408 protein-coding genes, 4 tRNA genes, 1 other RNA gene, 3 pseudogenes and 2 riboswitches (2 of these 418 cut by a window edge) are annotated in these 458,520 nt (G+C 61.4%); of the genes and pseudogenes, 257 read left to right on the top strand and 159 right to left on the bottom strand.

Annotated features, from left to right (window positions below; translation table 11 throughout):
• The 6 genes in view from CK627_RS20750 to ltnD are tightly spaced (at most 35 nt apart) and all read right to left on the bottom strand, a layout consistent with a single transcriptional unit that may run on beyond the window.
• Positions 1–58, bottom strand: the start of a protein-coding gene (locus CK627_RS20750; protein ID WP_095593261.1) for a GntP family permease. 1,445 nt of this gene lie to the left of the window's left edge; 58 of the gene's 1,503 nt are visible here — the first part of the coding sequence; the start codon lies at positions 56–58; its stop codon lies beyond the left edge, outside the window.
• Positions 55–999, bottom strand: a complete 945-nt coding sequence (gene denD, locus CK627_RS20745) for a D-erythronate dehydrogenase (RefSeq protein ID WP_095593260.1) — start codon at positions 997–999, stop codon at positions 55–57. Before denD ends, CK627_RS20750 begins: the two co-directional genes overlap by 4 nt.
• A gap of 35 nt (positions 1,000–1,034) precedes the next feature.
• Positions 1,035–1,808 (bottom strand): 2-oxo-tetronate isomerase, encoded by a 774-nt coding sequence (gene otnI, locus CK627_RS20740; protein ID WP_095593259.1) that lies wholly within the window; start codon positions 1,806–1,808, stop codon positions 1,035–1,037.
• Complete coding sequence (otnC, locus tag CK627_RS20735; RefSeq protein ID WP_017779202.1) at positions 1,805–2,437, bottom strand: 3-oxo-tetronate 4-phosphate decarboxylase; 633 nt, start codon at positions 2,435–2,437, stop codon at positions 1,805–1,807. Before otnC ends, otnI begins: the two co-directional genes overlap by 4 nt.
• Positions 2,430–3,680, bottom strand: a complete 1,251-nt coding sequence (otnK, locus tag CK627_RS20730; RefSeq protein ID WP_095593258.1) for a 3-oxo-tetronate kinase — start codon at positions 3,678–3,680, stop codon at positions 2,430–2,432. The genes otnC and otnK overlap by 8 nt, the downstream gene beginning before the upstream one ends.
• Positions 3,677–4,585 carry an L-threonate dehydrogenase gene (ltnD, locus tag CK627_RS20725; protein WP_095593257.1) on the bottom strand — a complete coding sequence of 303 codons (909 nt, stop codon included), beginning with the start codon at positions 4,583–4,585 and terminating at the stop codon, positions 3,677–3,679. Before ltnD ends, otnK begins: the two co-directional genes overlap by 4 nt.
• A 255-nt stretch (positions 4,586–4,840) precedes the next feature.
• Between ltnD and CK627_RS20720 the strand changes: the two genes are divergently transcribed.
• Positions 4,841–5,641 carry a DeoR/GlpR family DNA-binding transcription regulator gene (locus CK627_RS20720; RefSeq protein WP_017763931.1) on the top strand — a complete coding sequence of 267 codons (801 nt, stop codon included), beginning with the start codon at positions 4,841–4,843 and terminating at the stop codon, positions 5,639–5,641.
• A gap of 117 nt (positions 5,642–5,758) precedes the next feature.
• Here CK627_RS20720 and CK627_RS20715 read toward each other — a convergent pair.
• Both CK627_RS20715 and CK627_RS20710 read right to left on the bottom strand, forming a co-directional pair.
• Positions 5,759–5,835: transfer RNA gene (locus CK627_RS20715), tRNA-Arg, on the bottom strand.
• Between the two features lie 50 nt (positions 5,836–5,885).
• Entirely contained in the window at positions 5,886–7,040 is a 1,155-nt protein-coding gene (locus CK627_RS20710) for a flagellar assembly protein FlgT (RefSeq protein ID WP_095593256.1), read from the bottom strand.
• Positions 7,041–7,235: 195 nt separating this feature from the next.
• Here CK627_RS20710 and CK627_RS20705 point away from each other — a divergent pair, with 195 nt between their 5' ends.
• Together CK627_RS20705 and CK627_RS20700 are read left to right on the top strand one after the other, a co-directional pair.
• Positions 7,236–7,856 (top strand): FlgO family outer membrane protein, encoded by a 621-nt coding sequence (locus CK627_RS20705; RefSeq protein WP_005303721.1) that lies wholly within the window; start codon positions 7,236–7,238, stop codon positions 7,854–7,856.
• 14 nt (positions 7,857–7,870) lie between these two features.
• Positions 7,871–8,299 (top strand): LPP20 family lipoprotein, encoded by a 429-nt coding sequence (locus CK627_RS20700; RefSeq protein ID WP_005303718.1) that lies wholly within the window; start codon positions 7,871–7,873, stop codon positions 8,297–8,299.
• Positions 8,300–8,405: 106 nt separating this feature from the next.
• On the opposite strand, the gene pheA is transcribed toward CK627_RS20700, so the two are convergent.
• A complete protein-coding gene (gene pheA / locus CK627_RS20695) occupies positions 8,406–9,578 on the bottom strand; it encodes a prephenate dehydratase (protein ID WP_095593255.1) in 1,173 nt (390 codons plus the stop codon).
• 341 nt (positions 9,579–9,919) lie between these two features.
• On the opposite strand from pheA, the gene CK627_RS20690 reads away from it, so the two are divergent.
• The 21 genes from CK627_RS20690 (at position 9,920) to galE (ending at position 27,655) form a co-directional block, all read left to right on the top strand.
• Entirely contained in the window at positions 9,920–10,519 is a 600-nt protein-coding gene (locus CK627_RS20690; RefSeq protein WP_095593254.1) for an HAD family hydrolase, read from the top strand.
• A gap of 24 nt (positions 10,520–10,543) precedes the next feature.
• Complete coding sequence (locus CK627_RS20685; RefSeq protein ID WP_005303707.1) at positions 10,544–10,822, top strand: DUF6482 family protein; 279 nt, start codon at positions 10,544–10,546, stop codon at positions 10,820–10,822.
• A 45-nt stretch (positions 10,823–10,867) separates the two neighbouring features.
• Positions 10,868–11,740: an adenine nucleotide alpha-hydrolase family protein gene (locus CK627_RS20680; RefSeq protein WP_017779209.1), complete on the top strand. Its 873-nt coding sequence runs from the start codon at positions 10,868–10,870 to the stop codon at positions 11,738–11,740.
• 94 nt (positions 11,741–11,834) lie between these two features.
• Complete coding sequence (locus tag CK627_RS20675; RefSeq protein ID WP_095593253.1) at positions 11,835–12,383, top strand: DUF3157 family protein; 549 nt, start codon at positions 11,835–11,837, stop codon at positions 12,381–12,383.
• A 183-nt stretch (positions 12,384–12,566) separates the two neighbouring features.
• Positions 12,567–13,196 (top strand): outer membrane beta-barrel protein, encoded by a 630-nt coding sequence (locus tag CK627_RS20670; RefSeq protein WP_010634840.1) that lies wholly within the window; start codon positions 12,567–12,569, stop codon positions 13,194–13,196.
• A gap of 172 nt (positions 13,197–13,368) precedes the next feature.
• Complete coding sequence (locus tag CK627_RS20665) at positions 13,369–14,313, top strand: YbgA family protein (RefSeq protein WP_054544253.1); 945 nt, start codon at positions 13,369–13,371, stop codon at positions 14,311–14,313.
• Between the two features lie 63 nt (positions 14,314–14,376).
• On the top strand, positions 14,377–15,264 hold the full coding sequence (locus CK627_RS20660) for a MerR family transcriptional regulator (RefSeq protein WP_095593252.1): 888 nt from the start codon (positions 14,377–14,379) through the stop codon (positions 15,262–15,264).
• A complete protein-coding gene (gene phrB / locus CK627_RS20655) occupies positions 15,261–16,682 on the top strand; it encodes a deoxyribodipyrimidine photo-lyase (protein WP_095593251.1) in 1,422 nt (473 codons plus the stop codon). Before CK627_RS20660 ends, phrB begins: the two co-directional genes overlap by 4 nt.
• Before the next feature lies 1 nt (position 16,683).
• Positions 16,684–17,112 carry a nuclear transport factor 2 family protein gene (locus tag CK627_RS20650; RefSeq protein WP_095593250.1) on the top strand — a complete coding sequence of 143 codons (429 nt, stop codon included), beginning with the start codon at positions 16,684–16,686 and terminating at the stop codon, positions 17,110–17,112.
• A complete protein-coding gene (locus tag CK627_RS20645) occupies positions 17,109–17,843 on the top strand; it encodes an SDR family NAD(P)-dependent oxidoreductase (RefSeq protein WP_095593249.1) in 735 nt (244 codons plus the stop codon). Before CK627_RS20650 ends, CK627_RS20645 begins: the two co-directional genes overlap by 4 nt.
• A complete protein-coding gene (locus tag CK627_RS20640; protein WP_095593248.1) occupies positions 17,840–19,099 on the top strand; it encodes an NAD(P)/FAD-dependent oxidoreductase in 1,260 nt (419 codons plus the stop codon). Before CK627_RS20645 ends, CK627_RS20640 begins: the two co-directional genes overlap by 4 nt.
• Positions 19,096–19,878: a DUF1365 domain-containing protein gene (locus CK627_RS20635; protein ID WP_095593247.1), complete on the top strand. Its 783-nt coding sequence runs from the start codon at positions 19,096–19,098 to the stop codon at positions 19,876–19,878. The genes CK627_RS20640 and CK627_RS20635 overlap by 4 nt, the downstream gene beginning before the upstream one ends.
• A complete protein-coding gene (locus CK627_RS20630; RefSeq protein ID WP_095593246.1) occupies positions 19,878–21,134 on the top strand; it encodes an SAM-dependent methyltransferase in 1,257 nt (418 codons plus the stop codon). Before CK627_RS20635 ends, CK627_RS20630 begins: the two co-directional genes overlap by 1 nt.
• 2 nt (positions 21,135–21,136) lie before the next feature.
• Positions 21,137–21,616: a DUF2878 domain-containing protein gene (locus tag CK627_RS20625; RefSeq protein ID WP_095593245.1), complete on the top strand. Its 480-nt coding sequence runs from the start codon at positions 21,137–21,139 to the stop codon at positions 21,614–21,616.
• Positions 21,613–21,831, top strand: a complete 219-nt coding sequence (locus CK627_RS20620; RefSeq protein WP_011705034.1) for a TIGR02450 family Trp-rich protein — start codon at positions 21,613–21,615, stop codon at positions 21,829–21,831. Before CK627_RS20625 ends, CK627_RS20620 begins: the two co-directional genes overlap by 4 nt.
• A gap of 16 nt (positions 21,832–21,847) precedes the next feature.
• On the top strand, positions 21,848–22,339 hold the full coding sequence (locus tag CK627_RS20615) for a chalcone isomerase family protein (protein ID WP_082038414.1): 492 nt from the start codon (positions 21,848–21,850) through the stop codon (positions 22,337–22,339).
• The gene (locus CK627_RS20610) at positions 22,339–22,896 is read left to right on the top strand and encodes a DUF3833 domain-containing protein (protein ID WP_095593244.1); all 558 of its coding nucleotides are present in this window, start codon (positions 22,339–22,341) and stop codon (positions 22,894–22,896) included. The genes CK627_RS20615 and CK627_RS20610 overlap by 1 nt, the downstream gene beginning before the upstream one ends.
• A 125-nt stretch (positions 22,897–23,021) precedes the next feature.
• Positions 23,022–23,489, top strand: a complete 468-nt coding sequence (locus CK627_RS20605; protein WP_017779811.1) for a Dps family protein — start codon at positions 23,022–23,024, stop codon at positions 23,487–23,489.
• A gap of 289 nt (positions 23,490–23,778) precedes the next feature.
• A complete protein-coding gene (gene hcp / locus CK627_RS20600) occupies positions 23,779–25,428 on the top strand; it encodes a hydroxylamine reductase (RefSeq protein WP_095593243.1) in 1,650 nt (549 codons plus the stop codon).
• Between the two features lie 110 nt (positions 25,429–25,538).
• The gene (locus CK627_RS20595; RefSeq protein ID WP_095593242.1) at positions 25,539–26,546 is read left to right on the top strand and encodes an FAD-binding oxidoreductase; all 1,008 of its coding nucleotides are present in this window, start codon (positions 25,539–25,541) and stop codon (positions 26,544–26,546) included.
• Positions 26,547–26,629: 83 nt separating this feature from the next.
• Positions 26,630–27,655 carry a UDP-glucose 4-epimerase GalE gene (gene galE, locus CK627_RS20590; RefSeq protein WP_095593241.1) on the top strand — a complete coding sequence of 342 codons (1,026 nt, stop codon included), beginning with the start codon at positions 26,630–26,632 and terminating at the stop codon, positions 27,653–27,655.
• Between the two features lie 129 nt (positions 27,656–27,784).
• On the opposite strand, the gene CK627_RS20585 is transcribed toward galE, so the two are convergent.
• Positions 27,785–28,534: a DsbA family protein gene (locus CK627_RS20585; protein ID WP_005303647.1), complete on the bottom strand. Its 750-nt coding sequence runs from the start codon at positions 28,532–28,534 to the stop codon at positions 27,785–27,787.
• A gap of 198 nt (positions 28,535–28,732) precedes the next feature.
• Between CK627_RS20585 and CK627_RS20575 the strand changes: the two genes are divergently transcribed.
• The 10 genes and pseudogenes from CK627_RS20575 (at position 28,733) to CK627_RS20530 (ending at position 38,472) form a co-directional block, all read left to right on the top strand.
• A tRNA-Ser gene (locus tag CK627_RS20575) sits at positions 28,733–28,820 on the top strand.
• A gap of 564 nt (positions 28,821–29,384) precedes the next feature.
• Positions 29,385–30,155, top strand: a complete 771-nt coding sequence (locus CK627_RS20565) for a LuxR family transcriptional regulator (protein ID WP_043158778.1) — start codon at positions 29,385–29,387, stop codon at positions 30,153–30,155.
• A gap of 230 nt (positions 30,156–30,385) precedes the next feature.
• Positions 30,386–30,904, top strand: a complete 519-nt coding sequence (gene hcp1, locus CK627_RS20560) for a type VI secretion system effector Hcp1 (RefSeq protein WP_010634822.1) — start codon at positions 30,386–30,388, stop codon at positions 30,902–30,904.
• Between the two features lie 186 nt (positions 30,905–31,090).
• A complete protein-coding gene (locus CK627_RS20555; RefSeq protein WP_095593239.1) occupies positions 31,091–31,339 on the top strand; it encodes a PAAR domain-containing protein in 249 nt (82 codons plus the stop codon).
• Positions 31,340–31,349: 10 nt separating this feature from the next.
• Positions 31,350–33,260 (top strand): annotated as a pseudogene (locus tag CK627_RS20550) (type VI secretion system Vgr family protein); the annotation flags it as partial.
• Between the two features lie 72 nt (positions 33,261–33,332).
• Complete coding sequence (locus CK627_RS23115) at positions 33,333–34,133, top strand: ADP-ribosyltransferase (protein WP_367643839.1); 801 nt, start codon at positions 33,333–33,335, stop codon at positions 34,131–34,133.
• Positions 34,130–34,930: a DUF4123 domain-containing protein gene (locus tag CK627_RS20545; protein WP_095593237.1), complete on the top strand. Its 801-nt coding sequence runs from the start codon at positions 34,130–34,132 to the stop codon at positions 34,928–34,930. Before CK627_RS23115 ends, CK627_RS20545 begins: the two co-directional genes overlap by 4 nt.
• On the top strand, positions 34,930–36,882 hold the full coding sequence (locus CK627_RS20540) for a T6SS phospholipase effector Tle1-like catalytic domain-containing protein (protein WP_095593236.1): 1,953 nt from the start codon (positions 34,930–34,932) through the stop codon (positions 36,880–36,882). The genes CK627_RS20545 and CK627_RS20540 overlap by 1 nt, the downstream gene beginning before the upstream one ends.
• Positions 36,882–37,580, top strand: a complete 699-nt coding sequence (locus CK627_RS20535) for a DUF2931 family protein (protein WP_095593235.1) — start codon at positions 36,882–36,884, stop codon at positions 37,578–37,580. Before CK627_RS20540 ends, CK627_RS20535 begins: the two co-directional genes overlap by 1 nt.
• Positions 37,581–37,767: 187 nt before the next feature.
• Positions 37,768–38,472, top strand: a complete 705-nt coding sequence (locus tag CK627_RS20530) for a DUF2931 family protein (RefSeq protein ID WP_095593234.1) — start codon at positions 37,768–37,770, stop codon at positions 38,470–38,472.
• 128 nt (positions 38,473–38,600) lie between these two features.
• Here the strand turns inward: CK627_RS20530 and CK627_RS20525 are convergent, their stop codons facing one another.
• Positions 38,601–39,485 carry a LysR family transcriptional regulator gene (locus CK627_RS20525; RefSeq protein WP_065018142.1) on the bottom strand — a complete coding sequence of 295 codons (885 nt, stop codon included), beginning with the start codon at positions 39,483–39,485 and terminating at the stop codon, positions 38,601–38,603.
• A gap of 109 nt (positions 39,486–39,594) precedes the next feature.
• Between CK627_RS20525 and budA the strand changes: the two genes are divergently transcribed.
• Both budA and alsS read left to right on the top strand, forming a co-directional pair.
• Positions 39,595–40,374 (top strand): acetolactate decarboxylase, encoded by a 780-nt coding sequence (gene budA / locus CK627_RS20520; protein ID WP_017787776.1) that lies wholly within the window; start codon positions 39,595–39,597, stop codon positions 40,372–40,374.
• A gap of 27 nt (positions 40,375–40,401) precedes the next feature.
• The gene (gene alsS, locus CK627_RS20515) at positions 40,402–42,072 is read left to right on the top strand and encodes an acetolactate synthase AlsS (protein ID WP_005303598.1); all 1,671 of its coding nucleotides are present in this window, start codon (positions 40,402–40,404) and stop codon (positions 42,070–42,072) included.
• A gap of 94 nt (positions 42,073–42,166) precedes the next feature.
• On the opposite strand, the gene CK627_RS20510 is transcribed toward alsS, so the two are convergent.
• Both CK627_RS20510 and CK627_RS20505 read right to left on the bottom strand, forming a co-directional pair.
• Positions 42,167–42,745 carry a DJ-1 family glyoxalase III gene (locus tag CK627_RS20510; RefSeq protein ID WP_095593233.1) on the bottom strand — a complete coding sequence of 193 codons (579 nt, stop codon included), beginning with the start codon at positions 42,743–42,745 and terminating at the stop codon, positions 42,167–42,169.
• 32 nt (positions 42,746–42,777) lie between these two features.
• On the bottom strand, positions 42,778–43,725 hold the full coding sequence (locus tag CK627_RS20505) for a ketopantoate reductase family protein (protein WP_042009230.1): 948 nt from the start codon (positions 43,723–43,725) through the stop codon (positions 42,778–42,780).
• A gap of 357 nt (positions 43,726–44,082) precedes the next feature.
• Between CK627_RS20505 and CK627_RS20500 the strand changes: the two genes are divergently transcribed.
• Positions 44,083–44,565 carry a YajQ family cyclic di-GMP-binding protein gene (locus CK627_RS20500; RefSeq protein WP_095593232.1) on the top strand — a complete coding sequence of 161 codons (483 nt, stop codon included), beginning with the start codon at positions 44,083–44,085 and terminating at the stop codon, positions 44,563–44,565.
• A 103-nt stretch (positions 44,566–44,668) separates the two neighbouring features.
• On the opposite strand, the gene CK627_RS20495 is transcribed toward CK627_RS20500, so the two are convergent.
• The 6 genes from CK627_RS20495 to CK627_RS20470 form a co-directional block, all read right to left on the bottom strand.
• Positions 44,669–45,475 carry a nucleoside-specific channel-forming Tsx family protein gene (locus tag CK627_RS20495; RefSeq protein ID WP_095593231.1) on the bottom strand — a complete coding sequence of 269 codons (807 nt, stop codon included), beginning with the start codon at positions 45,473–45,475 and terminating at the stop codon, positions 44,669–44,671.
• Between the two features lie 156 nt (positions 45,476–45,631).
• Positions 45,632–47,011 carry an AmpG family muropeptide MFS transporter gene (locus CK627_RS20490; protein ID WP_095593230.1) on the bottom strand — a complete coding sequence of 460 codons (1,380 nt, stop codon included), beginning with the start codon at positions 47,009–47,011 and terminating at the stop codon, positions 45,632–45,634.
• 87 nt (positions 47,012–47,098) lie between these two features.
• Entirely contained in the window at positions 47,099–47,428 is a 330-nt protein-coding gene (locus CK627_RS20485; protein ID WP_017764090.1) for a hypothetical protein, read from the bottom strand.
• Positions 47,429–47,544: 116 nt separating this feature from the next.
• Positions 47,545–48,096, bottom strand: a complete 552-nt coding sequence (locus CK627_RS20480; protein ID WP_043171097.1) for a peptidylprolyl isomerase — start codon at positions 48,094–48,096, stop codon at positions 47,545–47,547.
• Between the two features lie 15 nt (positions 48,097–48,111).
• A complete protein-coding gene (locus CK627_RS20475) occupies positions 48,112–48,684 on the bottom strand; it encodes a YajG family lipoprotein (protein WP_010634807.1) in 573 nt (190 codons plus the stop codon).
• A gap of 29 nt (positions 48,685–48,713) precedes the next feature.
• Positions 48,714–49,856, bottom strand: coding sequence for a methyltransferase (locus CK627_RS20470; protein ID WP_095593229.1), 1,143 nt, complete (start codon positions 49,854–49,856; stop codon positions 48,714–48,716).
• Between the two features lie 192 nt (positions 49,857–50,048).
• Here CK627_RS20470 and CK627_RS20465 point away from each other — a divergent pair, with 192 nt between their 5' ends.
• The 9 genes from CK627_RS20465 to nqrM all read left to right on the top strand — a co-directional run bounded on the left by CK627_RS20465 (position 50,049) and on the right by nqrM (position 57,899).
• The gene (locus CK627_RS20465) at positions 50,049–50,357 is read left to right on the top strand and encodes a BolA family protein (RefSeq protein ID WP_095593550.1); all 309 of its coding nucleotides are present in this window, start codon (positions 50,049–50,051) and stop codon (positions 50,355–50,357) included.
• A gap of 441 nt (positions 50,358–50,798) precedes the next feature.
• Positions 50,799–52,142, top strand: coding sequence for a Na(+)-translocating NADH-quinone reductase subunit A (locus CK627_RS20460; RefSeq protein WP_005303554.1), 1,344 nt, complete (start codon positions 50,799–50,801; stop codon positions 52,140–52,142).
• 3 nt (positions 52,143–52,145) lie between these two features.
• Positions 52,146–53,375, top strand: coding sequence for an NADH:ubiquinone reductase (Na(+)-transporting) subunit B (locus CK627_RS20455; protein WP_005303550.1), 1,230 nt, complete (start codon positions 52,146–52,148; stop codon positions 53,373–53,375).
• Positions 53,365–54,153, top strand: coding sequence for a Na(+)-translocating NADH-quinone reductase subunit C (locus CK627_RS20450; protein ID WP_095593228.1), 789 nt, complete (start codon positions 53,365–53,367; stop codon positions 54,151–54,153). The genes CK627_RS20455 and CK627_RS20450 overlap by 11 nt, the downstream gene beginning before the upstream one ends.
• Entirely contained in the window at positions 54,146–54,778 is a 633-nt protein-coding gene (locus tag CK627_RS20445) for an NADH:ubiquinone reductase (Na(+)-transporting) subunit D (RefSeq protein ID WP_005303545.1), read from the top strand. The genes CK627_RS20450 and CK627_RS20445 overlap by 8 nt, the downstream gene beginning before the upstream one ends.
• 3 nt (positions 54,779–54,781) lie before the next feature.
• Positions 54,782–55,378 carry an NADH:ubiquinone reductase (Na(+)-transporting) subunit E gene (nqrE, locus tag CK627_RS20440; protein WP_017764094.1) on the top strand — a complete coding sequence of 199 codons (597 nt, stop codon included), beginning with the start codon at positions 54,782–54,784 and terminating at the stop codon, positions 55,376–55,378.
• Positions 55,379–55,395: 17 nt separating this feature from the next.
• On the top strand, positions 55,396–56,619 hold the full coding sequence (gene nqrF, locus CK627_RS20435; protein ID WP_005303535.1) for an NADH:ubiquinone reductase (Na(+)-transporting) subunit F: 1,224 nt from the start codon (positions 55,396–55,398) through the stop codon (positions 56,617–56,619).
• A gap of 3 nt (positions 56,620–56,622) precedes the next feature.
• Positions 56,623–57,663 (top strand): FAD:protein FMN transferase ApbE, encoded by a 1,041-nt coding sequence (locus CK627_RS20430; protein ID WP_005303533.1) that lies wholly within the window; start codon positions 56,623–56,625, stop codon positions 57,661–57,663.
• A gap of 11 nt (positions 57,664–57,674) precedes the next feature.
• A complete protein-coding gene (gene nqrM / locus CK627_RS20425; RefSeq protein WP_005303529.1) occupies positions 57,675–57,899 on the top strand; it encodes a (Na+)-NQR maturation NqrM in 225 nt (74 codons plus the stop codon).
• Positions 57,900–57,977: 78 nt separating this feature from the next.
• Here nqrM and CK627_RS20420 read toward each other — a convergent pair whose 3' ends face one another.
• Positions 57,978–58,199, bottom strand: a complete 222-nt coding sequence (locus tag CK627_RS20420; RefSeq protein WP_010634802.1) for a hypothetical protein — start codon at positions 58,197–58,199, stop codon at positions 57,978–57,980.
• A gap of 131 nt (positions 58,200–58,330) precedes the next feature.
• Between CK627_RS20420 and dinB the strand changes: the two genes are divergently transcribed.
• The 6 genes from dinB to rlmM all read left to right on the top strand — a co-directional run bounded on the left by dinB (position 58,331) and on the right by rlmM (position 64,932).
• Positions 58,331–59,383 (top strand): DNA polymerase IV, encoded by a 1,053-nt coding sequence (gene dinB, locus CK627_RS20415; RefSeq protein WP_017764095.1) that lies wholly within the window; start codon positions 58,331–58,333, stop codon positions 59,381–59,383.
• A 68-nt stretch (positions 59,384–59,451) separates the two neighbouring features.
• Positions 59,452–61,593, top strand: a complete 2,142-nt coding sequence (locus CK627_RS20410) for a methyl-accepting chemotaxis protein (protein WP_010634800.1) — start codon at positions 59,452–59,454, stop codon at positions 61,591–61,593.
• 283 nt (positions 61,594–61,876) lie between these two features.
• Positions 61,877–62,797: a transcriptional regulator GcvA gene (locus CK627_RS20405; protein ID WP_005303519.1), complete on the top strand. Its 921-nt coding sequence runs from the start codon at positions 61,877–61,879 to the stop codon at positions 62,795–62,797.
• Entirely contained in the window at positions 62,790–63,428 is a 639-nt protein-coding gene (locus CK627_RS20400; protein ID WP_095593227.1) for an alpha/beta fold hydrolase, read from the top strand. Before CK627_RS20405 ends, CK627_RS20400 begins: the two co-directional genes overlap by 8 nt.
• A 30-nt stretch (positions 63,429–63,458) precedes the next feature.
• Positions 63,459–63,845, top strand: coding sequence for a DUF423 domain-containing protein (locus CK627_RS20395; protein WP_010634798.1), 387 nt, complete (start codon positions 63,459–63,461; stop codon positions 63,843–63,845).
• Positions 63,838–64,932: a 23S rRNA (cytidine(2498)-2'-O)-methyltransferase RlmM gene (gene rlmM, locus CK627_RS20390; RefSeq protein ID WP_005303513.1), complete on the top strand. Its 1,095-nt coding sequence runs from the start codon at positions 63,838–63,840 to the stop codon at positions 64,930–64,932. Before CK627_RS20395 ends, rlmM begins: the two co-directional genes overlap by 8 nt.
• A gap of 71 nt (positions 64,933–65,003) precedes the next feature.
• Here rlmM and CK627_RS20385 read toward each other — a convergent pair whose 3' ends face one another.
• The 7 genes from CK627_RS20385 to queF form a co-directional block, all read right to left on the bottom strand.
• The gene (locus CK627_RS20385; RefSeq protein WP_005303511.1) at positions 65,004–65,444 is read right to left on the bottom strand and encodes a hypothetical protein; all 441 of its coding nucleotides are present in this window, start codon (positions 65,442–65,444) and stop codon (positions 65,004–65,006) included.
• A gap of 121 nt (positions 65,445–65,565) precedes the next feature.
• The gene (locus CK627_RS20380; protein WP_095593226.1) at positions 65,566–66,573 is read right to left on the bottom strand and encodes an isocitrate dehydrogenase; all 1,008 of its coding nucleotides are present in this window, start codon (positions 66,571–66,573) and stop codon (positions 65,566–65,568) included.
• 146 nt (positions 66,574–66,719) lie between these two features.
• Positions 66,720–67,523: a flap endonuclease Xni gene (gene xni, locus CK627_RS20375; protein WP_095593225.1), complete on the bottom strand. Its 804-nt coding sequence runs from the start codon at positions 67,521–67,523 to the stop codon at positions 66,720–66,722.
• Between the two features lie 128 nt (positions 67,524–67,651).
• A complete protein-coding gene (gene ppnN / locus CK627_RS20370) occupies positions 67,652–69,007 on the bottom strand; it encodes a nucleotide 5'-monophosphate nucleosidase PpnN (protein ID WP_005303505.1) in 1,356 nt (451 codons plus the stop codon).
• 150 nt (positions 69,008–69,157) lie between these two features.
• Positions 69,158–70,765: a GGDEF domain-containing protein gene (locus CK627_RS20365; RefSeq protein WP_017779839.1), complete on the bottom strand. Its 1,608-nt coding sequence runs from the start codon at positions 70,763–70,765 to the stop codon at positions 69,158–69,160.
• An 83-nt stretch (positions 70,766–70,848) separates the two neighbouring features.
• On the bottom strand, positions 70,849–73,134 hold the full coding sequence (locus CK627_RS20360) for a hypothetical protein (protein ID WP_095593224.1): 2,286 nt from the start codon (positions 73,132–73,134) through the stop codon (positions 70,849–70,851).
• A gap of 137 nt (positions 73,135–73,271) precedes the next feature.
• Positions 73,272–74,120, bottom strand: coding sequence for an NADPH-dependent 7-cyano-7-deazaguanine reductase QueF (gene queF / locus CK627_RS20355; RefSeq protein WP_026141994.1), 849 nt, complete (start codon positions 74,118–74,120; stop codon positions 73,272–73,274).
• A gap of 158 nt (positions 74,121–74,278) precedes the next feature.
• On the opposite strand from queF, the gene syd reads away from it, so the two are divergent.
• Positions 74,279–74,827 carry a SecY-interacting protein gene (syd, locus tag CK627_RS20350; protein ID WP_010634792.1) on the top strand — a complete coding sequence of 183 codons (549 nt, stop codon included), beginning with the start codon at positions 74,279–74,281 and terminating at the stop codon, positions 74,825–74,827.
• Positions 74,828–74,896: 69 nt separating this feature from the next.
• Here syd and CK627_RS20345 read toward each other — a convergent pair whose 3' ends face one another.
• From CK627_RS20345 to CK627_RS20325, 5 genes are all read right to left on the bottom strand, one after another.
• Positions 74,897–75,682 carry a Zn-ribbon-containing protein gene (locus CK627_RS20345; RefSeq protein WP_042009249.1) on the bottom strand — a complete coding sequence of 262 codons (786 nt, stop codon included), beginning with the start codon at positions 75,680–75,682 and terminating at the stop codon, positions 74,897–74,899.
• A gap of 3 nt (positions 75,683–75,685) precedes the next feature.
• Positions 75,686–75,982: a DNA-binding protein gene (locus CK627_RS20340; protein WP_095593223.1), complete on the bottom strand. Its 297-nt coding sequence runs from the start codon at positions 75,980–75,982 to the stop codon at positions 75,686–75,688.
• An 88-nt stretch (positions 75,983–76,070) separates the two neighbouring features.
• Positions 76,071–76,307 carry a DUF2789 domain-containing protein gene (locus CK627_RS20335; protein ID WP_005303490.1) on the bottom strand — a complete coding sequence of 79 codons (237 nt, stop codon included), beginning with the start codon at positions 76,305–76,307 and terminating at the stop codon, positions 76,071–76,073.
• Between the two features lie 57 nt (positions 76,308–76,364).
• Positions 76,365–76,664: a DUF3301 domain-containing protein gene (locus CK627_RS20330; protein WP_005303488.1), complete on the bottom strand. Its 300-nt coding sequence runs from the start codon at positions 76,662–76,664 to the stop codon at positions 76,365–76,367.
• 67 nt (positions 76,665–76,731) lie between these two features.
• Positions 76,732–77,760: a DUF3549 family protein gene (locus CK627_RS20325; RefSeq protein WP_005303486.1), complete on the bottom strand. Its 1,029-nt coding sequence runs from the start codon at positions 77,758–77,760 to the stop codon at positions 76,732–76,734.
• Between the two features lie 221 nt (positions 77,761–77,981).
• Between CK627_RS20325 and CK627_RS20320 the strand changes: the two genes are divergently transcribed.
• The 6 genes from CK627_RS20320 (at position 77,982) to ptsG (ending at position 84,370) form a co-directional block, all read left to right on the top strand.
• Positions 77,982–78,317, top strand: a complete 336-nt coding sequence (locus CK627_RS20320) for a YqcC family protein (RefSeq protein WP_005303485.1) — start codon at positions 77,982–77,984, stop codon at positions 78,315–78,317.
• Positions 78,314–79,141, top strand: coding sequence for a tRNA pseudouridine(65) synthase TruC (truC, locus tag CK627_RS20315; protein ID WP_174704186.1), 828 nt, complete (start codon positions 78,314–78,316; stop codon positions 79,139–79,141). Before CK627_RS20320 ends, truC begins: the two co-directional genes overlap by 4 nt.
• A gap of 70 nt (positions 79,142–79,211) precedes the next feature.
• Entirely contained in the window at positions 79,212–79,652 is a 441-nt protein-coding gene (locus CK627_RS20310; protein ID WP_005303481.1) for a flavodoxin, read from the top strand.
• A 528-nt stretch (positions 79,653–80,180) separates the two neighbouring features.
• Complete coding sequence (locus CK627_RS20305; RefSeq protein ID WP_005303479.1) at positions 80,181–81,455, top strand: maltoporin; 1,275 nt, start codon at positions 80,181–80,183, stop codon at positions 81,453–81,455.
• 182 nt (positions 81,456–81,637) lie between these two features.
• Positions 81,638–82,507, top strand: coding sequence for a MalM family protein (locus CK627_RS20300; RefSeq protein WP_226009481.1), 870 nt, complete (start codon positions 81,638–81,640; stop codon positions 82,505–82,507).
• 432 nt (positions 82,508–82,939) lie between these two features.
• Positions 82,940–84,370: a PTS glucose transporter subunit IIBC gene (ptsG, locus tag CK627_RS20295; protein WP_017764113.1), complete on the top strand. Its 1,431-nt coding sequence runs from the start codon at positions 82,940–82,942 to the stop codon at positions 84,368–84,370.
• 162 nt (positions 84,371–84,532) lie between these two features.
• Here the strand turns inward: ptsG and CK627_RS20290 are convergent, their stop codons facing one another.
• From CK627_RS20290 to map, 4 genes are all read right to left on the bottom strand, one after another.
• Entirely contained in the window at positions 84,533–84,916 is a 384-nt protein-coding gene (locus tag CK627_RS20290; protein ID WP_005303475.1) for a DUF3461 family protein, read from the bottom strand.
• 128 nt (positions 84,917–85,044) lie between these two features.
• A complete protein-coding gene (gene dapD, locus CK627_RS20285; protein ID WP_005303473.1) occupies positions 85,045–85,872 on the bottom strand; it encodes a 2,3,4,5-tetrahydropyridine-2,6-dicarboxylate N-succinyltransferase in 828 nt (275 codons plus the stop codon).
• A gap of 184 nt (positions 85,873–86,056) precedes the next feature.
• Positions 86,057–88,693, bottom strand: a complete 2,637-nt coding sequence (gene glnD, locus CK627_RS20280) for a bifunctional uridylyltransferase/uridylyl-removing protein GlnD (RefSeq protein ID WP_095593222.1) — start codon at positions 88,691–88,693, stop codon at positions 86,057–86,059.
• 85 nt (positions 88,694–88,778) lie between these two features.
• Positions 88,779–89,567, bottom strand: coding sequence for a type I methionyl aminopeptidase (map, locus tag CK627_RS20275; RefSeq protein ID WP_005303471.1), 789 nt, complete (start codon positions 89,565–89,567; stop codon positions 88,779–88,781).
• A 361-nt stretch (positions 89,568–89,928) separates the two neighbouring features.
• Between map and rpsB the strand changes: the two genes are divergently transcribed.
• The 21 genes from rpsB to pdxY all read left to right on the top strand — a co-directional run bounded on the left by rpsB (position 89,929) and on the right by pdxY (position 116,390).
• The gene (gene rpsB, locus CK627_RS20270; RefSeq protein WP_005303470.1) at positions 89,929–90,657 is read left to right on the top strand and encodes a 30S ribosomal protein S2; all 729 of its coding nucleotides are present in this window, start codon (positions 89,929–89,931) and stop codon (positions 90,655–90,657) included.
• Between the two features lie 104 nt (positions 90,658–90,761).
• Entirely contained in the window at positions 90,762–91,643 is an 882-nt protein-coding gene (gene tsf / locus CK627_RS20265) for a translation elongation factor Ts (protein ID WP_005303460.1), read from the top strand.
• A 71-nt stretch (positions 91,644–91,714) separates the two neighbouring features.
• The gene (gene pyrH, locus CK627_RS20260; protein ID WP_005303458.1) at positions 91,715–92,449 is read left to right on the top strand and encodes a UMP kinase; all 735 of its coding nucleotides are present in this window, start codon (positions 91,715–91,717) and stop codon (positions 92,447–92,449) included.
• Positions 92,450–92,543: 94 nt separating this feature from the next.
• Complete coding sequence (gene frr, locus CK627_RS20255) at positions 92,544–93,101, top strand: ribosome recycling factor (RefSeq protein ID WP_010634784.1); 558 nt, start codon at positions 92,544–92,546, stop codon at positions 93,099–93,101.
• Between the two features lie 72 nt (positions 93,102–93,173).
• Complete coding sequence (uppS, locus tag CK627_RS20250) at positions 93,174–93,950, top strand: polyprenyl diphosphate synthase (protein WP_095593221.1); 777 nt, start codon at positions 93,174–93,176, stop codon at positions 93,948–93,950.
• 26 nt (positions 93,951–93,976) lie between these two features.
• The gene (locus CK627_RS20245) at positions 93,977–94,834 is read left to right on the top strand and encodes a phosphatidate cytidylyltransferase (protein WP_005303453.1); all 858 of its coding nucleotides are present in this window, start codon (positions 93,977–93,979) and stop codon (positions 94,832–94,834) included.
• Positions 94,835–94,897: 63 nt separating this feature from the next.
• Complete coding sequence (gene ispC, locus CK627_RS20240) at positions 94,898–96,091, top strand: 1-deoxy-D-xylulose-5-phosphate reductoisomerase (RefSeq protein ID WP_017764118.1); 1,194 nt, start codon at positions 94,898–94,900, stop codon at positions 96,089–96,091.
• Positions 96,092–96,173: 82 nt separating this feature from the next.
• On the top strand, positions 96,174–97,526 hold the full coding sequence (gene rseP / locus CK627_RS20235) for a sigma E protease regulator RseP (protein WP_017764119.1): 1,353 nt from the start codon (positions 96,174–96,176) through the stop codon (positions 97,524–97,526).
• Between the two features lie 34 nt (positions 97,527–97,560).
• Positions 97,561–99,984, top strand: coding sequence for an outer membrane protein assembly factor BamA (bamA, locus tag CK627_RS20230; RefSeq protein WP_005303446.1), 2,424 nt, complete (start codon positions 97,561–97,563; stop codon positions 99,982–99,984).
• 148 nt (positions 99,985–100,132) lie between these two features.
• Positions 100,133–100,645, top strand: coding sequence for an OmpH/Skp family outer membrane protein (locus CK627_RS20225; protein ID WP_017764121.1), 513 nt, complete (start codon positions 100,133–100,135; stop codon positions 100,643–100,645).
• A 3-nt stretch (positions 100,646–100,648) separates the two neighbouring features.
• On the top strand, positions 100,649–101,668 hold the full coding sequence (gene lpxD, locus CK627_RS20220) for a UDP-3-O-(3-hydroxymyristoyl)glucosamine N-acyltransferase (RefSeq protein ID WP_005303442.1): 1,020 nt from the start codon (positions 100,649–100,651) through the stop codon (positions 101,666–101,668).
• A gap of 24 nt (positions 101,669–101,692) precedes the next feature.
• On the top strand, positions 101,693–102,154 hold the full coding sequence (gene fabZ / locus CK627_RS20215; protein WP_010634777.1) for a 3-hydroxyacyl-ACP dehydratase FabZ: 462 nt from the start codon (positions 101,693–101,695) through the stop codon (positions 102,152–102,154).
• Positions 102,155–102,159: 5 nt separating this feature from the next.
• Positions 102,160–102,951 (top strand): acyl-ACP--UDP-N-acetylglucosamine O-acyltransferase, encoded by a 792-nt coding sequence (gene lpxA, locus CK627_RS20210; protein ID WP_017764123.1) that lies wholly within the window; start codon positions 102,160–102,162, stop codon positions 102,949–102,951.
• Complete coding sequence (gene lpxB / locus CK627_RS20205) at positions 102,944–104,083, top strand: lipid-A-disaccharide synthase (protein WP_005303436.1); 1,140 nt, start codon at positions 102,944–102,946, stop codon at positions 104,081–104,083. The genes lpxA and lpxB overlap by 8 nt, the downstream gene beginning before the upstream one ends.
• Before the next feature lie 75 nt (positions 104,084–104,158).
• Complete coding sequence (gene rnhB / locus CK627_RS20200) at positions 104,159–104,749, top strand: ribonuclease HII (protein WP_019839053.1); 591 nt, start codon at positions 104,159–104,161, stop codon at positions 104,747–104,749.
• Between the two features lie 53 nt (positions 104,750–104,802).
• The gene (dnaE, locus tag CK627_RS20195) at positions 104,803–108,282 is read left to right on the top strand and encodes a DNA polymerase III subunit alpha (protein WP_005303432.1); all 3,480 of its coding nucleotides are present in this window, start codon (positions 104,803–104,805) and stop codon (positions 108,280–108,282) included.
• Between the two features lie 16 nt (positions 108,283–108,298).
• The gene (accA, locus tag CK627_RS20190; protein ID WP_005303428.1) at positions 108,299–109,249 is read left to right on the top strand and encodes an acetyl-CoA carboxylase carboxyl transferase subunit alpha; all 951 of its coding nucleotides are present in this window, start codon (positions 108,299–108,301) and stop codon (positions 109,247–109,249) included.
• A 400-nt stretch (positions 109,250–109,649) separates the two neighbouring features.
• The gene (cadC, locus tag CK627_RS20185) at positions 109,650–111,176 is read left to right on the top strand and encodes a lysine decarboxylation/transport transcriptional activator CadC (RefSeq protein ID WP_095593220.1); all 1,527 of its coding nucleotides are present in this window, start codon (positions 109,650–109,652) and stop codon (positions 111,174–111,176) included.
• 734 nt (positions 111,177–111,910) lie between these two features.
• Positions 111,911–113,245, top strand: a complete 1,335-nt coding sequence (gene cadB, locus CK627_RS20180) for a cadaverine/lysine antiporter (RefSeq protein ID WP_017764129.1) — start codon at positions 111,911–111,913, stop codon at positions 113,243–113,245.
• 77 nt (positions 113,246–113,322) lie between these two features.
• Positions 113,323–115,455, top strand: coding sequence for a lysine decarboxylase CadA (locus tag CK627_RS20175; RefSeq protein WP_095593549.1), 2,133 nt, complete (start codon positions 113,323–113,325; stop codon positions 115,453–115,455).
• Between the two features lie 71 nt (positions 115,456–115,526).
• Positions 115,527–116,390 carry a pyridoxal kinase PdxY gene (pdxY, locus tag CK627_RS20170; protein ID WP_017781888.1) on the top strand — a complete coding sequence of 288 codons (864 nt, stop codon included), beginning with the start codon at positions 115,527–115,529 and terminating at the stop codon, positions 116,388–116,390.
• 7 nt (positions 116,391–116,397) lie between these two features.
• On the opposite strand, the gene CK627_RS20165 is transcribed toward pdxY, so the two are convergent.
• The gene (locus CK627_RS20165) at positions 116,398–117,816 is read right to left on the bottom strand and encodes an MATE family efflux transporter (RefSeq protein ID WP_095593219.1); all 1,419 of its coding nucleotides are present in this window, start codon (positions 117,814–117,816) and stop codon (positions 116,398–116,400) included.
• 99 nt (positions 117,817–117,915) lie between these two features.
• Positions 117,916–118,830: a LysR substrate-binding domain-containing protein gene (locus tag CK627_RS20160; protein WP_095593218.1), complete on the bottom strand. Its 915-nt coding sequence runs from the start codon at positions 118,828–118,830 to the stop codon at positions 117,916–117,918.
• Between the two features lie 506 nt (positions 118,831–119,336).
• Between CK627_RS20160 and CK627_RS20155 the strand changes: the two genes are divergently transcribed.
• Both CK627_RS20155 and yjeH read left to right on the top strand, forming a co-directional pair.
• Entirely contained in the window at positions 119,337–120,632 is a 1,296-nt protein-coding gene (locus tag CK627_RS20155) for an HAAAP family serine/threonine permease (protein ID WP_167385396.1), read from the top strand.
• 176 nt (positions 120,633–120,808) lie between these two features.
• Positions 120,809–122,089, top strand: a complete 1,281-nt coding sequence (gene yjeH, locus CK627_RS20150; protein WP_095593217.1) for an L-methionine/branched-chain amino acid transporter — start codon at positions 120,809–120,811, stop codon at positions 122,087–122,089.
• Positions 122,090–122,129: 40 nt separating this feature from the next.
• On the opposite strand, the gene CK627_RS20145 is transcribed toward yjeH, so the two are convergent.
• From CK627_RS20145 to CK627_RS20130, 4 genes are all read right to left on the bottom strand, one after another.
• The gene (locus tag CK627_RS20145) at positions 122,130–122,669 is read right to left on the bottom strand and encodes a GNAT family N-acetyltransferase (protein WP_095593216.1); all 540 of its coding nucleotides are present in this window, start codon (positions 122,667–122,669) and stop codon (positions 122,130–122,132) included.
• 72 nt (positions 122,670–122,741) lie between these two features.
• A complete protein-coding gene (locus CK627_RS20140) occupies positions 122,742–124,475 on the bottom strand; it encodes an ABC-F family ATP-binding cassette domain-containing protein (RefSeq protein WP_095593215.1) in 1,734 nt (577 codons plus the stop codon).
• Positions 124,476–124,838: 363 nt separating this feature from the next.
• Positions 124,839–125,276 carry a PliI family lysozyme inhibitor of I-type lysozyme gene (locus CK627_RS20135; protein WP_010634765.1) on the bottom strand — a complete coding sequence of 146 codons (438 nt, stop codon included), beginning with the start codon at positions 125,274–125,276 and terminating at the stop codon, positions 124,839–124,841.
• Between the two features lie 111 nt (positions 125,277–125,387).
• The gene (locus CK627_RS20130; RefSeq protein WP_095593214.1) at positions 125,388–127,418 is read right to left on the bottom strand and encodes a M13 family metallopeptidase; all 2,031 of its coding nucleotides are present in this window, start codon (positions 127,416–127,418) and stop codon (positions 125,388–125,390) included.
• Positions 127,419–127,544: 126 nt separating this feature from the next.
• Here CK627_RS20130 and tilS point away from each other — a divergent pair, with 126 nt between their 5' ends.
• Positions 127,545–128,885, top strand: coding sequence for a tRNA lysidine(34) synthetase TilS (gene tilS, locus CK627_RS20125; protein ID WP_095593213.1), 1,341 nt, complete (start codon positions 127,545–127,547; stop codon positions 128,883–128,885).
• Positions 128,886–128,951: 66 nt separating this feature from the next.
• Here the strand turns inward: tilS and CK627_RS20120 are convergent, their stop codons facing one another.
• Entirely contained in the window at positions 128,952–129,872 is a 921-nt protein-coding gene (locus tag CK627_RS20120) for a GGDEF domain-containing protein (RefSeq protein WP_095593212.1), read from the bottom strand.
• 100 nt (positions 129,873–129,972) lie between these two features.
• On the opposite strand from CK627_RS20120, the gene CK627_RS20115 reads away from it, so the two are divergent.
• Positions 129,973–131,925 (top strand): cation:proton antiporter domain-containing protein, encoded by a 1,953-nt coding sequence (locus tag CK627_RS20115; protein WP_095593211.1) that lies wholly within the window; start codon positions 129,973–129,975, stop codon positions 131,923–131,925.
• Between the two features lie 66 nt (positions 131,926–131,991).
• On the opposite strand, the gene CK627_RS20110 is transcribed toward CK627_RS20115, so the two are convergent.
• The 4 genes from CK627_RS20110 to CK627_RS20095 form a co-directional block, all read right to left on the bottom strand.
• On the bottom strand, positions 131,992–133,137 hold the full coding sequence (locus CK627_RS20110) for a patatin-like phospholipase family protein (protein WP_024941010.1): 1,146 nt from the start codon (positions 133,135–133,137) through the stop codon (positions 131,992–131,994).
• A 120-nt stretch (positions 133,138–133,257) separates the two neighbouring features.
• A complete protein-coding gene (locus tag CK627_RS20105) occupies positions 133,258–134,127 on the bottom strand; it encodes an alpha/beta hydrolase (protein ID WP_167385395.1) in 870 nt (289 codons plus the stop codon).
• A 71-nt stretch (positions 134,128–134,198) separates the two neighbouring features.
• Positions 134,199–134,780, bottom strand: coding sequence for a TetR/AcrR family transcriptional regulator (locus CK627_RS20100; protein ID WP_095593210.1), 582 nt, complete (start codon positions 134,778–134,780; stop codon positions 134,199–134,201).
• 88 nt (positions 134,781–134,868) lie between these two features.
• Complete coding sequence (locus CK627_RS20095) at positions 134,869–135,513, bottom strand: response regulator transcription factor (RefSeq protein WP_095593209.1); 645 nt, start codon at positions 135,511–135,513, stop codon at positions 134,869–134,871.
• A gap of 158 nt (positions 135,514–135,671) precedes the next feature.
• On the opposite strand from CK627_RS20095, the gene CK627_RS20090 reads away from it, so the two are divergent.
• A complete protein-coding gene (locus CK627_RS20090) occupies positions 135,672–136,298 on the top strand; it encodes a glutathione S-transferase (RefSeq protein WP_095593208.1) in 627 nt (208 codons plus the stop codon).
• A 96-nt stretch (positions 136,299–136,394) separates the two neighbouring features.
• Here CK627_RS20090 and CK627_RS20085 read toward each other — a convergent pair whose 3' ends face one another.
• From CK627_RS20085 to CK627_RS20065, 5 genes are all read right to left on the bottom strand, one after another.
• Positions 136,395–138,503: an alpha-amylase gene (locus CK627_RS20085; RefSeq protein ID WP_095593207.1), complete on the bottom strand. Its 2,109-nt coding sequence runs from the start codon at positions 138,501–138,503 to the stop codon at positions 136,395–136,397.
• A 208-nt stretch (positions 138,504–138,711) separates the two neighbouring features.
• A complete protein-coding gene (locus tag CK627_RS20080; RefSeq protein WP_010634754.1) occupies positions 138,712–139,875 on the bottom strand; it encodes a hypothetical protein in 1,164 nt (387 codons plus the stop codon).
• Positions 139,875–140,246, bottom strand: coding sequence for a GtrA family protein (locus tag CK627_RS20075; protein ID WP_005303379.1), 372 nt, complete (start codon positions 140,244–140,246; stop codon positions 139,875–139,877). Before CK627_RS20075 ends, CK627_RS20080 begins: the two co-directional genes overlap by 1 nt.
• Complete coding sequence (locus tag CK627_RS20070; RefSeq protein ID WP_095593206.1) at positions 140,243–141,301, bottom strand: glycosyltransferase family 2 protein; 1,059 nt, start codon at positions 141,299–141,301, stop codon at positions 140,243–140,245. Before CK627_RS20070 ends, CK627_RS20075 begins: the two co-directional genes overlap by 4 nt.
• Before the next feature lie 56 nt (positions 141,302–141,357).
• Complete coding sequence (locus CK627_RS20065; RefSeq protein ID WP_005303374.1) at positions 141,358–141,903, bottom strand: hypothetical protein; 546 nt, start codon at positions 141,901–141,903, stop codon at positions 141,358–141,360.
• 315 nt (positions 141,904–142,218) lie between these two features.
• Here CK627_RS20065 and CK627_RS20060 point away from each other — a divergent pair, with 315 nt between their 5' ends.
• From CK627_RS20060 to CK627_RS20045, 4 genes are all read left to right on the top strand, one after another.
• Complete coding sequence (locus CK627_RS20060) at positions 142,219–142,989, top strand: substrate-binding periplasmic protein (RefSeq protein WP_095593205.1); 771 nt, start codon at positions 142,219–142,221, stop codon at positions 142,987–142,989.
• 81 nt (positions 142,990–143,070) lie between these two features.
• Positions 143,071–144,555 (top strand): L,D-transpeptidase family protein, encoded by a 1,485-nt coding sequence (locus CK627_RS20055; protein WP_042049738.1) that lies wholly within the window; start codon positions 143,071–143,073, stop codon positions 144,553–144,555.
• A 150-nt stretch (positions 144,556–144,705) separates the two neighbouring features.
• The gene (gene mepK, locus CK627_RS20050; protein WP_005303369.1) at positions 144,706–145,251 is read left to right on the top strand and encodes a peptidoglycan L,D-endopeptidase MepK; all 546 of its coding nucleotides are present in this window, start codon (positions 144,706–144,708) and stop codon (positions 145,249–145,251) included.
• Between the two features lie 92 nt (positions 145,252–145,343).
• Positions 145,344–145,595, top strand: a complete 252-nt coding sequence (locus CK627_RS20045) for a hypothetical protein (RefSeq protein ID WP_005303367.1) — start codon at positions 145,344–145,346, stop codon at positions 145,593–145,595.
• Positions 145,596–145,688: 93 nt separating this feature from the next.
• Here CK627_RS20045 and CK627_RS20040 read toward each other — a convergent pair whose 3' ends face one another.
• Both CK627_RS20040 and cysZ read right to left on the bottom strand, forming a co-directional pair.
• Entirely contained in the window at positions 145,689–146,303 is a 615-nt protein-coding gene (locus CK627_RS20040) for a trimeric intracellular cation channel family protein (RefSeq protein ID WP_005303366.1), read from the bottom strand.
• A gap of 134 nt (positions 146,304–146,437) precedes the next feature.
• Entirely contained in the window at positions 146,438–147,202 is a 765-nt protein-coding gene (gene cysZ, locus CK627_RS20035) for a sulfate transporter CysZ (protein ID WP_017779872.1), read from the bottom strand.
• A gap of 109 nt (positions 147,203–147,311) precedes the next feature.
• On the opposite strand from cysZ, the gene CK627_RS20030 reads away from it, so the two are divergent.
• The 3 genes from CK627_RS20030 to ligA all read left to right on the top strand — a co-directional run bounded on the left by CK627_RS20030 (position 147,312) and on the right by ligA (position 153,935).
• Entirely contained in the window at positions 147,312–150,686 is a 3,375-nt protein-coding gene (locus CK627_RS20030; RefSeq protein WP_095593204.1) for an AAA family ATPase, read from the top strand.
• A 15-nt stretch (positions 150,687–150,701) separates the two neighbouring features.
• Positions 150,702–151,829 (top strand): cell division protein ZipA, encoded by a 1,128-nt coding sequence (gene zipA / locus CK627_RS20025; RefSeq protein WP_095593203.1) that lies wholly within the window; start codon positions 150,702–150,704, stop codon positions 151,827–151,829.
• A 99-nt stretch (positions 151,830–151,928) separates the two neighbouring features.
• Positions 151,929–153,935 carry an NAD-dependent DNA ligase LigA gene (ligA, locus tag CK627_RS20020; RefSeq protein ID WP_095593202.1) on the top strand — a complete coding sequence of 669 codons (2,007 nt, stop codon included), beginning with the start codon at positions 151,929–151,931 and terminating at the stop codon, positions 153,933–153,935.
• 73 nt (positions 153,936–154,008) lie between these two features.
• Here ligA and CK627_RS20015 read toward each other — a convergent pair whose 3' ends face one another.
• On the bottom strand, positions 154,009–154,986 hold the full coding sequence (locus CK627_RS20015) for an ABC transporter substrate-binding protein (protein ID WP_095593201.1): 978 nt from the start codon (positions 154,984–154,986) through the stop codon (positions 154,009–154,011).
• Between the two features lie 442 nt (positions 154,987–155,428).
• On the opposite strand from CK627_RS20015, the gene nrdD reads away from it, so the two are divergent.
• From nrdD to CK627_RS19995, 4 genes are all read left to right on the top strand, one after another.
• Complete coding sequence (gene nrdD, locus CK627_RS20010) at positions 155,429–157,546, top strand: anaerobic ribonucleoside-triphosphate reductase (RefSeq protein ID WP_095593200.1); 2,118 nt, start codon at positions 155,429–155,431, stop codon at positions 157,544–157,546.
• A gap of 96 nt (positions 157,547–157,642) precedes the next feature.
• On the top strand, positions 157,643–158,152 hold the full coding sequence (nrdG, locus tag CK627_RS20005; RefSeq protein WP_095593199.1) for an anaerobic ribonucleoside-triphosphate reductase-activating protein: 510 nt from the start codon (positions 157,643–157,645) through the stop codon (positions 158,150–158,152).
• Between the two features lie 64 nt (positions 158,153–158,216).
• Positions 158,217–158,387, top strand: a complete 171-nt coding sequence (locus CK627_RS20000; protein ID WP_005343870.1) for a YqaE/Pmp3 family membrane protein — start codon at positions 158,217–158,219, stop codon at positions 158,385–158,387.
• A gap of 144 nt (positions 158,388–158,531) precedes the next feature.
• Positions 158,532–158,924 (top strand): energy transducer TonB, encoded by a 393-nt coding sequence (locus tag CK627_RS19995; protein WP_010634739.1) that lies wholly within the window; start codon positions 158,532–158,534, stop codon positions 158,922–158,924.
• 31 nt (positions 158,925–158,955) lie between these two features.
• Here the strand turns inward: CK627_RS19995 and CK627_RS19990 are convergent, their stop codons facing one another.
• The 5 genes from CK627_RS19990 to slyA form a co-directional block, all read right to left on the bottom strand.
• Positions 158,956–159,315, bottom strand: coding sequence for an MliC family protein (locus tag CK627_RS19990; RefSeq protein ID WP_005303350.1), 360 nt, complete (start codon positions 159,313–159,315; stop codon positions 158,956–158,958).
• Positions 159,316–159,442: 127 nt separating this feature from the next.
• Positions 159,443–160,204, bottom strand: coding sequence for a substrate-binding periplasmic protein (locus CK627_RS19985; protein ID WP_017779880.1), 762 nt, complete (start codon positions 160,202–160,204; stop codon positions 159,443–159,445).
• Positions 160,205–160,344: 140 nt separating this feature from the next.
• Positions 160,345–161,373 carry a DUF2955 domain-containing protein gene (locus CK627_RS19980; protein WP_095593198.1) on the bottom strand — a complete coding sequence of 343 codons (1,029 nt, stop codon included), beginning with the start codon at positions 161,371–161,373 and terminating at the stop codon, positions 160,345–160,347.
• A gap of 10 nt (positions 161,374–161,383) precedes the next feature.
• Positions 161,384–162,439, bottom strand: a complete 1,056-nt coding sequence (locus CK627_RS19975) for an HlyD family secretion protein (RefSeq protein ID WP_005303344.1) — start codon at positions 162,437–162,439, stop codon at positions 161,384–161,386.
• A 1-nt stretch (position 162,440) separates the two neighbouring features.
• On the bottom strand, positions 162,441–162,914 hold the full coding sequence (gene slyA / locus CK627_RS19970) for a transcriptional regulator SlyA (RefSeq protein WP_010634735.1): 474 nt from the start codon (positions 162,912–162,914) through the stop codon (positions 162,441–162,443).
• 290 nt (positions 162,915–163,204) lie between these two features.
• Here slyA and CK627_RS19965 point away from each other — a divergent pair, with 290 nt between their 5' ends.
• The 5 genes from CK627_RS19965 (at position 163,205) to CK627_RS19945 (ending at position 169,107) form a co-directional block, all read left to right on the top strand.
• Complete coding sequence (locus CK627_RS19965; RefSeq protein WP_017787826.1) at positions 163,205–163,426, top strand: hypothetical protein; 222 nt, start codon at positions 163,205–163,207, stop codon at positions 163,424–163,426.
• A 529-nt stretch (positions 163,427–163,955) separates the two neighbouring features.
• Positions 163,956–165,263, top strand: a complete 1,308-nt coding sequence (locus CK627_RS19960) for a 2-hydroxycarboxylate transporter family protein (protein ID WP_017764159.1) — start codon at positions 163,956–163,958, stop codon at positions 165,261–165,263.
• Between the two features lie 11 nt (positions 165,264–165,274).
• Positions 165,275–166,825, top strand: a complete 1,551-nt coding sequence (locus tag CK627_RS19955) for an NAD-dependent malic enzyme (protein ID WP_095593197.1) — start codon at positions 165,275–165,277, stop codon at positions 166,823–166,825.
• A 17-nt stretch (positions 166,826–166,842) separates the two neighbouring features.
• Entirely contained in the window at positions 166,843–168,411 is a 1,569-nt protein-coding gene (locus CK627_RS19950; protein WP_095593196.1) for an ATP-binding protein, read from the top strand.
• Positions 168,412–168,414: 3 nt separating this feature from the next.
• Positions 168,415–169,107, top strand: a complete 693-nt coding sequence (locus CK627_RS19945; protein ID WP_011705161.1) for a response regulator — start codon at positions 168,415–168,417, stop codon at positions 169,105–169,107.
• Between the two features lie 97 nt (positions 169,108–169,204).
• Here the strand turns inward: CK627_RS19945 and CK627_RS19940 are convergent, their stop codons facing one another.
• On the bottom strand, positions 169,205–170,092 hold the full coding sequence (locus tag CK627_RS19940; protein ID WP_095593195.1) for a DMT family transporter: 888 nt from the start codon (positions 170,090–170,092) through the stop codon (positions 169,205–169,207).
• 96 nt (positions 170,093–170,188) lie between these two features.
• On the opposite strand from CK627_RS19940, the gene CK627_RS19935 reads away from it, so the two are divergent.
• Entirely contained in the window at positions 170,189–170,995 is an 807-nt protein-coding gene (locus CK627_RS19935) for an AraC family transcriptional regulator (protein WP_095593194.1), read from the top strand.
• A 62-nt stretch (positions 170,996–171,057) separates the two neighbouring features.
• On the opposite strand, the gene exaC is transcribed toward CK627_RS19935, so the two are convergent.
• Positions 171,058–172,575 (bottom strand): acetaldehyde dehydrogenase ExaC, encoded by a 1,518-nt coding sequence (gene exaC / locus CK627_RS19930; RefSeq protein WP_095593193.1) that lies wholly within the window; start codon positions 172,573–172,575, stop codon positions 171,058–171,060.
• Positions 172,576–172,810: 235 nt separating this feature from the next.
• Between exaC and CK627_RS19925 the strand changes: the two genes are divergently transcribed.
• From CK627_RS19925 to CK627_RS19830, 20 genes and pseudogenes are all read left to right on the top strand, one after another.
• Complete coding sequence (locus CK627_RS19925; RefSeq protein ID WP_095593192.1) at positions 172,811–174,487, top strand: sigma-54-dependent Fis family transcriptional regulator; 1,677 nt, start codon at positions 172,811–172,813, stop codon at positions 174,485–174,487.
• Between the two features lie 86 nt (positions 174,488–174,573).
• Positions 174,574–175,749: an acyl-CoA dehydrogenase gene (locus tag CK627_RS19920; RefSeq protein ID WP_095593191.1), complete on the top strand. Its 1,176-nt coding sequence runs from the start codon at positions 174,574–174,576 to the stop codon at positions 175,747–175,749.
• Positions 175,749–176,903, top strand: a complete 1,155-nt coding sequence (locus tag CK627_RS19915; protein WP_095593190.1) for a CaiB/BaiF CoA transferase family protein — start codon at positions 175,749–175,751, stop codon at positions 176,901–176,903. Before CK627_RS19920 ends, CK627_RS19915 begins: the two co-directional genes overlap by 1 nt.
• A 148-nt stretch (positions 176,904–177,051) precedes the next feature.
• Entirely contained in the window at positions 177,052–177,462 is a 411-nt protein-coding gene (locus CK627_RS19910) for a VOC family protein (protein WP_010634726.1), read from the top strand.
• A 102-nt stretch (positions 177,463–177,564) separates the two neighbouring features.
• Positions 177,565–178,254: a phosphate regulon transcriptional regulator PhoB gene (gene phoB, locus CK627_RS19905; RefSeq protein ID WP_005298527.1), complete on the top strand. Its 690-nt coding sequence runs from the start codon at positions 177,565–177,567 to the stop codon at positions 178,252–178,254.
• A gap of 9 nt (positions 178,255–178,263) precedes the next feature.
• Positions 178,264–179,559: a phosphate regulon sensor histidine kinase PhoR gene (gene phoR, locus CK627_RS19900; RefSeq protein ID WP_005298529.1), complete on the top strand. Its 1,296-nt coding sequence runs from the start codon at positions 178,264–178,266 to the stop codon at positions 179,557–179,559.
• Between the two features lie 377 nt (positions 179,560–179,936).
• Positions 179,937–180,911, top strand: coding sequence for a PstS family phosphate ABC transporter substrate-binding protein (locus CK627_RS19895; protein WP_005298532.1), 975 nt, complete (start codon positions 179,937–179,939; stop codon positions 180,909–180,911).
• Positions 180,912–181,061: 150 nt separating this feature from the next.
• Positions 181,062–181,868 (top strand): M48 family metallopeptidase, encoded by an 807-nt coding sequence (locus CK627_RS19890; protein ID WP_017785985.1) that lies wholly within the window; start codon positions 181,062–181,064, stop codon positions 181,866–181,868.
• Positions 181,856–182,362: a GNAT family N-acetyltransferase gene (locus CK627_RS19885; RefSeq protein WP_017783481.1), complete on the top strand. Its 507-nt coding sequence runs from the start codon at positions 181,856–181,858 to the stop codon at positions 182,360–182,362. The genes CK627_RS19890 and CK627_RS19885 overlap by 13 nt, the downstream gene beginning before the upstream one ends.
• 109 nt (positions 182,363–182,471) lie before the next feature.
• Positions 182,472–183,374, top strand: a complete 903-nt coding sequence (locus tag CK627_RS19880; protein WP_095593189.1) for an ROK family protein — start codon at positions 182,472–182,474, stop codon at positions 183,372–183,374.
• A gap of 42 nt (positions 183,375–183,416) precedes the next feature.
• Positions 183,417–184,142 (top strand): copper homeostasis protein CutC, encoded by a 726-nt coding sequence (locus tag CK627_RS19875; RefSeq protein ID WP_017765750.1) that lies wholly within the window; start codon positions 183,417–183,419, stop codon positions 184,140–184,142.
• Between the two features lie 34 nt (positions 184,143–184,176).
• Positions 184,177–184,269 (top strand): annotated as a pseudogene (locus CK627_RS19870) (copper homeostasis protein CutC); the annotation flags it as partial.
• A gap of 256 nt (positions 184,270–184,525) precedes the next feature.
• Positions 184,526–185,137, top strand: coding sequence for a BamJ family beta-barrel-assembly machinery protein (bamJ, locus tag CK627_RS19865; protein ID WP_005298548.1), 612 nt, complete (start codon positions 184,526–184,528; stop codon positions 185,135–185,137).
• Positions 185,138–185,265: 128 nt separating this feature from the next.
• Positions 185,266–186,147: an ABC transporter ATP-binding protein gene (locus CK627_RS19860; protein WP_095593188.1), complete on the top strand. Its 882-nt coding sequence runs from the start codon at positions 185,266–185,268 to the stop codon at positions 186,145–186,147.
• Between the two features lie 73 nt (positions 186,148–186,220).
• Entirely contained in the window at positions 186,221–187,234 is a 1,014-nt protein-coding gene (locus CK627_RS19855; protein ID WP_095593187.1) for an ABC transporter permease, read from the top strand.
• Positions 187,231–187,557 carry a DUF2845 domain-containing protein gene (locus CK627_RS19850; protein WP_005298553.1) on the top strand — a complete coding sequence of 109 codons (327 nt, stop codon included), beginning with the start codon at positions 187,231–187,233 and terminating at the stop codon, positions 187,555–187,557. Before CK627_RS19855 ends, CK627_RS19850 begins: the two co-directional genes overlap by 4 nt.
• A gap of 461 nt (positions 187,558–188,018) precedes the next feature.
• Positions 188,019–189,038, top strand: a complete 1,020-nt coding sequence (locus CK627_RS19845) for an amino acid ABC transporter substrate-binding protein (protein ID WP_005298555.1) — start codon at positions 188,019–188,021, stop codon at positions 189,036–189,038.
• A gap of 61 nt (positions 189,039–189,099) precedes the next feature.
• A complete protein-coding gene (locus CK627_RS19840) occupies positions 189,100–190,287 on the top strand; it encodes an amino acid ABC transporter permease (RefSeq protein ID WP_254425334.1) in 1,188 nt (395 codons plus the stop codon).
• Between the two features lie 9 nt (positions 190,288–190,296).
• Complete coding sequence (locus CK627_RS19835) at positions 190,297–191,391, top strand: amino acid ABC transporter permease (protein ID WP_095593185.1); 1,095 nt, start codon at positions 190,297–190,299, stop codon at positions 191,389–191,391.
• Positions 191,392–191,404: 13 nt separating this feature from the next.
• The gene (locus CK627_RS19830; RefSeq protein WP_005298561.1) at positions 191,405–192,148 is read left to right on the top strand and encodes an amino acid ABC transporter ATP-binding protein; all 744 of its coding nucleotides are present in this window, start codon (positions 191,405–191,407) and stop codon (positions 192,146–192,148) included.
• Positions 192,149–192,253: 105 nt separating this feature from the next.
• Here the strand turns inward: CK627_RS19830 and CK627_RS22705 are convergent, their stop codons facing one another.
• Entirely contained in the window at positions 192,254–192,469 is a 216-nt protein-coding gene (locus CK627_RS22705; RefSeq protein ID WP_005298562.1) for a DUF1107 domain-containing protein, read from the bottom strand.
• 183 nt (positions 192,470–192,652) lie between these two features.
• On the opposite strand from CK627_RS22705, the gene yfcD reads away from it, so the two are divergent.
• Positions 192,653–193,156 (top strand): NUDIX hydrolase YfcD, encoded by a 504-nt coding sequence (gene yfcD, locus CK627_RS19820; protein ID WP_017783488.1) that lies wholly within the window; start codon positions 192,653–192,655, stop codon positions 193,154–193,156.
• Between the two features lie 63 nt (positions 193,157–193,219).
• Here the strand turns inward: yfcD and CK627_RS19815 are convergent, their stop codons facing one another.
• Entirely contained in the window at positions 193,220–194,146 is a 927-nt protein-coding gene (locus tag CK627_RS19815; protein ID WP_005298566.1) for a phenylacetate--CoA ligase family protein, read from the bottom strand.
• 126 nt (positions 194,147–194,272) lie between these two features.
• Here CK627_RS19815 and CK627_RS19810 point away from each other — a divergent pair, with 126 nt between their 5' ends.
• Complete coding sequence (locus CK627_RS19810) at positions 194,273–194,746, top strand: peroxiredoxin (protein ID WP_021463332.1); 474 nt, start codon at positions 194,273–194,275, stop codon at positions 194,744–194,746.
• Positions 194,747–194,870: 124 nt separating this feature from the next.
• Positions 194,871–195,839 carry a calcium/sodium antiporter gene (locus tag CK627_RS19805; protein ID WP_005298570.1) on the top strand — a complete coding sequence of 323 codons (969 nt, stop codon included), beginning with the start codon at positions 194,871–194,873 and terminating at the stop codon, positions 195,837–195,839.
• Between the two features lie 67 nt (positions 195,840–195,906).
• Here CK627_RS19805 and CK627_RS19800 read toward each other — a convergent pair whose 3' ends face one another.
• Entirely contained in the window at positions 195,907–197,058 is a 1,152-nt protein-coding gene (locus tag CK627_RS19800) for a type III PLP-dependent enzyme (protein WP_017788538.1), read from the bottom strand.
• Between the two features lie 508 nt (positions 197,059–197,566).
• A riboswitch (glycine riboswitch) is annotated at positions 197,567–197,677 on the top strand.
• Between the two features lie 250 nt (positions 197,678–197,927).
• On the opposite strand from CK627_RS19800, the gene CK627_RS19795 reads away from it, so the two are divergent.
• A complete protein-coding gene (locus CK627_RS19795; RefSeq protein WP_095593183.1) occupies positions 197,928–199,304 on the top strand; it encodes an alanine/glycine:cation symporter family protein in 1,377 nt (458 codons plus the stop codon).
• Between the two features lie 110 nt (positions 199,305–199,414).
• Here CK627_RS19795 and CK627_RS19790 read toward each other — a convergent pair whose 3' ends face one another.
• Positions 199,415–200,116, bottom strand: coding sequence for a lipoyl protein ligase domain-containing protein (locus CK627_RS19790; RefSeq protein ID WP_095593182.1), 702 nt, complete (start codon positions 200,114–200,116; stop codon positions 199,415–199,417).
• Between the two features lie 100 nt (positions 200,117–200,216).
• Entirely contained in the window at positions 200,217–201,614 is a 1,398-nt protein-coding gene (locus CK627_RS19785) for a nucleobase:cation symporter-2 family protein (protein ID WP_095593181.1), read from the bottom strand.
• Between the two features lie 246 nt (positions 201,615–201,860).
• Here CK627_RS19785 and CK627_RS19780 point away from each other — a divergent pair, with 246 nt between their 5' ends.
• Entirely contained in the window at positions 201,861–203,000 is a 1,140-nt protein-coding gene (locus CK627_RS19780; RefSeq protein WP_095593180.1) for a GGDEF domain-containing protein, read from the top strand.
• A 34-nt stretch (positions 203,001–203,034) separates the two neighbouring features.
• Here the strand turns inward: CK627_RS19780 and CK627_RS19775 are convergent, their stop codons facing one another.
• Both CK627_RS19775 and CK627_RS19770 read right to left on the bottom strand, forming a co-directional pair.
• Positions 203,035–203,283 carry a YciN family protein gene (locus CK627_RS19775; protein ID WP_005298586.1) on the bottom strand — a complete coding sequence of 83 codons (249 nt, stop codon included), beginning with the start codon at positions 203,281–203,283 and terminating at the stop codon, positions 203,035–203,037.
• Between the two features lie 139 nt (positions 203,284–203,422).
• Positions 203,423–204,802 (bottom strand): MATE family efflux transporter, encoded by a 1,380-nt coding sequence (locus CK627_RS19770; protein WP_095593179.1) that lies wholly within the window; start codon positions 204,800–204,802, stop codon positions 203,423–203,425.
• A gap of 120 nt (positions 204,803–204,922) precedes the next feature.
• Here CK627_RS19770 and CK627_RS19765 point away from each other — a divergent pair, with 120 nt between their 5' ends.
• Positions 204,923–205,780, top strand: coding sequence for a helix-turn-helix transcriptional regulator (locus CK627_RS19765; RefSeq protein ID WP_167385394.1), 858 nt, complete (start codon positions 204,923–204,925; stop codon positions 205,778–205,780).
• Between the two features lie 68 nt (positions 205,781–205,848).
• Positions 205,849–207,543, top strand: a complete 1,695-nt coding sequence (locus tag CK627_RS19760; protein WP_010634704.1) for an NAD-dependent malic enzyme — start codon at positions 205,849–205,851, stop codon at positions 207,541–207,543.
• A 130-nt stretch (positions 207,544–207,673) separates the two neighbouring features.
• On the opposite strand, the gene CK627_RS19755 is transcribed toward CK627_RS19760, so the two are convergent.
• The 4 genes from CK627_RS19755 to CK627_RS19740 form a co-directional block, all read right to left on the bottom strand.
• Positions 207,674–208,735 (bottom strand): OmpA family protein, encoded by a 1,062-nt coding sequence (locus CK627_RS19755; protein WP_095593178.1) that lies wholly within the window; start codon positions 208,733–208,735, stop codon positions 207,674–207,676.
• 218 nt (positions 208,736–208,953) lie between these two features.
• The gene (gene ompA / locus CK627_RS19750; protein ID WP_005298595.1) at positions 208,954–209,955 is read right to left on the bottom strand and encodes a porin OmpA; all 1,002 of its coding nucleotides are present in this window, start codon (positions 209,953–209,955) and stop codon (positions 208,954–208,956) included.
• A 431-nt stretch (positions 209,956–210,386) separates the two neighbouring features.
• The gene (locus CK627_RS19745; protein ID WP_017766527.1) at positions 210,387–211,421 is read right to left on the bottom strand and encodes an OmpA family protein; all 1,035 of its coding nucleotides are present in this window, start codon (positions 211,419–211,421) and stop codon (positions 210,387–210,389) included.
• Positions 211,422–211,730: 309 nt separating this feature from the next.
• Positions 211,731–212,327, bottom strand: a complete 597-nt coding sequence (locus CK627_RS19740) for a hypothetical protein (protein ID WP_005298598.1) — start codon at positions 212,325–212,327, stop codon at positions 211,731–211,733.
• A 259-nt stretch (positions 212,328–212,586) separates the two neighbouring features.
• On the opposite strand from CK627_RS19740, the gene CK627_RS19735 reads away from it, so the two are divergent.
• Both CK627_RS19735 and CK627_RS19730 read left to right on the top strand, forming a co-directional pair.
• Complete coding sequence (locus tag CK627_RS19735) at positions 212,587–212,853, top strand: helix-turn-helix domain-containing protein (RefSeq protein ID WP_005298604.1); 267 nt, start codon at positions 212,587–212,589, stop codon at positions 212,851–212,853.
• A 204-nt stretch (positions 212,854–213,057) separates the two neighbouring features.
• Positions 213,058–214,419 (top strand): sodium-dependent transporter, encoded by a 1,362-nt coding sequence (locus CK627_RS19730; RefSeq protein ID WP_005298606.1) that lies wholly within the window; start codon positions 213,058–213,060, stop codon positions 214,417–214,419.
• A gap of 73 nt (positions 214,420–214,492) precedes the next feature.
• Here CK627_RS19730 and CK627_RS19725 read toward each other — a convergent pair whose 3' ends face one another.
• Both CK627_RS19725 and CK627_RS23210 read right to left on the bottom strand, forming a co-directional pair.
• Positions 214,493–215,359 carry a patatin-like phospholipase family protein gene (locus CK627_RS19725; protein ID WP_005298608.1) on the bottom strand — a complete coding sequence of 289 codons (867 nt, stop codon included), beginning with the start codon at positions 215,357–215,359 and terminating at the stop codon, positions 214,493–214,495.
• 33 nt (positions 215,360–215,392) lie between these two features.
• Positions 215,393–216,946: a sensor domain-containing diguanylate cyclase gene (locus CK627_RS23210; protein WP_095593177.1), complete on the bottom strand. Its 1,554-nt coding sequence runs from the start codon at positions 216,944–216,946 to the stop codon at positions 215,393–215,395.
• 210 nt (positions 216,947–217,156) lie between these two features.
• On the opposite strand from CK627_RS23210, the gene CK627_RS19715 reads away from it, so the two are divergent.
• The 4 genes from CK627_RS19715 to CK627_RS19700 all read left to right on the top strand — a co-directional run bounded on the left by CK627_RS19715 (position 217,157) and on the right by CK627_RS19700 (position 224,340).
• Entirely contained in the window at positions 217,157–218,206 is a 1,050-nt protein-coding gene (locus CK627_RS19715) for an efflux RND transporter periplasmic adaptor subunit (protein WP_005298612.1), read from the top strand.
• Positions 218,206–221,325, top strand: a complete 3,120-nt coding sequence (locus CK627_RS19710) for an efflux RND transporter permease subunit (protein ID WP_095593176.1) — start codon at positions 218,206–218,208, stop codon at positions 221,323–221,325. The genes CK627_RS19715 and CK627_RS19710 overlap by 1 nt, the downstream gene beginning before the upstream one ends.
• Before the next feature lie 83 nt (positions 221,326–221,408).
• A complete protein-coding gene (locus tag CK627_RS19705) occupies positions 221,409–221,780 on the top strand; it encodes a hypothetical protein (protein ID WP_010634698.1) in 372 nt (123 codons plus the stop codon).
• 136 nt (positions 221,781–221,916) lie between these two features.
• Positions 221,917–224,340 (top strand): YgiQ family radical SAM protein, encoded by a 2,424-nt coding sequence (locus tag CK627_RS19700; RefSeq protein ID WP_095593175.1) that lies wholly within the window; start codon positions 221,917–221,919, stop codon positions 224,338–224,340.
• Positions 224,341–224,548: 208 nt separating this feature from the next.
• Here the strand turns inward: CK627_RS19700 and CK627_RS19695 are convergent, their stop codons facing one another.
• Positions 224,549–226,027 (bottom strand): TIR domain-containing anti-phage reverse transcriptase, encoded by a 1,479-nt coding sequence (locus tag CK627_RS19695; protein WP_095593174.1) that lies wholly within the window; start codon positions 226,025–226,027, stop codon positions 224,549–224,551.
• A 703-nt stretch (positions 226,028–226,730) separates the two neighbouring features.
• Between CK627_RS19695 and CK627_RS19690 the strand changes: the two genes are divergently transcribed.
• Complete coding sequence (locus CK627_RS19690; protein ID WP_095593545.1) at positions 226,731–226,958, top strand: hypothetical protein; 228 nt, start codon at positions 226,731–226,733, stop codon at positions 226,956–226,958.
• Position 226,959: 1 nt separating this feature from the next.
• Here CK627_RS19690 and CK627_RS19685 read toward each other — a convergent pair whose 3' ends face one another.
• A complete protein-coding gene (locus CK627_RS19685) occupies positions 226,960–228,000 on the bottom strand; it encodes a helix-turn-helix transcriptional regulator (protein WP_095593173.1) in 1,041 nt (346 codons plus the stop codon).
• A 191-nt stretch (positions 228,001–228,191) separates the two neighbouring features.
• Here CK627_RS19685 and CK627_RS19680 point away from each other — a divergent pair, with 191 nt between their 5' ends.
• On the top strand, positions 228,192–228,533 hold the full coding sequence (locus tag CK627_RS19680) for a DUF805 domain-containing protein (RefSeq protein ID WP_095593172.1): 342 nt from the start codon (positions 228,192–228,194) through the stop codon (positions 228,531–228,533).
• Positions 228,530–229,012, top strand: coding sequence for a hypothetical protein (locus CK627_RS19675; RefSeq protein ID WP_095593171.1), 483 nt, complete (start codon positions 228,530–228,532; stop codon positions 229,010–229,012). The genes CK627_RS19680 and CK627_RS19675 overlap by 4 nt, the downstream gene beginning before the upstream one ends.
• An 81-nt stretch (positions 229,013–229,093) precedes the next feature.
• Here the strand turns inward: CK627_RS19675 and CK627_RS19670 are convergent, their stop codons facing one another.
• Complete coding sequence (locus tag CK627_RS19670) at positions 229,094–229,528, bottom strand: hypothetical protein (RefSeq protein ID WP_095593170.1); 435 nt, start codon at positions 229,526–229,528, stop codon at positions 229,094–229,096.
• The gene (locus CK627_RS19665; protein ID WP_095593169.1) at positions 229,525–230,058 is read right to left on the bottom strand and encodes a DinB family protein; all 534 of its coding nucleotides are present in this window, start codon (positions 230,056–230,058) and stop codon (positions 229,525–229,527) included. The genes CK627_RS19670 and CK627_RS19665 overlap by 4 nt, the downstream gene beginning before the upstream one ends.
• Positions 230,059–230,597: 539 nt before the next feature.
• Between CK627_RS19665 and CK627_RS19655 the strand changes: the two genes are divergently transcribed.
• The 4 genes from CK627_RS19655 to aqpZ all read left to right on the top strand — a co-directional run bounded on the left by CK627_RS19655 (position 230,598) and on the right by aqpZ (position 233,839).
• Positions 230,598–230,984: a hypothetical protein gene (locus CK627_RS19655; RefSeq protein WP_095593168.1), complete on the top strand. Its 387-nt coding sequence runs from the start codon at positions 230,598–230,600 to the stop codon at positions 230,982–230,984.
• A 207-nt stretch (positions 230,985–231,191) separates the two neighbouring features.
• Entirely contained in the window at positions 231,192–232,118 is a 927-nt protein-coding gene (locus CK627_RS19650; RefSeq protein ID WP_095593167.1) for a Gfo/Idh/MocA family protein, read from the top strand.
• A 186-nt stretch (positions 232,119–232,304) separates the two neighbouring features.
• Complete coding sequence (gene ruvC / locus CK627_RS19645; protein ID WP_005298649.1) at positions 232,305–232,826, top strand: crossover junction endodeoxyribonuclease RuvC; 522 nt, start codon at positions 232,305–232,307, stop codon at positions 232,824–232,826.
• Positions 232,827–233,152: 326 nt separating this feature from the next.
• Positions 233,153–233,839 carry an aquaporin Z gene (gene aqpZ / locus CK627_RS19640; RefSeq protein ID WP_025202032.1) on the top strand — a complete coding sequence of 229 codons (687 nt, stop codon included), beginning with the start codon at positions 233,153–233,155 and terminating at the stop codon, positions 233,837–233,839.
• A gap of 255 nt (positions 233,840–234,094) precedes the next feature.
• Here the strand turns inward: aqpZ and CK627_RS19635 are convergent, their stop codons facing one another.
• The 3 genes from CK627_RS19635 to CK627_RS19625 form a co-directional block, all read right to left on the bottom strand.
• Positions 234,095–234,844 carry a lytic transglycosylase domain-containing protein gene (locus CK627_RS19635; RefSeq protein ID WP_167385432.1) on the bottom strand — a complete coding sequence of 250 codons (750 nt, stop codon included), beginning with the start codon at positions 234,842–234,844 and terminating at the stop codon, positions 234,095–234,097.
• A gap of 171 nt (positions 234,845–235,015) precedes the next feature.
• Positions 235,016–236,413, bottom strand: a complete 1,398-nt coding sequence (locus CK627_RS19630) for an alpha-amylase family protein (RefSeq protein WP_167385393.1) — start codon at positions 236,411–236,413, stop codon at positions 235,016–235,018.
• Positions 236,414–236,607: 194 nt separating this feature from the next.
• Entirely contained in the window at positions 236,608–237,771 is a 1,164-nt protein-coding gene (locus CK627_RS19625; RefSeq protein WP_095593165.1) for a M23 family metallopeptidase, read from the bottom strand.
• Positions 237,772–238,199: 428 nt separating this feature from the next.
• On the opposite strand from CK627_RS19625, the gene CK627_RS19620 reads away from it, so the two are divergent.
• Positions 238,200–238,679: a GNAT family N-acetyltransferase gene (locus tag CK627_RS19620; protein WP_005298657.1), complete on the top strand. Its 480-nt coding sequence runs from the start codon at positions 238,200–238,202 to the stop codon at positions 238,677–238,679.
• A 4-nt stretch (positions 238,680–238,683) separates the two neighbouring features.
• Here CK627_RS19620 and CK627_RS19615 read toward each other — a convergent pair whose 3' ends face one another.
• Complete coding sequence (locus tag CK627_RS19615) at positions 238,684–239,226, bottom strand: YceB family lipoprotein (protein WP_005298658.1); 543 nt, start codon at positions 239,224–239,226, stop codon at positions 238,684–238,686.
• 96 nt (positions 239,227–239,322) lie between these two features.
• Between CK627_RS19615 and cls the strand changes: the two genes are divergently transcribed.
• Entirely contained in the window at positions 239,323–240,804 is a 1,482-nt protein-coding gene (gene cls, locus CK627_RS19610) for a cardiolipin synthase (RefSeq protein ID WP_005298659.1), read from the top strand.
• 95 nt (positions 240,805–240,899) lie between these two features.
• Positions 240,900–242,162 carry a DUF945 family protein gene (locus CK627_RS19605; RefSeq protein ID WP_095593164.1) on the top strand — a complete coding sequence of 421 codons (1,263 nt, stop codon included), beginning with the start codon at positions 240,900–240,902 and terminating at the stop codon, positions 242,160–242,162.
• Positions 242,163–242,231: 69 nt separating this feature from the next.
• Here the strand turns inward: CK627_RS19605 and purU are convergent, their stop codons facing one another.
• Entirely contained in the window at positions 242,232–243,068 is an 837-nt protein-coding gene (purU, locus tag CK627_RS19600) for a formyltetrahydrofolate deformylase (RefSeq protein ID WP_011705222.1), read from the bottom strand.
• 199 nt (positions 243,069–243,267) lie between these two features.
• Positions 243,268–243,425: riboswitch (FMN riboswitch) on the top strand.
• A 105-nt stretch (positions 243,426–243,530) separates the two neighbouring features.
• Here purU and ribB point away from each other — a divergent pair.
• Together ribB and CK627_RS19590 are read left to right on the top strand one after the other, a co-directional pair.
• Positions 243,531–244,184, top strand: a complete 654-nt coding sequence (gene ribB, locus CK627_RS19595; protein WP_005298666.1) for a 3,4-dihydroxy-2-butanone-4-phosphate synthase — start codon at positions 243,531–243,533, stop codon at positions 244,182–244,184.
• 224 nt (positions 244,185–244,408) lie between these two features.
• Entirely contained in the window at positions 244,409–244,651 is a 243-nt protein-coding gene (locus CK627_RS19590) for an Lpp/OprI family alanine-zipper lipoprotein (protein WP_010634682.1), read from the top strand.
• Between the two features lie 143 nt (positions 244,652–244,794).
• On the opposite strand, the gene CK627_RS19585 is transcribed toward CK627_RS19590, so the two are convergent.
• The gene (locus CK627_RS19585; RefSeq protein WP_095593163.1) at positions 244,795–245,643 is read right to left on the bottom strand and encodes a tetratricopeptide repeat protein; all 849 of its coding nucleotides are present in this window, start codon (positions 245,641–245,643) and stop codon (positions 244,795–244,797) included.
• Positions 245,640–246,362, bottom strand: coding sequence for a 4'-phosphopantetheinyl transferase family protein (locus CK627_RS19580; protein ID WP_095593162.1), 723 nt, complete (start codon positions 246,360–246,362; stop codon positions 245,640–245,642). Before CK627_RS19580 ends, CK627_RS19585 begins: the two co-directional genes overlap by 4 nt.
• A 275-nt stretch (positions 246,363–246,637) precedes the next feature.
• On the opposite strand from CK627_RS19580, the gene CK627_RS19575 reads away from it, so the two are divergent.
• From CK627_RS19575 to CK627_RS19565, 3 genes are all read left to right on the top strand, one after another.
• Positions 246,638–247,126, top strand: coding sequence for a C40 family peptidase (locus CK627_RS19575; RefSeq protein WP_005298673.1), 489 nt, complete (start codon positions 246,638–246,640; stop codon positions 247,124–247,126).
• A 151-nt stretch (positions 247,127–247,277) separates the two neighbouring features.
• Positions 247,278–248,222: a 23S rRNA (adenine(1618)-N(6))-methyltransferase RlmF gene (gene rlmF / locus CK627_RS19570; RefSeq protein ID WP_095593161.1), complete on the top strand. Its 945-nt coding sequence runs from the start codon at positions 247,278–247,280 to the stop codon at positions 248,220–248,222.
• Between the two features lie 233 nt (positions 248,223–248,455).
• Positions 248,456–249,175, top strand: coding sequence for a MaoC family dehydratase (locus tag CK627_RS19565; RefSeq protein WP_095593160.1), 720 nt, complete (start codon positions 248,456–248,458; stop codon positions 249,173–249,175).
• Between the two features lie 93 nt (positions 249,176–249,268).
• Here the strand turns inward: CK627_RS19565 and CK627_RS19560 are convergent, their stop codons facing one another.
• Positions 249,269–250,264 (bottom strand): DUF481 domain-containing protein, encoded by a 996-nt coding sequence (locus tag CK627_RS19560; protein WP_095593159.1) that lies wholly within the window; start codon positions 250,262–250,264, stop codon positions 249,269–249,271.
• Between the two features lie 27 nt (positions 250,265–250,291).
• Complete coding sequence (locus CK627_RS19555; protein ID WP_042050486.1) at positions 250,292–251,209, bottom strand: L,D-transpeptidase family protein; 918 nt, start codon at positions 251,207–251,209, stop codon at positions 250,292–250,294.
• Positions 251,210–251,625: 416 nt separating this feature from the next.
• Between CK627_RS19555 and CK627_RS19545 the strand changes: the two genes are divergently transcribed.
• Positions 251,626–251,715: transfer RNA gene (locus CK627_RS19545), tRNA-Ser, on the top strand.
• 240 nt (positions 251,716–251,955) lie between these two features.
• Here the strand turns inward: CK627_RS19545 and CK627_RS22985 are convergent.
• The 4 genes from CK627_RS22985 to CK627_RS19530 all read right to left on the bottom strand — a co-directional run bounded on the left by CK627_RS22985 (position 251,956) and on the right by CK627_RS19530 (position 257,201).
• On the bottom strand, positions 251,956–252,270 hold the full coding sequence (locus CK627_RS22985; protein WP_217349753.1) for a hypothetical protein: 315 nt from the start codon (positions 252,268–252,270) through the stop codon (positions 251,956–251,958).
• A 126-nt stretch (positions 252,271–252,396) separates the two neighbouring features.
• Positions 252,397–252,783, bottom strand: a complete 387-nt coding sequence (locus CK627_RS22980) for a hypothetical protein (protein WP_217349752.1) — start codon at positions 252,781–252,783, stop codon at positions 252,397–252,399.
• 117 nt (positions 252,784–252,900) lie between these two features.
• Entirely contained in the window at positions 252,901–256,029 is a 3,129-nt protein-coding gene (locus CK627_RS19535; RefSeq protein ID WP_095593158.1) for a multidrug efflux RND transporter permease subunit, read from the bottom strand.
• 35 nt (positions 256,030–256,064) lie between these two features.
• Positions 256,065–257,201, bottom strand: coding sequence for an efflux RND transporter periplasmic adaptor subunit (locus CK627_RS19530; RefSeq protein ID WP_167385392.1), 1,137 nt, complete (start codon positions 257,199–257,201; stop codon positions 256,065–256,067).
• Between the two features lie 155 nt (positions 257,202–257,356).
• On the opposite strand from CK627_RS19530, the gene CK627_RS19525 reads away from it, so the two are divergent.
• A complete protein-coding gene (locus CK627_RS19525; protein WP_010634673.1) occupies positions 257,357–258,085 on the top strand; it encodes a response regulator in 729 nt (242 codons plus the stop codon).
• Positions 258,082–259,161, top strand: coding sequence for an ATP-binding protein (locus CK627_RS19520; protein ID WP_054545297.1), 1,080 nt, complete (start codon positions 258,082–258,084; stop codon positions 259,159–259,161). The genes CK627_RS19525 and CK627_RS19520 overlap by 4 nt, the downstream gene beginning before the upstream one ends.
• A gap of 369 nt (positions 259,162–259,530) precedes the next feature.
• Here CK627_RS19520 and CK627_RS19515 read toward each other — a convergent pair whose 3' ends face one another.
• The 3 genes from CK627_RS19515 to CK627_RS19500 all read right to left on the bottom strand — a co-directional run bounded on the left by CK627_RS19515 (position 259,531) and on the right by CK627_RS19500 (position 261,566).
• Entirely contained in the window at positions 259,531–259,824 is a 294-nt protein-coding gene (locus tag CK627_RS19515; protein ID WP_254425332.1) for a hypothetical protein, read from the bottom strand.
• A gap of 351 nt (positions 259,825–260,175) precedes the next feature.
• The gene (locus CK627_RS19505; RefSeq protein ID WP_043170893.1) at positions 260,176–260,379 is read right to left on the bottom strand and encodes a hypothetical protein; all 204 of its coding nucleotides are present in this window, start codon (positions 260,377–260,379) and stop codon (positions 260,176–260,178) included.
• 275 nt (positions 260,380–260,654) lie between these two features.
• The gene (locus CK627_RS19500) at positions 260,655–261,566 is read right to left on the bottom strand and encodes a LysR family transcriptional regulator (protein ID WP_167385391.1); all 912 of its coding nucleotides are present in this window, start codon (positions 261,564–261,566) and stop codon (positions 260,655–260,657) included.
• 154 nt (positions 261,567–261,720) lie between these two features.
• On the opposite strand from CK627_RS19500, the gene fdhD reads away from it, so the two are divergent.
• The gene (gene fdhD / locus CK627_RS19495; RefSeq protein ID WP_167385390.1) at positions 261,721–262,527 is read left to right on the top strand and encodes a formate dehydrogenase accessory sulfurtransferase FdhD; all 807 of its coding nucleotides are present in this window, start codon (positions 261,721–261,723) and stop codon (positions 262,525–262,527) included.
• Positions 262,514–264,802, top strand: a complete 2,289-nt coding sequence (locus CK627_RS19490; RefSeq protein WP_095593153.1) for an FdhF/YdeP family oxidoreductase — start codon at positions 262,514–262,516, stop codon at positions 264,800–264,802. The genes fdhD and CK627_RS19490 overlap by 14 nt, the downstream gene beginning before the upstream one ends.
• A 115-nt stretch (positions 264,803–264,917) precedes the next feature.
• Here CK627_RS19490 and CK627_RS19485 read toward each other — a convergent pair.
• Together CK627_RS19485 and CK627_RS19480 are read right to left on the bottom strand one after the other, a co-directional pair.
• Positions 264,918–264,993 (bottom strand) — tRNA-Thr (locus CK627_RS19485).
• Between the two features lie 85 nt (positions 264,994–265,078).
• Positions 265,079–265,819, bottom strand: coding sequence for a phosphatase (locus CK627_RS19480; RefSeq protein WP_010634652.1), 741 nt, complete (start codon positions 265,817–265,819; stop codon positions 265,079–265,081).
• Positions 265,820–266,287: 468 nt separating this feature from the next.
• Between CK627_RS19480 and psrA the strand changes: the two genes are divergently transcribed.
• The 4 genes from psrA to CK627_RS19460 all read left to right on the top strand — a co-directional run bounded on the left by psrA (position 266,288) and on the right by CK627_RS19460 (position 273,609).
• On the top strand, positions 266,288–266,941 hold the full coding sequence (psrA, locus tag CK627_RS19475; protein ID WP_005298722.1) for a TetR family transcriptional repressor PsrA: 654 nt from the start codon (positions 266,288–266,290) through the stop codon (positions 266,939–266,941).
• 48 nt (positions 266,942–266,989) lie between these two features.
• Complete coding sequence (locus CK627_RS19470; protein WP_005298724.1) at positions 266,990–269,314, top strand: acyl-CoA dehydrogenase; 2,325 nt, start codon at positions 266,990–266,992, stop codon at positions 269,312–269,314.
• Positions 269,315–269,484: 170 nt separating this feature from the next.
• Complete coding sequence (locus CK627_RS19465) at positions 269,485–272,547, top strand: efflux RND transporter permease subunit (RefSeq protein ID WP_095593152.1); 3,063 nt, start codon at positions 269,485–269,487, stop codon at positions 272,545–272,547.
• Between the two features lie 15 nt (positions 272,548–272,562).
• Positions 272,563–273,609: an efflux RND transporter periplasmic adaptor subunit gene (locus CK627_RS19460; RefSeq protein WP_017766576.1), complete on the top strand. Its 1,047-nt coding sequence runs from the start codon at positions 272,563–272,565 to the stop codon at positions 273,607–273,609.
• A gap of 67 nt (positions 273,610–273,676) precedes the next feature.
• On the opposite strand, the gene pyk is transcribed toward CK627_RS19460, so the two are convergent.
• Both pyk and CK627_RS19450 read right to left on the bottom strand, forming a co-directional pair.
• Positions 273,677–275,116, bottom strand: coding sequence for a pyruvate kinase (pyk, locus tag CK627_RS19455; RefSeq protein ID WP_005298729.1), 1,440 nt, complete (start codon positions 275,114–275,116; stop codon positions 273,677–273,679).
• Between the two features lie 163 nt (positions 275,117–275,279).
• The gene (locus tag CK627_RS19450; RefSeq protein WP_005298732.1) at positions 275,280–276,134 is read right to left on the bottom strand and encodes a MurR/RpiR family transcriptional regulator; all 855 of its coding nucleotides are present in this window, start codon (positions 276,132–276,134) and stop codon (positions 275,280–275,282) included.
• Between the two features lie 349 nt (positions 276,135–276,483).
• Here CK627_RS19450 and glk point away from each other — a divergent pair, with 349 nt between their 5' ends.
• Positions 276,484–277,452, top strand: coding sequence for a glucokinase (gene glk / locus CK627_RS19445; protein WP_095593151.1), 969 nt, complete (start codon positions 276,484–276,486; stop codon positions 277,450–277,452).
• A 312-nt stretch (positions 277,453–277,764) separates the two neighbouring features.
• Here the strand turns inward: glk and CK627_RS19440 are convergent, their stop codons facing one another.
• The 5 genes from CK627_RS19440 to CK627_RS19420 form a co-directional block, all read right to left on the bottom strand.
• Positions 277,765–279,147, bottom strand: a complete 1,383-nt coding sequence (locus CK627_RS19440) for an ATP-binding protein (RefSeq protein ID WP_167385389.1) — start codon at positions 279,145–279,147, stop codon at positions 277,765–277,767.
• Entirely contained in the window at positions 279,147–279,821 is a 675-nt protein-coding gene (locus CK627_RS19435) for a response regulator transcription factor (RefSeq protein ID WP_010634645.1), read from the bottom strand. Before CK627_RS19435 ends, CK627_RS19440 begins: the two co-directional genes overlap by 1 nt.
• A 127-nt stretch (positions 279,822–279,948) precedes the next feature.
• A complete protein-coding gene (locus CK627_RS19430; protein WP_095593150.1) occupies positions 279,949–282,108 on the bottom strand; it encodes a type I secretion system permease/ATPase in 2,160 nt (719 codons plus the stop codon).
• A gap of 2 nt (positions 282,109–282,110) precedes the next feature.
• Positions 282,111–283,475: an HlyD family type I secretion periplasmic adaptor subunit gene (locus CK627_RS19425; RefSeq protein ID WP_065018234.1), complete on the bottom strand. Its 1,365-nt coding sequence runs from the start codon at positions 283,473–283,475 to the stop codon at positions 282,111–282,113.
• Positions 283,472–285,559, bottom strand: coding sequence for a peptidase domain-containing ABC transporter (locus CK627_RS19420; protein ID WP_095593149.1), 2,088 nt, complete (start codon positions 285,557–285,559; stop codon positions 283,472–283,474). Before CK627_RS19420 ends, CK627_RS19425 begins: the two co-directional genes overlap by 4 nt.
• Positions 285,560–285,866: 307 nt before the next feature.
• Here CK627_RS19420 and rtxH point away from each other — a divergent pair, with 307 nt between their 5' ends.
• Genes rtxH through rtxA form a run of 3 tightly spaced genes read left to right on the top strand, consistent with a single transcriptional unit; the run spans position 285,867 to position 300,834 of the window.
• A complete protein-coding gene (gene rtxH, locus CK627_RS19415) occupies positions 285,867–286,265 on the top strand; it encodes a protein RtxH (protein ID WP_010634640.1) in 399 nt (132 codons plus the stop codon).
• 20 nt (positions 286,266–286,285) lie between these two features.
• Complete coding sequence (gene rtxC, locus CK627_RS19410) at positions 286,286–286,747, top strand: RTX toxin-activating lysine-acyltransferase RtxC (RefSeq protein WP_010634639.1); 462 nt, start codon at positions 286,286–286,288, stop codon at positions 286,745–286,747.
• A gap of 17 nt (positions 286,748–286,764) precedes the next feature.
• Positions 286,765–300,834: an MARTX multifunctional-autoprocessing repeats-in-toxin holotoxin RtxA gene (gene rtxA, locus CK627_RS19405; RefSeq protein WP_095593148.1), complete on the top strand. Its 14,070-nt coding sequence runs from the start codon at positions 286,765–286,767 to the stop codon at positions 300,832–300,834.
• 145 nt (positions 300,835–300,979) lie between these two features.
• Here the strand turns inward: rtxA and rimO are convergent, their stop codons facing one another.
• On the bottom strand, positions 300,980–302,308 hold the full coding sequence (gene rimO, locus CK627_RS19400; RefSeq protein WP_010634637.1) for a 30S ribosomal protein S12 methylthiotransferase RimO: 1,329 nt from the start codon (positions 302,306–302,308) through the stop codon (positions 300,980–300,982).
• A gap of 270 nt (positions 302,309–302,578) precedes the next feature.
• Here rimO and CK627_RS19395 point away from each other — a divergent pair, with 270 nt between their 5' ends.
• Positions 302,579–303,670, top strand: a complete 1,092-nt coding sequence (locus tag CK627_RS19395; RefSeq protein ID WP_024942930.1) for an HD-GYP domain-containing protein — start codon at positions 302,579–302,581, stop codon at positions 303,668–303,670.
• Positions 303,671–303,883: 213 nt separating this feature from the next.
• Here CK627_RS19395 and CK627_RS19385 read toward each other — a convergent pair whose 3' ends face one another.
• Positions 303,884–304,423, bottom strand: a complete 540-nt coding sequence (locus CK627_RS19385; RefSeq protein WP_095593146.1) for a NifB/NifX family molybdenum-iron cluster-binding protein — start codon at positions 304,421–304,423, stop codon at positions 303,884–303,886.
• Positions 304,420–304,728 (bottom strand): DUF134 domain-containing protein, encoded by a 309-nt coding sequence (locus CK627_RS19380; protein ID WP_095593145.1) that lies wholly within the window; start codon positions 304,726–304,728, stop codon positions 304,420–304,422. The genes CK627_RS19385 and CK627_RS19380 overlap by 4 nt, the downstream gene beginning before the upstream one ends.
• 192 nt (positions 304,729–304,920) lie before the next feature.
• Here CK627_RS19380 and CK627_RS19375 point away from each other — a divergent pair, with 192 nt between their 5' ends.
• From CK627_RS19375 to CK627_RS19150, 46 genes are all read left to right on the top strand, one after another.
• Positions 304,921–305,289, top strand: a complete 369-nt coding sequence (locus CK627_RS19375; protein WP_005298747.1) for an ArsR/SmtB family transcription factor — start codon at positions 304,921–304,923, stop codon at positions 305,287–305,289.
• Positions 305,290–305,293: 4 nt separating this feature from the next.
• Positions 305,294–305,662, top strand: coding sequence for an arsenite efflux transporter metallochaperone ArsD (gene arsD / locus CK627_RS19370; protein WP_005298749.1), 369 nt, complete (start codon positions 305,294–305,296; stop codon positions 305,660–305,662).
• Positions 305,663–305,701: 39 nt separating this feature from the next.
• The gene (gene arsA, locus CK627_RS19365; protein WP_095593144.1) at positions 305,702–307,465 is read left to right on the top strand and encodes an arsenical pump-driving ATPase; all 1,764 of its coding nucleotides are present in this window, start codon (positions 305,702–305,704) and stop codon (positions 307,463–307,465) included.
• 101 nt (positions 307,466–307,566) lie between these two features.
• Complete coding sequence (arsB, locus tag CK627_RS19360) at positions 307,567–308,631, top strand: ACR3 family arsenite efflux transporter (protein ID WP_095593143.1); 1,065 nt, start codon at positions 307,567–307,569, stop codon at positions 308,629–308,631.
• A gap of 63 nt (positions 308,632–308,694) precedes the next feature.
• A complete protein-coding gene (arsC, locus tag CK627_RS19355) occupies positions 308,695–309,120 on the top strand; it encodes a glutaredoxin-dependent arsenate reductase (protein ID WP_167385387.1) in 426 nt (141 codons plus the stop codon).
• Between the two features lie 112 nt (positions 309,121–309,232).
• Complete coding sequence (gene befA, locus CK627_RS19350; protein ID WP_010634629.1) at positions 309,233–310,009, top strand: beta cell expansion factor BefA; 777 nt, start codon at positions 309,233–309,235, stop codon at positions 310,007–310,009.
• 148 nt (positions 310,010–310,157) lie between these two features.
• Positions 310,158–310,547, top strand: a complete 390-nt coding sequence (locus CK627_RS19345) for a hypothetical protein (protein WP_095593141.1) — start codon at positions 310,158–310,160, stop codon at positions 310,545–310,547.
• A 116-nt stretch (positions 310,548–310,663) separates the two neighbouring features.
• A complete protein-coding gene (gene fliE, locus CK627_RS19340) occupies positions 310,664–310,981 on the top strand; it encodes a flagellar hook-basal body complex protein FliE (protein WP_005298759.1) in 318 nt (105 codons plus the stop codon).
• A 55-nt stretch (positions 310,982–311,036) separates the two neighbouring features.
• Complete coding sequence (gene fliF, locus CK627_RS19335; RefSeq protein ID WP_167385386.1) at positions 311,037–312,749, top strand: flagellar basal-body MS-ring/collar protein FliF; 1,713 nt, start codon at positions 311,037–311,039, stop codon at positions 312,747–312,749.
• Positions 312,742–313,803 (top strand): flagellar motor switch protein FliG, encoded by a 1,062-nt coding sequence (gene fliG / locus CK627_RS19330; protein WP_005298762.1) that lies wholly within the window; start codon positions 312,742–312,744, stop codon positions 313,801–313,803. The genes fliF and fliG overlap by 8 nt, the downstream gene beginning before the upstream one ends.
• A 69-nt stretch (positions 313,804–313,872) precedes the next feature.
• Positions 313,873–314,682 carry a flagellar assembly protein FliH gene (gene fliH / locus CK627_RS19325; protein ID WP_095593140.1) on the top strand — a complete coding sequence of 270 codons (810 nt, stop codon included), beginning with the start codon at positions 313,873–313,875 and terminating at the stop codon, positions 314,680–314,682.
• Positions 314,683–314,745: 63 nt separating this feature from the next.
• The gene (fliI, locus tag CK627_RS19320) at positions 314,746–316,077 is read left to right on the top strand and encodes a flagellar protein export ATPase FliI (RefSeq protein ID WP_005298767.1); all 1,332 of its coding nucleotides are present in this window, start codon (positions 314,746–314,748) and stop codon (positions 316,075–316,077) included.
• A 26-nt stretch (positions 316,078–316,103) separates the two neighbouring features.
• Entirely contained in the window at positions 316,104–316,544 is a 441-nt protein-coding gene (gene fliJ / locus CK627_RS19315) for a flagellar export protein FliJ (RefSeq protein WP_005298769.1), read from the top strand.
• A gap of 91 nt (positions 316,545–316,635) precedes the next feature.
• Positions 316,636–318,660 carry a flagellar hook-length control protein FliK gene (locus tag CK627_RS19310; protein ID WP_167385385.1) on the top strand — a complete coding sequence of 675 codons (2,025 nt, stop codon included), beginning with the start codon at positions 316,636–316,638 and terminating at the stop codon, positions 318,658–318,660.
• Between the two features lie 57 nt (positions 318,661–318,717).
• Positions 318,718–319,236 carry a flagellar basal body-associated protein FliL gene (gene fliL / locus CK627_RS19305; RefSeq protein WP_005298773.1) on the top strand — a complete coding sequence of 173 codons (519 nt, stop codon included), beginning with the start codon at positions 318,718–318,720 and terminating at the stop codon, positions 319,234–319,236.
• A gap of 9 nt (positions 319,237–319,245) precedes the next feature.
• Complete coding sequence (gene fliM, locus CK627_RS19300) at positions 319,246–320,316, top strand: flagellar motor switch protein FliM (protein ID WP_005298775.1); 1,071 nt, start codon at positions 319,246–319,248, stop codon at positions 320,314–320,316.
• A gap of 51 nt (positions 320,317–320,367) precedes the next feature.
• Complete coding sequence (fliN, locus tag CK627_RS19295; protein WP_005298791.1) at positions 320,368–320,760, top strand: flagellar motor switch protein FliN; 393 nt, start codon at positions 320,368–320,370, stop codon at positions 320,758–320,760.
• A gap of 112 nt (positions 320,761–320,872) precedes the next feature.
• On the top strand, positions 320,873–321,256 hold the full coding sequence (gene fliO / locus CK627_RS19290; RefSeq protein WP_010634624.1) for a flagellar biosynthetic protein FliO: 384 nt from the start codon (positions 320,873–320,875) through the stop codon (positions 321,254–321,256).
• Positions 321,243–322,022 (top strand): flagellar type III secretion system pore protein FliP, encoded by a 780-nt coding sequence (fliP, locus tag CK627_RS19285; RefSeq protein WP_010634623.1) that lies wholly within the window; start codon positions 321,243–321,245, stop codon positions 322,020–322,022. The genes fliO and fliP overlap by 14 nt, the downstream gene beginning before the upstream one ends.
• Positions 322,023–322,049: 27 nt before the next feature.
• Complete coding sequence (fliQ, locus tag CK627_RS19280; RefSeq protein ID WP_005298799.1) at positions 322,050–322,319, top strand: flagellar biosynthesis protein FliQ; 270 nt, start codon at positions 322,050–322,052, stop codon at positions 322,317–322,319.
• A 49-nt stretch (positions 322,320–322,368) separates the two neighbouring features.
• Entirely contained in the window at positions 322,369–323,160 is a 792-nt protein-coding gene (gene fliR, locus CK627_RS19275) for a flagellar biosynthetic protein FliR (RefSeq protein WP_017766596.1), read from the top strand.
• 125 nt (positions 323,161–323,285) lie between these two features.
• The gene (gene flhB, locus CK627_RS19270) at positions 323,286–324,416 is read left to right on the top strand and encodes a flagellar biosynthesis protein FlhB (RefSeq protein ID WP_095593139.1); all 1,131 of its coding nucleotides are present in this window, start codon (positions 323,286–323,288) and stop codon (positions 324,414–324,416) included.
• Positions 324,417–324,523: 107 nt separating this feature from the next.
• Positions 324,524–326,626, top strand: coding sequence for a flagellar biosynthesis protein FlhA (gene flhA / locus CK627_RS19265; RefSeq protein WP_005298806.1), 2,103 nt, complete (start codon positions 324,524–324,526; stop codon positions 326,624–326,626).
• Positions 326,627–326,642: 16 nt separating this feature from the next.
• Positions 326,643–328,055 carry a flagellar biosynthesis GTPase FlhF gene (flhF, locus tag CK627_RS19260; RefSeq protein WP_005298808.1) on the top strand — a complete coding sequence of 471 codons (1,413 nt, stop codon included), beginning with the start codon at positions 326,643–326,645 and terminating at the stop codon, positions 328,053–328,055.
• Between the two features lies 1 nt (position 328,056).
• Positions 328,057–328,932, top strand: coding sequence for a MinD/ParA family protein (locus CK627_RS19255; RefSeq protein ID WP_010634619.1), 876 nt, complete (start codon positions 328,057–328,059; stop codon positions 328,930–328,932).
• A complete protein-coding gene (locus CK627_RS19250) occupies positions 328,925–329,644 on the top strand; it encodes an RNA polymerase sigma factor FliA (protein ID WP_005298811.1) in 720 nt (239 codons plus the stop codon). Before CK627_RS19255 ends, CK627_RS19250 begins: the two co-directional genes overlap by 8 nt.
• A gap of 123 nt (positions 329,645–329,767) precedes the next feature.
• Positions 329,768–330,139 (top strand): chemotaxis response regulator CheY, encoded by a 372-nt coding sequence (cheY, locus tag CK627_RS19245; RefSeq protein WP_005298814.1) that lies wholly within the window; start codon positions 329,768–329,770, stop codon positions 330,137–330,139.
• A 12-nt stretch (positions 330,140–330,151) separates the two neighbouring features.
• Positions 330,152–330,892 (top strand): protein phosphatase CheZ, encoded by a 741-nt coding sequence (locus tag CK627_RS19240; protein ID WP_005298816.1) that lies wholly within the window; start codon positions 330,152–330,154, stop codon positions 330,890–330,892.
• A gap of 11 nt (positions 330,893–330,903) precedes the next feature.
• Positions 330,904–333,096, top strand: coding sequence for a chemotaxis protein CheA (locus CK627_RS19235; RefSeq protein ID WP_095593138.1), 2,193 nt, complete (start codon positions 330,904–330,906; stop codon positions 333,094–333,096).
• Between the two features lie 32 nt (positions 333,097–333,128).
• Complete coding sequence (locus CK627_RS19230) at positions 333,129–334,238, top strand: protein-glutamate methylesterase/protein-glutamine glutaminase (RefSeq protein WP_017766599.1); 1,110 nt, start codon at positions 333,129–333,131, stop codon at positions 334,236–334,238.
• Between the two features lie 2 nt (positions 334,239–334,240).
• Positions 334,241–334,978 (top strand): flagellar motor protein, encoded by a 738-nt coding sequence (locus tag CK627_RS19225; RefSeq protein ID WP_026140851.1) that lies wholly within the window; start codon positions 334,241–334,243, stop codon positions 334,976–334,978.
• A 2-nt stretch (positions 334,979–334,980) separates the two neighbouring features.
• A complete protein-coding gene (locus CK627_RS19220; protein WP_095593137.1) occupies positions 334,981–335,904 on the top strand; it encodes a flagellar motor protein MotB in 924 nt (307 codons plus the stop codon).
• A 4-nt stretch (positions 335,905–335,908) separates the two neighbouring features.
• Positions 335,909–336,703: a ParA family protein gene (locus tag CK627_RS19215; protein WP_005298826.1), complete on the top strand. Its 795-nt coding sequence runs from the start codon at positions 335,909–335,911 to the stop codon at positions 336,701–336,703.
• Positions 336,700–337,569: a chemotaxis protein CheW gene (locus CK627_RS19210; protein ID WP_095593136.1), complete on the top strand. Its 870-nt coding sequence runs from the start codon at positions 336,700–336,702 to the stop codon at positions 337,567–337,569. The genes CK627_RS19215 and CK627_RS19210 overlap by 4 nt, the downstream gene beginning before the upstream one ends.
• Positions 337,570–337,638: 69 nt before the next feature.
• On the top strand, positions 337,639–338,127 hold the full coding sequence (locus CK627_RS19205) for a chemotaxis protein CheW (RefSeq protein ID WP_005298836.1): 489 nt from the start codon (positions 337,639–337,641) through the stop codon (positions 338,125–338,127).
• Positions 338,128–338,145: 18 nt separating this feature from the next.
• The gene (locus tag CK627_RS19200) at positions 338,146–338,532 is read left to right on the top strand and encodes a DUF2802 domain-containing protein (protein ID WP_010634610.1); all 387 of its coding nucleotides are present in this window, start codon (positions 338,146–338,148) and stop codon (positions 338,530–338,532) included.
• 163 nt (positions 338,533–338,695) lie between these two features.
• Complete coding sequence (gene ccmA / locus CK627_RS19195) at positions 338,696–339,331, top strand: cytochrome c biogenesis heme-transporting ATPase CcmA (RefSeq protein WP_005298840.1); 636 nt, start codon at positions 338,696–338,698, stop codon at positions 339,329–339,331.
• 5 nt (positions 339,332–339,336) lie between these two features.
• The gene (ccmB, locus tag CK627_RS19190) at positions 339,337–340,005 is read left to right on the top strand and encodes a heme exporter protein CcmB (RefSeq protein ID WP_017766603.1); all 669 of its coding nucleotides are present in this window, start codon (positions 339,337–339,339) and stop codon (positions 340,003–340,005) included.
• 163 nt (positions 340,006–340,168) lie between these two features.
• Positions 340,169–340,909 (top strand): heme ABC transporter permease, encoded by a 741-nt coding sequence (locus CK627_RS19185; protein ID WP_005298843.1) that lies wholly within the window; start codon positions 340,169–340,171, stop codon positions 340,907–340,909.
• A gap of 2 nt (positions 340,910–340,911) precedes the next feature.
• Positions 340,912–341,118: a heme exporter protein CcmD gene (ccmD, locus tag CK627_RS19180; protein WP_011705300.1), complete on the top strand. Its 207-nt coding sequence runs from the start codon at positions 340,912–340,914 to the stop codon at positions 341,116–341,118.
• Positions 341,115–341,606: a cytochrome c maturation protein CcmE gene (gene ccmE / locus CK627_RS19175; RefSeq protein WP_005298847.1), complete on the top strand. Its 492-nt coding sequence runs from the start codon at positions 341,115–341,117 to the stop codon at positions 341,604–341,606. Before ccmD ends, ccmE begins: the two co-directional genes overlap by 4 nt.
• On the top strand, positions 341,603–343,558 hold the full coding sequence (locus CK627_RS19170) for a heme lyase CcmF/NrfE family subunit (protein WP_010634606.1): 1,956 nt from the start codon (positions 341,603–341,605) through the stop codon (positions 343,556–343,558). Before ccmE ends, CK627_RS19170 begins: the two co-directional genes overlap by 4 nt.
• Positions 343,555–344,085: a DsbE family thiol:disulfide interchange protein gene (locus tag CK627_RS19165; protein ID WP_010634605.1), complete on the top strand. Its 531-nt coding sequence runs from the start codon at positions 343,555–343,557 to the stop codon at positions 344,083–344,085. The genes CK627_RS19170 and CK627_RS19165 overlap by 4 nt, the downstream gene beginning before the upstream one ends.
• 11 nt (positions 344,086–344,096) lie before the next feature.
• The gene (locus tag CK627_RS19160) at positions 344,097–344,576 is read left to right on the top strand and encodes a cytochrome c-type biogenesis protein (RefSeq protein WP_095593135.1); all 480 of its coding nucleotides are present in this window, start codon (positions 344,097–344,099) and stop codon (positions 344,574–344,576) included.
• On the top strand, positions 344,573–345,847 hold the full coding sequence (gene ccmI, locus CK627_RS19155; protein ID WP_054545266.1) for a c-type cytochrome biogenesis protein CcmI: 1,275 nt from the start codon (positions 344,573–344,575) through the stop codon (positions 345,845–345,847). The genes CK627_RS19160 and ccmI overlap by 4 nt, the downstream gene beginning before the upstream one ends.
• A gap of 79 nt (positions 345,848–345,926) precedes the next feature.
• Positions 345,927–346,739 carry an MlaA family lipoprotein gene (locus CK627_RS19150; RefSeq protein ID WP_024942911.1) on the top strand — a complete coding sequence of 271 codons (813 nt, stop codon included), beginning with the start codon at positions 345,927–345,929 and terminating at the stop codon, positions 346,737–346,739.
• 124 nt (positions 346,740–346,863) lie between these two features.
• Here CK627_RS19150 and sodB read toward each other — a convergent pair whose 3' ends face one another.
• On the bottom strand, positions 346,864–347,448 hold the full coding sequence (sodB, locus tag CK627_RS19145; RefSeq protein ID WP_005298860.1) for a superoxide dismutase [Fe]: 585 nt from the start codon (positions 347,446–347,448) through the stop codon (positions 346,864–346,866).
• 286 nt (positions 347,449–347,734) lie between these two features.
• Between sodB and CK627_RS19140 the strand changes: the two genes are divergently transcribed.
• Positions 347,735–348,079 carry a Grx4 family monothiol glutaredoxin gene (locus CK627_RS19140; RefSeq protein ID WP_005298863.1) on the top strand — a complete coding sequence of 115 codons (345 nt, stop codon included), beginning with the start codon at positions 347,735–347,737 and terminating at the stop codon, positions 348,077–348,079.
• A gap of 66 nt (positions 348,080–348,145) precedes the next feature.
• On the opposite strand, the gene CK627_RS19135 is transcribed toward CK627_RS19140, so the two are convergent.
• A complete protein-coding gene (locus CK627_RS19135) occupies positions 348,146–349,357 on the bottom strand; it encodes an RsmB/NOP family class I SAM-dependent RNA methyltransferase (RefSeq protein ID WP_024942910.1) in 1,212 nt (403 codons plus the stop codon).
• A gap of 209 nt (positions 349,358–349,566) precedes the next feature.
• Between CK627_RS19135 and CK627_RS19130 the strand changes: the two genes are divergently transcribed.
• The 6 genes from CK627_RS19130 (at position 349,567) to CK627_RS19105 (ending at position 355,485) form a co-directional block, all read left to right on the top strand.
• Positions 349,567–351,546 (top strand): reprolysin-like metallopeptidase, encoded by a 1,980-nt coding sequence (locus tag CK627_RS19130; RefSeq protein ID WP_095593134.1) that lies wholly within the window; start codon positions 349,567–349,569, stop codon positions 351,544–351,546.
• Positions 351,543–351,872, top strand: a complete 330-nt coding sequence (locus CK627_RS19125) for a hypothetical protein (protein WP_024942908.1) — start codon at positions 351,543–351,545, stop codon at positions 351,870–351,872. The genes CK627_RS19130 and CK627_RS19125 overlap by 4 nt, the downstream gene beginning before the upstream one ends.
• A 154-nt stretch (positions 351,873–352,026) precedes the next feature.
• Positions 352,027–352,665, top strand: coding sequence for a pyridoxamine 5'-phosphate oxidase (pdxH, locus tag CK627_RS19120; protein ID WP_005298871.1), 639 nt, complete (start codon positions 352,027–352,029; stop codon positions 352,663–352,665).
• Positions 352,666–352,703: 38 nt separating this feature from the next.
• A complete protein-coding gene (locus CK627_RS19115; RefSeq protein WP_095593133.1) occupies positions 352,704–353,318 on the top strand; it encodes a glutathione S-transferase family protein in 615 nt (204 codons plus the stop codon).
• Positions 353,318–354,937: a GNAT family N-acetyltransferase gene (locus tag CK627_RS19110; RefSeq protein WP_095593132.1), complete on the top strand. Its 1,620-nt coding sequence runs from the start codon at positions 353,318–353,320 to the stop codon at positions 354,935–354,937. Before CK627_RS19115 ends, CK627_RS19110 begins: the two co-directional genes overlap by 1 nt.
• 32 nt (positions 354,938–354,969) lie before the next feature.
• Positions 354,970–355,485 (top strand): GNAT family N-acetyltransferase, encoded by a 516-nt coding sequence (locus tag CK627_RS19105; protein ID WP_005298877.1) that lies wholly within the window; start codon positions 354,970–354,972, stop codon positions 355,483–355,485.
• 64 nt (positions 355,486–355,549) lie between these two features.
• Here the strand turns inward: CK627_RS19105 and CK627_RS19100 are convergent, their stop codons facing one another.
• The 11 genes from CK627_RS19100 to CK627_RS19050 form a co-directional block, all read right to left on the bottom strand.
• Positions 355,550–355,957: a hypothetical protein gene (locus CK627_RS19100; protein WP_095593131.1), complete on the bottom strand. Its 408-nt coding sequence runs from the start codon at positions 355,955–355,957 to the stop codon at positions 355,550–355,552.
• A 240-nt stretch (positions 355,958–356,197) separates the two neighbouring features.
• Complete coding sequence (locus CK627_RS19095) at positions 356,198–357,328, bottom strand: ribosomal protein uL16 3-hydroxylase (RefSeq protein WP_095593130.1); 1,131 nt, start codon at positions 357,326–357,328, stop codon at positions 356,198–356,200.
• 137 nt (positions 357,329–357,465) lie between these two features.
• The gene (gene purB / locus CK627_RS19090) at positions 357,466–358,836 is read right to left on the bottom strand and encodes an adenylosuccinate lyase (protein ID WP_010634594.1); all 1,371 of its coding nucleotides are present in this window, start codon (positions 358,834–358,836) and stop codon (positions 357,466–357,468) included.
• Between the two features lie 121 nt (positions 358,837–358,957).
• Positions 358,958–359,569, bottom strand: a complete 612-nt coding sequence (gene hflD, locus CK627_RS19085; RefSeq protein WP_005298892.1) for a high frequency lysogenization protein HflD — start codon at positions 359,567–359,569, stop codon at positions 358,958–358,960.
• Between the two features lie 292 nt (positions 359,570–359,861).
• Positions 359,862–360,968 carry a tRNA 2-thiouridine(34) synthase MnmA gene (mnmA, locus tag CK627_RS19080; RefSeq protein WP_010634593.1) on the bottom strand — a complete coding sequence of 369 codons (1,107 nt, stop codon included), beginning with the start codon at positions 360,966–360,968 and terminating at the stop codon, positions 359,862–359,864.
• Positions 360,969–361,126: 158 nt separating this feature from the next.
• The gene (locus CK627_RS19075) at positions 361,127–361,594 is read right to left on the bottom strand and encodes an NUDIX hydrolase (protein ID WP_095593129.1); all 468 of its coding nucleotides are present in this window, start codon (positions 361,592–361,594) and stop codon (positions 361,127–361,129) included.
• A gap of 95 nt (positions 361,595–361,689) precedes the next feature.
• Positions 361,690–362,607 carry a pseudouridine synthase gene (locus tag CK627_RS19070; RefSeq protein WP_095593128.1) on the bottom strand — a complete coding sequence of 306 codons (918 nt, stop codon included), beginning with the start codon at positions 362,605–362,607 and terminating at the stop codon, positions 361,690–361,692.
• 77 nt (positions 362,608–362,684) lie between these two features.
• Positions 362,685–363,452: a PTS sugar transporter subunit IIA gene (locus CK627_RS19065; RefSeq protein ID WP_095593127.1), complete on the bottom strand. Its 768-nt coding sequence runs from the start codon at positions 363,450–363,452 to the stop codon at positions 362,685–362,687.
• Complete coding sequence (locus CK627_RS19060; protein WP_017409976.1) at positions 363,453–363,758, bottom strand: PTS fructose transporter subunit IIB; 306 nt, start codon at positions 363,756–363,758, stop codon at positions 363,453–363,455.
• Positions 363,759–364,056: 298 nt separating this feature from the next.
• Positions 364,057–365,463, bottom strand: coding sequence for a hexose-6-phosphate:phosphate antiporter UhpT (uhpT, locus tag CK627_RS19055; protein WP_010634589.1), 1,407 nt, complete (start codon positions 365,461–365,463; stop codon positions 364,057–364,059).
• Positions 365,464–365,878: 415 nt separating this feature from the next.
• Positions 365,879–367,786, bottom strand: coding sequence for a PTS fructose transporter subunit IIABC (locus CK627_RS19050; protein ID WP_095593126.1), 1,908 nt, complete (start codon positions 367,784–367,786; stop codon positions 365,879–365,881).
• Here CK627_RS19050 and CK627_RS22700 point away from each other — a divergent pair.
• Positions 367,785–367,979, top strand: a complete 195-nt coding sequence (locus CK627_RS22700; protein ID WP_157737198.1) for a hypothetical protein — start codon at positions 367,785–367,787, stop codon at positions 367,977–367,979. The two genes, CK627_RS19050 and CK627_RS22700, sit on opposite strands and share 2 nt — an antisense overlap.
• Positions 367,980–368,660: 681 nt before the next feature.
• On the opposite strand, the gene CK627_RS19045 is transcribed toward CK627_RS22700, so the two are convergent.
• The 5 genes from CK627_RS19045 to CK627_RS19025 form a co-directional block, all read right to left on the bottom strand.
• Positions 368,661–370,160, bottom strand: a complete 1,500-nt coding sequence (locus CK627_RS19045) for a hypothetical protein (RefSeq protein ID WP_217349751.1) — start codon at positions 370,158–370,160, stop codon at positions 368,661–368,663.
• Positions 370,161–370,435: 275 nt separating this feature from the next.
• Positions 370,436–371,557 carry a dsDNA nuclease domain-containing protein gene (locus CK627_RS19040; RefSeq protein WP_217349750.1) on the bottom strand — a complete coding sequence of 374 codons (1,122 nt, stop codon included), beginning with the start codon at positions 371,555–371,557 and terminating at the stop codon, positions 370,436–370,438.
• A gap of 411 nt (positions 371,558–371,968) precedes the next feature.
• Positions 371,969–372,445 (bottom strand): GNAT family N-acetyltransferase, encoded by a 477-nt coding sequence (locus CK627_RS19035; protein WP_095593125.1) that lies wholly within the window; start codon positions 372,443–372,445, stop codon positions 371,969–371,971.
• 54 nt (positions 372,446–372,499) lie between these two features.
• Positions 372,500–372,775 (bottom strand): hypothetical protein, encoded by a 276-nt coding sequence (locus tag CK627_RS19030; protein ID WP_095593124.1) that lies wholly within the window; start codon positions 372,773–372,775, stop codon positions 372,500–372,502.
• Positions 372,776–372,870: 95 nt separating this feature from the next.
• Positions 372,871–373,335, bottom strand: a complete 465-nt coding sequence (locus tag CK627_RS19025; RefSeq protein WP_095593123.1) for a MerR family transcriptional regulator — start codon at positions 373,333–373,335, stop codon at positions 372,871–372,873.
• A gap of 216 nt (positions 373,336–373,551) precedes the next feature.
• On the opposite strand from CK627_RS19025, the gene CK627_RS19020 reads away from it, so the two are divergent.
• Positions 373,552–374,796, top strand: a complete 1,245-nt coding sequence (locus tag CK627_RS19020; protein WP_095593122.1) for an NADH:flavin oxidoreductase/NADH oxidase family protein — start codon at positions 373,552–373,554, stop codon at positions 374,794–374,796.
• 209 nt (positions 374,797–375,005) lie between these two features.
• Here CK627_RS19020 and CK627_RS19015 read toward each other — a convergent pair whose 3' ends face one another.
• Complete coding sequence (locus tag CK627_RS19015; protein ID WP_095593121.1) at positions 375,006–376,043, bottom strand: Mal regulon transcriptional regulator MalI; 1,038 nt, start codon at positions 376,041–376,043, stop codon at positions 375,006–375,008.
• 273 nt (positions 376,044–376,316) lie between these two features.
• On the opposite strand from CK627_RS19015, the gene malX reads away from it, so the two are divergent.
• Both malX and CK627_RS19005 read left to right on the top strand, forming a co-directional pair.
• Entirely contained in the window at positions 376,317–377,888 is a 1,572-nt protein-coding gene (gene malX, locus CK627_RS19010) for a maltose/glucose-specific PTS transporter subunit IIBC (RefSeq protein WP_095593120.1), read from the top strand.
• 75 nt (positions 377,889–377,963) lie between these two features.
• Positions 377,964–379,166 (top strand): MalY/PatB family protein, encoded by a 1,203-nt coding sequence (locus tag CK627_RS19005; RefSeq protein ID WP_095593119.1) that lies wholly within the window; start codon positions 377,964–377,966, stop codon positions 379,164–379,166.
• A 27-nt stretch (positions 379,167–379,193) separates the two neighbouring features.
• Here CK627_RS19005 and CK627_RS19000 read toward each other — a convergent pair whose 3' ends face one another.
• Both CK627_RS19000 and CK627_RS18995 read right to left on the bottom strand, forming a co-directional pair.
• On the bottom strand, positions 379,194–379,973 hold the full coding sequence (locus CK627_RS19000) for a hypothetical protein (protein WP_254425331.1): 780 nt from the start codon (positions 379,971–379,973) through the stop codon (positions 379,194–379,196).
• Positions 379,974–380,329: 356 nt separating this feature from the next.
• Complete coding sequence (locus tag CK627_RS18995; protein ID WP_095593117.1) at positions 380,330–382,219, bottom strand: PTS fructose transporter subunit EIIC; 1,890 nt, start codon at positions 382,217–382,219, stop codon at positions 380,330–380,332.
• Positions 382,220–382,954: 735 nt separating this feature from the next.
• Between CK627_RS18995 and CK627_RS18990 the strand changes: the two genes are divergently transcribed.
• Entirely contained in the window at positions 382,955–383,104 is a 150-nt protein-coding gene (locus tag CK627_RS18990) for a hypothetical protein (protein WP_005298930.1), read from the top strand.
• A gap of 74 nt (positions 383,105–383,178) precedes the next feature.
• On the opposite strand, the gene CK627_RS18985 is transcribed toward CK627_RS18990, so the two are convergent.
• Both CK627_RS18985 and manA read right to left on the bottom strand, forming a co-directional pair.
• Positions 383,179–383,685 carry a hypothetical protein gene (locus CK627_RS18985; protein WP_043170106.1) on the bottom strand — a complete coding sequence of 169 codons (507 nt, stop codon included), beginning with the start codon at positions 383,683–383,685 and terminating at the stop codon, positions 383,179–383,181.
• A gap of 235 nt (positions 383,686–383,920) precedes the next feature.
• Positions 383,921–385,120: a mannose-6-phosphate isomerase, class I gene (gene manA / locus CK627_RS18980; protein WP_095593116.1), complete on the bottom strand. Its 1,200-nt coding sequence runs from the start codon at positions 385,118–385,120 to the stop codon at positions 383,921–383,923.
• 129 nt (positions 385,121–385,249) lie between these two features.
• On the opposite strand from manA, the gene CK627_RS18975 reads away from it, so the two are divergent.
• Positions 385,250–386,125, top strand: a complete 876-nt coding sequence (locus CK627_RS18975) for a helix-turn-helix transcriptional regulator (RefSeq protein ID WP_005298937.1) — start codon at positions 385,250–385,252, stop codon at positions 386,123–386,125.
• A 202-nt stretch (positions 386,126–386,327) separates the two neighbouring features.
• Positions 386,328–387,581, top strand: coding sequence for an NADP-dependent isocitrate dehydrogenase (icd, locus tag CK627_RS18970; RefSeq protein ID WP_017786499.1), 1,254 nt, complete (start codon positions 386,328–386,330; stop codon positions 387,579–387,581).
• Positions 387,582–387,667: 86 nt separating this feature from the next.
• Here the strand turns inward: icd and CK627_RS18965 are convergent, their stop codons facing one another.
• Both CK627_RS18965 and dsdA read right to left on the bottom strand, forming a co-directional pair.
• Complete coding sequence (locus CK627_RS18965) at positions 387,668–387,844, bottom strand: hypothetical protein (RefSeq protein ID WP_011705338.1); 177 nt, start codon at positions 387,842–387,844, stop codon at positions 387,668–387,670.
• Between the two features lie 334 nt (positions 387,845–388,178).
• Complete coding sequence (gene dsdA / locus CK627_RS18960) at positions 388,179–389,510, bottom strand: D-serine ammonia-lyase (protein WP_095593539.1); 1,332 nt, start codon at positions 389,508–389,510, stop codon at positions 388,179–388,181.
• Between the two features lie 357 nt (positions 389,511–389,867).
• Between dsdA and dsdC the strand changes: the two genes are divergently transcribed.
• Positions 389,868–390,821 carry a DNA-binding transcriptional regulator DsdC gene (dsdC, locus tag CK627_RS18955; RefSeq protein WP_095593115.1) on the top strand — a complete coding sequence of 318 codons (954 nt, stop codon included), beginning with the start codon at positions 389,868–389,870 and terminating at the stop codon, positions 390,819–390,821.
• A 21-nt stretch (positions 390,822–390,842) separates the two neighbouring features.
• Here the strand turns inward: dsdC and CK627_RS18950 are convergent, their stop codons facing one another.
• Positions 390,843–392,036: an ROK family transcriptional regulator gene (locus CK627_RS18950; RefSeq protein ID WP_167385384.1), complete on the bottom strand. Its 1,194-nt coding sequence runs from the start codon at positions 392,034–392,036 to the stop codon at positions 390,843–390,845.
• A 119-nt stretch (positions 392,037–392,155) separates the two neighbouring features.
• On the opposite strand from CK627_RS18950, the gene CK627_RS18945 reads away from it, so the two are divergent.
• From CK627_RS18945 to CK627_RS18935, 3 genes are all read left to right on the top strand, one after another.
• The gene (locus CK627_RS18945) at positions 392,156–395,443 is read left to right on the top strand and encodes a DUF5107 domain-containing protein (RefSeq protein ID WP_095593113.1); all 3,288 of its coding nucleotides are present in this window, start codon (positions 392,156–392,158) and stop codon (positions 395,441–395,443) included.
• 72 nt (positions 395,444–395,515) lie between these two features.
• The gene (locus tag CK627_RS18940; protein WP_095593112.1) at positions 395,516–396,970 is read left to right on the top strand and encodes a sugar porter family MFS transporter; all 1,455 of its coding nucleotides are present in this window, start codon (positions 395,516–395,518) and stop codon (positions 396,968–396,970) included.
• The gene (locus CK627_RS18935; RefSeq protein ID WP_095593111.1) at positions 396,967–397,857 is read left to right on the top strand and encodes an aldose 1-epimerase; all 891 of its coding nucleotides are present in this window, start codon (positions 396,967–396,969) and stop codon (positions 397,855–397,857) included. The genes CK627_RS18940 and CK627_RS18935 overlap by 4 nt, the downstream gene beginning before the upstream one ends.
• 331 nt (positions 397,858–398,188) lie before the next feature.
• Here the strand turns inward: CK627_RS18935 and umuC are convergent, their stop codons facing one another.
• Together umuC and CK627_RS23105 are read right to left on the bottom strand one after the other, a co-directional pair.
• Positions 398,189–399,535: a translesion error-prone DNA polymerase V subunit UmuC gene (umuC, locus tag CK627_RS18930; RefSeq protein WP_302476474.1), complete on the bottom strand. Its 1,347-nt coding sequence runs from the start codon at positions 399,533–399,535 to the stop codon at positions 398,189–398,191.
• Positions 399,516–399,707 carry a S24/S26 family peptidase gene (locus CK627_RS23105; RefSeq protein ID WP_302476473.1) on the bottom strand — a complete coding sequence of 64 codons (192 nt, stop codon included), beginning with the start codon at positions 399,705–399,707 and terminating at the stop codon, positions 399,516–399,518. The genes umuC and CK627_RS23105 overlap by 20 nt, the downstream gene beginning before the upstream one ends.
• A gap of 36 nt (positions 399,708–399,743) precedes the next feature.
• Between CK627_RS23105 and CK627_RS22695 the strand changes: the two genes are divergently transcribed.
• The 5 genes from CK627_RS22695 to CK627_RS18905 all read left to right on the top strand — a co-directional run bounded on the left by CK627_RS22695 (position 399,744) and on the right by CK627_RS18905 (position 406,278).
• On the top strand, positions 399,744–399,908 hold the full coding sequence (locus tag CK627_RS22695) for a DUF3283 family protein (RefSeq protein ID WP_157737197.1): 165 nt from the start codon (positions 399,744–399,746) through the stop codon (positions 399,906–399,908).
• 164 nt (positions 399,909–400,072) lie between these two features.
• Positions 400,073–401,725: a dynamin family protein gene (locus tag CK627_RS18920; RefSeq protein WP_095593110.1), complete on the top strand. Its 1,653-nt coding sequence runs from the start codon at positions 400,073–400,075 to the stop codon at positions 401,723–401,725.
• A complete protein-coding gene (locus CK627_RS18915) occupies positions 401,718–403,235 on the top strand; it encodes a dynamin family protein (protein WP_157737196.1) in 1,518 nt (505 codons plus the stop codon). Before CK627_RS18920 ends, CK627_RS18915 begins: the two co-directional genes overlap by 8 nt.
• Before the next feature lie 24 nt (positions 403,236–403,259).
• On the top strand, positions 403,260–404,096 hold the full coding sequence (locus CK627_RS18910; RefSeq protein ID WP_095593108.1) for a hypothetical protein: 837 nt from the start codon (positions 403,260–403,262) through the stop codon (positions 404,094–404,096).
• A gap of 88 nt (positions 404,097–404,184) precedes the next feature.
• The gene (locus CK627_RS18905) at positions 404,185–406,278 is read left to right on the top strand and encodes a dynamin family protein (protein WP_095593107.1); all 2,094 of its coding nucleotides are present in this window, start codon (positions 404,185–404,187) and stop codon (positions 406,276–406,278) included.
• A 94-nt stretch (positions 406,279–406,372) separates the two neighbouring features.
• Here CK627_RS18905 and CK627_RS18900 read toward each other — a convergent pair whose 3' ends face one another.
• Complete coding sequence (locus CK627_RS18900; RefSeq protein ID WP_095593106.1) at positions 406,373–407,287, bottom strand: BrxR family helix-turn-helix transcriptional regulator; 915 nt, start codon at positions 407,285–407,287, stop codon at positions 406,373–406,375.
• A gap of 100 nt (positions 407,288–407,387) precedes the next feature.
• Between CK627_RS18900 and CK627_RS18895 the strand changes: the two genes are divergently transcribed.
• Both CK627_RS18895 and CK627_RS23100 read left to right on the top strand, forming a co-directional pair.
• Entirely contained in the window at positions 407,388–407,678 is a 291-nt protein-coding gene (locus CK627_RS18895; protein WP_095593105.1) for a DUF4258 domain-containing protein, read from the top strand.
• A gap of 6 nt (positions 407,679–407,684) precedes the next feature.
• Positions 407,685–408,323 (top strand): ADP-ribosylglycohydrolase, encoded by a 639-nt coding sequence (locus tag CK627_RS23100; protein ID WP_233759664.1) that lies wholly within the window; start codon positions 407,685–407,687, stop codon positions 408,321–408,323.
• 39 nt (positions 408,324–408,362) lie between these two features.
• On the opposite strand, the gene CK627_RS18885 is transcribed toward CK627_RS23100, so the two are convergent.
• Positions 408,363–409,019, bottom strand: coding sequence for a HEPN domain-containing protein (locus CK627_RS18885; RefSeq protein WP_095593104.1), 657 nt, complete (start codon positions 409,017–409,019; stop codon positions 408,363–408,365).
• Positions 409,020–409,647: 628 nt separating this feature from the next.
• Here CK627_RS18885 and CK627_RS18880 point away from each other — a divergent pair.
• From CK627_RS18880 to CK627_RS18825, 12 genes and pseudogenes are all read left to right on the top strand, one after another.
• Entirely contained in the window at positions 409,648–409,974 is a 327-nt protein-coding gene (locus tag CK627_RS18880; RefSeq protein ID WP_254425328.1) for a hypothetical protein, read from the top strand.
• Between the two features lie 133 nt (positions 409,975–410,107).
• Positions 410,108–410,707 carry a DUF1819 family protein gene (locus CK627_RS18875; RefSeq protein WP_095593103.1) on the top strand — a complete coding sequence of 200 codons (600 nt, stop codon included), beginning with the start codon at positions 410,108–410,110 and terminating at the stop codon, positions 410,705–410,707.
• Complete coding sequence (locus CK627_RS18870) at positions 410,704–411,327, top strand: DUF1788 domain-containing protein (protein WP_095593102.1); 624 nt, start codon at positions 410,704–410,706, stop codon at positions 411,325–411,327. The genes CK627_RS18875 and CK627_RS18870 overlap by 4 nt, the downstream gene beginning before the upstream one ends.
• Positions 411,328–411,500: 173 nt before the next feature.
• Positions 411,501–415,196, top strand: coding sequence for a BREX system P-loop protein BrxC (gene brxC, locus CK627_RS18865; RefSeq protein WP_095593101.1), 3,696 nt, complete (start codon positions 411,501–411,503; stop codon positions 415,194–415,196).
• 184 nt (positions 415,197–415,380) lie between these two features.
• On the top strand, positions 415,381–417,132 hold the full coding sequence (locus CK627_RS18860; RefSeq protein ID WP_095593100.1) for a DUF262 domain-containing protein: 1,752 nt from the start codon (positions 415,381–415,383) through the stop codon (positions 417,130–417,132).
• 69 nt (positions 417,133–417,201) lie between these two features.
• Entirely contained in the window at positions 417,202–419,148 is a 1,947-nt protein-coding gene (gene pglX / locus CK627_RS18855; protein WP_095593099.1) for a BREX-1 system adenine-specific DNA-methyltransferase PglX, read from the top strand.
• Between the two features lie 109 nt (positions 419,149–419,257).
• Positions 419,258–421,042, top strand: a complete 1,785-nt coding sequence (gene pglX / locus CK627_RS18850; protein ID WP_157737195.1) for a BREX-1 system adenine-specific DNA-methyltransferase PglX — start codon at positions 419,258–419,260, stop codon at positions 421,040–421,042.
• 150 nt (positions 421,043–421,192) lie between these two features.
• On the top strand, positions 421,193–421,903 hold the full coding sequence (locus CK627_RS18845) for a DUF3944 domain-containing protein (RefSeq protein WP_095593098.1): 711 nt from the start codon (positions 421,193–421,195) through the stop codon (positions 421,901–421,903).
• 24 nt (positions 421,904–421,927) lie between these two features.
• Positions 421,928–422,878, top strand: coding sequence for a hypothetical protein (locus tag CK627_RS18840; RefSeq protein ID WP_095593097.1), 951 nt, complete (start codon positions 421,928–421,930; stop codon positions 422,876–422,878).
• A gap of 219 nt (positions 422,879–423,097) precedes the next feature.
• On the top strand, positions 423,098–425,743 hold the full coding sequence (gene pglZ / locus CK627_RS18835) for a BREX-1 system phosphatase PglZ type A (protein WP_095593096.1): 2,646 nt from the start codon (positions 423,098–423,100) through the stop codon (positions 425,741–425,743).
• A 102-nt stretch (positions 425,744–425,845) separates the two neighbouring features.
• Positions 425,846–428,092 carry a protease Lon-related BREX system protein BrxL gene (gene brxL / locus CK627_RS18830; RefSeq protein ID WP_095593095.1) on the top strand — a complete coding sequence of 749 codons (2,247 nt, stop codon included), beginning with the start codon at positions 425,846–425,848 and terminating at the stop codon, positions 428,090–428,092.
• A gap of 91 nt (positions 428,093–428,183) precedes the next feature.
• Positions 428,184–429,351: pseudogene (locus CK627_RS18825) on the top strand (IS3-like element ISAeme20 family transposase).
• Here the strand turns inward: CK627_RS18825 and CK627_RS18820 are convergent.
• From CK627_RS18820 to smpB, 3 genes are all read right to left on the bottom strand, one after another.
• Positions 429,314–429,928, bottom strand: a complete 615-nt coding sequence (locus CK627_RS18820; protein ID WP_254425327.1) for an integrase arm-type DNA-binding domain-containing protein — start codon at positions 429,926–429,928, stop codon at positions 429,314–429,316. The pseudogene CK627_RS18825 and the gene CK627_RS18820 sit on opposite strands and share 38 nt — an antisense overlap.
• A gap of 164 nt (positions 429,929–430,092) precedes the next feature.
• Positions 430,093–430,452, bottom strand: a transfer-messenger RNA (tmRNA) gene (gene ssrA, locus CK627_RS18815).
• Between the two features lie 179 nt (positions 430,453–430,631).
• Entirely contained in the window at positions 430,632–431,120 is a 489-nt protein-coding gene (gene smpB / locus CK627_RS18810; protein WP_095593094.1) for an SsrA-binding protein SmpB, read from the bottom strand.
• A 169-nt stretch (positions 431,121–431,289) separates the two neighbouring features.
• Here smpB and CK627_RS18805 point away from each other — a divergent pair, with 169 nt between their 5' ends.
• Both CK627_RS18805 and CK627_RS18800 read left to right on the top strand, forming a co-directional pair.
• On the top strand, positions 431,290–431,724 hold the full coding sequence (locus CK627_RS18805; protein ID WP_005298951.1) for an SRPBCC family protein: 435 nt from the start codon (positions 431,290–431,292) through the stop codon (positions 431,722–431,724).
• Positions 431,717–432,064 carry an RnfH family protein gene (locus CK627_RS18800; protein ID WP_010634537.1) on the top strand — a complete coding sequence of 116 codons (348 nt, stop codon included), beginning with the start codon at positions 431,717–431,719 and terminating at the stop codon, positions 432,062–432,064. The genes CK627_RS18805 and CK627_RS18800 overlap by 8 nt, the downstream gene beginning before the upstream one ends.
• Before the next feature lie 83 nt (positions 432,065–432,147).
• On the opposite strand, the gene CK627_RS18795 is transcribed toward CK627_RS18800, so the two are convergent.
• The 3 genes from CK627_RS18795 to yiaY form a co-directional block, all read right to left on the bottom strand.
• Entirely contained in the window at positions 432,148–432,783 is a 636-nt protein-coding gene (locus tag CK627_RS18795) for an NAD(P)H-binding protein (RefSeq protein ID WP_095593093.1), read from the bottom strand.
• A gap of 124 nt (positions 432,784–432,907) precedes the next feature.
• Complete coding sequence (locus CK627_RS18790) at positions 432,908–433,246, bottom strand: outer membrane protein assembly factor BamE (protein WP_005298963.1); 339 nt, start codon at positions 433,244–433,246, stop codon at positions 432,908–432,910.
• A gap of 137 nt (positions 433,247–433,383) precedes the next feature.
• Entirely contained in the window at positions 433,384–434,535 is a 1,152-nt protein-coding gene (yiaY, locus tag CK627_RS18785; protein ID WP_095593092.1) for an L-threonine dehydrogenase, read from the bottom strand.
• A gap of 391 nt (positions 434,536–434,926) precedes the next feature.
• On the opposite strand from yiaY, the gene udp reads away from it, so the two are divergent.
• On the top strand, positions 434,927–435,682 hold the full coding sequence (gene udp, locus CK627_RS18780) for a uridine phosphorylase (protein WP_005298967.1): 756 nt from the start codon (positions 434,927–434,929) through the stop codon (positions 435,680–435,682).
• A 119-nt stretch (positions 435,683–435,801) separates the two neighbouring features.
• Here the strand turns inward: udp and CK627_RS18775 are convergent, their stop codons facing one another.
• Positions 435,802–436,566, bottom strand: coding sequence for an RluA family pseudouridine synthase (locus tag CK627_RS18775; RefSeq protein WP_167385383.1), 765 nt, complete (start codon positions 436,564–436,566; stop codon positions 435,802–435,804).
• A gap of 164 nt (positions 436,567–436,730) precedes the next feature.
• On the opposite strand from CK627_RS18775, the gene rihA reads away from it, so the two are divergent.
• Both rihA and CK627_RS18765 read left to right on the top strand, forming a co-directional pair.
• Positions 436,731–437,666: a pyrimidine-specific ribonucleoside hydrolase RihA gene (rihA, locus tag CK627_RS18770; RefSeq protein WP_095593091.1), complete on the top strand. Its 936-nt coding sequence runs from the start codon at positions 436,731–436,733 to the stop codon at positions 437,664–437,666.
• A 34-nt stretch (positions 437,667–437,700) separates the two neighbouring features.
• Entirely contained in the window at positions 437,701–438,171 is a 471-nt protein-coding gene (locus CK627_RS18765; RefSeq protein ID WP_005298971.1) for a hypothetical protein, read from the top strand.
• 101 nt (positions 438,172–438,272) lie between these two features.
• Here CK627_RS18765 and CK627_RS18760 read toward each other — a convergent pair whose 3' ends face one another.
• From CK627_RS18760 to CK627_RS18750, 3 genes are all read right to left on the bottom strand, one after another.
• Positions 438,273–438,569, bottom strand: a complete 297-nt coding sequence (locus CK627_RS18760) for a winged helix-turn-helix domain-containing protein (protein WP_005298972.1) — start codon at positions 438,567–438,569, stop codon at positions 438,273–438,275.
• Positions 438,566–439,096, bottom strand: coding sequence for a DUF1523 family protein (locus tag CK627_RS18755; protein WP_010634531.1), 531 nt, complete (start codon positions 439,094–439,096; stop codon positions 438,566–438,568). The genes CK627_RS18760 and CK627_RS18755 overlap by 4 nt, the downstream gene beginning before the upstream one ends.
• Before the next feature lie 176 nt (positions 439,097–439,272).
• Positions 439,273–440,895 (bottom strand): methyl-accepting chemotaxis protein, encoded by a 1,623-nt coding sequence (locus tag CK627_RS18750; RefSeq protein ID WP_095593090.1) that lies wholly within the window; start codon positions 440,893–440,895, stop codon positions 439,273–439,275.
• 164 nt (positions 440,896–441,059) lie between these two features.
• Between CK627_RS18750 and CK627_RS18745 the strand changes: the two genes are divergently transcribed.
• Positions 441,060–441,692: a LysE family translocator gene (locus CK627_RS18745; protein ID WP_010634529.1), complete on the top strand. Its 633-nt coding sequence runs from the start codon at positions 441,060–441,062 to the stop codon at positions 441,690–441,692.
• Between the two features lie 208 nt (positions 441,693–441,900).
• Complete coding sequence (locus CK627_RS18740; protein ID WP_005298979.1) at positions 441,901–442,689, top strand: DUF1460 domain-containing protein; 789 nt, start codon at positions 441,901–441,903, stop codon at positions 442,687–442,689.
• 90 nt (positions 442,690–442,779) lie between these two features.
• Here CK627_RS18740 and CK627_RS18735 read toward each other — a convergent pair whose 3' ends face one another.
• The 9 genes from CK627_RS18735 to CK627_RS18695 all read right to left on the bottom strand — a co-directional run bounded on the left by CK627_RS18735 (position 442,780) and on the right by CK627_RS18695 (position 451,218).
• Entirely contained in the window at positions 442,780–443,988 is a 1,209-nt protein-coding gene (locus CK627_RS18735; RefSeq protein ID WP_095593089.1) for a cation:proton antiporter, read from the bottom strand.
• A gap of 33 nt (positions 443,989–444,021) precedes the next feature.
• Complete coding sequence (locus CK627_RS18730; RefSeq protein ID WP_095593088.1) at positions 444,022–445,125, bottom strand: beta-N-acetylglucosaminidase domain-containing protein; 1,104 nt, start codon at positions 445,123–445,125, stop codon at positions 444,022–444,024.
• A gap of 39 nt (positions 445,126–445,164) precedes the next feature.
• Positions 445,165–446,892: a potassium/proton antiporter gene (locus CK627_RS18725; RefSeq protein WP_005298984.1), complete on the bottom strand. Its 1,728-nt coding sequence runs from the start codon at positions 446,890–446,892 to the stop codon at positions 445,165–445,167.
• A gap of 270 nt (positions 446,893–447,162) precedes the next feature.
• On the bottom strand, positions 447,163–447,309 hold the full coding sequence (locus CK627_RS18720) for a hypothetical protein (RefSeq protein ID WP_005298986.1): 147 nt from the start codon (positions 447,307–447,309) through the stop codon (positions 447,163–447,165).
• The gene (locus tag CK627_RS18715) at positions 447,306–447,995 is read right to left on the bottom strand and encodes a M15 family metallopeptidase (RefSeq protein WP_095593087.1); all 690 of its coding nucleotides are present in this window, start codon (positions 447,993–447,995) and stop codon (positions 447,306–447,308) included. The genes CK627_RS18720 and CK627_RS18715 overlap by 4 nt, the downstream gene beginning before the upstream one ends.
• Positions 447,992–449,119: a succinyl-diaminopimelate desuccinylase gene (gene dapE / locus CK627_RS18710; protein ID WP_010634523.1), complete on the bottom strand. Its 1,128-nt coding sequence runs from the start codon at positions 449,117–449,119 to the stop codon at positions 447,992–447,994. The genes CK627_RS18715 and dapE overlap by 4 nt, the downstream gene beginning before the upstream one ends.
• Before the next feature lie 9 nt (positions 449,120–449,128).
• A complete protein-coding gene (locus CK627_RS18705) occupies positions 449,129–449,479 on the bottom strand; it encodes an ArsC family reductase (protein WP_017779579.1) in 351 nt (116 codons plus the stop codon).
• A gap of 196 nt (positions 449,480–449,675) precedes the next feature.
• Positions 449,676–450,587, bottom strand: coding sequence for a LysR family transcriptional regulator (locus tag CK627_RS18700; RefSeq protein WP_017783426.1), 912 nt, complete (start codon positions 450,585–450,587; stop codon positions 449,676–449,678).
• A 316-nt stretch (positions 450,588–450,903) separates the two neighbouring features.
• A complete protein-coding gene (locus CK627_RS18695; RefSeq protein ID WP_005298999.1) occupies positions 450,904–451,218 on the bottom strand; it encodes a hypothetical protein in 315 nt (104 codons plus the stop codon).
• Positions 451,219–451,504: 286 nt separating this feature from the next.
• Between CK627_RS18695 and dcuC the strand changes: the two genes are divergently transcribed.
• Together dcuC and CK627_RS18685 are read left to right on the top strand one after the other, a co-directional pair.
• Positions 451,505–452,881 (top strand): C4-dicarboxylate transporter DcuC, encoded by a 1,377-nt coding sequence (gene dcuC, locus CK627_RS18690; protein WP_017779578.1) that lies wholly within the window; start codon positions 451,505–451,507, stop codon positions 452,879–452,881.
• An 84-nt stretch (positions 452,882–452,965) separates the two neighbouring features.
• Entirely contained in the window at positions 452,966–454,105 is a 1,140-nt protein-coding gene (locus CK627_RS18685) for a M20 family metallopeptidase (protein WP_017779577.1), read from the top strand.
• 90 nt (positions 454,106–454,195) lie between these two features.
• Here CK627_RS18685 and CK627_RS18680 read toward each other — a convergent pair whose 3' ends face one another.
• The 3 genes from CK627_RS18680 to asnS all read right to left on the bottom strand — a co-directional run bounded on the left by CK627_RS18680 (position 454,196) and on the right by asnS (position 458,105).
• Entirely contained in the window at positions 454,196–454,852 is a 657-nt protein-coding gene (locus CK627_RS18680; RefSeq protein ID WP_095593086.1) for a Dph6-related ATP pyrophosphatase, read from the bottom strand.
• Between the two features lie 132 nt (positions 454,853–454,984).
• Positions 454,985–456,328 (bottom strand): anaerobic C4-dicarboxylate transporter, encoded by a 1,344-nt coding sequence (locus tag CK627_RS18675; protein WP_005299013.1) that lies wholly within the window; start codon positions 456,326–456,328, stop codon positions 454,985–454,987.
• 376 nt (positions 456,329–456,704) lie between these two features.
• Positions 456,705–458,105 carry an asparagine--tRNA ligase gene (gene asnS, locus CK627_RS18670; protein WP_005299016.1) on the bottom strand — a complete coding sequence of 467 codons (1,401 nt, stop codon included), beginning with the start codon at positions 458,103–458,105 and terminating at the stop codon, positions 456,705–456,707.
• A gap of 193 nt (positions 458,106–458,298) precedes the next feature.
• Here asnS and CK627_RS18665 point away from each other — a divergent pair, with 193 nt between their 5' ends.
• On the top strand, positions 458,299–458,520 hold the 5' portion of the coding sequence (locus tag CK627_RS18665) for a hypothetical protein (RefSeq protein ID WP_010634517.1). The gene runs 129 nt beyond the window's last position; the window shows 222 of its 351 coding nt (coding positions 1–222); the start codon lies at positions 458,299–458,301; the stop codon falls past the right edge of the window.

The following is a 458,520-nucleotide window of genomic DNA, read 5'->3' as shown; positions in this document are numbered from 1 at the left end:
ACACCAGCACGAAGACGGCGATGATGAGACCTATGATGGGGGTTGGGATGTCGCTCATGATGCCTCCTGCATGTCATGGGTGATGAAGCTGTCGATGATCTCGGCAAACGTCCTGTCTGCCATGAAACCGAGGGCGGTGGCGCGCTGGTTGTCGATGCGTCCCGGCCAGCTGGCCACGATGCGCTCGATGGCCGGGTCGGCGGCAAACTGTACCCGATCCCGCGCCGCCTGGCCGCCCGCCTGGGTCAGCGCCGTCAGCATCTCGCCGACGGTGACGCTGATGCCGGGCAGGTTGATGCTGCGGGCATCCCCCCTTGGCAGGGTGGCGGCCAGCAGGAAGTTGGCCACCACGGTGGCGGGGCTCGAGAGCCAGAGGCGCAGCTCCGGGCTCACCGGGCAGAGGGCGTTCTCTCCTTGCAGCGGCTCGCGGATGATGCTGCTGACAAACGACGAGGCGGCGCGGTTCGGCTTGCCTGGCCGCACGCAGATGGTGGGCAGGCGCAGCGCCAGGCCGTCGACGTAACCCTTGCGGCTGTAGTCGTTGACCAATAGCTCCCCCATCGCCTTCTGGGCACCGTAGGAGGAGGTGGGGGTCAGCGCCGTGCCATCGTTCACCAGCTCAGGCAGCGGGCCGCCGTAGACGGCCAGCGAGCTGGTGAAGATGAAACGAATACCCGGGCGGGTGTGACGGCATGCCTCCAGCAGGCTGCGGGTGGTGTCCAGATTGACCTGCCAGCCGAGATCGAAGTCCTGCTCCGCGTGGCTGCTGACGATGGCGGCGAGGTGATAGACCACGGCGGTGCGTTCGCTGATGAGGGACTCGGCCACTCCGGGGGCGGTCAGATCCGCTTGCAGGCAGCGCACTCGCGGGTCGGCCAGGGCTGGTGGCTCCTGAATGTCCACCAGCAGCAGCTCGCTGAAGGGTAAGGAACTGTGCAACAGGGCGCGGGCCAGCTTCTGTCCCAGAAAGCCGCCTCCGCCGGTGATGATGATCTGCATCTTGCTATCCTCAGACTCGTTCGTGTGTAGGGTCGTTATTGTTGTGCCAGCCAGGTCAAGCCTTGCCGGGTGTTGCCTCTGGGGTTGTATTCACAGCCGATCCAGTCGTGGTAGCCCGCCTGCTCCAGCACCTTGAACAGATGCGGATAGGCGATCTCCCCCTCGTCCGGTTCGTGGCGATCCGGCACCGAGGCGATCTGGACGTGGCCGATGGCCGGGCCCAGCTTGCCGATGAGACGGGTGAGATCTCCATCCATGATCTGGGCGTGATAGAGATCGAGCTGCACCCCCACGTTGGGCCTGTCTATCTCCTGCACCAGGGCCAGGGCGTCGAGCTGGTGGGCCAGGAAGTAGCCGGGTACATCCCGATCGTTGAGGGGCTCGAGCAGTACCTTGATGCCGTCTTCGGCCAGGAAGTCGGCGGCGAAGCGGATGTTGTCGATCAGGGTCTGGCGGTGGGCCGAGAGGCTATGAGCGGGGTCCACGATGCCGCTCATGGCGTGCACCTTGCGGCAACCGAGCGTCAGGGCGTAGTCGCGCACGCTTGGCAGATGGGCGCGAAATTCGGCCTCCCGCCCCGGGATGGCTGCCATGCCACGCTCTCCTGCCGCCCAGTTGCCCGGCGGCATGTTGAACAGTGCCTGGGTCAGACCGTGCAGTTGCAACTGGCGCCCCAGCTCGGCGGCTGGCCACTCGTAGGGGAACAGGAACTCCACCGCGGCGAAGCCGGCCTCGCGGGCCGCCGCGAAGCGCTCCAGAAACGGCAGCTCGGTAAACAGCATGGTTAGATTGGCGGCAAACTTGCTCATGGCTTCAGACTCCTCAATTCGTTGATCTCGGGTTCGCTCAGGTAGCGGATCCGCTGGCCGTGCAGCAGCAGTGCCAGGCGCGCCGTCTCCTCCAGTTCCTCCATGTTGTTGACCGCATCCACCAGATCCTTGCCCGTCACCACGGGACCGTGGTTGGCAAGCAGAAAGGCATTGCCTTCGGGAGCGCGGCGCCCCAGCTCCTCGGCGATGCGGGCATCCCCGGGCTTGTAGTAGGGAATGAGCGGCAGCTGGCCGACCCGCATCACGTAGTAGGGGGTGAAGGGGCGGATCACATTGGCCGGATCCAGTCCCTCCAGGCAGGAGAGGGCGGTCAGGTGAGTGCAGTGCAGGTGCACCACGGCCTGGCACTCCGGCTTGTTGTGGTAGATGGCGAGGTGGAAGGCCACCTCCTTGGAGGGGCGATCGCCCCCCAAGTGCTCACCACTCATGCTCACCCGGGCGAGACGCGCAGGATCGAGCCGGCCGAGGCAGGAGCCGGTCGGGGTGGCGAGCAGGGTGCCGTCCGGCAGTTTGGCGGAGAGGTTGCCGGCGCCGCCGGTGGCATAACCGCGCTGGAAAAGGGATGCACCCAGCATCACCATGGTGTCGCGCAGTGCCTGTTCAGTCATGGAAAGACTCCTGTGCCCGGCTGAAGAAGGTCTCGTCACCGAAGTTGCCCGATTTGAGGGCCAGCGAGAGGGGGGCGTCGGTGGCCCGCACCCAGGGCACGCCGGGGGCGATCTGCGGGCCTATGTGGAAGGCGGCGACGCCGAGGGCCTGGGTGACCCGGCTCGAGGTCTCGCCGCCGGCGATGATGAAGCTGTCTATGCCGGCGGCGCGCAGCAGCACGGCGAGGCGGGCAAAGCACTGCTCCACCGCCTCGCTCGCCGCGTCGCGGCCATGACGGGCCTGGATCTCGGCCAGCCGATCCGGGCTGGTGGTGGCGTGGATCATGGGGGCGGGTGACGAAGGCTGATCCAGCACCCAGCGGGCCAGCTCGGCCGGGTAGTCGGCTTGCGTCAGGCAAGCGACCACGTCGAGGGCCAGTGCCGGTGCCAGCTCCCGATAGCGGGCCACCTGGCGATTGGTCATTTCTGAGCAGGAGCCCGACAGCACCACGGCACGGGTGCCGAGCGGTCTTCCCGCGGCGCGGGCGGCGGCCGGATTGCCGTTGCCGAGCAACCTGGCCAGGCCGATGGCGAGCCCGGAGCCGCCGGTCACCAGCGGCATCTCGATGGCGGCCGCGGCGATATCCAGCAGGTGCTGCTCGGTGAGGGTGTCGACCACGGCGTAGCGCACACCAGCTTGTGTTAGCTGCTCGAAGGCGTCGGCAATGGCTGCGGGGCCCTGCGCTATGGTGGTGAAGGGCACCAGTCCGGCGCGCCCTGAACCCTGCCCTTCCATCAGCCGCAACAGGTTGCTGTCGGTCATGGGGGTGATGGGGTGGTGACGCATGCCGGACTCGGCCAACGGCTGGGCGCCGACAAACAGGTTGCCCTGATAGACGGTGCGACCGTTCACCGGCAGGGCCGGGCAGATCAGGGTGAATCGGCTCTCCAGTGCCGCCAGCAGGGCATCGGTGACCGGGCCTATGTTGCCGGCCGCCGTGCTGTCGAAGGTGGAGCAGTACTTCTGATAGATGCGCGGGCAGCCGCGCGCCTTGAGCCAGTCGAGGGCCGCCAGTGAGTCGCGTACCGCTTCGCCCGCCGGGCAGGAGCGGCTCTTGAGGCTGATCACCACCGCATCGATCCCGCTGAGATCCACCGCCGGCGGGATGCCGGCAAGCTGGAGGGTGGCGAGGCCGTTTTCCACCAGAAAACCGGCGATATCGGTGGCCCCGGTAAAGTCATCTGCAATCACGCCCAGTTTCATCGTGCTTCCTCCGTGCCTGGCAGGGTGATGCCGTCGAAGATCTTGATGACGGCGCTGTCATCCTCCTTGCCGTGGCCGGCGTTGCTGGCGGCGAGGAACATGTTGAGGGCGGTGCTCGCCAGCGGCAGCGGGAAGCGCAGCTCTCGCGCCGTGTCGGCCACCAGAGTGAGATCCTTGACGAAGATGTCCACCGCCGAGCGGGCCTGATAGTCGCCGGTCAGCACCCGGGCCATGCGGTTTTCGAACATCCAGGAGTTGCCGGCGGCGTGGGTCACCACGTCGTACATGAGATCGAGCGAGATGCCGGCCCGGCTGGCCAGTGCCATGGCCTCGGCGGCCACGGCGATGTGCACCCCGGCCAGCAACTGGTGAACGATCTTGACCGTGCTGCCCTGGCCCGGTTCGCTGCCGACCCGGTAGACCTTGCCGGCCACCGCATCGAGCACAGGAGCCAGCTTGTCGAAGGCGGCATCGGCGCCGGCGGCCATCACCGTCATCTCGCCGGCCTCGGCCTTGATGGCGCCGCCGGAAACGGGGGCGTCCAGCATCGGCAGCTCCAGCGCGGCCAGCTCGCGAGCCAAGCTTGCGGCCTCTTCTGCGGCGATAGTGGAGGAGATCATGATGCCGGTACCCGGTTTGAGATGTGCGGCGAGGCCGTGCTCGCCAAACAGGATCTTGCGCACCTGATTGGCGTTGACCACCAGCAGCAACACCGCATCGAGCGTCTCCGCCAGGGGGCGGGCATCAGCCATGACGGCGGCGGCACCGGCCTGTTGCAGCCGGTTGCGCGCCTCTGCATTGAGATCGATGCCGTAGGTGGTGAGCCCGGCCCGCAGGCAGGAGCGGGCGGCGCCCATGCCCATGGCGCCCAGGCCGATGACGGCAACGTGATAGGGTCTGCTCATCTGTCAGTTCCTCGATTACAACGAATGAACCGATAGTAGGGGTTTGTGGTGGTGAAATATCAGGCAGATATCACAAAATTTAACTTAAGTGGTGTTAATTTTTGTTATTTTAAACGAGATGGAGCCGATTGAGTGACTTTTGTGGCGGTTTGGATGTGATTTGTTGTGAATTGTGAGCCTTGATTTGCTTTTTTATCAAAATTTCCCATCCCGCTGGGGTAACATGGGTGCTCGTTTTAGCGTTACGGATTGCCCATGATCCCCGTAGAGAGACAGCAACAGATCCTGCACCTGCTGGCCGAGCGCGGTGCCGTCAGCATCACGGAACTGACCGAACGGCTGCAGGTATCCCACATGACCATCAGGCGCGATATCCAGAAGCTCGAAGAGCAGGGGCGAGTCCTCTCGGTGTCGGGGGGCGTGAGCCTCTCCGAGCGGATCAAGAGCGAGCCCTCCCACGCCACCAAGCGCAGCCTGATGCAGGAGGCGAAGCTCGCCATTGCACACAGTGCCGCGGCGCAGGTGGCTGCGGGCAGCTCCGTCTATCTGGATGCGGGTACCACCTCCCTCGAGCTGGCCCGCGAGCTGGCGCCGCGGGAAGACTTGATGATAGTGACCAACGATTTCATGGTGTGCGCCTACCTGATCGAGCATGGCCGCGGCCGCCTCTACCACACCGGCGGGCAGGTCATTCGGGAGAACCAGTCCTGCGCCGGCGAGGCGACCGCCCACTTCCTGCGCAATCTGCATCTTGATGTGGCCTTCTTGTCGGCCTCCTCCTGGGATGCCCTGGGGATCTCCACTCCCAGCGAGCAGAAGGTGCCGGTCAAGCGCGCCGTGGTGGAGGCTGCCGCGACCCGAATACTTATCTGCGACTCCTCCAAATACGGCAAGGTGGGCACCTTCAACGTGGTGGGCTGGGAAGCGATCGATCAGGTCATCAGCGACGGGCAACTGCCCGAGAGTGCGCGCGAGGTGCTGGCCCAGCACGGTGTCAGGCTCACGTTGGTTCCGCTGGGAGGGGATGCACACTATTCCACTGAGCTGGCAGGCTAGTCCGGGCTGGGTCGGTGGCGACGGGCTGCCGACGCACCCGCCATCGGCCGAACGGCGGCCTTGACCAAAAACGAGCAAGGGGTTGGCATCATGACGATGCCAACCCCTTGTTTTGTATGGCGTTCCCGACTGGAGTCGAACCAGTGGCCTGTCCCTTAGGAGGGGACCGCTCTATCCTGCTGAGCTACGGGAACCTTGTGGCCGGCATTATACAAGAAGCGGCTCCCTTTTAAACCCTTGATTCTTATTCCAATACTGCCAGATCGCCGATCTGGATGTTAAACGGCGAATATTTGTTCTGGCTGCTGATGATGGCGCCATCCTCGAATACCTGCACCACTTCGAACAGGCCGTCGGCCGGGTTGCGCAGCATGCGTGCCTTGCCGTAGGGATCGATGAAATCGGCATCGTGCTGGATGCGGAACTGATCCCCGAGCCGGACGCCATTGCGGCGGCCCAGATTGATGTAGGGGCCGCGCTCGTTCTGGCTGACCACCCGGGCGGTGACCGGGGCGCAGCTGAGCTGGGCCACCAGATCCTGCACCGCCTCCTGCAACTGGTAGTTGACCTCCTGGCCGTAGCTCGACTGCCAGAACTGGCCGCTGCTGCTGCCCACCTGATCCCGCTTGGCGAAGGTCCAGTTGGCCCGGCCCTGGTACTCCTTGCGGCCGAGCAGGCTGCCGTTGATGCCGTCGAACAGATAGAGCTGCATGCGAAAGTTGCGGATGGGATCTTCATACCAGCTGGTCAGCTGGTTGCCCTGCGGCTCGAGGGAGAGATCATCGATGCTGCCGAGCACCAGGTACTGGCTGTCGGTGCGCAGGCTGAGCGCCTTGATCTCTTCGAGGGCGCTGCGATCCCCCTGCTGCAGGTGGAGCGGGTCGATGCGCAGGTTTTCGTCCAGCCACTGGCGCACGGCCACCCCTTGCGGCGCGCTGGCCAGCGCCTCGAACATGCGGCGTGACAGGTTGGCGGGCATGTCGTCGAGGGCGCCGTAGCTCGCCTGCTCGGGGTAGCGCAGCCGCAGCCGCACCAGCGTCAAATCCTTGGCGTAGTGCTGGGTCTGGCAGATCTGGCGCTCGGCCTGAATGTCGGCCATCACTGTGATGTACATGCGGCCGTTGCGCACCTCTTCCCGCTTGAGCCGGTACTGGCGAATGTCGCCGCCGGAGCGGATCTGGATCTGCTCGGAGCGCAGGCTGCCGTTTTCCAGGCGCTGGATGCTGGAGACAGCGGCGCCGCTCGCCAGCAGGGCCTGCCGCAGGGCATCGCGGGTCGCCTGCTCGCGGGCGTAGACCTCGTCCCCACCCAGGATGGCGGCACTGCCCTGCGCCTCGATGATCTCGGCCCGGGCCGACAGACTGGCCAGCAGCAGGGTTAACAGCAGCGATAATTTCATGACAAACACCTTGAATATGCGGGTCGGCGCGATTCACCCCTGTCGAAGTGAGGTCGCCGGCCGATACAGATCACAGAGCCGTGCCGGTTGCACAGCACACCGCGAATATTTAGCAAGATCCATGCCTCATTCCCGGCTCAAGCTTTGGCCGGTCGAACCGATAACAAATCAGGTGCAGATACAGGAAAGGTATCCATGAACAAACTCATCACGGCGTTGGCGCTCGCTCTGGCATTGGCCGGTTGCGGCACCGACCCCATCAACCGGGATCTGGGTGATCCGCGCCAGGCGGCGCAGGGGATGGAACTCAACTGGCTGGTGGCTCGCATGACCGATCAGCTGATGGAGCGCAAGTCGCTCACCACCCTGACCGAGCCCATCGCGGTCGCCTCCTTCGTCGATCTCGACACCCTGCAGGACACCAACTGGATGGGCCAGCAGATCGAGGAGAGTTTTATCTACGAGCTGAACCGGCGTGGTGAGGTGGTGGTGGACTTCAAGCTGACCGGCAGCATCAAGGTCACCCCGCAGGGGGATTTCGTGCTGAGCCGCAACTACAAGGATCTCTCTCCCCGGTTGCCCATCTCCCGCATCCTGGTCGGCACCTTCAGCCGCAACAGCAAGGGGATCCTGGTCAACGCCCGCATCATCGACCTGCGTACCAAGATGGTGGAGACCACGGCCCAGAGCATGATCCCGCAGAAATACCTGTTCGGTGCCAACAATTCGTTTGGCCGGGCCTCGATCAACCGTGGTTACCTGATGCGTGACAGCCAGGCGCGTCCCGGCGGCCATCTGGTCAACCTGACGCCCTGAAAGGAGTAGACGCAATGAGAATCCTGTTCGGATGCCTGCTGGCCCTGCTGCTGACGGCGTGCAGCGGCGGCAATCGGGTGGTCAACTACGGCGGCAACAACAAGCCGGATGATTTCCCGGTACTCAAGGCGGTCGGCTACGCGGTGATCGACATCCAGCCCGGCCCCTCCCAGTCCGAGAAGATGCTGCAGGCCATTCGCGCCTCCAAGATGGATGCCTATCGCGAGCTGGCCGAGCAGCTCAACGGCCAGCAGGTGCGTGGCCAGAGCAGCTACAAGGACCTGACCCAGACCTCCAACTCGCTGGACGTGTCGGTGGCGGGCATGGTACGCGGCGCCAGGGTGGTGGCCTCCTATCCCCGCGGCAACACCTATGCCACCGAGATGGAGCTCGATACTCGCGCCCTCTACAACATCAACCAGCTGATGGCAGGCCAGTTCTGACGGCGTGCCCGCGGCGAATGGACCACAAAAAGGCGACCCCAGAGGGTCGCCTTTTTCATGGGCGGTGTCGGCCGGTTGATACCCGGGTCGGCCCAACCTTGGCGGATCAGCCGCCCATCAGCACCGGCGGCACTGTGGTCGGCTTGACATCTTCGCTCGGGTAGCAGCCCAGCACCTTGATGTAGCGGGTGATCTTGGTCAGCTCCATCAGCGCGGCCTGCATGGACGGGGTGTTGAGGTTGGCGGAGACATCCAGGTAGAACATCTCCTCCCACGGGTTGCCCTGCACCGGCCGGGATTCCAGCTTGGTCATGTTGATCTCGTTGTTGCGCAGCACCAGCAGCGCTTCCACCAGGGAGCCCGGCTTCTGGGAGGTGGACATGATGAGGGTGGTCTTGGCCGGGATCTGCGGCGCCACGTCGATGGGCTTGCGCGCCACCACGATGAAGCGACTGTAGTTCTCCTTCTGGTTGGCCAGCTGCTCGGCCAGCACGTCCAGCCCATACAGCTCGCCGCCGGCTGCGCTGCCGATGGCCGCCGCTTCGGGGTTCGCCAGCTCTTTGACCTTCATCATGGCGCTGGAGGAGGAGTCGCAGATCTCGTGGCGCGCCCCTTCCAGCTTGCTGAGGTAATGGGAGCACTGCTGGAACACCTGCGGGTGGGCGTAGAAGGTCTTGATGCGGGACAGCTCTGTGGGCACGGCGGTGAGGATGCAGTGCTCGATGGGGTAGGTGAGCTCACCGACGATGGAGAGGCTGGTGTGCTGCATCACGTCGTACACCTCGTTGATGGAGCCCGAGCTGGTGTTCTCGATGGGCAGCACGCCAAAGGCGGCGCGGCCCGACTCCACCGCATCCAGCACCTCGCGGAAATTCTGGCAGTTCACCTCGATCACCTGATCCTTGTAGCGGGCAAGGTACTTGCGGGCGGCGAGGCTGGAATAGGAACCGCGCGGCCCCAGATAGGCGACGCTGGTCATCGGCTCCTGCTGCTCCGGGTTGAGCAGGCTCTGCAGATAGGCCTGTTGGGAGAGCACCGAGTCTTCGATGATGGTGTGATAGATGCGGGTGATGTACTGGGCATCCAGCCCCAGTCCGCGCCCTTTCTGGATCAGGGCGACCAGCAGATCCTGCTCGCGCTGAGGATCGCGGATCGGGCGCGGGTTGGCCTGCTTGGCGCGGGCGACCTCGATGCTGAGGGTCTTGCGTTTGGCCAGCAGGGCGAGCAGCTCCTGATCCAACTGGGTGATGTCTTGTCTGATCTCGTCGAGCGTTGCCATGATGGTTCCCTATCCAAGTAATCGATTGTGGTGGCTGCAAAAAAAACCTCCGCTAGGGGAGGCTCGATTCGTCTTTGCTTTCTGTTTACGCGAGTGCTTCACGTGACGACTGGCCTTCCCTCATGAGGGCCGGATAAACGAGAAAGCAAAAAAGAATGGTGCGTGCATGAGTGTGTCCTTGAGGTAACGCCATAAGCATTAAGGGATTTGACCGTACGATGCAAGTAAAACTTGCCCGTGGGTGGCGAACGGGGCAGGGTAGGGGCGTGAGCCTGCGGAGGCAGGCGTGTGTCGAATGGGCCCGCTTGCCGTCGTGATGAAGCAGAGAGCTGGAGGTGAGAATGGCGATTATTTTCGATCTGGGACGAGTGGTGGTGAGCTGGGATCCGGTCGGCATCGTGCGCTCGGTACGGGGGCCGCACGGGGCGGAGCAGCTGGCGGAGCAACTGTTCAACCATGGCGACTGGCTGGAAGTGGACCGGGGGACCCTGTCGCTGCACACCATGGCCCGTCAGGCGCAGACGCGAACCGGCCTGTCGACGGCGGAGAATCTGGCCATTTTGCAGGCGGTGCCGCCATCCCTTGTGCCGGATCCCGCTATGCTGAGCCTGATAGAGGCACTGCACGGGGAGGGGCACACCCTCTACGCACTCTCCAACATGGGCCATGCCAGCATCGACTGGCTGGAGCAACATCAGGATTTCTGGCGCTTCTTCAGCGGCAAGGTGGTGTCGGCAAGGGTACGGATGATGAAGCCGGAGCCGGATATCTACCGCTATCTGCTGGTGTCGTTCGATCTGCGGGCCGAGCAGTGCCTGTTCATCGATGACAGCCCGGCCAACGTGGCCGCTGCACAGACGCAGGGGATCGGCGGCCTGGTGTTTACCGATGCATACAGTTGTCGCCAGCAGCTGGTGGCACAGGGTTACCTGCCGGCCTGAGCGGGCGGGAACGCGGGGTAAGTTATGGAACACGGCAGGTTTCGCAATTGGCTCAGTCACTATCCGGATGCGGGGCTGCTGATCGCCTGTCTGGATGGCAGCGGTTATCAGCTCTGCGTCGAGGTGGATGGGGAGATGCAGTGCCTCACCGACAGCGAGGGGGGCAGGCTGACGTTCGCCTCCCTCGAGCAGGCCGAGGGTTTTCTGCGCATGCACCAGGTTCATCAGGCGAAACTGCGGATTTATGACACTCAACTGGATGAATATGATGATAATTGGTATGAAATAATCATTAAATTCTAGTTTATCCGTATTCTTTAAGGGTTTATTCAGGATTATTACTGCACAATGGCGCCCAATTCATCATCCGGTGCCGTTGTTATGGATGCCAATATCGTTGTGCTGAATCGAGGATACGATCAGACCTTTCAGACCAGGGAGCAGTCGCTTATCGAGACCCTGGCTGGCTACGGCGAACTGGCGGTCTCCTTCTCCGGTCGACTGGAGTCCTGCTACAGCATGGATCTGTGCCGCGCCAGCGGCATCCGGATCCGCGCCATCACTCTGGACAGCCCGACCCGCAGCCGCAAGGAAGTGGCGCGTGCCAAACGTTACTGCCAGCGTTACGGCATCGAGCAGCGGGTCATCAAGACCGATGAGATGATCTTCTGCGATCACCTGCGCCACCTCAACGAGGTGATCGATCCGGTGCGTTACATCTGTCACCTCACCGCGCTGGAAACCGACTGGAGCCACCTGCCCCTGCTGCTGCCCGCGCCGGTCGAGGAGCTGCGGGAGTATCTGCGCCGATTCGGCAGCCTGCCGGACAACACCCTCTGGCTGTTCGCCAAACAGGGCATGACCCACAGGGACTTTCGCTACGGCTTCAACAAACGTCAGCTGGGACGCTGGGGCAAGAGCGCCCACGGCTGCCTGAGCCACCGCTTCTCCGATCCCGAGCTGGTGGATCGCCGTCATCTGCGGATGGTGGACATGGCGGAGCAGATGCTGGCCGACATGGGGCTGGAGGAGGCGCAGGTGTTTTTCCATACCCTGGGCGATCGGGCCACCACCCTGGCCCGGGTACGGCTGCCGGCCCGGTTGCGAGCCCGGGCGTTCGATCTGCAGCCGGATATCCTCACCGCCCTCAAGAGCACGGCGTTCGATCTGGTGACCCTGGACATGATGCCGGCGGAGGAGCGGCAGGAGCTGGTGGTCTAGGCAGCCGAGGGCAGGAACGTGAGAGCGGTCATAGGCAAGGTGCGGCGGACTCTTTATACTGACGCCCTTTTCCATCGACGCGAGTCACCACCCTATGAAACCCTTGTCCCGTCTGCTGGTTGCCCTCTGCTTGTCGCCCCTGCTGGCACAGGCCGCCCCGCTCACCCAGGTGACCCTGCCGGATGGTCGCCAAGTGCAGCTCAACGATGACTTCACCTGGGAATACCTGCTGCTCAAGCCCGCCGCCGACGGCAGCGCGGTGCAGGGCACGGTGGCCGTGCCGGTGCTGACCGAGCAGGCGATGAACAACCCGGATCTGCTGGCCCAGGCCGTCAAGGACGGGATCGGCGTCAAGCTCGCCAAGCTGGAAGGCTCGGATCCCCTGCAACTGCAATTCATGGTGAGCAACACCGGCACCCGCAACGTGGTGCGGGTGCGCGGCAGCGTCACCCTGTTCAGCGAGCAGGGGGCCCAGCTGGTCAAGCAGGAGGCCCGCTTCTGGGTCGGCGAGAACCGTCTGCCGGAGTCCTATCTGCGCAAGGGCCAGCAGCGCCCCTCCATGGTGCTGGAGGTGCCGCGCCCGGCCGGGCTGACCGGCAAACCCCTGGTGCGGGTCGAGATTGAGGAAGTGGAGTTCCGCTGATCCCTCATGCAACAGGCTCCTTCGTGGAGCCTGTCTTGATTGTTAACCCGGTAACCGTCAGCAACAGTTGCTTACATCTGACATGGTTTGGCAACAGCTTGCCGCTCGGCATTTCTCCCCGTCCTCTGCACAATGACCCCATTCCAGCTAGGTCTCAACTAGCTCAACGATGGAGTCATCAAAATGAAAAAAGTTGCACTTTCTGTTCTGGTTCTGGCCGGTTTCGCTTCTACTTCCGCTCTGGCTGAGGATGCCTTCAGCTACGCCAAAGGCGGTCTGACTTGGGCGCACACCAAGTCAGACTACATTGGCGGCAAAGATAGCAACAACCGCGACTTCGGCGGTCTGAACCTGGATCTCTCCAAGAGCTTCGGCTCCAACTTCTACGGTCGTCTGGGCAGCGAGTACACCTCCCGCAACAGCGGCAACGACAGCATGGGCATCTCCAGCTTGGGTCTGGGTGTCTACACCCCACTCAGCACAGGTCTGAACCTGTATGGGGAAGCGGGCCTGATGGGCTACACCATGGAACGTCAGGTGGCTGCCAACGTCAAAGACAGCGGCTGGGACGTCATCACCCGCAAGAACAGCGGCAGCATGTACGGTGAGGCCGGTCTGCGCTACGACATCGGCGCCGTCGAGCTCTCCACCGCTTACCGCTACGCCAACATGACCGACGACATGCACGATTTCAAAGTGGGCGCCGCCTACAAGGTGAGCCAGAACCTGGCCCTCACCGCCGACTACACCTATCGCAAGTGGGATCTGCAACAGGGTTCCATCACCAGCCTGGGTGTGAAGTACAGCTTCTAATCATCCTTCCTGTAGTGTCTTCATTTTTACCCATGACTTCGGTCATGGGTTTTTTCATTTCCGGTTGATCCACCCTTCACCCTTGCGCCGTATCAGTCCTCAATAGTTATACAACTTCCGTTTTTTTGTATAACTGCTATAACTGATTCAGACTTATACAAGGAGTGATGACATGTACAAGATCAAGGTTGGTATCAGTGCCTGCCTGCTGGGGCAGGAGGTACGGTTCGACGGGGGCCACAAGCGTTCCAGCTTCTGCGAGCGAGATCTCGGTGCCCACTTTGACTATCACCCTGTCTGTCCCGAGATGGCCATTGGCCTCGGGGCGCCCCGCGCCGCCATCCGGCTGGTGAAGCGTAACGGCGAGATCCGTGCCGAGGCGAGCAACGGCAGCTTCGACGTCACCGATCAGCTCATCGCCTTCAGCGAGCAGAAGGCGCGCCAGCTCGACTTCATCTCCGGCTACATCCTCTGCGCCAAATCCCCCAGCTGTGGCATGGAGCGGGTGCGGATCTATGGCGCCAACAACGAGGGGAGTGCCAAGGAGGGGGTCGGCCTGTTTGCCAAGGCGCTGATGGAGGCCAATCCCCTGCTGCCGGTCGAAGAGGATGGCCGACTGTGCGATCCCATCCTGCGGGAAAACTTCGTGCTGCGGGTCTTCGCCTACCACGACTGGCAGCAGCTCTGTGCGCGCGGCATCACCGCCTCTGCGCTGATCCGCTTCCACTCCCGCTACAAGTACCTGGTGCTCTCCCACGCCACCACCCACTACCGTGCGCTCGGCAAGCTGCTCGGCAACCTGGCCAGGGCCGACCTGCAGCAGGTGGCCGACAGCTACATCAAGGGGCTGATGGCGGCGCTGACCCTGCGGGCCAACCGGCGCAGTCACACCAATGTGCTGATGCACCTGCAGGGCTACTTCAAGCGGGTGCTGACCCCGGCCCAGAAGCAGGAGCTGTGCGACACCATCGACAAGTACCGTACCGGCGTCTTTCCGCTGCTGGTGCCGCTCACCCTGATCCGCCACTACCTGCGCGAGTACCCCAATCCCTATCTCGCCGAGCAGGTGTACCTCAATCCGCACCCCGACACGCTGAAACTGCGCTACGGGCTCTGAATATCCTGTGCAGGTCCCGGCGGATGGCCGGGGCCTCTCCCTCAACCTTTGCTGGATGCCGTTATGTCTGATTTACCGCACGCCGCTTCTCTTTCGCCGGAGGAGGGGATCTACCCTATTCGCGAGGTCTCTCGCCTCACCGGTGTCAACGCCGTCACCCTGCGCGCCTGGCAGCGCCGCTACGGGCTGGTGCAGCCGGCCCGCACCGAGAAGGGCCACCGCCTCTACAGCGAGCAGGACATCCGCCAGATCGGCGAGATCCTGAGCTGGCTGGAGCGGGGAGTGAGCATCGGGCAGGTGAAGGGGCTCCTGAGTGAACCCCATGCCCAGCCGGTGAGCGATCACTGGCAGCAGACCCTGGAGCAGTTCAGTCAGGCGCTGCTCGCTTTCAACCAGCGCAAGGCGGAGGCAGAGCTCAACGACCTGCTGGCGAGCTACCCGTTCGAGCTGGTACGCAGCCGGGTACTGCAACCCTTGGTGGAGCGGCTGCTCGGGCTGTGGCGCGAGCGGCCGGATGGCGAACTGCTGCAACAGGTGTGGCTGGGCTGGCTGCATACCCGCTTTGCCCGCCACCTCATCGAGCAGGAGAAGGGCGTGCCGGTCACCCTGGCGAGCTGGGGGCAGGTCGGCCCGCTCGACCTGGTCTGGGCCGCCTACGAGCTGATCGGTCAGGGCCATGAGGTGCAACTGCTGGGGGCGGTGGAACCGCGCCATGCCAGCCTGCTGGAGGGGCGTGCCGTTACCCCCTGGCTGGTGCTGCTGGGGGCCGGCCTTGGCAAGCCGGATCTGGCCGCCGGCTGGCCCGCCGGTACCCGCTTCTTTGGCGAGCTGGGGCGCCTCTACGATGGCGAGTGGCTTAAAGCCTATGGCTGGCAGGCGGACCTTGCCGAGGCGATGGCAGACATGCCAGCAGCGGTTGGTGCCAGCGGACGCGGGAGGAAAAAATCATGAAGCTGGTCTGGTTTCGCAATGATCTGCGTCTGGCCGACAACCCGGCCTTGCGTCACGGTTGCGCCAATGATGAACCGGTCGCCGCGCTCTATATCCTCTCCCCCACCCAGTGGCAACAGCACAAGCTGGCCCCCGTCCGTCAGCGTTTTCTACTGGCCCAGGTCGATGCGCTGGGCCGCGATCTGGCGGCGCTCGGCATCCCGCTGCATCTACTGCGAGTGGAGACTTTTGCCGAGGTGCCGGCGGCGCTGGCAGATCTTGGCCGCGAGCTGGGGGTAACCCAGCTCTACGCCAATCAGGCCATCGAGATCGACGAGCTGCGACGGGATCAGGCCGTCACTACCGCGCTGGCAGAACAGGGGATTGGTTGTCACTGGTTCAACGGCTGCTGCGTGCTGCCGCCGGGGCGGGTGCTGACCGGCTCTGGCGAGATGTTCAAGGTTTTCACCCCCTTCAGCCGTGCCTGGCTCAAGGCCCTCGACGAGGATGGTTTCGTCATTCATCGCGCGCCCACTGCTCGTGGCGAGCCGCTACCATGGCAGCCGTTGGCCGAGCGGGACTTCGTCGATGTCGCCCTCGGCGAGCTGACGGCTGACCCCCGTTGGCCGGTGGGGGAGGCGGAAGCCAGCCGCCGTCTGAATGACTTTCTGGAGCAGGCGGTGCTGGATTATGGCGAGACCCGCGATTTTCCTGCCATCGCGGGCACCTCTGTGCTCTCCCCCTATCTGGCGGCCGGCATCATCAGCCCGCGCCAGTGCGTGGCGGCGCTCCAGCAGCGGCTTGGCTACCGGCCCCAGTCCAAGGCTCAGCCCGGCTTTGTCTGGCTCAATGAGCTCATCTGGCGCGAGTTCTATCGCCACCTGCTGGTGCTGATCCCGACCCTTTCCATGAGTCGGCCCTTCAAACCGGAGACATCGGCCCTGCCGTGGAGCTGGGATCCGGATGCCTTCGCCGCCTGGTGTGAGGGGCGTACCGGCTACCCCATCGTCGATGCGGCGATGCGCTGCCTCAACGCCACCGGCTGGATGCACAACCGGCTGCGGATGATAGTGGCGAGCTTTCTCACCAAGGATCTGCACATCCATTGGCGGCTCGGGGAGGATTACTTCATGAGCCGGCTGATCGACGGCGACCTGGCGGCCAACAACGGCGGCTGGCAGTGGGCGGCGGGCACCGGGGCCGATGCGGCGCCCTATTTCCGGGTGTTCAACCCCACCACCCAAGGGCAACGATTTGATCCGCAAGGGGAGTTCATTCGTACCTGGGTCTCTGAGCTGGCTGATCTGCCTGCCGCCTATCTGCACCAGCCCCACAACTGGTTGCGGCTCAAGGGGCGGCACGATTATCCGGCCCCCATGGTGGATCACGCCGTTGCCCGGGTGAGAGCCATCGAGATGTTTCGCGCCCTGGAGAAATAGCATGGATGAGTCGCTGGCCCGCTTTGTGGCCCTCTATCAGCAGCTAAACCGAGATGAGTTGCACCGTTTGCCCGAGGTCTATGCAAACGAGGTGGTCTTTACCGATCCTGCTCACCGCATCGAGGGGCTGGCGGCGCTCACCGACTATTTTTCCGCCCTCTATCAGCGCCTGGCCTACTGCCGTTTCGTCATCACCAGCCAGCTGCAACAGGAGCGTCAAGCCTGGCTCGGCTGGACCATGACCTTCTCTCACCCCAGATTGCGTGGTGGTGCGCCGGTGACGGTGGAGGGGGCCACCCGCCTCGAGTTCGACGAGGCGGGCAAGGTGTGCCTGCACCGGGATTATTTTGACCTTGGCGCCATGCTCTACGAGCAGTTGCCGCTGCTTGGGGCCGTGGTGCGCACCATCAAGGGGAGGCTGGGCGCATGAGCGGCCGGGTGCTGATCACCGGCGCCACCTCCGGTATCGGCTATCAGCTGGCGCTCGATTATCGGCGCGCCGGCTGGCAGGTGTGGGGTTGCGGGCGCGATGGCGAGCGGCTGCTGGCTCTGGGGCGCCACGGTATCACGCCGCTGCAGTTTGACGGGCGCGATGCAAACGCCGTGAGCGAGGCGGCAGCCGGCTTGCCGCGGGTTGACCTGGTGATCCTCAATGCCGGCAACTGCGAGTACATGGCGGTGAACGAGGGGTTTGACGGCGCCCTGTTTGCCCGGGTCATCGAGACCAACCTCGTTGCCACCGGCCACGCCTTGGCCGCTTTCTTGCCGCTGCTGGGGGCGGGCGGGCGCCTTGCCATCGTCAGCTCGTCGGTGAGCTGGCTGCCGCTGCCCAGGGCCGAAGCCTATGGCGCCTCCAAGGCGGCCCTCGACTATCTGGCGGATACCTTGCGCCTGGATTTGGCCGGCAAAGGGATTGGGGTGACCCTGATCCGCCCCGGCTTTGTCCAGACCCCGCTCACCGCCAAAAATGATTTTCCCATGCCCTGTCTGGTGACGGTGGAAGAGGCTTCCCGCGCCATCATGGACGGGCTCGCCGCCGGTCGCCACCAGATCCACTTTCCCCGCCGCTTCATCTGGCTGCTGCGCCTGCTCGGTGCGCTGCCGACGGGGCTCTGGCTGCGCCTTGGCCGCACACTCGTATCGAAAGGACGCCCTTCATGAAGAAAAAGATCGCCATCGTCGGCTCCGGCATTTCAGGCCTGACCGCCGGTTTCCTGCTCCACAAGCTGCACGACATCACCCTGTTCGAGGCGGCGCCGACCCTGGGTGGGCACACCGCCACAGTCGATGTGGAGCAGGCGGGGCGCCGCTATGCCATCGATACCGGCTTCATCGTCTTCAACGATCGCACCTACCCCAACTTCCTGAGACTGCTTGAACGGATCGGGGTGGCGCGCCAGCCGGCCGAGATGAGCTTCTCGGTGAAAAGCCCGCAGGGGCTGGAGTACAACGGCCATAACCTCGACACCCTGTTTGCCCAGCGCAGCAATCTGTTGAGCCCGCGCTTCTACGGCTTCGTCGCCGAGATCCTGCGCTTCAATCGGGAGGCGCGGGCCTGGCTGGCCGATGGGCAACAGCAGGGGGCCGGCCTCGAGCTGACCCTGGGGGATTTTCTGCAGGTAGGTGAGTTCAGCGACTACTTCGCCCGTCACTATATCCTGCCGATGGGGGCGGCGATCTGGTCATCAACCCTGGCCGATATGCGCGCCTTCCCCTTGAGCTTCTTTCTGCGCTTTTTTGCCAACCACGGCTTGCTTGAGGTGGCCAATCGCCCCCAGTGGTATGTGATCCCGGGTGGCTCGCGGGAATACATAGGTCCGCTGACGGCCGGCTGGCAGGCAAACATTCGCCTGGCCTGCCCGGTGCAGGGGATCCGGCGTCAGGCGGACGGGGTACTGATCCAGAGCCGCCATGGCGAGGAGCGGTTTGACGAGGTGATCCTCGCTTGTCACAGCGATCAGGCGCTGGCCCTGCTGACGGACCCGGGCGAGCGGGAGCAGGCCATTCTCGGCGCCATGCCCTATCAGGCCAACGATGTCTGGTTGCACACCGATGCCTCCTGCCTGCCGGTGCGGCGCAAGGCATGGGCCAGCTGGAACTATCAGCTGGGGGAGGATGACGGGGCGCGGCCGCTGGTGAGCTACAACATGAACATCTTGCAGGGGGTGAGCTCGCCAGAGCCCTTCTGTGTCAGCCTCAATCCGCAAGGCAAGGTAGACGAGAGCAAGGTGCTGCGCCGCTTCGTCTATCACCATCCGGTGTTCAATCAGGCCTCCATCGCCGCCCAGCAGCGGCGGGCCGAGATCTGCGGTCAGCAACACACCCACTTCTGCGGCGCCTACTGGTACAACGGCTTTCACGAAGACGGGGTGCGCAGCGCCCTGGACGTAGCCAGACGGTTCGGGGCCGAGCTATGAAGGGTGCAGTTCTGGCAGGCCAGGAGGCGAGTGCCGAGGCCATGACCGGCACCCTCAGCGCCATCTGGCAGGGGTCGGTGCGCCATCGTCGCTTCGCACCGCGCGCCCATGCCTTCTCCTACAACCTCTTCATGCTGGGGCTGGATCTCGACGAGCTGCCACAGCTCGATCGCGGGCGCTGGTTCGGGGTGGAGCGGGCAGGGCTGCTCTCGTTTCGTCGCGACGACTACCTGCGTGGCAGCGATGGGCCGCTCAAGCAGGCGGTGTGGCAGAAGGTGAGCGAACTGGGTGGCGATGCCGAGCCCGAGGGGCGGGTGCTGCTGCTTGGCAACGTGCGCTGTCTGGGGTTCTACTTCAGCCCGGTCAACTTCTACTTCTGCTACCGGCAGGGAGAGGCGCGCTATCTGCTGGCGGAGGTGTCGAATACCCCCTGGAACGAGCGTCACTACTACCTGCTGGATCTGGCGGCGCTGACCCCCCACGACAAGGATTTTCACGTCTCCCCCTTCATGGGGCTGGCGATGCGCTACCACTGGCGCATTCGCCCGCCCGCGCAGGAGACACTGATCCACATCGAGAGTCATCCCGTATCCGGGGAGGCCAAGCTGTTTGACGCCACCCTGGCACTGCGCCGGGCACCGCTGTCGCGCAAGGGGCTGGTGGCCCTGCTGGCCCGCTGGCCCTGGATGACCATGAAGGTGCTGCTCGGGATCTACTGGCAGGCCCTGCGTCTTTTTATCAAACGAACCCCCATTTTCACCCATCCGGAGAGCCGCTAATGGAACTTGTGCAATCAACCCTCTCTGCCTCTTTCATCGACAAGGGGGCCAGGCAACTGCTGCTCAATCTGCTGGGTCGCCTCGAACACGGCCAGCTGCTGCTGCGGGATGGCGCTGAGCGTCACAGTTTTGGCGTGGCGGGCACCGACCTGCACGCCGAGTTGGTGGTGCAGGATCCGGCCTTCTATCGCCGCCTGCTGCTGGGGGGCAGCATCGCCGCCGGGGAAACCTGGGTGGAGGGGCTCTGGACCAGCCCGGATCCGGTGGCGCTGGTACGGCTGCTGGCCCGCAACCTGCCGCTGCTCGACTCCCTTGAGCGGCGTTTGGGCTGGCTCAGCTTCCCGTTCAACAAGGTGCGTCACTGGCTCAATCGCAATACCCTGACCGGGTCGCGCTCCAACATCGCCGCCCACTATGATCTCGGCAACACCCTCTATCAAGGTTTTCTCGACAGCCATATGCAGTACTCGAGTGCCATCTATCCGAGCGCCGAGGCCACTCTCGAAGAGGGACAGCAGGCCAAGCTGCGCACCATCTGCGAGCGGCTGGCACTGGGCCCCGACGATCATCTGCTGGAGATAGGCACCGGCTGGGGCGGCCTCGCCGTCTATGCCGCCCGTCACTACGGCTGCCGGGTGACCACTACCACCATCTCCCGGGCCCAGCACGACTATGCCAAGGAGTGGATCGCGAGGGAGGGGCTGGGGGATCGCATCACCCTGCTGCTGGAGGACTACCGCAAGCTGGAGGGTACTTACGACAAGCTGGTCTCCATCGAGATGATCGAGGCGGTGGGCCACGCCTTCCTGCCGGACTATTTCCGCCAGTTGTCGCGGCTGCTCAAACCCGGTGGCCGCCTGCTGATCCAGGCCATCACCATTGCCGATCAACGCCATGCCCAGTACCTGCGCGGGGTTGATTTCATCCAGCGTTACATCTTCCCCGGCGGCTGCCTGCCAAGCGTCTCCCAGATGGCGGGGCTGCTGGCGCGCGAGACCGACATGCAGCTGGTGCGGCTGCACGATCACGGCCACCACTATGCCCGCACCCTGGCCCACTGGTGCGAGCGCTTCCTGGCGCTGGCCCCCGAGCTGCCAGCCCTCGGTTACAGCCAGGACTTCATTCGGTTGTGGCACTTCTATTTCGCCTACTGCGAGGGGGGATTCTGGGAGCGCACCATCAGCCTGGTGCAGCTGGAAGCGGCCAAACCGGGCCCACTCGGCTGGAGTGGGGATCTGCCCGTCGGCGGTCGCTGATCATGTGGCAGTGGGCCCATCTGCTGGGGTTCAACCTCTACTGGTTGCTGGCAGTGAAGTGGCAGCAGCCGGGCCCGCTGCTGGCAATGCTGCTGCTTCATTTTCTCTGCTCTCCGCGCCGCTGGCACGACTGGCGGCTCATCCCGGTTGCCCTTGCCGGCAGCCTGCTCGATGCCCTGCTCTGGCAGCTCGGGCTGTTTGATTTCAACGCCGGTTTTCCGCTCTGGCTGGTGCTGCTCTGGTGCGGCTTTGCCCTGACTCTCTGCCACGGTCTGCGCTGGCTGCGGCCCTTGCCGCGCTGGCAGCAGGGGCTGTTCGGCATGGTCGGTGGCAGCTCCTCCTATGTGGCGGGCGCCGCCATGGGGGCAGTACACTTACCCTGGGGCATCGGGGTCAGTGCGGCACTGCTGGCGGTGATCTGGATGTGGTGGTTACCCGTACTCCTGTGGGTAACGGTCAAGCTGGAGGGTGAAGCGAGATGAACACCTTTTCGACCGACACCTTGTTGTTTTCCAAATGGACCAAAGAGAGCCGGCACGAGCTGACCGAGCGTTTCTATCTGGTGGTGGCCTGTCAGCGCGATGCGCAGGGGCAGCTGCAGCAGGTGGTGATGCAGGACATCAACACGCTGCTGGAACAGGAGATGGACTGGCATGAACTCGAAGATCCTGCCCATTGGCACATGGGGTGGAATTAGCCTGCTGCTGGCAGGCTTGAGCCTACCGCTGACCCCTTTCGCCCAGACCGGGCAAGCCCCGATCACCCCCTGGCAGCAGCTGCACCCGGTCGGGCGCGGCGAGATGAGTTGGCTCTGGTTCAAGCTCTATGACGCCACCCTCTACAGCGAGAACGGCCGCTATCTGCCGGGTCACTATCCTCAGGCGCTCAGCCTCACCTACGCCAGAGCCATCGAACGGCAAGATCTCTTGAGCGCCACCGCCGCTGAGTGGCAGCGACTGGGGCTTGGCAGCCAGCAGCAGCGCCAGGAGTGGCTTGGCAGGCTCGCCGCGCTCTGGCCCGATGTCCAGGCGGGTGACCGGCTCACCTTCTATGTCGACAAGGGTGGTGCGGGCCATTTCTGGTGGCGGGACAAGCCGCTCGGCACCCTCGCCGATCCGCAGTTTTCGGCGGCCTTCCTCGCCATCTGGCTGGCAGAAGGGAGCCGTGATCCGGCGCTTACCCGTAGCCTGCGAGGAGAGTTCTGATGCAAAAGGGATTCATGAAATACATCTGCATCTGGCGCTACCTGCTGTTATTGCCTCTTCTGCTGCTGGCCGGCTGTGGCAGCAGTCTGGAGGAGTATCGCGATCGGGGCCCCGAGTGGGATCTCGCTCGCTTCTTCGATGGCAAGCTGACGGCGCATGGTCTGGTGACCGATCGCAGCGGCGAGGTGACCAGCCGTTTTCGGGTGGAGATGCGCGGGCACTGGCAGGGGGGCAAGGGGGAGCTGTTCGAGCAGTTCTATTTTGACGACGGGCGCCAGCAGACCCGCACCTGGTTTTTGAGCAAGGGGGCGGATGGTCACTGGCGCGGCACGGCGGCCGACGTGGTGGGGGAGGCGGTAGGCAAGACGGCCGGCTTTGCCCTCAACTGGCGCTATCAGCTCGATCTGGCGCTGCCTGACGGCAGCGTGGTGCGGGTGAGTTTTGATGACTGGATGTATCTGCTGGATGAAAATCGCCTGATCAACCGGGCCGCCATCAGCAAGTTCGGCATCCAGCTGGGGGAGGTGATCCTCTACATCGAGCGGCAGCCTGAATGAGTGTGCCCCGCTAGGTCGGCAACGCGGACGATAGTCGCTCGCTATCAATCAGTTAGATCTTAACTATTACCTTTTGAGTCTGATGAGTTCTAAGATGACCAGGTCGTCAAATCTGGAGGTGAAACATGAAGAGTCCGATTGGTCTTGATACCGTTCAATCACAAGCGTTGGCCGCCGAGCTGAACAAGTTGCTGGCCAGCTACCAGATCCTTTACATGAACGTTCGCGGCTTCCACTGGAACATCCGCGGCAACCAGTTTTTCGAGCTGCACCTGAAGTTCGAAGAGATTTACAACGACCTGCTGCTGAAGGTCGATGCGCTGGCCGAGCGCATCCTGACCCTGGATGGCGTGCCGCTACACAGCTTCAGCGACTACCTGAACGTTTCCGCCATTGCCGAGCAGAAGGGGCTGCACGACGGTCGTGCCTGCGTCGAATCCCTGCTGGAGAGTTTCCGCGAACTGCTGGTGGCCCAGCGCCGTATCCTGGGGCAGGCCGCCGATGCCGGTGATGAAGGGACTGCGTCCATTCTCTCCGACTATGTGCAGCAGCAGGAGAAACTGGTCTGGATGCTGCGAGCTTACCTGGCCTGATAGCCAACCAAGCCGGATGCATACGAAGTATGCCGGCTTGATTAAGTCAAGGGCTGGTGCTACCTGACCAGACGCCAGCCCAACCCGTTCCCTTACCGTGTTCTGTTGCAAACCTGAGTTGTCTCTCCTTTTATCCACCCGCTTGCCGCCCTGTTTGGGCGGCTTTTTTTGTTTTTGATCTGCATCAATGAAAATTGAATTGGCAAATTGAATGCCTATTAAGTTTTCCACGAGGGGAATAGAATCGCCACAAAACAAACAACTGAAATGTCCAATTAGGAGAGGCATGATGTTTTGTGTGCAATGTGAACAGACAATTCGTACCCCGGCAGGCAACGGCTGCGCCTATGCACAAGGTATGTGTGGCAAGACGGCAGAAACCTCGGATCTGCAGGATGTGCTGATCTATACCCTGCAAGGGCTCAGTGCCTGGGCGCTGGCCGCCCGCGAGCACGGCATCGTCGACAGCGAGATCGACGCCTTCGTGCCCAAGGCCTTCTTCGCCACCCTCACCAACGTCAACTTCGATTCCGCCCGCATCGTGGCCTATGTCAATCAGGCGTTGAGCTATCGCCAGCAGCTGGCTGCCAAGCTGGCACCGCTGGCGGTGCAGGCCGACACACTTCCTGCTGCCGCCCGTTTCGAGCCGGGTAGCGAGCTGCTGGAACAGCTGGCCCAGGCACCGCAGACCGCGGTCAACCGCGGCAAGAACGAGGTCAACGAAGACATCATGGGGCTGCGCCTGCTCTGCCTCTATGGCCTGAAGGGGGCCGCCGCCTACATGGAGCACGCCCGGGTGCTGGATCAGCAGGATGCCGGGGTAGCCGCCGAATTCCACCGCATCATGAGCTGGCTGGGTACGGATCCGAGCGATCTGGATCCGCTGTTCAAGTGCGCCATGGACATTGGCCTGCTCAACTTCAAGATCATGGAGATGCTGGATCTCGGTGAAACCACCGCTTTCGGCCACCCTGAGCCGACTCAGGTACGCGTTACTCCGGTACCAGGCAAGTGCATTCTGGTCTCCGGTCACGACATGGTGGATCTCAAGCTCATCCTGGAGCAGACCAAGGGCACCGACATCAAGGTCTACACCCATGGCGAGATGCTGCCGGCGCTGGCCTACCCCTTCTTCAAGCAGTACCCGCACCTGGTGGGCAACTACGGCTCTGCCTGGCAGAACCAGCAGAAGGAGTTTGCCAACTTCCCGGGCGCCGTGGTGATGACTTCCAACTGCATCATCGACCCGAACGTGGGCAACTACTCGGATCGCATCTTCACCCGCTCCATCGTCGGCTGGCCGGGTGTGACGCACCTGGAAGGGGAAGATTTCTCCGCCGTGATCGCCAAGGCGCAAGCGCTGGAAGGCTTCAAGCACGTTGAGCTGGAGCACTTCATCACCATCGGCTTTGCCCGCAATGCCCTGATGCAGGCTGCCCCGGCGGTGATCGACAAGGTCAAGGCCGGCGAAATCAGCCACTTCTTCCTGGTCGGTGGCTGTGACGGTGACCGTGCCGAGCGCGCCTACTACACCGAGTTTGCCAAGGCGATCCCGCAGGACAGCCTGCTGCTGACCCTGGGTTGCGGCAAGTACAAGTTCAACAAGCTCGACTTCGGCGACATCGGCGGCATTCCGCGTCTGCTGGACGTGGGTCAGTGCAACGATGCCTACTCCGCCATCCAGCTGGCGTTGGCGCTCTCCGAAGCGTTTGAGTGCGGTGTCAACGATCTGCCGCTGACCCTGGTGCTCTCCTGGTTCGAGCAAAAGGCCATCGTCATTCTGCTCACCCTGCTGGCGCTCGGCGTGAAGGACATCCGTACCGGCCCGACCGCCCCGGCCTTCCTCACCCCGGCCCTGCTCAAGGTGCTGGAGGAGCAGTTCGGCCTGAAAGGAACCACTACCGCAGAAGCCGATCTCGCCGAGATCCTGGCGGCCTGAACAAAGAGACAGCCTTACACGCTCAGCATGTTGTAAGCCTTTGGCGAGCCTGATGGCTCGCCTTTTTTTAGCGACCCCTTTCCAACATTTTCAACAAGAGGAGCCTTGCGATGACCTCCACCTCCCTCACCCTCAGGTGCATCGGCCGCCGGGCGGATACCCACGACGTGGCGAGCTGGCAGTTCGTGCCGCAGACGGGCAGCCTGCCCGCCGTGCTGGCCGGCCAGTGCGTGACCCTACACACCGAGATTGACGGCCAGCCCCACTGCCGTGCCTATACCCTCTCCTCCAGCCCGCAGGACCCTTTCTGGCAGGTCACCATCAAGGATGTCGGGCTGGTCTCCCACCATCTGCACCAGACCCTGCAGGTGGGGGACGAGATCCGGGTGGATGGCCCGTTCGGCGACTTCAACCTGACTGCCTTGCCCTGCGAGCGGCCGCTGCTGCTGAGCGCCGGCTCCGGCATCACCCCCATGTGGGCCATGCTGCGCGACGAGCTGGCCAAGCGGCCGGATGCGGATATCCGCTTTATCCACAGCGCCAGATCCCCCGAGGACGTGATCTTCGCAAATGACCTAGCCGCGCTGGCCGAGGCCCATGCCGGCGTCCGTCATGCCCTGATATTGGAAGAGGCGCCGGCCGGGCACCCCTGGGTTGGCAGGCTCACGCCGGAGATGCTCAAGGAATTGGCACCGGATCTTTTGAGCCGTCATGTCTATCTCTGCGGCCCGGCCCCTTACATGGCAGCGGTCAGCGCCATGCTGGCAGCGCTCGGGCTGCCGACTGAGCAGCTCCACCAGGAGTCCTTCGGTCTGCCCGCTGGTACATCGAGCGCGGCGCCAGTGGAAACCGGCAGCGACCACTTCTGGCTGACCCTGAAAAAGAGCGGCAAGAAGGTGAAGATACTGCCGGGCCAGACCCTGCTGGCGGCGCTGGAGGGGGCGGGGGAGACCATGATGGCGGCCTGCCGTGCCGGGGTGTGCGGGGCTTGTCGCTGTACCACGGAAGGCGAGATCGAACGCCAGAGCGTGATGGCTCTCAGCCCGCAGGATCTGGAGAGTGGGGTGGCATTGGCCTGCTCCTGCACCGCCAGTGGGGATGTCAGCATTGACTATTGATGGCTTCATTGGTATCTCATGCTTTTCCTGCTGAGATTGGGCGGGTAAACTCCCCCCAGTTTCAACAGAACGCGGGATAAAAAATGACAATTCTGGTCACAGGGGGCGCCGGCTATATCGGCTCCCACACCCTGGTTGAGTTATTGAACGCTGGGCAACAGGTCGTGGTGCTGGACAACCTCTCCAACTCCTCCCCCGAGTCGCTCAAGCGGGTCGAGCGGATCACCGGCAAGCCGGTCATCTTCGTCGAAGGGGATGTGCTGGATCGGACTTGCCTGCAGCAGCTGTTTGCCGATCACCAGATCGAGTCGGTGATCCATTTCGCCGGGCTCAAGGCGGTTGGCGAGTCTGGCCAGATCCCGCTCACCTACTATCAGAACAACATCGCCGGCACCCTGGTGCTGTGCGAAGAGATGGCCAGGGCCGGGGTGTTCCGGCTGGTATTCAGCTCCTCGGCCACCGTTTACGGCGATCCGGCCTCGGTACCGCTGCGGGAAGATTTCCCCACCAGCGCCACCAACCCTTATGGCCGCTCCAAGCTGATGGTCGAAGAGATACTGCGCGATCTCGCCAAATCCGATCCCCGCTGGGCCATCGTGCTGCTGCGCTACTTCAACCCGGTCGGTGCCCACGAGAGCGGCCTGATTGGCGAAGATCCCAACGGCATTCCCAACAACCTGCTGCCCTATATCAGTCAGGTCGGCGTGGGCAAGCTCAAGGAGCTGGGGGTGTTTGGCAACGACTACCCGACGCCGGATGGTACCGGGGTGCGCGATTACATCCACGTGGTGGATCTCGCCATCGGTCACCTGAAAGCGCTGGCGCGCATCGCATCGGATACCGGGGTCTTCACCTACAACCTGGGGACCGGTCAGGGCTATTCGGTGCTGGAGATGATCAAGGCATTTGAAGCGGCCAGCGGCCGTACCATTCCCTACCAGATCAAGCCCCGTCGCCCCGGCGACATCGCCGAGTGCTGGGCCGAGCCGCACAAGGCTCGTGCCGAGCTGGGCTGGCAGGCCGAGCGCGGTCTGGAGCGGATGATGATCGATACCTGGCGCTGGCAAAGCCAGAACCCGAACGGTTATGGCCCTGCTGCGAAGCCGTGATCAAGGGTCATGCGCTGCTTTTCGCCTTGCTGACAGCCTCTCGCGACGGCTCATCAGGCCTGATGGTTTGCAGCATGAATAGCAAAACGCCCCGGCATGCCGGGGCGTTTTTTATGTGCCGGAACGGGATTACTGAATGCTCTTGCCGGCGCGCACATCCTTGATGAAGCCTTTCAGGCTGGCGAGATCACGCGGTGCGCCGCGCAGGATCTGATCGCCGATGATGAAGGCCGGGGTGCCCGAGATGCTCATGGCTTCGGCCAGCGCCCGGTTGGTGCCGAGATTCTGATCGATGCTGCCATCCTTGATCTTGGCTTCAACCTTGCTCCAATTGACGCCGGCTGCTTCTGCCAGCTGCTTCACCTGTGCCTCGTCGGCCAGCGGGCCCTGATGGGCGTACAGCTTCTCGTGGAAGGCCTGGTACTTGTCGGGCTGACCCAGCTGTACCGCCAGGGCGGCGCGGGCGGCGAAGTAGGAGGTCTCGCTCAGGATCGGGAACTGCTTGTAGATGTAGCGAATGTCCTTGTCTTCCGCCAGCAGCTGCTTGATCAGCGGGTGGGCGCGTTTGCAGTAGCCGCAGTTGTAGTCGAAGAATTCGACCACGGTCAGGCTGCCCTTGGGGTTGCCGGTTTCCGGGTCCTGGTTGCTATAGAGCTGCTTGGCATGTGCCTTGATCAAGGTCTTGTCGCTCTCGGCCTGCTGGCTCTCCTGCTTGGCGCGCAGGGCGTTTGACATCTCGACCAGGATCTCCGGGTTCTTGACCAGATAGTCGCGCACTATCTGTTCCACGTCGCTCTTGGTCAGTTCGCTCGCCTGAACCGGCGCCGCAAGCAGGGTGGCACCCGTCAGGGCGCAAAGCAGGGCATGTTTGATTTTCATAAGTCCATCTTGCTGGGGATTTCGTGATGCTGACTATAGTGGGTGAGTCTGTTTTCAAGTCAAGTTATCTGGTTGAAAAAGCGCTGGTTATGCTCAAATTGGCGGCTTTGTGCGTCATTTAGCCCAATAAATCGGCAAACGAGCTGCGAGGGGATTTACAAGGGCGATCGCCATGGGTAATATTCGCCGCACTGTCGCGGAGGGGTGGCAGAGCGGCTGAATGCACCGGTCTTGAAAACCGGCGATGGGCGACCATCCGTGGGTTCAAATCCCACCTCCTCCGCCATTTATTGAGCTAAAAAGGCCACCCGAAAGGATGGCCTTTTTGCTATTCAAATCCCCGCTGTCATTCTGCCTCTGACTGGGCAAGCCATCTTTATCCACGTTTTTCAGGCAGTTGGCCAAGGCTGACGCTTGCGATTTTCCTGCCTGTTTGCTCGCGTTCATTGCGAGACTATCACCGGGCAACCAGCGTCTTGATCGTCTCCGTTGGCCCTGATATTCGCACAGTTCGGTGGGGATCCCGTCTCGCTGGCTCATCCGCCACAACTTGGACTCCTTCTGCAGCTTGATGCAGGAAGCGTAGAGGACTGTTGGTCCGCCGGTGAGAGGTCAGCCATGACGAATGTTGCAATGATTAACATCCGTAGGAGTCATGACTGGTCGCTGGTGGAACAATCTTGTTCTTCTGTAGCATTTCATTACAAAAATTACGGTTCGATAGCATAAAGTGTGGGGCAGTTCTGATTTTCCTGTGTGCCGGGGTGTGTCATCTATCGACGCTTGTTAACATTCAGCATGTTTCCATGTTTGGCCACCTTATCTTGTGCATGATCCTCATACCCCGGAAATGAATACCCTGCACGCGCTGGAGCTCATCGGTCAGTTCGAGACGGCCGCTGACGAGCGCGCCATCGTGACCCTGCTGCGCGAACTGAGCGGCCGCATGGGATTCGACTATTTTCGCCTTGCCCTGATCTTTCCCAGCACCATCCAGCGTCCGGACGTCATCATCTTCAACGGTTGCCCACAGGCTTGGGTGGATACCTACACCGGCAGCGGCTTCTTTGCCATCGACCCCATCGTCAAGTGCGCCATGACCAGAAGCACGCCCATTCTATGGGCCGATGTGGTGAACGATGAGGCGCGTTGTGATGAGCAGGGCCGGGAGGTGATGCAGCTGGCCAGCGAGTACGGCATTCGCGACGGTATCACCCTGCCCTGGCACGGTGCCAACGGCCATGTCGGCCTGCTCTCCTTTATTACCAGTACGCCTCGTACCAGCCAGCAATGGCTCTCTGCGGTGCCCTTTATCAGCTGGCTCTCCATGCATATCTTTGAGGCGGTGGCCCGGGTCTGTCTGGCGGGGCAGTCACCGCACGATGCGTTGAGTTTGCGGGAGCTGGAGGTGTGTCGCTGGGCGGCGGAGGGCAAGCAGGTGAGCGATATTGCCCAGATCCTCGGGATCACGCCCCGTACCGTGACGTTTCATCTGAACAATGTGGTCAACAAGCTGGGGGCGAGCAGCAAGAGCCAGGCCATCTCATGGGCATTGAAACAGGGGATGGTCAGGTTGAACGTGGAGATGGCGCTGGTGGCCAATGTGGATGAGGAGCAGTGATTCTGTTTGTGGCAAGCAACTTGTTGCGTAGATGGCAAGATGTTCCACTGCATGTGCAAGAATTTATGGTGCAATAACCTGATGGTTGCAACTTTTTGCGCCACGCATCAGACCAGCTTGCTTGATTGTTAGTTAATGCTTTGAAAAATATGAATAAAAAAGAGTGGCATGGTCGCTGCTAACTGGTTCGGTCGAGTGTCATTACCGTTCAACCAATCAGGAGCAAACTCATGCCAACTCCATGTTATATCAGCATCGAAGGTAAAACCCAGGGCAATATCACCGCCGGTGCCTTCACTTCCGATTCCGTCGGCAACATCTTCGTGCAGGGCCACGAAGACGAGATGCTGGTACAAGAGTTCCAACACGTCGTGACCGTACCGACCGATCCGCAATCCGGTCAGCCTGCTGGTCAGCGTGTCCACAAGCCGTTCAAGTTCACCGTGGCCCTGAACAAAGCCGTACCGCTGATGTATAACTCCCTGGCTTCCGGCGAGATGCTGCCGAAAGTGACCCTGAAGTGGTACCGCACCTCCGTCGAGGGCAAGCAGGAGCACTTCTTCTCTACCGTGCTGACCGATGCCACCATCGTCGACATCGACTGCCAGATGCCGCACTGCCAGGATCCAGCAAAGTCTGACTTCACCCAGCTGATCCAGGTCTCTCTGGCCTATCGCAAGATTGACTGGGAGCACACCGTTGCCGGTACTTCCGGTGCGGATGACTGGCGCGCACCGATCGAGGCCTAATTCTCGATCTCTTATTGCCGTTATTCCTTGTAGTGCACCCCATGGCCTGGTGATGGCAGTGTCAGCTGTCGTCAGGCCAGTGCAAGCTTTCTCCGGCCCGTTCAGCTGGATGCGGTCGGAGCTTTTGTGTTTTGCCATATGGCTGCGAGCCGACCTTATTGCAAAGCACAACAGAGGCCAGTCGTCATGTGTTCCACCATTGCATCGTCCGGTGACATGCTCACCGATCAGGATGGGATTCCCCCATCGACAGTTGCCAGAATCGATGGCAAGCCGCTGGCCCCGTACGATAAATCGGACAATGCCCTCCATCCGCGCAGCATCTCTGGTCGCCTGCGTACTTTACGGTGTGGCGGCCAACCCATCGCAGTGACCGGCACCGCCGTCGGCTGCGGCAGCGTGGTGATTGGCTCGGGCAGCGGACAGGCAGGTTAAGGAGCGCTTCATGGCAGACAGCACAGGATTACAATTTACCGTCAAGGTGGGGGCCCTGCCCGAGAGCACCTTCGTGGTGGCCGAGTTTGCGCTGGATGAAGCGCTCAACCGGCCGTTCAACCTGCGCCTTGAGCTGGCAAGCAGCCAGCCCGACATCGACTTTGGCACCGTGCTGGACCAGCCGTGCGAGCTGCTGGTGTGGTACAACGGCGAGCTGCAGCGGCGGGTGTGCGGGGTGGTCAGTGACTTTGCGCAAGGGGACAGCGGCTTTCGCCGTACCTGCTATCAGCTCATGGTGCAGCCGGCGCTGTGGCGGCTGTCACTTCGCCAGAACTCCCGCATTTTTCAGGCGCAGAAGCCCGATGAAATCCTCTCTATCCTGTTGCAAGAGCACGGCATCACCGACTATGCCTTTGCCCTGAAAAACGAGCACGCCAAGCGGGAATACTGCGTTCAGTATCGGGAGAGCGATCTCGATTTCGTGAACCGCCTCGCTGCCGAAGAGGGGATGTTCTACTTCCACGAGTTTGAAGCGGGCAAGCACCGCATCGTGTTTGCCGACGATGCGGCGGCTCTGACCGCCGGCCCAGGGCTGTTCTTCAACCTCGGCAACCGCTCGCTCGAGCAAGGGCCTTATGTCCGTCAGTTCCACTACCGGGAGGCGGTGCGCCCCTCGGATGTGGAGCTCAAAGACTACAGCTTCAAGACCCCGGCCTACGGTCTCTCCCACAAGAAGCAGGGCGCAGAGCTCGAACACCAGCGCGACACCTACCAGCACTTCGACTATCCGGGTCGCTACAAGCAGGATGGCAGCGGCAAGGCCTTTGCCCAGCACCGGCTCGATGCCCTGCGCAACGATGCGGTGGCGGGCAGTGGCAAATCCAACTGCGCCGCCTTGCTGCCGGGCCAGACGTTTTCACTCACCGAACATCCCAACGGCAGTCTCAACACTGACTGGCAAATCGTGCGCATCCAGCACACCGGCTTGCAGCCGCAGGCGCTGGAAGAGGAGGGGGGCAGCGGCCCCACCGTCTATCACAACGAATTTGGGGTGGTGAAAGCCAGCACCACCTGGCGGGCACGCATCGGCAGCCCCGAGGCACCCCACAAGCCGATGGTGGATGGCCCGCAAATCGCCATGGTGGTGGGTCCGGAAGGGGAGGAGATTTACTGCGACGAGCACGGCCGGGTGAAGCTGCAATTCCCGTGGGATAGATATGGCAGCTCCAACGACCAGAGCTCCTGCTGGGTGCGGGTCTCGCAAGGCTGGGCCGGCGGCCAGTACGGCATGATGGCGATACCCCGTATCGGCCACGAGGTTATCGTGAGTTTCCTGGAAGGGGACCCGGATCAGCCCATCGTGACTGGTCGCACCTATCACGCCACCAACCGCCCGCCGTATGAGCTGCCTGCCAACAAGACCCGCACCGTGCTGCGCACCGAGACCCATCAGGGGGAGGGCTTCAACGAGCTGCGCTTTGAAGACCAGGCGGGGCAGGAAGAGATGTATATCCACGGTCAGAAAGATCTGAACGTGCTGATAGAGAACGATGCGGCCTGGCACATCAAACACGACGAGCACCGCGATATCGACAACGAGCGGGTGACCCGCATCAAGGCCAACGACCACCTGACGGTGGAGGGCGAGAAGCGCGACCAAGTGAAGGCTGACTACTCGCTGACGGTGGATGCCAGCCTGCACCAGAAGCTGGGACAGTCTCTGCTGGTGGAGGCGGGGAGCGAGGTGCATCACAAGGCGGGCATGAAGATAGTGATGGAGGCGGGTGCCGAGCTGACCCTCAAGGTGGGGGGGAGTTTTGTCAAAATCGACCCGAGCGGTGTCACCCTCTCTGGTGGCTCCATCAAGATGAACTCGGGCGGCAGCCCGGGGTCTGGTTCCGGCTGGGGTGGCAAGGCTCCCGTTCTACCAGGTAATGTCGAGGTGCCAACACCACCACCAGCAACGTTACCATCCCCGGCCATCCACAAGAGCATGGAGTCCATGGCGCCGCTGGCCAAGCCTTGTCCAGCAGCCCCGCCACCTGTGCCCCCTCCGCCTGCCGGGGGGCCACCGGCTCCACCGCCCGCTCCACCCCAGCTTGCCGGAGGCCCAATGGTGCCACCGCCGCCGCCACCTGTTGCGGTCAAAGGGGAAGGCAAAAAGCCGGCAAAGAAGTGGGCGACGGTAGAGATATCCAAAGCGGATGAAGCACTCAGATACTATTCGGCGCAGGGGTATACATTGCTCAATAACTATTTGCGTGATCGCCCCTACAAGCAGCGAGAGGCCATCGATACCCTGCTTAGTCGCAGCTATTTGAATGATGAGCCGACATCTACGGGTGAATTTGATAAGGCAATGAAGGCCTATGTTGCCGATGTGGAGGCTGGTCTGGCCAAATTGCCGGCCTCACCTGAGTTGTCTTTCGTCTACCGGGGGCTGGCGCTGGACAAGCCGGAGCTTGCAGTCCTGAAAGAGCAGTTCACCGGGGTGGGCAATATCGTTGTTGAGCCAGGATTCATGAGTACCTCACCGGACAAGGCCTGGGTCAACGATACCTTGTTGAAGATCCGCTTGCCTGCCGGTCATGGTGGCCGTCTGCTGGGAGACGCTGCGCACTTCAAGGGCGAAGCTGAGATGCTGTTTCCGACGCAGACCAGGCTAAGGGTCGATCGAGTAGTTTCCTCCACGAGCGGTGATTTCGATACCTTGCTCAATACGATCCCAACCTCTGACAATGCATCGGATAACCGCAGCAGGATCAAGCGACTGATTGAGGTTTCCGTATTATGACGTTATTTGATTGGCTCGCTGGCGAGCAAGCGGGTGAGAGGTATGCCGTCATCGATGGAGCCCAGGCAGAGTCAGCCGTGGCGGATTTCTATACCTATGATGGAGAGAATGCCAATCCACTTTTTGCCGGTACCGCTTTCGATGAGCACTCTGCGTTGGGGCCTTGGTTGCTGCCTGCCCCTTCCACTGAGTTCATGATGGCCAATCCCGCTCTGAGCGGCTTCTACCTGATCAGCGACCAATCAGTGGAGCTGATCCGCCGCCATTGGCAGAGTCTGATAGAAGCGATACGCGAGGGAGAAGCAGTCTGGTTTCGTTTCTCTGACCCACGCATTTTCCTGCCCATGCTCAGCGCCATGACCCCTGATGAACGCGATAGTGTGCTGGGGCCCTGTTCCGGGCTCTGGATCCATGGCAAAGCCTTCTCTCGCACGCCTCATGCCCGGTTCCAACCCGCATTGCAAACTCCCTGGTTTCATATCCGGCCTCATCATCTGGCTGGGCTCTACGACGAGAACCGTCATGCCTACATCTTGCGGCGGCGGTTATGGCAGACCATGACGGCTATGATGGAGCGCCATCCTGACCCGGCCGGGACCATTTTACCCACACTCAAACTGGCCAATCAGGATGGGCTGCAAGAGGATGTGCTCGATGGTGTGGTGGCTGGCGCCTTGGCCTTGCAGGCCAATCTGGCTCTTGAAGAGATACAGGGGCCTTTGATGCTGACCGACGATGAACTGGTTCAGGTAGCCAACTGGCTGAACAAACATCACGAATTGACAGGAGTATCCTGATGGCGGCAGATCCCCACTGTATCCCTTGCGAACGTTATGATAACTGGGTAGAGGTAGACATTCGCGATGAGCACAACCGTTCGTTCAAGGGGCTCAAGGCCACTTTGACTGACGAAACCGGCAAGTCAGAGACAGTCACCCTGAAGGATGGACCCACCCTGGTGCGAGGGTTTGCAGTTGGCCCGGTGACAGTAAAAATCGAGACGCCAGCCTGGCTCAAGGTGGCGCAGTCCCGTGAGGCCCTCAAGGAGGGTGAGACTACACAGGTACCCGCCTATACAGACAAGTTATTCGGGCACTGCGACGTCAAACGAGAGCATATCAAGGTGACCACCGGTGACCTCTGCCTCACTGGGCCAGAGCAGCCACTGCCGAAAGGGCACAAAGCTGGGCAGGCTCAACCGCCGCGCTTTATCACCAAGCACTCCTACGTGATTGAGGTGAAGGGGTATCGGCTGAATATCCTGCGTATCGGTGTGTTCTTTGATGGCACGGCCAACAACACCTTCAAGCACAGGGAAGGGAAAAGTGCATTGGAGACAGCCTTGGCGCAATGCAGCCCGGAAGAGCAACAAGTATTGCTGGAACAGTGTTTTGAAGGGGCGTTACCTGATGGCTTGAATAACAGCGAGAAAAACGACGTCACCAATGTTGGCAAAGCTCATGACTTGTATCTTCCCCCAAGCAAACGCTCTCCTATCGTGAAGGTTTATGTTGAGGGGATAGGCACGACCCAAGGTGAGGATGATACCAGCTTGGGTCTTGGTGCGGATAAAGGTAATACCTCCAGCGCCTCACGTGTCGAACAGGCTTGTCGTACTCAGATTGTTGCGGAGATAAAAGAACAACTTGAAAGCATATTGCCCACTATTGAGTGCATTCATAAGGTCGAGTTCGATGTGTTTGGCTTTAGCCGGGGCGCCTCTGCCGCTCGCCAGTTTGTAAACCGTATCGATAAGAAAGGGGACCACCCACTGGTGGAGGCCATGGCTGCTGACCCCGATATTCCCTTGAAGGCGGGCTTTGACTGGGCCAGTCGCGATGATGTGCGTATTCAGTTTGTCGGGTTGTTTGATACCGTGGTCAGTTCCTATCTGTGGGGTAAACGTAATGTGACGCTGGCCCCTGACTGTGCCGAGCGGGTGGTGCATATCGTGGCGGCTGATGAGTGGCGTTATCACTTTGACTTGACCCGTATCACTGACGATGCAGCAGGCACCGCGATTGCGGACGGTTTTACCGAGGTCATTATTCCTGGCGCTCACTCCGATATTGGTGGAGGCTATTACAGCCGCTGGAGCCTGCGTGATCCTAATGCGGTATCCCCGTTAATTACAGAAAAGTGTGTGATCGCAACTTTCAATTCCGATGCGATGCCATACGTCAATCCAACCGATGCCCAATCATATCGAGATGCCCTTGCCTATGCCAAAATGCGGGCTGGACAAGGCTGGGGCAAAGGCGTTGTGTCCCTAGCTAGCCATCGTGATACAACTCAACTTGGCTATTTGAATGTGCGTCCTAGGCCACTGGGGCCGATCACGGGCAGTCAATCAGGGGGCCATAGGAACATCTGCGTCGATGTGGTGCTGCACCGGGTGGTGGAGGGGGAATATTCACGTATACCGCTGCACATGATGGTAGAAGCGGCGCGGGATGCAGGTGTGCCTTTTAAGACGTGGATATCACAAGGTGACAATGCCTACCGTTTGGATAGCGCACTTTCGTATCCCACAGTGAACTTGGCCAAACTCGATGAGCTATGGGTTGATGTGGCCAAACGGCGCGGAGAGGTGATCAACTTGGCTCGTAGTTTACCTGGCGAGCTGTACCAAAAGTTGCGGCTAAGTTATTTGCACTACAGCGCTGACACTGGACTGGTAAACACACCCAACAGGGTTGGTGACAAAGAAATCCGTAAGCTGACTGGCAATGATAAGGGAGGTTATTAATGCGCTGGATACACTTATTGCTGCTGTTGCCATTAGTCGCAGCCTGTCAAGCAGCTCCCACAGGCCCCAAACAACTGGACTGGCGCCATATGGTAGGATCCAATGCTGATGAAATATGGGTGACGGAGGTGCTTTTTTATCGTCAGGGACAATTGGTAGATGCCTCAACCAACGGATCGTCGAGTCGCGTTGATGCAGAATCACTTCGTGCAAGGGACTATCGCTGGTTGATAACTGCCGGTCGCCGAGATATTCACCCCGCCCCCGATCGGGTAGAAGTGGAGTGGATTTCATTCCACGATAAAAAGCGCTATCGCATTAGCCTGGCCTTGCCAGCAGAGCTGGAACGCATGATTGCGCAACCTTATCGCATCAAAGTGAGGGATGAGTCGCGTGAAGTACGCCGAGATAACATTGGCTTAGGTATGGCCACCGGTGGTTATGTGGAGGCGTTTTTAACCAACGCCAAAGTGAAGCCTGATATCTTGCTGGCCAGGGGGATTGCTAACGAAATTCAAACCTCGCAAGACAAGGAAAATCCTGTCACCAAAGTATACAAAGAGTGGTTTGACGATTTTGATAAAGCATACGGTGATGCCTATCAACAGTATCCTACCCCCAGTGGTATGGACTGGGCACCTATCATGGATGCCTATCGTACCGCTCAACCCAAGACGGATACCGACCCAGTAAGGTAATACCATGGAGGTTGAAAGTGCCGGCTAAGGGTACCAAGCCAACATCACCAGATATCTTCCCGCGACAGCTCACGCCAGAGGAGATTGAAGCGCTTCGCCAAGACATGCGCCGCCGATATATTGACAATATGAAGGTGCTCGAGAGCATGAGTCTCTTCCATCTAGAGCAGGAAGTACCAACAAAAAGATGAAATATATCGTTGTATTGTTGTGGTTCTGCCTGTCATTGATGACCAATGCGGCGCCACAACCTTTGCCTAAATTTGCTTGGCGTTATGGTTCGGGCAGCAATATAGACCTTACTAAGAACACCAAGACGGAGTTCTATCTTGGAGGGAAACTGGTTTATGCCGACAGCTTGGCTGGAGGCGGGGCTGGAGGTTTATTTACCGACAGAATCAAGGGACAGCGTTATTATTGGGCGGGCGGTGGAGGCCTGCCTACCGATGGCGTTTCCATCCCCGATAAAGCTGTGATTGAGTTGGTTTCCTTCCATGATCGCAAGCGCTACCGCATCAAGGTGGATTTACCTACCGATCTAGAGCAAAAAATGCGTCAGGTGTATTTAGTCGAAGGACGTTACGATAGACGAAATCGCCTCTATTTTGGTTTGGCTCCTGGTGGTTATTTCGAAGTCATGTTAACCGGGGGGGGGGGATTACAACTCAGCCCTGATCTACTGCTCGCCCGTGGTATTGCCGAAGTTGTGACCGATGATTGGTATGACCAGAAAGTACCGATAGCACGCCAATATGGTATGGATGATTTCGACAAGAAATATGGTGAGCTATTCAAGCAATATCCAGTTCCTAATGGAATGGATTGGGCTCCCATCATGGATGCCTACCGTGCAGCCCAACCCGTCACCGATGTGAATCCTGTGGCTGAATAACGATTCTGTTTCATCTTGGCCAGCGATAAAGGTGAGTTGAATTACTCAGTGGGCCAATATTTTTACACAGTGCAATACAGCCCTAATGCCCCCATCAGCTTATGCCGATGGGGGTTTTTGTTTGTCTTTCAATGGTGGCCGGGGATCAGCCCAATCAGATGCTGCAGGCTTTTTTGACGGGGATGGCGGCGGGTGGCGAGGCTGATGCGGGTGGTGAGCGGTTCGGCGGCGATGGGGTGATAGCTGACGCCGTGGGGGTGCAGCTCGCTGACCGAGCGCGGGATGATGGCGACCCCGAAGCCGGCCTGCACCATGCCGACGGTAGAGATCACCTGCGGGCTCTGGCTGCCGAGGCGGGGGCTGAAGCCGGCCCGCTGGCAGCGCTGGGTGATGGCGTCGTGCAGCCCGGGTCCGAGCTCGCGGGGGAACAGGATGAAGGGATCCTGTGCCAGCGCCTCGATGGGGATGGCGCCACTGCCGGCCAGCGGATGGTGCAGGGGGAGGGCGATCAGCATCTCCTCCTCGTCGATCAGGTGGTGGGCCAGCGCCGAGCTGCTGCTGCAGGGCAGGCGCAGGATGGCGGCATCCAGCTCCTCGCTCACCAGGTCGCGCACCAGGTTGGGCATGCTGTTCTCGATGGGGTGCAGGCTGACCTCCGGCCAGGCCTGGCGAAAGTCGTGGATGAGTTGCAACACGCTCGGGTGCAGCACGGTGGAACCGGCAAAGCCGAGGCGCAGCGAACCCAGCTGGCCGCGAGCAATGCGTCTGGCCTTCTGCATGGCCTGCTCGGTCTGCGCCAGTATCCCCTTGGCATCCTGATAGAGGCTCAGCCCCGCCTCGGTCAGCTCCACACTGCGGGTCAGCCGGTGAAACAGCGGCGTGCCCACCTCCTGTTCGAATTTGCGGATCTGCTGGCTGAGCGGCGGCTGGGCCATGCCCAGCGCCTCGGCGGCGCGGGTGAAGCTCTGTTTGTCTGCCACGGCCACCAGGTAGCGCAGGTAACGGAATTCCATATCTGGTACGTCTCGAAGCTGATGGGTTTGGATATTGGTATCAAATTGTGATCTTGGTCACTATTGAATCCTGATTTGCCAACCTAACAGGATTGGAGGTGAAATCCAAATGGAAACCAATTCATCATGCGACTGCGCCATCGAGATAAGCCAGCAGTTTGCCCGCTGGCAGGCTCGCCAGGGAGGCGGTGAGGTCTACCAGAGCTCCCTGATGAGCGCCCTGCTGGCGGGGGTTTACGAGGGGGAGACCACCATGGCCGACCTGCTGCGCCACGGTGACTTCGGCCTCGGGACCTTCAACCGGCTCGACGGCGAGCTGATTGCCTTCGAGCGCCAGATCCACCAGCTCAAGGCTGACGGCTCGGCCCGCCCGGCCCGAGCCGAGCAGAAGACCCCGTTTGCGGTGATGACCCACTTTCGCCCCTGCCTGCAGCGCCGCTTCGATCACCCCCTGAGCCGCGAGGAGATCCACCAGTGGGTGGATCGGTTGGTGGGCACCGACAACGTCTTCGTCGCCTTTCGACTCGACGGCCTGTTCGAGCAGGCGCAGGTGCGCACCGTCCCCTGTCAGAGTCCCCCCTACAAGCCCATGCTGGAGGCCATCGAGGCCCAGCCGCTGTTCTCGTTCAGCCAGCGGCGCGGCACCCTGGTCGGCTTTCGTTGTCCGCCCTTCGTGCAGGGGATCAACGTGGCCGGCTATCACGAGCACTTCATCACCGAGGATCGCCGGGGTGGCGGCCACATCCTCGACTACGCCATGGGCCACGGCCAGCTGCAACTGTCGGTGGTGCAACATCTCAATATCGAGCTGCCTCGCAATCCTGCCTTTCAACAGGCAGACCTCAATCCCGCCGATCTGGATCGCGCCATCCGCGCCGCCGAAGGCTGAGCCCTTCGCTTAACAAGGAGTGATATCATGGAAAATCAACACTGGGCCTGTGGGGCCGAACTGGTGGTGCGCCATCTGGAGGCGCAAGGGGTCAAGCAGGTATTCGGCATTCCCGGGGCCAAGATCGACAGGGTATTCGATGCGCTGGAGGACTCCCCCATCGAGACCATAGTGGTGCGTCACGAAGCGAATGCCGCCTTCATGGCCGCCGCGGTCGGCCGGCTGACCGGTAAGGCGGGGGTGGCGCTGGTGACCTCGGGGCCGGGTTGCGCCAACCTCATCACGGGGCTTGCCACCGCCACCTCGGAAGGGGATGCCATGGTGGCGCTGGGCGGTGCCGTGCGGCGGGCCGACGGCCTCAAGCTGACCCACCAGAGCCTGGATACCGTCAGCCTGTGCCGGCCGGTCACCAAGTTCAGCGCTCAGGTGGGCACCGGCTCCGCCCTCTCCGAAGTGATGGCCAACGCCTTTCGCAGCGCCGAGCTGGGGCGGCCCGGGGCGGCCTTCGTCAGCCTGCCGATGGACATCATCAACGAGCCGGCCGACGGCGCCATTCTGGTGCCGAGCGCCATCCCGGAGCCGGGAGCGGCCGACGAGAGCGGTATCGATCGGGCGCTGAGCCTGCTGGCGCGGGCTCGCAAGCCGGTGGTATTGCTCGGCCTGCTGGCCAGCCGGCCGGAGAACTCCCTCGCGGTGCGCGCCTTCCTCGACAAGAGCCGGTTGCCGGTGACCGGCACCTATCAGGCGGCCGGGGTGGTGGATACCCACCATTTCGATGACTTCGCCGGACGGGTGGGGCTGTTCAACAACCAGCCGGGGGACAAGCTGCTGCAGGATGCGGATCTGGTGATCTGCATCGGCTACAGCCCCATCGAATACGATCCCGTGTTGTGGAACGGCACCGGCGAGCGCCAGTTGCTGCACATCGATGCGCTGCCGGCGGAGATCGACAGCAGCTACTGCCCGGCGGTGGAGCTGGTGGGCTCCATCAGCGCCAACCTGGCACGGCTGACCCGGATGCTGCATCAGCCGCTGGCGCGAGATCCGGCCATTACTGCCCTGCTCGGCGAGATCCGCGCCCAGCGCCATCAACTCGCCGAACATGCCGGCCGGCTGGGGGGCACCCCCATCCATCCGCTGCGCATCGTCAAGGAGCTGCAGGACATCATCGGGCAGGACATGACATTGTGCGTGGACATGGGCAGCTTCCACATCTGGATTGCCCGCTACCTCTACAGCTTCCGGGCCCGCCAGGTGCTCATCTCCAACGGTCAGCAGACCATGGGGGTGGCGCTGCCCTGGGCCATCGGGGCCGCCATGGTGCGCCCGGGGGAGAAGATCATCTCGGTGTCTGGCGATGGCAGCTTCATGCAGTCGAGCATGGAGCTGGAGACGGCGGTGCGGCTCAAGTCCAACATAGTGCACATCATCTGGGTCGATAACGGCTACAACATGGTGGCGATGCAGGAGGAGAAAAAGTACAGCCGCAGCTCAGGGGTGAGTTTTGGCCCCATCAACTTCAAGGCCTATGCCGAGTCGTTCGGGGCGGCCGGGTTTGCCGTCACCTGCGCCGAGGATCTGCGAGCGACCCTGCGCGCCGCTATGGCGGTGAGCGGGCCGGCGGTGGTGGCCATCCCGGTGGATTACAGCGACAACCACCTGCTGATGGAGCAGCTCAGGCCCGAAATGCTCAGTTAAGTCGGAGCTTAACCGGCAGACTGCTTGCAGTTCGCCTCAAAGCAGAGCGCCCCTTGCCAATCGGCAAGGGGCGCTCTGTCACTATGAAGGTGATTTACTCTGGGCATGAGCGAGGGGGCAGTACCATGGGGCCGGCCACCGCGTGGGCAGCCTCGTCACCGCGCAGCACCCGCACCAGCTCGAGGGCGAACTCGATGGCGGTGCCCGGCCCCTGGCTGGTGATGAGGTGATGAGCCTCATCGGTTACCACCCGCGCCGTACTGAGCTGCGCCGCGGGCAGGCGGGCCTGAAAACCGGGATGGCAGGTGGCACTGGCATCCCCCAGCAGAGCATGGTGTTGCAGCACCACGGCGGGGGCGGCGCAGATGGCTGCCCGCCAGCGCTGCGCTGCCGCCTGCGCCTTGAGCAGGGCGATGGCGCGCGGCGTATCGCGGATAACTTCGCTGCCGGGCAGGCCACCTGGCACCACAATGGCCTCGAACTCCTGAGCCGCCAGCTCGTCGAGGTGGCAATCCGCCACCAGTTGTACCCCGCGGGAGGCGCGGATCTGGCGCTGCCCGGCGGGGCAGCAGGAGGCGAGCACCACCTCTATAGCCCCGCGCACCAGGGTATCGACGATGGCGACCGTCTCGATCTCTTCCGACCCGGGGGCCACCAGTACCAGTACGCTCATCCTTTGCTCCTTGCGTTGGCGAGCCCTCGGGCTCACTGCTTCTCTTTGATGGCCTGATAGAGACCCTGATTGACCGGTACCGCAATGCCGTGGCAGGCGGCCCGGGCCAGCAGGAAGCCGGTGATGGCCTCAATCTCGGTCTCGCGCCCCTGCTCCATGTCCTGATACATGGAAGAGTAATTGTCGGCGGTGAGCTCCACCACCGTCATGACCCGGCGCAGCAGCTCGTCGCTGCCGGTGGGCTGGCCTTCGGCCTGCATCACGTCCGCCACTTCCACGCAGATCTGCTGCAGGGCATCGGCAAAGCGCGGACCGGCCAGCTCGCCATTCTTGAGCTTGTAGAGCGCGGTGAGCGGGTTGATGGCGCAGTTGACCGCCAGCTTCTGCCACTGGCGCGCCTGGATCTGCTCATCCCAGCCGGCCTGGCCGAGGGCGGCCGCCAGCTCGTCCGCCAGGGCGGCATGGGCTCTGGCCGCCTCGTTGACCGGGCCGAGCCAGGTTTCGCCCTTGCCGGTGTGGCGGAACACGAAGTGGCCGCTCTGCATGGCGCCGTGGCTGGTGACGCCGGCGATGACCGGATTGTGGGGGAACAGCGCGACCACCTGCTCGGCGATCCCCATGCCGTTGTGCAGCAGCACGATGGGCACGTCGGTCGCCAGCTGGCCCACCAGCGGGGTCAGCGCCTCGATGACCTGACCGGCCTTGGTCATCACCAGCAACCGCTGGATCTGACCCGGCTGGTCGACGAAGCCGCGCTCGATGTTGATGAGCTGGGTGTTGCCCTCCAGCGAGGTGAAGTCGATGCCGGGGTGCAGGGTGGCGCGGTGGCGCTCGCGCAGCAAGACGCGGGTGGACTGGCCGCTTTGAGTCAACAGGGAGGCAAACACACCGCCCAGGGCGCCGCAGCCCAGCAGGGTCCATTGGGGGGAGGGGGTGTGTCGACTGTGTGTCAGGTTGTAATCGCGTGATCCGCTTGGCATGGAGAGACTCAATCAAGGTAGGGGCTGCATTCCAGTCAACCACCTGCCGGGGATAAGTGAAGATGTCGCCTGGCGGACACCTGGAACGGGTTCATGATCTTGCTGCGAGGTCGTGATCAAGGCTTATACGAGGCTTGCGCATGTGAAGCCGGAAGCCCATGTATTCAGATACAAGCGGGCTCCTGCGCAGCGATTTACCTTGCGGACGACCTCTCGCGACAGATACTGAACAGGTTCTAACGGGTCTCGCCATTCCTGTGCGCAGGGGATTCTAGCAGAGCAGTCCCATCGAAATCAGCAAATTTGCCGTAATTCTGGTAGATTTGCCCCCCTATAGCGCAACATGAGGAGCCCACTATGCCGTCATTCGATATTGTCTCTGAAGTCAAAATGAACGAGGTGTTGAACGCCGTCGACAACGCCAATCGTGAACTGGCGACCCGTTTCGATTTTCGTGGTGTTGAAGCCAGCTTCGAGTTGAACAAGGAAGAGGTCAAACTGGAGGCCGATGCCGATTTCCAGCTCAAGCAGATGGTCGAGATCCTGCGCGGTGCCCTGCTCAAGCGCAACATCGAGAACAGCTCAATGGACGTGGGTGACAGCGTTCACTCCGGCAAGCGCTTCCACCTGACCGTGAAGTTCAAGCAGGGGATCGACAAGGAAGTCGCCAAGAAGCTGGTGAAGCTGATCAAGGATTCCAAGATCAAGGTGCAGGCCGCCATTCAGGGCGACGAGGTGCGGGTCACCGGCAAGAAGCGCGACGATCTGCAGGAAGTGATGGCCCTGGTGCGTGGTGCCGAGCTGGGCCAGCCGATGCAGTTCCAGAATTTCCGCGACTGATGGATGGCCGGGGAGGGCGTGGCTCTCCCTTATTAGCAGCCATCGAGCCATAAAAAAACCGGAGCAGCTGCTCCGGTTTTTTGTATCCCTGATACCTGTTCGATTAGAACTTGTAGGTAACGGAGAAGTAGTGGCCGAAACCGGTGGTTTTCAGGCCGTAGGTACCGTTCTGGATACCATAGATATCGTTGAAGTACTTCAGACCGTAACCGACGGCGTAGCGGTCGGAGTGCCAGTACAGACCGTTGAACATGGCGGTACCGTCGGTGGAGCTGTCCTTGGCATCAAACAGGTGATCCAGGTAACCCTGATAGGCTACGAAGCTGCCGTTGGAGAAGGTGTAGAAAGGCTTGAACCAGTTCATGGAGAACTGATAGCCGTTCCAGCCCTGCTCGCCACCGCCTTCGTTGACGTGACGGGCATACAGGTTCATGCCCATTTTGCCGAACCAGGGCACCATGACGTCTGCACCCAGACCGGTCATGGCTTCGAACAGACCATCAGGACCACCTACGTTGACCAGGTTGGCGATGTAGACTTCTTGCACCGGACCGAAGGAGAGATCTTTGCCGGTCATGGCATCGATGGAGATACGCGGGGCAAATTTGATGAACAGGTTGTCTTGGTTGTGCTTGTCGTCGTGACGGTTCTGGAAGATGTCGAATACGTCGACGTAACCGTACAGATCGAAGATACCGGAACGGCCACCAAACTCCATTTCGAAGTAGGTATCGTTGTAGCCACCCTCGGACTCAGAGTAGGGCATCTGGTCGATGGTGTGCATGACGTTGAACTGCATCCACTTGTAGTCATTCTTGTGGATGTCACCGCTGTAGTCAGCAGCGAAAGCCGGGGTAGCGGCGGCAGCCAGCAGACCGGCACCGATCAGAGTCTTGGTAAATTTGGCCATTTTATTGGTCTCTTGTGCGTTAGTTGAGGTTTTCCGTAGCCTGCCCACAAGGAGCGGAAGGGATTCTAGCCAAATAAATTCACCGGATAAACCAGCACCAGGGAACTTTATTCGGAAGTGTGAATCTAATCACCCCCAATTTTACGCAAACGCTTGCTATTTGTCCGATTGCGGTAACAAGGCACTTCCTCGTTTGGCAACCAACACGATCAGGATCAGCACGGGAATGCCAAGCAGGCTGGTACTGATGAAGAAGCTGCTGTAGCCGAACTGCTCGACGAAGCGGCCGGAAAAGCCCGCCAGCAGCTTGGGCAGCAGCAGCATCACAGAGCTGAACAGGGCGTACTGGGTGGCGGAGAAGGCCACGTTGGTCAGGCTCGACAGATAGGTGACGAAGGCAGCCGTGGCGATGCCGGCGCTGAGGTTGTCCAGCGAGATGATCAGGGTCAGCAGCTCGAGGTTGTGGCCCACTTCATTGAGCAGAGCAAACAGCAGATTGGTGCTGGCGGTGAGCAGGGCGCCGAGGAACAGAATGCGCAGGGTGCCAAAACGCATCACCAGCACGCCGCCGAGGGCGGCCCCCACCAGCGTCATGATAACCCCGTACACCTTGGTGATGGTGGCCACCTCGGTCTTGCTGAACTGCATGTCCACATAGAAGCTGTTGGACATCACCCCCATCACCACGTCCGAGATGCGATAGCAGGCGATGAGCCCGAGGATCAGCAGGGCGGAGCCGCCGTAACGGCGAAAGAAATCGGCAAACGGGCACCAGATGGCCTCGTAGCTCCAGGCGCCGAGACCGGCCAGCCCAGCCGGCCAGCCACGGGCGAGCAGCAGGGTCTTGCGGGTCGCCTGTTGCTCATTCTGGGCGGCGAGATCGATGACGGGTTCGTGGCAGAACAGGGTGGTGATGACGCCGAGGGACATCAGCCCCGCCATCAGCAGATAGGTGAGCTGCCAGCCGCGATAGTCGTAGCCGTCGTTGCTGCCGAGCCAGGCGGCCAGCGCCAGTGCACCGGCACCGGCCATGATCATCGCCAGCCGGTAACCAGTCATGTAGGAGGCCGCCATGGCCGCCTGCAGCCGCTCGGGGGCCGACTCGATGCGATAGGCATCGATGACGATGTCCTGGGTGGCGGAGGCGAAGGCCACCAGCAGAGCAAACAGGGCCAGCTGGGCGAGCTGGGTCTTGGGATCGCAGAAGGCCATGCCCACCAGCGAGGCGGCGATCAGCAGCTGGGAGAAGAGCATCCAGCTGCGGCGCCGGCCCAGCCAGCGGGAGAGCAGTGTCAGCGGCAGCCGATCCACCAGCGGTGACCACAACCACTTGAAACCGTAGGCCAGTGCTACCCAGCTCATGTAGCCGATGTCGGTCAGGCTGACATCCGCTTCGCGCAGCCAGAACGAGAGGGTGCCAAACACCAGCAGCAGCGGCAGGCCGGAAGAGAACCCCATGGCAAACAGGATGAGAACCCGAGTCTCAAGGTAGACGGCGAGCGAGTCTCGCCAGCTCGGTGTACGGACAGTGTTCAAATACCTGACTCCTCTGGGAAAATTGCGCCATTTTGTCAGGTTCGGGTTGGATAGCCAAGGCAAGCCGGGCAGGGGAGGGCACTATATTCAGGGGCGCAGGCCGATGCAGTGGCGCGGCAGCGGCCCGTCCGTGGTCAGGAAATTGGCGCACTCCATCAGCTGCAGACGCAGCCAGACGTCGGCGATGATCTGCTGTTCATCCCACTGATGCAGGCTGTGCAGCAGGTGCCAGAACACCCCCTCCTGCTCGGAGGCCGGGGTCTTGTCGGCGGGGACATGGGGCAGATCCTGCCAGTGGGACAACAGCTGCCAGCTCAGATCTTCCAGCTGCTGATAAGGGATCTCTCGTGCCAGAAAGTGACGAACCGTCTGGGCCAGCGGGATGGCGTGCTGGGCGATGTAGTCGTTGCAAGTCACCGGAACCTCCTTCTCCTCTCGTGGGCCTGGCCCCGCATATCGGGGCAAGGCCAGAGTATAGAAAGGGGCGCCGGCGACCCGGACTGCGGGGATGGCGGATTGTGATCCGCTCCGCGTTATTTGTCCGCCAGCAGGATCACCTTCTTCAGGATGATGGGGCTGGTGGGCACGTCGTTGGCACGCAGGATGGGGCTGTAACCGGTCTGCACCTGGGCCAGCTTGTCCAGCACCTCCATGCCCTGCACCACCTGGCCGAACACGGTGTAACCGGCGCCGGCATTGGCGTTGAGGTTGTTGTTGTCGACCAGGTTGAAGTAGAACTGGCGAGTGGCGCTGTCAACCGCCTGGGTGCGGGCCATGGCGATGCTGCCGCGCTTGTTGGGCAGGCCGCCCTTGGACTCGTTGACCACAGGGTCGAAGGTGGGCAGTTGCTGGAACTGCTGGTTGTAGCCGCCCCCCTGCACCACGAAGTCCTGGATCACCCGGTGGAAGATGCTGCCGTCATAGCTGCCATCGGCCACGTAGCGCAGGAAGTTCTTCACCGTCTGCGGCGCCTGCTTGGAGGCCAGCTCCACCACTATGTTGCCGTGGTTGGTCTCCATCCTGACCTTGGGGCCGGCGAACGCCAGCGGGGCGATCAGCATGGCCAGTAACCAGAGTTTTTTCATTTATTCGCTCCTTGCTCAGCTCGGCTGACCCTTGAGATAACCGCGCAGGGCGGTGTCAGCCATGATCTGCTGCAGTACGCTGCCCAGCTGCTGGTTCAGGGTGGACTCCAGTTCGGCCATGCTCGGCTCGCCCGGGCCTTCCTTGCTGGAGGACATGTTGAACTGTTTGGTCAGCTTGCTGCCCTGGAAGTCGGCGATCACCTGCAGGCTGACGCGGGACTTGGTGACATAGGTGAAGGTCTTCTCTTCTACCGTGACCGCGGCAGTGGAGATGGCCAGGGTCAGGTTGGTGGTGCCGCTGTTGCCTACTTCCAGGCCCTGGCTGCGCAGCCCTTCGGCGAGCTTCTCCGCCAGCAGGCTGTTGAGGGGCTGGCTGCTGTTGACCAGTACCGCGGCCTTCTCTTTTTTCTTGATGGAGAAGACGTAGGCGGCTTCACGCTTGTCCACCCCTTCTAGGGTGATGCGGTTGCCCGAGTAGTATTGCTGGTTGGAGGGGATCACCTGCGGATTGAGCAGGGCGCTCTCCGGCCAGTGAGTCGCACAACCACCCAGCATCAGGGCGGCCAGCAGCAAGAGTGACTTTTTCATCATGGGTTTCCTTTCGCGTTTGATGGCGTTTAACGTTTGATGGCTTTCAAAATAACGAATTTGCTGTTCGACGCAACGACTTGTGCGTTGGCGAACAGGCGCTTGAGCTTGTTGTGATAGTCCAGATGGCGGTTGCCCACTATCCAGAGTTCCCCCCCTTTGGGCAACACCCGGTGGGCGTCGCTGAACATCTGCCAGGCGATGTGGTCTGTGATGGCCTGCAACTGATGGAACGGCGGGTTGCAGAGGATCCGATCCGCCGAACCGGCAGGCACGCCGTCGAGACAGTTGTTGACCATAAAGTGGGCGCGGGGCAGGGCCGCCGGCAGATTGTGCTCGACGTTGAGCCGGGCCGAGGCGACCGCCATGCGGGACTCGTCGACGAAGGTGACCTCCACCTCGCTGTCGCGTGCCAGCAGGGAGAGCCCCAGCACGCCGTTGCCGCAGCCCAGATCAATTACCTTGCGGGCACTGTGGATGGGCAGATTGTCCAGCATGAAGCGGGCGCCGATATCCAGGCTGGTGCGCGAGAACACGTTGGCGTGGTTGTGGATGAGCATGTCGGTGCCCTCCAGCGGCCAGACCGTGGGGAAGGGGTTGGCCAGCGCGGGACGCTCGGCGGGCGCAGCGGCCGGAGTGCAGTGAATGAGGCGCGCCTTCTTCCAGGCCAGCGAGGTGCGGGTCGGCCCCAGGTATTTCTCAAACAGCGCCAGGGTGGAGGTGTGGATGTCCTTGGCCTTGCCGGCGGCGATGACGCGGGTGGCAGGGGTAACGACCCCGCGCAGGGCCAGCAGTTGCTGCTCCAGCAGCGCCTGATACTTGGAGACCTTGATCACCACCAGTGCAGGGGCATCGGGCAGGGGCGCCAGCGCATCCTGCAGGCGGATGGCCGCTGGATCCAGGCCGTTCTCTGCCAGGTTGGCCAGGGTAGCCCGCTCGCTGATGTGGGAGTCGGTGACGCAGACAGGGGCATGAGGGTGCAGACAGGCGGCCAGCGCGCCGAAGCCGTCGTTCATGATGATGACGGGGCCATCCTGCTCGAGGGGCTCCTCGGCCAGGGTGTTGATCAGATACTCGTCGGCGGCATCCCAGGCCTGCAAGGGATCCTGCTGCTGACGTGGATAGCGATACAGGGTCAGGCGACAGTGGGCCGTGTCGAGAAGGGTTTGCATAGGCGAATTGTCCAGCTGAGTCACGTAACGGGCCCCGGGGGGGCGCAAAGTGGCGCTATTCTAGCGGGGGCGGAGAATTTCACCAGCCCGGCAGGGCTGCAAGCGGGATTTTCCCGCACCGCCCGATTTCGTCATCCGGCCAACCCTGGCTACAATGGCCGGACATCCATTTTGGGAGTTTTGCTCGTGACCATGCAACAACAGATCGAGGCCAAGCTGGCCGCCGCCTTGTCCCCCAGCCACCTGGAAGTGATCAACGAGAGCTACATGCACAGGGTGGCGCCGGGCTCGGAGAGCCACTTCAAGGTGGTGGTGGTGAGCCAGGCGTTTGAAGGGCAGCGCCTGCTGGGGCGCCATCGTCAGGTCAATGCGGTGCTGGCCGACGAGCTGGCGGGGGCCATTCATGCATTGGCGCTGCATACCTATACCGAGCAGGAGTGGCAACAACGGGAGCAGGCACCGAGCACCCCCAGCTGCTTCAGCAAAAACGGACTCTCTTAAGACTATTGACGAATTGATTACTCAATCTTCGACCAGTTAACAATTTCAAAACCTGTTTCGGCGACGTTTCGTACTCATGAGGGGAACGTCGCCCTCCCACCGCGCCATCAAGATTTCTAATCCTTTTTCGAACATAAAATTTATTACCTATTTTGAGGTAATGGTGGCTAACTCGAGGCCGCGCCTGAGGTTTCACGAGAAAAAGCGACGCGATTAAATTGCGATGATTTTGTGATAGAGCGGGGATTTTCCCCATTTTGCATGGCAGGAAACTTGCCATAGGTGGTAAACTCAGGCGCTTTTGAATGACTCTGTATGTTGCTGATTTGTTTGTTTCTTCGACATCTTGCCGCAACATCAACGGGCTCATTCAACAACTCGTCGTGATGTATTTCTCGGCGCTAACCAACCTGTCTTCCCTTAACGGTAGTGCAAGTGAGTATGATTACAATTAAAAGAGGACTGGACATCCCCGTGCTGGGTGCTCCGGAGCAAGTAATCTACGATGGCCCGGCCATCACCCGTGTTGCTACACTCGGCGAAGAGTTCGTGGGGATGCGTCCTACTATGTTTGTCAAAGTAGGTGATCGCGTCATTAAAGGTCAGGAGCTCTTCGAAGATAAGAAGAATCCCGGCGTTAAATTCACGGCCCCCGCCACCGGTGTGGTTTCAGAGATCAACCGTGGTGCCAAGCGCATTCTGCAATCCGTTGTCATCGATATCGATGGGTCCGACGAGCAGGTGACCTTCGAGCATTTTGCCTGTGCCGAGCTGCCCAAGCTCGAACGCAGCAAGGTGCAGGAGATCCTGGTCGCGTCCGGCCAATGGACTGCGTTGCGTACCCGCCCGTTCAGCAAGGTGCCAGCCGTGGGTTCCACCCCGCGCGCCATCTTCGTCACCGCCATGGACACCAACCCGCTGGCCGCCGATGCGGAGCTGATCATCAAGGAGCAGTCCCAGGCGTTCCTCGACGGTCTGGCCGTGCTGACCCGCCTGACCGATGGTTCCGTCTATGTCTGTAAGGGCGAAGGCAGCCTGCCGCACGCTTCCCTGGCGCAAGTCAAGGAAGAGGTGTTCGTCGGTCCGCACCCTGCCGGCCTGCCCGGTACCCACATCCACTTCCTGGACCCTGTCGGTGCCAAGAAAGTGCAGTGGCACATCAACTATCAGGACGTGATCGCCTACGGCAAGCTGTTCACCACCGGTCAGATCCATACTGACAAGGTGATCGCCCTGGCCGGCCCGAACGTGATCAAACCGCGTCTGCTGCGTACTCGCATGGGTGCCTGCATCAGCCAGCTCACCAACAACGAGCTGCGTGCGGACGAGAATCGCGTCATTTCCGGTTCCCTGCTGAGCGGTGCCAAGGCTGAAGGGGTCCATGACTACCTGGGTCGCTACCACAATCAGGTCAGCGTACTGGGTGAAGGTCGTGAGAAAGAGTTCCTGGGTTGGGTCAATCCCAGCGCCAGCAAGTTCTCCATCACCCGTACCACCCTCTCTCACCTGGTGAAGGGCAAGCTCATCAACTTCACTACCACCACCAACGGTAGTGACCGCTCCATGGTGCCTATCGGCAACTATGAGCGCGTGATGCCGCTCGACATCCTGCCGACCCTGCTGCTGCGGGATCTGGTCTCCGGCGATACCGACAATGCGCAAGCGCTCGGCTGCCTGGAGCTGGATGAGGAAGATCTGGCGCTCTGTACCTTCGTCTGCCCCGGCAAGACCGAGTACGGCCCGATCTTGCGTGAGTGCCTGACCAAGATTGAACTGGAAGGTTAAGCGATGAGTTTCAAGCAACTTCTTGAAAATATGGAACATCACTTCGAGCCGGGTGGCAAGTACGCCAAGTACTATGCCCTGTTCGAAGCGGCGTACACCCTGTTTTATACCCCGGGTTCCGTGACCCGCAATGCCGCCCACGTCCGTGATGCGATCGATCTGAAGCGGATGATGATCATGGTGTGGCTGGCCGTGTTCCCGGCCATGTTCTGGGGCATGTACAACGTCGGCAACCAGTCCATCGCCGCCATCGCCCATCTGGGCACGGCCGCCGGTGCCGGCAGCTGGCAATATGCCCTGGCTACCCTGCTGGGTGCCTCTCTGGATCCGGCGGTGGCCGGCGTCGGCAGCAAGATGCTGATCGGTGCAGCCCACTTCTTCCCGATCTACATCACCGTCTTCATCGTCGGTGGTTTCTGGGAAGTGCTGTTCGCCATGGTGCGCAAGCACGAGATCAACGAAGGCTTCTTCGTGACCTCCATCCTGTTCGCGCTGATCGTGCCGCCCGAGCTGCCCCTGTGGCAAGCTGCCCTGGGTATCACCTTCGGTGTGGTGCTGGCCAAGGAAGTGTTCGGTGGTACCGGCAAGAACTTCCTGAACCCGGCGCTGGCGGGTCGTGCCTTCCTGTTCTTCGCCTACCCGGGTCAAATCTCCGGTGATGCAGTCTGGGTTGCCGTCGACGGCTACTCGGGCGCAACCGCGTTGAGCCAGTGGGCCCAGGGCGGCCAGATGGCGCTGATCAACGGTGCCACCGGCCAGAGCATCAGCTGGATGGACGCATTCCTTGGCAACCTGCCCGGTTCCATCGGTGAAGTCTCCACCCTGATGATCCTGCTGGGTGCGGCCATGATCGTCTACATGCGCATCGCCTCCTGGCGCATCATCGCCGGCGTGATGATCGGCATGGTAGCTACCTCCCTGCTGTTCAACGTCATCGGTTCCGACACCAACCCCATGTTCAATATGCCGTGGCACTGGCACCTGGTGCTGGGTGGTTTCGCCTTCGGTATGGCCTTCATGGCGACCGACCCCGTCTCCGCTGCCTTCACCAACAAGGGCAAGTGGTGGTACGGCGCCCTGATCGGCGTGATGGTGGTGCTGATCCGGGTCGTGAACCCCGCCTTCCCGGAAGGCATGATGCTGGCCATTCTGTTTGCCAACCTGTTTGCCCCCTTGTTTGACCATTTCGTGGCACAGGCGAACATCAAGCGGAGGATCGCTCGTGGCGTTTAATAAAGACTCTACTACCGGCACTCTCGCCGTAGTGACCGGTCTGTGTCTGGTCTGCTCCATCGTGGTCTCCGTGGCCGCCGTGGGTCTGCGTCCGGCCCAGCTGGAAAACAAGGCGCTGGACAAGCAAAGTAACATCCTGTCCGTCGCCGGCGTCGACATCAGCGCCGTGGCCAAGCGTGACCTGGCCAAGCTGTATGGCGACAAGATTGAAGCGCGTCTGGTGGATCTGGCCACCGGTGAGTTCGTTGACGGCGATGCCGACAACTTCGACACCAAGGTCGCCGCCAAAGATCCTGCCCAGAACATTCGCCTGGCTCCGACCGACGACAAGGCCGGTCTGCGTCAGATCTCCAAGCTGGTCCCGGTGTTCTTCGCCAAAGATGCCGAAGGCAAGGTCGACAACATCATCCTGCCGATCTACGGCCAGGGTCTGTGGTCTACCATGTATGCGTTTGTAGCGGTTGCGGCCGATGGCCAGACCATCAAGGGCATCACCTACTACGACCACGGTGAAACCCCGGGTCTGGGTGGCGAAGTCGAGAACCCGGCCTGGCGCGAGCTGTTCGTCGGCAAGAAGCTGTTCGACCAGAACGGTCAGCCTGCGCTGCGGGTGATCAAGGGTCATGCTCCGGCTGGTTCCGAGCATGAGATCGACGGCCTGTCCGGCGCGACCCTGACCGGTAACGGCGTACAGCATACCTTCGACTTCTGGATGGGTCCCAAGGGCTTCGGTCCTTTCCTGGCCAAGGTTCGTGCAGGAGAAATCAACAATGGCTGACAAGAGCGAAATGAAAAAGTTGCTGTTGACGCCTGTGCTCGGCAACAACCCCATCGCACTGCAGGTGCTGGGTGTCTGTTCCGCGCTGGCCGTTACCAGCCAGATGAAGACTGCGTTCGTGATGACGCTGGCCGTTACCGCGGTCACCGCCTTCTCCAACCTGTTCATCTCCCTGATCCGCAACCAGATCCCGAACAGCGTGCGGATCATCGCCCAGATGGCGGTGATTGCCTCGCTGGTTATCGTGGTTGACCAGGTGCTCAAGGCGTATGCCTACGACATCTCCAAACAGCTGTCGGTGTTCGTCGGCCTCATCATCACCAACTGTATCGTGATGGGCCGTGCCGAAGCCTACGCCATGAAGAGTGCCCCGCTGCCCTCCTTCCTGGATGGTATCGGCAACGGTCTGGGTTATGGCGCCGTGCTGCTGACCGTGGCCACCGTGCGTGAAATCCTGGGCTCCGGCACCTGGTTCGGCATCGAACTGCTGCCGCTGGTGAACAATGGTGGCTGGTATGTGCCGAACGGCCTGCTGCTGCTGCCGCCGAGTGCGTTCTTCATCATTGGTCTGATCATCTGGGGCGTACGCACCAAGGATCCCAAGCAGGTGGAGGCGAAGGATTAAGGTATGGAACACTATATCAGTCTGTTGATTCGCTCGATCTTCATCGAGAACCTGGCGCTCTCCTTCTTCCTGGGGATGTGTACCTTCCTGGCGGTGTCCAAGAAGGTCAAGACCGCCATGGGCCTGGGTGTCGCCGTTATCGTGGTTCAGACCGTGGCCGTGCCGGCCAACAACCTGATCTACAACTACGTGCTCAAAGACGGTGCCCTGGTGTCCGGTCTGGATCTGAGCTTCCTGAGCTTCATCACCTTCATCGGGGTGATTGCGGCCCTGGTACAGATCCTGGAGATGGCGCTGGACAAGTATTTCCCGGCCCTCTACAACGCCCTCGGTATCTTCCTGCCGCTCATCACAGTGAACTGCGCCATCTTCGGTGGCGTCTCCTTCATGGTGCAGCGTGACTACAACTTCGTTGAGTCCGTGGTGTATGGCGTGGGTTCTGGAGCCGGCTGGATGCTTGCCATCGTGGCGATGGCGGGGATCCGCGAGAAGATGAAGTACTCCGATGTTCCGGAAGGCCTGCGTGGTCTCGGCATCACCTTCATCACCGCGGGTCTGATGGCGCTGGGCTTCATGTCCTTCTCTGGTATTTCCCTGTAATCGGAAAGGAAATATAGATGGAAATTATTCTGGGTGTGGTCATGTTCACCGTGATCCTGCTGGCCTTGGTGGCAGTCATTCTGTTCGCCAAGTCCAAGCTGGTGACCGCCGGTGACGTGACAATCAGCATCAACGGCGACCCGGCCAAGGCTGTGACCAGCCCGGCGGGTGGCAAGCTGCTCGGCGTGCTGGCCGGCAGCGGTATCTTCGTCTCCTCCGCCTGCGGCGGCGGCGGCTCCTGTGGTCAGTGCAAGGTACGGGTGAAATCCGGCGGCGGCGACATCCTGCCGACCGAGCTGGATCACATCAGCAAGGGCGAAGCCCGTCACGGCGAGCGTCTGGCCTGTCAGGTCACCGTTCGTTCCGACATGGACATCGAGCTGCCGGAAGAGATCTTCGGCGTGAAGAAGTGGGAATGTACCGTCATCTCCAATGACAACAAGGCCACCTTCATCAAGGAGCTCAAGCTGCAGATCCCCGATGGCGAGAGCGTGCCGTTCCGCGCCGGTGGTTATATCCAGATCGAAGCGCCTGCCCACCACGTGCAGTACAAGAACTTCGATATTCCCACCGAATATCGCGGTGACTGGGATCGCTTCAAGATCTTCGAGCTGGAGTCCAAGGTCAACGAGCCGATCATCCGTGCCTACTCCATGGCCAACTATCCGGAAGAGTTCGGCATCATCATGCTGAACGTGCGGATCGCGACCCCGCCGCCCAGCAACTGGACTGCCCCTCCCGGCCAGATGTCCTCCTACATCTTCAGCCTGAAGGCGGGCGACAAGGTGACCATCTCCGGTCCGTTCGGCGAGTTCTTCGCCAAGGACACCGACGCGGAAATGGTGTTCATCGGTGGTGGTGCCGGTATGGCGCCGATGCGTTCTCACATCTTCGATCAGCTGCGCCGTCTGAAGACCAAGCGCAAGATGAGCTTCTGGTACGGTGCCCGTTCCAAGCGCGAGATGTTCTATGTCGAAGACTTCGACATGCTGCAGGCCGAGAACGACAACTTCCAGTGGCACGTGGCCCTGTCTGATCCGCAACCGGAAGACAACTGGGACGGCTACACCGGCTTCATCCACAACGTGCTGTTCGAGAACTATCTCAAGAACCACGAGGCGCCGGAAGATTGCGAGTTCTACATGTGCGGTCCTCCCGTGATGAACGCTGCCGTCATCAACATGCTGAAAAACCTCGGCGTTGAAGACGAGAACATCCTGCTGGATGACTTTGGTGGTTAATCAATGCACAGTGTTGTAAAGACCTGGCTAGCCTTCGGGCTAGCCTTTTTCTTGACTGGGTGCGGTCAGGAACAAACGGTCCAATCGAAGCCGGAAATTCACATCACCGGCAGCACCATGGGTACCTACTACTCCATCAAGGTGGCGGACAACGTCATCACCGATCCCGCCAAGTTCCAGGCCGAGGTCGATGTACTGCTGGAGCGGGTGAACGATCAGATGTCGACCTACCGGCCGGACTCCGAGCTGTCGCGCTTCAACCAGCACCGCAGCTCGACGCCCGTGGTGGTCTCCCGCGATACCGCGCGGGTGGTGACCGAGGCCATTCACATTGGCCGTGAGAGCCGCGGGGCGCTGGACGTCACCGTCGGCCCCTTGGTCAATCTGTGGGGCTTCGGACCCGACGCGCGCCCGACCAAGACGCCGTCTGACGAGCTGATCACCCAGACCCGCCAGAAGACCGGGCTCGGCAATCTGCACGTGATCACCTCCGTCGATGCCGATACCCTGCAAAAGGACATCCCGGATCTCTACGTGGATCTCTCCGCCATTGCCAAGGGCTTTGGCGTCGACAAGGTGGCCGAGTATCTGGAGTCCCTGGGTTCGCGCAACTATCTGGTTGAGATCGGCGGCGAATTGCGGATCAATGGCGTCAACGGCAAGGGTCACCCCTGGCGCGTCGCCATCGAGAAACCGACGGCCAACGCCGGCTCGGTGCAGGAGGTGATAGTGGCGGGCGACAACGGGGTGGCGACCTCGGGCGAGTACCGCAACTATTACGAGCTGGACGGCAAGCGCTTCTCCCACACCATCGATCCCATGACCGGCAAGCCTATTCAGCACCGGATGGTGTCGGTGACCGTGATCCACCCCTCCTGCATGACTGCAGACGGGCTGGCGACCGTGTTCATGGTGCTCGGACCCGAGAAGAGCCTGGCCTACGCCAAGGAGCGGGGGCTGGCCATTTTCGTGATCACCAAGACGGATGAGGGTTTCGAGGAGTCTTACTCCGATGCCTTCAAACAGTATCTGGTTAGAAAATAAGGGGCGGTAACATGCAGATTTTTTTGATCACCTTCGGGGTGTTTCTGGTGGTGGTGGTGGCCATGGCCATCGGCTACATCTTCCAGAAGAAGACCATCTCCGGCTCCTGTGGCGGACTTGGCAGCATAGGTATCGAAAAAGAGTGTGATTGCCCGGAACCCTGCGACAACCGCAAGAAGAAGATGGCCAAGGAAGAGGCCCGTCGCAAGATGCTGGCCGAGAACCGGATCATCTGAGCGGGCAGGGGCACTCGCACCCATGTCGAAAGCAAAACGGGCTGACCCTTGGGTCAGCCCGTTCTTTATGGCGAGCGCTCAGTAGTCGTAGCGCTGGCACTCCTTCTTGTTGAATTCGGCCCGCCAGCGTGCCAGCTCCTCCTGCGTACCCAGCTCGTCTCCCTGTTTGATGGCCTTTTCCAGCGCCTCGATGCGCTCGTGCAACCAGCTACACTCGGCGGTCGGATTGTCCTTGCCAGTGCTCTGCTGCGGCAGCAGCAGGCAGAGCCCCAGAGCCAACCCCGGCCAGACTCCCTTCATCTCATTCTCCTTGTGCGATGGATTATAAATGGTGCCTTAAGAGTCTATGTCTGCCGGTCATTTCATGCCGATGGCAGAAATGGCAGGGCTGGGTTAGCATAGGCAGGTCACCTGTTTATTCGTACAGTGGTATGCGCAAGATCATTCACATCGACATGGACTGCTTCTATGCCGCGGTAGAGATGCGGGACAACCCGGCCCTGCGCGAGGTACCGCTGGCCATCGGCGGCTCGGCGGACAGGCGCGGTGTCATCTCGACCTGCAACTATGTGGCGCGCCGCTTCGGGGTGCGCTCCGCCATGCCGAGCGCGCTGGCACGCAAGCTCTGCCCGCCGCTGGTGCTCATTCCCGGCCGGATGGCGGTCTACAAGGAGGTCTCCCGCCAGCTGCGGGCCATCTTTCTGCGCTACACCGAGCAGGTGGAGCCGCTCTCCCTCGATGAGGCCTATCTCGACGTGACGATGAGCCCCTGCTGTGGCGGCAGTGCCACCCTGATGGCCCGCGAGATCCGCGCCGCGATCAATGCCGAACTGGGGCTGACCGCCTCGGCCGGGGTGGCGCCGAACAAGTTTCTGGCCAAGCTCGCCTCCGAGCAGCGCAAGCCGGACGGCCTGTTCGTGATCCGCCCGCAGGAGGTGGATGAGTTCGTGCGCCAGCTGCCCCTCGGCAAGCTGCCCGGCATCGGTCGCAAGACCGCGGATCGGCTGGAGTCGCTCGGCCTTTACTCCTGCGAAGATGCACGTCAGCTCGGCAACGAGGAGCTGATAGCCCGTTTCGGCAAGCTCGGGGAGATGCTGGCCGGGCGGATCTGGGGCCACGACGAGCAGCCGGTACAGGCCCAGCGGGTGCGCAAGACCATAGGGGTGGAGACCACCCTGGCCAGCGACGTGCTGGATGAGGCCGCCTGTTGGCAGGTACTGAGCAGGCTCATTCCCGAGCTGGAGCAGCGATTCTCGGCCAGCCACGGCAAGGAGCAGTTGATGGGGCAGGGGATCAAGCTCAAGTTTGCCGATTTCCAGCAGACCACCGTCTACCGGCGCGGGGGTTACCAGCCGGAGCGGTTTCACGATCTGTTGCACGAAGGTTTGCTGCGGGCACAGGGCAAACCCATTCGGCTACTGGGATTGGTGGTCGGCCTGCCGGCGGCCGGCGAAGTGAACCAACTTGCCCTGGATTTAGCGTGATAAGGTTAAGTTTTTGTTTCTAAAACCGATACACTGATCACATCAGTATGAAGCTAGGAAATGGTGGCATGAGTTCTCTTTCTGTTCAGGGGCGGATCACCCTGATCGCCGGTTGTTGTTTGTTGGCCAGTGCCGGTGCCCTGGTGGCCTCTTCTCTCTTCAGTGCTGCCAACATGCAGGATCAGGTGCTGACTTCTACCACGGCGGAAGCCCAGAGTGCGGCCGAAAACTGGATGAAGGCGATGGGCTCGGAGCAGGCGGCCAAGGTGACCAGTTATCTGGACGAGGCCTACTTCCGGGCAACCCTGCTGGGCCAGGGGATCCTGTTCCAGCGCAAGAACGCGGCCGACAATTTCGGCTCCTCCGAATCACTGCGTACCGCCGTCAACCAGCAACTGCATGACGCGGCCGCCTCCTCCGATCACCTGCTCGGCGTCTATGCGGTGTTCGAGCCGGACCAGCTCGACGGCGAAGACAGCAACTACCACGGCTCCAGCGCGCTGGGCTCCAACGATCAGGGGCGTTTCTCCACCTACTGGGCGCGGGTCGACGGCAAGATTGAACCCGAGGTGCAGGACGAATCCGTGCTGGCGGACGAGAGCCCGACCGCGGCCGGCGGGGTGGAGAACGAGTGGTATCGCTGCAGCATTCGCAGCAAGGCCCTCTGTCTGCTGGAGCCTTATCTGGACGATGTGGGGTCGCAAAAGGTATTGATGACCTCGGTGACAGTGCCTCTGCTGGAGCAAGACAAGCTGCTCGGCATGGTCGGGGTCGATATCTCGCTGACCGCGCTGCAGAGTCTGGTCAAGGAGATGGATCAGGAGCTCTATGAGGGGCAGGGCAAGGTGCTGCTGGTGAGCAGTCAGGGCCGTGTTGCCGGGGTGGACGGCTTCGACGTCACCCTGGGCAGTCCGCTCGGTCAGCAGTATCAGACCCTGACGGCCGCCTTGCAGGGCTGGCTGGGCCAGGGGCAGGTGGCCAGTCGCTGGAGTCCGGACGGCAACCTGCTGCAGACCTTCGTACCGGTCAAGATGCGCGGTACGGAACAGAAATGGGGCATCTACATCGAGCTGCCGCGCAGCGTGGTGCTCGCCTCGGCCCTTCAGCTGCAGGACGATCTCTCCGGCCAGGCCAGCCGCAGCGTGATGACCCAGCTGCTCATCGGTGGCCTCATCTCGGCGGTGGCGCTGATCTGCATCTGGCTGATGGCCCACCAGATAGTGGCCCCCATCCGCGCCGTGGTGGCCCGCCTCAAGGACATTGCCAGCGGCGAGGGGGATCTCACCCAGCGCATCGAGCTGCGCCGTGACGACGAGATAGGCGAGCTGGCCAAGTGGTTCAACAGCTTCTTGAACAAGCTGCAGAGTACCATCAGCCAGGTCATAGATACCGTTGCCGGCACTCGTGCCAGCGCCGAACAGGCGGCCAGTGTCGCCGAACGCACCAGTGCCGGCATGCAGGCCCAGTACCAGGAGGTAGACCTGGTGGCGACCGCGTTCGAGGAGTTGAGCGCCACCGCCCTGCAGGTGGCCAGCAACGCCAACTCGGCGGTGGCCGCTGCCAACCAGGCCGACACGGCGGCGCAGGAGGGCAAGTACGTGGTGGCCGACACCCAGGAGGCGATGCGCAAGCTGATGGCGGTGATCAGCGATGCCAAGCCGGTGGTGGAGCACCTGTCAGCCAACAGCGAGAACATCAACGACATCCTGGTGGTGATCCAGGGGATCGCCGAGCAGACCAACCTGCTGGCGCTCAACGCCGCCATCGAGGCGGCGCGGGCCGGCGAGCAGGGCCGTGGTTTTGCGGTGGTGGCGGACGAGGTGCGCAATCTGGCGGGCCGCACCCAGAACGCCATCGTCGAGATCCAGACCCTCATCGGCCAGCTGCAATCCGGCACCGAGGCGGTGGTGAAGGCGATCATGACCGGCCACGGTCAAGCGGATCTGACGTTGACCAAGGTGGACCTGTCGGTCAGCGTGCTGGAGCAGATCATCCACGCGGTCGGCACCATTCATCAGATGAACGAGCAGATCGCGAGGGCGGCGCAGGAGCAGAGCGGGGTGGCGGATGAGATCAATCGCAACGTCAGCAACATTCGCGATGTGAGCCACACCATCCGGGCCGAGGCGGCCAGCTCCGCCGAAAATGGTCGCGAGCTGTCGGCGCTGGCCGACAAGCAGCAGCAACTGGTGGGGCAGTTCAAGGTATAGGGATAAGAAAAAAGGCGCCTTCCAACCGGAGGCGCCAAACACATTCAGATGACAGACTGGGTTAAATCGGTCTGATTTAAGCCCCTCTTCCCGCAGAGGAAGAAACACAACACCACAATCGCACTCCAGAGACTCACAAAAATCACATGTAAACCAACATGGAAGAGAAAAAGTGAGCCATATGGCAACGGATTGCGAAGCGAATTATGTTTATTCACTGGTCGACCCGCAACCGACAAATTATAATGCGGCCCATTAGAAAAACTCATCGTCGGCTGGTCTCATGTCTCGTCGTTTACCCCCGCTCAACGCACTGAAAGCGTTTGAAGCTGCGGCTCGTCATTTAAGCTTCACCCGCGCTGCGGAGGAGCTGTTCGTGACCCAAGCCGCCATCAGTCACCAGATCAAGGCGCTGGAAGAGTACCTCGGTATCAAGCTGTTTCGCCGCAAGAACCGTTCTCTGTTGCTGACCGAGGAGGGGCAGGGCTACTTCCTCGACATCAAGGACATCTTCACCTCCATTTCGGAGGCGACCGACAAGTTGCTGGCCCGCAGCGCCAAGGGCGCGCTCACCGTTTCTCTGCAGCCGAGCTTCGCCATCCAGTGGCTGGTGCCGCGGCTGGTCAAGTTCAGCGAACGTCATCCCGACATCGACGTGCGGATCAAGGCGGTGGACATGGACGAGGGCTCGCTCACCGACGACGTGGACGTGGCCATCTACTACGGACGTGGCAACTGGCCTGGCCTGCGGGCCGACAAGCTGCACACCGAGTATCTGATCCCGGTCTGTTCACCGCTGCTGCTGACCGGTCCCAAGCCGCTGCGCACCCCGGACGATCTGACCCGCCACACCCTGCTGCACGACACCTCGCGTCGCGACTGGAAGGCCTGGTTTCGCCAGCTCGACATCGATGCCCCCAACGTCAACCAAGGGCCCATCTTCAGCCACTCCACCATGGTGATCCAGGCCGCCATTCACGGCCAGGGGGTGGCCCTTGGCCACAGCGTGCTGGCCCAGCCAGAGATAGAGGCGGGCCGCCTCATCTGCCCGTTTGAGCAGGTGCTGGTGAGCAAGAACGCCTTCTATCTGGTGTGCCAGGAGCAGCAGTCCGATCAGGGCAAGATAGTCGCCTTCCGCGACTGGATGCTGGAACTGGTGGAGCAGGAGGAGGCCCGTCGCCGGGCCCGACTGGCCGATGCATGAGGTGATCCGGGAGGGGGCGGTTGATGCCCCCGTTCGCATTCTGTTGGCACACGGTGCCGGGGCGGGCATGGAGCACGCCTTTCTGGCCGAGCTGTCGCGGCTGCTGGCCGGGCCCGACATCGAGGTGGTGCGTTTCAACTTTCCCTACATGAGCAAGCGTGCCCTGGATGGCAAGCGTCGTCCGCCGGACCGGCAGCCCGCCCTGCTCGACCATTGGCGCCAGATGATCAAGGCGTTTGCTCATCCCAGACTGTTTCTGGCGGGCAAATCCATGGGCGGGCGGATGGCGGCTGAACTCTATCAGGAGAGTGAGGACGAGATGAATGCTGCAGGATTGCTCATTCTCGGGTATCCTTTCCACCCCCCGGCCAAGCCCGACCGCTGGCGGGGCGAGGTGCTCAAGCAGATCAAGACGCCAACCCTGCTGTTGCAAGGGGAGCGCGATACCTTCGGCACCCGTGCCGAACTGACTGATTTCCCCTTCTCATCCGCCGTATCGGTCCATTGGCTGACCGATGGTGATCATGGCTTCAAGCCGCGCAAGAGCAGCGGTGCGAGCGAGCAGGGCAACCTGCGCCAGGCGGCCGAACGGATCAAGGATTTCATTGCGACCATCCCGGCGCGGGGTTGAGGCTGGCGCGGGACAATAAGGAGGCAAGGGATGCAATTTCATCGACATTGGCTGGTGCTGGCGGGCTTTTTCGGCCTGACGGCGACCATGCTGGGCGCCTATGGTGCCCACGGTCTGGCGGCCACCGGCATCGACCCTTCGCGTCTGGCGGCCTTCAATACCGCCGTGCAGTATCAGTTTTTTCACGCCCTGGCCCTGCTGGTGCTGGGGTGGTGCGGTGTGCGCAGCAAGGTGATCAACCTGGCTGGCACCGCCTTTGTGCTGGGGATCCTGGGATTCTCCGGCAGTATTTACGCCATGGTGCTGCTTGGCAGCAAGGGCTTGGGGCTCATCACCCCGGCCGGTGGCCTCTGTTTTATGTTGGGATGGGCGGCCCTGATGTGGGCTGGCTGTCGTCTTGGAGGAAAGAATGAATAATCTGCTGCTTTATTGCCGCCCCGGTTTTGAGAAAGAGGCGGCGGCAGAGATCACCGAACGAGCCACTAACATGCAGTGTTATGGCTTTGCCCGGGTCAAGGACGACAGCGGCTACATCATCTTCGAATGCTACGGTGAGGAAGAGGCCGATCTGCTGGCGCGCAAGCTGCCGTTCAAGGAGCTCATTTTCATCCGCCAGATGCTGGTGGTGACCTGCGAGCTCAAGGAGCTGGATCTGGCGGATCGGATCACCCCGATCATCGAGGCGACCCGCGACTACGCCATCTGCGGTGATCTGCGGGTGGAGACGGCCGACACCAACGAGGCGAAGGAGCTCTCCGCCTTCTGCCGCAAATTCACCGTGCCGCTGCGCCAGGCGCTGCGCAGCAACGAGATCCTGACCAAGAAGGAGACCCCGAACCGTCCGGTGTTCCACGCCTTCTTCCTGGCCAACGACCACGTGTTGCTGGGTTACTCCTACTCCTTCAACAACTCCGCCTTCCACATGGGGATCCCGCGCCTGCGCTTCCCTGCCGATGCGCCAAGCCGCTCCAGCCTCAAGCTGGAAGAGGCCTTCTACGTGTTCGTACCGCGGGAAGAGTGGGACGTGCGGCTGCGCTCCGGCATGAAGGCGGTGGATCTCGGTGCCTGCCCGGGCGGCTGGACCTATCAGCTGGTGCGTCGCGACATGATGGTGACCGCGGTGGACAACGGTATGATGGCGCAATCCCTGATGGATACCGGCCAGGTCAAGCACATCCGCGATGACGGCTTTGTCTGGCGTCCCAGCAAGAAGAACATCTACTGGCTGGTGTGTGACATGGTCGACAAGCCGGCACGGGTGACCCACATGATCGCCGACTGGTTCCGCGAGGGCGATTGCCAAGAAGCCATGTTCAACCTCAAGCTGCCGATGAAGAAGCGCTACGCCGAGGCGGTGCACAACATCCAGGTGCTGCGTGAACTGCTGGCGGAGATCGATGGCGGCTTCATCATTCAGGCCAAGCAGCTCTACCACGATCGCGAAGAGATCACGGTGCATGTCTTCAACAAGTACTGGGTCTCCAAGCTCTCCCCCCAGGAGTGAAGGCTGGCTGACATGGGCTGACAAAAAGGCCGACAACCCCAAGGTTGTCGGCCTTTTTATTCGGCTTGCGTTCAGAAGCGATAGTCAAAACGCAGCGAGGATTCGCCATCGGTAAGCTTGAGCTCGATGTCGAGCGGTATGGTGCGATCGGTCGGGCTGAACTCCAGCTTGACGCCGTTGCTGCGCAGCTTGAGAGAGGTGTTCATGCCGGCGGTCTTGAACTTGATCCTGGGCTTGTGCTGTTCGAAGGAGAGGCTGACGCTCTTCTCGGCGGTCAGGTTGAGCTTCTGATAGGGAGTGACCTGACTGTTGCCATTGCTGTCGGTGACGACATCCATCCCGAAGGAGAGGGGTTTGGGAGCCTTGAGCAGGTCATTGGTATCCAGGGTGGATTGCCAGACCTGGCTGGCCGGCTGGGTGGATGGCGGCAGCTGGGGCCAGGCATTCTCGACCGGTCTGTCTATTGCCATGACATTGCTGCTGATGAGCAACAGGGTAACGATAGCGCGCATAATGGATCTCCTTATCCCTTATCTATTGAACATAGTAGCCAATCGACAAAGGGGGGAGCGCGCCGTGAGATAAAACAAAGGGAGCCGAAGCTCCCTTTTTAAATCAACAAGTTGGCACCAATTACAAACGATCTATGATGGATTGGGTGAACTCGCTGGTGGAGGCGTTGCCCCCCAGATCCCGGGTCACCCGGTCGCCGGATTCGATGGTGGCGCGCACCGCTTCGCGAATGCGCTCGGCCTTGTCCTGCATGCCCAGATACTCCAGCATCTGGATGGAGGCGAGGATCACCGAGGTGGGGTTGGCGATGTTCTTGCCGGCGATGTCCGGGGCAGAGCCGTGCACCGCTTCGAAGATGGCGGCGCCATCACCGATGTTGGCGCCCGGCGCCATACCGAGGCCGCCGACCAGACCGGCACACAGATCCGAGAGGATGTCGCCGAACAGGTTGGTGGTGACCATGACGTCGAAGCGCTCCGGGTACATCACCAGGTTCATGCAGGCGGCATCGACGATCATCTCTTCGCTCTGGATGTCCGGGTAGCGGCTGGCCACCTCACGGGCCACTTCCAGGAACAGACCGGAGGTGGACTTGAGGATGTTGGCCTTGTGGATGATGGTGACCTTTCTGCGCCCTTCCTGACGGGCCAGCTCGAAGGCGAACTTGACGATGCGCTCGGCCCCTTCGCGGGTGATGATGCTCATCGCCTCCGCGCTCTGGTTGTCATCGCTGCGCTTCTGACCTGCCCCCGAATACATCCCTTCGGTGTTTTCACGCACCGTGATGATGTCGATGTTGTCGTAACGGCTGCGGGTGCCCTTGAAGGAGAGAACGGGACGCACGTTGGCGTAGAGGTTGAACTTCTTGCGCAGGGAGACGTTGATGGAGGTGAAACCGCCGCCGACCGGGGTGGTGAGGGGGCCTTTCAGGGTGACCTTGTTCTTCTCAATCAGGTCGAGTGTGGCCTGGGGCAGCAGCTCGCCGTGCTTCTCCAGCGCCACCAGACCGGCGTCCGCGTATTCGTATTCGAAGTCACAACCGGCGTGGGTCAGGATCTGGATGGCGGATTCGATGATGCTGGGGCCGATGCCGTCGCCCGGGATGACGGTAATTTTTCTTTTTGACATGAGACGTATCCACTTCTAGGGAACAGAGGGGGAGGATTCGGCGGTTTTATACCATTTCTCCACCTAACCCTCCATGTTTCTTTACATTCTATCTGTTTTTGTCAACAGCGAGAGTGAGTCCGGTCATGCTTGGCGAGATAGCGTCATCAGGCATCCGGGGTGGGCGGATAACGGATCTCCCGCAGGTTGAAGCCAAGGGGGATGTCCCGCTGCAGCCGTACCAGTCGCTGGGCCAGCAGGGCCTCATCCTGGTGCTGACGCAGCTTGAGCAAAGGCTTGGCGGCGTCCTCCTGCTGGCAGGCGGTCAGCATGGCAGCGAGATCGCCGTATTGTTGCAGCAGCTGGGTGGCTGTCTTGGGGCCGATGCCGGGCACCCCCTTGATGTTGGAGCCACCGATGCCGGTCAGGGCCCAGAAGTCCACCAGCTGGGCCGGGGCTACGCCGTATTGCTGCTCGACGAAGGCGGCATCCAGCCAGCGCTTGTTGAAGTAGTCGCGGATCCGGATCTGCGGGCAGATGAGCTGGCAGAAGCCCTTGTCGGTGGAGATGATGGTGGCGCTGGCACCGTGCTGGGCAATGCCGCTGGCCAGGGTGGCGATGAGATCGTCCGCCTCGTCGGTCTGGGAGAGCAGGGCATCGACACCGCACTCCCAGAAGGCATCCTGCAGCTCGTTCAGCCCTTCGCGCAGCTCGGCCGGCATGGGGGTGCGTCCCTCCTTGTAGGCGGGATAGACCTCCTTGCGCCAGCTGTGCACCTCGCCATCGAACACCGCGATGACGTGGGTCGGCTCGCTGCCGGCCAGCAGCTTGCGGCAGGTATTGATGAGGTTGGCACGGGTGGCGATCAACGCCTGGGCCGGAGTCAGCGCCTGCTGAGTCTGCACCGCGTGCAGCCGGCGGATGAGGTTGAGGGCATCGATGATGAGCAGGTGTGGCCTTGGGTTTGACATGGGGCACTCTTGGCAGTCGGAACGCCCCATTGTAACAAACCAGCGGGCTCAATGGGGGATTGATGGCCGAAGGGGAGGCCGCAACAAAAAGGGGCGCCATGCGCCCCTCGTTTCATCTGTGCTGCCCGTCAGCGCACGATTTCGTAGCAGGGCACATACTGGCTGCCCGGCAGCTTCATGCGCTGCTGTTTGACGAAGCTCTCCAGCAGCTTGTCCATCAGGTGCATCAGCTCCTTGTCACCATGGATCTTGAACGGCCCCTTCTTCTCGATGGCGCGGATGCCCCCTTCCTTGACGTTGCCGGCGACGATGCCGGAGAAGGCACGGCGCAGGTTGGCCGCCAGCAGCTGGGGCGGCTGGTTGCGGTGCAGATCCAGGCTGGCCATGTTGGCGTGATCCGGCTCGAACGGCAGCTGGAACTCCGGCTCGATCTTGAGGGACCAGTTGAAGGAGTAGGCATCCCCTACCGACTTGCGGTATTCGCGGATCTTCGGCATCGCCTCCTTCATCACCCGGGCCACCTCGGGGGCATCGCCGATGATGATGCGGTAGAGGCTGGTGGCCGCTTCCCCCAGGGTCGCCTTGACGAAGTCATCGATGGCGCGGAAGTAGTCGGCACTCTCTTTCGGGCCGGTCAGCACGATGGGCATGGGTTGCCGCTCGTTGGCCGGGTGCATCATGATGCCGAGCAGGTAGAGCAGCTCCTCGGCGGTGCCGACCCCGCCCGGGAAGATGATGATGCCGTGGCCGAGACGCACGAAGGCCTCCAGCCGCTTCTCGATGTCCGGCAGGATCACCAGCTCGTTGACGATGGGGTTGGGCGGCTCGGCGGCGATGATGGAAGGCTCGGTGAGGCCGATGTAACGGCCGTTGCGCACCCGCTGCTTGGCGTGGCCAACGGCGGCCCCCTTCATCGGGCCCTCCATGGCGCCCGGGCCACAGCCGGTACAGATGTTGAGCTCGCGCAGCCCCAGCTCGCTGCCGACCGCACGGGTGTACTGGTACTCGATCTCGTTGATGGAGTGGCCGCCCCAGCAGACCACCAGATTGGGGTCGGCGCCGGGCAAGATCGCCTTGGCGTTGCGCAGGATGGCGAACACCACGTTGGAGATGTGGGTGGAGCTGGTGAGGTTGACCAGCCGGTTCGACTCCAGCTGGGTCGACACATAGAGGATGTCGCGCAGCACGGAGAAGAGGTGTTCCTGAATGCCGCGGATGATCTCGCCATCGACGAAGGCGTGCTCGGGGGCGTTGAACAGCTCGAGCTTGACCCCGCGCTCACGCCGGATCACATGAATATCAAAGGATTTGAAGCGCTCCAGTATCTCTTTGGAGCTGTCGGTATGGCTGCCGGAGTTGAGTACCGCCAGCGAGCAGTTGCGAAACAGTTGATAGATATCGCTGGAGGCGGTTTGCTTGAGGCGGTCCACCTCGAGCTGGGACAGCAAGTCCATGCTGCCGACTGGATTGATGTGCGTAATCATATGTTCCCCTTTCACTCGCTTGTTATCGTTGTGCTTTTCCCTGGGGAGAAAACGGGATGCCCAGTGGCATCCCTTGAATTTGATAGTAGTTGCAAGCGGTGGGGCAGGGGAATAGGGGGAAAGTGCGTTTGCTGCTTTTTTAGGCACTCGTCAGGCCAGATTCACCTGATCCCGACCCGAGTGCTTGGAGCTGTAAAGCGCCTTGTCGGCCCGCTCGAACGCATCCGTGGTGTGGTCTCCCTCCCTGAACAGGGTGGCGCCGATGGAGATGGTGATCTCGACCCTGGCATCCCGAAAGCGGAACGGAATGCTCTTGATGGTCTGGCGCAAGGTTTCCAGCGGTTTCTGGTACTTGTCCGGATTGATGTTCGGCAGCAACACCACGAACTCCTCGCCGCCGAAGCGGGCGATGAAGTCGGTGTCGCGCAGGGCCCCCTGCAGCGCCTTGGCCACTACCTTCAACGCCTTGTCGCCGGCCATGTGGCCGTAGTTGTCGTTGATGTTCTTGAAGTGGTCGATGTCGATGATGGCCAGGCACAGCGGGGTGCCGTAGCGCAGCCAGCGCTTGTATTCGAGCTCGAGCCGCTCGTCGAGGGCCGCCCGGTTGTGCACCTGGGTCAGGCTGTCGAGGAACAGCTTGTGTTTCTGGATGGTGAGCCGCTTCTTGTACTCTGCGGTCTCCTCCTTCATCAGTCGCAGCTTGGCCTCCATGGTGGAGAGGCGGGTCAGCAGGTGGCGTTCGCGGGCGGCCATGGCCTCCCTGTCTTGCAGCAGCAGGCTGATGGCGCCCATGTGGCCTGAGATGGCCTCCTTGAGGTCGCCCAGGGTGTCATGGCTGGCCAGGGTATGGTCGATGGCTTTGAGCTCCTGGTCGATGGCCTTGCGGGTATCCAGAGTGGCACTTTGCAGGGCCCGTCCCTCGTCGAGGGATTCGGTGAAGCTGAAGTGGACGGCCGAGAGGCTCTCATTGAGGGTGCTGAGAAACGCCTGGGAGGCTTTGCGCTCCTCGCGGGTGCCCTCGATGATGAGCTCGATCACCTGCAGGCAGATCTCGGCCAGCAGGGGAGGGGTGATGCCATTGAGCAACTGGCGGCGAATGTCCGCCAGGCTCTCGCCCACCGCACCGGCAAAGTCGAGCTCGGTGATGAGCCGCTGCAGCTCGTCGGCGATGTGGGCGTGGATCTTGACGTCAAATGGGGCATCCGGCTCGGGGGCGGCCAGATCGGTGACCACCTCAGGCTGACTGCTCTGGGCCAGCAGGGGCTGGCTGGGCAACAGCTGGATCTTGATGGCCTGCTGGTAGAACTCCAGCAGCCGGATCACCTTCTTCTGGTGATCGCCGATGCCATAGCCATCCGGGCTCGCCAGAAACTCCTTGAGGGATTTGCGGGTATCTTCCGGGAAGCCCTTGATGGCCTTGAGTTGCTTGGAGCCGAGTTCGATGGCGGACTTGGTCAGGGAGATGGACTCTTCCAGCGCGTTGCCGTGCTGCTGCAGCAGCTTCTCGATGATGGCGAGATCGGCGTCGAGGGAGGAGAGCGGCGGGTTGCCGTCGAGTTTCTGCTTGAGCTTGGCGAGCTTGTTGTCCAGCTCCCGGTCGTGACCGCGGCAGGCCTGCATCAGCTTGGCGATGAACTGGATGCTGCGGGCGCGCTCGGTATCGGAGAAGGAGACAATGCCGTCCAGCTCCAGCTGTTTTTGCTGAAGGGATTCCCTGAGTCTGGCCAGTTGTCCGGCTACGGCAGCGATATCATTCATTATTCAGGTCGCCCTGTTGTCATTATCGTTGTTGTGTTGGATAGCAACAGCGGTCGAACCCAGTTCCAGACCCAGTTGAATATCTATTCGTCACTGATCAACCGGCACTCTCTTCCGTGCTTCCGTGAAAGTTGAAGCCAATTAACCCATTGCTTTTCATGAGAAGAATTTACTTTTACCAGTCCCTTGTCAATTGCCATCAAGCAGCATTGCCACACATCCCCATTAAAAAATGCGGCCTGCTGGCAATCGATGGCAGCCAGCTCCAACCAGACGCTTTGCTGGGATTTTTCACTGAGCTGAATGGCTCCTGCCAGCGCCAGATAGCAGAGGTCGAACAGCCCGTGATGATCGAGGGCGGTGGCCGCCTTGGGCAGGAAGGGGTGGCTGACGATGCCGAGGCTGATGTGGCGATCGAGCGGATGCTGGCAAGGGAACTCGGCCAGTGCGGCGAGCAGCTCGCGGGCCAGCCGGTGCAGATCCTCCACATGGCGCTGGGGCACCACATAGAGCAGATGGCCTTCGCGAAGGTCGTAGATGCGGCCATCCTGCGGGGTGAGGCCGTTGACGTAGGCACCGAAGGCCTGCTCTATCTCGCGGCTCACCTGATAGCCGTGCTGCTCCAGGCTGTTGACCAGGAAGGGGACCCGAAACAGCAGGTAGTGCAGCTTGTCGTCAAATTCGCTGCTGGGCAGCTCGCTCAGATACCAGCGCTCGGAGCGCTGCTGGCGCTTGGCCATCTCCCGTGGCCAGCGGCTCATCAGTCGCTGCCAGTTGGCCAGCCCGGTGCGCGGCTCGAGCAGCAGCGCCTCGCCCAGCTGCTTGCCCTGCAGGCGGGCGACCCGCAACTTGAGCCAGAGGGTGAAGAAGAGGTAGATGAACAGGGTCAGCAGCAGGCCGGTTATCACGCTCGACCAGAGGTAGCGATCCTGTTGATGCTTGCTGGTGCTGAGCTGCTGCTCCAGCTCCTTGATCTGCTGTTCACGCTCCACCTGGGCGTAGTTGTCGCGGATCGCCTCCTGCTCCAGATCGACCTGCTGCTGGCGGACCTGCTCGCTGCGCTGGTGGAAATTCTTGTAGCTCTCCAGTGCCTGCTGCAGATAGCCCTTCTGCTCGTAGGCCGCCGAGAGCAGACGGAAGATCTCGAACTGGCGCTGGGTGTCGCCGATCTGGTTGGCCAGCGCCAGCGCGTTCTCCAGCTGCAGGATGGCGATGCCCGCCTCCTTCTGCTTGAGGTGCAGCTCGCCCAGCAGCAGCAGGGTGTCGATCAGCGGCTCCTTGTCATCCCCCAGCTCGTGGGACTGGCGGGCCGCGGTGAGGTAGTTGCGGGCCAGGGTCAGGTTGCCGGTTTCCAGATAGGTTTTGCCTATTTCGTACTTGAGGTTGGCGATGCGGGTGCGGTTGTTGCCCTCGTCCAGCAGATCCAGGGCGTTGAAGAAGTAGACCAGCGCCATGTTCATCTCGCCCTGCTCCCGGTTGAGGCGGGCCAGCACAATCAGGGCGTCGCTCAGCAGGGAGGGATTACCGAGGGCGTGGAAGTAGTTGGCTGCCTCATTGGCATATTGCAGCGCCTTCTGCGGCTCCTGCTCCTCTTCATAGAGGTTCACTATCTGGTTCGACAGCAAGCCGAGGAAGAGGGGATCCTGCAGGCCCCTGGCCTGCTGCTGGGCGTCGATGTAGTCGCCCAGCGAGAGCTGCGGCTGCTTGAGGGCGTGGTAGAGATCGCCGCTCACCGCGCTGACCCAGGCGCTGGCCAGCGGGTTCTTGGTCTGATCCGCCCAGCGGCGGGCTTCGGCCAGCTGGCGTTTGGCCTCGTCGAACTGGTGCGCCTCTATGCTGGCATTGGTGCGCAGCAGCCGGCTGTAAACCTGCAGCTGGCTCTCTTTCAGGCTGGGGGTGCTGAGCAGGGTCTCCAGCTGACCGAGCAGGCCGCTGCTGGCACCGTGGGAGCGTTCCAGCAGGTTCTGGCTGCGGATCTTGAGGTAGAGGCCGTGGGCCTGCAACTCCAGCTGCTGCTCCTTGGCCGCCATGGCGATGCCCTGATCGAGGGACTTCTGGGCGGCCTGGAACTGGCCCAGTTGCAGCAGGCACTCCCCCTTGAGCAGGTGGGCGCCGGTGGCCTGGGCGGCGGTGCCATAGCTCAACAGTGGCTCGCGGTAGCCGTACTCCTGGCGATTGCTGATGATTTGCTTGGGATTATTGGCCGTGCGCGCAAGAAAGGCGGAGGTGATCTGCACGCATCTGGCAGGATCGGTCAGCACCAGGGTCTGGGCCTGTTGCAGATCGATGGACAACTGCTCCTTGGCCAGATCCAGATCAGGAGCGGACAGGGAGGACATCATCATTGCCAGAAAAAACAGTTGATTCATTGGATTAAGGGCAGCACGGGAGTGAGGGCATGTTATCCAAGCCCGCCCCCGTGCGTCCAGAGTTTACTGACAGATTGCGCGCCAGCCCCGTTATCCGGGCGCTGGCGGCGCAGAGCGGCGGGGGCAGGGCCTGCGGATTATTGCCGGATCAGGCGCAGGTTGGCCGGCACTACTTCCCAGTCGCTGCGAAACGGGTTGATGTCCAGGCCGCCGCGGCGGGTGTAGCGGGCGTAGACGGTCAGCTGGCTCGGTGCGCAGAAGTGCTTGAGATCGGTGAAGATCCGCTCGATGCACTGCTCGTGGAACTCGTTGTGCTGGCGAAACGAGATGAGGTAGCGCAGCAGTTTTTCCCGGTCCAGCTGCGGGCCGCGATAGTGGATCACCACGGAGCCCCAGTCCGGCTGGCTGGTCACCAGGCAGTTGGATTTGAGCAGGTGGCTGTGCAGGGTCTCCTCCACCTCCTGGCTGCCGGCCGCACCTTGCAGCAGGTCGGCATCGAACTCGTAGCGGTCCACCTCGATATCCTGCTCGTCGATGCACTCGCCCGGCAGGGCGGCAATGTGGTGCGGAGCCTGGGCCAGCGGGAACAGGGTGACGCTCACATCGCTGCCGGCACAGGCGCTCAAATCCTTGACCAGCATGGCCTGCACTGCTTCCAGCGAGTCGCAGCGGGTCTGGTTGAAGGAGTTGAGATAGAGCTTGAACGACTTGGATTCGATGAGGTTCGCGCTGGTGGCAGGCACCGAGACCTCGCCGACGGCGACCATGGGCTTGCCTTTGGCATTGAGCCAGGAGAGCTCGTACAGGGTCCAGACGTCGCAGCCCTGGAACGGCAGCTCGCCGCCAAGACCAAGGTCGTCGCGGTTCAGACTGCGGGGCACCGGCTGCAGCAGGGCCGGGGTGTACTGGCTGATGTAGGCCGATTGCTGGCCGAGACTCAGCCCCTGCAGGGCGCTGGCGCCGGCGTATCTATCTTGTTTGCTCATCTGTGTGACTCGAACGTTGAATGGGCGATGGCAGAGGCATGGGCCCCGCTTGGGGTGGCAAGGCGGGGAGTGCCGGCTGGCGATCCGCGCTTCACCTTGTCTGCTCATGGCTTTGATGGTGCAATAGCGGACTTTGGCAGCAATTGTGGGGAATTTCGATGTCGGATCAAGTCTTGTCTGCCCTGGAACACTTTTTTTTGCGCTGGCAGCGCGACGGCGAGGCGAGGCGAGGGCTGCCCCTGTGCGAGTGGGAGGCGGACTGGCGCTCCCCCTGCGAGCTGGATGAACCCAAAGAAGGTCGGGTCGCCTGGCGCCCGCATCGGCGCACCGAGCCCGCCGATTTCACGGCGATGAACGAGGCGCTCGAGCTGACCCTGCACCCGGCCGCGCAGGCCCTGTTTGGTGGCTGGTTCAGCCGCCCTGTGCCCTGCCTCTACAAGGGGCTGCGGCTCGAGTTTGTGCTGCCCTGGAACGAGGCGGATCTCGACCTGCTCAAGGAGAACCTTATCGGCCACCTGCTGATGCTGCGCAAGTTGAAGCGCAGCCCCTCCCTGTTCATCGCCACCACCCGCAACGAGATGACGCTGGTATCGCTCGACAACGAGAGTGGTCAGGTGTGGCTGGAGTGGCTCGACTCGGGCCGCCGATTGGTGCTGGCGCCTTCTCTGCCCGCGTTCCTCGAGCGGCTGGAGACCCTGCCGCAATAAGCGGCGTCAGCCACAATGAAAAACGCCTTGCCGACCGGCAAGGCGTTTTTGTTTGGTTCACCGCCGGGCTCAGTCCTTGAAATCCCAGGAGAGGTTGGCGACCAGCCGGCAGGGATCGCACTTGAAGTCGAAGATCTCGTGCAAGGGCTCGGCCAGTGCCCACTCGCCGCCGCAGCCCGGACAGGGGCGGGCCTTCTCCTCGGCCGCACTGCGGCCGCCCACCCGGTAGAGGTAGTAGTAGGTAGGGATGCCGGTGAGGGCTTCCAGCCGCTTGCCGAGATCGCTGCCACGGCGCTGGAGCCGGCTGCCCACCTCACCGATTTCGTGCAGCGCCGCATGTTCGGCGATGGAGCCGTTCATCTGCAGCTGATCGCACGCCTCCCAATCCTCCTGCCACTTGATGATCTGCTTGTGGTCGCCGTTGGCGACGGCCGGCAGCCGATAGAGCGGGATGGGGGCGAAGTGATCGCCGCAGCGCAGCGGCGAGCAGGTGTGCAGGAAGCTGGTATAGAGCAGCATCCAGCTGGGGCGCTCGCCATCATGGCCGCAGGGGTCGGTGCTGTCAGAGAGCAGGTCCGCCCCCTGCAGGTGGAGTTTGGGGGCGAGCAGCCCGGCCTGGTGCAGGCCCTGCTCCGCCAGCTTGACCTGTTCGCTCTGGTTGTCGGGGTGCAGGCTGTCCTGCTCCGGGCAGACCACCCGGCTGACGAAGTAGCCCTCGTGCATGCTGGTGGGGAACTCCCGGCCGAGGATCTGGCCCTGATAGCGCAGCATGTCGAGGTAGTTGACGATGGCCCGCTCGGCCTCGCCCAGCGAGGTGTCACGATAGCACTCAAAGCAGAGTTCGAGGATGTACATGGTTCACGACTTCCCCTGCTGGAGCAGCAGTTCGGTCAGCCGATCCACTTTGCGTTCGAGACGTTCGAGCCGTTCAGCAAGCTGCAGCAGGGTGGGTTCGGCGGCGGGAGCGGGGGCCTCCTGAGCCGGGCTGGCGACTTCCGGGGCGCCTGCGGGTTGCTGCTTCCACTGGCTCAGCACTTTGAGCAGATCGGCCATGGGAACGGGCTGGCCGAGGCGGGCCTTGACCATGGCGGTGGTGGGGGCGATGCCCTTGGCCGCCAGTTCATTGGCGATGCGGATGATCTCTTGGGCTGACATGAGTGCTCCTGCACGGCATGGGGATATTGGGGCTGGACGGGGCACAGAGCTTAACCAAAGCGCGAAGGGCTGAAAAGCGGGAAGCGGGTCAATCGTGCCGGCGCAGCAGTACGTCCAGCTCATCGATGGTTTCCGACCAGTCCGAATCGTTCCACAGGGCATCGCGCAGAAAATTGGCCTGGGCACTGGTCCAGAAGGGGGCTTCCGGCAGCAGGGTCTGGTTGTCGAGGCGGTGCTCGTGAATGAAGCGGTGCAGGCTCAGCTCGTCGTTGGCCAGCCCCAGCTGGGCAAACAGGGCGGCCAGATCGTGGGTCAGGAACTCCATCTCATCTCTCCGAAAAGACATTCCAGAACAGTATAGGCTCGCCCCGTGGCGGGAGATTTACAGGCTGGGTACCCGATGTGGCGGGAGGTCAACGCCGACCACCTGCAGCCCCTGCATGCGCAGTTGCCCCAGGTAGTGGCTCTCGCCATCGCTGGAAAATTCGAACTCGTAATAGGTGAGCAGGCGCAGCGGCTGGTGGGCCAGCGCCCGGTGGCTGCGCGCCAGCGACAGCAGTTGCAGGTCGTGATGCTGGCAGTAGCGGCGCATGTATTGCCAGGCGAGTTCGGCCTGGCGCCGCTGGTGCCAGAAGGCACCTGCACCCAGGGTCAGCAGCAAGATGGCGAGCACTTCACCCATCGCGGGCTCCTTTTGCGGTGTGTCCGTGTCGGGTGGCGCCCCGCCAGGGGGCGGGGCGCCGCTATCATCAGGCCGAGGCGAACAGGCGGCCGATGGCCTGGCCCAGGGCGTCGCTGCGCTCGGGGTCGCGCAGTCTGGCCAGCATATCATTGCGCAGGGCCGGCAGGGTCACCAGTTCGGCAAATACCTGATTGAAGAACTGGGTCGGCTGCAGGGCCAGCTGCTCCAGGAACAGGCTGAGCAGGGCGGCATCCTTCAGATCGGGCCAGAGCCGGCCGGCGATGGCCAGCAGCAGGGCCGGGCTCGGCTGGGTTTGCAGCAGGGTCAGCAGCTTGTTGGTACGCATGCTGCTGCCGTTGCAGGAGGCCAGCGCCCGACACAGGTAGGCCAGGGTCTCGGCGTTGGGCTCGGCGCACTCCTGCTCCTTGCCGATGCGCTCGAACAGGGCGCCCTGTACGGCCGGCGGCAGCGGGGCGTTTTCCAGGCTCTGGCAGAGGGCATAGAGCGGCTCTTGCGGCAGCTTCGGCAGTGCCTTGCACACCAGCGCCAGGTTGCGCTCATCCTGCAGCCGCTCCGCCAGATCGGCAAAGCCCTGCACGCCGAGGGTCTGCCACCCCTCGGGAGAGGGAGCGGACAGGTAGTGGCAGAGTCCTTCGAAGTAGGCGGACGGGGCCTGCTCCAGCTGGCGGGCCAGCTTGGCGTGCAGGCTGGCCATCTTGGCTTCGGCCGGGCGGAAGGTGTAGGGATTCTCGGCCAGCCGCTGGGCTTTCTCCTCATCGAGCTCGCCGGTCAGCTTGTAGCCCAGGGTCTCCACCACCTGATCCATGAAGTGCTTGGGGCCGCTCGAGATGAGCAGACCGCGCTCGTCGAGGGCAAACTTGAGGAACCAGAGGTAGTGGCGCGACTCGGCCGGCTGGAAGAAGTGGACGCCGAGCCAGGCGTGCTGCTGCAGGGGCCAGGGATAGGGCTCCTGCTGCTGCTCGATGCGCACGAAGGTGTCGCTCGCCAGCGGCCGCACCTGGCGGCCCATGTCGAACAGCTGAAACTGGGTATCGGCCTGGGTCAGAAAATCAGTCAGAGTATTGATGGTGGACATGAGGTGATCCGGCTAAGGGTGATGCGGGCCGATTATAAGGCGCTGGCACAAGATAGCCAGCAGGGCGGCGTGTTGCGGCCGGCGGCGACCCGTACGGATGGCCGCCGGGGGCATGGCAGAGAGCGGGGGGGAGGGTGTATAGTAGCGCCCTTTTTTGCAAAGCCCGGTTTGCTGTTGACTGAACCGCGAACCGGGGACGTGGTGATGAGGAAGAGAGCGCAATGAATCAATATCTGCTGGTAGCCGGCCTGCTGGGCGAACTGACCGCCGAACTGCAACGTCTGGAACGTTGGCAAGCGACCCATCCGGGGGAAGAGGCCCTGGCCAGCGAGCTGCCGTTTTGCGTCGATACCCTGAGCTTCGATCAGTGGCTGCAGTTCGTGCTGATCCCGCGCATGGAGCAGTTGGTGCTGCTGCAGGCGCCATTGCCCAGCAGCGTCTCTCTCTATCCCATGGCCAGCGAAGTCTACAAGGAAGAGCTAGCCGAGGTCGAAGCCCTGCTGCGCCTGATCGCCCGCTTCGATCTGCTGCTCTCCGGCAAAGTGGTCGAACAATGATGAGCGAGCAGACCCTGGTTCATCAGAAGAAAACGCAGACGGGTGGCAGTTCAGATGCTTGCACCACTCAAGACGACGGCGAGATGAAGCTGACCCTGCTCTACCAGGATGACTGGCTGGTGGCGGTCAACAAGCCCTCCGGTTTGCTGGTGCACCGCAGCTGGCTCGACAAGGCCGAAACCCGTTTTGCCATGCAGATGACCCGGGATCTCATCGGCGGTCGTCACGTCTATCCGGTACATCGGCTGGACAGACCCACTTCGGGGGTGCTGCTGTTTGCCCTCGATCCTGCCGTGGCCCGTACCCTGACCGAGGCCTTTGCCGCCCGTCAGGTCCACAAGGAGTATCTGGCGCTGGTGCGTGGCTGGGCTCCGGAGCAGGGGGTGATCGACTACCCCCTCAAGGAGCAGCTGGACAAGATCGCCGATGCCATGAGCGATCCGGATCGTCCGGCCCAGGAGGCGGTGACCGCGTTTCGTCGCCTGCATCAGGTCGAGTTGCCCCATGCGGTCTCCAAGAAACACCCCACCAGTCGCTACAGCCTGGTCCGCCTGTTTCCCAAGACGGGTCGCAAGCATCAGCTGCGCCGCCATCTCGATCATCTGTTCCACCCTATCGTCGGTGACACCACCCACGGCGATGGCCGCCACAACCGCTTCTTTCGCGAGCACTATGGCTGTGATCGCCTGCTGCTGGTGGCCCGCACCCTCAGCTTTCAGCACCCAGTGCTGAAGGTGCCGATGCGCATCCAGGCGCCGCTGGGGTCGCACGTGCTGCAGCTGTTTGCCGAACTGGGCTGGCCTGCCAGCGAGAGCGACTACTGAAGCGTTCGGGGTGTTGCCTGACTCCGCGCTGTGGCATGCTGGGCATCCATGTTGGGCAAAGGGGGTCGTGATGGTGCAGATAGATATAGTGGTGGGAACCGTGTACGGGGCTGCCATGCTGGTGGCCGAGACGCTGGCTGCGCGGCTGGAACAGGCGGGACACGGCTGTCGGGTGTTCGAGGAGGCCGAGCTGGAAGATCTGGATGCGAGTCGATTCTTGCTGGTCATCACCGCCACCACCGGCCAGGGCGACATTCCCCCCAATCTGCAACCACTGGCTACTGCCCTGACTGATCGGGCTCCCTATATGAAAGGGTGGCGATATGCCCTCATCGCCATGGGTGACAGCAGCTATGAGCACTTCTGCGGCGCCGGTCGTCACCTCGATGGACTGCTGCAGGAGCTTGGTGCCAGCCCTCTGCTGCCCCGCCTGGAAATAGATGCCACGGTCGACGATGAACCGGAAAAAGTGGCGCTGGCCTGGCTCAATGACTGGCTGAATAAACTCTAGCGACCACTTTTTTTCATCACTTATAGATCCCCGTTCAGTCCGTCTGGCGGGGATATTTATTTTGTGGGGCAGGCCAGTCTCAACTGGCCATATTTGCCCGCTATTTCTACGGTTATTTTTCAAACCGTTCCTTGTTTGCTCAGTGATTTATTTCGGCGCCAGCTGACATGCCGCAAATTTAAAAGTTCCCCATTGAAAGCGATTTCAGTCATGTTTTTGTCATCAATTTGAATATTTATCACTTAATCTTCGAAGCGAATTAATTGTTGGTAGCGGTTTCATGGTGGATCTTTTTGCATTTCAACCATAGTGAATAGTGAGTTATTGCATAAATTTACAGTTATCCATCCCATAAAACCCTCTGCGGCCAATGCTGGGCGATTTGTCGCCATTTTGTGAATCAGCTCATGTTTGTCCCGAAATTGGCTACCTATAATCGGCCTCGGTTATCACCCAAACGTTTTTACGGTGATAAGAACTTGGATATTCAGGATCACACTCCTCACAGCGGGAATAAGGAAAATGAAAATGAAAGCAAAGTGGCTCCCGATCGCTGCAGCAGTAACCGCAGCCCTGGCTTCCCAAGCCGCCTTCGCCGTTGATTTCCACGGCTACATGCGTTCCGGTGTCGGTACTTCCGATAACGGCGGCCTGCAAACCTATTCCAAGGCGAAAGTCGGTCGTCTGGGCAACGAAGCCGAGACCTACGGCGAAGTTCAGCTGGGTCAAGAGGCTTACAACAAGGACGGCAAGTCCTTCTACGTAGACTCCATGTTTGCAATGGTGGCAGGTCAGCAGGGTCGTGACTGGGAAAGCACCAGCGGCAGCGATGCCGACTTTGCTCTGCGCCAATTCAACGTCCAGGCCAAGGGCGTGCTGGGCTTCGCACCGGAAGCTACCCTGTGGGCCGGTAAGCGTTACTATCAACGTCACGACATCCACATCTCCGACTTCTACTACTGGGATGTGTCTGGTGCCGGTGCTGGTGTCGAAAACATCCAGGCTGGTCCGGGCAAGCTCTCATTTGCATGGCTGCGTAACGACCCGTGGGAAGATTACGACAAGTTTGTAGGTGGTGTTGGTGTCGACAAGCGTGTTGATACCGACGTACTGGACCTGCGTTATGCTGGTATCCCGCTGTGGAAAGACGGCTCCCTGGAGCTGGGCTATGACTACGCCCGCGGCAACCTGACCGATGAACAGAAAGCGGCTCTGGGCAGCAAGGATTACGAGAAAAACGGCCACATGCTGACCGCCGAGTTGACCCAATCCATGCTGGGTGGCTTCAACAAGACCGTGGTTCAGTATTTCGCCGACGGTTATGCCTCTCAGGCTGTTGACTACGGTAGCGGTTCTGGCAGCGGCCTGAGCCAATCTGCCGCCAAGGGCGATGGCTGGCGCTTCATCAACTGGGGCGTGCTGCCGGTTGGCGACAAGGTCGAGTTTGGTCACCAGCTGGTTTACGGTACTGCCAGTGACCTCGAGAATGACAGCGTTGACAAAGACACCTTCTCCGTTGTCGTTCGCCCGATGTACAAGTGGAATGACACCATGAAGACCATCGCCGAGCTTGGCTATCACCATGACAGCTACAAGCCGAACAATGGCACCGAAACCAGCACCATCGGCAAGAAATACACCCTGGCTCAGGCCTGGTCCGCCGGCTCCAGCTTCTGGGCCCGTCCGGAAATCCGCGTCTACGCTTCTTACCTGGATTCTGACGGTCAGTTCCGCCCGGATGCCAATGGCGTGAAACAGGACGATTCCTGGAACTTCGGTGTTCAAGCTGAAGCTTGGTGGTAATCTGTTTACGTCATGACTGCAAGTGCCCCCGCATGACGGGGGCTCTTTTTTTACAACACGTTTCTTAGGGTCACGCGATGAGATATTCCAGATTAGCCTTGACTGTATTCTGTTCTGTTGTGCTGGGTGGGTGCGCCACGTTGGAAACGACGGTAGCGCCGACTCAGGAGTTCAAGTCCATCATGGGAAATCGCGACGTTGCGATGAGCCAATTGGCTACGGTTAGCAGCTGTTGTCGCGATGTCTCCAGTCTGCCATTTCAGGACATACAACCGGGCGCAACCAAGCTTATCCCCATTGATGGCAGCTCCCCCGTTTACGCTTTCAGCGAAGGGAAAAGCCACTTCGCCGCCTTCCGGTTGCCGGTCAACTCCGGTGACCTGCGCATCACGGTTGATGGCTTGATCGACAAATCGCTGTTCAACCCGACCGTCTTGATGCTTGATTCCAAATTCAATGTGACCCGCAAGTTGGGCAGCGACGTGTTCAAGTACGAGCCTGCACGCATGCTGCAGGGGGATCGCATGGAAGCCGTGTTTACCGTGGATCGCTCCTATGTCGGTAATCCCAACAACGAAAGTTACATGGTGATCTACACAGACCAGAGTGGTCTGGACAAAACAACCACCATTCTGAGCCCTTCCAAGCTGATGACCAAGTCGCTGGGGGTGGTTGATTATGGTGAAAAAGACCCCGTCATTCCGCACTCCCCTTGGGGCGTGGTCAGCCTCTCTGTAGAGGACTTGAGTGGCGTCAAAACCGAGAGCAACTATTACAAGCCCGTCTATCAGGATGTGATTGATGCCAACACCCCGGTAGTCAACACGGCACCAAACAAGCTTGTCGTGCCCCTGGCGACCGCCGGCGCAGTCAAGAGCAGTGCCCCCATGCTGAGCGAAACCGAGGCCTTCTATCAATCCCAGATCGAGAAAGCGGTGAAAGCCGGCGACATCGACAAGGCGATGAGACTGGTCAGCGAAGCGGAACGGGCAGGTTCGACCAAGGCGAAATCGGTCTTTGTGGATGCGGTCAAGCGTTCCCAGAAAGGCTGAATATCGTCCGGTCTTTAAAAGAAAATATTTATTTGAGGCCTCCCTTGTTGGAGGCCTTTTTAATCGGTAGACTAAAATAGAAAAAACAGCAAATGGTTACATTAAGTTACATTGAGTTTCATGGTGTATTGTTTTGATTGGCTAAAATACAATGCGAAACAGCACTTTTCATATTTCTGGTTTAGCATGAAGATGCCGAAATATAGCTGTAATTAGCTGAAAATTCCCGCCGAAATTATCTTGTGATCTCCCCTCCAAATTTTTTATTCGCTTACCCCTGATGGAAGATATTTGCGATCTGCTGGGTTATATTCAGCTGGTCAAAATAAACAAACCCGCGTCGAATTCATGCCGATGAGAGATGATGTTCTTGGTCGTCTATAAATTGGACTGAAGCGTCTACGGTAAGACATTCCATTCAGGAGCGCACACATGTTAAAAAATGCTTTCTCTAATCTGCAAAAGGTCGGTAAGGCGCTGATGCTGCCAGTATCGGTCTTGCCCGTTGCAGGTATTCTGCTGGGGGTGGGTGCTGCCCACTTCAGCTGGTTGCCGGAAATTGTCTCCCAGCTGATGGAGCAGGCCGGTGGTTCCGTATTCGGTCAGATGGCCCTGCTGTTCGCAGTGGGCGTGGCACTCGGCTTTACCAATAACGACGGCGTATCCGGCCTGTCCGCCATCGTTGGCTACGGCATCATGAGCGCCACCCTGAAGGTGATGGCCCCCGTGATGGGCGTCGAGACCATCGAGACCGGCGTACTGGGTGGTATCCTCGCCGGTGGCGTGGCCGCCTGGGCGTTCAACCGCTTCTACAAGATCCAGTTGCCCGAGTACCTGGGCTTCTTCGCCGGCAAGCGTGCCGTGCCGATCATCACCGGTTTCGTCTCTATCGGTCTGGGCGTGATCCTGTCCGTGATTTGGCCGCCGGTAGGTGCCGCCATCGGTGCCTTCTCCGACTGGGCTGCCAACCAGAACCCGGTACTGGCCTTCGGTATCTACGGCGTGGTTGAGCGCTCCCTGATCCCGTTCGGTCTGCACCACATCTGGAACGTGCCGTTCTTCTATCAGGCTGGTACCTGTGTCAACGCCGCTGGCGAAACCGTACACGGCATCATGACCTGCTTCCTGACTGCTGACGACGCCTCCCGCGCTGCCGGCAACGGCTTCGGCCAGCTGGCTGGTGGCTACCTGTTCAAGATGTTCGGTCTGCCTGCCGCCGCGTTTGCCATCGCGCACTCCGCCAAGCCGGAAAACCGCGCCAAGATCGTAGGTATCATGGCCTCTGCCGCCCTGACCTCTTTCCTGACCGGTATCACCGAGCCTATCGAGTTCTCCTTCCTGTTCATCGCCCCGGTACTGTACGCCATCCACGCCGTGCTGGCCGGTCTGGCCTACGTGCTGACCAACTCCCTGGGCGTGGTACACGGCCACACCTTCTCCAACGGCTTCATCGACTTCGTGGTGCAATCCCCGCGTGCCGATCACATGCTGCTGCTGGTGGGTCTGGGTCTGGTTTATGCCGTCATCTACTACGTGGTCTTCACCGTGGTCATCCGTGCCATGAACCTGAAAACCCCGGGTCGTGAAGACGAAGCGGCCGAAGAGAGCGTTGGTCAGAGCAAGGACGAGATGTCTGCCGCACTGGTCACTGCCTTCGGTGGCAAGGAGAACATCGCTTCTCTGGACGCTTGCATCACCCGTCTGCGTGTCGGCGTGAAGGATGTGGCCAAGGTTGACCAGGCCGGTCTGAAGAAACTGGGCGCCGCCGGTGTGGTGGTTGCAGGTTCTGGCGTACAAGCCATCTTCGGTACCAAGTCCGACAACCTGAAAACCGACATGGACATCTGGATGAAGAGCAACTAATCCCTGCTTTCATTCCGAGTTCCGAAAAGGGAGGCGCAAGCCTCCCTTTTTGCTGGGCCGCGTTTGGGTGGCAGGACATGTGCGGGGCTGGCCTGATGGCGCCAGCCTAGTGTGACCCAATGAAAAAGGCGCCCGTGGGCGCCTTTGCTGCATCAGACCGGTTTAGAGCTTTTCCAGATCCCGCTCGATTTCGCTGATCTTGTTCTGCACCACTTTTTCCAGGTGACGCAGGTCGCGCAAGATCTTCTGCTTGATGTCCGGGTCGGCCTGCACGTGCACGCCCTGGGTCAGGTTGTCGAGCTCGTCCACCACGTATTTCAGATTGGCGTTGATCTCGGTGACATCCTTGTACTCATGGGTGCCCGAATCGACCAGCATGGTCTTGCGCTGGCGCGGGTATTTGAACTTGACGCTCTTGGCGAAAAACTCGCCCTTCTGCTTCTTGAAGTAGATCTTGAGGATGTCGTGGTTGGCCTCCTGGCGCAGGGTATAGCTGTCGACGGAGGCGGGATCCTGGATCCCCAGGCTCTTCAGATTCTCGTACATCAGGCTTCCTCGGTTTGAAACGATCCTGTCACGTCTATCTTAACCGAGCCGGTGTGGCTTGCCTGTGACAGGGGCGCCAAAATCAAAAGGGCGCCATCAGGCGCCCTTTTAAATCACAGCAAAACCGCTTACTCGTCGATGGAACGCAGCAGAGCGTTGATGCCGACCTTGGCGCGGGTCTTGGCATCCACCTTCTTGACGATGACGGCGGCGTAGAGGCTGTACTTGCCGCACTTGGAGGGCAGGGAGCCGGAGACGACCACGGATCCAGCCGGGACGCGGCCGTAGTGGATCTCGCCGGTTTCACGGTCATAGATGCGAGTGGACTGGCCGATGAAGACGCCCATGGAGATGACGGAGCCTTCCTCGACGATCACCCCTTCCACCACTTCGGAACGGGCACCGATGAAGCAGTTGTCCTCGATGATGGTCGGGTTGGCCTGCAGCGGCTCCAGCACGCCGCCGATGCCGACGCCGCCGGAGAGGTGAACGTTCTTGCCGATCTGGGCGCAGGAGCCCACGGTGGCCCAGGTGTCGACCATGGTGCCTTCATCGACGAAGGCGCCGATGTTGACGTAGGAGGGCATCAGCACGGTATTGGGCGCGATGAAGGAGCCTTTGCGGGCGGTAGCTGGCGGTACGACACGCACACCGGCGGCCTTGAACTGCTCGGCGCTGTAGTCGGAGAACTTGAGGGGAACCTTGTCGTAGTACTGGGCATCGTCGCCCTTGATGATGCCGTTGTCATTGATGCGGAAGTAGAGCAGCACCGCCTTCTTCAACCACTGGTGCACCACCCACTCGCCGGCAATCTTCTCGGCGACGCGGGCCTTGCCGGAATCCAGCAGGTCGATGGCTTGCAGGATGGCGGCCTTGGTGGCGGCATCGACGGAGCCGGGAGTGATGGAATCACGGCGCTCGAAGGCCGCTTCGATGATCTGTTGCAACTCGGTCATGACAGGTTTCCTTTAAAAAATTCCGTTTGTTGTATCACACTTTTCCAACTGTTTTTAAGGGCCCGGGCCGATTTCTTCACAAGAACGGCGATTTATTGTACTCGAGTGGCCCAACCACTTGTTCTGACTGAAAAATCAGGCTGATAAACGGGGTCTTGTGAGGCCGGTCCGGGGTGTCATGGGCCTACCCTTCAGCACTCTCCACAGGGTTGAGCTGATTGACCAGCCGCTCCTCCAGCGCTTGCTGCTCGGTCTGGGTCAGGGGTTCGCCAGCCAGGGTGGTGAGGCTGAAGAAGTCCTCCACCCGCTCGCCGATGGTGGTGATCTTGGCGGCGTGCAGCGACAGGCCGCACTGCTGGAATACGGCGCCGATGCGGGCCAACAGGCCCGGGGTGTCGAGTGCGGTCAGCTCCAGCAGGGTGTGGCGGTTTTCCCCCTTGTGGGGCAGAAACACCACTCGGGTCGGTACGCTGAACTGGCGGTGGCGGCGCGACAGGGGCTTGCTGCGCAGCACCAGCTTGCCCGGCTCCTGCAGCGCCTTCTCCAGCGCCTTCTTGATGGTGGCGGTGCGGTTGGGGCTGATGGGCTCGCCGTTGGGTTCGAGCACCACGAAGGTATCGAGCACGTAGTCGCTGCGCGAATTCATGATCTGGGCGTCGTGGATGTTGAGGTTCTTCTGATCCAGCGCCGAGGCCACGGTGGCGAACAGATTCGGGGTGTCGCGACAGTAGATGAACACCTCGCTGCCGCCGCGGGTCGGGTGCTTGCCGATGATCACCAGCGGCGCCGGGTTGTCGCCGTGCTCGATGATCTTGCGGCAGTGCCAGGCGATCTGCTCCGGGGTGTGGCGCAGGAAATAATCGGCCTTGAAATCGCTCCAGAGCTGGTTGATGGCCTCCTCCGGCACGTCGCGCTGGGCCAGGAACTGCTTGGCCTGGCGCTGGTTTTCACGGATCCGCAGGCGCATGTCAGGCGGGTTCTCCAGCCCCTGGCGCAGCGCCTTCTGGGTGACGAAGTAGAGTTCGCGCAGCAGGGTGCCCTTCCAGTCGTTCCACAGGGTGTCGTTGGTGGCGCAGATATCGGCCACGGTCAGGCAGTAGAGCAGGTCGAGGTGCTGCTCGTCGCGCACCTTCTGGGCAAAATCGGTGACCACGTCCGGGTCGTAGATGTCGCGGCGCTGGGCGGTGACCGACATCAGCAGGTGGTGGCGCACCAGCCAGGCGACCAGCCGGCTTTCGTAGCGATCCAGGCCGTGCAGCTGGCAGAACTCCAGCGCATCGACGGCGCCGAGCTCGGAGTGATCGCCGCGCCGCCCCTTGGCGATGTCGTGAAACAGGGCGGCGATGCTGAGCAGCTCCGGCTTGCGCAGCCGGGTGAAGACCTCGTGGCAGAGCGGGTGAGTCTGGCGGCTGGCCGGGTTGGGAAACTGGTGGATGTTCTTGAGCAGCCGGTGGGTGTGCTCGTCCACCGTGTAGGCGTGGAACATGTCGAACTGCATCTGGCCGACGATAAGGTTCCACTGCGGCAGGTAGGCGGCCAGGATGCCGTATTTGTGCATCAGGCTGAGCGGTTGGCCGATGCCGTTGGGGTGGCGCAGCAGCGCCATGAACAGGCGGCGGCACTCGGGCAGGTCCTGCAGCCAGCAGTTGAGCTTGCGACGCGCCTCGCGCAGCTGGCGCAGGGTGGCGGAGTGGATGCCGGCAATCTCCGGGTGCTGGGCAATCTGGTAGAAGAGGCGCAGGATGGCGGCGGGATCGCGGCCGAACAGCTCGCTATCCACCGCATCGATGAGGCGCCCGCGCAGCTGGAACTCGTCGGAGAGGCGGCGCACGTCCATGGCGGTGTTGCCGAGGATCGCCTCGTCAAACAGCTGCAGCAGCATCTCGTTGAGCTCGGAGACCCGTCGCACCGTCTGATAGAAGCGCTTCATCATCTGCTCGACCGGGGCGTTGCCTTCCCCCTCGAAGCCCAGCATCTGGGCCACGGTGCGCTGGCGGTCAAACAGCAGCCTGTTGTCGCCCTTGTTGATGGCCATGTGCAGGGCGAAGCGCACCTTCCAGAGAAAATTCTGGCAGTCGAGCAGCTCGCGATACTCGGCCCGGTTGAGAAAACCGTGGCTGGTCATCTCGAACAGGGTGGTGGCGCCGAAGTGGCGGCGAGCCACCCAGGCCAGGGTCTGGATGTCGCGCAGCCCCCCCGGATTGCACTTGAGATCCGGTTCGAGCTTGTAGGCTGTGCCGAGAAACTGCTGGTGGCGCTGGGCCTGCTCTTCGCGCTTGGCCTTGAAGAACTGCTCGCTCGGCCAGAAGTGCTGGGGGCCAGTGGCCTCCTTGAGCTGCTGGAAGCCCGCCTCGCGGCCGGTTATGTAGCGCGCCTCGATGAGGTTGGTGGCGACCGTGATGTCGCCTCGCCCCTGCTCGATGCACTCGCGCACGTTGCGCACCGCCTGGCCCACCTCCAGCTTGAGATCCCACAACAGGGTGATGAACTCGCCAATGCGCAGCCCCAGCACCTCGTCCAGCTCGTCCCCTTCATAGAGGATCAGCAGGTCGATGTCGGAGTGGGGGTGCAGCTCGCCGCGGCCATAGCCTCCCACTGCGATCAGGGTGAGCTCCGTCTTGTCGAAGCCGAATTTCTGCCACAGCCGGGTCAGCAGTTGGTCCATGTATTCGGAGCGGGTGGCCACCAGTTCGATGATGTTGTCACCGGCGTCGAAGCGGGCGTGCAGCCAGCCGAGAAAACGGCTCAGGTACTCCTTGCAGTTCTCGCGGGTGAGCTGATCGTCGGGCAGCAGGTGGGGGGAAAGCAGGCTGGCGTCCATGGCGTCTCACACTCTTGTCACAGGCCGTCGTGCGGGGCCTGTGGCTGATAAAAACAAAACCCCGGCGAGGGGCCGGGGTTTGATGTTAACCGTGTTTGATGAGACGGTCGATAGTGTCGTCCGGGCGCAGGGTCAGCACCTCGCAGCCATCCTCGGTCACCAGCAGGGTGTGCTCCCACTGGGCGGAGTCGCCGCCATCCTTGGTGGTCACGGTCCAGCCATCCTTCGGGTTGACCTTGCAGTGGTACTTCTTGCTGTTGACCATGGGCTCGATGGTGAAGCACATGCCCGGTTTGAGCTCCAGCTTGCCGCCGTTGCGGTAGTGCAGGATCTGCGGCTCTTCGTGGAACTCGGCCCCGATGCCGTGACCGCAGTAGTCACGTACCACGGAGAAGCCGGCCTTCTCGACGATGGGCTGGATCACGGCGCCGATCTCGGTGATGCACATGCCGGGGCGCACCTGTTTGATGGCGGCGTAGAGGCTCTCCTGAGCCACCTTGCAGAGCTGGCGGCGCAGCGGGGTGGTCTCGCCCACGATGAACATGGCGGAGGTATCACCGTGGTAGCCATCCTTGATGACGGTGATGTCGAGGTTGATGATGTCACCCTCGCGCAGCTTCTTGTGGTTCGGGATGCCGTGGCAGATCACATCGTTCACCGAGGTGCAGATGGACTTGGGGAAGCCATGGTAGTTGAGCGGGGCAGGGATGGCCTGCTGCACGTCGACCATGTAGTTGTGGCAGATGGTGTTCAGTTCGTCGGTGGTGACGCCCGCCTTGACGTGGGGGGCGATCATGACCAGCACATCGGCGGCCAGCTGGCCGGCAACGCGCATCTTTTCAATCTCTTCCGGTGTCTTGATTTTAATGGACATGGGATCTCTCTTGGGACCTGACCGCGCACCCTGTGATGTCCGGCAATCAGGTAATGAAAAATAGATGCGTTTGCAATCAGGCCAAAATTTTATCCCCAACCCCCGTTTACTTCCAGTGTGATTGTCATCACAGCGTCAAATCGGTGCCGCAACCTGCTCAGCAGGGATCCATTTTTAGCGGTGAGGCTGGTGGTGTCCTGACCAAAGTTATGGTATAAAGCGCGCCGGAATGGGGAACTTGTCTCCCCGTACCATCACCCTTACTTAAACAACACACACACATCGACACATATGCCGGGGTGCCTTAACGGGTCGGTTATATGGGATGTGTGGAGGCCTAACCCCAATACAGAGGTATAAAATGGCTAAAGTTTCTATGCGCGACATGCTGCAAGCCGGCGTTCACTTCGGTCACCAGACTCGTTACTGGAACCCGAAAATGAAATCCTACATCTTCGGTGCCCGCAGCAAGGTTCACATCATCAACCTGGAAAAAACCGTTCCGATGTTTGACGATGCCATGAACTTCATCAGCTCCGTAGCTGCCAAGAAGGGCAAGGTACTGTTCGTAGGTACCAAGCGTGCCGCGTCTGAAGCCGTAAAAGAAGCCGCTGAGCGTTGCGACCAGTTCTATGTTAACCACCGCTGGCTGGGCGGCATGCTGACCAACTGGAAAACCGTTCGTCAGTCCATCAAGCGCCTGAAAGATCTGGAAACCCAGAGCCAGGACGGTACCTTCGACAAGCTGACCAAGAAAGAGGCGCTGATGCGTACTCGCGAAATGGAAAAGCTGGAGAAGAGCCTGGGTGGTATCAAGAACATGGGCGGCCTGCCTGACGTTCTGTTCGTTGTCGATGCCGACCACGAGCACATCGCTATCAAAGAAGCCAACAACCTGGGTATCCCGGTAGTTTCCATCGTTGATACCAACTCCAACCCGGACGGCGTTGACTATGTCATCCCGGGTAACGACGACGCTATCCGTGCCGTTCAGCTGTACCTGAATGCTGCTGCTGACACCGTACTGGAAGCTCGCGCTCAGGACATCGTTGTTCAAGCCGAACAAGATGGCTTCGTTGAAGCTGAGTAATTGATAAGGACTGCAAAGCCCTTATTAACCAAGCTGATGTAATTGGTTAGCAGGGGCCCTTGTGGCCCCTGTTTCTTGTCAATTCAAGACCGAGGATACTGGACATGGCAAACATTTCTGCCGCCCTGGTAAAAGAACTGCGCGAGCGCACCGCCGCTGGCATGATGGATTGCAAAAAAGCACTGGAAGAAGCCAACGGTGATATCGAACTGGCTATCGAAAACATGCGCAAATCCGGTCAGGCCAAAGCCGCCAAGAAAGCTGGCCGTATCGCCGCTGAAGGTGTGATCTTCGCCCGTACCGAAGGCAACGTTGCCGTCATGATCGAGCTGAACTGCGAGACTGACTTCGTTTCCAAGGATGCCGGCTTCCTGGCCATGGGTCAGAAAATCGTTGAGATCGCCGCTACCCAGAAGATTGCTGACGTTGACGCGCTGAAAGCCGCCGACTTCGGCAACGGCGAGTCCGTCGAGCTGACCATCACCAACCTGATCGCCAAGATCGGTGAGAACATGAACCTGCGTCGCGTGATGCTGGTTGAAGGTGACAACCTGGGCACCTACGTTCACGGTTCCCGCATCGGTGTTATCACCAAGCTGGTCGGCGGTACCGACGAGCTGGCCAAAGATCTGGCCATGCACGTTGCTGCCAACAGCCCGCAATTCGTCAAGCCGGAAGATGTGTCTGCCGACGTCGTTGCCAAAGAGCGCGAAATCCAGATCGACATCGCCATCAACTCCGGCAAGCCGAAAGAGATCGCCGAGAAGATGGTTGAAGGCCGCATGAAGAAGTTCACCGGTGAGGTTTCCCTGACTGGTCAGCCGTTCGTGAAGGATCCTTCCATGACCGTTGCCGAGCTGCTGAAGAAAGAAGGCGCTGACGTTGTTTCCTTCACCCGTTTCGAAGTGGGCGAAGGCATCGAGAAGCAAGAGACCGATTTCGCTGCAGAAGTAGCAGCTCAAATCGCGGCCGCTCAAAAGGCCTAATCGAACCGGTTTTTCCGTTTCCCCAGACCGCGACTTATGTCGCGGTCTTTATATGACCAGGAATCAGTGACATGAGTACCAATCCCAAGCCTGCATACAGACGTGTTCTTCTGAAGTTGAGTGGTGAAGCCCTGCAAGGATCCGAGGGTTTTGGCATTGATCCGGCGGTGCTGGATCGGATGGCCCAAGAGATCAAAGAACTGGTTGAGCTGGGTGTTCAGGTCGGTCTGGTCATCGGTGGCGGCAACCTGTTCCGTGGTGCCGGTCTTGCCAAGGCGGGCATGAACCGCGTGGTGGGCGACCACATGGGTATGCTGGCTACCGTGATGAACGGTCTGGCCATGCGTGATGCCCTGCATCGTGCTTATGTGAATGCCCGTCTGATGTCTGCCATCTCCCTGCAAGGCATCTGTGACTCCTATGTCTGGGCTGAAGCCATCAGCCAGCTGCGCGCCGGCAAGGTGGTGATCTTCTCCGCCGGTACCGGCAACCCCTTCTTTACTACCGATTCTGCGGCCTGTCTGCGCGGGATCGAGATCGAAGCTGACGTCGTGCTCAAGGCCACCAAGGTGGATGGCGTGTTCACGGATGATCCGGTCAAGAACCCGGATGCCGTGCTGTACCATGAACTGAGTTATGATGAAGTTCTTGAAAAAGAACTCAAAGTGATGGATCTTGCTGCTTTTACTCTGGCCCGCGACCACGATCTGCCGATCCGCGTGTTCAACATGAACAAGCCGGGTGCGCTGCGTCGGGTGATCATGGGTGAGCCGGAAGGTACCTTGATCCACCATGTCAGCAAGTGAGACAAGCGTGAGCTCCGGCTCGTTTGTCCATGACGCCAGCAAATAAGATAGATACGGGCCGGTAGACGGCTCGTTCGCCAAAAGGAAAACCACTGTGATCAACGAGATTAAAAACGACGCCAAGGACCGCATGGGCAAGAGTGTCGAGTCGCTCAAGACCCAGATGTCCAAGATCCGCACCGGCCGCGCTCACCCGAGCCTGCTCGACGGCATCCAGGTGGAGTATTACGGTGCCGCCACTCCTCTGAAACAGTTGGCCAACGTGGTGGCAGAAGATGCCCGCACCCTCTCCATCTCCATCTTCGATCGCTCCATGATCCAGGCGGTGGAAAAGGCCATCCTGACCTCCGATCTGGGCCTGAATCCGTCCAGCAACGGCCAGACCCTGCGCGTGCCGCTGCCGCCGCTGACCGAAGAGCGCCGTCGTGATCTGACCAAGATCGTGCGTGCCGAAGCGGAAGGTGCCCGGGTTGCCATTCGCAACATCCGTCGCGATGCCAACGCCGATCTGAAGGCCCTGCTCAAAGACAAAGAGATCTCCGAAGACGACGACCGTCGTGCCCAGGAAGAGATCCAGAAGTTGACCGATTCCTTCATCAAGCTGGTAGACGATGCGCTGGCCGTGAAGGAAAAGGAGCTAATGGAAATCTAAGCCTCTGACAGGTATATTACGAGCGCCGTGTAGTGCCCCTGCACGGCGCTTTTGTCTTTGTGGGAGAAATGAATGTCGCTTTTGGCAGCCGTAGGTGATTGTGCCAATTCGTCCTTGCCTCGTCATGTGGCCATCATCATGGATGGCAACGGACGCTGGGCCCAGAACCGTGGCAAGATGCGGGTCTATGGCCACAAGGCCGGTGTGAAGTCTGTTCGCGAGGCGGTGACCTTTGCCGCGCGTGCCAAACTGGATGCGCTCACTCTGTTTGCGTTTTCCAGCGAGAACTGGCGCCGCCCGGAAGGGGAGGTCAGTGCCCTGATGGAACTGTTTATAACGGTGCTGGGCCGCGAGGTTAAAAAACTGCACAGCAACGGCATTCGGCTCAAGGTGATCGGCGATACCGCCCGCTTCAGCGAACGGCTGCAGGCCAAAATCGCCAAGGCGGAGGCGTTGACCGCCAACAACAGGGGGCTGACCCTCAACATCGCCGCCAATTACGGTGGCCAGTGGGACATCACCCAGGCGGCTCGCAAGCTTGCCACGGCTGTGGCGGCAGGTGAATTGTCGGCCGAGCAGATTGATGAAACCCTGCTTGGTCGCGAGGTGTGCATGGCCGACCTGCCGCCGGTGGATCTGCTGATCCGTACCGGTGGCGATCATCGCATCAGCAACTTCGTGCTGTGGCAGCTCGCCTATGCCGAGCTCTATTTTACCCCGGTGCTGTGGCCCGACTTCGGCGAAGCCGAGTTCAGCGAGGCCGTGGCCTCCTTCGTCTCCCGTGAGCGCCGTTTTGGCTGCACCGGTGAACAGATCCGGGAATTGATCGCCGAGCAACAGACCGGCTAACCCCCCTCCCAAGAGAGAGGCTTCTTTTGCTAAAACAACGAATTATTACCGCATTGCTACTGGTTCCCCTGGTGTTGGGAGCCCTCTTTTTTCTGCCGTTGAAATTCTTTGCCCTGTTGGCATCCCTGGTATTTCTGTTGGCCAGCCGCGAGTGGAGCGGCTTTGTCTCCGCCAAACCGCAACAGTGGCTGCCGCTGGTCTATTGCCTGCTGCTCGGTGCCAGCCTGTTCTGGCTGCCGGTGGAGCAGTTGTGGACTCCCCACCTGCATCCGCTGGTGATGGGCGTGCTCTGGACCGCCGTCAGCTGGTGGCTGCTGGGGCTGCTGCTGGTGCTGCGCTACCCCCAGAGCGCCAAGCTGTGGAAGGAGTCCATCTGGCTCAAGTCCCTGTTTGGTCTGGTGACCCTGGTGCCCTTCTTCTGGTCCCTGGTGGCCATCCGTGGTTACAACTTCTATCACGACCCCATGATGGGAGCCTGGATCCTGCTGTTCGTGATGGGACTGGTCTGGGCGGCAGATTCTGGCGCGTATTTTTTCGGCAAGGCGTTCGGCAAACACAAGCTTGCGCCGGCCGTGAGCCCGGGTAAAACCATCGAAGGCATGTGTGGCGGCCTGTTTACCGCCAGCCTGCTGGCGGTGGGGGTGACCTGGTTCATGGGCTTCGTGCCCGCCAAGATGGCCATAGTGCTGTTCTGCTCCCTGCTGGCGGTGCTCGCCTCTGTGCTCGGTGACCTGACCGAGAGCATGTTCAAGCGCGAGGCCGGCATCAAGGATTCAGGGACCCTGCTGCCCGGTCACGGCGGCATTCTCGACCGTATCGACAGCCTGACCGCCGCCCTGCCGGTATTCCTGCTCAGCTACCTGTTGCTCAGCCAGGAATTCTGATGGACTGCCCGATGATCCGGCAGGCCGCAGGTGCCATCCATTCGTCATACAGCGGGAGTTTTGATGCATAACCTGGTGATTCTGGGAGCCTCCGGCTCCATTGGTCAGAGTACGCTCAAGGTACTGCGGCACAATCCTGGGCGCTGGCAGGTGCTGGCGCTGACGGCGGCCCGCAGCGTGGATGCCATGCTGCGCGACTGCCTCGAGTTTTCCCCCCGTTTCGCCGTCATGGTGGACGAAACTGCGGCTGCCGAGCTGGCCGGTCAACTCAAGACCCACGGCAGCGCCACCCGGGTGCTGTCCGGTCCGGCCGCCCTGTGTGACGTGGCCGCTCACCCCGATGCCCACAGCGTGATGGCGGCTATCGTCGGTGCCGCCGGCCTCGCGCCCACCATGGCCGCCGTGCGGGCCGGCAAGCGCATCCTGCTGGCCAACAAGGAGGCGCTGGTGATGTCCGGTGCCTTCTTCATGGAGGCGGTACGCGAGCACGGTGCCGAGCTGCTGCCCATCGACAGCGAACACAACGCCATTTTCCAGTGCTTGCCCGAGGCCATTCAGCGCCAGCCGGGCTTTTGCGACCTGGCGGGGGCGGGGATCAGCAAGATCCTGCTGACCGGCTCCGGCGGCCCGTTCCGCTACACCGACATCGGCGAGCTGGCCCATGTCACCCCGGCCCAGGCCATCGCCCATCCCAACTGGTCCATGGGAGCCAAGATCTCGGTCGACTCTGCCACCATGATCAACAAGGGGCTGGAGTATATCGAGGCGCGCTGGCTGTTCAACGCGGCGCCCGAGCAGATCCAGGTGGTGATCCATCCCCAGTCGGTCATCCACTCCATGGTGCAGTACAAGGACGGCTCCGTGCTGGCTCAGCTCGGCAACCCGGACATGTGCACCCCCATCGCCCACGCCCTGGCCTATCCGGCTCGGGTCGAGTCCGGTGTGGAACCTTTGGACTTCTTCAGTGTCGGAGAGTTCAGCTTTATCCGTCCCGACTATGAGCGCTATCCCTGTCTGCAGCTTGCCATGCATGCCTGTCAGCAGGGTCAGGCCGCGACCACGGCCCTCAATGCCGCCAACGAGGAGGCCGTAGCGGCTTTCCTTGCAGAGCGGATCGGTTTTATGGATATTGCCAGAGTCAATGAGGCCACCATGCTCGCCCTGGGCGGCACGGATGTCGGCTCGCTGGACGATTTGATTGCGCTGGATGGGGCGGCCCGTGCCCGTGCTCACAATTTGATTGAGGAGCTTAGCTGATGAGAAGTATTTCGTGGCATTGTGCTGCCTTCACCCTGAATGTCGGAGACAGGACCATGCATGAATGCGAGGTGATGGGCTGATGGGCGGTGTGTTGTGGAACATAGGTGCCTTTATCGTCGCCCTCGGGCTGCTGGTTGCGGTGCATGAATTCGGCCACTTCTGGGTGGCCCGCCGCTGCGGCGTCAAGGTCGAGCGCTTCTCCATCGGTTTTGGCAAGGCCATCTGGCGCCGGCTCGGCAAGGATGGCACCGAGTACGTGCTGGCCCTGATCCCCCTTGGTGGTTACGTCAAGATGCTGGATGGCCGGGTCGACGAACTCAAGCCCGGTGACGAGCAGTACGCCTTCAACCACAAGAGCGTCTGGGCGCGGATGGCCATCGTCGCAGCCGGCCCCATGGCCAACTTCGTGTTTGCCCTGTTCGCCCTCTGGCTGATGTTCATGATCGGCGTCCCCGCCGTCAAACCCGTGGTGGGCGAGGTGCGTCCCGCCTCCATCGTGGCGGCGGCCGGGGTGGAGCCCGGCATGGAGATCGTCGGCGTCGGCGGCGAGGAGACAGGTGACTGGGAGAGCGTGACCTATGCCCTCATCAGCCACCTTGGCGATGACTCGGTCCAGCTCAAGCTCAAGGCGGCCAACACCAGCTATGCGGTGGACAAAACCCTGCAGCTGGCCGGCTGGAAGTTTGATCCCGACAAGGAGTCCCCCATCGGGAGCCTCGGGATAGTGCCGCTGGGCGGCAAGGTGCTGCCGGTGGTCGATGCGGTGGTGGCCGCGAGCGCCAGCGAGAAGGCCGGCCTCCAGGCTGGCGATCGCATCAAGCGGGTAGGGGATGAGGCGATCACCGAGTGGGCCCAGTTTGTCCACCAGGTGCAGCAGTCGCCCAGGCAGCCGCTTGAGGTGACCGTCGAGCGGGCGGGCAGCGAGCTGACCCTGACTCTGACCCCGGATGCCAAGAAGGTGCGGGGCCAGCTGGTCGGTTTCGTCGGCCTGTCGCCGCAACTGGTTCCATTACCGGATGAGTATCGGATTCTGTTACAGTATGGGCCTTTGCAAGCCCTGTGGCAGGGCGCCCAGAAGACCTGGAGCCTGACCACCCTGACCTTCGACATGATCGGCAAGCTGATCGGTGGCATCGTCTCGCTGGACAACCTGAGCGGCCCCATCTCCATTGCCAAGGGGGCGGGCAGCAGTGCCGACTATGGACTGGTCTATTTCCTCGGTTTTCTGGCGCTCATCAGCGTCAACCTGGGGATCATCAACCTGTTCCCCCTGCCGGTGCTGGATGGTGGCCATCTGGTCTACTTCCTCATCGAGGCGGTCACCGGCAAGCCGGTATCGGAAAAAATTCAGGAAGTGGGTTTCCGGATTGGCGCCGCCATTCTGATGTTACTGATGGGTATTGCGCTGTTTAATGATTTCGCTCGCCTCTGAGGCCAGAGCATCAACAAGGACACATAAGAACAAAATGGCTGTTAAAAAAGCATTGGTGTTGAGTTGCCTGCTGGGTGCCAGTTTCCTGGCCCAGGCGGCCCCTGCCTCTTTTGTGGTGCAAGATATTCAGGTTGAAGGTCTGCAGCGGGTGACCCTGGGTGCCGCCCTGTTGAACCTGCCGATCCGGGTTGGCGATTCCGTCGACTCCGTCGCGCTGGCCAACGCCATCAAGAAGCTCTATGCCTCCGGCAACTTCGAGGACGTCAAGGTCTACCGCGACGGCCAGGTACTGCAGGTGATGGTCAAGGAGCGGCCGACCATCTCCAGCATCGAATTCTCCGGCAACAAGGACATCAAGGAGGAGCAACTGACCCAGAGCCTGGAGTCCTCCGGCATCCGGGTGGGTGATCCCCTCGATCGCACCGTGCTGAGCTCCCTCGAGAAGGGGCTGGAAGATTTCTATTACGGCGTGGGCAAGTACTCCGCCAAGGTCAAGGCCATCGTCACCCCGCTGCCGCGCAACCGGGTCGACCTTAAGTTCACCTTCGTGGAAGGGGAAGCGGCCAAGATCCAGCAGATCAACATCGTCGGCAACAACGTCTTCCCGGAAGAGAAGCTGCTGGCCCAGCTCTCCCTCAAGGATGACGTGCCCTGGTGGAACTTCACCGGCGACCAGCGCTACCAGAAACAGAAGCTGGCCGGCGACATCGAAACCCTGCGCTCCTACTACATGGACCGCGGCTACATCCGCTTCCAGCAGGAGTCCACCCAGGTCTCCATGACCCCGGACAAGAAGGGGGTCTACGTCACCCTCAACGTCAAGGAAGGGGATCAGTACAAGGTCTCCGGCATCCAGCTCAAGGGCGATCTGATCGATCGCGGCGGCGAGATGAAGGGGCTCATCCCCATCGAGACCGGCAGCATCTACTCCGCCAGCCAGGTGACCCATACCGAAGAGGTGCTCTCCAAGTTCCTCGGTCGCTACGGCTACGCCTACCCGAAAGTGGTCACCTTCCCGCAGGTCAACGACCAGACCAAGGAAGTGGAGCTCATCGTCAACATCGAGCCGGGCCCGCGCGTCTACGTGCGCAACATCAACTTCAGCGGCAACGTCACCACCAAGGACGAAGTGCTGCGCCGCGAGATGCGTCAGATGGAGGGCACCTGGCTCTCCTCCGACAGCGTCGAGCAGTCCAAGACCCGTCTCAACCGCCTCGGCTTCTTCGAGAGCGCCGAAGTGGACACCAAGCGGGTGCCGGGCAGCGATGACCAGGTCGATCTGGACTTCAAGGTCAAGGAGCAGCCTGCCGGTTCCATCAACGCCGGTGTGGGCTACGGTACCGAATCTGGCCTGAGCCTGCAGGCGGGCCTGCAGCAGGACAACTTCATGGGGACCGGCAAGAAGATCGGCATCTCCGCCAGTACCAACAAGTACTCCAAGAGCGTCGACCTCAGCTACAACGATCCCTACTTCACCGTGGACGGGGTCAGCCTGGGCGGTCGTCTCTACTACAACCAGTTCAGTGCGGCCGACGCCAACATCGTGGACTACGAGAACACCACCATCGGCTTCCGCCTCTCCAGTGGTTTCCCGGTCAACGAGAACAACCGTCTCGACTTCAGCCTCGGGGTCGAAAACAACAAACTGTCCCAGCCCAACCCCTATCTGCAGGTGGATGAGTTCTGGAAGGTGTACAGCAAGAACAAGGATGGCGACAACCGCATGGTGTTCAACACCGTCGACGTCACCGCCGGCTGGACCCGTTCCACCCTCAACAAGGGCCAGTTCCCGACCGCCGGTGATCGTCAGCGGGTCAACGCCAAGGTCACAGTGCCGGGCATGGATCTGCAGTACTTCAAGCTCAACGCCGAAGACGCGCACTACTTCCCGTTCGATGCGGATCACAAGTGGGTGCTGATGGCCAAGGCGCGAGCCTCCTACGGCAACGGCTACGGCAGCAACGGCAACTATGATCACGTACTGCCGTTCTTCGAGAACTACTTCGCCGGTGGTTTCGACACCCTGCGTGGCTTCAAGAGCAACACGGTCGGTCCGAAGGCGCTCTACTACTACAACCTGAGCGGCAACGACGTCATCCAGGGCACCGACAGCTCGGTGGGTGGCAACGCCTTGGCGGTCGCCTCCCTCGAGATGATAGTGCCGACGCCGTTTGCGTCCGAGACCTATCAGCCGCAACTGCGGACCAGCTTCTTCATCGATGCCGGCTCGGTGTGGGATACCACCTTCGACTATGACCAGTATCGCAACCGTTGCTTCAGCGGCTGCAACTATCTGGCCGACTATTCGGATCCGACCAACTACCGCGCCTCGGCCGGTCTGTCGCTGCAGTGGCTCTCTCCCATGGGCCCGCTGGTGTTCGCGATTGCCCGTCCGCTCAAGCAGTACGAGGGCGACCGGACCGAGTTCTTCTCATTCAACATCGGCCGTACCTTCTAAGGACGGACCTTGCCCCCACCCAATGGTGGGGGTATTCAATGATGGGACGCGCAGCCTGCGTGCCTCACCAGGTAACAAGTCGGTCCGGGTACCACTTGCATAATCAGGTAAATCAGGTAGCCCTCACATGAGGGAACAAGGAGTAAGTGTGAATAAAGCGTTGAAAGTAGCTGGTTTGAGTTTTGCACTGATGGCTGCCGGCATGGGCTCCGCCTTGGCCGAGACCAAGATCGCCGTGGTCGACATGGGCGAAGTCTTCCAGAAGCTGCCCCAGCGTGAAGCCGTTTCCAAGAAGCTGAAAGGCGAATTCGAGCCGCGCATGCGCGAGCTGCAGAAGCTGGAAGCCGATGGTCAGAAACTGGTCGAGAAGTTCAAGAAGGATGAAGCCTTCATGAGCGCCGATCAGAAAAAACAAAGCCAGGAGAAGCTGGCCAAGCTGCAGATGGAGTTCAACCAGAAGCGTCAGGCGTTTGAACAGGACAACGGTCGCCGTCAGTCCGAAGAGCGCAACAAGATCCTGACCAAGGTGCAGGCAGCCATCGACTCCATCGCCAAGAGCAATGGTTACGATCTGGTGCTGGAGCGCAACGCCGCCCCGTACGCCGCCAGCAAGCTGGACATCTCTGCCCAGGTTATTTCTCAGGTAAGCAAGAGCAACTAATTGATGGCATTCACTCTCGCACAGCTGGCCCAGCAACTGGGGGCCCAGGTCCATGGCGACGGAACCCTGGAAATCCGCAAGGTAGCGACACTGGAAAAGGCCGGGGAGGGGGACATCACCTTCCTGTCCAATAAAAAGTACCGGCATTATCTGGAGCAGAGCAAGGCGACCGCCGTGCTCATCACAGAAGCGGATCTGCCATTTTGTCCCACCAATGCCCTGGTGCTCAAAGACCCCTACGTGGGCTTTGCAAGGGTTGCCCAACTGTTGGACACCACGCCGCAGCCGGCCACGGATATCCATCCGAGCGCGGTGATCGCGGCGGACGTGCAACTGGGTGAGAGAGTGGCCATCGGGGCCAATGCGGTGATCGAATCCGGCGTGGTGCTGGGGGATGATGTGCGCATCGGTCCGGGCTGTTTCGTTGGCAAGAATACCCGACTGGGAGCCCGCTCCCGGTTGTGGGCCAACGTTACCCTCTATCACGACGTCACCATGGGCACCGACTGTCTGGTTCAATCCGGCACAGTGATCGGCGCCGATGGTTTCGGTTATGCCAACGAGCGCGGCGAGTGGATCAAGATCCCCCAGCTCGGCGGCGTGACCATCGGCAACCGGGTCGAGATCGGTGCCTGCACCACCATCGACCGCGGCGCGCTGGAAGATACCCGCATCGCTGACAACGTCATCATCGACAACCAGTGCCAGATCGCCCACAACGTCGAGATCGGCTACGGCACCGCCGTGGCGGGCTCCACCGTGATGGCAGGTAGTCTCAAGGTCGGCAAATACTGTATCATTGGCGGCGCCTCCGTCTTTAACGGGCATATGGAGATCTGCGACCAGGCCACCGTTACCGGCATGGCCATGGTGATGCGACCCATTACCGAGCCCGGTGTCTACTCTTCCGGCATCCCCCTGCAAACCAATAAAGAGTGGCGCAAGACCGCCGCCCGGGTGATGCGTATCGAAGAGATGCACAAGCGGTTGAGCAAGCTTGAGAAGAAGCTGGACCAAGAATAATCACGATTGGTATAGGGTACTGTTTTGACTACTGAAAAGAAGAGCCTGGGTATCCAGGAAATAATGGATCTGCTGCCCCACCGTTATCCGTTCCTGATGGTGGACAAGGTGGAAAACTACGAGATCAGCGATGAGCGCAAGACCCTGCGTGCCATCAAGAACGTCTCCTTCAACGAGCCGATCTTCCAGGGGCACTTTCCGGCCAAGCCGGTGTTCCCCGGTGTGCTGATCCTGGAAGCCATGGCACAGGCCACCGGTATCCTGGCGTTTACCATGGTGGGCAAGCCGTCCCCCAACGAACTCTATTACTTTGCCTCAATCGACAACGCTCGTTTCAAGCGTCCGGTGGGCCCCGGCGATCAGCTGGTGCTCGACGTGGAGTTCCTGAAAGAGCGTCGCGGTATCGCCAAGTTCACCGGTGTGGCCACGGTCAACGGTGAAGTGGTCTGTACCGCCGAGCTGATGTGCGCCAAACGCGAGGTTTAACACACGTGATCGACCAGACTGCCATCATTCACGATACTGCCGTCGTCCATGAGTCTGCCGTCATCGGTAAAGGGGTTGAAATCGGCCCCTTTTCTGTCATCGGTGCCGAGGTGGAAATCGGCGACAACACCTGGGTCAGCTCCCATGTGGTGATCAAGGGCCCGACCAGGATTGGTCGTGGCAACAAGATCTTCCAGCACACCTCCATCGGTGAGGATTGCCAGGACAAGAAGTACGCCGGCGAGCGCACCTTCCTCGAGATCGGCGACAACAACGTCTTTCGCGAGAACTGCACCGTGCACCGCGGCACCATCCAGGATCAGTCCCTGACCCGGATCGGCAGCGGCAACCTGTTCATGGTCAACGTCCACGTTGCCCACGACTGCATCATCGGTGACAACTGCATCTTCGCCAACAACGCGACCCTGGCGGGCCACGTGGTGATCGGCGATTTCGTGATCTTCGGCGGTCTCTCCGCGATCCACCAGTTCGGCCGCGTCGGCTCCCACGCCTTCGTCGGTGGCTGCGCCGCCCTCAACAAGGACGTGCCCCCCTACGTGATGGCCGCCGGCAACTACGCCAAACCGTTCGGGGTCAACTCCGAAGGGCTGCGTCGCCGCGGTTACACGCCTGAGGCCATCTCCGCCGTCAAGCGCGCCTACAAGGAGATCTTCCGCTCCGGCAAGACCGTCGAAGAGGTGCTGCCTGTGCTGATCGAGATGGCGCAAGCCGAGCCGGCCGTCCAGCTCTATGTGGATTTCCTCAAAGACAACGAGCGCGGGATCATCCGTGCCTGATCCGGTTCGCATCGGTATCGTCGCCGGAGAGGTCTCCGGCGACATTCTGGCTGCTGGCCTGGTACGCGAGCTGCAGGCCCGCTACCCGGACGCGCAGTTCGAAGGGATCGCCGGGCCGCGCATGCAGGCCCTCGGCGTGAAGGCCCTGTTCGAGATGGAAGAGCTCTCCGTCATGGGGATCACCGAGGTGCTGGGCCGTCTGCCGCGCATCCTCAAGGTCCGCCGCGAACTGCTGCGCCACTTCATCGCCAATCCGCCCGATATCTTCATCGGGGTGGATGCACCGGATTTCAATATCGGGGTGGAGCTGAAACTGCGCCGCGCCGGTATCAAGACGGTTCACTATGTCAGCCCCTCGGTGTGGGCCTGGCGCCAGAACCGCATTCACAAGATCAAGGCCGCCACCGACATGGTGCTCGCCTTCCTGCCGTTCGAGAAAGCCTTCTACGACCGCTTTGACGCCCCTTGCCGTTTCGTCGGCCACACCATGGCGGACGACATTCCGCTGGTGCCGGATCAGGCCGCGGTGCGCAGAACCCTCGGCATCGACGCCAATCGCCGCTGGCTGGCGGTGCTGCCGGGCAGCCGCACGGCGGAAGTGGGCTTCATGTCGCCGCTGTTTCTCGAGGCGTGCAAGCACCTGACGGTGCGCTACCCGGATCTCGGCTTCATCGTGCCGCTGGTCAACCAGAAGCGGCGCGAGCAGTTCATGGCCATCAAGGCCGACGTGGCGCCGGATCTCGACATGGTGCTGCTGGAAGGGCAGGGCCGCGAGGCGATGATCGCCGCCGACGTGGTGATGCTGGCCTCTGGCACCGCGGCGCTTGAAGCCATGCTGGTGAAAAAACCCATGGTGGTGGGCTACAAGCTCAAGCCCTTCAGCTACTGGCTGGCCCAGCGGCTGGTGAAGACCGAATTTGTCTCCCTGCCCAACCTGTTGGCCGGCCGCATGCTGGTGCCCGAACTCATCCAGCACGAGTGCACCCCGGAGAACCTGGTGGTCGAGGTGAGCAAGTATTTCGAGCACGACAATAGCGCGCTGGTGAACACCTTCACCGAGCTCCATCAGCTCATTCGCTGCAATGCCGACCACCAGGCCGCCGAGGCGGTGGCCGAGCTGCTGGGCCGGTAGAGAGCGGGCGGCCAGTGTGGCTGCGCCAACGCGACGCCAGGCCCTGCGGGGCCTGTTTTGATTCAAGGCTACAAGATGATGATCGATATTCCTGACGACAAGCTGGTTGCCGGTGTGGACGAGGTGGGCCGTGGCCCCCTGGTGGGAGACGTGGTGACCGCCGCCGTCATCCTCGACCCGGCCAACCCGATCGAGGGGCTCAACGACTCCAAGAAGCTCTCCGAGAAGAAGCGCCTCGCCCTGTTTGACGAGATCAAAGAGAAGGCGCTGGCCTTCGCCATCGGCCGTGCCAGCCCGGCGGAGATCGACGAGCTTAACATCCTGCACGCCACCATGCTGGCGATGCAGCGCGCCGTGGCGGGGCTCAAGGTCACGCCCGAGCTGGTCTTCATCGATGGCAACCGCTGCCCGGCTCTGCCGATGGAAGCCCGCGCCGTGGTCAAGGGCGACAGCCTGGTGGCCGCCATCAGCGCCGCCTCGATCCTCGCCAAGGTGACCCGGGATGCGGAGATGACCGAGCTGGACAGCCGCCATCCCGAGTACGGCTTTGCCCGCCACAAGGGCTATCCGACTGCGGAGCACCTCGCCATCCTGGCCGAGCGCGGCCCGTTGCCGGAATATCGTCAAAGTTTCAAACCGGTGCGCCGTGCACTGGGAGTGGAATAACCCATGCTGATTTGTCTAAGCGATGGCTGCTTGCGTAATGAGAGGGCATGACGATGGCTGACCCCCGTTTCATTCACCTGCGGGTGCATACCGACTTTTCCATGGTGGATGGTCTGCAGAAGATCAACCCCATCGTCGGGGCCGCGGCGGCCGACAACATGCCGGCGCTGGCCCTGACCGACCAGATGAACATGTGCGGCCTGGTGCGCTTCTATGGCGCCGCCCACGGCAAGGGGATCAAGCCTCTGGTCGGTGCCGACTTCTGGGTGCAGAGCAGTGAACTTGGCGACGAGCAGTTTCGCCTCACTCTGCTCGCCATGGACAACGACGGCTACCAGAACATCACCCTGCTCATCTCCCGCGGCTATCAGCGCGGCCATGTGCAGGGGCGGCCGGTCATCGACAAGGAGTGGCTGGTCGAGCACGCCAAGGGGGTGATCGTGCTCTCCGGCGGGCGCGAGGGGGACGTGGGCAAGTTCCTGCTCAAGGGCAACCGCCAGATGACCGAGCAGTGCGTCGCCTTCTACCAGACCCACTTCCCTGACGCCTACTATCTGGAGCTGCTGCGTACCGGTCGCCCCGACGAGGAGGTCTACCTGCACATGGCGGTGAACCTCGCGAGCGAGTTCGCGCTGCCGGTGGTGGCCACCAACGAGGTGGTGTTCCTCACCGCCGATGACTTCGACGCCCACGAGATCCGGGTGGCCATCCACGACGGCTATACCCTGATGGACAAGCGCCGGCCGCGCCGCTACAGCCCGCAGCAGTACCTGCGCAGTCAGGACGAAATGTGCGAGCTGTTCGCCGACATCCCGGAGGCGCTGGAGAACACGGTGGAGATCGCCAAGCGCTGCAACGTGACGGTGCGTCTGGGTGAATACTTCCTGCCCAACTTCCCCACCGGCGACATGACCACCGAAGACTTCCTGGTGGCCAAGTCGAAAGAGGGGCTGGAGGAGCGGCTCGAGTTTCTGTTCCCGGATCCGGCGGTGCGGGCCGAGCGTCGTCCCGAGTATGACGAGCGCCTCGACATCGAGCTGAAAGTGATCAACCAGATGGGCTTCCCGGGTTACTTCCTCATCGTGATGGAGTTTATCCAGTGGTCCAAGGACAACGGCATCCCGGTCGGTCCGGGCCGGGGCTCGGGTGCAGGTTCGCTCGTTGCCTACGCCCTCAAGATCACCGACCTGGATCCACTCGAATTTGACCTGCTGTTCGAACGTTTCCTGAACCCCGAGCGGGTCTCCATGCCCGACTTCGACGTCGACTTCTGCATGGACCGACGGGACGAGGTGATCGAGCACGTCTCCGAGATGTACGGCCGGGATGCTGTGTCCCAGATCATCACCTTCGGCAGCATGGCGGCCAAGGCGGTGGTACGGGACGTGGGCCGGGTGCTGGGCCACGCCTACGGTTTCGTCGATCGCATCTCCAAGCTGATCCCGCCGGATCCCGGCATGACCCTGGCCAAGGCGTTCGAGGCCGAGCCCAAGCTGCCCGAGCTCTACGAGCAGGACGAGGAGGTCAAAGACCTCATCGACATGGCGCGCCGGCTGGAAGGGGTGGTGCGCAACGCCGGCAAACACGCCGGTGGCGTGGTGATCGCGCCCACCAAGATCACCGACTTTGCACCGCTCTACTGCGATGACGAGGGCCATCACCCGGTCACCCAGTTCGACAAGAATGACGTGGAATACGCCGGCCTGGTGAAGTTCGACTTCCTGGGTCTGCGCACGCTCACCATCATCGACTGGGCGCTCGGCATGATCAACCCGCGCCTTGCCAAAGAGGGCAAGCCGCCGGTCGACATCGCCGCCATCCCCATCGACGACAAGCGCTCGTTCGACCTGCTGCAGCGCTACGAGACCACCGCGGTATTCCAGCTCGAATCCCGCGGCATGAAGGATCTCATCAAGCGGCTGCAGCCGGACTGCTTCGAAGACATGATCGCTCTGGTGGCCCTGTTCCGGCCGGGCCCGCTCCAGTCAGGCATGGTGGACAACTTCATCGACCGCAAACACGGCAATGAAGCCATCTCCTATCCGGACGAGAAGTGGCAGCACGAGAGTCTGCAACCCATCCTGGAGCCCACCTACGGCATCATCCTCTACCAGGAGCAGGTGATGCAGATCGCCCAGACCCTGGCCGGGTACACCCTGGGGGGCGCGGATATGCTGCGCCGGGCCATGGGCAAGAAAAAGCCCGAGGAGATGGCCAAGCAGCGGGCCGGTTTTGAAGAGGGAGCCATCAAGAACGGCGTCGACGGCGAGCTGGCGATGAAGATCTTCGACCTGGTGGAGAAGTTCGCGGGCTACGGCTTCAACAAATCGCACTCCGCCGCCTATGCGCTGGTCTCCTACCAGACCCTCTGGCTCAAGACCCACTTCCCGGCCGAGTTCATGGCGGCGGTCATGACCGCAGACATGGACAACACCGACAAGATAGTGACCCTGGTGGACGAGTGTCAGCGGATGGGGCTGACGGTGATCCCGCCGGACGTCAACACCGGTCGCTACCGCTTCAGCGTCAACGAGGACGGTCATATCGTCTACGGCATCGGCGCGGTGAAGGGGGTGGGGGAAGGTCCCATCGATGCGATCCTGGAAGCACGGGATCGGGATGGCCCGTTCCGCGACCTGTTCGACTTCTGCAACCGGGTCGACATCAAGAAGCTCAACAAGCGGGTGATGGAGAAGCTTATCCTCTCCGGCGCCATGGACCGGCTCGGCCCTCACCGCGCCGCCCTGATGGCGACCCTGGAGGAGGCGATGCGCGCCGCCGAGCAGCACGCCAAGGCCCAGGCGGTGGGGCAGGTCGACATGTTCGGCGTGCTCACCGAGGAGATAGACGACGTCAAGAAGGCGTTCGCCAACGTGCCGCACTGGCCCGACAAGGTGTGGCTGGAAGGGGAGCGCGAGACCCTCGGGCTCTACCTGACCGGTCACCCCATCAACCAGTACAGCGGCGAATTACGTCGTTACACCTCGGGTCGCCTGTGCGATCTGCATCCCACCTCCCGCGATACCGTGACCACGGCGGCTGGGCTGGTGATCGCGGCGCGCAGCATGGTGACCAAGCGCGGCAACAAGATGGGGATCTTCACCCTGGACGACCGTTCCGGTCGCCTCGATGTGACCCTGTTCAGTGAAGCGCTGGAAAAATATGAAGAGTTGATGCAAAAAGACCGTATTTTGGTGGTTTCTGGACAGGTCAGCTTTGATGACTTCTCCGGTGGCCTTAAAATGTCGGCCCGTGAATTACTGGATATCAACGATGCGAGAGAGCGTTTTGCCAGGGCAATCCGCATCTCTCTCGATGAACAGCGAATCGATGATCGCTTTTTCCCGCGTTTGTGCGAGATTTTGGAGCCCGCCCGTGCCGGAGTCTGTCCGGTTCAGGTAAACTATCGTCGCCCCGGCTCCCGGGTGCGATTGACGCTCGGCACCGAGTGGCGGGTGACGCCCACCGATCAACTGATAGATGACTTGCGCGTCCTGCTGGGACGAGAGCGGGTTGAATTGGTTTTTGATTAGAGGATCTATAGTCCCTATGAGTCTTTTTCTGGATTTTGAACAGCCGATCGCCGAGTTGCAGGCACAGATCGATGAACTGCGCCATGTGAGCGAGCACAACAGTGCCGTGGATCTGAGCGAAGATATTCGTCGGCTGGAGAAGAAAAACGAAGAGCTGACCAAGAAGATCTTCGGCGATCTGGGCGCCTGGCAGGTGTCACAGATGGCGCGTCATCCACAGCGCCCCTATACCCTCGACTACATCGAGCACATCTTCACCGATTTCGACGAGCTGGCCGGCGATCGCGCCTATGCCGATGACAAGGCCATCGTCGGTGGCATCGCCCGTCTGGACGGCGAGCCTGTGATGGTCATCGGCCACCAGAAGGGGCGCGAGACCAAGGAGAAGATCAAGCGCAACTTCGGCATGCCGCGCCCGGAAGGGTACCGCAAGGCCCTGCGCCTGATGGAGATGGCCGAGCGCTTCAAGATGCCGATCATCACCTTCATCGACACCCCGGGCGCCTACCCGGGCGTCGGTGCCGAGGAGCGTGGCCAGTCCGAAGCGATTGCCCGCAACCTGAAAGTGATGGCCGGTCTGACCGTGCCGGTGGTCTGCACCGTGATCGGTGAAGGCGGCTCCGGCGGCGCCCTGGCCATCGGTGTCGGCGATCGCGTCAACATGCTGCAGTACTCCACCTACTCCGTCATCTCGCCGGAAGGGTGTGCCTCCATCCTGTGGAAGAGCGCCGACAAGGCACCGGTGGCTGCCGATGCCATGGGCATCACTGCCCAGCGTCTGAAAGAGCTCAAGCTCATCGACAACATCGTCGAGGAGCCGCTCGGCGGCGCCCACCGCAATGTGGAGAAGATGGCCAAGCACCTGAAAGACCGCATCCAGCAGGATCTCAACGCCCTGCGTCCCCTCGACAACGAGCAGCTGCTGGAGCAGCGCTACCAGCGTCTGCTGGGCTACGGCTACTGCTGAGCCCGGTCGGGAACAAATGGATGACGAAAGGCCCTCGCACTGCGGGGGCCTTTTTTTTTATGGCGGCAGGGGGCCTGTCGGCAGGGAAAAATCCTGTCCATATGGATACCTGTTGGCACGATGTTTGCCAAAACCCCCATGTTGGATCAATTCAGCGGCGATTTGTGGCCAAAAAAAGTGGGATCCCACTCCCGTTTTGCTTAAAGTGACCCTTTCCGATCGACCCGATCGGCATGCCCGCAAGGACGCTCTGCGGACGTAAACAGGCCAGCCCGGCCTGACTCACAGGAATGTTCACCCTGCCGGCGGCACTGCCTTTTGCAGCGCCCTGCTGCCCGTTCAGCCGCCCGGTGTTACGTCACTCTCATCTTGCATCGTCTCCATCTGCAGCGAGTGAATCATGAGCGAATCGGTTTTTGAGATCCACGACTGGACCCTGAGCGTCGACGACAATATGCTCTGTCGCCCCGACCGCGAGGTCTACCTCGAGCCCCGGCTGGTCAATCTGTTGCGCTTCCTGGCGAGCAACGCCGGCACAGTGTTCGGGCGCGACTGCCTGATCAACGAGGTCTGGGACGGTGCAGAGGTGACCGATCAGGTGGTCACCCAATCCATTTTCGAGCTGCGCAAGATCCTCAAGGATGGCCGCAACGACGCCGCCGACTACATAGTCACGGTGCCCAAGCGCGGCTACAAGCTGGTGGCGCCGGTGCGGCCGCAGCAGGTGGTCTCGGTGGTGATGGCAGGCGAGCAGGAGAGCGTCAATACCCTCCGGCCGCCGCTCGCGGTGCCAGTCATCGATGAAGAAGAGGAGCAGGCCAACGTCACCCCCTTCCCGGCCGGTCCGCTGACCCGCGCCGTCACCACCCATGCCAGGGAGGGGGGCAGCCGCTGGAAACTGGTGGGGTTCGATATCTTCGTGGTGGCGATCCTGGTCGCCCTGGTCAGCCTGCTCAGCTATCAGCACGCCAGCCCCCAGGTGCACTCCATGCTGGATCCCGAGCTGCTGGTGTTTCGCTTTCACTCCGGCATGGATGGCAGCAACGAGAACGTGCGCCTCGCCGACGGCATCACCCGCGCCCTGATGGGGGAGGTGGCCGCCGCCACGCCGCTGCGGGTGCAGTACGGTGCCAACACCCTGATGGGGGGCATCCTGCCCGGCAAGGAGCTGAGCGTGCGGGTCTCCCGCCAGCCGGGGGGCACCTATCTCGATCTGGAGTACCGCAACATCAACACCAACCGGGTGCTGTTCAGCCACCAGTACCAGCTCAGCCGCCACAACGTGCACGGGGTGTTGCAGGCGAGCAGCCGGGATCTGCTGAGCGTCCTCAATCAGCCCGACGCGCAGCCTGGCATGGGCTGGCCCACCGATGACGGCGCCTTGATGGCCATGATGGAGGCGCACTACTACATCAACAGCCAGGATCCGGTGGCCCTCAAGCGTGGCGTCGAGCTGCTCGACCAGTCGCTGACCAGCCAGCCGGATCAGCCGCTGCTGCTGGCGGAGCGCTATCTGGCCGGGGAGGCGCTGGCAACCCTGACGGGCACCCCCCAGAGCGACCGGTTGCAGCAGATAGGTGCTCACCTGGCCCGGGTGGTTCAGAGCCAGCCTGTGCAGCCGGCCCGGGTGTGGGAGGCGCTGACCCTGCAGGCCATTCTGGGCGGCCAGCAGCAGGAGGCCAACCGCCTGCTGGGTGAGGCTGGCAGCCGGGGCCGCTCGGTGCTCTATCACATATTGCGCGGCAAGCTGGCGGAGCTGGATGGCCACCCGGAAGCGGCGGGGGATGCCTACAGCCAGGCTTTCCTGATGGAGGCGACCGAGCAGACCTACCTGCTCTGCCAGCAGCTCGGCTTCTACAGCAACATGGAAACCCTCACCCCGGCGCTGTTCAACGCCCTGGGCCAGAGCAAGGTCAAGCTGTTCTGAACGGCGCCGGCCGCGCTCTGCTCCACCGATCGCAGGCCGCCCACGGGCGGCCTGCGTGTTTCTTGCCCTCCCATGGGCACTCGGGCTTGCTCTTCTATCCCTATCCCTATCCCTGACTCGTAGCAACGACTGGCCATGGCAGGCCTGTGGCTGCGCCATCCCCCTGTTCCATCCTCTGCTGATAAAGCCCCGGCCGCCATTTGCAGCTGCAGCCTGTCGATGCCGACAACCGTGACTGTCGCCCCGGCGACCTGGCCGCCTTAGTCGATATCGCACCGGGTCATCGCCTCGCCCGTTTGGTGTGTGGGGGCTGTTATGCCGGTCAGGTGGGCCCCGGGTCGTGCAAAGCGAGCGGTGCAATGAAGGGCGGTGAGGGGAAAAGGGGGTCGCTTTGGCATATGCAGTTCGGGGGAGAGGAGGTTGTTGGCCCAACTGCACCGCAGCGGGTCATCAGAAAATTATCAAGGTGGTTCGGGTGGCACCGGGTGGTCTCATCAAGGGGGGCGACGGATATCAAGGTTTTATCAAGATGCTTGCGGCGCCTTCAGTCAACCTGCTGTTTTAACTCTGTTTTTATCAGCTTCGACGGGCAGGCTGAAAAAGTTTGCTCATGTTTTTATCCCTTAGCGGGACTTTATGTTTTCCGGGGCGCAGAGGCCTAGTCTGTGGCCATTGATTGGCGGAAGGCTCCGCCAAGCGTGTGTTTGATGCCTTAATATCGACCCGGAGATTTTATGTCCCTAGATACGAGCAAGAAGATCGGCCTTGTCGCCTGTACAGGTGTAGTGGCCGGCAACATGATGGGGAGCGGTATCGCGCTGCTGCCCTCGGCCCTGGCCACCATAGGTTCCATCTCTGTGTTCAGCTGGGCCATCTGCCTGGTCGGCGCCATGGGGCTGGCCTTCGTGTTCGCCCGCCTCGCCACCAAGAACCCGCAGGAGGGCGGCCCCATCGCCTATGCCGGCGAGATCTCTCCGGTGTTCGGCTTCCAGACCGGTGTGCTCTACTACCATGCCAACTGGATCGGCAACCTGGCCATCGCCATCACCGGCGTCTCCTACCTCTCCGTCTTCTTCCCGATCCTCAACAGCCCGATCCCGGCCGCCGCGGCCACCATCGCCGCCGTCTGGATCTTCACCCTGGTCAACCTGCTGGGCGGCAGCTGGGTGAGCCGGCTCTGTACCCTGGGTCTGGTGCTGATCCTGCTGCCGGTGGTGGGCACCGCCTTGGTGGGTTGGGGTCACTTCGACAGCGCCGTCTACAGCCAGAACTGGAACACCACCAGCGGCAGCGACCTGCATGCGGTCATCAGCGCCGTGCTGATCTGCCTCTGGTCCTTCGTGGGGGTAGAGTCTGCCGCCGTCTCCTCCGGCATGGTGAAGAATCCCAAGCGCACCGTACCGCTCGCCACCATGCTGGGCACCGGTATTGCGGGGGTCATCTACATCCTCTCCACCCAGGTGATCAGCGGCATGTTCCCGGCCGGTGAAGTGGCGGCCTCCGGCGCGCCGTTTGCCATGGCCTCCTCCGTCATCTTCGGCAACTGGTCCGCACCGTTCGTCTCCGCCTTCACCGCCCTGGCCTGCTTCACCTCGCTGGGCTCCTGGATGATGCTGGTGGGCGAGGCGGGCAAGCGCGCCGCCCACGACGGCAACTTCCCGAAAATCTACGGCGAAGTGGACAAGAACGGCGTCGCCAAGAAGGGTCTGATCCTGGGCTCCCTCAAGATGACTGCGCTGATGATTGGCCTGACCGCCTTCACCTCCCAGTCCGCCCACGCGGCCGATCTCTTCAACGTGCTGACCACAGATGCGGTGCTGCTGACCATGCTGCCCTACTTCTACTCCAGCATTAACCTCATTCGCTTCGAGGGCATGACCTCCCGCAGCATCGGCGCCATGATCTTCTCCGGTGTGGCCTGCGTCTTCTGCCTGATTGCCCTGATGGGGGCCAAGGGTTCCAACCTCACAGCAACCTTCGTGGTGTCGCTCATCATCCTGATGTTCTACGCCAAAAAACTGGGCCTGCGTCAGCACGATGCCCTGCTGAGCGAACAGCCCAGCAACTGATTTCCCCTTTTATCTTCCGAGCGCTCTTCACTCACCATCCCTGATGGAGAGCGCCCTCTTACGTGTGGAGCATCAAGATGAACATCATTGCCATCCTCAACCACCTCGGCGTTTTCTTTAAAGAAGAACCCATTCGTCAGCTGCAAGCCTCCCTCGAGCGCAAGGGTTTCGAGGTCGTCTATCCGGTCGATGTGGCCGACTTGCTGAAACTCATCGAGAAGAACCCCCGCGTTTGCGGCGCCATCTTCGACTGGGACAAATACTCCCTGGGTCTGTGCAAGGAGATCCACGATCGCAACGAGAAGCTGCCGATCTTCGCCTTCGCCAACGACCAGTCCACCCTGGACATTCACCTGACCGACCTGCGCCTGAACGTGCACTTCTTCGAGTACCGTCTCGGCATGGCCGACGATATCGCCCTCAAGATGGGTCAGGCCACGAGTGAGTACCAGGACGCCATCCTGCCGCCGTTCACCAAGGCGCTGTTCAAGTACGTGGAAGAGGGCAAGTACACCTTCTGTACTCCGGGTCACATGGGCGGTACCGCCTTCCAGATGAGCCCCGCCGGCAGCATCTTCTATGACTTCTACGGCCCGAACGCCTTCAAGGCCGACGTCTCCATCTCCATGCCGGAGCTGGGCTCCCTGCTGGACCACTCAGGCCCGCACAAGGAAGCCGAGGAGTACATCGCCCGTACTTTCAACGCCGATCGCTCCTACATCGTCACCAACGGCACCTCCACCGCCAACAAGATTGTCGGCATGTACTCGGCGCCGGCTGGCAGCACCGTGCTGGTGGATCGCAACTGCCACAAGTCGCTCACTCACCTGATGATGATGAACGACGTGACCCCGCTCTACTTCCGTCCGACCCGCAACGCCTACGGCATTCTGGGTGGCATCCCGCAGAGCGAATTCAGCCGCGACACCATCGCCGCTAAGGTGGCCGCCACCCCGGGCGCCCAGGCGCCGCGCTACGCCGTGATCACCAACTCCACCTATGACGGTCTGCTCTACAACACCGGCTTCATCAAGGAGGCGCTGGACACCCCCTACATCCACTTCGACAGTGCCTGGGTGCCCTACACCAACTTCAGCCCGATCTACGAAGGCAAGTGCGGCATGAGCGGCGAAGCCATGCCGGGCAAGGTGTTCTACGAAACCCAGTCCACCCACAAGCTGCTGGCGGCCTTCTCCCAGGCGTCGATGATCCACATCAAGGGTGACGTGGAGGAAGAGACCTTCAACGAAGCCTTCATGATGCACACCTCCACCTCGCCGCAGTACGGCATAGTGGCTTCCACCGAGATCTCCGCAGCCATGATGCGGGGCAACACCGGCAAGCGGCTGATCAAGGACTCCATCGATCGCGCCATCTCTTTCCGCAAAGAGATCAAGCGCCTGCGCGAGCAGAGCGAAGGCTGGTTCTTCGACGTATGGCAGCCGGACGACATCGACACCGTCGAGTGCTGGAAGCTGGATCCGAAGGATGACTGGCACGGCTTCAAGGACATTGACGACGATCACATGTACCTGGATCCCATCAAGGTGACCCTGCTGACCCCGGGCATGGGCCGTGATGGCCAGCTGCTGGAGAGCGGTATCCCGGCCTCCCTGGTCTCCAAGTTCCTGGACGAACGCGGCATCGTGGTGGAGAAGACCGGCCCCTACAACCTGCTGTTCCTCTTCTCCATCGGTATCGATCAGTCCAAGGCGATGCAGCTGCTGCGTGCCCTGACCGAGTTCAAGCGCGGCTACGACCTGAACCTGACCATCAAGAGCATTCTGCCGAGCCTCTATCGTGAAGACCCGAGCTTCTACGAAGGGATGCGCATCCAGGAGCTGGCCCAGCGCATTCACGAGCTGACCAGCAAGTACCGTCTGCCGGAGCTGATGTTCAAGGCGTTCGACGTGCTGCCCGAGATGAAGATGACCCCGCACGCCGCCTGGCAGCAGGAGCTGGCCGGCAACGTGGTGGAAGTGCCGCTGCGCGACATGGTGGACCGCATCAGCGCCAACATGATCCTGCCCTACCCGCCGGGAGTACCGCTGGTGCTGCCGGGCGAGATGGTGACCCAGGATTCCCTGCCGGTGCTCGAGTTCCTCGAGATGCTGTGCGAGATCGGTGCCCACTACCCGGGCTTCGAGACCGACATCCACGGCCTCTATCGTCAGGCCGATGGCAGCTACACCGTCAAGGTGCTGCGCTAATCACAGTGACAACAACGGGCCGCAAGGCCCGTTTTTCCCATCTGGGTTCATCCATTTTTTTGCGAGTCAGCATGAAGCGAGTTCTCTCCATCCAGTCCCACGTGGTGTTCGGCTGCGCCGGCAACAGCGCCGCCGTGTTTCCCATGCGCCGCATGGGGCTGGAGGTGTGGCCCGTCAACACGGTGCAATTTTCCAACCATACCCAGTACAGCGCCGGCTGGCAGGGGATGGTGATGCCAAACGGCCATATCCGCCAGCTGATGGCGGGGCTGGCCGACATCGGCGTACTGGGGCAGTGCGATGCGATCCTGAGCGGCTATCTCGGCTCGGCCGAGCAGGGGGAGGAGATCCTGGCGGCGGTGGCCCACCTCAAGGCGCTCAATCCGCATGCCCGTTATTTTTGCGACCCCGTGATGGGTCATCCCGACAAGGGGTGTATCGTCGCGCCCGGCGTCGCCGATTTTTTGAAAAACCGCGCGCTGGCCTGCGCCGACCTGCTGGCCCCCAATCTGCTGGAGCTGGAGCAGCTGACCGGCCGCGAGATCTGCAATCTGAGCGAGGCGCTGGCCGCCTGTCAGCAACTGCGTGACGGGGGCGTCGAGCTGGTGATGGTCAAGCATCTGGGCCGCGCCGGCTTGAGCCTGGACCGGTTCGAAATGCTGCTGGTGTGCGAAGAGGGGGCGTTTCATATCTCGCGCCCCCTTTATGAGTTTCAACGTCAGCCCATCGGGGTGGGGGATCTGCTGAGCGCGACCATGCTGGCCAACCTGCTGGCGGGCTTTACGCCGGTGGCGGCGTTCGAGCGCACCAATGCCAGCGTGGACATGGTGCTGGCCCAGACCTGGCTGGCGGGCGCCTACGAGCTGCAGCTGGTGGCCGCCCAGCAGGCGCTGGTCGAGCCCGAGATCCGCACCTGCGCCAGCCGGCTGGGTTAGCCGTGCATCAACCTGCGCGCCGTGCCAGCGTGACCTGCTGACGGGCAAGCGCCTTGGGCGAGCGCCTGGTGTGCGGGGCGCACGCCAGCTTGAGCTGGTGCCACTCGCGCCACAGCAACCAGCACAGTGGCAGGGTCAGCAGCAGCACAGTGGTGGGCTGGGCCAGCAGCACGCCGTCGCGGCCCCACCAGAGCGGCAGCATGAAGATCAGCGGCAGCAGCAGCAGGGTCTTGGCGATGGAGATGAACAGCGCCTGACGGGTGCGCGCCATGGATTGCAGCAGCACGATGCCGAACATGATGACCCCCTCCAGCGGAATGGCGCCGAGATTGAGGGTCAGGCTGCTGATGGCGGCCGCGAGCAGCTCGCCATCCTGATCGCCGGTGTAGAGCATGGCCACCTGGCGCGGCAGCAGCTGGATCAGCAGCCAGACCGCCAGACCGTAGACGAGCGTGATCTTGAGCCCCATCTCCATCAGGAACTTGAGATCGCGGTAGCGCTTGGCGCCGGCCGCCTGGCTGACCAGCGGCTGGATGCCGAAGGCCAGCCCCTGCAGAATGACGATGAACACCGCCTCTGTGTAGCCGGCCACTGTGAAGCCCGCCAGATCCTTGACCGAGCCGTGCACCATCAGCTGGCTGTTGTGCAGCATCAGCAGCAGGCCGAGGTTGAATTGGGCGATCAGGCTCGGCAGACCGGTGAACAGCAGGTTGGGCATGGCCGGCAAGCTGGGCATCAGCTGGCGCCATTCCAGTCGCAATCTGGCGTGACGGGTAAAGAAGTAACCCAGGCCCAGCAGGCTGACCACCCCTTCCGAGATGAGGGTGGCCTGAGCCGTACCGATGAGTCCCAGCCCCAGCCGGCCAACCATGATGTAGTTGAGGATGATGTTGAGGATGGCGCCGCCGCTGACCAGCAGCATGGCGAGCCGCGGCCGGCCGTCGTTGCGCAGCAGATAGGGGACCGCCAGGTTGCAGGCTAGCAGCAGGGTGCCGCCGCCGATCCAGTAGAGGTAGTCGCTGGCCTGTTGCCAGGTGTCGGTGCCCTGCTCGATGCCCAGTGCCAGCAGGATGTCGATGTGCCAGTAGTGCAGCAGCAGCGGTGCCACCGTGCCCAGCCCCGCCAGCAGCCAGAGCGCATTGACCAGTGCCTGGCGGGCCAGCCCGGTGTTCCTGGCGCCCTGCTGGAAGGAGATGGCGGTGGCCGCCCCCATGCTGATCATGGCGGCAAGGCCGATCAGCACCATGATGACCGGGTAGACCAGGTTGATGCCGGCGAGGCCGGCGGCCCCCACGTAGTGGCCGACGAAGATGCCATCGACCAGGTAGTAGGCGCCGGATACCAGCATGGCCATGACGGAGGGGAGGGCATAGCCCCAGAAACGGCGGGTCATCGCCCGCTGGCGCAGAGTGAAATAGGCAGACATATCTGTTCTCTTGGGGAGTTCGATTATCGAGCAGACAGTCTAGATTAATATTGTTTTTGCGATAATCCGGGTTCTACTTGAAGGATTGATGAGCAATATTCAGTAATTGGTCGGCTGATAGTGGGCTTTCAGCATGTCGATGAGAGCCCGCAAGCCGCTGCCCAGCTGATGCCGGCTGGGATAGAAGAGATAAAAACCGGCAAAGGTGGGGCACCAGGGCTCCAGCACGGTGAGCAGTTTCCCCTGGGCCACTTTTTGGCTCACTTCCTCTTCCAGACAGTAGGCCAGCCCCAGCCCCGCCTCGGCCGCCCCCAGATAGAGGGCCGGCGTGCTGGTGGTGAGCGGGCCCGTCACCTCTATCTCCAGCAGGGAACCCTCCTCCCCGGCGAAGGCCCAGCGGTAGTGATGGGAGGGGGTGAGCCGGTAGCCGATGCAGGCGTGGCGTGACAGCTCGCGAGGGTGCTGTGGTGTGCCGTGTTCGGCCAGATAGGCGGGGGAGGCCACCACCAGATAGCGCTGGGGCGGCCCGAGCGGTACTCCGATCATCTCCTTGGGCAGCAGATCGCCGTAGAAGAGGGCGGCGTCATAGCCATCCTCGATGAGGCGCGGCATCAGCTCCTGTTCCACCACCTCCACCTGCATGCGCGGGTAGCGCACCAGGTAATCGATCAACACCGGGGCCAGCAGGTCGTCGATGGCCCCGCGCGGTGCACAGATCTTCAGCCGTCCCACCGGCTCGTCGCTGTGACGGGTCAACTCGCCCAGTGCGTTCTCCAGATGGTTCAGGGTCGGCAGCAGCTGGGTCAGCAGCCGCTGGCCCGCCTCGGTGGGCACCACGGCGCGGGTGCTGCGGTTGAGCAGCCGTACCCCCAGCCGGGTCTCCAGCCCTTTCAGGCTGTGGCTCAGGGCGGATGCCGAGACCCCGAGTTCGAGGGCGGCCTTGCTGAAGCTCTGGTGACGGGCGACGGCGGCAAACACCGCCAGTTCGGCGAGGTCGGTACGGGTGATGGCCATATTAATTCAGCGGAAAAATGTTGAACAACAGGGTACGCCAGGGCGGGGCAAGGCACAACGTGGCCAACAAACAGACATATGTAGCGAAATTGTTGTACCCATAAGGATATAGATACGGGTGAAACCACCGCTATTTGTTAACGGCTGTTCACAAAATTGGGCTCGAAACGTGATCTCTGACGCCAGAAAGACGATTCCAATCAAACTTTGGTTGATTAATTCAAAAAAACACTGTGATCGCTAAGGGGATTTAATTAGAGTCAGCTCATCGAAACAAAGGCGTGTTAGTGAGTTGTAAAAGCTGACGCGTTTGCGGCCCTCGGGCCCACTCCCCACCGGTCTGTTTGTTGCAATTTGGTTGTTACATGGAGTGATGACCAGTTTGCCGGAGCGATGGGAATGAGAATAAACAGGGATGAACTGCAGGCGTTCCAGGGAAATGGGACAGGGCATTGCGCCCGGTTGACTAGATATTTTCTATTTTCCTTGATGACAGGAACACCCCTATGTCTGACATGAACATTGCAGTAGAAGGCAACTTAGCCAGTAATGCATCTTCCCGTGGCATCAACAAGGCCGATGTGGTCTGGATGCTGGGTCTGTACGGTACCGCCATCGGTGCCGGTGTGCTCTTCCTGCCGATCAACGCCGGTGTAGGTGGCCTGTGGCCGCTGGTTGCCATGCTGATCCTGGCCCTGCCGTTGACCTTCTTCGCCCACCGTGGCCTGACCCGCTTCGTGCTGTCCGGCTCCACCCGTGACGGCGACATCACCGAAGTAGTAGAAGAGCACTTCGGCAAGACCGCAGGCAAGTTCATCACCCTGCTCTACTTCTTTGCCATCTACCCGATCGTGCTGATGTACTCGGTCGCCATCACCAACACAGTCGAGAGCCTGATTGTTCACCAGCTGGGCATGACTGCACCTCCCCGTGCCGTGCTGTCACTGGCGCTGATCCTGGGTCTGATGGCAGTTGTTCGTCTGGGTGGCCAGGTCATCGTCAAAGCGATGAGCGTGCTGGTATTCCCGTTCGTGATCACCCTGATGGGCCTGGCGCTCTACCTGATCCCGCACTGGAATGGTGCCATCATCACCGAAGCCCCGGCGCTGGGTGATGCCTTCAACGGCGATTTCATCAAGACCCTGTGGCTGGCCATCCCGGTCATGGTGTTCTCCTTCAACCACTCCCCGATCATCTCCTCCTTCGCGGTGGACAACAAGGGTCGCTACGGTGAAGGTGCCGAGAAGAAGTGCAGCAACATCCTGCTGGGCGCCCACGTCATGATGGTGATGACCGTTATGTTCTTCGTATTCAGCTGTGTACTGAGCCTCTCTCCGGCTGACCTGGCTGCTGCCAAGGAACAGAACATCTCCATCCTGTCCTACCTGGCCAACCACTTCGACAACCCGGTCATCGCCACCGTGGCTCCGCTGATCGCCATGGTTGCCATCAGCAAATCCTTCTTGGGTCACTACCTGGGGGCGCAAGAGGGCATGAATGGCCTGATGGCCAAGGCGCTGCGCGAGAAGGGCAAGAACGTTGACATCAAGCAACTGAACAAAGTGACTGCCGTGTTCATGATCCTGACCACCTGGGCCATCGCCACCATCAACCCGAGCATCCTCGGCATGATTGAAGACCTGGGCGGCCCCATCATCGCAATGCTGCTGTTCCTGATGCCGATGTACGCCATCACCAAGGTGCCGGCCATGCGCAAATACGCTGGCAACATCAGCAACGGCTTCGTGACCATCATCGGCCTGATCGCCATGTCCGGTATCATCTACAAGCTGATTGCCTGATAACTCCGGTTACCCGCTTGAATGAAGAAGCCGCCTCGCAAGAGGCGGCTTTTTTATGGCCGTTGTCCAGGGCTACGGCCTTGCATAAAACCGGGCATATTCTCGCCGCCGCCCTTAACAAAGGGGCGGGGCAGGCCTAACATGGCGGGATGTTTTTCTAGACAGGACAAAAGGATATGTCTGGGTTGAAAAAGGATCTCGGGCTCTGGCAGGGGATGGGGTTGCTCGCCACCTCGCTGCTCGGCACCGGGATCTTCGTGGTACCGGCGACCGCCGCCTCGCTGGCGGGTGGGGCTTCGCTCTGGGCCTGGTTGCTGCTGATTGCGCTGGTGCTGCCCATCGCCTTTACCTTCGCTCGCCTCGGCCGCCGCTACCCCCACGCCGGCGGCGCGCCTCACCTGATTGGCCTCGCCTTTGGCAATGGCGCCGAACGCTTCTCCGCCTTCCTGTTTCTGGCCGTGCTGCCGGTGGGCCTGCCCGCCGCCCTGATGATCGCCGCCGGCTTCTGGCACGCCCTGTTCGATCTGGGGAAGTGGACTCTGTGGGGTATCCAGCTGCTCACCCTGCTCGGGGTCTTTCTGCTGGGGCTGCGCGGGGCGCGCTCCTCCGGCAACCTGCAGCTGCTGATCGCGCTCGCCATTTTGGGGCTCACCCTGCTTATCTGGTTCAAGGGGGATATCAGCTGGCGCGATGCCGCCCGGCCGCTGCCGACGACGGAGGTGTGGCCCGCCATGGCCACCGCGCTGGCGGTGATGTTCTGGTGTTTCGTCGGGCTCGAGGCCTTCGCCCACATGGGGGAGGAGTTCAAGCGACCGGAGCGGGATTACCCTGTCGCCCTGCTTGGCGGGGTGCTGCTGGCGGGGCTCATCTACTGGGTGCACTCGCTGGTGGTGCTCAAATACGGCCTCTACGGCGATGAGGCGACCAACGCCACCGCCATTCCGGCCCTGCTCTCCCTGCTGTTCGGCCCCACCGCCAAGTGGCTGGTGGCGGTGCTCGGCTACCTCTCCTGCTTTGCCAGCATCAACATCTACATTCAGGGCTTTGCGAGGCTTATCTGGAGCATGGCGCGCGAAGGCAAACTACCCCCCTCGCTGGCGGTGCTTACCGCTCGGGGAGCGCCGCTGCGGGCGCTCGGTCTGGTACTGCTCATCTGCCTGCTCTGCATCACCCTCATCATCTGGTTGCGACTGCCGCTCGATGAGCTGATCCGCTACGCCAACGGCAACTTCGTGCTGGTCTACCTGCTCTGCATGGCGGCGGGCTGGCGCCTGCTCGGCGGGGTGGGCAAGGGGCTGGCAGGGATAAGCGTGCTGCTCTGCGCCCTGGTGCTGGTGGCGCTCGCTTCCCAGGTGCTCTATGCCGTCGTGCTCAGTCTGGTGTATGGCTGCCTCTCGTTATGGCGGCGCAGAGGTCGCCGCTCGGCGCCAGATGATCGTGTCTGCGCCATCAAGTAACCCGACAAAAGCCCCGCAGTGCGGGGCTTTTTGTTGCTGGTCAGATGCTGGCAGGCAGGTCGCTGCGCAAGATGGCGTAGTGGCGCAGGGAGATGAAACCATCCCCCTTGCGTTCGCACTCCCGCGCGGTGCCCTCGTAGTGAAAACCGGCCCGCTCCAGCAGGCGAGCGGAGGGGCGGTTGGGCTCCTCCACCACCGCCAGCAACCGGTGCAGCGCTGTGGTGCGGTAAGTGAGCGGCAGCCACAGTTGCAGCGCCGCACTCATCACCCCCTTGCCCCAATGCTCGGGATAGAGCCAGTAGCCCAGCTCGGCCCGCCGGTGCTCAGGGTCGGCATCGTTGTAGCCGATGGCGCCGAGCGGTTCGCCCGTGTGCCGGTCACGAATGAGGTGCCAGGCGCCGCGGCCGGTGCGGGTCAGCTCGGCATACCAATCCATCTGGGCCTGGCACGCCGTCAGGCTGTCGTAGCTGACGCCGTAGTAGGCGACGACCCGTGGGTCGGAGAGGCCGCGGTAGATGTGGGGCAGGTCGGCGTCGCTGACCGGATCCAGCCTGATGTGGGGTTGTTGCGTTGATGTCATGGTGGCTCCTTGCGGCCAACCTGAGTTGGCCGCGTGAGTTGAGTGATAAAGGATGGATGATGCTGGCTGGCGTCAGGCAAAGCCGAGCAGGTCGGCAAGGCGCTCCAGCTCGTCACGCCACAGCTGCTGAAGGCGCGGGGTCTGGTGCCTGGGCTTGCGGGCCAGATCGGCGGCGAGCAGGGCATCGAGCTCATACCAGCGTGCCAGCAGTGCCTCTTCGTCATGTGTCTGGCCGGCCGGGGCCTGCCCCATGGCGGGGGCGGCCAGGCTTGCCTTGTCTGCTGCCGGCAAGGGCGGGTTGCCCAGCAGCTCGGCATAGGCGCGCTCGGCACTGTGAGCCTCCTGGATGCGCCCATCCTTTATCAGCCAGAAGCGGTTGCAGCTGCGCTCGATCAGCTCCCGGTCGTGGGAGACCAGCAGCACGCCGCCCGGGAAGGCGGCAATGGCCTCGGCCAGCTCCTCCTTGCCCGCCAGATCCAGGTGGTTGGTGGGCTCGTCGAGCCAGAGCATGTGGTGGCTGCCGAGGGACAGGGCGAGAAACAGCAGCCGTGCCCGCTCGCCCCCGCTCAAGGTGTGCACCTGTTGGCCGTGGCGGGCATAGGGGAAGCCCGCCCGGATCAGCGCCTGCCGCCGTGCCCCTTCAGGTAGAGGGGCCAGCGGGTAGAGGGCGTCGCTCAGGGTAGCGTCGTCCGCCAGCTGCTGCAGGGACTGATCGTAATAGGCGATGCTGGCGCTGGGGTGGCAGTACCAGCCAGCCTGCGGGCTCTGCGCGGCCAGCTCTCGCCAGCACTGGCGCAGCAGGGAGGACTTGCCGGTGCCGTTGGCTCCGAGCAGGGCGACCCTGTCACCCGCCCGCAGCCAGAGCCCTTCGGCCCGCAGCAGCGGCGGTAGTGCCGGCGCCGGTGCCACATCGAGGGCCTCCAGCCGCAGCAGGGTGTCGGCGGGCAGGCTCAGTCCGCGCAGCTCGAGCCGCCAGGGGGCCAGCGCCGCGACCTGGCTTTGCTCCTCCTGCAGGCGGGCGATGCGTCTTTCCATGGACTTGGCCTGGCGCACCAGCTTCTCGTTGTCATGCTCCCGCCCCCAGATGGCGAGGCGTTTGCTGCTGGCGCTCAGGCGGTCGATCTCCTTTTGCTCGTCTGCCCGGCGCAGGCGGGCCTGCTCATCCTCGGCGGCCAGTGCCGCCCGTGCCTGGCTGCAGGGCAGGGCGAAGCGGTGCAACTGACCATCGCGCAGGATCAGGGTCTGCTCGGTGACCCGGTCCAGCAGGCGACCGTCGTGGGAGACCAGCACGAAGGCGCCGCGCCAGCCCAGCAGAAACTGCTCGAGCCAGAGCAGGGCGGGTAAGTCCAGATGGTTGCTGGGCTCATCGAGCAGCAGCAGGTTGGGTTGGCGCAGCAGGGCACGGCCAATCTGCAGCCGGCTGTGCTGGCCGCCGCTCAGCGCACTGACCGGCAGCGTGGCCTGGGCCTCCAGCTGCAGTTCGGCCAGCAGCTTGTCCACCTGCCATTCGGCGCTAGGGTCGTTGCCCAGCGCATCCAGCAGCACGGCGCGGGTGCTGAGGGTTGAAAGCCTGGCTGGCAGTTGCTGGGCCACGAACTCGCAGCGGCAGGCGGCAGCCTGCACGACCCGGCCGGCCTGGGGCGTGCGCTCGCCCGCCAGCAGCGCCAGCAATGTGCTCTTGCCGCAGCCGTTGGCACCAATCAGGCCGAGCCGGTCGCCTGCGCGGATGCCAAGTTCGAGATGGTCAAATAACGGAAGGTGCCCCGCACTCATCTGCAGGGAATGGGTACTCATCAGGGTTGTCATGCTCTTGCTCTCTTAAATCGCGGGATCGAAGATCCCTGTCATCAGGAGCGCTGGCGACAACGGCAGAGTCGAGAAAGGTCTCGGTATGGAAGGGAGTCGGCTTTGCTCGAACCCGCTATCGCAGCGCGATGGTATGCAGGCAAGAGCAGGCGAATGTGCCGAACAGGCGAGCCGAGAACATCGGACACGCTTGGATAACCATTTTTTACCTCCTTGTGTTTCGTTATGGCACGGTGCGGCGATTATAAGCGCAGAAAAAATAACCGTCTATCCATGGCGGTGCCTGTGGATGAGGCGGGAAGGCGCTTTGTCAGCGGCGGGACAAAAAAACGCCCCGCTGGGCGGGGCGTGGTGATGGGGATGTCAGTCGCGGGGGGTCTTGAGGGCCTCAATCACATCGTCATTGGGGGCCAGCCCCTCCACGTGATTGAAGTTCTCCACCCCCTCCTGTGGGTTGAGGGTGAAGGCGTCGGCGCTCAGATAGCTGCCGCTGCCGGCACTCTCGACCACGACGATGAGCTCGGGCTGCTTGTCGCCATTGAGATCCAGCAGCTTGAGCTCCTTGATGCTGCCATCGCGCGGCAGCACCTTGCCGTCGATGAACTGATCCAGCGGGAACTGGGGGTTGGCGCCAGAGTAGAGGCGTACGTCGTAGCTGCCGGTGGAGGCCGGTTCGCCGCGCCCTTCGCTGACGGTCACTACCTGGCCTGAGGGGAGCGTCAGCTGTTTGAAGAACCCGTCCGCCGCCTGGCTGGCGAGGGGCAGGGTGAGCAGGCCGAGTGTCATGAGCAAGGCTTTCATCGGTTTGACCCTTGTTACTGCGGCGGCGGTTGCCCGCCACCTGTGTCACTGTGCGAACCGGCCTGGCAGTCCCCGCCGGTTCGCGTCATCCGCCCCTCAGCGGGGCCGTCATTACCAGATCTTGACCCGTTTGGCCGGGTCCAGATAGAGCTTGTCACCCGGCTGGATGTTGAACGCCTCGTAGAAGGCGGGGATGTTCGGCACCACGCCGTTGACCCGGTACTCGGGCGGCGAGTGGGGATCCGAGGCGAGCAGCATCTGCATCAGCTCGGGGCGATACATGCCCTTCCACACCTGAGCCCAGCCGAGGAAGAAGCGCTGCTCGCCGGTGAAGCCGTCCAGCACCGGGGCCTCCTTGCCATCCAGCGACAGCAGGTAGGCCTTGTGGGCGATGGTGAGGCCGCCCAGATCGCCGATGTTCTCCCCCAGGGTGAACTGGCCGTTGACGAACTGCCCCGCGATGGGTTCGAAGCGGTTGTACTGGGCCACCAGTCGGCTGGTGCGGAAGCGAAACTCCTTGAGATCGGTTGGCGTCCACCAGTCGCGCATCACGCCGTCACCGTCGGATTTGGCGCCCTGATCATCAAAACCGTGACCCATCTCGTGACCGATCACCCCGCCGATGGCGCCGTAGTTGACCGCATCATCCGCCTGCATGTCGAAGAAGGGGGGCTGCAGGATGGCGGCCGGGAAGACGATCTCGTTGTTGCTCGGGTTGTAGTAGGCGTTCACCGTCTGCGGCGACATGTGCCACTCGTCTCTGTCCACCGGCTTGCCGAGGCGCGCCAGGTTGTCGGCGTATTCGAAGGCGCGGGCGCGCTGCAGGTTGCCCACCAGATCGTCGGCGCGGATCGCGATGGCGCTGTAATCCTTCCACTTGTCCGGGTAGCCGATCTTGGGGCGGAACTTGGCGAGTTTCTCTTTGGCCTGGGCCTTGGTGGCTGGCGACATCCAGTCCAGCTCCTCGATGCTCTGGCCGTAGGCGGTGCGCAGGTTCTCCACCAGCTGCTCCATGCGGGCCTTGGCCTGGGGCGGGAAGTAGCGCTCCACGTAGAGCTTGCCGACAGCCTCACTCAGGTGATCGTCCAGCACGCCGAGGGCCCGCTCCCAGGGGGCGCGCTGCTTGGGCGTGCCGCTCAGGGTGGTGCCGAAGAAGGCAAAATTTTGGGCATCGGTCTGGCTGTCGAGGTAGGGGGCGTAATCGGTGATGAGCTGCCACTTGAGGTAGGCTTGCCAGTCACCGATCGGGGTCTGCTTCATCACCTCGTTCAGGGCCGCGAGATAGCTCGGCTGGCCGATGACCAGGCTCTGCTGACCGGCGAGGCCGGCCTGGCTCAGGTAGGCGTCCCAGTTGATGGCGGGGGCGAGGCGTTTGAGCTCGCTCTGGGGCCCCTTGTTGTAGTTCTTCTCCCGATCCCGCAGGGTGACGTTGTCCCACTGGATCTTGGCGAGTTTGCTCTCGAGGGCCAGCACCCGCTTGGCCTTGGCGGCGGCATCCGGCTCGCCGAAGCGACCCAGCATGGTGGCGATGTGCTGCTCGTATTTCTTGAGCAGCGCCTGGCTGGCGGCATCCGTCTTGAGGTAGTAGTCCCGATCCGGCAGGCTGAGGCCGGCCTGGTAGAGGTAGACCGCATAGCTGTCCGGGGCCTTGGCGTCGGCGTCTATCCAGAAGCCGAAGGGGGCGCCGCCGCCGTTGCGACCGCTCTGGGCGAAGGCGCGGGCCAGATCCTGGCTGCTCTTGATCTGCTCGATCTCGCTCAGCATCGGCAGCAGGGGAGCAGTACCCTTGGCATCCCGGGTCGCCTGATCCAGATAGCTGTGGTAAAGATCGCGGATCTGCTGGGCCTGGGTGCCGGCGGCGGCCTTGCCATCCAGCCCTTCCACCAGCACCCGCACGTCCGCCAGGGACTTGTCCCGCAGCAGGTAGAAGGCGCCGTCGGCGGGCCTGTCGTCCGGGATCTTGGCAGTGGTCAGCCAGTGGCCGTTCACGTAGCGGAAGAAGTCATCGCCGGGTTTGACGCTGGTGTCCATGTTGGCCAGCGCGAGGCCTGAGTGCTTGTTGCTGGTATCCGGCGCCTGACTGCAGCCTGCCAGCAGGGCCAGCCCGATGAGGCCGGCCAGTATGCTTTTCTTATTGTTCATTTTTTGATTCCAATTCGGGTTATACGGCTTCCTTGCCCACGCAGGGAGCGATTCACTCTAGCAGTCGGGTTAGCGCTTGATAAGCCCGACTCTGCTAAGATCCGCCTGGTCGTATTGGGGAAGCCTATGATTTCTTGTATTTATTCTCGCTTTTGTCAGACCCTGCCCGCGCCGGAAGGTTCCCGCGGCCTGCTGGTGGCCTTCAGCGGCGGGCTCGACTCCACCGTGCTGCTGGTGCTGGCGGCCCGCTTCGCTCACGCCCACGGCCTTGCCCTGCGCGCCCTGCACGTCCATCACGGCCTGAGCCCACATGCCGACGAGTGGGTGGACCACTGCGAAGGGGTGTGTCAGCAACTGGCGGTGCCGCTGCTGGTCGAGCGGGTGCAGTTGCAGCGGGGCAGCGGCGACAGCCTGGAGGCGCAGGCGCGGGAGGCCCGCTATCAGGCCCTCGCCGCTCAGCTGGGGGAGGGGGAGTGGCTGCTCACCGCCCACCATCAGGATGATCAGCTGGAGACCCTGCTGCTGGCGCTCAAGCGCGGCGCCGGTCTGCGCGGGCTGGCGGGCATGGTGCCGAGCCAGCCCTTTGCCGGCGGCCTGCTGCTGCGCCCGCTGCTCGAGGTGAGCCGGGCCGAGCTGGCCGAGGCGGCGGCCAGCCTCCCCTATGGCTGGGTGGAGGATGAGAGCAACCAGGATGTGAGTTATGACCGCAACTTCCTGCGCCAGCTGCTCATTCCCCAGCTCAAGGCCCGCTGGCCCGCCATGGCCCAGACGGCGGCGCGCAGCATGGCCCTGTGCGCCGAACAGGAGGCGCTGCTGGAGGAGCTGGCCGAGGCCGACTGGCGGCTGGCGGCGGCAGGAGAGGCGCTGCAGATCACACCGCTGCAGGCCCTGTCAGGCACCCGGCGCAACAACCTGCTGCGTTACTGGATCCGCCGCCAGGGAGGCGAGATGCCCTCTCGCGAGCAGCTCGGCCTGCTCTGGCAGGAGGTGGCGCTGGCGCGGGAAGACGCCAATCCCCAGCTCAACTGGGGGGAGCAGAGCTGCCGCCGCTTTCAGGGCCGGCTTCACCTGGTGCGACCCGGGTTGCAACCTCGTCACGAGCAGCTGGCGTTGAGGGTGGGGGAGACGCTGATCCTGCCGGACGGGCTCGGCGAGGTGCGACTGATCTCGCGGACGGAGGGCGAAGGGCTGCGGCTGCCAGGGGTGGACGAGCCGTTGTCGGTACGCTTCGGGGTGGCCGCCGGCAGCATGCTCAAGCCGGTGGGGCGCGGCGGCAGCCGGCGCCTCAAGAAGCTGCTGCAGGAGTATGGGGTGCCCTCCTGGCAGCGCGGCCGCATTCCCATCCTCTATTACGGAGAACAGGTGGCGGCGGTGGGCGAGCTGTTCCTCTGTGACGGATTTATGACGCAGGAGCCTGGCCTGGCCTGGCACTGGCTGCCGGCGGCGGCCTGTCAGCCCCCGCTGTAATCCTCTCTGCAGCAAACGGACAAGGCCGGCATATGCCGGCCTTGTCGTATTCAGCGGCTTGCCGCTTCAGTCCAGCAGGCCGGCCTTGCCCGCCTTCTTGCGGGCGTAGAGGTGGGCATCGGCCGCTTCGTACAGGCTGTGCACGTCCACCCCGGACTGCCAGCTGGCGGCCCCCAGGCTGCAGCCGACCGAGAAGGTGCTGAGCTCCTTGTGAGTCAGCAACATGTGCTGTAGACGCAGCCAGACCGGGCGCCAGGCCTCGGGCTCGGCGGGTTGCAGCAGCAGGGCGAACTCATCGCCGCCGAGGCGAAACGCCTGATCCGTGCTGCGGATGCAGTGGGTCAGCAGCTGGGCGAAGCGGCTCAGCACCAGATCGCCCACCGGGTGACCCCAGGTGTCGTTGATCTGCTTGAAGCGGTCGAGATCCAGCAGCACCAGCACCAGGCCGTGGGACTCCCGGCTGTGCTGCTCCACCGCGCGGCCGATGGCCTCGTCGAAGTAGGAGCGGTTGCCGAGTCCGGTCAGGTGATCGAGCCGCACCTGCAGCTCCAGCTGTGACAGGCGCAGATAGAGGGGCAGCGGCAGGCTGAGCAGCTGATGATACTGCTGCAGCACCCGTTGCTGACTGCCGCTCAGGGCGTGTTCGAGGGTGTAGTGCAGCTGGCCCAGCAGCTGGCCATGCTGGCCGCGCAGCTCGAACGGGTAGCTGTGTAGGGTCAGGCTGGCCTGGGGCGGATGCTGGATCAGGGTATGCGGTTGGCCGCAGTCGAAGTGCAGGCTGTGGATCCGGACAATTCTTGCCGCACGATCGGCAAAAGTTGCCAGCAGGCTGCCCAGATCCGTCTGCACCAGCAACTGCTCGAGCAGCTGGTTGCGATCCTGGCTTGCCAGCGGCGTGAGCCGCTCCATCTGGCGAACCCACTGCTCGATGCCATGTCCCAAACCGCTCAATGATGATGTGTTTTCCACGGTACAGCCCTCAAACAACCTACTTCCTGCTGCTTACCTGCAATACCTGTGCCCAAAATATGTTCGATGCGAACAAGGGCGGCTGGCTAGGCTTAAGTAGATAAAAAAGGAGGAAATATTGTACGCAGACGTATTGATCCTGCTGCTTGCCGCCGTCCTGCTGGTGGCGATTTTCCGGCGCCTTGGCCAGCCGGTGATCCTCGCCTACCTGCTCGCCGGGGTCGTGCTCGGCCCCCATGGCGCTGCCGTGATCACCGGCCAGTCGATCATGCAGACCATCGCCGAGCTCGGTATCGTCTTTCTGATGTTTTCGCTCGGCCTCGAGTTCTCGCTGCCCCGGCTCATCGCCATGCGCCGACTGGTGATCGGGGTCGGTGGCCTGCAGGTGTTGCTCACCTCCCTGTTGTTCTTTGCCATCGCCTGGTGGTGGGGCTTGAGTCTGGCCCAGGCGCTGGTGGTGTCGGGCACCCTGGCGCTCTCCTCCACCGCCGTGGTGATCAAGCAGTTGGGGGATCAGAAGCAGCTGCATACCCGCCGTGCCCAGCTCGGGGTGAGCGTGCTGCTGTTTCAGGATCTGGCGGTAGTGCCGCTGTTGGTGATGATCCCCATTCTGGCCCGGCCGGAGATCCAGGGCAGCGCCCTGCTGGCGGAGATCGCCTGGGCCACCCTCAAGGGGCTGTTTGCCTTGCTGAGCCTGCTGGCGGTGGGCAAGTGGCTGCTGCCGCTGCTGTTTCACGAGGTGGCGCGGGCTCGCTCCGACGAGCTGTTCGTGCTGAGCACCCTGCTGGTGGCGCTGCTGGCCGCCTTGCTCACCCAGTGGATGGGTCTCTCCATGGCGTTGGGGGCCTTTCTGGCAGGCATGATGCTGGGGGAATCCCACTACCGTCACCAGCTGGAGGTGGACATCCGGCCGTTTCGGGACGTGTTGATGGGGCTCTTCTTCATCACCATCGGCATGACCATGGACTGGCAGCGGGTGGCGCTGGATTGGTGGCTGGTGGCGCTGAGCGTGCCGGCCCTCATCCTGTTCAAGTCGCTGCTGGTGCTGCTGGCCGGCCGGCTGATGGGGGAGCGCAAGCGCGACGCCATGGCGGCGGGGATCATGTTGAGCCAGGTAGGGGAGTTCGGCTTCGTGCTGCTGGCACTGGCCAATCACCACGGTCTGCTCGATCACCGGCTGGTCTCTTTGCTCATCGGGATCGGGGTCACCTCCATCGCCATGACCCCCTGGCTGGTGCAACAGGCTCACCAGCTGGCCCGCTCCCTCACCGATCCGGCCCTGCTCACCCGCTCCGAAGTGGCCCAGTCGGGCCTGAGCAAGAGCCAGCACGTGATCATCGCGGGCTTTGGCCGGGCCGGCCAGACCTGCGCCCGCTTTCTCAAGCAGGAGGAGATCCCCTTCCTGGCGCTGGATCTCGACCCAGAGCGGGTGAGCGAGGCCAAGTCGGCGGGGGAACAGGTGGCATTTGGCGATGCCAGCCGGCGCGACATCCTGCTGGCCGCAGGCCTGCTGCGGGCCCGGCTGGTGATCATCACCTTTGACGATCCCAAGCGGGTGGAGGCCATGCTGGCGCTCATCAGGGAGCTGGCGGGGGAGGTGAAGGTGCTGGTGCGCACCCGCGATGACAGCTTCCTGGAGGCGTTCAAGCGGGCGGGGGCCTTCGAGGTGATCCCCGAATCCCAGGAGGGGGCCCTGATGCTGGTTTCCCACCTGCTGCTCAACTGCGACATCCCCATTGGCCGGGTGATCCGGCGCATGGAGCACGAACGCAGCAACCAGTATCGCTTCCTGCACGGCTTCTATTGGGGAGATCAAAGCGCCGGCAACCTGGAGACGGATCAGCTGCTCGAGCGGCTGCACCCCGTGCTGCTGCACGAGCAGGCCTGGGCGGTGGGGCGCAGCGTGCAGGCGCTGGGGGTCGATGCGGTGCGGATCAGGGAGGTGCAGCGGGGCACACAGCGGCTGGAGCCCAGACCCGAACTGGTGCTGGCGACGGGGGATAAGCTGGTGCTGTTTGGCAATGCGGTGGCGGTGGAGCAGGCGGAGCAGCGCCTGCTGGAGGGGCGCTGATCCCTGAGCCCATGTTGCACCAGCCCTGCTGCCAATGCCGTCCCCGCTTCCCTTGAATGCTCCGGCTCAGGCCTCGACCCGTACCGCCTCCTCTAGCCCCAGAAACTGTTCGACCCGCTGGCGCTCGTTCAGGGTATCCAGGTAGCCCAGCTTGATCAGCTGCTGGCAGTAGCCGGGATAGAACATCAGGAAACTGGCCAGGCTGCTGGTCTCGTCCCCCGTCACCCCCAGCACCCGCAGCAGGCGGCGCAGATGCACCGGCAGCTTGCGCAGATAGGCCAGCGCCAGCAGGTCGAGATCTTGGCTTGGCTTGAGCACGCAGGTCTCCACCCGTTTGAGTTTCAACCGGTTGCGCTCCCGCTCCGGGATGAGATCCAGGGTCTGGTTGATGCGCCACAGCCGCTCCAGATCCGAGTTGAGGGTATCGGTGAAGACGGTGTCCAGCAGGTGGCTGGCGATGTTGGAGCTGGTCAGGTGGCCATGGTGAAAGGTGGGGGCCGTGTGCGCCGGTGGATCCAGGGTGATCAGCAGGATCCGCTCTGCCCCCAGGTGGATGGCGGGACTGAGCGGGCTCAGCTGATGGATGGAGCCGTCGCCGTAGAACTTCTCGCCGATGTGGGTGGCCGGGAAGACGAACGGCAGCGCCGAGGAGGCGAGCAGGTGATCCGAGGTGAGCAGGGTGCGCAGCCCGCGCCGTCTGGCCCGCTCCCACGGCAGGTGTTCCGCTCGCCCCTGAAAGAAGGTAGTGGAGAGGCCGTCGTCGTAGTCGGAGGCGGTGATGGCCAGCGCCTCCAGGCTGCCGTAGAGGATGTTGTCGTCGATGCGGTGATAGTCGATGAGCTGATCCAGCAGGCGGCGCAGCGGCGCGTTGTCGAACAGGTGAAAGGCGTGGTTGGTATGGGGATTGACGAGCCCCGCCGAGCCCTCGTACATCAGTCGCCACAACAGGCGCCCCGGGTGAAAGTCGAAGATGTGGTGGGTCTCGAAACGGCGCCAGACCCACTCCAGCTTGCGCACTCCCAGATGAAAGCAGGAGGCGTAGCAGGCCAGTGCGGTGACATTGATGGCGCCGGCCGAGGTACCGCACAGGATGGGAAACGGAATGCCGAGATTGCGGGGATAGAACTCGGCGATCGCCTTGAGGGCGCCGACCTGGTAGGCGGCGCGGGCACCACCACCGGTCAATAGAAGAGCTGTGTTGGGTCTGGCCATGATACTGCGCCTTATGCATGCCACTGGGGGTGTTGCCACCGAGCAATTTAACTATAAGACGCTGTATCAAATATAAAAACAGGCTTGCCAACCATTTTTGCAGGCCCTTTTTGAGGCTGTTCAGTGGTTGCTCTGGGCGGCACTCAGCTGATCGAAGGCGGCGAAGGCCGGGGCACTGGCGAGGATGCGGCCGTGGCCGAGGCCGCGGGTGCTCACCAGCCGGGTGCGACCATCCTGGGTGGCGCGCAGGGAATCGTCGTGCGGGGCGAAGCGATCCTCCTCGTCGTGCACTATGATGGCAGGCCCGCTGCGGCCGGCGAGCCGCCCCAGCGGGTCGACCGTGCTCAAGGGGTGCTGGTACTCCTGCTCAATCTCCTTGACCACCGCATCGAACAGCCGGATGGAGTAGCCGGAGCGCGCCACCATGCCGTAGAGCTGGGGCACGTAGTCGAGCACCGGCGAGATGAGCAGCAGCGGCAGGGCATCCAGCTCGCGTCGACGGCTGGAGAGGGTGACGGCGCCCCCCATGCTGTGGGCGATGACACCCTGCAGCGGGCCGCACTCCGCCGTCATCTTCTCCACCAGTTCGTCGAAGGCACGCACGAAGCGGGGCAGGTGGCCGGTATGGCCGGCGCTGTGGCCGTGGGCCGGGTGATCGTAGGCAATGGCCGTGAAGCCCTGGGCCGCAATGTGGCTCATCAGCGGGTAGAACTGACTGGCGCTGCCTGACCAGCCGTGCATCAGCAGCCAGACCGGCCCCTGGCCGAGCCGGTAGCTCATCAGGGTGCCTTCGCTGGTGTGTACGGCCTGCTTGGCCAGTCCGGCCGGTGCCGAGTCATCCCGCTGGTTGCGCTGGGGGGTGAGCAGCAGCTTGCTGGCGGTACGCTTGGCATGAGCGGGGGCCAAGGTGTGATGCAAGCGGGTGCCAAGGCCGAGCAGCCATTTGCTCGGGCTGAAGCGGCGGGTGTTGAAGTAGATCTTGCTGCTCATGGTCATCCTGTGGTTTTTATGTGCGAACGGTCGTGCTTTTTTGTCGGTTTTAAAAAAGAGAGGTCAATCCATCAGCGCCAGCCATCCAGCAGCGTCTCCACTTCGGGCCAGAAGTGGCGGGCCGGATCCTGACACAGGTCGAGGGCATTGAACACCTGATCCGCCAGATAGAGGCCATAGAGGCGGTAGACGGCGCGCCAGGGATCCATGTTGCTGCGCCACTCGCCCTCGCTCTGTCCCTGCACCACCTGGCGGGCCAGGTAGTCGAGCCAGAAGCGCACCAGCTGGCGGGCGGCCTGCTGCACCTCACCCTCCTGGGCCGAGGTCCAGGCGTCGAGGAACATGCAGCGACCGGCGAAACACTGGTTCCAGGCCAGCCAGGCCTGCAGCAGGGCCGTCAGCTTCTCTCGCTGGCTGCCGTGCTGTTGCTGGCGCACCGGCTGGATCACCCGCTCCCGGAACACCTCGGCGGCGTACTCCAGCACGGCGATCTGCAGGTTGTCGCGGGACTGGAAGTGGGCAAACAGGCCGCTTTTCGACATCTCGCAGGCGCTGGCAAGGGAGCCGATGGTGAGGCTCTCCAGCCCCTGCTGGCTCGCCTGCTCGAACGCAGTCTGCAAAATGTTGTCGCGGGTCAGCCGGCCCTTGCTCATCGCACTCTCCTTCATTGACCGGGGCAGCATAAAGTACGACCGTGCTATTTGTCGAGTGGCAGATGATGTGCAGGCTTGCTGGGAGGGTTCAGCTCTCCTTGATATCCATCTGCTGCAGGGCGATAACCGCCTGGGTGCGGTTCTTGACACCGAGTTTTCTGAAGATGGCGGTGATGTGGGCCTTGATGGTGGCCTCGGAGACGTTGAGCTCCCAGGCGATCTGCTTGTTGAGGCTGCCGTCGCGCAGCATCACCAGCACCTTGTACTGCTGGGGGGTGAGGCTGGCCAGCTTGCTGGCAAAATCGGTGCCCTCACAGGGTTCAGGGTGGAGCGAGATGCCGGCCGGCACCCAGTTGTCGCCCCCGATCACCGTATTGAGGGCGTTGACCAGCTCCTTCATCGGCGCCGATTTGGGGATAAAGCCGAGCGCGCCGAGTCGCAGCACCTGCTGGATGATGGCGGGCTCTTCCGAAGCGGATACCACCACGATGGGCAGGTCGGGATACTGGCCACGCAGGTGAGCGAGGCCGGAGAAGCCGTTGGCCCCCGGCATCTTGAGATCGAGCAGCAGCAGGTCGACTTCCGGGTGCTCACCCAGCAGGTGGGCCAGGCTGTCGATGGAGTCCGCTTCCAGCAGCTGGGCATCGTCGATGGCCATGTGCACCGCTTGATAGAGGGCGCCCCGAAACAGGGGGTGGTCATCTGCGATGACGATGGTAAATTGGCTGTCCATTGCTCACATTGTTGCTAACTGATTGTTTTGGAAAATCAAACTAGCACCGCTCCCGGAGAGGGTCAAACCTGCCGGCGCGCAAATGTGAAGCGACCATCGGATGTCGTGCCATTGGGGCAGATGGGATGGTCATGAACAACCCATGCAGGAGGCAATAGATGGGATCTCTGGTATTGACGGTGGGCACTGGCTCCACCTGGGCAATGCGGGCGGCGCTGGTGCTGGCCATGAGCGGGCTGGAGTGGCAGGAGCAGGTGTTCGATCTGGAAGATGCCAAGGATCTGCAGCGGCTCAAGCGGCTGGCCCCCGCCGGCCTGGTGCCCTGGCTCGATCACGATGGCGTGCGGGTGCACGACTCGCTGGCCATCGCCGAATACCTGCACGAGCTCTGCCCCGCGCGCCGGCTCTACCCCGAAGCTCGAGCCGAGCGGGCGCTGGCCCGCAGCCTCTGCGCCGAGCTGCACGCCGGTTTTCGCCAAATTCGCACCCTGCTGCCCTTCTTCCTCGGCGCCCCGACCCGCAGCGAAGCGCCGGTGGAGGCCATCGGCGAGCTGGCCCGGTTGCAGACCATCTGGTCCCAGGCGCGGGGCCCCTTCTATTTTGGCGAGGCGGGGATCCTCGATGCCTTCTATGCGGTGATGGCTTATCGGCTGGCGAGCTACGGCATCCAGCTGCCCGGGCAGGCGGGCGCCTATCAGCAGGCGCTGCTGGCCTGGCCGCTGTGGCAGCAGACCCTGGTCAAGGCGCGTCTGCAGTGGCCGGCGGCGGCCCGTCAGCCGCAGTGAACCCGCTGGCGCAACCGCCGGTTTGAATGACTGGTGTAAACAGAGAGGGGAGCCACTGGCTCCCCTCTCTGTTTGGGTTTGATTCCTTAAGCTGGATTACGGCTGGCGGCCGGCGAACACCACCACCACCTTGTCATCCCCCTTCTCCCGCACGAAAGCATAGGGGCTGTCGGCCAGTTTCTTGTGGCTGCCCGCCGCCACCGCCGGGTGGGCGGCGCGGAACTGTCCGAGCCGCTGCCAGTGCTTGACCAGCTCGGCCTTCTCGCCGCCGGCCAGCTCCTGCCAGTTCATGTCCGAGCGCAGCGCCTGATCGAACACGCCGCCATCCTTGGCGAGCCCGCGGCCGGACTCGTCGCCGTAGTAGATCTGGATGCCGCCCGGCAGCAGCATGAAGCTGCTGGCGACCCGGCGCTGCAACGGCACGTCCTGATAGTCGCCGAAGAACAGCTTGGTGTCGTGGGAGCTGATGTAGCTCAGCACGTTGAACTCGGGATCCTGATTGATGCGGCTGGCATAACTGGCATAGGTGGGCTCGGCGCTGGCCAGGCACTGGGCCTGGGGCAGGGCGAACTCGCGCTGATAGTCGAAGTTGATCAGCGAATCGAAGCCGTTTTGATACCAGAAATCCTTGGCCACCCCATGATCCCACACCTCGCCCACCATGTAGAAGGGCAGGTCGTCGAGCTTTTTGGTCGGGTTGGCGGCTTTCCACTCCTTGAGGGCATAGGTGCCAGCCTGCTTGAGGCGGGCCCAGACGGCGGGCTCCAGGTGTTTGACGGTGTCGGCCCGAAAGCCGTCGATGCCGAAGCGGCGCACCCAGTCGGTGTGCCAGGCAATGAGATAGTCGCTCACGGTGGCGTTGGGCAGTGCCTTGGCCCTGGTGTCCTGTTTGGCCGCCAGCAGCGGCGGCAGCCCCACCGGCTTGGTGGATTCGGTCAGGAAGTCCGGCAGCCCTGCCACCGAGCCGGTGACGTCGTCGGTGCCGGGCTGCGGGTAGCCGGGCAGGCCGGCCCGCACCCAGTCGGTGCCCCACCACTTGCTCCAGGCGGGTGATTGATAGTCGATAAACTGGTTGTAGCCATGCCAGTTGAGGCCGCCGCTCGGGCGCCACTGGTTCCAGCTGGCCGGTAGTTTGGCTGTGTTTTGGGCCAGATCGGTGAGCCCCAGATCTTGCAGGTCGGCGAGGGTGGCGTAGCCGGCATGGTTCATCACCACGTCGAGGATGATGCGCATGCCGCGCTTGTGGGCCTCGTCCACCAGGGTCTTGAGGCTCTCCTCGTCGCCGTAGTTGGGGTCGATCTTGGTGAAGTCGAGCGCCCAGTAGCCGTGGTAGGCGTAGAAGGGGAAGTTGCCCTGCTCGCCGCCACCGATGAAACCGTGCACCTGCTCCACCATGGGGGTGATCCAAATGGCGTTGATGCCGAGTTGCTTGATGTAGTCGAGCTTGGCGGTCAGCCCCTTGAAGTCGCCGCCGTGCCAGGTGGCCACCTCATCCTGCCCGTCCTTTTGGCGACCGAAGCTGTGGTCGTTGGCGGTATCGCCGTTGTTGAAGCGGTCGGTCAGCAGGAAATAGACGCTCGCCTGATCCCAGCTGAAGGGGGCCGCTGTGGCCGCCTTGACCGGCTCGAGCAGCAGCAGGCCGCCGCTCTCTTTACTCGGCGTCAGGGTCAGCTTGCCGCCCTTGACCACGGTTTCCTGGCCGGAGTAGGCGTCCCGCAGCCGAGTGCCGTCGGGCCAGACTCCTTTCAGGGATACGGTCACCGGGCCGCCATCCCAGCTGATGCAGGGCTCCGCTGGCGGCTGGCGCTTGAACTCGCTCTTCCTGGTGGCCCGCAGCACCTTGAGGCTGGGGGTATCCGGGTTGAAGGTGAACTCATAATCCCCCGCCAGCATCACCCGCAGGTTGAAGTGCTGCCCCTTGCTGCACTTGTCCATGGGCTGGGCGGTGCCGAAGGGGAGCGGTTTGGCCTCGCTCGGGCCGAAGCTGGTGCCGCAACTGTTGCCCGCGTCGCTGATGCGGATCTGGTGGCTCCCCTTGGTGAGCGGATGGGTCAGCTGCACCGCCCCCTTGTCCAGCGTCAGCGGCGCGCCGACCGGCTGGTCATCCACGTAGAGGCGCACCTCGGCGGCCATGGCCTGATGGAGGAAGAGGGGGCAGGCCAGCAGGGCGAGCCAGAGGGAAGAAACCGAGGGGGTGCGACGCATAAGCCATTCCTTGCTGGGGTTAAGCGGACCAGATTGCCATCAATGGGGCTCATTCTAGGAGGCATGAGGGCGCGCTTGGACAGGCAAACCGTCGATTTGTGACATCAGTTCAAATGGTTACGTTTTCAAGAGTGGAAAAGTGTGAGCGGGGTGTCGTGCCCATAAAAAAAGCCGGTCGATAGACCGGCTTGTTGCATTGCCACCTTCGTCACACGGTGAAGAACTTGAAGTTGACGAAGGCCACCGCGATGAAGGAGGCCACCATGCCGCTCAGGCAGAGCACGGCCGGGCGAATGGCCGGCCAGCGATGAGTCAACAGCACGATCGCCAGCATGGTCGGATAGAGGCCGAACATGTAGCGCGGCATGGCGTTGAGCCCTGTCATCAGCGGAATGGTGCAGCAGATGAACATCAGGGTCGCCTCGGCCCAGCGCTTCTGGCTGAACAGATAGAGGTTCAGCGCCCAGCCGAACATCACCATGATGGAGAGGTAGGATTTGCGTCCGCCCAGCTCGAAGCCGCTCAGCCACCAGTCCAGCGGGCTGTCCATGTAACGGCCCCAGGCCACCTGGATGTGCTTGAAGGCCAGCGCGTCACCGGTGAGGTGATAGAGATAGAACATGTAGGCGAACAGGCCGAGCGGGATCATCCAGAGGGTGAACACCACCTTGAAGGCGCGCTCGGTGAAGCGGAAGAACTCGCGCCAGCCGTAGGCCTGCAGCGCCAGGATCAGCACCGGGAACACCATCATCACCCCCAGGTTGCGGGTGGCGGAGATGAAGACGCCGAGCAGGGCCACCATCAGCCACTGCTGGCGATAGGCGAACAGGAACATCCCCAGCATCAGCGCCATGAACATCGACTCGGTATAGCCGGAGACGAAGTAGGCGGAGAAGGGGGAGAAGGCGAGCAGCCAGACACCGAAGCGGGCGGTATCGTCACCCAGCTTGAGTTGGCGCAGCACCAGCAGCATCAGCGGCAGGCTGGCGAAGAACGCCAGGTTGGCCACCAGCATCAGGCCGATCAGGCTCTCGACGTTGAGCAGGTTGGAGAGGGTGCCGGAGATCATCGGGTAGAGCGGCATGAAGGCCCAGTTGGCCGCGTTGCCCTTGCTCAGCCAGCGCGGGTAGAGGTCGTAGCCGTTCTCGATGATGCGCTGGAACCAGACGCAGTCAAACTGGCAATAGGCCTGCAGCGGGCCTATGTCGGTGGCGCCGTAGAGCTGGACGCCGAAGTAACCCATGCCGTACAGGGCGACCCGGCTCAGCACGAAGGCGGCGATGATCATCAGCCAGTCGCGACCGCTGATGCGAAGTGACGGGCGATAGGGCGCCGCCTGGTCGGGGGCAGTGGTGGTAGTCATGTCATTCATCAGGCAAATACCCAGATCCTGGAGAGGAGGTAGGTGAGCACGGTGACCGTCAGGGTGGCGATCACCACCGGTAACAGACCGGAAAGACCCGCAAACAGCAGACCGCTCAATATCAGGTTACGCACCGCCAGCGAGAAGAGGGCGACCAGCAGGAACTTGCTGGCGGCACCCTGCTTCTGGAAGGTGATGTAACGGTGACCGAAGAAGGAGAACCAGAACGCGATGGCAAAGGCCAGCGTCGTCACCAGGTGCTCCGAGATGGTGGGCCAGGTGTGAAACAGTGCGATGGAGGTGCCCAGATCGACGAGGGTGGCCCCCCCGCCGACAAACCCGAAACGTACCAGCCGCCAGAATTCCTCGCGGGAGATCATTGAGAAGCCTGCTCCTGCTGGTCATCAGCGGCTTTCGCAGCTGCCTTCCTGCCGGCGCTCTTCTTGGTGCCGGTGGCGGCATCCTGCTTGGGCTCTTCATCCTGTTTGGCATACTGGCCGTAGACCCCTTCGATGAGGTAGACGGGGCGCTGCTTCACTTCCACGAACATGCGGCCGATGTACTCGCCGATGATGCCGAGCGACAGCAGCTGGATGCCGCCGAGGAACAGCACCACCGACATCAGGGAGGCGTAACCCGGCACGTCGATGCCGAAGAAGACCACCTGGGTGACGATCTTGAGGATGTAGAGGAAGGCGACGAAGGAGACGCCGACGCCGACATAGCTCCATACCCGCAGCGGCCAGCTGGAGAAGCTCATCAGACCGTCGAGGGCGAAGTTCCACAGCTTCCAGTAGTTGAACTTGGTCTCGCCGGCATGGCGAGCAGGGCGCTCGTAGGGCACACCGACGGCGCGGAAACCTGCCCAGGCGAACAGCCCCTTCATGAAGCGGTTGCGCTCCGGCAGCTGCTTGATCGCCTCGACCACCTTGCGGTCGATCAGACGGAAGTCGCCGGCGTTCTCCGGCAGCTTGGTGCTGGTGGAGAGGGCGTTGAAGAAGCGGTAGAAGCCGCCGGCGGTGAGACGCTTCATCGGGGTGTCGGCGCTGCGATCCACCCGGATGCCGTAGACGGTGTCGTAGTCGCCGGTCTGCCACAGCTTGACGAATTCGAGAATGAGCGAGGGCGGATCCTGCAGGTCCACGTCCATCGGCACCACGGCATCACCCTTGGCGTGATGCAGGCCGGCGGTCATGGCCGCTTCCTTGCCGAAGTTGCGGGCCAGGTTGACCAGGGTGACGCGCGGGTCGCGGGCGATGGCCTGCTCGACCACCTCACGGGTGCGGTCGCGGCTGCCGTCGTTGACGAATACAATTTCCAGCTGATCCTTGAGCGGCGCCAGTTCGTTATCTATCGCGTTGATGAAGGCATCTATGCTCTCTTCCTCGTTGTAAACGGGAACGATCAGAGAGAGTCGAAAATCGGCATGCGACATGAAAACTTCCTTATTTGGAAAATTATTTTATAAAACAGCGTATTGGAGAATACGTCTTACTGGGCGACGGTCAAGCGCACCGACTGGACGTTGAGCGGTGTCGGGGCGGAGAGCGCCAGAAAGTTGGGACGCTTGGGATCCGAGGTCAGCGACTCGCCCGGCAGGCTGAGACGGATCTCGTTGATGCCGGCCTTGGCCAGCTTGACGGTGGTAGTGAAATCGTGACCCAGTGCCACCTTGAGCAGGGCGCCGGCCTGCGGGCTGTTGACCCGGGCCTGGATGGTCAGCTCTTCCGGCTGTGCCTGCTGCTTGGGCAGCACGAAATAGAGGCCACCCTGGCCGCTCAGTTCGGTGCCGTCCGCGCTCGGTTTCTTGGCCCAGCCTTCGCTGGAGAGGAAGCGGCTCGGCTTGGTCAGATTGAGCTCGTTGCCGGGCTGGTAGGTCATGCTGGAGTTGTGCTCCCAGAAGCGGGTCTTGCCTTCCAGGTAATAGAGCTTGTAGGCCAGGCTCACGTTGGGGTGGGCGGCCAGATAGAGGGTGTAGAGATAGAAACCACTCAGCGCCATGATGGCGGTCAGAAAACCAAACTTTTTGTACGTCATATCACTCTCTGCGCCTCACGGTTTGTAGGCTGATTTCGCGCATATGCTAATCCAATTGCAAAAAAAGCATAGTGGATCACAAAAATATATTTGGTCACATATTAACCCCTTTCTGATTGGTGTTCCAAATGTCGCTTCTCCCTCTTTTTAGCTAGCCCCCAGGCCCTGTTGTGGCGGGCTGGCCGGGCCCCTTTTCTGCTCGGGCGATGCCGCTTTTTCGGTGCCCCGATCATGGTCTGCATCCCTGTGGCAGGATCTGTCGCCATTTTGCCGAGGCCGATTTATGATGAGCTGATACGCCGTCAAGGATGACCCATGAAGCTGAAACTCTGCTGCTGGATGCTCTGGTTGCTGACACCGCTGGTATCGGCAAATGCGCTGTGCCCTGCTCCCTTGCGGATCGGTTATGACAACTGGCCGCCCTATCACTATTACCTCGAGGCCGCGGCCGGCAAGAAAGAGCTGCAGGGCTTTGCCATCGAGGCGCTCAACGCCATGCTCAAACGGCTGGATTGCAAGGCCAGCTACGTGGAGATGCCCTGGAAACGGGTGTTGCACGGCCTGGAGTTGGGGGTAGTCGACATCGCCATGGAGGCCTACTTCAACGAGGATCGTGCCCGTTACGCCTGGTTTTCCGATGCCTACAATCCGGGCCGCAGTGTGCTCTGGATCCGCAAGTCAGACGCCTATGCCGACACCGACCTGGCGAGCTGGCTGGCTGACGGGCATACCCTGGGGATCACCAAGGACTACTACTACGGCGCCGAAATCAGCGAGCTGCTGCGTCGTTATGCCGCTCAGGTGAGCGTGGTGAACGACGAGCAGAACTACGGCAAGCTGGTGTTGGGACGCATCGACGGTTTTCTCGGCGATGTGCTGGCCACCCCCTGGGGCTTGAAGAAGGAGGGGTTGAGCGATCTGATCGTGCCCCATGCCATGGCCGTATATGAAGCACCGACCTTTTTCATGTTCAGCAAGAAACGGCTGTCTCCCGAATTCGTGCGGGAGTTCAATCGCGAGCTGGCCAAGTTTAAAGCAACAAATGAGTATGACATTATCTGGCGGCGCTATGCGCCCGCCGGCTAGCAAAGTCGCGGGCATTCACGCATGATGAGCGCCTTGACCGCCGGGTCTGACGGATTGAAGTGAACCTATCTTGAGGTAAGCATGGGGAAGAAGTATTGGCTGGCATTGGCAAACCTGATCTGGCTGGGCTGCTGGCCAGCGGCCATGGCACAGGCCAGCGAAGGCCAGGTGGTGGTGAGCAATGCGGCGGAGCAGCACGACTGGTATCAGAACCGGACGGCGGAGCAGGCCAGGCAAGAGCTGGAGCAGCAACTGCAGGAGGCCGTGCTGGCCCAGCTGCACCCGGATTTCTATACGCTCTGGAAGAAGCTGCAGGCCAAGCCGTCAGATCAGCGCGGCGCCCTCTATGACGAGGCGTTTGGCAAGCTGGCCCGGTTCCAGCAGGCATGGCGCGCCATGGATCTGGTCTCCCGCGAGCAGATGCAGACCCTCAAACTCAATCTGAACAAGCCGCTGGCTCACGAGCCGGCCGGCGACAACCTGCTGGAACAGGTCAAGCAGCTCAGACCCCAGGTCGCGGAATACGAGGCGGTGCGCGAGGAAGTGCGCAAGCTGCTGGCGCTGCCCATGGCCAAGAAGTGGCCGACCCTGACCATGCCAACCCTGCGAGCCGGCGAGGTTTCCCCGGAGCTGGGCCAGATCCGCTCCATCCTCAACGAGCTGGGCGACACGGCCCCGCGCCATGATGACGCCACCTACGACGACGACACCCTGCAGGCGGTCAAGCAGTTCCAGCGCCGCCACGGCCTGACCGCCGACGGCATCATAGGCCGGCAGACCCGCAGCTGGCTCAACACCGGGCCCGAGGTGCGCGCCAGCTTGCTGCTGCGCAACCTGTGGCGGCGTGACCTGGTGGATCAGCTCTCCGGTGCCCGCTACGTGCTGGTCAACATCCCCGACTATCGGCTGAGCGTGGTGGAGTCCGGCAACGAGGTATTCACCAGCCGGGTGATCGTCGGCAAGGAGCAGCGGGCTACCCCGATCCTCGCCAGCGAGATCCGCTCCATCGTGCTCAACCCGGCCTGGCATGTGCCGCGCTCCATCCTGAGCAAGGACATTCTGCCCAAGCTGGGGCGTGACCCCGCCTACCTCAATCGCGAGCAGTTCGAGGTGATCGACGGCGAAGGCAATCCGGTGCAGTTCACCGAAGAGGGCTGGCAGCAGGCATTGGCGTCCGGTTTCCCCTATCGTCTGCGGCAAAAGCCGGGCGATCACAATGCACTGGGTCGCTACAAGTTCTATCTGCCCAACAACGAGGCGATCTACCTGCACTCGACTCCGCGCAAGGCGCTGTTCGAGCAAGGCGCGCGCGCCTTCAGTTCGGGTTGCATCCGGGTGGAGCACGCCGACGATCTGGCCGAGTTGCTGCTGGCGGACTCCCGCTACCAGCCCGACAAGGTGGCCAGCATCCTGAAAGAGAGCCAGACCAAGTGGCTGCCGCTGACCACTCCGATCCCGGTGTTCACCGTCTACTGGAGCAGCTGGATCGACGAGGAGGGGCGTCAGCAACTGCGCAACGACATCTATGGATTTGATCGAGTCAGCTACCAGAGTCGCCTGCTGTGATCCTCGCCACAGAGTGAAAAGCCCGGCCTGCGCCGGGCTTTTTCATGGCCCCTTGCGGTTTGACAGCGGCCGGCTCGGCGGGTAGTTTCAAGCGCCTGTATCAAATTCATTCAACGGTTTCACCTCAACATTGCGATGGACGGACAAGGGATGCTTGATCAAGAGATAAGCCGACGTCGCCTGCTGCTGGGTGCCGGTTGCCTGCTGGGGGGCTCGCTGTTGTCCTTCCCCGCCATGGCGAGCCGCAGTACGGCGGGACGTGAACTCAGCTTCTTCAATCTCAATACCGGTGAGCGGGTGCGCACCAGCTACTGGGAAGATGGCCGCTATCTGAAAGACGGGCTGGCCGAGCTCAACCACATCTTTCGCGACTACCGTCGCAACGAAGTGTTCAACATCGACAGGAAGCTGTTCGACCAGCTCTACCTGCTGCAGCACAAGCTGGGTCGCCACGGCGAAATCCAGCTCATCTCGGGCTATCGCTCCCCCGTAACCAATCGCCAGAAGCGCAGTCGCAGCCGCGGGGTAGCCAAGCACAGCTATCACACCCTAGGGCAGGCGGTGGACGTGCGGATCCCCGGGGTACAGCTGGCGCACCTGCGCAAGGCGGCGCTTCATCTCAAGGTGGGCGGCGTCGGTTACTACCCGAGCGACAACTTCGTGCACCTCGACACCGGGCCCGTGCGCAGCTGGTAACGGCGGTTTGCTGGCCGCATCGGCCCGGCGGGTGACTGGTCAGCGGGGTGGCCGAGCTGGTAGGCTCTGGACACCATGCAGAGGAGAACCAGATGAAACATATTTTGCTTGGCGGGCTGATTGCCCTGCTGCTGACCGGTTGTGGCAAGCTCAACCGCGAAAACTACGACAAGCTCAAGATGGGGATCAGCTATGCCGAGGCGAGCAGCATCCTCGGCAAGGCCGAGCGTTGTGACGATGCGCTGGGCACCACCAGCTGCATCTGGGGCGACGAGGGCAAGAACATCAAGATCCGTTTCATCGCCGACAAGGCGACCTTCTTCAGCTCGGAAGGGATCAACTGAGGCAGTTGCTGCCCCCTTGCCCAACAAAAAAGCGCCTGACCGGCGCTTTTTTGTTGGCTGTGATCCGTACCGGCTCGCCAGAAGCTGGCGCGCTCAGTGCGCGGCGTACTGATAGTGGAAGGTGGGCAGCCCCCACTTGAAGCGCACCGCCAGCAGGCGCAGCACGAAGCCGATGCCGATGGCACCGAAGGCGGCCCAGTCGTTGGGCAGGCCCTGATCCAGCGCCAGGCAGTAGAGGGCGGCGGTCACCAGCGAGATGGCAGCATAGAGCTCGCGGCGAAACACCAGCGGAATGCGCTGGCAGAGCAGATCCCTGAGCACGCCGCCGAAGGCCCCCGTCACCACCGCCATGATGCAGGCGATGCCGGCGCCGTGACCCATCTCCAGCGCCCTGGCCGCACCGAAGATGGAGAAGACCACCAGCCCCAGAGCATCGAGCGCCATGAACAGTTTGCCGAGATAGCGCATCAGCGGTGCCGAGATGACGCCGGCCATGGCCGCGCCGGCGACCAGCAGCACATACTCCGGGTGTTCGACCCAGAGCAGAGGGTAATGGCCCAGCAGCACGTCGCGGATGGTACCGCCACCGATGGCCGTCGCCGAGGCGATGATCACCACGCCGAACAAGTCCATCCGTCGCCGGCCCGCGGCCAGCGCGCCTGTCATCCCTTCGGCCACCAGGCCCAGCAAGAAGAGTGCATGTAACATGAGATATCCCAGGGTGCGAGAAAGGCCCGCATCCTAACAATCTAGCGCTGGCGGGACAAGCAAACTTATATATGCATTAGATTAAGTAATGAAAAGGGGGCTTTCGCCCCCATTTTTCATCATGCTTGTCCGGGTCAGCGTTTGAGCTGTTCGCTGCGGTAGTGATCGACCCACATGGCGGTGGCGCCGCAGATGGCGACCGGCATCACGAACAGGTTCACCACCGGGATGGCGGAGAAGAGGGTGACCAGGGCGCCGAAGCTCAGGCACTTGCCGCGGCGCTGCTTGAGGGCATCGCGCATGGTGATGAAGTCGATCTTGTGATTGTCGAACGGATAGTCGACATACTGGATTGCCATCATCCAGGCGCTGAACAGGAACCAGAGCACAGGCGCCAGGGTCTGGCCCACCACAGGAATAAGGAACAGGATCAGGCAGCCGATGGCCTTGGGCAGGTAGTATTTGAGCTTGATCCACTCGCGGCCGAAGGTGCGTGGCACATCCTTGACGATGTCCAGCATGCCGGTGTCGTTGGCCGCCTCGCCGGTGAGCGCCTGCTCCACCTTCTCCGCCAGCAGGCCGTTGAAGGGGGCGGCTATCCAGTTGGCCACCGAGCTGAACAGGAAGGAGAAGACCACCAGTATGGTAATGAGGGCGATGGGCCAGAGCAGGTAGTCCAGCCAGTCGAGCCAGCTCGGGATCTGCTGGTGCAGCCAGGCGAACAGGCCATCCAGCTGCAGCAGCAGGGCGTAGAAGGCCCCTGCAAACAGCACGAAGTTGACCAGCAGGGGGATCAGCACGAAGGTGCGGATGCCGGGCTGGCGAATGAGGGAGAAGCCGCGCAGAAAGTAGTCTGCGCCGCTGATCGAGTCTTTTACCATACGGGGGGAGTGGCTCATCGGAGCTCCATCTGTTCATGGGAAACTGCCAGCATATTACAAACAAGCTTTTGATTTGGTAAAGTCGCCTGCCCGCCTCCTCTTTATTTCGTTACCGACATAGGCCGCCATGCGTCTGAAATTGATCAAACTCGTCGGCTTCAAGTCGTTTGTCGAGCCGACCCGCATCGAACTCAACGCCGACATGACTGCCGTGGTGGGGCCCAATGGCTGCGGCAAATCCAACGTCATCGACGCCGTGCGCTGGGTGCTGGGAGAGAGCTCCGCCCGCCATCTGCGTGGCGAGAACATGACCGACGTCATCTTCAACGGCTCCGTCAACCGCAGCGCCCACGGCCGCGCCTCGGTGGAGCTGGTGTTCGACAACCCCCACAACCGGGTGCCCGGCGAGTTCGGCCGCTTTACCGAGATCTCGGTGCGCCGCGAAGTGCTGCGCGACGGCTCCAACCACTACCAGATCAATGGCCAGAAGTGCCGCCGCAAGGACGTGACCGACCTCTTCCTCGGCACCGGCCTCGGGCCGCGCAGCTACGCCATCATAGAGCAGGGCACCGTCAGCCGGCTGGTGGAGTCCCGTCCCGCCGATCTCAAGCTGTTCATGGAGGAGGCCGCCGGGGTCTCCCGCTATAAGGAGCGGCGCCGGGAGACCGAACAGCGCATCCGCCATACCCAGGAGAACCTGGAGCGCCTCGGCGACATCCGCTGCGAACTGGGGTCGCGCCTCGACCATCTCAAAGCCCAGGCCGAGACCGCCGAGCGCTACAAGCAGCTCAAGAGCCGCAGTCGCGCTGCCCGCGCCGAGCTGATCGGCTCGGAACTGTGGGCGCTGGAGACGCGTCTGGGCGAGGCCAAGACCGAACTTGCCCAGACCGAGCAGGCGCTGGCGGCCCTCGATGCCAAGCGCACCGCCGATGAGGGGCGCCACGTCACCCTGTCGGTCGCCCGCCAGGAGGCGCAGGCCGAACAGGCAAGCCGTCAGCAACAGATTTTTCTCGGCGGCCAGGCCATCGCCCGCCTCGAGCAGCAGCAACTGCACCAAACCGAACTCGGTCGTGACTGGCAGGCAAGGCGGCAGGCCCTTGGCGAACGCATCGAGGGGCTCAAGACCCAGCTGGCCGGCCAGCTGGAACAACTGGGCGAAAGCACTCTGCAGGGGGAGGTGGCGTCGGCGCGCCTCGAGCAGTGTGAGCAGTTGCTTACCGACCAGCAGAGTGTGCGCGCGGCGGCGGGCGAGCGGCTCGAGCAGGCGCGCCAGCGCCAGCAGCAGTGGCAGCAGCAGCTGGGCCAGTTGCAGGGGCGGCTCAACCAGACCCGCGCCGAGGTGAACGGCCTGCAGGAGCTGCAGGCCAAGACCCGGCTCGCCCGTCTCAAGCTGGAAGATGAACAGGCCGGGCCCCTCGGCGGGGAGGGGGAGAACCTGCAACCGGCGCTCGATGCGCTGGCGGCGACGCTCTCGCTCTCTCGCGCCCGCCATGAAGAAGCCGAAGCGGCGTGGCAGGCCGGCGTGGCCCGCCACGAAGAGCTCAAGGCAGCGCAGGGGCGCCAGCAGGGCTTGCTGCGCGAACTGGAGGCTCGCCTCGCCACCCTGGATCAGATCCTGGGGGAGCAGATGGCGGGCGCCACCCTGGCGGATCGGCTGCAGGTCCCCCCCGAGTGGGCCCGGGGGCTGGACAAGGTGCTGGGGCGCTGGCTCACCGCCACGCCGGCGGACGAGTGCAATCTGGCGCAATCCGGGCTCTGGATCGGTCCGGCCCGGCCGGCGGTTGCCGGCACCCTGGCGGCGCAACTGGGCGGTGAGCACATACCCGCCTTCCTCAACGCCATCTGGCTGGCAGAGAGCCGGGAAGAGGCGCAGGCCCGCCTGCACAGCCTCTCTGCCGGTGAGTCGCTGCTCACTCCTGCCGGTGACTGGTTCGGCCCCAACTGGGCGGATCTGGGGGAGGGCATGGCCCTCGGCACCCTGGCGCTGCTCGGCGAACGTGAGCGGTTGCACAGCGAGCTGGTCGCGGGCCGGGAGGCGCTGCGCCGACTCGATGAGCAGCTTGCCGCCGCCGATGCGGCGCGGGCCCAGCTGCACAGCGCCCATGAACTGGCCCAGCGCACCCTGCGCGAGCAGGAGCAGCAGTGGCAGCAACTGCGTGAGGCTTGGAGCCTGCGCGAAGGGCAGCGCCAGGCGCGGTTGCAGCGCCTCGGCCAGCTGGGAGAGGAGCTGATCCGGCTGGATAAGGAGCAGGCCGAGGAGGCGCAGCGGCTGGTGTCGGCCGGGGAGCGGCTTGAGCAGGATGAAGCGGCCCTTGGCGAGCTGCAGGAGCAGGGGGAGGCGCTGGCGGAGGCGCTGCTGCTCGCCCAGGAGCAGGCGAGCGCGGCGGATCGCGCTGTGGAAGAGGCCCGCCTGCGTCGTGAGCAGCAGCAGGCCGCCTGCCAACGGCTGCAACTGGAGCAGCAGAACCTGCGCCAACTCATCATCCTGCGCGAGCAGGAGCTGGCCCGCCTCGGGCTGGAGCTGGCCGAGCTCAAGGAGCCGGGGACCACTTCGAGTCAGGATCTGTCGCCCCTGCTGGCCGAGCAGCGCAGCCTCGAGGAACAGCAACTTGCCTGTCATCAGCGGCTTGCAGAATTGGATCGCCAGCTGACCGAGCTGGAGCAGGCCAGAAGCGCCGATCACAAACAGCTGGTGCAGATACAGGAGAAGCTGGCGACCCTGCGGCTCGAGCGCGAACGCAACCTCACCCGCCGACAGGGGCTGCACGAGCAGTTCGAAGAGCTGGGGGTACGGCTGGTGGATCTCGATCAGGCGGTGCTGATAGCGGCTGATCGCGGCAAGCTGCGCCAGGAGATCCAGACCCTGGAGGCGCAGGTGGAGGCGCTTGGCGCCATCAACCTGGCGGCGCTGGAGGAGTATGAAGAGGCGAAAACCCGCGCAAGCTACCTGGAAAACCAGTGCCAGGATCTGGAGCAGGCACTGGAAACCTTGAGCCAAGCCATTAAAAGAATTGATAAAGAGACACAAATACGCTTCCGTGACACTTTCGATAAGGTCAACGAAGATTTAAAATCCCTGTTTCCAAAAGTGTTCGGTGGGGGCAGTGCCTGGCTTGAGCTCACCTCCGATGATCTTTTGGAGGCTGGAGTGAGCATCATGGCGAGACCTCCGGGTAAGAAGAATGCTACCATTGCCCTGCTTTCCGGGGGGGAGAAGGCGTTAACCGCTCTTGCGCTGGTTTTTGCCATCTTCAGACTCAATCCGGCACCTTTCTGTCTGCTGGATGAGGTGGATGCACCGCTCGATGAAGTGAACGTCGGTCGCTTCTGTTCTCTTGTCAAAGAGATGTCGAGCACAGTACAGTTCGTTTACATCAGTCATAATAAGGTCTCCATGGAGATGGCTGAGCAGCTGGTTGGCGTCACGATGCAAGAGCCCGGGGTTTCGCGCATAGTGTCGGTCGATATCGGTGAAGCCGTCGCTTTGGCTGAGCAAAACTAGAAAGAGAAGCAGCTAATGCAGGAATTGCGTTACATCTTGGTTGCCCTGGGCGGTATTGCCATCGCGGCATTGCTCATTCACGGGTTGTGGAGCAACAGAAAGAATCGTCAGGCACCGATCAAAGAGAAACCTCTGGGCCGGATGGAATCCAAATCACGGGATCGTGACAACGACGCCTTCGACAGCGATGGCATCGGTCAGGTGCGAGTGGTCAGCGGTGGCCGTCGTGCCGAGCCCAAGCTCCACCATGATGAACCCCGCCAGCCGGACGTCAGCCGTCGCGCCCCCGCGCCCGCCTTCGACGATGAAGAAGATGATGACGCCGATCTGCCGCCGCCCGTGGTACGCAAGCCTGCCGCTCGCCCCGTGCCTCCGCCTCCCGTCTATGAAGAGGAGGAGGAGTATGAGGAGCCGGCCGCCGAGCCTGTGGAGGAGGTGCCTGCCGCGCCGGTGCGCAAGCCTGCCCAGGTGATCCGTCGTACCCCGGTCCACCGTTCCCGTCCCCAGCGTGAGCCGCTGCTGCAGCCGCTGGACGAAGAACCGCTGGTGGAGCCAGCCTACGCCACCGCACCCACCTTCGGTGCCCGTGAACAGGCCCAGGCCGCCGCGCCCGAATACAAGGCGCAGCCCCGTTACGCAGCCCCCGAGCCTGCCTACGAGGAGCCCGCCTATGAAGAGCCGGTGCCGGAGCCGCAGATTGAACGTCAGCCGGTCGAGAAGATCTGGCAGGATGTCTATGTCATCAACCTGATGGCGCGCCCCGGCCACGACCTGCAGGGGGCGACCCTGATCTCTTCCCTGCTGGCACTGGGCTTCAAGTTTGGCGAGATGGACATCTTCCATCGCCACGAGGATCTCAACGGCAAGGGCGAAGTGCTCTTCTCCATGATCAACATGGTCAAGCCAGGTACCTTCAATCCGTACCGGATGGAGCAGTTCACCACTCCGGGCGTGTCGCTCTTCATGCAGCTGCCGCTGCGCAGCAACGCAGCCTTTGCCTTCGAGCACATGCTGCAGTCTGCCGACCAGCTGGCCAGCGATCTCGATGCCATGCTGACTGACGTGGATCGCAGCCCGCTGAGCGACGAGACCATCGCCCGTTACCGGCACGAGCTGGCCGCCTACGAGGCCAGTCGCGACTAATACGCCAGGCGGGTCGAATGAAGCAAAAGTGCGGTACCCAGGTGCCGCATTTTTATTGCTCCGCTGGCCGGTTTTTCCATCACACTTCGAGACTTTTTCATGAGCGATATCCTCTCCCGCCACCGTCAACTGTGTGAGCTGCTTACCGAATATGGGCATCAGTACTATGTGCTGGACAACCCCACAGTGCCGGATGCCGAATACGACCGCCTGATGCGCGAGCTGATCGCGCTGGAGGCCGACCATCCCGAGCTGAAAACCCCGGCCTCGCCGAGCGTGCGGGTGGGCGGTCAGCCGCTCACCGCCTTCAAGCAGGTGCGTCACGAGATCCCCATGCTGAGCCTGGACAACGTGTTCAGCAGCGAAGAGCTGCAGGCGTTTGAACAGCGCATGAGCGATCGCCTCAAGCGGGAGGTCAATTTCACCTTCTGCTGCGAGCCCAAGCTGGATGGCCTGGCGGTGAGCCTGCTCTATGTGGACGGCCAGCTGGTGCAGGCCGCCACCCGGGGCGATGGCACCACGGGTGAGGAGATCACCGAGAACGTGCGCACCATCAAGGCCATTCCCCTGACCCTGCGTGGCGAGGGGTGGCCGGCAAGGCTGGAGGTGCGCGGCGAGGTGTTCATGCCCAAGGCGGGGTTCGAGGCGATGAACGCCAGGGCGCTGGCCGCCGGCGAGAAGGTGTTCGTCAATCCGCGCAACGCCGCCGCCGGCAGCCTGCGCCAGCTCGATTCACGCATCACCGCCAGCCGCCCGCTCAGCTTCTACGCCTATGGGGTGGGGGTCGGTGGCGAGCTGCTGGGGGATTCCCACTACGGCCGCCTCACCCGGCTCAACACCTGGGGGCTGCCGCTTAGCCCTGAGGTGAAGCTGAAAGAGGGGGCCGCCGGTTGCCAGGCGTTCCATGACGACATCCTGGCGCGCCGTGGCGAGCTCCCCTACGAGATCGATGGCGTGGTCTACAAGGTGGATACCATTCCCCTGCAAGAGGAGCTCGGCTTCGTGGCCCGTGCGCCGCGCTGGGCCACCGCCCACAAGTTCCCGGCCCAGGAGGAGATGACCCTGCTCGAAAACGTCGAGTTCCAGGTCGGTCGCACCGGCGCCGTGACCCCGGTGGCCAAGCTCAAACCCGTGTTCGTCGGCGGCGTCACCGTCTCCAACGCCACCTTGCACAATGCCGACGAGATTGAGCGCCTTGGCGTGATGATCGGCGACACCGTGATCGTGCGCCGGGCCGGGGATGTGATCCCGCAGATCGTGGCCGTGGTGGAGGCGCAGCGCCCAAGCGATGCCCGTGAAATTCTGTTCCCGACCGAGTGCCCGGTGTGCGGCTCTGCGGTAGAGCGGCTGGAAGGAGAGGCAGTGACCCGCTGCTCCGGCGGCCTGTTCTGCGAGGCGCAGCGCAAGGAGGCGATCAAACACTTCGCCGCCCGCCGTGCCATGGACGTGGACGGCCTCGGCGACAAGATAGTCGAGCAGCTGGTGGACAAGGGGCTGGTGAAGACCCCGGCCGATCTGTTTGGCCTCAACGCCATCCAGCTGGCCGGACTCGAGCGGATGGGGCAAAAGTCCGCGCTCAATCTGGTGGCGGCCATCGATGCGGCCCGCAGCACCACGTTGCCGCGCTTCCTGTTTGCGCTGGGGATCCGCGAAGTGGGTGAGGCGACCGCGCTGAACCTCGCCAATCACTTCCTCACCCTGGATGCCCTGCGCGCCGCCTCGGTGGAGCAGTTGCTGGAAGTGGCCGACGTGGGGGACGTGGTGGCCAAGCATGTCTACTACTTCCTGCGCCAGCCCCACAACATCGAGGTGCTGGAGGCGCTGCTGGCCGCCGGTATCCACTGGCCCGCCATCGAGAAGAAGGAGGCAAGCGATCAGCCCTTTGCCGGCAAGACCTTCGTGCTGACCGGCACCCTCACTACCTTGTCGCGCAACGACGCCAAGGCGGCGTTGCAGGCGCTTGGCGCCAAGGTGGCGGGCTCGGTGTCGGCCAAGACCGATGTGCTGGTGGCGGGGGAGGCGGCAGGCTCCAAGCTGGCCAAGGCGCAGGAGCTCGGTATCACCGTCTGGAGTGAAGAAGAGCTGCAACAGGCGTTGCAGGGCTGAGTCGCAGCGTCAACCAGATAAACAAAGAACCCGGCATGGCCGGGTTCTTTGTTATGGGGGCACTGATCAGCGCTCAATCACGCCAGAGGATCTTGTAGCGCCACTTGTCGGGCAGGGTGAGCTGCCAGCGGGCCAGCTCGCTCTTGCTGAACACATACTCGCCACGCAGGGCGGCGCGTGGTGCCAGGGTTTTGGGCTGGGCGCCCGCCAGGATGGCGTTGACCAGTTCGGCCGCCTTGGCCCCCTGATCGCGGCCATCCAGCACCAGGCCACCGATGGCCTTGCCCTTGCCCACCGAAAACTCCCAGAAACAGAACAGCGGCACCGGGCTATGGGCGCTGGTCCACTCCAGCAACTTGTTCTCATCCACATGGCGGCCCTGATCGTCGCTGAGGGTGTGGTAGAGGCCGATGAAGATGGCTTCATAACCACTCTGCTTGGCATTGAGCACGGCCTCCTGCCACAGGCTGTAGTCACCAAGGAGCTGGCTGTTGACCCGGGTCTGGCCGACCCGCAGCTCGGTCTGGGTCTTGAACTCATCCTGGATGGCGGTGAGCGCCACGTTGCTCGAGTCAAACAGCACCAGTGCCTTCTTGATCCCCCCCATCAGCTGGCTCATCTCGCTGATGTTGCGTTTGAGCAGGGGTCGCTCCAGCACGCCGGTGATCTTGGGGTGGCCAACCAGCCCCTTGTGGCGCGGGTTCTCGTTCATGCCGAGAAACACCACAGGGGTGCCGAGGGAGGCGATGTCGCTGGCCAGGTAGTTGATGGCGTTGTCATCGCCGAGCACCACCAGATCCGGTTTCACCTGGCGATAGTAGGCGAGCGCCTGCTCGGCTATCTGATCGAACTCCTCGGGGGGGCGGCGTTTGGTATCCATGTAGAAGTGGCTGATGTGGTGGTCACCCTTGAGGTTGGCGGCCAGGCTGGCGTTGTAGCTCTGATCCCACAGGTATTCGGGGTGGTAGCTGCTGATCACCAGGATTTCGGCCGCCCACAACCGCAACGGCAGGGCACACAGCAGCAGTAGCAGCAATAGCGGGTTGGTCATGTCGCTTCCCATCGAACAAGAGGAGTTGTCATTCATTATGTCCATCTTGGTGCAAACCTGTCCCGGTCAATTACTGTCGGAAGGGAAATCTTTTTCCCTCTGGCCGGTATCGGGCGCCAGCCCGCATCAGGCTTGAATTGGGCCTTGTATGGGGCCGTTTGTGACTGGTCGGGAACTGCGCCACTCGCCGCAAAACCTGTTCTGGATCAAGAAATACGGTCACGCTTTGGTGCCTAATAGACACCATATATAGGGCTGCATTCGTTTTTAATCCCTATATGTTGTGTTATTAAGCTGTGTACAAGCTGTTCCCTTCTCATCGTCAGCCCTGGCTTGTCAAGCCTCGGCTGAATTTATTTGCGCCGAGGACGAGGCGTGGAGAAGGGGGCCAAACAAGGGTAAGCCGAGGGCGAGAGCCTGGCCTTTTTAACGGGGAAAATCCATGAAACCGGTTGTGATCAAACGTGATGGATGTCGCGCACCATTCAATGCCCAGCTGATTGCCGAGGCGGTGGGCCGAGCGGCAGAAGCGGTCAATCAGGCCAGTCCGGCGCTGGCCGAGCGCATTGCCGCCGCCGTCACCCAGGAGCTGGAAGGACGAGGGGAAGTGGACATCCACGAGATCCAGAACCGGGTCGAGAACCACCTGATGGCTTCCGACGACAAGGCCATCGCCCGTGCCTACATTGAATACCGTCACGACCGGGATCAGGCCCGCGAGGCCCGCGGCCGGCTGGCTCAGGAGATCCGCGGCCTGGTGGAGCAGACCAACGCGGCCCTGCTCAACGAGAACGCCAACAAGGATTCCAAGGTGATCCCGACCCAGCGCGACCTGCTGGCGGGCATCGTCGCCAAACACTACGCCACCAGCCACATGCTGCCCCGCGACGTGGTGCAGGCCCACGAGAGTGGCGATCTGCACTTCCACGATCTCGACTACTCCCCCTTCTTTCCCATGTTCAACTGCATGTTGATCGACCTGAAGGGGATGCTGACCCACGGCTTCAAGATGGGCAACGCGGAGATCGACACCCCTAAATCCATCAGCACCGCCACCGCGGTCACCGCCCAGATCATCGCCCAGGTGGCGAGTCACATCTATGGCGGCACCACCATCAACCGTATCGACGAAGTGTTGGCTCCCTACGTGACCATCAGCTGGGAGAAGCACCGGGAAGTGGCGGTGGAGTGGGGCATCGGCGATGTGGATGCCTACGCCATGGCCCGCACCGAGAAGGAGTGCTACGACGCCTTCCAGTCGCTGGAGTACGAGGTCAACACCCTGCACACCGCCAACGGTCAGACCCCGTTCGTCACCTTCGGCTTTGGCCTCGGCGACAGCTGGCAGTCACGCCTGATCCAGCGCGCCATCTTGAGCAACCGCATCGCCGGCCTTGGCAAGAACAAGAAGACCGCCGTGTTCCCGAAACTGGTGTTCGCCATCAAGGATGGCCTCAACCATCGGCCGGGCGATCCCAACTACGACATCAAGCAGCTGGCGCTGGAGTGTGCCTCCAAGCGGATGTACCCGGACATCCTCAACTACGATCAGGTGGTGAAGGTAACCGGCTCCTTCAAGACCCCCATGGGCTGCCGCTCCTTCCTCGGTGCCTACGAGGAGCAGGGCGAGCTGGTTCATGAAGGGCGCAACAACTTAGGGGTGGTGAGCCTCAACCTGCCGCGCATCGCCCTCAAATCTCGCGATGAAGCGGATTTCTGGGACAAGCTGGATGCCGCCCTGCGGGTGGCCAAGACCGCGCTGATGTACCGCATCAAACGCCTGGACGGGGTCAAGGCCCGGGTCGCCCCCATCCTCTACATGGAAGGGGCCTGCGGCGTGCGCCTCAAGGCGGACGACAACGTCAGCGAGATCTTCAAGCACGGCCGCGCCTCCATCTCCCTTGGTTATATCGGGGTACACGAGACCATCAACGCCCTGTTTGGCGATCAGGTGCACCTGTTTGACAGCGCCGAGCTGCAGCAGAAGGCCATCGCCATCGTCGAGCGCCTCAAGGCGGCCACCGACGAGTGGAAGGAGGAGACCGGCTACGGCTTCAGCCTCTACTCCACCCCGAGCGAGAACCTCTGCTCCCGCTTCTGCCGCATCGACGCCAAGGAGTTTGGCGTGGTGGCGGGGGTGACCGACAAGGGCTACTACACCAACAGCTTCCACCTCGATGTGGAAAAGCAGGTCAATCCGTACGACAAGCTGGACTTCGAGGCGCCCTATCCGCCCATCGCCAGCGGCGGTTTCATCTGCTACGGCGAGTACCCCAACATCCAGCACAACCTGGAAGCGCTGGAGAACGTCTGGGACTACAGCTATGACAAGGTGCCCTACTACGGCACCAACACCCCCATCGACGAGTGTTACGAGTGCGGCTTCACCGGCGAGTTCGAGTGCACCTCCAAGGGCTTTACCTGCCCGCGCTGCGGCAACCACAACCCGGCCAAGGTGTCGGTGACCCGCCGGGTGTGCGGCTACCTTGGCAGCCCGGATGCGCGCCCCTTCAACGCGGGCAAGCAGGAAGAGGTCAAGCGCCGCGTCAAACATATGTAAGTGCGGTAACGATGAAGCGCTGGCCCCTGTTGCAAGGGGCCATTTTCATGGGTTGGCGACCGTTTGCACACCCATGAAGGAGGCAGGAAACAAGCGATGCACTACCACCAATACTACCCGGTCGATGTGATCAACGGCCCCGGTACCCGCGCCACCCTGTTCGTCTCGGGCTGCGAGCACCAGTGCCCCGGCTGCTACAACCAGAGCACCTGGCGGCTCGATGGCGGCAAGCCGTTCGATCAGGCGATGAGCGATCGCGTCATCGCGGATCTCAACGACACGCGCATCAAGCGGCGCGGACTGTCGCTCTCCGGCGGCGATCCGCTCCACCCCGCCAACGTGCCCCACGTGCTGGCGCTGGTGAAACGGGTGCGTGCCGAGTGCCCCGGCAAGGACATCTGGTGCTGGACCGGCTATCTGCTCGGCGAGCTCAGCCCGGCTCAGCGCGAGCTGGTGGCCTTGCTGGACGTGCTGGTGGACGGCAAGTTCGAGCAGGGGCTGGCAGACCCCGGTCTGCTCTGGCGTGGCAGCAGCAATCAGCAGATCCACGACCTCAACGCCTGGCGGGAAGGAGGGGAACGGATCCCCTGTCTGGTTTGCAGTTGAGGCCAGGGATGTTTATGGTTAGCCCATTCCAATCCCTGTGACATCGTTGACGAGGAAATCCGAGATGAACAATCTGCTCAAGATCCTGCTGGCCATCTTCCTGCCGCCGGTCTGTGCCTTTATCCAGGTGGGCTTCAGCCTGCATTTTCTGATCAACATAGTGCTGACCCTGCTCGGCGGTCTGCCCGGCATGGTCCATGCGCTCTGGCTGGTGGTCAGCGACAAGCGCGGCTGACGTTGAGCCTCTTTGCTAAAAGCCAACCCGATGGGGTTGGCTTTTTTTATGCTACTCAAACGGGTTCCGATTGTTACAGTAATGGGCTGGCAACCCTGCCGGGGAGGGGTGACCCCTCTGATCTGACTCAACAAGGAGTGTTGAATGGGTTTGAAGGTTTTGCTGCTGGGCACTGTGCTCGGCCTGCTGGGGGGCTGTGCCAGCCCGAGCCCGACTGTGAAGCTGAACCAGCCGCCGCTGGAGGTGACCATGGCGGAGCTTGGCAAATACTGGGTGCAGGATGGCGAGGTGCCCCCGTTTGAACCGGTGGGCGGCGCGCCAGCCAAGCGGCCCGTCAAGGGCTATGTGGAGATCCGTTATCTCATCGACTCCAACGGCAATCTGTTCAGCCCAGAGATCCTGGCCTCGGAGCCGCCCGGGGTGCTGGATCTGATCGCCCTGTCGGGGCTGGCCAAGACCCGCTATCGAGTGTCGGAGCAGAACCCGCAGGCCATTCCGGTGCGAGTGGTGGGTCGCTACGAGATTGAAGTGGAGTAATGAGAAACCCCGGCCTGGCCGGGGTTGTTGTTTACTGCTGCTTGCAGTCGTTGTAGACGCTCTGCCACTCGCCGTCCTTGTCGCGCATCTCGACAAAGCCCTCGTCGCCCTTGTTCCACCAGACGGCCTCATGGTCGTCGGTGTAGCGGGCGCCGGAGGCAGAGACGCTCTGCGGCAGGGTGTAATCCTTGCCGTCCGGCAGCGCCAGCTTGACGAAGTTCAGGCTCTGATCGGAGAGGGCGAAGTAGCGCACTTGTACCCGTTGGCCCTGTTCGCACAGATAGGTGACGGGGTCGCCGCCGGTCACGCTCAGGGGGTCGGCGCCGCGTTCGCAGCCGCTCAGCAGGGTCAAGGTCGTGATGCCCAGCAGCAGAAGATTGGCGTGCTTCATGTTGATTCTCCATCGGTGTCATCCGGGCGTGATCCTAACAGCTTGCCAAAGGGGGGCAATGCCGCTCGACCCGACTTGCGTCGATATGCGTCCATGGGCGTCAAAAGAAGCACTAATGAGTATGGGCTCAATGCAGGCCGAGTCTGGCCTCGAAGGCGCGCACCAGCGCCTCGTAGGTGCCGTTGTTTTTGATCTTCTGCAGCCCCTCTTCGAAGCGACTGGCCATCTCCTCACCCCGGGGGTGGGCGCGGGAGAAGGCGAGCCAGAAACCGTCGGTGGAGATCTTGCCCACCTTGACCACCTTCCCGCTCAGCTGTTTCTGCTGGATCTTGAGGTAGCCCGGCATCTCGTTCATCAGTATGTAGTCGACCCGGCCACGCACCAGCATCTCGATGATCTGGGTGTCTGACTTGGCCTGGAAGCGGGTGATCCTGGGGTTTTCCATGAAATCGGTGGGGTAGGTGTAGCCGAGAGTGATGCCCACCGTCTTCTGCTCCAGCGAGGTGAGCTTGAGATCCCGGCGCGGTTCGCTGGCCAGGGCGAAGATGGCGAGATCCTCCTCGAACATGGGGGTCTCGTGCCAGAAGTACTGGTAACGGTTCTCCTCGGTAATGGTGGCATCGAAGCAGCCGAGCACCTTGTCGCTGCGCGCCTCGTACATGCAGCGGGCGAAGGGGATGGTACGAAACTCCACCTCGACCCCCTCGGCGGCAAAGGCTGCCTTCACCAGCTCGGGGGCCAACCCCCGCGGCTGGCCGCTCTCTTTGTCGAGAACGCAGTAGGGTGCCCAGTCATCTTCCGCGGCGATCAGCACAGACTCGGCCCGGGCGCTTCCCACCATCAGCAGAAGACAGATAACCAGCCAGTGAATGTGGGTTGCGTGTGTCATGGTCTCTCTCCCGTTGCCAACTGCCCTAGCAAGCATAGTTGCTGGGGCTGGCCGCAGGCGCTGCCAGATACAGGGCAAAAAAACGCCCCGGTAGGCATAGCGGGGCGAAAGGCGCACATCCTTGAGCTAACAACAGGGGGTCAATAACCGAACCGGGTGGCCTCGAAACGGTTAAGCAGTCGGTGGATGAGGTAACAGGCCAGCAGGGTGGCGACGATGGCAAACAAGATGCTGCTGACCCGGTAGAGGGCGCTGAACACCAGATCGTTGCCGGGCGTCAGGTACTGGCCGAACAGGATGCCGAGGGTGGTGAGGGCGCCGAAGCCGACCCCGGAACCGCTCGCCTCCTTCACGTGGGCATGGCTGAACAGCATGGCGCCGAGCCAGAGCAGGGGGGCGACCAGGATCAGTAGCCCGGACCAGTCGTAGAGCACCAGCTGGCCGACCAGGCCGAAGCTCACCCCGAGCAGGGTGCCCATGGCCCGCTTGCGGGCATAGCTCAGGGCGCCGTCCCAGTGCATGGGGAAGAGCACCAGCAGGGTGGTGGCCTGGGCCGACATGGAGTCCCGCAGATCGAAGAGCTGGAACACCATGAAGGAGAGGGTGGCGATGCTGGCGCCAAGCAGTGCCTCGTGCCGCATCCGGTGCGGTGCCTTGGGGGAGGGGGCTGGCTTGGGGCGCTCCTCCACGTCAGGGATGAGCGCCGTCATCAGGTAGGCGATGAGCACCGACAGCACGCTGGCCCACAGGTTGCTGAAGATGAGGTCGTTGAGATCGGTCTGCGGGTAGCTGGCAAAGTGCAGCATGATGCTGAGGCTCAACACGCCGTTGGCACCGAACAGGAACAGGCTGCCCCGCGACATGGCGGCGAAACGGTAGAGAAACAGCAGGAAGGCGATGGGGATCATCAGGCCGGGATGGCCGCCGAACAGCCCCCCCAGCAGCCCCACTTCTAGCCCGCAGACCACGGCGGCGGCGATCAGCTGGCGGGCGGCATGACCGTTCATCACCGTCACCATGCCCAGCAACAGCACAGGCGTCACCGTGTAGAAAACGCCGTAGTTCCAGCCGAACAGCTTGCAGAGCAGAAAGCCGCTGGTGCTGCCAAAGGCGATGCGCAGGCATTGGCGCAGTTCATTGGCGGTGAGGGGTCTGTGCCACAGGTTCATTGCCGTCACCTCAGTAGATGTAGTGCAGCAGGCTGAGCAGGCGGATCTGGGCGCGGGCCAGCAGCCCGGTCAGGGCGTTGTCGGGCAGCAGCTGCACGGTGGCGCGGGCTCCGGCCGGCAGATGGGCGGGTAGCTGTTCCAGCGCCAGGTGCAGGCGCAGACGCTGAGCGTCACGCACCCAGCGATCCGACTCGGTGGGGCTGGCCAGCTGGCCGTTGGCATCGAACTGACCGGCGCTGACCCCGGCATCCAGGCTGGTGACCCGGGCCGGATAGAGGCGGCCCGGCTCGCCATCGAAGGCGACCAGGGCCAGGCTGTCCTGATCAACGTGGCGCAGGCTCTTCTCGCGAAAATCGGCGATCACGTCCACTTGTTCGGAGACCAGCGCCAGCAGCGGGGCGCCCGCCGCGGCGAAGCTGCCGGGTTTGAGCTGCAGGTTGGTGATGATGCCATCCTGGCTGGCGTGGACCCGACTGTAGGCGAGGTTGAGCTCGGCCTGGGCGAGGCGGTTGCGAGCCTGGCGCAGCAGCAGGTTGTCGTCGCCGGGCAGGCCGCGGTTGACCCTGGCCTGGGTCATGCGCGCCTTGCTGGCCAGCAGGTTGGCCTGGGCGGTGCGAAATGCGCTGTCGGCGTCATCCTTCTGCTGCTCGGAGACCATGTGGCGGCGATAGAGGGCGTCGATACGCTCCGCTTCCCGCAACTTGAGGGCGGCCTGGGTCTGCAGCGAGCTGAAATCGGCGCTGGCGGCGTTGAGGGTGGCATCGAGCTGGCGATTCTGCTGCTCGGCCTGGGCCAGGGCGAGGCGAGCCTGCTCCACCGCCAGCTCGAAGGGGGCCGGGTCGAGGGCAAACAGCAGGTCGCCCTGCTTGACGTGCTGGTTGTTGGCGACAGCCACCTCCATCACCTTGCCGCTGACCTGGGGCGCCATCTTGGTGACGACGCGGGTTGCCATGGCTTGCGGGGTGAGCGGCATCTTGAGGTCGGCCAGCAGGAAATAGGCAAAGACCAGCACGAAGGCGCCCATGGCCCATTTGATCCAGCGTTGGAATTGTTGATCCGGGGTCATCTCATTCTCTCTCTTCACTCTGCGCACCTATCTTGCCGAGGGCATTGGCACAGATGCGGTGCACGATATCTTCAAACTGTTCCAGCTCCCGCTGGCTGATGCCGGCGAGCAGCTCCCGGCGTATCTCCATGATGCGATCTTCAATCTGGTCGAGCAGCGCCTTGCCGGCCGGGGTCAGGGTGACGATGCGGGCCCGTTTGTCCTGGCTGCAGCAGTGGCGTTCCACCAGCCCCTGCTCCTCCAGCTGGCCCAGGGTGCGCATCAGGGAGGGAAGTTCGATCTCCAGCGCCTCGGCCAGGGTCTTCTGGCTGAGGTGGCCGCCGAGCCGGCTCAGTTTCCACAGGGCCGTCCAGCGGGGATGAGTCAGGCCGAGGGGGGCCAGCTCGAGATCGGCCACGGTGCGCCACAGTCGATGCAGCCGGCCGACCCGCTCGGCGAGGGAGAGCTCGCGCAGCATTTCCAGATCCTTCATCATGAGATTCTCCTTTTACTTAGCTTGCTAAGCATTGTAGTTATTTAGCAGGCTAAGTAAATAGTGTGATCGCGATCTTGTTTATGAAATTTGGAGGTAGGTCTCTGGTGGAGCTCAAACAGCATGGGTGAAGGGGTGAGTTGGGAGCAGCGGCACTTTTGAGTGAAACAGGAGGCTGGATATGGTCGGCAGGGCCCGGTGAAATAAAGAGAGTCGTTTATTGGGATGGCATGAAAATAGTCACAGCTTTTTATGTGTGCCCTAATTAGACGATGCAAAAAAGTATTATATAAATGCGGCACTCTGTTTTTTATTCACTAATATTGATGAGTCAGCTAAACAGGGAGATGATAGCTGTGGAACGATATGAATCGGGTGACGCCCATCTCGCCATCGAGAGTCTGCTGGTGGACGTGGAATATGTGGTCGACGGCCATTATGGACTCAGCCTGGAAAATGCCGAAACCTGTCATGAATTTGACCCTGCCAATATTCCATTGTTATTAGCCGAATAGTCTTTCGGTCGGTGACATCCGCACGTCATATTGAGAGGGCAGCCTGTCACAGGGCCTGCCCGCACCCTTTATCCTCTTGCTGCAAGCCGCCATTACCTGCGGGAGCGCCATGCTTGTAACAAGCTAGGCGCTCGCTATCGAGCTGTCATCGTCCTCCTTATTTTTCACCCGGCAGATCCTGGCCGGAGCGTTTTTGTTGATCAGGGGATCACCCTTGCCTTGTACCGGGTGATCATTCACCACAGCCAAACCTGGCAGGCCATTATTGTTGGTTGCGACGCTGGTTATTTGATCGTTATTTGACAATGACCGCTTCAAGCGCCGCTTTAAAGTGCAAAAGAGTGCGCTTCTAAGTGATTTAATGACGACGACGGGGACCAAAATACCCCCTGTAAAATGGGTGCCAACCTTGCCCGCAGGCCATAGCGTTTAAGAATTTAATGTTTTTATATGCCTTTGTTGGCGGGCTAACCGACAGAGGGAGCGGAGATCTCTAGAGTGGCGCCACACCACACGCTGGAGCATAACAATGAAAAACCTCTCTACCCCACACACCAGAACCGCCCTGTTCGGCGGTCGACAGATTGCCGGCATGCCCATGATGATCTTTCTGGGCCTCGCCACCTGCGTCCTCTTCTCGGGTTGGAACGGCTCGCTGCCGCTCGGCATGGTCGGCGCGCTGGCGCTGATGTTCGTGCTCGGCACCCTGCTGACCGAGCTCGGCGAGCGCATCACCCCCATCCGCGAATACCTGGGGGGTGGCACCATACTCGCCATCTTCGGCGGCGCCGCCCTGTTTGAATACCGGATCCTGCCCGTCGAGGCGGGTCAGGTGATCATCGGCTTCATGAAGGAGGGGGGCTTTCTCAACTTCTTCATCGCCAGCCTGGTGACCGGCTCTGTGTTCGGCATGAGCGGCGCCCTGCTGAAAAACGCCGCCATGCGCTACCTGCCGGTGATCCTGGGGGGCGTCGCACTGGCGCTGCTCAGCGTCGGTCTGGTGGGCGCCCTGATGGGCTACGGCTTCAAGAATGCGGTGCTGCTCATCGGTCTGCCCATCATGGGCGGTGGCATGGGGGCCGGCGCCGTGCCGCTGGTGGAGATCCTCTCCGGGCCGCTGCAGATGTCGAGCGCCGATCTGCTGTCGCGCATGGTGCCGGCGGTAGTGATCGCCAACACCCTGGCCATCCTGGTGGGTACCCTGCTGGCCCGCCTCGGTCGCCGCTACCCCTCCCTGACCGGCAACGGCAAGCTGATGATCAAAGAGAGTGCCGCTGGCGTGGCCGAGGAGAAGGCGCAGGCGCCGACGCTGGAGAGCCTGGGTCTGGGGCTCTTCATCAGCTCCAGCATGTTCGTGCTGGGCTCATTGCTTGGCAACTTCATCCCCATGCACCCCTTTGCCCTGATGATCCTGGCGGTGGCCGTCATCAAGGTGAGCGGCCTGCTGCCCCGTCGCTACGAGCAGGCGGCGGCCGACTGGTACCAGTTTGTAGTCACCAACCTGACTCCCTCTCTGCTGGTGGGGATCGGTGTCGCCTACACCAGCATTCCCGAGCTCATCAGCGCCTTCTCCGTCAGCTACTTCGTGCTGGTGCTGGTGACCGTGCTCGGTGGTGCCCTGGGGGCGGCGCTGGTAGGGCGGATGATCGGTTTCTACCCCATAGAGGCGGCCATCACCGGGGGCCTGTGCATGGCCAACATGGGGGGAACGGGTGACGTGGCCGTGCTCTCGGCGGCCCAGCGCATGACCTTGATGCCGTTCGCCCAGATCTCCTCTCGTCTCGGGGGCGCCGTCATGCTGATCCTGGCGACCCTGCTCATCTCGCTGCTGGCATAAGGAACAAGATAATGAACGACATCATGATGGGCACCAGCCTGCCCTATGCCGAACGCAAGCGTCAGGGATTGATGGGGCGCATGCCCCACAAGGAGGAGTCGCTGGCCCAGCAGCGGCGCCGCATCTACCGGCTGGTTTCGGCCATGCAGAGCCCGTTTGATCAGCACCTGCTGCTGCGCCAGCTGCAGGAGGACAACCCGGTGCTGTTCTACGAACTGGTGCGCCACCACCTGCCGGAACTGTTGCCCATCATCTACACCCCTGTGGTAGGGGAGGCGTGCCAGCGCCACAGCGACCTCTATCTGCGCAGCCACGGCCTCTACCTCTCCTGGCACGACCGGGACGAGCTCGACCACATCTTCGCGGCGGTGGAGCAGGAGGTGGACGTCATCGTCATCTCCGACGGCGAGCGGGTGCTGGGGCTCGGCGATCTCGGCATCGGCGGCATGGGGATCTGCATCGGCAAGCTGGCGCTCTACTCCGCCGCCGGTGGCATCAACCCGGCGCGCACCCTGCCGCTGTGCGTGGACGTGGGCACCAACAACCCCGAGCTGCTGGAAGATGACTCCTACCTCGGCTGGCAGGCCCGGCGGGTGGATGGCGAGCCCTATTACCAGTTCATGGACAAGGTGGTGGCCGCCATTCGCAAACGCTGGCCCCAGGTAGTGCTGCAGTTCGAGGACTTCGCCGGCAAGCATGCCGCGAACCTCCTGGCCCGCTACCGCGACGAGCTGTGCATGTTCAACGACGACATCCAGGGCACGGCGGCGGTGGCGTCGGCCTGCGTGCTGGCGGGACTGCAGCAGGCGGGCAGTACGCTTGCCGAGACCCCGGTGCTGATCGTCGGCGCGGGCTCGGCCGGCTGCGGTATCGCCGCCATGCTGGCCCAGCTGGCGGGCAGCCCGGAGCGGGTGCAACTGTTCGATCAGGACGGTCTGGTCTGCCTGGACCGGGCCGGGCTCACCCCGGCCCAGCAGCCGTTTGCCCGTCCGGCGGCGGAGGCGTGCAACTCCCTGCCTGCGCTTATCGAGCGGCTGCGCCCCGGGGTGCTGATCGGGGTGAGCGGTCAGAGCGGCCTGTTCGACGAGGCGGTGCTGACGGCCATGGGGGAGGTGTGCGAGCGGCCGGTGATCCTGCCGCTCTCCAATCCCACCCGCAGCGCCGAGGCGACCCCGGCCCAGGTGTGGCAGGCCACCGGCGGGCGGGCCCTGCTCGCCACCGGCAGCCCCTTCCCGCCGGTGGAGGTGGACGGCGCGGCGCGGGTGGTCTCCCAGTGCAACAACGTCTATGTGTTCCCGGGCATTGGTCTGGGGGCCTGCGCGGTCAAGGCGCGGCGCATCAGCGACGGCATGCTGCGCGCGGCGGTGCAGGCGGTGGGCGCCTATCCGCTGGCCGAGGGGCGGCTGCTGCCCCCCATCGAGCAGGTGGGGGAGGTGGCCCGCGCGGTGGCGAGGGCGGTGGCACTCTGTGCCCGTGCCGAGGGGCTGGCCGATTTTGCCGGTGATCCCGCACCTTTGATTGACCAGACCTGGTGGCGCCCGCACTATTGGTCCGCGTCCTGATGTTGCAAGGCTAATCGATGAAACTGCGTCACCAACTGGTCACCCTCTCCCTGGGCCTGTCACTGCTCCTGATAGTCATTCTGGGCAGCCTGCTGGCGCTCTTTATCCGCCATTTGCTGGAGAGCAATCTGGAGGAGAAGGGGGGAGATCTGGCGCGGGTGCTGGCGGGAGACAACCGGGTGGTGCAGGCGCTGCAGTGGGGGAGCGATCCGGGCCTGCGCGACTATGTGCAGGGGATCTGCAGCCGCACCGATGCCGCCTACATGGTGGTGACCGACGAGCATGCCCGCCGGCTGAGCCACCCCTCTCCGGAGCTGGTGGGTGGCCTGTTTCGCGGCGAGGATATCTGGCCCTCCCTCAACGAGCGCAGCAGCTACTGCTCCAAGGACGTGGGCACCCTGGGGCCGGCCATCCGCTGCTTCGCTCCGGTGATCGGGCCTGACGGGCGCGCCATCGGTGCCGTGGTGGTGGGGTATCTGATGCAGACGGTGGAGAGCATCTACCTGGATCGGATTGCTCTGCTCATCAGCGCCATCGGCGCCGTGCTGGGCTGCGGTCTGCTGCTGGCGCTCTGGGTCCAGCATCGGCTGCGGCGTACCCTGCTGGATCTGGAGCCGGAGACCATAGTCAACCGCTTCGTGCTGCAGGAGCTGGTGCTGGAGCACATCTCGGAGGGGGTGATTGCCCTCGACAGCCAGGGCCATATCCGCATGCTCAACAGCGCCGCCTTTTACCAGCTGCGTCTGCCCGGCACCGGCCGCCACGCCCTGCTCGGCCAGCCGCTCTCGGAACTGTCGCCGCCACTTGCCCCCGCCCTGACCCAGGTCGAGACCGAGCTCGGTTTCACCGTGCACGGCGAGTCGTTCGTCGGGCGCTGGCAGGCGGTGGAGGGCAAGATCCCCGGCCGGCTGCTGATCTTCAGCCGCCCCGAGGTGACCGGCAGTCTCGGCATGCAGGTGACCCACCTGCGCCAGTATGCCGAGATGCTGCGGATGCAGACACACGAGTTCGCCAACAAGCTCAGCAGCCTCTCCGGCTTGCTGCAGCTGGGCCACGTGGATCAGGCGGTGGAGCTCATCCAGCAGGAGAGCGAGGCGTGCCAGACCATGCTGCACGATCTGCTGCGGGCCATCGAGGACAAGCCGGTGGCCGGGCTCATCCTCGGCAAGTTCAGCCGGGCCCGCGAGCTCGGGGTGGAGCTGGTGCTGGATCCCGATTCGGCGCTGGGGGAGTACCCGGCGGCGGTGTCGGCGGATCTCATCACCCTCATCGGCAACCTACTGGACAACGGCATTCGCGCCGCCTGGGCCCGGCGCAAGCAGTGCCCGCCGCGGGTGCTCATCTCCCTCAACGACTTCGGGCGCCGGCTGGTGATCGAGGTGGAGGACAGCGGCGAGGGGGTGGACGAGGCGCTGGCGGACCATCTGTTTGATTACGGCATCAGTCGCCAGACTGGCGATCACGGTGTCGGTCTGTTCCTGGTCAAGGAGACGGTGGCCAGGCGAGGGGGTGTGATAGAATGGCGCCGCACCGCCGAACAGACGACCCTGTTCGGTATCTACTTGAATAAAAACCAATTGGTGTGATCTATGGAGCCCATTTTCACGCTGGTGATCGAGGATGACGAACGGATAGGATCCATTCTGGCCGAGCTGGTCTCCTCCACCCCCGGATTTTCCCTGCTGGGTCGGGCCGAAAGCCTGACCCAGGCCGATCTCATGATGCGCGCGGCCCAGCCGCAGCTGCTGCTGGTGGACATCTCGCTGCCCGACGGCTCCGGCCTGGAGTGGGTGAACCGGCTGCGCAGCCACAACCGCGAAGCCTACGTCATCATGGTGACCGCCTCCTGCGACGTGGAGACCATCCAGCAGGCCCTCAATCAGGGGGTGCAGGATTACATCATCAAGCCGCTGCGGCTGTTTCGCATCCAGCAGAGCCTGGACGAGATCCTCACCCTGCACCGGCGCATCTGCGAGCGCGGCTCCCTCGAGCAGAGCGACCTGGACCGCTTGATGGGCAAGGTGAGGCCCCAGGGGCGCGAGGTGCGTGACACCCCCAAGGGGATCGACGCCATCACCCTGCGCCAGGTGCTGGAGCTGCTGGCGGGCGAGCCTGACAGCGCCTTCTCCACCGACACGGTGGCGTTGCGCTTGTCCCTCAGCCGCACCACGGCGCGCCGCTATCTGGAGTATCTGGAGTCGGAGGACCGGGTGGACGTGGATCTCAACTACGGCCAGCGCGGCCGGCCCGAGCGCCGCTACCACTGGCGGCGGGGCAGCTGAGCCGCTTGCCGCACGCAGACCCATACCAGCAAAAAGGGAGCCGAAGCTCCCTTTTTCAGGTCTATACGTCGGCACGAAAACCGGTACGGCGGGCCGCTCAGGCCTCTTCCAGCAGGACGCGGCGGGCTCTTGGCTTGAACTGGGAGAGCATGACCCCGCTCAGGATGAGGCCGCCCCCCAGCAGGTGATAGCCGTGGATGGGCTCCCCCAGGCTGATGACGGCGATGAGGGCCGTGCACAGTGGCATCAGGTTCATGAAGACCGAGGTGCGCTCCGCCCCCAGACTGGCGAGGCCGCGCATCCAGCAGTAGGCGGCGAAGATGGAGGAGGCGAGCCCGGCAAACAGCACCATGCTCCAGCCCTGGGCGGGAATGGCCAGGGAGTCGGCGGAGAGGGCCAGCGGGATGAGCAGCAGCACCGCCAGCAGGATCTGCAGATAGAGGTTGAGCCAGGGGCCGAACGGCAGTTGCCAGCGGCGTATCAAGAGGCCATAGAGGGCATAGCTGGCCGCTCCCAGCAGCATCATGCCGTCGCCTGGGTTTATGCCGCTGTGCAGCAGTGCTTGAGGGTTGCCCTGACCGAGCAGCCAGAGCACCCCGAACAGCGAGATGCTCATGCCGAGCAGCGCCTGCTTGCCCGGCTTCTGGCCAAAGCAGCAGGCCCCTATCAGCAGGGTGAGCAGCGGCAGCAGGGAGCCGATGACCCCCATGTTGGTGGCCGAGGTGCTGTGGGCGGCGTAGTAGGCGAGGCACTGGTAGAGCACCATACCGAGCAGGGAGAGCACCAGGAGCTTGCCGAGCCAGGGGCGGAGATCGCTCCGGCGGCGCCACAGCTGCGGCAGGCAGAAGGGGGTCAGCGCCAGGGCGGCGATCACCCAGCGGTAAAACGAGATGGCGGCAGGATCCAGCACGCCGGCGGCGGCCTTGGAGACCACGGTATTGGCGGCCCAGATCAGGATGGCGAGCAGGGGAAAGAGAAAGGGCATAGCGACTCCTTGGTATGATGGAGAGAGTCTAGCCTTGTCTTGAACGATGCAAGTAGCGTAAATAAGACATGTCATAACCGCTTTGGGACAATCTGCATGGGCACCCTCACCCTGGCTGAGCAGGATCGCCTGCTGGCCGCCCCCAACCCCCTCTATTTTCGCTACAGCCAGATCCAGGGGGGCAACGCCTGCGCCGAGCACGCCCACCCCTGGGGCCAGCTCAGCCTCATCAGTCTCGGGGTCATGGTGGTGGAGGTCGGGGGGCAGCGGCTGGTGGCGCCGCCGGACTACCTCATCTGGGTGCCGGCGGATCAGCCCCACACAGCCTTCAACGAGCAGACCCTGGACTACACCTCCATCTACGTGAGCCACGCGCTGGCGCCGCGCCTGCCACGGGAACCCCAGCTGCTGGCGCTCACCCCCTTGCTGCGGGCCCTGCTGGAGGATTTCACCCAGCGCCGGGTCGGCCACATGGAGGACGAGTGGGATGCCCGCCAGGGTGAACTCTTCATCGAGAAGCTGGCCCGCACCCGTTGCCAGCCAAGCTATCTGCCCCAGAGCCGGGATCGCCTGCTCGCCCCCTTGCTGGCGGCGTTGCAGGCGGCGCCGGAGGACAACCGCACCCTGGCCCAGTGGGCCAAGGTGCTTCACACCACCGAGCGCACCCTGGCGCGACGCTGCCAGAAGGAGCTTGACATGAGCCTCGGCCAGTGGCGCACCCGGCTGCGGCTGGTGAAGGCGCTGGACTGGCTGCGCGGCGAGATGCCGGTGCAGGAGATCGCCTGGCGGCTCGGTTACACCTCCACCTCGGCCTTCATCGCCATGTTCCAGCGCGAACAGGGCTGTGCCCCCCAGCGCTATCGCCAGCAGCTGGGGATCGGCGCCGGGCAGGCACAGCTCTGACCGCGACCGCACCAGCAATGAAAAGGGCGCCCGCAGGCGCCCTTGTCGATCACGGGAGGGGCTTAGAAGAAGCCGAGGGGGTTGATGTCGTGGCTCACCAGCAGGTTCTTGGTGTTCTGGTAGTGGTCCAGCATCATCTTGTGGGTCTCGCGACCGATCCCTGACTTCTTGTAGCCGCCGAAGGCCGCGTGCGCCGGATAGGCGTGGTAACAGTTGACCCAGACCCGGCCGGCCTGGATGCCGCGCCCCATGCGCCAAGCCAGGTTGCTGTCGCGGGTCCAGAGGCCCGCCCCCAGCCCGTACTGGGTGTCGTTGGCAATGGCCAGCGCCTCCGCCTCGTCCTTGAAGGTGGTGACCCCGAGCGCCGGCCCGAAGATCTCCTCCTGGAACACCCGCATCTTGTTCTGGCCGTGGAAGATGGTGGGCTGGATGTAGAAGCCCCCCTCCAGTCCGCTCACCTTGGCCGGGCCGCCGCCGATCAGCATTTTTGCCCCTTCGCCGCGGCCGATCTCCATGTAGCTCAGGATCTTGTCGAACTGCTCGCGGGACGCCTGGGCACCCACCTGGGTATTGGTGTCGAGGGGGTTGCCCTGCACGATTGTGCGGGCGCGGGCCAGCACCTTGTCCATGAAGTCGTCATAGATGCTCTCCTGCACCAGGGCGCGGGAGGGGCAGGTGCACACCTCGCCCTGGTTGAAGAAGGTCATCAGCATCCCTTCCACCGCCTTGTCGATGTAGCTGCTCTCGTGCTGCATCACGTCGGCGAAGTAGATGTTGGGGGACTTGCCACCCAGCTCCACGGTGGAGGGAATGAGCTTGTCGGCGGCGCAGCGCAGGATGTGGGCGCCCACCTCGGTGGAGCCGGTAAACGCGAGCTTCTGGATCCGGTCGCTGGTGGCGAGCGCCTGGCCTGCCTCGGCGCCGAAGCCGTTGACCACGTTGACCACGCCGGGGGGCAGGATGTCCTTGATGAGATCCATCATCAGCATGATGGTGACCGGGGTCTGCTCGGCGGGCTTGAGCACGCTGCAGCAGCCGGCCGCCAGCACCGGGGCCAGCTTCCAGGCCGCCATCAGCAGCGGGAAGTTCCACGGGATGATCTGGCCGACCACCCCGATGGGCTCCTTGAAGTGGTAGCTGACGGTGTTTTGATCCAGCTCGGCGGCCGAGCCCTCCTGGGCGCGGATGCAGCCGGCGAAGTAGCGGAAGTGATCCACCACCAGTGGCAGGTCGGCGGCCAGGGTCTCGCGCACCGCCTTGCCGTTCTCCCAGGTCTCGGCGATGGCGAGCACCTCGATGTTCTGCTCGATGCGATCGGCGATGCGCAGCAGCAGGTTGCTGCGTTCGGTGACGCTGGTCTTGCTCCAGCTGGCGAACGCCTTGTGAGCGGCGTCCAGCGCCAGCTCGATGTCGGCGGCGTCGGAGCGGGCCACCTCGCAGAACACGCGGCCATCCACCGGCGAGATGTTTTCAAAGTAGCGGCCGGCGCGCGGGGCGACCCAGTCGCCACCGATGAAGTTGTCGTAACGGGACTTGAAGCTGACCAGGGCACCTGCCTGACCGGGAGCGGTATAAATCATCTCATCATCCTTATGTGTGTGGTCCTGACCGGGCTGGCGGGCAGCCCGGCTGCTGCTGTGTATCGCAAGGGACGTGCCAGAGGGTCTGACCAGCGCTTCAAAAGTTACAAAAACGTTATCAAACGGGGTGCGGCAGCGTATCTTGGTTAACCAATGACCGCGGCGGTGGCGATACAACTGTGCCGTTTCTGGACAGTGGTCGCGACAGTCGTGCCGTTTGTGAACAGGAGGTGTGATGAGCGAGTTCCCTCAATCTGGTGCCAGCCCGATCCAGCGCTCCTGGCAGCGCTGCCTGCACCAGGGGTTGAGCCGTCAGCAGAGCGCTGAGCTGGACTTGCTGCCCCAGGGGGAGCTGTCGGCCCGCCAGGAGCAGCACAGGGTGCTGATCGCCAGCTTCCGGCGCTTCGTACTGCCGCTGTTTGACCAGCTGCTGGCGGGGCGCCCCTGTCGGTTGCTGCTGTGCGATGGCGAGGGCGCCATCCTGGCTGCCAGCGGTGATGACGGCTTCGCCCGCCACGCCGAGCGGGTCTTTTTGCGCAGCGGCGCCCGCTGGGGGGAGGCGAGCAAGGGCACCAATGCCATCGGCACCGCGCTGGCCGAGCAGAGCGAGGTACAGGTGCTCGGCAATCAGCACTTCTTCGCCCAGCACAGCTTTCTCAGCTGCAGCGCCTGCCCGCTGCTCGGGCCGGACGGGCAAGTGATCGGGGTGCTCGACATCTCCACCGATGCGGCCCACCACGGCGGCGACATGCTGGGCACTGTGCGGCTGCTGGCCATGACCCTGGAAAACGCGCTGCTGGCGCGCCAGCCGGGCTGGCTGGTGGATCTCGAGCCCCAGAGTCTCTGGTCCGCCCGCCTGCTGCTGGGGGAGGAGGGCGAACTGCTCGGGGCCAACCGGGCCGGCCGGCTCTGGCTCGGCCAGCACCCCTTCGACGGCAAGCAGCTGCTGCGGGATCGACGCGGCTTGCGGTTGATACCGGAGGCCAGCTCAGTTGTGGCCCAGCCCGGCCTGCCGGCCGCTGCCGGTGGCTCGCACGGCCGGCAGGTGCCGCTCAAGATGCTGGAGCGCGGCATCTCCCTGCTCATCGAGGGGGAGACCGGCAGCGGCAAGGAGCATCTGGTGCGCGACCTCCATCGCCAGTCGAGCCGCCACGAGAAGCCCCTGGTGTGCGTCAACTGCGGCGCCCTGCCGGCGGAGCTGGTGGAGGCCGAGTTGTTCGGCTATGTCGGCGGGGCCTTCAGCGGTGCCCGCAGCCAGGGCAGCCAGGGTTATCTGCGTGCCGCCCACGGCGGCATCCTGATGCTGGACGAGATCGGCGAGCTGCCGCTCTCGGCCCAGACCCGCTTGCTGCGGGTGTTGCAGGAGCGCGCCGTCACCCCGGTTGGCAGCCACAAGCCCGAAGCGGTGGATTTCTGGCTGGTCAGCGCCAGCCACCGGGATCTGGCGGCCATGGTGGCGGCCGGCACCTTCCGCGAGGATCTCTACTACCGCATCTGCGGCTGGCGCCAGCAACTGGCGCCGCTGCGCGACTGGCCGGCCCCGGAGCGGCAGGCACTGGTCCGGCGGCTGCTGGCCGAGATGGATCCTGCCCTGCGCCTGAGCGATGAGGCCGAGCGCCAACTGCTGGCCCACCCGCTACCCGGCAACGTGCGCCAGCTCAAGCAGGCGCTGGAGGTGGCTTGCGTGCTGGCGGAGGGGCAGGGCTGGATTGAGCCTGCTCACCTGCATCTGCCGACCGTGGCGGTGGCGCCGATCGCCCCCCCGGCGCTGGCGGGCAGCACATTGCGAGAGCAGAACCGGCAACGGGTGCAGCAGACCCTGACAGAGTGCGGCGGCAACGTGAGCGAGGCGGCGCGCCGGCTCGGCATCAGCCGCACCACCCTCTATCGGGCGCTGCGGGAGGCAGGCTGAGGTGTTTGTTGCCTGAGCTTTTTCGTGGTCAAAATGGGTCCACAAGAGACCCTTTGATGATTCTTTTGCATGGCATGGAGTGCTTTATGACGCGTACCCGATTTGATTGGCAAGACCCCTTCTTTCTCGATAGCCAGCTCGGCGAAGAGGAGCGGCTCATTCGCGACGCCGCCCGCGACTACTGCCAGGCACGGCTGATGCCCAGGGTGCTGGAGGCGAACCGGCGCGAGCAGTTTGACCGCACCATCATGAACGAGCTGGGGGAGCTGGGGCTGCTCGGCGCCACCCTGCCGGAGCAGTACGGCTGCGCCGGGGTCAATCACGTGGCCTACGGTCTCATCGCCCGGGAGGTGGAGCGGGTCGACAGCGGCTACCGCTCGGCCATGAGTGTGCAATCCTCCCTGGTGATGCACCCGATCCACGCTTATGGCGACGAGGCCCAGCGCCAGCGCTGGCTGCCGGGGCTGGCCCGGGGCGAGCTGGTGGGCTGCTTTGGCCTCACCGAGCCGGATGCGGGCTCCGACCCGGGTTCCATGAAGAGCCGGGCCGAGCGGGTTGACGGCGGCTATCTGCTGACCGGCAACAAAATGTGGATCACCAACTCCCCCATCGCCGATCTGTTCGTGGTGTGGGCCAAGCTGGATGGCGAGATCACCGGCTTCGTGCTGGAGAAGGGGATGGCCGGGCTGTTGGCTCCCAAGATCGAGGGCAAGTTCTCCCTGCGTGCCTCCATCACCGGCGAAATAGTGATGGAGCGGGTCTTCGTGCCGGAGGCCAACCGGCTGGCGGGGGTGAGCGGCCTCAAGGGGCCGTTTGGCTGCCTCAACAAGGCGCGCTACGGCATCGCCTGGGGGGCGCTCGGCGCCGCCGAGTTCTGCTGGCACGCCGCCCGCCAGTACGGGCTGGATCGTCAGCAATTCGGCCGTCCGCTGGCCGCCACCCAGCTGTTCCAGCTCAAGCTGGCCAACATGCAGACCGAGATTGCCCTCGGCCTGCAGGGCTGTCTGCAGGCTGGGCGCCTGATGGATGAGGGGCGCTGCCCGGTGGAGCTGGTGTCGCTCATCAAGCGCAACAGCTGTGGCAAGGCGCTGGAGATTGCCCGCGTCGCCCGCGACATGCACGGCGGCAACGGCATCAGCGACGAGTTTCACGTCATTCGCCACGTGATGAACCTGGAGGCGGTCAACACCTACGAGGGAACCCACGACATCCACGCCCTGATCCTGGGGCGGGCCCAGACCGACCTGCAGGCGTTTGAGTGATGGGGCCCCTTGCCGGCGTGCGCGTGCTGGATCTCAGCCGTGTGCTGGCCGGCCCCTGGGCCAGCCAGCTGCTTGCCGATCTCGGCGCCGATGTGGTGAAAGTGGAGGCCCCCGGGCGCGGTGACGACACCCGCCACTGGGGCCCGCCCGAGCTGGTGGCGGGGGAGGCGGCCTACTTTCATGCCGCCAACCGGGGCAAACGCTCCATCGCCCTGGATCTAGCGCGCGACAGAGACACCCTGCTGGCATTGGTGGACTGTGCCGACGTGGTGATCGAGAACTTCAAGGTGGGGGGACTGGCGCGCTTTGGCCTCGATTATCCGAGCCTCAAGGCCCGCCGCCCAGAGCTCATCTACTGCTCCATCACGGGGTTTGGCCAGGACGGTCCCTGGGCCCAGCGACCCGGTTACGATCTGCTTATTCAGGGGCTGGGCGGGTTGATGAGCATCACCGGTCAGCCCGACGGGGTGCCCGGCGGCGGGCCGGTCAAGGTGGGGGTGGCGCTCGTCGACATCCTCACCGGCCTCTACGCCACCATCGGCATCCAGGCGGCCCTGCGTCACCGGGAGCGAACCGGGGAGGGGCAGCAGATCGATCTCGCCCTGCTCGACGTGTCGGTGGCGGTGCTGGCCAATCAGGCGATGAATTATCTCGCCACCGGTCAGGCGCCCGGACGCCTTGGCAACGGTCACCCCAATATCGTCCCCTACGACGTCTATCCCAGCCGGGATGGCCATCTGATCCTCGCGGTGGGCAACGATGGCCAGTTTGCCGCGCTGGCGGCCCTGCTGGGGGAACCCGGGTGGGCGCAGGACCCCGACTTTGCCACCAACGCCGCCCGGGTGCGCCAGCGCCACCGGCTCAACGCCCTGATTGCCGAGCGGCTGCTGGCGCGCAGCAGCGCCGAGTGGAATGCCATGCTGGAGGCGGCCGGGGTACCGGGCGGCCCCATCCTCACCCTGGATGCGCTGTTTGCCCTCGAGCAGGGGGCGGTGCGCGGTTGGGTGCAGCAGGTGCAGCGCGGTGAGCAGCCCTTGCCCACCCTGGCCAACCCGCTCCATCTGTCGGCCACCCCGGTATGCTACGGGCGTGCCTCGCCGGCGCTGGATGGTGACCGGGATAGCGTGCTGCGCGACTGGCTCGGACAGGAGTGAACCGGTTGCTTTAAGCGGGGAGATCGCGCCTGCCCGGCGCCATGCTCTTCTCTTCCATCCTCTGCCATCTCATCTGCCCCGGTGCTGGAGCCCGGGGCCGTCCCCCGTTATGATGCGCCCCGTCCATTCATCTGTTGAGGTACTTCCCATGGCACAACACATTGGCGCCCTGGCCCTGCTGGTGGCCGATTACGACCAGGCCATCACCTTCTTTACCCAGGGACTGGGGTTCGAGCTGCTGGAAGACACCCCCCTCGACGAGCCGGGCAAACCGGGCAAGCGCTGGGTGCGGGTTGCTCCCAAGGGTGCCCCCGGTTCCGCCCTGTTGCTGGCGCGGGCCGCCACCCCGGAGCAGCGGGCCGCCATCGGCCAGCAGGGGGGCGGCCGGGTCTTCCTGTTCCTCGAGACCGACGACTTCTGGGGCGACTATCAGCGCATGCAGGCGTACGGTGTCCATTTTTGTGAACAGCCGCGCACCGAGCCTTACGGCACCGTGGTGGTGTTCGAGGACATCAGTGGCAATCGATGGGATCTGCTGCAACTCACTGCTGCCAACTGAATCTGAAAACGTTTATCATCCCGCCTGTCATAAAGTCATAAAAGTGTCACAGAAAGTTCTAATAATTGGCGCACCCATCTTCACAGAGGAGAGAGAAGGGATATGGCTAAGCGAATTCTGGTGGTCGAGGACGAAGCACCGATCCGCGAAATGCTCTGCTTCGTGCTCGAGCAGAAGGGATATGAAACAGTAGAAGCTGAAGATTTTGCCGACGGATTGGCGAAGGTGCGCGAACCCTACCCCGAACTCATCGTGCTGGACTGGATGATGCCAGGCGGCAGCGGCATCCAGTTCATCAAGCAGCTCAAGCAGGATGAGGTGACCCGCCAGATCCCGGTGGTGATGCTGACCGCCCGCGGCGAGGAAGAGGACAAGGTGCGCGGTCTGGAGGCAGGGGCCGATGACTACATCACCAAGCCGTTCTCCCCCAAGGAGCTCACCGCCCGCCTGCATGCGGTGATGCGCCGCGTCTCTCCCACCTCGGTGGACGAGGTGATCGAGGTGCAGGGGCTCAAGCTGGATCCTGTCTCCCACCGGGTCAGCGCCGAGGAAAAGGCCCTCGACATGGGGCCGACCGAATTCAAGCTGCTGCACTTCTTCATGACCCACCCGGAGCGGGTCTACAGCCGCGAACAGCTGCTCAACAACGTCTGGGGTACCAATGTGTACGTCGAGGACAGAACCGTGGATGTGCATATCCGTCGCCTGCGCAAGGCCATTGAAGAGACGGGGCATGATCGCTTGATCCAGACGGTGCGCGGCGCGGGCTATCGCTTCTCAACCCGTCTCTAAGAGGCACTTATGTTGCAACCATACGCCTGGCGGCGCCAGTTGTGGCGAATGGCATTCTTCTATGCGCCCTTCGTCTTGGTCGGCTGGCTGACGGAGAGTCTGGCCCTGTGTCTGTTGCTGGCTACCGTCATGCACCTGGGCTGGCACTACCGTTTCCAGAAGCGGCTGTCGGACTGGCTGTGGCACGATCGCAGCCTGGTGCCTCCCAACGGCAGCGGCAGCTGGGAGTACATCTTCAACGGCATCTACAAGCTGCAGCAGCGCCACCGGGCCCGCCGCCGCGAGCTGGCGGGTCTCATTCGCCGCTTTCGGGAAGGGGCCGAGGCACTGCCCGATGCGGCCGTGGTGTTTCGCACCGACGGCAGCATCCTCTGGTGCAACCGGCTGGCGGAGCAGCTGCTCGGCTTTCGCTGGCCGGAAGACGCCGGTCAGCATATCGGCAACCTGATTCGCAATCCTGCCTTCGGCGCCTACCTAGGCAAGGGAGAGTATGACGAACCGTTCGAGATGACCTCGCCCATCAACGAGGAGAAGTTTCTCGAGTTTCGCATCATGCCCTATGCCGAGGATCAGGCCATGCTGGTGGTGCGGGACGTGACCCGGCTGCGCAGCCTGGAGAAGACCCGCAAGCATTTCGTCTCCAACGTCTCCCACGAGCTGCGCACCCCGCTCACCGTGCTCAAGGGCTATCTGGAGATGACCGAGGAGCCGCCGCCGCCCGCCATGTGGGCCAAGGCGCACAGGGTGATGATGGAGCAGACCATCCGCATGGACAACCTGGTCAATCAGCTGCTCACCCTGTCGCGGATCGAGGCGGCGCCCACCGTGGATCTCTCCCATCTGGTGGACATGCCCGCCATGCTGGGGCTGCTGGAGCAGGAGGCGCGGGCGCTCTCCGGCGAGCGGGCCCACCAGATCGAGTTCATGGTGCAGCCCAATCTGCTGGTGCGCGGCGATCAGGATCAGCTGCGCAGCGCCGTCTCCAACCTGGTCTACAACGCCATCCACTACACCCCGGCGGGGCGCAAGATCACGGTGGAGTGGCGCAAGCAGGGGACGATGGCGCTGTTTGCAGTGCAGGACGAGGGAGAGGGGATCCCGCCCGAGCACCTGGCGCGGCTCACCGAGCGGTTCTACCGGGTCGACAAGGCGCGCTCGCGCCACACCGGCGGCTCCGGGCTCGGCCTTGCCATCGTCAAGCATGCCCTGAGTCACCACGACTGCCAGCTCGACATCGAGAGCCGGGTCGGCCTTGGCAGCCGTTTCAGCTTCCTCATCCCCGCTCGCATGGTGGTGTTGAAATAAGCTTTTCAAGCAATGGGTTAGCAATGAAAAGAGGGCGGCGATGGCGGCCCTTTTTTCATTTGGTCAAAAGCCTCGCCATGTCATTAAAGTGTCACATTAAATCCATAAATTTGTCACTGCCAGGTCAGATACTGGCGCCGTCTTGAGAACGGACCTGTGCCAGTGCGGCGCAGGGAGAGAATGAAACGCGACCGGCCGATCGCCCCACTCGGGATGCCACCACGTTTCGGCCTCAGATTGATGACTGCCTTCCACCGCCCCGGAGTCGGGCCAAAGAGGGCAGGGAATGACACTCAGCGCCCCGGTCGGATGATCAGCACTGAGCCAAGTTAACCCGTGTTTTGATGGACTGCGTTCTGCAACCTTGGAGAGATTGGATGAAACTCAACAAACTGGCTGGTGTAATCGGATTCACCGCAGCAACCCTGTTTTCCGTCAGCGCCCTGGCTGCCGGTGTGGATAAAAATCTGCCGGATTACACTCCGACCAGCGGCATCTCGGGCAACCTGTCCTCTGTCGGCTCGGATACCCTGGCCAACATGATGACCCTGTGGGCCGAAGAATTTAAGCGTATGTACCCCAACGTCAACGTGCAGATCCAGGCCGCCGGTTCCTCTACCGCGCCGACCGCGCTGACCGAAGGTGTCGCCCAGTTTGGCCCCATGAGCCGCGCCATGAAGTCCGGCGAGGAAGAGGCGTTCGAGAAGCGCTACGGCTACAAGCCGACCGCCATCCGCGTCGCGGTCGATGCCCTGGCGGTGTTCGTCAACAAGGACAACCCCATCAAGGGCCTGTCCATGCAGCAACTGGATGCCATCTTCTCCAGCACCCTCAAGTGCGGTGAAGCCAAGGCGGCCACCAAGTGGGCCGACCTGGGTCTGGACGGCTCCTGGTCCGGCAAGGATCTGCAACTGTTCGGTCGCAACTCCGTCTCCGGCACCTACGGCTACTTCAAAGAACACGCCCTGTGCAACGGCGACTTCAAGAGCGGCGTGAACGAGCAGCCGGGCTCCGCCTCCGTGGTGCAGTCGGTCTCCTCCTCCCTGAACGGCATCGGCTACTCCGGCATCGGTTACGTCACCTCCGGCGTGCGCGCCGTACCGCTCTCCAAGGATGGCAAGACCTTCATCGAAGCGACCTCCGACAACGCCATCACCGGCAAGTATCCGCTGTCGCGCTTCCTGTACGTTTACGTGAACAAGCACCCGAACAAGCCGCTCTCCCCGATGGAGCAAGAGTTCCTGAAGATGGTGCTCTCCAAGGCGGGTCAGAACATCGTCGCCAAAGATGGCTACGTACCGGTACCGGCCAAGGTGGTCGAAGCCGACCTGAAGAAACTGGGCATCATGTAAGCCGGTTTCCTCTGCCAGACGGGCCCCGCGGGGCCCGTTTTCTTTTTGGGGCCGGCTGTGACCGCTTTCGCCGGACCGGGTGATTTGTCGACTTGCACCGGACGCCCGCATTTCCGAAAATAGGGCATCTTTATGGTGAAGGACACCTCCATGACATCTCCCCTGTTCAAGCTTGGCCTGGCGGCACTCTGTACGACCCTGCTCGCCAGCTGTGCCCAGTCTCCCACCGGTCGCAGCCAGATGCTGCTCTTCTCGCCCCAGCAGATGAGCAAGCTGGGGGCTGACTCCTTCGAGCAGATGAAGAAGCAGGAGAAGGTGAGCAAGGACGCCAGAGTGAACGCCTATGTCTCCTGCGTCGCCAAGGCGGTGACCGCCCAGGTGCCCGCCAGCTACGGCATCACCAACTGGGAAGTGGTGGTGTTTGACTCCAAGCAGGTGAACGCCTTCGCCCTGCCCGGCGGCAAGATCGGGGTCTACAGCGGTCTGCTCAAGGTGGCCAAGAATCAGGATCAGCTCGCCACCGTCATCGGCCACGAGCTGACCCACGTGCTGGCCCAGCACTCCAACGAGCGGCTCTCCCGCAGCCAGCTGACCGGCCTTGGGCTGGCGGCGGCCGACATCGCCATGGGCAGCAGCGAATACCGCGGTGCCACCATGGCGGCGCTGGGGCTCGGGGTCGAGGTCGGCGTCATGCTGCCCTATGGTCGCGAGCAGGAGAGCGAGGCGGACAGGCTGGGGCTGGATCTGATGGCCCGCGCCGGTTTCAATCCGGCCGAAGCGATCCCGCTCTGGCAGAACATGAGCGCGGCCGCGGGCGGCAATGCGCCGCCCCAGCTGCTCTCCACCCACCCCAGCAACGAGAGCCGGATCGCCGAGCTGCAGGCCCAGCAGGCTGAGGCCGTGCCGCTCTATCAGCAGGCCCGCGCCTCCGGACTGGTGCCCCAATGCAAGGCATAAGCCTGCGCATGGCGCGGCCCGATGACGCCGCCGCCATGACGGTGATGCAGCGGGCCAGCTGGCTCGCCGCATATGGCGGCGTGCTCGGTACCGACATGCTGGCCCAGCTGGCGGTCACCGAGCACCTGCAGATCTGGCAGCGCCGGCTGGCGGAGACGGGCCCAAGGCCCATGCTGCTGTGCCAGGACGAGGTGGTCATCGGCCTGCTCTACTGGCAGCCGGAGCTGGCGGGGGAGTACCCCACCGCCTGGATCCGCGCCTTTTACCTGCATCCCGACCACTGGCGCCAGGGCCACGGCAAGCGGCTGTGGCAGGCGGTGGCGATGCAGATGCGGCGGGCCGGCTGTGAAGGCGTCAGATTGTGGCTGCTCGATGGCAACCACATAGGTGAGGGGTTCTATCTGCGCCGCGGCTTCGTCTTCGATGGCCAGGAGCGCACCCTGATGAGCCTCGGCCAGCCCTGCCTGCAGCGACAAATGTTTCGTTTGCTTTGATCTCTCTCCCGTTTTTCGCCCTCGGTCACTTTATTTTTTTTGCGAATTAATACAATGTCCCCCTCTGGACAGGCTGAGGTGAGGCGGCTCACCGACAAGGGAGTGTGGCATGTATTACGGCTTTGATATTGGTGGCACCAAGATAGCGTTCGCCGTCTATGACGGTGCCTTGAATCTCTGCCACGAGGAGCGCGTGAGCACTCCCGGCAATGACTATCAGGGGCTGCAGCAGCTCATTCGCGAGCGGGTCGAACAGGCGGATGCCCGTTTTGGCGCGCGCGGTGCGGTGGGCATCGGCTTTCCCGGCATTCTCAACCGGCACGACCACAGCATAGTGGCGGCCAATCTGCCCTCCATCAATGGTCGCCATCTGGGCACCGATCTGGCCGAACTGCTGGGCAGACCGGTCAAGGTGGACAACGATGCCAACTGCTTCCTCTGGTCCGAGGTACATCAGGGGGCGGCGGCGGGGGCCGACAGCGCCCTCGGCGTCACCATAGGTACCGGCATCGGCGGCGCCGTCTATCTGGCGGGCAAGCTGATCCAGGGCCGCAACTGGCTGGCGGGGGAGATAGGCCACTACCCGCTGCCGGCCACCATGCTGATGAAGTACCCCGACCTGCCTCGTCCCCGTTGCGGCTGCGGCCGTCTGGTCTGTTTTGAAACCTATGCCTCCGGCACCGGGCTGGAGCGGCTCTACCATCACTTTCACGGCCAGCGTGCCAGCGGCCACCAGATAGTGGGGCGCTTCGAGGCGCACGAGCCCCATGCGGTGGCCACGGTCGACTGCTGGCTCGAAATCATGGCCGCCGGGCTTGCCACCGCCATCTCGGTGGTCGACCCCGACGTGGTGGTGCTGGGGGGCGGCCTGAGCGGCCTGCCCGCGCTCTATGAGCAGTTGCCGCTGCGCCTGCCCGGTCACCTGCTGCCCGGGGTCGCCCTGCCCGAGATCCGCGAGGCCCGCTTCGGCGGCGCCGGCGGGGTGCGCGGGGCCGCCTTGCTCAATTTATGAGATCAGATCCGGGGTCTGATCTCCCCAATAAAGGAGTCCATCATGACCTCTCTTGAAATCTGTATCGACAACCTGGAATCCCTGTTCACTGCCCAAGCGGCCGGCGCCGATCGCATCGAGCTCTGCTCTGCGCTGGGGCTGGGCGGCCTGACCCCCTCCTATGGCTTCATGCAGCTGGCGGCGCGCCATGCCACCATTCCCGTCTACGCCATGATCCGGCCCCGGGCCGGCGACTTCTGCTTTGGCGAGGGGGAGTTCGAGATGATGCTGCAGGATATCGCCGCCGCTCGTGCCGCCGGCCTGCAGGGGGTGGTGGTCGGACTGCTGGACGAGGAGGGTCGGGTGCCTGCCGCCAGACTCGGCCAGCTGGTGGAGGCAGCGGGGCCCCTTGGCGTCACCTTCCACCGCGCCATCGACCTCTCCTCTGACTGGCGCCTCGACTTGGAGACCATAGTTGCCGCCGGTTGCGAGCGCATTCTGAGCTCGGGCCACGCGCCGACCGCGCTGGCGGGGCTCGAGACCCTGCAGGCGATGCAGCAGGCGCTGGCGGGGCGCGCCAGTCTGATGCCGGGTGCCGGGGTCAATGCCGACAACGTGCGTACCATCATCGAGTTTACCGGGGTGAACGAAGTGCACATGTCCGGCATGGGCTGGCGCGGCGGCATGGTGCCTCATGGAGTGAACATGGGCACCTCGGACGACGGTCGGGTCAATATCACCGACGGCGCCAAGGTGGCGGCGGTACGGGCGCTGCTGGACAGGGCCTGATACGAGCCGCACGGCGGCATGATGTCTCTTCATGGGCGTCAACATGGGCACCTCGGACGACGGTCGGGTCAATATCACCGACGGCGCCAAGGTAGCGGCGGTACGGGCTCTGCTGGAAAGGGCCTGATACGAGCCGCACGGCGGCATGGTGTCTCGTCATGGGGCGTCAACATGGGCACCTCGGACGATGGCCGGGTCAATATCACCGACGGTGCTCTGTTTTGCTCCCTTCTCCCCTGGCGGGAGAAGGGGCGGGGATGAGGGGGGCTGATGTGAGGCACCTCCCACCTGGGGGCAAAACTGGGGACGGGCCGGCAGCACCCGGCGCAAAAGTCTGATATTATCCCGTCTCTTTTACCCTCAGGACCCGGAGCAACTTCTCAATGTCCCAATACGACTCTATCGAACAGAAGGCCAGCTATGGCATCGGCCGCAACATGGGTGATCAACTGGCGCAGCAAGCCTTCGCCGGTCTGGATATCCCGGCCCTGCAGCAAGGTCTGGCAGATGCCCTGAATGGTCTGGAGTTCGCGGTCAGCCGTGACGATATCAACGATGCCTTCCAGGTCATTACTGCCCGCATGCAGGAAGAGCAGGAAGCCGTTGCCAAGGCTGCCGCCGCCGAAGGCGAAGCCTTCCTGGCCGATAACGCCAAGCGCGCCGAAGTGAAGACCACCGAGTCCGGTCTGCAGTACGAAGTGCTGGTGGAAGGCAACGGTGCCGTACCGGTCGCCGGTCAGTCCGTCCGTGTGCACTACCACGGTACCTTCACCCACGGTGGCGTGTTCGACAGCTCCGTCGCCCGCGGCCAGCCGGCCGAATTCCCGGTCACTGGCGTGATCGCCGGCTGGGTAGAAGCGTTGCAACTGATGCCGGTTGGCTCCAAGTGGAAGCTCTACATTCCGCAGGATCTGGCCTACGGCGCACGCGGTGCCGGTTCCATCCCGCCGTACTCCGCCCTGGTATTCGAAGTGGAGCTGCTGGACATCCTGTGATCCGGCTGGCTTGATTGATACAGACGGCGACCCTCGGGTCGCCGTCTGTTTTTTGCGCCGCGCACGGCGGGGCATGGGCAGCGCCTGCGCTTTTGGATATAGTCATGGCTCCTGCTGGGAGAGCGCCCATGGCTGCCATCATTGAAGTCGTCGATCTCGTCAAGCACTTCCCCGGCGTCAAGGCGGTGGACGGGCTCAGCTTTGCCATTCCTGCCGGCAGCTGTTTCGGCCTGCTCGGCCCGAACGGGGCGGGCAAGACCACCACCATCGAACTGCTGGAGGGGATCCTCACCCCGGACAGCGGTCAGATCCTGTTCCACGGCGCCCCACGCGGCCCCGACTACCGCTCCCGCATCGGCATCCAGTTCCAGCACACGGCGCTGCAGGATTTCCTGACGGTGCGCGATACCCTGCGGCTGTTTGCCAGCCTCTACCCGGCCCCCTTGCCCCAGGCTCAGCTCATCGAGCTGTGTGCGCTGGGGGAATTCATCGATCGGGACAGCCGCAAGCTCTCCGGCGGTCAGCGGCAACGGCTGCTGCTGGCCTTGGCCCTGCTCGGCGACCCCGAGCTGCTGTTTCTGGACGAGCCCACCACGGGCCTCGATCCCCAGGCCCGCCACCACTTCTGGCAGCGCATCGAGGCGATCAAGGCGCAGGGCAAGACGGTGGTGCTCACCACCCACTACATGGACGAGGCCCAGCAGCTGTGCGATCAGATTGCCATCGTCGATCACGGCCATCTGCTCAGCCTGGATACCCCGGTCGCCCTGCTGGCCCAACACTTTGAGGGTGTGCTGGTGCGCCTGGCGGCTCACCCGGCCCTCGCCAGCCTCGGTTATCCCCTGCGCCCGCTGGGCGAGCAGGTGGAGCTGAGCTGCCCCGACGTGGCGAACTTGCTACCACGGCTGCTGAGCCTGGGCGTGCCGCTGACCGGCATGCAGGTGCGCTCCCCCAACCTGGAGGATCTCTTCTTGCACCTGACCGGCCACAGCCTGCGGAGCGGCGCATGAACGCGGCCCCGTGGTACCTCGCAACGGTGCCTGCCGGCATGCCGTCCCAGCCTGCCAGCCCAAGGAGCACCAGATGACGGGATCTCTCAAGCGCATCGGCGCGCTCTTCTATGCCCGCAACCTGGAGTTTGTGCGGGATCGGGCCGCGCTGATCTGGAACCTGGCCTTTCCGCTGCTGCTGGTGCTGGGGTTTACCCTCATCTTCTCCGGCCCGCCCAAGCCGCTGGTGCAGATGGGAGTGGTGGGGGAGCTGCCCGCAGCCTATGCCCCGCTGCGCGCCGTGCCGCTGCTCAAGATCATCCCCTATGACGAGGAGGAGAAGGGCCGGCTCAAGGTGCGCCACCACCAGCTGGATCTGCTGCTCTCGCCCGGCACGGGCCGTTACTGGATCAACCCGGATGCCCCCCAGGGCGCCATGGCCGAGTATCTGCTGCGCCAGACCGTGCCGGCGCCGCTTACGCGGGAGACTCTGAGCGGGCGCGCCATTCGCTATGGCGACTGGCTGCTGCCCGGGGTGATCGGCATGAATCTGATGTTCTCCGGCCTGTTCGGGGTGGGCTTCGTCATCGTCCGTTACCGCAAGAACGGGGTGCTCAAGCGGCTTGGGGCCACTCCGCTCTCGGCCGCCGAGTTTCTCTGCGCCCAGCTGCTGTCGCGCATCCTGATCACCCTGGTGGTGAGCCTGCTGGTGTTTTTGGTGTCCTACTTTCTGCTCGGGGTGCCGTTGCTCGGCTCGGGCTGGCTGCTGCTGTTGATCGCCCTGCTGGGTGGGGCGTCCATGGCCTCCCTCGGCCTGCTGGTGGCGGCCCGTATCCAGAACGAGGAGCTGGCGAGCGGGCTGCTCAACGTCATCAGTATGCCGATGATGTTCCTCTCCGGCGTCTGGTTCTCGCTGGAAGGGGCCCCCGCCTGGCTGCAGCAGCTGGCGGCCTGGTTGCCGCTCAGCCAGATCATCGCGGCGGCCCGTGCCGTCATGCTGGAAGGGGCAGGTTGGGCCGAGGTGGCGGCGCCACTGGGCTTTGTCCTGCTGTTTACGCTCTGCTGCATCACCCTGGGCAGCGCCCTGTTCAAATGGAGTTACAGATGAAGCTATCGATGAAGTCACTGCCGCTGGTTGGCGGAACCCTGCTGGCCCTGCTGCTGAGTCTGCCGGCCAGTGCCGGCGCCATGCGCTGCAAGAATGCGCTGATCACCGAAGGGGACAGCACCGCCGAGATGCTGATCAAGTGCGGCGAGCCCATGCTGCGCGAGGAGCTGACCCGCAACGAGGAGAACCAGTTCGGCAACCTGGTGCAGGTGAAGTATGGGGAGCGCTGGACCTACAACTTCGGCAAGAACGAGTTCATGCGCTTCGTCACCGTGCGCAACGGGGTGGTCACCGACATCGAGAACGGCCCGCGCGGCAATTGATCCTGCCGACCGGATGGTGCGCGCCGAGTACGGTGGTGTGGCTCCGGTCTCTTTCCGGCGTTTACGCCCCCGTTCCCACCTTTCATCCCTCTCTTCCGGTTGCCCGGTATTGGTTCATTCCCCCCAATAACGGGCCCTGTTGTTGGCAAAATGCGCCCGATAAATGCGTTGTCAGCGCGTTTTTCTGCCCCAATCCGGTGCGTCCGATTTTTTGCGAAAAATAATCCTCACATTATCGGGGGCTTGGAACCGTAGGCCATTTTGCGAATAAGGGTCTATTTTTAATTCTAAGAGTGCATATCGGCCCGTTGACCTATTTTGTGCTGCTGCACCAAGGTTGGGCCGGCTTGCACCGATTGACAGGTTTTTGAGCCGCTCGATAAGCTGTGAAAAAGCAGAGAAACGAAGGCATCTTGCCAGGTTTTGGTGCCTATTTGAATCAAACCACAGGGAAGCGTGAGATGAAGCAGATACACAAGGCAGGTATGGTGATGGTGCTGTCGCTGGTGGCAGCCAATGCATGGGCCGACGGCACCCTGGATGCCGTCAAGAAGAAGGGATTCGTGCAGTGCGGGGTGGGTGATGGCCTGCCGGGTTTCTCCAACCCGGATGCCAAGGGCACCTGGACCGGTCTGGACGTGGATGTGTGCCGCGCCGTGGCCGCGGCCGTGCTGGGGGATGCCGGCAAGGTGAAGTATGTCTCCCTCACCGCCAAGGAGCGATTCACCGCCCTGCAGTCCGGCGAGGTGGATCTGCTGTCGCGCAATACCACCTGGACCCTGACCCGGGACGGGTCGCTGGGTCTGACCTTTGCCGGGGTGAACTACTACGATGGCCAAGGCTTTCTGATCAAGCAGTCCCTCGGGGTGAAGAGCGCCAAGGAGCTCGACGGTGCCGCCGTCTGCATCCAGTCTGGCACCACCACAGAGCTCAACCTGGCGGACTATTTCCGCGCCAATGGCGGCATGAAATATACCCCTGTGGTGTTCGATACCTCGGATCAGACCGTCAAGGGGTTCGAGGCGGGCCGCTGCGACGTGCTGACCTCGGATCAGTCCCAGCTCTATGCCCTCAAGATCAAGCTCAGCAAGCCGGCGGAGGCCATGGTGCTGCCTGAGGTGATCTCCAAGGAGCCGCTGGGGCCTGCCGTGCGCCAGGGTGACGATCAGTGGTTCAAGGTGGTGCGCTGGAGCCTCAACGCCATGCTCAACGCCGAGGAGGCCGGGGTCACCAGTGCCAACGTGGACGAGATGCTCAAGTCCACCAACCCGGATATCCGCCGTCTGCTGGGGCTGGAAGAGCCCAAGGGGTCGGTGCTCGGGCTGGATGACAAGTGGGCCTACAACATCGTCAAGCAGGTCGGCAACTATGGCGAATCCTTCGACCGCAACGTCGGTGCCGGCTCCCCCCTCAAGATCGAGCGCGGCATCAATGCGCTCTGGAACAAGGGTGGCCTGATGTACGCGCCGCCCATCCGCTGAGTCGACAACCATCGGGGGGCCGAGGCCCCCCATTTCCCCTGGCTTTGTCGGAGTCATCCTCATGGCGTTACACGCATCAAACCATAGGAAGGAACAGGGCCGCTGGTGGTATGACGCCAAGGTGCGGGCATTGATCTTCCAGTGCCTGGCCATCGCGGTCGTGGTCGGGTTCCTGTTCTACATCATCCACAATGCCCTGACCAATCTGGCCACCCGTGGCATCACCACAGGCTTCGATTTTTTGGGCAACACGGCGGGCTTCGGCATCCTGCAGAGCCTGATCCCCTATGACGAGACCTATACCTTCGGCCGTACCTTTCTGGTGGGGCTGCTCAATACCCTGCTGGTCTCCGTGCTCGGCATCCTGTTTGCCACCCTGCTCGGTTTCATGCTTGGGGTGGCGCGCCTGTCGCGCAACTGGCTGGTGGCCAAGATAGCGACCGTCTACATAGAGACGTTTCGCAACATCCCGCTGCTGCTGCAGATCTTCTTCTGGTACTTCTCGGTGCTGCGCACCCTGCCATCTCCGCGCCAGAGCGTGGATCTGGGGGGGCTCGCCTTCCTCAACGTGCGGGGCTTTTATCTGCCCAAGCCCGTGTTCGAAGAGGGATTCGGTTACGTGCTCTTGGCCCTGCTGATCGCCGTGGTGTTGAGCTGGGGGCTGAGCCGCTGGGCACGGCGCCGTCAGGCCCTGACCGGCAGGATATTCCCGTTATGGCGCAGCGTGGCTGCCCTGGTCATTCTGCTCCCGGCCGCCGCCTTCCTGCTGGCGGGCAGCCCGCTCAGCTGGAGCGTGCCGGCCCTGCAGGGGTTCAACTTCCGGGGCGGTCTGACGGTCTTGCCCGAGCTCGCGGCCCTCTTGCTGGCGCTCACCATCTACACGGCGGCCTTCATCGCGGAGATAGTGCGCTCCGGCATCATGGCCATCAGCAAGGGCCAGACGGAGGCGGCCTCCGCCCTCGGGCTCTCACCCGCCAAGACGCTGCGGCTGGTGATCATTCCCCAGGCGATGCGGGTCATCATCCCTCCCTTGACCAGCCAGTATCTGAACCTCACCAAGAACTCCTCGCTGGCCACGGCCATCGGCTATCCGGATCTGGTGTCTGTGTTCATGGGCACCACCCTCAACCAGACCGGGCAGGCCATCGAGGTCATCGCCATGACCATGGGGGTCTATCTCGTCATCAGTATCACCACCTCGCTGCTGATGAACATCTACAACCGCAGAATGACGCTGGTTGAGCGCTAGGGAGCTGTCATGTTCGTGAACGACTTGCAGGAGGCTTTGCCGCCTCCCAGCCATCGCCGGGGCCTGGTCGCCTGGCTCAGGCAGAATCTGTTTCCCAACTGGTGGAACGGCCTGCTGACCCTGGCGCTGGCTTATCTGCTGCTGCCGCTGATCTGGTCTGCCCTGGACTGGGCGTTGTTCTCCGCCACCTGGCAGGGGAGCAGCCGCGAGGCCTGCGGCCAGGGCGGCGCCTGCTGGATCTTCATCGAGAGCCGGCTGGGGCAGTACCTCTATGGCTTCTACCCGGCCGATCAGTACTGGCGCATCAACCTGACCTTCGCCGGCCTGGCGGCGCTGCTGGCCCTGCTCATCTGGCCCAAGACCCCGCGCAAGGGGTGGCTGGCGCTGTTCACCCTGCTGGTGTTCCCTGTCATCGCCTTCTTCCTCATCCATGGCGGGGCTGGGCTGGAGGTGGTGGAGACGAACCGCTGGGGCGGGCTGATGCTGACCCTGGTGCTGGCGGTGGTGGGTATAGTGGTTGCGCTGCCGTTCGGCATCCTGCTGGCGTTGGGGCGTCGCTCCCACATGCCGGTCATCGCCAGCCTCTGCACCGTCTACATCGAGTTCTGGCGGGCGGTGCCGCTCATCACAGTGCTCTTCATGGCGTCAGTCATGCTGCCGCTGTTCATGAGTACCGAGGTGGAGCTCGACAAGCTGCTGCGGGCGCTCATCGGCATCATCCTGTTCCAGGCGGCCTATGTGGCCGAGGTGGTGAGAGGCGGGCTGCAGGCGATCCCCAAGGGGCAATATGAGGCGGGGGAGGCCCTGGGGCTCTCCTACTGGAAGGTGATGGGGCTCATCATCATGCCGCAGGCCCTCAAGATCACCATCCCCTCGCTGGTGAACACCTTTATCTCCCTGTTCAAGGACACCAGCCTGGTGCTGATCATCGGGCTGTTCGATCTGCTGGCCATCTCCAAGGTGGCGCTGGCGGATCCGGCCTGGCTGGGGTATTCCACCGAGGCGTATGTCTTTATCGCCATGATCTTCTGGATGTTCTGTTTTGGCATGTCCCGCTACTCCATCTATCTGGAGCGCAAACTCAACACGGGCCACAAGCATTAGGAGTAGTTTTGAGATGAAAACGGACGCTGTCGTCGAACTGAAAGCAGTCAACAAGTGGTACGGTGAGTTTCACGTGCTGCGCAACATCAACCTGCAGGTGGGCAGAGGGGAGAAGATCGTCATCTGCGGGCCATCGGGCTCTGGCAAGTCCACCATGATCCGCTGCATCAACCGGCTGGAAGAGCACCAGAGCGGGGACATCCTGGTCAAGGGTACGGCCCTGACCTCGGATCTCAAGAACATCGAGGCGGTGCGCCGGGAGGTGGGCATGGTGTTCCAGCACTTCAACCTCTTTCCCCACCTGACCGTGTTGGAGAACTGCTGCCTGGCGCCCATCTGGGTCAAGCAGCTGCCGCGCAGGGAGGCCGAAGAGATCGCCATGAACTTCCTGCGTCGGGTGCGGATCCCGGAGCAGGCCCTGAAGTATCCGGGTCAGCTCTCCGGCGGTCAGCAGCAGCGAGTCGCCATCGCCCGCAGTCTCTGCATGAACCCCCAGGTGATGCTGTTTGACGAACCCACCTCGGCGCTGGATCCCGAGATGGTGCGTGAGGTGCTGGACGTCATGGTGGAGCTGGCCCACGAGGGGATGACCATGCTCTGCGTCACCCATGAGATGGGGTTTGCCAAGCAGGTGGCGGATCGGGTGATCTTCATGGACCGGGGACAGATCATCGAGGAGAACGTGCCGGATCAGTTCTTCGACAACCCCCAGTCGGATCGGACCAAGCTGTTCCTCTCCCAGATCCTGCAGCATTGAGCCGCATGGGGGGATGTCGTCCATAAAAAAGCCCGCACTCTGGTGAGCGGCGGGCAAGTAGTAAAAGCATGGACGCAGACTACAAAACAGAAAGGACTATGGAAGTTACCCCAACAGCAGGGTGGTGTGGCGCAGGCCGCGAACCTCCAGATTGATCTGCCGGGCCAGACTCAGGGTCTGACGGCAGGTCAGGCTCTCCAGATTGATCTCGCCGCCGCTGAACTCGAACCGCCCGTGGGTCTCCACCATGAAGCTGCCGTGATGGAAGCTCTTGATGTAGCGGGCAATCTGGCGGGGAGACAAGTTCTTGAACACCTTCATCACAAAACACCTGTTGCGTGGACAGGGCACACTATGGCCTCGCCAGGTGACACGGATGTGACAATTTATGGAGGTTTGTATGAATCCGGTTTGTCCTCCACCAGGATTGGCTGCCCGTGTGGGGCGGGAGCGAAAAAAGGCTGCCATGACAAGCCGTTGCCCCGATATACTGCGGTCACTTGGATGAATCAGAAGGGTCTGCGTGTGGAGTGGGTGGATGTGGTGGATGGAGAGAACCGGGTGATCGGCGTGGCCGAGCGCGCCAAGGTGCGGCGAGAGAACCTCTGCCACCGCGCCAGCTATATCCTGGTGCTCGACGAGGCTGACCGGATCCTGGTGCAGCGGCGTACCCTCAGCAAGGATTTCTGCCCCGGCATGCTGGACGCCTGCGCCGGCGGCGTGGTCACCACGGGCGAGCAGATGGAACCCTCCGCCCGCCGCGAACTGGCCGAGGAGCTGGGCATCGAAGGGGTGCCGCTGCAGGGCTTTGGCACCTTCTATGCCGAAGGGGAGGGCTACCGGGTCTGGGGCGGCCTCTATAGCTGCCACTATCAGGGGCCGCTGCGGCTGCAGGCCGAAGAGGTGAGCGAGGTGTGCTGGATGAGCCAGGCGGAGATAGCCGCGCGGGCTGCCGAATTCACCCCCGACTCTTTGCTCGCCATCGCCACCTGGCAGGCGCGGCGCTGAGCAGCGTTGCATGCAGAACGGGCAGCCAGTGGCTGCCCGTTCTGTTTCTGGACGGATGGAACCTCATACCAGCCTGAGCCGCCGGTTGGTGCGCCCGCAGGGGCTGGCACCGGCGAGCCAGTGGCCCTGCCACTCGGTCACCAGGCGCAGCAGCGGGTATTCCAGATCGAGCCGGGTCACCACCAGCTGGCCGACGGTGTCGCCGATGACCGGCTCGCCGCTGGCCAGATCGATGATTTCGACCAGACAGTTCTCGTTGACGATGAACCCCTGGCCGGGCTGGCTCTCGTAGGCTATCACCCCGGCATCCTGCAGCAGCAGGCAGTTGAGCGCGCGGATGCCGTGCACCGCCTGCAGCGGCCGGGTGTCGGGGTGGGACGATTCGCATAGCAGGGCGCAGCGCAGGCTGTCGCTCGGCACCTCGGCCCGCTCTGCCGCCTCCAGCAGGTCCAGCAGCACCGCCAGCGGTCCGACGAAGCCGGTCGGCTCAAAGCGCTGCAACGCCTCCAGCTGGCGGCGGGTATCGTGGGGGCCGCAGGGTACCACCGGGCTCCCCAGCTGGCGGGCACCGTTGTCGAAGATGAAGGCGGTGGGGCTGATGTGATAGTCGTGACCGTTGAGCAGCACCTCCCCGGCCTTGAAACCGGCGGCGAACAGGGCCCGCGCAGCCCCCCACCAGTCGGCCCCGGCATATTCGGGAATGGCCAGCTGGCCGGGGCAGGCAAACACCCGCAGCGCCTGGCTGGCGGGGCGGCCGGTAAGGCCGGCAAAGGGCGGGTGGGCCTGCTGGGCGGCGAACAGCTCGCCGGCGTTGAGCAGGGGCAGGCTGGCCAACTCCCCCAGATCCTGCAGGCGGCGCTGGCGGTAGGCGCTGGAGTAACCGGTACAATACTGGCCGACATGGGCAAGCAGGTGGTTGAGCTGATCCAGCTGCTGCTGCTCGCGCAGGGGGGAGGGGCGAATTTCCAGTCCATCGTAATAGTGCTGCATGAAGCCTCCTTGGTCGGCTGATCCTGCTCAAGGTTAGTTCAAATGATCCCGGTAAAGGGGGGCCTGTGTCACAGCGCGGCCGTGGGGTAGACTGGGGCTCCTTCCCTCCACTTAAGGATGAGCACAATGATTGCGACGGGTCAGACCCTGCCTGCGGGCGAATTCACCTTCATCACCCCAGAGGGGAAACAACAGCGGGATAGCCACAGCCTGTTTGCCGGCAAGCGGGTGGTGCTGTTTGCGGTGCCCGGCGCCTTTACCCCCACCTGCTCCAACGCCCATCTGCCGGGCTATGTGGTGCTGGCCGATCGGTTCAAGGCCAAAGGGGTGGATGCCATCTGCTGCCTGTCGGTCAACGACGCCTTCGTGATGAAGGCGTGGCAGGATGCCCAGAACGCCGCTGCCATCACCATGTTGGCGGACGGCGACGGCAGCTGGACCCGGGCCCTGGGGCTGGCCAAGGAGACCGGCGCCTTTGGCGGCGTGCGCGCCCAGCGCTTTGCCCTCATCGCCAATGACGGCGTGGTGGAGCGGCTCTTCGTGGAGGCGCCGGGCAAGTTCGAGGTGTCGGATGCCGAGAGTCTGCTGGCGGCGCTGTGAAAGATTAATCGCCGTTTGATTTCATCTTGAAATAGCAAGGCGGCCCGTTACACTGTTGCCGCGTTTGGATGGAGCCAGGCAAGTTGCCTGGCTCTCGTGTTTGCCGTGGATGAGATAGAAAAATATGACCCTGGCTTTTGTTGCCCTGATTGCCGGACTGGCGTTGCTGGTCTGGAGTGCCGACAAGTTCGTGGACGGTGCCGCCGCCACTGCCCGTTATGCCGGTATGCCGCCGCTGCTCATCGGCATGGTGATCATCGGTTTTGGTACTTCGGCCCCTGAAATGGTGGTCTCCGCGCTGGCGGCCTCCCAGGGCAATCCCGGGCTGGCGCTCGGCAATGCCTATGGATCCAACATCACCAATATCGCCCTTATTCTCGGCTTGACGGCCCTGATCAGCCCCATCGCCGTGGCCTCTCAGGTGGTGCGCAAGGAGATCCCCATCCTGCTCGGCATCACCCTGCTCTCCGGCGCCCTGTTGCTGGATGGTCGCCTGGATCGCACGGACGCCGCCATCCTCGGCGTGGTGTTCCTGGCGCTGATGGGCTGGTCCATCTGGGCCGGCATGCGCGGCAAGGGGGATGCGCTGGATGCGGAGACCGAGGAGAGCATCGACAGCGAAGGCATGTCCCTCAAGCTGGCCCTGTTCTGGCTGGTGGTCGGGCTGGTGCTGCTGATCGGTGCCTCCCGCCTGTTGGTATGGGGCGCAGTGACCATAGCCCAGGGCTTTGGCATCAGCGATCTGGTGATTGGTCTCACCATAGTCGCCATCGGCACCTCGCTGCCGGAGCTGGCCTCCTCCCTCATTGCCATTCGCAAGAACGAGCATGATCTGGCTCTTGGCAACGTGCTCGGCTCCAACCTGTTCAACACCCTGGCGGTGGTGGGCATCGCGGCCGGCATTCACCCGCTGGACGTGGCACCTGAGGTGCTCTCCCGCGACTGGAGCCTGATGATGGGGTTGACCCTGTTGCTGCTGGTGATGTGCCTGGGCCGCAAGGGGCAGGGGCGCATCAACCGGCTGGAGGGGGGCGTGCTGCTCGCCTGTTTCGTCGCCTACACCGGCTGGCTGCTGACCAGCCAGTTTATCTGACGATTCGCCAGACCATAACAAGAAGGGGGAAGCATCGGCTTCCCCCTTCTTTTTTGGCGCAGGCCTGTCAGGCCACGGCAACCATCTTCTGCCCTTTCTGGCCGCTGTCCAGAATGAGGATGTTTGCCTTGGGGAAGAAGTTGAAGGTGGAGGCCGATGCCCAGGTATAGGCCCCCATCACCCGGCCCACCACCAGCTCGCCGATGGCCAGATCCGGCAGCATGATGCCGTCGCGGATCACGTCCACGCTGTCGCAGGTCGGGCCTGAGAGCACCGAGTTGTGCAGCTCGCCGCGAGCCAGCGGGGTGCTCACCGGGTAGGTGACGTGGTCATAGAGCTGGCCGTTGTAGCTGCCGTAGAGACCGTCATCCAGGTAGTACCAGATCTTGTCGCCGCGATGGGCCTTGCCCATCACGCTGGATACCGAGGTCATGGCCGGCGCGCTGATGAAGCGGCCCGGCTCGGCAATCTTCTGCACGGTAGCCGGCAGCTTGGCCAGCGCCTCGCGGATCGGCGCGCAGAAGCCGTCGATGTCGAACTCGCCGCCCTCATAATCCACCGGGAAGCCGCCGCCGATGTCCAGCACCCAGGGCTTGAGGCCGAGCTCCCAGGCCTGCTCCATGATCTCGCGGCAGGCGTCGATGGCCTGTACGTGGCGACGGGCATGGGGCACCTGGGAGCCGACGTGGAACGACAGCCCCATTACCTTGATCCCCTTGGCATGGGCCAGCTGCAGCAGGGGCAGCGCCTGCTCCGGAGTGCAGCCGAACTTCTTGGAGAGATCGACCTTGGTCTCGGGATTGGGGAAGCTCACCCGCAGTAGCAGTTTCACCTCGTCCTTGTAGGGGAGGAACTTCTCCAGCTCCAGCGGGTTGTCGTAGACAAACACGGTGCAGCCGTACTCCAGCGCATAGCGGATATCGCTGTCGCGCTTGATGGGATGGGTATGAATGCAGCGCCCCGGGCGGACACCCTGACTGCGCACCAGATCCACTTCGCCATTGGTGGCCAGATCGAAACAGGCCCCCTCTTCCTTCAAGACAGAGACCACTGCCTCGTGGGGCAGGGGTTTGAGTGCATAGTGCAATCGTACATCGGGCAGGGCGGCGGCCAGGGCCCGATACTGTTTGCGGACGGCTGCCTTGTCGAGCAGCAGCAGGGGGGAGCCGAATTGTTCAACCAGCTGACGGTAATCTTGTGCAACCAGGGTCTCGTTCATTCTCTTTTGGTCATCCTTAGGGGGCGTGATATGCCCAAGCCATATGCGATTGAACCGGCGACGGCCGGGTCAGGCGAGCGGTCCGGTGGGACCAACCAGGCACATTGCATAACTTCCTTGCGAAGTGCTTAGTTATGCGCGGGATTATCGGCTTATTGCGTTTGTGTGCAACCCTTTTGATTGGATATGTCGGCAAGTTTTTCTGGTCGAGACGAAAGATCATCTTGATATGGCCCATGTTTCGACTAGCGAGCGGCAGGTTGTGCAGGCAACCTTATCTAACGTATTGATAGTTAACGAACAAATAACATTCGGCCCCAGCCTGGCCGGGATCGAAAAAAATCGGCGACGAGGGGGCGCGAGTGGGAGACAGCTCACACTTTTTGGATTACCATGCCCGCTTCCTAATCCAAACTAGTTCGGATGAAGGTAGCAGGAGAGCGATGGGCAACCATCCACCGAAGAAGTGAATCTTTCAGGTACCGGGCAACCGGTGTGGACTGCTACTGGACGATACTCTGGAGAGACCCGTTGAATCGGGCGCCGAAGGAGCAAGGCACCGTGATTGCATCGCAATCCGGCGCCGGAAACTCTCAGGCAAAAGGACAGAGGGGATGGGATGGTTGTACCTGAGCTTGAAACTGTTCACGGTCTGTAACGAGAGGTCGTCAGCAAGGTAAAGAGCAGCACAGGAACCGGAGTGTATGTGAATACATGAGGCTTTCGAGCAGCGCATGAGCCTTGATCACGGCCTCGCAGTAAGAGTGTGAACACGTTTTTGGCCCGCATCCGATCGCCTCTGGCCGATCGCGACACCTATGGGAAGATCATCCTTCTCCTCCTTAATTTCTGTTTCTTAAGGAGGATGCATGTCATCAATTCAATCGGCGCTCGCCGCCATCGATAGCTTTATCTGGGGGCCACCCCTGCTGATCCTGCTGGTCGGGACCGGCGTCTACCTCACTCTGCGTCTGGGTCTGCTTCAGGTCATGCGTTTGCCGCTCGCCCTGCGACTGGTCTTTGGCCGCGATCAGGGTCAGGGCAAGCAGGGAGATGTCTCCAGCTTCGGCGCGCTCTGTACCGCCCTCTCCGCCACCATAGGCACCGGCAACATCGTCGGGGTCGCCACCGCCATCAAGCTGGGCGGCCCGGGCGCCCTGTTCTGGATGTGGATGGCCGCCCTGTTCGGCATGGCCACCAAGTATGCCGAGTGCCTGTTGGCGGTCAAATATCGCCAGCAGGACGCCAATGGCCAGATGGCGGGCGGCCCCATGTACTACCTGGAGAAGGGGCTCGGCTCCAAGCTGCTCGCCAAACTGTTCGCCCTGTTTGGCATCGGCGTCGCCTTCTTCGGCATCGGCACCTTCCCCCAGGTCAACGCCATCAGTGACGCCATGAGCCTCTCCTTCTCGGTGCCCCGGGAAGTGACCGCCGTGCTGCTGACCCTGATCGTGGCACTGGTGACCCTGGGGGGGATCAAGTCCATCTCCAGCGTGTCGAGCAAGGTGGTGCCCTTCATGGCCATCTTTTATATCGTTGCCTGCCTCGGCGTGCTGGTGAGCAACGCCGCCGCCCTGCCGGATGCAGTGGCGCTGGTGCTGCAGAGCGCCTTCACCGGCCATGCGGCCACCGGTGGCTTCGTCGGCGCCGGCATCATGCTGGCGATCCAGTCCGGGGTGGCGCGCGGGGTCTTCTCCAACGAGTCGGGACTGGGCTCGGCCCCCATCGCGGCGGCGGCGGCCAAGACCGATTCCTGCGTAGAGCAGGGGCTGGTCTCCATGACCGGCACCTTCATCGACACCATCATCATCTGCACCATGACCGGCCTGACCCTGGTAGTGACCGGGGTGTGGAGCGGCGATGCGAGCGGCGCGGCCATGACCAGTCTGGCCTTCGCCCAAGGGCTCGATGCCCATGTCGGCCAGTATCTGGTGAGCATCGGCCTGCTGTTTTTTGCCTTCACCACCATCCTTGGCTGGAACTACTACGGCGAGCGCTGCACCGAGTACCTGTTCGGGGTGAAGGCGATCAAGCCCTACCGCCTCATCTACCTGGTGCTGGTGGCGTGCGGCGCCTTCCTGCATCTGGACATGATTTGGCTGTTGGCCGACATCGTCAACGGCCTGATGGCGGTGCCCAACCTCATCGGCCTTATCGGCCTGCGCCACGTGGTTATCGCCGAGACCCGCGCCTACTTCAGCCGGGACAGCGATACGGAGTCCGAGCCCGAGCCGCAGACAGCCTGATGCCACGGCCATCCATTCAAAACGAAAAGCCACGACCCGGGTCGTGGCTTTTTCTATGGGCGCTTTTATGAGGGGTGCAGGCTGCTGTGCCCGGCAGCAGGGCGCTGTGCTCACTCCTTGCTCAGCAGCGCGGTGAGCCGGGCTTTCACCCTCTCTACCAGTTCACCCTCGCTCCCTTGCCAAGCGATGGCTTGCGCCATGGTGGTGGAGGTGGCGGGGAGAAAGCGCAGCTCGCCGCCCGCCAGTTCGTAGAAGCGGCTCGCCATCCGGGTGCCCTCGTCCACGTTGCCGGCCACCAGCAGCATGGCCTGGGCCAGCACGGCGCCTTCATGATCCTGACCCGGCGCCAGCCAGCGCTGGGCGGTGCCGGTCACCTTGCGACCCCCGATCACCAGATTGTACTGGCCATCGCAAAACGAGCCGGGCACGAAGTCATAGCTGCCCTCAAGACCGTATTCCCCCAGCAGGGCGAGCAGCGGTGCCCCTAGCAGCCGGTAGTAGTGAGCCAGATCCGTGGTGGTGCGAGGCAGCATGAGCGACAGATTGAGGATGCCGGCGCCGTGGGGCACGGCGGTGCCGCCGCTGTCGCGCACATGCACGGGCCAGCCCTCGGCAGCAAGCTGCTCGCAGGCGGCCTGGTAGCGGGGCAAGCGGGTGTCCTTGCGGGTGACGATAAGGCTCTGGGGGGCCTGCCAGAGGTGGGCGCGGGGCTGGCGGTCATGGGCACACTCCCGCAACCAGAGTTGCTCCTGGGCCAGGATCCGATCCGGGGTGTGGTTGCTGGGCAGGGGGGGAAGCAGGGTATAGGGCATGGCAGGCATCCTGAGCAGAGGCTGCCCAGCACACTACCCGTGGCGGCAGGCAAGGTAAAGCCCCGCATGGGCGGGGCTTTGGTGCAAGGACTATGGAGTGTCAGGCCTGTGCGGTGGCGCGCTTGGGCAGCAGCAGGTTCATGATGATGGCGGTGAGGCCGCCGGTGGCGACGCCGTAGGAGAGCACGCTCTTGGCCAGATCCGGCAGGTGCTGCAGCACTTCCGGCACCTGGGCGACCCCGAGGCCCATGGCCAGCGACACCGCCAGGATCATCAGGGCGCGGCGGTCGAGCTCCTCGCGGGAGATGATGCGCACGCCGGCGGCGGCGATGGTGCCGAACATGACGATGGTGGCGCCGCCCAGCACGGGTTCGGGGATCTGTTGCACCAAGCTCGCCACCGCCGGGAACAGGCCGAGCAGGGCCAGCATGGCGGCGATAAAGAGGCCTACGTGGCGGCTGGCCACCCCGGTCAGCTGGATGACGCCATTGTTCTGGGCGAAGGTGGACATGGGGAAGGTGGAGAACACCGCCGCCAGCATGGAGTTGGCGCCATCGGCCAGCACGCCCCCCTTTATCCGCTCCATGTAGACGGGCCCTTCCAGCGGCTCGCCGGAGATGTCGGAGGTGGCGGTCATGTCGCCGATGGCCTCGAGCGCCGTCACCACGAAGATGATGGCGAGCGGCACGAACAGCTGCCAGTCAAAGCCGAGCCCGTAGTGCAGCGGAACAGGCACCATCAGCAGCGGGCCGTCGAAGGTGGGGGCGTTGACCTTGCCCAGCAGCAGCGCCACCGCATAGCCCACCAGCATGGCGATCATGATGGCGGAGAGGCGCAGCCAGGGGTTGCGGCTGCGCTGCAGCAGCACGATGAGGCCGAGCACCAGCAGGGAGAGGAAGAGGTTGGTGTGGCTGGCGAAGCTGCCGTCCGACAGGGCGCCATAGCCGCCTCCCATGCTGATGAGGCCCACCTTGATGAGGGTCAGGCCGATGAGCAGCACGACGATGCCGGTCACCAGTGGGGTGATGATCCGTTTGACCAGGTGCAGGAAGCGGCTCATCACCACGATGGTGAGGGCGGCCGCCAGCATGGTGCCGAACAGGGTGCCGAGCAGATCCTCGGTGGGCATGGCCGCCTGTTTGAGGGCGAGGCCGGAGGCGATGATGGGGCCGAGGAAGTTGAAGCTGGTGCCCTGCACCGAGAGCAGGCCGGAACCGAGGGGGCCGAAGCGGCGGGTCTGGATGAAGGAGGCGATGCCGGACATGACCAGCGACATGGAGACGATATAACGGGTGTCGGCGGCAGGGAGGCCGAGGGCGTTGGCGATGATGAGAGGAGGAGTGATGATGGCGACAAACATGGCGAGCATATGCTGCAGGGCGGCGAACAGGGTCTGGGGCAGGGGCGGGACATCCTCTATGCCGTAGACCAGTTCGCTGTGGGCTCGTCTGGGGGGATGGGCCTCTCGGGTTGCGCGTACGACGGCAGCCTGTTCCATAAATACCTCGAATGTGTGGGGGAGGGGGGAGAAAATTGGGCGCTATTTTAGTGATTGAGAACGGGCTGGCCAGCGCTAATTAGGCTGGAAACGGGTTTATTTTTTGATGGGTTGAAACGTTTGCGCGTGGCGATTATGATCCGCCGGTTTGTGTGACGGCGCTCGCCCGTAAATGGCCCAGGTTGCATAGGATTTTGCCGCCGCACGGCGTAGAATGAGGCCTCTGTTGCGATTTGGAGGCTCTGGATGCTGAAGCTGTCGGAGTTCTGGAGTGCCCGTGCCCACTCCGAAGATTTTACCCTGACCCGCATGGGCTTTATGACGGTGCGTCTTCGGCTGCTCACCTGTCTGCTGATGGTGGGCCTGCCCGCCTGGGCGGTGGTGGACTGGCTGACCTTGCCTGCCGCCCAGTTCGATGAACTGTTTCAGGCCCGGATCTTCTGCCTGCTCGCCCTCTCCCCGCTCATCCCCTTCTCCTACCTCATCCATTTCAAACGCGGACGCATGAAGCTGGCGCTCGGCTACCTGATGGCGGTGATGATGCTCTTCTCCCTCATCTGCCTGCACAGCTTCGGCGCGGATCAGGAGCTGCAGGCGGGCTACATGGCCTTCCCCTACCTGCTCATCAGTCTGTTCGCCATCTTCCCCATTCCGCTCTCCCTCGGCCTGCAGCTGGCGGGGGGCATTCTGGTCACCATGCTGGCCGGCAACTGGCTGCTGGTGGGGCAGCCGCTCTGGAGCGTGCAGACCCTCAACCAGATCTGGCTGCTGGGGCTGTTTGCCCTGGCCAGCAGCTGGGTGCAGTGCGGTCAGCTCAACATGCTGCTGCAGCTCTATCGGGAGTCCACCACCGACGAGCTGACTGGCATGATGAACCGCCGCCTGCTGATGAAGCAGCTGGAGAAGGCAAGGATGAGCATGGTACGCAAGCAGGTGCCGTTTGCGGTGCTGCTGCTGGATCTGGATCGTTTCAAGCGCATCAACGACACCTTCGGCCATCTGGCGGGGGATGCGGTGCTCAAAGAGGTGGCGGCGACCCTGGCGGAGCAGCTGGAGCCCGGCATGGTACTGGGCCGCTACGGCGGTGAGGAGTTTGCCATTCTGCTGCCCGACTGCGCCGAGCTGGCCCAGGCCAAGCGGGTGGCCGAGCGGCTGCGGGTGGCGGTGGAGGCGCGGCTGGTGAAGAGCCCCACCTCCGACGAACTGCTGGAGGTGACGGTGAGCATCGGTCTGACCCTGGCCCTGCGTGGCGAGGGGGTGGAGGATCTGCTCAATCGGGCCGACGAGTGCCTCTACATGGCCAAGATGGCCGGGCGCAACTGCGTGGTGGGGGAGCCGAGCGGCACGCCGGCACAGCCTGCCGCCATACAGACAGATGCCGCCTGAGGGCGGCATCTTGCTTGAGCGGGGTTGGGCGGGCTCAGCCCAGCTGGTACTTGCCGGAGAGCTGCTGAGCCAGCAGCTTGAACATGTTGAACACCGCCATGGTCTTGCCGGTCGGGGTGCCATCTTCGGCCAGGAAGAACTCCCCCTTGAACACCAGGATCTCCCCTTTCTGCTCCACCGAGTCGGCGCGCATGCCGTGGATGAAGTCTTCGTGTTCCTTGATGATCTTGTTGGCCATCTCCAGCAGGGCAGTCTCGGTGATCAGCTCTTTTTGTGGTTGCATGCTCGTCTCCTTAAACGACTACTGGGCAGGGGGCATAAGGGTCGGCCCTGCCTCTGATTGAAGAGGAGGCCAGCATACTGCAAACGGGGATTTTCTGTCATTGATATGACCCCGCATTTTCCCGCTTTGCTCTCTTCCCTTATCCCAGCACCAGATTGCGCAGCCAGCGGCGCTGGCGGATGCGGCGCTGCACCAGCAGCATCTTGCTGAGCTCCTCCAGCAGGATCACCGCCACCACCCAGGAGAGGGGCCAGCCGAGCAGGTTGACCGCTCCCCAGGCGAGCGGCAGGCCGATACACCACATGCCGACGATGTCGATGAAGATGCTGTAGTTCACGTCCCCGCCCGAGCGCAATACCCCGACGATGCCCACCATGTTGAATACCTTGAGCAGCATCCCCAGACACAGGATGGCGAGCACCTGGCCGGCCTCCGTCATCAGCTCGCCCGGCAGATTGCCGACCCACTGCAGCAGGTGGGTCTGCAGCAGCCAGACCGCGATCCCTACCAGCAGGGCACCGATGGGGGCGAGCAGCAGGAAGAGCTGGGAGTGCTGCCAGGCGACCTCGTACTCCTCCGCCCCGAGCCGGTGGCCGAGCAGGGTGGAGCAGGCCACCGCCAACCCGAAGAAGAGGGAGATGAGGATGCTCTCCAACGTGCCGAGGGTGGTCATGATGGCCAGCGAGTCGGTGCCGAGGTGGGCGTAAAGAAAGCCGTAGAGCAGCATGCCGAAGGCCCAGAGCCCGTCGTGCAGCAGCAGCGGCAGGGCGATCAGGGTGAAGCGCACCACCTCCTTGCGCTTGAAGGCGGCCAGCCAGTCTTGCTTACGTGGGATAAGACGGGGTTCGATGCGCCACACATAGCACAGCAGCAGTGCAGTCTGCAGCAGTCGCGAAATCGTGGTACCCCATGCCGAGCCGGCCACCCCCATGGCCTCGAAGCCGAAATGGCCGAAGATGAGGGCGTAGTTGAGGATGACGTTGGCGATGATGGCGACAATGCCGATGCGGGTGGGGGCGGCGGCATTGCCGACCGAGCGCAGCGCCGACTCCAACGGCACCACCACGGCGGTGCAGAGGATGGTGGCGCCGGTGATCATCAGAAACTGATCGGCCAGCTCGCGCAGCGCGGGCTCCTGGCTGGCAAAGCCGAGCACGCTGCCAGGTGAGAGCAGGTAGACGAGGGCAAACGGCAGGCTCACCGCCAGGGCGCCCACCAGCGCCAGCGCCAGCGAGCGGCGCACACCGGCCATCTCGCCGCGACCGTAATATTGTGCCGCCAATACCGAGACCCCGCCCGAGAGTCCCGCTATCACCAGTAGATTGAAGAAGAAGACCCGGTTACCCAAGCCGACCGCCGCCACAGCCGTGGTGCCAAGCTGGCTCACCATCATGATGTCGATGAGACCGAGCAGGGAGAACATCATGGATTGTAGTGAGACCGGCAGGGCCAGCCGCCACAATCGGGTCATGAACTCGCGATCGGTGGTTTGTTTTAAAATCGCTTGCCAATAATTCATTTATGTTAACCGGGTAGATAAAAAGCAAGGTTTGTCATGGGTATGATAGGGGGAGTAGCGGGTGGCTTCACTGTGAGCCTCTCTCGGCTTTCTTGTGCAAAACTATCCTGTTGAGGTGCTATGCCGTTTGTCAGCGAGTGTCTGGAAATCGCCCCGGCCTGCGAGGAGCGAATGCTGGGGCGCGAAGGGCTGCCACTGCTCGGGGAGGCGGGCATCTTCCTGACCGGGCTCTCGCACATCCGCGATCACTACCTGATCCGCCGCAACCGGCCTGAGTTTCACATCCTGATGGTGAGCCACGACGAAGGGGGGGCTCTGCTCACCGATGACGGTGAGCAGCCCATCCCGGCCGGTTCGCTCATCTTCTTGCCGGCGGCAGTGCCGGGCGGCCTCAAGCTGGTGGGGGCGCAGTGGCGCACCAGCTGGATCCTGCTTGACGACGTGCCGCGCTGGCAGCACCTGCATCGGCTCGGTCACCGCATCTGGCAGGGGGAAGAGGGGGAGCCGCTCTATCATCTGCTCAGCCTGATGCAGGGGGAGGGTGTGCATTCACCGCTGCAGCCCCAGCTGCTGAGCCTGCTGCTGGCGCTCTTGGAACGTACCCTGCAGGGGGAGGTGCGAGGCACCCCCGAGATCCGGTTGCAGGCGTTGTTTCGACGGGTGGAGGCACGCCTCGACGAGCCCTGGAGCGTGGCCTTGCTGGCCGATCAGATGGCCTGCTCGGTGCCCCACCTGCACCGGCTCTGCCGGCAGGTGTTCGGCATGAGCCCCATGGCCTGGCTCACCGAGCTTCGTATGAACAAGGCGCGCCAGCTGCTGCTCTATACCAACTGGCCGCTGGGCGAGCTGGCCGGCCGGGTCGGTTACAGCGACGGCGCCAACTTTGCCAACCGCTTTCGCCGGCTCACTGGTCTGACCCCAGGCGCCTTTCGTCGCCTGGGTCGCAAACCTTTTGCAACGGATGTGCAAACTCTTTGAAATTAACGGCGCAAGCCCATAGGATCGGCGGACTCCTTCGTCCAGGTCATCGTTTAGGTACCCGATCCATGTTTGAAGATAATAACCAGAAACGCCCCCTCTACATTCCCTATGCCGGTCCGGCCCTGCTGGAGACCCCGCTGCTCAACAAGGGCAGCGCCTTCACCAGCGAAGAGCGCAGCAACTTCAACCTCGAAGGCCTGCTGCCCCAGAATATCGAGACCATCGAAGAGCAGGCCGAGCGGGCCTACCGTCAGTTCATGGCGTTCGGCAACGACATGGACAAGCACATCTACCTGCGCAACATCCAGGACACCAACGAGACGCTCTTCTACCGGCTGCTGACCAACCATCTGACCGAGATGCTGCCGGTCATCTACACCCCGACCGTCGGCAAGGCGTGCGAGGAGTTCTCCAACATCTACCGCCGCGCCCGCGGCCTGTTCATCTCGTATCCGGACAAGGACAGGATCGATGACATGCTGCAGAACGCCACCAAGCAGAACGTCAAGGTGATCGTGGTCACCGACGGTGAGCGGATCCTGGGTCTCGGCGATCAGGGCATCGGCGGCATGGGCATTCCCATCGGCAAGCTGTCGCTCTACACCGCCTGTGGTGGCATCTCGCCGGCTTACTGCCTGCCGGTGGTGCTGGACGTGGGCACCAACAACCAGCAGTTGCTGAATGACCCCTTCTACATGGGCTGGCGCAATCCGCGCATCTCGGGCGAAGAGTATGCCGAGTTCGTCGACGCCTTCATTCAGGCGGTGAAGCGCCGCTGGCCCGACATCCTGCTGCAGTTCGAGGATTTCGCCCAGAACAACGCCATGCCGCTGCTCAACCGTTACAAGAACGAGCTCTGCTGTTTCAACGACGACATTCAGGGCACCGCCGCCGTGACGCTGGGGAGCCTGATCGCCGCCTGCAAGGCCTCCGGCGCCAAGCTCTCCGAGAAGCGGGTTGCCTTCCTCGGCGCGGGCAGCGCCGGTTGCGGCATCGCCGAACAGATAGTGGCGCAGATGAAGGCCGAGGGGCTGACCGATGCCCAGGCGCGCAGCCGGGTCTTCATGGTGGACAGATTCGGCCTCATCACCGACAAGATCCCCAACCAGCTCGACTTCCAGCGTCGCCTCTCCCAACCGGTAGAACGCATCGCCGACTGGCCGGTGGGGGACAACATCTCATTGCTGGAGGTGATGGAGCACGGTCGCCCGGACATCCTGATCGGGGTCTCCGGCCAGCCGGGGCTGTTCACCGAAGAGGTGGTCAAGACCATGCACAAGCACTGTGCCCGTCCCATCATCTTCCCGCTCTCCAACCCCACCTCCCGGGTGGAGGCGACGCCGGCAGATCTGATCCGCTGGACCGACGGTCAGGCGCTGGTGGCCACCGGCAGCCCGTTTGCGCCGGTGGAGTACAAGGGCAAGCGCTACGTCATCGCCCAGTGCAACAACTCCTTCATCTTCCCGGGGATCGGCCTTGGCGTCATCGCCGCCGGTGCCACTCGGGTGACTGACGCCATGCTGATGTCGGCCAGTCGCGCACTGGCGGAGTGCTCGCCGCTGGTGAAGGGGGAGGAGGGCTCCTTGCTGCCGGATCTGGCGGACATTCATGAGGTTTCCCGCTACATCGCCAAGATGGTGGCCAAGACCGCCATGCTGCAGGGCAAGGCGGTACAGACTCCGGACGAGGTGATCGATCAATCCATCGAGGCCAACTTCTGGCGCCCCGAGTATCGTCGCTATCGCCGCACCTCCTTCTGATTTCGGCGGGAAGGCGCAAAGCAAAAGGGATGCCTCGGCATCCCTTTTTTGTGCATGGCGTGGCGGGCTTGCTGGCCGGCGCGCTGTCATCTGCACCTGGTCACACGTCCGGCCTTCTGCTCGGCCTGGTTCACTGCTCTGCTGGCATCTCCGGCGCGGCGGGCTCGGCGCTCCCTTGGGTACCGGTGACCCGCACTTCCACCCGGCGATCCGGAGCCAGGCAGTCGATGAGGGCGGCTTTGGCCTTGATGGCATCACACTGACTGCCGGTGACCGGGTTGCTCTCGCCATTGCCCTGGATGCTCACCTTGTCGGCGGGCAGCCCCTTGCCGATCAGGAAGTTGGCGACCGTGCTGGCGCGGGCCTCCGACAGCCTCTGGTTGTTGGCATCCGTGCCTATGCGGTCGGTGTAGCCCATCACCACGGCGCTGCCATCCTTGGGCTGGACGTCGACGATCTGCTGGTAGAGCGAGTCGAGTGCCTGCATCCCCTCCGGCTTGAGATCCGCCTTGCCGAACGCAAACAGCACGTCCGAGCTCAGGTTGAAGGTCTGGTCCACCGGCTCGGGGGCGGGCGGTGGCGGGGGAACGACCATGGGGGCGGGGGCCGGTTCGACCGGTTTGCTGCGATTGGGGTGGATCACCAGCTCCAGGGTGGCGGTGCTGATGTCGCTGACCCAGCGCTGGGTGCCGCTGCCCACCTTGTCGTTGTCAGGATCGTCGCCGACCCGGACCAGATAGCGGTAGCGGGCCTGGATGTCGACCCAGTCGTGCAGCTTGGCGGTGAGGCCGAGGCCGGCCAGCGGAGCCAGGTTGTTGTCACCGCCGTTGACGGATTTGACGTGGTAGAGGTAACCGCCCCCCTCGGCGAACACCGAGAAGATATCCCCCAGCGGCAGCCGCCCAATCACCGACAGGGTGGCACCCTGGCTGCTGAAGTCATTGCCCTGCACATCCCAGTTGCCGGTCGACAGGTAACCCAGTTCACCTCCCAGGTTCTCGGTGAAGTTGTAGCCGCCGAACAGGGAGAGTGCGGTGGCATCCTTGCTCGCATCCTTGCCAAAGTCACCCAGATCGTGAGCGATGGCCCAGCCGCCACCCACCCCGGCGTACCAGTCGTTGTCCGGCGCCGCCTGGGCACCCGTGGCCGCCAATGCCAATGCAATCCAAACCGGTTTTACTTTTATGTTCATCGCGTATCCTCGTCGATGCTGGTGTAGTAGGGCGCAAGCCCTGTTGAGTACAACCACCACTATTTATAGGTGATGCAGAGCGTTTAACCAGCTGACGGGGCAGGTTGGCAGGAAATGTGCACAGAAATGCGCACAAAAGCGGAGCAGGATGACGGGCCTGACGAGGGGAATAAAAAAGGAGGCCTGATGGCCTCCTTCATGGTCAGCGGGCTGACGACTTACTGTTGAACTTGCTGTACACCGGTGACGCGCACTTCAACGCGACGATCCGGCGCCAGGCAGGAGATCAGCTGAGCCTTGGCCTTGATGCCGTTGCACTGGGTACCGGTGACCGGGTTGGCCTTGCCTTGACCCTCGATGGAGACCTTGCCAGCCGGCAGACCCTTGCCGACCAGGAAGTCGGCCACGGTGCGGGCACGGGCTTCGGACAGCTTCAGGTTGTAGGCTTCGGAGCCGATGCGGTCGGTGTAACCGACGACCACGGCGCTGCCATCTTTGGGCTGAACGTCGACGATCTGCTGATACAGGGTGTTCAGGGCGGCCACACCTTCCGGCTTCAGAGTGGATTTGCCGAAGGCAAACAGCACGTCCGAGCTCAGGGAGAAGTTCTTGTCGACCATCACCGGCTCAGGAACGGGCTCGGGTGCCGGGGCGGGCACGGGGGCCACATAGGTGGTGCGGTTAGGGTGCATCACCAGCTCCAGGGTGGCCACGCTCATGTCGGTTTCCCAGGTCTTCTGCTCGTCACCCAGGTTCCACATGTAGCGGTAGCGGGCTTGCAGATCGAGCAGGTCGGAGAGCTTGGCGGTCACGCCCAGACCGGCCAGCGGGGCTGTACCGTTGTCGCTGCTGCCGTTGCCGTTGACGTGGTTGAAGTAGGCGCCGCCTTCTGCAAACACGGAGAAGATGTCGCCGAGCGGCAGACGGGCCAGACCGGACAGGGTCGCGCCCTGGGTCTTGAAGTCAACGCCGTCAACGCCGCCTTTGCCGGCATAGAGGTAACCCAGCTCGGCGCCGAAGTTCTCGTTGAAGTTGTAGCCGCCAAACAGGGAGAGCGCGGTGGCGTCCTTGTCTGCGTCTTTGCCGAAGTCGTCCAGGTCGTGACCATAAGCCCAACCTGCGCCCATACCTGTGTACCAGTCGTTGGAGGCTTGAGCGGTGGTGGTGCCCATGGCTGCGATGGCCAGAGCAATCAGGGTGGGTGCCATTTTCATTTTCATCGTTTTATCCTCGTTGAGTTTGCCGTGCTAGGGCGTACTGCGCACTCTTTCAGTTATACCGGCCGCAGATGACAGTCTCACTGCGACCTCCATGGTGAACCACGGTTGGTCTGAATGAAAAAAGAGATGGTTCCTGGATACTCACGAAGCCTTGGCTTCATGGACAACTAACCGGGCCGAATGCACTTTTAATAGTTCATCCAATACCTTACAAGCGGGTTTACTGTATTCTTTTGACTCGCACGGATCAAGTTTCTGTACAGATATCCAGCACTGGCGCGGCGCTGCGGTGATTATGGAGAAGGAAGCCGGGGGAAATGATTTGACAGGAAGTGACGCTGGTTGCTGTGTTTTTGCTCAAAAACAGACGGTGGGCAAACAAAAGGGGATGCCGTGGCATCCCCTTTTCGCATTATCTGAACGGCGTCAGATTACTTCTGAACTTCTTGTACGCCAGATACGCGAACTTCTACGCGACGGTCCGGAGCCAGGCAGGAGATCAGCTGAGCTTTGGCTTTCACGCCGTTGCACTTGGTGCCGGTAACCGGGTTGGCTTCGCCACGACCTTCGATGGCAACCTTGCTGGCAGCCATACCCTTGCTGACCAGGAAGTTGGCAACGGTGCGGGCACGGGCTTCAGACAGCTTCTGGTTGTAGGCGTCGGAACCGATACGGTCGGTGTAACCAACGACAACAGCGTTGCCATCTTTCGGCTGGAACTCAACGATCTGCTGGTACAGAGCGTTCAGGGCAGCAACGCCTTCCGGCTTCAGGCTGTCTTTGCCGAAGGCGAACAGCACGTCGGAGTTCAGGGCGAAGTTCTTCTCAACTACCTGCGGAGCCGGGGCCGGGGCTTCTTCAACAACCGGAGCCGGAGCCGGAGCTACGTAGGAAGTACGGAACGGGTGGTATACGGCTTCCAGGGTCGCAACGCTCTGGTTGGACTTGTAGCGTACGTCGTCCGGGGCGTCGCCTGCGTGCAGGTCAGCCACGTCCCACATGTAGCGGTAGCGAGCTTGCAGATCCAGGGCGTCGTTGACCTTGTAGGTCACGCCCAGGCCAGCCAGCGGGGATACTTTGGTGTCGCTGGTGCCCAGACCGTCGGTGTGAGCCCAGTAGGCGCCGCCTTCAGCGAAAGCGGAGAAGTCGCCGCCCAGCGGCAGACGAGCGATACCGGACAGGGTGGCACCCTGGTTCTCGTAACGCAGACCGTCGGTGTTGCCGCGGCCAGCGTACTGGTAACCGAATTCGGTACCGAAGTTTTCGGTGAAGTTGTAACCGACGAAGGCGTTGGCAGCAGCAGCGTCTTCAGTACCAGCGTAACCGCCACCACCGATCTTGTTCAGACCGTTGAAGTGGGCAGCACCGGCACCGGCACCGAAGTAGATGTCGTCAGCGGCGTGAGCGGCAGTTGCACCCATGGCAGCCATGGCGATGGCGATCAGGGAAGGAGCCATTTTCATCATAAAAAAATCCTCGTTGAGATGGCACGTTGTTCACGTGCTTCGCACTTTTTAATTTATGTAAGCTGCAGGCTCTGCCGAACAACAGCGTTGAGTCTGGCAGGGATCCCGGTTCCTTCCGGGAGGCACGCATTCCTGGTGCACTAGCGAGCGGGGGACATTGCCAAAACAATGGTTCACCCCTTCACGAACAGCCGGTGTCATTCCGATGACGTGGCGCACTCTATGCCGAATTCAAAACATGATCAAGCTCACACATAATCCATATGGCAGATTGTGTCGTGTGGGTAACTGGCTGTTTATCCAGATTAATTAGTGATCCAAATAGGATCTGTGCAGTCTCTTTTCGAGTTTCATATAGGCCTGAACCCAGTCAGATTGCGCCATGGCGGGAGATTCCCTCGCCTGGAACACCGCCAGATAATCGGCCTCGGTTGCTTCGCACAGTAAGGGTGTAAAACTGACCAAAAAATGCCGGGCCAGGTAGGGGTCGAGGGGCCAGATATTGAGGATGGCCCGGGCCACAGGCTGTACTGCAGCTGAACAGCAAAAGTGGCGGTGGCCCGCCTCGAGCCAGTCGGCCATCTCGGCAAGCGCGCTGGTGGGGACCAGACCGCCATCCCCTTTTGTGCTGGCCAGTGTCAGCTGCTGGCCATTGCCAAGCAGCAGGGTTCCCGCTTCCTGCATGACGCCGTCGTGGCTGCGCAGGGAAAGTCCGGCAACGGGCTGGTCGAGAAACAGGCTGCTCTTGTCATCCAGCGCAGCCAAAACTGCTGCCGCCTGATCGTGCAGGGCGGCGGGCAACCAGAAGGCTTCGGCGCGAGTCTGCTGGCCTTGCTGCAATTGGCGACTGAGTTCTGCGGGGGAGGATACCGGGTGTAAACAGGAGATTATGCCGGGAAGTGCCATGAGTTCTTACTCTTAAGGGATAGCCCGCGGATTATACGAGTAATTCCTGTGGCAACAATAAAGGTTTCTTTTCGAGACTGTTTACCTGAGGCGGTTGAGCGATTACCATCCCCGATGTTTGCAAGGGTTGTCGTCGAAAGACGCTGATTAAAGATAGAGACTCGACCATAACGAGTCCGTTCAAAACTGATACACTTGACTACGAGTCGTCGCGAAAAATAAAGGTGGAGTCAATCCGCCGTACGGAGTATGGAACAATATGAATTCAAATATCGTAACTGTTGGTAAGAAGATCCGTCAGATCCGTGAAGCAGTCGGCCTGAGCCGTCCCAAGTTTGCTGATCTGCTGGGCGTTCCCCCGACCACCCTGAAGAACTATGAGCTGGGTTATCGTGAAGTTGGTGGCGCCTTCCTGGTGGCCCTGGCTCACCACCCGGAACTGCACAAGTTCACCCTCTGGCTGCTGGCTGACAAGAAAGTCGCCGAGATCGGCCAGATCGGTCCGGACGATATTGCCAAGGCTTGATCTGATTGAGCCCTGACAAAAATGCCGCCCTCGAGGCGGCATTTTTTATTCATCATATTTATTATTGATTTAATTAAATTTGGCTATTTGTGCTCTCACCAAGGCTTTTCACGAAAATACCTTGGCAAGCCGAATCAATCCTCAGAAAATTCCGACCGCTAAAATTAGCAGTACCCCTCGCATGATGCGCACAGTGAGACAAGCATGAGTCAAATCACTCCCAAGGCCAGAGATGGCTTTACCAGCAAATTCGGCGTTCTTGCCGCCACCCTGGGCTCAGCCGTCGGGCTGGGAAATATCTGGAAGTTTCCCTACCTGACGGGCGAAAACGGCGGCGCCGGTTTCCTGCTGGTCTATGTCATCGCCACCCTGCTGGTCGGCCTGCCGGTGATGATCTCGGAGATCATGCTGGGGCGCAAAGGCAAGTCCGACGCCGTCACCACCCTCAGCAAGCTGGCCCCCAAGGGGCAGCCCTGGTGGTTGATCGCCCTGATGGGGGTGCTGGCCGCCTTCCTTATCATGTCCTTCTACTCCGAAGTGGCGGCCTGGGTCTTTGCCTACATCTTCAAGGCCGTTGACGGCTCCATCCTGTCGACCGATCCCAAGGTGACCGGGGCGGCCTTCGGGGCGCTGATAAGCGACCCGCTGCAGAGCCTGCTCTGGCAGTGGCTGGTACTGATCCTGATGGGGGGTATCCTGCTGATGGGGGTCTCCAAGGGGATCGAGGCGGTCACCAAGAAGCTGATGCCGGTGCTCTTCATCCTGCTGCTCGTTATCGGCATCCGCAGCCTGACCCTGCCCGGGGCCAGCCAGGGGCTGCACTTTCTGTTCTCGCCGGATCTCTCCAAGATCACCGCCGGGGTGGTGCTGACCGCCATGGGGCTCGCCTTCTTCAAACTCTCCATCGGCATGGGTTGCATGATGACCTATGGCAGCTACTTTCGGGATGATCAGAACATCCCGCTGACCACTTTCCGGGTGATGTGTGCCGACCTGTTCGTCTCCATGCTGGCCGGCATCGCCATCTTCCCGGCGGTATTCGCCTTCGGTTTTGAGCCCACCGCCGGTCCCTCCCTGCTCTTCATCACCATTCCGGCGGTGTTTGCCAGCATTCCGTTTGGCCACCTGTTCATGGTGCTGTTCTTCGTGCTCTCCGCCATCGCCGCCACCGGTGCCATGCTCTCCATCCTGGAAGTGCCGGTCTCGGTGGTGTCAGAGCGATTCCACATGAGCCGCCCCAAGGCGACCCTGCTCAACCTGCTGGTGCTGGGGGCGGTGGGGTCGACCTGCGCGCTCTCCAACAGCTCGCTGGCGGAGGTACAGATCGCCGGCAAGACCTTCTTCGACCTGTTCGATTTCGTCTCCTCCAACGTATTGATGCCCCTTGGCGGCATCTTCCTCTGCCTGTTCGTGGGCTGGGTGTGGGGCTTCGAGCGGATGAAGGAGGCGCTGACCAACGGTGGCGAGCTGGAGCTGGCCATCCTCAAGCCGCTCTTCTTCATCATCCGTTACGTGTCGCCGCTGTTGATCCTGATCGTGATGCTCAAGGGGCTGGGGCTGTTCTAGACCAGCCGTTTCCACAGTAAAAGAGCGCCGCAAGGCGCTCTTTTTGTTGGTGATGCGGATCCGGTGAACCGTGCTAGATGAGGCCTAAGCGGGACAACTCTTCCTTGAGCTGATCGGCGTTGCGCTCGACGCAGGCTTCGCCTTCGTTGATGGCATCGCTGGCGCGGTGGAAATCCATGATGGAGAAGCTGCCAAGGCGCGGGCAGAGCTGGATCTCGGGCGGGTCGCCAGCCATCCGTGCTCGGGTGATGCGCTCCTGCATGATGTTGATGGAGCCGGTCATCACGCTCCACATGCCGGGTGTGTTGGGGCTGTCGCCCCGGTTGAACCACTGGCTGAAGCGGTTGCCGCCACTGGGTTCGTCCGGCTCGTCGGTCCAGGGCTGGTGCATGTCGGCGTTGAGGTTGACCGCGATCACCACCTCGGCTCCCATGGCGCGAGCCAGCGAGATGGGCACCGGGTTGACCACGGCGCCATCCACCAGCCAGCGATCGTCGACCCGGGTCGGGGTCAGGATGCCGGGCATGCCGCAGGAGGCGCGCACGCACTGGCGCAGCGGACCCTGCTGCAACCAGATCTCGCGACCGGTGTCGAGCTCGGTGGCGACGCAGGCGAAGGGGAGCGGCAGGCTCTCGATGGCGGGATCCCCTAAGTGATTGGCGGCGATGCCGAACACCTTCTCGCCGCGAAACAGGCCGCCGGAGAGGGCCGGATCGAGCAGGCTGACCACCTGCAAGCGGCTGAAGCCGCGCACCCAGCTCTCCAGCTTGTCCAGTTCACCAGCGGCATAGGCGGCGCCGACAAAGCTGCCGATGGAGCAGCCGGCCACCAGATCCGGTTTGACACCGAGCCGCTCCAGCGCCCGTATGATGCCGATGTGTGCCCATCCACGGGCTGCGCCGCTGCCAAGAGCCAGTCCCACACGGGGTTTTCGTGCCACTTTGTCTCTCCGAACATGAGTGAGGGGATCAGCTTACCCGCAGTTGCCGGCGCCGTCATCCTGCCAAGGTTCACTGCGGTTGCGCCCGTTGGCCTTGGCCTGGTAGAGCGCCACGTCGGCCCGCCGAATGACCTCCTGCAGCGGCGTCTCGGCGCTGCTGTGGTGATAGCCGAGGCTGATGGTGACAGCCAGCGCTGGCGCCAGCGCCTGCCAGGGGTGACTGGCGATGTGCTGGCGCAACCGCTCGGCCAGCTGGTCGAGTGGTTCGCCCCCTTTGGCCGCCAGCAGCAGAAACTCCTCGCCGCCCCAGCGGATCAGGGCATCTTCCCGCCGCAGGTGCTGCTGGCACAGGCGCACCAGCTGGATCAGTACCTGATCGCCCACTTCGTGGCCAAAGCGGTCGTTGACCTGCTTGAAGTGATCGCAGTCGAACATGATCACCCCGACGCTGCCCCCGCGCTGTTGATGGCGGCGCTCGAACTCGTCGAAGTAGTGGCGGTTGAAGGCGCCGGTCAGGGCATCGTGACTGGAGAGGTAGTCCAGCTGCCGGTTCAGGCGGCGGGACTTGAGGTTGGCGAGCACGGCCCAGGCCATGAAGAAGAGGGCGATCAGGGTTGGTGCGGACTGACTGAGCAGGGCCCACAGCAGGGAAGGCAAAGGGACGCGATGGAGCAGGGTGAGCCCGGTGTCAGGAATGGCGTACTGGAACTGAAACGCCCCCTGGAGCCAGCGATAGCCATCCCATGCCTCTACCGGCTTGGGGGCTCGGCTATGCTCCCGCGCGCTGCTGGCCAGAATATGGTGATCTTGATTGACCAGAAACAGGGTTCCAATTCGTGGTGCGTGTTCCCTCATCATCTCATCGAGCCGTGAGAGTAAAATATCCATGCTGATGACTCCCACCAGCATCTGCTCCCGCACTATGGGCTTGGACAGCGTGATCATCATTCCCTGACCTGCAGTATCTGCGTAGGGACGCGATATGATGACGCGCTGGCTGGGGTTTTGCTTTTGCAGGGCATCCAGCCAGTAGGATTGTTGATAGAGTTTTCGTTGAAAATGAAAGCGGCTTGAGGGCACCCACGGATAGACATAGATAAAATCATCTGCCCCGGTGAAATAAACCCAGGTGACCTTGTCTTTCAGCAACTTGGTGGCGGTGGACAATAAAGGCGAGAGGCTTAATGCCAGGTGGATCCTGGCTTCGCGCTCGCCGCCCGGGTCAGGCAATGGTCCTAGCCCGGTCAGATTGCCAACGAGCCCGACGGGCAGGTCGGGGGGGATCTGATCCAGTGAGAATCTTCGCGTCGGGTCTACGTGAAGGACCTTATAAAGCTGGCGGGTCAGCGTCGACTGCGGATTGCTGCGCAGCCGTTCCTCTGCCTGGCCTCGCATGGCTTCGAGGAAGGCTGTCATCTGCTTAAACTGAGACTGCAAGTGAGTCGCACTATGGAGAGAATCTTGTTTGTTGAATTCGACGAGCTGTTCCAGCGTCTGATGGAGGGTGAGGGCGAGCAACAGCATGACGACAATACCAGGCAGCCAATGCTGTCGGTGTAGAGCATTGTGAAAGCGTGTTATTGGCATATTGACGGTCGTACCTGATTTTCACTGATTCAATTGTCAGTCTAGGTAGTAACCATGGAGAACATCTCTTCTGGATGCTATTTCGGTGATCTCACCCCACTCTTGTTACGTTTTGTCACATTTATACATAGTCACGGCATAGTCAGGGGGTAACATGGTGACCATCATTGATGAAGTGCCCTCTTTTCTCTTAATTTCATGGATTGCTTGATGAAAATGCGTACTTGGCTGGTGCTTGCCTGCCTCTCTTTGCTGATTTCCGCCGGCTGGTATTACCGCCACTCTGCCCCTGCCGGCAAACCCCAGCCACGTCAGGTCAACATCCGGGCGCAGACGGTCAGCCAGAGCCTGGCAGAACCCTCCATCAAGCTGGTGAGCAAGCTGGCCGCCAACCGCTCCGTGGTGATCAGCCCCGAGGTAACCGGCCGCATCGTCAAGATAGCGGTGCGCTCCGGCCAGCAGGTCAAGCAGGGGGACGTGCTGATCGCCCTCGACGCCGGCAAGCAGCAGGCCGAGCTGGCCGAGCAGAGCGCCAGCGTGCGCGACGAGACCCGCAAGCTGCGGGACATGCGCCGGCTGGTGGCGCGCGGCGCCATCACCACCTCCGAGCTGGAAGGGCAGGAGGCCACGGTCGCCCAGGCTCAGGCCCGGGCCGATGCCGCCAAGTACGAGCTCTCCCTGCGCACCCTGCTGGCACCGTTCGACGGTTCGGTCAGCCTCATCGATCTGAGCGAAGGGGCCCTGGTCAACAGCGGCGATACCCTGCTCCACCTGGACGAACTGGCCAAGCTGCGGCTCGATCTGGCGGTGCCCGAGCGCTACCTCTCCCTGCTGCGCCCCGGCATGGCGGTGACGGCGACCAGTTCGGCCTGGCCTGACCAATCTTTTCGCGGCGTGCTGGAGACGCTGGACAGCCGCGTCTCCAACGATACCCAGAACATCAAGGCGCGGGTGATCATCCCCAATCCCGACGGCCAGCTGCGCCCCGGCATGCTGCTCAACGTCGAACTCTCCCTACCGCCACAGAAGATGACCCTGATCCCGGCCCAGTCGGTGGAGTATGCCGGCGAGCAGCGCTTCGTCTATCGTCTCGAACCCAATGGCAAGGTCAAGCGGGTGCCCGTGGTGCTGGGGGATACCCATGGCGAAGAGGTGTGGGTGACCGAAGGGCTCAAGGTGGGCGATCGCATCGTGGTCGAGGGACTGGTCAACCTGCGTGACGGCGTCAGCGTGCACGATCTGGCGGAGGTCAAAGGCTGATGTGGCTCTCCGATATTTCCGTGCGCCGCCCGCTGGTGGCGGTGGTGCTGAGCGCGCTGCTCACCGTGTTCGGTCTGGTGGCGTTTTCCAAGCTGACGGTGCGGGAGATGCCGGACGTGCAGACCCCGTCCGTCTCCATCACCACCATGTACGAGGGGGCCGCCCCCGCCGTCATGGAGAGCCAGGTCACCAAGCCCATCGAGGATCAGCTCTCCGGCATCAGCGGCATCAAGAACATCAACTCGGTGACCCGCAAGGGACGCTCTGTCATCACGGTGGAGTTCAAGCTCGGCTGGAACATGGTGGAGGGGATCTCCGATGTGCGCGACGCCATCTCTCGCGCTCGCCCCAAGCTGCCGGACGAGGTGGATGAACCCCTGGTCACCAAGGACAACGGCAACGGCGACGTAGCGGTCTGGCTCAACTTCAGCAGCACCCAGATGGACCGCACCGCCATGACCGACTACGCCAACCGGGTGCTGGTGGATCCCCTGAGCCTGGTGGACGGGGTGAGCGAGGTGTCCCTCTCCGGCGATCTGACCCAGGTGATGTACGTGCGGCTGCGCCCGGCCGACATGGCGGCGCGTGGCGTCACGGTGGCGGACGTGCAGGACGCCCTCAAGCGCGAGAACATCGAGCTGCCGGGCGGCGAGATCCGCAACAACAGCATGACCATGGCGGTGCAGATTGCCCGGCTCTATCACACCGCCGCCGATTTCCAGGCGCTGCAGGTGCGCACCGCCGCCAACGGCCAGAGCATCTATCTGGCCGACATCGCCGATGTGGAGGTGGGGGCCAAGAACGAAGACAGCGCCTACCAGCGCAACGGCCGTGAGAGCCTGGGGATTGGCATCGTCGCCCAGTCCACCGCCAACCCGCTGGCGGTGGCGCAGGGGGTCGAGAAGAAGATGGCCGAGATGCAGCGCTTCCTGCCGGAGGGGGCGACCCTGGAGGTCGACTACGACTCCACCATCTTCATCAAGCAGGCCATCGACGAGGTGTACGAGACGCTGGCCATCTGCGCCGTGCTGGTGGTGGCCGTGCTCTACCTGTTCCTGGGGCAGGGGCGTACCACCCTCATTCCGGCCATCACGGTGCCGGTCTCCCTCATCTCCGCCTTTATCGGCGCCTGGTATCTGGGCTTTTCCATCAACCTCATCACCCTGTTGGCGCTCATTCTCGCCATCGGTCTGGTGGTGGATGACGCCATCGTGGTGGTGGAGAACATTCACCACCATCTGCAGCGCGGCGAACCGCCCCTGCTGGCGGCCTGGCACGGCACCCGCGAGGTAGGCTTTGCGGTGATCGCCACCACTGCCGTGCTGGTGATGGTGTTCGTGCCCATCGCTTTCATGGATGGCATGGTGGGGCGGCTCTTTACCGAGTTCGCCATCCTGCTGTCGCTGGCGGTACTCTTCTCGTCGCTGATCGCGCTCACCCTGACCCCGGCCATGGGCTCCTGGCTGATGCGCTCGGTGGATAGACCCAACCGGCTGACGGCGGCGCTCGATCGTGGCCTCGGCTGGGTGGAGAAGCACTATCGCGCTCTGCTTGGCGCCGTGCTGCACCACTCGCGCTGGACCCCGCTGGTGCTGGTGCTCTGCCTTGGCGGCATCGGCGCCCTGTTTGCCCAGCTGCCCACCAGCCTTACCCCGACCGAGGATCGGGGCGTGCTCTACGTGTTCGTCAAGGGGGCCGAGGGCACCAGCATCGAGCGGATGAAGCGCAACATGCAGCAGGTGGAGGCGGCCATCATGCCGCTGCTCGGCAAGGGGGTGGTGCAGGCCATGAGCTTCAGCACCCCGGCCTTCGGCCGCGGCGGCGATCAGACCGGTATGGCCATCATCCAGCTCACCGACTGGGCCGAGCGGGATGAAACCGCCACCGAGTTCGCCAAGTCCCTGAGCGGGCGGCTGGCCGGCATTCCGGACGTGATGATCCGCACCTTCCAGCCGGGCTTTCGCGGTGGCTCCACCGCGGCGGTGCAGTTCGTGCTGCAGGGCTCCGATTACGCCGAGCTCTATCAGCAGGGGCTGGCCCTGAAAGAGGCGGCAGCCCAGAGCGGTCTGATGGAGACGCCGGATCTCGACTATGCCGAGAAGACCCCGGAGCTGCAGGTGACCATAGAGCGGGATCGGGCCAACCAGCTCGGCATCCCGGTCTCCACCATCGCGAGCTCCCTGCAGGCCCTGCTCGGCGGCATCAGCCAGACAACCTATGTAGACAGAGGGGAGGAGTACGACGTCTATCTGCGCGCCAACCAGCGCGACTTCAACGGCGTCTCCGACTTGAGCCGCATCTACCTCAAGGCGGCCAACGGCGAGATGGTGACCCTCTCGACCCTGGCCACCGTCAAGCAGGTGGCGAGCCCGCAGCGCCTCAACCACTACCAGCGCCAGAAGGCGGTGACCCTGACCGCGGATCTGGCGCCGGGCCATACCCTGGGCGAGGCGCTGGATTACCTGGACGGCTGGGCCAATGCCAACCTGCCAAACGGCATGACGGTGGATTATGCCGGCGAGTCCAAGGACTATCGCGACAACCAGGGTGAGATGGTGATGGTGTTCGCTCTGGCTCTGCTGGTGGTCTATCTGGTGCTGGTGGCCCAGTTCGAGAGCATGTTGACCCCGGCGGTGGTGATGGTGACGGTGCCGCTCGGCATCTTCGGCGGCTTGCTCGGCCTCTGGCTGACGGGGCAGGAGATGAGCATCTACAGCCAGATCGGCATGATCATGCTGATCGGCATGGTGACCAAGAACGGCATCCTGATCGTCGAGTTCATCAACCAGCTGCGCCAGCGCGGCGAAGGGTTTGACGAGGCGATCGTCGCAGGCTCGGTGCGCCGCTTGCGCCCCATTCTGATGACCTCCCTCACCGCCATCATAGGGGCCGTGCCACTGATGCTCTCCATGGGGGCGGGCTACGAGAGCCGGATGTCGGTGGGCACAGTGGTCTTCTTCGGCTTGTCTCTCGCGACCCTGGTTACCCTGCTGCTGGTGCCCGCCATCTACCATCTGCTGGCCAAGCGGGCCGGCATGACCGGAGCGCGGGATCAACAGGTGGACGAGGCGCTGGCCTCCAGCGAGGCCACCTCGCAGCAGGACAAACCGGCTGCCTGATGCGGCCCCCCATATAGGGGCAGAGGCTGGCAAGCAAACGGCTGCGGGTTAATATGTAGCCAGTTTGATACTCGAGGTGAGTCATGTTGCCATCAGCCATTTATGAGCCGCTGCCCTTTGCCTACATGGGCAGCGGTTTGCTTTTGTTGGGGATTGCCGATCAGCCGGGGCTGTTGCTGGCCGGGTTGGCACTCTATCTGGCCGGTTCGCTGGCCTGGTTTCGGCGCGGCGCCTATCGCCGCCCAGACAAGCACCGGCTGATGCGAAAGCAGGGCTGGCCGCTGTGGCTCTACGAGAGCCGACCGTTTGCGCTGATCCTGCTGGGCCTGCTGATGCTGCGCCTGGCCACCCACCCGGTGTTCCTGGCGCCCGCCCTGGTCTGGTGCCTGCTGGGGGGTTATCAGCTGCTGCAGCGCCACTACAACCGTATCGTGCTGGCCCGCGCCCTGGCCTGAGCCGACCATTGACCCGCACTTTTGAGGCGAGCCCGCTGGCTCGCCTTTTCCGCATCTATCGTAGGGGCAAAAAGCCGTCGCCCCCGCCTTGCTCTGCCGGTATAATGCGCGACCCGAATTGTTCCAGGTGGTCAAAATGCAGCCGGTTACCAACCTCTTCTCCTATCCCCGTTACTGGGCCGAGTGCTACGGCACGGCGCCCTTCCTGCCCATGTCCCGCGCGGAGATGGACAAGCTCGGCTGGGACAGCTGCGACATCGTGCTGGTGACAGGCGACGCCTACGTGGATCACCCGAGTTTCGGCATGGCGGTCATTGGCCGCATGCTCGAATCCCAGGGTTTTCGGGTCGGCATCATCGCCCAGCCGGACTGGTCATCGAAGGATGACTTCATGCGCCTGGGCAAGCCGAACCTCTTCTATGGGGTGACGGCGGGCAACATGGACTCCATGATCAACCGCTACACCGCCGACAAGAAGCTGCGCCACGACGATGCCTACACCCCGGGGGATGTGGGCGGCAAGCGGCCGGATCGCGCCACCCTGGTCTATACCCAGCGCTGCAAGGAGGCCTATAAAGAGGTCCCCGTGGTCATCGGCGGCATCGAGGCGTCCCTGCGCCGCATCGCCCACTACGACTACTGGTCCGAGACCATCCGTCGCTCGATCCTCATCGACGCCAAGGCCGACATCCTCATCTACGGCAACGCCGAGCGGCCGCTGATCGAGGTGGCGCACCGCATCGCAGGCGGCGAGACCATCGACACCATGCAGGACATTCGCGGCACCGCCGTCATCCGCAAGGAGCCGCTGCCGGGCTGGCGCGGGGTGGATTCGAGCAAGCTCGACCAGATTGGCCGCATCGATCCCATCCCCAACCCCTATATGGAAGGGGCACCCTGCAGCGACGACGAGGGCTCCGCGCCGGTGGAGCAGGAGGCCAAGCCCATCCTGGTGCAGCCCCCTAAGCAAAAACCCTGGGAGCTGACCTACGTCAAGCTGCCGGCGTTCGAGCGGGTGAAGGAGGACAAGGTGCTCTACGCCCATGCGTCGCGCATCCTGCACCACGAGACCAACCCGGGCTGCGCCCGCGCGCTCTCCCAGGCCCACGGCGATCGCATCATCTGGGTCAACCCGCCCGCCTTCCCGCTCGAAACCGACGAGATGGACGGGGTGTTCGGCCTGCCTTACCAGCGGGTGCCGCACCCGGCCTATGGCAACGAGAAGATCCCGGCCTACGACATGATCAAGACCTCGGTCAACATCATGCGCGGCTGCTTCGGCGGCTGCTCCTTCTGCTCCATCACCGAGCACGAGGGGCGCATCATCCAGAGCCGCTCGGAAGAGTCGATCTTGAAAGAAATCGAAGAGATCCGCGACAAGGTGCCGGGCTTTACCGGCGTCATCTCGGATCTGGGCGGCCCCACCGCCAACATGTACAAGCTCCGCTGCAAGAGCCCCAAGGCAGAGCAGACCTGTCGGCGCGCCTCCTGCGTCTGGCCGACCATCTGCCCGCACATGGACACGGACCACAGCCCGACCATCAACCTCTATCGCAAGGCGCGCGACCTCAAGGGCATCAAGAAGATCCTGATCGCCTCCGGGGTGCGTTACGACATCGCGGTGGAAGATCCGCGTTACATCAAGGAGCTGGCCAAGTACCACGTGGGCGGCTACCTCAAGATCGCGCCGGAACACACCGAGGAGGGCCCGCTCTCCAAGATGATGAAGCCGGGCATGGGCAGCTACTACAGCTTCAAGGAGCTGTTCGACAAGTATTCCAAAGAGGCGGGCAAGCAGCAGTACCTGATCCCCTACTTCATCTCCGCCCACCCGGGCACCACGGATGAAGACATGGTGAACATGGCGCTCTGGATCAAGTCCAACCGCTTCAAGCTCGATCAGGTGCAGAACTTCTACCCGTCGCCGCTCGCCAACGCCACCACCATGTATTACACCGAGAAAAACCCGCTCAACAAGGTGAGCCGCCAGGGCGGGGACGTGTTCGTGGTGAAAGGGGAGCGTCGCCGTCGCCTGCACAAGGCGCTGCTGCGCTACCACGATCCGGCCGGCTGGCCGATGATCCGCGAAGCCCTGCTGGAGATGGGCAAGGGCCACCTGATCGGCAACGGCCCCGACTGCCTGGTGCCGCCGGAAGGCCGTGGCGAAGCCAAGGCCGAGCGCAGCCGCAGCAAGGGCCTGAAACCTGCCTTGACTCGCCACAGTACCATCACCCATCAGCGCAGCAATGGTGCCGGCAACAAGGCCGCCCGCAGCGAGGCCGGTGCAGCCAATGCCCCGGCGGCCAGCAGAAATGGCGGCAAGGCGGGCAATGGCAAGCCGGTGGGCTCTCAGCTCCAGAAAGGCTCGGGCAACGGCAAGTCTGCCGCGCAGGGCGCAGGGCAGGGCATTGGTCAGGGTAAACCGGCAGGGCAGGGGAAACCCGCTCACAAAGGCAAGGCCCCGAGCCGCGCAGGCACTGCCAAGCCGGGCGCCAAACCTGCCACTCAGGGCGGCAAGCCTGCAGCCAAAGGCAATGGTGCCAAGCGACCGGCTCGGTGAGTTTTCCTGACTGTAAAGCGATAGAGATTAAAAAGGCGACCGAATGGTCGCCTTTTTATTTTATATGTGTTGGATGTTTTCAATATTAAATAGTGCTTTTTTTTAATAATTTATCCATCTCAGCAACAATTTCATCCACATTGTTTTTGAATGATATGTATCGTTTGTCAGCAATTAATGGAATTTTTTCTATAATTGCTTTTTCATTTCAAACAATAAGAGGTAATAATTTTGTTTTCGTATTTCTAATTTCCATAGACAAAACTGTATGTATTTCCTTCATTGGCCAAGATTTATCTATGGATGCTTCAGATATTATTGAAATGACAAATTTTGATTTTTGAAGTGCTGTATTTATTTTCCCAACGAGAGAGTCCCCCCACCCTATAGCAAAGCAATCAATAAAGGTTTTTATTCCTTTTTTTTCTAGTGCATGATAAAGCGGGATGGCAACACGATTTTTATCTTCACATGCATGGCATATAAAAACATCATACATATCAAAAACACCTTTTAATTTTTTAATAAATGGAGGTGGGTTAGAGTCTAACTCTAGGACTTGTTTGCATAATTTTAGATATGGCGAGTGATCTTCACCTCTGACCATTTTAATGAAGCTTAGCTTTCCATATATAGCTCTTTTATATATAGAGCCATCTAACTTATTTATTTCTATATCATTTTCATTGACATGATATCTGTGTTTTATAAATCGGATTTCAGCACTTTGAAGATCCTTCCTCCATTCATTAATCATAGCTCTGGTGTTTCTAATCAATTGCCTATTAATGTTAACTCCATTATTTACAACTAATCCTGTGACTTCTTGTCGCTGGCATTTATGTTGTACTCTAGTCTTATTGTGGTTAACATGAAAGCCAGAGTCTGTTATAGCTCGTTCAAGTAATGGCCCAACAATATATTTCAACTTGTCTTGTGTATTTACATCTCTTTGTACTATAACGGCAGGAAATTCTCTATTGCTTGAGAATGTTATATCATCGGCATATCTTGTGTATGTTAGGTGGAAGCGCTTGGCAATTTGAACTAGTTTTTTATCAAGAGTTGCAGCAGCCAAATTTGAAATAATAGGTGATGTTGATGCACCTTGGGGTAATCGTCCATTATAAGTACACAGTTGGGCTAAAATTGTAGCGGCGGGAACATCCATGTTGAATGGGATGTTTCTAAATATTCCTTGTACTCTACCAAAATTAACCGAGTGAAAAAAATCCAGTAGGTCGATATTTAATATAAAATTTTTCTTTTTATGTTGCTCAGCATTCGAAACAATCCCTTTACCACCACTTACAAAGCCATGCACAGGTTTTTTAACCCTGTAATGAGCTTCAATGAGAGGTTTTATTTTACTTTGTAAAATCTGTAATGAATTATTTGGTTTTTCAATAAGGCGTTCTTTGCCAGATTTCTTCTTAATAGTGAAGGATGTATATTTTTTATTTTGTTGATATAAAATATACAATAGTTGTCCAACCGGGATTTCTAATATATTAGCAACGTCACTAGCTTCTTTTAGGCCGATTATTTTTTCAGCAGCCTTTAATTGGTCAGATAAAATAGTTGGTGAAAGTTTTGGATTAATCCATTGGTGGCCATTATATGCAATTATTCTTTTGGGTTCGAAAGAAGTAGTAACACTTATATCTGAGGAAGTATCAGTATTCATATAGGGGTTAATAAGGTTAAATGTGGTTTACAATCCGATCACTTTGCGCGCGCCAATGGGACGAACGGACCATCAAAAAACAATGTATAGCTGTACAGGGCATATGTAACCCTGAGTTCTAGGTCCAAAGCAGTAACAACTTCAGACATTTTGGATTGAAACCACAGTTATAAAATATATCAATCAGTTTCATAGGTGCAATCCTTTTATGTACCAGTAACTTCCTTGATGTGATGAATATCACAAAACCGAATAAATATTCAGTTTAATCAACTATGTAGGTCCCATTATTTATGATTTTTTTGCTTAGCTACTTCTTCGATAAATTACTAAGAAGAGAAATCAGGGACACCCACCTTTCTATGTGAAGCGTATCACCACCAAATCTGACGCTACCGCCCGTGGATTACAGCTTCCAATATGCTCTATTGACCCGCGCTGGCAGCAACCCATCGCAGCTCAACAGGTTCTGAATGGCCATGGTAAGCCAAATGAAGCTGGCTAGGCGAGCCTTAAAATGGTGTAACCGTCGGGATCTCATCGTTTTTTGAACTGGATCAGCAAATGGATTTGAAAGGGGCATATATGGCTATTCTCATCCCCTAAAAAGATGACTGTCTTCATCGGGGGAGGCTTTGTTATCTTGCCGGGGATGTCCAGGGGCGATAGGGCCCCTTTATCTCACTCCAACCGGAGCAATCAGATGGCGTTAAAAGTGCGATCCCGCAGGGAGAAGGTGGGCAGTGGCCTTGGGCTGCTGCTCGGGATCATTGGCTTCAATCTGCTGGTGCCTTTCCTGTTTGAAAAGCAGGCGGGTTTTGATGGCAACCAGATGCTCTGGGCCGCCGTGACGGCGCTGGTCTGCTCCGAGCTGGGGGCAAGGATAGGCAAGTGGCTGGATCGCCGGGAGCAAACGAGAGCAGGCGATTGATTCAGGAGGCGGCCGACAGGTCGCGGGTTGCTCTGAACTGGCTGGGAGTCAGGCCGGTGATGCGCTGAAACTCGCGATTGAAATTGGATTTGGTCTGAAAGCCAGCGTTCATCAAGATCTGGGTGATGCTTTCATCCGTGTTAAGCAGAGCCTGCCTGGCATGGGCAATCCGATATTCGTTGATGACCCTGGGGATGCTCTGCTGGCGCACCAGATTGACGGCACTGGAGACCTGCTTGGCGGGAATGCCCAGTTTGCGTGAGAGGCGGGCCAGGGTCAGCTCAGGATCCAGATAGCAAGCTTTCTCTTTCATCAGGTTATCGAGCAGGGCCACGATTTCCCGGGCACGCTCTTCGTTCAGCAGCGGCGCTTTCTCAGCGGGCTCGGGAACGGAAGTGGGTCTCTCCTCCTCTTCTGCATCAGGGGTATTGACCCCTACCATCACCACGGCCGCCGCCAGCATGGGCACCAGCATCAGGTGGCCCAGCGACAGGATATAGGGCGCCAGCTGGCCTTGATTGAAGGCGAAGTCGAGGGAGATTGCGGCATCGATGGCCGCCGAAAACAGCAGCATCCAGCCTGCGATATGTTCCGCCCGCCTGACCCCCTCCCACTTATTGAACGAGACATAAAGCAGCAGCTGTGTCTTATCGGAAAAACGCACCAACGCGATGCCGTAGCAGAGATAGATGGCCGTCAGCAGGCCATCCAGCGGCAGTGGCAACCAGTTGTGGGTCAGCATGCCGAGGGCAACCAGCGCGGGACCGATGCTGTGCAGCCAGGAAAAACGGGCCCCTGGCGCCTTGGCCCGGCTGAAGATATGCCAGGCGGCCACCGGAATAAGCGAGGCGAGGATCGGCTGCGCGAGAGTGAGCGGCGCCAGATCGAAGGTCCAGCGCAGCCCCACCACGCCGGTGGTGATGGCGCACAGCAGCAAAAAGAGGGCGGTCGTTCTGGCCGCCCGGCCGAGGCGCGCCAGCAGCACGGCGGCCAGCAGTGCCAGCAGCAAGGAGACGATAAAGGGTATGGGTATGGCCAGCATCATGTATCCCGTGTGCAAAGAGAAGCCGTTGACCGGCGGCTGCATGCCAGCATAACGGCTTGGGTCAGGCGAATGAAGCCCATGATGGCGCGGGCGCGGTTCGAGGACGACCTGAAACCGGTTTGAGGACGCCCGGGGGCGCTTTGCTCCCCATGATAAGGGCTCCCAATCACCATAACAGGCAGGTATCCATGTTCTCTTTCTATTGGCTGGGGTGGCAACGCGCCCTGGATTTTTCGGGTCGTGCCACCCGGGCCGAGTGTGGGTGGTTCATGTTGGGCCATCTGCTGATCACCCTGATCTGCATCTGGCTGGACGTGCTGCTTGCCAGCCTGGGCTGGCTGGATCTGAGCTACGGCCTGGTAAGCAGCGTGCCCCTGATTGCGCTTATCGTGCGTCGTTTGCACGACACCGGCCGCTCCGGTTGGTGGGGCTGGGTCTTTCTGGTGCCGGCCGTGGGGCCCTTGCTGCTGATCTATTTGCTGGCGCAGCAAAGCGGAGCAACCCATGTTGGCAAGGAGGCATCGGCATGAGACACGCACTCTGGCTGTTTATGTTGTGCTGCTCGCTGGCGGTGGCCGCCGTCGACAATCCCCACGATTTTCCCAAGGGGGCACTGGGCCTGCTGCAGGTCGACAGCCTGACCCGTGGCGAGTTGCTGTGGCTGCAGGGGCGGGTGGGGGAGGGAACCTATACCACCACGGATGCCGAGGGGCGCCACTGCGCCATCCGGGTGCCGGTGGCGGTCGGCAAGGTGGCGAGCAGCGGCCTTGGCATCGACTCCGCTGCGGGGCTGGCCATCGTCGTCATGACGCCGCGGCTTGATGCGGCGCTCAGCAAGGGGGAGCGGGTGAACAGCAGCGACTTCACCTTCTCCCGCGAGGCTGCTGACCCGGCGGCCGACGGCTATATCGTCAGCGGGATCGCGGCCGACGAAGGGTTTGTGCTGAACTCGCGGCGGCGCTGGATAGCCTGGCTGCTGGAAGACAAACCGGCACTGCGCTGTCAATAAGGCCTCCCTCGTCGGGAAAAGGCGCTGGCCAGAGATCAAAGAAGACCGCTTGACCGGCGCTGATTGGTTTACTGGCTGCGCCTACTGCCACACTTCCTGCCCCTTGCCATTGAGCAGGGTGTGAAAGAGATAGTGATCGTCCCGATCGTAATAGACGGTAATGGTGTGACGCTCGGTGTAGTCCGCCGCCACGCTGGCCACCGTCATGGGCACCAGGATCAGCTCCCCCAGCCCCATTGTCACGGCGCTCGCCGTGGCCTGGCCATTGCCGTCACCGCGCTTGTGGATCTTGCCGAGCACGGTAAAGCGATCGCAGCCCTGCACCTTATCCTCGGTCAGAAAGGTGGCCTGCTGGCAGAGCTGGGGATCGCCCAGTTCGGCGCGAATGGTCGTGCGGGTCTCCCCTGACACTAGGGTATTGCGAAAGCGTCCCGCGTAGTGATCGAGGGCGGCGGCGCAGCCGCTTAGCAGCCAGATCAGCAGCAGCGGTGTGAGCCGCAGACAGGTGCGCTTCATGGGCGGGCCTTGTCATCTGCAAGGGCAGCATCGCCCCGCCGCTCAGGTTCGCTGCGATGCAAGAAGGTGGTCAGGGTATCGCGCGGCGGCGTGATGCCGCACTGCACCAGGATCCGGCCGATCGCCCCCCTGTGATAGCCGCCGTGGGTCACCAGATGCAGCAGCATCTCGGCGCGGCTCATCTGCCCTTGGTCGCCATCCGTGAACTGAAACCGGATCTGGGTATTGCACGCCTGCGGGCTCAGGGTCGTCACATACTCCACCAGCCAGTTATCCAGTGCCGTGACCGCGCCGTGTAGCGCCGCCAGGGTCGGCGTCTCGGGGGTATTGGTGGCGGTAAAGCCGTGCCGTTCCCCCAGCAGATTGGCCTTGAAGATGGTATCGACCACATGGATATGGTTGAAGATGCGCAGGGCCGTGTGGTGAGCCTCGCCATATTGCGCGGCATCCAGGGTGGCGAGGGCCGCCAGCAGTTCGTCATCGGCCCAGCGCTTGTAATGGAAAAGGGATTGCAGCGTCTCGTTGTTCATCGGTTCCTTGCCCTCATCTGCTCCTTGAAAGGTGGGCATGGTAGCCAAGAAGAGACCGATATGAAACCTGTTCTGCGGCGGTATCGATAGCAGGCCGGTTGCTGCAAGAAAGCGGTCAGCCGGGCCCCATGGGCCAGCCAGCCTATGTTCTGCTCTCGCTCTGGCTGGTGAAACATAAGGTGATCAATCAGTTACATAGGGCTGACCATAAGGCCGTCATCCCGGGCGTCGCTGAAGGCTGGGGGAGCCAGAGACACTCGCCCGAAGCCAGTGCCGCCGCCAGGTTTGCAGGGCAGAGAGAGGTGGCAAAAGGGCGGCCAGATGCCCTGAAATATCTGGTTACACTCTTCCCGCCCTGTTGATTGAATAGTGATTGAATAACGAGGGGCCGGGTGTGAAGATGCGCGCCACTCGCGACACGAGCCTGCTCGGCGAGAGATATCAAAAAAGCGACAGCGGTGATGGCGGCGGCGAGCGTCGCGGTCAATACCGCGGCAAAACCGGGCCGGGATGGCCCGCCATCTGTGAGTTCAGACCCCATGAAAAAACTGTTTCTGTTGTTGCCCGCGCTGGCGCTGACGGCCTGTGCCGGCAGCATGACCTCTGTTGACAAGACCAGCCCGCAAGGGCGCAAAGTGGTGGTGGGCCAATTCCCGCCCAAGCCGGAGAACTTGTGCACCCTCAAGCACAACGAAGAGCTCCCGATGAACCTGCTGGAGCGCTATAACAGCGCAGGACTGCTCAACTCCTATCTGAACAACAACCAGGAGAGCGTCAAGGTGGCCGACGAGAAGCAGGCCAACTATGTCCACGTCTATATTCCTGCCCGTAAAATGCTGTTCGGAGTGATCGACCTTAACTACAACGACAAGCCGCGGGTCACCTACTACGACTGCCAGTCCCTCAAAGGGCTGTCACGGGGCTGATCCTCGCAGGCCGATTCGGCGTGTAATGCAAGCAACAGATGCAGAAACAGGGGCGACCGGCGGGTCGCCCCTGTTGCTTTTGGCGCCACCGATGGAGGGGAGAGGAGGGGAGTGCTACTCTGTCTGCCAGTTTGCATTGGCCGGTTGGCGCAGGCGCTCGCCAGCGCTTACCATGCCCACGCGTGCCTGATAAAACAAGGAGTTGTCATGCGCATTGCCCTCGTAGGTCTTGGTGATATCGCCCAGAAAGCCTATCTGCCGCTGCTTGCCAGCGACGAGCGAGTCACCCCGCTGCTCTGTACCCGCAATTCGGCGGTATTGGAGAAGCTGGCCCGCCAGTACCGTATCGCCGAGCACTTCACCGAGCTGGGTGACCTGTTGGCAAGCCGCCCGGATGCGGTGATGATCCACGCCGCCACCGCGGTGCACCTGGAACTGGCCGCCCAATGCCTGCGCGCCGGCATCCCCACCTTTGTCGACAAGCCGCTGTGCGACACTCTTGCCGGGGTAGAGAGCCTGGTCAATCTGGCCCTGGCGCAGAACCGCCCGCTGTTTGTCGGCTTCAACCGCCGCTATCTGCCCGCCATGAGTGCGGCCCGGGCGCTGCCGCTTGCAGATAATCAGCCGCTCACCGAGCTCCACTGGCAAAAGCACCGCCACGCCCTGCCGGGGACGCCGCGCGCATTTCTGTTCGACGACTTTATCCATGTGCTCGACAGCCTCTGCTACTATGGCGGCGCGCCTGATGGGGATCTGCATGCAGTGCTGCGGCGCTGTGCCCGCCAACCCGCGCTGTTGGCCGGGGTGAGCGTGGCCTGGCAGAGCGGGCAGGTGGCGGTGAGCGGCAGCATGAATCGCAGCGCTGGCATTACCGAGGAGTGTATAGACGCCTATGGCGACAACCTCTCCCTGCATATCGAGAACTGCACCCGGGGCACCCTGGCCCGCGATAAAGCCGTGCAGACCCTGGCCCCCGACGACTGGCAGCCGGTGCTTACCCAACGGGGCTTTGCCGCCATGCTGGCCCACTGGTATCAGCAGATTGAGACAGGACGGGCCGACGGGGCGCTGATTGAGAGCTACCTGCACAGCCACCGGCTGGCGGAGCAACTGGTGGCCCTGGCAGGGGAGTGAAGGTGATCGCCGCGCCGGTTTGCTTAGGTCATCGGCGGGGCGGCGGGTGAAAAAATCGCCGGACCACTGTATGAGATGGCGCATCCCTGCGCAGTCGGCAGGGGAGGGCGCCTGCCGGGCGAGCCAAGCGCTGGCTTGTTTGCTATCTTGGCGAGCAGAAACGGCCTTCAGAGCAGCAGCGAGTCTATGAGCATTATTTTGGGGATAGATCCGGGTTCACGCATCACAGGTTACGGGGTCATTCGCATCGTGGCGGGCAAGGCGGAGTACCTGGGCTCGGGCTGCATCCGCACCGACCTGGGGGAACTGCCGTCGCGCCTCAAGCAGGTCTATGACGGGGTGAGCGAGATCATCACCCAGTTCAAGCCGGACGAGTTCGCCATCGAGCGGGTCTTTATGGCGCGCAATGCCGATTCCGCTTTGAAGCTGGGTCAGGCTCGCGGCAGCGCCATCGTGGCGGCGGTCAATGCCCTGCTGCCGGTGAGCGAATACTCGGCCACCCAGATCAAGCAGGCGGTGGTGGGCACCGGCGGCGCCGCCAAGGAGCAGGTGCAGCATATGGTGACCCACCTGCTCAAGCTCTCGGCCACCCCCCAGGCGGATGCGGCGGATGCCCTCGGGGTGGCGCTCTGCCACTTCCATACCCGCCAGATCCTGATCAAGATGGCTGGACGCAGCACGGGATCGGTGCGCGGTCGCTACCGCTGAGCCGCGCATACCGCCGTGATAGCGGCACTATCGGGCAACCGGCCATGCACCGGCGGGTTGCTTCCTCTGGCTGCGGTGGCTGTCGGCAGAAGCCTCAAAAGGGTCACTTTCTGTCGCACCTCCTCTTCACCGAGAAGGGCAGCCTGATCGGTCGCTAACGACAATCCTCTCAGTTAATCAACGGCTTGTGATGCATATCACGTTTTATGGCCGTGCCCCCCTCCCTTCGCATGCCCGATCCTGACTCCCATAATATGCGCCGGCCGCGTGGTGCGGCCCGGTGAGCCCTGGGCTCCCGCTTCATCCATCATTGGGAGAGTCGAGAAGTGAAACCTTTTGCAGCTGAATTCATGGGCACCTTCTGGCTGGTGCTGGGGGGCTGCGGCAGCGCCGTGCTGGCCGCCGCCTTTCCGAACGTCGGCATCGGCCTGCTCGGCGTGGCGCTGGCCTTCGGTCTGACCGTGCTGACCATGGCTTACGCCATCGGCCATATCTCGGGCTGTCACCTGAACCCAGCCGTGACCATTGGCCTGTGGGCCGGCGGTCGTTTTCCGGCCTCCGGCGTGCTGCCCTACATGGTCGCTCAGGTGCTGGGCGGGATTGCTGCCGCGGCTGTGCTCTATGTGATTGCCAGCGGTCAGGCCGGTTTTGACCTGGCGGCGGGCTTTGCCTCCAACGGCTATGGCGAGCACTCCCCGGGCGGCTACAGCATGCTGGCGGCGCTGGTGTGCGAAGTGGTGATGACAGCTTTCTTCCTGTTCGTCATCATGGGCGCCACCGACAGCCGGGCCCCGGCCGGGTTTGCCCCCATCGCCATCGGTCTGTGCCTGACCCTCATTCACCTCATCAGCATTCCGGTGACCAATACCTCGGTCAACCCGGCGCGCAGCACGGGTGTGGCCTTCTTCGTGGGGGACTGGGCACTGAGCCAGCTGTGGCTGTTTTGGGTTGCGCCCATCGTCGGTGCCATTCTGGGTGCATTGGCCTATCGCGCGATCGCGACCAAAGCCTGATCCGTCAGGGCAACAAAGTGTGGTATCGACACGCCCCCGGGCGTGTTTTTTCGTTTCTGGCGGGTACAAAAACGGGCCGCAAGGGCCCGCAGGGTTGCTTGGTCATCGGCAAGAGGAGAGGGGCTACAACCCCTTGGCGCTCAGCATGTCCTTGTAGCGCTGGCGCAGCAGCTGCACCCGTTCCACACATAGGAATAGGTGCGGGTTTCGGCCATATGGGAGGGAGTGCCACCCTGTTTGTGACTTGCCAGGGGCTTACAACCCCTTGGCGCTCAGCATGTCTTTGTAGCGCTGGCGCAGCAGTTGCACCCGCTCTACGTAGGCGCGGGTTTCTGCGTAAGGGGGTATGCCCCCATGCTTTTGCACCGCGCCGGCACCGGCGTTGTAGGCCGCGGTGGCCAGCGCTACGTTGCCACCATACTGCTTGAGCAGCCCCGCCAGATATTTCACCCCGCCGAAGATGTTCTGCTCCGCCAGCATGGCATTGCCCACCCCCAGCTCCCGCGCCGTGGCGGGCATCAGCTGGGTCAGTCCCATGGCTCCCTTGCGGGATACGGCGAGGGGGTTGAAGGCGGACTCGGCGTGGATCAGCGCCCGGATGAGGGCCGGCTCCACCTGATAGGCCTTGGCCGCCGCCTGGATGGTGCTGGCGTAGTCATAGAGAAACAGGCCGGTGGTATGCCAGTTGACCTTGGAGTCGGGGTCGCAGGCGTAGCAGTCGTTGAACAACAGCAGCTCGTAGCGGCCCTGATCCGGCATCACGTCCGAGTAGCGCACCACGCCGTTTTTCTGCACCGACTTGTAGACCTGGATCTGGCGGGTACCGGGCGGCAGCGGGGGGCTGGCCGGCTCGGGCGGTGGCAGCACCCCCGGAGTGCGCATGGTGACGGGGGGCGCCGCGGGGGGCGGGGCCGGCGGCTCGGCGGTGAGGATCACCACCTCGGCCGGGGCGGGTGTCTGGCTCCAGCCGGGCGGGGAGAACAGCGGGATCAATACCATCAACATCCATGCTTTCAACGGCTTGCTCCTTCAGCCTCGTTAGCCTTGTTGAGTAAAGCATCACGGCGCGGGCAGAACAAGCCCGCCCTGACCGACCCGTGCACCCGACCGAGAAAATAGCGGCGGCAGACCAAATAAAAGGCCGCCCATTGGCGGCCTCGCACGGCAGTTGCCGGTTTACTCCTGCAGCCAGAGGCGGGCGCTGCGGGCGGGAATGGCGACCCGGACCCACTGGCTCTGCACGTTGACCACGGCGCTCTGGTCGAGCACGTCCCGGTAGTTGCGATACCAGTTCATCTCGAACTTGGCGGTATCGAGCCAGTACTCCTGCTCGTAGTCGCACTTGTTGATGCCGACCAGCCCCTGCTTGCCGCGCTTGAACAGCACGAAACAGTCGCCGCTGCCGACCAGCTGCATGGGTTGGCCTTGCACCGCGTTGTGGAAGCGGATCATCCCCTTGAGGTCGCTGCGCAGGTAATAGTCCTGCCAGCGCAGCCCGTCCTTGGCCTGGGTCTCGCCGTGATCCGAATAGACCAGCGGCGAGCCGCCGTCGCGACCAAGCAGGTAGGCGTAGGCCAGCTTCTCGTCGGTCGGGTTCAGGATCTGGTAGCGAAAGCCGTCGTTGGTGGGAATGTCGTGGGTGATGGCGAAGGTGACCGCCCGGCTGCCCGGCAAGGCCTGGCCGTAAGCACCGGGATCCGCCAGCAGGTTCATGCTGCCGCCATAGCCGAGCGCCCCGCGCAGGGAGGCGAACAGCGGGAAGTCATAGGCACCCTGGCCGCTGCTGTCGAGGTAGGGCTTGAGGAAGCGCTCGTAATCGTTGCTGCCGGCGCCGCCGGTGGTTATCACCTCGCCGAACACGTGCATCCCCTGCTTTATCTCCGGGGTGAACACGGCGTTGATCTGGTAATCGCTCATGTGCTTGACCGCATCGACCCGAAAGCCCTTGATGCCCATCCCCTTGAGCGCCTTGAGGTAGGCCTGCTGCTGGTTCACCACCCAGTTGTTGGGGTCGAGATCCGGCAGCCCCTTGTCGCCGGCACCGCCGCACAGCCGCCAGAATTGCACGTTGCCCGGATCGCTCCAGTCGCTGATGCACCCTTCCGGATGGAAGTCCTGGCCGGCCAGGAAGTTCTGGCCCAGATCGCCAAACAGCTTCTGCCGCTCGAAATAGCCGGGGTTGGCGGCATAGCTTTGCAGCAGCTCGCTGCCGGGGTAGTTGAGATCGCTGCGCTTCCAGCTCTCGTTGGCCATGTGGTTGAGCACCACGTCCGCGTAGACGGCGATGCCCCGTGCCTGCATGGCGGCGATAAGCTGCTCGAGATCCTGCTTGTTGCCAAGGGGTGTATCGATGAGGCGCAGATCCTGGGGTTGGTAGCGTGCCCACCACTCGTTGCCCGATGACTTGAGGGGCGGCGAGATGAGCACCTGTTTGTAGCCGGCAGCCTTGATGAGATCGGCCTTGGCGGTGACTTCACTGTATTTCCAGTTGAAGGCGTGCAGTATGACGTCGGCATGTGCCAAAGGAGCGATCAGCATGCCTGCGATCGCCCAGATTCCCGCTGTGTGTTTCATTATTGTCAGTCCTTTTATTGGGTGCCCTGATGGGCACCCAGAGCCTCACACCAGCCTGGCTGGCCGGCAATCGCCAGGCGGCGATTTTGTGAGCACTTTCAAAGCGGACTGTGCGGATCTGTGACGGCTTGCAAAAAAACGCACAGATCTCATCATTACTGATTTTTCAATCACTTAGCAGGTTGTATTGCAACTCAGTCGACCCCGTTGTTGTAGAGCGGCTGCCAGGCACAGTAGCGCTGGCCATTGCGCTGGTTGTAGAGCCAGAAGCGGTTGCAGTTGTCGTCGTAGTTGCTGGCGCCGACGTTGACGGCATAGCTGCTCAGCTTCTGTCCCTGCAGGGACTGGAACACCCCGTTGTAGAGCAGGGAGAAGTGCAGGTGCGGGCCGGTGGAAGAGCCGCCCTCGCACAGGGCCTCGTTGCGGTTGCTGGCATAGGTGCCGATGGGGGTGTCGGCGGCCACGTAGTCGCCGCTGCGCACCGAGATCCCGCTCATGTGGTAGTAGTTGGTGGCCCAGCCGTTGGGGGCGGTGATTCGCACCTGGCAGCGGGAGAAGACGGTGACGGTGCCGCTGTTGGCGGCGGTGACCGTGTAGGTGGCGCCGCCCCAGCCCGGCCAGTCGTAGGAGACGTCGATGGAGGAGTAGGGGTAGCCTGAGCCGGTATGGGAGTGGGCACCGTTGGCCTTCCAGCTGTAGCCCTGGCGCCAGGGCAGCTGGAACTGGCCGCCAGCCAGCGGTACCGCGGGCGCAGCCGCGCCGCCCCCGGGGGAGGTCATGGCATCCTGGCCGAACAGGGTCCGCCACTGCTCACCGAGCTGCTGCTGCACTGGCGCGCTCAGCAGGCTGGCGAGGGCGGCCTGGTGCGCGGCTTGCGGCGCCAGGGCGGGGGCGCGGCGCGGGCTGAGCTGCAGCTGGGCGCGGGCCTGGTAGAAGCGCTCGGAGAGCTGGCGCGCCATCAGCTCCAGCTGATTGTCAAAGCCCCTGGCCTTCACCAGCTTGGCGAACGGCGCCGCCATGGCCTGCTCGGAGGGGGCCGAGATGAGCTGGCTGCTCGTCTCCATCAGGGCCAGCAGCAGCTGGGGGTTGAGGCTGGTGATGCCGCTCCAGTGCAGGATAACCTCCTCCTTGGGTAGCAGGTGAGGCGCCTGTTGCAGCAAGAAGTCGTGCAGATCGAACGCCATGGCCGCCTCGCCGAACACGAAGTGGGCCTCATCCAGGGGGAGTGCCGAGGGCTGGCCAGCGGCAAGCTGCTGCGCCGTGAAGTGATAGGGGGCAAGCGGGACATGGATGTCGCCGGCCCAGCTGGCGGCGGGCAGCAGGGCCAGCAGCAACAGGGAGGGGATCGGTCTGGACATGATAGCTCCTTGGCAAAGTGGTGAGGTGTCGGTGTGGGGGTGACCCCACGCGGGCAACAACAGCGCGATGCTATGCCAAGGTTTCACCATAGGGCGAAATGGTGAAGTTGCTATTCGAATGGAGCTTTTTGTGTAGGGCGCTGACGAGAATGACTTGTTAATAAATGTTTACATGATCTGTTTGTAGAGCCAAATCAGTGAGTTGCGGGTCATCAAATGGCGAGCTGCCGTAAAGGGCCAGGAGAAGGGACAAACAGTGTCTGCCTCGGGTTTGCCGTGCTAGGATTGCGGTTTGCCGCCGCGCCGGCAGCATGTTAAAAAGTATGCAACTTGGTGTGGTTATTGGCTTTTTTGTTACTAAAAGCCGTGATATCTTCATGCTGGTCGGATCTCTTCGACCAACAACTTCTGTGCGAGGATCTGGCCGGATGGCCAGGGATGAAACGAGTGTGATAGGCAAACGGGCGATGGAACTCACGTTCGAAGAGTACTGCGATGCGGATCTCTCCCTGATCAGGGACTACTACGAAACCACTTTCTCCCACTACGTGCCGGATCTGGCCGAGCGGATCTTCGTGGTACGCGACGCCCACTGGCTGGTGGGAGCCGTGCGCCTGCGCGACGAACAGGATTACTATCACCTCTGCGGCTTTCGCCTGTTGCCCCACTACCAGTCGCTGGGGTTGGGGTCTCGCCTGTTGCAGCACGCCTGCAGCGATCTGCTGGACAAGCCGGTAATCTGCCAGGCCTTGCCGTTCGAAAAGCCCTTCTACCTCAAGGCCGGCTTTGCCGACCTGCCCCTGCACGAGCTGGAGGGGCCGCTCTTCTCCCTTTATGACCAGCAGCGCGAACAGGGTTACCAGATCGAGCTGCTGGTGCGCCAGGCCAAGGCCCCGGTCTACAACTGAACCGTCACTGGGGCTTGGTCAGCAGATGGATCTTGCCCGGTGACAGCTCCAGCCCCAGCAGATTCTCCTTCAGCCAGGCCTGATTCGGATCCTTGGCATCGAGCCGGTAGACCGGTTGGGTCTCCAGCCGCTTCTCCATGCTCTGCAGCAGCATGCCGAGCATGAAGCCGAACTTCTGCTGCGCCGCCTCAGGCTCCAGCTTGTATTCAATCAACTTCATGTTGTCGAGGAACAGGGCGCTCTGCGCCTTGTCGTAACGCGGCCTCGCCTCGTAGGCCATGTTCAGCCTGGCGTCGTATTCGGTGTTGTCCGGCAGGGCGATCTTGAGCTTGCCCTTGCCGTAGACCCGGGCGGTGTCCGGGCTCTGACGTCCGATCTGCACGTCGCTCTGCTCGAGCTGCACATGGGCCTTGATGATGCCGGGCAGCTCCAGCTGTTTGTTCACTTGCACCTGGGATTGCAGGTACTGGTTTATCTGTTGCTCATTGATGTCATATGAGCCTTGACCTAGCATGGCCAGACTGAGCAGCATAGATGACAGGATCATGCTAACGACCTGATTGAATGGGTGTGTCTTACAGCATACCATCCTGCTTTCGTGGGATCTGCCCACCGCTTTCACCCCTGTGTAAAAGGAGTTCTCGTGATCAACGGTCTGGAGCACGACATCCAACTGCTGTTTTCCCAGTTCCTGGGCTGGTTGCTGCTGCTGTTTCACACCGTGATCGTGGCGGGGGTCTCATTGCGGGTGGTGATGAAGCGACGCCCCATCGGGGTCTCGCTCGCCTGGCTCGCCCTCATCTATGCCATCCCGTTTGCCGGGGTCGGCTTCTACGTGCTGTTTGGCGAAATTCGCCTCGGCCGGCGGCGCGCCGAGCGGGCCCAGGCCATGTACCGCCCTTACGCCATCTGGATCCGCCAGCTGGCCCGCCTCTTCCCTCAGCACTGCTGCGAGGTGGGGGAGAAGGCCCAGCCGCTGCACGATCTGATCCAGGGACGGCTGGCCATGCCGATGCTCTCCGGTAACCGGATGACGCTGCTCAGCAAGCCGGAAGCCATCCTGCGCGAGATAGTGCGCGACATCCGACAATCCTCCCAGTCCTGCTACCTGGAGTTCTACATCTGGCACCCGGGCGGCGACACCGACGAGGTGTGTGAAGCCTTGATGGAAGTGGCGGCGCGCGGCGTGGATTGTCGCTTGCTGCTCGATTCCATGGGCAGCAAGACCTTCTTCCGCTCGCCCTGGCCTAAGAAGCTGCGCAAGGCGGGGGTCAAGCTGGTGGAGGTGCTGCCGGTCGGGGCCTGGCGCATCCCGTTCCAGCGCCAGGATTTGCGCATGCACCGCAAGCTGGTGGTGATCGACGACCGGGTCGGTTACACCGGCTCCATGAACATGGTGGATCCCCGCTTCTTCAAGCAGAACGCCGGGGTCGGCCAGTGGGTCGACATCATGATCCGGGTACAGGGCCCCATGGTACCGCTGATGTGGTCCATCTTCGTCTGGGACTGGGAGATGGAGACCGGCGAGCGGCTGCTCGACAGCCTGCAGCACGAGCCGGAGGCCTGGCCCCAGAGCAACTACCGGGCCCAGCTCATCCCGTCCGGCCCCTTCGTCGGCGGCGACTGCATCCAGCAGAGCCTGCTGCTGGCCATCTACCAGGCCCGCCACCATCTGGTGCTGACCACCCCCTACTTCGTACCGGACGATCCGCTGGCGGCGGCGCTCTCCTCGGCGGCGGCCCGCGGTGTGCAGGTGCAGCTGGTGCTGCCGGCGCGCAACGACTCCATCATGGCCAATTACGCCTGCAATGCCTTCATGGAGGAGTTGCTGGAGGCGGGGGTGGAGATCTACCGCTACGACGCCGGCCTGCTGCACACCAAGAGCGTGCTGGTGGATGACGACTTCGCCCTGGTGGGGACGGTCAACCTGGATCGGCGCAGCCTCTGGCTCAACTTCGAGGTGACCCTGCTCATCGACAATCCGGTGTTCGTCGCCGAGATGACCCAGCTGGTGCAGGGCTACATGGTGGAGGCGACGCCCATGTCGCTGGCCAAGTGGCGGGCACGCCCCTGGTACAAGAAGGCAATGGAGAACATGTTCTATCTGTTCAGCCCCTTGTTGTGACATCACTTAATTGTGGCCGGCGCCGAATTGCGCTTGCCTCCCCCCGAACTTGCCCCGTAGAGTGCGGCAATCACTCCCTGGAGAACGGAATAAAGATGAAGAAGCGAGTAGCGCTGGCCGTCACGGCGGCCTTGGTGGTGGGTGGGCTGGGTGCCTGCTGGTACACGGGCAACGCGTTCGACCGCATCATGGCCGAGCAGATCGCCAAGGTGAAGCAGGAGAGCGGCATCGAGCTGAGCTGGCAGCCGGGTTCGAGCAACCTGTTCACCCGCGACGGCGTGCTGAAGATGGTGATCACCTCGCAGACCCTGGCCAGCCTGGATGGTCAGCTGGAGGGGAGCGAGCCGGTCGAGGTGCAGTTCATCGTCGACAGCCGCATCCTGCCGCTCTACATCAAGAGCAACATGCTGCTCGACACCAGGCAAGGTTCGCTGGCGCCCGTGTTCAACGCCTTCAAGATGGAACCGTGGCAGTTTGGCATCGAGTCGGTCAGCAGCCTGTGGACCTCCAGCAACAGCAGCCGCTTCTGGGCCAACGAGTTCAAGGTCAAGCAGGGGCTCGACGAGTTCAGCTTCCTGCCGATGAAGGGTGACTATCACGGTGATCTGGAAGGCAATGGCCACCTCACCTTCCACTGGCAGGGGATGACCCTGCACGAAGAGCAGAACAAGATGGACATGGTGGTGGCCGAGCTCAAGGGCAGCGCCGACATGGCCGAGATCCGCGGGATCTGGCTCTCTCCCCGCAGCGACATGACCCTCTCCGCGCTGTCGGTACAGCTGCCGGACAACGTCAAGTTCTCCCTGCAGGGGCTGACCTCCGAGACCCAGCTGGCTGGGGATGATGCCCAGACCCTCTCCAGCAGCTACCAGATGAAGGTGGATACCCTCAATCTGGAGAACGAGGCGGACAACCTGGCGCTGACCCAGAGCAAGCTGGCCCTCAATCTGAAGGGGCTGGATCTGGAAGGCTATCAGGCGCTGCAGGCCTCCAGCGGCCAAGGCGTTGAAGAGGAAGCGATCCAGCAGGCGCTGGACAAGATGCTCAAGCGTGGCGCCACGCTGGAGCTGGTGGACTTGAGCTCTCACCTCAACGGCGAACCGGTGGCCATGAAGGGCGACATCAAGCTGGCGAGCACCTCGCTCGAGCAGCTGTTCAACAGCGAAGAGGGGATGCACGCTCTCTCCGGCCTGCTGCACGCCAACCTGAGCGGCAAACTGGGCAAGGCGGTGCCGCAGCTGGCACCCATGCTGGATCAGTTCGCCGCCATGGGGTATCTCAAGGCGGACAAGGAGCAGCTGACGGCCGAGATCAAGCTCGACAAGGGCGCCATGACCATCAACGATCTGCCGCTCTGATTGACGTCGCGTCAGTGCACATGGAACAAAGGCTCCCGCGGGAGCCTTTGTCGTTTTCAGGGGCCGGAATTACTTGAACACCACAGTCTTGTTGCCGTAGACGAACACCCGTTCGTTCAGCACCAGCTCCAGCGCCCGGCTCAGCACGGACTTCTCCACGTCGCGGCCGGCCTTGGCCATGTCGTCGGCACTGAAGGTGTGATCGACGTGGATCACGTCCTGCTCGACGATGGGGCCCTCATCCAGATCGTCGGTGACGAAGTGGGCGGTGGCGCCGATCAGCTTGACCCCGCGATCGAAGGCCTGGCGATAGGGGCGGGCACCGATGAAGGCGGGCAGGAAGGAGTGGTGGATGTTGATGATCTTGCGCGGATAGGCCTCGACGAAACTCGGGGTCAGCACCCGCATGTACTTGGCCAGTACCACGTAGTCGGGCTGGTAGCCGTCGATGATGGCGCGCACCTGCTCTTCATGCTCGGTGCGGCTCAGATCCTCGTGACTGACGGTGTGGAACGGAATGTCGAACTTGCCGGTCAGCTCGGCGAGGGTGTCGTAGTTGCCGATCACCGCCACTATGTCCATGTCCAGCGCACCGGCGTAGTTCTTCATCAGGATGTCGCCGAGGCAGTGGGTCTCCTTGGTCACCAGAATGACGATGCGCTTCTTGCCGGCCTTGACCAGCCGGCGCTGGGCACCGGCGGGCAGGGCATCATCGAGATCCGCCAGCAGGGTCTCGTCGTTGAAGCGCCCCTCCAGCTCGGTACGCATGAAGAAGCGGCCGTTTTCGTGATCCACGAACTCGTCGTTCTTGTTGATGTTGAGCTGGTGCTTGTAGCAGATGTTGGTGATCTTGGCGATGAGGCCCTTGGCGTCCGGGCAGTCCGTCAGCAGTATTTTCTTTTCCATCTCTGTCATGATTCCGTTGGTGTTGTTGGCGCCTGAGTCTGCGCAGGCCGCGCGTTTTTTCTGGCACTATGCCACAAACAAAATCAGAAAGGACAGCGCGCCGTGCATCCGGGCGATCCGTGCCCCGGAGCAGGCATGCTATTCATCCTTGATGGGTTTTGTGCTGGTATCCGGCGCCGTTTTTCTTTAGGCTGTCTGCGCTTATTCTCAGGGCGGGGTGAAATTCCCCACCGGCGGTATCCCGATCTGACTCGGGGAGCCCGCGAGCGCCCGACCCGGTTTTCAGCCGGGACGGGGTCAGCAGATCCGGTGAGATGCCGGAGCCGACGGTCACAGTCCGGATGAAAGAGGATAAGACAGACTATTGCAGGCAAGCCCCCCGCGGGCCGGCCGCCGCATGCCTATCTCTGTCTGCCTTTCCATGCCCTGATTCTGGTCCTTGTCTTGTTTAGGAGTCTTACCATGAATCAGTCTCTTCTCAGTGAATTTGGTGATCCCATTGCCCGTGTCGAAGCGGCGCTGGCAGCTCTGCGTGCCGGCCGCGGCGTGCTGGTGGCCGACGATGAAGATCGGGAGAACGAAGGGGATCTCATCTTCGCCGCCGAATCCATGACCAATGAACAGATGGCCATGATGATCCGCGAGTGCTCCGGCATCGTCTGCCTCTGCCTGACCGACGAGCGGGTACGCCAGCTCGAACTGCCGATGATGGTGGAGGCCAACTCCAGCCACTATCAGACCGCCTTCACCGTGACCATCGAGGCGGCGCAGGGGGTGACCACCGGCGTCTCGGCGGCCGATCGCATCACCACCATCCGGGCCGCCATCGCCGATGGTGCCAGACCCTCCGACCTGCACCGCCCGGGCCACGTCTTCCCGCTGCGGGCCCGCACTGGCGGGGTGTTGACCCGCCGCGGCCATACCGAAGCCACGGTCGATCTGATGCAGCTTGCCGGGCTCAAACCCTTCGGTGTGTTGTGCGAATTGACCAAGGAAGATGGCTCCATGGCCCGCTTGCCGGATCTGGTGGCATTTGGCCGCCGCCATGACATGCCGGTGCTGACCATCGAGGATCTGGTGCAGTATCGTCAGTTGCTGTCAGAACGTTCAGCCTGAGCCTCATACGAAATTGTAATAAGCACAAAATTTGGTTACGCTTTGTGCGAACCTCATCCAGTGACCCTTATTTTTGACTGAACTTTGCACAAAAAGTGTACGTTTAAAAAAAAATGAGGGTTTTAATGCATTTATCTGTGATGGGGCCTATCCAAACTATGATTTTTTTGTGCCATAATCACGCCGCTTGCTAAACGTCTGGCGAGTTAAAGGGAGCTTTTAAAATGAAAAAAATGTTGTTGGTAGGTGTTGTTGGTCTGTCCGCTCTGCTGGGCGGTTGTGCAAACACCAGCGAACTGGAAACTTCCGTTCAGAATCTGTCTAACAAAGTTGACCAACTGGCTCAAGATGTTAGCGCTGTTCGTGCTGATCAGTCCAAGATCGCTGCTGATGTTGCAGAAGCCAAGCAAGAAGCTATGCGTGCTAACCAGCGCATCGACAACATGGCTACTTCCTACAAGAAGTAATCCATGCGAAAAAAATGGCGCAGTTATGCGCCATTTTTTTTTGCCTGAAATTCATCAAATTCCCGCATTTTCCTCGCTGATCCCCGCCTGACAAGGCAATGCCGATCGCTCGGCATCACCCCGTTGCTCATCTTCTTTTCAAGTCAGTAGAGCAGGCTGTAGAGCTTGCGACGGTAACCCTGTGCCGCCGGGTTGGATCCCATGGTAGTCAGGATGTCGAGATAGGTCTTCTTGGCATCGCCGAAGGCGAGATCCCGCTTGAGGATGGTGAACAGCAGCGCCAGCGCCTCTTCCTGGCGGCCGGCCTGGCTGTATTGCACCGCCAGCTCCTGGGCCAGGGCAAAGTTGTCAGGCTCCTGCTGGTGGCGGGCTTCCAGCGCTCGCAGCTCCGGGCTGTCCGCGGCCTGTTGGGCCAGCGCCAGACGGGAGACAAGCGTCTGGTAGTGGTCATCCTGGGCGATCATCGGGATCTTGCCGAGCAGCTCCTGAGCCTCATCCAGCAGATTGAGATCGAGTGCCGCCTGGGTCAACCACAGACTGATGTCGTGGCGATCCGGCGCCAGCTGATGGGCCTTGCCGAAGTGGCCATAGGCCATGCTCGTCTGGCCGTCCGCCAGTGCCTGTTGCCCCTGTTCGAGCAGCAGCTCCTCCTCCTTGGGGGCGAAGGCGGCGAAATAGCCGCGCAGGGTGGCCTCGTCCTGCGGGCCTTCCAGAATGGCCTGCTCGTCAGGGCGGCCCTGATGGAACAGCACCAGCGCCGGCAGGGCGCGCAGGCCGAGCTGACCGGCCAGCGGTTGCAGCTGCGGATCGTTCATGTCGACCTTGGCCAGGGTCACCTGGGGATTGGCCGGGCCGACCAGCGCCTCCACTAGCGGGGTCATGGCCTGACACTCCGGCATCTGGGGGGCGTGGAAATAGATGACGATCGGCTTTTTCATGGAAGCATCGATCAGGGCGGCTTGGAAATTCTGGGGATTGATGTCGACGATCATGAGGCTGACTCTTGGAAAATGGTGTGAGTTAACATGGGGTTGATGGGCACAGAATTCAAGCTGCCATCGAGTAGCCAGCCATTGACGGTCAGGGTTGGTGCGGCCAGGCTGAGCCAGCCCTGGCCGACGGGCCAATCCTGCACCCGGTAATCCTGTTCATCGAGCTGGTTGTCGAGCCGCCACGCTTCCTCAGGCACGAAACGCACCTTGTCGAGGCCGGCGGCGATGCCGGCGCCGTGGGCCTTCAGCACCGCCTCCTTGCGCGACCAGAGCCGATAGAAGGCCGACTCTTGCTCCGCTTCGGGCAGGGCGAGCAGCCACTCATATTCACTGCGTGCATAAAAGCGGCGCGCCAGCGGCAGAGTCTGGCGGCGGCGCTGACCCATCTCGATGTCGACCCCGAGCGGGCCGGCGGCGCAGAGGGCGATCACCAGCCAATCCCCGCTGTGACTGAGGTTGAACTGCCAGCGCCCGTCGCCCAGCACAGGTTTGCCGTGCGGGGTGCTGGCAAATTGCAGTGCATCGGGGTTGCACTGCAGGCGCTCGGCCAACAGCCGTCGCAGCAGCCCGCGGCTGAGCAGGTACTCCTGGCGGCGTGCCGGCTGACCGATGGACTGCCATATCTGCCGTTCAGCGGGGGAGAGCAGGGTCTGCAGCAGAGTCAGCTGCTCGGCGTCGACCTTTGCCGGTTTTAACAAATAGAGATCCACGGAGATCATAATTTTTCACTTTAAAAGAGCGGCGAAACAGCGATAAAAGTCAGTTTAATCCGGTCAGGACGGCCTCTTTCGAGATTGTATATTGTTTGGCCACGATCACATTAATCAGGAAAAATAATGCATTTCCTTGCAGAAATGTGAGGTCGATAGGGATTTTCGCTTGCCTCGATAGAATTCTTGGATATAGTCGGGTGCTGTTGCCTTATAAATTGCCCGTTCGGGCCGTATTTTAACAAGTTTTACTATTTTGCGGGGATAAAGGATTGCGCCACCTGATGCTACTGCTGGTCGCGCTCGGAATGGTGGGTTGTGCCTCGGCACCCCAGCCCGAGGTCGCGAGCAAGATCGAAGTTTCCATGATGGAACCCGTAATTGAACCGGAAGCTTCACAAACCCCAGATGTAAACGAAATCCTGACTGTATACAAAGAGTGGCGCGGCGTTCCTTACCGCATGGGAGGCAGCAGCCAGCGTGGCATCGATTGTTCCGCCTTTGCCCGTGAAGTGTTCCGCAACGCCGTCGGCATCGAACTTCCCCGTGATACCCGCTCCCAGGTCCATGAAGGCACCCGAGTCTCCAAGCAGGATCTGGTCGAAGGTGACCTGGTCTTCTTCAAAATCAATCGCCGCCTCAACCACGTCGGCATCTATGTGGGCAATGGCGAGTTCATCCACGCCTCCACCCGGGCCGGGGTAACCCGTTCCAAGCTCGACAGCTCTTACTGGCGCAGCAAGTTCTGGCAGGCACGCCGGATCGACATCTGAGTCAGGCTGGACAAACGGCTCGCAGTACGGACTGTTTTTCCAACCTCACTTGAACCGGGCTCCTGCAGCCCGGTTTTTTATGGCTGCGATTTAGACTTTCGGGTGCCGAATCACTATAGTGTGGGCCCGTTTTTTCCCCGGTAGGCCCAGCATGAAGACCCGTTCAGACCATAAATCCGGATTGCACCCGCGCAATCGCCACCAGGCTCCCTACGACTTTGCCGCGCTCTGTCTGCGCACTCCCGAGCTGCAGCCCTTTGTCTTCGTCAATCCCTACGGCGCCAGCACCATCGACTTTGCCGACCCCGCCGCCGTCAAGGCGCTGAACAAGGCCCTGCTGGCGCTGCATTACGGCATCCAGCACTGGGATCTGCCGGCCGGCTACCTCTGTCCGCCCATCCCTGGCCGGGTGGACTATCTGCACAGAGTGGCCGACCTGCTGGCCGAGAGCGCGGGCAAGGTGCCGACCGGCAAGGGCGTGCGGGTGCTGGATGTCGGGGTGGGGGCGAACTGCATCTACCCCCTGCTGGGCGCCCGCGAATATGGCTGGCGCTTCGTCGGCTCCGACATCGATCCGGTGTCGGTCAAGGCTGCCTCTCTGCTGGCCAACAGCAACGGGCTGGGCAGCCAGATCGAGTGCCGCCTGCAGGGCAGGGCCGGCGACATCTTTCAGGGCATAGTGGCGCCGCGCGAGCGTTTTGCGCTGACCCTCTGCAACCCTCCCTTTCACGCGTCGCTGGCGGAGGCGAGCAAGGGGACGGAGCGCAAGCTGCGCAATCTGGGCAAGGAGGTCAAGGACAAGCCGGTGCTCAACTTCGGCGGCCAGAAGGCCGAGCTCTGGTGCGAAGGGGGAGAGGCCGCCTTTCTGGCCGCGATGATCAACCAGAGCCGGGCCTTTGCCGAACAGTGCCTCTGGTTCAGCTCGTTGGTATCGAAAAAGGAGAATCTGCCGGCGGCGAAGAAGGCGCTGACCCGGGTCGGTGTTCGTCAGGTGCGGGTGCTCGAGATGGCGCAGGGCAACAAGGTGAGCCGGGTGCTGGCCTGGACCTTCTTCGATGAGGCAGGGTGCCGCGAGTGGTGGTCAGCAGCGCGCTGATCTCCACACAGGCCCGTGACGGGCCTTTTTCATCTCAATGCCAGCATGAACGGATAAAAAATAGGCAATCGTTTTCTTCGTTGGTTCATCATGCTGTTATGTAGCTATCCTGTAGTGATTTTTGCCTTGGTACAGCTGTACGCCGAGATTTTTTTGCACTTTCAGCTGTAACTTTAATAAAATAGGACTGGTTAGACCTCTTTACAGGCTTTGAATCGAATAGGGATCGGTACATGAAAGTTGTCGATTTTCTGAAGCGCAAGCGCGAAATTCTGGCGCAGCACCCCTTTGAGCTCAAGGATTGGCTCTCTCCGGCTATCCGCGACTATTGGCGTGAGTTTCAGCAAAAGGCACACCTCCACCCTCTGCTGGGGCGAGTGCTGGATTTGCAGGGCGACAGCCAGTCCATGCTGCAGCAGCAGGGCGCGGCCCAGGCCGTCAACGGCCAGCCCGTGTCACCGCAAGAGTCGATCATCGAACTCGACGGTGAGGCGGCGACCCTGTTTGCCACCTTGCAGGCGCGCATCGGTGAAGAGACCCACGTGGGCGAATGGCTGCATGTCAGCCAGCAGATGATCGATCAGTTTGCCGCCGTGACCGGGGATCATCAGTGGATCCACACCAACCCCGAGCGTGCGGCGGCCGAATCGCCGTTCAAGACCACCATCGCCCACGGCTTCCTGACCCTGGCCCTGCTGCCGCAGCTGACCGGCTCGGTGGACGAGGCCAATCCGGAGTTTCCGACCGCCCGCATGGTGGTGAACTTCGGTCTGGATCAGGTCCGTTTCCCGTACCCCATCAAGGTGGACAGCAACATCCGCGCGCGCACCAAGCTGGCTCGGGTTACCCCGATCAAGGGCGGGTTGGAGCTGCTCAAGGAGATCAAGGTGGAGATCGAGGGGGTACGTCGCCCCGGCTGCGTCATCGAGTCTGTCACCCGACTCTACTTCTAGGCCGCGGCTCACCCCCAGCCTTGCCAAAAATCAGGCCCACCTAGGTGGGCCTGATTTTTTTGTGGCTGCTGGGTCATCGGTGATCGGCCTGGCTCAGAAACTGGCTCCCAGAGTGAGCAGGTGGCGCCACTCTCTGCCGTTATTCAGCTCTAAGCCCGGGATATTGATACGATTATCTTCCCAGTCGAGCTCGCTTGACCAGGAGAGGCGCAGATGATCGTTGAAGTAGTAGCGCATCCCCAGGCTGCCCTGCACCGCCTGCTCCCGGGTGAAATAGGGTGAGGGTTGGTCCAGATAGCGCTTGTAGCCGCCCTTGCTGAACAGCTCCAGTTGCTCCGACCAGAGCGCAACAGGTTGACGATAGTCCCAGCCAAGGCCCAGCAGGGGATAGTTGATGATCCTGTCGTTGAACAGGCCGATGATGAAGAGGGTGTTGATGTCATCCGGTCTGAAGTAGGAGCGCTCCAGCCCGGCCTGGCCGATCAGCTCCAGTCGCCGCCGCTTGTCGTTCCAGAACCGGTAACCCGGGCCGGTCACATAACCCACATCCATGTATTCGGGGTTCAGCATCTGGTATTGAAAGTCGATGGCTGATCGTAAAAACCAGCGTTGGTCGAAGAAGAAGTCCAGCATGGGCTTGAGTCGATACTCGTGGCTGTTGGTGACGTTGTTGGCGGTCTCGTAGATGTACTCCCCGTCCAGCGTATAACGCCAGTCGAGGTTGGCCACCTCGGTGGATGCCTTCAGGTTGACGTTGTTGGTCTTCTTGTCGCTGTGCTTGAGCTTGACGTTCAGATCGCCGCTGCCGCTCCACAGCCAGGCTTTCGGGTCATCCGGCGTCAGGGCGAGCAGGGTAATGCCGCTCTTGACGGTTGGTTTCGGCTTGTCCTGCTTCTCGATGCGCCAGCGCTTGACCGCCTCGCGCTTGACGGTGACGGGCTCACTGTAAGGGAGCGCGATGCGCACCTCCTCGTCACCTATCTCCTCTATGGTGCCGGTCAGCCGGTCACCGTTGTCCATCCAGAGGATGTCGGCCAGAGCCGCCGGGCTCAGCAGCAGGGCAAACAGGCAAAAAACGCGGTAGCTCATGAAGATCCTCGTGAACATGGTTGGCTATCAGCCGCTGACGGGACGGGGGATGCCGTTCTTGCTGTTGAGCGCGCTGGCGGCCTTGTCACCGTCGACTTCCGGCCTGGCGATGAAGGCCTGCGCCTCGGCGGAGAGGATCAGCGGGGCGCCCTGTTTCAGCTCCAGTTCGGTGCGGGAGAGGGGAGAGTGAACCTCCAGCCAGTGGCGGCCATCGGGCTCGATGGCGGTCTTGACCGGCTGGTTGATCACCCGCACCTGAGTGCCGACGGGGACAATCTTGAACAGGGCCTCGATGTCGTCAGGACGCAGTCGAATGCAGCCGGCACTGACCCGCAGGCCAACGCCGAAATCCTTGTTGGTGCCGTGAATGAGATAGTCCCGCTTGCCATAGCCAAGGCGCATGGCGAACTTGCCGAGGGGGTTGTCTGGGCCTGGTGGCACGACCGCCGGCAGGGTGATCCCTTTTTGTTCCAGCCAGGATTTGCGCACCATGGGGCCAGGCACCCAGGTTGGATTGGGGTTCTTGGCAATGATGGTGGTGGTCATTTCGGGAGTCTCCCGCCCTATGTCACCGATGCCGATGGGCAGCACCATCACCTCGTTCTTGCCCTTGGGGAAATAGTAGAGGCGCAGCTCCGGCAGATTGATCACTATGCCTTCGCGGGGCACGTCCGGCAGCAGCATCTGGGTCGGCAGGGTCAGCCGGGTGCCCGGCTTGGGCAAATAGGGGTCGACTCCCGGATTGGCTTCCAGCAGCGCCAAAAAACCAATCTGGGTGTGCTTGCCGATGAGCTCGAGATGTTCATCTGGCTGGACTATGTAGTCCTCCAGCTCGCCGATCAGGCGGCTGCCTGCCGGGGGCAGTGGATAGGTGGTAGCCAAGGCCGGAGCCGTCAGCAGGCTGGCGGTCAGTGCCAGCAATGAGAGGGTTCGTGCGATGAACATGTACTTCCTGTCTGATTGGATGAGAGGCCGCGCCGCGACCTCCTGGGAAAAAGGGGGAAATTGTCAGTCAAATGCGCGCCGATTGCCAGCCTGGCCGACAAGGGCTGCAGCCGGGTCCCTGCACGGCAATCCGTCATGTTGACCCTGTCTTGCCTGTTTTTAATGCAAAGCCAAGTCATCTGCAATGAGCAGAGGAACGCTGACTGGAGGGGGATGGCGGTTCAGCGCCATCGAATGCACGGGACGCAATGCAGGGGGCTGATCGCCCTGGATTGAGTACCAGTACCGGGAGCGACAGGCTCGGACGCCCGTTTGCCTGGTGTGTACTTATCTGCTGGTTTTGTGTGCAGTTGTTTGATCTTTAAAGAGATTCAAGTTGATTTCCAGAGGCGGCTCCGGTAACAATGAAGCCCCGTGGAGAGATGCCGGAGTGGCCGAACGGGATTGACTCGAAATCAATTGTGGCAGCAATGCCACCCAGGGTTCGAATCCCTGTCTCTCCGCCATCTTCAAGGCCCAACCTGTCTGACAGGTTGGGCTTTTTCATTTTGTGATTTTTATAGTACGCCATTAGAAGGTGCTCCCGAACCCCGCCCCTGGTTCATAGACTGTTGCCTCCCTGCACCTCTGTCCGCCTCCATTGCGTCCATGTTGGCAATGGAGGAAGCCGTCAGACCGATGCTGAGACAGAGTCCCAGCAGGGCCAGCGTTGCTGGCATCCTGACATTGGGATGGTGAAAGTCCACCTAGGTCAGATAGCAGAGTGCGGCCGCAGAGATTGCCAGCGATGAGCTGGCGACGGTGCGCAGGCTACAGAGGTTGAAGAGGTAACCTGCGTTCGGGCCGCCCACGGCGGCTGCGGCCATGATGGGGATGATGAACATGCCGGCTTGTAGTGGCGTGTTGCCCAGCACGTATTGCAGCTCCTGCGCCAGGGTCAGCTCGACCCCCGCCAGGGCGCCGAGGATAAGCAGCAGCGCCTGGCCCAATCCCCAGCTACCCGACGTCGTCCGTTCGATTGGCGGCAATAGGATGAATACCAGCGGCGCAACCAACAGCATGACCGGGACATAGATCAAAAAGGTCGATCCCCGTCAGTAGTGGGCCAGCCGCACTCCGCCGATCAACGGTCCGAGAACCGCCCCGCAGCCCTAACTGTTTCCCACAGGCCCAGCGCAATGGCGCGCTCATTTTCCTCTTGGAAGGTGCAGCGAATGGTGCCAAACACACCCGGCATGATCATCGCGCCCACTAGGGCCAGCAGCCCCTGTGCACTGGTGAGCATGGCTGGCGTCGGCGCAAAGGCGGCCAGCAGGGAAGCCATCCCGAAGATGGCAAGCCCGGTCGGTGAGCAGCACACGCCGGTTGCCGATACGATCCGCCAGAGTGCCCATGGCCACCAGCAGTCCCGGCATCAGCAGCGGATAGATGTCGATGATCCACAGTACCTCGGTAGCGGATGCACCGAGGGCCTGGGTCAGCGAAGGTACGGCAATGTGCAATATGGTCATGTCGATGACTACCGGCAAGAAGGCCAGGAGTACCAGCCAGCGGCGTTGAGTGTCAGAAAACATGGCGTGGCTCCTCCGTAATGGTGGGTGAATGAGGACTGGCAACGCAGACCTCAACCAGGGCTGTCTGGCGGCCCTCGTTCAGGCCGTACAACAGGCTCAGGGGACAGAGCCCGGCCATTACTGCTCTCCCCATTGCTTAGCACGCCGGGCCCGCCAGACTTGCAGGCGCTCCTGCGCCCCGATGATGAAGACAAAGAAGACCGGCACAAAGAAGATGGCCAGCAGGGTGCCGCTGATCATGCCGCCGAACACGCCGGTGCCGATGGCATGCTGGGTCTCCGCGCTGGCACCGCTGGCGACCATCAGCGGTACCACGCCGAGGGTGAAGGCGAGCGATGTCATCAGGATGGGGCGCAGACGCAGGCGTGCGGCGGTCACCGCGGCATCAAGCAGCGAGCGTCCTTCGCCGTGCAACTGGCGGGCAAACTCCACGATCAGGATGGCGTTCTTGGCCGACAGCCCGATGATGGTGATCATGCCCACCTTGAAGAAGACGTCGTTGGGCATGCCGCGCAACATCACCGCCGCCACGGCACCGAGCAGGCCCAGGGGGACCACCAGCATCACGGAGAGCGGGATGGACCAGCTCTCGTAGAGCGCGGCCAGCACCAGGAAGACCACCAGCGCCGACAGCAGCATCAGCATGGGGGCCTGGGCCGCCGACTGGCGCTCCTGCAGCGATTGGCCCGTCCAGGCCAGGGCAAATCCTGGCGGCAGCTGTGCCACCAGACGCTCCATCTGTGCCATTGCAGCGCCGCTGGAAACCCCGGGTGCGGCACTCCCGGAGAGGCGTACGGCAGGGAAGCCCTCGAAGCGCATCATCTGCTGCGGCGACTGGTGCCAGGTTGGCGTCACCACCTCCCGCAGGGGCACCATGCCGCCGCTGGCATTGCGCACCCGCAGGCTGAGCACGTCATCGAGTTGCATGCGCGCCTTGGCGTCGGCTTGCAGAATGACCTGCTGCATGTGCCCGCCGTTGGGGAAGTCGTTGATGTAGAGCGACCCCATCGCCGCCGACAGGGTGCTGCTCACGCTGGTGAACGAGAGTCCCATGGCCTCGGCTTTCTGCCGGTTAATCTCGAGGTGAATGCTCTCGCCGGGGGGCAGGCTGTCCGGATAGACATCGCTCACCACCTCGCTTTGGGTGGCCAGTGCCAGCAGTTGCGCCTGGGCGGCCAGCAGCGCGGCGTCCCCCTGGTTGGCCCTGTCCTGCAGGAAGAGCGTGAAACCCGAAGAGGTGCCCAGTTCGTCGATGGCGGGCGGCAGCAGGCTCATCACTGTGCCTTCATGGCTGTTGGCCATGGCGGCCTGTGCCAGCTCTGCCTCTTCGGCAGCCGTGGCGCCATGACGCTGATCCCAGTCTTTGAGCATGGTGAAGGCCATGGCCGCATTGGGGCCGGCGCCGGAGAAGCTGAAGCTCTGCACCACCAGGTTGGTGTCGAGCGCCTCGCGAGAGGCCACATGGGCCTCGAACTCCTTGATGACGGCCAGGGTGCGCTCGCTGGTGGCACCGGTCGGCAACTGGATGGAGGTCATGAAGTAGCCCTGATCCTCGTCCGGCAGGAAAGAGGAGGGCAGCTGGGCGGCGGCGATGGCCAGCACGGCGCAGAGGGCGATGAAGGCCGCCATCATGCGTCCGCTGCGCCCGACCAGGCGGGTCACCCGCGCTCCGTAGCTCGCGGTGAGGCGCTCGACGCCCCGGTTGAAGGCACCGAAGAAGCCGCGCTTCTCATGATGACTCGGGCTGACCGGGCGCAGCAAGGTGGCGCAGAGTGCGGGCGTCAGGGTCAGGGCGAGGAAGGCCGAAATGAGGATCGAGACCGCCATCGACAGGGTGAACTGCTGGTAGATGACCCCCACGGAGCCGCTGCCGAACGCCATGGGGATGAACACCGCCGTGAGCACCAGGGTGATGCCGATCACCGCCCCGGTGATCTCCTTCATGGCTCGCGATGTCGCCTCTCGGGGCGATAGCCCCTGGGTGGCCATCAGGCGCTCGACGTTCTCCACCACCACGATGGCGTCGTCGACGATGATGCCGATGGCCAGCACCATGCCGAACATGGTCAGGGAGTTGATGGAAAAGCCGGCGAGCAGCATTACCGCGAAGGTGCCGAGCAGGGCGATGGGGGCGACGATGGCCGGGATCAGGGTGTAGCGCAGGTTCTGCAGGAAGAGGAACATCACCAGGAACACCAGCACCATGGCTTCCAGCAGGGTGTGGATCACCTTGTCGATGGAGACCTTGACGAAGGGGGCCGAGTCGAACGGGATGGAGTAAGCCATGCCCGCCGGCAGGGTGGGGGCGAGCTGGGCGAGACGGGTGCGCACCGCATCGGCGGTGCGCACGGCGTTGGCACCGGGGGAGAGCTGGATGGCGGCGCTGGTGGCGGCCACGCCGTTCTCGCGGTTGGCAAAGGCGTAGGATTGTGCCCCCAGCTCGACCCGGGCGACATCACCCAGCACCAGCTTGGCGCCATCAGTACCGGCTCGCAGCACGATGGCGGCGAACGCCTCGGGGGTCGTCAGTTGGCCTTGCACCGTGAGGGGGACCGTCAGGCGCTGGCCAGGCAGGGCGGGTTCGTCGCCGAGGCGCCCAGGCGCTATCTGCACGTTCTGCTGCTCGATGGCCTGTGCCACCTCGCTGATGGTCAACCCAAAGGCGGCGAGCTTGCCCGGATCCACCCATATTCGCATGGCCTGCTCTGCGCCGAACAGCTGCACCCGTCCCACGCCCTCGATGCGGCGCAGCTCCTGGACGATATTGCGGGCCATGTAGTCGTTCAGCGCTATTTCATCGAAGCGGCCATCCGGTGAGGTCATGCCGACCATCATCAGAAAGCCGGACGAGGCGGACTCCACCTGCAGGCCGTTTTGTCGTACCGCCTGTGGCAGCCGGGGTTCGACCGCCTTGATGCGGTTTTGCACGTCCATCTGGGCCAGCTCGGGGTCGGAACCCGGCTTGAAGGTGGCGGTGATCTGCGCGCTGCCCGAGGCGTCCACCGACGACTCGAAGTAGAGCAGGTTCTTGACTCCCGACAGCTCGCGCTCGATCAGGCTCACAACCGCATCGTTCAGGGTCTGCGGCGTGGCGCCCGGATAGGTGGCATAGAGGGTCACCGACACCGGCGCCACCGAGGGATAGCGGGAGATGGGCAACTTGGGAATGGCGATGACCCCCGCCAGTACGATGAAGAGGGCTATCACCCAGGCAAACACCGGGCGATGAATGAAAAACTGCGGCATGAAATGTCTCCGATTCAGCGGGTGTGGGTGCCGGCTTACTGGCCGGCAACAAGGGGCTGCCAGGGGTGGGCAATAACCTGAACACCCGGGGTCAGGCGGTCGATCCCCTCGATCACCACCCGTTGTCCGGCGCTGAGCCCGGATACGATGCGGTACTGGCGCGCCACCAGCTCACCGGTTGTGACAGCTATTTGCTGTGCCTGCCCCTGGTCATCCACCACCCACACGCTGGTCTGGCCCGATGTACGCACCACCGCCTGCTGGGGCACGCTCAGAGCGTTGGCATAGCGGGCACGGGGAATGCGCGCCTGCACGTAGAGACCGGGCAGCAGGCGCCGCTCCGGGTTGTCCACCAGCACCCGCAGCAGCACGTCACCGGTACCGGCATCCACCTCGATGCCGGAGAAGAGGATGTGCCCCTGCATGCCGAGCGGCTTGCCATTGCTGCCGAGGATCTCCACCGTCAGTTCAGGCGCCATCGACCCTGTCTGCTGGCGCAGGACTTCCAGTACCGAGGCCGGTTGACGCACATCGACGTAGACCTGATCGATCTGCTGGATCCTGGCCATGGGGGTGGCATCGGTCGGCGACACCAGGGCCCCTTCGCTCACCAGGGCCTGATCGATGCGCCCGGCGATGGGGGCCTCCACGCTGGCAAATTGCAGGTTCAGCTGGTGCCGGGCCAGGGTCGCCCTGGCCTGGGCCACGTCGGCGGCCGCCTGATCCCGCTGGGAGACGGCGTCGTCATAGGTCTGGCGGCTGATGGCCTCGGTGCGCAGCAGCGGCACCAGACGGTCAATCTGGATGCGCGCGCGGGCCAGCACGGCCTCGGCTCGCTGCAATGCGGCGGCGGCGCTGTCGACATCCGCCTTGAAGGGGGCCGGGTTTATCTGGAACAGCACTGTGCCTGCGTTGATTTCGGCGCCCTGCTCGAACAGGCGGCGCTGCACAATGCCGCTTATCTGGGCGCGAATTTCGGCGCTGCGCACCGCGGCCACCCGGGCGGGCAGATCCTCGCTGATGACCAGGTCCTGCCCTGCCAGCGTCATCACCGACACCTGAGGAAGGGCTGGCGCGTCTTGCGCTTGCGGCGCCCCATCGCAACCTGCCAACCCGAATACGGCAATGACGGCAAGCAGAGCGCCCGCATACCGCTGTCTGACAAACATCATACTCACCTCGTTAAACCGTCTCCCCGGCATGGTGTTGCCGCGAGAGCACATCGAGCGGGCATTATGGAGAGGGGCTATTGCGAATGATTCGAGGCTTTGTGGAGAATCCATGGAGGCGGTGATAAAGTTCAAACCCACCATTTTCGAGGCCGACCATGTCGTATCTTCCTGCCTCCGCCAGCCCGGCGGCCCAGTCACTGGTACTGATTGCAGAGGATGAAGCCGAGATCGCCGAGATCCTCGCCGCTTACCTGCAACGCCACGGATTGCGCACTTTGCATGCCGCCGATGGCCGTGTAGCCCTGGCCATGCACCAGACATGCAAACCCGATCTCCTGCTGCTGGATGTGCAGATGCCGCAGCTCGACGGCTGGCAGGTGCTCAGCGAGATCCGGGCCCGTGGCGACACGCCGGTGATCATGCTGACCGCCCTGGATCAGGACCTCGACAAGCTGATGGGGCTGCGCATGGGGGCGGATGACTATGTGGTCAAACCCTTCAATCCGGCCGAAGTGGTGGCCCGGGTACAGGCAGTGCTCAGACGCAGCCAGGCAGCAAAACAGGCCACGGCCCGGGTGTTGCGGGTCGGCCCCTTCCAGATCGATCTGGAGAGCCACGAGGCCAGCCTTTGCCGCGATGAGGGGCAACTGGTGCTGGATCTGACCCTGACCGAGTTCAAGTTGCTCGCCTCCCTGATGCGGGCGCCGAAACGGGTGTTCAGCCGCGCCGAACTGCTGACCCACTGCCTACCAGAGGGGGATACCCAGGAGCGCACGGTGGACAGCCACATCAGCAAGCTGCGCAAGAAGCTGGAGGCGCACGGCATCCAGGGGGTGCCCGCCAGTGTCTGGGGCGTAGGCTATCGCTTCGGGGGCGATGCATGACATCGGCCCCCGGCCTGCGCAGGCAGATCATCCGCTCCCTGGGGCTGATGGCGCTTGGCATCATCTCCCTCGCGGTGATCGGCACCTATGTGTTCTACGCCATTGCCGTGACCTATGTGCCTGGCAGCATCTCCGAGAGCTGGATACCCTCCAGGGTCGAGATGCTCTGGATAGGCTCGACCATTCTGATTGCATTGGGGATGGCGCTGTACGTGGCGGTTCGCCTCTCTCGGCGCATCCTGACCCCGCTCAATTCGGTGGCGAACAGCCTGCGCGAGGTGGCAGAGGGCAAACTCGATGCGCGCGTGCCGCTGGATGAACAGGCAATTGGGGAGACGGCGCAACTGGTGCGGGACTTCAACACCATGGCCGAACGGCTGCAGAGCATGACCCGCGAGCGGGAGTTCTGGAATGCCGCCATCGCCCACGAATTGCGCACCCCGGTGACCATCTTGCGCGGCCGTTTGCAGGGGCTGGCCGAAGGGGTATTTCCGCCAGAGCGTGAACTCTTCGAAGGCTTGCTGCGTCAAGTGGAGGGGTTGACCCACCTGATCGAAGACTTGCGGGTGCTCAGTCTCAACGACAGCGGCCATCTGGAGTTGCAACGAGAGGAGAGCAGGTTGGCAGACGAGCTTGCCGTGGTGCTCGAGGCGTTTGCCGCCTCTCTGGCCGCGAGCGGTTTCACCCTTAAGCGGGAGCTCGATGCCGAACTCCTTGTTTGTTGCGATGCACTTCGCATCCGTCAGGCTCTGATGGCGCTGCTGGAGAATGCCCAGAAGCATGGGGTGCCGGGCCTGCTGACCGTGCGTCTGTATCGCTCGGGCACCCTGTGCGTCCTGAGTGTGGAAGACGAGGGGCCCGGCATCAGCGAGGAGGTCGCCGCCCATATCTTCGAGGCGTTTCGCCGGGGGGATCCGTCACGTTCGCGCAAGAGCGGCGGCAGCGGGCTCGGACTGGCCGTGGTCAAGGCCATTGTCGAGGCCCACGGTGGCAGTGTGGTTTGCCAACCCGCTAAAAGTGGAGGAACAATGTTCCTTCTCTCATGGCCTATATCGTTCAATTCTCAGTTGTCCTGAAATATACCTTGTTGTTTAAATAGTCAATTTTGTCCCATTGGACTAGGTTTTCGTCATATCCCATAGCTTAATGAGTGTACTAATGGGTTAAAGCATAATTGTCCACGGGCTGGGGCAGGATGGCCCTACATTTTGGCTCCACATAGCAACTTGAGCGTTTGGGCTCTGGCCTAGTTATCGCTAAGCAAGTCGACCAATATGGTTTGTGGTGTCTGGTGGGTTATTGCTCGATGTGGAGTTGTGGTTGCTGGCCGATGGCAGCGGTTATCTGCCGAGGGATCAAAGTCTTGTAATCACGCAAGTCATGCATGGTTGGGCTTCCCAACACCCTAGATGTGAGGAACTACATGACGTTGTGGGGATGATTGTCTACAGCGATTGCTTGAGACGGTTGATGTCTCGTTGATAGCTACGGCGGTGGCTATGCCAAATCACCCGCTCGGTAGCAGCCTCCAGTAGCGCAGTGGTCATGGTGCGGGGAAGAACCAGATTTGCGCCAGCCCATTTATCCAGGTCCAGCACGCCGGAACGCACCAGACTGGCCAACTGCTTATCAAACTCTTGGGCCAGCTTCAGCGCAATGAACTCCTCGATATGGACTCGGAGCCTGGTAATATCAGCCTCTGGCTCCATTGGTGGTGCATTGGGCGTTGTCATGGTCATGTATGGCAGCTCCAATGCGGCGTGTCATTGGTACCATGGTTGACGTAGGACCCGACCATTACCCGTTGCAACTCGCCAACCGGCTAACCCGCAGCATTACAGACACAGCGAAAGCGGGCGAAGTTAATCTCTCGCGGCAGATGTTCACGCATATCCCGTGGACTGACAAAGAGCGTGGTCTTGTGCTGCACCGGGTTGGGGGCTATCAGTGGCCCGCCAATTCGTCGCCTCTCCACATCGTGGGCATAGGCAAATCCCGGCATTATCAACTGTTGACAGATGAGCTTGGAGAGAGCTGGATGGGTACACATGGCTTCCGCTACGGCGGCCTGGCTAAAGCTATCGTTGAACTCAATCATTGGTGTTTGAACGGTAGGCCGCTGCCAGCAGCGCAAACTGTTCGACCAGGTGACTGATGCTGATGCCCAGTTCATCACTTACCCCATCACCCAGACGGTGATGCAGGTGTGCCATGTCTTCAGAGATACGTTGGGCTATCTGGGCGGTTGAGCTCGATAGTGAGCTTGTCAGCGTTAGGGTGATGGCGAGATTCATCGCATCTCTCCCCAAGGAACTTGGTCCCACAGTGACAGTCGGGTCAGCACGTCTTGCGCCAACGCTTGCTGAAACTGCTGTATTACCTTGACCAAACGAGGTGCCTGCTCAGGGCTCCCTCTCCATTCGCTCGACTGGTACAGCTTAGCGCGGCTTGCTTCTCATCTTCTCATCTTCTCATCGTTGCCAAGATTCTGGCTTTGTACTCGAGTCATGTCAGCTGGCTGAAATAGACAAAGGTGGATCAATCCAGCGGAGTTTGCGTTCGCCACTGCTCAGCCCTGTGTGCTGGTTTGCTCACTCTCCCTCACCAGCTCGAGGAAGGCGCGCATGGCGGGGGTGATGCTGTGCTGGCGGGTGATGAAGGCGGTGTGGCCGATGTCGCGTTGCGGCGCCAGCGGCAGGCAGACCAGATCCGAGAGCTTGCTGGCGGATCGGGCGAGGCCGGCACTGACGATGGCCCAGCCCAGCCGGTGGCGCACGGCGCTCACCAGGTGAAACAGGGAGTCGGTTTCCAGTACCACGTCAAGCCGGATGCCGGCCCGCTCGGCGGCGCGGTCCAGGTACTTGCGAAACTGCATGGTGCGGCTGGGCAGTACCAGCGGCTGCTGCTGCAGTGCGGTCAGGGTCAGCTCGTCGCCGGGGAGGCGCTGATCCGCCTCGTCGCGGTTCATCAGCACCGCCATCTGGTTGTGCCCCTGGGGATAGAGGTGAAAAGTCTGTCTGGCGCCGCCGGTGAGCGGCTCGTCAAACCCCAGCCCGATGTCGCACTGGTGCAGCTCCAGCTGTGACAGCAGGGCTTCGTTGCTGAGCACCGACAGGCGAATGACGATGTCGGGGTAGCGCTGCTTGCAGCGGGCGATGAGCGGCATGATGTCGACATTGGACTGGGGCACTATGCCGATGCGCAGGGTGCCGGAGAGCTCGCCATGAAACAGCGCCAGCTCCTGCTTGAGCGCCTCCTGCTCCAGCAGCATCCGCTCGGCATACTGGCGCACCAGCTCGCCCGCTTCGGTGAGGGCGACGAACTGGCTGGTACGCACCACCAGATCGGTGCCGAGGTTCTTCTCCAGCGCCGTGATGCTGGCCGAGAGGGTCGGCTGGGTGATGTGACAGGCCTTGGCCGCCCTGGCAAAATGCTGGTGTTTGGCCAGCTCGTGGAAATAGTGCAGCTGCTTGATGTTCATGATCATTCGGGAGGCGAGGATGAATCTAAAAATTAATCAATTGAAAAAACATCGTCAATAGAACAACTCTATTGCCATATAGATTTATTTCATTGGTTTTGCGTCTGCCGCCTCTCTAAACTTGAATGCAGTTTGCATTTTTAGGCCAACCTGCATGCCTGCCTACGTGCCCGTCGACATCCCCGTCAATTTGCCTACCTCGCCTTCACTGGATCATTTGGTGGAGGAGGTAGCCGTCGCCATCAACATCAATGGCATCAACCATGCGGTGATGATGGCGACCCCGGACGATCTCGACGACTTTGCCGTCGGCTTTCTGTTTGGCGAGGGGATCATCCGGCACAACCACGAGGTCCATGACATCCAGGTTGCGCCAGCCGAACAGGGTATTGTGCTGGATGTGACCATCGCCAACCGCTCCCTGGCCGCCTTGACCGAGCACAAGCGCCGGCTGACCGGGGCGACCGGTTGCGGTATCTGCGGCGTGGCGGCGGTAGAGCAGGCGCTGCCCGCACTGCCGGTGTTGCCGCTGACGCCGCCGCTGGATGGGGCCTTGCTGGCGGGGCTGCGCCCGCAGATCGCCCAGTGGCAGCTCAAGGGTCAGCAGCATGGCGCCCTGCATGCGGCGCTGGCGCTGGATGCCGAGGGCCGGATCCTGCATTGCCGGGAAGATATCGGGCGCCACAATGCCCTCGACAAGCTGATCGGCCTGCTGCTGCGCCGGCACAGTGCATGCGACACCCTGGTGGTAACCAGCCGCTGTGGCAGCGAACTGGTGCAAAAAGCCGCCCGTTTCGGTGCCTGTCACCTCATCTGCCTGGCATCGCCCAGCCAGCTGGCGATCAGGCTGGCCCTCAAATACAACCTCAACGTCGTTCATATTCCCAAGTTTGATGCCCCGGTCAGCTATTCGAGCTATCGCCCGGCGGATCCCATCGGAGAGTGCCATGAGTCATATTGAAAAGCCCGCCAAAGCCGGCGGTTTTTCGTCCCTGCAATCCACCATGAAACAGGTGCTGCGCAGCCAGAAGACCCGTCAGAACATCAAGAACCTGCTGCGAGTCAACCAGACCGACGGCTTCGACTGCCCGGGCTGCGCCTGGGGTGACAACGACCACGGCACCTTCCAGTTCTGTGAAAACGGCGCCAAGGCGGTGGCCTGGGAATCTACCGGCAAGACGGTGGGGGCTGAGTTTTTCGCCGCCCATTCGGTGCGCCAGCTGGCGACCCAGAGCGACTACTGGCTCGAGTATCAGGGGCGGCTGACCGAGCCGATGCGCTACAACCCGGCGACCGATCACTACGAGCCGATAAGCTGGGATGATGCCTTTGCCCTGATTGCCGACACCCTCAAGGGGCTGAATAGCCCGGACGAGGTGGAGTTTTACACCTCGGGGCGTGCCAGCAACGAAGCTTCTTATCTTTATCAGCTGTTTGGCCGCCTGTTTGGTACCAACAACTTCCCCGACTGCTCCAACATGTGCCACGAGGCGAGCGGGGTAGCGCTGATCCAGTCGGTCGGCATCGGCAAGGGGACTGTGGTGCTGGATGACTTCGACCAGGCCGATGCGGTGTTCGTCTATGGCCAGAATCCGGGTACCAACCACCCGCGCATGATGAATGCCCTGCGCCAGGCGGTGCGCGGTGGCTGCAAGATCGTCAGTTTCAACAACTTGAAAGAGGTGGCGCTGGAGCGCTTCGCCAGCCCGCAGAGCCCGCTCGAGCTGCTGACTCCGGCGGCCACCACCATCAGCCACCAATACCTGACGCCGAAACTGGGGGGCGACATGGCCGCCATGCGTGGCATGGCCAAGTACATCCTGGAAGAGGCGCCAGAGGCGGTGGATCGCGACTTCATCGCCCGCCACACCCGCCACTTTGCCGACTACGAGGCACAGGTACGGGCCACCGACTGGGCGGCGATCGAGCAGCAATCCGGCCTGACTCGCGCCGAGATCGTGCAGGCCACCCGGGTCTTTGCCGCCAGCCAGCGCATCATCAGCTGCTGGGCCATGGGGGTGACCCAGCATCTGCACTCGGTCGACACCATCCGCGAAATCGTCAACCTGCACCTGATGCGCGGCCAGATTGGCAAGCCGGGAGCAGGGCTCTGTCCGGTACGGGGCCACAGCAACGTGCAGGGCAATCGCACCATGGGGATCAACGAAAAGCCCACCGCCGCCTTTATCGAGCGGCTCGAGCGTCACCTGCAGGTGAGTCTGCCGCGGGCCGCAGGTCACAACGTTTACGAGGCGCTCAAGGCGCTGCATGAGGGCAAGAGCAAGGTGCTCATCTGCCTGGGTGGCAACCTGGCGGCAGCGGCGCCCGATACCGACTTCACCTACGGGGCGATGAAAAAGGCCGAGCTCAACGTGCAGATCAGCACCAAGCTCAACCGCAGCCATCTGCAGGTGGGCAAGGCGGCGCTGATCCTGCCCTGCCTCGGCCGCACCGAGCTCGATATCCAACACAGCGGCAACCAGAAGATCACGGTGGAGGACACCTTCAGCATGGTGCACGCCTCGACCGGCGCAGCCGAGCCGGTGTCGCCGCTCTGCCTCTCCGAAACCGACATAGTGGCGCGGATGGCTCATGCCACCGTGGGCAGCGAGCGAGTCGACTGGCTGACCCTGCGTGATGACTATGCACGCATCCGCGATCTCATAGAGCAGACCATCGCCGGCTTTGCCGATTTCAATGTCCGTATCCAGCAGCCGTGCGGTTTTCATCTCGATAACTCCGCGGCGCTGCTGACCTGGAATACCGCGAGCGGCAGTGCAGAGTTTCGTGCCAGCACCCTGCCGCAATCGGTGTTGCCGGAGTGTACCCGTCATGCCGAGCAGATGTCGGATCAGCCGGTGTTGCTGCTGCAGAGCCTGCGCTCCCACGATCAGTACAACACCACCATCTATGGCATGGATGATCGCTATCGTGGCATCAAGGGCCAGCGTAACGTGGTGTTCATGAACGAGGCGGATGCCCGCCAGCTTGGCTTTGCCGAAGGGGACAGGGTCGACATGGCGGCCATCTGCAACGACGGGCGCGAGCGCAGCGTGACGGGTTTTGTGGTGGTGATCTACGAGATCCCGCGCGGCAACATCGCGGCCTACTATCCGGAGACCAACCCGCTGGTGCCCATTGACAGCATAGGGGCGGGCTCGTTTACCCCGACCTCCAAGTCCATCCCGGTGCTGGTGACCGCCTCCAATCGGCAGGACAATCTGTTGCTGCTATGAGCTGAGAGGTTTGCAGGCTAGCCGGTTCAAGCCGGCCTGCCCCAGGCAGCAGAACCCGGACATCCTATAAACAACAACGCCGCATAAGCTATGCGGCGTTGTTGTTTTTCAGCTCTGGTGCCGGTAACAGGAGTCGAACCCGCGACCTTCGCATTACGAATGCGCTGCTCTACCAACTGAGCTATACCGGCGTGCCACTAGATTCCTGAAAACCCGGGGGCAAGTCAATGAGCTGGACTCGGTTTTATGAGTGAGCTCATGGAGTTACGGTCAAGGTCAGAGGTCGGCGAACTCCGGAATATGGGCCCGGCCGCGGCTTTCGAGAAAATCGAGCAGGGCGCGGGGGGAGCGCGCCAGGATCCGCTCTTCTGGGAAGCCGGCCTCGGTCACCAGCCGGTGGCAGTGCTCGAAATCCCCGAGGCTGAAGGCCACGTGGGAATCTGAGCCGAAGGTGAGGTAGGCCCCCATGTCCCGCGCCGCCTCGACGATGGCGCGGCAGTTGCCTTCACTGCCCGGGCGGGAGTGGCTGAAGGAGGAGTTGTTGAGCTCCAGCGCCACCCGATACTCTGCCGCTGCCTTGACCACCGCCTGGATATCGATGGGGAAGGCGGGATTGCCGGGGTGGCTTATCATGTCGACCCGGCCGCTCTTGATGGCGTTGATCATGGCCTGGGTGTGGGTGGCCTGGTCGCAGGGGGGGAACACTGGTTCGTGGAAGCCCGCCATGATCATGTCGAGCCGCGACTCGTAGCGCTCGGGGAAGTCTATCTCGCCGTCGATGTTCTTGATGTTGGCTTCGATGCCGCGCAGGATGCCGACCCCGTCGACCACCCGTGGCAACACGTGCAGGTTGACGAAGTGCCAGAAGTGGGGGGCATCGGCCATGTCGGGGCCATGATCCGTGGTGGCGAACAGCTTGATCCCCTTTGCCTTGGCGATGGGCAAGTAGTCGTGAATGGTGCTGTAGGCGTGGGTGCTGGCGACGGTGTGGGTGTGGGTATCGACCGTGTACTTCATCTTATCTTCCCCTCTGGCGTGAGGGGCCAGCATAGCAAAGGCGGCGGGTCGAGACCATGTGGTGGCTTGTCATACTTTGTCACAAATTGAGTGCAGGTTGACAAAGTTTGAACACGCTTGGCGGCCATGATGGATGCATCGATGAAAGCCTGAACTCGCATCGATGGGTTGGATCAGGATGGTGCAACCTCATTTCCCCGCCGTCGCGCCCTGCGACGGTTTTTTTTGCCCGTTTGCCTGCGTGCTGGGTGGCTGCAGGGTAAAAAAATGCCCAACTAGCATGGAGCAGGTTGGGCGAGACTTAATGTTTAATTGCAGTGGCATAGATATAGAGTCCGATTCGTCCGTGAAGTTCCCGCCTTGTTCCCCATTTTCATGAAAAACATTTCACTAACACCTGTTCACATTCTCTTGACACAAAAGGTTGTGAAACGTACTTTTTAAACATTCGTTTAAGTGAGGTGTCCTGTGAGTAAAATCGATACCAAAAACCGCATTCTCGATGCCGCCGAGGTGTTGTTTGCCGAACGGGGGTTTGCCGATACCTCTTTGCGTCTGATCACCAGCGAGGCCGATGTCAATCTGGCCTCGGTGAACTACCACTTCGGCTCCAAGAAGGAGTTGATCCAGGCGGTGCTCGATCGCTATCTGAGTCTGTTCATGCCCGAGCTGGATGCACGCCTGCATACCCTGATGGCGCAGGAGCAGCTGACCTTGCTGCAGGTGTTCGAGAGTTTCGTCGACCCGCTGATGAAGCTGGTGGCGGTGCGCACCAACGGTCCGGCCATCTTCATGCAGCTGCTGGGACGCGGCTACATCGACAGCCAGGGCCACCTGCGCCGCTTCATCACCGCCCATTACGGCCCCATTTTGCAGCGGATCACCCAGGCAATCTCCAAGGCCAACCCTGAGTTGTCGCCGGCGGATCTGTTCTGGCGGCTGCACTTCACCCTGGGCACCGTCGTGTTCACCATGGCTTCGGCCGATGCGCTGCGCGACATCGCCCAGGCCGATTTCGGCCAGCAGCTCGATGTGGAGGGGCTGGTACGAAACGTCATTCCTTATCTGGCGTCCGGTGTCGGGGCGCCCGTGGAGTCGACCAGGCTCTCCCTGGCCGTGTAACAACCAACAATAAATCAACGGAAACAGTGAAATAGAAGGAACTTGAGTATGATCACATTGCTTATCCTGCTGGTGCTGGCGATAGCCGTCGTGCTCGGCGTGCCCTCCATCCGTAAAAAGGTGGTCACCCGCCCGGTGTTCGGCATCTTCAAGAAGATACTGCCGCCCTTGTCTGCCACCGAGCGGGAGGCCATGGAAGCTGGCTCCGTCTGGTGGGATGGCGAGTTGTTTCGCGGCAACCCCGACTGGAAAAAACTGCACGGCTACGGCAAGGCCGAGCTGACCGCCGAGGAGCAGGCCTTCATCGACAACCAGGTCGAAACTCTGCTCGCCATGGTCGACGACTTCAAGATCGTCAACGAAACCAAAGACCTGCCGGAACCGGTGTGGGACTATCTGAAAAAGGAAGGCTTCTTCTCTCTGATCATCCCGAAATCCTACGGCGGCCGTGAGTTCTCCGCGATTGCCAACTCCACCATCGTTACCCGCATCGCGACCAAGAGCCTGAGCGTGGCAGTCACCGTCATGGTGCCGAACTCCCTCGGCCCGGGCGAGCTGCTGATGCACTACGGCACCCAGGCCCAGAAGGACTTCTGGCTGCCAGGGCTGGCCAACGGCAAGGAAGTGCCCTGCTTCGCCCTGACCGGGCCGGAAGCGGGCTCCGATGCCGGCGCCATTCCTGACAAGGGGATCGTCTGCAAGGGGATGCACAAGGGTGAAGAGGTGCTGGGTATTCGCCTCAACTGGAACAAGCGCTACATCACTCTGGCTCCCCGTGCCACCGTGCTGGGGCTGGCGTTCAAGCTCTATGACCCGGAAAAACTGCTGGGTGACAAGGAAGAGCTGGGTATCACCTGCGCGCTCATCCCCACCAGTCACCCAGGCGTGCGCGTCGGCGATCGCCACTACCCCATGGGGCTGGCGTTCCTGAACGGCCCGACCTTCGGCAAGGATGTATTCATTCCGCTCGACTGGATCATCGGTGGCCCGGATTACGCCGGTCGCGGCTGGCGCATGCTGGTGGAGTGCCTCTCCGCCGGGCGCGGCATCTCGCTGCCTGCCCTTGGCACCGCCTGTGGTCACATGGCGAGCCGCACCGTCGGCGCCTACTCCTACGTGCGCAAACAGTTCGGCATGTCCATCGGCAAGTTTGAAGGGGTGCAGGAAGCGCTGGCCCGCATCGGCGGCCTCACCTATCAGCTGGAAGGGGCCCGTCGCATGACCGCCGGCTCCCTGGATCTCGGTCAGGCACCGGCCATCGTCACCGCGATTTCCAAGTACCACATGACCGAGATGGCGCGCCAGATCATGGATGACTCCATGGACATCCACGCCGGCCGAGCCATCCAGCTGGGCCCGAAAAACTACACCGGCTACGCCTACATGGGCATTCCGGTGGCCATCACGGTGGAAGGGGCCAACATCCTGACCCGCAACCTGATGATCTTCGGGCAGGGGGCTACCCGCTGCCACCCGTACGTGTTCGCCGAGCTGGAAGCGGCGGCCGATACCGACGTGGAGCGCGGTCTCGAGAAGTTTGACGCCCTGCTGATGAAGCACATCGCCTTCGGCGCCGGCAACTTCTTCGGTTCCCTGTTCCAGGGGCTGACCCTGGGCCAGTTCAACAGTGCCCCGGTGGCCGGTGAAACCGCCCGCTACTACAAGCAGCTCTCTCGCATGAGTAAAGGGCTGGCGCTGTGCGCCGACGTCTCTATGCTGATGCTGGGCGGCGATCTCAAGCGCAAGGAGATGATCTCCGCCCGTCTGGGTGACGTGCTGAGCCACCTCTACCTGGCCTCTGCCACCCTCAAGCACTACGAGGATCAGGGCCGCATGGTCTCCGATCTGCCGTTCGTGCAGTACGCGGTGGAGCGCAACCTCTACCTGATTGGCAAGGCGTTCGAGGGCTTCTTCCAGAACTTCCCGAACAAGGTGGTGGGTGCCGTGCTCAAGCGGGTGGTGTTCCCGTTCGGCGTCGGTTACAAGATGCCGGCCGACGATCGCTGCCACGCCATCTGCCTGGCCATGATGAAGCCGGGTGAGTTCCGCGACCGTCTGACCGCGCTCTGCTATGTCGGCAAGGACGAGGCTGATCCGGTCGGCCTGATGGAGCGTGCCTTCCAGGCTATGGTCTCGGTGCAGCCCTACGAGAAGAAGCTGGTGCAGGCCCAGAAAGAGGGCAAGCTGCCCCGCAAACTGGCGCTGCCGGAGCTGGTTGCCGCTGCTCTGTCTCAATCCATCCTGAGCAAGGACGAGGCGGACAAGCTGCTGGCCGCCGATGCCCTGCGCTACGAGGCGATCCAGGTGGACAACTTCGCCCCGGGCGAGCTGGAGGGGTTATCCCAGCAAAATCCGGTGGTGCACGCCGCCTGAGAGGGCACTCGCTCCTGAATCTGAAACCGGCCGATATGGCCGGTTTTTTTGTTTGTTAACCATGCATTTACAACCTCGATTAATTCCAGTTTAATGCAATGGCCCCCCACCCTTGGGGCAGGAAGCAAGGCCAGCGGAATGGCCGACAACAACAAACTCAGGAAGAGTGAATGAATCTCGCCAAAACGGCGATCGAACGTCCCATCTGGGTGGCGGTCTCGATCGTGCTGATTTTTCTGCTGGGCCTGCTCAGCATCCGGGGGCTGCCGATCCAGCTGTTTCCCGACATCGATCGCCCGCACCTCAACATCTCGGTGGACTGGCGCTCGGCCTCACCCCAGGAGATGGAGTCGGAGATAACCGACCCCATCGAGCAGGAGATGCAGGGGGTGCAGGGGCTCAAGAATCTCACCAGCAACAGCTTCCCCGGCTTCACCGAGATCGATCTGGAGTTTGCCCTCGGCACAGACATGCAGCGGGCCCAGCTTGACGTCATCTCCCGCCTGAACCGGGTCTCCGGGTTGCCGGACAAGATAGGCGGTCCCTACGTCAACAACTACAGCAACAACGACACCCTGACCTTCTTCTTCATCCAGCAGCTGCCCGGCGCCAAGGGGCCGATCGACGATCACCAGGCGCTGATCGAGGCGCGGATAAAACCCGAGCTGGAGCGGATCCCCGGGGTATCGACCGTCGACATCCAGGGGATCAACGAGCGCCAGATCCAGATCCGTTTCGACCCCTACCGCGCCGCCGAGCTGGGGGTGGAGATCCCGGTGCTGGCCAGCCGGGCCGGCACCGGCTGGGACGTCTCCGCCGGCACCCTCGACATCGGCCGTTGGGAGTACAAGCTGCGCTTTGCCGGCCGCTACGACGTGGCGACCCTGGGAGACAAGGTGGTGGACTGGCGCGACGGCCTGCCCATCTATCTGCGGGACGTGGCGGAGATCCAGCTGGCCCGGGAGGAGAACCCGGTGCTGCGCATCCAGAACGGCAACACCGCCATCGCGGCGCAGATCTTCAAGGAGAGCGGGGCCAACGCCCTGGCGGCGCTGGAGGCGATCAAGCTCAAGGTGGGCGAGCTCAACCGCGAGGTGCTGGAGCCGGTCGGCCTGCACATGGAGCAGTCGTTCGACGCCTCCCTCTACATCAACCGGGCGGTGAGCATGGTAACCGCCAACCTGGGGCTCGGCGTGCTGCTCTCCTGCGCCATCCTCTGGGTCTTTCTGCGCCGGCTCAAGGCGACCCTGATGATCGCGATCGCCATCCCCATCAGCATCATGCTCACCTTTTGTCTGCTCAAGGTACTGGGACGCACCCTCAACGTCATCTCGCTGGCGGGCATCGCCTTTGCGGTCGGCATGGTGCTCGATGCCGCCATCGTGGTGCTGGAGAGCATCTATCGGCGCCACGAGCGAGGGGATCTGAGCAAGGGGGAGGCGGCGTTGGAAGGTGCCAGCCGGGTGTGGACCGCCCTGGTGGCCTCCACCCTGACCACGGTTGCCATCTTCCTGCCGGTGCTGCTGCTCAACGACGTCGAGGGGCAGCTGTTTGCAGACCTTGCGCTCACCATCGCCTGCGCCGTCACCGTCTCCATGCTGGTGGCGGTGACCGTGCTGCCGGCGGTGGCGGCGCGCTGGATGGGGCGCGAGCGGCTGACTGACCCCTATGAGGCGTTGTGGCAGGGTACCACCCGCCACGTGATCCGCTGGACGGCGACGCCCCGCCGGCGCTGGACCGTCATCACCCTGATGATGAGCCTGCCGGCGCTGGCGACCTGGGCCCTGCTGCCGAAGATGGACTACCTGCCGGACGTGAAGCGCGACGCGGTGGATGTCTGGATGAACTTCACCCCGGGCTTCAACCTCAAGGCCCAGCGCGAGGAGGTGATCGACACGCTCATCGCCAGGCTGGATCCCTATATGAAGGGGGAGCAGGAGCCGGCTCTCAAGAACTACTACATCTTGCGCTACCCTGGCGGCGCCCAGATCGGGGTACGGCCGAAAGAGGAGGACCAGATCAAGGTGCTGGAGCAGCTGCTGATGAAGCAGTTGCTGGTGGGTATCCCCGACACCCAGGTGTTTGGCGGTCAGGGGTCGCTGTTCGGCGGCTTTGACAGCGAGAACGGCATCTCCCTGTTGCTGCAGGGAGGTGATCTGGTTGAGCTCTATCGGGCGGCGCGGGCCGCCATGGCCATCGTCAAGCAGGATCTGCCGGGGGCCCAGGTCAGGCCGCAGCCGGATCTCGATTTCACCGCCCCCGAGCTGCGGTTGGTGCCGCAGGACAGGCGCCTCGCCGAGGTGGGTTGGGATCGTACCCCCATGCCCGCCATCATCCAGACCTTCGGCGACGGGCTGCGGGTTGGCGAGTATTTCGACGGGGAGGAGCGGCTCGACATCATGCTGATGGGACAGACCTCGGCCAACCCGGATGAACTCAAGGCGGTGCCGCTGGCGACCCCGTCCGGGCGCATCGTGCCGCTCGGCGAGCTGCTGCGGGTGGAGCACGACATGGGGCCGGCCAGCATCTTTCGGGCTGACGGGCGGCGCAGCATCAGCCTGCAGATCTCACCCCCGGCGGGGATGAGCATGGAGCAGGTGCTGGACACCCTGCAGAGCAAGAGTTTTGCCGCCATCCGGCCGCTGCTGCCGGCTGGCGGCGAGCTGCGGGTCTCCGGCAATGCCGACAGCCTGCAGCAGGCGCTCGGCAACCTGGGGGCCATCTTCCTGTTTGCGGTGATGATCCTGCTGATCCTGTTGTGGGGGGTCTTTGCCTCCCTCAAGGATGCGGTGCTGGTGCTGCTCACCCTGCCGCTTGCCACCGTCGGCGGCGTGCTGGCGCTCTACCTGAGCGGCCTGCTGGTGCCGCTGCCGATGGATCTGCTGACCATCATCGGCTTCGTCATCCTGCTGGGGCTGGTGGTCAACAACGCCATCCTGCTGGTGCACCAGACCCGCACGGCGGAGCGGGAGGGGATGAGCCGCCAGCAGGCGGTGGCCGATGCCCTGCAAAGCCGGATGCGACCCATCGCCATGACCAGCCTCACCAGCATCTTCGGCATGCTGCCGCTGATGCTGAGCCCGAGCGAGGGCAGCGAAATCTACCGGGGGCTGGCCACCGTCATCGTTGGCGGCATGAGTTGCAGCACCCTGTTTACCCTGGTCCTGCTGCCCGCCTTCCTGCGGCTGGGTGAGCGGGTCGACGTGCCGCAGGCCATTCGGCAGCGGGCCTGAGCAAGGAGCTCATCGATGACACACGGTTTTACAAGGATGGTTGTGGGCGCGGCGCTGCTGGCGGGGGGCGTGTTCCCCGCGCTGGCACAGGGCAAGATGGTGACCCTGGCGGACGTGACCCGGGGGGAGGCGGCGGCCAGCATCTGGGTCAGCGGCACGGTGGCGAGCCGCCAGCAGGCGGCGCTCAGCGCCGAGGTGAGCGGCCGGGTGGAGTGGATCGCCGAGTTCGGCAGCCGGGTCAGCAAGGGGGATGAGCTGCTGCGCCTCGACAGCGCGGCGCTGCGGCTCTCGCTGGAGCAGGCCCAGGCCGAGCAGGCCAAGTGGGAGAGCAACGTGCGCTTTGCCCGCGCCGAGTTTGGCCGGCTGGCGACCCTGCATCGTCAGAAGAGCGCCTCCCAGAGCCAGTACGACAAGGCGCGCTACGACGTGGAGCAGGCTGAACTGGCCGAGCGGCTGGCGCGGGTGCAGGTGCGCCAGATTGAGGAGCAGCTGCGCAGAAGCCACATCTTCGCGCCATTCGACGGGGTGGTGAACAACCACTTCATCCAGCCGGGGGAACATGTGGATGCCGGCGAGCAGGCGCTGGAGCTGGTCAACCCCGATCAGCCCGACATCCGCCTGCAGGCCCCCATCGTCTGGGCCGGCCAGCTGGCGCCCCAGACCCGGCTGCGGGTGGAAGGGGATCAGCTCAGCGGCCACGGGGTCTACTACCAGCGGGCGGCCAGCGCCGATCCCAAGTCGCGCCTCATCGAACTGCGCCTCAAGCCGGAGGGGGGGCGCTTCATCATCGGCTCGCCGGTGCGGGTGGCACTGCCGCTGGCGGAGCAGCAGACCATGCTGCTGCCGCGCGATGCCCTGGTGCTCAACACCGAGGGGAGCGTGGTCTATCAGGTGGAGCAGCACGGCGAGGAACTCAAGGTGAACCGGGTGCCGGTGACCGTGCTGTTCGGCGACAGTCGGCAGGTGGCGGTGAGCGGGGCGCTCAAGCAGGGCGACAGGGTGGTGGTGCGCGGCGCCGGCAGCCTGCAGGATGGCGACAAGGTGGAGCTATTTCGCGGCTGAGGCGGCGGTCTCGCCATAAAAAAACGGCTCCCGCGGGAGCCGTTTTTGTTACAGGCAGGAGGGGCGATTACTCGACCATCATCACCTTGCAGGTGTTGGTACTGCCGACAGTTTCCATCTTGTCGCCGTGGGTCAGCAACACCATGTCGCCGCTTTGCAGCAATCCCTTGGCCTTGAGCACGTCCAGCGCGTCGCGGCATACTTCGTAGACCGGCTTGGTCTCGTCGCCGTCAAACAGCACCGGAGTGACGCCGCGGTAGAGGTTGGTCCAGGCCAGGGTCTTGTTGTGCGGTGACAGGGCGAAGATCGGCAGGCCGGAGCTGATACGGGACATCAGCAGTGGGGTGGTGCCCGACTCGGTCAGCGCCACGATTGCCTTGACCCCTTCCAGGTGGTTGGCCGCATACATGGTGGACATGGCAACCGCCTCTTCCACCGAGGTGAAGGTGTAGCTCATGCGGTGGTTGGAGACGTTCAGGCTCGGATGCTTCTCGGCGCCCACGCAGACGCTGGCCATGGAGGTCACTGTCTCGATGGGGAACTGGCCGGCGGCGGTCTCGGCGGAGAGCATCACCGCATCGGTCCCGTCCAGCACGGCGTTGGCCACGTCCATCACTTCGGCACGGGTCGGCAGCGGCGCGTTGATCATCGACTCCATCATCTGGGTCGCGGTGATGACCACCCGGTTCAGGCGGCGGGAGTGGCGAATGAGCTTCTTCTGCACGCCGACCAGCTCGGGATCGCCGATTTCGACGCCCAGATCACCACGGGCCACCATGACGGCATCGGAGCCGAGGATGATGTCTTCCATCGCCTCGTCGGTGGCGACGGTTTCGGCGCGCTCGACCTTGGCCACGATTTTGGCGTTGGAGCCGGCTTCGCGGGCCAGCTCGCGGGCGTAACGCAGGTCATCGCCGCAACGGGGGAAGGAGACTGCCAGGTAGTCCACGTTCATGCGGGCGGCGGTCTTGATGTCTTCCTTGTCCTTCTCGGTCAGGGCCGGGGCGGAGAGGCCGCCACCCTTCTTGTTGATGCCCTTGTTGTTGGAGAGCGGACCGGCCACGGTGACCGTGGTGTGGATGCGGGTGCCTTCGACCTGCTCCACTTTCAGTTGCACGCGGCCGTCGTCCAGCAGCAGGATGTCGCCGGGCACCACGTCATTGGGCAGGCTCTTGTAGTCGATGCCGACCTGCTCCTGGCAGCCTTCACCCTTGCCGAGGGCGGCGTCGAGGATGAATTTGTCGCCGATGGCCAGATAGATCTTGCCGTCCTTGAAGGTGGAAACGCGGATCTTGGGGCCCTGCAGGTCGCCCATGATGGCGACGTGACGGCCCAGCTTGGCGGCGATGTCACGCACCTGGTTGGCGCGCAGGATGTGGTCTTCAGCAGTGCCGTGGGAGAAGTTCATCCGCACCATGTCGGCACCGGCACGGATGATCCCCTCGAGGATCCCTTCGCGATCGGTGGCCGGACCGAGTGTGGTTACAATCTTTGTACGTCTTGGCATGAAAGACTCCAGTTTTGAAGTTGATATGACTTGAGATACTGCCCCGTCAAGCGCATGACCCATTGCACCCGCTTGCAAGCCATCTGGGTGGCTTTTGTTACTAAATTACAATACTACACCAAGGAAGGTGGCAGAGACAGCCGGGGGCCGGGGCCCCCGTTGTTCACGAAGAGTGGGGTGTATCAAAGCGGGATTCGCGCAAACCTTCTTTGACTTTCTTCAGGTTTTCGCGAAATTTCATGCCGCGGCGCAGGGTGAAACCGGTTGCCAGCACGTCCACCAGGGCGAGCTGGGCGATGCGCGAGGCCATCGGCATGTAGACGTCGGTGTCTTCCGGCACGTCCATGGAGAGCACCAGGTTGCACTCGCGCGCCAGCGGGGAGTCCTTGGCGGTCATGCCGATGACGGTGGCGTCGTTTTCACGGGCCAGCGCGGCAATCTCCACCAGCGCCTTGGTGCGGCCGGTGTGGGAGATGAGCACCACCACGTCCCCTTCGCTGCTGTTGATGCAGCTCATGCGCATCATGACGATGTCGTCGAAGCTCACCACCGGAATGTTGAAGCGGAAGAACTTGTTCTGTGCATCGCGGGCGACGGCGGAGGAGGCCCCAAGGCCGAAGAAGCTGATCTTCTTGGATTGGGTCAGGATGTCGACGCAGCGATTGATGGCCGAGATGTCCAGGCTGTTCTTGGCGGCATCGAGGCAGGCCATGGTGGATTCGAAGATCTTGGCGGTATAGGTATCGGGCCCGTCTTCCGCCTCCACGTGGCGGTTCACATAGGGCGTGCCGTTAGCCAGGCTCTGGGCCAGATGCAGTTTGAAATCGGGAAAGCCCTTGGTATCGAGCCGGCGACAGAAACGGTTGACGGTCGGTTCACTGACGTCAGCCATCTTGGCGAGGGTGGCGATACTGGAGTGGATGGCCGTCTGTGGGGAGGCCAGGATGACCTCGGCGACTTTACGCTCTGATTTACTGAAACTTTCCAAATTATTAGTAATTTTATCAAGGGTATTCATCATCACCACCAGGCGTTTTTGTAATTTAGCTTCAGTGTCTTTGCACTAAATTCATGGCTAAGCAGGTTTCCAATCAACTTGATGACTATACAAGACAAGCTCTTATCGAAACTAATCTCGGCCCTGCAAAGTATGACTCATGTCTAATTATTTCGTTGTTTTGGTTACAAACTTCCAGTCATTCCGTGAAAGCGCTTACAAATGTTGCAAAGCAACAACACTGTGAGCGGGCGCACAGTTGCACCCATCAAACGCGCCGCAAGGGGAGGGGCTCGGGTAGAATTGGCACCAAATAATAAGTGCGGGACGGTAACGGCCGCCCCGACCCCAGTAACGAAGGAGTTGTTTTATGCAGCATACCCATGCGCTGGTCGGCGACGTAGGCGGCACCAATGCCCGGTTGGCCCTGTGCGAGCTGGCAACCGGCACCATTTCCCGGGCCAAGACCTATTCCGGGCTGGCTCATCCCACTCTCGAAGCCGTGGTTCGCCTCTATCTGGATGAGCACAAGGTGCAGGTGGGCGAAGCCTGCATCGCCATCGCCTGCCCCATCAACGGCGACTGGGTCGCCATGACCAACCACAGCTGGGAGTTCTCCATCAGCGAGATGCAGGCCAATCTGGGGCTGACCCGGCTGCAGGTGATCAACGATTTTACTGCCGTCTCCATGGCGGTGCCCGTGCTGGAGGAGAGCGATCGCATCCAGCTGGGAGGCGCGGCCCCCGTGGCCGGCAAGCCCATCGCCATCTACGGGGCCGGCACCGGCCTTGGCGTGGCCCACCTGGTGCAGGCGGGTGAGCAGTGGCTGAGCCTGCCGGGCGAGGGCGGTCACGTGGACTTTGCCGCCAACAGCGAAGAGGAGGATGCGGTGCTGCAGGTGATGCGCGCCGAGCTGGGTCACGTCTCGGCCGAGCGGCTGCTCTCCGGCCCTGGCCTCGTCAACATCTACCGCGGTCTGGTGAAGTCCGATGGCCGTGAGCCGCAGGCGTTCGAACCCAAGGACATCACCGAGCGCGCGCTGGCGGGCGAGTGCCTGGACTGCCGTCGCACCTTGAGCCTGTTCTGTGTGCTGATGGGCCGTTTTGCCGGCAACCTGGCGCTCAACATGGGCACCTTCGGCGGCGTCTACATCGCCGGTGGCATAGTGCCGCGCCTCCAGGAGTTCTTCATTGGCTCGGGTTTTCGGGTGGCCTTCGAAGACAAGGGACGTTTCAAATCCTACCTCAAGGATATCCCGGTCTTCCTCATCACCCATGAAGGGCCGGGCCTGCTCGGTGCCGGTGCCTATCTGCGCCAGTCGCTGGGCATCAAGTTGTAAGCAACGACAGGGCGGGTGACGCAATGGCCATGGTTCAGCCTTGATTCAGTGACCATGGCGTAGAGTGTCCCTACGTACTCAAGAAGAGAAGGCGCCATAAGGAATTGGGACTTCTCTTCATCCGCTGGGTGCGTTTGTCACCTGACAAGCCTGAACTGTTTCACCGGCCCTTGCGGCCGGTTTTTTTATGCCCGCCGTTTACTGCCGGCCTGTTGTGCTGGCGATGGCGGCAGCCAGGTCTGTGTGAGGTGGTAGGGCCACAATGCAGTGCGCCTGCCGGTTGGCAGGCGCACTGGGTGGACAGAGATGGCCTCAGGGCAGGTCGAGGGTGAAGCGGGCGCCGCCGAGCGGGGACTCGTCCACCATGATCTGGCCGCCGTAGCTGTGCACGATTTCGGTGACCACCGCCAGCCCGATCCCCTGGCCGGGGGAGCTGTCGGCGCGCACCCCGCGCTGGAAGATCTGCTGCGACTTGCCCGGGTCGATGCCGGGGCCGTCGTCCTCGATCTCGATCCGCAACCGGTCGAGCCGGCGGCTCACCGTCACCTTGATCTCGCTGATGGCGAACTTGAAGGCGTTGTCGAGCAGGTTGCCCATCAGCTCCATCAGGTCCCCCTGTTCGCCGGCGAAGAAGACGTCGTCGTCGAACTTGAAGCGGGTCTGCAGCTTCTTGTGGCGATAGACCTTGGCGAGGCTGGCCAGCAGCTTCTCGATGAGGGGCACCGGCTCGGTCCCCTTGCTGGCGAGCCGCTTGCGGCCGGTGACGGCGCGGCGCAGCTGGTACTGGATGATCTGATCCATGGTCAGGATCTGCTCATTGATGTTGTCGTGAATGTCGCGCCCCAGCTTGACCTCCTGCGCCGTCATCTGGATCAGCGCCAGCCGGGTTTTCAGGCTGTGGGCCAGGTCGTTGAGGGCATGCTGGTAGCGCTGGGTCTGCTGGCGCTCGTTCTCCAGCAGCTGGTTGACCGACTCGGTCAGCGGCGTCAGCTCCCGCTCATAGTCGTTGGAGAGCGCCTCCCGCTTGCCGGCCCGGATCTCGTCGATCTGGCGCGCCATGGTGCGCAGGGAGCCCAGGCTCCAGAAGCTGGTGAGCAGCAGCAGGGCGCCGAGCAGGGCGTAGGCGAGCAGGGCCTGGCGGATGCACTGGTAGAGGTAGTCGCGGGTCTGCAGCAGGTAGCGCTTGGCGGAATCGACCATCACCACGTAATAGGTGGTGGGGCCGTCACCGTGGTTGCGCAAGAAGCGCAGGCTGTAGATGAAGTAGCTCTCACCGTTCTTGATGGTGAGGCGCTTGAAGAAGTAGTCCTGATCCAGCCCGCCCAGGTACTTCATCAGATCGTCGCAGATGGAGTCCTTGACCTGGATCACCTCCGGCATGTGCAGGCTGGACCAGCTCAGCTGGCCGTCGGCCCGGCAGATAAGAGTGTCCAGGTTGGGGTCGATGGCATCCGGTGTGAGCCGGCCCAGATCCGTGCTGGCCTGGGCGTCCGGCATCTTGGAGGAGAACAGCTTGGAGAGGTTCTCTTGCATGCGGGTGCTGGCCTTCTGGGCCTGCTCATCGGTGTGGCCCAGATAGAGGATGTAGACCGAGAAGGACATGATGAGCGCGATGACCAGCATGGCGCTCAGCATCAGCTTGATGTGCAGCGAGCGACGGATTAAGCGCATGGGGCGCGGCAGACGAAAGCCCATCAGCTGCACGACAGGTTGAAGATGTAGCCCTGGCGGCGGATGGTGGAGATGGGCTGGATGAGCCCCTCCGGATCCAGCTTCTTGCGCAGCCGGCTCACCATCACCTCGATGGTGTTGGGGTCCCCCTCGCCGTCGCCGTAGAGTTGATCCAGCAGTTGCTGCTTGGAGACCACCTGGCGGGCGTTGCGCATCAGATATTCGAGGATCAGGTACTCAAAGCTGGTGAGCACCACCGGCGTACCGGCGATGGTCAGCTCCTTGCGGGAGAGATCCAGCTCGTAGTCGCCAGCCTTGACCCTGGGAGAGATGAAACCGGCGCTGCGGCGCACCAGGGCGTTGAGGCGGGCCAGCAGCTCGTCCTTCTGGAACGGCTTGACCAGGTAGTCGTCCGCCCCCGCTTCCAGCCCCTCTACTTTGTCCTGCCAGTTGCCACGCGCGGTCAATACGATGATGGGGAAGGGGATCTGCTGCTCGCGCAACTGGCGGATGAGCTGCAGACCGTCCATGTCCGGCAGGCCCAGATCGATGATGGCCACGTCGATGGGGTAGTCGGCGGCGTAATGGAGCGCCACCTGGGCGCTCTCGGTGCTGTGCACCTGATTCTGGGCTTCGGTCAGCAGGGTGGTGAGGTGGTGATTGAGCAGCTTGTCGTCTTCGACTAACAAAATTTTCATAAGGTGCGCGATCATGGGGATCCAGGCTGTCAATTAGAGGGCTTATGACGGGGAGAGTCAATCCGGATCCTAACAGCCCCGCCTGTATCGGGACTGAATCAGCCCGCCATTATTCACAACCCAGTCATTAGCCGGTGCGGGCCATGGCCGGGAGCTCGTCATCAGAGGTCTGCTGGCGCCACAGCCTAGCATAGAGCCCCTCGCGAGCCAGCAGTTCATGGTGGCTGCCCGACTCCACTATCTGTCCCGCCTCCATCACCAGGATTCGGTCCGCCTCGCGCAGGGTATTGAGGCGATGGGCGATGCTGATGAGGGTGCGGCCGCGGCGGATCGCCGCCATGTTGGCCATGATGGCTGCTTCCGACTCATAGTCGAGGGCCGAGGTGGCCTCGTCGAGCAGCAGGATCCTGGGGTTGACCAGCAGGGCGCGGGCTAGGGCGATGCGCTGGCGCTGCCCGCCCGACAGGCGGGCCCCCTTCTCTCCCACCTGTTGCTCGAAGCCCTGGGGCAGCTCGCGAATGAAGGTGAGGGCGCCAGCCAGCTGCGCCGCTTGCTCCAGCTCGGCCTGAGTGGCATCGGGGCGGCAGATGCGGATGTTGTCGGCGATGGTGCCGGAGAAGAGCACGCTCTCCTGCAGCACCACGCTCATGTTGCGGCGCAGGGAGACGGGATCGGCGATGGCGAGATCCATGTTGTCCACCAGCACCTGACCATGCTGGGGCACATAGAGCCGCTGCAGCAAGCGGGTGAGGGTGCTCTTGCCGCAGCCGGACGGGCCCGTGATGCCGATAAACTGCCCCGGCTCGATGGCGAAGGAGAGGTTGGCCAGCACCTCGGGGGCATCCGGCTGGTAACGAAAGCGGATGTGGCGAAACTCGATGGCGCCTTGAAGGGCAGGCACGGAGGCGAGCCCGTGGTTGCCATGCTCCGGCGCCTCGTCGAGGATGTCGCCGACCCGGCGCAGGGCGATCAGGGTGTGCTGAAAATCCTGCCACACCTGGGCAAGGCGTAGCACCGGCTGGGTGACGTGACCAGCCAGCATGTTGAAGGCGACCAGCTCCCCCGGGCTCATGCGGCCGTTCAGTACCTCGCCGACGCCAAGCCAGAGCAGCAGGGCGGCGGTGAGCTTTTGTACCAGGTCGATACCCTGGGCGGCCGCCAGTCCCACCTTCTTGGCCTGAAAGCCACGCCTGAGCTGACGCGCCAGCAGGCGTTGCCACTCCTGGTAGAAGCGGCGTTCGGTGGCCGTGGTCTTGATGGTTTCGATGCCAGTGACCGCCTCGGTCAGGAAGCTGGTGGCATCGGCATCCGCCTGATACTCCGCCTCGACCTTCTTGCGCACCAGGGGGCCTATCAGCAGCCAGAGCAGGAAGTAGATCAGCAGCGAGCCCAGCACGCAGGCGGTCAGGCGCGGGGCATAGTGAGACATGACCCCGACGAACAGCAGGATGAACAGCAGATCCAGCACCAGCATCAGGGTCGAGCCGGTGAGGAATTGGCGGATCTGGGCCATCTCCTTGACCCGGGCGATGATCTGGCCGGTCTGGCGGGTCTTGAAGTAGCCGATGGGCAGTCCGACCAGATGGCGATAGAGCTTGCCGGAGAGCTCGGCATTGACCTGGTTGGCCAGATGGCCGAACACCTGGCCGCGCAGAAAGCCGTAGAGCGGCTCGGCGCAGGCCAGTGCCACCATGGCCAGAGCCAGCACGTGCAGGCTGCCGAGGCTGCGTCCCACCAGCACCTTGTCGATGATGTTCTCGAACAGCAGCGGGCTGGCGAGGGCGATGAGCTGCAGCAGAATGGCGAAGCAGAAGACGTCCCGCAGCTGTTTCTGCTGGCGCAGCACCGCCGGGCTGAACCAGCCCAGCCCGAACTTGACCTCGGCCGGGGTGAGATCCTGCTGGGCCAGTAACAGAAAGTGCCACTGCGCCGCCTCGGCTTGGCTCGGCAGCGGCTGCAGGCTGCTGGTGCCGCTGGCGGGATCAAACAGCTGCCAGCCCGCTGGCGTGATGGCAGTGATGGTGTACCAGCGGCCATCCCGCTTGAGCAAGGCCGGCAGCGGCAGCGCCGCGAGCGGGCAGCCAGGCCCCTGTGACAAGGCGCTACGCAGGCCAAGGTGGGCGGCGGCTTCCCGCACCGTCAGGTCGGGCGGTGCCAGATCGCAACCTAGGGCGTGGGCCAGCTGATCGGCATCGGCGGTCAGCATCAGTTGATGGGCCGCGTGGGTGAGGGCGGCGAGGGTGCCATTGGCGACGGGAGCGCGGTCGGCGGCGTGGGTCTGGTCCATTTTCATCGCTCCCGCAGCGCCTCGGCCTGATACTCGCGAATGGGGCTCAGCAGGTAGTCGATGACCCGGCGCCGGTCGGTCTTGATCTCCGCCACCACCGACATGCCCGGCGTGAGCCTGACGGGCTGGTTGTCGATCAACATCTCGCCCTGGCTCAGCTTGACCCTGGCGGCAAAGACCAGCCCCAGCTGCTCATCGGCGGTGGCGTCGCGCGACACGCTCACCAGCTCGCCATCTATGGTGCCGTAGCGGGTGTAGGGGAAGGCGTCCACCTTGATGCTCACCGCCTGCCCCTCGTGCACGAAGCCGATGTCCTTGTTGAGGATCTTCACCTCGGCGAGCTGTACCCCCTCGTTCGGTACGATCACCAGCAACTGCTGGGCCGGCTGCACCACGGCGCCCTGGGTGTGAATGGCCAGCTGCTGCACCGTGCCGGCCACGGGGGCGCGGATCACCTCCAGGTGCTCCCGCTCGCGCAGCTTGGCGAGCTCCTGCTCAATGGCGGTGAGCTGCAGCCTGGCCTGCTGGCGCTTCTCGATCCACTCCCGCTGTTTCTGTGCCTTGAAGCCGGCCAGCCGCTCCTGCAGGCTCTGCTGCTGGGATTGCAGCACCTCGAGCTCCGCCCGCTGCTGGGCGAGCTGGCGCTGGGTCTCCAGCAGCTCTTTTTCTTGCTCCAGATACTCCACCCGGGAGATGGCCTGGGACTGGCTCAGGGTCTGACGAGCCTGCAGGCGGGGCCGGATGTTGGCCAGCAGGGTGGTGAGGGAGGCCATGTCGCCCCGTCTGGCGGCCTGGTTGGCCTGGTTGACCCCGAGTTCGGCCTGCAGGTTGCTGAGGGTGCTGTGAAATTCGTGCAGCTCGCTCTGGTAGTTCTCTACCAGTGCCTGCTGCTGCTCCGGGGTGAGCCTGGCATAGTCCGGATGCTGGTCGGGTGTCTGCTCCCGGTAGAGCGCCTGGTAGCGGATCAGCGTCTGGTACTGGAAGGCCTGCTGCTGTCGCAAGCGGCTCAGATCCTGGCTGACCCCCAGGGTATTGAGGGTCAGCAGCGGCGCATCGGCGGCCACCACCTGACCGTCTTCCACGTGGATGGTCACCACCCTGGCCTGCTCGTAGGACTGGATCAGCTGGCTGCGGCCAAGCACCAGCAGGCGGCCGCTGGCGGTGGCCTGGATGTCGAGCTCGCCCCAGCAGGCCCACAGCAGGGTCAGCAGCACGCCGGCACTGAGGGTCAGCGCCGTGATGCGGGCAAAGGGAGAGGGGGGCGTCTCGGCCAGCGCCAGGTGGGCCGGCAGAAAGCCGTAGTGGGTATCCGCCTGCCGGGGTGGACGGGGTTGGCGAAAGCGGGCCAGCCAGGTACGCAGATTCATGGGGTCTCCTCGTGCAAGTCCTGCTGCAGCCGCCACAGCCGGGCGTAGTGCTCTCCTCGCGCCAGCAGGCTGGCATGGTCACCCTGCTCCACTATCTTGCCGCGTTGCAGGACGATGATGCGGTCGCACTGGCGCACGGTGGAGAGACGGTGGGCAATGGTGATGACGGTGCGGCCGCAGGCGATCTGGCGCATGTTGCGCTGGATCAGGGCCTGCGACTCATCGTCGAGGGCGCTGGTGGCCTCGTCGAAGATGAGGATCCTGGGGTCGGCCAGCAGAGTGCGGGCGATGGCGAGGCGCTGGCGCTGGCCGCCGGAGAGCGAGCTGCCCCCCTCCGCCAGCACTGTGTCATAGCCAAGGGGCAGCCGCAGAATGAAGTCGTGGGCGCCGGCCAGGGTGGCGGCCCGGATGATCTGGTCCAGGCTGGCATGGGGCACCGACTGGGCGATGTTGTCCCGTACCGACTTGTTGAACAGGTGGTTCTCCTGCAGCACCACCCCCATCTGCTGGCGCAGGTGGTGGAGGGGGAGCTGGCGGATGGGCTGGCCGTCGATGAAGATCTCGCCCTGCTCGGGCTGATAGAGGCGCAGCAGCAACCTGGCCAGGGTGCTCTTGCCCGAGCCTGAGCCGCCGACTACCCCCAGCGTTTCGCCGGGCGCTATGGTCAGGGAGAGATCATCGATGATGAGGGGGGCGTCCGGCTGATAGCGAAAGCGCACCCGCTCCAGTTGAATGGCGCCGGCACTCACCTGACCCGCGCCGTCACGCTGATGCTCGGGGGGCAGGTTGAGCATGTCCCCCAATTTGTCCACTGCGATCCGGGTCTGGATGAACTGGCCCCACAGCTCCACCAGCCGTGACAGGGGCTGGGCCACGTGGCCGGCCATCATGTTGAAGGCGATGAGCTGGCCTATGGTGAGTTGCAGGCTGATCACCTCGCTCGCACCGAGCCAGAGCACGCCGGCGCTCACCAGTTTTTGCAGCCACATGACGCCGTGCTGGGAGGCATTGTTAAGCTGCTGCACCCGGTAACCGGCGGTCACCATCTGGCTGGTCTGCTCATCCCAGCGCCGCACGAAGCGCGGCTCCAGCGCCAGGCTCTTGAGGGTCTCGGCGCCGGCGACCGTCTCGTTCAAGAAGGCGGTGTTGGCGGCGGCGTGGCCGAACTGCTGTTCGACCGCCTGTTGCATGCGCGGGGTGATCCACCAAGCGATCAGCACATAGGCGGGGATGGAGAGCAGGATCACCAGAGTCAGCATGCCGGAGAGGCTGGCCATGACCGCCAGGAAGACGAACATGAACAGCACGTCCACCGTCAGGGTGAACATGGTGCCAGTCAGGAACTCGCGGATGGTGTTGAGCTCCTGTACCCGGGTCACTATGGCCCCCACCTGGCGGCTCTTGAAATAGAGCAGGGGCAGGGCAAACAGGTGCTGCACCATGCGCAGGCCGAGCTGGATGTCGATCCGGTTGGCGGTGTGGGCGTACTGATACTCCCGCAACCCGCGCAGGCAGACCTCCACCAGGGCGGTGATCAGCAGCCCGAACACCAGCACGTCCAGTGTCGACCAGGCCTGATGCACCAGCACCTTGTCCATGACGACCTGAAAAAAGAGCGGGGAGATCAGCGCCAGGAGCTGCAAGACCAGTGAAAAGAGCAGTATCTCCCCTAGCAGCCGCTTCTGCTGCAGGAAGGCGGGAATGAACCAGCGGATGTCAAAGCGGCTCTGTTGTCTGCGTACTTGATAGACTCGTCCGTTCCAGCGAGCCAGCAGTGCCTGCTGGTCGATGACCTGGGGATTGCCGACGGCGGGGTCCAGGATCAGGGCCTGTTCCCCCTGGCGCTGGGCCAGCACGAAGGGGGAACCGCTGTCACTGAGCAGCACCAGGGGGAGCGTCTGTTTGGCGAGTTTGCGGGGAGCAATGTGACGTTGGCGGATCCGGCTGTCGGTCTGCTGCTGCAGCCTATCGATAATAATATCAAAGGGTTCGTCTGGCGTGATATCTATATCTTTAGGGGGACAGCCCAATAATCCGGTAATAATCTTCAAGCATGCCAAAACAGACTCGTCATGCGCAGTCATAATATACCCCGTTGCCGCGTTTAAACCCCTCCTGTTTATATGGGGCAAGGTGACCTGTTGCAGGCAGGGCGCGCATACTAACGAGCCGATAATTCCCTGTCAAATTTTATATACACTGACAAACTCCATAATAAATTATTGAGTCCATATATCCTGACGTGTTCCCAGGAGGTGTGCCTCAATTAACCTTAATGAGTTCATTGATATTTATTTTGACGTAATTACTCTATTTTTGAATCATTGTTTAATTGAACCGGTTAATATTTTCAAATATGGTAAATATAGCGAAAAATGAGATGTTAGCGCCATGTTGATTTATCTTTGGCGGGATTTTTGTTTTTTGTTTTACCTTATATTTATTGATAATGGAATTTATATGACAGAGCAGTTTGTACAGACAGTATCCAGCGTCAACTACAACAAGGGTATTTTTTCCCTCTATTTCGTCGGCCAGGATCCGCTCAAGATGGCGCAGGGCGTCATGGCGGAAAGTGACAATGAGCTGGCGCTGAAACAGACGGTCCACATGCCGGCTGCTGGCTTTATGTATATGGTTTCAATGATAAAAAACATGCTTGAAGATCCGCGCATGGCCGCCGAGTTCGACAAGCTGATTGCCGCAGGCCTGATCCCGGCCGCCCCTGCCGACGTGCAGGAAAGCGCTCCTGCCGCCACAGCACAGGCTGCACCGCGCAAGAAGAAATAAATTTCCGGTTTGGGGAGTCAATGCACTTGGTATTGCAACCAACGGAACCGAACTGGCAACAAAAACAACATATGTTGGGAGGAGTCATGCTGCTCAGTCAGCACTCCTCTCTCCATCGGCGTTATTCCGTCGCCGAGTGGCAGCAACGTATATTGCCAGCATTTGAGTTGAACCAGTTCTGCTATTATGAAGACTCACACGGACGCCCGGTTGCATTTTGTAACTGGGCGTTTGTCTCTTTATCCATTCGTAACACCTTGCTGGCCGCCGAGCGCGAGCTGATCCGTGAGGATTGGCAATCCGGCGACCATATTTTTATTCCGGAGATGATAGCGCCATACGGACATGCCCGCGCCGTGGTGAGCGATCTGCGTCGCCGGATATTCTTGCCATGGAAAGGGCAGCGGGTCTGCACCGTGCGTGGTCATGTTCATGCCGAGCATGGTCAATGTGTTCGCAGGGTGCAGTGGTTTTCCATTTAATCATAATGAGTTAATACATGGGAAAGAGTGTATGGAGAAGTATTGAGTACTTCTTTACCGGTAATTACACAGCAGATGACGGAAACAATGATATCGATGCCTATGGCTTCGGTGGCGTCATCCGTGCCTATGGTGGTGACGACACCATCCGGGTCGGATCCATCGGTGCGACCGTCTATACCGGTACGGGCAACGACAGCGTCTATGGCGGTGCCGCCTATCTCAAGGTGGTTGACGACTCCGGCAACCTGACCGTCAAGGGGGCGGCGGGCTACGCCGACATCAGTAAGTCCCAGTCCGGCAATGTTCACTTTGCCGGTGCCAGCGGGGCGACCAACATCGACCACCAGGGGCGTGACGGCGACATCCGCTATCAGGGGGCGGCGCTGGCCAACTTCCTGACCCGCAAGGGGATCAGCGGCAACGTCAGCTTCGAGGGGGCCGGCGGCTACAACAAGCTCTGGCACCAGACCGACCGCGGCGATCTGAGCTACAGCGGCGCCGGGGCGGCCAACAAGCTGGACCGTACCTGGCACAGCCAGTATCAGGGTTCGCAGGGCAACATCCACTTCTCGGGGGCCGGTGCGGCCAACATCATCAGCTCCCTGGTGGAGTCCGGCAACATCACCCTGAACGGGGCCGGTGCCTACAACAAGGTGTTCCGCAAGGGGCGCGAGGGGGATATCAGCTTCAACGGCGCCGGCGGCTGGAACGAGCTCTCCCGGCTGCGCAACGAGCAGGACGAGTACCTGCAGACCCGTGGCGACATCCACTTCAACGGGGCCGGCGGCTACAACCGGCTGCTGTCGGATGTGGCCGAGGGCAACATCCACTTCAAGGGGGCGGGGGGCTACAACCATCTCTCCCGCAAGGGCGCGGACAGCGACAGTTCTCCCTTCGCCGGCGCCCGTGCCGACGAGATCGCGCTGACTACCGCCACCATGGGCGGCAGCTGGATCAACCAGTCCCAGGCCGTCACGGCCATCAAGTCCAGCCTGCAACCCAATACCTACCTGTTTGCCTTCTTCGATGGCATGTACACCAAGATCAACCGGGTAGAGCTCTCCAACGATGGCGCAAGCGGTGCCCTGCGTTATCACGCCACCTCCTGGTACAAGGAGGGGAACCAGCTTGACGGGCTGGCCGGTCGTCAGATCGACGAGCACAACGGCTTCATCTCGACGCAAACCGACGGCGCCTATCGGCTGAGCGATCTGGTGTTCGAGCGGCGCCAGCGCATCAAGCTGGAGGCGGTAGAGGCGGATCTGACCGAAAACAGCTGGATCAACTACGGTGGCGGCGTGAACGTGGCGGCGGCCGACGTGACGCTCTCCAGCGCCAAGATGAGCGGTTACGCCATTTTTGAGGATGGCACCAAGGTCGACGTGAGCGCGCTGAAATCCCGGGTGCAGGCCAACACCTATGTGTTTGCCAAGCAGCTTGGCCCCTACACCAAGATAGTGGTGGTGGAGCTGGCCAATGATCGGGAGACCGGGGCGCTCAAGTACCTCGCCAAGGCCTGGTACAAGGAGGGCAACCACCTGGCGGGATTGGCCGGTCAGGTCATCTCGGAGCGTACCGGCTTCACCGCCATGGGGACGGGGGGTTACTCCCTGAGCGAGGTACACTACCAGCTCGACACCGTCACGGCCGTGTCGGATCGACTGCCGGCCACCCGCGAGTTCTCCAGCCAGCTGCTGCTGCCCCGTCAGCAAAGTGGCGGCAAGAGCAAGGGGGACATCTTCTTTGACGGCGCCGGTGGCGGCAACGTCATCGAATCCGACGTGACCGAGGGCAACATCCACTTCAACGGTGCCGGTGCGGCCAACGTGCTGATCAAGCGCGGTCAGCGTGGCGACCTGGTGTTCCGTGGGGCGGGCCTTGCCAACGTGCTGGTCCACCAGGGGGCCCAGGGCCGGATGGATGTCTATGCCGCCGGTGCGGCCAACGTGCTGGTGCGCAGCGGGGATGGCGAGTACCTGGCCCGTCTGCTGGCCTATGGCAACATCTCGGTGCAGCAGGGCCGTGGCGACAGCCAGGTGGTCATGCTGGGCGGTTACAACACCCATACCCAGCTGGGCGATGGCCAGGGGCTGTGGCTGGCGGGGGGCGGTTTCAACCTGCTGACCCAGGTCGGCAACGGCCGGCTCGATGCCCTGTCTGTGGGCGGTGCCAACGTGCTGACCAAGTTCGGCGCGGGCCAGCTGACGGCCGGACTGCTGGGCGGTGCCAACGTGTTGACTCACGTCACCCAGGGGGACGAGGCTGCCGATACCCGCGCCGTGCTGCTGGGGGGCGCCAACGTGCTGACCAAGAAGGGCAACGGCAAGGTACAGGCCATTCTGGGGGGCGGCGCCAACGTGCTGACCCAGATTGGTCAGGGGGATACCCAGGCGCTGCTGCTGGGGGCTGCCAACGTGCTGACCCGGGTCGGTGATGGCGATCTCTCTGCGGTGATGCTGGGGGGCGCCAACGTGCTGACCCATGTCGGCAATGGCGACACCCTGGGTGTGATGGGGGCCGCCGGCAACCTGTTTACCAAGGTGGGCGACGGCACGGCCATTGCCGCCATGATCGGCGCCGGCAACCTGTTTACCCAGATAGGCCAAGGCGATGCCTGGGCTCTGATGGGCGGGGTGGCCAACGTCTTCACCAAGGTGGGCGATGGCAATGCACTGGCGCTGATGGTGGCCAAGGCCAACGTCTTCACCCATATCGGTGACGGCCTGACCGTGGCGCTGATGCTGGCCCAGGGCAACCTGGCGACCAAGGTGGGCAACGGCATGACGCTGGCCGCCATGGTGGGCAATGCCAACGTCTTCACCCACGTCGGTGCTGGCGAAACCTTCGCCGCCATGCTGGGGCAGGCCAACCTGTTCACCAAGGTGGGGGATGGCCTGACGGCCGCGCTGATGATCGGCAAGGCCAACGTCTACAGCCACATCGGCAACGGCACCAGCCTGGGGCTGTTTGCCGGCGAGCTGAACGTGATGACCAAGGTGGGCAACGGCACCACGCTGGCAGCCCTGTTCGGCAAGGCCAACATAGTGACCCATGTCGGCAGCGGTCTGACCGGCGTGCTGGCGCTGGGCAAGGCCAACATCATCACCAAGGTGGGGGATGACTTCCTCGGCGCCATCGCCAAGGCCGATGCCAACGTGCTGACCCATGTGGGCAATGGCACCACCGCCGGCGTGCTGTGGGGCAAGGGCAACCTGCTGACCAAAATAGGTGACGGCACCACGGTGGGCCTGCTCATCTCCGAAGTGGGCAACGTGATGACCCACGTCGGGGCCGGCAGCACCATAGGCCTGGCCAAGGGGCGCGCCAACCTCATCACCAAGGTGGGTGACGGGCTGGTGGTGCAGGGCGCCTGGGGCGACGTCAACCTGCTGACCCAGGTCGGCAACGGCGATCGCTACAGCTTCGCCAAGGGCCGCGCCAACGTGCTGACCAAGGTGGGGGATGGCCGTGAAGTGGCCGTGCTGCAAGGGGAGGCCAACCTGGTCACCCAGGTCGGCAACGGCGATGGCTACACCGGCGCCTGGGGCAAGGCCAACGTCATCACCAAGGTGGGGGATGGTCGTCAGGTCGTGCTGGCCAAGGGCGATGCGAACATAGTGACCCAGGTCGGGGATGGCGAAGGCTATCAGGCGCTGCTTGGCAAGGCCAACATCGTCACCCGGGTGGGGGACGGCATCCAGGTCACCCTCGCCAAGGGGGAGGTCAATCAGACCACCACGGTCGGGGACGGTCTGAGCGTGACGGCCGCCTACGGCAAGTTCAACAACAACGTCAAGGTGGGTGACGGCACCACAGTCAACCTGGCCTGGGGTGACTACAACCTCAACACCAAGGTAGGGAACGGCCTCAACATCGCGGTCATGAAGGGCAAGGGCAATGCCAATGTCCAGATCGGCGACGGGCTGGACATCACGGCCGCCTATGCCCGCCACAACGTGGCGATCAAGATCGGCAACGGCGACTTCTACAGCCTGGCCGTCGCCAGCAGCAATACCAGCAGCAACAAGCTCGGCACCCTGTTTGACAACATCAAGCAGACCCTGCTCGGCAGCGCGGGCAACCAGGCCATCAACTATCTGGTGCAGGGCGATGAACATGGCCCGATCAAGACCCCGCAAGCGGCCAGCCTGGGCGAGGTACAGGGACTGAGCGGCTTTGGTCTGGACGAGATCAGCGAGGTGAAATCCTCCCTGGCCGGCAGTCTGACCGGCAAGGTGAGCCAGGCCGGCGAGCGCGACGAGCAGGCAATGGACAAGGCGCTGCAGCTCGATGAGCAGGGGCTGGCCCGAGGGGGCGATAACCTCATCGTCAACGGCGATTTCGAACAGGGTGCGCACGGCTGGCAACATGCCGGCGCCGGCATCGAGGCCGATTTTTCCGCCGCCACTTACGGGCTGGCGACCGACGGGCACGGTGCCCGGGTCAGCGAACTGTCGACTGACCGCAATACCCAGATTTCCCAGGATCTTGCCGGCCTCAAGGCGGGCGAGACCGTCAACCTGACATTTGATTTTGCCCGTCGGGCCAATATTTCCCTGCAACACGGCATCGAGGTGCTGTGGAATGGTGAGCGGGTGTTTGCCAGCGAAGGGGACGCCAGCAGCTGGCAGAGCAAGGCGCTGACGCTGACGGCCAGAGAAGGTGCCAATACCCTGGCGTTCCGCGGCACCGGTGAGAACAACGGCCTTGGCTACCTGCTCGACAACGTGGTGGCCACCGCCGCCGGCAAGGCCGAGATAGGCCAGGTCAGCGCCCAGCTGGCGCAAGATGACAACGCCGCCCGGGCGAGAGGCGATCAGGCGAGTGCCGATGCCGACAAACAGCGGCTCGAGCAGGAGAAGGCACAGCAGCTGGCCGCCATCGCCGGGAGCCAGTCCCAGCTGGAGGCTACCGACCAGCAGAAGCTGGCGGAGAATGGCCAGCAGCAGCGTGCCGCCATCGAGGCGGAAGCCCGCGACATGACGGCGCAGCTCGATACGCTGGCCCGCCAGTTTGACCAGGTCAGAACCCCTGACGCGGCGAGCGAGCCGTCCGGCCAGCACTGGCGCACCGGCTTTGCCGACCACCTGCTGAGCACGGTGCAGGAAGATCTGGACGATGCCGGCAGCACGGCCGGCACGGCGATCGAAGATGCCAGGCTCCGCCATGAGGCGCAGCACCAGCAGGTCGATAGCGCGCTGGCCAAGTCCAAGACGGGTCAGCAGCGCAGCGAACAGCTGCAAGGTGACGCCGAGGCGGCTGGCCAGCAGCGGGCCGCCCAGGCCGAACAGCGCCGTCTCGACGCGCTGGCTCGCCAGGGGGCGGCTGCATCGCGCCAGCAGCAGGGCGAAGCGAGTGCCAGCCAGGCGCAGCTCGCCGGCGAGCAGGCGGCCAGCCAGGCCGGTTTGCAGGCCAACCAGGCCAAACAGAATGCGGCGAGCCTCAAGCAGAGCGGCGACAAGCCGAACCGCCAGGGTGCCCAGCCCGGCCAGCCCTCGGCCACCGCACAGCCCCTGCCGCAGGCCGGCGAGCTGGATGTGCCCGCGATCGGCACCGTATTGGCTCCTGATGAGGTCCAACCCTCGGCAATCGACACTGCCACCGGGCTGAGCGAGCAGGAGCAGTCCGCCCTCGACGGGGCGCTAGCGGCGGTCAACCGCCTGCAGATCAATGCCGGGATCCGTCAACCGGCGACACCACCTGTGCTCCCGACCCCAACACCGAGCCTGGTGCAGGAGGAGGCACATGCTACAGCCACGGCGAGCAAGCCGGTGCAGCAGCATGAGGTACTGGCCACGGCGGCCGTGGATCTCACCGGCCTGCATGGCCCCCGCACGGGCAGCAAGGCCGTGCCTGAGTTCAGCAGTCACTTCAACGGCTCCTCCATCGGCATCGAGAACGAGCTGACGGGGCTGGTGGTGGCGTTGCCGAAGAACTCGGCACAGAAGTTTGGCTACGTGCACGACGCTGCAGGCAATCCGCTGTTCATGCTGACCAAGGACATGAACCAGGGGGGGTACACCAATCCCGCCGGAATAAGCGATGTCAAAGGGATCAACCAGTGGCAGACCCATACCATAGAGCTGGTGACCTATCCAAGCGAGATGCAGGATCAGCAGGCGGTGGAAGCTCGCAAGGAGGCCATGCTCTGGCTTGCCAGAGAGTTCACCCAGCACATCAGCCAAACCAATCACACCAGACTGTCCGATCTCGTGAGCGAGGATGGCCGCTTCACCCTGGTCATCTCCAATGCCAACCACGTGATCGCCGCCGGCAATGGCGCCGCCCGTGACGGTCAGGGGCAGACCATCGGCATGACGCCGAGCGGCCAGCAGGCGACCGTGGCGGTCAGTGCCAAGGCGTTTGGTACCGGCTCGTCCCAGGAGATCCGGCTGCTGGAGTCCGCTCCCTGGTATCACCCCGAGCTGAAGGAGCTGTTGCTGTCCAACACGGCCAATGTGCAGTGGGAGGATGCGGCCACCGCACAGAATGTGTTTGCCTACCTCACCTCCATTTACGGCAAGACGGCCGATCTGGCCCGGGAATACGGCATTCACATCAATGACTGGGATCCGCTGGCCGAGGGGATCACGCCCAACGCCCAGGGGTTGACCGATCCCAAGGTCAAGAATGCCTGGGAAATCTTGCCGAGAACCAAGCCGGTGGCCATGTTGGCGCTGCTCAGTGCCCATGACCGCAAGCTGGTGTCCGAGCAGATCCTGGCGACCCTCAAGTCGGCTTATTCACCGGCGCTGGCACAGAACATCTATGACTACTTCAAGTTTGGTGGCGAAGTGGCCGGGCATGGCATCAACAATGCGACCACGGGGGATGGCAAGCACCCGGAACCGGCCATCCTGTTCGAGTTCCGTCAGGTGCCGAACGAGCTGAGCCAGTTTGTGCCGAAGTCGGAGTCGACCGCCAGGGTAGAGGTGAAGACCCTCGACCAGTTCGACCCGGTCAGTCGCCGCACCATAGTGGCGGCGGTCAACAACCTGGTCGAGCAGAGTGCGGACTTCGACAGCTGGTATCAGGCCTATCGGGAGAGCCAGGGGCTGCCGCCGGTCAAGAATGCCAAGAAGGTGGCCTCTGCCAACCACAAGGCCGAGTGGGTGATGGCCAACCATGCCGAGGCATGGAGCCAGCTCACCGCCGAGCATCAAGCGGAGGATGCAAACGGACTGCAGGCCCTGGGTGGCCACAAGCCGGGGGACCAGAGCCCGGGCGCGGCGGATGCCGATACGGCGCCGCTGGACAAGCAGCCGCTCAATCCGCTGACCCGCTTCCTCAACGACAACCTCTACGGCACCCGCGATGAGCGGCGCCAGGTGGGCGACATCACCCGCCAACTGCTCGACCATGCGGTGAGCAAGGGCGAGGCCGAGCAGGTGACCCTGCAAGGGGATGCCGGCCGTCTGTCCGGTTACCTGCACAAGGGGGCCGAGCGGCCAGGGACGTCGCAGGATGGCAAGCCCGAGGTGGTGCTGTTCCTGCACGGTTCGGGTTCCTCCGCCGAGGAGCAGGCCGATGCGGTTCGCAGCCACTACCAGAAGCAGGGCATCGACATGCTGGCGGTCAACCTGCGCGGCTATGGGGCCAGCGATGGCGGTCCCAGCGAGCAGGGGGTCTACCAGGATGCCCGCACCATGTTCCGCTATCTGGTGGAAGAGCGTGGGGTGGCCCCTGGCAAGATCCTGATCCATGGCTACTCCATGGGCGGCCCCATCGCCGCCGATCTGGCCCGTTATGCCGCAGAGCAGGGCAAGCCGGTGGGCGGGCTGCTGCTCGATCGCCCCATGCCCAGCATGAGCAAGGCGATCAAGGCCCACGAGCTGCCCAACCCGGGCGGTCTGGTGGGGGCGATCGCCAAGGCGATCAACGGTCGTTTCTCGGTGGAGAAAAACCTCGACGGCCTGCCCAAGAGCACGCCCATCATGCTGCTGACCGACAACGAAGGGCTTGGCAGCGAAGGGGAAAAACTGCGGGCCAAGCTGGCCGTGGCCGGTTATCAGGTCAGCGGTGAGCAGACCTTCTATGGCCATCTGGCCAGCAACCGCCTGATGGGCCAGTACGCCGAGCAGATCGTGGGTGACTTGTTCAACCGCACGCCGCCGGCTGCAGACATTGAGGCGCCGCTCAAGGGCATCGAGGCCATCAGACGCGATCTCAAGCGCTACCAGGAGGCGCTCACCCCGCAGGTGGGCAGCAACGGGGCGACCAGAGACATCCGTACCACCAAGGCCTTCCTGGCCGGATATCAGCAAGGGCTGGCCGGCAAGGTGGTCGAGGGCTTCCAGTCCGACATGAGCATGACCCAGCTGGTGGACCTGTTCGTCCAGCCGACCCTGACGCCACAGCAGCAGGGCGCGCTGGCCTGGGAGATCGAAAACCGGGCGCTCAAGAGCACCATCAAACCCAGGATTGAGCAGTCCAACCGTCTGTTCCGCGACGTGGCCTCGCAAGGTGGCACGGATCCATATGCCAGAGAGCATCTGGCTCCCCAGCTGTTGCTGCTCAATCTGGCGGATGACGGCTTCGGCGGGCGCTGCGATCCCCTCTCCAAGCTGGTGCTGGTCGCCAAGCAGCTGGAGAGCGAGGGGCAGCCCGATCTGGCGCGGCGCATGATGGAGAAGCTCTACTCCGCAGCGGCGGTCATCAACAACCCGGATCGCTACTCGGCTACCGAGCTGGACAACGCCCGCAAGCTGGTGGGCAGCCTGGCGGAGATCCACACCAACACGCCGGCCGCCTACAACTACGACAGCCTGCGCAGCATCAAGTACGACATCGTCAAGGAGAAGTGGGAGGGCAAGAACGCCATCTCCCTCGATACCGTGCTCACCAAGCTGACTGCCAAGGGTAGCGATGCTCCCGTGTTGCTGGAGCTGGATGCGCCGGGCCACGCCATGGCGGCCTGGGCCAAGCAGGGAGAGGCTGGCCGGATCTACGGCTTCTACGATCCCAATGCCGGCATCGTCGAATTCTCCTCCGCCGAGAAGTTCAGTCGTTACATGACCCGCTTCTTTGGCAAAGAGGGGCTGGATATGGCCAACGGCTACCACCTCAAGCCGGGGCCGGATGGCAAGCCGCTGTTCTTCAGGGTCAGCGAGATGAACGGCGCCGAGCTCGCCCGCTTCAAGCCGTCCAAGGATCTGGCCAACAAGGTCACCCTGCAGGAGATCCTGCAGTTGCCGGTATTTGACGAGAGTCCGATGGCGGAGCTGCCGGGCAAAACGGGGGTGACGGAGCGCACAGCCAGGCTGTTTGCCGACGTCTACAGCCCGGAAGAGCTGAAAAAAGCTGCCCAGGTCTTTGCCAAGCCCATTGGCGAGTCTTATCAGCAGATCCTGGATCAGCTCGCCACGCTGCATGGTGCCAGCGGACAGGCCAAGGTAGAAGCCGCATTGCGGTTGAACAATCTGATCGACGACTACTTGGTCAAGCACGAAGGTTCCGGCAGAAATCCGGCGCTGAGCAAGCTGCAGAGTCAGCTTCACGGAAATCTCTATCGTGGCGAGCTGGCCTCGTTGCAGGCCGAGGTGACGGCACTGGCCAAGACCCGCCCGGACCTGGCTGCCATTGTCATCGGCAAGGCCGCCGAAGAGGCGCAGGGCCAGCACCCGGGTCTCACCCAGATGGTGCTGCGCTGGGCGGCGCAAGACCCCTATCTGGCGGCCAAGGCTGGATACCAGGGGGGCGTGCCGGCGGATCTGCCGTTTGAGGCCAGATTCCACGTCGTCCTCGGCGAGCAGCATGACAATCTGAAGAAGTGGCTGAGCGAAGCCCAGGGGGAGGGACTGCTGAGCCGTGCCGTGCTGGACGACACCAGCAAGGTGCTGCATCTGGGTTACTCCTACCAGGAGCTGCAGGACATGACGGGGGAGCAGTCCGCCCAGATGGCGGTCTACTTCATCAAGGAGGCCGCCAAGCAGGCAGCCCCCGGATCTGAGCTCTCCGCCGAGCTCATCATGCTGGACAAGTTCGGTGACCGTCGTTACCTCGGCGAGCTGGAGTCCCGCCGTATCGCGCAGGTCGAGAACATCTATCACAGCAGCAAGCAGACCGATGTGGCGGCCTGGGATGCCCGCTATGGTGGCGATGCCCTGCGGACGCTGAACAACCAGCTGGACGGCGAGAGCACGCTGGCCGGACAGCTGTCGCGCCTGCTGGATAACCGCAATGGCCTGCTGATCGGCGAAACCCACGGTAGCGACGTCAACGGTCTGCGGTTCGTCAACGAGCAGATGGATGCGCTCAAGACCCAGGGGGTGACTGTCATCGCTCTGGAACACCTGCGCAGTGAGCTGGCTCAGCCGCTGATCGACCGTTATCTGGCGGGGGGAGAGATGTCTCCCGAGCTGACGAGCATGCTCAAGAACAAGCACCTGGAGCCCTCCCTGTTCGAGCGGGCCCGGGAGCGGGGAATGCGGATCGTGGCGCTGGACGATGGCAGTACCGCCAGACCCGCCATCGCTGGCACCGAGCACGGCCTGATGTACCGGGCCGGGGCGGCCAACAACGTCGCCGTCGAGGTCTTGGGCAAGTTGCCGGTCGGCGAGAAGTTCGTCGCCATTTACGGCAGTGCGCACCTGGCGTCCCACAAGGGGATCGAAGGCTTCGTACCCGGCATTACCCATCGCCTGGGGCTGCCGGCCCTGAAGGTGGATGCGGACAATCGCTTCCACCTGCAGGCGGACGATGTCAGTCAGCGGGTCGAGTACGCCGATGTCGGCAGGAAGTGGACGCCGGTGACGGCGCTGGATGGCGAAGACCAGCCGGTTCGCAACCAGCGGGTCAACCAGTGGCAGCAACCTGAGGTGACACCGGGCAGCGAAGGGGGCGAGACCCGCTTCACCAGCCAGATCATCATCCAGACCGAAGATGATCCTGTGGCTGCCAAGGCCGCGGCCAGCCTGGCCGGCAAACACCCCGACCACAGCGTGGTGGTGCAGCTGGATGCAGATGGCAACTATCGGGTGGTCTATGGCGATCCGGCTCAGCTGGCCGGCAATATCCGCTGGCAGGTGGTCGGCCATGGCCGCGATGAGGATGGACAGAACAACAGCCGCCTCAGTGGCTACAGTGCCGACGAGCTGGCCGGGCGCCTGCGCCGCCTGGGCGATCGTCTGCAACAAGAGGCCGGCGTGGTCACCAAACCGAGTCACGTCAGCCTGGTGGGTTGCTCCCTGGTGAGCGACGACCTGCAGGCCGGCTTTGCCCGTCGCTTCATCCAGGCGCTGGATAACGAGGGGATCCGTACCCAGGTGTCGGCTCGCAGCAGCGAGGTGGCGGTAGACCAGGGGGGTCGCAAGCACACCCGTGGTGAGGCGGATGTGTGGGCCCGCAAGGTGGCCGCCAACAAGGTGGTGCTGACCCTCAACGACGCCGGCGAACCCGTGGTGTACAACGAGCGGGTGCGCGGCGGCGTGGCTGAAGGGGACATCGACCTGGCGAAAGTGGGCCAGAGCGAGGGCGAAAGCCGTGCCCGGGGCGCCATCGCCGACAACGACGAGACCTTCGTCGCACCCGAGAAACAGCGCCAGCCGGAGACGGCATCGAGCCAGACCAGCAGTGCGGTCAGCTACTCCGGCAACGTTCAGGTCAACGTGGGGGATGGCGAGTTCACCGCCCTCAACTGGGGGACCACCAACCTGGGGGTCAAGGTAGGCACGGGCGGCATGAAGTCGCTGGCCTTCGGCGACAACAACGTCATGGTGCACATCGGGGATGGCGACAGTAAACACAGCGTCGACATCGCCGGCTACCGGGCGCTGGAAGGGGCCCAGCTGTTCGTTGGGCAACGCAACGTCAGCTTCAACCTGGGGCGCAGCAACGATCTCATCGTGATGCTGGAGAAATCCATCCCCACTCCGCCGCTGGTCAATCCGTTTGACGGGGCCGCCCGCATTGCCGGTGCCCTGCAGCAGATCGCCGGTGACGGTGCCAAGCCGGATTGGGTTGCCAGCCAGTGGGATCAGTGGACCCTGGCCGGCGCCAACAAGTTCGTGGCCGACATGGCCGGTCTGGATCAGACCAGCAGCGTCGAATACGGCTCGCTCACCACCCTGGACAGCGGCAACGAGCGCAGCAGTCGCGGGCTCAAGAGCGACCTGGAAGCGACTCTCAACAAGGAGTTCAACAAGCGCATTTCCGGCGGTGGCCAGGGTGCGCAGGGCCCTCTGGACCGGGCGGGCAAGTTGCGCCAGGCCAACGAGAAGCTGGTCTTCAACTTTGCCGTTGCCGGTCAGGGGGCCGATATCCAGGTCACCACGGGCAACTGGAACTTCGTGTTCGGTGACAACATCCAGGCGATCCTGGACACCAACCTGGGCTCCCTGTTCGGGTTGATGACCCAGGAGTTCACCGCCAGCGGGCAGGCCAAGACCACCTTTACCTTCACCCCGACCGATCTGCCGCGCCAGCTGCAGAACCGGTTGCTGGGTCGTCTGGCAGGGGTGGGGGCCGATACCACGCTGGCGGATATCTTCGGCGTGGATTACAACGCCCGTGGCCAGCTGGTGGCCCGTGATGGGGATGCCATCGATGCGCCGGCCCTGTTGCAGGAGATGCTGGGGGTCATCGCCGAGTTTGGCGGCGATCAGCTCAAGAGCCTGACTGATCCGGCCAAATGGCTCGATCAGCTCAAGGCCGGGCTGGATCTGGGGGAAGATGCCCTCAGCAGCTTTGCCCGTACCCACGGCCTGCAGGACGAGGCGCCCGAAGAGGCCAAGTCCGGGACCGTGACGGTGCAGCAGGGGAACGAGGCCAAGCCGGCGGCGCTGCCAGCCGCCACCGAGGAGCGGGCCTTCGGCTTCAACGCCCTGAGCCTGCCCAACCTGTTTGCCACCCTGTTCAACCGGGACAAGCAGGCGGAGGTGGTGACGCTGGCCAAGAACCTCAAGCAGAACCTGACGGCCGATCTGCTCAACATGAAGGAGCAGACCTTCGACTTCCTGCGCAACAGCGGCCACCTGCAGGGAGATGGCGACATGCATGTCTCCCTTGGCAACTACAACTTCAACTGGGGGGGAGACGGCAAGGATCTGGGGGCCTACCTCGGCGACAACAACAACTTCTGGGGTGGTCGCGGGGACGATGTCTTCTACGCCACCGGCACCTCCAACATCTTCACCGGCGGCGCCGGTCAGGACACCGGGATCATGATGGGACGGGAGAACATGATGTTCGGCGGGCAGGGTGACGACGTCGCCGTGCTGGCCGGCCGTGTCAACCGCGCCTTCATGGGCGAGGGCAACGATCAGGCCTTCATCTTCGGTGAAGAGGGCATAGTGGAAGGGGGCGCAGGCCAGGATTATCTGGTGACCTCCGGCAACTACAACCAGATCGATGCCGGCGCGGATCAGGACTTCACGGTGACCATAGGTCATCACAACCAGATCCGGCTCGGCGAGGGCGATGACTTTGCCATGGTGTTCGGCAATCACAACCGCTTGCTGGCCGAGCATGGCAACAACCAGGTCAAGCTGATGGGCTATCACGCCACCATCCGGGGTGGTGACGGCCGGGATCGCTTGATTGCCGACCAGGTCGCCAAGTTCAGTCAGCTCGATGGCGGTGCCGGCGATGATCTGCTGGTGCTGGGCGGTTACCAGAACCAGTTCAGCGGTGGTACCGGCGTCGACAGCTTCGTGTTCAGTGGCGCCGTGATAGAGAACCTGGTGCAGGACATCGGCAAGGAGGACTTCATCGTCTTCAACGATGTCAGCTGGCGGGATCTCTGGTTCAAGCGCAGCGGCTACGATCTGCAACTGCTGGTCAACCGTCGTGCCGATGGCGCCAGCGAGCAGGGCAAGTTCGAGCAGCTGGGCAGTGCCACCTTCAGCAACTACTTCGCCGACAACCGGGCCCAGCTGGTGATCGGGCTTGGCGAGCAGCAGGCTGACGGCGAGCGCAGCTACAGCGCGCTCTCCCATCAGGCGGTGGACAACCTGATCCAGGCCATGAGCAGCTTCGCCCCCGAAGCGGGCGACATGGGCCTGCTCAACCGGCTCGACAGCCAGGCCAACAGCCTGGTGCAGTCGGCCTGGGGTGATGTGATCCAGGGCAAGGGGCGGGTTGCCTGAGCAACCTGACTTCCCTCCCGTAAGGTAAAAACCTGCTCTTCGGAGCAGGTTTTTTTATGCCTGTCGCACCCGAAGCGGGCGGCGCAGGCACCAACAAAAAAGCCAGTCAGGGGCTGACTGGCTTTTTATTGGTGCTTATCGGGGATCAGTCGATGAGACTGGCCCACAGGTCGTACTCGTCCGCTTCGTCGATGCGGACCTTGACCATGTCGCCGGGCTTGAGGCCGGTTTCACCGTTCAGGTAGACCAGGCCGTCGATCTCGGGGGCATCGGCGGCAGAGCGGCCGGTGGCTCCCTCTTCGTCCACCTCGTCGATCAGCACCAGCATCTCTTTGCCCACCTTGCGGGCCAGCTTGCGGATGGAGACCTGCTGTTGCAGCTCCATGAAGCGCTGGAAGCGCTCTTCCTGCACTTCGGCCGGCACCGGATCCGGCAGTTCGTTGGCTTTGGCGCCCTCGACCGGGCTGTATTTGAAGCAGCCGACCCGATCCAGCTCCGCCTTGTCGATGAAGTCCAGCAGCATCTGGAACTCTTCTTCGGTCTCGCCGGGGAAGCCGACGATGAAGGTGGAACGCAGGGTGATCTCGGGGCAGATCTCGCGCCACTTCTGGATCCGCTCCAGGGTGCGCTCGACGGTGCCCGGGCGCTTCATCAGTTTCAGGATGCGCGGGCTGGCGTGCTGCAGCGGGATATCGAGGTAGGGCAGTACCTTGCCGTCGCGCATCAGCGGGATGACGTCATCCACGTGCGGGTAGGGGTAGACGTAGTGCAGGCGCACCCACATGCCGAGCTTGGCCAGCTCTTCGCACAGGGCCACCATGCTGGTCTTGACCGGCATGCCGTCGTAGAAGCCGGTACGGTGCTTGACGTCGACGCCATAGGCGGAGGTGTCCTGGGAGATCACCAGGATCTCCTTCACGCCGGCCTCTTTCAGGCGCTTGGCTTCGGCCAGTACCTCGCCGATGGGGCGGCTCACCAGATCCCCGCGCATGGAGGGGATGATGCAGAAGGTGCAGCGGTGGTTGCAGCCTTCGGAAATCTTCAGATAGGCGTAATGACGGGGGGTCAGCTTGACGCCCTGGGCCGGCACCAGGCTGGTGAAGGGGTTGTGGGTCGGCTTCTCCACGTATTTGTGGACGTGGCCGAGCACCTCTTCATAGGCGTGGGGGCCGGTGATCTCGAGCACCTTGGGGTGGATCTCGCGGATCTGGTTCTCTTTGGCGCCGAGGCAGCCGGTGACGATTACCTTGCCGTTTTCGGCCAGGGCCTCGCCGATGGCTTCCAGCGACTCCTGCACCGCGCTGTCGATGAAGCCGCAGGTGTTGACCACCACCAGCTCCGCATCGTCATAGCTGGGCACCACGTCGTACCCTTCGGTACGCAGCTGGGTCAGGATGCGCTCGGAATCGACCAGGTTTTTGGGGCAACCCAAGGAGACGAATCCTACTTTGGGGGCCTGTTTTGTGTTGGACATCGCTCAATCACTCTTAGGTGGCTCTAGTTTTAGGGCGCGGATTTTACCGGAATGGCTAACCAAAAACTATACAGCCGGCACGTCGGAAGCGAACAATCTCTTTGCCCGGGCCACAATGGGCCGTCAAAGGAGAAAACCATGGTGGCAACAGGCCTTGCCGGCCGGCCAGCGGGGTTGTGATCTCTGTTGCTGATGCTTGAGTCAATTTGGCAGGAGAGTGAAAACAGGGGTCACTATACTCCCTGCAGGAATAGCAGAAGGACGTGCGGGATGGAGAGTTCATTTGGCGAAAAAGTGCAGAATGTGCACGCCACGCTCAGGCAGCGGTTTGACAAGTTGAGCCGGGTTGCTGTCGCCATCTATGACCAGCAGACGGACAAGCTCAAGACCTTTGCCCACAGCACGGAGGGGGGCTCGCCGCTGTTGCAGTACGAGGTGAAGCTGAGCGAGGTGCCCTCCCTGCGCTATCTGGCCGAGCGCCAGCAACCCAGGGTGCTCGATACTCTGGGCTCGCTGCAGGGGTCCCCCGCCGAGCACAGCCGCAAGCTGCTGGCGGCCGGTTATGAGTCGAGTTACACCGAGCCGCTGCTGTTCAACAGCCGGCTGTTCGGTTTTCTGTTTTGCGATGCCAGGGAGCCCGGCTACTTCGATGCGGCCATTCGCGGTGAGCTGGCGGCCTATGCCCAGATCCTGGCTGCCATCATTGCCGTTGAGTTCTTCTCCATCCAGACCCTGAACGGGGCGCTGACCACGGCGCGGGAGTTCAGCCGCTACCGGGACGAGGAGACCGCCAACCATCTGCACCGCATGTCGGGCTATTCGCGGCTCATCGCCCGCGAGGTGGCTGCCCATTATCCCCTCAACGACGAGGAGGTGGAGTTCATCCATCTCTTCTCCGAGCTGCACGACATCGGCAAGATTGCGGTGCCGGACGCCATCCTGCTCAAACCGGGCAAGCTGACCCCGGAGGAGTACGCGGTGATGAAGATCCACCCGCTCAAGGGACGGGAGATGATCGCCCTGATGATCAAGGAGTTTGGTCTGGACGGCATCCATCACACCGACATGCTCAAGAACATCATTGCCTACCATCATGAGCGCTTCGACGGCCAGGGCTACCCGGAGGGGCTGGCGGGGCAGGCGATCCCGCTGGAGGCCCGCATCGTCACGGTGGCGGATGTGTTCGACGCGCTCACCAGCGAGCGTCCCTACAAGCAGGCCTGGCCGTTCGAGACGGCCTTCGAGTACCTCAAGACCCATGCCGGCAGCCAGTTCGACCCCGTCTGCGTCGCGGCGGCGCTGCGCAGCAAGGAGGCGTTTCGCGCCATCCATCAGCAGTATCGGGATCCGGCCATAACCTGACCTCTCGTTCACGCTCTCGGTGCTAGAGTCGGCTTGCCTGCCGGGGTGAATGCCTGGGGGTGGGCTCTGCAATTTGATAGAGATGCTCGGAACAAGCGCTTGCGCAGCCACAAGGCCGGTCGCTATTGCCCTGGCGCTCTGCCGCTAGCCGGGTTTGGCGCCACCAGAGCAGGGCGCTCATGGCCAGGATCAATGGGAAGGCGGCCAGCATGCTCAGCAGCAGGTGTGACATGGTTCGTCCCCTTGTTGATGATTGCAGCCGCACTGCTCTGCCTGGTGACAACCACTTTCCCTACCGATCTGTTTTTCCTTGCGGCCGTTGCAGGATGGCCGGATCCCCTTGACAAGATTCCCGGCCTTGCTGGCCTTGCTGGCCTTGCTGGCCTTGCGGCGTGACGGACTGCCCTGGCTGGCGTCGGTCAGCGGCTGAAAGTGGGCAGCAGACAGATCAAGGTGCGCCGAGCGGTACTGCCATACCGATATCCCGGCATCGAGCAGTCGGCCCAGCATGTGCTCACCGATGTTTCGCACCAGCACCTGAGTGACGGCATGGGCCTGTAGCGTCGCCAGCAGGGCCTGTTTGCCACGGCAACCCTCGCCGTTGGCCGGGTTGGACATGGTCGCGAGCACCTCGCCGGCTGGACTGACAATCTGCAGCTGCTCAGCCCGGCTGACGTGGGCGGATGGCCGGCCCCGGCTCAACAGGATGGCATGGTTGCCTGGCACGGCTGCTGTATTCACGTTCTGGTTCATTGCGCGGTTTCTCCACCGGGTTGCGGGACGTCGGGTTGCATCAACAGGGCCTTACCTAAGCTCAGGCACTCCACCACCTTGTAGCGGGCGCGCTTGAGGGTATTGGCCAAGGTCTGGCGAGAAACGCCCATGAGTCGGGCGGCCTCCTGTTGCTGCATGCCCTCCAGATCCACCAGGCGCAGCGCCTCAAACTCATCGTCGGCGAGGGCCACCTGCTCCAGTTCATGCATGGGGACACCATTGGGCTTGAAGCAGCTGTTGGCGGGGCGCCCGCAGATACGACGGGCTATTTTCGGTCTCGGCATAACGCCTCCTAATTTGCATATGCCATATATACGCCGCATAAATGGCATATGCAAATTAAAGAAAAATGTAATTGAAAGGCATGATCTTGTTGAGAGGGAGGTTGCGGCTTCACGAGCAGAGTTGGCGACAACTTGATCATTTCAATGATTCTTGTATAGTTGAAATAAAGGCGCATCCAACGAGAGACGAACATGAACAAAGAGACGGCCACCAAGGTCTTTGAATCGCTGGCATCCGGGATCCGGCTCGATGTGTGGCGGCTGCTGGTCAAGGCGGGGCTGGATGGGCGGGTCGCGGGCGAGCTGGCCGGCGAGCTCGACATCGCCCCCAACACCCTGTCGTTTCATCTCAAGGCGATGCTCAATGCCGGCCTCTTGTCGGTGGAGCAGGAGGGGCGCTTCCTGCGCTACCGCGCCAATATCCCCTTGATGCTGGACCTTATCGGCTATCTCACCGAGGAGTGTTGCGCCGGCCATCCGGAGGCGTGCGGCATGATGCGCGCCGAGTCCACTTGCTCACCCCATGTGCTGCCTGCGCAGCCCTGCTGCCACAAGGAGTAATGCCATGTCAGTCATTCAGATTTTCGACCCCGCCCTCTGCTGCGCCAGCGGCGTCTGCGGCACCGAGGTCGATCAGGCGCTGGTCACCTTCGCCGCCGATCTGGCCTGGGCCAGGGAGCAGGGTGTTGCCATCGAGCGTTTCAATCTGGCCCAGCAGCCGCTGCAGTTTGCCGAAACACCTGCGGTCAGCGCCTTTCTCACCCACGCCGGGGAGGAGGGGCTGCCGCTGGTGCTGGTGGAGGGTCAGGTGGTGCTGACCGGACGTTATCCGAGCCGTGGCGAGCTGGCCCGCTATGCCGGCCTGCCCGCGCCGCAGGCCACCATCAAGGGCATAGTGAAAGCGGCCTGCCGTCCTGGCAGTGGTTGCTGCTAAGACATTGATATTCCAAACCATGTCGTAACGGGAGAGGCTATGTATCACTTTATGACCAATCCGCCGCCGTTTCTCTTCTTCACCGGCAAGGGCGGGGTGGGCAAGACCTCGCTGGCCTGCGCCAGTGCGGTGGCCCTCTGTGACGCCGGCAAGCGGGTGCTGCTGGTGAGTACGGATCCCGCCTCCAACGTGGGGCAGGTGTTTGCCACCGACATCGGCAATCGCATCACCGCCATCGCCGCTGTGCCCGGTTTGTCGGCGCTGGAGATAGATCCCCCCGCGGCGGCCAAGGCCTATCGGGAGCGGATCGTCGGCCCGGTGCGCGGCAAGCTGCCCGAGCATGTGGTGCGCAGCATAGAGGAGCAGCTCTCCGGCGCCTGCACCACAGAGATCGCCGCCTTTGACGAGTTCACCGCCCTGCTCACCGACCCGGCGCTGCGTTCGGAGTACGACCATATCCTCTTCGACACCGCCCCTACCGGCCACACCATCCGCCTGCTGCAGCTGCCGGGGGCCTGGAGCGAATTTCTGGCGCAGGGCAAGGGGGATGCCTCCTGCCTCGGCCCGCTGGCGGGGCTGGAGAAACAGCGCAGCCAGTATGCCGAGGCCGTCGCGGCGCTGGCCGACGGCGTGCGCACCCGGCTGGTGCTGGTGGCGCGCGCCCAGCACTCCACCTTGCGGGAAGTGGCCCGCACCCATGAGGAGCTGGCGGCCATCGGCCTGGCAAACCAGCAGCTGGTGATCAATGGCCTCTTCCCCGAGGACGCTATTGCCGGTGACACGCTGGCGCAGGCCATCTGGCGGCGTGAGCAGCAGGCCCTCGCCGACATGCCGCAGGGAATAAAGGGGCTGGCCCGGGATCAGGTGCCGCTGCTGGCCACCAATCTGGTGGGGCTCGACAGTTTGCGTCAGCTGCTGCAACCACAGGATGCTGGTGGGCAGGCGCCACTGGCAACGTCAGCTCATCTGCCAGCCCAGCCCGAGTTGAGTTCGCTGGTGGACGAGCTGGCCGCCGACGGTCACGGCCTCATCATGCTGATGGGCAAGGGCGGGGTGGGTAAAACCACCCTGGCCGCTGCGGTAGCGGTGGAGCTGGCAAGCCGTGGCCTGCCGGTGCACCTCACCACTTCGGATCCGGCCGCGCACCTCGGCGAGACGCTGGCAGGCAGCCTGCCCCATCTCGAGGTGAGCCGCATCGACCCCCGCGCCGAGACCGAGCGCTACCGCGCCCAGGTGCTGGCCAGCAAGGGGGCTGCACTGGACGAGCAGGGGCGGGCGCTGTTGGAGGAGGACTTGCGCTCCCCCTGTACCGAGGAGATCGCCGTGTTTCAGGCCTTCTCGCGCATCATCCGCGAGGCGGGCAAGCGCTTCGTGGTGATGGATACCGCCCCCACCGGCCACACCCTGCTGCTGCTCGATGCCACCGGCGCCTACCACAGGGAGATCGCCCGCCAGATGGGAAACAAGGGGCTGCACTTCACCACCCCCATGATGCAACTGCAGGACCCCAAGCAGACCAAGGTGCTGATCGTCACCCTGCCCGAGCCGACGCCGGTGCAGGAGGCGGCCAATCTGCAGGCCGATCTGCGCCGTGCCGGCATCGAGCCCTGGGCCTGGCTCATCAACCACAGTCTGCAGCAAGCCGCGGTCAGCTCGCCGCTGTTGCAACTGCGGGCCGAGCGCCAGTTGCCCCATGTCGAGGCGGTCGAGCGGCAGCATGCCAGCCGCTACGCCGTGGTGCCGCTGCTTGCCGAGGAGCCGGTGGGGGCGGATGCCCTGCGCCGCCTCTGTCAGCACCACTGAGCAGTCAGCACCACTGAACAAGGGCCCCGGCCGCTTGGTCGGGGCTGATGAACATTTGTCGTTAACGAAAGAGATGCGGGATGACCGCATCGGGAGTCGTCATGTCTGCAACCTGTGATGCCAAGAGCCAACCGGCGATTGGCTTTTTTGAACGTTACCTCACCGCCTGGGTGGCCCTCTGCATTCTGGTGGGGATTGGGCTCGGGCAGGGCCTGCCGGATCTCTTCAAGGCCATCGGCGCCATGGAGGTGGCCAAAGTCAACCTGCCGGTGGGTCTTCTTATCTGGGTGATGATCATCCCCATGCTGCTCAAGATCGACTTCGGCGCCCTGCATCAGGTGAAGGGGCACCTCAAGGGGATTGGGGTCACCCTCTTTATCAACTGGCTGGTCAAGCCCTTCTCCATGGCCTTCCTCGGCTGGCTCTTCATCCGGGTGCTGTTTGCCGACTGGCTGCCGGCGGATCAGCTCGACAGTTACGTGGCGGGGCTGATCCTGCTGGCGGCGGCCCCTTGCACCGCCATGGTGTTTGTCTGGAGTCGACTCACCAACGGCGATCCCTACTTCACCCTGTCGCAGGTGGCGGTGAACGACCTCATCATGGTGTTTGCCTTCGCCCCGCTGGTGGCGCTGCTGCTCGGGGTCTCCAGCATCATAGTGCCGTGGGATACCCTGCTCACCTCTGTGGTGCTCTATATCGTCATCCCGGTCATCATCGCCCAGCTGCTGCGCAAGGCTTTGCTGAAAAAGGGAGAGGCCCATTTTGACGGCGTCATGACCCGCATCCAGCCCTGGTCGGTGGCGGCCCTGCTGCTCACCCTGGTGCTGCTGTTCGCCTTCCAGGGCAACGCAATTATCGAGCAACCGCTGGCCATCGCCCTGTTGGCGGTGCCGATCCTGATCCAGGTGCTGTTCAACTCGGGGCTCGCCTACTGGCTCAACCGCAAGGTGGGGGAGAAGCACTCGGTGGCCTGCCCTTCCGCCCTGATCGGTGCCTCCAACTTCTTCGAGCTGGCGGTGGCCGCCGCCATCAGCCTGTTCGGCTTTCACTCCGGCGCCGCGCTCGCCACCGTGGTCGGCGTGCTGATCGAGGTGCCGGTCATGCTGCTGGTGGTGCGCATCGTCAACGCCAGCAAACCCTGGTACGAAGCGGGGCTAAGCCGTTAACAGATGGCCGCTAACCCTTTTTACCTACTGTTTTTATTCACTTAAGCCATGAGAGACATGCCAATGAGTGCAATCACCATCTATCACAATCCAGAGTGCGGCACCTCCCGCAATACCCTCGAGCTTATTCGCAACAGCGGCGTCGAGCCGACCGTCATCCACTATCTGGAGACGCCCCCCTCCCGCGATGAGCTGGTGGCGCTGATCGCCGCCATGGGGATGCCGGTGCGCGAGCTGCTGCGCAAGAACGTGCCTCCCTACGAGGCGCTGGGGCTGGCAGAAGATCGCTTCAGCGATGACGCACTGATCGACGCCATGCTGGCCCACCCGATCCTCATCAACCGCCCCATCGTGGTCACCCCCCTCGGCACCAAACTGTGTCGCCCCTCGGAAGTGGTGCTCGATATATTGCCCGATCAGCAAAAAGGGGCCTTCGCCAAGGAAGATGGCGAGCAGGTGGTGGACGAGCACGGCAAGCGGCTGCGTTGACAGGGAGCGGGGCCGAGCGTCACCGGCTGACCCGGACGGTGCAGATGCACTTACCGGGTGGGCGCCGGATCTGCTACTGTGACCCTCGACTCATCACAGCGGGGGAAACAGCATGAAGATTCGATTCCTGGTGATAGCCACGGCACTGGCGCTGACCTCGGCCCCTGGCCTGGCCGACTGGGCCAAGGTGAAGGCGGCCGCGACCGAGCTTGGCAACGCGGTGAGCGACACCAGCAAGGAGGCGTGGCAGAGCGTCACCGATTTCTCCAAGGCGACCTGGGCCTCGGTCTCCCAGTGGGGCTCGGAGGCGTTCAATACCGCCGGCGCCTGGACCGACAAGAGCGTGGCCACCGGCAAGGAGTGGCTGGCGGTGGCCGACAAGAAGCTCGACGAGATGCTGGAGCCCAAGACGGCGGACGAGGCGCGCCTCGCCCTCAATACCATGGCCGACACCGCCCTGGTGCGGCTGTTCAACGAACAGCCCTCGGCCAAGCTGTTGTTTGACAAGGCATACGGCTATGCGGTGTTCGACTCGCGCAAGTTTTCCCTGATGCTGCACACCAACCAGGGGGCCGGGGTGGCCGTCAACCGTGCCACCGGCAAGCACACCTACATGAAGATGTTCGGCGCCGGGCTGGCGGCCGGGCTGGGCGGCAAGTTCTATCAGCAGGTGATCCTGTTTGAGGACAAGGCCAGGTTCGATGCCTTCGTCAGCCAAGGCTGGGAGGCCACCTCCGAGGTGGGTGCCGTGGCGGGCAAGGAGAGCGCCGAGTTGACCGCCAAGTACAACGGCGGCATGGCCATCTACCAGATCGGCGAGAAGGGGCTGCTGCTGGACGCCAATATCTCGGGCTCCAAGTACTGGGTGGACAAGGATCTGACCCGCTGATTGAGCAGAGGGTGAGCAACCGCCAGTTTTTCTTCATACTGCGCGGATTGCCGTCTGTTTAATTGGTGCGAATTACAGTAAAAAGAGGGCCTTAGGCCCTCTTTTTCATGGGCGCAGCCAGGTTCGTCAGCAAGACAAGGAGAGTGGCATGACTCAAGCATCAGCACAGGACGGGGCGGACGAAGCCCTGCGTCGGGAGTGGGACAAGCAGAGCATCTATCTGCGCCTGCAGGAGGGGATCCCCACGGCCTTCTGGGTCAGCGGGGATCTGGTCTCCCCCCTCGAGCCCGGCGCCGAGGGGTCGGCATACCAGGGTCACTTCGGTTGGGGACGTGCCGACGAGGCGACCATGGCCCTGGCGCAAGCCATCGTCGCCAGGCTGGTGGCGGTAGGACTGGTTCCCCCCAAGCTGGCGGCGAGCCGCGCGGGCTACCTCCATGACGAGGTGCTGGCCAAGCTGCCCGCCGGGGAGCACTACGATCTCCACCTGAGCTATCTGAGGCTGCTGCTGGGGGAGGGGGCCGTGCCGCGCCCCTGAGGGGCCGGCTCATCATCCGGCGACCACAAGAATCCCAGCTTCGAGGGAACTTCTCCCTAATTGGCACTTTTATTGCTTTGGTCTGCCAGCGTCAATGATTTGTCTGGGGATGAAATATGGAAATCAGTGCAAGCAGCCTGATGCAAGAGATGCAGGCCCTCAAGGTGGAAGCCGGCGCCACGCCGCTCACCCAGCCTGGCCGTCAGGTCAGCTCCGATTTTGGTCAACTGCTGCAGCAGGCCCTTGGCAACGTCAACGAGCTGCAAGGGGCCGCCAACGATCTGCGCACCCGTTTCGACATGGGCGACAACTCGGTCGACCTGTCCGAAGTGATGATCGCCGGACAAAAATCCTCCATCGCCTTCGAGGCGACGGTGCAGGTGCGCAACAAGATGGTCGATGCCTACAAGACCATCATGAACATGCCGGTGTAACTCAGGCCCATGGCGACTGAGCATCATGAACATGTCAGCAATAAGGACATAAATCGTGGCTACTGATCAAAACGGCGAACTGCTGATGAACGATGAGGGCACCGCCGCCCTCGATGAGAATGAGCAGAAGAGTTCGGCACTCGGCTTCCTCTCCAACACGGACGTGCTGCGCCAGATCACCCTGATCCTGGGGCTGGCCATCTGTCTGGCCATCGCCGTTTTCATCCTGTTGTGGGGCAAGGAGCCGGACATGCGTCCCCTTGGCACCTACACCACCCAGGAGCTGGTCAAGACCCTCGACTTCCTCGATCAGCAGAAGATCCCCTATCAGGTGGATGGCAAGAGCGTGCTGGTCAATGCCGAGAACTTTGCCAGCATCCGGTTGGCGCTGACCCGTGCCGGGCTGGCCAACGCCACTGACGCCAGCACCGACGGGGAAGACATCCTGCTCAAGGACTCCAGCTTCGGCGTCAGCCAGCGGATGGAGAGCGAGCGCCTCAAGCTGAGCCGCGAGCGCCAGCTGGCCAGCGCCATCGAGCAGTTCCAGAACGTGGCCAAGGCCCAGGTGCTGCTGGCCATTCCCAAAGACAACGTGTTTGCCCGCAACGAACGCAAGCCCAGCGCCACCGTGGTGCTGAGCCTCAAGGGCAATGCCCTCGGTCAGGGGGAAGTGGATTCCATCGTCGACATGGTGGCCTCCGCCGTGCACGGTCTGGAGCCGACCCGCGTCACCGTGACCGACCAGAACGGCCGCCTGCTCAACTCCGGCTCCCAGGATCCCATCTCTGCCCAGACTCGCAAGGAGTTTGCGATGCAGCAGAAGCAGGAGCTGGAATACAAACAAAAAATTGACGCCATCCTGATCCCGGTGCTCGGCGCCGACAATTATACGGCGGAGGTCGACCTCTCCCTCGACTTTTCCCAGCAGGAGCAGACCCGCAAGACCTACAACCCGGACCTGCCGGCGGTGCGCTCCGAAATGACCATGGAAGAGAACAGCGCCAACGGCAGCAACGGTGGCGTGCCCGGTGCGCTCTCCAACCAGCCGCCCGCCGCCTCCAACATTCCGCAGCAGGCGACCGGCCCCAACGCCGAAACCACCGCGTCCTCTTCCGGCCGCTCCCGCAAGGAGGCGACCCGCAACTTCGAACTGGATACCACCGTCAGCCATATCCGGCGCCAGATGGGTGGCATTCGCCGCATGACCGTCTCGGTAGCGGTGGACTACAAGTCGGCCACTGCCGCCGATGGCAAGGTGAGCCGCGAGCCGCGCACCCAGGCCGAACTCGATACCCTGCGTCGTCTGCTGAGCGGCGGCCTTGGCTTTGATGTGACCCGTGGTGATACTCTGGAGGTGGTCGCCATCCCGTTCAACCGGCCCGAGCTTGAAAACGTGGCCGAGGCGCCGCTCTACGAGCAGCCCTGGTTCTGGCGCGCGGTGCGCATCGCCGCCTCCGTGCTGGTCATCATAGTGCTGATCGTCACCGTGGTGCGCCCCATGCTCAAGCGCCTGCTCTATCCGGATGCCAAGCCGGAAGGGGAACTGGATTTCGACAACCACACCGTGCTGGGTGGGGATGACGAGCTCAGTCTGCTGGCGGCTCAGGCCGAAGCCGAGCCGGTGTTCGGGGTGCGCGATGGTCAACTGAAACTGCCTGACCTGCATCGTGATGAAGATTTGCTCAAGGCGGTACGTGCCCTGGTGGCGAACGAACCGGATCTGGCCGCACAGGTCATTAAAGAATGGGTAGCGAACAAAGATGGCTGACGAAAACAAGACACAGGTCACCGGCAATGACATCACCGACAGTCAGCGCCAGATCCTGGATCAGATGAGCGGCATGGAGATGGCGGCGGTATTGATGCTGAGCCTCAACGAAGAGGACGCCGCCCAGATCTTCCGCCATCTCGAGCCCAAGCAGGTGCAGCGGCTCGGCATGTCGATGGCCTCCATGTCGGATTTCAGTCACGACCGGGTGGCGGCGGTCCACCGTCAATTCATCGACGACATCCAGAAGTACACCAACATCGGTATCGGCAGCGAAGACTTCGTGCGCAAGGCCTTGGTGGCCGCTCTTGGCGAAGACAAGGCCAGCAACCTGGTGGATCAGATCATCCTTGGGTCCGGCGCCCGCGGTCTCGATTCCCTCAAGTGGATGGATGCCCGCCAGGTGGCCAGCATCATCCAGAACGAACACCCTCAGATCCAGACCATCGTCCTCTCTTATCTGGAGCCGGAGCAGTCCGCCGAGATCCTGAGCCAGTTCCCGGAACAGGTGCGCCTGGATCTGGTGATGCGTATCGCCAACCTGGAAGAGGTGCAACCGGCGGCGCTGCAAGAGCTCAACGACATCATGGAGAAACAGTTCGCCGGTGCGGCGGGTGCCCAGGCAGCCAAGATGGGCGGCCTGAAGGCGGCGGCCAACATCATGAACTACCTCGACACCAACATCGAGGGTCAGCTGATGGACTCCATCCGCGAGTCGGACGAGGAGATGAGTCAGCAGATCCAGGATTTGATGTTCGTGTTCGAGAACCTCATCGACGTGGACGATCGCGGCATCCAGACCATGCTGCGGGAAGTGCCTGGCGATCTGCTGCAGCGGGCCCTCAAGGGCTCCGACGACCAGATGCGCGAGAAGATTTTCAAGAACATGTCCAAGCGGGCCGCCGAGATGCTGGCAGACGATCTGGAGGCCATGGGGCCGATCCGGGTCTCCGAAGTGGAAGCCGCCCAGAAGGAGATCCTCTCCATCGCCCGCCGTCTGGCGGATGCCGGCGAGATCATGCTGGGTGCCGGTGGCGGCGAGGAGTTCCTCTAAACGATGGCCAACTCATGGAACCTGTCTGCCAGCCCTTTATGTGGCCTTGGCAAGGAGCTGCGCGAATAGATGAACAACAAGCTGCGTGGTTATGTGCGGCCTGAAGGGGACGAGACCCGGGTAGAGGCCTGGGGCTGGCCCGAAATGGACGTGGTGGCTGAGGCCGAGACCAATGCTCTCGGTCTTGCCCCTGACTGGTATCAGCAGGAAGAGGAGGTGGGGGAGCCGGAACCAGAGCAGGAACCGGTACCCACTCCCACAATTACCGCCGAAGAGCTGGAAGCAATCCGTCAGGCGGCCTGGGAAGAGGGGATGGCCGAAGGACGTGAGGCCGGCTTTGCCAAGGGGCTCGAGGAGGGCAAGCTGGAAGGGTTGCAGCAGGGCCATGCCGCCGGACTGGAGCAGGGCAAGGAGGAGGGGCTGGCCCTCGGCCGCGAGCTGGTGGAGCAGCAGATGAACCACTGGCAGGGGTTGATCGATCGCCTCGCCAACCCGCTCAAGGAGCTGGACAGCGCGGTGGAGCAGCAGCTCATCGCGCTGGTGATGCAGCTGGCCCGCGCGCTCATTCGTCATGAAGCAGAGACCTCTCCCCGTATCCTGCTGGAGGCGCTCAAGGAGGGGCTGGCGTTGCTGCCTGCCGCCGAGCAGGGGGTTACCCTGATGCTGCATCCCGATGATATCGCTCGAGTCGAGCAGGCATTTGGCGCCGAAGAGTGCGCCAGACGCCACTGGCGACTCCAGAGCGATCCCACCCTCTCGCCCGGCGATCTGCAGTTGGCCACCGAGCTCTCCAGCATCGACCTGACCCTCTCTGGGCGCATCGACCAGCTGCTGCGCAACTTTCTGCGGGACAATGCCGGCCAGGATGGCCGCGGCTAGCGGCCCTGCCTGCTTGCCCTGCCTATTTTTCAACGCATTCAACACCAGCTTTCAGGAGGCCGGATGAGCGGCTCGTTACTCAATCGGTTGCAGGGGTATCGGGTACGCGATATCGCCCCCAAACCCCCGGTGGCCGGCAAGCTCACCCGGGTGGTGGGCTTGACCCTGGAGGCCATCGGCTGTCGCGCCGCCATCGGGGCACTCTGTCGCATCGATACCCAGGACGGTTCGCTGGAGGCCGAAGTGGTCGGCTTCTCCGGCGATCGCCTGTTTCTGATGCCGAGCGAACAGCTCAAGGGGGTCATTCCCGGCGCCCGGGTGGTGCCCATCACCGAGGAGCACGGCATTCCGGTCGGCATGAACCTGCTGGGGCGGGTCATCGACGGCATCGGCCAGCCGCTGGACGGGCTCGGCCCCATCCTCTCTTCCCAGACGGTGCAGTTTGCCCAGCACCGCATCAACCCGCTCTCTCGCCGCCCGATCCATCAACCGATGGACGTGGGGGTGCGTGCCATCAACGCCGTGCTGACCGTGGGGCAGGGCCAGCGGATGGGACTGTTCGCCGGTTCCGGCGTCGGCAAATCCGTGCTGCTCGGCATGATGACCCGCGGCTCGGTGGCCGACGTGGTGGTGGTGGGGCTCATCGGCGAACGGGGCCGCGAGGTGAAGGAGTTCATCGAGGAGATCCTGGGGGAGGAGGGGCGCGAGCGTGCCGTGGTGGTGGCGGCTCCGGCCGATGCCTCGCCGCTGATGCGGCTCAAGGGGTGTGAAACGGCGCTGGCCATCGCCGAGTACTTCCGCGATCAGGGGCTCAACGTGCTGCTGCTGATGGATTCGCTCACCCGTTACGCTCAGGCCCAGCGCGAAATCGCCCTGGCGGTGGGCGAGCCGCCGGCCACCAAGGGCTATCCCCCCTCGGTGTTCGCCAAATTGCCGGCGCTGGTGGAGCGGGCCGGCAACGGCAGCGACGGCCAGGGCTCGATCACGGCGTTTTTCACCGTGCTGACGGAAGGGGACGATCTGCAGGATCCCATCGCCGACGCGGCGCGGGCCATCCTCGATGGTCACATAGTGCTGTCGCGCGAGCTGGCCGACTCCGGCCACTACCCGGCCATCGACATCGAGAAGTCCATCAGCCGGGTCATGCCCATGGTGACCTCGCCGGAGCACATGGAGCTGGCGCGCACCCTCAAGCAGTTCTACTCCCTCTACCAGCAGAACCGGGATCTCATCACCATCGGTGCCTACAGCCAGGGCTCCGATCCCCGCATCGACCGGGCCATCATCCAGAAACCCTATCTGGATCAGTTCTTGCAGCAGGGAATGCGCGAGGTCATTCACTACGATGCCGGCCTGCAGGCCCTGCAGCTGGTGGCCATGCCGCTGATGCGTTGACGAGAAGATGAAGGGGAGGCGTGATCATGAGTAAAGGCTTGATGATGTTGTCGGAGCGGCTGGTGGAGGCCGAGCAGCAGGCCGCGCTGGCGCTGGCCAAGGCCCAGCAGGATCTGAAAATCTTCCTGGAGCAGCAGGATGCGCTCAACCAGTACCGCCAGATCTACCACCAGCAGTGGACCGACCGCGGTCTGCAGGGGATCGGTGCCCAGCAGAACAGCCAGTATCACGCCTTCATCAACAAGCTCGAGCAGGCGGCGACCCAGCAGTACGAAGGGGTACTGCAGGTGCGCCAGGCGCTGGAGCTGCGCCGTGAAGAGTGGCTGGCCGCCCAGCAGCGGCGCAAGGCGGTGGAGTTGCTGCTGGCCAAGCAGGCGGGGCGCGAGCAGCTTAAAGCCCAGCGCCAGGAGCAGAAGATGCTGGATGAGTACGCCACGCTGCGCCGTTTCCACCATTCTGGCCTGTAACTTGCTTTCTTCTTGCCATCCCGTGTGCGCCTCACTCCCTGCGGGGAGCTGAGGAGAAACCCGAAGCCGAATGCCGTCAGGAATCTTCACCATGATGCAGACACTGTTAACCAATTCTTCCGCCGCACCGACAGCCGCCGCTGCCGACAAGAGTGCGGTGTTGACGGCGAGTCAGGATGGTAGCGAAGGAGCCCTGCAGAGCGACGGCAAGGGCGGCTTTTCCGAGGTGATGAACCGGGTGCAGCAGGCCGGCAAGGGCAATGCCAAAGCCGATGGCCATGTTGCCAATGCTGATGGCAAGGCCGCGTCGCGGCCCGGCACCGGGCCGGAGCGTGCCGGTGCAGTGGAGAGCGACAAGCCGCTGCAGAACGCCAAGGGCGAGGCTGCCAAATCTTTGGCGAATGAAACCGAAGAGGCCGCTGGTGCCGACGACAAGCCACAGAAGGGGAGCGATCCCGACCCCGCCCCCAACGACTTCCTGCAGCGTCTGCAGGATTCCCTCAAACAGGACACCTCCCTGGTCGCCCCGGCGGCCATCACCCTGGTCGCCCCGGCGGCCATCACCCTGGTCGCCAGCGCACCCGTGGTCGAGACGGACGGCAAGATGTTGCCGCCGGATGACGCGCAGGCTGCGTCGGCCGAGACATCGGCCACCCTCACCCAGCCGCTGGCCGGCAGCGGTGACAAGCAGGGGACGACGACCGCTGCCGCCGCGCTGGCCCGTCAGGCTGCCAGCTTGCTCACGGGCGAAACCAGTGCACCGGTTGATGCGAAAGCCGCGCAGCCGGATGCCGTCGTGACGGATGACGCCGCCCTGGCGGCTCAGTTGCAGGAAGCCGGGAAAGAGGGCAGTGGCAAGGAGAGCGGCGCCGGTGGCGCCAATGCCGACCAGCATGCCGATAAAAATGGCAAGGATATCAAGGGGAGCAAAAGCGAGCTCTCCGCCGCCGAGCGGGCGGCCTTGCAGAGCAAGGTGCCAGCCGCTGCCGCGGTAAGCGGGCAGGATAAGGAGAACGTCCAAATCCAGGTGGAGGGCGCCGACAAGGGGGCCAAGCCCGTGGTGCCGCCCATGGCCGGCAAGGATGAGCCTGCCAAGCCTTCCCCGCTGCAGACCACCCACAGCACAGTGGCCGCTCAGCCGGGAGCCGCCAGGGCGTTTGCCGAGGGGATGAGCCGGGCCGATGGCGAGACGAACCTGACCTCTGAAAAGGCGCAGCCGCAGGGCGTTGCCGAGGGGGATGGCCACTCCAGACCCGCAACGGCGGCCAAGACGGAGAGCCAGCCCGCGCCTGCTGCCGGCAGCACGCCGGCGCCGGCCGCCACCCCGAACGAACCCGTGCTGGTGGCGCCGCAGCAAGTGCTGGCCAGCAGTGAACCCCAGGGCCCGCAAGCCTCCCTGGCCAGCCTGTCGGCCGGACTCAAGCAGATGGAAGCCACCGAGCGCAGCGACAGCGCCAGAGGCAGAAGCGAGGTCAAGGTTGACCTGAAACAGAAGGCGGCAGAGCTGGCTCGCGGCACCAGCCAGGGCAGCAGTGAGGCGACCGCCACCCCGGAGAGCAGCCACAGCCAGCAGGTCCAGCAGAACAGCCAGCCCCAGGCGGTCGGTCATGACAACCGGCCTGCCACCGCCGAGCTGGCCGCGCGGCGGGATCCCGCTAATCTGCCTCACCTCAAGCTGGCCGACCCGGAGGCGCCGGCCCAGCTGCACCAGAAGGTCAACCTGATGCTGGCGGACAAGCTGCAGCAGGCGGAGATCCAGCTCGACCCGCTCGGGCTTGGCAAGATGAAGATCCAGATCCAGATAGACTCGTCCAACCAGGCCAACGTGCATTTCGTGGTCCAGCACGGCCAGACCCGGGAAATGCTGGAGCAGGCCATGCCCCGGCTGCGTGATATGCTGGCAGGGCAGGGCATCCAGCTTGGCCAGACCCAGGTGCAGCAACAGCCGCAACAGCAGTCACAGGGGCAGTCTGGCTTCTCCGGTCAGGGCCAGCAGGGACAAAAAGGCAGCGGATCTTTTGCCGAAACAGGCCAAACTGAGGCAGAGGTCACGGGCGCCGGCATGAGTTTGTCGAGGGAATCGACAAACGACCGCGGAATTGATTTCTATGCTTGATGCCAGCCCGAGTAAGTTTATGATATCGAACAAGTTTGAGACTAGGGTGGACAAGGGATGGCAGACGATAACGAACTGACGCTGAAAGATCCGGCGGCAGGCAAGAAAAAGAAGCTGATCATGATTATCGCCCTGGCCGTGATTGTGCTGGGCGGCGGTGGTGCCGGCGCCTGGTTCATGCTGGCTGGCGGCGACAAGCCGGCGGCCGAAGCCGCGGGGGAGGGCAAGGATGCCAAGCCCAAGGAGGCGGCGCCTCAGCCCTCGCTCTACGTGGGCATGCCGCGCCCCTTCGTGTTCAACGTCTCCGGCGGTCAGCGCGACCGGCTGGTGCAGATCAAGATCCAGCTGATGGTACGCGGTACCGCCGACGAAACGCTGGCCAAGCAGAATATCCCCCTCATCGAAGGCACCCTGCTGCGGGTCTTCAGTGCGGCCACCAGCGAGCAGCTGATGACCTTCGAGGGCAAGGAGAAGCTGCGCAAGGATTCACTGGAAGAGTGCCGTCGGGTGCTCAATGACCTGGTCTCTTCCCCCGTTATCGAACAAGTGCTGTTTACCGGCTTTGTCATGCAATAAGGGTGAAGCGTGAGCGATCTGTTAAGTCAGGACGAAATTGATGCCCTCTTGCACGGGGTCGATGATGTCGAAGAGGAGGAGATAGGCGCGGCGGGGGATCCCGGTGTCGCCCAGTTCGATTTCTCCTCCCAGGACCGCATCGTCCGTGGTCGCATGCCGACCCTGGAGCTGGTGAACGAGCGTTTCGCCCGCCACATGCGGATCAGCCTGTTCAACATGATGCGCCGCACCGCCGAGGTCTCCATCAACGGCGTGCAGATGCTGAAATTCGGCGAATACGTCCACACCCTGTTCGTGCCGACCAGTCTCAACATGGTACGTTTCCGCCCCCTCAAGGGGACGGCGCTCATCACCATGGAGGCGCGGCTGGTCTTCATCCTGGTGGAGAACTTCTTCGGTGGTGACGGCCGCTACCACGCCAAGATCGAGGGGCGCGAGTTTACTCCCACCGAGCGACGCATTATCCAGATGCTGCTCAAGCTGGTGTTCGAGGACTACAAGGATGCCTGGGCGCCGGTGATGGACGTGGGCTTCGAGTACCTCGACTCCGAGGTGAACCCGGCCATGGCCAACATCGTCAGCCCCACCGAGGTGATCGTGGTGAGCTCGTTCCACATCGAGCTGGACGGCGGCGGTGGCGACTTCCACGTGGCCATGCCCTACTCCATGCTGGAGCCGATCCGCGAGCTGCTGGATGCCGGCGTGCAGAGCGACAAGGGCGACACCGACGTGCGCTGGAGCAAGGCGCTGCGCGACGAGATCATGGACGTCAAGGTGGAGCTGCGGGCCAAGTTGCTGGAGACCGAGCTCACCCTGCGCGAGCTGATGGAGCTGCAGCCTGGCGACATCATCCCGGTGGAGATGCCGGAGAACCTGCTGGTGTTCGTGGAGGACTTGCCCACCTTCCACGCCAAGATGGGCCGTACCAAGGACAATGTGGCGCTCAAGATCACCGACAAACTCAAACGCCCGGAAGGGGTCAAGACAGAGATGCATCTGGTGACCCGGGGCGGCGTACGCATCGATGGCGAGGCCGAGCTGGAAGAGCTCGAGCGCAGCATCGGAGACCAACAGCAATAAACGACGGCCTGCCTGGGCAGACCGTCACGAAAACAGCATAAGGAATTCAAGATGAGCGGAACTGAGGAAGAGGATCTGATGGCGGACGCCTGGGCTGCCGCGCTGGAAGAGCAGGTGACTGCCGAAGCCAAGCCCGCTCCTCTCGAGGAGCTCAAGGACGATGCCCCCATCAGTGCCGAGGAGCGGCGCAAGCTGGATACCATTCTGGATATCCCGGTCACCATCGCCATGGAGGTTGGCCGCAGCCAGATCAGCATCCGCAACCTGCTGCAGCTCAACCAGGGCTCGGTGGTGGAGCTGGATCGGGTGGCGGGCGAGCCGCTGGACGTGCTGGTCAACGGCACCCTGATCGCCCACGGCGAGGTGGTGGTGGTGAACGACAAGTTCGGTATTCGACTGACTGACGTCATCAGTCAGATTGAAAGGATCAAGAAGCTCAAATGACCAGACTCATAGTGTCACCGTTTGAGGGGGCCCGGATGCTGACCAAGAAGTTCGGTATCCCTTCTGTGTTGGCCGACGTTATCAGCCAGATTGAAAGGATCAAGAAACTCAAATGATCCGTCTCTTGTCGCTGTGGCTGCTCTCCCTCCCCGCACTGGCCGAACCCGGTGCGGGCGCCAACCCGCCCAGCCTCACCTCCTGGCTGCTCTCCAGTCTGATGGTGATTGGCCTCATCCTGGTGCTCGGTTTCCTGCTCAAGAAAAGCAAGATTGCCACCGCCATGGGCGGCGGCCAGATGCGCGTCATCGCCAGCCTGCCGGTGGGCTACAAGGAGAAGCTGCTGGTAGTCAAGGTGGGCGAGCAGCAACTGCTGCTCGGGGTGACGCCGCAGCAGGTCAACTTTCTCTATCGCCTGGAAGAGCCGCTGGACGAGAGCCAGCCCCAGGCATTTTCCCAGCAGCTTGGCAAATTGATGGGCAAGCATGAAAAAAGCTAACGGCTCACGGCCGCACGGTGGGCTGCTGGTCGGCCTGTTATCCCTCCTGATCCTCTGCTCGCCGCTGGCGCTGGCCCAGGACGGCATGTCGGCGGTCACCATCAAGACCATGGCGGACGGCAGCCAGGAATACAGCCTGACCCTGCAGGTGCTGGCGCTGATGACGGCGCTCTCCTTCCTGCCGGCCATGGTCATCATGATGACCTCCTTCACTCGCATCATCATAGTGCTCGGCATCCTGCGCCAGGCCATCGGCCTGCAGCAGAGCCCCTCCAACCAGGTGTTGATCGGCATCGCCCTCTTCATGTCGTTCTTCATCATGTCGCCGGTGCTGGATCGCATCAACAACGAGGCGCTGCAACCCTATCTGGCCGAGACCATCCAGGCCAAGGAGGCGCTGGAGCGGGCCGAGCTGCCTATCCACCAGTTCATGCTGGCCCAGACCCGGATCAAGGATCTCAACACCTTCATGGAGATAGCGAACGTGCAGGTGGACAAGCCCGCCGACGTGCCGCTGCGGGTGCTGATCCCGGCGTTCGTCACCAGCGAGCTCAAGACCGCCTTCCAGATAGGCTTCATGCTGTTTCTGCCCTTCCTGGTGATAGACCTGGTGGTGGCCAGTATCCTGATGGCGATGGGGATGATGATGCTATCACCCATGCTGGTGTCGCTGCCGTTCAAGCTGATGCTATTTGTCATGGTGGATGGCTGGAACCTCATTCTGGGGTCCCTGGCCAACAGTTTTGGTCTGGGTGCCGGTGGTTAAGGGCGAACGACGCAAGGAGCGAATGGCATGAGTCCTGAAACCTTTATCGACGTGTTTCGCGAGGCGCTCTGGCTGGTCACCATCATGGTGTGTGCGGTGATCCTGCCGAGCCTCTGCGTCGGCTTGCTGGTGGCCATCTTCCAGGCCGCCACCTCCATCAACGAACAGACCCTGAGCTTTCTGCCCCGTCTCATCGTCACCCTGTTTGCGCTGGGGGCGGGGGCGCACTGGGGCCTGCAGAGTCTGATGGACTTCTTCATGCTGATGGTGAGTCAGATTCCCGAGGTGGTGGGATGAGTAGCCAGGCCGTGCGCCTGCCGCTGCCGCAGGCCGGCAAGGTGCCTGCATGACCTATACAACCGCTCTCATCATGGAGTGGTTGTCTTCCATCGTCTGGCCGTTGGCGCGGGTGAGCGGGCTGCTGATGGTGATGGCAGTGTTCGGCAGCCGGCTGACACCGGCCCGCATTCGCATCAGCCTGGCGCTGGCGCTCACCCTGATGATCGCCCCCCTCTTGCCCGCCATGCCCAGGATAGAGCTCTTCTCCGTCGGCAGTTTTCTGGTGCTGGGGCAGCAGCTGCTCATCGGCATCGCCCTCGGTCTGATGACCCAGTTTCTGATGGAGAGCTTCGTGATGGCCGGCCAGATCATCGCCATGCAGACCAGCCTGGGGTTCGCTACCCTGGTGGATCCCATGAACGGCCAGTCGGCCCCTGTGGTGGGTCAGTTCTATCTGATGCTGGCGACCCTGGTGTTTCTGGCGGTGGATGGCCACCTCATCATGCTGCGCATGGTGGTGTTGAGCTTCGAGACCCTGCCGGTGTCGGACAGCGGCCTCAGCCTGCCCTCCATCCGCGATCTGATCGGTTTTCTCGGGGTCATGTATCAGGCCTCGCTGGTAATGGCGCTCTCCGCCATCGTCGCCCTGCTGCTCATCAACTTTGCCTTCGGCGTCATGACCCGCGCCGCCCCCCAGCTCAACATCTTCAGCATCGGCTTTGCGGTCAGCATGATGTCTGGCCTGCTGATCCTCTGGCTCACCATCGGCGGCTTCCTCGGTCACTTCGACAGCATGTGGGAGCGGGTGCAGGAGACCAGCTGTACCCTCATCGGCACCCAGTGTCTGGGGGGCCAGTAAGATGGCAGTGGGGCGCCGTTACCTGCCGCAGGCCGCGCTGGCCTGCGGCCTTGCATTCGCTCTGCTGAACGGCGGCGAGCGGGTGGGCGTTTCGGCTCGCCCACTCAACCTGTGCGGGGGTCAGCATGGCTGATACCGATCAGGAACGTACCGAACAACCCACGGGCAAACGACTGCAACAAGCCCGGGAAAAAGGGCAGATTGCACGATCCAAGGAGCTGGGCACCGCCAGCGTCCTGCTGGCGGCCGTATTCGGCCTGCTGATGGTCAAGGAGAGCCTGGCCGGCGCCATGGTCAAGGTGCTCACCATGGGCTTTACCCTGGACAGGGAGCAGGCGTTCGATCCCAACGCCATGATGACCATGCTGCCGGCCCTGCTGCGCGAACTGCTGCAGCCTCTTGGTCTGTTGTTCATGCTGGTGGCCATCGCGGCCTTCGTCGGCAACGTGCTGATGGGGGGGATGAACTTCTCCTCCGAGGCCATGCTGCCCAAGTGGAGCAAACTGAGCCCCCTCAACGGCATCAAGCGGATGTTCGGGGTGCAGTCCCTGGTCGAGCTGATCAAGTCCATCGCCAAGGTAGTGTTCATCACCCTGTTCGCCTGGTGGATGCTCTCCAGCCAGTTCAACCACCTGCTCAACCTCTCCCTCGAGGGCTACCCGGGCGGCATCATAGACGCGCTGGATCTGCTGCTGTGGATGCTGATCATCCTCTGCTGCGCCCTCATTCCCATCGTCGCCATCGACGTGCCGTTCCAGCAGTGGAACTACATGCGCCAGCTCAAGATGACCAAGCAGGAGGTCAAGGACGAGTTCAAGGACAGCGAGGGCAAACCCGAGGTGAAAGGGCGGATCCGTCGCCTGCAGATGGAGATGGCGATGCGCCGCATGATGGGGGACGTGCCCAAGGCGGACGTGGTGATCACCAACCCGACCCACTACTCGGTGGCGCTCAAGTACGATTCCGCCAAGCCCGGTAGCGCGCCCAAGGTGGTAGCCAAGGGTACCGATGAAATCGCAATGAAGATCAGGGAGATAGCCCGAGAGTACGAGATCCCTGTGATGCCCTCTCCGGCGCTGACCCGCGCCATCTACCACGCTACCGAGATAGGCCACGAGATCCCGGAGGGGCTGTTTGCCGCCGTGGCCCAGGTGCTGGCCTATGTCTATCAGCTCAGGAAGTTCCGCCGTGGCCGTGGTCGTCGCCCCAACCCGCTGGCCAAGGATCTGCCCATCCCGCCCGAATTTCGCAAATGACAAACTTCTGACACAGTCAAAATAAAAGCATTGTATTTCAATGCGTTGCATTATTGGCTTGATGTTTGCTTTAATCTGGCATCAGCGGTTTGAGATTGAGAAAAACGATGAAACTCCAGGCATCATTGGGCCGTATCAAAGAGTACAAGTGGCTGTTGACCAAGGGCGTGGGGACGCCGCTGCTGGTGCTGGCCTCCCTTGGCATGGTGGTGCTGCCCATCCCGCCGTTGATGCTGGATATCCTCTTCTCCTTCAACATCGCCCTCTCCATCGTGGTGCTGCTGGTGGCGGTCTACACCCGCCGGCCGCTAGAATTCGCCGCCTTTCCGACCGTGTTGCTGATAGCAACCCTGCTGCGTCTCGCCCTCAACGTCGCCTCCACCCGAGTGGTGCTGCTGGAAGGCCACAACGGCAGTGCGGCGGCCGGCCACGTGATCGAGGCCTTCGGCAACGTGGTGATCGGCGGCAACTACACGGTCGGCATCATCGTCTTCATGATCCTGATGATCATCAACTTCGTGGTGGTCACCAAGGGGGCGGGCCGGATCTCCGAGGTGAGCGCACGCTTCACCCTGGATGCCATGCCCGGCAAACAGATGGCCATCGACGCGGATCTGAACGCCGGCCTCATCAATCAGGAAGAGGCCAAGAAGCGTCGTCAGGACGTGACCCAGGAAGCCGACTTCTACGGCTCCATGGACGGTGCCTCGAAATTCGTGAAAGGGGATGCGGTGGCGGGCATCATGATCCTCTTCATCAACATCCTGGGCGGCTTTATCATCGGCATGGTGCAACACCAGCTGAGCTTCGGCGAAGCGGCCCAGATCTACACCCTGTTGGCGATAGGTGATGGTCTGGTCGCCCAGATCCCGTCGCTCTTGCTCTCCATCGCCGCCGCCATCATCGTCACCCGTCAGAATACCGATCAGGACATGGGTACCGCGGTGCTGGGTCAACTGTTCGACAACCCCAGAGCCCTCATCATCTCGGCCGGTATCCTGCTGATGATGGGCAGTGTGCCCGGCATGCCCCATCTGGCGTTTCTGAGCCTGGGTGGCGTCGCCGCCGCCGGTGCCTGGTGGCTGCTGCGCCGCGAGAAACAGCTGGCCGCCAAGGCCGCCAAGGGCGAGCTGATGCCGGCGAACGCGGAGCAGCCTCACGAGCAGAAAGACTTGAGCTGGGACGACGTGATGCCGGTGGACATCATCGGACTGGAGGTGGGTTATCAGCTCATCCCGCTGGTGGACCGCAATCAGGGCGGCGAGCTGCTCAACCGGATCAAGGGGGTGCGCAAGAAGCTCTCCCAGGAGCTGGGTTTTCTGGTGCCTGCGGTGCATATCCGTGACAACCTGGATCTCGCCCCGAACCAGTATCGCATCACCTTGATGGGGGTCAGTACCGGCGAGGCCAATGTTTACCATGATAAGGAAATGGCCATCAATCCGGGTCAGGTGTTCGGCCAGATCCAGGGGATTGCTACCCGGGACCCCGCCTTCGGACTGGAGGCGGTCTGGGTCGCCAAGGAGCAGGTCTCCCAGGCGCAGACCCTGGGCTATACCGTGGTGGATACCGCGACCGTGGTGGCCACCCATCTGAGTCAGATCCTCTCCAACCATGCCGCCCTGCTGCTGGGTCACGATGAAGTGCAGCAACTGCTCGACATGATAGGGAAGCATCAGAACAAGCTGGTGGAAGGGCTGGTTCCTGAGGTCATCTCCATGGGTAACCTAGTGAAGGTATTGCAGAATTTGCTCAATGAAGGCGTGCCAATCCGCGATATGCGCACTATCCTGCAGACCCTGGTGGAATATGCCCCGCGCAGCCAGGATCCGGAAGTGCTGACGGCCGCCTGCCGTATCGCCCTGCGGCGCCTGATCGTGCAGGAGATTGCCGGACCGGATCCAGAACTGCCGGTGATCACCTTGGCACCTGAATTGGAACGTATATTGCATCAATCCCTGCAGGCAGGGGGTGGTGATGGCGCCGGCATCGAGCCGGGACTGGCGGAGCGGATGCAGCGCTCGCTGGTGGAAGCCACACAACGACAAGAACTGGAAGGCCAGCCGGCCGTGCTTCTGACATCAGGGATACTGCGCAATACCCTGGCGAAATTTGTCAAGAATGCCATTCCTGGATTGCGCGTTCTGTCTTATCAGGAAGTGCCTGATGACAAGCAAATCCGCATCGTCAGTGCGGTAGGACAGAACTAGTTAGCGGAGATGACGGGTGAAGATTAAGCGGTTTTTTGCCAAGGACATGCGAACGGCTCTGGCCGAGGTCAAGGAGACTCTCGGGCCCGACGCCGTCATCATGTCCAACAAGAAGGTCACCGGTGGGGTGGAGATAGTCGCCGCTGTCGATTATCAGTCCCAGGTGCCGGGACCCAAGGACGCGCCGGTTCGCCGTCAGTTGAACGATGAGAGCGTCAATATCTCGTCTGCCGGCCGGCAGATGACGCGCTCCGCGCCGAGCCCGGCCAAAGAGCAGAATGAACACTATGCCGATACCCTGGCCGCCCTGCTGGCCCGCCAGCAGAAACTGAACCCGGCCGGCCAGGGGCTCAACGGCGCTGCGCCTGCCGCCGCCAGCGGTGCTCCCCGCACTCTGGCCGAACAGGGACAGTGGGGCAATGCTCCCGAACCGGCCAAGCCGAAGGCGAGGGCTGCCGCGCCCGGTCGTGCTCCCCAATCCCCTCAGCGGGATCAGGAGATGGAAGGGATGCGCAAGGAGATGGCCAGCATCCGCAAGCTGCTGGAGCACCAGATCTCCGGCCTGATGTGGCAGGAGGTGGAGCGCCGCGAGCCGATGCGTGCCCTGCTCATCAAGGAGCTCAAGAAGATGGGCTTCGACGATGCCTTCGCCGATCAGCTGGCCGGCATGATCCCCGAGGATATGCCGATCCATCAGGCCATGGCCCAGCTGGCCGAGGTGCTGACGGCCCAGCTCAAGATCAGCGAAGACGAGATTTTGCGCCAGGGCGGGGCGGTTGCCCTGCTCGGGCCGACCGGGGTGGGCAAGACCACCACCATCGCCAAACTGGCGGCGCGGTTTGCCATGAAGTACGGCGCCGAGCAGGTGGCCCTCATCACCACCGACAACTACCGGATCGGGGCCCATGAACAGCTGCAGACCTATGGTCGTATCATGGGCTGCCCGGTGCGCCAGGTGCGTGATGCCGAGGAGCTGGCCAATGCCCTCTATCAGTTCCGCCACCGCCGGCTGGTGTTGATCGACACGGCGGGGGTCGGGCAGCGGGATATCCGGCTGACCGAGCAGCTCGATACCCTGGTCAAGAATGCCAAGGTGCGCATCCGCAGCTACCTGGTGATGTCGGCCACTTCCCAGCGTCGGGTGATGCAGGAGGCGGTGGACCATTTCCGGCGTATTCCATTGAGCGGCTGCATACTTACCAAATTGGATGAGAGTCTGAATCTGGGCGAAGTGATTAACGTGTGTATCCAGAATGCATTGCCCATCAGCTATATCACTGATGGACAAAGGGTTCCGGAAGATATTCAGGTTGCCAATGCGGCGCAGCTCGTCGGAGCTGCCATGGGCTCGCTGGAGCGGGAAACAGAAGAACCCTATTTCTGGGGCACAGGCTTTGGCGAGGCCGAAGATTCGGAGTTTTATGAGTAACATGTATATGGATCAGGCGAGTGGTCTGCGCAAAATGCGTCAAAACAATCGAGTAAAAGTGATCGCCGTGTCTGGTGGCAAGGGGGGCGTAGGCAAGACCAACGTGACCCTGAACGTGGCGGGAGCCATGGCCGCACAAGGCAAACGGGTGATGGTGCTGGACGCCGACCTTGGCCTCGCCAACGTGGACGTCATGCTGGGGCTGCGGGTGCATCGCAACCTCTCCCATGTATTGGCGGGCGAATGCACCATCGACGACATCATAGTCGAAGGCCCTTACGGCATGATGATAGTGCCGGCGACCTCGGGCACCCAGTCCATGGTCGAGCTCTCGCCGGTGCAACACGCCGAGCTTATCCGCGCCTTCAGCGAGATGAAGACCCAGGTCGACATCCTGCTGGTGGATACCGCGGCAGGCATCTCCGACATGGTGCTGAGTTTCACCCGCGCTGCCCAGGACATCATGGTGGTGGTCTGCGATGAACCGACCTCCATAACGGATGCCTACGCGCTCATCAAGATCCTCTCCAAGGAGCACGGGGTGTTTCGCTTCAAGGTGGTGGCCAACATGGTGCGCTCCTTGCGCGAAGGGCAGGAGCTCTACGCCAAGCTGACCCGGGTGACCGACCGCTTCCTGGATACCTCGCTGGAGCTGGTCGCCTGCGTGCCTTATGACACCAATCTGCGGGCTGCCGTGCGCAAGCAGAAGCTGATTGTCGAAGCCTTCCCCAAGTCTCCGGCCGCACTGGCATTCAGAGCGCTGGCCAACAAGGCGGCAAGCTGGCCCATTCCTAACCAACCCGGCGGTCATCTCGAATTTTTCCTGGAAAATTTGCTGCAAAAGCCGGTCATAGCACAGGAAGGTTCCCGTGAATAAAGCCCAAGCGTACTTGCGTCATCAGGATTCCTACGTGCTGGTCGAGCGCCATGCTCCGCTGGTGAAGCGGATCGCCCAGCATTTGTTGGCTCGCCTGCCAAGCAGTGTCTTGCTGGATGACCTGATCCAGGCAGGTATGATTGGGTTGCTCGAAGCCTCCCGCAACTTTGATGGCAGCAAGGGGGCCAGTTTTGAAACCTACGCCGGGATCCGCATCCGCGGCTCCATGCTGGACGAGATCCGGCGCGGTGACTGGGTACCGCGCTCGGTGCACCGCAACAGCCGCACCATAGCCGAAGCCATCGAAAATGTTGAACAAACCCACGGTCGTGATGCTCGCGATACTGAAGTGGCCGCCCAGATGGGGGTCAGCCTCGCCGAGTATCACACCATGCTGCAGGATGTGTCCTGCGGCAAGATCATCGGCATCGAGGATCTTGGCGTCAGCGAGGATGTCATCGGTCACCCCGATGACGAGCCGGGCAGCAACGGCTTTGATGAACTGGCGGCCGAACGTTTCCAGGGGGCACTGGCTGAACACATTGCCCGCCTGCCGGAACGGGAAGCGCTGGTGCTCTCCCTTTACTACGATGAAGAACTGAACTTGCGTGAAATAGGCGAGGTATTGAACGTCAGCGAGTCTCGCGTGAGCCAGATACACAGTCAGGCGATGCACAGATTACGCGCGCGTTTAAGAGATTGGCATGTATAAGTGTTTGTACTGGCTACACTGAAACAAAACTCTAAGGCATAATCCGCAAAACAAAACCTGCGATCTGCATCATGTAAGTGAGCCGCTCTGGCGGCTATTTAGGAGGGAATTTTGGACAAGAACATGAAAATCCTCATTGTTGACGATTTTTCAACGATGCGCCGGATTATCAAGAACTTGCTGCGTGACCTGGGATTCAACAACACCCACGAAGCAGACGATGGCAACACGGCCTTGCCAATGTTGAAAAATGGCGATTTTCAATTTGTCGTGACCGACTGGAACATGCCAGGCATGCAAGGCATCGACCTGCTCAAGGCTATTCGCGTCGATGACAAGCTCAAACACCTGCCGGTACTGATGGTGACTGCCGAAGCCAAGCGCGAGCAGATCATTGAAGCCGCTCAGGCAGGCGTCAATGGTTATATCGTCAAGCCTTTCACTGCTGCAACGCTCAAAGAGAAACTCGACAAAATCTTTGAACGAATCGGCTAAGGAGCAGCAGGGATGAAGGCCAAAACGAGTGCAATGATTTCGCTCGATCAGGCAAGGATGCTTGTTGCCCATCTTGAGCAAGGTGAATTCGAACAGGCCGACACTCTCATCGCCGATGCGTGTGCACCCAATGCGGCGGCCCTGTTTGACAAAGTGGGTCAGTTGACCCGACAACTGCATGATTCCCTACAAGATTTTCGGCTGGATCCCAGGATCCCCGATCTGGCCACCCATGAAATTCCCGATGCGCGGGAGCGCCTCAGCTATGTCATCGACATGACGGACAAGGCTGCCAATCGCACCATGGATGCGGTGGAAGCCAGTCTGCCCATTGCCGATCGGTTAAATGACAACATTCAACTCGTTCTGCCCAACTGGAATGCCCTGATGAGCCGAGACATGAGTGTTGGTCAATTCAAGTCTTTGTGTCACCAACTGGATGATTTTATTAAGGCTTCTGAATCTGATGCCGATAAATTACGGCAACTGCTGACAGAAATCCTGATGGCGCAAGATTTTCAGGATTTGACCGGCCAAATGATCCGCAAGGTCATCAAGTTGGTCCAGGAAGTTGAAACTAAATTAATAGAAATGCTGACTATGTTTGGTGAGGCATCTGCCGAGCATTCTTCTCGCAGCCTTCCTGTAAGCGGGATTGAAGCCGAAGGCCCCATCATGAACCCTGAGACTCGTTCCGATGTGGTCAATGGTCAGGATGATGTGGACGATCTGCTGTCTAGCCTGGGATTTTAATGGAGTGACGCATGGCCTTCGAAGTTGATGAAGACATACTGCAAGACTTTTTGGTCGAAGCATCCGAAATATTGGAACAGTTGTCTGAACAACTGGTCGACTTGGAAAAGCGACCCGATGACAAGAATCTGTTGAATGCCATATTTCGCGGCTTCCATACCGTCAAGGGCGGCGCCGGTTTTCTCTCGCTGACCGAACTGGTGGACGTCTGCCACGGTGCCGAGAACGTGTTCGACATCTTGCGCAACGGCAAGCGGACCGTGACCGCCGAGTTGATGGACGTGATCCTGCAGGCCCTGGATGCCATCAATGTGATGTTTGCCCAGGTGCAGAATCGGGAACCGCCTAGTCCTGCGTCCGCCGAAATCCTTCATGATCTGCACGAGCTCTGCAAACCCGAAGGGGAAGAGCAGCTGTTGACCGCCTCTGCAGGCAGCAGTGCTCCGGTGGAGGCTGCCGCTCCCGTGGCTGAAGAGGTGGCTGTGATTGCCGAGCCGGAGCCTGCGGCCGTGCCGGAACCCGCGCAAGAGGCCTCCGTGGTCAGCGGTGGTGGTTCCATCGATGAGATCTCGGCCGATGAGTTTGAACGCCTGCTTGACGAGTTGCATGGCGTCGGTGGTGCACCTACCGCAGCGGTTAGCCCTGCTGCGCCGAGTTCCGGCGACATCACGGATGACGAATTTGAAGCCTTGCTTGACCAGCTCCATGGCCAAGGTCAGCACGGTGGTGCCCCCGAAGTCAACCCGTTGAAATCGGTACAGAAAGAGGTGGACGAGCTGATCGATGACGATGAGTTCGAACGTCTGCTGGATGAACTGCACGGTCGCGGTCAGAGTCCGCAGAGCAGCATGTCAGCCCCGGCGGCGCCCCAGACTCCAGCGCCAGCAGCACCGGTTACTCCGGCGCCGGCAGCCAAACCGGCTCCTGCACCTGCTGCGGCCAAGCCCGCCGCCGCGCCGGCAGCGGCAAAACCGGCTCCTGCCCCGGCGCCATCCAAGCAGGCTGCGCCAGCGTCCGCCGACAGTGCGGTGCAAAGCGACACTACGGTACGGGTGGATACCAAGACGCTGGACGTCATCATGAACATGGTGGGTGAGCTGGTGCTGGTACGAAACCGTCTGGTGAGCCTCGGCATCGCCAGCAACGATGAAGACATGTCAAAAGCCGTTGCCAACCTTGATGTGGTGACGGCGGATCTGCAAGGCGCGGTGATGAAGACCCGCATGCAGCCTATCAAGAAAGTATTTGGTCGCTTCCCACGGGTGGTGCGGGATCTGGCCCGTACCCTCAAGAAAGAGATCGAGCTGGTAATGGTCGGTGAAGAGACCGATCTCGACAAGAACCTGGTGGAGGCCCTTGCCGACCCGCTGGTTCACCTGGTGCGCAACTCTTGCGACCACGGCGTCGAGATGCCGGATGTCCGCGAGAAGGCGGGCAAGCCACGGCAAGGTACCATTACCCTGAGCGCGTCCCAGCAGGGCGATCATATCCTGCTCTGCATCGAGGATGATGGTGCTGGGATGGATCCCGAGAAGCTCAAGTCCATTGCCATCAGCCGTGGTGTGCTGGATGCCGATACTGCGGCACGCATGAGCGACAACGATGCCTACAACCTGATCTTTGCTCCCGGCTTCTCGACCAAGTCAGAAATTTCCGATATCTCCGGCCGTGGCGTCGGGATGGATGTGGTGAAGACCAGCATCGTCAGCCTGAATGGCTCGGTGCATATCGATTCGACCTGGGGCAAGGGCACCCGTCTCGAGATCAAGGTGCCGCTGACCCTGGCGATCCTGCCGACCCTGATGGTGGAAGTGGGCGAACAGACCTTCGCGCTGCCGCTGGGCTGCGTGAACGAGATTTTCCATCTGGATCTGAAAAAGGCCAACATGGTGGATGGACAGCTCACCATCATAGTGCGCGAGAAGGCCATCCCATTGTTCTATCTGCACAACTGGCTGGTCAGAGGCAAAAACCGAAAATCGCGTCAGGATACGGGCCACGTTGTGATTGTCCAGATTGGTACCCAGCAGATCGGTTTTGTCGTGGACAATCTGATTGGCCAGGAAGAGGTGGTGATCAAGCCGCTGGACAGCCTGCTGCAGGGGACTCCCGGCATGGCCGGGGCAACCATCACCAGCGACGGCGGTATTGCGCTCATTCTGGATGTGCCGAGTCTGCTCAAGGCGTACGCCCGTAGACATTGATACCCCAGGCTCAAGGAGTTAGAAGAATAACAATGGCAATCAAGGTATTAGTTGTCGACGATTCAAGCTTCTTCCGTCGTCGGGTCAGCGAGATCATCACTCAGGATCCCATGCTGACGGTCATCGACACGGCCCAAAATGGGCGGGAAGCGGTAGAAAAGGCACAGCAGTTGCGTCCTGACGTGATCACCATGGACATAGAGATGCCGGTGATGGATGGCATCAGTGCCGTGCGTGAGATCATGGCCAAGTGCCCCACGCCGATCCTGATGTTCTCTTCTTTGACCCATGAAGGGGCCAAAGCCACGCTCGATGCGCTCGATGCAGGGGCGCTCGACTTTCTGCCCAAGAAATTCGAAGACATTGCCCGTGACAAGGATGAAGCCGTCCGTTTGCTGCAGCAGCGGGTCAAGGAAATTTCACGCAAGCGCTTCCTGATGTCTGCGCCGGCACGCCCGAAGGCGCCCGAGCCTGTGGCCAGGACACCTCTGAATGCGCCACGTCCGGCAGAACGTCAGGCAGAGCCGCAGCGTGCTGCTCCTGTGGCCGCATTCAAGCGCAGCGGCAAGAGTTATCAGCTGGTGGCCATTGGTACTTCCACCGGCGGCCCGGTCGCCCTGCAGAATGTGTTGACCAAGCTGCCCGGCGATTTCCCACATCCGATCCTGCTTATCCAGCACATGCCGGCGACCTTCACCGCGGCCTTTGCCGCACGTCTCAATGGCCTGTGCCAGATAGGCGTCAAGGAAGCGGAAGACGGCGATGTGCTCAAGCCCGGTCACGCCTACCTGGCACCCGGCGGCAAACAGATGCTGCTGGAGGGCCGTGGTGCCGGTGCCCGTATCCGCATCGTCGATGGCAATGACAAGGTCAACTACAAGCCGTGCGTCGACATTACCTTCGCCTCTGCCGCCAAGACCTATGCCGACAAGGTGCTTGCCATCGTGTTGACCGGGATGGGGGCGGACGGTCGGGATGGTGCGCGTCTGCTCAAGGAGCAGGGCTCCACTATCTGGGCCCAGGATGAAGCGTCCTGCGTGGTTTATGGCATGCCGCAGGCGGTTGCCAAAGCCGGTATTGCCACTGAATCGCTGCCGCTGGATCGGGTCGCACAACGTATCCTGGTTGAGCTGGGCCGTTAACGATGGGCATGTTTGGCCTGATCCTGGCACTGGGAGCCATTGCCATTGCCCAATTGTGGCATGGCGGCAACCTGTTGACCCTGCTCGATGGACCCGCGTTTGTCATCGTGGTGGGGGGAACCTGGGGGGCTGTCATTTTGCAGACGCCGCGCAAGTTCCTGCTGGAAGCGCTCAGGCAGACCCGCTGGATGGTGCTGCCGCCGGACTGGGATCTGGTCGCTCAGGCCGAGAGATTGCAATCCTGGGCTATCTTTGCACGCCAGCAAGGGTTGCTGGCGCTGGAGAATCAGGCCGAGCAGGAGAGTGACGAATTTACCCGTCATGGCCTCACCATGATAGTGGACGGGGTTTCGGTAGACGACATTCGCATGTTGCTGGAAGCGGATATCGATATCGAGCAGGAGCGCAACGAGCACTCTGCCAGGGTCTTCGAGGCCATGGGGGGATACAGTCCGACCATCGGCATCATAGGGGCCGTCATCGGGCTGATCCAAGCGATGTTTCATCTGGAGGAGCCCGCCGCTCTCGGTGCCGGCATTGCCGTCGCCTTCGTTGCCACCATTTACGGGGTCGGCTTTGCCAACCTGCTCTACCTGCCGATCGCCAATCGCCTGCGTGCTTTTCACTATCATTACGCCCTGTTTCAGGAGATGACGCTGGAAGGCCTGATGGCCATCGCCCATGGTGAGAATGGCCCCCAGGTTGAACGGCGGTTGAAGGCTTATCTGAAGGGAGAGTAGCCATGCGCAAGCGCTATCGTTTGCATCTGCAAGGTCGGGAACACCTCGATCGCTGGCTGGTTTCCTACGCCGACTACATGACGCTGATCTTCGCCCTGTTCGTGGTGCTCTACTCGGTGGCACTGGTCAACAAGGACAAGTATCGCGCCGTCATCGACGGCATGACCCAGGCATTCAATGTGATGCAGCCCCGCAGCGATGGCTTGCTGGAGGGGCAGGGCAAGTCGCTGCTGAACAATGAAGTGTCCGCCGCAACCTCTGTGCTGGAGAGTGCCAAGGCCCGTTCACCCTCGCAGGCTCCTATTTCTGGTGTTCCCATTCAGCAAGATGGTATGACTCTTGCGAAGATAGATTCGCAACTGCAGGAGAACATGGGGTCTCTGGTGGATGCCGGGGTAGTCAAGTTGACACAGGATGACAACTGGCTGACGGTGGAGCTGAGTTCCGGCCTGCTGTTTGGCAGTGGCAGCGCGTTTATGAGCTCCAATGCAGATCCGGTGCTCAATACTCTTTCAAGTATCCTGAAACCGGTCGATAACTATGTGAGAGTGCGGGGTTACACGGATAACCAGCAGATAAATAATGAAATTTTTCGCTCCAACTGGACGTTGTCGGCAGCAAGGGCGGAGGCCGTACTCACTGCGCTCATCGCCAAGGGGATAGCCCCGCAGCGACTTGCTTACGAGGCGTACGGGGAGTTCTCTCCCTTCTCGGACAACAGTACCGAGCAGGGGCGTTTACAGAATCGCAAGGTGGTGGTCGCTATTTCCAAGTTCGCCTGGGTACCACCTCCGACGCCGACTCCTCCCGTTCAGCCAGTGGCGGAGGAGCCGGTCCCGGCAGTTCAGCAGGCAGTCGAGGCAGGAGAGGTCAAGGTGATCTCGCTGCCAGGTGGTGGCATACGCATAACAACGAGGCAGGATTGATACAGTGATTGTTTGGACGGTTGCCAACCAAAAAGGTGGGGTCGGTAAAACCACCACGGTGGTCTCGTTGGCCGGTATTCTGGCTCAGCGTGGTCAGCGGGTGCTGTTGATCGACACCGACCCTCATGCTTCCCTGACCTCATATCTCGACTTTGACTCCGATCGGCTGGATGGCACCCTCTATGAGCTGTTCCAGGCGGTCAAGCCCACGGCGGAGCTCGTCAATAAACTGACGCTGCGTACCAAGTTTGAGAACATCCACCTGCTGCCCGCCTCCATTACCCTGGCCACGCTGGATCGGGTGATGGGCAATCGGGAAGGGATGGGGTTGGTGCTCAAGCGGGCACTGCTGCGCATCCAGGATCAATACGACTACGTGCTGATCGACTGCCCGCCCGTACTGGGGGTCATGATGGTGAATGCGCTGGCGGCCTGTGACCGGATCCTGGTGCCGGTGCAGACCGAGTTCTTGGCGCTCAAGGGGCTGGAGCGGATGATGAAGACGTTTGAAATCATGCAGCGCTCCAAGCGGGAGAAGTTCCGCTATACCGTCATTCCCACCATGTTTGACAAGCGAACCCGCGCCTCGCTGATGACCCTGCAGTCCATCAAGGAGCAGCACGGGAGCGCGGTCTGGAATGCCGTCATACCCATAGATACCAAGTTTCGGGATGCCAGTTTGCTTCACATTCCCCCCTCCATCTATTCGCCGAGCAGCCGCGGCACTTACGCCTATGAGACGCTGCTCAACTATCTTGATGCGCAAGAGCGCCAGCGTGCTCATGAGGTGACATCATGAGAGATACCACCCAAGTCCGGGCCATGGATGACTACTTCCACTCCCTGCTGCTGGAGGATGCTCTGCTGCTGGATGCCGACGAGCCTGACTCCGCACCCGTCATCCAGTTGCAGCGCAAGCCCCAGCCGGTTGCCGAGAAAGTGGCGCAGCCCTATCTGGAGGCGGATCAGCGGCTGGAACAGTTGAGTGAACTGCTGGCCCAGGTCGGTCAGGTACAATATGAAATCGACGCCCTGAGCCATGAAGAGATGGTCACTGAACCGCTGCAGATCGAGGCCGAAGATGCCTTGCTGCCGGTTGAGCCGGTCTGGCCCGAGGAGATGCCCGAGCCGGTGGCGGCGGATCCCGCGACTCTGGTGGTGACGGAGACCGAGGTGGCGCTGGCGCCACAGGAGGAGGTTGCCCCCTCCACTTGGGAAAACATCGATACCGGCAAGGAGTTTCAGGCGCTGTTTTTTGAGGTGGCCGGCGTCACCTTTGCCGTGCCGTTGACCGAGCTTGGCGGTATTCATCAGCTGGGGGAGGTGTCATCCCTTTTTGGCCAGCCCGGCTGGTACAAGGGGATCATGACGTCCCGCGAGCAGAAGATGAACGTGGTGGACACGGCGCAGTGGGTCATGCCGGGCCAGCATCTGGAAATAGATGACTACAAGTATCTGATCATGTTGGGTGAATCCCCCTGGGGACTGGCCTGCCATCATCTGAAGGGAACCGAGTTATTGCACCGTGATCAGGTCAAATGGCGCCATCAGGAGGGCAAACGTCCCTGGCTGGCCGGCATGGTCAAGGAGAAGATGTGTGCCCTGCTGCACGTGAAGGAATTGCTCCTGTTGCTGGAGCGCGGGGTCAACATAGAAGGTCGCTGATAACTTCTGCACTCGGGCTGTTTTATTGCTAGTTTTACCAGTAGACGTTTTCATAAAAGGAATAAAAACATGACAGAAAAGCGCAATATTGCACAGAATCTGGCCGAAGACGAAGTGCTGCAATGGGTCACCTTCCAGCTGGAAAATGAAACCTACGGCATCAACGTGATGCAGGTGCAGGAGGTGCTGCGCTACACCGAGATCGCCCCTGTGCCGGGTGCCCCCGAATACGTGCTGGGCATCATCAACCTGCGCGGCAACGTGGTGACCGTCATCGACACCCGTTCCCGCTTCGGCCTGCCTTCTGGCGATGTGAGTGAAAACTCGCGCATCGTCATCATCGAGGCGGAGAAGCAGGTGATCGGCATCATGGTCGACAGCGTGGCCGAGGTGGTCTATCTGCGTTCGTCCGAGATCGATGCGGCCCCTGCCGTGGGTACCGAAGAGAGCGCCAAGTTCATTCAGGGGGTCAGCAATCGCGATGGCCAGCTGCTGATCCTGGTCGATCTGAACAAGCTGCTCTCCGATGAAGAGTGGGAAGATATCGGTTCCCTCTGATAGGAAGATGATGTGTTGATGATTGAAATTGCCGCCTTGGGGGTGTCCTTGCTGGCGTTGGCGCTGGCCCTGTACGGGGTGTTAGGCAGCCGACGTGGCCAGCGAGAGTCCGAGGCCAGGGTGGAGCTGCTGCAGGGTCAGCTCGAGAGTCTGCGCAAGCAGATGATGGAGCTGCATACCGGAGCCATCGGCATGGGCCAGCGTCTGCAATCCGTCGAAGGGGCCATGCAGCAGGTCAATGACCGCCAGCAGGAGCTTACCCTGCAGGATCCGGAACGCCGCCTGTACAGCCGGGCCGCCAAGATGGTGGAGCTCGGTGCCGACCTCGACGAGGTCATGAACGAGTGTGAATTGCCAAAGGCCGAGGCTGAATTGTTGATTTCATTGCGAAAAGGCCGCTCATGATCGATCGGGAAGGCATCTGCCTTCCTGATTTTCCCGCCCCGCTTTGCGGCTTCCCAAGGCGGGATCTCCCCCACAAATCCTGCTGATAATTGGCATCTTTGAAAAGACGCTTCCCGATACTGTGTTAATATGCAGGCCGCTTCTTTTCACTGATTACATCCTCATGCTGCTTCAAATTCACAACCTGAGCTGCGTGCGTGAAGATCGCACTCTGTTTGAACATCTCTCCTTTGCGGTGGCTCCCGGTGATCTGGTGCAAATTGAAGGTCCCAACGGCGTGGGCAAGACCAGCCTGCTGCGCCTGCTGACCGGCCTGTCTCAGCCTTTTGCCGGTGAAGTGTGCTGGAATGGCGAGAATATTCGCCATTGCCGCGACGAATATCACGCCAATCTGCTCTATCTCGGTCATCAGCCAGGTGTCAAGGCTGCCCTGACACCGCTTGAAAACCTCGCCTTCTACCAGAAACTGCACCATGCGGCCGATACCAGCGTGGACCTGTGGCGGGTGCTGGCCCAGGTCGGTCTGGCCGGCTTTGAAGACAACCCCACCGGTCAGCTCTCCGCCGGTCAGCAGCGCCGCGTCGCGCTGGCCCGTCTGTGGTTGAGTGACCAGCCGGCACTCTGGATCCTGGACGAGCCGTTCACCGCCATCGACAAGCAGGGGGTGAAGGTGCTGGAGCGGCTGTTCCTGACCCATGCCGAGCGGGGGGGCATGGTGATCCTCACCACCCATCAGGACATGACCCTGATGCAGGGACGGCTGAAGACCCTCTCTCTCACGCCCTTGCTGCAGGAGTAGTTCTGATGTTGCGCGCCGTAATGCACCTGATCCACCGTGAGCTGCTGATGGCCCTGCGCCAGCGCTCCGACATCCTCAACCCGCTCTGGTTCTTTCTCATCGTCATCACCCTGTTTCCGCTGGGGATCGGCCCCGAGCCCAAGCTGCTGGCCCGCATTGCCCCCGGCATCATCTGGGTGGCGGCCCTGCTGGCGGCCATGCTCTCCCTGGAGCGGCTGTTTCGCGACGACTTCGGCGATGGCGCACTGGAGCAGATGATGTTGATGCCCCATCCGCTGGGCTTGCTGGCGCTGGCCAAAGTGATCGCTCACTGGTTGCTGACTGGCCTGCCGCTGTTGCTCATCTCCCCGCTGCTCGCCATCCTGCTGTCGCTAGACATGAACACTTATCTGGCGGTGGTGGCGACCCTGGCGCTGGGCACACCCGTGCTGAGCCTGCTCGGGGCGATCGGGGTGGCCCTCACCGTGGGTCTGCGCAAAGGGGGAGTGTTGCTCAGTCTGCTGATCCTGCCGCTCTATATTCCGGTACTGATTTTTGCCACCTCCGCCATCGATGCGGCGGGGATGGGGCTGCCCTATTCGGGGCAGCTGGCGATTCTGGGGGCCATGCTGGCCGGTGCGCTCACCCTGACTCCGTTGGCGGTCTCGGCGGCGCTGCGGGTCAGCGTGAATTGAGGAAAGCGTCTGAAAAAGTGGCCATGGAAGGGCTGTTATAAAAAATATAATTGAGATAGATCAAGAGGATGGCTGCTTATTGCTTTCGGGGGATGTGATGTTTTCCGGCAGTGGGTAAGGTAGGCCTCGCCACGATATTAATAACAGAAAGGTTTTGTGAGCTATGTGGAAATGGTTGCACCCTTACGCTAAACCCGAGCGCGCTTACCAGCTGGCAGGGACCTTGCTGCCCTGGTTTGCCGTGACCAGCCTGCTGGCATTCATCATCGGCACCCTTTGGGGGTTGGCGTTCGCCCCTGCCGATTACCAGCAGGGTGACTCCTTCCGGATCATCTACATCCATGTTCCGGCCGCCATTCTCTCCATGGGGGCCTACTCCACCATGGCGGTCGCGGCCTTCATCGGTCTGGTGTGGCAGTTGCGGATGGCCGACATGACGGTGGCCGCCATCGCGCCGGTCGGGGCCGTGTTTACCTTCATCGCGCTGTTTACCGGCGCCGCCTGGGGCAAACCCATGTGGGGCACCTGGTGGGTGTGGGATGCGCGGCTCACCTCTGAGCTGATCCTGCTGTTCCTCTACCTGGGGGTCATCGCCCTCTACAACGCCTTCAGCGACAAGGTGCTGGCCGGCCGGGCCGCCGGTATCCTGGCGCTGGTGGGGGTGATCAACCTGCCCATCATTCACTACTCGGTGGAGTGGTGGAACACCCTGCATCAGGGCGCCACCATCACCAAGTTTGACAAGCCCTCCATCTCCCCCGAGATGCTGTGGCCGCTGCTCATCATGATCCTGGCCTTTGCCGCCTTCCTCGGGGCCCTCTCCCTGATGCGTTTTCGAAACGAGCTCTTGATGCGGGAGTGGCACCGCCCCTGGGTCAAAGAGATAGCCGAGCAGGAGAAGTAAGCATGCACTTTGCCTCATTCAGTGACTTTCTGGCGATGGGCGGTTACGCCTTCTACGTCTGGCTCTCCTTCGGTCTGACCCTGCTCTGCCTGGTCGGCATCGTCATTTCCACCCGTATGAAAACCCGCGCCCTGCTCGGCGAATTGCGCAACAAGCAGGCGCGCGAGGCTCGTCGCAAGGCGGCCCAGCAGATGGAGAACACCCTATGAACCCGAGACGCAAAAAACGCCTCACCATCATCCTGGCGATCAGTGCCGGGCTTGCCGCCGTGATCGGCCTGGTGCTCTATGCCCTCAGCCAGAACATCGATCTCTTCTATACCCCGAGCGAGCTGGTGGAAGGCAAGGGGCCGGACAAGATCAAGCCGGAAGAGGGACAGCGCCTGCGCATCGGAGGTCTGGTGGTGCCGGGCTCGGTGCAGCGGGATCCCCAGAGCCTCAAGGTGGCCTTCAAGCTGGTGGACAATGGTGGGCATCTGGTGACCGTCGAGTTTGACGGCATCCTGCCGGATCTGTTCCGCGAAGGGCAGGGCATCGTCGCCCAGGGCACCCTCAAGGATGCCACCACGGTCGCCGCCTTCGAGGTGCTGGCCAAGCACGATGAGAACTACATGCCGCCGGAAGTGGCCGATGCCACCAACGGCATGCACTTCAAACCGGAATATACCGACGCGCAGTTGAAGGGGAGCAAGCAATGATCCCGGAATTAGGACAGTTCTCGCTGATCCTGGCGTTTGCCACCGCTCTGCTGCTGGGCAGCTATCCGCTGCTCGGGGCCAAATGGGGGCGCCTTGGCATGATGTCGGCGGCCCGCCCGCTGGCCTATGCCCAGTTTCTGCTGTTGCTGCTGTCGTTCCTCTGCCTGACCTGGGCCTTCATCGACAACGACTTCACCGTGCAGTATGTGGCCACCAACTCCAACAGCTTGCTGCCGCTGGCCTATCGCATCTCCGCGGTATGGGGGGCTCATGAGGGCTCCCTGTTGCTGTGGGTGCTGACGCTGGGGGGCTGGACCGCGGCGGTCGCCATGTTCAGCCGCCGCCTGCCGCTCGACGCGGTGGCGCGGGTGCTCGGGGTGCTCGGCCTCATCTCGGTCGGTTTCACCGCCTTCGTGCTGTTTACCTCCGACCCCTTCACCCGCACCTTGCCCTATTTCCCGGTGGATGGGCGCGATCTCAACCCGCTGCTGCAGGACCCTGGTCTCATCTTCCACCCGCCCATGCTCTACATGGGGTATGTGGGCTTCTCGGTGGCGTTTGCTTTCGCCATCGCCTCCTTGATGACCGGCCGGCTCGATGCCACCTGGGCGCGCTGGTCCCGTCCCTGGACCATGGCCGCCTGGGTCTTCCTCACTCTGGGTATCGTGCTCGGCTCCTGGTGGGCCTATTACGAGCTCGGCTGGGGCGGCTGGTGGTTCTGGGATCCGGTGGAAAACGCCTCCTTCATGCCCTGGCTGGCCGGCACCGCCCTGCTGCACTCGCTGGCAGTCAGTGAAAAGCGCGCCACCTTCAAGGCCTGGACCGTGCTGCTGGCGCTCTCGGCCTTCTCCCTGAGCCTGCTCGGTACCTTCCTGGTGCGCTCCGGCGTGCTGGTCTCGGTGCATGCGTTTGCCTCAGACCCGACCCGCGGCCTGTTCATTCTGGGCTTCCTGTTGGCGGTAATCGGTTCATCCTTGCTGCTGTTCGCCTTCAAGGGCTCCCAGGTGAGAAGTCATGGCAAGCACGAGCTGTGGAGCCGCGAGACCCTGCTGCTTGGCAACAACATCATGCTGGTGGCGGGCCTGCTGACCGTGCTGCTCGGCACTTTGCTGCCGCTGGTGCACAAGGAGCTGGGGCTGGGCAGCATCTCCATCGGCACTCCCTTCTTCAACCACATCTACAGCTGGCTGATCATCCCCTTTGCCCTGTTGCTGGGGGTCGGCCCGCTGTTTCGCTGGCGTCGTCAGGATCTGGGCGAGCTCAAGGGCAAGGTGGTGCTGGCGCTCCTGCTGAGCCTGGCCGCCGCCATCCTGCTGCCGCTGCTGCTGGCCGAGGAGTTCAAGCCCTGGGCCGCGCTCGGTATCGGGCTTGGCGCCTGGATCATCGTCACCAGCGTGCAGGAGACCTGGGCGCGCGCCACCCACAAACACAGCTTTGCCGTCGGTGTACGGCGCCTTGGCAACAGCCACTGGGCCATGATCTTGGGCCACGTGGGTCTCGCGGTGAGCATCATCGGCATCGCCTGCACCCAGAACTACAGCATCGAGAAGGACTTGCGCATGCAGGCCGGCGATCGGGTCCATTTTGCCGATTATGAGTTCGTCTTCACCGGCATCAAGGAGAAGAACGGCCCCAACTACGACGGCTTCAAGGGCGTGCTGGAAGTGCACAAGGATGGCAAGCAGGTGGCTTTGCTCAAGCCGGAGAAACGCATGTACAAGGTGACCCGGATGCCGATGACCGAGGCGGCCATCGATGCCGGCTTTACCCGTGACCTCTATGCGGCCCTTGGAGAGCAGCTCGACAACGGCGCCTGGGCGGTGCGGATCTACTACAAACCCTTCGTGCGCTGGATCTGGTTCGGCGGCGTCTTCATGGCCATTGGCGGCGTGCTGGCGATGCTGGACAAGCGCTACCGTTTCGGTCGTCGTGAAGAGGAGGCCAAGGCATGAGCAAGAAGACCTGGTTGTTTCTGATCCCCTTCATCGTCTTTCTGCTGGGGGCCGTGTTTCTGTTCAAGGGGCTCTACTCCGATCCCACCAAGCTCGAATCCGTGATGGTGGGCAAGGAAGTGCCCGTGTTCACCCTGCAGGATATCTATGACCTCAATAAGCAGCATGACAGGAGCATCCTCAAGGGACGCCCCATGCTGCTCAACGTCTGGGCCACCTGGTGCCCGACCTGCTACGGGGAGCACACCTACCTCAAGGAGCTGGCGGGGCAGGGGATCTACATCGTCGGCATGAACTACAAGGATGAGCGGGCCAAGGCCATCAACTGGCTGGCGGAGCTCGGCAATCCCTACCAGATCAATCTGTATGATCCCGACGGCATGCTGGGGCTGGATCTGGGGGTTTACGGCGCGCCGGAGACCTTCTTCATCGACAGTCAGGGCATCATCCGCTATCGCCACGTGGGTGACGTCAACCCCGAGGTGTGGGCATCGACCCTCAAACCCATCTATGACGCCATGAAGTGAGGGAGAACCCGATGAGAATCTTGATTGCATCCCTGCTGCTGCTGGCGGGACTGGGCGGGGCGGGCCAGGCGCTGGCCGCCATCGATGTCTACACCTTCGACAACGACGCCCAGGAGCAGACCTTTCGTGAACTGACCAAGGAGCTGCGCTGCCCCAAGTGCCAGAACCAGGACATCGCCGACTCCAATGCGGGCCTGGCCAAGGACCTGCGTGACAAGACCTACCAGATGGTGCGCGAGGGCAAGGAGAAGCAGGAGGTGGTGGACTACATGGTGGCCCGCTACGGCAACTTCATCCTGTACAACCCGCCGTTGATGGCCTCCACCCTGATCCTCTGGCTTGGGCCGCTGCTGGTGATCGTGGTGGGCATCGTCCTGGTGGTGGTGCGCAGTCGCCGTCGTCCCGAGGCGGCTACGCCGGCGGATAGCGCCCTGAGCGCGGAGGAGCAGCGTCGTCTGGCTGCCCTGCTCAAAGAGGAAGAGAAACAATGACCGCATTTTGGATAGTGATCGCGGCCCTGCTGGTGCTGGTGAGCTTGGCACTGGTGTTGCCCCTGTGGCGGGGAGAGGGCCGCCAGAGCATCAGCCGCTCGGCCCTCAACAAACAGCTCTATCGTCAGCGTCTGCTGGAGATCGGCGAAGAGCGCGAACAGGGGGTGCTGGCGGAAGAGCAGGACACCCTGATCGAGTTGCAGCGCAGCCTGCTGGACGACATCCCCGACGTGGAGCAGACCGCCCGCGGCGGCAAGAGTCTGATCTGGATCCCGGGTGTGCTGGTGCTGGTGGTGGTGAGCCTGGGGCTCTACTACAAGCTCGGTGCCTGGCAGGAGGTCAGCCGCTGGCAGGACGCCAGCAGCCGGTTGGGCGAGCTCAGCAACCGCATCCTGGTGGAGCGCAATGCCGAGGTCACCGAGCAGGATCTGCTGGACTTTACCCTGGCCCTGCGCACCCGCCTGAAAGAGGAACCGAACGATTACCGCGGCTGGCTGCTGCTGGGCCGACTGTCGCTGGATGGCAATGATCCCGATATGGCTCGCGAGGCGCTGGAGCGGGCCTACGGGTTGGCACCGCAGAAGGGGATGGTGGCGGTGCCCTATGCCCAAGCGCTGATGATGACAGGGGATGACGCGCAGGCCGATCAGCTGCTGCGGGGAGCCATCGCCCAGGATCCGGCCAATATAGAGGCGCGCTCCGTCTACGCCTTCATGGCCCTGCAAAAAGAGGACTTCAAGACCGCCCTGCAACGCTGGCGCGAGATGCTGCCGCTGATGGAGAAGGGCTCGACCCGCTACACCATGGTGGAGCGCTCCATCGACTATGCCGAGCAGCAGTTGAAGAAACGCGGCATGGCCAGTGAGACCGTGCCGGCGGAGGCGAGCGGACAAGGCACCGCTTCCGCCCAGGTGTTGGAGGTGAAGGCCGGCGAGTTCCCGCTCAAGGTGACGCTGGCCGATGGCATTGCGCTGCCGGAAGATGCCCATCTGTTCGTGTTTGCGGTGATCCCCAACGGGCCGCCCATGCCCATCGCGGTCAAGCGCATCCCAGGCCCGCACTTCCCGGTGACGCTGTCGCTGGGTGACGGCGATGCCATGATGGAGGGCAACAAGCTGGCTGCCTATCCCGAGCTGCAGTTCAAGGCGCGCCTCTCCCGTGGCGGCAACGTCATGAACAAGGAAGGGGCGTTCGAAGGGGCCTCGGTCCCGGTCGCCACCGGCTCAATTCCTTCAGCGCCGATTGACATCCGCATCGATCACGCCCTCTAATACGCCTCTGGCCCGGCCCTCGATGGGGCCGGGCTGCCTATAATTCAGATTAATCACAATAAAAAGCTAGGACTTCCATATGCATGTGCGTGTAGGGGCATTGACGGTGGCCTTGTTGCTGGGTGGCTGTGCTGGCGGCCCGCCCAAGCCGGGCCCCGAGAGCCTTGACCTCAAGGAGACGCCGAGCCGGCCCGAAGCGACCAGCACGGCCAGTGACAGCCGTGACCCGTTTCAGGGTGCCAACCGGGCCATGTGGGCCGTCAACTACGATGTGCTGGAGCCCTACGTGGCTCGCCCCGTGGTGCACGGCTACGCCCGCTACGTTCCGCAGGGAATGAAGGATGGCATCGAGAATCTGGTGGAGAACTTCAACGAACCGAGCAGCATGGTCAACCACCTGCTGACCGGCGACTTGAAGGGGGCGGGTACCAACCTGGGCCGCTTCACCCTCAACACCACTGTGGGTCTGCTGGGGATCTTCGACGTGGCCAAGCATGCGGGCCTTGCGCGCAACAAGCTGGAGCTTGATACCGTGCTGGGTCGGGCCGATATCGGGGATGGCGCTTATTTGATGGTCCCTGTCTACGGCCCGACTACCACACGCAAGCTGGTGGGGGATACCGTGGATACGTTGTATTTCCCTTATGCCTTGCTGACTTTCCCGTTGAAAGTAGTGCACTGGGCGCTGGATGGTCTGGGTACCCGTTCCAAGCTGATCGATCAGGAGCGGATCATCGACAACGCGCTCGATCCTTACGCCCTGACCAAGGACTTCTATCTGCAGTACAACCAGAACAAGGTGACTGGTCGTCAGACCGAGCTCAAGCAAGAGCAGCAGGAGAAGCAAGACGACAGCAATCTGGATGACTATCTGGACGAGATCGACCAGTGATGCTTGTGCATCCCGGCTCGAATGACAAAGGCGCCTGCGGGCGCCTTTTTGCTGCGCTGGCCTCCCCTTGCGCCATAAAAAACGCCCCGCAAGAGCGAGGCGTTTTGGCAAGAGTGTGGCGCTATCAGGCAGCCAGGTTCTTGGCCACGAATTCCCAGTTGACCAGGGCCCAGAAGGTTTCCATGTACTTCGGACGCAGGTTGCGGAAGTCGATGTAGTAGGCGTGCTCCCACAGGTCGACGGTCAGCAGTGGGGTGGTACCGGCTTCGGTCAGCGGGCAACCGGCGTTGGAGGTGTTGACGATGGCCAGAGAGCCGTCAGCCTTCTTCACCAGCCAGGTCCAGCTGGAGCCGAAGTTGCCGATGGCAGACTTGGTGAACGCATCCTTGAACTCGGCGAAAGAGCCGAAGGCCTTGGTGATGGCATCGGCCAGGGCGCCAGTGGGCTCGCCACCGCCGTTCGGGGAGAGGCAGTGCCAGTAGAAGGTGTGGTTCCAGATCTGGGCGGCGTTGTTGAAGATGCCACCAGTGGAGGTCTTGATGATCTCTTCCAGAGACTTGCCTTCAAACTCGGTACCCGGCACCAGGTTGTTCAGGTTGACCACGTAGGTGTTGTGGTGCTTGCCGTGGTGGTATTCCAGAGTTTCCTGGGAGATGTGCGGTTCCAGAGCATTGATTGCATAGGGCAGAGCGGGAAGTTCGAATGCCATTTTCTACTCTCCATTGGCTGGCCGTGCGAAGGCGACGGTTGCAAGACATTGCGTACTCTTTTCTATTTTGAAAAGAATTGTTCTTGAAGTGATGGGGCCAGTTGGCCCAAAGCCCGTCGATTGTACCAGCATCAAAGATGGCCTAACAACTCTTGATTCTCGCCATGATCCGGATCAAGCTGCGGCGTATTGATTCGTCACTTCTTGCTGTTGCCGCGGTTTGCCAGTTTGTGGTCTGCCGGGATTGCAGTAGAATGGCCGCCGAAATCGCTCTAGTGAGGCACCTATGGAAACTATTGAAAAGATCAAACAGCAGCTGGCTGAAAACCCCATCATCCTGTACATGAAGGGCTCCCCCAAGCTACCCAGCTGCGGTTTCTCTGCCCAGGCCTCCCAGGCCCTGATGTCCTGTGGCGAGCCGTTTGCTTACGTCGACATCCTGCAAAACCCGGACATCCGCGCCGAGTTGCCGAAGTTTGCCAACTGGCCCACCTTCCCGCAGCTGTGGGTCGAGGGCGAGCTGGTCGGCGGCTGCGACATCATGATCGAGATGTTCCAGGCTGGCGAACTGCAGACCCTGATCAAGGAAACTGCCGCCAAACACAAGCAGGATGACGTTGCCGCCGAATAAGGCCGCTATCGCATCATGCAAAAAGGGGAGCCATCGGCTCCCCTTTTCTTATGCTGCAAGACGGTATCAGGCGATGCGCTCGATGCGCGCCAGATAGAAACCGTCGAAACCGGTGGCCGCCGGGCTCACGGTGTGATCACCGAGCAGGCGGAAGTTGTCGTTGGCGGCGAGGAACTTGTCCACCTGCTGGCGGTTCTCCTCGGGCAGGATGGAGCAGGTGGCGTAGACCAGCATGCCACCCACTTTCACCATCTGGCTGTAGCGCTGCAGGATCTCTTCCTGCAGGGCTACCAGCACCGGCAGCCGCTCGGCGGTATCGCGCCACTTGGCATCCGGATTGCGCTTGAGTACGCCAAGGCCGGAGCAGGGCACGTCCAGCAGCAGGCGATCCGCGCTCTCTTTGAGGCGCTTGACGGTCTTGCTGCTGGTGATGACCCGGGTCTCCACGTTGTGGGCACCGGCGCGGCGGGCGCGTTGCTTGAGGTTCTCCAGCTTCCACTCTTCCACGTCCATCGCCAGCAGGCGGCCCTTGCCCTTCATCATGGCGGCCAGATGCAGGGTCTTGCCGCCGGCACCGGCACAGGCGTCGATCACCCGCATGCCGGGGGCTACGTCGAGCGCCGCCGCGATGTGCTGGGAGCCGGCATCCTGCTGCTCGAACCAGCCGTCGGCAAAGGCGTTGGTACGAAACAGGGCGGCATCCGAGGTCACTTCCAGGGCGCTCTCGACCCCTTCTACCGGTACAGTGGTGACCTGCTCTTTGGCCAGCGCCGCCTGCAGCTCGTCACGGGTGCACTTGAGGGTGTTGACCCGCAGGTAACGTTTGGGCATGGCGGTCAGGGCGGCACGCTCGGCCGGCCAGGCATCGCCCAGCTGCTCGCTGCCGAGCTTTTCCAGCCAGGTCGGGCAGCCATCCATCAGCACCGGGTTTTTCTTGGCTTCGGTCAGGCGGCGACGAAACGCCTCTTCATTGAAGCGATCCAGGGTCGGGTGGTTGGGTTGAGCTATCTTGTGGAAAGCATGCCAGCTGTGCAGCAGCGGCCAGACGTACTTCTCGGCCTGGCGGACCTGAATACCGGTCAGGGCGCAGTAGAGGCTGAGGCGGCGCAGCAGATCGCCGGTGACCAGGGCAATCCTTGCCTGTTCTTGCGGTTTGAGTTCGATGCCGGAAAATTGACGGGCATAGGCGCGATCCAGGGTGAGACCCTGGCCCAGCACATCGTCAACAATGGCAACGACCAGGTCCCCGAGACGGGGCAACAGTGGGGATTTGAGCATGAGATTAACCTTGGTCAGAAAAAGACGAACCGTCGCCATGGTGACGCGGCTCAAAAACTGATAAATCCGCGCAATGATAGGGGCTAGACAGGGTTGGTGCAACACTCCTCATTTGGGGAATATCCGGTAGGTGGTACTGGACTAAACAGGGCTGCAGGCGAATGATGCCGGTTGCAGTTCAGGTGAGTGCATTTTAAAAGGACTAAAAGATGCAGTTGATGAAATTTTCTCCTTTGGCGCTGGTGGTTGCCAGCTTGATGAGTTCGGGCGGCCTTGCGGCCAAGGAGTGGGATACGGTCGCGGCGCGCGCCACCGCCGCCGACGGTTATGAAGTGCGGGCCAACCAGTTTCGGGTGGCCAAGGTGCCCATCGACTATTTTGCCGGACTGCAAGCCGGGGCGCGTTCGCTGACCCTGCCGCTGCCAGACGGGGGAGAAGTGACCTTCACCCTGCAGGCCTATGATCTGCTGCCGGCCGATCAGGCGGCCAAATTCCCCGAAATTAAGACCTTCAAGGGTCACAACCCGGCGGCGCCGGTAGAGACGGGGCGTTTTGATCTGGGGCCGCTGGGCTTCCACGCCATGTTCACCCATCAGGGCAAGACGGTGTTCGTCGATCCCCTCAGCAATGCCGAAGGGTATGCCGTCTATTACCAGCAGGACGCCTACAGCCGGCTGGGGGAGGAAGCGGACAAGGTTATCGGCAGCGATGCGAGCAAGGCGCTGGCGCACAAGGTGCAGGTGGATGGCAACGTGCGCAAGCGCTACGTCATCGCCATCTCGGCGGCGGGGGAGTACACCCAGTTCCACGGTGGCTCCAAGGTGCTGGCCACCGCGGCCATCGCCACCCTGCTCAACCGGGTCAACGAGGTGTACCAGCGCGACGTGGGGGCCGAGTTTCAGTTGGCCAGCGGCAACGACAACATCATCTTTACCGATCCCATCAGTGATCCTTTTACCAATACTGACAGCGATGCAGCGCTCAATATTACCGTTCAGTCTAATGCGCAGGCCTTGCCCAGCGAGCCTTTAGGCGCGTTTGACATCGGCCATGTGGTCAATACCGGTGGCGGTGGGTTGGCTGGGTTAGGGGTGCTGTGTACTACGGGTCGTTCACGGGGGGTGACTGGTTCAAGTACTCCGCAAGGAGATGCCTTCTTTATCGACTATGTGGCCCACGAGATCGGCCACCAGTTCGGCGCCGATCACACCTTCAATGGCACCACCAACAGCTGCGGCAGCGGTAACCGTGTTGCGGATCAGGCTTGGGAGCCGGGCAGCGGCACCTCCATCATGGCCTATGCGGGCATCTGCGGGGAGGAGAACATCCAGCCCCACGGCGACCCCTATTTCCACAGCAAGTCCATCGAGCAGATGCGGGCGCACATGGCGACCGTGCCGACCTGCGGCACCTCCATCGATCTTGTCAACAACGCGCCCCAGGCGGCGGCCGGGGCCAGCCGCATCATTCCGGCCAACACGCCGTTCGTGCTGAAGGGGGCCGGCGCCGATCTGGACGGTGATCCCCTGACCTACACCTGGGAGCAGATCGATCTGGGTACTGAGTCGAGCAGCCTGGCCACCATGGTGGACGACGGCAGCCGGCCGCTGTTTCGCTTCGTCTCCCCCACCAGCTCACCGGAGCGGATCCTGCCGAGCTTGCCCTCCCTGCTCTCGGGCACGCTCGCTAAGGGCGAAGCCTGGCCCACCACCAACCGGGATCTCAACTTCCGGCTGACGGTGCGTGACGGCAAGGGCGGTGTCGCCAGCGACGACATGAAGCTACAGGTGGTCAATACCGGCAGCGCCTTCCGGCTGACTGCGCCGCTAGGGGTGTCGTTGACGCCGGGGGCAAGTCAGGCGGTCAGCTGGGATGTGGCCGGCACCAGCCTGGCACCGATCAGCTGCAGCAAGGTGGACCTGCTCCTGACCCAGAACGAGGGAGCCAGCTGGAGCAGCCTGGCGGTCAGCCAGCCCAACAGCGGCTCGGCTACCGTGACCCTGCCGGCGGATCTGGCCAGCGACGCCCGTCTGAAGGTGGCCTGCAGCGACAACATCTTCTTCGCCATCAGCCCGGCCAAGCTGCCGGTCGTCCAAAGCGGCGGCAGCTCGGGCGGTGGCGGTGGTGGCGCCCTCGGTCTCTGGACCCTGGCGCTGGCCCTGCTGGGCTGGCAGCGGAGGCGCGGATGAGGGCGGCCTGGCTGGTGTTGGCGTCCCTGCTCGGCGGCTGTCAGGCTGACGCCGATACCCTGGAGCAGGCGGTCAGCGCCAGCCTGGCCAAGCAGGATTACCGGCTGATCGTGCGGGCCGGGCGAGGCGAGGTGGCGCCCGGCATAGCGCCGGAGCAGCAGGCTTCGGCCAAGGCCCGCTGCGGCGTGCGCTATCTGGAGGGGCTGGGGGATGTGATCAAGCCAGGCCAGCAGGAGGCCCAGGCCAAACTGGCGGCCTACGCGGCCGACTACAACCGGCGCATGCTGGCGCACTGCCCGTCACTACCGGCGACGGATCGGCAGTGACAGAGGGCCGTCAAGGTCAACAGGGGGAGGCGCGAGCCTCCCTCTTTTTTACGGCTGTCATTTGCCGGTCACAAGGCTTGTACCCATGGCGTGCTCGTCGCACAATGCCTGCACGCATGGCCGCATGGGCGGCAAAGAGAGAAGGAAAATCAAGATGATGGATGTAGCCGATCTGCGCCGTGAATACACCCGGGGTGGACTGCACAGGGCCGATCTGCCGGCCGAGCCCCTCGCCCTGTTCGAGAAGTGGCTGGCCCAGGCGTGCGAAGCCAGGCTGACCGACCCCACCGCCATGGTGGTGGGCACAGTGGATGCCGACGGCCAGCCCTGGCAGCGCACCGTGCTGCTCAAGCACTACGACGCCGAAGGCATGGTGTTCTACACCAACATGGGCAGCCGCAAGGCACACCAGCTGGAGGGCAACCCCCGCATCAGCCTGCTGTTTCCTTGGCACACCCTGGACAGACAGGTGCACGTGACCGGCCGGGTGGAGAAGATGAGCACCTTCGAGGTGATGAAGTATTTCCACAGCCGCCCCAAAGACAGCCAGATCGCCGCCTGGGTCTCCAAACAGTCGACCCGCATCTCGGCGCGCGGCGTGCTGGAGGCCAAGTTCCTCGAGCTCAAGCAGAAGTTTGCCAATGGCGAGGTGCCGCTGCCGAGCTTCTGGGGCGGTTTCCGGGTGCGCATCGACACGGTCGAGTTCTGGCAGGGGGGCGAGCATCGCCTGCACGACCGCTTCTACTACACCCGCGAAGGGGAAGGGTGGCACATCGAGCGGCTGGCGCCCTGAGTGCCCCGCTAGCCTTTTGCTGCTGACAAGGAGTCTGTATGCGTCTGTATGGCGATCTGAAGTCCGGCAACTGCTACAAGCCCTGGCTGCTGGCCCGCTGGCTTGAGCTGCCCCTCGACTGGGTGCCGGTGGATGTGTTGGCGGGGGAGACCCGCACCCCCGATTTTCTGGCCCTGAACCCCAACGGCAAGATCCCGGTGCTGGAGCTGGCCCAGGGCGACACCCTGGCGGAGTCCAACGCCATTCTCTTCTACCTGGCGCAAGGGTCGCCCCTGTGGCCGGCCGAGCCGCGCCAGCAGGCCGAGGTGCTCAAGTGGCTGTTCTTCGAGCAGTACAGCCATGAGCCCTATATCGCGGTAGCCCGTTTCATCGTTCACTATCTGGGGCGGCCGGAGTCCCAGGAGGCGCGCCTCGACGGGCTCAAGGCCGGCGGTGAGAAGGCGCTGTCGGTGTTGGAGCAGCGGCTCAAGCAGAGCCCCTACCTGTGCGGCGAGGCGCCGACCATCGCCGATCTGGCACTCTATGCATACACCCATGTGGCGGAGGAGGGGATCTTTTCGCTGCAAGGGTGGCCCGCCATCCGGGCCTGGATTGCCCGTATCGAGGCGCATCCCCGCCACCTGAGCCTGCCTGTGGCCTGTCAGGCCGGCTGATGGAACTGCTGATCGAGCGCGCCCTGTGGCAGCCCCACTGGGCGCCGGTGTTGCAGGCCTGGCAGCGGCAGGGTCATGGCTGGCAGTTGCTGCAGAGCAAGGTCGATGAGTGTTTGCCGAGCGATACCGGCGGACTCTGGTCCTGTTGTCCGCCCGATGGCGTGCGTTCGGCCAGCGCGCTGCTGGCCGCCTGGCTGGACGGCGATCTGCCCGGCCAGCAGGCCGTTGATCCGAGCCGGCAGATCCTCATCAGCGGCTCGGCTTCCCTGCTGACGCTGGCGCGAGAGGAGGGGCTGCTGACCCTGGGGCCACAGGGCGCCGATCTGACGCTGACGGAGCAGGACGATCTGGGCGCCGTGCTCAACCGCCTGCTGGCCTGCCGCCTGACGGTGCCGATGCTGGCCGAGCCTCCCTCCCGGTCGGAACCCGCTCTGCAACTGCGCCCCCTGCTGGCGCTCGATGAAGCCGAGGTGGTGCGCTATTGCAGCGATGCGGCGCTCGCCCGCTACACCCTCAACATTCCCCACCCCTATCCGCCGGAGGCGGCTCGCGACTGGCTGGCCGGCTGCTGGCGCAAGGCGGCGCTCGGATTGGGCTGGAGCTGGGCGCTGACCCTGCCGGCGGGCGAGGGCCATGCACCGCTGGTGGGGGTTATCTCGCTGCACTGGAACGGCGAGCTGGCTTGGTGGGTAGGCGTGCCCTGGCAAAACCGCGGGCTGGCGACCCGGGCCGCCCGGCTGGTGAAGGTCTTTGCGTTCGACCGGCTGCAGCTGCCGGTGCTCACCGCCCGCCACATGCCGGACAACCATGCCTCCGGCCGGGTGATGGCCAAGCTGGGCATGCGCTATTGCGGCCGACGGGCACTGAGTGGCCAGCGCCAGAGCTTGAGCCAGAACCAGAGCGAGGTGAGCTACTGGCAGCTGGCACGAAGCCAGACGCTGGCGGCGCCGCTCGAACGGCAGCTGGCCCCCCTGCTGGCCGATGCGCGGGTGGTGGCAGCCATCCTGCAGACACAGGTCGGGGAGGGGGCGCCGCAGCGGCTGGCGCTGTTCATGACAAATCGGGATGAGGCAGAAGAGGGCGAGCCCGCCGCCGCGCCGCCTGACGGGCCGCTGGCGGTGGAATACTACGACCAGGATGCGCTGGCGCAGGCCGAGCCGGAGCAGCTCCATCTGCTGCGCGGCCTGCTGCTGAAAGACGCCGAGGAGCAGGGGCTGGACTACCTGCTGCAGCTGGCCAGCCTGCAGCGCCAGGGACCTGTGTTGCTGACCCGGGCGGAGCGGCGCCAGCGCCTGCGCTGGCTCGCAAGGGAGGAGTCCAGACTCGCCCTGCTGGCCGCTGAGCCGCTCACCCATCGCTATCATCTGCTCGACTTGCTGGTGGCCATGCCCGCTCTGCTCGATGAGCTGGCCGGTCGCTGGCATCGGGATGCCGACGATACTCTGGCCTGGCTGGCACAGGCCGAACCGCCGCTGTTCAACGCCTATCGAACCGCCATCACCCGCCTGCAACCGGCCGATCTGCATGAGTTGCTGGTGCAGGTGGCGGATCGTTTTCCTGAGTCCACCCTCCCATTTCTGGACAAAGATGCTCAGGGCGGCGGGCAGTTTGTGGAATAATGCCCGCTCTGCTGTACGAGGAGTAACGCTGTATGCTGAGAACCGAGCGCCCTGGCGACATGCTGCCGGTCTATGACCTGGTGAGTGCCGCCTTTGGCCGTACCGACGAGGCCGAACTGGTCAACCGCCTGCGCGAATGCGGCGCCGCCGTGGTGACCATGGTCGAGGAGGAGGAGTACGAGTTCATGGGGCACCTGATGCTGAGCCCGATCACCATTAACGGGGTGGAGGGGCCCTGGCTTGGTCTCGCGCCCGTGGCGGTCCACCCGGATTGGCAGGGGCAGGGGATCGGCTCGGATCTGGTGCGCGAGGGGCTGGATACGGCGCTGGAGATGGACTGGAAGGCGGTGGTGGTGCTTGGTGACCCGACCTATTACAGCCGCTTCGGTTTTCGTCCCGCCAGCGAGTTCGGCCTGCACTGCATCTACGAAGTGCCCGCCGACTGCTTCATGGCGATGGAGCTGCAGGAAGGCGGTCTGGCTGGCGTGCAGGGGGAGGTGCTCTACCACCCGCTGTTTGACGAGTTGCCGGAAGAGACGGCATCCTGACCCATAAAAAAAGCCCTCAGCGAGGGCTTTTTTTATGTCATCCCCTTGTGTGTACAGGGCTTGCTCAGGCGCGGGTATCGAGCAGGTTGCCCTTGCGATCCTCGGCCCCCGTCATGCCCGCCAGTTGTTTGCCAAGGGGGCTCTGCCGGTATTGCAGGTAGTCGCCGAGCTGCTGTTGCTGCTGGTGGCGTTCTTCCATCCGGTAGAGATCGACGGCCGTCGGGGCGCTTTGCTCATCGCTCTCCTGCCCACTGGCTTGCAGATAGCGATCCACGGCGGCCTTGTCCTGCTGCTGCTCTGTGTAGGAGACGGCCAGAGTGCGGCGGGTGGTCTCTTTCTCCTCCTGCGTCGCCACGTATTCATCTCTCTTGTCCAGCGCCTTGTCACGACCCTGGTTGAGCTGCTCCGGGGTCAGCTTGGGATAGGCGTTGCCATAACCGGGCAACGGCATGGGACGAGTGCTGATCTGCATGGGATACCTCTCTGCTAAATCTGGCTGCTTGAGCAATGGCCGCATGATACGAGCTTTCACTTGCGCAAAAAAGCATCATCAGATGTGTCGTCAAGAGTGGGTTCAGCTTCGAAAGCAGGTTGTGGACAAGGCAAGCAGTGAAAGCGCCGCCGGGGTGGCCCGGTCGGCAGCAGAGACGGTGAGGTCGGGCAGCTGAGATAGAAAAGGCGCCCGAGGGCGCCTTCTGTCACCGTGGGGGGATCAGTTGAAGAACCAGTAGCCGCGGTTGACCAGCCGGGTCAGCAGCTGGAGGAAGCCGGCCTGATCGGCCAGTTCCACCATGTCGGCCTGGGTAACCATGTCCTTGTCGCACAAGAGCGAAATGGCCGCCGCATCCTCGCTCGGCAGGGTCCAGGCTTCGCCGTCGATGTAGCAGGTCTGGCTTTCGCCACTGAACCAGACAGAGCGCAGCCCCGGCACCTTGATAGCGGGCTCGCCCTGGGTCAGCAGGTCGGCCACTTCCTCGGCGCTGTAGTCAGGCTCCATGGGACTCACGTCCAGATCGTGCTTGGCCTCGGAGATCATGGTGCCGAACCACTCCTTGAACAGGGTCTCGTCATCGAGTGCCTGTTGCATCAGCTCGCGCAGGCGGTGCAGCTCATGGGGCTGGATCTCGCCGTGGCGGGCACGGGGCTTGAGGTCGGCATCGCCGTAACGCTCGGTGCGGATCTCGTTGTCGATCAGGTGATCGGCAAAGGAGGAGATTAGCGCCTTGGCGTCAGGCGCGCGAAAGCCCACCGAGAAGTTCAGGGAGGGCTCGATGGCGTAGCCCTCGTGGGGGAATCCAGGCGGAATGTAGAGGATGTCGCCCGGCTCCATGATGACGTCGATGATCGCCTCGAACGGCTCGCAGTGCAGCAGGGCGGCGTGGGCGGCAAACTCATTGAGCGGTGTGGCATCGCCGACCCGCCAGTGGCGCTTGCCCTGACCCTGGGTGATGAAGACGTCGTAGTTGTCGATGTGGGGACCGACGCCACCGTGAGGGGTGGAGAAGCTCACCATCACATCGTCAAAACGCCAGCCCGGGATGAACTGGAACGGCAGCGCCAGCTCGTTGACCTCGGGGGCCCAGTGGTTGCAGGCCTGCACCAGCACTGTCCAGTTCTCTTCACCCAGGTGATCGTAGGATTCGAAGGGGCCGTGAGCCGCTTCCCACTTGTTGTTGAAGCGGGTTACCAGGCGCGATTCAATCACCTCTTCCATGGCCAGACCCGCCAGCTCGTCCGGGCTGATGGGATCCTGAAAGTCGGTGAAACCGCCCTTGATGAGGAGCGGGCGCTTCTGCCAGTAGTGCTCGAGGAAGTGAGCGATATCCAGATTGAGTTGGTACATGGTCTTCTCGTGTCTCTGTGAGAGAGGTGTTGCCCAAGACGGGCTTGGGCAACGCCACTCATGGCCCCGCCTTGGCAGGGAAAACAACAGGGGGCCCTGTGGCTAGCGCCCAGGGCCCCCGATACTCTCTCGCCCGCTTATTTCAGCAGGTCGACCAGACGCTGGGCGTCACCGATATAGTTGGCCGGGGTCAGCTTCTTCAGCTCGACCTTGACGGCTTCCGGCAATTCCAGGGTGTCGATAAAGGTACGCATCCCTTCGGCATCGACGCGGCGGCCACGGGTCAATTCTTTCAGCTTCTCGTAGGGCTTCTCGATGCCGTAGCGGCGCATCACGGTCTGGATCGGCTCGGCCAGCACTTCCCAGTTGGCATCCAGATCGGCGGCCATGGCATCGGCGTTGGCTTCCAGCTTGGAGATCCCCTTCAGGGTCGCCTGATAGGCGATCAGGGAGTAACCCACTGCCACGCCCAGGTTGCGCAGCACGGTCGAGTCGGTCAGGTCACGCTGCCAGCGGGAGATGGGCAGTTTGCTCGCCAGGTGCTGGAACACGGCGTTGGCCAGACCCAAATTGCCTTCGGAGTTTTCGAAGTCGATGGGGTTGACCTTGTGCGGCATGGTGGAAGAGCCGATTTCACCGGCGATGGTGCGCTGCTTGAAGTGGCCCAGGGAGATGTAGCCCCACACGTCGCGATCGAAGTCGATCAGGATGGTGTTGAAGCGCGCCATGGCGTCGAACAGCTCGGCGATGTAGTCGTGCGGCTCGATCTGAGTGGTGTAGGGGTTCCAGGTCAGGCCCAGAGAAGTGACGAACTCCTCGGAGAACTGGTGCCAGTCAACTTCCGGATAGGCGCTGATGTGGGCGTTGTAGTTGCCCACGGCGCCGTTGATCTTGCCCAAGATCTCCACCGCCATGATCTGCTTGAGCTGGCGCTCCAGACGGTAGGCGACGTTGGCCATCTCCTTGCCCATGGTGCTCGGGGTGGCCGGTTGACCGTGGGTGCGCGACAGCAGCGGCATGTCGCGGTACTCGGCGGCCAGGCGCTTGATCTCGGCAATCAGCTTCTCGCAGTAGGGCTTGATGACTTCCTCGCGGGCGGTCTTCAGCATCAGGCCGTGGGAGTTGTTGTTGATGTCTTCGGAGGTGCAGGCGAAGTGGATGAATTCGCTGACGGCGGCCAGTTCGGGGTTCACTTCCACCTTCTCTTTCAGGAAGTACTCCACCGCTTTCACATCATGGTTGGTGGTGCGCTCGATCTGTTTGATGCGGGCGGCGTCGCTCTCGTTGAAGTTGCTGACGATGCCGTCGAGCAGGGCACTGGCAGCCGCGCTCAGGGCAGGGACTTCCGGGATCCCGGCGTGGCTGGCCAGTTTTTGCAACCAGCGCACCTCGACTTCGACGCGAAAACGCAGCAGACCGAATTCGGAGAAGATAGGGCGCAGGGCATCGGCCTTGTCGCCATAACGACCGTCAATCGGGGAAACAGCAGTCAGCGCGGACAGCTCCATGGGGTGAACTCCTGATGATTGGTGTGGGGGATTCGTATCCACTCGCGCGCGGGCCGGGGGCCATCAAGGCTGATGTGCGGCTGTTCACTTTGTCCTCCCCTACCTTTGCGCGAGCCAATGATTAGTAACGCTTGGCCAGTTCCACCATCTTCTTGCGGGCGAAGATGATCTGGGTACGGCTTCCGCCGAGCTGGCGCCACAGCACGCAGGCCCGGATGCCGGCCAGCAGCAGGGCGCGCACCTTGTGCTGCACCAGCGGCTGCTGCAGGAACAGCGGGGTGCCCGCCACCTGGATGCGCGGGCCGATCGGGCTGATGAGATCGCTGTAGATGCTCGCCATGTTGGCCAGGATCTGCTCGTCGAGCAGGTCGAAGTGCTGTTGCTGGCGGCCGATCTGGCCGATCCGCTCACCCAGCATGTTGAGAATGTCCTTGCGCTTGGCCAGCTTGCGCTCCAGCGCAATCAGGCTCACCACGTAGCGGGTCAGCTCGGCATTCTTCTGGCTGCCGTCGGCGCCCAGCTGCTCGACCAGGGCGCGGTAGCCGTCGCGAATGGCGAGGTGGTTGCCGAACACGTCCAGCGGCTGCTTGGGGTCGGTGACCAGGATGCTGGAGAGGCTCTCGCGCAGGGAGGCCTCGTCACAGGTGCCGTCGCGGGCCACCTTCTGCACCAGGTAGGCGGCCTGGCAGATGCCGGCAAAGGCCATGGTTCTGTCTTGGAATTTGTCGCTCATATCTTCGCGGCCTTGTTCTGTTCATTCACTGGCAGATATCCGCTGCAGGCCATGATCCGGCCTTGGAATTTGTCGCTCATATCTTCACAGCCCTGTTCTGTTCATTCACCGGCCGATGCCATGATCCGGCCAGGAAGTTGCCAATCATGTATCACTGCCTTGTGCTGTTTTTTCTTTGTCCCCTCTCCCTCAGGGAGAGGGTCAGGGTGAGGGTGGTTACCCCCTCATCCCCAACCCTTCTCCCGCGAGGGGAGAAGGGAGTAGAGCGCGGACGCTTGTGAGCGTCCAGCCCTTACACCGGATGGCTGAAACGCTGCTCTATTATGCCGCCGCCCAGACACACTTCCCCGTCGTAGAAGACGGCGGACTGGCCCGGGGTCACCGCAGCCTGTTTCTCGTCGAAGATGACCCGGATGGTCTCATCGTCGATGGGCTGGATCAGGCAGGGAATATCTTCCTGCCGATAACGGGTCTTGACGGTGCAACGGCGCGGTTCGCGAATGGGGGTGCGATCCACCCAGTGCAGCTGGCTCGCAATGAGGCCATCGGAGTAGAGGCGGGGATGTTCCCCCTGCGCCACGATCAGGGTGTTGCGCTCGACCTCTTTGTCGACCACGTACCAGGCCTCTTCGGTGGCATCTTTGCGCCCGCCGATGCCAAGCCCCTTGCGCTGGCCCAGGGTGTGATACATCAGCCCCTGGTGCTCGCCGATCACCTTGCCGTCGACGGTTTCGATGGGACCGGGCTGGGCGGGCAGGAACTTGGCCAGGAAGTCCTTGAATTTGCGCTCACCGATAAAGCAGATGCCGGTGGAGTCTTTCTTCTTGGCGGTGATGAGATCCAGCTGCTCGGCGATGCGGCGCACCTCGGGCTTCTCGAGATCCCCGACCGGGAACAGGCTCTGACCCACCTGGGTTTCGCTCAGGGTGTAGAGGAAGTAGCTCTGATCCTTGTTGGTATCGAGGCCGCGCAGCAGGCGCGGGCGGCCGGTGCTGTCGTCACGGCGCACATAGTGGCCGGTGGCGATGTAGGTGGCCCCCAGCTCCTCGGCGGCAAACTCCAGGAACGCCTTGAACTTGATCTCCTTGTTGCACAGGATATCCGGGTTCGGCGTACGGCCGGCCTTGTACTCTTCGAGGAAGTGCTCGAACACGTTGTCCCAGTACTCGGCAGCGAAGTTGATGGTGTGGAGTTTCATCCCCAGCTTGTCGCAGACGGCCTTGGCATCAGCCAAATCCTGGGCGGCAGAGCAGTACTCGTCCGTGTCGTCTTCTTCCCAGTTCTTCATGAACAAGCCTTCGACCTGATAGCCCTGCTGCTGGAGCAGGTAGGCCGAGACGGAAGAATCCACGCCGCCGGACATGCCGACGATCACCTTGATTTGGCTGTTGTCTGTCATTAGTCGAAGTTACCAGTTCGTTTAAACGGGGCGTATTCTACCAGAATTTCGCGCCCCCGGTCACATATCCATGCCGCCGTTCCCATCAGGAACCTGGCAGCAGGAAATCGTTTTTCTTGTCTCGGCCTCACGGCGTCAAAAAGAGCCTCCAACGGCTCTTAGATAAAGGCCTTGAGGGCCGACAGCGGTAAGCGGGCACCCGCCAGATAGTCCTGAATGCACTGCCACACCAGAGGGCTTCTCAGGGCCGCTTTGCACTCGGCAATCTCCTCCAGGGTGAGCCAGTGGCAGGCCAGCACGTCGCCGTCGGGATCCTCTGGATGGTGCTGACCCGGCGCCTTTTCAAGGTCGAAGATGACGGCGATGCGCACAAAGGTGGCCTCGCTGTCCGCCGGCTTGTAGAGATAGACCCCGAGCCAGGCGGTAGGAGCGGCGGTGAGCCCGGTCTCTTCTTTCAGCTCGCGGCAGGCCGCCTGGACGAGATCTTCCCCCGGCTCCACGTGGCCGGCGGGCTGGTTGAAACGGCGCTGGCCTTTTATCTCCTCTTCCACCAGCAGGAAGCGGCCTTGCCAGTGCACCAGGGCGGCCACGGTAAGGCGGGCGGGCAGGGGGGGATGATCGCTCATTGGGACTCCTTGTCTTGTGTATTGTGCCTTGCTGTGGCACTCGATCAGGTTGCGCCATCTATGTTGCGGCACTCTGGCCAAATGGCTTGCTCGTGTTATTCCGATGGCTTGCTGCGGGCCGGGCGGCGCGCGGTGCCACGCCCGCCGCTGCGATTGGCCGAGCGGGGGCTCGCTTCGCGGCTGTCCCGCTCCTGGTGTTGGGCGTGACGGGTCGGCCGGGCCTTGCTGTTGCTGCCGGCCCCCTGTGGCTTGGCGGATGCGCGCGGCTTGCCGTGCACAGCCGATTGCCGCGGTGCCGCTGCCAGCTCGGGAGCGGGCAGGGCGCGGCTCTCCCCCGGTGCCAGACCATCGAGGGTCCACTCCCCGATGGCGTAGCGGACAAGGCGCAAGGTGGGGTGACCGATATGGGCGGTCATCCGCCGCACCTGGCGGTTGCGCCCCTCGACAATCTTGATCTCCAGCCAGCAGGTGGGGATCTCCTTGCGCTCGCGTATGGGCGGATTGCGCGGCCACACCGCAGGTTCATCCATGATGCGCGCCCCGGCGGGCAGGGTCATGCCGTCGTTGAGCTCCACCCCGGCGCGCAGGGCGGCCAGTTTCTCCTCGCTCGGCACGCCTTCCACCTGCACCCAGTAGGTCTTGGGGGTCTTCTCCCCCGGCTGGGTGAGGCGCGCCTGCAGCTTGCCGTCGTTGGTGAGCAGCAAGAGCCCCTCGCTGTCACGGTCGAGCCGGCCCGCGGCATAGATGCCGGGCTCGGTGATGTAATCCTTGAGGGTCTCGCGGCCCGCCTCGTCGGTGAACTGACAGAGCACCATGTAGGGTTTGTTCAAGAGCAGCAGCTTGCGATCGGCAGGCGCCGGTGCCGGTTTGCGCTCGCCCTCCTTGTCTCTCATGGCGTGCTGCGCCTCCCGGCGCTGGGATGGGCGCGCCGTGGCGGGTCCTTTGGCCTTGTGCTCGGTGTCAGGGCGGGCGGAGAGGGAGAGACGGGGGCGGGCTGATTTCATCGCATGCATACCAAAAACAGGGGAAGGGCGAGTGTACCACAGGGGGCTGTCGCGGACATGAACGACGGGGACGGGAGGCCAGCCGCTCAGCCGAGCAGGCCGTCGATGACGATGGCCTGACGGGCGGGGGAGGAGCCGGCGTGCAGCAGCGCCGTGCCCACCTGCTCGTCTATCAATGCGCGGGCCAGCCGGGTGAGGGGGCGCAACTGCTCGGGAGCCAGGCCGGCGGGGACCGCCAGCAAAATCAGGGTCTGCACCGGCCCGAGTGCGGAGCCCCACTCGATGGGCTCGCTGCTGCTGAGCAGCGAGAGCGCGGGGCGGCGGATGGCGGGGCAGATGACGTGGGGCATGGCGAGGCCGGGCCGGATGATGGTGGCGGCCAGCTGCTCGCGCACGGCGATGGCCTGCTCCAGCATGGGTCTGTCGCTTATCAGCGCGGCGGGCAGCAGATCCACCAGCACCGCCAGTGCCTGGGCCTTGTCGAGGGGCGCCGTGGCATGGCCGAGCTGGGCCAGGGTGAAGCAATAGTCGGGCAGTGCCTGGCCGAGGCGCTGCTCGGCCAGGGCGGCGCTGCCCGGGCGCCCCAGCGGCTGGCCCAGTTCCACGCACCAGCAGGTGAAGGCCATGTGGGCGAGCTCGGCATCCAGCCCCTCGATCAGCAGCAGACAGAGATCGCCGGGCTGGGTGGCCAGGGTGAGCAGGGAGAGCTGGTTGGTCGCCTCCACCGCCTGGCGGCGGGTGACGTTGATGAACTGGATATGGGACTTGAACAGCCCGGCCAGCCGGCTCAACTGCTTGGCCTGGGTGATGGTGAGCCCCAGCCGGCAGTGAAAGGAGATCTCGCGGATCAGCATTCAGACGCCGGGGGCGGCGGTCTTGAGCACGGCCACCGCATCGAGCAGCACCGCCTCCAGCGCCACCTGGTGGATAGGGCAGCCGAGGAAGCGATCTTTTTGCTCAATCTCGATATCGGAGGCGATCAGCACCAGATCGGCGCCGGCGATGTCGCGGGCGGTGAGGATGTTCTCCAGCCCCATGGCCCCCTGGGTCTCGACCTTGATCTTGAGCCCCAGCTTGTCGGCGGCTTTTTGCAGCGCCTCGGCGGCCATGTAGGTGTGAGCGATGCCGGTGGGGCAGGCGGTGACGGCGAGGATCTTCATGGGCTCTCACGGCAAATTCGGGTGGGGCAACAAGATAGCGCCAAGGGGCGGTCTTGCCAAAGGGGCGGAGGCAAAAATGGGATCCCGACTGCGCTCTGTTGAAGGGATGGGCAAGGGGTGAGCGCTTTTGTGGCCCCAAAAGGGACAAATGGGGAAGCGGAGATAAAAAACGGCCCGCCAGAGGGCGGGCCGAATGCACACTACGGAGTGAAACCTTGAGACCGGGCAATCAGTGCCCAGTAAGCCGGGGCTCAGGCGGACTGGGCGGCCAGGGGGGCAGCTTTCAGCTCGCGCTGGTTCAGACGGACTGGGTCGCCAAAGTGGCAGCTTTCAGCTCACGTTTGATGCGGCGGATCTTGCGCTCTTCGGCAACTGCGACGCAGGCCATCAGCACCAGACAGGCGGCGGCGGCCATGTCCAGCGCCGCGAAGGTGCCGCTCCAGCCGGTCAGGCCGAAGATGGGGGTGCCGTCGGCGATCATGCCCAGACCCAGTTTGGCGAAGCTGTCACCGATGAGGTAGGCGAAGGTGCCCTTGACGCCATCGGCCACGCTGATCCCCTGCTTGGGTACGAAGCCCACGGCGGCCACGCCGATCAGCAGTTGCGGACCGAACACCAGGAAGCCCAGCAGGAACAGGGAGCCCAGGAACATGAACTGGGTGGTAGCGTGCTGGTAGAGCCCCAGGGTGGCGATGATCAGCGCCAGCGCCACGCAGGCCACCAGACCACGGCGACCGTTGGCCAGATCGGAGAGGTAACCCCACATCAGGGTGCCGACCAGGGCGCCCACTTCGAAGAAGGTAAAGCCCTGAATGGCTACGTCTTTGGAGAAGCCGAGCTCCTGGTGGGCGTAGACGGTAGACCACTGGTCGATACCGATGCGCACCACGTAGAGGAAGATGTTGGCAAAGCAGAGCAGCCAGATCACCTTGTTGAGCAGCACGTACTTCACGAAGATCTGCCACTTGGTCAACTTCTGCTCTTCGGTGGCGACGTCTTCTTCGCTCGCCACTTCGTCAAACAGCTCTTCCACCTTGCCCAGGCCATAGGCTTCCGGCGAATCGCTACCAAAGCGCAGGCCGACAAAACCGACGATCAGCGCGATGATGGAGGGGAAGATGAACATGCCGAGCACGTTGCCATCGAACAGGTAGTTGGCACCGAACAGCGCCACACCGGCCGCACCGGCGCCGCCCACGTTGTGGGAGAGGTTCCACATGCCCAGATAGGTGCCGCGCTTGTTGCGGGGCGTCCACTTGGTGATGGTGGAGTAGCTGCAGGAGCCGCCGCAGCTCTGGAAGAAACCGCTGGCCGCGTAGAAGAAGATCATCAGGTAGAGGCTGAAACCGGTGCCGCCCATGCTGGCACTGAAGCCCAGCATGCAGAGAGAGGAGAGGATCAGCATCAGCGGCAGGAACTGCTTGGTGTTCTTGCCATCGGCATAGTAGGAGACGATGGTCTTGCCCACCCCGTAGGTGATGGAGAAGCCAAGGCCGATCATGCCGAGCTCAGTCATGGATAGACCGTACTCCTGGATCATGTCGTTCTGCGCAATGTTGAAGTTCTTGCGGATCAGATACATGGTCAGGTAACCGATGAACACAACCAGATAGGATTGCATAAACGGTTTGAACCAGAGCTTGCGCCGGGCTTCGACCGGCAGGTTCAGGGTGGGGACCCGGACCTGTTCGAGCAGTTTAAACATCTTCGTTCATCCTCTGCGAGATAGACGCTGTTTCCGCCGCGTTCCACCCTTTTTGATTGGAGTTGGAGGTCACGCCACGGAAAGAACAACAGGAAGCGGGCGCGATGCGCGGCGAGCCCCTGTCGATTGAACCCATGCCCGTCCCTTGCGCCATGGCGCGGGTCGGGTAACCACATCAGGTAGCGTGACTTTAATGAGGCGCGCTGCAAATGGCGTGAGAGCCATCCCTAGGGGGGGTAGGAAAATTTCCTAGTTTGGCGGGATCCGGCCGCGAAGCGTGAAGAGGATCACAAGCCTGCGTCGTAAAGCAGAGGTGGACGGGCTCTCTCGAACCCGACAAAAGAGGAGGCCACCCGCAGGTGGCCTCGTTTGGTTTGGTCACCGCCCCGTAGGGGGCGGCTTGGTTGGGCGGGGATCAGGCGGCCTTGGCCAGGGTCACCTCATCACTCTTCTTGACCCGCAGCTTTTTCAGGGCAACCGCCACCACGCCGGTGACGATGGCGCCGCAGATCATGCAGAGCAGGGCCAGCAGCGGCTTGTTGACGGCGCCCAGCAGGGCCACGATGGGGCCACCGTGGGCGACGCTGTTGGTGATGCCAAACAGGAAGGCCATCACAGCGGCGGTCATGCTGCCCAGCACGTTGGCCGGGATGACTGCGAGCGGGTCACGGGCGGCAAACGGAATCGCCCCCTCGGAGATCCCCACCAGACCCATGGCGCCGGCAGCCTTGCCCGCTTCAATCTCGGTGGCATCGAAGATGCCGAGCTTGCGACCGAGCACGGTAGCGAGCGACATGCCAAGGGGCGCGGCCGGGATGGCGCAGGCCATGGCGCCCATGAACTGGGTCTGGCCGGAGGCGATCATGCCCACCGAGAACAGGAAGGCCACCTTGTTGACCGGGCCACCCATATCAAAGCCGGCCATGCCGCCCAGCACGATCCCCAGCAGCACCAGGCTGCCACCGCTCATGGAGAGCAGCATGGCGTTCAGACCCGTCATCATGTCGGCAATGGGGGCGCCGATGATGAAGATGAAGACCGCAGCGATAAAGAGCGACCCGACGATGGGGGCGATCAGGATCGGCACCAGCGGCTGCACCATCTTGTGGTAGTGGCGGGTGGCGATCCAGCGCACCAGATAACCGACCAGGAGGCCCGCGATGATGGCACCGATAAAGCCGGTGCCGGCGTCAGCGCCGTAGAAGCTGCCGTTGTTGGCGATCCAGCCGCCGATAAAGCCCGGCGCCAGCGCGGGTCTGTCACCGATGGCGTAGGCGATATAGCCCGCCAGAATGGGGATCATCAGGGTGAAGGCGGCGACGCCCACGTTGAGGATCTGGTTCCACATGCTCCCTGCCGGGATCTGCATGCCGCTTGGGGTCGGATCGCCGCCGATGGCCAGAGCCAGGGCGATCAGCAGACCCCCGGTGACCACAAACGGGATCATGTGGGAGACGCCGTTCATCAGATAACGGTAGAGATCCGAGCTGCCGCCTGAGCTCTTCTCCTCGCTCTTGCGCTCATCCTTGTCCGCCACATAGGCGGGGGCCTTCAGTGCCTGCTCAATCAGCCCCTTGCCATCCTTGATGGGGGCCTTCACGCCGGTCTTGATGAGCGGCTTGCCGTTGAAGCGGGCCATGTCCACCTGCTTGTCGCAGGCCACCACGATGGCGCTGGCACGGGCGATCTCGGCCGCAGTCGGGCTGTTCTTGACGCCGATGGAGCCGTTGGTCTCCACCTTCACCTCAAAGCCCAGCTCCTTGGCTGCGCGCTCCAGGGATTCTGCCGCCAGGTAGGTGTGGGCGATGCCGGCCGGGCAGCCGGTGACGCCGATGATCAGCCCCTTGTCGGCGGCCGGGGTGGCCACCGTCTCTTCTTTCTTCTCGAGCAGCAGAGCCAGCGCATCGGTAGGCGTCTTGGCTGCCAGCAGGGCATCGATAAAGCCCTCTTCAATCAGCTTGGCGGAGAGCTCGGCCAGCACCTCGATATGGTGGTTGGCGCCGCCAGCCGGGGAGGCAATCATGAAAAACAGCCGGGAGGGCTTGCCATCCTCGGCGCCGTACTCGATACCGGCGCGGCTGATGCCGATGGCCACCGCCGGGGTGCTCACTGCCGCACTCTTGGCGTGGGGCAGGGCAACGCCCTCTTCAAAGCCGGTATTGTCAAGTTCTTCCCGGGCCCACAGGTCCTTGATGAACTGCTGCTCGTCGCTGACCTTGCCTTGCGCCGCGAGCAGACGGGTCATCTCGGTGAAGACCTCCTCCTTGCGCGTGGCCTTTAAATCGAGGGCGATCAGCTGCTCGTTGATAAGGGTGGTGATCATGGCGTTCTCCCTGCTCCTGGCCGGAGCCTGTTGGCATTTCTTCCTGGGCTACCGCCCAGGACATGCAGACAAAAGTGACCCCACTATTATCCCGCCCGCAGGGCAGCGCACCTATCGGACAAAACTGCGAAATACTGGATTTTTGTGCGATATGGCCTTGTGTGTGATCCTGATCGCACTGCAAACCAGCTGAAAAAATGGGTCTTGATTGAATCGATTGGTTATTTTTTGTTTTGAAAAATCAGCATCTTGGTGTTGATCGTTTCAACGTGCCTTTATGATGGAGAGTGATGTTATCCGGCCTAGAATCGGTGAGAAACTGTAAATTTGTGAGGTGAAAAGAGCGGGCAGTGTGTGAGCTGTCGCACATAAATGGCAATGACGGGGCGCTTGATAAGGGGAGACCGGCGAGGGGAAAGGTGGAAAAATGGGTTGAGCCATTGGAGCCAGACAGCCCACCACAACGCGCGAGTGAAGCCATAGGAGTTGGCCCCGTAGGGTGCAATGAACGAAGTGAATTGCACTGCCTGTTTGGGTAGGCAGGGTGGAGGTAGGAGAGGGGATGGCCGAAAAGAGAGAGGCGATAACGCGAACGTCCGAATACGCTGCGCTATTCGAACCTACCGACGTACTTTGCATCCGACTGAGCCGTCATCTGGCTCGATAACTATGTACGAGCTACTCAATTCCCGCGATAGCCGCCGCGACGCCGATGACGATCAGAGTGAGGCAGCTAGTATTGGGTAATTTTTATATTGTGTTGTGAAGGGGAAAATTTAAAATTTTGGAGATATATTCTCAAGTTTGTGGTAAGTGGCGGTTTGCTGCGTTTAGCGCCAATTATTACAAGTTGACGCTAAACGCAGCTGATGTTCTATGGTGATGTTATTCGAATGGTATCCAGATGAATGTCTTGATGATCATCTAATCGTTGGGAAAGAAAACTCCTTTCAAACATACCATCTCCAATGTAAAGAAGCTTAGAGTTTTCAGGGAAAAATCTCTTTTTAACTTCCTTGACTTTTATCATCTCGATTGGGGTTAGAGCCTCTTCATTAGGTATTTCAAGATTTTCCTTTACGTGTTCGGATATAGATATGAAACTTTGAGTATCTTGCGGCAAGTTATTACCAACAAAAGATAATATAAGCTCTAGGTTAGTATTATCAATATCCTCTTTTAAAATGGCATCTAGTAAAAACGGTAATCTATGTGCTTTGTTGGAAATCCTGATTATTTCATTTAATGCAAAGTGATAAGCCATTACTGTTTTGTGCAGTTCAACGCCTTGACGTGGAAATGAGTGGATTTCGTATAATGCTAGATATCTTGTATCAGTAAGGTTTTTCAGAGACAGTTGTGATGTATATTTTGAAAAAATATTTTCAAATGCTCTTTCTATTCTTTTCCTTTCGGCAATTGTTGTTTGCTCTGTGATCATTGAGGCAAGATCTTCATTTATAGTTTTTAGCTCAGCCTCAAACTCAGTCAGCTCTTTCTGCATTCGTTTATATAGAGAGAGACTAGCTTTAGTTTCAATCCATTGTTGAAATGTGATTCCATCAACTTTTTTATATAAAAGCACGCCGTAGTCATCGTTAAGTTCTTTGCTGATACGTATGATTTTTTTATTTGTGGAATTTATTGTGGACATTCTTTGAGTTAATTGTTCTGAAATATGAGTTTCTAGTTCAACAGTATCATTGTACTTCTGATAATGACTATACAGCCCCTCAAGCGAGTACGATAATATTTGTGTACATGCAGGGCATCTATCAATACCATTATAATTTTGTCTTTTTATGTTTTGCTTCGTTCGTTTCAATATTTTGTGATGATTTTGCAATAGAGATAATTCATTGCAAAGTTTGATGTATTTATGTCTTTCAATATCTAATGTATTGGACTTGATTATGTATTGTTCAATGTATTTTTCGGCATGTTCACCAAAAGTCTCATCAACTAGAGTTGCAAATATAAAGTCTGATTTTTTACTGTAACGTTTAAGGTTGTTGATATCTGATGTGAGACGTTCTTTTTCTTTTGTTAGTCGTCTATGCTCTACCCGATCAAAATTATTATTTATCCCAAGATAGTAATCTAAATAATCATCTTTAAATCCTTTATAGTATTGTAGATTTGAAAATGACTCTCTTAAATAAACCCATCCAACAGATTGCGATATATAGTATGGTAAGAACATACTTTCTAGCGGTGCTGTTTTTAATTCGCCTTTCTGCTCTAAATATAAATTGAAACCAATTAATTCTCTTATGTACTCTTTTAATTTTATATGTTCAGCACTGTTATCTGCATCAACACCATAGAAGGAAGTTATTTTCCCACTGGGTTCTTTAATATATATTGATTTCATTTCTCGAACAATCGAAAAGCATTCCGTTATATCACTCCCTGATATTGTTCGTGTAAAGTCAATCCTAAAGGTTGGGTTGTAATCTAAAATCTCGCTTAGGCTTTCTTTTACATCATTAATTCCAAAGGTAAATAGTAAGCTCTGAATTAAAGAGCTTTTGCCGGAAGTATTACGACCACTAACAATATTTACACCAGAAATGAAAGTGTCATAGAAACAACAGTTTTTTGATTCTGAGAATACAAATAAAGAGTCAAATTAAATAATGGTTTTCATTATAAAGCCTTGCCGTGATATTCAACAAAAGAACATAAGGTGGAAAAGAAAATATCAATGTTGCTCAATCTAAGTGTATGTGTTTCTTTAATTTTAAAAAGGTAAGACTCAAACATTTCATCATAACTATAATAATCCATTGAAAAATCATTTTCTCTTACGAAACATTTTATTATTTGATGCTCATTGTTATTCATGTCTTTCAATAGTTCGAATGTATTTCGAATGTGATTTTCAAGATTGCTTTGTATTCCGATAGGGATTCTAAACGCTCTGGAGAGTGCAGCTGAGTTGTTTCGCCACAAATTAAATGTCTTCTGCTCGTTTTCAATTATATCGATGGCTAGTTTTATTTCATTCCCTTCCACTCTCTTACTGCTATCTAACAAGGTAATAATTTTCCCTTGGTTATATGTCGATTCGACCTCTCTAAATAAACTAAGAAGTAACTCAACTGCAGCTACAGGATCGAAAACATGTGGAAATTTTCTACACATCAAGCCAACTAAGGTATCGATTTGTAGTTTTTTGGTGCGAGGGAAATCTATCCATTGAATATGTAGATTTTCTAATTCACTATCATGATAAGCAGTCTGATTGCTTTCACAAAAAGTAATGACCTTTTCTTTTATTTTGTTTTTTATTTCATCAGGTATGGTGCTGTACTTACATTTGCAATTCTGTTCATTTAGGGTGTAAATAAGTTCTTTTTTTCCTTTTGTTTTTTCAATTTTCTTCGGTGTGTATTTTAACTCGATGTTTGAGTTTGATATAAATGTTAATTTATGAGAGTAGTCTTTACTTTTTGTAATTGGGTCACTTTTTAAACTTATGCCAACGCCCAGCATTTTTGTTAAAATTTCAGAGAATCTTTCATTTATAGACCAGACGTTTCCAGATAGTTTTTTAGCTTGAAAAGCATGGACTTCTTCAATTAGTTGATGGCAGTTTGTACGATAACAATATAGAAAGTCATCATGGTGTTCGATGCAAATGAAGAAATTTCTTTCTTTGAATTGCTCATAATCATTAAGTAATAAATAAAGTGCGCAGTTTCGCTGAAATTCGAAACCTAGTAACGCATCAATACCGGAATTAGCTGCTTTATTTATTGGATCCAAAATATCACCTTAAAAATGTAATTAATATGCGCTCTCGCAATAAAGGTGGTGAATTTAATAAGGAGTAATAATGATGGATATATATCATTATTGTTGCTCCTATCTATATTCTGTCTGGAAACATCAAGGTTGCATGTAGAAGCTGCACTAAGCACTATGAGAGAAGTTCTATTATTCGAAACCCCACGCTACCGCCCGTGGATTACAGCCTCCAGCCTGCTGCGGTCATCCGGCGATGTGGTGGATGGCGAAACGGCTGCACAGATGTGTCTCTGCAAGAATGGTTGCCAAGTGGACATCTTAACCAAGGTGACTGGGTGGCAAAACAAGAGGCTGATAAAAACCAGCCACAGATCAATAAATTGCTTGGTAAGGATGATGTGTTGGCTGCCGCCCACCGGTAGCAACGGGTTACTGGCCGCTATGGAGCGGGTTATTGGGTTCCAGCATCAGTGAAAGCCGCAGCATATCCTTGTGCTGGATACCGTGCTCCATCAAGGGCTCCGGATAGTGGATAAGGAAGTGATCCTTGATGACGCCATCCACGCGAAAGCCGTGGCGCTGGTAATAGGTGAGCTGGTGGCCGAAGCTGCCGGTACCGAGCTCGACGCGGTGTACCCCTTTCCCGGCCAGGCTGGTCAGCACGAAGCGCAGCAGGCCGGAGCCGATACCTTGCCGCTGGCGATTGGGGGCAACGGAGATATTGAAGATCTCGGCCGTTTGCTCCCCCACCAGACCCGTCACACAGGCGCCCACTACCTCGTTGCCCGCCAGGGCGGCAAAGCCCCAGGCGCCGGGCAGATAGGCGGCAATGCGCTGCTCTGCGGGATCGGCCTCCAGCAGCAGCGCCAGCGGCAGTTGACCGGGGGCCATCTCGACAAAGGTCATCTTTATTTCTCTTTTATCTCGCTCTGACTGTCCGGGGGCGCCGTCTTCTGGGCCTCAATATTCCAGAAACTTCTCGCCGCAGCGCTCGCAGATCAGATGTTTTACATGGGTGGCCTGATAGGCGAGGGTCTGGCCGAATACCGCGTTGGTCAGGCTGCTGGAGCGAAAGGCTTGCCAGAAGGCTTTGCGCGGATCCTTGGGCATGATGTCCTGACTGTGATCCCGTGGCACCAGCACCACGATATGGCGGGTGCGCTCCCGGCATTTGTCACAGCGATGGACTTCGCTTGGTGGCTCGCTTTGGGGTTGGGCGGTGCGCTCTGTTGTCATGATGATGACCTGTTATGGATGGCGCGCCCATCATAGTCTTCTTCAGTTGGCTCTCAATCCCCCATGCTGGGGGCGTGTGCTGGTTGCAAGCGGGATCACTTTTTGGGGCGCGTAGCGGGCTTGGCTGCGATGGTGTTTTTTGCGATGCCCTCGGGGGAGGGAATACCCATGCTGGCCAATACCCGGGCGGCGTTCTCTTCACACGGCATCTCGTCGGGTTTGGACTCCACCAGCCGGATCAGGGCCTGCAATTGCTGCTTGCTGTGGGCAAGTTTTGCCTCCAGCGCTTCTATGTCGCTTACCTTGGCCTCGAGCGCCGCCAGTAGCGGGGCGTGTTGCCAAGAACTGATATCTGCGGGCACCAACTGCTTGATCTCGTCGAGGGAGAAGCCCGCCTGTTGCGCCTGGCCGATGATGGTCAGCAAGGGTACCGTCTCGGGCGGGTAGTCGCGATAGCCATTGGCACCCCGCCGTACCTTGCTGAGCAGGCCTCTGGCTTCGTAGAAGCGGATGGCCGAGGCCGCCATGCCGGTCTGTTTGGCCAGTTCACCGATCTTCATCTTGCCTCCTGGGCTGCGGGTTGGCGGGTCTGCCCGCCAAACGGCGGGATCAAGGGGAATTCTAGGGTTAAAGCCCGCTTGAATGTCAACGGCACTGAGCAGGGACTGTGCGGGTGGATAGCATTTCTCCCATCGCTACGGCATCCCGATAAAGGGGCTTGACCTTTAAGTCAGCTTCAAACTTATGGTGGGGTCCTCATTACCGAGGAGATCGCCATGAATCCATTTACTCCCCTGACCCTGCCCAATGGCAGCCAGCTTATCAACCGCCTCGCCAAGGCGGCCATGGAAGAGAACATGGCCGACCGTGACCATGCCCCCTCAGAGGCGCTGATCCAGCTTTATCGTACTTGGGCAGAGGGTGGCGTCGGCCTGCTCATCACCGGCAATGTGATGGTGGACGGCCACGCCATGACGGGGCCGGGGGGCGTGGTACTAGATTCCCACGATCTCTCCCCAGAGCTGGCCGAGCGTTTCAGTGCCTGGGCCGAGGCGGCCAAGAGCGGGGGCGCCCAGATCTGGATGCAGATCAACCACCCCGGTCGCCAGATGCCGGCGGCGCTGGGGCAGCCCACCCTGGCCCCTTCCGCCGTGCCCATGGCGCTCGGCAGTTTCTCGAGGCAGTTCGCCCCGCCCAGAGCCATGAGCGAGGCCGACATTGCCGAGGTGAAGGCGCGCTTCATCAACACGGCGCTGCTGGCACAGCGTGTCGGTTTTGACGGGGTGCAGATCCACGCCGCGCACGGCTATCTGCTGAGCCAGTTCCTCTCGCCGCTCACCAACCAGCGCAGTGATCGTTGGGGCGGCGGCCTTGAGAATCGAGCCCGCTTGCTGCTGGAGATAGTAGAAGGGATCCGTCAGCAGGCGGGGGAGCGCTTTTCACTATCGGTCAAGCTCAACTCCGCCGACTTTCAGCGTGGCGGCTTCAGCACCGAGGATGCAAAGGCGGTGGTGGAGATGCTCAACCCGCTTGGGGTAGATCTGGTGGAGCTCTCCGGCGGCAGTTACGAGGCGCCCGCCATGCACGGCCAGGCCCGCGATGGTCGGACTCTGGCGCGGGAGGCCTATTTTCTGGAGTTCGCTCGGGAGATCGTCTCCGTTGCCCATATGCCCGTGATGGTGACCGGGGGAATTCGCCGCTATCCGGTGGTGGAGCAGGTGCTTGGCAGCGGGGTGGCGGTCGCCGGCATGGCCACTGCGCTGGCCATCGCCCCGGATCTGCCCGCCAGATGGCACCATGAGCAGGCGGCAAGTGCCGAGCTCAGGCCCATCCCCTGGCGCAACAAGGTGCTGGCCTCGGTAGGTTATATGGCGATGGTGAAATACCAGTTGCGGCGGCTGGGGCGCGGCCAGCCGAGCCGCCCCAAGATCGCGCCCGCCCTGGCGCTGGCCTGCCAGCAGTGGCAGACCCTGCTTGGCAACGCCCGCTATCGACGCTGGATCAAGGTGCAGGAAAAGTGAAGAGGTAGCGGCTCGTGAATTTGCCAGCCTTGCCAACTCAGGCCGATGCCCGTTTTTGCGGTTTGCTGGTGAGCAGTGACGATATGGCGGGTGGGGGTAAGCTCGGGCTTGCCCAGCCAACTCAAGCCGACGCCCGCTTCTGCGATTTGCTGATGAGCGGTGATGATATGGCAAATTCGGTCTGCTGCAGACGGACCTGCCTTGCCAACTCAAGCCGATGCCCGTTTCTGCAAGCTGGGGGTGATGATATGGCGGTTGGGGGCGAGCTCGGGTTGCTGCATCCGGGTCAGCAGGCGCAGGGCGGCCTGGCGGCCTATCTCTCGCGCCGGCGAGCTGACGAAGGTGAGGGCGGGGGAGGTGAGCTCGGCCTCCGCCACGTCGTCAAAGCCGAGCAGGGCCACCTGCTGGCCGATGTAGTTGTCCTTGCCCACGGTGCGGCCGCTCGCCTCGACGCCGTAGATGCCACCGAGGGCTACCTCGGGGTAGTGGCACAGAATGGCGGTCACCTTGGGGTGCTGGTGCAGCAGCTGGGCGATGGTGTCGGCGGCGCTGCGCTGGGTGCGTTCACACTCCAGTACCCACTCCGGTTTGAAGGGCAGGCCGTATTGCAACAGGCTGGCGCAGTAGCCGCCGATGCGCTCGGCGCGGGTGAGGGAGTCGGCCCGCCCGCCGACATAGGCGATGTGGCGGTGACCCTGTTCGATAAGGTAGGTGGTGGCCTGTTGGGCGGCGTGGGTGTTGTCCGGGCCGATAAAGTCCACGTCGTCCCGATAGTAGGAGCGGGCGGCGCACACCAGCGGCAGCGCCGAGTCGAGCAGGTGCTCCAGCGGCTTGGCGGCCGCACCGCGCACCGGGTTGAAGATGATGCCCGCCACCCCCTGGCGTGACAGGGACTGGATGCTCTGCTGTAACCGCTCGGGGCTGTGGCCGCACTGGGTCAGAAACAGCAGATAGCCTTGCTGCTCCAGCACCTCGCTCACCCCGGCGGTCACCTCGGTATAGAAGGGGTCGGTGATGTCCCGCAGGATCAACCCCACCAGGTTGGATTGCTGGCTGCGCAGGTTGGCGGCGGCGCTGTTGGGCACATAGTCGAGCGCCCTGATCGCCTGCTGCACCCGCTCGGCGGTGGCCGGCGAGATGCGCCCCTTGCCGTTGAGCACCATGGAAACGGTAGTGACCGATACTCCCGCCCACTGGGCGACATCGGTGATCTTGGTGGCTTTGGCAGAGAGGGATTTGGGCGACATAGGGCGAACGGGCGACGGCGAGTTGAGAGCGAGGCCCCAGCATACCTGCTCATATGCCTGAGTGAAACGTTACATCACCCTCGGGCCGATCCGGCTCACAGTTTTGCAAGCGCTTCCCTGACAGCACTTATATTCTGTGATCCTGTCGGCACTTGTAAGTTGATAAAACGTTTTATCATCCAGCAAAACCAGATACGGCTCGCCGTTGCCATCCGTCAGGGAGGCCACCGGGCTGGCGTATCGAATGACCCTCACCTCACAAGGATCTGACACATGGCCAAGTCCCCCGCCAAATCCACCGTATGGGAGTTCCTGCAGAGCCTCGGCAAGACCTTTATGTTGCCGGTCGCCCTGCTGGCCTTCTCGGGCATTCTGCTCGGTGTCGGCAGCTCGCTCACCAGCGATGCGGTCAAGCAGAGCATGCCCTTTCTCGACAATACCGTGCTGCAGTTGCTGTTCCTCTGGATGACCAAGGTGGGGCTGGTGGCCTTTATCTACCTGCCGGTGATGTTCGCGGTGGCCATTCCGCTGGGGCTGGCACGGGAAGAGAAGGGGGTGGCGGCCTTTGCCGGTTTCGTCGGCTATGCGGCGCTCAACCTCTCCATCAACTTCTACCTGACCGTGGCCAATGTCATCGGTGACGCAGCGGCGGAGAAGGCCTACGGGGTGAAATCCATCCTCGGCATCAGCTCCATCGACACCGGCATTCTGGGGGCCATCATCGTCGGGGTGATCGTCGCCAAGTTACACGCCCGCTTCTACACCTACAGGATGCCCGATGCGCTCGCCTTCTTCGGCGGGGCCCGCTTCGTGCCCATCATCACCGCCATCGTGCTGGGGGTGGTCGGTCTGGTGGTGCCCCTGGTCTGGCCCTGGTTTGCCGCCGGCATCAACGGCATAGGGGCGCTCATCTCCCACGCCGGCCCCTTCGGCCCCTTCCTGTTCGGTACCGGCGAGCGGCTGCTGCTGCCGCTCGGTCTGCACCACATTCTGGTGGCGCTCATTCGCTTCACCGAGGCGGGCGGCTCCCAACTGGTGTGCGGCAACGAGGTGAGCGGTGCCCTCAACATCTTCTACGCCGAGCTCTCCTGCGCCGACACCACCCAGTTCTCGGTGTCGGCCACCTCTTTCCTCTCTCAGGGCAAGATGCCGGCCTTCCTCGGCGGCCTGCCGGGGGCGGCGCTCGCCATGTATCACTGCGCCCGCCCGGAGAATCGCGGCAAGATCAAGGCGCTGCTGGTCTCCGGCGTGGTGGCCTGCGTCATCGGCGGCATCACTGAGCCGCTGGAGTTCCTGTTCCTGTTCGTGGCGCCTGTGCTCTACGTCATTCACGCCATCCTGACGGGTCTGGGCTTTATGACCATGGGGCTGCTTGGTGTCACCATCGGCAATACCGACGGCAACCTCATCGATTTTCTGGTGTTCGGCGTGCTGCAGGGCACCGCCACCAAGTGGTATCTGGTGCCGGTCGCGGCGGCCATCTGGTTTGCCATCTACTACAGCGTGTTCCGCTTCGCCATCGTGCGCTTCAACCTGAAAACCCCCGGCCGTGAAATCGAGACCAGCGAGGCGGCTCAACCCGCAGGCAAGAAGGCAGGCAACAGCGGCTACAACGGCGAAATCATCCTCAATGCGCTGGGCGGCGCCGGCAACATTCTGGCGCTGGATAACTGCATCACCCGCCTGCGGATGTCGGTGCAGGACATGAGCCGGGTCGATGACAAGGTATTGAAGGCGAACGGCGCCATCGGGGTGATCAAGCTCGACGAGCACAACCTGCAGGTGGTGATCGGGCCCCAGGTTCATCTGGTGAAAAACCAGCTGCAGAGCCTGATGGGGGCCTGAGTCGACCCTCTGTTACCCTGCGTTGGGGGGCGCCATGCCCCCTTGTTCATTGCTGTTTTTGCTGGGGAGAAAGAGATGCCCACTACCGAATCCTTTGATTTTGATCGCCTGGTCGATCGCCATGGCACCTACTGCACCCAGTGGGACTATGTGGCCGACCGCTTCGGCCACGCCGACCTGCTCCCCTTTACCATCTCCGACATGGACTTCGAGACTGCCCCCTGTATTCGTCAGGCCCTGGCCAGGCGCCTCGAACACGGGGTCTTTGGCTACAGTCGCTGGAATCACGACGACTTCAAGGGGGCGGTGAGCGACTGGTTTGCGCACCGCTACGGCTCTCGCCTTGACCCCGAGAGCCTGGTCTACGGCCCCTCGGTCATCTATGTGATCGCCCAGCTGGTGAGCCTCTGGTCGGCGCCGGGGGAGGGGGTGCTGGTGCATACCCCCGCGTACGACGCCTTCGGCAATATGCTGGCCGCCAACGACAGGGTGCTGCTGCCTTGCCCGATTAAAAAAGAGCAGGGGAGTTACCAGATCGACTGGCAATGTTTCGAGCAGCAAGCCGCCCGCCCCGATTGCAGGATTTTGCTGCTGTGCAGCCCCCACAACCCCACCGGCCGGGTCTGGACGCGGGATGAACTGGGCCGGATGGCCACTATCTGCCAGCGCCACGGGGTCAGGGTCATCTCGGACGACATCCATATGGATATGAGTTTTGCCCGCTACCTGCCGTGGAGCGAGGTGGCGCCGGATGACAACTGGGCACTGGTGAGCTCGGGCTCAAAATCCTTCAATATTCCGGCCCTTGGCGGCGCCTACGCCTTTATTGCCAACGCCGAAGCGCGGGCCGGCTATCTGCAGCGGCTCAAGGCGGGCCATGGTCTCTCATCGCCGCCCATTCTCGGGGTGCTGGCCCATATCAGCGCCTATCGGGACGGTGGCGCCTGGCTTGATGCCCTGAAAGCTTATCTGCACGGTAACCTCGTCCAGGTGGCGGCGCGGCTCAACACCGCTTTTCCCGCCATCGACTATCGGGTGCCTGAGGGGACCTATCTCGCCTGGATTGACTTGAGTGGCCTCGGCATCGACTCCACCGAGCGGATGGATGCGCTGCAACGCTTGCTGGTGGAGAAATACCGGGTCGCCATCATGCGCGGCGACACCTATGGCCCCGAAGGCAAAGGCTATCTTCGCCTCAACGTCGGCTGCCCGCGCTCAAAAGTAGATAAAGGACTCGACGCCCTGATCGGCGCGCTGCAAGAGCTGCTGGCCAGATAGAGCACCGCCGCCCTCGGGCGGCGGTTGCTATTTCGAGGCGGCCTTGTCAGGCCGATAGCGGGTCTCTTCTATCTGATCGAAGCGCAGGATCAGGGTATCACCCCCCTTGAGGCGATAGGCGCAGTGGGAAGTGTTGCAGGCGATGCGAATATGAGGCTCATTCCCCAGCAGGGGAGACTGACTATGGGCCTCTGTCTGCGGCCATTTGTCTTGTTCGAGGCGGGAGATCTGTGTTTGTGCCTCTTCAACACCTTTCACAAAAAACCAGAGCGCACCCATGACGGGGATCAATACGGATAACAACAAGAAGGCAAATTTGTCATAACTATCCACCATCCAAACAAATACCTTGAAAAGAGAAGGCGCGGGGTAACGTCGGCGCTTTTTAGCTCGTTTTACCAGCCAGCGGTATAAGCTCGACGTTTGCCATAACCAGGTGAGGTGGAGTCTTCTGCGGGGGCTGGTGATTAGGATGAAAGCCATAAAGAAAATTGTGAGTATGCTACCCAATACAGGCCACATCCAGGGTTTGAGCATATTGAGAGTCGTGAGCAGGCCAAAGGCTAGCAGATAATCTGCCGGCGGAGAAAATTCGGCATAGTCCAGGTTAAACGCCAAGGTATAGCCATAGTGATAGGCCATCCCCAGGAGATAGGTTGCTGCTGTCAGGGCAGGAATGGCCGCCACGACTAATCCCGCAAAGCGCCAAGTTGTCCCCTTTTCTTCGGGTTCCAGCTCAGAATTGCGCAATGTTTTTATATGTTGGCGAAGCCAGCGCCAACGGGCAGCGGCTGTTCGATTACTCACTGGGCGTCCCTTCACTCATCTAGTTGATATATGAATCTGTCAGAGAATAGCGCGGCTTCGAAACCGAACCTTGTGCGAACCGCAGGCACAGCAACTGGCGTTTATTCGGGATGGCGGGCGAGGCACTCGGGCAGGGTGAGCCGTACGTCCGTCAGATCCATCTGTGCAAGGCTCCGTCCATGTGTGGTCGCCAGGCCGGCTGGCAGGCGAAGGCACAATATGGCTCCTATCTTATCGATCCTGTGGGTGAGGTCGCCATCCCCGTTCGGGCGGCTGACGAAGGCTTGCAGCCTGATGCCGGGATAAAAGAAGGGGCCCTCGGCCCCTTCTGTCGCAGGTACTCTCAAGTCTCGTTGTCAGGCCACCTGACGCCCCGGCCGGGTGCGGGCCAGCAGCCCCTCCGGGTTGTGGATGGCCTCCCGGGTCTTGACGTCGATGACCTCGATATTAGCGAAGCGCTCCCTGTTCTTGATGGCCACATCGTGGGCCAGGATGACGCAGCGGGCGTTTGCCACGTCCTTGGCGCTGATGCGGTTGATGATGCCGTTGGCGCCCTGGGTTTCCACTTTGAGCTTGATGCCGGCCTTGGCGGCCGCCTTTTGCAGGCTCTTGGCGGCCAGGAAGGTGTGGGCCACGCCGGAGGGGCAGGCGGTGATGGCCAGCACCTCGGCTTCCCCTTCCGCCTCGATGATCTGGTACTCCTCCTGGCGCTCGCTGCTCTCTTCGGTGTCGCTGACCGGCTTTTTCAGCAGGTTGACGATAAGGGCCGTGGTGAGGGCACCGAGCAGGGTGCCGAGGATATAGCCCATCTTGCCCTCGACTACCGGCAGCACGATCCAGCCGCCCCAGGGGGCGTGGTTGATGCTGTGCATCATGAAGCCGGTGATGTTGCCGACGATGCCGCCTGCGACGATGGCCGGGATGACCCGCACCGGGTCGGCGGCGGCAAACGGAATGGCCCCCTCGCTGATGCCGATCATGCCCATGATGGCGGCCGCCTTGCCCGCTTCACGTTCCTCTTTCTTGTAGCGCTTGGGGGAGAGCAGAGTTGCCAGCGCCATGCCGAGCGGCGGCACGCAGATGGCGATGCCGACCCCGCCCATCAGCCAGGGCTGGGTGTTGACCTGGGTCTGGGCGAACAGGGTGGCTACCTTGTTGATGGGGCCGCCCATGTCAAAGGCGGTCATGCCACCGAGGATGGCCCCCAGCATCACCTTGCCGGAGCCCGCCATGCCGGAGAGCCAGTGGTTCATCCCCTCCATCATGGCGGCGATGGGGGCGCCGATGATCCACATGACGATGCCGCACACCAGGAAGGTGCCGATGAGCGGATAGATGAAGATGGAGCCGAGCGAACTCATGGAATCCGGCAGCTTGATGCGTTTGAGCTGGTTGACGATGAGGCCGGCGATAAAGCCCACCAGGATGGCGCCGAGAAAGCCGGTGTGAAACTGCTGCACGGCAATCCAGGAGCCGATCATGCCGGGGGCCAGGCCCGGTTTGTCCGCCATGGAGTAGGCGATGTAGCCGCCCAGCACGGCGGTAAACAGGGTGAGCCCGGCAATCCCCATGTCGGCCATGTCCTTGAGCACGCCCGCCTCGGGCACGGCGCCCTTGCCGCTGATCATCACCGACAGCGACAGCAGCACGCCCCCTGCGACTATGAAGGGGATCATGTGGGAGGTGCCAAACAGCAAATGCTGCTTGAGGGTGTTGAGCTGGGCCTTGATGCCGCGCTCCTGCGGCTCTGCCGGCTGGGCAGGTTGCGCTTGGGCGGGGGCGGCAGGGGCTGCGGACGGCCCTGGTGCGGCCAGCAAGGCGAGTACCTCGGCGTGGCTGGTGGCTGCCTGTATGCTGGCGATGAAGTCGGGTTCCAGCAGCTTGGTGGAGAGTTCGGCCAGCACCTCGATATGGTGGTTGGCGCCGCCCGCCGGGGAGGCAATCATGAAGAACAGTTTGGAGGGCTCGCCATCCTCGGCGCCGTAGTCGATGCCCTGGCGGCTGATGCCGACCACGATGGCAGGCTCTCGCACCGCCTCGCTCTTGGCGTGGGGCAGGGCGACCCCCTGCTCGAAGCCGGTGTTGTCGAGCGCCTCTCGCGCCCAGAGGTCGCGCACAAACTGCTCCTGACTGGCTATCTTGCCGCTAGCCTTGAGCCTCTCGGCCAGCTCGACAAACAGCGCCTGCTTGTCGCGGGCCGCAAGATCGAGGCAGATCAATCCTTCATCTATCAGGGTGGTGAGCATGGTTCTCTCCTGGCTGGTGCCGTCCGAATGGAACTGGTCCTGTTGAAAACGGTGGTGTAACTGGTTGACCTGCCTATTGTTTCTCCCAAGTGCCTAGGCCGAAATCGGACATATGTGCCCTTTACTGGATTTTTGTGTTGATGGCGCCTGCCTGTGACCCTGCTCGCATTTTGTTCGGTTGGTGAAGGTCGCGGGTGATGAACAAAAATAGCTTTTAAAACAGATAATTATTCTTGGTTTGAGGGAGGTTGATCACCAGCCGGCGGTTGGAGGGCCTGCTCTTTGTGGGTTGAGGGATGGAGATTTGTGTGCTCGAGCGAGCGGAAAAACTGTGAGCCGACCAGCAAAAGCGGCTGCCTGGCCCTGGGCGGCGATCATGGTGGCGGGGTTGCAAGGGACGCAAACACGGGGCGTGAAAAATCAGTGCATAATTGGCGGCCTGAAAAGGGCGTGTACACTCGCTATGAATGTATTTTAAGTGATTGATATTTAATGGTTTACATCTCGTCCATAGGAGCGTAAAGCGGGCCTGTTGACCGCCTTTAGATGGTTTTACGAGAGACGTTTAATCATTTTTTAGATTGCTTTGTGCATATCCAATCGTTTATTTAGTTGGACAGTTTTGGCAAACCGGAAGTCAAACTTGATGAACCGACAGGCCAACGCCCTTGATGCGGAGTGTGCCGTCAACCCGTTTTACTTGTCATGTTCACCCAGATGTAAGGAGACATCCTGATGGAAAATTTGGCCCAAAATATCGACACCATGCGCGAAGAGTTCAAGCAACAGGAGCGCAAACAGGCCCACGACAAATGGCAGGCCAGGGTCGAAGAGCTGCAGCAGATCCGTGCTGAAGAGCCTCAGTCGGAGGCAGTAGAGGAGTGACCTCGCTACGGGCCCGGCGCTGATGCGTGTGGCTCGGCTGAATGCAAAACCCCCGCCTGTATGGCGGGGGTTTTTTATTGCAACTCGATGGCGTTGTGGCTCTGCCACTGGCGCAGGCGCTGTTTGAGGGAGCCATCGCCGGGGGGGATGAAGTCATCCATCAGGTAGCAGCGGTTGTCGCCGCTCTTTTGAAAGTGGAGGCTGACGGTCTGCGGCTCTTTCTGGGTGTCGGAGAGGGCGAACAGATAGTGCATCCTGACCGTTACCCCTTGCTCTTGCTCCTTGGCCAGGGTGAAGCTGACGGGCTCGCTCACTTCGCCATCCTGGGCGTTGATCCAGGGGTCGGCATCGATGGCACACACCTCGCCGTCGGCGTTGCACTCGGCCTCGCTGCTCAGCACGGCAAAGAAGTCGGGGGTGAGCAGCGCCTTGAGCGGCGCCGGATCGGCGTAATAGAAATCCTTGTGCTCGCTCCAGAACGCCTTGGCCAGCCTGAGCGCCACCCCCTTGTCGCAGGCGGCGTGCACCGGGCCGCCCAGCAGCGCCAGCAGTAAAACGGATAGTCCGCAGTAGCCTTTCATGATGTTCTTCCTGAACTGGGGCCGGCTGACAGTGCTGCTCCGGCGGGTATCAAGGCATGTGATAGCCAGACGGGCATGATAGCCAACCCGGCAGAGGGCGACAGCAGGATCTGATGATTTTATGCCGCACATCAAGAAATTAGTCGGCAAAGGCGGAAGTGGACAGTGGCGGTCACTGCCAACAACAAGGGCCATCCTGGATGGCCCTTGTTGTCATGGGTCGATTTGAACCGGCTTAGCAGCGGTTGCCGGCGCGGGCGACCCGGCCCTCGGCCAGCAGCTGGTAGCGGCCGGTGGCGGCCGGGATGAAGGCGGACTGACCCTTCTCGAGGCGCAGGGTGTCGTCACCGCGCTTGAGGATCACCGCCTCGTCGATGGCAAACAGGATCTCGGCGCTGGCGGTGGTGAGCTGATGCTCGCCCGCCGGGTAGACGCTGAAGGTGAAGTCCGGCACCGGCACCTCGAAGTGCTGCACCGCCCCGTCCAGGCGGGGGGCAAGCAGGATCTGGTCGTCCGGCTTGGGCAGGCAGCGGGTGCAGGCCAACAGCTCGGCCACGTCTATGTACTTGGGAGTGAGTCCGGCGCGCAGCACGTTGTCGGAGTTGGCCATGATCTCGAGGCCAGTGCCGCGCACATAGGCGTGCGGGGTGCAGGCGTCCAGATACATCGCCTGACCGGGCTGCAGGGTCACTACGTTGAGCAAGAGCGGCGAGAAGAGCCCCACGTCCCCCGGGTACTGGGCGGCCAGACTGGTGATCAGCGCAAAGGTCTCTTCATCCTGATGCTTGGCGGCAAAGGCCAGCAGGCCCGCCAGTGCCTCCTCCTTGCGCGCCCCTTCCAGCACCAGCAGCTGGTGGAAGAAGTGCTGCAGGCCCGCTTCATTCTGGCTGGCAGCGAGGGCGGCAACCAGCTCGGCAAGGGCAGGCAGCTTGACCCGCTCGAACAGCGCCAGGATGGCCGGGATGGCGCGAAAACCGTTCATCGCCTGATAGGGGGTGAGGGCAAACACCAGCTCGGGCTTGTGGTTGGGATCCTTGTAGTTGCGATTGGCGGCCTTGGGCGAGATGCCGGCGGCCTCTTCTTTGGCAAAGCCTGCTTCGGCCTGCGCCTTGCTCGGGTGCACCTGAATGGAGAGAGCCTTCTCGGCGCACAGCACCTTGAACAGGAACGGCAGGCTGCCAAAACGGGTCTGGGTGGCTTCACCCAGTACGGCGGCGGGGGCGCTCTCTATCAGGGTCGAGAGCTTTTGCGTCTGCCCGGCCAGCACTACCTCGGAGCAGCCGTTGGGGTGGGCACCCATCCACAGCTCGGCCTGGGGTTTGCCCGCCGGATTGGGGATGCCGAACAGGGTGGTGAGGGCGTCATGGCTGCCCCAGTCGTAGCCTTGAATCGGATTTTGCATTGACAAAAAAGAGGGCAGATCGCGACTGCTCATAAGGGATGCCTCATTTGGTGTGCAGAAAATCGGGTGCAGAAAAGGGTGGCATTGCTGCCGTGGACCGGACTATAACATGGGCGGTCGCGGGCACCGCAACCGCTTGCCTCTCTCTTGATCAGGATCAGCATGTCTCTTGTCTTCAGCCAGTTGCTCGATGGCGCCCTCCACGAGCAGGCCCCCTTCGACCAGATCTGGTTTGCCCAGGATCAGGGGGTGCCGCCCGGTTTCAGCTATCAGGTCAACTTTCCCCGCCTCGAGCTGGTGTTCAGCGGCGAGTACCGCAACCAGATCTGGGACAGGGAGCAGGGCTGCCAGGAGATCTGCATCGCCCCGGGGCAGGCGCTCTACATCCCCCCCAACGGCTGGAACAAGCCGCTCTGGACCACCGACTGCTCGGTGCTGAGCCTGCTGTTCGGCAAGCGCCAGCTTGGCTTCAGTCTGGTGAGCAAGCGGCGGGAAGACCCCGATTTCTTTGACGTGCAAAAGCACAGCATCATGGCCCGGGCCGGCCATGTGAACGAACACATACTGGCGGCACTCAACGTGCTGACCGAGGATCCCGCGCGCTCCCCCACCGACAATCACCTGCTGCAGGCGCTGCTCACCAGCGTGCGCCAGCTGCTGGCCGAGTCGACCTTCGAGCGGCCGCGGGGGGCCGAGCTGTTTCACGGGATCTGCATCTATATCCAGGAGAATTTTCACCGCCCCATCAGCCGGGATTCGATCGCCCATCGCTTCAACGTCTCGGCCAGCCACCTGTCGCACCTGTTTCGTGAGCAGGGGCACATGCGCCTGGCCGATTACATCAGCTGGGTGCGCATCGATCGGGCCAAGTTCATGCTCAAGAAATACCGCTTTCGCCTTGAAGAGGTGGCCAGCCGCTGTGGTTACAGCGATGTGAACTATTTTTGCCGGGTGTTCAAGCAGAAGACCGGGCTGACCCCCTCCCAGTACCGGGCGCTCAGCCAGCCGCAGGGGCAGGCCGAGGGGCTGGCGGGATAAGCAGGGATGCTGCTGGAGCCTGTCCGAGTCAGGCGCCGGCAGGGCTGCTTCGGATCCGGAGCAGGCAGAGGGGACGCATTGTGATCCAGTGCGCGACTATGGTCTGACATGCGTGCTCGCCATTTGATTCTGCAAATGGATGGGCTTAAGATGGCCGCGCGCAACTTACAGATTGATAACAAACGGAAGTTAGGAGATGCCGATGGAAAGCAAAGTAGTTATCCCGACCCAGGGCCAGAAAATCACAGTCGATGCCAACGGCAAGCTGCAGGTTCCCAACCATCCGATCATTCCGTTTATCGAAGGGGATGGCATCGGTGTGGACGTGACCCCGGCCATGTTGAATGTGGTCAATGCCGCGGTCGAGAAAGCCTACAAAGGCGAGCGCAAGATCGCCTGGATGGAGATCTACACCGGCGAGAAGTCGACTCATGTCTATGGCGAAGGTGCCTGGCTGCCGGCCGAAACCCTGGATTTCATTCGTGAATACTGCGTGGCCATCAAGGGCCCGCTGACCACCCCGGTCGGCGGCGGTATTCGCTCCCTCAACGTGGCCCTGCGCCAGGAGCTGGATCTCTACATTTGCCTGCGTCCGGTCCGTTACTACGAGGGCACCCCGAGCCCGGTCAAGCGTCCTGATCTGACCGACATGGTGATCTTCCGCGAGAACGCCGAAGACATCTACGCCGGCATCGAGTGGAAAGCCGACAGCGACGAAGCCAAGAAGGTGATCGCCTTCCTGCAAAACGAGATGGGCGTGAAGAAGATCCGCTTCCCCGAGACCTGCGGCATCGGCATCAAGCCCATGTCCAAGGCCGGTACCGAGCGTCTGGTCCGTGCCGCCATCGAGTATGCCATCGACAACGATCGCGACTCCGTGACCCTGGTGCACAAGGGCAACATCATGAAGTTCACCGAAGGTGCCTTCAAGGATTGGGGCTACGCCCTGGCCCAGAAAGAGTACGATGCCCAGCTCATCGACGGCGGCCCCTGGTGCTCCTTCAAGAACCCGAAAACCGGCAAGACCATCGTCGTCAAGGACGTCATCGCCGACGCCTTCCTGCAACAGATCCTGCTGCGCCCGGCCGAGTATGACGTCATCGCCTGCATGAACTTGAACGGCGACTACATCTCCGACGCGCTGGCGGCCCAGGTGGGCGGTATCGGCATCGCACCGGGTGCCAACATCGGCGACGGCGTGGCCCTGTTCGAAGCAACCCACGGCACTGCGCCGAAGTACGCAGGTCAGGACAAGGTCAACCCGGGCTCCCTCATCCTCTCTGCCGAGATGATGCTGCGTCACATGGGCTGGGTTGAGGCGGCCGACCTCATCATCAAGGGGATGGAAGCGGCGATCCGCAACAAGACCGTCACCTATGACTTCGAGCGTCTGATGGAAGGGGCCACCCTGCGCTCCTGCTCCCAGTTCGCCCAGGATATGGTCGACCAGATGTAATTTGGTCCCTGAAATGCAAAACCGGCGCCATGAGCGCCGGTTTTTTTATGGGTGATGGGCGGGTGCCGAGGGAGGCACCCAATGGGTCAGGTGGTCTTTTCCACGTGCTGCTGGTAGATCTGCTGCCATTTGCTGAACTCGGCCTCGTCTCCCTGGGCCTGCCAGAACTCGCAGATGGAGCTGGCGAGTTCGGATGCCATGGCGTGGTCCCCATCGCGGCGACTCATCAGATATTGTCCCAGCCAGCTTTGATATTGTTTCATTGCCCGATCTCCTTATCTCGTGTGTCTTGCTGACCGCCGCCAGGCTTTGTGCCGGACGGGGCCATCAGGCCACGGTTTTTCTGCATGCCCGTGATGGTTGTGATCGACGGATTGGGTCGCGATCTCGCCCGAACAGGGCGCCAACGTGGGTGCAGATGTCAAAAAACGGTCACTATCGTATCACAAAATAACCAGCTTGGGGGGATTGTCAGCAATTCAGGGTGTCCAGCTGTCTGGCCGTCCACTTTATATGCACCCGAACATGCACGCCATCTCGCTGATCTCACACGAGAAAAACCCGCCAGTCTGGCGGGTTTTATGGCTGAAAAAAAGATCAGAAGCGGGCGCTGGCCAGGTACTTTTCCATCTCCTCGGCAGGCACCATTCCGCCGCCGGTGGCCCACACCAGGTGGGTGGCGCTGGCCATTTTGGCTGCATCCAGCCCCTGGCCAGTTTGCCACTCAAGGTCGGCCGCGACGCGCCACGGGCCTGCCATGCCGGCCAGCGCCGAGGGTTCCAGCTTGATCTGCTCATCGCGCGCCAGCAGTCCCAGCAGGTCGTACATCTCCTGATCGCTCAGGGTGTAGAAACCTGCCAGCAGCCGCTCCATGGCGCGGCCGACAAAACCGGAGGCGCGCCCTACGGCGAGGCCGTCGGCCGCAGTGAGGTTGTCGATGCCAAGGTCTTGCACCGCAATGGCATCGTGCAAGGCGGTGTGCACCCCGAGCAGCATGCAGGGGGAGTGGGTCGGCTCGGCGAACAGGCAGTGGACGTTGTCCCCGAACGCGAGCTTGAGACCAAAGGCCACCCCGCCTGGGCCGCCACCGACACCGCAGGGCAGGTAGACAAACAGCGGATGGTCGGCATCCACCACAATCCCCATGTCATCAAACTGCTTTTTCACCCGCTCACCGGCCACCGCGTAGCCGAGGAACAGGGTGCGGGAGTTCTCGTCATCGATGAAGAAACAGGCGGGGTCGCGTTCGGCCTCCTTGCGGCCCTGCTCCACCGCCACCCCGTAATCCTCGGCGTATTCCACCACGATGGCGCCATGTTCGTGCAACTTGAGCTTCTTCCACTCCCGCGCATCGGCCGACATGTGGACGGTGACGCGAAAGCCGAGGCGGGCGCTCATGATGCCGATGGACATGCCGAGGTTGCCGGTGGAGCCTACCGCGATGCTGTACTGACTGAAGAACTGGCGGAACTCGTCCGTGAACAGCTTGCGATAGTCGTCCTCTTCGCAGAGCAGGCCGGCCTTGATCGCCAGCTGCTCGGCATGGGCCAGCACCTCGTAGATGCCGCCGCGCGCCTTGATGGAGCCGGAGATGGGCAGATGGCTGTCTTTTTTGAGCAGCAATCGACCGGCGACCTCAACGCCGTAACGCTGGTTGAGAGTGGCCTGCATCGCGGGAATGGCGGCGATCTCGGACTCCAGAATGCCCTTGCTGGCGCGGGTCTCGGGGAAGGCTTCGCACAGGTAGGGGGCGAAGCGGGCCAGGCGGGCGGAGGCATCCGCCACATCGCAGCCATCCAGCCCCACATAGGGAAGACCTTCCACTAGGGTGGTGGCCTTGGGGTTGAACCAGCTGACCGGTTCCAGCGCGATCAGGGATTGCAGCAGCGGAAACTGCTGGGTGAGTCGTGATACGTCGATGTTTTTCATGGTGTTCTCGGCTTCGTCATTGAACTCGGGCATGCAGGTGCCAGCAGGGTTGCGCCCACCGTGGCAAACCTGGCACAGAGCCATGGGGTCTATGATGGCTGTCGGCCGGGGGCGCCGAGCCCTGTTGAGGCGCTCATAGTGCACCCCGGCATGGGAATAAGCTTGGCGTTATTCAATGCCAATGAGGTGGCCGTGACAAATGATGAAATGAGCGTCTTGGATGAGCTGGATTGATGCAAGGGCGCCACATTCATCACATTGTTGACCTGAGAGCGACATTGGGTGGCATGAGCTGATGCAAAGGGGCACTTTTTCGGTATCATCGGCGCACGTATTGAAGGGGGCAACGGGGGCGTCATGTACCAGCAGGATCATCAGGTGGCCAGAAGCCGTATTGCGGGCAACAAGCTGCTCAACGGCTATCAGCTGGCGAGGCTGCACACCTTTGAGGCGGCGGCCAGACACGGCTCCTTTGCGCTGGCGGCCGACGAGCTGGCGCTCAGCCCGAGTGCGGTGAGCCACAGGATAAGCGCCCTGGAGGAGGAGCTTGGCTTCAAGCTGTTCCAGCGTTTTCACCGCAAGGTGGCGTTGACGGCGGACGGGCAGCGGGTGTTCTGGGCGCTCACCTCATCGCTGGAGTTCATCAACCAGGAGATCCTGGAGATCCGCCATCAGGAGCTGTCGGGCCCCCTGACCGTCTTCTCACGACCCTCCATCGCCCAGTGCTGGCTGGTGCCGCGACTGGCGGATTTCTCTCGCCTGCATCCCCAGATAGAGCTCAACATCATGACCGGCAACGAGAACATCAACCTGCATGGTTACGGCATCGATCTCGCCCTCTGCTTTGACGACAAGGCGCCGGAGCGGCTCGCTATCCACCCGTTGATGGACGAGTACATGGTGCCGGTGTGCAGCCCCGAGTATGCCGAGCAGCACGGCCTGCTCGGCAACCCGGCCAACCTGGCACGCTGCCGCCTGCTGCACGATCGGCAAGCCTGGAGCCAGGATTCCAACGATGACGAGTGGTCCGGCTGGGCCGAGCAGTCCGGCGTGTCGCTTTCGGCATGCAGGGCCAGCATGGGGTTTGATCGCTCCGATCTCGCCATTATCGCCGCCATGAACCACGCCGGGGTGGCCATGGGACGTCAGAATCTGGTGAGCAAGCGACTGGCACGGCGCGAGCTGGTGGCCCCCTTCCCGGAGATGGCGGTGCGCTGCGCCCAGCGCTACTACATCGCCACCCTGCCCAATTGCCAAAACCCCAAGGCGCAAGCCTTCATTGACTGGGCCTGCCAGCAGGCGGGGGTCTGAGTCAGCCCTTGCGCAAACAGGCTAGCGAGGCTGTGCCAAGGCACTTTCCACATAGAGATAGCCAATCCCCATCACCTGCTGGGCGCGGCTGAGCTGGCCAAAACGGATGTGGGTGGCGTTGACGGCATCGCTGCAGTCGAACGGGTTGGCACCGGTCTGGTGGATGATGGTCTGCAGCCACTCCTCGCCAAAACCGCAGCTGCGGCCATAGAGCCAGATGCGGTTGATGTTGAGGATGTTGAGGAAGTTGTAGAGGCTCAGGCCAATGGCACGGGCTCCTTCGTCCACCATGGCCCGGATCATGGGATCCCCCTGTTGGTAGCGTGCCAGCAGCTGGGCTGTGCCGACACGCCCCTCCGCCAGCGCAGCGGGATCCGCCCCCTGCTGCTTGAGAAAGACCCGGGCCCGCTTCTTGATGGCCGAGAGGGAGGCGATCGTCTCCAGACAGCCGTAACGGCCACAGGCACAGGCGCTACCGTCCGGGTTGATGATGGTATGGCCAATCTGGCCACTGCCAAACAGGGCTCCCCGGTAGATCTGGCCGTTGATGATGAAGGCCGAGCCGATGCCGTAATCGACGTTGATGACGCAAAAATCGCCGACGTTCTCCGCTCCCTGCCACTTCTGGGCCAGCGCCAGCATGATGCAGTCGTTGTCCACCATCACCTCGCAGCCGAGGTGCTCCTCCAGCAGATACTTGAGCTCGACCGGCGCGTGCCAGGGAGCCTGCGGCATGGTCTGCGACACCCCGGTCGCCGGGTTGACCTGACCGTGTACCGCGATGGCCAGCCGGATCGCCAGCCCCTTGTGGCGGCGCTTGTGCTGGTAGTAGCAGGCCTCAATCAGACGCAGCAACTCGTCCGGGGTTTGCGGCGCAATTTTCTGGCCGGCGTAGTCGTCGAGGGGGGTGATCAGGTTGTCCACCAGAATGCTCTCCAGACTGGTGGGGCTGATATTGAGGCAGAGGATCGCCCCCTGACCGCTGGCGATGCGGTAGCTGCCGCCATTGATGCCGCGCTGGGAGAGGTTCTGGTCGCTGTGGCTGATGGCCCCCTCGGCCACCAGCTCGTCGAGGATCTTGCTGACAGCAGGAATGGAGAGCTCGCAGTGGCGCGCCAGGGTGGACTTGCTCGCCTCCTTGAGCTGGTAGAGCAGGGCCAGCAGCACCTGCTTGTTGTGGTGGCGTACCTTCTGGTTGTTCAACCCTGTGCTCATCACTTCACTAAACTCCGCTTACTGTATTGCGTGATCTTTAGGCAATTAATGGTGGTTTAATCATTCTAATCTGGTCTCACTGAAATTTTTACTAACAAGTATTAAGTGAGGCGAGATTGATGAGAGCTGATGTCAAGGTCTGGGTTGAGACCATCACCCTGCCGACCTACGAGGTGGGCGCCGAAGATCCCAACCCCATGTTTCTCGAGAAGCGGGTCTATCAGGGCTCCTCGGGGGCCGTCTATCCCTATGGCGTGATCGATACTCTTACCGGCCAGAAGCAGATGAAGCCCTATCGGGCGGTCTGGCTGGAGAACGACTTCATCAAGGTGATGTTGTTACCGGAGCTGGGCGGTCGCATCCACCGTGCTTACGACAAGGTGATGCAGCGGGATTTCGTCTATTACAACGAAGTGATCAAGCCCGCGCTGGTGGGGCTGGTGGGGCCCTGGATCTCCGGCGGCATCGAGTTCAACTGGCCGCAGCACCACAGACCCACCACCTTCATGCCGGTGGACTTCACCATCGCGGAGCGCGAGGGCGGCGCCAAAACTGTCTGGCTCGGCGAGGTGGAGCCGATGCGTGGTTTGCAGGTGATGGCGGGCTTCACCCTCTACCCCGACAAGGCGCTCATCGAGATCACCGGCAAGGTGTTCAACGGCAACGATACGCCGCGCCATTTCCTCTGGTGGTCCAACCCGGCGGTGAAAGGGGGCGATGCCCACCAGAGCGTCTTCCCGCCCGATGTGACCGCCGTCTATGACCACGGCAAGCGCGACGTCAGCGCCTTCCCCATCGCCCGTGGCACCTACTACAAGGTGGACTACTCCGCCGGAGTCGATATCTCCCGTTACCGCAACATTCCGGTGCCCACCTCCTACATGGCGGACAAGTCCGACTACGACTTCGTCGGCGCCTACTGTCATGACGAGCAGGGGGGCCTGTTGCACGTGGCGGATCACCACGTCTCGCCGGGCAAGAAGCAGTGGAGCTGGGGCAACTGCGATTTTGGTCTGGCCTGGGATCGCAACCTGACCGACGACAACGGCCCCTACATCGAGCTGATGACCGGGGTCTATACCGATAACCAGCCCGACTTCACCTGGCTGGATGCCGGTGAAGAGAAGGTGTTCGTGCAAAACTTCCTGCCCTATAACACCCTCGGCACTCTGCAAAACGCCAACACCCGCGCCGCCATCAAACTGGAGCGTAGCGATGACGGCCTCGTCTGCGGGGTCTATGCGGTGGCGCCGCTTTGTGGGGCCCGGTTCGAGGTGAGCGACGAGGGGGGCGTGCTGTTTACGCAACCTCTGGATCTGCAGCCGGGTCAGGCCTGGCTGGAGCCATTCGCCATCACCAGCGAGGGACGTTTGCAGGTACGTCTGCTGGATGAGCAGGGTCAGTGCGTGCTGAGTTACCTCGAGCATCAGCCAGCTGGCGAAGCCCTGCCGGATCCCGCCACGGCGCCGGAGCCTGCCGTCAATCTCGACTCGGTCGACGAGCTCTACTTCATCGGCCAGCATCTGGAGCAGTATCTGCACGCCAGTCGCTCGCCGTTCGATTACTACCTGCGGGGGCTGGAGCTGGATGGCGGCGACTATCGCTGCAACCTTGCACTGGCAACGCTGGAGTACAACCGTGCCAATTACGAGCAGGCGCTGGTCTACGTCAAGCAAGCGCTTACCCGTGCCCATCGCCTCAACAAGAACCCCCAGTGTGGCAAGGCCAGCTTGCTGCGCGGCCATATCGAGGAGCGACTCGGCCAGTTCGATGCCGCGTTCGATAATTTTTACAAGGCAACCTGGAGTGGCAACTGTCGCGACAGTGGCTTCCTCGGGTTGGCCCGTATCGCCATGGTGCGCCGCGATGCCTCGCAGGCGCTGCAATTTGTTGAGAAGAGTCTTGCCGTCAACGGTACCCACTACGGCGCCATCGCCCTCAAAGGGTTGGCTCTGCTGGAGTCTGGTGAGCCGGAGGCAGCCATCGTCTATATCGACGAGCAGCGAGTCCGCTATCCGCTTCACTATCAGCTGGCCTTCCTGCGCTGGCTGGCAAGCGAGCAGGCCGCCGATCGCGACGCGCTAGTACATCTTTGCAACGGGCGTGGCACCAACCTCTGCTTCCTCACCAGCGAACTGCTGAGTTGGGGGCGCCCCGAACTGGCCAGCAAGCTGCTGGCAGCCCTGCCGATGGAGGAGACCCTGCCGCTGCTGTTCGAGGCGAGCTTGCTGGCAGCGGGGCCGGAGCAGGAGGCGCTGCTGCAGCGGGCCGAACAGGCCTTTGGCCGCAAGGTACGTTTCCCCAACACCCTTGGCGAGGTGGCCATGCTGGCGCAGCTTTCCCACATCTGGTTTGCCAGCTATCTGCTGGGCTGCTTTCACTACAGCAAGCGCAACTACGAGCAGGCGATTGCCCTGTGGCAGCGGGTGTGCGAACAGGCACCGGACTTTGCCTCGGTCTGGCGCAACCTCGGTATTCACCACTTCAACAAGGCGGGTGATATGGCGGCGGCCGAGCAGTGCCTGCGTCGCGCGTTTTCCCTAAAGCCGGACGATGCGCGGCTGCTGTTCGAGCTGGATCAATTGCACAAGCGTTGTGCCATGGCCCCCGCAGAGCGGCTGGCCCTGCTGGAGGCGCACCGTGCGGTCGCCCTCAAGCGCGATGATCTGACCGCCGAACTGCTCAGCCTCTATCACATTACCGGTCAGCTGGATGCGGCGGCCGAGATCTTGCGGCTGCGCGAATTCCACCCCTGGGAGGGGGGCGAGGGCAAAGTGACCGGTCAGTACCTCATCAACCAGCAGCGCCGGGCGCTGGCGTTGATGACTCAGGGACGTCACGAGCAGGCTGTTCCGTTGCTGCAACAGGCGCTGCACTACCCCCTCAATTTGGGGGAGGGGCGCCTTGTAGGACAAACCGACAACGACATTCACTACCTGCTGGCGCTCTGCCATCTGGCCTGTGACCACCAGAGTCTGGCGGCCCAGTGCCTGCAACAGGCTTGTCTTGGTCAGGGGTCGCTGGGGGCCAGCCGCTACTACAACGATCAGCCGGTGGATTACCTCTTCTATCAGGGTATGGCGCTGGCTCGTCTTGGACGGATTGCGGAGGCACAACGTCTGTTTGAAGGGATGGTGGCTTGGGCCGAGCAGGCAATGGGCGAGTCGGTCGAGGCGGACTTCTTTGCCGTTTCGCTGCCGGATCTCATCGTGCTGGATGACGACCCGCAGCACAAACACCGTCAGCACTGTCTGCTGGTCCGGGCCCTCGGCCAGTTGGGGTTGGAGCAGCGTGAAGCGTGTTCCCAGACCCTGCGCGAGCTGCTCATCTTGAACCCGGCTCACGACAAGGGGCAGCTGTTCGCTCTGATCTGCCGCGAGCTGTCACTCAAGCCATCACAGCCATAACAACAACGGGCGCCCTGCCACGGTACGGGGCGCCACTGCACCCTACAATCGACAAGATAGAAAGGATGAGTCATGGAACGCACGAAAAATCAATTGGATACGAATGGGCTCAATATGAGCTACATCTGGATGATCTGTTTGGTAGCCGCCTGCGGAGGTCTGCTGTTTGGCTACGACTGGGTGGTCATCGGCGGGGCCAAGCCCTTCTATGAGGCCTATTTCTCCATCACCGACCCGGCCCAGTCCGGCTGGGCCATGAGCTCGGCGCTGGTGGGCTGTGTGCTGGGGGCCGCCATCTCCGGCTGGTCGGCGGATCGCTTCGGCCGCAAGAAGCCGCTGATCCTGGCCGCCATCCTGTTTACCATCTCGGCATGGGGCACCGCTGCGGCCAGCAACTTCGATCTGTTCGTGGTCTATCGCATCGTGGGGGGGATCGGTATCGGTCTGGCTTCTGCGCTCTCTCCCATGTACATCGCCGAGATCAGTCCGGCCGACAAGCGGGGCAAGTTCGTTGCCATCAACCAGCTCACCATCGTCATCGGTGTGCTGGCGGCTCAGCTGGTGAACCTGATGATTGCCGATCCGGTCGCGAGCAACGCCACCCAGGCCGATATTCTGGCGACCTGGAACGGCCAGTCCGGCTGGCGCTGGATGTTCGGTGCCGAGCTGGTACCGGCGCTGGCGTTTCTGGTGCTGATGTTCTTCGTGCCGGAGTCACCGCGCTGGCTGGCCAAAGATGGCCAGTATGAGCAGGCGGCCCGCATGCTCGGCAAGATTGGCGGGGATGCCTATGCCAAGCAGACGCTGGCCGAGATCCGCCAGACGCTGGTGGGGGAGTCGGCGCACAAAGTATCGCTGGCGGAGCTGGGCAAGCCCTCGGTGCGCCCCATCCTCATCATCGGCATGGTGCTGGCGGTATTCCAGCAGTGGTGCGGCATCAACGTCATCTTCAACTATGCGCAGGAGATCTTTGCCTCCGCCGGGTTTGACATCAACAGCACCCTCAAATCCATCGTCGCCACCGGTCTAATCAACCTGCTGTTCACCCTGATTGCGCTGCCCATGGTGGACAAGCTCGGCCGTCGCAAGCTGATGCTGATTGGCTCGGCTGGTCTCACCATCATCTACGGCATGATGGCCGCGGCCTATGCCAGTGGAGTGTTGGGCTTGCCGGTGTTGCTGCTGGTGCTGGCGGCCATCGCCATCTATGCGCTGACCCTGGCGCCGGTGACCTGGGTGCTGCTTTCGGAGATCTTCCCGAACCGGGTACGCGGGCTGGCCATGTCGGCCGGAACCCTGGCGCTCTGGATCGCCTGCTTCGTGCTGACCTACACCTTCCCGCTGCTCAACGCCGGGTTGGGGGCCGCAGGCAGTTTCCTGCTCTATGGCCTTATCTGTTTCGCCGGGCTCATCTTCATCTACCGCAAGGTGCCCGAGACCAAAGGGGTGACGCTGGAGGCGCTGGAAACCCAGCTGGCCCAGGGCAAGGTGGAGTTGGCACCGACCAAGGCGAGCGCCTCGGCATGACGGTCTACACATTGAGCAACCCGCATCTTCGGTTGCGGGTTTCAACCCAAGGAGCCTGTGTGCTGGGGCTGGAGGATGAGCAGGGGCGCCCGCTGCTGCGCGGCTCCAATCCCGATGCATCTTGCAACCCCGGGCAATGGCATCCCGGCGAAAGCGCCCTCTTTCCCATGATGCCGCTGGCTAATCGGGTGGCAGGCAACCGTTTTGAGTTGTGGGGGAAGGAGCATCGCTTGCCAGAAAGCCCTCTAGATCCCGACTTCTTCCTGCATGGCGATGGCTGGTTGCAGCCATGGCAGCGGGTGGCGGGCTCAGCCAGTTCGGTGACGCTGCAGCTCACCAGCCAATGCGGCCTTTTTCACTATCTGGCCGAGATTGACTATCGGCTGCAGGAGGTGAGCCTGATCGCACGCATCAGTTTGACGCATTTGGGGGAGGCGCCCTGTCTCTACGGCGCGGGTTTTCACCCCTTCTTCTGGCGCGACGAGCAGACCAAGATTCGCTTTCTGGCGAGCGGCGTCTGGCAGGAGGGGCTGGAGCATCTGCCGACCGATTGGTCGAGCCGGTTAGCGCACCACCTCGACTTTCGCCAGTGGCAGCGCCCGCAAGGGTGGCTCAACCACTGTTACGGTGGCTGGCATGGTACGGCCGAGCTGGTGCACCCCACCCGCCGTCAACGGTTGAAGGTGGCCAGTGACGCCTCCTTCCTGATGCTCTATCAGCCGGATGCAACGAGCGGTTTTGTTTGTCTTGAGCCCCAGAGCCACGCCGCCAATGCCCACCATATGGCCGGTCACCCCGGTTTGCGGCTGCTGCAGCGCGGCGACACCATGAGCATCGCCATGACTATCACTTTGATGCCAGCGTTGATAGATGGTTGCCAGGCGTAACGGGATAAGCGGCGAGATTGTGCGGATTGGGTGTTTGCTGAAAACAGAGCAATAAAAAAGGGCCACCTCTTGCGAGGTGGCCCTTTCCAAACGTTTGGTGGGCTGGGGGATGTTGAACCTAATGACTAACCAATTGATCTTAAATTAAAATCGCCAATTCAGAAAATTCATGTATGCCTAACCGTATGCCTAACATCAGAACTTCTGCAATAACATAGTGTTATCTGGGCTGGAATGGTCATATGTGGTTAATTGGCCGTGGAGGAAATTTTAACTCTCACCTTTCTCAAAAGGTAACTGACTCTTGCGAAAGTTGGCGCTCTCTGTTGTATCAGTTCCTCGTTTGGAAAAAAATTTCCCGTCCAAAATTTACCTGTCCAGCGAGCTTTGAATAGACTGTTTCAACCTTCTGTGGCTTGTACCTCGCCACCGGCAGGTCCTCCCAGCTGGTGGTGTAACAGGGGCTCAGGTGCTCTTGTCGCATCATCCACTCAGGCGACCCCGTGCCTTGGCTGGCAAATCCTACGCGCCCCAATCCCTTGGCTTTGATCTGGTCCATCACTGCCATCAGCGTATCCGATTGAGCGGATGACGGGGCAAGCAGATCGGCCTGTTGTTGCCCCTTGGGGGTGAACTCACTCAGCATGACACCTCCCTTCTGATAGCGGTAACCGTCGCGCCAAATCTGCGGTAGCAGCGCGTTCACTTGCTGCAGCAACAACCGGGTGTCATCGCTAGGGCAGACCAGTCGGACGCCAGCCTGCTCACTGTAGTAAGGCGCTCGTTCGTCAAAGGGGCTGGTTCGCACGAACAGGTGCACCCGCTGGCAACACATCCCCTCGGCCCGCAGCTTCTCGGCAGCTCGAGCCATAAAGCCTGACAACGCTTGAGCCATTTCCCCACTGTCGGTCACGCGCTCACCAAAGGAACGGCTCGAGAGGATCTGCTGCTTCGCCACCGGTTCAACGGTCAGCTCCGCACAAGGCTGGCCACGTAGCTCCTGTACGATCCGCTCGACCACCACGCCGTATTGGGCGCGCAACCCTTTGGCATCACCGGCCACCAAGTCAGCCACGGTGTTGATGTCTTGCGCCACCAACTTGGCCCCCAAGCGCCGCCCTATGCCACACACCTCACCCACCGGGGTGATGGCCATCAGCCGGGCGCGGCGCAGCTCGTCATGCAAGTCCACGACGCCGCCTGTGGCAGGCCACTTCTTGGCAGCATAGTTGGCCAGCTTGGCGAGGGTCTTGGTGGGACCGATCCCGACACCTACCGTTAGGCCGGTCCACTGCCACACTCGCTGCCGTATCTGTTGTCCATACACCGTCAGATCCCCGGCAAACGACTCTGACAGAGACAGGAATGCTTCATCGATGGAGTAGACCTCCAGCTCGGGGGCCATGGTCTCCAACGTGCTCATGACCCGGCCAGACATATCGCCATAGAGCGCGTAGTTGGAGCTGAACGCCACACCGCCATGCGCCTCGAACTGCTCGCGGATCTTGAAGTAGGGCCCGGCCATCTTGATGCCCATCGCCTTTGCCTCGGGGCTGCGCGACACCACGCATCCATCGTTGTTGGAGAGTACCACGATCGGGCGGCCACGCAGCTCAGGGCGAAACAGCCGCTCACAGCTGGCGTAGAAGTTGTTTACATCAACAAGCGCTATGGCCATTACGCTGCCTCAGATTGCCAATCACATGGGTGAACACCCCGAACAGCTCCAGGGAGAGACTCATGAAAGGGTCGATAGGCGCGAACGCCGGATTGGCTGGCAACAGCCGCAGCCTCGGCCTGAGTTGTAAGGTCTTGACCGTGAAGCTGCCATCGAGTAGTGCAATCACCACATCACCATGGCGCCTACAAATAACAAAGAGGTCAGTATGAGTCACAATCTGTGTGCCCTACCGAAAGAGCAGCAAGAACGGGTCGAGGTCGAGAAGGCCGCCGCATATGCGGTATGGAAGGAGCGCAACGGCCAGCTGGCCGTGGTCGTGAGTGAGCCAAAACCACGCCAAGAGAGAGTTCGGGAGCGGGTGGTGTGGTAAAAGTGGGAGGTTGAGCCAACTTCTGCCTGAAAATGTGACATGTGAATTTATACACCCCTTAAAAGGATCATGGTTCCTCTGTATGATGGTTCCACAAGACGCTTATCGTATGTTCGTCAATGGGTTAGAGCGATAAGTCGCCATCTATAAATTATGAGGTTCATATGCTCAACGAACAGGTATTTCTCAAGGAAAGTCTTCCCCGTCTCCAGGTGCTCTGGTCTGCCCACGAGTTCCCTACTGAGGAGCTGGCGGCATTGGAGGTCGAGTTAAACCAGTTTTCGGTTCGCCTTCCCCTTATAGGCTCATTCAGCGCTGGCAAGTCCTCTCTTATCAACTTCTTGCTGGGTGATAGCCTGCTATCGGTCGCGGTCAATCCGGAGACCTGTCTGCCGACCGAGCTTCGCCATGCGGAGTCTGAAGCCATCACGCTGCATCATTCCAATAGGTCAGATGTCTGTCTTGATCGCGAAGCCCTTAAAGCGCAGGCGTTTGGCGAGATCACTGCCAGCAGTTGGGTAGAGGTCGCCACACCCTCACCAGTACTTGCCAAGCTGGGGGGAATGACCCTGGTTGATATGCCGGGTTGGGAGTCCGGTATTGAGCAACATTCCAATGCTATCGACAACTATCTTGAGCGCAGCTCTGCCTATTGCGTCGTGGTCAGTGTCGATGAGGGGGGACTCAAAGACAGCCTTAAAAAGATCATCGAAGAGCTGGCCATTTATAAGAAGCCGATGATGTTGATTCTGACCAAATGCGATAAGAAGACGCCGGAAGATGTTGCCAGCGTACTGGCTCAGGTACAGGGTGAGATCGAATCCATTACCGGCATACCTCTGCTCTCGGTCAGCAAAGCTCAACGCAAACAGCCACAGGAGTGGGCCAATGCGTTACAAGAGATCATTCCTCTTAACCAGCAATTTTTCCATCAACGTGTCGGCAGCCAATTTGAGCGACATCTTGAAACCTTGATGACCCATCTGAACAAGCTGCTCAACAGCGAGAACTTCACCATCGAGCAGATTAAGGGCAAGCAGGCACAACTCCATCAGGATAAGGAGCGTCTCCAGCAGGATCTCCAACAGACCCAACAGCAGTTGCAGTCCCAGGTCATCACCTTAGCGGCGTTTGTTTGCGATCAGTTTGCTAGCCGGCTCAACTCGCAACTCGACACCCTGGCAGGCCATCTGCTCCACCACGGGGATATCAATGGCGTGGTAGGGACTGCGCTACGCATGGCTTATGCCACTGGCGTGGAGGAGCGGCTCAAACCGCTTATCAGCAGCAAGCTGAGTCAGCTTGAGCGCCTGACGGAGGGAGAATTCGGTGAGCTGAGTTTTGACCATAACTTCCAGCTCAATAGTGTGAATGGCGGTTTGCTCAAGGATGTGATCGGCAATCTATTGCCACTGGTCATGGCAGCATTGACCCGTATTCCGGCACTGATGATCTTTGCCCCAATCCTCAAAACCATCCTGGGTTCGCTGTTTGATAATGCCGCCAAAGAGGTGGCGAGACGGGAACAGCGGGAAGAAGCGCGTCAATATGTGCTCCGCAACTTGATCCCTGATTGCCTTGCTCAGGTTAAAGATCCAATTGAGCAGGCGCTGGCGAAGGGCATTGAGCAGGTGATCTCCACGGTCAAGGGAGAAGCCGAGCGCGAGTTGCGCAATTTTCAGCAGTCCCTGGCGCAATTGGCCGAGCAACTGGCTAGCGAGCAGGCCAACGATAATGCCAACAAGGCCCGTTTGCAGCAAGAGCATGCCGAGCTGGCTGCTCTGTTAACCAAGGTGAAAGCGTTTGGTCATGAGTGATAACACTAGGTTGTTGCTCGATGAGCAAACCCTTCGCGAGCGCTATGCCCTGCTTTGCCAGGTCTGTGACGCCGCCCCCCAGGGAGCGGAGCTGCAGTTGGAAGGGCAGTTGCAGTGCCTTGAGCAATTGATCGAGCATGAGCTGCCAGCGCTGGCTCGCAGGGGAAGCCCGGACAATTTTGCCGATCTGCTCCATGCCCTTCGCCAAGAGATGGTGCGTTTTCGGGAGTTTTGTGAGTACCCCGAACTCCCCAGCAAGGTGGTGGTCGGGCTGGGCGGGAGTTTCAGTGCCGGCAAGTCGTCGCTGATCAATGCGCTGATAGGTGATCGCAAGTGTCTGGCGACTGAGCTGACCCCGACCACCTCGCTGCCTACCTATCTGGTGCAGGGGCTGGGGGAAGAGGTTGGGGTGCATGCCATTAATCATTTCAACCGCAAGGTCTCCCTCACTTATGCCCAGTTTCGTACCATCACTCATGATGAAAAGGAGCTGTATGGTAGTCAGGTGAGCACTCTGCTCAAGTCGGTGGTAGTCGCTCACCCAGCACTGCCGTGGGCCAATCTGACCCTGTTAGATACGCCGGGTTACAGCAAGGCGGATGAGGCGAGTGGCGAACGGACGGATTCTAATGTAGCCAGAACCCAGCTCAGCAGTGCCCAGTTTATCCTCTGGCTGGTGCCGGCCGACAAGGGCACCATCACCGAGGAGGATATTGCGTTCCTCGCCTCTCTCGATCGCGCCATTCCTAAGCTGATCGTGGTGAGCCGCGCCGACAAGCACCCGCCGGAAGAGATTGCCAATATAGTGCAGTTGGTGAGGGAAACGCTGGCCAAACGCGGTCTGTCGGTACTCGATGTGCTCCCATTCTCGACCCGTCCCCGTACCGGCTTCAATGCGGGGCCACTGATGGACTACTTTGCTCAATGGAATGAGGCGAGCCGGGAGCTGGGTTTTGCCAAGCAGTTCAAGCGCCAGTTTATGAGCTATCAACGTTTTATTGACGAGGAACGTCAGGAGGCGCAGCGGCTGCTGGCTAAGTTCAACCGCATCCTCGCCCTGAGCGATGATGGCGACGTGCAGGTCGATATCGACAGTGTGCAGCGCAATTGCAAGGGCGAGCTCGAACAGTTGGAGCAACTGGCGCAGACACTGGCCGATCTTCAGGACCGCTTCTTTACCCAACTTAAACAGATAGGGGATAGGGTCGGCATTGCGCTGCCGGAGCCGGATGCCCTAAGTCTGCTGGATCTTGGCTCTATTCAGCTCTCGGATATGCTCTGGCAATTGATGAGGGAGTGGGATATTCCTGCGACAGGATGGGATTCCTTATTCTGGCTGCCGCTAACTCGTAAGCAACCTTTGGAGCATCGTGATCATCTGTTACGCCGAAATAAGCACGCTGCCAAGCAGTGGCTGTTCCTAATTCAAGATATGCCTCTAGCACGACGTGAATATTTGCTGTGCCGTGATACCCCCCTTGCTACTACCTTACAGGTGCTGCAAGCCTGACGCACTCCAGAAGGAATTGATTAAATGAATAAACTATTACAGATGTTGGATAGGGTCCGACCTGAGATTGATCCCCTAGATGAGCATTATTTATCGAACGAAACGCCCTTGGCGCGAGATCGTTATCTCACCTTGCTGGCGGCCAATTTGTTAGAGGTAGGAGCATTGAGTGAGGCTCGCAGCCGCTTGTTCGATATGCTGATCACCTCTATGGAGACCGATCATTCGGCCAGCTTCTATATGCAGCAAGCCAATGCCCTGGAGCATAACGAGCTCAAAGAAATTCTGCTTTATTTAAGAGAGGACAAAGAAAGGACCAAAGCTTATCTATTCGATCTACTGGTGCTGCTGCGTATTGATAGCCCTCTCGATTCTACCAAGATTACACTTATAGAACAACAGTTTACAGTTTTAGGGGTTACTGAGCGTGAAGCAAAAAACCTCGTGTTTTGGTTCGATTACTTAACTCAAGGGAAACCCCTGTCAATATATGAAACCAATGTTGACTTGCATGAAATAGTTTACGCAGAATGTGTTCTTAAATCTGATAGAGATATTCTTAGCAATTTTAATTGCATCTCTTTTTCGCTTAAACCAGGTAAGATTTATAATGAAAATGAGTTTTACACGGGTGGTTCAATATCTAGTTACTTTTCAGATGCCGGCATCAGTTACAATTATTATTACTGTGTGAATAAAGTGAGGTTTCCACGAGGTCTGTTAGTAAGCATATATGCTCCAATAAAAAATTTCTCTAGTAAACTTTGGTCTTTTGGGGGAAAGGCTCCGGCGTTGTGTATGATCCCATATCCAAATGGCTTATCAACTTGGTGTAGGTTTTTTGATAGTGAAGAAATATAATAGCTATTGTGCTGTGACTATATTAACACTTGCAAGTGTTGTCACACATCTTTATTAAGTCTTAGATGCACAGGATACTTTTGAATAGATGGAAACATTTAAATTTCTTTCCCATCAGAAATCCATATTAGCCCGCTTTGAACAAGAACAAGAAGGGTTAAAAGGCATTTACACCGATTATCAGAGCAAGCTCTCCCGTTGGCAGATGCAGGAGCAGACCCTCAATATTGGTATTATGGGACAGGTCAAGGCGGGCAAGAGTACTTTTCTTAACGCTCTGCTGTTTGATGGTCGCCCGATCCTGCCTGAGGCAGCCACACCCAAGACAGCGAATCTGACCAAGGTGGTCTATGGCGAGCGTTACAGCCTGCAGGTGGAATATTACAGCCAGCAGGAGTGGAACGAGATTGTGAGCCAGGCCAATCAAGCAGGGGAAGGGGACAAGAGCAAGGTCGCCCGTGAGCTGGTGGCCATGGGGCAGGCATCCGGGATTGATCTGACGCAGCACTGGCAAAGAATGGGTGGCGAAGAACATTGTGAGACCTTCTATGCCGACGATCTGGCGGGGTTGCAGGGACTGCTTAATCAGTATGCCGGTAACAATGGTCGTTACACCGCTCTGGTCAAGTCCACCATGCTGACCCTGCCCGATGAGCAGCTCAAAGGGTTTGAGGTGGTCGATACTCCGGGCTTGAACGATCCGGTGCAAAGTCGTTCCCAGAAGACCCGCGACTATATGGCCAACTGTGATGTGGTCTTCTTTCTATCCCGCTGCAGCCAGTTCCTCGACAAGTCGGATGTGGGACTACTAGGCGAACAACTGCCGGGCAAGGGGGTGAAGCGGCTAGTGTTGGTTGCGGGGCAGTTTGATTCGGCCATCCTCGATGATGGTTACGATCGCAGCTCGCTGGATGAAACCGACAACAATATCCGCCGTCGACTGCAGCGGGGGGCTGCGGAGACAGTGACCGAACTGGTAACAAAGAGCCGCGAGCGGGGGCAAGATGCGCGCGCCAAGGTGCTGGAGCAATTAGCACTGCCGGTGTTTGCCAGCACCTTTGCCTACGGTTTCGCCACTTGGCCTGAGGTACGTTGGGGTGACAGCATGCGCCATACCCACAGAAAGTTGCAGGAGATGGCCGAGGAGTGCTGGGATGAGCCCATCACAACCGAACAATGGCAACGCCTGGCGAACTTCGATGCGCTGAAAGCGGCCTATCAACAGGCACGCTGTGATCGCCTGCCGCTGCTGGAGCTGCAACGGCAGGGTTTTGAACAAGAGATACAAGAGCGCCTTATCGAGTGGCGCAATGGTTTTGCCGAGCGGATCAAGCAGCGTATCCACCTGCTTAAGACCCAGGATCTGCAGTCGCTGGCACTGCAGCAGCAAAATTGCGATCAGCGACTTTCGGCCATCGCCGATGAGCTTAAAGCCATTGTCGAAAGTGTGACAGCAAGGGCGCGCAAGGATAGCGGGGAAATGCTGTCGCAATTGGCCCGTGATCGCGGTCGCTTCAGAAATATCCAGACTCGCAGCGGCACCAAAGAGGTGACCAGATCATACAAGGTTAGCGATTCGACCTGGTATAAACCCTGGACTTGGGGTAGCACCAGAACCGAGTACTATACCGACACTGTTAGCTATGACTATCTCAATGCGGCCGATGCCATAGAACAGGTGCGTGACTTCGGTGCTCAGTGTGCTGATCAGATGCGAAGTCATATCAACCGTCTCATCTCCCCACACGAGCTTAAAAGTAGTTTGCGCAAGGCTCTGCTCAAGCATCTGGATACCAAGAGCGATCACTTCGATCCCGCGCTGTTCAGGAGCACCCTGGAGGGGGCCATCAATCGCCTGTCGATGCCGACCCTGAGGCTCTCGCTTGGGGATGCCACCTCGATCATCCCCTTCTCGGGTCAGATCAAGGAACGTGACGAGATGGAGAGGCTTCGCCGCTATCTGGACGAAGCGTTGGGAAATGTCTTTGACCGATTGGAAAAACAGTTGGATAAGGGGATCAATCAGGTGCTGGCTCAGTTGGAAGCGTTGCAGACCTCTCTTAAGGAGGAGCTGACCCGGGATCTTCGGTCAGAACTGGATCAAGTACGCCAAGGCTTGCAGCACAAGGAGCAGGAGTTGGCCGATTATGATGAATTGCTGACTCGACTCAGCACAATCTAAATCCTATAACCTGAATGAAGAGACTCCCGGCAGTGCCGGGAGTCTCTCTCTATCTCAACATTTTTAGTTATGGAGCCATGCGCCCTTTGCATTTTTAAATTTGCAAATCCGCGCTCTTGAGCTTGAAGGTACATCCTTGCTGAATTAGCTCCTCCCGGTTGGCCAGCACCAGCGGGTATAGCAGGGGATGCTGCTGGTGTTCGCCGTTATAGCTCACCTGCATCCGTTCCAATGCGTAATGAACCAAGGGGATCCGTTGGCGGATCAACAGCTGGCTCCCGGTCATGGCATAGTCTCTGGCAATGATGGCCTGCTGTCCCTCACTGAGCCCAGGATTGGGAACGACTATGGCGGTCACTTGGGAGTTCCACTCCAGATCCTGATCCCGGCCGTGGGGGGAGGCATCCAGCAGATCCGGTTCCCCGCGAAAACGACTCATCACAAAATCCAGATATTCCCCTTTCTTCTCGCAGTAGGCACGTACGTGCCAGCGGATCCCGTCATAGACCAGAGTGTGAGGCACGATATTGCGGCCACTCTGCTCCTCTGAGCTGAGGGATACGTAATCGACATCGACCCGCAGTTGGCCGCGCGCCGCTTGCACCAAGCCGCGCACGATTTTCGGGTCGATATGGCGGTTTGGCACATCCAGGATCTCGATATGGCCGTAGCGCAGATCCATCAGCGGCAGGGTCAACAGCCCCGCGTCATGTTGGCGTTGGTGCTGCTTTTCACGGTGTAGCAGCATCAGGTACTCGTCCACCTTGCCTTCGCTAAAGCGCGGGACAAAGTGCTCTGTGGGTTTGTATCCCTTCAGGCTTCTGTCATAGACCAACCCTTCCGGTGAGTAGTGGATCAGGTAGTGGTTGATATCCCGCGAGGCCTGTTGGCGACCGATATTGAAGGCGGTCATCAAATGATTGGTGGTCAGCCGTCCCTCCCACTGTAATACGATTTCCAGCAGACGAAAGCGCAGGGTTTGATCCCAGGTGAGCTCTTTGGGTGACATACGTGCTCCAAAATGCGACATGTTTATGTAACCAGTATCGGCATGAGTATACAGGCTACATATAATGAGTCCATCGAAATGAGCGCCAAAGGAACATGTCATGAACGGGAGGCTGGATAGTGCGTACAGCCATCACGCCGCGTGCCGGATGCAGCAGTGCGGTATTGCACCCGAGCTGGTGGATATGCTGCTGAACATCGGACGCTCTGCTTATCACCAGGGGCGCGAACTGGTTTATCTCGACCGCAAAGGATTGGCGATGTTGCAAACCGGAGGCGGATTGCCCGCGGAATGTTGCCAGCGGCTGCGCCGTCACTATCTGGTTCTGCAAGACGGTGAGATTGTCACCGTTTGTCATAAAACCACCCACTTCAAACGCGATCGTCACTGAGGCGCTATGAACTCAAGACTGTTATCGGATCAGGCGGCCATGCCACTGATCAGGGGGATCTATTGCCTACTACCAGCCGAGCGAGCTAGGGCTCTGACCGTTCTGCTTGCCAAAGGCGCGTATCACCAAGAGGGTGAGACTTCACCGCTGACGGTGGTGACGGCACTGGCTATCCATGTCGAGCAACATCGGCTGGATCGCACTTCACAGCCAATCTACCAAGGGCGTGAGCAACTGATGGAGGGTACCGCCAGTTTGCTTGGGGAGGATGCCAGTTTTGAAGATTTGGATGCGTTGCGTCTGTTGGCGCTGCTACTCGAAAAATTATTGCGAGGAGGGCATGGCAGTCGTCAGGCCAAGCTGGATGGATTAACGGTAAGCGTTATGGAGCAGCGGGCGCTGGCGACCAGCTCCCCGAATAGCTGCGCCGTGATACGCGGCAGCTGGCGGCGCAAGTCACGTAATCAGCTGGGCCATGCCAGCTGGCTGGATGTTGTGGAGGCAGCCCTATGGTGCTTCTGGCATGGTGATGATTTGGAAAGCGGAGAAGTGCTACTCGGTGTGCTGCTGGGCAGGGATGAGCGGGTGCGGTTGGTCTATGGTTTGCTGGCCGGTGCTTTCTATCTGTCAGATCTGACTGCTTGAAGCTGCGGGGCAGCTGCTGCCCCGCCATCTTGCGGCTGATTAACCAGCCAGCTCAACCACCGGATAACAGGCATCTCCCCACAGGGTATCTGGGTGGGCCATCATCAACTCGATGATCACCGGCACCAGTTTGCCGAGCAGGTTGGCACAATCCTTCAGTTGTTTGCGATTGACCGAGCTGTTCCAGGTCGCACCACCATGGATTAACTGGTTGCGCAAGGTATAGAGGCGGTTAAACACCACGCCCAGCAACTGCGGGGTGTTGCCGCTGGCGAGTGCCTGGTTTGCCATCTTCTTGCCTTGTGTCAGCCGCTCCTTCCACTGGGATTCGCTTATTTTGCCGCTGTGATAATCCCAGAAGCCTTGTAGTACAAACGGGGTGTCCAGCAGTATGCGGATACTGCCAGAGAACTCCTGCCAGACCAGATGTTCGATCTTTTTGTGCTCATCCAGGTCGCACAGTTTCTCCAGAAAGCCTTTGAAGGTCTCCTGTTCCGAGAGGCGACGATCGTCATCGATTTCAGTGGCATAAGCCGCATTGAACGCAATCCAGAGAAAGATAAAGCGGCCATCTTCATCTTCGGCCATTTCAGCGCGTTGAAGCCAGCTTAAGGCACGATGAACTCGCAGGTTGAGATTGCTGGGAGAGTCTTCACGCAGCATCCGGTGACGAGTTTTCAACTGTTCAAAATTCAACGATGATCTCCTTCTCAATCAGATGAATAGCCAGCTTCGGCAACCATGCTCTCTGTCCCGCTGTTTGATCATCTGGTTGGTGACGAACTGGCTGGAATAGCAAGTGGCAATAACAGCGGCTACTTTCGGATGACCCCCTTCAACATCGCAATGGCCAGCTCCACCATGGTGGTCGACGATTTTTCCAGTGGGGCATGGTGGCACTCGGGACAGGTCTCAAACCAGGTGTGGCCACGTACCATAACGTCGCTCTTGGGAACAACCGTCTTGTGCCAGCAACACTGAGGGCAACGAAAGGTAAATGGAGGTGGTGGTATAGGCATGATATTTCCCAAAAAAGTTCCATTTGGTTTAGCCTACCACGGTTCGATATTGATGGGCGCAGCCTCGATCACAGACTTTTAGCGATATCCGCATCCGCCTGAAAACACGACATGTGCAAAACCCCAGTATCGAAGCTGCGCGGCAGGCCCGGTATAGTCAGCCGAGACCACCTCAGAGAGGGCATGCGATGAGTAACCGAACCGCTTTTTGGTTAGCAGCACGCCAGTTGTCGCTGGCCGCTCTGCTGCTTGGGCTGCTGCAATCAACAGTATTGGCAGCCAACTGCACCTATCGGTAAGGTACGTTGGGCCATACCCACTACCGGTGTGACGATGGCAAGCAGGGTGTCCTGCGTGAGGATACTCTCGGCAATATCAGGGATTCGGGCTCGGGCATCACCTGGCGCACTGATGTCTTGGGCAACCTCAAGGGCAGTGACGGTACAACCTACCGTGAAGATGCATTGGGTAATGTGCGTGGTAGCAACCCAAAAACTGGGGAGCGGGTGATCTGGCGTGAGGATAGCCTCGGCAATTTACGTGCTTCCGACGGTACCGTCTGTAGAACCAACGCTCTGGGGCAGTTGAAATGCAGTGGTGAAAGCCTGCCGCCAGTCTTGTTGGGGCAATGACCATCGAAAATGAGGTAGTTGTCGTCGTTCAGGCAGCCCCAGAGGGATAACTGTGCGCTTGGTTAAAGGCAATGTGGCTCGTTTCGCGTATGATAACCGCGTCTTAGAACCCATTGTCGAATAGAGAGTAGTTATGACGGCCAAAGCATATCTGGGCGACATCATCGGTGGCAGTATCATGTTGCGTGAGAGCAGAGTGGTTGCTGAACTACTGCTACAACATCAGGATGAAGTGAGCTGGAGTGATGCCATTGTTAACGAAAATGCATTACAAAAAACCTCTGTGCATAGTGCTAAGCGGATGGCATCAACTCTTCGCAAAAGACTTGAGCCGATGGGACGGGATTTCTGGACTGCACTGCTGCAGGTGTCTGATGACCTGGCAAAGCAGATGTTACTGCTGGCAACCATATGTCAGTCTCCCGTTCTAGGCGATTTTATGGCAACGGTTGTTTCCGATGCTAGGCGCATGTATCGAGAATCCCTGCGTAGCGATGACTGGCAGGAATTTATTTTGTCTCGGCAACGGGTTGTTGATGGCCTTGAACAATTTTCAGCGAGCTCAATTCAGAAAATGGGGAATAACGTTTTTAAGATCCTGGCAGATGTTGGGTATCTGGAGTCTGGTCGTTCGAGAAAATTGCAGAACCTTTACCTGTTACCCGAGATGAGAGAGTGGTCGATGCGCTTGGGCTGTCCAAAAGCCTATGAGGCGATGGAGTCAGCACGATGAAGGTGCGGTGGGATAGTGAGCCGCAACTTAAGGCTCGCTTGGAGCAGATAGAAGCGCGCTTGCAAAGTGACAGTTTCTTGAACAACCGAGAATTGGGAGGGGAGATCGGATTTTATATCTTCGATTATCCGCCTCAATTTGAGTTGATCGTGCGCGAGTATCTCGAATCAAGCCTGCTCCAGGTGCGCAAGCAAGGGCTGCAATTTTTGCACCTCAACTTGTTTGAAGAACTACTCGACATGTTGCAGGGACGAAAGCTGTTAGATAAGGCCTTTGAACTGGAATTGAAAAAAGGGACGGATGAGTTGGCCAAAGCGTTGAAAGGCCCGCTCGAGCAAGGGCGTGTTGCCCAGCATTTGATGAGCAAAATTCATCCAGCCAATCCGCAGTTTGTGCTGTTGTCCGGCCTTGGCCAATGTTGGCCATTACTTCGTGGCCACAGCTTGCTCAATGCTCTTCATGCACATATGGGTGCGATCCCTCTGGTGCTCTTTTATCCAGGGCGATACAACGGTCTTGAGCTCTATCCCTTTGACCTGGATCGCGCCGAAGTGGCAACAGCCAATTACTATCGTGCGTTCCAGCTAGTGCCGCATGCTTCAAAATACCAAGGTGGATAGCCACCTTGGTTTTCAGAGATAGGCCAATGAGCTGTGACCTAAGTGGCATAGAGGGATTGTTTCTTTACAAAAACTTTCGAACCTCAGCTATTGGTAAGCCAATCGCGCGATAACGCAAATCACTAAACCGCTACAAGAACGGTAACCTGCAAACAAGAGACATGGGATCATCGATGCAAATCAAAGAGCTATTTACCAAACAACTGGATCGTCCAATCAATGGCGTGGTGAAAGCCGAACAGCTGGATGAGCAAATTATCTGGACTGAGTTGGATGAATATGTGGTGACCCGTGAACTTGATCGCCATCTCCGCCATTTCTTCGAGACCTATTTGCCTGGCGTCACCCATCCTGATGATCCCAGCGTGGCTGGTAAGATAGGTATCTGGGTCTCCGGTTACTTTGGCTCCGGTAAATCGCACTTTATCAAAATTCTCTCTTATCTGTTGGGTAACCAGAGAGCCGTTCACGGTGAGCAGAGCAAAGCTGCTATCGATTTTTTCAAAGATAAGATCAGTGACAACCTGCTCTACAGCGATATTCACGCCGCAGTGAATCGTCAAACCGAGGTGATTCTTTTTAACATCGACAGTCGTGCTGATACTGAAGATAAAGAAGATGCCATCCTGAAAGTGTTCCTGCGGGTGTTTAACGAGCGGCTCGGCTATTGCGCCGACCATCCTCATATTGCACACCTGGAGCGGGAGCTTGATGCTCGCAATCAATATCAAGCGTTCAAGAGCAAATTTGCCGAGTTGACAGGCTCCTCTTGGGAAGAGGAACGTGATGCCTATGGCTTCTGCCGGGATGAAATGGCGCAAGCCTGGGCTCATGCCACAGGTCAATCGGAAGCCTCCTCGGTGCAGAGCATGGAAAACTTGGAGTCCATGTTTACGCTCGATATCAGCAACTTCTGCAAGTGGGTGCGGGAGTATCTGGATCGCAGTGCCCAAGAGAGTGGAGGTGATGGCAAACGCATCATCTTCCTGGTTGATGAAGTCGGTCAGTTTATTGGCAATAACACCCAGATGATGCTCAAACTGCAGACCATCACTGAGAATCTGGGGACTGCATGTGGTGGACGTGCATGGGTTATCGTTACCTCACAAGAGGATATCGATGCCGTACTTGGCGATCTCAGCGCGAAAAAAGGGCAGGATTTCTCAAAAATCCAGGGACGTTTTCATACCCGGATCTCCCTCTCCTCGTCTAATACCAACGAAGTCATCCAAAAGCGTCTGCTCGAAAAAACAGAAGCGGCTAAAGATCAGCTTGCTGAGTTGTTTATTCAGAAAGGCGATATCTTGCGCAACCAGCTGGCGTTTGATGCAACTACGACAGCTGAGCTGGCGAACTATCGCGACAACGTCGAATTTGTCGATCACTACCCTTTCATTCCCTATCAGTACTTGCTGGTGCAGAAGGTGTTTGAAGCGATCCGCAAAGTGGGGGCAACAGGTAAACACCTTTCTCGTGGTGAACGTTCTTTGCTGGATGCGTTCCAAAATGCAGCGCGTCAGCAGATGAATCAAGGTGTTGGGGTATTGGTGCCGTTCCATGCCTTCTATCCGGCTATCGAATCGTTTCTGGATACCAACGTCAAACGCATTTTCGAACAGGCGGCTGAGAAACAGAGCCTCGACCCTTATGATGTCAGCATCCTCAAGTCACTGTTTTTGATCCGTTATGTCGATCTGGTTAAGTCCACGCTCGATAATCTGGTGACCCTCTCAATCGAAGAGATTGATACCGATAAAGTGGCGCTCAGAAAACGGATCGAGGCCAGCTTGCAGCGCCTGGAGAATCAACTACTGATCGCCCGCAACGGTGATGAATATGTGTTCCTCACTAACGAAGAGAAAGAGGTCGAGCAGGAGATCAAACACACTCTGGTCGAGAGCACTGAAATCACACGTCTGCTGTCGAAGGTCATTTTTGATGAGGTAATGGGAGGGCGCCGCCAGTATCGTTATCCTGTCAACAAACAAGACTATCCAGTGAGTCGTTTCTGTAACGGTCATCCTTTCGATGGCAGCTTGCAGACTGATCTGGTGCTCAAAGTCATCTCTCCGCTTGATGCCAACTTCGATGGTTACAACGATCAGGGCTGCAAGGCGCTCAGTCTGGAAGGTCAAGGTAGCATCGTGATCCGCTTGCCTGATGAAAAGCGGCTATGGGACGAATTTGATACCTGGCTTAAAACCGAGAAGTTCCTGGCAAGCAACCGTAGCCAGCGGCCGGAACAAGAGAAGCTGTTGGCCGAAAAAGCGATGGAGAATACTCAGCGCCGCAATCGTCTCAAGTCGCTGTTTGAGGATCTGGTGAAGCAGGCTCAGTTCTTTGCTATTGGCAACGAGCTACAGACCAAGTCAGGCAGTGTCGTGAACATGCTCGATGAAGCCTATAGCTACGTGATCGAGAATTCGTTCCAAAAGCTCAGTTTGCTCAAAAGCTGCGGTGCCAACCCGATGCAAGAGCTTAAAGCGGTGATCGTTGCTGATGATACGGCGCAGCTCAACATGCATCTGGGTGACCAGGATCCGAACAGCAGTGCCAAGCAAGAAATTGAGTTTTACCTGAATGTGTCGGAAGAGGCCAACAAGCCGGTCTACCTCAAAGAGTTGCTCGAGCGTTTCAGTGCTCGCCCTTATGGCTGGAACCGTGATGAAGTGATGCTGCAAGCCGCCCATCTGGTGTTGCTGGGTAAGGCTGCCCTATCGACCCCTAACGGCGATCTGCCACTTAATCGCAGCTATGACCAGTTCACCTCGGTGCGCAGCCATACCAGTCTGCGTATTCGCCGGGTGCGCCAGCATAGCGAGCAGCAGATTGTAAAGGCTGCACGTCTTGCCAAAGAGATCTTCCAAAAACCTTTCGATAGCAGTGAAAAAGAGCTTGCGAGCAAGCTGCAAGGGGAGCTAAGCCAGTGGCAGAAACTGCTTCAAGAGTTCGATTTCAAGGCAAAGCAAGGCTATTGCCCTGGACAAAGCGTGTTGGATAGTGGCAAACGACTGGTGGCAGGCCTGCTGGATCTGGGCAATAACAGCTATGCCCTGATCGACGCGCTATGTGCCCAGGCTAATGATTTGCAGGATTTTGCTGAAGATTTTGAAGAGGTTGAAGAGTTCTATACCCGACAGTTTGACACCTGGCTGCAACTGCACCGCGCCTTGGGGGAACAGTTCCGCGCTAACCGTCATGCACTTGAGCAAGACCCGGATGCCGCAGCGCTATTTGCACAGCTGCAAGCCATTCACGATGACAAGCAGCCCTATGCCAAGTTGCGTAACGTCGGCACCTTGGTTGAGCAGATTAGCGCGATTAACCTTCGTTTGGTTGAGCAGCAGCGGGTAGTGAGCCTGCAGGCTATCGAGCGAACCCAAATGGGAATCAAATCTTCTGTCAGTGACTTGCCAAGCGATCTGCAAAATCAGGCCATGCGCCCCTTTGTATTGCTCAAAGAGCGGGTCAGCAAGAGCGTCTCACTCCATGAGCTGGTCAGTCTGGTCAAAGAGGCGGATGACGAAGAAGACAAGGTGATCGAGCTTATCAACCGCTTCAGTGCGCAGCAGTTGCAGGCAGAAAAAGACCGTGCTGAAGCAGCCAGACATGTTGGCGTAGCAGCGCCGTCACAGGTCCAGGAGCCAGCCGCAGGGACGAGCTGCGGTAGCGCCCAGGCGACTGTTGAAAAGCCGGTTGCCAAGCCTAAGCCCGCCCCTAAGCCGATCGAACTGGTCTCCCCCACCGAGCTGCTGGGCGATAACCACCTCTTTATTGAGACTGAGCAGGATATCGAAGCCTATCTGGGCAAGCTGCGTAGCCGCTTGCAGCAGGCCATTGATGGTGGCAAACGGGTGCGGATTAAATAACAGCCCAAGAGCCTCCCCTGTTGCTCATTAGAGCAACAGGGGAGGCTAATAAAGCGACAATAACAAGCATCTGTTCTGATTGTTTGATGATATACCGTCACGTCAAGGGTGATCGTTGACCTTCTTTAATTGGCTTAGCATCGAACTATTGGGCAGATAACAATAATGAAAATGGGATAAAAACATGTACCAAGCCGGTGGAACTATCAAGGATTTGCTGACCAAGGTTGAGCAGCATGATTATATTTTACCCGCAATTCAGCGCGAATTTGTCTGGAAGCCAGAGCAAATTTGCCAGTTATTCGACTCTTTGCTGCAGGGCTATCCCTTCGGAACCTTCCTCTTTTGGAAAATAAAGTCTACTCACCAGCGTGAGTATCAGTTCTACGACTTCATGCGTCACTATCACCAGCGTGATCGGGTGCATTGTGAAAAGCTTGATCTCATTGGTGAGCAGGATCGCGTTGCCGTACTCGATGGTCAGCAGCGCATGACAGCCCTCAACATTGGTCTGCGCGGATCCTACAGCTGGAAGACGCAGGGAAAGTGGTGGTCCAGCCCAGATGCATTTATCGAGCGTCGCCTATATCTTAACTTGCTGGTGGCCGGTGAAGTTGAAGGGGGAGCTCGTTATGATTTTCGTTTCTTGAGTGAAGAGGAAGCGGCTCGTCAAGACCATGAGCACCACTGGTTTCTGGTCAGTCGGATCATGGCCATTGATATAGATGAATTAACCGATGAACTAGATGATATCGAGCTGGACAAAGAAAGCCGCAAAATCGCGCGCAATACCCTGCGTTTGCTGCATCGCACTATCCATCTGCAAGACAAAATCTCTTATTACGAAGAGTCAGAGCAGAGCCTGGAGAAGGTTCTCAATATCTTTATTCGGATGAATAGCGGGGGGACTGCGCTCTCCTATTCTGACCTGCTGCTATCTATCGCTGTGGCACAGTGGAGCAAGCTGGACGCCCGGGAAGAGATCCACAAATTGGTGGATGAGCTCAACCAAATTGGTGATGGCTTCTCATTTAGCAAGGATCTGGTGCTCAAAGCGGGTCTGATGCTGTGCGATATCGGCAGTGTCGGCTTCAAGGTTGAAAACTTCAGTAAAGAGAATATGGCCAAGCTGGAGGAGAACTGGGAGCCAATCCGTAAGGCGTTGCAACTGGCCGTCAACCTGCTCGCCAGCTTTGGCTTTAATGGCTACAACCTAGGAGCCGATAGCGCACTATTGCCGATAGCTTACTACCTCTTTAGGCGTGAACTTGGCGACAGCTACCTGACCCGCAGTGAGTTCGCTGCTGATCGGCAAGGGCTAAGAGGTTGGTTGATCCGCTCAGTCCTCAAGCAATCCGGTATCTGGGGGAGTGGCCTCGATACGCTGTTGACAACCTTGCGTAGTAAAATCAAAGAGCATGGTCAGCATGGATTCCCGCTCACCGAGATTAATACAGCGATGACCGAGCGCGGCAAGAGCCTGCGTTTTGAAGAAGAAGAGCTGCAAACCTTGGCTGAACTCGACTACGGCAACCGCCGCACTTTTGCGCTGTTGTCATTGCTCTTTCCCGGCCATGACTTTAGTCGTCACTTCCATGTAGATCATATCTTTCCCAAAGGTCGCTTTACTCGCGCACAGTTGAAAAAGGCGGGGATCTCCGATGAAGGGCAGATTGATGAGTGGTGCCAAATGGCCAATTGTCTGCCTAATCTGCAGCTTCTCGAAGGAAGCCTGAACAATGAAAAGCGGGAAAAGCTGCCACATGAGTGGTACGCCATGATGTGGCCAGATCCGGCCGCGAGAGCGAACCATCTGCAGTTACAAGCCATCAACACCTTGCCTGAATCCCTGCTTGGATTTGCTGAGTTTTATCAAGAACGCCGTGAAACACTATTGGGTCGGCTGCGTCATGTCCTTCAAACACCACAGGTTTGAGCTACGTGCCTTTCTAACCAGTTATGTTAGCCGGGCCTCTGCGAAGGCCGGGTGTGAGACGAGAAAAAAATGAACACCAACAACCTGAAAAAAGTCGCCCCTCGGGCGCGTACCGCCTTTATTAAAGCCATTACTGCCCGTGCCGGTGAGCTTGGTATCACCACCAAGGGTGTGAGTGCCCCAACAATCAGTGGCGATGTACTGCAAGTGGCGGGTTTTACCCATCCTGCGCGCTTTGCCCCGGCCATTACCCGTCTGCAAGAGCGGGTGGCAAACGAGGGGTTTACTCAATTGATCGAGCAGATGGCCTACACCTGGTTCAACCGTTTCTGCGCTATCCGCTTTATGGAGCTGAAAAGCGAAGAGGGATATCTCGAGCACGGAGTACGCCTGCTTTCGCATCCAACCCAGCCCCAGGGCTTCGAGGTGCTCGACCGAGCGCCTGAGGTGATCGAATCCTTAATGGGTGAAGGTGTTTCCCTTGATAAGTCAGCACTGCTCGAGTTGATGCTGGCGGGTAACGAGCAAGAAGCGTTATTCCGTGAGCTGCTGCTCGGACAGTGCCACCGTCTGCATCAGGCGATGCCATTTCTGTTTGAAGCCATCGACGACGAGACCGAGTTGCTGCTGCCCACCGGCCTGACCCGTACCGATGCATTCTGGCGTGAACTGGTGGATGGAATACCGGAAGAGGACTGGACTCAGGTCGAGGTGATTGGCTGGCTCTATCAGTTCTATATCAGTGAGAAGAAGGATGAGGTGATCGGCAAGGTAGTGAAATCGGAAGACATTCCCGCCGCCACCCAGCTCTTTACCCCTAACTGGATCGTCCAATATTTGGTGCAAAACTCGGTTGGGCGCTATTGGCTGCAGACCTATCCTGATTCGGCGTTGCCCGCAGTCATGCCGTACTTTGTCTTCCCCGGTGAGCAACCTATCGAAGTACAGGATGAATACGCACGTTTGACTTCTGCCAGTATCGAACCTGAGTCAATCAAGGTGCTCGATCCTGCCTGTGGCTCTGGCCATATTCTGGTGGAAGCCTATAACCTGCTCTATCGCATCTACGAAGAGCGCGGCTATCGCAGCCGCGATATCCCCACGCTTATCCTGAGCCACAACCTCTATGGCCTCGATATTGACGACCGCGCCGCACAACTGGCCGGTTTCGCCCTGCTGATGCGTGCCCGTCAGGACGATCGTCGCCTCTTCTCACGGGAGATCCAGCTTAACGTCCACGCGTTGCAGGAGAGCCGACACCTCAATATCCCCAAGCTGTGGCAAGCCCTTAACCTCAATGCCGAGTGGGATCGTGGTCAAAGCCAGGATCTTTTTGCTGTTGCTCCGGCCAGTTTGGCGAGTCATGACCCGCGCTTGGGTCTGCTGAACGATTTGCACCTGCGTTTCCTGTCTGCCAAGACGCTGGGCTCCTTGATCGAGGTGCCTGCCGAGCAGGCGTCAGCCATCTCCGAGCTGGCTGCCACTCTGCACACCTTAAGCATCAGTGGTGATGCCATGCAAAAACCGGCTGCCCAGGCACTGTTGCCACTGCTCAAGCAAGCCAGCGTATTGGCCAAACGCTATGATGCGGTGATTGCCAACCCGCCTTATATGGGCAGCAAGGGCATGAATGCAGAGCTCAAAGAGTTTGCCAAAAAGCAGTTCCCGAACAGCAAATCGGATCTGTTCGCCATCTTTATCGAACGCAATCTCGACTTGACCACAACTGCAGGCATGGTTGCCATGATCACCATGCAAAGCTGGATGTTCCTCTCCTCGTTTGAGGCATTACGCGCCCGCATTTTGGGGCAGCATACCATCTTGGGGATGGCTCACTTGGGGGCGCGCGGCTTCGACAGCATAGGTGGCGAGGTGGTCTCCACAACCGCCTTTGTGCTGGCCCAGCCCCATCTGCCCACCTATCAGGGCGGTTATTTTCGACTGGTGGATGGCAACTCGGAAGCGGAAAAGGCCGCGATGTTTAAGGCGGCCAATGCTACCAACAAACAAGTATGACAAGGCGTTTGCTTCGGGCTGTATTGGCTAAGAGCATGAGATTTACTGCATTCAGCTGTGTGGCCAATATAAGCCACACTGCTCCTGATTTAAGAGAAGAGGTGGCCCAATGAGCCAGCAACAGAATAACGACATGCAAAAACACTTTTACCGCGCCTCGGCCGCGGATTTTGGCAAGATCCCGGGGAGCCCGGTGGCGTATTGGGTTAGTTACGTAATGAACTCCAGCTTCCAAATCGACAAACTACGCGATGTTGCTGATGCTAAACAGGGAATGGCGACCTCAGATAACGGTCGTTTTTTGCGCTTTTGGCATGAAGTAAGCGCAGAGAAATTGTGTTTTGACTGCACAAGTACAGTGGAGTCAGAGAGTCGGGCAGAGAAATGGTATGCGTATAATAAAGGCGGGGAATTTCGTCGTTGGTTTGGGAATAACGAATATGTTGTTAATTGGCAACACAATGGGCGGGAGTTAAAGGAATTTGTTGAGGAAATAAATAAATTGAGACCAGGGGGGCGTCTTAAAAATCAAGAATACTATTTCCGTGAAAGCATAACATACTCGTCATTAAGTTCTGGCTTGTTCTCTGCCAGGTATAACCCAGTTGGATTTCTTTTTGATACAAAGGGATCTTGTATATTTCCAGTTTCGGTGAATAAGAATGATCTCCTTGGCTTGTTAAATAGTAATGTTGCTCAAGCATTTCTTAATATTTTGTGTCCAACGCTTGATTACAGCTCAATTGGCATAAACTCGATACCGGTAAAGTTGCCAGAAAGTAATGAGATTACCACAAGCCTTATTGATGCCGCGAAACATGATTGGGACTCCTATGAGCTGTCATGGCATTTTAACCGTCTACCGATTCTTCACCAAGAGTTAGGTCTGTTGTTGCTAGAGCAAAGCTATCAGAAACTTCGTTCATTCATGCAGCAAAGAACATCTGAGATGCAGCGCCTCGAAGAAGAAAACAACCGCCTGTTTATCGAGGCCTATGGCCTGCAGGATGAACTGAGACCCGAGGTGCCTCTTAGCGAAATCACCCTAACCTGCAACCCGCACTACCGCTATGGCGGCAATCTGACCGACGAAGAGCGCGAGGCGCGGTTGCAGTCTGATACCCTCGTCGAGCTGATCTCCTACGCCATCGGCTGCATGATGGGTCGTTATTCGCTGGATCGCGAAGGACTGGTCTATGCCCATGCTGGTAATGAGGGCTTTAAGGCACTGGTAGAGGAGGGAGCCTATGCCACCTTTGCTGCCGATGAGGACGGCATCTTGCCACTGAGCACTGATAGCTGGTTTGAGGATGATGTAGCCACCCGCCTCGAAGCCTTTGTCTGCAATGTCTGGGGCAAAGATACCCTGGAAGAGAACCTGCAATTTATTGCCGATAGCCTCTGCCTTGCTGCTATCAAGCCGGTGAAAAAGGGTGGTGAAACATCCCGTGAAACCCTGCGCCGTTATCTCTCGACCCAGTTCTATAAAGACCACCTCAAGACCTACAAGAAGCGCCCCATCTACTGGCTGTTTAGTTCAGGCAAAGAGAAGGCCTTTGAGTGTTTGGTCTATCTGCACCGCTATAACGAAGCGACTTTGCCACGGATGCGCACCGAATACGTAACGCCATTGCTCGGTCAGATGGCCAGTCGTATCGAACGCTTACGCTTGCAGCAAACTGAGGCCAGCACCAGCGATGCCAAGCGCATTGGCAAAGAGATTGACAGCCTCACCAAGCAGCTTAGTGAACTGCGCGCCTTTGATGACCAGCTTAAACACCACGCCGATATGCGCATCACCCTGGATCTCGATGACGGGGTCAAGGTCAACTACGGCAAATTCGGCACCCTGCTCAGCGATGTCAAAGCCATCACCGGCGATAAGGGCGAGTAACTGACCCATCTCAAATCAAGGCGAGAGCTGCCGCTTGTGCGGCAGCTCTCATTTTGCTTATTGCCGTTCAAGATAGAGGGCTATCCCTTGGACTTGGTTGGTGCGAGCGTAGTATTTTATTGATATTTATCATGAATCGGTGGCGTGAATATGGATATTAATATTGCAAGCAGATATTACAAGTACAGAGAAGATGAAGATCTGGCATTTATTGCTCATTGCACCCATGAGCAACTTGCACCACTGGTCAGTTATTTGACCATTGATCGTGATGGCAAGCCGAGATTGGCTGAAACCTTGACCAATAACCCTGAATTTAAAGCAAACAAGCATGATTTTTCTCGGGCATGGCAGGCCATCTGCACTGAGTTGCAAACATATGGCAACTCGACAGCATTAAATATCGTGACCAGAAAGGGGGCCGCGTATAAGGATATTGTGCAGTTCACTGCAAAATCCGTTGGCTGCGTGATAGACAAGCAGAGTGATGTGCAGACCCTCGAGCAGGCGATAGTAGCCAAAGTGCTGGAGTTGCAGATGGATAAGATGACGCAGGCTGAACGGGAAGAGTTTATTAAAACCATGAAAAATGACTATCAAGTGAATAATATCGATCCTTTAAAGTGGACGGTCAGGGATTTTAGTGTGATATCGGGCGTACTAGCGGGGGCATTCGGTGGGGCTGCTGCGGCTGGAGCTATGCTGCTGCCAAGAGCATTATTATTTTCTAGTCCACTTGGGCTCGTTGGCGGATTATTCAGTGCTGTGGTAGAGGGGCCTGCACTACGAGTCACCTTGCCGTGCGTTATCCATATCACCATGTTGCGTGAGTTCCATCGCCACGGTAACCCGTTCAATTAATTCTGACAACACAAGGAGATGGTGATGCTTGAAGAGACGATCAAAGTGATTATGGTGCCAGATTGGGAAAAGGTTGACCCTGAAATTATTGAATTGCTCAAAACTGGCCATATGCATCTTCGTGAGGGCGTCATTTATTGGGCCAAGGGGAAAAAACTATCAGAGGGGGCGGGGAGTATTGTCAAACACCTTCCCTTTAAAGAGATGACAGTAGATGTCAGTCAGGGCGTTAATGTCGAGCAGTTGATGAAAGCCACCACCGCCATGCAGAAAAGCATCGGCCTGGCGGTCGGGTTATCAACCGGAATTATTCTCGCTGCGATAGTGATTCAAACCGCCTATCTCTCTCAAAAGCTCAATAAAATCCAGGCGTCGATAGATAAAATCGCTGTTGAAATTCAAACTCAAAATCAGCTCTTTTATCTTGAAAAACTTTCATCGTATATGGGTAGCATTATGGCGGCCCATGAGATGTTGGCTGTTTCTAAAGAGAGCGAGGCATACCCTGAGGTGATTGCACCATTATTGGCAACACTTGCTCAGCAAAGAAACGAATTGTGTACATTCTTGATGAATCTGATTGGCTGGATCGACCACAGTAAAGCAATCGAGAATAAAATCACCGATGAACATGCTGCATTGATTGTTGATTTTGTGACAAGTGTATTGGATGTCATGCCAAAATCGATTTATGTGGAGTCTGCACTTTATACCACTCTTGGTAAATATCATCATGCAGATGCACTGGTTGAGTCGGCAGCAATAAAATACAAGTCTGTTTTGAACTCTTATCGATTATGGGCAAAAGTTGGTTATGATCAGTGGTTAACCGGCAAGGCCAGCCGCAGTAGCCGTCTGCTGGTTAATAAATTTGAAGATATTAACAATCTGTTACACTCTATCGAAAATCAGCTGCTGCTGGGCAACAGTCAGCAATTATGCAAACAGCAACTTGAGTATGTTGTGACACCTTAACATCGTGCTGGGTTGTCGGAGGTTATCAAGATGACAGGTAGGTGGCAGGCCTGTCTTCTCTACCGCCTGCTTGAGTCCGCGAGTTGCGCTTGCCAAAGCAACCTTCGATGACCCCATGTCCTACGCTATACGGATTGCTTCATGAACTCTAAGAGCATTTCGATTACCATATGGTTTTGTTGTAAATCGAAGCCTAATGGCTTGTCGTGACGGATTTTTATGGATATCACCCAGCTCCAAACCGGGCTAAATAAGAAATTCGAGCAGAGCCGGATCGTCTTTTGGCATGATCCCGAGCAGAGCTTTACAGCACAGCTGGCAGAGCTTGCCGATCCCCAGGCCGGTTTGACCCGCGAAGGCCAGCCTGTGGTGGTGCTCAACATGTCACAGCACTCCCAATTACAGGTGAGAAGGCGCATAGAACTCGATGAGCCGACCACGCCATTTCTGCTCTACTGGCCAAGCCTTGAGCCTGCAGCAGCCAAAGATTGGCTGCTCGATATGCGTCGCTACAGCGCTACTTTTTATGCCGATGCGGCATCGATCCTGCTCAACGAGCTGGGTCTTGCCAATATGGCGTTGCGTGATTATATCGCGTCACGTAGCAGCTTTTTTGCCAACAAGGATCGTACCGCAGCCCTCAAGCGTCGGTTGGATGGTCGCAGTGGGGTGGAAGACTCGCTGTCGCTCGATCTAAAGATGATCAGCGTGTTGTTGGGCTGTCTTGCTCAACCTGCTGATGTAGTCAGGGAACTAGGCGCTCGCCTGTTGGATACTCACCTTGAGCCCGCAGATGCTCTGGCACCACTTGACCAACATGGGTTGCTGCCGAGCCTTTGGCAGTTGTTAGAACGGGATTATGGTTATCAGGTCGCCGAAGAAAATAAGGCGTCTTTGCGGGAGTTTATCCGCAAGCTTTTTGCCAGTGAGAGTTATGAGTTGCTGGAGGTGACCAAGCATGAGCAGCGCCCGGCTTGGTTGCAATCGCAGTTGCTGGTGACGCCGACCGGCCGAGCCAATGCCATGGCATTGCTGGCGGGTTGGCGCGATTCATTACAACACAGGGGGGCGTTTGCCCAGCTTTCACAAGAGGTGGCGACGCAGCTTGAGTTGTCAAACAGGTTGAATAGCCTGACGACTCAGGAGGTATGGTGTTGGGCAGAGGTGACCAGTTTTGAAGCGGTTGAGCAGGCCTTGATCCGAGAGTTGGTTGCTGGATTGATGGGGGGCGATCTCGGTTTGAGTCGCAGCGACTTTAGTCAGCTCATCTCGCGCCGTCGTCAGGGCTTTTGGCCCGGGTTCGACCCCAAGTATGCCTATCTCTATCAGGCGCTGCAGCATGCTGAAAATCTGTTGGAACTGCGCAGAAACTACCCGGATGGTTTTCATTTTTCATCGGCTCAGGCCATGTATCAGGCTTATGAAACCGAGTTGTTCCAGTTTGATGCTGCATATCGTCTCTTTAACGAGGCATTACTCCATTTGCAGGGGCAGGCAGTTGAGGTATTGGCCGCTTTAGCCGACAAGCTCGAAGAGCTTTATGTTAACTGGTACCTCTACCAGCTTGGCTTGGCATGGGATGGATTGCTGGCCAAGCAGCAACTGCTGGCACGCTGGGAGTTGGGCGTACCAACACAAGCACGATTCTACGATACCGTTGTTAAGCAGCGTTTTACCCAGGCAGGGGTAAAGCGGCAGTTTGTGATCATCAGTGATGCGCTGCGCTACGAGGTGGCTCATGAGTTGCAGGGGCAAATCAACGAGGCCAAGCGTTTTGCCGCCAAGCTCACTAGTCAGCTGGGAGTGTTGCCCAGTTACACTCAGCTCGGGATGGCTGCCCTGTTACCCCACCAGCAGATTGATTATGCACAAGGGAGTGCGACTGTATTGGTGGATGGTCAAAGTAGTGCCGGATTGGATAATCGCAGCGCAATTTTGGCTAAAGTGGGGGGCATTGCGATATCAGCCAAGTCGCTGCAAGGTTGGACCCGCGCTCAGGCCAATGAGGCGATTGGCGATGCTCGGGTGATCTATGTCTATCACGATGTCATTGATGCCATCGGTGACAAGCAGGCGACTGAGCAGCAAACATTTTCGGCAGTTCGTCAGGCCATCGATGAGCTCAATAATCTGGTCAGCAAGATCATCAATGGTTTTGGTGTTACCCGAGTCATCGTCACGGCAGATCATGGGTTCTTGTTCCAGCGTGAGGCGCCGGAAAGTGGGGTTAAAGCCCAACTACAGACAGAGCCTTCTGGCACGCTTGAGGCCAAAAAACGCTATCTGCTCGGACGGCAGTTGCCTGTTAATGAAGATGTATGGCAGGGCCGAATCTGCGACACGGTCGGCGGAGATTCCGATGTCGGATTCTGGCTGCCCAAGGGGGTAAGCCGTTTCCACTTTGTGGGCGGTGCCCGTTTTGTGCATGGCGGGGCCATGTTGCAGGAGATCTGTGTGCCGGTGATGGAAGTGCAGGAGCTTCGCGGCAAAAAGCAGGCGCAGCATGAGAAGAGCAAGGTGAATATTGTACCTGCCTATCAGCCCATCAAGTTGGTCAATGCCATCGACAAAATCCGGTTCTTGCAGACCGATGCCGTTGATGAACAGCATAAGCCGCGCACGGTGCGTTTTGTGGTGATGGATGCCAATGGACAGCATGTATCTGCTATCGAGAAGCTCAGCTTTGATGCCGCTTCCGGCACCCTTGAGCAGCGCCAGCAGGATGTTCGCTTGAAGCTGACTGGTACCAATTTTGACCGCAAGGCGCAATATCTGTTGCTGCTGGAAGATGATGAGGATGGCATTGAGCTGGCCCGCTACCCGGTGACCATTGATCTGGCGATCCAGAACGACTTCGGTTTTTAATACCGGAAATTGTTGAGACGATTTGTCAGTGATGAGCCCGAATTTCTTGAACTTTTATTGATGAAATAAGGCATAGCTCAGGTTATGCCTTGGAGTGACCCGATGCCACATGATGAAATGAGTGCAACTGAAGGCGAGTATGTCGGTAAAGATCAACCGGACGAGCAGGCCACATCTGTTACCCATATCACCAACAATGTGCTGATCCAACAGATGGATGTGTACCAAGGAAGTAAGCCAAGTGGTGATGAGAACATTCCTGAGCACGGTTTGATATCCGGTTATCCGTTCGCAGGGGCAGCAGATGAGTTGGCTCAGCATGCCAGCATGGATCTCGATGCTCGCCTGAATCGCTATTTCAAAGGCAAAGTGGTGCGCAAGGATCTGACCAAACAGCTCAAGGAAGGGGCCAATGTCCCCGTCTATGTCCTGGAATATTTGCTCGGGATGTATTGCGCCTCTGATGATGATGAGGTGGTGCGCGAAGGGTCAGAAAACGTCAAGAAGATCCTGGCCGAGAACTATGTGCGTCCCGACGAGGCAGAGAAGGTCAAGTCACTGATCCGTGAGCGTGGCAGCTTTAAGGTGATTGACAAGGTGGGGGTCAAACTCAATCAGAAAAAGGATGTCTACGAGGCGCAGCTCTCCAATCTCGGCATCAAGGATGCGGTGATCCCTGCCAATATCGTCAAGCAAAACGAGAAACTGCTGACCGGCGGGATCTGGTGCATCATCACCCTCAATTACTTCTATGAGGAAGGGCAGAAGATCTCGCCCTTCTCAATTTTTACCCTGAAGCCGATCCAGATGCCCTCCATGGATATGGAGGAGCTGTTCGCTGCGCGTGCTCATTTCAATACCGATCAGTGGCTGGATGTATTAATCCGCTCCATCGGCATGGAGCCGACCAACTTGCAGCAACGGGTTAAGTGGCATCTGCTGACCCGGATGATCCCCTTTGTTGAAAATAACTACAACGTCTGTGAGCTGGGGCCGAGGGGGACGGGTAAAAGCCATGTCTATAAGGAGTGTTCACCCAACTCCTTGTTGGTCTCTGGTGGGCAGACAACGGTAGCTAACCTGTTTTACAACATGAGTTCGCGCCAGGTTGGTCTGGTGGGCATGTGGGATGTGGTGGCTTTTGATGAGGTGGCGGGGATCACCTTCAAGGATAAAGACGGCGTACAGATCATGAAGGATTACATGGCCTCTGGGTCCTTCTCCCGTGGTCGTGATTCAATCGAGGCAAAAGCCTCGATGGTTTTTGTCGGTAACATCAACCAGAGTGTTGAGACCCTGGTCAAAACCAGCCATCTGCTGGCGCCGTTCCCTGAAGCGATGATCGATACGGCCTTCTTCGATCGCTTCCATGCCTATATTCCCGGCTGGGACATCCCCAAGATGAGGCCGGAGTTTTTCACCAATAGCTATGGTCTGATCACCGATTATCTCGCCGAGTATATGCGCGAGATGCGTAAGCGCAGTTTCTCCGACGCCATCGATCGTTACTTCAAGCTGGGCAACAACTTGAATCAGCGTGATGTGATCGCCGTTAGACGTACTGTGTCTGGGTTGTTGAAACTCCTGCATCCCCATGGCGTGTTTGATAAAGAAGATGTGCGCCGCTGTTTGACTTATGCACTGGAACTGCGTCGGCGCATCAAGGAGCAGCTCAAGAAACTCGGTGGTATGGAGTTTTTTGATGTGCATTTCAGCTACCTCGATAACCAGACGTTGGAAGAGTTCTTTGTCAATGTACCGGAACAAGGTGGTAGCCAGTTGATCCCTGAAGGATTGGGTAAGCCCGGGGTGGTACATATGGTCACCAAGGGCGGGGCTGGGCAATTGGGCCTTTATCGTTTTGAAACCCAAATGACCCCAGGCAATGGCAAGCATTCAACCTCAGGCCTGGGTTCCAATACGCCAGCGAAGGAGGCGATCCGGGTCGGTTTCGATTACTTCAAAGGCAACCTGAATCGGGTCAGCGCAACGGCCAAATTCTCCGAGCATGAGTACCATTTGCATGTGGTCGAACTACATAACTCCGGCCCCAGCACCAAAACCAGTCTGGCTGCGCTGGTGGCGTTTTGTTCCATACTGATGGGCAAGCCGGTACAAGAGCAGATGGTGGTACTGGGTGACATGACGCTAGGCGGTGTGGTCAATCCGGTTGAGGATTTGGCCGGTAGTCTGCAACTGGCGATGGACAGCGGCGGAAAACGTGTATTGCTGCCGATGGCGTCTGCCTCGGATATTCCAACCGTACCGGCGGAGATCTTCTCCAAGTTTCAAATCAGCTTTTATGCTGATCCGGTGGATGCCGTCTACAAGGCATTAGGGGTTCAGTAGTCAGCCAAAAAAAGAAGTCTCAGGTAGGGTGAGGTATCCTGATTTTCACAGACAGTCCCGATTGTTACGATGAGACAATCGGGGGTATTGAATGAAATCGAGAGAACACTATTCACCAGAGTTTCGGGCAGAGGCGGTTCGACTGGTGTTGGAGCAAGGCCTTGGCCAAGCTGAAGCCGCCAGAAGGTTGGGTATTGCCAAAGGCACACTGAGCAACTGGGTGGTCGCAGCCAAAGGAGGAAAGGATACATCGGCCATTCCCGGAGCGCGTTCTGTCGCCGAGCTGGAGGCTGAAGTGGCCCGGCTACGCAAAGCTCTCGCACAAGCCAACATGGAGCGCGACATCATAAAAAAGGCCGCCGCGTACTTTGCTCAGGAGTCACTGCCAAGTACGCGTGGATAGCCAACCAACAGGACATCTATCCCATTTCCGTTATCTGTCGTGTGCTGGAGGTCTCTCGTGCGGGCTTCTACCACTGGCGCCAGCGTCCACCGTCACAGCGCCAACAAGAAGATGAACGACTCAAGGTCGCCATTCGGGCTGCTCACAGCAAGACGCGCCAGACCTATGGCGCATCGCGTTTACAAGCTGAGTTGGCCGCCGAAGGATTTTACGCTGGGCGGGACCGGATTGGGCGATTGCGCCGTGAAATGGGGTTGTCTTGCAAACAAAAGCGCAAATTCAAGGCGACAACCCATTCTGCTCATTCCCTGCCCGTGGCGGAGAATCTCCTTGGTCAGGTCTTTGCGCCGACGAAGCCCAACGAAGTCTGGACCGGTGATATCACCTATATCGCCACCGACGAAGGCTGGCTTTATCTGGCTGGTCTCAAGGATGTGTTTACCTGTGAGATAGTGGGTTATGCGATGGGAGAGCGAATGACCACCGGGTTGGTCAGTCAGGCGCTGTTTCGGGCTGTGCAGCAGAAGAGGCCACCCGTTGGGCTTATTCATCACACAGACCGGGGCAGTCAGTACTTGCCAAGGCTTACCGGGCTCTCCAGGTACAATTTGGCATGCAGACCTCCATGTCACGCAAGGGGAACTGCTTCGACAATGCCCCGATAGAAAGCTTCTGGGGGTCTCTTAAAAATGAACTGGTTCACCACCATAGATTCGAGACGAGAGCGGAGGCCAAGGCAGCGATTCAGGAATACATAGAGATTTTTTACAACCGCCAGCGTCGGCATTCACGACTTGGCAATGTCAGCCCGGCGGCGTTTAACAAGAGGTATTGGAGAACTGCTCAGGCTGCTTGATCCGGGACTGTCCGATCTTGTCAGGACACCTCATGATCTCGTTCACCCGCTGGGTGAGACGGCGCACGGTTTCGAGTTTTCCTGCTGCGGCGATGGGCTCGATGATCCTGATGGCTCGCTGTGCCTTTATTTCCATAATGGGCACAGTGCCGATCTCGGGGAACAGATACATTTCGAGCGAACGCCAGAGATCCTCGGCATATGCCGGGGTGACGGAAGGGCGTTTGACATCAAACCAGCGCTTGGCGACTGCTTCAAATGTGTGCTCGCTCTGTGATAATGCGGCGGATGCCTGCTCGTCACGATGATGTTGGGGATCGATGTTCTGAAGCAGCAACGATTTAGCTTCGGAGCGTTTCTCTCTCGCTTCAGCCAACGACATCTCCGGCCAGGAGCCGAAGCTGATCATGTTTCGCTGCTTCGTGAGAGGGCGGTAGTAACGCAGGCGCCACAACTTGGAACCATTGGGCTTGATGACGAGCTCCAGGCCAGCCCCGTCGCAGAGGGTGTATTCCTTCTCCTTGGGCTTGGCTGCTTTGATCTCGGTTGGGGATAAGGGACGGGTGATACGAGGCATAGGCATACGCTCCGGAAGGCATACAAAACGATATGCCTAACGATATGCCTAAAAGGGCTGGATGGCAACGCACCCCATTGGACAGCGTAAGACAACAAAAAACCCGCAAAGCCTTATGCTATGCGGGTTTCTTGGACTTCGTTGGTCACTGTTGGACCGGTATTTGGTGGAGCTGGGGGGATTTGAACCCCCGTCCAAAATTACTACATCCTTGGCACTACATGCTTAGTCACTCTTTACATTCGCCAACCCGCTGCGGAGAGACACGCCACGAATTGACTAGCTCGATTGGTTTTAATGCTTCCGCCCCGAGCAGGACTTCCACACGATCCTGTGAAGGATGACCTTCCGATTCCCTAGGACACAGGCAAGCTAGGGTAGAAGGGCTCTGCGCAGGTTATTAAGCTGCCAGTGCGTAGTTTTCGTCGTTTGCGACTATTTTTTTGCGGTTTATTAACGAGGCCTACCGCACCTCGGCATGCACCTTGGGTTTCGTGAATCTTGTCGAATCCAGAATCAGCCCCAAGTTGTTAAGAGGGATTGTACGCAAAAATCCTGCCATGGCAAGGCGTTGATGGTCATTCCCGCAGGGAGCTGCTCCGTTTGCCGATTTATTGTGCGCACGCCTGGCGGGAGCGGGTAAGCGGCGGGCCGGAAAAGAAAAAGTCCGGGCAGGAGCCCGGACCTTGCAGCATCAAGCGGATTAGCCGCGATGCTTGTTCTTCATGATGCGGGCTTTTTCCCGATCCCATTCGCGGGCCTTGGTGTCTTCGCGCTTGTCGTGCTCTTTCTTGCCCTTCACCAGGCCGATTTCGACCTTGACCCAGCACTGTTTCCAGTAGAGGGCGAGCGGCACGATTGTATAGCCCTGACGGGCGATCAGGCTTTCGAGCTTGTCGAGTTCACGATGGCTCAGCAGCAGTTTGCGGGTCCGGGTCGGGTCGCACACCACGTGGCTGGAGGCAGCCTGCAGCGGCAGGAAGCTGGAGCCGAACAGGTAGGCCTCGCCATCGCGGAAGATGACATAGGCTTCGCTGATGTTGGCCTTGCCCGCCCGCAGGGATTTGACTTCCCACCCTTGCAGGGACAGACCGGCCTCGATCTTCTCTTCGATGAAGTATTCGTGGCGCGCGGTTCTGTTGAGTGCAATGGTGTTGGACCCGGCTTTGTTTTTACTGTTTTTTTTGCTCATGACGGGCGATTTCCGGCAATGACTGGGAGGAGGGCATTATACGTGGGCAAGGGCGGCTGTAAAACGCGCAGCGGGTCAACTGATGGCTTTATGAGCAGTTTGACCGAGGTTTTACCTCCAAAAGCGCAAACATGGTGATAAAATCGCGGCGATTGGATGAGGAAAAGCCATGCCCCGTATTACTCGCAGTGCCCTGGTGATGTTCAGCGCAGAACAGATGTTCAGGCTGGTCAATGATGTTCACGCCTATCCGGAGTTCCTGCCCGGTTGTGTCGGCAGCCGTGTCCACGAAACCGGCGATGACTATATGACGGCCTCGGTCGATGTGGCCAAGGCCGGGATTGCCAAGACCTTTACGACCCGCAACCTGCTCGAGGCCAACCGGCAGATCAAGATGGAGCTGGTAGAGGGGCCCTTCAGCAAGCTGGCGGGCTGGTGGACCTTCACCCCGCTGGATGTGGATGCCTGCAAGGTGGAGTTCGATCTCGACTTCGAGTTCACCTCCAAACTCATCGAGCTGGCGTTTGGCCAGATCTTCCGCGACCTGGTGAGCTCCATGGTGCTGGCCTTCTCCAACCGCGCCAAGGTGGTGTACGGTGCCTGATCAACTCAATATCGAAGTGGTCTATGCCCTGCCTCAGCAACAGACAGTGCTGCGGCTGCGGGTGGCGCCGACCACGACGGTGCAGGCCGCCATCGAGCAGTCCGGCATCATGAGCAAGCATCCCGAGATCGATCTGGCGGTCAACAAGTTCGGCATCTACAGTCGACCGGTCAAGGGTTCCGAGTTGCTGCAAGATGGCGATCGCATCGAGATCTACCGCCCGCTCATCGCCGATCCCAAGGAGATGCGCAAGAAGCGCGCGGAAAAGGCCAAGGAGGAGGGGCGTGCCGACGTGGTGACCGGCGGCCGGCCCAATGCCAACCGCAAACAATCCGACTGAGTGCCTCTGGCACGACACCGCATCTAAAAAAGGCGCCTTGGCGCCTTTTTTGATCCCGTCATCCCGCCAAGCGGGGCGCTTCGTTACAGCTGGAGCAGCCGCTCGTTCTCGACCACTTCGCAGCCGGCGGGCTGGCGGGAGAGGGCGATCATGGCGCGGGCCACCTGGCCGGCCTCGATGGCGCGCCAGCGGCGCAACCTGCCGACCAGCAGCGGTTTCAGCAAGGGGTAGATGATCTGGAAAAACTGTTCAGAGCGGCGCGGCGGCTGGCGATCCCCCAGCAACATGGCGGGGCGCACGATGGCGAGCCGCTGCCAGGGCTGGGCCAGCAGGGCCTGCTCCAGCTCCCCCTTGGTACGGGGATAGAGGGCGGGGGAGTGCGGGTTGGCCCCCAGGCTCGAGACCACTACCAGCCGCTGGCAGCCGTGGCGGCGGGCCAGCTCGGCAAAGGCCAGCACATAGTCTAGATCGACCCGGCGAAAGGCCTCGGCGGAGCCGGCCTCCTTGCGGGTGGTGCCAAGGCAGCAGAAGGCGAGATCCACCGGCTCGGGCAGATTCACTTCGATCAGTTCATCGAAATTGACCGGCAGCCAGTGGTGGGCGGGCTGCGGCTCTCCTGGCTTGCGGCAGAGCAGGGTCAGTTCATGCTCCGCGGGCAGTTGCCGCACCAGCTCGCGGCCGATGAGGCCAGTGGCTCCGGCGATCAGGATCCGGCTCATGCTGCTCTCCCTGTGTGATTGAATCGAGGCCAGTATTGGGCGAGGGGCTGCCCGCTGCAAGGGGGTAATGGGTGGCCGGCGGCAATAAAACAAAACCGGCGCGAGGCCGGTTTTGTGGATGGGATCAGAGCGGGGTATGGAAGGCCGCTGGCAGCGGGAAGTCGCCGGTGACCGTGGCCAATCTGTCGTTGACGAAGGTCAGGGTGAGCTCCTTGCGCTCTTTTTCGCCGCGCCCCGGCTGGAATTCATAGAGGTAATACCAGGTGTTCGGGTCAAAGCCATCGCGCAGCATGGCGGAGCCCAGCACGAACTCGACCTGCTCGCGGGTCATGCCCTGGCGCAGTTTGTCGACCTGTTTTTGTTCCACATAGTTGCCCTGAGGAATATCGATGCGATAGACCAGGCTGCAACCGGACAGGGTGAGGGCGGTCAGGGCCGCGGCAATCAGGTGTTTCATCCGCATATCGAGTTCAGATCATCCATTCAAGTCTTTTTAAGCTCGGCAAATCATACCGGCTCCCTCTACGGAAGTAAAAAGCCATTGATCCATCAGCCAATAAAAAGGGCCGCCATGCGACCCTTTCTGCCCATTGCGCCCCCTTACATGGCGGCGCGGAAGATGGCGACGATCTCGTCGTGGCTCGCCTGTTTCGGGTTGGTGAAGCCGCAGGCGTCTTTCAGGGCGTTCTCGGCCAGCACGTTGAAGTCGTCGGCCTTGACGCCGAGCTGCTCCAGCCCGGCCGGGATCTTGACGTCGCGGGCCAGCTGCTGGATGGCGGCAATGGCGGCGGCGGCCCCTTGCTCCTCGGTCATGGCGCTCACGTCCACCCCCATGTGACGGGCCACGTCCTTCAGCCGACCGGCGCACACCAGGGAGTTGTAGGCCTGCACGTGGGGCAGCAGCACGGCGTTGCACACCCCGTGCGGCAGGTCGTAGAAGCCGCCCAGCTGGTGGGCCATGGCGTGCACGTAACCCAGGCTTGCGTTGTTGAAGGCCATGCCGGCCAGGAACTGGGCGTAGGCCATCTGTTCGCGGGCATGCAGATCGTCGCCGTGGTTGACCGCGGTGCGCAGGTGTTTGGCGATGAGCTGGATGGCCATGATGGCGCTGGCATCGGTCACCGGAGTGGCGATAGTGGAGACATAAGCCTCGATGGCGTGGGTCAGCGCATCCATGCCGGTGGCGGCGGTGAGGCCGGCCGGCTTGGCCAGCATCAGCTCGGGGTCGTTGACCGACATCAGCGGGGTGACGTGCTTGTCGACGATGGCCATCTTCACGTGGCGGGCCTCGTCGGTGATGATGCAAAAGCGAGTCATCTCGGAGGCGGTGCCGGCGGTGGTGTTGATGGCGATGAGCGGCAGTTGCGGCTTGGCGGAGCGATCCACCCCTTCGTAATCCTTGATGCTGCCACCGTTGGCGGCCACCAGGGCGATGCCCTTGGCGCAGTCGTGGGGCGAGCCGCCCCCCAGCGAGATGACGCAGTCGCAGCCATTGGCCTTGAGCATGGCCAGGCCCGCTTCCACGTTGGTCATGGTGGGGTTGGGTTTGGTCTCGTCGAAAACTGCGCTTTCAATGCCATGTTCTGCCAGCAGGCCGGCCACCTTGGCGACCACGCCAATCTGGTTGAGGATCTTGTCGGTGACGATCAGCGCCTTGCGATGGCCATAACCCTTGATATCGGCTGCCGCTTCTTGCAGGCAGCCTGCTCCCATCAGGTTGATTGCGGGAATGTAGAACTTGAATGTCGCCATGATGGACTCCGTATGATTAGCCATTAAGTGGTATACGGGCGCCAACATAGCACCGTCAGGGGGGATGAAAAGGGGTCAATAGTATCTGCTTTGCAACTTTATGGACTCGATCACGTACCGGAAACATGGGCCGCGACAGGGATTGACAAGCGCGCTAGCCTGTTCGCGAACAGAAAAACGTTTTTCAATTAATTCATCAAGTTAGCAAACGTTTTGCGCCGAATTTGTGGCTGTCAATGCAAGGAAGTGTGAGATGCTTCAAGGAATTGGAAAGCGCTTTCGACCATAGTTGGCGCCTCCCCGACGAGGGGAGTGAAGGCTTGAAAGTACCATAAAGAATCACCTTAACTTGCCCCTGACCATGCTGGTGGGGAGCAACCAGGAGTCCACTATGTCTGATGTATTTCACTTGGGTTTGAAAAAAGCGGATCTGCAAGGCGCCACCCTGGCGATCGTTCCCGGTGACCCCGAGCGCGTGAAGCGCATCGCAGAGCTGTTGGATAACCCGGTGCACCTGGCCAGCCATCGTGAATTCACTACCTGGCGCGGCGAGATGGACGGCAAGGCCGTGATCATCTGCTCCACCGGTATCGGCGGCCCGTCCACTTCCATCGCGGTGGAAGAGCTGGCTCAGCTGGGCATCCGTACCTTCCTGCGCATCGGCACCACCGGCGCCATCCAGCCGCACCTGAACGTGGGCGACGTGATCGTCACTACCGGCTCCGTGCGCCTCGACGGTGCCAGCCTGCACTTCGCGCCGATGGAGTTCCCGGCCGTGGCCGACTTCGACTGCACCACTGCGCTGGTCAACACAGCCAAGGAGCTGGGCTCCAAGCTGCACGTGGGCGTTACCGCCTCTTCTGACACCTTCTACCCGGGTCAGGAGCGCTACGACACCTTCTCCGGCCGCGTGGTACAACGCTTCCAGGGTTCCATGAAAGAGTGGCAATCCATGGGTGTGCTGAACTTCGAAATGGAGTCCGCGACGCTGCTGACCATGTGCTCCAGCCAGGGCCTGCGTGCCGGCATGGTGGCCGGTGTCATCGTGAACCGTACCCAGCAAGAGATCCCGAACGCCGAGACCATGGCGAAGACCGAATCTGATGCCATCAAGATCGTGCTGGGCGCTGCCCGCAAACTGATCTGATAGCCCTCTTTGTAACAAAGAGTACCGAGTGGGGGGTGGGGGCCGTTGCGAAAGCGCGGCCCCTATCTTTATCCGCCGTTTACCGCTTTTCCCCTTCTCCTTTTCCCCTCTTTTCTGCGTTACCCCTGTTGCCCCGTCATGGCCGCCAGCGCCAGCGCAAAGGGCGCCTCACAGCGGATCTGCATCGGCTCGCCACTGATCGGGTGAACAAAATCGAGCTCACTGGCGTGCAGCATCAGCCGCGGCGCCTGCTCGCAGCCGGGCGGCAGCAGGCCACCATAGAGGTCGCAACCAAGAATGGGATGACCCAGCTGCCGGCTGTGGATACGCAGCTGATGGGTGCGGCCGGTCTCCGGCACCAGTCTGACCCAGGTCAGCGGCACGGTTTGTCCCTGAATCTGCTGCTCCAGCCGCTCAATCACTTGATAGCGGGAGCGGGCGGGCTTGCCGCTGACGGCGCAGATGCTCATCAGCGGAAACAGCGCCGGATCCTTGGCGATGGGGGCGTCGATCACCCCTTCGTCTTCGGCCAGGTGGCCGCACAGCAGGGCGCTGTAAGCCTTGCTCACGGTGCGCTGGCTGAACTGGTGGCAGAGCAGGGCGTTGATGGCCTTGTTCCTGGCCACCAGCATGATCCCCGAGGTGCCAAAATCGAGGCGATGGACCAGGGCGCAACCGGGATAATCCTGCACCAGCCGGTGGTGCACCGAGTCGAGGTTCTGCGGGTTCTTGCCCGACAGGCTCAGTAGGCCGCTCGGCTTGTTGATGAGCAGCAGGTGCTCATCCTCAAACAGGAGCTCGATGGCGGCCGCACAGGGCGGGGCGATGAAGGTGTCGATGATGGCGGACATGGGGCGCACGGTCTGAAAAAGGAGGGGGATCATACCCGAACCGGCGGGGCACGGCGAATAACTGCAGGGGCGGCCCTCGTCTTGTGACTAACTGCTTGATAACGCAGGGAAGGGGCCATTTTGTGACCCCTTCCAGAGTTAATGCAGCCGCGGCTTGCTAAGGTATGGCTCCCTGTCATGTTGTAAGGAGCCTGTCCATGGCGTTGCCCGTTATTCTCGATTGCGATCCCGGCCACGATGATGCCATCGCCCTCATCCTGGCGCTGGCCAGCCCCGAGCTCAAGGTGCTGGCGGTCACCACCAGCGCCGGCAACCAGACGCCGGACAAGACCCTCAACAACGCCCTGCGCATCCTGACCCTGCTGGGGCGTGACGACATTCCTGTGGCGGCGGGGGCTCCCAAGCCGCTGGCCCGCGAGCTTATCATCGCCGACAACGTCCATGGCGAATCGGGTCTCGATGGCCCCAAGTTGCCGGATCCCGCCTTTGCCCCCGTGTCCATGACCGCCCTCGAGCTGATGGCCAGCTGCCTGCGCGAGAGCCCTGAGCCCGTGACCCTGGTGCCGACCGGCCCGCTCACCAACATCGCCCTGCTGCTGGCGGCCCACCCCGAGCTCAAATCCAAGATCGCCCGCGTCGTGCTGATGGGCGGCGCAGCGGGAGCCGGTAACTGGACCCCGGCGGCGGAGTTCAACATTTATGTGGACCCGGAAGCGGCCGATATGGTGTTCAAGTCGGGGCTCCCCATCACCATGTGCGGGCTGGACGTGACCCACGAGGCGCAGGTGATGGACGAGGATATCGAACGGGTACGCGCCATCACCAATCCGGTGGCCCAGTGCGTGGCCGGGCTGCTCGACTTTTTCATGATCTACCACCGGGATCCCAAGTGGGGATTTGCTGGCGCGCCGCTGCACGACCCCTGTACCATTGCCTGGTTGCTGGCCCCCGCGCTGTTCCACGGGGTCGAGTGCCGGGTCGATATCGAGACCGGCGGCACCCATACTAGCGGCATGACGGTGGTGGATCGCTACGGTCTGACCGGCAAGCCGGCCAATGCGCTGGTGCTGCTGGGGCTGGATCGGGCCGGTTTTATCAATCTGCTGGTCACGCGGCTGCGGGCCTTTGACTGAACGCAGTTCCACTCTTGCAAGAAGGGGCGAAGCGATGTGGAAGACAGGGCTGGCACTGCTGGCCGGGTTGCAACTGACGGGGTGTGCCACGCCGTTCGAGTCGATGTGGCAGGGGCTGGCGACCTGCGAGCTGGATGATCTCTATCTCGACAGCGAGACCGGCAAGCCGGCGCACCCACAGCTCAACCACTACACCCCCTACAAGGTGGCGGACGGTTTCGCCTGGTACAAGACCCGCCAGGAGCTGCACGGCCTGCCCATCAGTGGTTTTCTCATTCCGGCCTCCACCTTCGAGGTGCACGCCCTGTTCGTGGATACCCCCATCGCCAACGCGCGCCGGCTTACCCACAATGCCTACGGCAGCGAGTTTTCCGACGAACAGAAGCACGACGAGGGGTTGGCCCCTTTGCTGCTGCGCGATCCCAACAACCCCAAACGCTCCATCATCGACTGCACCCGGGGCGAGAGCCAGGAGTCGCTGCCGGAGGAGCCTTTCCCCGAGTAGAAAGAAGGCCTAGGCCTTGGCAGAGATAAAAAGAGGGCCAGCCTTGTCGGCTGGCCCTCTTTCTATTTGGTGGATTGGCTCGGATTGCCCCCCAGTCACTTTTAGGGGTAACCCAGCGTCTCTTTGATGACCGGCAGCTGGGCTTTTATCCAGGCCGGGTTGATGGGTCCCCAGTCACTGATGCGATAGTGCCCCTGCAGATGGCGAGCCCCCTCGGTCTGCTCGAAGCCGCAGCTGATGTCCAGCTCGGCCAGGGCGCTGAGCGTATCCTGTGCGGTGCGGCGCGGCATGCCGGTCGCCTCCATGATGGCCGGTACCGTATCCGTGCCCTGGCTGATCAGCCAGGCCACGTAGAGCCGGCGATAGAAGCTGGTGCGCGTCTTGCTCGGCTCACTCATATCTCGTCCTCGAGACGATCGAAGTAGCGCCAGGTGGCGATGGCAGCCTTGCCCATCACCAGGGCCCAGATGCCGAACCAGAACCAGCGGAAGAAGCTCCAGGTAGAGGCGTCGGGCTCGGTGCTCTCAATCTTGGTGACGTTGGGGAACATGGAGAACATGTTGATGCGCCAGCCGTAGGAGGTGATGATGGCCAGCCGTTTTTCGAACTCCATCGACTTGGCCTTGGCCTGCACGTCGGCGGCGTTGAACTTGAAGTAGAAGGGCCATCCCCACTCGGTGTCTTCGTTGCGGAACACGCGGATCTTCTCGCCGGGACGCTCGGTATAGATGTAGTAGACGTCGGTGGTGGGGCCATCGGCCGGGTTCTTCTGGCTGATGGGGCCATCCTTGTCGGTGCGTTTCACCTCCACCCCTGTGATGGTGGCGATGGTGTGTTCCGGCAGGTAGTAGTCGAGCCAGATGGCGGTGACGAGGGCGATGAGCCCGAGGCCGATGAAGGCCGGTTTCTTGAAGGACAGCTTCATGATGATCTCGCATGAGGGGGAGTGACGTGCCTCTACCATACCCACATTTGGTGAGGTAGCCCAGCCCCCAATGAAGCCTGATCATAAAAAATAGCGTTTAAAACAATAACAAGTCGTCAGCGTCATTAACAGAGAGGCCCGCGTGCGGGGCCTCTCTGCTGGTCAGCGGGTTGGCGTCAGAGCTGGAACTGGGACAGTTGCTTGCGCTGCTGCTCGGCGAGCTGTGACAGTTCGTGACTGGCGGCGGCACTCTGGCTGATACCGGCCGCGTTCTGGTTCACGATCTCGTGGATGTTGGTGATGTTGCGGTTGATGTCGGCGGTGACGCAGGACTGCTCCTCGGCGGCGGTAGCCACCTGGGCGTTGGCGCCGTTGATCTGGTTGACCGCCTCCGTGATGCCGCCCAGCAGATCCTGCACCTGGCCGGAGAGCTGCTGGTTGTGGGCCAGGATGGCCAGGGTATCCTGCACGCCGCTGTTGGCGGAGAGGGATTGGCTCTGCAGCTGCTCGATGATGGCCTGGATCTCCTTGGTGGAGTCCTGGGTGCGGGCCGCCAGCATGCGCACCTCGTCGGCCACCACTGCAAAGCCGCGACCGGTTTCGCCGGCGCGGGCGGCCTCGATGGCGGCGTTGAGGGCCAGCAGGTTGGTCTGCTCGGAAATCCCCTGGATGACCTCGATCACCTTGCCGATCTGCTCGGACTGGGACTTGAGGCTGGCCACCACGGAGGCGGCGCTCTCCAGACTGTTGGCCATGCGGCTGTTGGCCTGGATGCTCTCGGCAAACAGCGCCAGCCCCTCTTCGACCCGCTGGTTGGCATCGCGCGCCAGCTCGTCGGCCAGGGCGGCGTTGTGGTTGACGTTGTCGGCGGTGCTGGCCAGCTCGGTGACGGCGGAGGCCACCTGTTCAGTCTCACCGCGCTGCTGCTGGGCATTGACCTCTGCCTGGGTCATCACGGCGGCGAGCTCGGTGGCGGCGGAGGCCACGTTGCCGCTGATGCCGGTCAGGGTGTTGATGGTGCTGCCAAGCTGGGTCAGGGTCTGGTTGATGTCGGCGGCCAGCTGGCTCAGCTCGTTGTTGCCGTTGGCGGCGGCGCGCACGTTGAAGCGGCCCTGGGCCACCGCGCGCATCACCTGCTGCAGCTGACCGATGGGGCGCACGATGCGGCCGGAGAGCCACCAGCCGCCAAACAGGGCGGCGGCCAGACTGGCTGCCATCAGCAGCAGGGTACGCAGCAGGGTGGCGTGGTAGTGAGCCTGCTCCTCGGCAATTTCAGCCAGGATCAGCTGGTTGACGTGGGCGGACATGGCATCGATCTGCTTGATGAGATCTTCCCCCAGATCGCGAAAGCGCAGGCGGGCCTGCTCATAGGCGGCAGGATCGCCGCCGCCCTGGTGCTTGGCGGCCAGCAGCGGCAGCATGTTGCTGCGGGTGTGGCCGAGGTAGGCCTGCAGGGCGGCCGCGACCCGGCTGTTGTCCTGCTCGGCACCGGCGATGGCCAGTCTGGCCAGGATGGCACCTATCTCCTGCTCCGCGGCGGAGAGCTCGCTGGGCAGCTGGGCAAAGCGGGTGGGATCGTAGAGGCCGTAGATGGCGTTGGTGCGCAGCCGGTAGGTGGCGTGGATCAGGGTGGCGATGTCGTCCTTGTGACGGGTCACGCTGGCGGTGGTCTCGTTCATGTCGTCGATGGCGCGGTCGATGCCCTGTTTGCCGATCCCGATCATCAGGATCATCAACAGGCTGGCGAGCAGGAGAGGGATGAGTACTTGCAGACGGATAGAGAGATTATTCAATGACATGAAAGATCCTGACCCAAAAGAGAAACAAGGCGGCATCTTACACAGGCGCGACAAAGCTTGTCACAGGTTTTTAAGGTGCAAAACCGGCTATTTGAAAAGGTTTTTTCTTGTGTTAAATGAGTGTGATAGGCAAGATCGTCGGTCTGTTACCATGGAGGTGTTGTGTGTCCGACTGGATCGATCCTGCCATTTTGGCGCTGTTTATTCCCACGTTCTTTTTTGTCTCCGTGACCCCCGGCATGTGCATGACCCTGGCGATGACCCTCGGCATGAGTCTGGGGGTGCGACGCACCCTGCACATGATGTGGGGCGAGCTCATCGGGGTCGGCCTGGTCTCTGTGCTGTCGGTGATCGGGGTGGCGGCCGTCATGCTCAACTACCCGGCGCTGTTTGCCGCCTTCAAATACGTGGGCGGCGCCTATCTCATTTGGCTCGGCATCCAGATGTGGCAGGCCAAGGGCAAGCTGGCGATCCCGGCGGATCTGTCGGCGGCCCAGGAGACGCGGCCACTGGCGCTGGCCATGCAGGGCTTCGTCACCGCCATCGCCAACCCCAAGGGGTGGGCCTTCATGGTCTCCCTGCTGCCCCCTTTCATCAATGCGGCCAAGCCGATGACCCCCCAGATCAGCGCCCTGGTGGCCCTGATCCTGCTCATCGAGTTCTCCTGCCTGCTGCTCTACGCGAGCGGCGGTCGCACCCTGCGCCACTTCCTCGCCAAGAGCGGCAACGTCACCCTGATGAACCGGATCGCCGGCTCTCTCATGCTGTTTGTCGGGGTCTGGCTGGCGCTGGGTTGATACCGCACTTGCCAGCTGGTCTGTTACTGCCGAGAAGCCCCGCCATGCGGGGCTTTTTCGTATGCTGGCGGGCGGTTGGCCACATTTGCTTACATTTATCCGGTTTGCAAACGGCCGGGATGCCGTCAGTCTCGAATGGCATTCTCTTGCCCCTGCGAGAGGGTGCACAGGGTCCGTTTATTAACATTTCGAGCAAGGAAATTTAAGGATGATGAGGCTGACCAGTATTGCATTGCTCCTGTTTGCCGGCGCGGCGGCTGCCGGCAAAGAGAGGAACCTCGATTTCTACAACATCAAGGAGCCGCAACTTATCGAGCTGTTTGCCCGCCAGCAGGGGGCGCCGGGTCAGACGATCAAGACCTTCTCCAGCCTGTTTCTGGGCAATCCCTATGTGGCCAACCGGCTGGTGGGGTCGAACGAGGTGCAGGAGAAGCTGGTGGTGGATTTTGGCGGGCTCGATTGCTTCACCTATCTGGACTACGTCGAGTCGCTGCGTCGCGCAACGAGTGTGCATCACTTCATCGAGAACCTGATGCACACTCGTTACGTGAATGGTGAGGTCAACTATCTGACCAGAAAGCACTTCTTCTCCGACTGGGTGCATGGTGACAACAAGGTGAGCGATGTGACTCATCTGGTGGGCGGCGCCGCGGTGACCACCGCCAAGCTGCTCAACCAGAAGGCCGACGGCGGCCACTACATTCCGGGGCTGGGGGTGACGGCGCGGGACATCACCTACATTCCGTCCGCCAGCATCGACGAGAACACCCTGAGTCTGCTGGAAGAGGGGGACTACATCGGCATCTACACCGATCTGGCCGGGCTCGACGTCACTCACACCGGCATCTTTATCCGCGGTGAGAACGGCCCCGTGCTGCGCAATGCCTCCTCCCTCTCGAGCAAGATGCAGGTGGTGGACTCTCCCTTCCTGGAGTATGTGCAGAACAAGCCGGGGATCCTGGTCTATCGGCCGCAGGCCGAGGACGCGAGCTCCTAGGGAGGGGCCCTGGCCGAGATGAGCACGCCTTGCGTCTGACAGAAAGAGAAGCCCCGGGCAGTGCCCGGGGCTTTTTGTTGGCGGCGCCCCTCAACGGGGTTTGAAGCGGGCGACCCAGGGATTGGCGGTGAGACCGTGCAGGATGACGCTCAGTATGATGGTGCAGAGCACGGTGGCGATGATGGGGCGCTGGCCGAGGAGGGCCGGCTCATTTTGCAGCACCATCACCGCAAAGACGATGCTGGCCAGCCCCCGCGGCCCGAACCAGCCGATGAAGAGCTTGAGTTCAAGCTTGAGGCCGGTGCCGAGCAGGCTCAGCCAGACCGGCACCATGCGCAGCAGGGTGAGGCTGGCGGCGGCATAGAGCCAGTATTGCCAGTGCAGCAGCTCTGCCAGCATGGGCATCAGGGTGGCGCCGAACACCATCCAGATCACCACAGAGAGCAGATCCCCGTATCCCTCGCAGCTGTCCAGGTAGGCGTGCTTGTGCTCCCCCAGTTTGCGGCCCATCAGCAGGCCGCCGACGAAGGCGGCGATGAAGCCGCTGCCCCCCAGGGTCTGGGCCAGCGCGAAGCAGAGCAGGGCCAGCCCCGGCATGGTGAGCTGGCGCCAGAGCGGCAGCTGCCAGCCGTTGAGGTAGGAGGTCTTGAGCAGGCGCAGGGTGAAGGTGGTGAGCCCCCAGGCCACCAGCAGGCCGATGCCGATCTCCTCCAGCAGCAGGGTGATGGCCAGCAGGCCGGTGCCACTGTGCTGTTCGGTGGGGGCGATGAGGGCGAGCAGCAGGAGCAGCACGGGCACGCAGATGCCGTCGTTGAGGCCGCTCTCCTGGTTGAGCCCCTCGCGGATGGGGGCGGGCACCGCCGGGTTGCTCACCACCGCCTTGCCGAGCGCCGCATCGGTGGGGGCGAGTATGGTGGAGAGGATGGCCAGCTCCAGCAGCGGCAGGTCCGGGTAGACCCAGCGGCCGAACAGGGTGCCGGCCGCCAGGGTGAGCGGCAGGCCGATCAGCAGCAGCCGGATGGGCAGGCTGCGGTTGGCCAGCAGCACCTGCCAGTTGGTGTTGGCCGCATCGCTGAACAGCACTATGACCAGGGTCAGCTCCGCCAGCAGTTTGATGCCGTCGCTGTCGATGGAGAGGGAGAGCAGCTCGATGCCGCCCGGCCCCAGCAACCAGCCCATCAGCAAGAACAGCAGGGGGCCGTTGATGAGGCGGGATTCAAAACGCCCGGCGATCAGGCTGTAGATGAGCAGGAAGGCGGCGATCACCGCCAGGTTCTGGTAAATCAGGGACGCGTCCATGCTGCCTCCTGTGGCAATGTGCCTGGGTGGGGATCAGTCGGTGAGACAGTCCGGGTCGAACACGTACTCGCCATCGAGCCAGCGCAGGATCTCGTCGACGCAGGATTGGTCGCGAAACGGCAGGTAGCGAGCCTTGAGGTGAGTCACCTGCTCAGGGGTCAGCTGGGCCAGCCCTATGTCCTGAAACAGCGGCAGGTCAGCCTGGATCATGGCGGAGATCTGCGGGCCGCAGGTGGCGTTGAGGGAGGCGTGCAGCGCCTTGTCCGGGTCGTACTGCTTGCCGAGCCGGTAGCTCATGGGCAGGGTGGCCAGCGGCAGGGCCGACAGCGCCGCCTGTTTCATGGGGTTGACCGCATGGCCGTTCACGAGATCCGCCAACTCCGCCGGGCGGTTTTCGAAGGCGCGCAGGTGCAGGAAGCTGCTGGCCTTGCTGCCGTCGTTGACCGGGTAGTTGTCCCACAGAAACGGCTTGCGGTGCAGCCACTCGGCCGCCTGGCGCAGGTGGGCCGCCGGGTACTCGCTGGAGCAGACCTTGGGGCCGGTCCAGAAGATGTCGATGCGCCGATCCAGCCCCTGCCCCAGATCCTGCAGATAGTGGGGGGGCATGGCGCCGAACACCTTCTCCAGTACAGGATCCGTGCTGTAGTAGCTGGGGCAGAACAGCAGCCGGCCGGCACCGGTATGGGCCGCGATGTCGTGGGTGATGGTGAGCTGCCAGTGGGCGAGATCCGGGGTATCCCCCTTCATGTCGTCAAACAGGATCGCCAGGATGTCGGGCTTGAGCTCCTCCTCGATGAGCCGCACCTTCTCCAGCAGGGCCGGTCGCTGGCGGGCATAGTCGTGGTGAGCGCCCATGGGGCTCAGCCCCACCCCGAAGGCGAGGCCGTTGTCACGGCACTGGCGGGCGAGCTGGCGCAGCGCCTCGAGCTGGGCGGCAGGCCAGGGCTTGGCCCAGTGCTTGCGCAGATAGCCATCCTCTTTCGGGGCATAGAGATAGAAGCCGTAACCGTGGCGGGGCAGCCACTGGGCGTAGCGGGCGCGGGCTTCCCAGCTCCAGCCCTTGCCAAAGAAGCCCTCGATCACCCCCAGGTTGGGCGAAGGGGGTTGCAGGCCGGACAACAGGGTTTGGTAAGGCATAGATAACTCCCTTCTCGCAGAGGACGAGGCAGACGGCGATCAGACCGGATCTTCTTCCAGAAAACGCACCCCTATCTTGCGGGGTTCACCCTCTTCCATTTCGGCAACGGTCCAGATCAGCCCCTGCCATTCGACGTGGTCGCCGACCACCAGATTATCGCCCAACTGCTGTGCAATAAAATGGCCAAGGGTCTGATCCGCCACTTCGCTCACATCCAGCCCGTACAGCGGTGCCAGATCCACCAGCTTGGCGGCCGCCTCCAGCAGGAAGTCACCGAAGAAGCGGGGGCCCAGATCCTGCTCCGGTGCCTGGCTGAACAGCTGGCCGAGGGCCGGCAGGTCGCGTTCGTGGCCGATGACGCAGAGGATGTCGTCGGATTGCAGACAGGTACTGCCCGAGGGGTGCAGCAGCTCCTGCTCGCGGAACAGGGCACAGATGCGGGTGCCCTTGGGCATGCGCAGATCCCGCAGCGGCGAGCCGATGCACCACTTCTCGTCGCTCAGGCGATAGACGAAGGTCTCCCACTGGCTGTCGAGATCGATCTCGAGCCCGGAGCGGTTGATGGGCGAGGGGGGGGCCGGCACTTCGACCCGGGCGAGGCGGGAGGCCAGCGGCAGCGAGCTGCCCTGCAGGATCAGCGAGACCAGCACCACGAAGAAGGCGACATTGAAGTAGAGCTGGGCATTGGGCAGCCCCGCCATCATGGGGAACACCGCCAGAATGATCGGCACCGCGCCGCGCAGGCCGACCCAGGAGATGAACCAGCGCTCGCGGGGGGCGAAGTTCTTGAACGGCAGCAGGCCGATCCAGACCGAGATGGGGCGGGCGAACAGGATCATCCACATGGCCAGCGCCAGCGCCGGCAGGGCGATGGGCAGCAACTTGTGGGGGGAGGCGAGCAGCCCCAGCACCAGGAACATGCCGATCTGGCTGAGCCAGGTCAGGCCGTCCAGCACCGACAAGGTGGTGCTGCGACTGCGCAGGGAGAGGTTGCCGAGCAACAGGCCGGTGAGGTAGATGGCCAGGATGCCGCTGCCGCCTACCGCCGTGGTGAGGGCGAAGATGAGCAGGCCGCCGCTGACGGTGAGCAGCGGGTAGAGGCCGGGGGCCAGCCGGGCGCTGTTGATGAGTTTCCACAGCAGCCAGCCGGCGCCAAGGCCGATGCCGGCTCCCAGCCCGAACTGCTTGAGCAGTTGCAGCAGCAGAAAGCCGCCATCCAGCCCCTGCTGAGCGGTGGCCAGCACCTCGATCAGGGTGACGGTAAGAAACACCGCCATGGGATCGTTGCTGCCTGACTCTATCTCCAGGGTGGCGCTGACCCGCTCGTTGAGGCTGCGCCCGCCGAGCAGGGAGAAGACCGCCGCCGCATCGGTGGAGCCGACGATGGCGCCGATCAGCATCCCCTGCAGCAGGTTGAGGTCAAACAGCCAGGCGGCGGCGAGGCCCGTCAGGCCGGTGGTGATGGCCACCCCGACCGTAGCCAGCGACAGGGCGGGCCAGAGCGCGACTCGAAACGAGGAGACCCGGGTGCGCATGCCGCCGTCCAGCAATATGATGGCGAGCGCCAGGTTGCCCACCAGGTAGGCGATGGAGTAGTCGGCGAAGTGGATGCCACCGGGGCCGTCCTCACCGGCCAGCATGCCGACGGCGAGGAAGATCACCAGGATGGGGATACCGAGACGGGAGGAGAGCGCGCTCAACAGGACACTGGCACCCACCAACAAGGCCGCGACGAGGAAGAAACTGTTGATGGTGACGGCATCCAATGGCGAACTCCTTCTGTCAAAATGCAAATCAGGCACATTATATGCAGTTTGACCGGCTCCGTGTGGCTTAATTGTGCATTTATTTGCAGTTTTTTACATTTTCAGTGCGATTGCTGCGAAGGGTTCTGGCCATCAAAAGGGGGTCTGCGGGGTGATCAGAGAGGTCGGCAACGTGATGATGTTCACAAAACGGACACAGGAGGGAAGATGAGCGCCGCAGCGGGCAGCAAACGGCAGGGGCCCACGCCGGGCCCCTGCTGACGGAGGTCGTCAGTCGTCCTCGTCGTCCTTCACTTCCCGGATCTTGTCCTTGTAGCGGGGCAGCTCTTTCTCCAGTCGCTTCATGTCCTTGATGGCGTTGAGAAACAGGCCGAGCAGGAAGAGCAGGGGCAAGCCTATCCAGAGCCAGAGGTTCATGTGCTACTCCTTTCGTCGGTGGCCAGGGTGACATAGCGGGCCAGGATCTCGTCGAGGTTGGCCAGTATGGTCGCCTTGCCTTCAATATCCGCCTGTTGCAGGCAAAGTGCCAGCGCGGCCGGGTCGAGCCGCTGCTCGCGGGACTCAGGCGCAAAGCTGAGGTGCCAGGGCTCGTAGGCGACGCCGCTGCCGGTATCGGCCGGCTTGGCATAGGGCAGGAAGAAGCCGAAGTCGTTCATACGATCCTCCAGCCACTCGCTCAAGTCGGCAAACCAGCCCCCCTCCTCATACTCCCAGGGCTCCAGCGCCAGCCTGGTACCGGCGGGCAGACAGTCCGGGTCGTAGATGTCGAGATCGGTGCCCCAGTGGTGACGGCTGGTGCCGGGCAGGGCGCTCCAGTGCAGGATGGCGTGCAGCCGCTCCTCGTCGCTCAGTTGCAGGGCGTCGATGGGCTGGCTATGGGCATCGAGCAGCGGCCGCTCGCCGCGCCACTTGCCGTTCCAGATGGCGAGCTGGCGCTCGAAGCCGCGCCAGCTGGAGGCGGGCTGCAGGTTGAAGCCGGCGTGGGCGGCGGCCACCTGCATGTCATTGAAGGCCGCCGCGGTGGCGGCCGTCAGCCGGTGCGGGCCTTGCCCCACCAGGATGAGGTGACCCTCATCCTGGCCCAGTAGCTGATCCTGGGTCATGCCAGCAACCTCGCGAGCACCCCTTGGTACATGTCTGCCAGCAGATCCAGATCGTCCGCCTTCACGCACTCGTTCACCTTGTGGATGGTGGCGTTGACCGGGCCCAGCTCGATCACTTCGGCGCCGGTGGGGGCGATAAAGCGCCCGTCCGAGGTGCCGCCGGTGGTGAGCAGGGCCGGCTGCTGGCCGTTCACCGCCTCGATGGCAGAGACCGCCGCCGCCAGCAGCTTGCCGGTGTCGGTGAGGAAGGGCTGGCCGGAGAGGGTCCACTTGATCTGGTAATCCAGACCGTGCCGCTCGAGCAGGGCCTCGACCCGCTCGCGGATCGCGGCATCGGTGAGCTCGGTGCTGAAGCGGAAGTTGAACTGGACGTGCAGTTCGCCGGGAATGACGTTGGAGGCGCCGGTGCCCGCCTGGATGTTGGCGATCTGGAAGCTGGTGGGGGGGAAGTAGGCGTTGCCCTGATCCCATTCGATGGCGGCGAGCTCGGCCAGCGCCGGGGCCGCCTTGTGGATCGGGTTGTCCGCCAGATGGGGGTAGGCGACATGGCCCTGCACCCCGCGTACCAGCAGATCGCCGGTGATGGAGCCGCGCCGGCCGTTCTTCACCACGTCCCCCACCACTGCGGTGGAGGAGGGCTCGCCGACGATGCACCAACGGATCTTCTCGTTACGGGCCTCCAGGGTGTCGATCACCCGGGTGGTACCGTTGATGAAGGGCCCCTCCTCGTCGGAGGTGATGAGAAAGGCAATCGACCCAGCGTGATCCGGATGCTCGGCCACAAAGCGCTCGACCGCCACCACCATGGCGGCCAGCGAGCCCTTCATGTCGGCGGCACCACGGCCGTAGAGCACGCCATCCTGGATGGTCGGCTCGAACGGCGGGGTATGCCATTTGTCCAGCGGGCCGGCGGGCACCACGTCGGTGTGGCCGGCGAAGCAGAACAGTGGCCCTTCGCTGCCGCGGCGGGCCCAGAGGTTGGTGGTGTCTTCGAACACCATGGGCTCGATGACGAAGCCGAGCTTGGCGAGGCGCTCCGCCATCAGGGTCTGGCACCCTTCATCCAGCGGGGTAACGGAGGGGCGGCGGATCAGATCCTTGGCCAGTGCGATGACATCCGACATCGTTTTTCCTTAACGAGAGAAGAGGGATTGGTAGTGATCGGCCTTGAAGCCCAGAGTCAGCTCGCCGTCTTGGTCCAGCAGCGGGCGCTTGATCATGGCCGGGTGCTCCAGCAAGAGGGCACGGGCCTTGGCGGTGTCGAGCCCCTGCTTGGCTTCGTCCGGCAGGGCGCGAAAGGTGGTGCCGCGGCTGTTGAGCAGCGCCTCCCAGCCGAGCTGGTTCAGCCAGCGGTCGAGGTCGGCCGGGTTCAGGCCGTCGGCCCTGTGGTCGTGAAATCGGTAGTCGATGCCGGCCTGCTCCAGCCACTTGCGGGCTTTCTTGATGGTGTCGCAGTTCTTGATGCCATAGAGGGTGGTGGCCATGGGGAGTCCTTTGTCTGCGGGCATGGGCCCGGAAAGCCGAAACTTGAGTCCTGAAACGGGAAATCAAGAAGAGGCCCGATTCTGGCATTGTGGCGATCCCAAGGCAACGCCGATGCGCATGGGGGAGGTTAGGCGAGGCGCTGGTCGGGCCTGGGAAGAGGGGAAAAGTACCCGGCGCAGGACGCGCCGGCGGGTATCAGAGTTCGCTCTGGGTGCGACACCAGAGGTGCAGTTCGGATTCGAACCAGTTGAGCATGGCGTTGTTGTCGTCGCGACGATGACGAATGAGGCTCACCTCGAAGGTGGGCAGGGCGAAGCGGGTCTCGTACTCCACCAGATCCAGCAGCGGCATCAGCGGACGCAGCACCCGGGCAGGGGAGGTGAGCAGCAGAGGCGCGCACGGCAGGATGAAGGGGGCCGCCAGAAAGCTCTGCACTATCAAGGGGGTGTGCCGGGTCATGCCGTGGGCGGCCAGCAGATCATCGACGATGCCCCCTTCGCTGCCGCGGGGGGCGACCAGCAGGTGCTGAGCCTGGGCGAAGGATTCGATGCACAGCACCTGGCCCTGCAGCGGGTGGCTGCGGTGGGCGGCGCAGATCAGCTTGTCCTCGAACAGCGGGATGCGGCGAAAACGGCCGGGCACCTCGTCCTGTTTGCTGATCACCATGCTGATGACCCCTTCGTCGAGCTGGCTCTCGTAGTCCGCATTGAGCGGCACCATGTGGATGCGCAGGTTGGGCGCCTGCTGCTGCAACCGGGCCAGCAGGCTCGGCATCATCACGTACTCCACATAGGTGTGGGCCCCGATGCGCAGCACCCCCTCGAACTGGGCGGGGTCGAGCTGCTCGGGGGGGCTGAAGGTCTGCTCGATGTCGCGCAGGATCTCCCGCAGCGGCAGCAGCAAGGCTTCCGCCCGGGCGGTGGGTTCCATGCCCTGGGGAGTGCGGATCAGCAGGGGATCGTCATAGAGCAGACGCAAACGGGCCAGTGCCCGGCTGACGGCCGGCTGGCTCATGGCGAGCCGTTCGGCGGCCTTGGTGGTGTTGCGCTCCTCCAGCAGAGCCTTGAGCACCACCAGCAGGTTGAGGTCGACGCCTCGTAAATTCATTCTGTGCATAATGGAATACTAATAAATCATTTCCTTAAGCAGGGCCTTCACTTTAGTCTCATTTCCCGTCGATGGTCAGCATGAAGCTTGGGTAAATCAGCGATTTATGCAAACCCATGTTGTCCTGTTACCTCTTTCGCGTGGTGCCGGAGGTGGCAAGATTCGACAGCCTGAACTCTTTACTCTGGTCATCCAGAGCGTTGCTTGCTTAGTACCCGCCGTCTCGGCGGGTTTTTTTTGCCTGCGGTTCAGGAAAAAGGGGCCCGAAGAAGTACAAAACGCGCCGGTGGGCGCGTTATGGTGAGGGGCTGAGCACTCAGGGCGCAACCGGCCACTGGTAGTCAAACACCTTGGCCCGCTCCCAGGGGGCGTCCGGCAGACTGGAGGAGAGGCCGGTATATTTGCCCACATCGTCCACCACGATGGCGGAGAGGATCGGCAACTGGTGCTCGGTGCAGTACATGCGGATGCGTTGCAGCAGGGTGCGCAGCTCATCCTGGCAATTCTCCAGCCCGGCCTGCCTGGCCAGCTTGGAGTAACGAATGGTGGTGCGTTCCTTTGCAGACTCGACGAGGATGTCCCATAGCTTGTAGTCGCAGGTCGTCATGCCTGCGGTGGCTCGGTCTGTCATAACTCTCTCCGGCGCGAAACGGTCTCTGTGTGTCGTTGCGCATCTTGGCCAGTTCACTGGCCCCTGACGTTGATCCAAAGCAAAAAAGCCTGAGGTTATTCGCCAGAACGCGTGGCAAAGGGATTCTAAAGGTTTGCCTTTAGTTTAAAAGACCGTTTTTTGTTAAGTGTGTAGCATTTTATTTTATCGAAGTGCGGTCAAGCCATCTTTCTTGACAGGGATCAATGGGAAAGCGCGGTCAGACCACTAGATTTCGCTCCTCGATAATTTTATCAGGAGTGAATGTTTGGAACTCGTCTTCGTCTTGCTCGTCCTGCTGGCCGTGGTCTACGGCATCGTCAAGGATTACAACCCGCAGGCGGTGCTGGCACTGGCCGGCATGGCCATCTTCACTGTCGCCTACTGGTTGGGATTGCACCCCATTCTGCCCGCCGACAAGAGCACCGGCTTCGCCCTGTTCGACCTGTTCGAGGTGTTCAAGGGGATCTTCTCCTACCGGGCGGCGGGCCTCGGCCTCACCATCATGGCGGTGGCCGGCTTTGCCACCTACATGTCCCATATCGGCGCCTCCCAGGCGCTGGTGCGGGTGGCAGTCAAACCGGTGGCGGGCATCCAGTCCAGCTACCTGATGCTGGCCATCTGCTACCTGGTGGCGGTGTTCGTCTCCCTGTTCGTCACCTCCGCCACCGGCCTTGGCCTGCTGCTCATGGTCACCATGTACCCGGTGATGCGCAACCTCGGCATCAGCCCGGCCTCCGCCTGCGGCGTCATCGCCACCTCCCAGGCGTTCGAAATCGGCCCGACCCAGACCAATGCCATCTTCTCCGCCGGCCAATCCGGTATGGATCCCACCAGCTATTTCGTCGACTACCAGATCTGGCTGGTGGCCCCCATGTTGCTGGTGACCATGGTGCTGCACTTCTTCTGGCAGCGGCACTGTGACCGCCAGGATGGCTGGGATCCGGCCCAGCATCGGGGCGAGCACGCCGAGCTGGACGAGAAAGGGGCAGACGAGGTGCCCGCACCGACCTGGTACGGCCTGCTGCCCATCATCCCCTTCGTGTTGATGATGACCTTCTCCAAGCTGCTGGTGAGCGACATCAAGATGAGCGTGGAGGTGGCCATGCTGCTGTCGGTCTTTATCGGCATGTTGTGCGAGCTGCTGCGCACCCGCTCGGTGCGCAGCGCCTTTGCCGGGCTCTCCAGCTTCCTCGACGGCATGGGCAAGGTATTCGGCCCCGTGGTGGCGCTCATTGTCTGTGCCGAGCTGTTTGCCGAATCCCTCAAAGCCATCGGTGCCATCGATACCCTGCTGCACTCGGCCAGCAACGCCGGCATCGGCAGCGGTCTGATGACCCTGGTGATGGTGGGGCTCATCATGGTGGCGGCGGTCATCATGGGCTCGGGCAACGCGGCTTTCTTGAGCTTCTCGACCCTGGCCCCCGCGGTGGCGGCCAAGTTCGGCGTGCCGGCGGTGACCATGCTGTTGCCGATGCAGCTCGCCTCCAGCATCGGCCGCACCGTCTCCCCGATTGCGGCGGTGCTGATCGCCTGTGCGGGCATCGCCAAGGTCTCCCCCTTCGTGGTGGTCAAGCGCACCTGCGTGCCCATGGCGGGGGCGCTGGTGACGGCATTGACCTTCAACTATCTGCTGTTTATGTAAGCGGGTGGCGGACGGCACGGGTCGTTCGCCCCTTTCACTCGGCTGTCGGACGGGAGGCGTGCCTTCCCGTCCCAGGAGATGACAATGACAGACTCTCGCAACGCTTTTTCTCTGGGTGCCTACCTGGCGGATCTGGCACCCCTCATCAATCTCGATTGCGGTACCCGCACCCCGGCCGGGGTGGCGACGGTGGCCGACATCATGACCGAGAAATATGAGGCCATCGGCTGGCAGGTGACCCGCCACCAGTTCGCCGCCGAGTGCGGTCCCTGCCTCGAGGCAACCAATGCCCCCGGCGCCAGCCATTACGACGTGATGCTGGTGGGCCACATGGACACCGTCTTCCCGGTGGGGACGGCGGCCAAGCGCCCGTTGAAAGTGGAAGGCAATCAGGCCTTTGGCCCTGGCGTGTCGGACATGAAGAGCGGCCTGCTCTCCACCTGGTATGCCCTCGAGGGGATGGACCCGGCCGTGCTGGCCAGGCTCAAGGTGCTGGTCTGCTGCAATTGCGACGAGGAGATAGGCTCCCCCTGGTCCAAGGAGTGGCTGGTAGAGAAGGCCAGACAGAGCGGCTGCGTGCTGGTGGCCGAGGCGGCCCGCCCGAACGGGGATCTCATCAGCGCCCGCAAGGGCAATGCCAAGTACCGCATCACCTTCCACGGCAAGGCCTCCCACGCCGGCTCGGCGCTGAGCGAGGGGATCTCCGCCATTACCGAGCTCGCTCATTGGGTGCTCGCCATCAACCAGCAGGTCAACCTCGACACCGGCACCACCATGAATGTCGGCGTGGTACAGGGCGGCACCGGCGTCAACGTGGTGCCGGACTTTGCCGAGGCGATCGTCGATCTGCGCTTCTGGAGCAATGAAGAGGCGGCAGCGGTGCACGAGCGGCTCACCTTTATGGCCAACAACCCCTTCCTTGCGGGCTGTCGGGTTGAGGTGGATCGCCAGACCTTCAAGCCGGCGATGCGCCCAAGCGGCGACACCGAGGCGTTGATGGCACTGGTGGAGGCGGCTGCGAAAGAGGAGGGGATCTCCTTCAACTGGCTGGAGGCCGGTGGCGGCTCCGATGCCAACTTCACCGCCGCGGCGGGCGTGCCGTCCCTCGATGGCTTCGGCCCCATGGGCGGCGGCTTCCACTCGGAGGCGGAGTTCCTGCTGCTGGAGAGCATAGAACCGCGCATCCGCCTGCTGCAGCGGGTGCTGGGCAAGCTGGCCAAATAGGTCGGCGTTAAGGACAAGCAAAACGGGAGGCCATCGCCTCCCGTTTTTTATCTGTTGTACCGGTGCAGACAGGTCGAACGGATCTGCGCGCTACCCTTCATCCTCCAGCAGATAGGCAAGCCCTTCCTGACGGGCGACCTGCCAGCGGCCGAGCACCAGCGGCGCCGCAAAACCCGGGCCGTCGGTCACCATGGTGTGATACTCCCCCTGTTCGCCGCAGGCATCGAAGCCCCGGGTGGCCGCCAGCTGCTGCAGCTCGGCGAGGGCTCCCTTGTCCAGCACCCGCCCCACCCACTCGGGGGTCAGCACATCGGTATCGACGCAGGAGAGGTGGGCGACGATGCCGCGAGCCAGCAGATCCGCCAGCAGCGCCTCGCGGGGTTGCTGCCAGAGAGGCGTGTGGACGGTGAGGCCAAGCGGGCGGCAACGCTCGCGGATCCAGTTCGGCGCGCCGGCCACGCTGTCGATATCACCGGTGACCACCCCATCCAGTTGCCACTCATCCTTGAGCTTGGTCAGCGCCCGCTCATAACCGAGATCGAACGGCGCCTCTATGGTGACCAGCCGGTGGGGCAGCCCGAGGGCCGCCGCCTGTCGACGCACTTGCGACAGGGGATGGGCCAGAAAGCGGGGCGAGGGAGGTGCAAAGGTCGCCAGTGCCACCACCTGATGACCCGCTTCACGGGCATGGCAGAGGGCCTGCATGGCATCCTTGCCGCCGCTCCAGAGCACGATGACGCGAGACATGGGGGAGATTCCGCAAAGAAAAAGAGGGGTCATGCTACCCAGAGTGCGGGCGGTTGGCAAAGCGGGAAGGTGAGTGAAAAGCACAGGCCCCCGAGCGGGGGCCTGTGGAACGGATTGCGCGGTGCGACTCCGTCAGAGCAGTATGCTGGTCAGGATGAAGCCCAGCGAGCAGGAGGTCACCACCCCGATCAGCCCCGGAATGATGAAGCTGTGGTTGATGATGAACTTGCCGATGCGGGTGGTGCCGGAGCGGTCGAAACCGATACAGGCCAGATCGCTCGGGTAGGTCGGCAGCACGAAGTAGCCGTAGCTGGCCGGCAGGAAGGCGATCAGCAGCTTGGGTTCGACCCCCAGCGCCAGCCCCATGGGGGCGATGGCGGTCAGCGCCGCGGCCTGGCTGTTTACCAGTTTGGAGATGAGGAACAGCACCAGGGCGTAGGTCCAGGGCTGGGCCTGTACCACATGGGCCAGGGTTTCTTTGAGCAGCGGCATGTGGGCCTGGAAGAAGGTTTCGCTCATCCAGGCAACCCCGAACACGGAGAAGATGGCGACCATGCCCGCCTTGAAGACGGCGCCGTTGGCGATCTCGCCCGGCTTGACCTTGCAGCGCATCAGTATGATGGCGCCGGCGATCAGCATCATCATCTGGATCACCAGGTTCATGGAGAGCGGGCCGGTTTTGTCCTTGATGGTGAAGACCGGACGCAGACCTTCGTTGGCCCCCAGCAGTACCACGGCAGCGATGGCGGCGAAGAAGATCCAGGTAGACCAGTAGGCCTCTTTCGGGAACTTGGTGTTGAGCAGGGTTTCACCGCCGCCATAGATGAAGGCGCGCTGCTCCGGATCCTGGATCTTGGCCTGGAACTCCTCGTCCTTGTCCAGATCCTTGCCGCGGCGCAGGCTCCAGAGGGCCGCGACGATGACGCCGGTCAGGGAGGAGGGGATGGCGATCATCAGGATGTCGAGCAGACCGTAGGCCTGACCGATGCCGTGACCGGCCGCCAGGATGGAGACCATGGAGACCACGGCAACCGAGACCGGCGAGGCGCAGATGGCCATCTGGGAGGCGACGGAGGCCACCGCCATCGGGCGCTCGGGACGGATGTTCTTCTGCAGCGCGATGTCGGCGATGATGGGGAACATGGTGTAGACCACGTGGCCGGTACCGCACAGGAAGGTGAGGGTCCAGGTGGTGAGCGGCGCCAGTATGGTGATGTATTGGGGGTGACGGCGCAGCAGACGCTCTGCCACCTGCATCATCAGGTTGAGACCGCCGGCGGTCTGCAGGGTGGCGGCACAACCGATCACCGCCAGTATGGTCAGCATCACCTGCACCGGCGGTTCGCCCGGCACCAGACCGAACACGAAGGTCAGCAGGAACAGACCGATGCCGCTGATGAGACCCAGCCCCATGCCGCCAAACCGGGTACCCAGCAGCAAGCAGCCGAGTACCACCAAAAATTCCATCAAGATCATTCCATTACCTCGCGTTATTTAATCCATGTAAGTGCTGTGTTGGGCGCATGGACCGGGATTGTCTGTTTTTTATTTAGCCCTAAAGGGTTAGTGGTTATTCTGCCTGCCACAAGGGGGCAAAAATTTGAGGTACTTCAATAACTCATCGCTTTTTGATTTAACGCCATAAAAACCACGTATTAACCCTTTTGTTATTTTATGGGTGACAGGTGGTATCGTATGGAGCTTGAAGGCGGGCAGGGTAGCAGGATAAAAAGGCGAGGGGAGCGGTTTGTTGCAAAAAAAGTGATTAATTGTGGCCAAGACAAGCCGGTGGCAGGGGAGCGGGCAACAAAAAGCCGACCCTGAGGTCGGCTTTGTCGGCAAAGTCCCGTAATCAGAACTCGGCGGTGCGTGGGGTACGCGGGAAGGGGATCACGTCGCGCACGTTGCCCATGCCGGTCACGTAGACCACCAGACGCTCGAAGCCCAGACCGAAACCGGAGTGCGGCACAGTGCCGTAGCGGCGCAGGTCGCGGTACCACCAGTAGTCTTCCTTGTTCAGGCCCATCTCGGCCAGACGGGCATCCAGCACCTCGAGACGCTCTTCACGCTGGGAGCCGCCGATGATCTCGCCGATACCCGGGGCCAGTACGTCCATGGCGGCAACGGTCTTGCCGTCGTCGTTGAGGCGCATGTAGAAGGCCTTGATGTCTTTCGGGTAGTTCTTCACTACTACCGGTGACTTGAAATGCTCTTCGGCCAGGTAGCGCTCGTGCTCGGAAGAGAGATCGATACCCCAGGAGACCGGGAACTCGAAGCTCTTGCCGCAGTTCTTCAGCACTTCGATGGCGTCTGTGTAGTCAATCTGGGCGAAGTCGGAGGCGACGAAGCGCTCCAGACGGCCGATGGCGTCCTTGTCCACGTGCTGGGCGAAGAACTCCAGATCGTCGCGGCGCTCGCTCAGCACGGCGTTGAAGACGTACTTCAGCATGGCTTCGGCCAGCGCGGCGTTGTCTTCCAGATCGGCGAAGGCCACTTCCGGCTCCACCATCCAGAACTCGGCCAGGTGGCGGCTGGTGTTGGAGTTTTCGGCGCGGAAGGTCGGCCCGAAGGTGTAGACCTTGGACAGGGCGCAGGCGTAGGTCTCGACGTTCAGCTGGCCGGATACGGTCAGGAAGGTCTCCTTGCCGAAGAAGTCCTTGTCGTAGTCCACCTTGCCTTGCGGGGTGCGCGGCAGGTTTTCCAGATCCAGGGTGGAGACGCGGAACATCTCGCCGGCGCCTTCGGTGTCGGAGGCGGTGATGAGCGGGGCCGCGATCCAGAGGTAGCCCTGTTCGTGGAAGAAGCGGTGAATGGCCTGGGAGAGGCAGTTGCGCACCCGGGTCACGGCGCCGACGATGTTGGTGCGGGCACGCAGGTGGCCCTGCTCGCGCAGGTACTCGATGCTGTGGCGCTTGGCGGACATGGGGTAGGTGTCCGGATCTTCGACCCAGCCCACCACCTTGACCTCGGTGGCCTGCAGTTCGAACGCCTGGCCGCTGCCCTGGGACTCGACCACGGTGCCGGTCACTTCGACGGAGCAAGCTGTGGTCAGACGCTGCACTTCATTCTCGTAATTGGCCAGGGTATTGGGGACGACGGCCTGTACCGGATGGAAACAGGAGCCATCGGAAACGGCCAAAAATGAGATCCCCGCCTTGGAATCACGGCGGGTCCGGATCCACCCTTTCACTGTCAGGGTGGTGCCGACCGAATACTTACCGGCCAGCACATCTACTACGGATGCGTGCGTCATCGAAATATTGTCTCCAGCTTGTTCTTGCAGCGCTATTTGCAACACTAGGGGTCTGGCCCGGGCACAGATGGCCCACCATGGCAGACTAAGCCGTTCATCTTACCCGTGCAGGTTTGATAAACAAGCAAAAATGTCGGACTCTGGGGGGGATTTCGGCGCCAATCACTTCATTGGCGGGCCAGCGGAACGGGGGATGGACGTGAAAGAGCGGCGACGGGGGCCGGACGGGCTGACACGGGTGTTGCGGGGGCTGGTGATCCTCTGCTGGGGCGGCTTTATCGTGCTGCTCTCCCTCTACCACTTCGCCCGGCCAGAGGTGGCCTACGGTTTTCTGGTCTATGGCGGGATCAAGGTGCGCCAGAGCTGGGATCCCCAGCTCACCCCCTGGCTGCTGCACGGGCTCTGGGGATGCTGC

The sequence above is a fragment of the Aeromonas dhakensis genome (genome assembly GCF_002285935.1).
Lineage (GTDB): Bacteria > Pseudomonadota > Gammaproteobacteria > Enterobacterales > Aeromonadaceae > Aeromonas > Aeromonas dhakensis.
The sequence above is the reverse complement of the archived record's forward strand: the minus strand, read 5'-3'. Positions and strand labels throughout refer to the sequence as shown.

What these genes read in the sequence shown, in the direction of transcription:
- denD (WP_095593260.1), bottom strand. Translation starts at nt 999, where the DNA reads ATGCAGATCATCATCACCGGCGGAGGCGGCTTTCTGGGACAGAAGCTG.
- otnI (WP_095593259.1), bottom strand. Translation starts at nt 1,808, where the DNA reads ATGAGCAAGTTTGCCGCCAATCTAACCATGCTGTTTACCGAGCTGCCG.
- otnC (WP_017779202.1), bottom strand. Translation starts at nt 2,437, where the DNA reads ATGACTGAACAGGCACTGCGCGACACCATGGTGATGCTGGGTGCATCC.
- otnK (WP_095593258.1), bottom strand. Translation starts at nt 3,680, where the DNA reads ATGAAACTGGGCGTGATTGCAGATGACTTTACCGGGGCCACCGATATC.
- ltnD (WP_095593257.1), bottom strand. Translation starts at nt 4,585, where the DNA reads ATGAGCAGACCCTATCACGTTGCCGTCATCGGCCTGGGCGCCATGGGC.
- CK627_RS20720 (WP_017763931.1), top strand. Translation starts at nt 4,841, where the DNA reads ATGATCCCCGTAGAGAGACAGCAACAGATCCTGCACCTGCTGGCCGAG.
- CK627_RS20710 (WP_095593256.1), bottom strand. Translation starts at nt 7,040, where the DNA reads ATGAAATTATCGCTGCTGTTAACCCTGCTGCTGGCCAGTCTGTCGGCC.
- CK627_RS20705 (WP_005303721.1), top strand. Translation starts at nt 7,236, where the DNA reads ATGAACAAACTCATCACGGCGTTGGCGCTCGCTCTGGCATTGGCCGGT.
- CK627_RS20700 (WP_005303718.1), top strand. Translation starts at nt 7,871, where the DNA reads ATGAGAATCCTGTTCGGATGCCTGCTGGCCCTGCTGCTGACGGCGTGC.
- pheA (WP_095593255.1), bottom strand. Translation starts at nt 9,578, where the DNA reads ATGGCAACGCTCGACGAGATCAGACAAGACATCACCCAGTTGGATCAG.
- CK627_RS20690 (WP_095593254.1), top strand. Translation starts at nt 9,920, where the DNA reads ATGGCGATTATTTTCGATCTGGGACGAGTGGTGGTGAGCTGGGATCCG.
- CK627_RS20685 (WP_005303707.1), top strand. Translation starts at nt 10,544, where the DNA reads ATGGAACACGGCAGGTTTCGCAATTGGCTCAGTCACTATCCGGATGCG.
- CK627_RS20680 (WP_017779209.1), top strand. Translation starts at nt 10,868, where the DNA reads ATGGCGCCCAATTCATCATCCGGTGCCGTTGTTATGGATGCCAATATC.
- CK627_RS20675 (WP_095593253.1), top strand. Translation starts at nt 11,835, where the DNA reads ATGAAACCCTTGTCCCGTCTGCTGGTTGCCCTCTGCTTGTCGCCCCTG.
- CK627_RS20670 (WP_010634840.1), top strand. Translation starts at nt 12,567, where the DNA reads ATGAAAAAAGTTGCACTTTCTGTTCTGGTTCTGGCCGGTTTCGCTTCT.
- CK627_RS20665 (WP_054544253.1), top strand. Translation starts at nt 13,369, where the DNA reads ATGTACAAGATCAAGGTTGGTATCAGTGCCTGCCTGCTGGGGCAGGAG.
- CK627_RS20660 (WP_095593252.1), top strand. Translation starts at nt 14,377, where the DNA reads ATGTCTGATTTACCGCACGCCGCTTCTCTTTCGCCGGAGGAGGGGATC.
- phrB (WP_095593251.1), top strand. Translation starts at nt 15,261, where the DNA reads ATGAAGCTGGTCTGGTTTCGCAATGATCTGCGTCTGGCCGACAACCCG.
- CK627_RS20650 (WP_095593250.1), top strand. Translation starts at nt 16,684, where the DNA reads ATGGATGAGTCGCTGGCCCGCTTTGTGGCCCTCTATCAGCAGCTAAAC.
- CK627_RS20645 (WP_095593249.1), top strand. Translation starts at nt 17,109, where the DNA reads ATGAGCGGCCGGGTGCTGATCACCGGCGCCACCTCCGGTATCGGCTAT.
- CK627_RS20640 (WP_095593248.1), top strand. Translation starts at nt 17,840, where the DNA reads ATGAAGAAAAAGATCGCCATCGTCGGCTCCGGCATTTCAGGCCTGACC.
- CK627_RS20635 (WP_095593247.1), top strand. Translation starts at nt 19,096, where the DNA reads ATGAAGGGTGCAGTTCTGGCAGGCCAGGAGGCGAGTGCCGAGGCCATG.
- CK627_RS20630 (WP_095593246.1), top strand. Translation starts at nt 19,878, where the DNA reads ATGGAACTTGTGCAATCAACCCTCTCTGCCTCTTTCATCGACAAGGGG.
- CK627_RS20625 (WP_095593245.1), top strand. Translation starts at nt 21,137, where the DNA reads ATGTGGCAGTGGGCCCATCTGCTGGGGTTCAACCTCTACTGGTTGCTG.
- CK627_RS20620 (WP_011705034.1), top strand. Translation starts at nt 21,613, where the DNA reads ATGAACACCTTTTCGACCGACACCTTGTTGTTTTCCAAATGGACCAAA.
- CK627_RS20610 (WP_095593244.1), top strand. Translation starts at nt 22,339, where the DNA reads ATGCAAAAGGGATTCATGAAATACATCTGCATCTGGCGCTACCTGCTG.
- CK627_RS20605 (WP_017779811.1), top strand. Translation starts at nt 23,022, where the DNA reads ATGAAGAGTCCGATTGGTCTTGATACCGTTCAATCACAAGCGTTGGCC.
- hcp (WP_095593243.1), top strand. Translation starts at nt 23,779, where the DNA reads ATGTTTTGTGTGCAATGTGAACAGACAATTCGTACCCCGGCAGGCAAC.
- CK627_RS20595 (WP_095593242.1), top strand. Translation starts at nt 25,539, where the DNA reads ATGACCTCCACCTCCCTCACCCTCAGGTGCATCGGCCGCCGGGCGGAT.
- galE (WP_095593241.1), top strand. Translation starts at nt 26,630, where the DNA reads ATGACAATTCTGGTCACAGGGGGCGCCGGCTATATCGGCTCCCACACC.
- CK627_RS20585 (WP_005303647.1), bottom strand. Translation starts at nt 28,534, where the DNA reads ATGAAAATCAAACATGCCCTGCTTTGCGCCCTGACGGGTGCCACCCTG.
- CK627_RS20565 (WP_043158778.1), top strand. Translation starts at nt 29,385, where the DNA reads ATGAATACCCTGCACGCGCTGGAGCTCATCGGTCAGTTCGAGACGGCC.
- hcp1 (WP_010634822.1), top strand. Translation starts at nt 30,386, where the DNA reads ATGCCAACTCCATGTTATATCAGCATCGAAGGTAAAACCCAGGGCAAT.
- CK627_RS20555 (WP_095593239.1), top strand. Translation starts at nt 31,091, where the DNA reads ATGTGTTCCACCATTGCATCGTCCGGTGACATGCTCACCGATCAGGAT.
- CK627_RS23115 (WP_367643839.1), top strand. Translation starts at nt 33,333, where the DNA reads ATGGAGTCCATGGCGCCGCTGGCCAAGCCTTGTCCAGCAGCCCCGCCA.
- CK627_RS20545 (WP_095593237.1), top strand. Translation starts at nt 34,130, where the DNA reads ATGACGTTATTTGATTGGCTCGCTGGCGAGCAAGCGGGTGAGAGGTAT.
- CK627_RS20540 (WP_095593236.1), top strand. Translation starts at nt 34,930, where the DNA reads ATGGCGGCAGATCCCCACTGTATCCCTTGCGAACGTTATGATAACTGG.
- CK627_RS20535 (WP_095593235.1), top strand. Translation starts at nt 36,882, where the DNA reads ATGCGCTGGATACACTTATTGCTGCTGTTGCCATTAGTCGCAGCCTGT.
- CK627_RS20530 (WP_095593234.1), top strand. Translation starts at nt 37,768, where the DNA reads ATGAAATATATCGTTGTATTGTTGTGGTTCTGCCTGTCATTGATGACC.
- CK627_RS20525 (WP_065018142.1), bottom strand. Translation starts at nt 39,485, where the DNA reads ATGGAATTCCGTTACCTGCGCTACCTGGTGGCCGTGGCAGACAAACAG.
- budA (WP_017787776.1), top strand. Translation starts at nt 39,595, where the DNA reads ATGGAAACCAATTCATCATGCGACTGCGCCATCGAGATAAGCCAGCAG.
- alsS (WP_005303598.1), top strand. Translation starts at nt 40,402, where the DNA reads ATGGAAAATCAACACTGGGCCTGTGGGGCCGAACTGGTGGTGCGCCAT.
- CK627_RS20510 (WP_095593233.1), bottom strand. Translation starts at nt 42,745, where the DNA reads ATGAGCGTACTGGTACTGGTGGCCCCCGGGTCGGAAGAGATCGAGACG.
- CK627_RS20505 (WP_042009230.1), bottom strand. Translation starts at nt 43,725, where the DNA reads ATGCCAAGCGGATCACGCGATTACAACCTGACACACAGTCGACACACC.
- CK627_RS20500 (WP_095593232.1), top strand. Translation starts at nt 44,083, where the DNA reads ATGCCGTCATTCGATATTGTCTCTGAAGTCAAAATGAACGAGGTGTTG.
- CK627_RS20495 (WP_095593231.1), bottom strand. Translation starts at nt 45,475, where the DNA reads ATGGCCAAATTTACCAAGACTCTGATCGGTGCCGGTCTGCTGGCTGCC.
- CK627_RS20480 (WP_043171097.1), bottom strand. Translation starts at nt 48,096, where the DNA reads ATGAAAAAACTCTGGTTACTGGCCATGCTGATCGCCCCGCTGGCGTTC.
- CK627_RS20475 (WP_010634807.1), bottom strand. Translation starts at nt 48,684, where the DNA reads ATGAAAAAGTCACTCTTGCTGCTGGCCGCCCTGATGCTGGGTGGTTGT.
- CK627_RS20470 (WP_095593229.1), bottom strand. Translation starts at nt 49,856, where the DNA reads ATGCAAACCCTTCTCGACACGGCCCACTGTCGCCTGACCCTGTATCGC.
- CK627_RS20465 (WP_095593550.1), top strand. Translation starts at nt 50,049, where the DNA reads ATGCAACAACAGATCGAGGCCAAGCTGGCCGCCGCCTTGTCCCCCAGC.
- CK627_RS20460 (WP_005303554.1), top strand. Translation starts at nt 50,799, where the DNA reads ATGATTACAATTAAAAGAGGACTGGACATCCCCGTGCTGGGTGCTCCG.
- CK627_RS20455 (WP_005303550.1), top strand. Translation starts at nt 52,146, where the DNA reads ATGAGTTTCAAGCAACTTCTTGAAAATATGGAACATCACTTCGAGCCG.
- CK627_RS20445 (WP_005303545.1), top strand. Translation starts at nt 54,146, where the DNA reads ATGGCTGACAAGAGCGAAATGAAAAAGTTGCTGTTGACGCCTGTGCTC.
- nqrE (WP_017764094.1), top strand. Translation starts at nt 54,782, where the DNA reads ATGGAACACTATATCAGTCTGTTGATTCGCTCGATCTTCATCGAGAAC.
- nqrF (WP_005303535.1), top strand. Translation starts at nt 55,396, where the DNA reads ATGGAAATTATTCTGGGTGTGGTCATGTTCACCGTGATCCTGCTGGCC.
- CK627_RS20430 (WP_005303533.1), top strand. Translation starts at nt 56,623, where the DNA reads ATGCACAGTGTTGTAAAGACCTGGCTAGCCTTCGGGCTAGCCTTTTTC.
- nqrM (WP_005303529.1), top strand. Translation starts at nt 57,675, where the DNA reads ATGCAGATTTTTTTGATCACCTTCGGGGTGTTTCTGGTGGTGGTGGTG.
- CK627_RS20420 (WP_010634802.1), bottom strand. Translation starts at nt 58,199, where the DNA reads ATGAAGGGAGTCTGGCCGGGGTTGGCTCTGGGGCTCTGCCTGCTGCTG.
- dinB (WP_017764095.1), top strand. Translation starts at nt 58,331, where the DNA reads ATGCGCAAGATCATTCACATCGACATGGACTGCTTCTATGCCGCGGTA.
- CK627_RS20410 (WP_010634800.1), top strand. Translation starts at nt 59,452, where the DNA reads ATGAGTTCTCTTTCTGTTCAGGGGCGGATCACCCTGATCGCCGGTTGT.
- CK627_RS20405 (WP_005303519.1), top strand. Translation starts at nt 61,877, where the DNA reads ATGTCTCGTCGTTTACCCCCGCTCAACGCACTGAAAGCGTTTGAAGCT.
- CK627_RS20400 (WP_095593227.1), top strand. Translation starts at nt 62,790, where the DNA reads ATGCATGAGGTGATCCGGGAGGGGGCGGTTGATGCCCCCGTTCGCATT.
- CK627_RS20395 (WP_010634798.1), top strand. Translation starts at nt 63,459, where the DNA reads ATGCAATTTCATCGACATTGGCTGGTGCTGGCGGGCTTTTTCGGCCTG.
- rlmM (WP_005303513.1), top strand. Translation starts at nt 63,838, where the DNA reads ATGAATAATCTGCTGCTTTATTGCCGCCCCGGTTTTGAGAAAGAGGCG.
- CK627_RS20385 (WP_005303511.1), bottom strand. Translation starts at nt 65,444, where the DNA reads ATGCGCGCTATCGTTACCCTGTTGCTCATCAGCAGCAATGTCATGGCA.
- CK627_RS20380 (WP_095593226.1), bottom strand. Translation starts at nt 66,573, where the DNA reads ATGTCAAAAAGAAAAATTACCGTCATCCCGGGCGACGGCATCGGCCCC.
- xni (WP_095593225.1), bottom strand. Translation starts at nt 67,523, where the DNA reads ATGTCAAACCCAAGGCCACACCTGCTCATCATCGATGCCCTCAACCTC.
- ppnN (WP_005303505.1), bottom strand. Translation starts at nt 69,007, where the DNA reads ATGATTACGCACATCAATCCAGTCGGCAGCATGGACTTGCTGTCCCAG.
- CK627_RS20365 (WP_017779839.1), bottom strand. Translation starts at nt 70,765, where the DNA reads ATGAATGATATCGCTGCCGTAGCCGGACAACTGGCCAGACTCAGGGAA.
- CK627_RS20360 (WP_095593224.1), bottom strand. Translation starts at nt 73,134, where the DNA reads ATGAATCAACTGTTTTTTCTGGCAATGATGATGTCCTCCCTGTCCGCT.
- queF (WP_026141994.1), bottom strand. Translation starts at nt 74,120, where the DNA reads ATGAGCAAACAAGATAGATACGCCGGCGCCAGCGCCCTGCAGGGGCTG.
- syd (WP_010634792.1), top strand. Translation starts at nt 74,279, where the DNA reads ATGTCGGATCAAGTCTTGTCTGCCCTGGAACACTTTTTTTTGCGCTGG.
- CK627_RS20345 (WP_042009249.1), bottom strand. Translation starts at nt 75,682, where the DNA reads ATGTACATCCTCGAACTCTGCTTTGAGTGCTATCGTGACACCTCGCTG.
- CK627_RS20340 (WP_095593223.1), bottom strand. Translation starts at nt 75,982, where the DNA reads ATGTCAGCCCAAGAGATCATCCGCATCGCCAATGAACTGGCGGCCAAG.
- CK627_RS20335 (WP_005303490.1), bottom strand. Translation starts at nt 76,307, where the DNA reads ATGGAGTTCCTGACCCACGATCTGGCCGCCCTGTTTGCCCAGCTGGGG.
- CK627_RS20330 (WP_005303488.1), bottom strand. Translation starts at nt 76,664, where the DNA reads ATGGGTGAAGTGCTCGCCATCTTGCTGCTGACCCTGGGTGCAGGTGCC.
- CK627_RS20325 (WP_005303486.1), bottom strand. Translation starts at nt 77,760, where the DNA reads ATGTCCACCATCAATACTCTGACTGATTTTCTGACCCAGGCCGATACC.
- CK627_RS20320 (WP_005303485.1), top strand. Translation starts at nt 77,982, where the DNA reads ATGAATCAATATCTGCTGGTAGCCGGCCTGCTGGGCGAACTGACCGCC.
- truC (WP_174704186.1), top strand. Translation starts at nt 78,314, where the DNA reads ATGATGAGCGAGCAGACCCTGGTTCATCAGAAGAAAACGCAGACGGGT.
- CK627_RS20310 (WP_005303481.1), top strand. Translation starts at nt 79,212, where the DNA reads ATGGTGCAGATAGATATAGTGGTGGGAACCGTGTACGGGGCTGCCATG.
- CK627_RS20305 (WP_005303479.1), top strand. Translation starts at nt 80,181, where the DNA reads ATGAAAGCAAAGTGGCTCCCGATCGCTGCAGCAGTAACCGCAGCCCTG.
- CK627_RS20300 (WP_226009481.1), top strand. Translation starts at nt 81,638, where the DNA reads ATGGGAAATCGCGACGTTGCGATGAGCCAATTGGCTACGGTTAGCAGC.
- ptsG (WP_017764113.1), top strand. Translation starts at nt 82,940, where the DNA reads ATGTTAAAAAATGCTTTCTCTAATCTGCAAAAGGTCGGTAAGGCGCTG.
- CK627_RS20290 (WP_005303475.1), bottom strand. Translation starts at nt 84,916, where the DNA reads ATGTACGAGAATCTGAAGAGCCTGGGGATCCAGGATCCCGCCTCCGTC.
- dapD (WP_005303473.1), bottom strand. Translation starts at nt 85,872, where the DNA reads ATGACCGAGTTGCAACAGATCATCGAAGCGGCCTTCGAGCGCCGTGAT.
- glnD (WP_095593222.1), bottom strand. Translation starts at nt 88,693, where the DNA reads ATGGACGCCAGCCTGCTTTCCCCCCACCTGCTGCCCGACGATCAGCTC.
- map (WP_005303471.1), bottom strand. Translation starts at nt 89,567, where the DNA reads ATGTCCATTAAAATCAAGACACCGGAAGAGATTGAAAAGATGCGCGTT.
- rpsB (WP_005303470.1), top strand. Translation starts at nt 89,929, where the DNA reads ATGGCTAAAGTTTCTATGCGCGACATGCTGCAAGCCGGCGTTCACTTC.
- tsf (WP_005303460.1), top strand. Translation starts at nt 90,762, where the DNA reads ATGGCAAACATTTCTGCCGCCCTGGTAAAAGAACTGCGCGAGCGCACC.
- pyrH (WP_005303458.1), top strand. Translation starts at nt 91,715, where the DNA reads ATGAGTACCAATCCCAAGCCTGCATACAGACGTGTTCTTCTGAAGTTG.
- uppS (WP_095593221.1), top strand. Translation starts at nt 93,174, where the DNA reads ATGTCGCTTTTGGCAGCCGTAGGTGATTGTGCCAATTCGTCCTTGCCT.
- ispC (WP_017764118.1), top strand. Translation starts at nt 94,898, where the DNA reads ATGCATAACCTGGTGATTCTGGGAGCCTCCGGCTCCATTGGTCAGAGT.
- rseP (WP_017764119.1), top strand. Translation starts at nt 96,174, where the DNA reads ATGGGCGGTGTGTTGTGGAACATAGGTGCCTTTATCGTCGCCCTCGGG.
- bamA (WP_005303446.1), top strand. Translation starts at nt 97,561, where the DNA reads ATGGCTGTTAAAAAAGCATTGGTGTTGAGTTGCCTGCTGGGTGCCAGT.
- lpxD (WP_005303442.1), top strand. Translation starts at nt 100,649, where the DNA reads ATGGCATTCACTCTCGCACAGCTGGCCCAGCAACTGGGGGCCCAGGTC.
- rnhB (WP_019839053.1), top strand. Translation starts at nt 104,159, where the DNA reads ATGATGATCGATATTCCTGACGACAAGCTGGTTGCCGGTGTGGACGAG.
- dnaE (WP_005303432.1), top strand. Translation starts at nt 104,803, where the DNA reads ATGGCTGACCCCCGTTTCATTCACCTGCGGGTGCATACCGACTTTTCC.
- accA (WP_005303428.1), top strand. Translation starts at nt 108,299, where the DNA reads ATGAGTCTTTTTCTGGATTTTGAACAGCCGATCGCCGAGTTGCAGGCA.
- cadC (WP_095593220.1), top strand. Translation starts at nt 109,650, where the DNA reads ATGAGCGAATCGGTTTTTGAGATCCACGACTGGACCCTGAGCGTCGAC.
- cadB (WP_017764129.1), top strand. Translation starts at nt 111,911, where the DNA reads ATGTCCCTAGATACGAGCAAGAAGATCGGCCTTGTCGCCTGTACAGGT.
- CK627_RS20175 (WP_095593549.1), top strand. Translation starts at nt 113,323, where the DNA reads ATGAACATCATTGCCATCCTCAACCACCTCGGCGTTTTCTTTAAAGAA.
- pdxY (WP_017781888.1), top strand. Translation starts at nt 115,527, where the DNA reads ATGAAGCGAGTTCTCTCCATCCAGTCCCACGTGGTGTTCGGCTGCGCC.
- CK627_RS20165 (WP_095593219.1), bottom strand. Translation starts at nt 117,816, where the DNA reads ATGTCTGCCTATTTCACTCTGCGCCAGCGGGCGATGACCCGCCGTTTC.
- CK627_RS20160 (WP_095593218.1), bottom strand. Translation starts at nt 118,830, where the DNA reads ATGGCCATCACCCGTACCGACCTCGCCGAACTGGCGGTGTTTGCCGCC.
- CK627_RS20155 (WP_167385396.1), top strand. Translation starts at nt 119,337, where the DNA reads ATGTCTGACATGAACATTGCAGTAGAAGGCAACTTAGCCAGTAATGCA.
- yjeH (WP_095593217.1), top strand. Translation starts at nt 120,809, where the DNA reads ATGTCTGGGTTGAAAAAGGATCTCGGGCTCTGGCAGGGGATGGGGTTG.
- CK627_RS20145 (WP_095593216.1), bottom strand. Translation starts at nt 122,669, where the DNA reads ATGACATCAACGCAACAACCCCACATCAGGCTGGATCCGGTCAGCGAC.
- CK627_RS20140 (WP_095593215.1), bottom strand. Translation starts at nt 124,475, where the DNA reads ATGACAACCCTGATGAGTACCCATTCCCTGCAGATGAGTGCGGGGCAC.
- CK627_RS20135 (WP_010634765.1), bottom strand. Translation starts at nt 125,276, where the DNA reads ATGAAAGCCTTGCTCATGACACTCGGCCTGCTCACCCTGCCCCTCGCC.
- CK627_RS20130 (WP_095593214.1), bottom strand. Translation starts at nt 127,418, where the DNA reads ATGAACAATAAGAAAAGCATACTGGCCGGCCTCATCGGGCTGGCCCTG.
- tilS (WP_095593213.1), top strand. Translation starts at nt 127,545, where the DNA reads ATGATTTCTTGTATTTATTCTCGCTTTTGTCAGACCCTGCCCGCGCCG.
- CK627_RS20110 (WP_024941010.1), bottom strand. Translation starts at nt 133,137, where the DNA reads ATGGCCAGACCCAACACAGCTCTTCTATTGACCGGTGGTGGTGCCCGC.
- CK627_RS20105 (WP_167385395.1), bottom strand. Translation starts at nt 134,127, where the DNA reads ATGAGCAGCAAGATCTACTTCAACACCCGCCGCTTCAGCCCGAGCAAA.
- CK627_RS20100 (WP_095593210.1), bottom strand. Translation starts at nt 134,780, where the DNA reads ATGAGCAAGGGCCGGCTGACCCGCGACAACATTTTGCAGACTGCGTTC.
- CK627_RS20095 (WP_095593209.1), bottom strand. Translation starts at nt 135,513, where the DNA reads ATGGACAGCCAATTTACCATCGTCATCGCAGATGACCACCCCCTGTTT.
- CK627_RS20090 (WP_095593208.1), top strand. Translation starts at nt 135,672, where the DNA reads ATGGGATCTCTGGTATTGACGGTGGGCACTGGCTCCACCTGGGCAATG.
- CK627_RS20085 (WP_095593207.1), bottom strand. Translation starts at nt 138,503, where the DNA reads ATGCGTCGCACCCCCTCGGTTTCTTCCCTCTGGCTCGCCCTGCTGGCC.
- CK627_RS20080 (WP_010634754.1), bottom strand. Translation starts at nt 139,875, where the DNA reads ATGAATGACATGACTACCACCACTGCCCCCGACCAGGCGGCGCCCTAT.
- CK627_RS20075 (WP_005303379.1), bottom strand. Translation starts at nt 140,246, where the DNA reads ATGATCTCCCGCGAGGAATTCTGGCGGCTGGTACGTTTCGGGTTTGTC.
- CK627_RS20070 (WP_095593206.1), bottom strand. Translation starts at nt 141,301, where the DNA reads ATGTCGCATGCCGATTTTCGACTCTCTCTGATCGTTCCCGTTTACAAC.
- CK627_RS20065 (WP_005303374.1), bottom strand. Translation starts at nt 141,903, where the DNA reads ATGACGTACAAAAAGTTTGGTTTTCTGACCGCCATCATGGCGCTGAGT.
- CK627_RS20060 (WP_095593205.1), top strand. Translation starts at nt 142,219, where the DNA reads ATGAAGCTGAAACTCTGCTGCTGGATGCTCTGGTTGCTGACACCGCTG.
- CK627_RS20055 (WP_042049738.1), top strand. Translation starts at nt 143,071, where the DNA reads ATGGGGAAGAAGTATTGGCTGGCATTGGCAAACCTGATCTGGCTGGGC.
- mepK (WP_005303369.1), top strand. Translation starts at nt 144,706, where the DNA reads ATGCTTGATCAAGAGATAAGCCGACGTCGCCTGCTGCTGGGTGCCGGT.
- CK627_RS20045 (WP_005303367.1), top strand. Translation starts at nt 145,344, where the DNA reads ATGAAACATATTTTGCTTGGCGGGCTGATTGCCCTGCTGCTGACCGGT.
- CK627_RS20040 (WP_005303366.1), bottom strand. Translation starts at nt 146,303, where the DNA reads ATGTTACATGCACTCTTCTTGCTGGGCCTGGTGGCCGAAGGGATGACA.
- cysZ (WP_017779872.1), bottom strand. Translation starts at nt 147,202, where the DNA reads ATGAGCCACTCCCCCCGTATGGTAAAAGACTCGATCAGCGGCGCAGAC.
- CK627_RS20030 (WP_095593204.1), top strand. Translation starts at nt 147,312, where the DNA reads ATGCGTCTGAAATTGATCAAACTCGTCGGCTTCAAGTCGTTTGTCGAG.
- zipA (WP_095593203.1), top strand. Translation starts at nt 150,702, where the DNA reads ATGCAGGAATTGCGTTACATCTTGGTTGCCCTGGGCGGTATTGCCATC.
- ligA (WP_095593202.1), top strand. Translation starts at nt 151,929, where the DNA reads ATGAGCGATATCCTCTCCCGCCACCGTCAACTGTGTGAGCTGCTTACC.
- CK627_RS20015 (WP_095593201.1), bottom strand. Translation starts at nt 154,986, where the DNA reads ATGACCAACCCGCTATTGCTGCTACTGCTGCTGTGTGCCCTGCCGTTG.
- nrdD (WP_095593200.1), top strand. Translation starts at nt 155,429, where the DNA reads ATGAAACCGGTTGTGATCAAACGTGATGGATGTCGCGCACCATTCAAT.
- nrdG (WP_095593199.1), top strand. Translation starts at nt 157,643, where the DNA reads ATGCACTACCACCAATACTACCCGGTCGATGTGATCAACGGCCCCGGT.
- CK627_RS20000 (WP_005343870.1), top strand. Translation starts at nt 158,217, where the DNA reads ATGAACAATCTGCTCAAGATCCTGCTGGCCATCTTCCTGCCGCCGGTC.
- CK627_RS19995 (WP_010634739.1), top strand. Translation starts at nt 158,532, where the DNA reads ATGGGTTTGAAGGTTTTGCTGCTGGGCACTGTGCTCGGCCTGCTGGGG.
- CK627_RS19990 (WP_005303350.1), bottom strand. Translation starts at nt 159,315, where the DNA reads ATGAAGCACGCCAATCTTCTGCTGCTGGGCATCACGACCTTGACCCTG.
- CK627_RS19985 (WP_017779880.1), bottom strand. Translation starts at nt 160,204, where the DNA reads ATGACACACGCAACCCACATTCACTGGCTGGTTATCTGTCTTCTGCTG.
- CK627_RS19980 (WP_095593198.1), bottom strand. Translation starts at nt 161,373, where the DNA reads ATGAACCTGTGGCACAGACCCCTCACCGCCAATGAACTGCGCCAATGC.
- CK627_RS19975 (WP_005303344.1), bottom strand. Translation starts at nt 162,439, where the DNA reads ATGACCCCGGATCAACAATTCCAACGCTGGATCAAATGGGCCATGGGC.
- slyA (WP_010634735.1), bottom strand. Translation starts at nt 162,914, where the DNA reads ATGATGAAGGATCTGGAAATGCTGCGCGAGCTCTCCCTCGCCGAGCGG.
- CK627_RS19965 (WP_017787826.1), top strand. Translation starts at nt 163,205, where the DNA reads ATGCGGCACTCTGTTTTTTATTCACTAATATTGATGAGTCAGCTAAAC.
- CK627_RS19960 (WP_017764159.1), top strand. Translation starts at nt 163,956, where the DNA reads ATGAAAAACCTCTCTACCCCACACACCAGAACCGCCCTGTTCGGCGGT.
- CK627_RS19955 (WP_095593197.1), top strand. Translation starts at nt 165,275, where the DNA reads ATGAACGACATCATGATGGGCACCAGCCTGCCCTATGCCGAACGCAAG.
- CK627_RS19950 (WP_095593196.1), top strand. Translation starts at nt 166,843, where the DNA reads ATGAAACTGCGTCACCAACTGGTCACCCTCTCCCTGGGCCTGTCACTG.
- CK627_RS19945 (WP_011705161.1), top strand. Translation starts at nt 168,415, where the DNA reads ATGGAGCCCATTTTCACGCTGGTGATCGAGGATGACGAACGGATAGGA.
- CK627_RS19940 (WP_095593195.1), bottom strand. Translation starts at nt 170,092, where the DNA reads ATGCCCTTTCTCTTTCCCCTGCTCGCCATCCTGATCTGGGCCGCCAAT.
- CK627_RS19935 (WP_095593194.1), top strand. Translation starts at nt 170,189, where the DNA reads ATGGGCACCCTCACCCTGGCTGAGCAGGATCGCCTGCTGGCCGCCCCC.
- exaC (WP_095593193.1), bottom strand. Translation starts at nt 172,575, where the DNA reads ATGATTTATACCGCTCCCGGTCAGGCAGGTGCCCTGGTCAGCTTCAAG.
- CK627_RS19925 (WP_095593192.1), top strand. Translation starts at nt 172,811, where the DNA reads ATGAGCGAGTTCCCTCAATCTGGTGCCAGCCCGATCCAGCGCTCCTGG.
- CK627_RS19920 (WP_095593191.1), top strand. Translation starts at nt 174,574, where the DNA reads ATGACGCGTACCCGATTTGATTGGCAAGACCCCTTCTTTCTCGATAGC.
- CK627_RS19915 (WP_095593190.1), top strand. Translation starts at nt 175,749, where the DNA reads ATGGGGCCCCTTGCCGGCGTGCGCGTGCTGGATCTCAGCCGTGTGCTG.
- CK627_RS19910 (WP_010634726.1), top strand. Translation starts at nt 177,052, where the DNA reads ATGGCACAACACATTGGCGCCCTGGCCCTGCTGGTGGCCGATTACGAC.
- phoB (WP_005298527.1), top strand. Translation starts at nt 177,565, where the DNA reads ATGGCTAAGCGAATTCTGGTGGTCGAGGACGAAGCACCGATCCGCGAA.
- phoR (WP_005298529.1), top strand. Translation starts at nt 178,264, where the DNA reads ATGTTGCAACCATACGCCTGGCGGCGCCAGTTGTGGCGAATGGCATTC.
- CK627_RS19895 (WP_005298532.1), top strand. Translation starts at nt 179,937, where the DNA reads ATGAAACTCAACAAACTGGCTGGTGTAATCGGATTCACCGCAGCAACC.
- CK627_RS19890 (WP_017785985.1), top strand. Translation starts at nt 181,062, where the DNA reads ATGACATCTCCCCTGTTCAAGCTTGGCCTGGCGGCACTCTGTACGACC.
- CK627_RS19885 (WP_017783481.1), top strand. Translation starts at nt 181,856, where the DNA reads ATGCAAGGCATAAGCCTGCGCATGGCGCGGCCCGATGACGCCGCCGCC.
- CK627_RS19880 (WP_095593189.1), top strand. Translation starts at nt 182,472, where the DNA reads ATGTATTACGGCTTTGATATTGGTGGCACCAAGATAGCGTTCGCCGTC.
- CK627_RS19875 (WP_017765750.1), top strand. Translation starts at nt 183,417, where the DNA reads ATGACCTCTCTTGAAATCTGTATCGACAACCTGGAATCCCTGTTCACT.
- bamJ (WP_005298548.1), top strand. Translation starts at nt 184,526, where the DNA reads ATGTCCCAATACGACTCTATCGAACAGAAGGCCAGCTATGGCATCGGC.
- CK627_RS19860 (WP_095593188.1), top strand. Translation starts at nt 185,266, where the DNA reads ATGGCTGCCATCATTGAAGTCGTCGATCTCGTCAAGCACTTCCCCGGC.
- CK627_RS19855 (WP_095593187.1), top strand. Translation starts at nt 186,221, where the DNA reads ATGACGGGATCTCTCAAGCGCATCGGCGCGCTCTTCTATGCCCGCAAC.
- CK627_RS19850 (WP_005298553.1), top strand. Translation starts at nt 187,231, where the DNA reads ATGAAGCTATCGATGAAGTCACTGCCGCTGGTTGGCGGAACCCTGCTG.
- CK627_RS19845 (WP_005298555.1), top strand. Translation starts at nt 188,019, where the DNA reads ATGAAGCAGATACACAAGGCAGGTATGGTGATGGTGCTGTCGCTGGTG.
- CK627_RS19840 (WP_254425334.1), top strand. Translation starts at nt 189,100, where the DNA reads ATGGCGTTACACGCATCAAACCATAGGAAGGAACAGGGCCGCTGGTGG.
- CK627_RS19835 (WP_095593185.1), top strand. Translation starts at nt 190,297, where the DNA reads ATGTTCGTGAACGACTTGCAGGAGGCTTTGCCGCCTCCCAGCCATCGC.
- CK627_RS19830 (WP_005298561.1), top strand. Translation starts at nt 191,405, where the DNA reads ATGAAAACGGACGCTGTCGTCGAACTGAAAGCAGTCAACAAGTGGTAC.
- CK627_RS22705 (WP_005298562.1), bottom strand. Translation starts at nt 192,469, where the DNA reads ATGAAGGTGTTCAAGAACTTGTCTCCCCGCCAGATTGCCCGCTACATC.
- yfcD (WP_017783488.1), top strand. Translation starts at nt 192,653, where the DNA reads ATGAATCAGAAGGGTCTGCGTGTGGAGTGGGTGGATGTGGTGGATGGA.
- CK627_RS19815 (WP_005298566.1), bottom strand. Translation starts at nt 194,146, where the DNA reads ATGCAGCACTATTACGATGGACTGGAAATTCGCCCCTCCCCCCTGCGC.
- CK627_RS19810 (WP_021463332.1), top strand. Translation starts at nt 194,273, where the DNA reads ATGATTGCGACGGGTCAGACCCTGCCTGCGGGCGAATTCACCTTCATC.
- CK627_RS19805 (WP_005298570.1), top strand. Translation starts at nt 194,871, where the DNA reads ATGACCCTGGCTTTTGTTGCCCTGATTGCCGGACTGGCGTTGCTGGTC.
- CK627_RS19800 (WP_017788538.1), bottom strand. Translation starts at nt 197,058, where the DNA reads ATGAACGAGACCCTGGTTGCACAAGATTACCGTCAGCTGGTTGAACAA.
- CK627_RS19795 (WP_095593183.1), top strand. Translation starts at nt 197,928, where the DNA reads ATGTCATCAATTCAATCGGCGCTCGCCGCCATCGATAGCTTTATCTGG.
- CK627_RS19790 (WP_095593182.1), bottom strand. Translation starts at nt 200,116, where the DNA reads ATGCCCTATACCCTGCTTCCCCCCCTGCCCAGCAACCACACCCCGGAT.
- CK627_RS19785 (WP_095593181.1), bottom strand. Translation starts at nt 201,614, where the DNA reads ATGGAACAGGCTGCCGTCGTACGCGCAACCCGAGAGGCCCATCCCCCC.
- CK627_RS19780 (WP_095593180.1), top strand. Translation starts at nt 201,861, where the DNA reads ATGCTGAAGCTGTCGGAGTTCTGGAGTGCCCGTGCCCACTCCGAAGAT.
- CK627_RS19775 (WP_005298586.1), bottom strand. Translation starts at nt 203,283, where the DNA reads ATGCAACCACAAAAAGAGCTGATCACCGAGACTGCCCTGCTGGAGATG.
- CK627_RS19770 (WP_095593179.1), bottom strand. Translation starts at nt 204,802, where the DNA reads ATGAATTATTGGCAAGCGATTTTAAAACAAACCACCGATCGCGAGTTC.
- CK627_RS19765 (WP_167385394.1), top strand. Translation starts at nt 204,923, where the DNA reads ATGCCGTTTGTCAGCGAGTGTCTGGAAATCGCCCCGGCCTGCGAGGAG.
- CK627_RS19760 (WP_010634704.1), top strand. Translation starts at nt 205,849, where the DNA reads ATGTTTGAAGATAATAACCAGAAACGCCCCCTCTACATTCCCTATGCC.
- CK627_RS19755 (WP_095593178.1), bottom strand. Translation starts at nt 208,735, where the DNA reads ATGAACATAAAAGTAAAACCGGTTTGGATTGCATTGGCATTGGCGGCC.
- ompA (WP_005298595.1), bottom strand. Translation starts at nt 209,955, where the DNA reads ATGAAAATGAAAATGGCACCCACCCTGATTGCTCTGGCCATCGCAGCC.
- CK627_RS19745 (WP_017766527.1), bottom strand. Translation starts at nt 211,421, where the DNA reads ATGATGAAAATGGCTCCTTCCCTGATCGCCATCGCCATGGCTGCCATG.
- CK627_RS19740 (WP_005298598.1), bottom strand. Translation starts at nt 212,327, where the DNA reads ATGGCACTTCCCGGCATAATCTCCTGTTTACACCCGGTATCCTCCCCC.
- CK627_RS19735 (WP_005298604.1), top strand. Translation starts at nt 212,587, where the DNA reads ATGAATTCAAATATCGTAACTGTTGGTAAGAAGATCCGTCAGATCCGT.
- CK627_RS19730 (WP_005298606.1), top strand. Translation starts at nt 213,058, where the DNA reads ATGAGTCAAATCACTCCCAAGGCCAGAGATGGCTTTACCAGCAAATTC.
- CK627_RS23210 (WP_095593177.1), bottom strand. Translation starts at nt 216,946, where the DNA reads ATGCCAATAACACGCTTTCACAATGCTCTACACCGACAGCATTGGCTG.
- CK627_RS19715 (WP_005298612.1), top strand. Translation starts at nt 217,157, where the DNA reads ATGAAAATGCGTACTTGGCTGGTGCTTGCCTGCCTCTCTTTGCTGATT.
- CK627_RS19710 (WP_095593176.1), top strand. Translation starts at nt 218,206, where the DNA reads ATGTGGCTCTCCGATATTTCCGTGCGCCGCCCGCTGGTGGCGGTGGTG.
- CK627_RS19705 (WP_010634698.1), top strand. Translation starts at nt 221,409, where the DNA reads ATGTTGCCATCAGCCATTTATGAGCCGCTGCCCTTTGCCTACATGGGC.
- CK627_RS19700 (WP_095593175.1), top strand. Translation starts at nt 221,917, where the DNA reads ATGCAGCCGGTTACCAACCTCTTCTCCTATCCCCGTTACTGGGCCGAG.
- CK627_RS19695 (WP_095593174.1), bottom strand. Translation starts at nt 226,027, where the DNA reads ATGAATACTGATACTTCCTCAGATATAAGTGTTACTACTTCTTTCGAA.
- CK627_RS19690 (WP_095593545.1), top strand. Translation starts at nt 226,731, where the DNA reads ATGGCGTTAAAAGTGCGATCCCGCAGGGAGAAGGTGGGCAGTGGCCTT.
- CK627_RS19685 (WP_095593173.1), bottom strand. Translation starts at nt 228,000, where the DNA reads ATGCTGGCCATACCCATACCCTTTATCGTCTCCTTGCTGCTGGCACTG.
- CK627_RS19680 (WP_095593172.1), top strand. Translation starts at nt 228,192, where the DNA reads ATGTTCTCTTTCTATTGGCTGGGGTGGCAACGCGCCCTGGATTTTTCG.
- CK627_RS19675 (WP_095593171.1), top strand. Translation starts at nt 228,530, where the DNA reads ATGAGACACGCACTCTGGCTGTTTATGTTGTGCTGCTCGCTGGCGGTG.
- CK627_RS19670 (WP_095593170.1), bottom strand. Translation starts at nt 229,528, where the DNA reads ATGAAGCGCACCTGTCTGCGGCTCACACCGCTGCTGCTGATCTGGCTG.
- CK627_RS19665 (WP_095593169.1), bottom strand. Translation starts at nt 230,058, where the DNA reads ATGAACAACGAGACGCTGCAATCCCTTTTCCATTACAAGCGCTGGGCC.
- CK627_RS19655 (WP_095593168.1), top strand. Translation starts at nt 230,598, where the DNA reads ATGAAAAAACTGTTTCTGTTGTTGCCCGCGCTGGCGCTGACGGCCTGT.
- CK627_RS19650 (WP_095593167.1), top strand. Translation starts at nt 231,192, where the DNA reads ATGCGCATTGCCCTCGTAGGTCTTGGTGATATCGCCCAGAAAGCCTAT.
- ruvC (WP_005298649.1), top strand. Translation starts at nt 232,305, where the DNA reads ATGAGCATTATTTTGGGGATAGATCCGGGTTCACGCATCACAGGTTAC.
- CK627_RS19635 (WP_167385432.1), bottom strand. Translation starts at nt 234,844, where the DNA reads ATGTTGATGGTATTGATCCCGCTGTTCTCCCCGCCCGGCTGGAGCCAG.
- CK627_RS19630 (WP_167385393.1), bottom strand. Translation starts at nt 236,413, where the DNA reads ATGAAACACACAGCGGGAATCTGGGCGATCGCAGGCATGCTGATCGCT.
- CK627_RS19625 (WP_095593165.1), bottom strand. Translation starts at nt 237,771, where the DNA reads ATGTCCAGACCGATCCCCTCCCTGTTGCTGCTGGCCCTGCTGCCCGCC.
- CK627_RS19620 (WP_005298657.1), top strand. Translation starts at nt 238,200, where the DNA reads ATGGCCAGGGATGAAACGAGTGTGATAGGCAAACGGGCGATGGAACTC.
- CK627_RS19615 (WP_005298658.1), bottom strand. Translation starts at nt 239,226, where the DNA reads ATGATCCTGTCATCTATGCTGCTCAGTCTGGCCATGCTAGGTCAAGGC.
- CK627_RS19605 (WP_095593164.1), top strand. Translation starts at nt 240,900, where the DNA reads ATGAAGAAGCGAGTAGCGCTGGCCGTCACGGCGGCCTTGGTGGTGGGT.
- purU (WP_011705222.1), bottom strand. Translation starts at nt 243,068, where the DNA reads ATGGAAAAGAAAATACTGCTGACGGACTGCCCGGACGCCAAGGGCCTC.
- ribB (WP_005298666.1), top strand. Translation starts at nt 243,531, where the DNA reads ATGAATCAGTCTCTTCTCAGTGAATTTGGTGATCCCATTGCCCGTGTC.
- CK627_RS19590 (WP_010634682.1), top strand. Translation starts at nt 244,409, where the DNA reads ATGAAAAAAATGTTGTTGGTAGGTGTTGTTGGTCTGTCCGCTCTGCTG.
- CK627_RS19585 (WP_095593163.1), bottom strand. Translation starts at nt 245,643, where the DNA reads ATGATCGTCGACATCAATCCCCAGAATTTCCAAGCCGCCCTGATCGAT.
- CK627_RS19580 (WP_095593162.1), bottom strand. Translation starts at nt 246,362, where the DNA reads ATGATCTCCGTGGATCTCTATTTGTTAAAACCGGCAAAGGTCGACGCC.
- CK627_RS19575 (WP_005298673.1), top strand. Translation starts at nt 246,638, where the DNA reads ATGCTACTGCTGGTCGCGCTCGGAATGGTGGGTTGTGCCTCGGCACCC.
- rlmF (WP_095593161.1), top strand. Translation starts at nt 247,278, where the DNA reads ATGAAGACCCGTTCAGACCATAAATCCGGATTGCACCCGCGCAATCGC.
- CK627_RS19565 (WP_095593160.1), top strand. Translation starts at nt 248,456, where the DNA reads ATGAAAGTTGTCGATTTTCTGAAGCGCAAGCGCGAAATTCTGGCGCAG.
- CK627_RS19560 (WP_095593159.1), bottom strand. Translation starts at nt 250,264, where the DNA reads ATGAGCTACCGCGTTTTTTGCCTGTTTGCCCTGCTGCTGAGCCCGGCG.
- CK627_RS19555 (WP_042050486.1), bottom strand. Translation starts at nt 251,209, where the DNA reads ATGTTCATCGCACGAACCCTCTCATTGCTGGCACTGACCGCCAGCCTG.
- CK627_RS22985 (WP_217349753.1), bottom strand. Translation starts at nt 252,270, where the DNA reads ATGCTGTTGGTTGCGCCGCTGGTATTCATCCTATTGCCGCCAATCGAA.
- CK627_RS22980 (WP_217349752.1), bottom strand. Translation starts at nt 252,783, where the DNA reads ATGTTTTCTGACACTCAACGCCGCTGGCTGGTACTCCTGGCCTTCTTG.
- CK627_RS19535 (WP_095593158.1), bottom strand. Translation starts at nt 256,029, where the DNA reads ATGCCGCAGTTTTTCATTCATCGCCCGGTGTTTGCCTGGGTGATAGCC.
- CK627_RS19530 (WP_167385392.1), bottom strand. Translation starts at nt 257,201, where the DNA reads ATGATGTTTGTCAGACAGCGGTATGCGGGCGCTCTGCTTGCCGTCATT.
- CK627_RS19525 (WP_010634673.1), top strand. Translation starts at nt 257,357, where the DNA reads ATGTCGTATCTTCCTGCCTCCGCCAGCCCGGCGGCCCAGTCACTGGTA.
- CK627_RS19520 (WP_054545297.1), top strand. Translation starts at nt 258,082, where the DNA reads ATGACATCGGCCCCCGGCCTGCGCAGGCAGATCATCCGCTCCCTGGGG.
- CK627_RS19515 (WP_254425332.1), bottom strand. Translation starts at nt 259,824, where the DNA reads ATGACCATGACAACGCCCAATGCACCACCAATGGAGCCAGAGGCTGAT.
- CK627_RS19505 (WP_043170893.1), bottom strand. Translation starts at nt 260,379, where the DNA reads ATGAATCTCGCCATCACCCTAACGCTGACAAGCTCACTATCGAGCTCA.
- CK627_RS19500 (WP_167385391.1), bottom strand. Translation starts at nt 261,566, where the DNA reads ATGAACATCAAGCAGCTGCACTATTTCCACGAGCTGGCCAAACACCAG.
- fdhD (WP_167385390.1), top strand. Translation starts at nt 261,721, where the DNA reads ATGCCTGCCTACGTGCCCGTCGACATCCCCGTCAATTTGCCTACCTCG.
- CK627_RS19490 (WP_095593153.1), top strand. Translation starts at nt 262,514, where the DNA reads ATGAGTCATATTGAAAAGCCCGCCAAAGCCGGCGGTTTTTCGTCCCTG.
- CK627_RS19480 (WP_010634652.1), bottom strand. Translation starts at nt 265,819, where the DNA reads ATGAAGTACACGGTCGATACCCACACCCACACCGTCGCCAGCACCCAC.
- CK627_RS19470 (WP_005298724.1), top strand. Translation starts at nt 266,990, where the DNA reads ATGATCACATTGCTTATCCTGCTGGTGCTGGCGATAGCCGTCGTGCTC.
- CK627_RS19465 (WP_095593152.1), top strand. Translation starts at nt 269,485, where the DNA reads ATGAATCTCGCCAAAACGGCGATCGAACGTCCCATCTGGGTGGCGGTC.
- CK627_RS19460 (WP_017766576.1), top strand. Translation starts at nt 272,563, where the DNA reads ATGACACACGGTTTTACAAGGATGGTTGTGGGCGCGGCGCTGCTGGCG.
- pyk (WP_005298729.1), bottom strand. Translation starts at nt 275,116, where the DNA reads ATGCCAAGACGTACAAAGATTGTAACCACACTCGGTCCGGCCACCGAT.
- CK627_RS19450 (WP_005298732.1), bottom strand. Translation starts at nt 276,134, where the DNA reads ATGAATACCCTTGATAAAATTACTAATAATTTGGAAAGTTTCAGTAAA.
- glk (WP_095593151.1), top strand. Translation starts at nt 276,484, where the DNA reads ATGCAGCATACCCATGCGCTGGTCGGCGACGTAGGCGGCACCAATGCC.
- CK627_RS19440 (WP_167385389.1), bottom strand. Translation starts at nt 279,147, where the DNA reads ATGGGCTTTCGTCTGCCGCGCCCCATGCGCTTAATCCGTCGCTCGCTG.
- CK627_RS19435 (WP_010634645.1), bottom strand. Translation starts at nt 279,821, where the DNA reads ATGAAAATTTTGTTAGTCGAAGACGACAAGCTGCTCAATCACCACCTC.
- CK627_RS19430 (WP_095593150.1), bottom strand. Translation starts at nt 282,108, where the DNA reads ATGGACCAGACCCACGCCGCCGACCGCGCTCCCGTCGCCAATGGCACC.
- CK627_RS19425 (WP_065018234.1), bottom strand. Translation starts at nt 283,475, where the DNA reads ATGAATCTGCGTACCTGGCTGGCCCGCTTTCGCCAACCCCGTCCACCC.
- CK627_RS19420 (WP_095593149.1), bottom strand. Translation starts at nt 285,559, where the DNA reads ATGACTGCGCATGACGAGTCTGTTTTGGCATGCTTGAAGATTATTACC.
- rtxH (WP_010634640.1), top strand. Translation starts at nt 285,867, where the DNA reads ATGTTGATTTATCTTTGGCGGGATTTTTGTTTTTTGTTTTACCTTATA.
- rtxC (WP_010634639.1), top strand. Translation starts at nt 286,286, where the DNA reads ATGCACTTGGTATTGCAACCAACGGAACCGAACTGGCAACAAAAACAA.
- rtxA (WP_095593148.1), top strand. Translation starts at nt 286,765, where the DNA reads ATGGGAAAGAGTGTATGGAGAAGTATTGAGTACTTCTTTACCGGTAAT.
- rimO (WP_010634637.1), bottom strand. Translation starts at nt 302,308, where the DNA reads ATGTCCAACACAAAACAGGCCCCCAAAGTAGGATTCGTCTCCTTGGGT.
- CK627_RS19395 (WP_024942930.1), top strand. Translation starts at nt 302,579, where the DNA reads ATGGAGAGTTCATTTGGCGAAAAAGTGCAGAATGTGCACGCCACGCTC.
- CK627_RS19385 (WP_095593146.1), bottom strand. Translation starts at nt 304,423, where the DNA reads ATGAACCAGAACGTGAATACAGCAGCCGTGCCAGGCAACCATGCCATC.
- CK627_RS19380 (WP_095593145.1), bottom strand. Translation starts at nt 304,728, where the DNA reads ATGCCGAGACCGAAAATAGCCCGTCGTATCTGCGGGCGCCCCGCCAAC.
- CK627_RS19375 (WP_005298747.1), top strand. Translation starts at nt 304,921, where the DNA reads ATGAACAAAGAGACGGCCACCAAGGTCTTTGAATCGCTGGCATCCGGG.
- arsD (WP_005298749.1), top strand. Translation starts at nt 305,294, where the DNA reads ATGTCAGTCATTCAGATTTTCGACCCCGCCCTCTGCTGCGCCAGCGGC.
- arsA (WP_095593144.1), top strand. Translation starts at nt 305,702, where the DNA reads ATGTATCACTTTATGACCAATCCGCCGCCGTTTCTCTTCTTCACCGGC.
- arsB (WP_095593143.1), top strand. Translation starts at nt 307,567, where the DNA reads ATGTCTGCAACCTGTGATGCCAAGAGCCAACCGGCGATTGGCTTTTTT.
- arsC (WP_167385387.1), top strand. Translation starts at nt 308,695, where the DNA reads ATGAGTGCAATCACCATCTATCACAATCCAGAGTGCGGCACCTCCCGC.
- befA (WP_010634629.1), top strand. Translation starts at nt 309,233, where the DNA reads ATGAAGATTCGATTCCTGGTGATAGCCACGGCACTGGCGCTGACCTCG.
- CK627_RS19345 (WP_095593141.1), top strand. Translation starts at nt 310,158, where the DNA reads ATGACTCAAGCATCAGCACAGGACGGGGCGGACGAAGCCCTGCGTCGG.
- fliE (WP_005298759.1), top strand. Translation starts at nt 310,664, where the DNA reads ATGGAAATCAGTGCAAGCAGCCTGATGCAAGAGATGCAGGCCCTCAAG.
- fliG (WP_005298762.1), top strand. Translation starts at nt 312,742, where the DNA reads ATGGCTGACGAAAACAAGACACAGGTCACCGGCAATGACATCACCGAC.
- fliH (WP_095593140.1), top strand. Translation starts at nt 313,873, where the DNA reads ATGAACAACAAGCTGCGTGGTTATGTGCGGCCTGAAGGGGACGAGACC.
- fliI (WP_005298767.1), top strand. Translation starts at nt 314,746, where the DNA reads ATGAGCGGCTCGTTACTCAATCGGTTGCAGGGGTATCGGGTACGCGAT.
- fliJ (WP_005298769.1), top strand. Translation starts at nt 316,104, where the DNA reads ATGAGTAAAGGCTTGATGATGTTGTCGGAGCGGCTGGTGGAGGCCGAG.
- CK627_RS19310 (WP_167385385.1), top strand. Translation starts at nt 316,636, where the DNA reads ATGATGCAGACACTGTTAACCAATTCTTCCGCCGCACCGACAGCCGCC.
- fliL (WP_005298773.1), top strand. Translation starts at nt 318,718, where the DNA reads ATGGCAGACGATAACGAACTGACGCTGAAAGATCCGGCGGCAGGCAAG.
- fliN (WP_005298791.1), top strand. Translation starts at nt 320,368, where the DNA reads ATGAGCGGAACTGAGGAAGAGGATCTGATGGCGGACGCCTGGGCTGCC.
- fliO (WP_010634624.1), top strand. Translation starts at nt 320,873, where the DNA reads ATGATCCGTCTCTTGTCGCTGTGGCTGCTCTCCCTCCCCGCACTGGCC.
- fliP (WP_010634623.1), top strand. Translation starts at nt 321,243, where the DNA reads ATGAAAAAAGCTAACGGCTCACGGCCGCACGGTGGGCTGCTGGTCGGC.
- fliQ (WP_005298799.1), top strand. Translation starts at nt 322,050, where the DNA reads ATGAGTCCTGAAACCTTTATCGACGTGTTTCGCGAGGCGCTCTGGCTG.
- fliR (WP_017766596.1), top strand. Translation starts at nt 322,369, where the DNA reads ATGACCTATACAACCGCTCTCATCATGGAGTGGTTGTCTTCCATCGTC.
- flhB (WP_095593139.1), top strand. Translation starts at nt 323,286, where the DNA reads ATGGCTGATACCGATCAGGAACGTACCGAACAACCCACGGGCAAACGA.
- flhA (WP_005298806.1), top strand. Translation starts at nt 324,524, where the DNA reads ATGAAACTCCAGGCATCATTGGGCCGTATCAAAGAGTACAAGTGGCTG.
- CK627_RS19255 (WP_010634619.1), top strand. Translation starts at nt 328,057, where the DNA reads ATGTATATGGATCAGGCGAGTGGTCTGCGCAAAATGCGTCAAAACAAT.
- cheY (WP_005298814.1), top strand. Translation starts at nt 329,768, where the DNA reads ATGAAAATCCTCATTGTTGACGATTTTTCAACGATGCGCCGGATTATC.
- CK627_RS19240 (WP_005298816.1), top strand. Translation starts at nt 330,152, where the DNA reads ATGAAGGCCAAAACGAGTGCAATGATTTCGCTCGATCAGGCAAGGATG.
- CK627_RS19235 (WP_095593138.1), top strand. Translation starts at nt 330,904, where the DNA reads ATGGCCTTCGAAGTTGATGAAGACATACTGCAAGACTTTTTGGTCGAA.
- CK627_RS19230 (WP_017766599.1), top strand. Translation starts at nt 333,129, where the DNA reads ATGGCAATCAAGGTATTAGTTGTCGACGATTCAAGCTTCTTCCGTCGT.
- CK627_RS19225 (WP_026140851.1), top strand. Translation starts at nt 334,241, where the DNA reads ATGGGCATGTTTGGCCTGATCCTGGCACTGGGAGCCATTGCCATTGCC.
- CK627_RS19220 (WP_095593137.1), top strand. Translation starts at nt 334,981, where the DNA reads ATGCGCAAGCGCTATCGTTTGCATCTGCAAGGTCGGGAACACCTCGAT.
- CK627_RS19210 (WP_095593136.1), top strand. Translation starts at nt 336,700, where the DNA reads ATGAGAGATACCACCCAAGTCCGGGCCATGGATGACTACTTCCACTCC.
- CK627_RS19205 (WP_005298836.1), top strand. Translation starts at nt 337,639, where the DNA reads ATGACAGAAAAGCGCAATATTGCACAGAATCTGGCCGAAGACGAAGTG.
- CK627_RS19200 (WP_010634610.1), top strand. Translation starts at nt 338,146, where the DNA reads ATGATTGAAATTGCCGCCTTGGGGGTGTCCTTGCTGGCGTTGGCGCTG.
- ccmA (WP_005298840.1), top strand. Translation starts at nt 338,696, where the DNA reads ATGCTGCTTCAAATTCACAACCTGAGCTGCGTGCGTGAAGATCGCACT.
- ccmB (WP_017766603.1), top strand. Translation starts at nt 339,337, where the DNA reads ATGTTGCGCGCCGTAATGCACCTGATCCACCGTGAGCTGCTGATGGCC.
- CK627_RS19185 (WP_005298843.1), top strand. Translation starts at nt 340,169, where the DNA reads ATGTGGAAATGGTTGCACCCTTACGCTAAACCCGAGCGCGCTTACCAG.
- ccmD (WP_011705300.1), top strand. Translation starts at nt 340,912, where the DNA reads ATGCACTTTGCCTCATTCAGTGACTTTCTGGCGATGGGCGGTTACGCC.
- ccmE (WP_005298847.1), top strand. Translation starts at nt 341,115, where the DNA reads ATGAACCCGAGACGCAAAAAACGCCTCACCATCATCCTGGCGATCAGT.
- CK627_RS19170 (WP_010634606.1), top strand. Translation starts at nt 341,603, where the DNA reads ATGATCCCGGAATTAGGACAGTTCTCGCTGATCCTGGCGTTTGCCACC.
- CK627_RS19165 (WP_010634605.1), top strand. Translation starts at nt 343,555, where the DNA reads ATGAGCAAGAAGACCTGGTTGTTTCTGATCCCCTTCATCGTCTTTCTG.
- CK627_RS19160 (WP_095593135.1), top strand. Translation starts at nt 344,097, where the DNA reads ATGAGAATCTTGATTGCATCCCTGCTGCTGCTGGCGGGACTGGGCGGG.
- ccmI (WP_054545266.1), top strand. Translation starts at nt 344,573, where the DNA reads ATGACCGCATTTTGGATAGTGATCGCGGCCCTGCTGGTGCTGGTGAGC.
- CK627_RS19150 (WP_024942911.1), top strand. Translation starts at nt 345,927, where the DNA reads ATGCATGTGCGTGTAGGGGCATTGACGGTGGCCTTGTTGCTGGGTGGC.
- sodB (WP_005298860.1), bottom strand. Translation starts at nt 347,448, where the DNA reads ATGGCATTCGAACTTCCCGCTCTGCCCTATGCAATCAATGCTCTGGAA.
- CK627_RS19140 (WP_005298863.1), top strand. Translation starts at nt 347,735, where the DNA reads ATGGAAACTATTGAAAAGATCAAACAGCAGCTGGCTGAAAACCCCATC.
- CK627_RS19135 (WP_024942910.1), bottom strand. Translation starts at nt 349,357, where the DNA reads ATGCTCAAATCCCCACTGTTGCCCCGTCTCGGGGACCTGGTCGTTGCC.
- CK627_RS19130 (WP_095593134.1), top strand. Translation starts at nt 349,567, where the DNA reads ATGCAGTTGATGAAATTTTCTCCTTTGGCGCTGGTGGTTGCCAGCTTG.
- CK627_RS19125 (WP_024942908.1), top strand. Translation starts at nt 351,543, where the DNA reads ATGAGGGCGGCCTGGCTGGTGTTGGCGTCCCTGCTCGGCGGCTGTCAG.
- pdxH (WP_005298871.1), top strand. Translation starts at nt 352,027, where the DNA reads ATGATGGATGTAGCCGATCTGCGCCGTGAATACACCCGGGGTGGACTG.
- CK627_RS19115 (WP_095593133.1), top strand. Translation starts at nt 352,704, where the DNA reads ATGCGTCTGTATGGCGATCTGAAGTCCGGCAACTGCTACAAGCCCTGG.
- CK627_RS19110 (WP_095593132.1), top strand. Translation starts at nt 353,318, where the DNA reads ATGGAACTGCTGATCGAGCGCGCCCTGTGGCAGCCCCACTGGGCGCCG.
- CK627_RS19105 (WP_005298877.1), top strand. Translation starts at nt 354,970, where the DNA reads ATGCTGAGAACCGAGCGCCCTGGCGACATGCTGCCGGTCTATGACCTG.
- CK627_RS19100 (WP_095593131.1), bottom strand. Translation starts at nt 355,957, where the DNA reads ATGCAGATCAGCACTCGTCCCATGCCGTTGCCCGGTTATGGCAACGCC.
- CK627_RS19095 (WP_095593130.1), bottom strand. Translation starts at nt 357,328, where the DNA reads ATGTACCAACTCAATCTGGATATCGCTCACTTCCTCGAGCACTACTGG.
- purB (WP_010634594.1), bottom strand. Translation starts at nt 358,836, where the DNA reads ATGGAGCTGTCCGCGCTGACTGCTGTTTCCCCGATTGACGGTCGTTAT.
- hflD (WP_005298892.1), bottom strand. Translation starts at nt 359,569, where the DNA reads ATGAGCGACAAATTCCAAGACAGAACCATGGCCTTTGCCGGCATCTGC.
- mnmA (WP_010634593.1), bottom strand. Translation starts at nt 360,968, where the DNA reads ATGACAGACAACAGCCAAATCAAGGTGATCGTCGGCATGTCCGGCGGC.
- CK627_RS19075 (WP_095593129.1), bottom strand. Translation starts at nt 361,594, where the DNA reads ATGAGCGATCATCCCCCCCTGCCCGCCCGCCTTACCGTGGCCGCCCTG.
- CK627_RS19070 (WP_095593128.1), bottom strand. Translation starts at nt 362,607, where the DNA reads ATGCATGCGATGAAATCAGCCCGCCCCCGTCTCTCCCTCTCCGCCCGC.
- CK627_RS19065 (WP_095593127.1), bottom strand. Translation starts at nt 363,452, where the DNA reads ATGCTGATCCGCGAGATCTCCTTTCACTGCCGGCTGGGGCTCACCATC.
- CK627_RS19060 (WP_017409976.1), bottom strand. Translation starts at nt 363,758, where the DNA reads ATGAAGATCCTCGCCGTCACCGCCTGCCCCACCGGCATCGCTCACACC.
- uhpT (WP_010634589.1), bottom strand. Translation starts at nt 365,463, where the DNA reads ATGTTTAAACTGCTCGAACAGGTCCGGGTCCCCACCCTGAACCTGCCG.
- CK627_RS22700 (WP_157737198.1), top strand. Translation starts at nt 367,785, where the DNA reads ATGGCGTTCTCCCTGCTCCTGGCCGGAGCCTGTTGGCATTTCTTCCTG.
- CK627_RS19050 (WP_095593126.1), bottom strand. Translation starts at nt 367,786, where the DNA reads ATGATCACCACCCTTATCAACGAGCAGCTGATCGCCCTCGATTTAAAG.
- CK627_RS19045 (WP_217349751.1), bottom strand. Translation starts at nt 370,160, where the DNA reads ATGAAATCAATATATATTAAAGAACCCAGTGGGAAAATAACTTCCTTC.
- CK627_RS19035 (WP_095593125.1), bottom strand. Translation starts at nt 372,445, where the DNA reads ATGACCTTTGTCGAGATGGCCCCCGGTCAACTGCCGCTGGCGCTGCTG.
- CK627_RS19030 (WP_095593124.1), bottom strand. Translation starts at nt 372,775, where the DNA reads ATGACAACAGAGCGCACCGCCCAACCCCAAAGCGAGCCACCAAGCGAA.
- CK627_RS19025 (WP_095593123.1), bottom strand. Translation starts at nt 373,335, where the DNA reads ATGAAGATCGGTGAACTGGCCAAACAGACCGGCATGGCGGCCTCGGCC.
- CK627_RS19020 (WP_095593122.1), top strand. Translation starts at nt 373,552, where the DNA reads ATGAATCCATTTACTCCCCTGACCCTGCCCAATGGCAGCCAGCTTATC.
- CK627_RS19015 (WP_095593121.1), bottom strand. Translation starts at nt 376,043, where the DNA reads ATGTCGCCCAAATCCCTCTCTGCCAAAGCCACCAAGATCACCGATGTC.
- malX (WP_095593120.1), top strand. Translation starts at nt 376,317, where the DNA reads ATGGCCAAGTCCCCCGCCAAATCCACCGTATGGGAGTTCCTGCAGAGC.
- CK627_RS19005 (WP_095593119.1), top strand. Translation starts at nt 377,964, where the DNA reads ATGCCCACTACCGAATCCTTTGATTTTGATCGCCTGGTCGATCGCCAT.
- CK627_RS18995 (WP_095593117.1), bottom strand. Translation starts at nt 382,219, where the DNA reads ATGCTCACCACCCTGATAGATGAAGGATTGATCTGCCTCGATCTTGCG.
- CK627_RS18990 (WP_005298930.1), top strand. Translation starts at nt 382,955, where the DNA reads ATGGAAAATTTGGCCCAAAATATCGACACCATGCGCGAAGAGTTCAAG.
- CK627_RS18985 (WP_043170106.1), bottom strand. Translation starts at nt 383,685, where the DNA reads ATGAAAGGCTACTGCGGACTATCCGTTTTACTGCTGGCGCTGCTGGGC.
- manA (WP_095593116.1), bottom strand. Translation starts at nt 385,120, where the DNA reads ATGAGCAGTCGCGATCTGCCCTCTTTTTTGTCAATGCAAAATCCGATT.
- CK627_RS18975 (WP_005298937.1), top strand. Translation starts at nt 385,250, where the DNA reads ATGTCTCTTGTCTTCAGCCAGTTGCTCGATGGCGCCCTCCACGAGCAG.
- icd (WP_017786499.1), top strand. Translation starts at nt 386,328, where the DNA reads ATGGAAAGCAAAGTAGTTATCCCGACCCAGGGCCAGAAAATCACAGTC.
- CK627_RS18965 (WP_011705338.1), bottom strand. Translation starts at nt 387,844, where the DNA reads ATGAAACAATATCAAAGCTGGCTGGGACAATATCTGATGAGTCGCCGC.
- dsdA (WP_095593539.1), bottom strand. Translation starts at nt 389,510, where the DNA reads ATGAAAAACATCGACGTATCACGACTCACCCAGCAGTTTCCGCTGCTG.
- dsdC (WP_095593115.1), top strand. Translation starts at nt 389,868, where the DNA reads ATGTACCAGCAGGATCATCAGGTGGCCAGAAGCCGTATTGCGGGCAAC.
- CK627_RS18950 (WP_167385384.1), bottom strand. Translation starts at nt 392,036, where the DNA reads ATGAGCACAGGGTTGAACAACCAGAAGGTACGCCACCACAACAAGCAG.
- CK627_RS18945 (WP_095593113.1), top strand. Translation starts at nt 392,156, where the DNA reads ATGAGAGCTGATGTCAAGGTCTGGGTTGAGACCATCACCCTGCCGACC.
- CK627_RS18940 (WP_095593112.1), top strand. Translation starts at nt 395,516, where the DNA reads ATGGAACGCACGAAAAATCAATTGGATACGAATGGGCTCAATATGAGC.
- CK627_RS18935 (WP_095593111.1), top strand. Translation starts at nt 396,967, where the DNA reads ATGACGGTCTACACATTGAGCAACCCGCATCTTCGGTTGCGGGTTTCA.
- umuC (WP_302476474.1), bottom strand. Translation starts at nt 399,535, where the DNA reads ATGGCCATAGCGCTTGTTGATGTAAACAACTTCTACGCCAGCTGTGAG.
- CK627_RS22695 (WP_157737197.1), top strand. Translation starts at nt 399,744, where the DNA reads ATGAGTCACAATCTGTGTGCCCTACCGAAAGAGCAGCAAGAACGGGTC.
- CK627_RS18920 (WP_095593110.1), top strand. Translation starts at nt 400,073, where the DNA reads ATGCTCAACGAACAGGTATTTCTCAAGGAAAGTCTTCCCCGTCTCCAG.
- CK627_RS18915 (WP_157737196.1), top strand. Translation starts at nt 401,718, where the DNA reads ATGAGTGATAACACTAGGTTGTTGCTCGATGAGCAAACCCTTCGCGAG.
- CK627_RS18910 (WP_095593108.1), top strand. Translation starts at nt 403,260, where the DNA reads ATGAATAAACTATTACAGATGTTGGATAGGGTCCGACCTGAGATTGAT.
- CK627_RS18905 (WP_095593107.1), top strand. Translation starts at nt 404,185, where the DNA reads ATGGAAACATTTAAATTTCTTTCCCATCAGAAATCCATATTAGCCCGC.
- CK627_RS18900 (WP_095593106.1), bottom strand. Translation starts at nt 407,287, where the DNA reads ATGTCACCCAAAGAGCTCACCTGGGATCAAACCCTGCGCTTTCGTCTG.
- CK627_RS18895 (WP_095593105.1), top strand. Translation starts at nt 407,388, where the DNA reads ATGAACGGGAGGCTGGATAGTGCGTACAGCCATCACGCCGCGTGCCGG.
- CK627_RS23100 (WP_233759664.1), top strand. Translation starts at nt 407,685, where the DNA reads ATGAACTCAAGACTGTTATCGGATCAGGCGGCCATGCCACTGATCAGG.
- CK627_RS18875 (WP_095593103.1), top strand. Translation starts at nt 410,108, where the DNA reads ATGACGGCCAAAGCATATCTGGGCGACATCATCGGTGGCAGTATCATG.
- CK627_RS18870 (WP_095593102.1), top strand. Translation starts at nt 410,704, where the DNA reads ATGAAGGTGCGGTGGGATAGTGAGCCGCAACTTAAGGCTCGCTTGGAG.
- brxC (WP_095593101.1), top strand. Translation starts at nt 411,501, where the DNA reads ATGCAAATCAAAGAGCTATTTACCAAACAACTGGATCGTCCAATCAAT.
- CK627_RS18860 (WP_095593100.1), top strand. Translation starts at nt 415,381, where the DNA reads ATGTACCAAGCCGGTGGAACTATCAAGGATTTGCTGACCAAGGTTGAG.
- pglX (WP_095593099.1), top strand. Translation starts at nt 417,202, where the DNA reads ATGAACACCAACAACCTGAAAAAAGTCGCCCCTCGGGCGCGTACCGCC.
- pglX (WP_157737195.1), top strand. Translation starts at nt 419,258, where the DNA reads ATGAGCCAGCAACAGAATAACGACATGCAAAAACACTTTTACCGCGCC.
- CK627_RS18845 (WP_095593098.1), top strand. Translation starts at nt 421,193, where the DNA reads ATGGATATTAATATTGCAAGCAGATATTACAAGTACAGAGAAGATGAA.
- CK627_RS18840 (WP_095593097.1), top strand. Translation starts at nt 421,928, where the DNA reads ATGCTTGAAGAGACGATCAAAGTGATTATGGTGCCAGATTGGGAAAAG.
- pglZ (WP_095593096.1), top strand. Translation starts at nt 423,098, where the DNA reads ATGGATATCACCCAGCTCCAAACCGGGCTAAATAAGAAATTCGAGCAG.
- brxL (WP_095593095.1), top strand. Translation starts at nt 425,846, where the DNA reads ATGCCACATGATGAAATGAGTGCAACTGAAGGCGAGTATGTCGGTAAA.
- CK627_RS18820 (WP_254425327.1), bottom strand. Translation starts at nt 429,928, where the DNA reads ATGCCTCGTATCACCCGTCCCTTATCCCCAACCGAGATCAAAGCAGCC.
- smpB (WP_095593094.1), bottom strand. Translation starts at nt 431,120, where the DNA reads ATGAGCAAAAAAAACAGTAAAAACAAAGCCGGGTCCAACACCATTGCA.
- CK627_RS18805 (WP_005298951.1), top strand. Translation starts at nt 431,290, where the DNA reads ATGCCCCGTATTACTCGCAGTGCCCTGGTGATGTTCAGCGCAGAACAG.
- CK627_RS18795 (WP_095593093.1), bottom strand. Translation starts at nt 432,783, where the DNA reads ATGAGCCGGATCCTGATCGCCGGAGCCACTGGCCTCATCGGCCGCGAG.
- CK627_RS18790 (WP_005298963.1), bottom strand. Translation starts at nt 433,246, where the DNA reads ATGCGGATGAAACACCTGATTGCCGCGGCCCTGACCGCCCTCACCCTG.
- yiaY (WP_095593092.1), bottom strand. Translation starts at nt 434,535, where the DNA reads ATGGCGACATTCAAGTTCTACATTCCCGCAATCAACCTGATGGGAGCA.
- udp (WP_005298967.1), top strand. Translation starts at nt 434,927, where the DNA reads ATGTCTGATGTATTTCACTTGGGTTTGAAAAAAGCGGATCTGCAAGGC.
- CK627_RS18775 (WP_167385383.1), bottom strand. Translation starts at nt 436,566, where the DNA reads ATGATCCCCCTCCTTTTTCAGACCGTGCGCCCCATGTCCGCCATCATC.
- rihA (WP_095593091.1), top strand. Translation starts at nt 436,731, where the DNA reads ATGGCGTTGCCCGTTATTCTCGATTGCGATCCCGGCCACGATGATGCC.
- CK627_RS18765 (WP_005298971.1), top strand. Translation starts at nt 437,701, where the DNA reads ATGTGGAAGACAGGGCTGGCACTGCTGGCCGGGTTGCAACTGACGGGG.
- CK627_RS18760 (WP_005298972.1), bottom strand. Translation starts at nt 438,569, where the DNA reads ATGAGTGAGCCGAGCAAGACGCGCACCAGCTTCTATCGCCGGCTCTAC.
- CK627_RS18755 (WP_010634531.1), bottom strand. Translation starts at nt 439,096, where the DNA reads ATGAAGCTGTCCTTCAAGAAACCGGCCTTCATCGGCCTCGGGCTCATC.
- CK627_RS18750 (WP_095593090.1), bottom strand. Translation starts at nt 440,895, where the DNA reads ATGTCATTGAATAATCTCTCTATCCGTCTGCAAGTACTCATCCCTCTC.
- CK627_RS18740 (WP_005298979.1), top strand. Translation starts at nt 441,901, where the DNA reads ATGATGAGGCTGACCAGTATTGCATTGCTCCTGTTTGCCGGCGCGGCG.
- CK627_RS18735 (WP_095593089.1), bottom strand. Translation starts at nt 443,988, where the DNA reads ATGGACGCGTCCCTGATTTACCAGAACCTGGCGGTGATCGCCGCCTTC.
- CK627_RS18730 (WP_095593088.1), bottom strand. Translation starts at nt 445,125, where the DNA reads ATGCCTTACCAAACCCTGTTGTCCGGCCTGCAACCCCCTTCGCCCAAC.
- CK627_RS18720 (WP_005298986.1), bottom strand. Translation starts at nt 447,309, where the DNA reads ATGAACCTCTGGCTCTGGATAGGCTTGCCCCTGCTCTTCCTGCTCGGC.
- CK627_RS18715 (WP_095593087.1), bottom strand. Translation starts at nt 447,995, where the DNA reads ATGACCCAGGATCAGCTACTGGGCCAGGATGAGGGTCACCTCATCCTG.
- dapE (WP_010634523.1), bottom strand. Translation starts at nt 449,119, where the DNA reads ATGTCGGATGTCATCGCACTGGCCAAGGATCTGATCCGCCGCCCCTCC.
- CK627_RS18705 (WP_017779579.1), bottom strand. Translation starts at nt 449,479, where the DNA reads ATGGCCACCACCCTCTATGGCATCAAGAACTGCGACACCATCAAGAAA.
- CK627_RS18700 (WP_017783426.1), bottom strand. Translation starts at nt 450,587, where the DNA reads ATGAATTTACGAGGCGTCGACCTCAACCTGCTGGTGGTGCTCAAGGCT.
- CK627_RS18695 (WP_005298999.1), bottom strand. Translation starts at nt 451,218, where the DNA reads ATGACAGACCGAGCCACCGCAGGCATGACGACCTGCGACTACAAGCTA.
- CK627_RS18685 (WP_017779577.1), top strand. Translation starts at nt 452,966, where the DNA reads ATGACAGACTCTCGCAACGCTTTTTCTCTGGGTGCCTACCTGGCGGAT.
- CK627_RS18680 (WP_095593086.1), bottom strand. Translation starts at nt 454,852, where the DNA reads ATGTCTCGCGTCATCGTGCTCTGGAGCGGCGGCAAGGATGCCATGCAG.
- CK627_RS18675 (WP_005299013.1), bottom strand. Translation starts at nt 456,328, where the DNA reads ATGATCTTGATGGAATTTTTGGTGGTACTCGGCTGCTTGCTGCTGGGT.
- asnS (WP_005299016.1), bottom strand. Translation starts at nt 458,105, where the DNA reads ATGACGCACGCATCCGTAGTAGATGTGCTGGCCGGTAAGTATTCGGTC.